The 355,008-nt window shown below is 59.8% G+C and carries 329 protein-coding genes, 1 tRNA gene and 1 pseudogene (1 of these 331 only partly in view); 131 read left to right on the top strand and 200 right to left on the bottom strand.

Annotation, left to right across the window (positions count from 1 at the left end; translation table 11 throughout):
- Positions 1–243 precede the first annotated feature (243 nt).
- The 10 genes from LA304_RS16375 to LA304_RS16330 form a co-directional block, all read right to left on the bottom strand.
- Complete coding sequence (locus tag LA304_RS16375; RefSeq protein WP_224504243.1) at positions 244–1,632, bottom strand: NAD(P)-dependent oxidoreductase; 1,389 nt, start codon at positions 1,630–1,632, stop codon at positions 244–246.
- A 36-nt stretch (positions 1,633–1,668) separates the two neighbouring features.
- Positions 1,669–2,943 (bottom strand): NAD(P)/FAD-dependent oxidoreductase, encoded by a 1,275-nt coding sequence (locus LA304_RS16370; protein ID WP_224504242.1) that lies wholly within the window; start codon positions 2,941–2,943, stop codon positions 1,669–1,671.
- A gap of 44 nt (positions 2,944–2,987) precedes the next feature.
- Positions 2,988–3,770: an HpcH/HpaI aldolase family protein gene (locus tag LA304_RS16365; RefSeq protein ID WP_224504241.1), complete on the bottom strand. Its 783-nt coding sequence runs from the start codon at positions 3,768–3,770 to the stop codon at positions 2,988–2,990.
- Between the two features lie 23 nt (positions 3,771–3,793).
- Positions 3,794–5,485, bottom strand: coding sequence for a GMC family oxidoreductase (locus LA304_RS16360; RefSeq protein WP_224504240.1), 1,692 nt, complete (start codon positions 5,483–5,485; stop codon positions 3,794–3,796).
- 10 nt (positions 5,486–5,495) lie between these two features.
- On the bottom strand, positions 5,496–6,974 hold the full coding sequence (locus LA304_RS16355) for an aldehyde dehydrogenase family protein (protein WP_224504239.1): 1,479 nt from the start codon (positions 6,972–6,974) through the stop codon (positions 5,496–5,498).
- 156 nt (positions 6,975–7,130) lie between these two features.
- Entirely contained in the window at positions 7,131–7,979 is an 849-nt protein-coding gene (locus LA304_RS16350; RefSeq protein WP_224504238.1) for an amino acid ABC transporter ATP-binding protein, read from the bottom strand.
- Positions 7,976–8,632, bottom strand: coding sequence for an amino acid ABC transporter permease (locus tag LA304_RS16345; protein WP_224504237.1), 657 nt, complete (start codon positions 8,630–8,632; stop codon positions 7,976–7,978). The genes LA304_RS16350 and LA304_RS16345 overlap by 4 nt, the downstream gene beginning before the upstream one ends.
- Positions 8,633–8,742: 110 nt before the next feature.
- Positions 8,743–9,579 carry a transporter substrate-binding domain-containing protein gene (locus LA304_RS16340; protein ID WP_224504236.1) on the bottom strand — a complete coding sequence of 279 codons (837 nt, stop codon included), beginning with the start codon at positions 9,577–9,579 and terminating at the stop codon, positions 8,743–8,745.
- A 53-nt stretch (positions 9,580–9,632) separates the two neighbouring features.
- Positions 9,633–10,625, bottom strand: coding sequence for a proline racemase family protein (locus LA304_RS16335; RefSeq protein WP_224504235.1), 993 nt, complete (start codon positions 10,623–10,625; stop codon positions 9,633–9,635).
- Positions 10,622–11,308 carry a GntR family transcriptional regulator gene (locus tag LA304_RS16330; protein WP_224504234.1) on the bottom strand — a complete coding sequence of 229 codons (687 nt, stop codon included), beginning with the start codon at positions 11,306–11,308 and terminating at the stop codon, positions 10,622–10,624. The genes LA304_RS16335 and LA304_RS16330 overlap by 4 nt, the downstream gene beginning before the upstream one ends.
- A gap of 157 nt (positions 11,309–11,465) precedes the next feature.
- Between LA304_RS16330 and LA304_RS16325 the strand changes: the two genes are divergently transcribed.
- Positions 11,466–12,896: an NAD-dependent succinate-semialdehyde dehydrogenase gene (locus tag LA304_RS16325; protein ID WP_224504233.1), complete on the top strand. Its 1,431-nt coding sequence runs from the start codon at positions 11,466–11,468 to the stop codon at positions 12,894–12,896.
- A gap of 385 nt (positions 12,897–13,281) precedes the next feature.
- Here LA304_RS16325 and LA304_RS16320 read toward each other — a convergent pair whose 3' ends face one another.
- Both LA304_RS16320 and LA304_RS16315 read right to left on the bottom strand, forming a co-directional pair.
- Entirely contained in the window at positions 13,282–13,707 is a 426-nt protein-coding gene (locus LA304_RS16320; protein ID WP_224504232.1) for a DUF4345 domain-containing protein, read from the bottom strand.
- 25 nt (positions 13,708–13,732) lie between these two features.
- Positions 13,733–14,560 (bottom strand): NmrA family NAD(P)-binding protein, encoded by an 828-nt coding sequence (locus LA304_RS16315; protein ID WP_224504231.1) that lies wholly within the window; start codon positions 14,558–14,560, stop codon positions 13,733–13,735.
- Between the two features lie 133 nt (positions 14,561–14,693).
- Between LA304_RS16315 and LA304_RS16310 the strand changes: the two genes are divergently transcribed.
- Complete coding sequence (locus LA304_RS16310) at positions 14,694–15,683, top strand: AraC family transcriptional regulator (RefSeq protein ID WP_224504230.1); 990 nt, start codon at positions 14,694–14,696, stop codon at positions 15,681–15,683.
- A 376-nt stretch (positions 15,684–16,059) separates the two neighbouring features.
- On the opposite strand, the gene LA304_RS16305 is transcribed toward LA304_RS16310, so the two are convergent.
- Complete coding sequence (locus LA304_RS16305) at positions 16,060–17,004, bottom strand: LysR family transcriptional regulator (RefSeq protein WP_224504229.1); 945 nt, start codon at positions 17,002–17,004, stop codon at positions 16,060–16,062.
- A gap of 122 nt (positions 17,005–17,126) precedes the next feature.
- Between LA304_RS16305 and LA304_RS16300 the strand changes: the two genes are divergently transcribed.
- Genes LA304_RS16300 through LA304_RS16285 form a run of 4 tightly spaced genes read left to right on the top strand, consistent with a single transcriptional unit; the run spans position 17,127 to position 21,452 of the window.
- Positions 17,127–18,413, top strand: a complete 1,287-nt coding sequence (locus LA304_RS16300) for a TRAP transporter large permease (RefSeq protein WP_224504228.1) — start codon at positions 17,127–17,129, stop codon at positions 18,411–18,413.
- 24 nt (positions 18,414–18,437) lie between these two features.
- Positions 18,438–19,418 (top strand): TRAP transporter substrate-binding protein, encoded by a 981-nt coding sequence (locus tag LA304_RS16295; protein WP_224504227.1) that lies wholly within the window; start codon positions 18,438–18,440, stop codon positions 19,416–19,418.
- A gap of 17 nt (positions 19,419–19,435) precedes the next feature.
- Positions 19,436–19,972: a TRAP transporter small permease gene (locus LA304_RS16290; protein WP_224504226.1), complete on the top strand. Its 537-nt coding sequence runs from the start codon at positions 19,436–19,438 to the stop codon at positions 19,970–19,972.
- Positions 19,973–20,000: 28 nt separating this feature from the next.
- Entirely contained in the window at positions 20,001–21,452 is a 1,452-nt protein-coding gene (locus tag LA304_RS16285; protein ID WP_224504225.1) for an N-acyl-D-amino-acid deacylase family protein, read from the top strand.
- 152 nt (positions 21,453–21,604) lie between these two features.
- Here the strand turns inward: LA304_RS16285 and LA304_RS16280 are convergent, their stop codons facing one another.
- Genes LA304_RS16280 through LA304_RS16270 form a run of 3 tightly spaced genes read right to left on the bottom strand, consistent with a single transcriptional unit; the run spans position 21,605 to position 23,408 of the window.
- The gene (locus tag LA304_RS16280; protein ID WP_224504224.1) at positions 21,605–21,799 is read right to left on the bottom strand and encodes a hypothetical protein; all 195 of its coding nucleotides are present in this window, start codon (positions 21,797–21,799) and stop codon (positions 21,605–21,607) included.
- Positions 21,800–21,805: 6 nt separating this feature from the next.
- Positions 21,806–22,297 (bottom strand): nuclear transport factor 2 family protein, encoded by a 492-nt coding sequence (locus LA304_RS16275; protein ID WP_224504223.1) that lies wholly within the window; start codon positions 22,295–22,297, stop codon positions 21,806–21,808.
- Entirely contained in the window at positions 22,290–23,408 is a 1,119-nt protein-coding gene (locus LA304_RS16270; protein WP_224504222.1) for an alkene reductase, read from the bottom strand. The genes LA304_RS16275 and LA304_RS16270 overlap by 8 nt, the downstream gene beginning before the upstream one ends.
- Before the next feature lie 179 nt (positions 23,409–23,587).
- On the opposite strand from LA304_RS16270, the gene LA304_RS16265 reads away from it, so the two are divergent.
- Both LA304_RS16265 and LA304_RS16260 read left to right on the top strand, forming a co-directional pair.
- Entirely contained in the window at positions 23,588–24,553 is a 966-nt protein-coding gene (locus LA304_RS16265; RefSeq protein WP_224504221.1) for a LysR substrate-binding domain-containing protein, read from the top strand.
- A gap of 506 nt (positions 24,554–25,059) precedes the next feature.
- On the top strand, positions 25,060–26,718 hold the full coding sequence (locus LA304_RS16260) for a BCCT family transporter (protein WP_224504220.1): 1,659 nt from the start codon (positions 25,060–25,062) through the stop codon (positions 26,716–26,718).
- Positions 26,719–26,921: 203 nt separating this feature from the next.
- Here the strand turns inward: LA304_RS16260 and LA304_RS16255 are convergent, their stop codons facing one another.
- Positions 26,922–27,251: a DUF2322 family protein gene (locus LA304_RS16255; RefSeq protein ID WP_224504219.1), complete on the bottom strand. Its 330-nt coding sequence runs from the start codon at positions 27,249–27,251 to the stop codon at positions 26,922–26,924.
- Positions 27,252–27,663: 412 nt separating this feature from the next.
- On the opposite strand from LA304_RS16255, the gene LA304_RS16250 reads away from it, so the two are divergent.
- The 6 genes from LA304_RS16250 (at position 27,664) to LA304_RS16225 (ending at position 32,251) form a co-directional block, all read left to right on the top strand.
- Positions 27,664–28,674, top strand: a complete 1,011-nt coding sequence (locus LA304_RS16250; RefSeq protein ID WP_224504218.1) for an AraC family transcriptional regulator — start codon at positions 27,664–27,666, stop codon at positions 28,672–28,674.
- A 98-nt stretch (positions 28,675–28,772) separates the two neighbouring features.
- Positions 28,773–29,138, top strand: coding sequence for a glycine zipper family protein (locus LA304_RS16245; protein WP_224504217.1), 366 nt, complete (start codon positions 28,773–28,775; stop codon positions 29,136–29,138).
- A 142-nt stretch (positions 29,139–29,280) separates the two neighbouring features.
- Complete coding sequence (locus LA304_RS16240) at positions 29,281–29,649, top strand: hypothetical protein (RefSeq protein ID WP_224504216.1); 369 nt, start codon at positions 29,281–29,283, stop codon at positions 29,647–29,649.
- 15 nt (positions 29,650–29,664) lie between these two features.
- A complete protein-coding gene (locus LA304_RS16235) occupies positions 29,665–30,531 on the top strand; it encodes an SDR family oxidoreductase (RefSeq protein ID WP_224504215.1) in 867 nt (288 codons plus the stop codon).
- On the top strand, positions 30,528–31,202 hold the full coding sequence (locus LA304_RS16230; protein ID WP_224504214.1) for a hypothetical protein: 675 nt from the start codon (positions 30,528–30,530) through the stop codon (positions 31,200–31,202). The genes LA304_RS16235 and LA304_RS16230 overlap by 4 nt, the downstream gene beginning before the upstream one ends.
- A gap of 287 nt (positions 31,203–31,489) precedes the next feature.
- Positions 31,490–32,251 (top strand): hypothetical protein, encoded by a 762-nt coding sequence (locus tag LA304_RS16225; RefSeq protein ID WP_224504213.1) that lies wholly within the window; start codon positions 31,490–31,492, stop codon positions 32,249–32,251.
- Positions 32,252–32,257: 6 nt separating this feature from the next.
- On the opposite strand, the gene LA304_RS16220 is transcribed toward LA304_RS16225, so the two are convergent.
- The 4 genes from LA304_RS16220 to LA304_RS16205 all read right to left on the bottom strand — a co-directional run bounded on the left by LA304_RS16220 (position 32,258) and on the right by LA304_RS16205 (position 35,451).
- Complete coding sequence (locus LA304_RS16220) at positions 32,258–33,097, bottom strand: fumarylacetoacetate hydrolase family protein (protein WP_224504212.1); 840 nt, start codon at positions 33,095–33,097, stop codon at positions 32,258–32,260.
- A gap of 66 nt (positions 33,098–33,163) precedes the next feature.
- Positions 33,164–33,652 (bottom strand): RrF2 family transcriptional regulator, encoded by a 489-nt coding sequence (locus LA304_RS16215; protein ID WP_224504211.1) that lies wholly within the window; start codon positions 33,650–33,652, stop codon positions 33,164–33,166.
- A 120-nt stretch (positions 33,653–33,772) separates the two neighbouring features.
- A complete protein-coding gene (locus tag LA304_RS16210) occupies positions 33,773–34,477 on the bottom strand; it encodes an RlmE family RNA methyltransferase (RefSeq protein WP_224504210.1) in 705 nt (234 codons plus the stop codon).
- 98 nt (positions 34,478–34,575) lie between these two features.
- Positions 34,576–35,451, bottom strand: coding sequence for an NAD(P)-dependent oxidoreductase (locus LA304_RS16205; RefSeq protein ID WP_224504209.1), 876 nt, complete (start codon positions 35,449–35,451; stop codon positions 34,576–34,578).
- A 110-nt stretch (positions 35,452–35,561) separates the two neighbouring features.
- Here LA304_RS16205 and LA304_RS16200 point away from each other — a divergent pair, with 110 nt between their 5' ends.
- Complete coding sequence (locus LA304_RS16200) at positions 35,562–38,024, top strand: penicillin acylase family protein (protein ID WP_224504208.1); 2,463 nt, start codon at positions 35,562–35,564, stop codon at positions 38,022–38,024.
- Between the two features lie 18 nt (positions 38,025–38,042).
- Here LA304_RS16200 and LA304_RS16195 read toward each other — a convergent pair whose 3' ends face one another.
- From LA304_RS16195 to dusB, 10 genes are all read right to left on the bottom strand, one after another.
- Entirely contained in the window at positions 38,043–38,381 is a 339-nt protein-coding gene (locus tag LA304_RS16195; RefSeq protein WP_224504207.1) for a hypothetical protein, read from the bottom strand.
- A 3-nt stretch (positions 38,382–38,384) separates the two neighbouring features.
- The gene (hflX, locus tag LA304_RS16190) at positions 38,385–39,725 is read right to left on the bottom strand and encodes a GTPase HflX (protein WP_224504206.1); all 1,341 of its coding nucleotides are present in this window, start codon (positions 39,723–39,725) and stop codon (positions 38,385–38,387) included.
- A 125-nt stretch (positions 39,726–39,850) separates the two neighbouring features.
- Complete coding sequence (gene hfq / locus LA304_RS16185) at positions 39,851–40,087, bottom strand: RNA chaperone Hfq (RefSeq protein WP_224504205.1); 237 nt, start codon at positions 40,085–40,087, stop codon at positions 39,851–39,853.
- A 177-nt stretch (positions 40,088–40,264) separates the two neighbouring features.
- Entirely contained in the window at positions 40,265–41,812 is a 1,548-nt protein-coding gene (locus tag LA304_RS16180; protein ID WP_396022201.1) for a TrkH family potassium uptake protein, read from the bottom strand.
- Positions 41,812–43,200: a Trk system potassium transporter TrkA gene (gene trkA / locus LA304_RS16175; protein WP_396022205.1), complete on the bottom strand. Its 1,389-nt coding sequence runs from the start codon at positions 43,198–43,200 to the stop codon at positions 41,812–41,814. Before trkA ends, LA304_RS16180 begins: the two co-directional genes overlap by 1 nt.
- A 57-nt stretch (positions 43,201–43,257) precedes the next feature.
- Positions 43,258–44,661, bottom strand: coding sequence for a nitrogen assimilation response regulator NtrX (gene ntrX / locus LA304_RS16170; RefSeq protein ID WP_224504202.1), 1,404 nt, complete (start codon positions 44,659–44,661; stop codon positions 43,258–43,260).
- Positions 44,662–44,682: 21 nt separating this feature from the next.
- A complete protein-coding gene (locus tag LA304_RS16165; RefSeq protein WP_224504201.1) occupies positions 44,683–46,905 on the bottom strand; it encodes a sensor histidine kinase NtrY-like in 2,223 nt (740 codons plus the stop codon).
- 192 nt (positions 46,906–47,097) lie between these two features.
- Positions 47,098–48,477, bottom strand: a complete 1,380-nt coding sequence (locus tag LA304_RS16160) for a response regulator (RefSeq protein ID WP_224504200.1) — start codon at positions 48,475–48,477, stop codon at positions 47,098–47,100.
- 83 nt (positions 48,478–48,560) lie between these two features.
- Positions 48,561–49,640, bottom strand: coding sequence for a two-component system sensor histidine kinase NtrB (locus LA304_RS16155; RefSeq protein WP_224504199.1), 1,080 nt, complete (start codon positions 49,638–49,640; stop codon positions 48,561–48,563).
- Positions 49,637–50,617, bottom strand: coding sequence for a tRNA dihydrouridine synthase DusB (dusB, locus tag LA304_RS16150; RefSeq protein WP_224504198.1), 981 nt, complete (start codon positions 50,615–50,617; stop codon positions 49,637–49,639). Before dusB ends, LA304_RS16155 begins: the two co-directional genes overlap by 4 nt.
- 168 nt (positions 50,618–50,785) lie before the next feature.
- Here dusB and LA304_RS16145 point away from each other — a divergent pair, with 168 nt between their 5' ends.
- From LA304_RS16145 to LA304_RS16130, 4 genes are all read left to right on the top strand, one after another.
- Positions 50,786–51,952, top strand: coding sequence for a bifunctional 2-C-methyl-D-erythritol 4-phosphate cytidylyltransferase/2-C-methyl-D-erythritol 2,4-cyclodiphosphate synthase (locus tag LA304_RS16145; protein ID WP_224504197.1), 1,167 nt, complete (start codon positions 50,786–50,788; stop codon positions 51,950–51,952).
- Between the two features lie 24 nt (positions 51,953–51,976).
- On the top strand, positions 51,977–52,474 hold the full coding sequence (locus LA304_RS16140; RefSeq protein ID WP_224504196.1) for a phosphatidylglycerophosphatase A family protein: 498 nt from the start codon (positions 51,977–51,979) through the stop codon (positions 52,472–52,474).
- On the top strand, positions 52,471–52,959 hold the full coding sequence (locus LA304_RS16135; RefSeq protein WP_224504195.1) for a CinA family protein: 489 nt from the start codon (positions 52,471–52,473) through the stop codon (positions 52,957–52,959). Before LA304_RS16140 ends, LA304_RS16135 begins: the two co-directional genes overlap by 4 nt.
- A gap of 173 nt (positions 52,960–53,132) precedes the next feature.
- Complete coding sequence (locus LA304_RS16130) at positions 53,133–54,311, top strand: ammonium transporter (protein ID WP_224504194.1); 1,179 nt, start codon at positions 53,133–53,135, stop codon at positions 54,309–54,311.
- Between the two features lie 75 nt (positions 54,312–54,386).
- Here the strand turns inward: LA304_RS16130 and LA304_RS16125 are convergent, their stop codons facing one another.
- Entirely contained in the window at positions 54,387–54,833 is a 447-nt protein-coding gene (locus tag LA304_RS16125; RefSeq protein ID WP_224504193.1) for a type II toxin-antitoxin system RatA family toxin, read from the bottom strand.
- 66 nt (positions 54,834–54,899) lie between these two features.
- Between LA304_RS16125 and hpt the strand changes: the two genes are divergently transcribed.
- Complete coding sequence (hpt, locus tag LA304_RS16120) at positions 54,900–55,445, top strand: hypoxanthine phosphoribosyltransferase (protein WP_224504192.1); 546 nt, start codon at positions 54,900–54,902, stop codon at positions 55,443–55,445.
- Between the two features lie 66 nt (positions 55,446–55,511).
- On the opposite strand, the gene LA304_RS16115 is transcribed toward hpt, so the two are convergent.
- The 3 genes from LA304_RS16115 to lipA all read right to left on the bottom strand — a co-directional run bounded on the left by LA304_RS16115 (position 55,512) and on the right by lipA (position 58,573).
- Positions 55,512–56,390, bottom strand: coding sequence for a LysR family transcriptional regulator (locus tag LA304_RS16115; RefSeq protein ID WP_224504191.1), 879 nt, complete (start codon positions 56,388–56,390; stop codon positions 55,512–55,514).
- A 116-nt stretch (positions 56,391–56,506) separates the two neighbouring features.
- The gene (locus LA304_RS16110) at positions 56,507–57,622 is read right to left on the bottom strand and encodes a THUMP domain-containing class I SAM-dependent RNA methyltransferase (RefSeq protein WP_224504190.1); all 1,116 of its coding nucleotides are present in this window, start codon (positions 57,620–57,622) and stop codon (positions 56,507–56,509) included.
- Positions 57,623–58,573 carry a lipoyl synthase gene (gene lipA, locus LA304_RS16105; RefSeq protein WP_224504189.1) on the bottom strand — a complete coding sequence of 317 codons (951 nt, stop codon included), beginning with the start codon at positions 58,571–58,573 and terminating at the stop codon, positions 57,623–57,625. It abuts the gene before it with no gap.
- Between the two features lie 194 nt (positions 58,574–58,767).
- Here lipA and LA304_RS16100 point away from each other — a divergent pair, with 194 nt between their 5' ends.
- Entirely contained in the window at positions 58,768–59,316 is a 549-nt protein-coding gene (locus LA304_RS16100) for a peroxiredoxin (RefSeq protein ID WP_224504188.1), read from the top strand.
- A 152-nt stretch (positions 59,317–59,468) separates the two neighbouring features.
- Here LA304_RS16100 and LA304_RS16095 read toward each other — a convergent pair whose 3' ends face one another.
- Both LA304_RS16095 and LA304_RS16090 read right to left on the bottom strand, forming a co-directional pair.
- Positions 59,469–60,401, bottom strand: coding sequence for a hydrogen peroxide-inducible genes activator (locus LA304_RS16095; RefSeq protein WP_224504187.1), 933 nt, complete (start codon positions 60,399–60,401; stop codon positions 59,469–59,471).
- Between the two features lie 78 nt (positions 60,402–60,479).
- Positions 60,480–61,616 carry a DUF6456 domain-containing protein gene (locus LA304_RS16090; RefSeq protein WP_224504257.1) on the bottom strand — a complete coding sequence of 379 codons (1,137 nt, stop codon included), beginning with the start codon at positions 61,614–61,616 and terminating at the stop codon, positions 60,480–60,482.
- A 299-nt stretch (positions 61,617–61,915) separates the two neighbouring features.
- Here LA304_RS16090 and LA304_RS16085 point away from each other — a divergent pair, with 299 nt between their 5' ends.
- From LA304_RS16085 to LA304_RS16030, 12 genes are all read left to right on the top strand, one after another.
- Positions 61,916–62,209, top strand: a complete 294-nt coding sequence (locus tag LA304_RS16085; RefSeq protein WP_224504186.1) for a DUF6477 family protein — start codon at positions 61,916–61,918, stop codon at positions 62,207–62,209.
- Between the two features lie 123 nt (positions 62,210–62,332).
- Entirely contained in the window at positions 62,333–63,904 is a 1,572-nt protein-coding gene (guaA, locus tag LA304_RS16080) for a glutamine-hydrolyzing GMP synthase (RefSeq protein ID WP_224504185.1), read from the top strand.
- Between the two features lie 110 nt (positions 63,905–64,014).
- A complete protein-coding gene (locus LA304_RS16075; RefSeq protein WP_224504184.1) occupies positions 64,015–64,293 on the top strand; it encodes a putative quinol monooxygenase in 279 nt (92 codons plus the stop codon).
- A complete protein-coding gene (locus LA304_RS16070; protein ID WP_224504183.1) occupies positions 64,290–65,168 on the top strand; it encodes a DMT family transporter in 879 nt (292 codons plus the stop codon). The genes LA304_RS16075 and LA304_RS16070 overlap by 4 nt, the downstream gene beginning before the upstream one ends.
- 163 nt (positions 65,169–65,331) lie before the next feature.
- Positions 65,332–66,414, top strand: coding sequence for an OmpP1/FadL family transporter (locus tag LA304_RS16065; protein ID WP_224504182.1), 1,083 nt, complete (start codon positions 65,332–65,334; stop codon positions 66,412–66,414).
- A 144-nt stretch (positions 66,415–66,558) separates the two neighbouring features.
- On the top strand, positions 66,559–67,476 hold the full coding sequence (locus tag LA304_RS16060) for a DMT family transporter (protein WP_224504181.1): 918 nt from the start codon (positions 66,559–66,561) through the stop codon (positions 67,474–67,476).
- A gap of 59 nt (positions 67,477–67,535) precedes the next feature.
- A complete protein-coding gene (locus tag LA304_RS16055) occupies positions 67,536–68,408 on the top strand; it encodes an ATPase (protein WP_224504180.1) in 873 nt (290 codons plus the stop codon).
- 31 nt (positions 68,409–68,439) lie between these two features.
- Positions 68,440–69,363 (top strand): homoserine O-succinyltransferase, encoded by a 924-nt coding sequence (locus LA304_RS16050; RefSeq protein ID WP_224504179.1) that lies wholly within the window; start codon positions 68,440–68,442, stop codon positions 69,361–69,363.
- A gap of 59 nt (positions 69,364–69,422) precedes the next feature.
- Positions 69,423–70,286, top strand: a complete 864-nt coding sequence (locus tag LA304_RS16045) for an alpha/beta fold hydrolase (protein ID WP_224504178.1) — start codon at positions 69,423–69,425, stop codon at positions 70,284–70,286.
- 59 nt (positions 70,287–70,345) lie between these two features.
- Entirely contained in the window at positions 70,346–71,233 is an 888-nt protein-coding gene (ppk2, locus tag LA304_RS16040; RefSeq protein ID WP_224504177.1) for a polyphosphate kinase 2, read from the top strand.
- A 6-nt stretch (positions 71,234–71,239) separates the two neighbouring features.
- The gene (locus tag LA304_RS16035; protein WP_224504176.1) at positions 71,240–71,869 is read left to right on the top strand and encodes a TetR/AcrR family transcriptional regulator; all 630 of its coding nucleotides are present in this window, start codon (positions 71,240–71,242) and stop codon (positions 71,867–71,869) included.
- A gap of 6 nt (positions 71,870–71,875) precedes the next feature.
- On the top strand, positions 71,876–72,655 hold the full coding sequence (locus LA304_RS16030) for an alpha/beta hydrolase (protein WP_224504175.1): 780 nt from the start codon (positions 71,876–71,878) through the stop codon (positions 72,653–72,655).
- Between the two features lie 4 nt (positions 72,656–72,659).
- Here LA304_RS16030 and LA304_RS16025 read toward each other — a convergent pair whose 3' ends face one another.
- The 6 genes from LA304_RS16025 to rplM form a co-directional block, all read right to left on the bottom strand.
- Positions 72,660–73,763 carry an ABC transporter ATP-binding protein gene (locus LA304_RS16025; RefSeq protein ID WP_224504174.1) on the bottom strand — a complete coding sequence of 368 codons (1,104 nt, stop codon included), beginning with the start codon at positions 73,761–73,763 and terminating at the stop codon, positions 72,660–72,662.
- Position 73,764: 1 nt separating this feature from the next.
- Positions 73,765–74,562, bottom strand: coding sequence for an ABC transporter permease (locus tag LA304_RS16020; protein WP_224504173.1), 798 nt, complete (start codon positions 74,560–74,562; stop codon positions 73,765–73,767).
- Positions 74,559–75,449 (bottom strand): ABC transporter permease, encoded by an 891-nt coding sequence (locus LA304_RS16015; protein ID WP_396022200.1) that lies wholly within the window; start codon positions 75,447–75,449, stop codon positions 74,559–74,561. Before LA304_RS16015 ends, LA304_RS16020 begins: the two co-directional genes overlap by 4 nt.
- 171 nt (positions 75,450–75,620) lie before the next feature.
- A complete protein-coding gene (locus LA304_RS16010) occupies positions 75,621–76,496 on the bottom strand; it encodes a GSCFA domain-containing protein (protein ID WP_224504172.1) in 876 nt (291 codons plus the stop codon).
- Between the two features lie 151 nt (positions 76,497–76,647).
- A complete protein-coding gene (gene rpsI / locus LA304_RS16005) occupies positions 76,648–77,133 on the bottom strand; it encodes a 30S ribosomal protein S9 (protein WP_224504171.1) in 486 nt (161 codons plus the stop codon).
- 2 nt (positions 77,134–77,135) lie between these two features.
- Positions 77,136–77,600, bottom strand: coding sequence for a 50S ribosomal protein L13 (gene rplM, locus LA304_RS16000; protein ID WP_224504170.1), 465 nt, complete (start codon positions 77,598–77,600; stop codon positions 77,136–77,138).
- Positions 77,601–77,842: 242 nt separating this feature from the next.
- Here rplM and LA304_RS15995 point away from each other — a divergent pair, with 242 nt between their 5' ends.
- From LA304_RS15995 to LA304_RS15955, 9 genes are all read left to right on the top strand, one after another.
- Positions 77,843–78,529, top strand: a complete 687-nt coding sequence (locus LA304_RS15995) for a VIT1/CCC1 transporter family protein (RefSeq protein ID WP_224504169.1) — start codon at positions 77,843–77,845, stop codon at positions 78,527–78,529.
- A gap of 142 nt (positions 78,530–78,671) precedes the next feature.
- Entirely contained in the window at positions 78,672–79,886 is a 1,215-nt protein-coding gene (locus LA304_RS15990) for an NADP-dependent isocitrate dehydrogenase (RefSeq protein WP_224504168.1), read from the top strand.
- A 178-nt stretch (positions 79,887–80,064) separates the two neighbouring features.
- Entirely contained in the window at positions 80,065–80,631 is a 567-nt protein-coding gene (locus LA304_RS15985; RefSeq protein ID WP_224504167.1) for a HupE/UreJ family protein, read from the top strand.
- Positions 80,632–80,748: 117 nt separating this feature from the next.
- Positions 80,749–81,306 carry a hypothetical protein gene (locus LA304_RS15980; protein WP_224504166.1) on the top strand — a complete coding sequence of 186 codons (558 nt, stop codon included), beginning with the start codon at positions 80,749–80,751 and terminating at the stop codon, positions 81,304–81,306.
- A 133-nt stretch (positions 81,307–81,439) separates the two neighbouring features.
- Positions 81,440–82,051, top strand: a complete 612-nt coding sequence (locus LA304_RS15975) for a YitT family protein (protein ID WP_396022199.1) — start codon at positions 81,440–81,442, stop codon at positions 82,049–82,051.
- Positions 82,052–82,071: 20 nt separating this feature from the next.
- Positions 82,072–82,686, top strand: coding sequence for a YitT family protein (locus tag LA304_RS15970; RefSeq protein WP_224504164.1), 615 nt, complete (start codon positions 82,072–82,074; stop codon positions 82,684–82,686).
- Positions 82,687–82,699: 13 nt separating this feature from the next.
- On the top strand, positions 82,700–83,035 hold the full coding sequence (locus LA304_RS15965) for a DMT family transporter (RefSeq protein ID WP_224504163.1): 336 nt from the start codon (positions 82,700–82,702) through the stop codon (positions 83,033–83,035).
- A 95-nt stretch (positions 83,036–83,130) separates the two neighbouring features.
- A complete protein-coding gene (gene typA, locus LA304_RS15960) occupies positions 83,131–84,951 on the top strand; it encodes a translational GTPase TypA (RefSeq protein ID WP_224504162.1) in 1,821 nt (606 codons plus the stop codon).
- Between the two features lie 141 nt (positions 84,952–85,092).
- On the top strand, positions 85,093–85,677 hold the full coding sequence (locus LA304_RS15955) for a VOC family protein (RefSeq protein ID WP_224504161.1): 585 nt from the start codon (positions 85,093–85,095) through the stop codon (positions 85,675–85,677).
- Positions 85,678–85,748: 71 nt separating this feature from the next.
- On the opposite strand, the gene LA304_RS15950 is transcribed toward LA304_RS15955, so the two are convergent.
- From LA304_RS15950 to LA304_RS15895, 12 genes are all read right to left on the bottom strand, one after another.
- Entirely contained in the window at positions 85,749–86,036 is a 288-nt protein-coding gene (locus LA304_RS15950) for a DUF1330 domain-containing protein (protein WP_224504160.1), read from the bottom strand.
- A gap of 3 nt (positions 86,037–86,039) precedes the next feature.
- On the bottom strand, positions 86,040–88,691 hold the full coding sequence (gene alaS / locus LA304_RS15945) for an alanine--tRNA ligase (protein ID WP_224504159.1): 2,652 nt from the start codon (positions 88,689–88,691) through the stop codon (positions 86,040–86,042).
- 158 nt (positions 88,692–88,849) lie between these two features.
- Entirely contained in the window at positions 88,850–89,935 is a 1,086-nt protein-coding gene (gene recA / locus LA304_RS15940; RefSeq protein WP_224504158.1) for a recombinase RecA, read from the bottom strand.
- 245 nt (positions 89,936–90,180) lie between these two features.
- Positions 90,181–92,478 carry a hybrid sensor histidine kinase/response regulator gene (locus tag LA304_RS15935; RefSeq protein WP_224504157.1) on the bottom strand — a complete coding sequence of 766 codons (2,298 nt, stop codon included), beginning with the start codon at positions 92,476–92,478 and terminating at the stop codon, positions 90,181–90,183.
- Positions 92,479–92,661: 183 nt separating this feature from the next.
- Positions 92,662–93,843 carry an RsmB/NOP family class I SAM-dependent RNA methyltransferase gene (locus LA304_RS15930; protein WP_224504156.1) on the bottom strand — a complete coding sequence of 394 codons (1,182 nt, stop codon included), beginning with the start codon at positions 93,841–93,843 and terminating at the stop codon, positions 92,662–92,664.
- Positions 93,844–93,925: 82 nt separating this feature from the next.
- Complete coding sequence (gene guaB / locus LA304_RS15925; protein WP_224504155.1) at positions 93,926–95,377, bottom strand: IMP dehydrogenase; 1,452 nt, start codon at positions 95,375–95,377, stop codon at positions 93,926–93,928.
- Between the two features lie 162 nt (positions 95,378–95,539).
- The gene (locus tag LA304_RS15920; protein WP_224504154.1) at positions 95,540–96,538 is read right to left on the bottom strand and encodes a TDT family transporter; all 999 of its coding nucleotides are present in this window, start codon (positions 96,536–96,538) and stop codon (positions 95,540–95,542) included.
- A 140-nt stretch (positions 96,539–96,678) separates the two neighbouring features.
- Positions 96,679–97,770, bottom strand: a complete 1,092-nt coding sequence (locus LA304_RS15915; RefSeq protein ID WP_224504153.1) for an ABC transporter ATP-binding protein — start codon at positions 97,768–97,770, stop codon at positions 96,679–96,681.
- A 20-nt stretch (positions 97,771–97,790) separates the two neighbouring features.
- Positions 97,791–99,443, bottom strand: coding sequence for an alpha-glucosidase (locus LA304_RS15910; protein WP_224504152.1), 1,653 nt, complete (start codon positions 99,441–99,443; stop codon positions 97,791–97,793).
- Positions 99,444–99,458: 15 nt separating this feature from the next.
- Positions 99,459–100,613, bottom strand: coding sequence for a carbohydrate ABC transporter permease (locus LA304_RS15905; protein WP_224504151.1), 1,155 nt, complete (start codon positions 100,611–100,613; stop codon positions 99,459–99,461).
- Positions 100,614–100,625: 12 nt separating this feature from the next.
- Positions 100,626–101,627, bottom strand: a complete 1,002-nt coding sequence (locus LA304_RS15900) for a carbohydrate ABC transporter permease (RefSeq protein ID WP_224504150.1) — start codon at positions 101,625–101,627, stop codon at positions 100,626–100,628.
- A 131-nt stretch (positions 101,628–101,758) separates the two neighbouring features.
- Positions 101,759–103,027, bottom strand: coding sequence for an ABC transporter substrate-binding protein (locus LA304_RS15895; protein ID WP_224504149.1), 1,269 nt, complete (start codon positions 103,025–103,027; stop codon positions 101,759–101,761).
- Between the two features lie 361 nt (positions 103,028–103,388).
- Between LA304_RS15895 and LA304_RS15890 the strand changes: the two genes are divergently transcribed.
- The 10 genes from LA304_RS15890 (at position 103,389) to LA304_RS15845 (ending at position 112,094) form a co-directional block, all read left to right on the top strand.
- Positions 103,389–104,420 carry a LacI family DNA-binding transcriptional regulator gene (locus LA304_RS15890; RefSeq protein WP_224504148.1) on the top strand — a complete coding sequence of 344 codons (1,032 nt, stop codon included), beginning with the start codon at positions 103,389–103,391 and terminating at the stop codon, positions 104,418–104,420.
- Positions 104,421–104,594: 174 nt separating this feature from the next.
- Positions 104,595–105,935, top strand: a complete 1,341-nt coding sequence (locus LA304_RS15885; RefSeq protein ID WP_224504147.1) for a GH1 family beta-glucosidase — start codon at positions 104,595–104,597, stop codon at positions 105,933–105,935.
- Between the two features lie 3 nt (positions 105,936–105,938).
- Positions 105,939–106,913: a glucokinase gene (locus tag LA304_RS15880; protein WP_224504146.1), complete on the top strand. Its 975-nt coding sequence runs from the start codon at positions 105,939–105,941 to the stop codon at positions 106,911–106,913.
- Between the two features lie 182 nt (positions 106,914–107,095).
- The gene (locus tag LA304_RS15875; RefSeq protein WP_224504145.1) at positions 107,096–107,377 is read left to right on the top strand and encodes a hypothetical protein; all 282 of its coding nucleotides are present in this window, start codon (positions 107,096–107,098) and stop codon (positions 107,375–107,377) included.
- Entirely contained in the window at positions 107,374–107,739 is a 366-nt protein-coding gene (locus tag LA304_RS15870) for a response regulator (protein WP_224504144.1), read from the top strand. The genes LA304_RS15875 and LA304_RS15870 overlap by 4 nt, the downstream gene beginning before the upstream one ends.
- Positions 107,740–107,752: 13 nt before the next feature.
- Complete coding sequence (locus tag LA304_RS15865; protein WP_224504143.1) at positions 107,753–109,918, top strand: chemotaxis protein CheA; 2,166 nt, start codon at positions 107,753–107,755, stop codon at positions 109,916–109,918.
- Positions 109,919–109,922: 4 nt separating this feature from the next.
- Positions 109,923–110,390, top strand: a complete 468-nt coding sequence (locus LA304_RS15860; protein ID WP_224504142.1) for a chemotaxis protein CheW — start codon at positions 109,923–109,925, stop codon at positions 110,388–110,390.
- A complete protein-coding gene (locus LA304_RS15855) occupies positions 110,387–111,307 on the top strand; it encodes a CheR family methyltransferase (RefSeq protein WP_224504141.1) in 921 nt (306 codons plus the stop codon). Before LA304_RS15860 ends, LA304_RS15855 begins: the two co-directional genes overlap by 4 nt.
- Positions 111,307–111,693, top strand: a complete 387-nt coding sequence (locus LA304_RS15850; protein ID WP_224504140.1) for a response regulator — start codon at positions 111,307–111,309, stop codon at positions 111,691–111,693. Before LA304_RS15855 ends, LA304_RS15850 begins: the two co-directional genes overlap by 1 nt.
- Positions 111,693–112,094 carry a hypothetical protein gene (locus LA304_RS15845; protein ID WP_224504139.1) on the top strand — a complete coding sequence of 134 codons (402 nt, stop codon included), beginning with the start codon at positions 111,693–111,695 and terminating at the stop codon, positions 112,092–112,094. The genes LA304_RS15850 and LA304_RS15845 overlap by 1 nt, the downstream gene beginning before the upstream one ends.
- 4 nt (positions 112,095–112,098) lie before the next feature.
- Here the strand turns inward: LA304_RS15845 and LA304_RS15840 are convergent, their stop codons facing one another.
- Genes LA304_RS15840 through LA304_RS15830 form a run of 3 tightly spaced genes read right to left on the bottom strand, consistent with a single transcriptional unit; the run spans position 112,099 to position 116,817 of the window.
- Positions 112,099–112,635: a chemotaxis protein CheD gene (locus LA304_RS15840; RefSeq protein ID WP_224504138.1), complete on the bottom strand. Its 537-nt coding sequence runs from the start codon at positions 112,633–112,635 to the stop codon at positions 112,099–112,101.
- Positions 112,632–113,663, bottom strand: coding sequence for a protein-glutamate methylesterase/protein-glutamine glutaminase (locus LA304_RS15835; RefSeq protein WP_224504137.1), 1,032 nt, complete (start codon positions 113,661–113,663; stop codon positions 112,632–112,634). The genes LA304_RS15840 and LA304_RS15835 overlap by 4 nt, the downstream gene beginning before the upstream one ends.
- A 55-nt stretch (positions 113,664–113,718) precedes the next feature.
- Positions 113,719–116,817, bottom strand: a complete 3,099-nt coding sequence (locus LA304_RS15830; protein ID WP_224504136.1) for a methyl-accepting chemotaxis protein — start codon at positions 116,815–116,817, stop codon at positions 113,719–113,721.
- 294 nt (positions 116,818–117,111) lie between these two features.
- Between LA304_RS15830 and LA304_RS15825 the strand changes: the two genes are divergently transcribed.
- A complete protein-coding gene (locus LA304_RS15825; RefSeq protein WP_224504135.1) occupies positions 117,112–118,281 on the top strand; it encodes an ATP-grasp domain-containing protein in 1,170 nt (389 codons plus the stop codon).
- A gap of 29 nt (positions 118,282–118,310) precedes the next feature.
- Positions 118,311–119,243, top strand: a complete 933-nt coding sequence (locus tag LA304_RS15820; RefSeq protein ID WP_224504134.1) for an alpha/beta fold hydrolase — start codon at positions 118,311–118,313, stop codon at positions 119,241–119,243.
- Positions 119,244–119,256: 13 nt separating this feature from the next.
- Here LA304_RS15820 and LA304_RS15815 read toward each other — a convergent pair whose 3' ends face one another.
- From LA304_RS15815 to LA304_RS15715, 21 genes are all read right to left on the bottom strand, one after another.
- Complete coding sequence (locus LA304_RS15815) at positions 119,257–120,237, bottom strand: bile acid:sodium symporter family protein (RefSeq protein ID WP_224504133.1); 981 nt, start codon at positions 120,235–120,237, stop codon at positions 119,257–119,259.
- A 31-nt stretch (positions 120,238–120,268) separates the two neighbouring features.
- The gene (locus LA304_RS15810; protein WP_224504132.1) at positions 120,269–121,597 is read right to left on the bottom strand and encodes an amidase; all 1,329 of its coding nucleotides are present in this window, start codon (positions 121,595–121,597) and stop codon (positions 120,269–120,271) included.
- A gap of 3 nt (positions 121,598–121,600) precedes the next feature.
- The gene (atzD, locus tag LA304_RS15805) at positions 121,601–122,653 is read right to left on the bottom strand and encodes a cyanuric acid amidohydrolase (protein ID WP_224504131.1); all 1,053 of its coding nucleotides are present in this window, start codon (positions 122,651–122,653) and stop codon (positions 121,601–121,603) included.
- Between the two features lie 5 nt (positions 122,654–122,658).
- Positions 122,659–123,435, bottom strand: a complete 777-nt coding sequence (locus tag LA304_RS15800) for an ABC transporter permease (protein ID WP_224504130.1) — start codon at positions 123,433–123,435, stop codon at positions 122,659–122,661.
- Complete coding sequence (locus tag LA304_RS15795) at positions 123,432–124,325, bottom strand: ABC transporter ATP-binding protein (protein WP_224504129.1); 894 nt, start codon at positions 124,323–124,325, stop codon at positions 123,432–123,434. The genes LA304_RS15800 and LA304_RS15795 overlap by 4 nt, the downstream gene beginning before the upstream one ends.
- Positions 124,322–125,305, bottom strand: a complete 984-nt coding sequence (locus LA304_RS15790) for an ABC transporter substrate-binding protein (RefSeq protein ID WP_224504128.1) — start codon at positions 125,303–125,305, stop codon at positions 124,322–124,324. Before LA304_RS15790 ends, LA304_RS15795 begins: the two co-directional genes overlap by 4 nt.
- A 60-nt stretch (positions 125,306–125,365) precedes the next feature.
- Entirely contained in the window at positions 125,366–126,577 is a 1,212-nt protein-coding gene (locus tag LA304_RS15785; RefSeq protein ID WP_224504127.1) for an FAD-dependent oxidoreductase, read from the bottom strand.
- Positions 126,574–127,788, bottom strand: a complete 1,215-nt coding sequence (gene atzD / locus LA304_RS15780; protein ID WP_318010700.1) for a cyanuric acid amidohydrolase — start codon at positions 127,786–127,788, stop codon at positions 126,574–126,576. Before atzD (LA304_RS15780) ends, LA304_RS15785 begins: the two co-directional genes overlap by 4 nt.
- 40 nt (positions 127,789–127,828) lie before the next feature.
- Complete coding sequence (locus LA304_RS15775) at positions 127,829–128,728, bottom strand: LysR family transcriptional regulator (RefSeq protein ID WP_224504125.1); 900 nt, start codon at positions 128,726–128,728, stop codon at positions 127,829–127,831.
- 131 nt (positions 128,729–128,859) lie between these two features.
- Complete coding sequence (locus LA304_RS15770) at positions 128,860–130,368, bottom strand: aldehyde dehydrogenase family protein (RefSeq protein ID WP_224504124.1); 1,509 nt, start codon at positions 130,366–130,368, stop codon at positions 128,860–128,862.
- The gene (locus tag LA304_RS15765) at positions 130,365–130,829 is read right to left on the bottom strand and encodes a (2Fe-2S)-binding protein (RefSeq protein WP_224504123.1); all 465 of its coding nucleotides are present in this window, start codon (positions 130,827–130,829) and stop codon (positions 130,365–130,367) included. Before LA304_RS15765 ends, LA304_RS15770 begins: the two co-directional genes overlap by 4 nt.
- A complete protein-coding gene (locus LA304_RS15760) occupies positions 130,826–133,864 on the bottom strand; it encodes a molybdopterin cofactor-binding domain-containing protein (RefSeq protein ID WP_224504122.1) in 3,039 nt (1,012 codons plus the stop codon). Before LA304_RS15760 ends, LA304_RS15765 begins: the two co-directional genes overlap by 4 nt.
- Complete coding sequence (locus tag LA304_RS15755) at positions 133,861–134,700, bottom strand: aromatic ring-hydroxylating oxygenase subunit alpha (protein ID WP_224504121.1); 840 nt, start codon at positions 134,698–134,700, stop codon at positions 133,861–133,863. The genes LA304_RS15760 and LA304_RS15755 overlap by 4 nt, the downstream gene beginning before the upstream one ends.
- Positions 134,701–134,713: 13 nt before the next feature.
- On the bottom strand, positions 134,714–136,084 hold the full coding sequence (locus LA304_RS15750) for an amidohydrolase family protein (protein ID WP_224504120.1): 1,371 nt from the start codon (positions 136,082–136,084) through the stop codon (positions 134,714–134,716).
- The gene (locus tag LA304_RS15745; RefSeq protein WP_224504119.1) at positions 136,081–137,604 is read right to left on the bottom strand and encodes a GMC family oxidoreductase; all 1,524 of its coding nucleotides are present in this window, start codon (positions 137,602–137,604) and stop codon (positions 136,081–136,083) included. The genes LA304_RS15750 and LA304_RS15745 overlap by 4 nt, the downstream gene beginning before the upstream one ends.
- A gap of 8 nt (positions 137,605–137,612) precedes the next feature.
- On the bottom strand, positions 137,613–138,221 hold the full coding sequence (locus tag LA304_RS15740; RefSeq protein WP_224504118.1) for a thiamine pyrophosphate-dependent enzyme: 609 nt from the start codon (positions 138,219–138,221) through the stop codon (positions 137,613–137,615).
- Positions 138,218–138,718: a thiamine pyrophosphate-binding protein gene (locus tag LA304_RS15735; protein ID WP_224504117.1), complete on the bottom strand. Its 501-nt coding sequence runs from the start codon at positions 138,716–138,718 to the stop codon at positions 138,218–138,220. The genes LA304_RS15740 and LA304_RS15735 overlap by 4 nt, the downstream gene beginning before the upstream one ends.
- A 104-nt stretch (positions 138,719–138,822) precedes the next feature.
- Entirely contained in the window at positions 138,823–139,746 is a 924-nt protein-coding gene (locus tag LA304_RS15730; protein WP_224504116.1) for a LysR family transcriptional regulator, read from the bottom strand.
- Between the two features lie 9 nt (positions 139,747–139,755).
- Complete coding sequence (locus LA304_RS15725) at positions 139,756–140,376, bottom strand: glutathione S-transferase family protein (RefSeq protein WP_224504115.1); 621 nt, start codon at positions 140,374–140,376, stop codon at positions 139,756–139,758.
- On the bottom strand, positions 140,373–141,011 hold the full coding sequence (locus LA304_RS15720) for a Rieske (2Fe-2S) protein (RefSeq protein WP_224504114.1): 639 nt from the start codon (positions 141,009–141,011) through the stop codon (positions 140,373–140,375). Before LA304_RS15720 ends, LA304_RS15725 begins: the two co-directional genes overlap by 4 nt.
- Positions 141,008–141,226: a hypothetical protein gene (locus LA304_RS15715; protein ID WP_224504113.1), complete on the bottom strand. Its 219-nt coding sequence runs from the start codon at positions 141,224–141,226 to the stop codon at positions 141,008–141,010. The genes LA304_RS15720 and LA304_RS15715 overlap by 4 nt, the downstream gene beginning before the upstream one ends.
- 386 nt (positions 141,227–141,612) lie before the next feature.
- Here LA304_RS15715 and LA304_RS15710 point away from each other — a divergent pair, with 386 nt between their 5' ends.
- Genes LA304_RS15710 through LA304_RS15680 form a run of 7 tightly spaced genes read left to right on the top strand, consistent with a single transcriptional unit; the run spans position 141,613 to position 149,933 of the window.
- Entirely contained in the window at positions 141,613–142,737 is a 1,125-nt protein-coding gene (locus tag LA304_RS15710) for a BMP family ABC transporter substrate-binding protein (protein ID WP_224504112.1), read from the top strand.
- Positions 142,738–142,752: 15 nt separating this feature from the next.
- On the top strand, positions 142,753–144,327 hold the full coding sequence (locus LA304_RS15705; protein WP_224504111.1) for an ABC transporter ATP-binding protein: 1,575 nt from the start codon (positions 142,753–142,755) through the stop codon (positions 144,325–144,327).
- On the top strand, positions 144,324–145,379 hold the full coding sequence (locus LA304_RS15700) for an ABC transporter permease (protein WP_224504110.1): 1,056 nt from the start codon (positions 144,324–144,326) through the stop codon (positions 145,377–145,379). Before LA304_RS15705 ends, LA304_RS15700 begins: the two co-directional genes overlap by 4 nt.
- Position 145,380: 1 nt before the next feature.
- The gene (locus LA304_RS15695; protein ID WP_224504109.1) at positions 145,381–146,316 is read left to right on the top strand and encodes an ABC transporter permease; all 936 of its coding nucleotides are present in this window, start codon (positions 145,381–145,383) and stop codon (positions 146,314–146,316) included.
- Positions 146,313–147,719, top strand: coding sequence for an 8-oxoguanine deaminase (locus tag LA304_RS15690; RefSeq protein WP_224504108.1), 1,407 nt, complete (start codon positions 146,313–146,315; stop codon positions 147,717–147,719). Before LA304_RS15695 ends, LA304_RS15690 begins: the two co-directional genes overlap by 4 nt.
- Before the next feature lie 10 nt (positions 147,720–147,729).
- Positions 147,730–148,602 carry an aromatic ring-hydroxylating oxygenase subunit alpha gene (locus tag LA304_RS15685; protein ID WP_224504107.1) on the top strand — a complete coding sequence of 291 codons (873 nt, stop codon included), beginning with the start codon at positions 147,730–147,732 and terminating at the stop codon, positions 148,600–148,602.
- Positions 148,599–149,933, top strand: coding sequence for an amidohydrolase family protein (locus tag LA304_RS15680; RefSeq protein WP_224504106.1), 1,335 nt, complete (start codon positions 148,599–148,601; stop codon positions 149,931–149,933). The genes LA304_RS15685 and LA304_RS15680 overlap by 4 nt, the downstream gene beginning before the upstream one ends.
- Positions 149,934–149,945: 12 nt before the next feature.
- On the opposite strand, the gene LA304_RS15675 is transcribed toward LA304_RS15680, so the two are convergent.
- Positions 149,946–153,434 carry an AAA family ATPase gene (locus LA304_RS15675; RefSeq protein WP_224504105.1) on the bottom strand — a complete coding sequence of 1,163 codons (3,489 nt, stop codon included), beginning with the start codon at positions 153,432–153,434 and terminating at the stop codon, positions 149,946–149,948.
- A gap of 635 nt (positions 153,435–154,069) precedes the next feature.
- On the opposite strand from LA304_RS15675, the gene LA304_RS15670 reads away from it, so the two are divergent.
- A complete protein-coding gene (locus tag LA304_RS15670; RefSeq protein WP_224504104.1) occupies positions 154,070–157,849 on the top strand; it encodes a hypothetical protein in 3,780 nt (1,259 codons plus the stop codon).
- A 106-nt stretch (positions 157,850–157,955) separates the two neighbouring features.
- Here LA304_RS15670 and LA304_RS15665 read toward each other — a convergent pair whose 3' ends face one another.
- The 5 genes from LA304_RS15665 to eutB all read right to left on the bottom strand — a co-directional run bounded on the left by LA304_RS15665 (position 157,956) and on the right by eutB (position 163,432).
- Positions 157,956–159,326: an aspartate aminotransferase family protein gene (locus LA304_RS15665; protein ID WP_224504103.1), complete on the bottom strand. Its 1,371-nt coding sequence runs from the start codon at positions 159,324–159,326 to the stop codon at positions 157,956–157,958.
- A 56-nt stretch (positions 159,327–159,382) separates the two neighbouring features.
- Positions 159,383–160,858, bottom strand: coding sequence for an NAD-dependent succinate-semialdehyde dehydrogenase (locus LA304_RS15660; RefSeq protein ID WP_224504102.1), 1,476 nt, complete (start codon positions 160,856–160,858; stop codon positions 159,383–159,385).
- A 112-nt stretch (positions 160,859–160,970) separates the two neighbouring features.
- Positions 160,971–161,453, bottom strand: coding sequence for an Lrp/AsnC family transcriptional regulator (locus LA304_RS15655; RefSeq protein ID WP_224504255.1), 483 nt, complete (start codon positions 161,451–161,453; stop codon positions 160,971–160,973).
- Positions 161,454–161,466: 13 nt separating this feature from the next.
- A complete protein-coding gene (locus tag LA304_RS15650) occupies positions 161,467–162,444 on the bottom strand; it encodes a cyclodeaminase (protein WP_224504101.1) in 978 nt (325 codons plus the stop codon).
- Complete coding sequence (eutB, locus tag LA304_RS15645; protein WP_224504100.1) at positions 162,437–163,432, bottom strand: hydroxyectoine utilization dehydratase EutB; 996 nt, start codon at positions 163,430–163,432, stop codon at positions 162,437–162,439. The genes LA304_RS15650 and eutB overlap by 8 nt, the downstream gene beginning before the upstream one ends.
- A gap of 249 nt (positions 163,433–163,681) precedes the next feature.
- Between eutB and LA304_RS15640 the strand changes: the two genes are divergently transcribed.
- The 8 genes from LA304_RS15640 (at position 163,682) to LA304_RS15605 (ending at position 171,838) form a co-directional block, all read left to right on the top strand.
- Positions 163,682–164,866 (top strand): M24 family metallopeptidase, encoded by a 1,185-nt coding sequence (locus LA304_RS15640; protein ID WP_224504099.1) that lies wholly within the window; start codon positions 163,682–163,684, stop codon positions 164,864–164,866.
- Positions 164,867–164,868: 2 nt separating this feature from the next.
- Positions 164,869–166,041, top strand: a complete 1,173-nt coding sequence (gene argE / locus LA304_RS15635; RefSeq protein WP_224504098.1) for an acetylornithine deacetylase — start codon at positions 164,869–164,871, stop codon at positions 166,039–166,041.
- Complete coding sequence (locus LA304_RS15630; protein WP_224504097.1) at positions 166,022–166,714, top strand: GntR family transcriptional regulator; 693 nt, start codon at positions 166,022–166,024, stop codon at positions 166,712–166,714. Before argE ends, LA304_RS15630 begins: the two co-directional genes overlap by 20 nt.
- 51 nt (positions 166,715–166,765) lie before the next feature.
- Complete coding sequence (gene ehuR / locus LA304_RS15625; RefSeq protein ID WP_224504096.1) at positions 166,766–168,130, top strand: MocR-like ectoine utilization transcription factor EhuR; 1,365 nt, start codon at positions 166,766–166,768, stop codon at positions 168,128–168,130.
- Between the two features lie 223 nt (positions 168,131–168,353).
- The gene (locus LA304_RS15620; protein WP_224504095.1) at positions 168,354–169,325 is read left to right on the top strand and encodes a TRAP transporter substrate-binding protein; all 972 of its coding nucleotides are present in this window, start codon (positions 168,354–168,356) and stop codon (positions 169,323–169,325) included.
- A gap of 121 nt (positions 169,326–169,446) precedes the next feature.
- Entirely contained in the window at positions 169,447–170,094 is a 648-nt protein-coding gene (locus LA304_RS15615) for a TRAP transporter small permease (protein WP_224504094.1), read from the top strand.
- Positions 170,095–170,097: 3 nt separating this feature from the next.
- Positions 170,098–171,384, top strand: a complete 1,287-nt coding sequence (locus LA304_RS15610; protein ID WP_224504093.1) for a TRAP transporter large permease — start codon at positions 170,098–170,100, stop codon at positions 171,382–171,384.
- Between the two features lie 10 nt (positions 171,385–171,394).
- The gene (locus LA304_RS15605) at positions 171,395–171,838 is read left to right on the top strand and encodes a universal stress protein (RefSeq protein ID WP_224504092.1); all 444 of its coding nucleotides are present in this window, start codon (positions 171,395–171,397) and stop codon (positions 171,836–171,838) included.
- Positions 171,839–171,930: 92 nt separating this feature from the next.
- On the opposite strand, the gene LA304_RS15600 is transcribed toward LA304_RS15605, so the two are convergent.
- The 4 genes from LA304_RS15600 to dctP form a co-directional block, all read right to left on the bottom strand.
- On the bottom strand, positions 171,931–172,749 hold the full coding sequence (locus tag LA304_RS15600) for a DeoR/GlpR family DNA-binding transcription regulator (RefSeq protein WP_224504091.1): 819 nt from the start codon (positions 172,747–172,749) through the stop codon (positions 171,931–171,933).
- Positions 172,750–172,830: 81 nt separating this feature from the next.
- A complete protein-coding gene (locus LA304_RS15595) occupies positions 172,831–174,135 on the bottom strand; it encodes a TRAP transporter large permease (RefSeq protein WP_224504090.1) in 1,305 nt (434 codons plus the stop codon).
- Positions 174,136–174,151: 16 nt separating this feature from the next.
- Positions 174,152–174,709, bottom strand: coding sequence for a TRAP transporter small permease (locus LA304_RS15590; protein ID WP_224504089.1), 558 nt, complete (start codon positions 174,707–174,709; stop codon positions 174,152–174,154).
- A 90-nt stretch (positions 174,710–174,799) separates the two neighbouring features.
- Positions 174,800–175,822 (bottom strand): TRAP transporter substrate-binding protein DctP, encoded by a 1,023-nt coding sequence (dctP, locus tag LA304_RS15585; RefSeq protein WP_224504088.1) that lies wholly within the window; start codon positions 175,820–175,822, stop codon positions 174,800–174,802.
- A gap of 376 nt (positions 175,823–176,198) precedes the next feature.
- Between dctP and LA304_RS15580 the strand changes: the two genes are divergently transcribed.
- From LA304_RS15580 to LA304_RS15570, 3 genes are all read left to right on the top strand, one after another.
- The gene (locus LA304_RS15580) at positions 176,199–177,527 is read left to right on the top strand and encodes an NAD(P)/FAD-dependent oxidoreductase (protein ID WP_224504087.1); all 1,329 of its coding nucleotides are present in this window, start codon (positions 176,199–176,201) and stop codon (positions 177,525–177,527) included.
- 71 nt (positions 177,528–177,598) lie between these two features.
- The gene (locus LA304_RS15575) at positions 177,599–179,653 is read left to right on the top strand and encodes a hydantoinase/oxoprolinase family protein (RefSeq protein WP_224504086.1); all 2,055 of its coding nucleotides are present in this window, start codon (positions 177,599–177,601) and stop codon (positions 179,651–179,653) included.
- Complete coding sequence (locus LA304_RS15570; RefSeq protein ID WP_224504085.1) at positions 179,650–181,239, top strand: hydantoinase B/oxoprolinase family protein; 1,590 nt, start codon at positions 179,650–179,652, stop codon at positions 181,237–181,239. The genes LA304_RS15575 and LA304_RS15570 overlap by 4 nt, the downstream gene beginning before the upstream one ends.
- A gap of 75 nt (positions 181,240–181,314) precedes the next feature.
- On the opposite strand, the gene LA304_RS15565 is transcribed toward LA304_RS15570, so the two are convergent.
- Positions 181,315–182,130, bottom strand: coding sequence for a sugar phosphate isomerase/epimerase family protein (locus LA304_RS15565; protein ID WP_224504084.1), 816 nt, complete (start codon positions 182,128–182,130; stop codon positions 181,315–181,317).
- On the bottom strand, positions 182,127–183,821 hold the full coding sequence (locus tag LA304_RS15560; protein ID WP_224504083.1) for an FAD-dependent oxidoreductase: 1,695 nt from the start codon (positions 183,819–183,821) through the stop codon (positions 182,127–182,129). Before LA304_RS15560 ends, LA304_RS15565 begins: the two co-directional genes overlap by 4 nt.
- Positions 183,822–183,928: 107 nt before the next feature.
- Between LA304_RS15560 and LA304_RS15555 the strand changes: the two genes are divergently transcribed.
- The 6 genes from LA304_RS15555 (at position 183,929) to LA304_RS15530 (ending at position 190,931) form a co-directional block, all read left to right on the top strand.
- On the top strand, positions 183,929–184,843 hold the full coding sequence (locus LA304_RS15555; protein ID WP_224504082.1) for a LysR family transcriptional regulator: 915 nt from the start codon (positions 183,929–183,931) through the stop codon (positions 184,841–184,843).
- Positions 184,844–185,010: 167 nt separating this feature from the next.
- Positions 185,011–186,015 carry a Bug family tripartite tricarboxylate transporter substrate binding protein gene (locus LA304_RS15550; RefSeq protein ID WP_224504081.1) on the top strand — a complete coding sequence of 335 codons (1,005 nt, stop codon included), beginning with the start codon at positions 185,011–185,013 and terminating at the stop codon, positions 186,013–186,015.
- Positions 186,016–186,130: 115 nt separating this feature from the next.
- Positions 186,131–186,700 (top strand): tripartite tricarboxylate transporter TctB family protein, encoded by a 570-nt coding sequence (locus LA304_RS15545; RefSeq protein WP_224504080.1) that lies wholly within the window; start codon positions 186,131–186,133, stop codon positions 186,698–186,700.
- On the top strand, positions 186,700–188,196 hold the full coding sequence (locus tag LA304_RS15540) for a tripartite tricarboxylate transporter permease (protein ID WP_224504079.1): 1,497 nt from the start codon (positions 186,700–186,702) through the stop codon (positions 188,194–188,196). Before LA304_RS15545 ends, LA304_RS15540 begins: the two co-directional genes overlap by 1 nt.
- Before the next feature lie 2 nt (positions 188,197–188,198).
- Entirely contained in the window at positions 188,199–189,032 is an 834-nt protein-coding gene (locus tag LA304_RS15535) for a shikimate dehydrogenase family protein (protein ID WP_224504078.1), read from the top strand.
- A 12-nt stretch (positions 189,033–189,044) separates the two neighbouring features.
- Positions 189,045–190,931, top strand: a complete 1,887-nt coding sequence (locus tag LA304_RS15530) for a bifunctional sugar phosphate isomerase/epimerase/4-hydroxyphenylpyruvate dioxygenase family protein (RefSeq protein WP_224504077.1) — start codon at positions 189,045–189,047, stop codon at positions 190,929–190,931.
- A gap of 55 nt (positions 190,932–190,986) precedes the next feature.
- On the opposite strand, the gene LA304_RS15525 is transcribed toward LA304_RS15530, so the two are convergent.
- The 4 genes from LA304_RS15525 to LA304_RS15510 all read right to left on the bottom strand — a co-directional run bounded on the left by LA304_RS15525 (position 190,987) and on the right by LA304_RS15510 (position 194,780).
- Positions 190,987–191,484, bottom strand: coding sequence for a flavin reductase family protein (locus LA304_RS15525; protein ID WP_224504076.1), 498 nt, complete (start codon positions 191,482–191,484; stop codon positions 190,987–190,989).
- Between the two features lie 164 nt (positions 191,485–191,648).
- A complete protein-coding gene (locus tag LA304_RS15520) occupies positions 191,649–192,704 on the bottom strand; it encodes an ABC transporter substrate-binding protein (protein WP_224504075.1) in 1,056 nt (351 codons plus the stop codon).
- Positions 192,701–194,116: a sensor histidine kinase gene (locus tag LA304_RS15515; RefSeq protein ID WP_224504074.1), complete on the bottom strand. Its 1,416-nt coding sequence runs from the start codon at positions 194,114–194,116 to the stop codon at positions 192,701–192,703. Before LA304_RS15515 ends, LA304_RS15520 begins: the two co-directional genes overlap by 4 nt.
- Positions 194,109–194,780 (bottom strand): response regulator transcription factor, encoded by a 672-nt coding sequence (locus tag LA304_RS15510; protein ID WP_224504073.1) that lies wholly within the window; start codon positions 194,778–194,780, stop codon positions 194,109–194,111. The genes LA304_RS15515 and LA304_RS15510 overlap by 8 nt, the downstream gene beginning before the upstream one ends.
- 168 nt (positions 194,781–194,948) lie before the next feature.
- Between LA304_RS15510 and LA304_RS15505 the strand changes: the two genes are divergently transcribed.
- The 3 genes from LA304_RS15505 to LA304_RS15495 all read left to right on the top strand — a co-directional run bounded on the left by LA304_RS15505 (position 194,949) and on the right by LA304_RS15495 (position 198,005).
- Positions 194,949–195,938, top strand: a complete 990-nt coding sequence (locus tag LA304_RS15505) for a Bug family tripartite tricarboxylate transporter substrate binding protein (protein ID WP_224504072.1) — start codon at positions 194,949–194,951, stop codon at positions 195,936–195,938.
- 81 nt (positions 195,939–196,019) lie between these two features.
- Entirely contained in the window at positions 196,020–196,451 is a 432-nt protein-coding gene (locus LA304_RS15500) for a tripartite tricarboxylate transporter TctB family protein (protein WP_224504071.1), read from the top strand.
- A gap of 12 nt (positions 196,452–196,463) precedes the next feature.
- A complete protein-coding gene (locus LA304_RS15495; protein ID WP_224504070.1) occupies positions 196,464–198,005 on the top strand; it encodes a tripartite tricarboxylate transporter permease in 1,542 nt (513 codons plus the stop codon).
- A 65-nt stretch (positions 198,006–198,070) separates the two neighbouring features.
- On the opposite strand, the gene LA304_RS15490 is transcribed toward LA304_RS15495, so the two are convergent.
- Positions 198,071–198,844 (bottom strand): SDR family NAD(P)-dependent oxidoreductase, encoded by a 774-nt coding sequence (locus LA304_RS15490; RefSeq protein ID WP_224504069.1) that lies wholly within the window; start codon positions 198,842–198,844, stop codon positions 198,071–198,073.
- Positions 198,845–199,055: 211 nt separating this feature from the next.
- Between LA304_RS15490 and LA304_RS15485 the strand changes: the two genes are divergently transcribed.
- The gene (locus LA304_RS15485; protein WP_224504068.1) at positions 199,056–199,811 is read left to right on the top strand and encodes an SDR family NAD(P)-dependent oxidoreductase; all 756 of its coding nucleotides are present in this window, start codon (positions 199,056–199,058) and stop codon (positions 199,809–199,811) included.
- On the opposite strand, the gene LA304_RS15480 is transcribed toward LA304_RS15485, so the two are convergent.
- The gene (locus LA304_RS15480; RefSeq protein ID WP_224504067.1) at positions 199,808–200,374 is read right to left on the bottom strand and encodes an NIPSNAP family protein; all 567 of its coding nucleotides are present in this window, start codon (positions 200,372–200,374) and stop codon (positions 199,808–199,810) included. The genes LA304_RS15485 and LA304_RS15480 overlap by 4 nt on opposite strands.
- A gap of 86 nt (positions 200,375–200,460) precedes the next feature.
- Positions 200,461–201,366 (bottom strand): helix-turn-helix domain-containing protein, encoded by a 906-nt coding sequence (locus LA304_RS15475; protein WP_224504066.1) that lies wholly within the window; start codon positions 201,364–201,366, stop codon positions 200,461–200,463.
- A 158-nt stretch (positions 201,367–201,524) separates the two neighbouring features.
- Between LA304_RS15475 and LA304_RS15470 the strand changes: the two genes are divergently transcribed.
- Positions 201,525–203,216, top strand: coding sequence for an FAD-dependent oxidoreductase (locus LA304_RS15470; protein ID WP_224504065.1), 1,692 nt, complete (start codon positions 201,525–201,527; stop codon positions 203,214–203,216).
- Entirely contained in the window at positions 203,217–203,993 is a 777-nt protein-coding gene (locus LA304_RS15465) for an SDR family NAD(P)-dependent oxidoreductase (protein WP_224504064.1), read from the top strand. It begins immediately after the preceding gene.
- Between the two features lie 18 nt (positions 203,994–204,011).
- Here the strand turns inward: LA304_RS15465 and LA304_RS15460 are convergent, their stop codons facing one another.
- From LA304_RS15460 to LA304_RS15420, 9 genes are all read right to left on the bottom strand, one after another.
- Positions 204,012–204,743, bottom strand: coding sequence for an ABC transporter ATP-binding protein (locus LA304_RS15460; protein WP_224504063.1), 732 nt, complete (start codon positions 204,741–204,743; stop codon positions 204,012–204,014).
- A gap of 2 nt (positions 204,744–204,745) precedes the next feature.
- Positions 204,746–205,495, bottom strand: coding sequence for an ABC transporter ATP-binding protein (locus tag LA304_RS15455; RefSeq protein ID WP_224504062.1), 750 nt, complete (start codon positions 205,493–205,495; stop codon positions 204,746–204,748).
- Positions 205,495–206,466, bottom strand: a complete 972-nt coding sequence (locus tag LA304_RS15450; protein ID WP_224504061.1) for a branched-chain amino acid ABC transporter permease — start codon at positions 206,464–206,466, stop codon at positions 205,495–205,497. The genes LA304_RS15455 and LA304_RS15450 overlap by 1 nt, the downstream gene beginning before the upstream one ends.
- Entirely contained in the window at positions 206,463–207,341 is an 879-nt protein-coding gene (locus LA304_RS15445; RefSeq protein ID WP_224504060.1) for a branched-chain amino acid ABC transporter permease, read from the bottom strand. Before LA304_RS15445 ends, LA304_RS15450 begins: the two co-directional genes overlap by 4 nt.
- Positions 207,342–207,435: 94 nt before the next feature.
- A complete protein-coding gene (locus LA304_RS15440; protein ID WP_224504059.1) occupies positions 207,436–208,566 on the bottom strand; it encodes an ABC transporter substrate-binding protein in 1,131 nt (376 codons plus the stop codon).
- Positions 208,567–208,685: 119 nt separating this feature from the next.
- Entirely contained in the window at positions 208,686–209,813 is a 1,128-nt protein-coding gene (locus LA304_RS15435; RefSeq protein ID WP_224504058.1) for an ABC transporter substrate-binding protein, read from the bottom strand.
- Positions 209,814–209,867: 54 nt separating this feature from the next.
- Complete coding sequence (locus LA304_RS15430) at positions 209,868–210,665, bottom strand: shikimate dehydrogenase family protein (protein WP_224504057.1); 798 nt, start codon at positions 210,663–210,665, stop codon at positions 209,868–209,870.
- Positions 210,666–210,816: 151 nt separating this feature from the next.
- On the bottom strand, positions 210,817–211,737 hold the full coding sequence (locus LA304_RS15425; protein WP_224504056.1) for an NAD-dependent epimerase/dehydratase family protein: 921 nt from the start codon (positions 211,735–211,737) through the stop codon (positions 210,817–210,819).
- Positions 211,734–213,479 (bottom strand): FAD-dependent oxidoreductase, encoded by a 1,746-nt coding sequence (locus tag LA304_RS15420; protein ID WP_224504055.1) that lies wholly within the window; start codon positions 213,477–213,479, stop codon positions 211,734–211,736. Before LA304_RS15420 ends, LA304_RS15425 begins: the two co-directional genes overlap by 4 nt.
- Before the next feature lie 197 nt (positions 213,480–213,676).
- On the opposite strand from LA304_RS15420, the gene LA304_RS15415 reads away from it, so the two are divergent.
- From LA304_RS15415 to LA304_RS15395, 5 genes are all read left to right on the top strand, one after another.
- On the top strand, positions 213,677–214,753 hold the full coding sequence (locus tag LA304_RS15415; protein ID WP_224504054.1) for a Gfo/Idh/MocA family protein: 1,077 nt from the start codon (positions 213,677–213,679) through the stop codon (positions 214,751–214,753).
- 16 nt (positions 214,754–214,769) lie between these two features.
- A complete protein-coding gene (locus LA304_RS15410) occupies positions 214,770–215,594 on the top strand; it encodes an IclR family transcriptional regulator (RefSeq protein WP_224504053.1) in 825 nt (274 codons plus the stop codon).
- A gap of 67 nt (positions 215,595–215,661) precedes the next feature.
- Positions 215,662–217,410 carry an FAD-dependent oxidoreductase gene (locus LA304_RS15405; protein WP_224504052.1) on the top strand — a complete coding sequence of 583 codons (1,749 nt, stop codon included), beginning with the start codon at positions 215,662–215,664 and terminating at the stop codon, positions 217,408–217,410.
- Positions 217,410–218,021, top strand: a complete 612-nt coding sequence (locus LA304_RS15400) for an NIPSNAP family protein (RefSeq protein ID WP_224504051.1) — start codon at positions 217,410–217,412, stop codon at positions 218,019–218,021. The genes LA304_RS15405 and LA304_RS15400 overlap by 1 nt, the downstream gene beginning before the upstream one ends.
- A gap of 5 nt (positions 218,022–218,026) precedes the next feature.
- Positions 218,027–218,842, top strand: a complete 816-nt coding sequence (locus tag LA304_RS15395) for a sugar phosphate isomerase/epimerase family protein (protein WP_224504050.1) — start codon at positions 218,027–218,029, stop codon at positions 218,840–218,842.
- A gap of 82 nt (positions 218,843–218,924) precedes the next feature.
- Here the strand turns inward: LA304_RS15395 and katG are convergent, their stop codons facing one another.
- Entirely contained in the window at positions 218,925–221,102 is a 2,178-nt protein-coding gene (gene katG / locus LA304_RS15390) for a catalase/peroxidase HPI (RefSeq protein WP_224504049.1), read from the bottom strand.
- Between the two features lie 210 nt (positions 221,103–221,312).
- Positions 221,313–222,170 (bottom strand): MurR/RpiR family transcriptional regulator, encoded by an 858-nt coding sequence (locus LA304_RS15385; RefSeq protein WP_224504048.1) that lies wholly within the window; start codon positions 222,168–222,170, stop codon positions 221,313–221,315.
- A gap of 156 nt (positions 222,171–222,326) precedes the next feature.
- Here LA304_RS15385 and LA304_RS15380 point away from each other — a divergent pair, with 156 nt between their 5' ends.
- From LA304_RS15380 to LA304_RS15355, 6 genes are all read left to right on the top strand, one after another.
- The gene (locus LA304_RS15380) at positions 222,327–222,812 is read left to right on the top strand and encodes a TRAP transporter small permease (RefSeq protein ID WP_224504047.1); all 486 of its coding nucleotides are present in this window, start codon (positions 222,327–222,329) and stop codon (positions 222,810–222,812) included.
- Positions 222,812–224,095, top strand: a complete 1,284-nt coding sequence (locus LA304_RS15375; protein ID WP_224504046.1) for a TRAP transporter large permease — start codon at positions 222,812–222,814, stop codon at positions 224,093–224,095. The genes LA304_RS15380 and LA304_RS15375 overlap by 1 nt, the downstream gene beginning before the upstream one ends.
- 38 nt (positions 224,096–224,133) lie before the next feature.
- On the top strand, positions 224,134–225,168 hold the full coding sequence (locus tag LA304_RS15370; protein WP_224504045.1) for a TRAP transporter substrate-binding protein: 1,035 nt from the start codon (positions 224,134–224,136) through the stop codon (positions 225,166–225,168).
- A gap of 78 nt (positions 225,169–225,246) precedes the next feature.
- Positions 225,247–226,488: a diaminopropionate ammonia-lyase gene (locus LA304_RS15365; protein WP_224504044.1), complete on the top strand. Its 1,242-nt coding sequence runs from the start codon at positions 225,247–225,249 to the stop codon at positions 226,486–226,488.
- Entirely contained in the window at positions 226,485–227,726 is a 1,242-nt protein-coding gene (locus LA304_RS15360; protein WP_224504043.1) for a M20 family metallo-hydrolase, read from the top strand. Before LA304_RS15365 ends, LA304_RS15360 begins: the two co-directional genes overlap by 4 nt.
- Positions 227,723–228,634 carry an N-carbamoyl-D-amino-acid hydrolase gene (locus tag LA304_RS15355; RefSeq protein WP_224504042.1) on the top strand — a complete coding sequence of 304 codons (912 nt, stop codon included), beginning with the start codon at positions 227,723–227,725 and terminating at the stop codon, positions 228,632–228,634. Before LA304_RS15360 ends, LA304_RS15355 begins: the two co-directional genes overlap by 4 nt.
- A gap of 52 nt (positions 228,635–228,686) precedes the next feature.
- On the opposite strand, the gene LA304_RS15350 is transcribed toward LA304_RS15355, so the two are convergent.
- From LA304_RS15350 to LA304_RS15330, 5 genes are all read right to left on the bottom strand, one after another.
- Entirely contained in the window at positions 228,687–229,355 is a 669-nt protein-coding gene (locus LA304_RS15350) for an ATP-binding cassette domain-containing protein (protein ID WP_224504041.1), read from the bottom strand.
- On the bottom strand, positions 229,355–230,101 hold the full coding sequence (locus LA304_RS15345; protein ID WP_224504040.1) for an ABC transporter ATP-binding protein: 747 nt from the start codon (positions 230,099–230,101) through the stop codon (positions 229,355–229,357). Before LA304_RS15345 ends, LA304_RS15350 begins: the two co-directional genes overlap by 1 nt.
- Positions 230,098–231,054, bottom strand: coding sequence for a branched-chain amino acid ABC transporter permease (locus LA304_RS15340; protein ID WP_224504039.1), 957 nt, complete (start codon positions 231,052–231,054; stop codon positions 230,098–230,100). The genes LA304_RS15345 and LA304_RS15340 overlap by 4 nt, the downstream gene beginning before the upstream one ends.
- Positions 231,054–231,953 (bottom strand): branched-chain amino acid ABC transporter permease, encoded by a 900-nt coding sequence (locus tag LA304_RS15335; protein WP_224504038.1) that lies wholly within the window; start codon positions 231,951–231,953, stop codon positions 231,054–231,056. The genes LA304_RS15340 and LA304_RS15335 overlap by 1 nt, the downstream gene beginning before the upstream one ends.
- Positions 231,954–232,030: 77 nt before the next feature.
- A complete protein-coding gene (locus LA304_RS15330; protein ID WP_224504037.1) occupies positions 232,031–233,326 on the bottom strand; it encodes an ABC transporter substrate-binding protein in 1,296 nt (431 codons plus the stop codon).
- A 223-nt stretch (positions 233,327–233,549) separates the two neighbouring features.
- Between LA304_RS15330 and LA304_RS15325 the strand changes: the two genes are divergently transcribed.
- Together LA304_RS15325 and LA304_RS15320 are read left to right on the top strand one after the other, a co-directional pair.
- Positions 233,550–234,218: a DUF2848 domain-containing protein gene (locus tag LA304_RS15325; RefSeq protein ID WP_224504036.1), complete on the top strand. Its 669-nt coding sequence runs from the start codon at positions 233,550–233,552 to the stop codon at positions 234,216–234,218.
- Positions 234,219–234,235: 17 nt separating this feature from the next.
- Complete coding sequence (locus LA304_RS15320) at positions 234,236–234,934, top strand: GntR family transcriptional regulator (protein ID WP_224504035.1); 699 nt, start codon at positions 234,236–234,238, stop codon at positions 234,932–234,934.
- Here LA304_RS15320 and LA304_RS15315 read toward each other — a convergent pair whose 3' ends face one another.
- The 5 genes from LA304_RS15315 to LA304_RS15295 are packed head-to-tail and all read right to left on the bottom strand — an operon-like array spanning position 234,935 to position 239,226.
- Positions 234,935–236,263 (bottom strand): amidase, encoded by a 1,329-nt coding sequence (locus LA304_RS15315; RefSeq protein WP_224504034.1) that lies wholly within the window; start codon positions 236,261–236,263, stop codon positions 234,935–234,937. It abuts the gene before it with no gap.
- On the bottom strand, positions 236,260–236,649 hold the full coding sequence (locus tag LA304_RS15310) for a cupin domain-containing protein (protein ID WP_224504033.1): 390 nt from the start codon (positions 236,647–236,649) through the stop codon (positions 236,260–236,262). Before LA304_RS15310 ends, LA304_RS15315 begins: the two co-directional genes overlap by 4 nt.
- A gap of 5 nt (positions 236,650–236,654) precedes the next feature.
- Entirely contained in the window at positions 236,655–238,142 is a 1,488-nt protein-coding gene (locus LA304_RS15305; protein WP_224504032.1) for a 4-hydroxyphenylacetate 3-hydroxylase family protein, read from the bottom strand.
- 20 nt (positions 238,143–238,162) lie between these two features.
- Entirely contained in the window at positions 238,163–238,687 is a 525-nt protein-coding gene (locus LA304_RS15300; protein ID WP_224504031.1) for a flavin reductase family protein, read from the bottom strand.
- Positions 238,684–239,226, bottom strand: a complete 543-nt coding sequence (locus LA304_RS15295) for a MarR family winged helix-turn-helix transcriptional regulator (protein WP_224504030.1) — start codon at positions 239,224–239,226, stop codon at positions 238,684–238,686. Before LA304_RS15295 ends, LA304_RS15300 begins: the two co-directional genes overlap by 4 nt.
- A gap of 287 nt (positions 239,227–239,513) precedes the next feature.
- Between LA304_RS15295 and LA304_RS15290 the strand changes: the two are divergent.
- Positions 239,514–239,780 (top strand): annotated as a pseudogene (locus tag LA304_RS15290) (transposase); the annotation flags it as partial.
- Here LA304_RS15290 and LA304_RS17955 read toward each other — a convergent pair.
- The 11 genes from LA304_RS17955 to chvE all read right to left on the bottom strand — a co-directional run bounded on the left by LA304_RS17955 (position 239,693) and on the right by chvE (position 251,641).
- Positions 239,693–239,923 carry a hypothetical protein gene (locus LA304_RS17955; protein ID WP_396022204.1) on the bottom strand — a complete coding sequence of 77 codons (231 nt, stop codon included), beginning with the start codon at positions 239,921–239,923 and terminating at the stop codon, positions 239,693–239,695. The pseudogene LA304_RS15290 and the gene LA304_RS17955 overlap by 88 nt on opposite strands.
- A gap of 256 nt (positions 239,924–240,179) precedes the next feature.
- Entirely contained in the window at positions 240,180–241,028 is an 849-nt protein-coding gene (locus LA304_RS15280; protein WP_224504029.1) for an SMP-30/gluconolactonase/LRE family protein, read from the bottom strand.
- Between the two features lies 1 nt (position 241,029).
- The gene (locus LA304_RS15275; protein WP_224504028.1) at positions 241,030–241,647 is read right to left on the bottom strand and encodes a 2-dehydro-3-deoxy-6-phosphogalactonate aldolase; all 618 of its coding nucleotides are present in this window, start codon (positions 241,645–241,647) and stop codon (positions 241,030–241,032) included.
- Positions 241,644–242,543: a 2-dehydro-3-deoxygalactonokinase gene (locus LA304_RS15270; RefSeq protein WP_224504027.1), complete on the bottom strand. Its 900-nt coding sequence runs from the start codon at positions 242,541–242,543 to the stop codon at positions 241,644–241,646. The genes LA304_RS15275 and LA304_RS15270 overlap by 4 nt, the downstream gene beginning before the upstream one ends.
- 1 nt (position 242,544) lies before the next feature.
- Positions 242,545–244,059 (bottom strand): aldehyde dehydrogenase (NADP(+)), encoded by a 1,515-nt coding sequence (locus tag LA304_RS15265; protein WP_224504026.1) that lies wholly within the window; start codon positions 244,057–244,059, stop codon positions 242,545–242,547.
- A gap of 42 nt (positions 244,060–244,101) precedes the next feature.
- Positions 244,102–245,016, bottom strand: a complete 915-nt coding sequence (locus LA304_RS15260; protein ID WP_224504025.1) for a dihydrodipicolinate synthase family protein — start codon at positions 245,014–245,016, stop codon at positions 244,102–244,104.
- Positions 245,017–245,033: 17 nt separating this feature from the next.
- Positions 245,034–245,963: a Gfo/Idh/MocA family protein gene (locus LA304_RS15255; protein WP_224504024.1), complete on the bottom strand. Its 930-nt coding sequence runs from the start codon at positions 245,961–245,963 to the stop codon at positions 245,034–245,036.
- The gene (gene araD / locus LA304_RS15250) at positions 245,963–247,708 is read right to left on the bottom strand and encodes an L-arabinonate dehydratase (protein WP_224504023.1); all 1,746 of its coding nucleotides are present in this window, start codon (positions 247,706–247,708) and stop codon (positions 245,963–245,965) included. Before araD ends, LA304_RS15255 begins: the two co-directional genes overlap by 1 nt.
- 26 nt (positions 247,709–247,734) lie before the next feature.
- Positions 247,735–248,901 carry a multiple monosaccharide ABC transporter permease gene (gene mmsB, locus LA304_RS15245; protein ID WP_318010701.1) on the bottom strand — a complete coding sequence of 389 codons (1,167 nt, stop codon included), beginning with the start codon at positions 248,899–248,901 and terminating at the stop codon, positions 247,735–247,737.
- A gap of 91 nt (positions 248,902–248,992) precedes the next feature.
- Positions 248,993–250,516 carry a multiple monosaccharide ABC transporter ATP-binding protein gene (gene mmsA, locus LA304_RS15240; RefSeq protein WP_224504022.1) on the bottom strand — a complete coding sequence of 508 codons (1,524 nt, stop codon included), beginning with the start codon at positions 250,514–250,516 and terminating at the stop codon, positions 248,993–248,995.
- A gap of 72 nt (positions 250,517–250,588) precedes the next feature.
- Positions 250,589–251,641 carry a multiple monosaccharide ABC transporter substrate-binding protein gene (gene chvE, locus LA304_RS15235; protein ID WP_224504021.1) on the bottom strand — a complete coding sequence of 351 codons (1,053 nt, stop codon included), beginning with the start codon at positions 251,639–251,641 and terminating at the stop codon, positions 250,589–250,591.
- A 170-nt stretch (positions 251,642–251,811) separates the two neighbouring features.
- On the opposite strand from chvE, the gene LA304_RS15230 reads away from it, so the two are divergent.
- Entirely contained in the window at positions 251,812–252,729 is a 918-nt protein-coding gene (locus LA304_RS15230; RefSeq protein ID WP_224504020.1) for a LysR substrate-binding domain-containing protein, read from the top strand.
- Between the two features lie 19 nt (positions 252,730–252,748).
- Here the strand turns inward: LA304_RS15230 and LA304_RS15225 are convergent, their stop codons facing one another.
- From LA304_RS15225 to LA304_RS15180, 10 genes are all read right to left on the bottom strand, one after another.
- Positions 252,749–253,873, bottom strand: a complete 1,125-nt coding sequence (locus LA304_RS15225) for a Gfo/Idh/MocA family protein (protein ID WP_224504019.1) — start codon at positions 253,871–253,873, stop codon at positions 252,749–252,751.
- A gap of 47 nt (positions 253,874–253,920) precedes the next feature.
- Positions 253,921–254,505 carry a TetR/AcrR family transcriptional regulator gene (locus tag LA304_RS15220; RefSeq protein ID WP_224504018.1) on the bottom strand — a complete coding sequence of 195 codons (585 nt, stop codon included), beginning with the start codon at positions 254,503–254,505 and terminating at the stop codon, positions 253,921–253,923.
- Positions 254,505–255,407: a DMT family transporter gene (locus LA304_RS15215; RefSeq protein WP_224504017.1), complete on the bottom strand. Its 903-nt coding sequence runs from the start codon at positions 255,405–255,407 to the stop codon at positions 254,505–254,507. Before LA304_RS15215 ends, LA304_RS15220 begins: the two co-directional genes overlap by 1 nt.
- A 191-nt stretch (positions 255,408–255,598) precedes the next feature.
- Positions 255,599–256,297, bottom strand: coding sequence for an ABC transporter ATP-binding protein (locus tag LA304_RS15210; protein ID WP_224504016.1), 699 nt, complete (start codon positions 256,295–256,297; stop codon positions 255,599–255,601).
- Positions 256,290–257,015 (bottom strand): ABC transporter ATP-binding protein, encoded by a 726-nt coding sequence (locus LA304_RS15205; protein ID WP_224504015.1) that lies wholly within the window; start codon positions 257,013–257,015, stop codon positions 256,290–256,292. The genes LA304_RS15210 and LA304_RS15205 overlap by 8 nt, the downstream gene beginning before the upstream one ends.
- Complete coding sequence (locus LA304_RS15200) at positions 257,012–258,004, bottom strand: branched-chain amino acid ABC transporter permease (protein ID WP_224504014.1); 993 nt, start codon at positions 258,002–258,004, stop codon at positions 257,012–257,014. Before LA304_RS15200 ends, LA304_RS15205 begins: the two co-directional genes overlap by 4 nt.
- Complete coding sequence (locus tag LA304_RS15195; protein WP_224504013.1) at positions 258,004–258,957, bottom strand: branched-chain amino acid ABC transporter permease; 954 nt, start codon at positions 258,955–258,957, stop codon at positions 258,004–258,006. The genes LA304_RS15200 and LA304_RS15195 overlap by 1 nt, the downstream gene beginning before the upstream one ends.
- 81 nt (positions 258,958–259,038) lie before the next feature.
- Positions 259,039–260,289: an ABC transporter substrate-binding protein gene (locus tag LA304_RS15190; RefSeq protein ID WP_224504012.1), complete on the bottom strand. Its 1,251-nt coding sequence runs from the start codon at positions 260,287–260,289 to the stop codon at positions 259,039–259,041.
- 31 nt (positions 260,290–260,320) lie between these two features.
- Positions 260,321–261,925 (bottom strand): GMC family oxidoreductase, encoded by a 1,605-nt coding sequence (locus tag LA304_RS15185; protein ID WP_224504011.1) that lies wholly within the window; start codon positions 261,923–261,925, stop codon positions 260,321–260,323.
- Between the two features lie 13 nt (positions 261,926–261,938).
- A complete protein-coding gene (locus LA304_RS15180) occupies positions 261,939–263,345 on the bottom strand; it encodes an aldehyde dehydrogenase family protein (RefSeq protein ID WP_224504010.1) in 1,407 nt (468 codons plus the stop codon).
- Positions 263,346–263,504: 159 nt separating this feature from the next.
- On the opposite strand from LA304_RS15180, the gene LA304_RS15175 reads away from it, so the two are divergent.
- Entirely contained in the window at positions 263,505–264,461 is a 957-nt protein-coding gene (locus LA304_RS15175) for a helix-turn-helix domain-containing protein (RefSeq protein ID WP_224504009.1), read from the top strand.
- A 109-nt stretch (positions 264,462–264,570) separates the two neighbouring features.
- Here LA304_RS15175 and hpaD (LA304_RS15170) read toward each other — a convergent pair whose 3' ends face one another.
- The 11 genes from hpaD (LA304_RS15170) to LA304_RS15120 form a co-directional block, all read right to left on the bottom strand.
- Entirely contained in the window at positions 264,571–265,431 is an 861-nt protein-coding gene (gene hpaD, locus LA304_RS15170; protein WP_224504008.1) for a 3,4-dihydroxyphenylacetate 2,3-dioxygenase, read from the bottom strand.
- A gap of 93 nt (positions 265,432–265,524) precedes the next feature.
- On the bottom strand, positions 265,525–266,838 hold the full coding sequence (locus tag LA304_RS15165; RefSeq protein WP_224504007.1) for a TRAP transporter large permease: 1,314 nt from the start codon (positions 266,836–266,838) through the stop codon (positions 265,525–265,527).
- A gap of 1 nt (position 266,839) precedes the next feature.
- The gene (locus LA304_RS15160; RefSeq protein WP_224504006.1) at positions 266,840–267,340 is read right to left on the bottom strand and encodes a TRAP transporter small permease; all 501 of its coding nucleotides are present in this window, start codon (positions 267,338–267,340) and stop codon (positions 266,840–266,842) included.
- Positions 267,337–268,362: a TRAP transporter substrate-binding protein gene (locus LA304_RS15155; protein ID WP_224504005.1), complete on the bottom strand. Its 1,026-nt coding sequence runs from the start codon at positions 268,360–268,362 to the stop codon at positions 267,337–267,339. The genes LA304_RS15160 and LA304_RS15155 overlap by 4 nt, the downstream gene beginning before the upstream one ends.
- Before the next feature lie 155 nt (positions 268,363–268,517).
- Positions 268,518–269,279 carry an aldolase/citrate lyase family protein gene (locus LA304_RS15150; protein WP_224504004.1) on the bottom strand — a complete coding sequence of 254 codons (762 nt, stop codon included), beginning with the start codon at positions 269,277–269,279 and terminating at the stop codon, positions 268,518–268,520.
- Positions 269,280–269,289: 10 nt separating this feature from the next.
- Complete coding sequence (gene hpaH, locus LA304_RS15145) at positions 269,290–270,090, bottom strand: 2-oxo-hept-4-ene-1,7-dioate hydratase (RefSeq protein WP_224504003.1); 801 nt, start codon at positions 270,088–270,090, stop codon at positions 269,290–269,292.
- Positions 270,090–270,965 carry a fumarylacetoacetate hydrolase family protein gene (locus tag LA304_RS15140; protein WP_224504002.1) on the bottom strand — a complete coding sequence of 292 codons (876 nt, stop codon included), beginning with the start codon at positions 270,963–270,965 and terminating at the stop codon, positions 270,090–270,092. The genes hpaH and LA304_RS15140 overlap by 1 nt, the downstream gene beginning before the upstream one ends.
- A gap of 12 nt (positions 270,966–270,977) precedes the next feature.
- Positions 270,978–272,426 (bottom strand): NAD-dependent succinate-semialdehyde dehydrogenase, encoded by a 1,449-nt coding sequence (locus tag LA304_RS15135; RefSeq protein ID WP_318010699.1) that lies wholly within the window; start codon positions 272,424–272,426, stop codon positions 270,978–270,980.
- 79 nt (positions 272,427–272,505) lie between these two features.
- The gene (gene hpaD, locus LA304_RS15130; protein ID WP_224504001.1) at positions 272,506–273,486 is read right to left on the bottom strand and encodes a 3,4-dihydroxyphenylacetate 2,3-dioxygenase; all 981 of its coding nucleotides are present in this window, start codon (positions 273,484–273,486) and stop codon (positions 272,506–272,508) included.
- 90 nt (positions 273,487–273,576) lie between these two features.
- A complete protein-coding gene (hpaE, locus tag LA304_RS15125) occupies positions 273,577–275,088 on the bottom strand; it encodes a 5-carboxymethyl-2-hydroxymuconate semialdehyde dehydrogenase (protein ID WP_224504000.1) in 1,512 nt (503 codons plus the stop codon).
- Between the two features lie 10 nt (positions 275,089–275,098).
- Positions 275,099–275,488: a 5-carboxymethyl-2-hydroxymuconate Delta-isomerase gene (locus tag LA304_RS15120; RefSeq protein WP_224503999.1), complete on the bottom strand. Its 390-nt coding sequence runs from the start codon at positions 275,486–275,488 to the stop codon at positions 275,099–275,101.
- A 104-nt stretch (positions 275,489–275,592) separates the two neighbouring features.
- Between LA304_RS15120 and hpaR the strand changes: the two genes are divergently transcribed.
- Positions 275,593–276,075, top strand: coding sequence for a homoprotocatechuate degradation operon regulator HpaR (gene hpaR / locus LA304_RS15115; protein WP_224503998.1), 483 nt, complete (start codon positions 275,593–275,595; stop codon positions 276,073–276,075).
- A gap of 113 nt (positions 276,076–276,188) precedes the next feature.
- Here hpaR and LA304_RS15110 read toward each other — a convergent pair whose 3' ends face one another.
- Positions 276,189–277,607, bottom strand: coding sequence for an FAD-binding oxidoreductase (locus LA304_RS15110; protein ID WP_224503997.1), 1,419 nt, complete (start codon positions 277,605–277,607; stop codon positions 276,189–276,191).
- A 48-nt stretch (positions 277,608–277,655) separates the two neighbouring features.
- Between LA304_RS15110 and LA304_RS15105 the strand changes: the two genes are divergently transcribed.
- Entirely contained in the window at positions 277,656–278,576 is a 921-nt protein-coding gene (locus LA304_RS15105) for a LysR family transcriptional regulator (protein ID WP_224503996.1), read from the top strand.
- Positions 278,577–278,581: 5 nt separating this feature from the next.
- Here LA304_RS15105 and allE read toward each other — a convergent pair whose 3' ends face one another.
- From allE to LA304_RS15055, 10 genes are all read right to left on the bottom strand, one after another.
- Positions 278,582–279,328, bottom strand: coding sequence for a (S)-ureidoglycine aminohydrolase (gene allE / locus LA304_RS15100; RefSeq protein ID WP_224503995.1), 747 nt, complete (start codon positions 279,326–279,328; stop codon positions 278,582–278,584).
- On the bottom strand, positions 279,325–280,455 hold the full coding sequence (locus LA304_RS15095; protein ID WP_224503994.1) for a M20 family metallopeptidase: 1,131 nt from the start codon (positions 280,453–280,455) through the stop codon (positions 279,325–279,327). The genes allE and LA304_RS15095 overlap by 4 nt, the downstream gene beginning before the upstream one ends.
- Before the next feature lie 2 nt (positions 280,456–280,457).
- The gene (locus LA304_RS15090) at positions 280,458–281,396 is read right to left on the bottom strand and encodes a polysaccharide deacetylase family protein (RefSeq protein WP_224503993.1); all 939 of its coding nucleotides are present in this window, start codon (positions 281,394–281,396) and stop codon (positions 280,458–280,460) included.
- Between the two features lie 4 nt (positions 281,397–281,400).
- Positions 281,401–282,306: a polysaccharide deacetylase family protein gene (locus LA304_RS15085; protein WP_224503992.1), complete on the bottom strand. Its 906-nt coding sequence runs from the start codon at positions 282,304–282,306 to the stop codon at positions 281,401–281,403.
- Positions 282,303–283,031 carry an aspartate/glutamate racemase family protein gene (locus tag LA304_RS15080; protein WP_224503991.1) on the bottom strand — a complete coding sequence of 243 codons (729 nt, stop codon included), beginning with the start codon at positions 283,029–283,031 and terminating at the stop codon, positions 282,303–282,305. Before LA304_RS15080 ends, LA304_RS15085 begins: the two co-directional genes overlap by 4 nt.
- A 43-nt stretch (positions 283,032–283,074) precedes the next feature.
- Positions 283,075–283,887, bottom strand: coding sequence for an ABC transporter permease (locus LA304_RS15075; protein ID WP_224503990.1), 813 nt, complete (start codon positions 283,885–283,887; stop codon positions 283,075–283,077).
- Positions 283,884–284,741 carry an ABC transporter permease gene (locus LA304_RS15070; protein ID WP_224503989.1) on the bottom strand — a complete coding sequence of 286 codons (858 nt, stop codon included), beginning with the start codon at positions 284,739–284,741 and terminating at the stop codon, positions 283,884–283,886. The genes LA304_RS15075 and LA304_RS15070 overlap by 4 nt, the downstream gene beginning before the upstream one ends.
- The gene (locus LA304_RS15065; protein ID WP_224503988.1) at positions 284,738–285,805 is read right to left on the bottom strand and encodes an ABC transporter ATP-binding protein; all 1,068 of its coding nucleotides are present in this window, start codon (positions 285,803–285,805) and stop codon (positions 284,738–284,740) included. The genes LA304_RS15070 and LA304_RS15065 overlap by 4 nt, the downstream gene beginning before the upstream one ends.
- A gap of 4 nt (positions 285,806–285,809) precedes the next feature.
- A complete protein-coding gene (locus tag LA304_RS15060; protein ID WP_224503987.1) occupies positions 285,810–286,841 on the bottom strand; it encodes an ABC transporter substrate-binding protein in 1,032 nt (343 codons plus the stop codon).
- A gap of 110 nt (positions 286,842–286,951) precedes the next feature.
- Positions 286,952–288,595: a thiamine pyrophosphate-binding protein gene (locus tag LA304_RS15055; protein ID WP_224503986.1), complete on the bottom strand. Its 1,644-nt coding sequence runs from the start codon at positions 288,593–288,595 to the stop codon at positions 286,952–286,954.
- A 443-nt stretch (positions 288,596–289,038) separates the two neighbouring features.
- Between LA304_RS15055 and LA304_RS15050 the strand changes: the two genes are divergently transcribed.
- The 9 genes from LA304_RS15050 to LA304_RS15010 all read left to right on the top strand — a co-directional run bounded on the left by LA304_RS15050 (position 289,039) and on the right by LA304_RS15010 (position 297,065).
- Positions 289,039–289,920, top strand: coding sequence for a helix-turn-helix domain-containing protein (locus LA304_RS15050; protein ID WP_224503985.1), 882 nt, complete (start codon positions 289,039–289,041; stop codon positions 289,918–289,920).
- 145 nt (positions 289,921–290,065) lie between these two features.
- Positions 290,066–291,073, top strand: a complete 1,008-nt coding sequence (locus LA304_RS15045) for a TRAP transporter substrate-binding protein (protein WP_224503984.1) — start codon at positions 290,066–290,068, stop codon at positions 291,071–291,073.
- A 101-nt stretch (positions 291,074–291,174) separates the two neighbouring features.
- Entirely contained in the window at positions 291,175–291,666 is a 492-nt protein-coding gene (locus LA304_RS15040; RefSeq protein ID WP_224503983.1) for a TRAP transporter small permease, read from the top strand.
- Positions 291,663–292,946: a TRAP transporter large permease gene (locus LA304_RS15035; protein WP_224503982.1), complete on the top strand. Its 1,284-nt coding sequence runs from the start codon at positions 291,663–291,665 to the stop codon at positions 292,944–292,946. Before LA304_RS15040 ends, LA304_RS15035 begins: the two co-directional genes overlap by 4 nt.
- 14 nt (positions 292,947–292,960) lie before the next feature.
- Entirely contained in the window at positions 292,961–293,803 is an 843-nt protein-coding gene (locus tag LA304_RS15030) for a dihydroorotate dehydrogenase electron transfer subunit (RefSeq protein WP_224503981.1), read from the top strand.
- On the top strand, positions 293,803–294,741 hold the full coding sequence (locus LA304_RS15025) for a dihydroorotate dehydrogenase (protein ID WP_224503980.1): 939 nt from the start codon (positions 293,803–293,805) through the stop codon (positions 294,739–294,741). Before LA304_RS15030 ends, LA304_RS15025 begins: the two co-directional genes overlap by 1 nt.
- The gene (locus LA304_RS15020) at positions 294,738–296,003 is read left to right on the top strand and encodes a Zn-dependent hydrolase (protein ID WP_224503979.1); all 1,266 of its coding nucleotides are present in this window, start codon (positions 294,738–294,740) and stop codon (positions 296,001–296,003) included. Before LA304_RS15025 ends, LA304_RS15020 begins: the two co-directional genes overlap by 4 nt.
- Positions 296,000–296,722 carry an orotate phosphoribosyltransferase gene (locus LA304_RS15015; RefSeq protein ID WP_224503978.1) on the top strand — a complete coding sequence of 241 codons (723 nt, stop codon included), beginning with the start codon at positions 296,000–296,002 and terminating at the stop codon, positions 296,720–296,722. Before LA304_RS15020 ends, LA304_RS15015 begins: the two co-directional genes overlap by 4 nt.
- Positions 296,723–296,747: 25 nt before the next feature.
- Positions 296,748–297,065: a hypothetical protein gene (locus LA304_RS15010; RefSeq protein ID WP_224503977.1), complete on the top strand. Its 318-nt coding sequence runs from the start codon at positions 296,748–296,750 to the stop codon at positions 297,063–297,065.
- Between the two features lie 116 nt (positions 297,066–297,181).
- Here the strand turns inward: LA304_RS15010 and LA304_RS15005 are convergent, their stop codons facing one another.
- From LA304_RS15005 to LA304_RS14945, 13 genes are all read right to left on the bottom strand, one after another.
- Positions 297,182–298,165 (bottom strand): asparaginase, encoded by a 984-nt coding sequence (locus LA304_RS15005; RefSeq protein WP_224503976.1) that lies wholly within the window; start codon positions 298,163–298,165, stop codon positions 297,182–297,184.
- A gap of 11 nt (positions 298,166–298,176) precedes the next feature.
- Positions 298,177–299,373: an ABC transporter substrate-binding protein gene (locus tag LA304_RS15000; RefSeq protein ID WP_224503975.1), complete on the bottom strand. Its 1,197-nt coding sequence runs from the start codon at positions 299,371–299,373 to the stop codon at positions 298,177–298,179.
- On the bottom strand, positions 299,370–300,407 hold the full coding sequence (locus LA304_RS14995) for a CobW family GTP-binding protein (RefSeq protein WP_224503974.1): 1,038 nt from the start codon (positions 300,405–300,407) through the stop codon (positions 299,370–299,372). Before LA304_RS14995 ends, LA304_RS15000 begins: the two co-directional genes overlap by 4 nt.
- Positions 300,404–300,730: a hypothetical protein gene (locus LA304_RS14990; protein WP_224503973.1), complete on the bottom strand. Its 327-nt coding sequence runs from the start codon at positions 300,728–300,730 to the stop codon at positions 300,404–300,406. The genes LA304_RS14995 and LA304_RS14990 overlap by 4 nt, the downstream gene beginning before the upstream one ends.
- A 72-nt stretch (positions 300,731–300,802) precedes the next feature.
- A complete protein-coding gene (locus tag LA304_RS14985; RefSeq protein WP_224503972.1) occupies positions 300,803–301,681 on the bottom strand; it encodes a polysaccharide deacetylase family protein in 879 nt (292 codons plus the stop codon).
- Between the two features lie 23 nt (positions 301,682–301,704).
- The gene (locus LA304_RS14980) at positions 301,705–302,772 is read right to left on the bottom strand and encodes an ABC transporter ATP-binding protein (RefSeq protein ID WP_224503971.1); all 1,068 of its coding nucleotides are present in this window, start codon (positions 302,770–302,772) and stop codon (positions 301,705–301,707) included.
- A gap of 80 nt (positions 302,773–302,852) precedes the next feature.
- A complete protein-coding gene (locus LA304_RS14975; protein ID WP_224503970.1) occupies positions 302,853–304,073 on the bottom strand; it encodes an ABC transporter substrate-binding protein in 1,221 nt (406 codons plus the stop codon).
- Positions 304,074–304,149: 76 nt separating this feature from the next.
- On the bottom strand, positions 304,150–304,911 hold the full coding sequence (locus LA304_RS14970; protein ID WP_224503969.1) for an SDR family NAD(P)-dependent oxidoreductase: 762 nt from the start codon (positions 304,909–304,911) through the stop codon (positions 304,150–304,152).
- A gap of 15 nt (positions 304,912–304,926) precedes the next feature.
- Positions 304,927–305,655 carry an SDR family NAD(P)-dependent oxidoreductase gene (locus LA304_RS14965; protein ID WP_224503968.1) on the bottom strand — a complete coding sequence of 243 codons (729 nt, stop codon included), beginning with the start codon at positions 305,653–305,655 and terminating at the stop codon, positions 304,927–304,929.
- Positions 305,655–306,497, bottom strand: coding sequence for an ABC transporter permease (locus LA304_RS14960; RefSeq protein WP_224503967.1), 843 nt, complete (start codon positions 306,495–306,497; stop codon positions 305,655–305,657). Before LA304_RS14960 ends, LA304_RS14965 begins: the two co-directional genes overlap by 1 nt.
- Positions 306,498–306,500: 3 nt before the next feature.
- A complete protein-coding gene (locus LA304_RS14955; RefSeq protein ID WP_224503966.1) occupies positions 306,501–307,412 on the bottom strand; it encodes an ABC transporter permease in 912 nt (303 codons plus the stop codon).
- Positions 307,412–308,434 (bottom strand): ABC transporter ATP-binding protein, encoded by a 1,023-nt coding sequence (locus tag LA304_RS14950; RefSeq protein WP_224503965.1) that lies wholly within the window; start codon positions 308,432–308,434, stop codon positions 307,412–307,414. The genes LA304_RS14955 and LA304_RS14950 overlap by 1 nt, the downstream gene beginning before the upstream one ends.
- A 198-nt stretch (positions 308,435–308,632) precedes the next feature.
- Entirely contained in the window at positions 308,633–308,845 is a 213-nt protein-coding gene (locus LA304_RS14945; protein WP_224504258.1) for a hypothetical protein, read from the bottom strand.
- On the opposite strand from LA304_RS14945, the gene LA304_RS14940 reads away from it, so the two are divergent.
- From LA304_RS14940 to LA304_RS14915, 6 genes are all read left to right on the top strand, one after another.
- The gene (locus tag LA304_RS14940; protein ID WP_224504251.1) at positions 308,771–309,718 is read left to right on the top strand and encodes a GntR family transcriptional regulator; all 948 of its coding nucleotides are present in this window, start codon (positions 308,771–308,773) and stop codon (positions 309,716–309,718) included. The two genes, LA304_RS14945 and LA304_RS14940, sit on opposite strands and share 75 nt — an antisense overlap.
- 254 nt (positions 309,719–309,972) lie before the next feature.
- Positions 309,973–310,791, top strand: a complete 819-nt coding sequence (gene phnC / locus LA304_RS14935; protein WP_224503964.1) for a phosphonate ABC transporter ATP-binding protein — start codon at positions 309,973–309,975, stop codon at positions 310,789–310,791.
- A gap of 37 nt (positions 310,792–310,828) precedes the next feature.
- Positions 310,829–311,734 (top strand): phosphonate ABC transporter substrate-binding protein, encoded by a 906-nt coding sequence (gene phnD, locus LA304_RS14930; protein ID WP_224503963.1) that lies wholly within the window; start codon positions 310,829–310,831, stop codon positions 311,732–311,734.
- 67 nt (positions 311,735–311,801) lie between these two features.
- Positions 311,802–312,653, top strand: coding sequence for a phosphonate ABC transporter, permease protein PhnE (phnE, locus tag LA304_RS14925; RefSeq protein WP_224503962.1), 852 nt, complete (start codon positions 311,802–311,804; stop codon positions 312,651–312,653).
- 1 nt (position 312,654) lies between these two features.
- On the top strand, positions 312,655–313,983 hold the full coding sequence (gene phnE / locus LA304_RS14920) for a phosphonate ABC transporter, permease protein PhnE (protein WP_224503961.1): 1,329 nt from the start codon (positions 312,655–312,657) through the stop codon (positions 313,981–313,983).
- 26 nt (positions 313,984–314,009) lie between these two features.
- Positions 314,010–314,621, top strand: coding sequence for an LbetaH domain-containing protein (locus LA304_RS14915; RefSeq protein WP_224503960.1), 612 nt, complete (start codon positions 314,010–314,012; stop codon positions 314,619–314,621).
- A 12-nt stretch (positions 314,622–314,633) separates the two neighbouring features.
- Here the strand turns inward: LA304_RS14915 and phnF are convergent, their stop codons facing one another.
- The gene (gene phnF / locus LA304_RS14910) at positions 314,634–315,344 is read right to left on the bottom strand and encodes a phosphonate metabolism transcriptional regulator PhnF (protein WP_224503959.1); all 711 of its coding nucleotides are present in this window, start codon (positions 315,342–315,344) and stop codon (positions 314,634–314,636) included.
- Between the two features lie 105 nt (positions 315,345–315,449).
- Between phnF and phnG the strand changes: the two genes are divergently transcribed.
- The 7 genes from phnG to phnN are packed head-to-tail and all read left to right on the top strand — an operon-like array spanning position 315,450 to position 320,432.
- Positions 315,450–315,905 (top strand): phosphonate C-P lyase system protein PhnG, encoded by a 456-nt coding sequence (gene phnG / locus LA304_RS14905; protein ID WP_224503958.1) that lies wholly within the window; start codon positions 315,450–315,452, stop codon positions 315,903–315,905.
- Positions 315,905–316,474, top strand: a complete 570-nt coding sequence (gene phnH, locus LA304_RS14900) for a phosphonate C-P lyase system protein PhnH (protein WP_224503957.1) — start codon at positions 315,905–315,907, stop codon at positions 316,472–316,474. Before phnG ends, phnH begins: the two co-directional genes overlap by 1 nt.
- Positions 316,474–317,562: a carbon-phosphorus lyase complex subunit PhnI gene (locus LA304_RS14895; protein ID WP_224503956.1), complete on the top strand. Its 1,089-nt coding sequence runs from the start codon at positions 316,474–316,476 to the stop codon at positions 317,560–317,562. Before phnH ends, LA304_RS14895 begins: the two co-directional genes overlap by 1 nt.
- Positions 317,559–318,425, top strand: coding sequence for an alpha-D-ribose 1-methylphosphonate 5-phosphate C-P-lyase PhnJ (locus LA304_RS14890; RefSeq protein WP_224503955.1), 867 nt, complete (start codon positions 317,559–317,561; stop codon positions 318,423–318,425). The genes LA304_RS14895 and LA304_RS14890 overlap by 4 nt, the downstream gene beginning before the upstream one ends.
- Positions 318,422–319,204, top strand: coding sequence for a phosphonate C-P lyase system protein PhnK (gene phnK / locus LA304_RS14885; RefSeq protein WP_224503954.1), 783 nt, complete (start codon positions 318,422–318,424; stop codon positions 319,202–319,204). The genes LA304_RS14890 and phnK overlap by 4 nt, the downstream gene beginning before the upstream one ends.
- 2 nt (positions 319,205–319,206) lie before the next feature.
- Positions 319,207–319,890 (top strand): phosphonate C-P lyase system protein PhnL, encoded by a 684-nt coding sequence (phnL, locus tag LA304_RS14880; RefSeq protein WP_224503953.1) that lies wholly within the window; start codon positions 319,207–319,209, stop codon positions 319,888–319,890.
- Complete coding sequence (gene phnN, locus LA304_RS14875; protein ID WP_224503952.1) at positions 319,890–320,432, top strand: phosphonate metabolism protein/1,5-bisphosphokinase (PRPP-forming) PhnN; 543 nt, start codon at positions 319,890–319,892, stop codon at positions 320,430–320,432. Before phnL ends, phnN begins: the two co-directional genes overlap by 1 nt.
- Here the strand turns inward: phnN and LA304_RS14870 are convergent.
- Positions 320,414–321,103 (bottom strand): DUF1045 domain-containing protein, encoded by a 690-nt coding sequence (locus tag LA304_RS14870; protein WP_224503951.1) that lies wholly within the window; start codon positions 321,101–321,103, stop codon positions 320,414–320,416. The two genes, phnN and LA304_RS14870, sit on opposite strands and share 19 nt — an antisense overlap.
- 80 nt (positions 321,104–321,183) lie before the next feature.
- On the opposite strand from LA304_RS14870, the gene LA304_RS14865 reads away from it, so the two are divergent.
- Genes LA304_RS14865 through LA304_RS14855 form a run of 3 tightly spaced genes read left to right on the top strand, consistent with a single transcriptional unit; the run spans position 321,184 to position 324,344 of the window.
- Positions 321,184–322,323: an alpha-D-ribose 1-methylphosphonate 5-triphosphate diphosphatase gene (locus LA304_RS14865; RefSeq protein WP_224503950.1), complete on the top strand. Its 1,140-nt coding sequence runs from the start codon at positions 321,184–321,186 to the stop codon at positions 322,321–322,323.
- A 15-nt stretch (positions 322,324–322,338) separates the two neighbouring features.
- Positions 322,339–323,559, top strand: coding sequence for an MFS transporter (locus LA304_RS14860; protein ID WP_224503949.1), 1,221 nt, complete (start codon positions 322,339–322,341; stop codon positions 323,557–323,559).
- Positions 323,529–324,344, top strand: coding sequence for a sugar phosphate isomerase/epimerase family protein (locus tag LA304_RS14855; RefSeq protein WP_224503948.1), 816 nt, complete (start codon positions 323,529–323,531; stop codon positions 324,342–324,344). Before LA304_RS14860 ends, LA304_RS14855 begins: the two co-directional genes overlap by 31 nt.
- 330 nt (positions 324,345–324,674) lie before the next feature.
- Here the strand turns inward: LA304_RS14855 and LA304_RS14850 are convergent, their stop codons facing one another.
- From LA304_RS14850 to LA304_RS14810, 9 genes are all read right to left on the bottom strand, one after another.
- Positions 324,675–326,105, bottom strand: a complete 1,431-nt coding sequence (locus LA304_RS14850; protein ID WP_224503947.1) for an aminotransferase class V-fold PLP-dependent enzyme — start codon at positions 326,103–326,105, stop codon at positions 324,675–324,677.
- Between the two features lie 46 nt (positions 326,106–326,151).
- Positions 326,152–327,234, bottom strand: a complete 1,083-nt coding sequence (locus LA304_RS14845; RefSeq protein ID WP_224503946.1) for an ABC transporter ATP-binding protein — start codon at positions 327,232–327,234, stop codon at positions 326,152–326,154.
- Between the two features lie 3 nt (positions 327,235–327,237).
- Positions 327,238–328,020 carry an ABC transporter permease gene (locus tag LA304_RS14840; protein WP_224503945.1) on the bottom strand — a complete coding sequence of 261 codons (783 nt, stop codon included), beginning with the start codon at positions 328,018–328,020 and terminating at the stop codon, positions 327,238–327,240.
- Positions 328,017–329,003, bottom strand: coding sequence for an ABC transporter permease (locus tag LA304_RS14835; RefSeq protein WP_224503944.1), 987 nt, complete (start codon positions 329,001–329,003; stop codon positions 328,017–328,019). Before LA304_RS14835 ends, LA304_RS14840 begins: the two co-directional genes overlap by 4 nt.
- A 77-nt stretch (positions 329,004–329,080) precedes the next feature.
- Positions 329,081–330,187, bottom strand: coding sequence for an ABC transporter substrate-binding protein (locus LA304_RS14830; protein WP_224503943.1), 1,107 nt, complete (start codon positions 330,185–330,187; stop codon positions 329,081–329,083).
- 47 nt (positions 330,188–330,234) lie between these two features.
- Positions 330,235–331,335, bottom strand: coding sequence for an NAD/NADP octopine/nopaline dehydrogenase family protein (locus LA304_RS14825; RefSeq protein WP_224503942.1), 1,101 nt, complete (start codon positions 331,333–331,335; stop codon positions 330,235–330,237).
- On the bottom strand, positions 331,332–331,934 hold the full coding sequence (locus tag LA304_RS14820) for a peroxidase-related enzyme (protein WP_224503941.1): 603 nt from the start codon (positions 331,932–331,934) through the stop codon (positions 331,332–331,334). Before LA304_RS14820 ends, LA304_RS14825 begins: the two co-directional genes overlap by 4 nt.
- On the bottom strand, positions 331,931–332,413 hold the full coding sequence (locus tag LA304_RS14815) for a hypothetical protein (protein WP_224503940.1): 483 nt from the start codon (positions 332,411–332,413) through the stop codon (positions 331,931–331,933). The genes LA304_RS14820 and LA304_RS14815 overlap by 4 nt, the downstream gene beginning before the upstream one ends.
- Positions 332,410–333,873 carry an NAD(P)-binding domain-containing protein gene (locus tag LA304_RS14810; RefSeq protein WP_224503939.1) on the bottom strand — a complete coding sequence of 488 codons (1,464 nt, stop codon included), beginning with the start codon at positions 333,871–333,873 and terminating at the stop codon, positions 332,410–332,412. Before LA304_RS14810 ends, LA304_RS14815 begins: the two co-directional genes overlap by 4 nt.
- A gap of 145 nt (positions 333,874–334,018) precedes the next feature.
- Between LA304_RS14810 and LA304_RS14805 the strand changes: the two genes are divergently transcribed.
- On the top strand, positions 334,019–334,999 hold the full coding sequence (locus tag LA304_RS14805) for a LysR family transcriptional regulator (protein WP_224503938.1): 981 nt from the start codon (positions 334,019–334,021) through the stop codon (positions 334,997–334,999).
- Between the two features lie 149 nt (positions 335,000–335,148).
- Complete coding sequence (locus LA304_RS14800) at positions 335,149–336,468, top strand: MFS transporter (protein WP_224503937.1); 1,320 nt, start codon at positions 335,149–335,151, stop codon at positions 336,466–336,468.
- Positions 336,469–336,646: 178 nt separating this feature from the next.
- Here LA304_RS14800 and LA304_RS14795 read toward each other — a convergent pair.
- From LA304_RS14795 to LA304_RS14760, 8 genes are all read right to left on the bottom strand, one after another.
- Positions 336,647–336,736 (bottom strand) — tRNA-Ser (locus LA304_RS14795).
- A 114-nt stretch (positions 336,737–336,850) separates the two neighbouring features.
- Complete coding sequence (locus tag LA304_RS14790; RefSeq protein ID WP_224503936.1) at positions 336,851–337,567, bottom strand: alanyl-tRNA editing protein; 717 nt, start codon at positions 337,565–337,567, stop codon at positions 336,851–336,853.
- Entirely contained in the window at positions 337,564–339,981 is a 2,418-nt protein-coding gene (locus LA304_RS14785; protein WP_224503935.1) for a DUF3772 domain-containing protein, read from the bottom strand. The genes LA304_RS14790 and LA304_RS14785 overlap by 4 nt, the downstream gene beginning before the upstream one ends.
- Positions 339,978–341,024 carry a cysteine synthase A gene (locus tag LA304_RS14780; RefSeq protein ID WP_224503934.1) on the bottom strand — a complete coding sequence of 349 codons (1,047 nt, stop codon included), beginning with the start codon at positions 341,022–341,024 and terminating at the stop codon, positions 339,978–339,980. Before LA304_RS14780 ends, LA304_RS14785 begins: the two co-directional genes overlap by 4 nt.
- Before the next feature lie 127 nt (positions 341,025–341,151).
- Complete coding sequence (locus LA304_RS14775) at positions 341,152–342,510, bottom strand: cytochrome P450 (protein WP_224503933.1); 1,359 nt, start codon at positions 342,508–342,510, stop codon at positions 341,152–341,154.
- Positions 342,507–343,724, bottom strand: coding sequence for a hypothetical protein (locus LA304_RS14770; RefSeq protein WP_224503932.1), 1,218 nt, complete (start codon positions 343,722–343,724; stop codon positions 342,507–342,509). The genes LA304_RS14775 and LA304_RS14770 overlap by 4 nt, the downstream gene beginning before the upstream one ends.
- Before the next feature lie 64 nt (positions 343,725–343,788).
- On the bottom strand, positions 343,789–344,541 hold the full coding sequence (locus LA304_RS14765; protein ID WP_224503931.1) for a cytochrome c biogenesis CcdA family protein: 753 nt from the start codon (positions 344,539–344,541) through the stop codon (positions 343,789–343,791).
- Between the two features lie 140 nt (positions 344,542–344,681).
- A complete protein-coding gene (locus tag LA304_RS14760) occupies positions 344,682–347,756 on the bottom strand; it encodes an Rne/Rng family ribonuclease (RefSeq protein WP_224503930.1) in 3,075 nt (1,024 codons plus the stop codon).
- A 707-nt stretch (positions 347,757–348,463) separates the two neighbouring features.
- Here LA304_RS14760 and LA304_RS14755 point away from each other — a divergent pair.
- Positions 348,464–349,012 carry an NADPH-dependent FMN reductase gene (locus LA304_RS14755; protein ID WP_224503929.1) on the top strand — a complete coding sequence of 183 codons (549 nt, stop codon included), beginning with the start codon at positions 348,464–348,466 and terminating at the stop codon, positions 349,010–349,012.
- Between the two features lie 75 nt (positions 349,013–349,087).
- Here LA304_RS14755 and LA304_RS14750 read toward each other — a convergent pair whose 3' ends face one another.
- The 6 genes from LA304_RS14750 to purC form a co-directional block, all read right to left on the bottom strand.
- Positions 349,088–350,422 (bottom strand): sigma-54-dependent transcriptional regulator, encoded by a 1,335-nt coding sequence (locus tag LA304_RS14750; protein ID WP_224503928.1) that lies wholly within the window; start codon positions 350,420–350,422, stop codon positions 349,088–349,090.
- 52 nt (positions 350,423–350,474) lie between these two features.
- Entirely contained in the window at positions 350,475–352,259 is a 1,785-nt protein-coding gene (locus LA304_RS14745; protein WP_396022198.1) for a sensor histidine kinase, read from the bottom strand.
- A gap of 186 nt (positions 352,260–352,445) precedes the next feature.
- Entirely contained in the window at positions 352,446–353,114 is a 669-nt protein-coding gene (purQ, locus tag LA304_RS14740) for a phosphoribosylformylglycinamidine synthase subunit PurQ (RefSeq protein WP_224503927.1), read from the bottom strand.
- Between the two features lie 127 nt (positions 353,115–353,241).
- Positions 353,242–354,207 carry a homocysteine S-methyltransferase family protein gene (locus LA304_RS14735; RefSeq protein WP_224503926.1) on the bottom strand — a complete coding sequence of 322 codons (966 nt, stop codon included), beginning with the start codon at positions 354,205–354,207 and terminating at the stop codon, positions 353,242–353,244.
- A 139-nt stretch (positions 354,208–354,346) separates the two neighbouring features.
- On the bottom strand, positions 354,347–354,577 hold the full coding sequence (gene purS / locus LA304_RS14730; RefSeq protein WP_224503925.1) for a phosphoribosylformylglycinamidine synthase subunit PurS: 231 nt from the start codon (positions 354,575–354,577) through the stop codon (positions 354,347–354,349).
- A 30-nt stretch (positions 354,578–354,607) separates the two neighbouring features.
- Positions 354,608–355,008 carry the 3' portion of a phosphoribosylaminoimidazolesuccinocarboxamide synthase gene (gene purC, locus LA304_RS14725; RefSeq protein WP_224503924.1) on the bottom strand. 364 nt of this gene lie beyond the right edge of the window, so 401 of the gene's 765 nt are visible here — the last part of the coding sequence; its start codon lies off the right edge, out of view — the gene reads right to left on this strand; it ends in the stop codon at positions 354,608–354,610.

Genomic DNA, 355,008 nt, shown 5'->3' with positions numbered 1-355,008 from the left:
TTTCCTGCACCGCAGCGGCCGCAAAAAGCCTGATAGGAAAGGCGATTGGGCCGAGTTTGGAACGCCGATTTCTGCGCTCAAAAACACTAGTTTTTCCACAGAATCGGCGGAAACCGGACATTCGCTGCGGCAAACGTAAATGTCCGTAATGAAGTCGACACGCCGGTTCCTTTTCACTTCTGAGCAGACATACCTAAAGCTCCCAAAGTATCTCTACACAGAGCTTTCGAAGGATTCACCCGTTCAGGTCTGCATCGGCCCTTCGAGGCCAAACTCGTTCATGAGAGCCCGCAGTCTGTTCAGGTCGAACATCAGGGCATGTGCCGCGTCCGCATCCGGCTTTGACATCCGTTCAAGATTTGCATGTAAGTCGGAGACAAGGCTTCTCAGCTTGTCTCCGCCTGAAGCCTCCAACGTCGAAATCAATCGTTCCAAACGGATCGCGCCGACACCGGCCGGGACGATTGAACTACCTGAAGTTAGCTCCTCGGGCACATCCCCGACGGCATTCACAACCACACGTTCCCGTATCACCGACAGAATTTGATCAACCGCCTGTTTTGCCCCCGCCACGCGGGTCGGGTGATCGGTATCTGCCGCTGCATGCGGCAATAAGCAGAGTTTGTCTGCGTGTTGCTCCAAGAGCGGGAGATAGGGCGCCATCGGGCCAGTAACCTCACCGGTCTCCTCTGAGACAAAAACATCCGCGTCAATGATAGCTCGTCCGATTTGACCGGACGCGAGTGCAACATCGAGCGCACTTGTGTCAACCAGTTCCCCACGGTCGAAATTGATGAGCACACCGCCGCGCGCCATGGCAGACAGAACCTCTGCGTTAATCAGGCCGGTGTTGGCGGGCACGCCCCGGTCGGCATCCATCGGGCCGAGACCAAGGTGGACGGAGAGCGCATTTGCCGAACTCGCGGCCTCTTCAATCGTCGCGGCATAGGTAAAACCCTCGGCTTCAATCCACTTCTTATGGCGCGGACGGGCAAAGATCGCGACATCCATATGAAACGCTGTGCCGAGCTTAGCGACTTCGCGGCCGATATTGCCATATCCAATAACAGCAAGTTTCTGGCCTTCGAGTTTCGAGGTCGGGAAATCACGCAGATGACGACCGGTGTCGAACGTGCCTGCAGCGACGCGATCATGGAGCGTGTCGAACGGCAAATCCGGCAGTGCGGACATGAGAGCCTTCCAGACCATCTGCGCGGTCGCACGGCTGTTGATCCCGGGCGTGTTCATCAGAGGGGCAACACCGCCGAGACCATTCCCGCCGCCCCAACTCTCCGACCCCATATTGCCGGTCCCTGCCCCGATACGCACACCGCCGAGGTCAAACCGGCATTCCGCCGGAATAAACGTCGCCGCAGCGATCAGCGCATCATAGGCGTTGTCCGCACAGAGGGAGAGAAGCTCCTCTCGCGTCGACACATTCGGGCAATAATAGAAGTCGACAAGCGCGGGATCGGCTGCACCAGAGGGCTTGTCAGCCGCAGGACCGAAATGGAACGAACAGCCCTCGACCCCCTCAATATAGGTGCGGGCCTCGGACGGATCAGGCTGGCCATCCGCATCAAATGCGAGGCCGATCAGATCGGCAATGAGAACGCGAGTCGGTCGGGTCATGTCAGTCATAATGGTCCTAAAGGTGCAGTCGAGGGTTTAGAGGTTTTTGAAACCAAAACGGTCAAGGCGGAAGGGGGTCATGTCAATCGGAGCAGGAAGACCAGAGGCCATATCCGCAACGATACGCCCCGTCACGGCACCACCAATGAGGCCTTGGTGGCCGTGGCCGAAGGCATAGGTCACCCGCTTGTGGCGTTTTGAGGTGTCGATGACGGGGATAGAGTCCGGCGTGCCCGGACGATGCCCCATCCAACGATGGACCTCACTCTTTTCAAAGCGTTTGAACATCCCCTGTGCTTGTTTAACGAGGATATCCGCGCGCTTGTAATTTGGCGGCGCATTGAGGCCCGCGAATTCAACAGTTCCGGCGAGGCGTAGCCCTTCTTCCATCGGTGAGGCGACGAATTTGCGGTCTGCCGAGATGGTTTGAACCTTCAGGCCGGTGTCCGCCTGTGGGAGCATAACGTGGTAGCCGCGTTCGGTCTCAAATGGGATACGGTCGCCCAATTGACGCGCAAGATCTGCCGACCATGCACCTGCCGCGAGCACAATACGGTCCGCGGTATAGTCGCCCGAAGCCGTGGTGATGCCTGTCGCATCACCGAGTGTGTAGGTGAACCCTTTGACGGGTTCGCGATAAAACCGCGCGCCTTTCCGCGTTGCGAGCTTGGCGAGTTCAGCCACGAGACGACCAGGGTTCGGGCTTTGCCCCTGATCCGGGAGATAGATCGCGCTCTTGAAACGGTCTGTGAGAGCCGGTTCCAAATCCTGAATTTCGCCTGCGTTGAGCGTCTCAACCTTGACACCATGCGAGCGGCGCAGGCCCATCCCGTAGGCGCTGCCGTCGGGACCGTTCTCGCGTTCATAGACGAAAAGCTGGCCGCGCTTCTGAAGAAGATCGAGACACCCTGCCTCTGCCATCATCGGCTCATAGGCTTCGAAACTCAGACGATGTAGGCCGATCATTGCCTGCGAGATTTGCTTGACCCGCGATTTGCGACCCGCGAGGACAAAGCGCATGAGCCACGGCAGCGCATGCGGGAGATAGGACAGCCGGATAAAGAGCGGCCCCTCGGGATCGAGGAGCCACTGGGGGACGTTTTTCATCAGGCCCGGCATCGCATTCGGCAGGCAAGAGCCGGGACAAATCCCGCCAGCATTCCCGTAGGAACACTGATCGGGCGACCCCGGCTCGGCATGGTCGAACACATCGACGGTGAAGCCCTTATCCAAAAGGGCGTTGGCTGTGCAGACACCAATGATGCCCGCGCCGATGACAATGGCGTGCTTGCCAGTCGCGATAGAAGTCATGGTTCGACCCCCGAGTTGCCGTAGAGATGCCGATGAAGTGATGATTACGGAGCAGTTGCGTCCGGTTTGCCCGCACGGAAAGCCGGCATCGCCTTGGAGAACGCCATCTGCGTCATTCGGAAGTCAGAGAGGTAGGCCTGAAATTTGTAACCCATCTCGCGCATCTTTTGCCCGTATTCGACAGATCCGACGTGGATCCCAGGGATGACGCCATGCGCCTTACAGCGCTCGGCGATATACTCGATCGCTTCCACAACGTCCGGCCATTTCGGGTCGAAACCCGGCGTGTGTCCCATCGAAACAGCGAGATCAGACGGCCCAACAAACACGGCATCGAGACCGGGGGTGGCGAGGATTTCATCCAGATTGGCCACGCCATCTTTGTGCTCGATCATCGCGAAGGTGATGATCGTGTCATTAGCATTGGCGAAGTAATCGGCACCGCCATAGAGACCCGCGCGGATCGGACCAACAGAGCGCCCGCCCTGTGGGAAGTAACGGCAAGCTTCGACAAACGCTTTGCATTCTTCGGCGGAGTTCACCATCGGGCAGATGATGCCGTAGGCACCCGCGTCGAGCATCCGACCAATGATGGCCGGATCATTCCACGGCACGCGCACAATCGGGGTTTTGTCAGTTGTGGAAATCGCCTGAAGCATTGCAAGCGCGTCGGAGTAATCGGCAACACCGTGCTGCATGTCGATGGTCACGGCATCAAAATCCATCTGCGCCATCATTTCGGCCATCAGGGAGGAGTTGGTCGCGAGCCAGCCGGTGAGAACTTCTTCACCGTTGGCCCAGAGTGTTTTGGTTTTGCTTTCGCGCATTTTCGTTTCCTTTGAGTGGAGGATTAGGAAGCCAGGATCAGATCGGCCGCTTTCTCTGCGGCTGCGATCGTTGTGATGTTGGTATTGGCTGCGATGACCGACGGCATGATGGAGGCATCGACCACGCGCAGGCCCTGAACACCGCGCACGCGGCATTCCGGATCAAGAACGGCCATCGGATCATCATCGCCGCCCATCTTGCACGAACAGGAGACGTGCCAACCGGACCAGACGGCTTCGCGCGCCCAATCCACGATGAGATCGCGGTTTTTCATCATGGCGTGCATCCGGTCTTGGGTGCCGAACTTGTGCTTGAGGAGCGTGTCACGGAAGATTGGGAGGTAGTCGAACATCCACGCGGCAGAGCCGGTTTTGAGGTAGTTCGAGGGCTTGCGGACGGAGAGCGAGCGCGCCTCCTCATTATAGCCAGCGAGGAACCAGGTGTTCACGTGTTCGCGCACTCGAGGATCTTCCATGATCCTATACATTCGCTCGAATCCGTCCACGAGACGCATCAGGTCGCGTTCATCCCCTGCGAGGTTCAGGTTCACGCACGGCTCATCGCGCCAATCCGCAGAATTGAGGGTAACGCTGCCGCGCGAGTAGCTTTTGTTCACGCAGACATTGAGAGCACCCATCGCCTTGCCGAGTGGGTGCCAACCCGCGCGGTTCACCGGCATCATCAACATGTCGGAGGGCGAACAGCCTTCATATCCGGACGAATAGCGCACCCCGAGGAAGATGTGACGCCGCTGGCGAGGCTTCAGTCGCGCGGACTTTTTGAAATGCGCCCCGATGGCGAGGTGCGGGTGGTCCATCAGGTTCGCGCCCACACCGGGAAGGTCGGCCACGACATTGATCCCGTGGCGTTTGAGTTCTGCAGCCGGACCGATACCTGCACGCATTAGGATCGCGGGTGTATGCAGCGCACCAGCACAGACGATGACTTCTTTCGCCTTGTAGGTCACAGGTGCTGCGCCGTCGGTGTGGGCGCGGACCCCTGTGATACGGGTGCCCTCTGTGATCAGCGCCTCAACCTGCGTGTGCGCGAAGATGGAAAAGTTGTCCCGTGCGCGGACTTCATTGGTGAGATAGCCGACGGCGGTCGACACACGGCTATCATTTTCGTTGGTCAGCGGGAGCGGGAAAGCGCCCTCTTCGAATGAGGAGTTATAGTCCTCGCGATAGGGAATGTCCTCTGAGACAACGTCGAGAACGCTTTTTGAGAAGCCTGCCCAATCCTTCGGGAACACACGGCGGATCGGCATCGGGCCGTCGTTGTTGTGGAGCGGTCCGTCAAAGTCCTGATCGCGTTCAAGCTTTTTAAGATAAGGAAGCATCCCTTCCCAGTCCCAGCCCGTCGCACCACTCTCGGCCCATTCGTCGTAATCGGCAGGCAGACCGCGCACAGCAAACTGACCGTTGATGGAAGAACCGCCGCCCATGACCTTGGCTTGTTCAAGACGTGTCGGGGGCACAGGCGCATCATTTGATCGCGGGTTGCGGGCAAAAACACGCAATGAGGACCAATGATACTTCGGATCGAAATAGGACAGCCCCGGATAGCTGTCCGCAATGATCTCTGGGACATCGTCCGGCGGGGTGTCTGGACCTGCCTCGAGGAGTGCCACAGTTTTACGCCGGTCGGCGGACAGGCGTGCGGCCAATGTGGCCCCCGCCGATCCACCGCCTACGATGACATAATCATATTCCATCGCATCATCCTCAGGCGTAATTGATCCACACCGCTTTCTCGCGGGTGAAGGCTTCAAACCCGGCGCGACCCATGTCTTTGCCGAAGCCAGAGGCTTTGAAGCCGCCAGCAGTGTAGGAAAACTCGGGATCACGCCCGTGCTGGTTCACGAAGACCATGCCCGCCTCAACCTTGTCCGCGACGCGCATGGCTTCTTGCATGTTGAGCGTGTGAACGGAGGCCGCGAGGCCGTAGACAGGGTGTTGAGCGTCAGCGATAGCCTCATCAAGATCTGCAAAACGGGACACGTTCACGATCGGGCCGAAGAACTCGCCCAGAAAACCGATGTTGTCTCGGGAGACATTCGTGAGCACCGTTGGCGCGTAGAAGTTGCCTTCGTTCACCGTGTCGAGACGCCCTGCCCCGGTCAGGACCTCCGCGCCCTGCGCAATGGTTTCCTGCACCATGTTGTCGATGCGGTCGAATTGTTTGGCGGAGATGATCGGCGCAAAGGTCGTTGTCTCATCCCATGTCGGACCCGCTTTGATGTCTTGTGTGCGTTCGAGGACTTTCTCGGTCAACTCATCGGCAATGCTGTCTTCGATCAAGAGGCGCGACGCCAAGGTGCAGACCTGACCGCCGTTGATCATGAAGTTGTTCGCCACACGTGTTGCGACAGCGTCCATATCGCCGCAATTCTTCGTCACGATCTGCGGGCTTTTGCCGCCGAGTTCGAGGATCACAGGCTTGATGCCGGATTCTGCGGCGAGCTTCATGATCGCTTCGCCGGTCTGTGTGGACCCGGTGAAGGAGATAATGCCGATGTCAGGGTGACGAACGATTTCCGCCCCCGTCGTGTGACCGTAACCGTTCACCACGTTGAACAACCCGCCGGGCAGACCAGCTTCCGCCGCACATTCGGCGAGGGCCAAGAGGCTATGCGGTGTGATTTCCGAGGTTTTCATGACGACCGCGTTGCCTGCGGCCAGTGCCGGTGCGAATTTCCAGGCCGCCGTGATCATCGGGAAGTTCCACGGCACGATGGCCCCTGCGATGCCGTAAGGTTCGCGTCTGGTGTAGCTCAGCGTGTTCTCGCGGGTCGCGGTCACAGTCCCTTCGATCTTGTCACAGAACTCTGCGAAGTAGCGGACAACGCCTGCGGTGCGGACCGCATCCCCGATGATGGTGCCGGACACGAGACGCGCGGAGCCCATAGCCTCCAGACGCCCGAGATACTCGGCCTTTTCCTCGATCTTCTCGGCAAAGCGGAACAAGATCTTTGCGCGCTCACGCGGCACCATCGTGGCCCACCCCGTTTCCGCGAGCGCTTTCTTCGCCGCATCGACCGACATCTCAACAGAGGCGACCCCACCGTCGGTGATCACGCCCATCGGCTTTTCGTCAGAGGGGCGCAGGACGACAATCTCTTCGCCCGGAAGTTCAACAAATTTGCCGCCGATATGGTGACCGGAAGGGACGGTAACTGTGTCCGGATTGAATGAATACGTCATGATTTACCTCGTCGTCTCGGCCTGTCGTCAGGCCGCAAGAATGGTTTCGCTAAAAGGCACACCTTCAGCGGGAGTTCGTTTGGTCTCGTGGTAACGAGCACGGTGGGGAGGCGTGGCCAGATGAGTTTGGCCACTCCTTGTAGTCTGGGCCGCGTGTTAGCCAGTGCCTTCGAGGAAGGGTCTCAGCAGATTTGCGGTTTCATGGAAGCGGCCGACAAAGCTCTTTAGGCGTTCATGGGTCGGATGCAGGAGAACGTCATTGGGCGGGCCGTCTTCGGCGATGCAGCCCTGATCGAGGAAGATGACGCGATCCGCGATCTCGAAAGCGAAACCAAGTTCATGCGTCACGATCACCATGGTCATGCCCGACTTCGCGAGCTGCGTCATGGCCTTCATCACCTCACCGACCAACTCGGGATCGAGCGCGGAAGTCGGCTCGTCAAAGAGCATGACTTTCGGATGCATTGCCGAGGCACGTGCAATAGCGACACGTTGTTGCTGACCACCCGAGAGTTGTCGCGGGTATTTGTGTTCGTGACCTTCGAGGCCCATTTGGGCGAGAAGTGCCATCGCTTCTTCCTTGGTCTTCTCCGGATCGGCACGCTTTACAGTGACCGGGCCTTCCATGACGTTTTCGAGCGCCGTCATGTGCGGGAACAGGTTGAACTGCTGGAACACCATGCCTGTCTGGGACCGGATGCGGTTCACGTCACGCATGGGGACGGTGTTTGCGCCTGTATACATGCTCGGCTCCACACCCCGGTCGTCGCCGGCATTGTAGATGTCTTCACCTGCAATCGTGATCCGTCCGCCCGTCGGGGCGTTCAGGAGGTTGATGCAGCGAAGCAAACTGGTCTTGCCTGACCCTGAGGCTCCGATGAGGACAACAACCTCCCCTTCCATCACATCGAGATCAATGCCGCGCAGAACCGGCTTAATCCCGTAATGAAGGTGCAGTGCTTCGATCTGCAGAAGAGGCTCTTTCTTTTTGATATCAGCGCTCATTTCACGGTCTCCGAGATTTTTTCGAGTTTGCGTGACAGCAGTGTGAGCGGCACGAGGAGGACGAGGAACATGATGCCGACGAAGGTGTAGACCTCCATGGGGCGGTAGGTGAAGGAGCTCACATAGCTCGCCTGATAGAGAATATCGGGCACCGTGATCATCGACATGAGCGTGGTGTTCTTGATCTGGATGATCGACTGTCCGGCCAGCGGCGGGATCATGCGGCGGAAGGCCTGCGGCAGGATCACGCGGCGCATCCGTTGGTAGTAAGTCATGCCGAGCGCGGTCGTGGCATCGGTCTGACCGGGGTCAATCGACTGCACACCTGCACGGAGGATTTCGGCGTAGAATGCGGCAGCGTAAAGGCTCAGGCCTGCGAAACCCGCCCAGAACTTTGTGATCGAAAGTCCGGCGAAAATCGGAAAGGCGTAGTAGATCCAGAGCAGGATCACCAAGAGCGGAATATTGCGGAAAATCTCGACGTAGACACGTCCGATGGTGGTCAGAAGCCGAGAGCCAGTCAATTGCATCAGGCCGATGATCAGTCCGATGAAGAGGCCCGCGGAAATCGAGATTGCGGAGTAGAACAGCGTGACCAGCAATCCGTTCCAAAACAGTGGCCAATTCTGTATGATGACCGAGAAGTCGAACATATGCGTCTCCGGAATGCCGTTTGTCGGCAATTTTTATGTGCGAGGTAGAAAAGCCCGGTCGACCACAAGGGGAGGAAAGGCCGACCGGGAAGCGGCGTTAAGCGTTCAGATCAGAAGCTGAAGTTGGACGGCAGGATGGAGAGGTCGATCCCACGGTCTTCCCAGGACTGCTGGAGACGGCCTTGCGCCAGACCGAGGGAGCGCTGTTGCTGCACCCAATTGGTCAGGAAGTTGATGAAGCCAGCGTTGCCGGACTTACGTGCAACGGCGAGGGTTGCCGGGTTGCGGAGCATCGGTTCCGGAACGGATACGTCGCCAACAGCCATTTCGGACACCTGCAGGGCATCAAAAACGGAGAGAAGGATACCGTCGGCGCGACGTGCCTGGAGTTCCATGATGGCGAGGTTACGGTCTTCGACAACTGTGATGGTTGCCTTCGGCAGAAGCGCTTCAGCAACGATCTGCATGGTGGAGCCTTTCTGCACGACGACGGTTTTTTCCGGCGTGTTCAGTTCGGCCCATGTGTCGATCGGAGCGCCTTCAGGGGTCAGCATGGCCCATGCGTCGGTGAAGAGCGGCTCCCAGAGGTAGTCCACAACGAGACCACGGCTCGGGTTCGGGTTCACACCGATAGCAACGTCAATCTTGTTGGACTGGAAGTCGGCGGCGAGGTTGCCCCAGGTGGTTTCAACGGTCGTCAGTTCGACACCGAGAGCGTCTGCAACATCCTGCAGGAAATCGACGTAAAAGCCGCTCCATTCGCCCGTGGCCGGATCTTTGATGTAGCCCGGTTCCTCGCCGACCATGACGGGGATCTTCAGCTCACCTGAGGAGCGGATTTCGTTCAGGACTGCGGACGGGTCTTCCTGGGCAACTGCGCCTTGCGTTGCGCCCATGAGGCCGACACCGAGTGCGGCAGCCCGCAAGATGTTTCCAAATATAGACATGAGTGTTACTTTCCCTGTGCTTACTTTGTTTCTGAGTGCCAACGACCTGTTGGTCATTGACTGAGGAAACCTCGAGTGAGGGGGTCATCCTTCTCGAGGAAAAGTGTGCCCTGGGAAGTGATGTATGCGCTTCCCAGGATCACAACTTCATAACCATCCCGACCGTCTTGCGCGGTCTTTGCGTGGAGATTGGCCATAAATCCGACGCCGAAAATGTTCTCGGCGTGATAGGTGTCTTCCGGTTTCAATTGTCCGCGGATCTGGAGCTGCGCCATGCGTGCGCAGGTCCCCGTTCCGCAGGGTGAGCGGTCGAATTTATTCGGCGCGAGCACGAGGAAGTGCCGCGCGCGGTCCGGTGCTTGTTCTTCGTAAAACAGAACAGAAGGTGCGGGTGCATCGGCGAGGAGTAGATCGCCCTTCGTTGCCTCTGCAATTGCTGTCTTGATCTTCCAGCCGATTGAGAGAGCCTTCGAGGCATGCTCCGGTGAAAGGGTCAGCCCGACGTCGCGCGCATTGACCATAGCATACCACATGCCGCTGTAGAGGATATCACATGTGACGGAGCCAAGATCCGGCACATCGATTGAAAAGTCTTCAAAGCCCGTGAATGCTGGCACGTTGCGAAGGGAGACAGTCTCCAACTCTCCGTCATCGCCCCACTTCAGGTTAACCGTTACAACACCCGCAGGCGTTTCGAGCGTGAAACTGTCCCCCGTCTCGCGGCTGATTGCGCCAGTGTGTGCAAGGGTCTTCGCATATCCGATCGTCCCGTGACCGCACATGCCGAGGTAAACGTATGACGAGATAAAGATCGCGCCAAAATCTGCGACCTTCGAGGGGACAGGCACGAGGCCGACCATCGCAGCGTGGCCCCGCGGTTCATGGAGAAGCGCTGAACGCAGATGATCAAAACGGTCCTCGAAATCCATCCGCATCTCTTTAACCGTATCTCCCTTGAGCGAAGGGATTCCGCTCAGGATGACCCGGGTCGGGTGCCCTGCCGTATGGCTATCAATATAGGAAAAGGCACCCTCGAAAATGGTCATGCGGTGCCTTTCCCGAACTCGTCTTCGACAATTTCGCGCGCGGCCTGCCAGATTTTCTCGATCAACGCAGAAGACATTTCTTTCGCATCGGTCGGACGGTTTTCACAAATCGCTGAGATGATTTCTGCGGATTCATCAAAAGAAAGACGCACGAGATCCGGTGCAACTTTGTAAAGGAAGAAGCGATATCGCAGGGCTTGCTTCTCAAGCCCCTGCAACAGACGACGCAGGGTTTGATTGTCTGCAAGTTCATAAATGAGTTCGGAGCCGCGCACGTCAGCTGTGAAGAATGCGTGCGCATCGCCCGTCTCGCTTGCTGCGCGCATTTCTTCGAGCGCCTCCGCAAGTTCCTCTTTCAAGCCGGTGACTTGAGACCGCGCAGCGGCCTCGGACGCAAGCGCCTCAAGCGCGATCCGGCATGTATAGACCTCATCAAAATCGCGCAGCGACATTGGAGCGACCCAAATCCCTTTGCGTGCCTGGCGCACGACGAGACCTTCACGCTCCAATGTGCGGAGCGCGTCCCGAACTGGGGAGCGGCTCACACCATATTTCTCCGCGATGTCTTCTTCTGTCAGTCGTGCCTCGGGGGCGAGGCCGAGCGTCACAATCTCCTCTTCCAGCGCAGCCGCCAGATTGTCGGAGATCCCAGCAGAGAGGTTATGTGTTTTTCTGTTGTTCATGTGGACACCATACTGTGCTCTGTATACAATGCAATAGTCTTGAATGGATTTCTGCCGCTTTCCGCCAAATCGAAAGGCGGTCACGACAGCAACCAAACCCACCATAGGTCACAAATGGCCAATGCACACAATGCACAGCACTCAGCAGGAGACCGGAATGTATAGTGAAAAGATCGAACTCTTGATCGACGGGAAATGGCGTCAAGGAAGCGAGGGTAAAACCGAATCGCTCCTCGATCCGGCAACCGAAGAGGTGCTCGCGCAAGTTCCCCATGCGACTGCCGCCGATCTTGATGAAGCCCTCAACGCTGCCGCGAAGGGCTTTAAGGTTTGGAAGAAAAAGACTGCGATTGAACGCTACAACATCCTCGCGAAGGCCGCCGACCTGATCGACGCCCGAAAAGACGAGATCTCGAAGCTGCTTACCCTCGAAAACGGTAAACCGCTTACCGAGGCCACTGGCGAGGTCGCCTTCTCCGCAGAAGCGCTCCGCTTCTATGCAGAAGAAGGCAAGCGTGCTTACGGGCGTATCATCCCGTCCCGGACCCCGGGCGTGCGCCAGATCGTGACCAAAGAGCCAATCGGACCTGTTGCCGCCTTCACCGCGTGGAACTTCCCTGCCTCGAACGTCATTCGCAAAATCGGCGGCGCACTTGCAGCGGGATGCTCGATCATCATCAAACCTGCAGAAGAAACGCCCGGCACCGCCGTCGCCTTCGGACGCTGCCTCCAAGAAGCCGGCCTGCCGGATGGTGTGCTAAATATCGTCTTCGGGAACCCTGCTGACGTGTCCGCCCACCTGATCGCATCCGAGATTCCCAAGGCCGTGACACTCACCGGCTCGACCGCCGTTGGCAAACTCCTTCAGAAACAAGCTGCCGATACGCTCAAACGCTGTCACATGGAGTTGGGAGGCCATGCCCCTGTGATCGTGCATGAGGATGCCGATCTCGAAAAGACGCTCGATATGCTCGTCGCCTTCAAGTTCCGAAACGCCGGTCAGGTTTGCACGTCGCCGACACGCTTCTACTTCCACGAGTCAATTTACGAAAAGGCCGTCGCGGGGTTCGCCGAGCGCGCGAAGAAGGTCAAATTTGGCCATGGCCTCGAAGACGGCGTCCAAATGGGACCGATGATCGCGGAACGTCGCCTCGACGTCATGGAGGCGCTCGTGTCCGATGCCGTCGCAAAGGGCGCCACCCTGATGACCGGTGGCGAGCGCGTGGCCAACAAAGGGTATTTCTTCGCTCCGACCGTCCTTCGGGATGTGCCGGATGAGGCCCGCATCATGAGCGAAGAACCCTTCGGACCGATCGCACCCTGCACCTCGTTCTCCGATTTCGACACTTTGATGGAACGCGCCAACGCGCTGCCATATGGCCTCGCCTCTTTCGTCTTTACCAAAGACCTCACGCTCGCTCGCAGAACCGAGGAAGAACTCGAAGCGGGCATGGTCGGCGTCAACTTCATGGGGATCTCGACACCGGAGACTCCCTTTGGCGGCGTAAATGAATCTGGCGACGGCTCCGAAAGCGGCACCGAGGGTCTCGAAGCTTACATGCGCGTGAAATACGTCGCGGAACTCTAATATCCGCTCCTAAAGAGGCACTGGCGGCTTATCCCAATCGCTGCCAGTGCTGACAGTCCAGCTTCCTGAACGAGACTTTTCTGCTGCGGTCACACGATCACGCGTCGAAGGGTATGTCAGGAATCAAAGCGGACCTTCTCTGCAATCTGTTCGAATGGCAGGTTTGGGCCCAAAACGCTCTCTGCTGGTTGAGTCTCCTCATGCCTCATTCCCGAAAGAACTGGCTCTTGTCATGATCATCAGAAAAGCGACCAACACGCTTTTAAGACATTTCCTAAAATAACGAGAGAGGATCAAAGACGAAGGCAGGCATTCGTAGATGGATAAAATTTATCAATAACAAACGCCTACGCTCAGCCCATGGTGGCATACCAACAGCCGTGGGCTATCGGTTGAGAAGAAACCCAAACCGATCGTGCGATGGCATGCGCCGCCCTGAGCGACGCCACACAGTAAAGCAAAGCGCGCCAAGCACGACCTCGATGACGAGGGCGGTTGCGATACTGTCTCCCGGCCAGCCGTCGAGCGCAAAGGACACCCCACGTCCGAAAGCAAAGGCGAAGAATACGAGAGCGCCCAAGGCAGCGGAGAGACGCACGAGGTTCGGCCGGAAGGCCCCTGAGAAGATCACGGCGCCGAGGGCTGCAAGATTGGCGCCGGGGGCGCGGAGTTCACTGAGGCGAACCGGGTTCGCGCCGATGTCGAGACCGTAGCTTGTGTAAAAACCATGCGGCACGAAGGTGATAGCGAGACCGATCCCGAGGGCGGTCAGGCCAGCGGCACCGAGGGTGAGTTTTGGAAAGAGTGACATATGGGACTCCTTTCTGGAGATGGGGTCAGGCAGCATCTGCCCATGCGCCGGCACGGGCCGCGGACTGTGCGAAGGTGGTGAAATCACGGGGCTCGCGCCCGAGTGCGCGCTGAACGCCATCGGCAAGCGAGGCATTGCGCCCGTCGAGTGTCTCGCGGGCAATACCGGTCAGGACATCGGCGATCATTTTGCCTTGGCTCTGAAGAATAGCGGCATGAAAGTCGTCGAACGAGATCGGAACGTAGGCGATCTGCCGCCCGCTCTCACGCGACAGGATGTCTGCCATCTCGGCAAAGCGCATCAGGCGCGGGCCGGTCACTTCGTAGAGTTCGCCGTCATGACCGTCTTCGCTCAGCGCAGCCACAGCCACATCCGCAATATCGTCGACATCGACGATGGGCTCTTGGACATCCCCACCGGGCATCGGCAAGACACCCGCCATGACAGGCGCATGAAGTGCACCTTCGGAGAAGTTCTGCGCGAACCACGCGGCGCGCACGATGGTAAAGGGCAATCCGCACTGGCGAACGACCTCCTCCGCCTGCTGGGCGTGGTATTCCCCGCGACCGGTCAGAAGCACGAGTTTGCCAACACCGGCTTCACGGGCCTTCTCCACGAAGGCCGTGACAGTTTCCACAGCACCCGGAACGGCGATGTCGGGGTAGTAGGAGATATAGACGGCCCCAACGCCTTCGAGGGCGGGGCCCCACGTTTCGTGGGCATTCCAGTCAAACGGCTGGGCGGCCCGACGCGAGCCGCGGCGCACAGGCAGTCCGCGGGCCTCAAGGCGGTGTGCGATACGGGCGCCGGTCTTGCCGGTCGCTCCGAGAACGAGAATGGGTTTGGTTTGCATGATCAGTGTCCTTGGGTTCAGATGTGTTCTGTCGTTGTTGATGACCCAAGATCACCCGAAAGAACTGGATGAACCATTCTACAGCGTCCTGATATCTTAGCTGATCGTCCAAAGTGTCTGGACGTATGGTGAAATGACCGTCACTCTGCTTTTCATGACAGAGCCACATGTTCCCGACCCGTCCAAACTCGCGCAGCCCATCGGCGATCCGCTGGGTGAGATTTTGCACCTACTCAAACTGACCGGCACCTTCTACTGCCAGTCGCGCATGACCGCCCCATGGGGCATTGCGATCCCCGGCTTTCCCGATGTGATGAACTTTATCGTGGTGATGGACGGGCGGGCCTCGCTCAAAATCGGAGAGGATGCGCCCTTCGAGATTGAAAAAGGGGATTTGATCCTCATGACCCACGGCGCGCCCGTGACCCTGTTCAGCGGGCCGGAGGCGGAACTTCGGCAACTCGAAGACCTCCCGATCCGCAAGGTGACCGAACTCTACGAGACCTTGGAGTTCGGAGGAGGCGGGACTGAGAGCAGCATCATGTATGGTCTCGTGCGGCTCGACCACGCCTATAGCCCGATGTTGATGGCGCTTCTGCCGGACGTCTTGAAAATCGACCCGTGGGACGAAGAGGCCGGGAGTTGGCTCCAGGGCACACTCAGGTTCATCGCCAGCGAAGCGCGAGAGTTGCGCCCCGGCGGCGAAACCGTCATCACGCGGCTCGCGGATGTTGTCGTGATCGAAGCCATCCGGCGCTGGTTGCGCAGTTCACCAGATGCAAACCGTGGCTGGCTCAAGGCCGCACGCGACCCCAAGATCGGGCGGGCCATAGTTGCAATTCACCGCGATCCTGCCGCGGATTGGTCGGTGGACGTGTTGGCGCAAGTGGCAGGTCAATCGCGCTCGGCGTTTTCCGCGCGGTTCACCACGCTCGTCGGCACGCCCGTCATGCAATACCTCGCAGAATGGCGCATGAATCTCGCACGCCAGAAGCTTCGTGAAACACGTTTCCCGATTGCCACAATCGCGGCTGATCTGGGCTATCAATCAGAACCCGCATTCAACCGAGCCTTCAAGCGCGTTTTCGGGACGACGCCGGGTCAGGTTCGGCGAAACACATAAGGGGTTTCCAGTTTCTCCGGCCGCATTAAAGCATTCCGAAGTCATATTCGGTTTAGTTTTCATTCAGGCAATCTATGTTCTCGCCAGGAGACGGCAGGGAGCCAGACCTATGACACTTTTCTATGACACCCTCGCCTGCCGATAATGCCGATTTCGCCCATAAATCAGCAGTGAAACCCCTTATTTCATTGGGTCTATAAATCTTAACCTGACCCCAAAAACGGTCTCGAAAACCGTTGTCCCTTTACGGGGACCCAGGGCTCGAATCCCTGTCTCTCCGCCATTGCCCCACAAACAATGACGCTCAGAGCATAGAGATAGAACAGATTTCGCTCGGTCTTCAGACCATGCGTACTGAACAATCAGCGCTACGGCCTCAAGTGTTAGAAACTGTCGGGATTTCCCGCAAAGCGGGGCGGTCCCCTCTCGCCCAGTTTGCGAGATACTCGCGCATGTAGGCGACGAAGTTTTGTGCGGCGAGTTTGTTGCCCACCGGACCGGCGGTGATGGCGTAGATATCGAAGTTCACCTTGGGCGCGAGCGGTTTGACCACAAATCCGGGCGGGGTGCTGAAATAGGCGGTGAACTCGTCCACGATGGCGGCCATGCGCATCTGGCGGGCCAAGAGCGGGATGAGGATCAGAGAGTTCACGGCGATGGACGGATCGACCGTCATCCCCCGTTCCACCATTTCGTCCGACAGCACACGCCCGATCGGTCCCCGTGTCGTCGTGGCCAAGAGCGGCACGTTCCGCAAGTCGTCGAGCGAGACCTGATCCTTCGTGGCGATCTCCATTTCTTCGGGGACCAGCACCACGAGGCGCCCGCGTCCGAGGTGGCTCAATTGGACGTCCTCCGCGTGGATGCGTCCGGCGACGATACCGATCTCGGCCTGGCCGTTCTTCATCGCCTGAAGCTGTTGGCCGAGTGTGCCGACATCAACGGAGATGTGGAGATTGGGCATGTCGCTCTTGATCCGCGAGATCGCGCCGCTCACAAAATGCTGCGCGAGGAGGCCGACGGTCATCACGGAGAGGCGCGTGCCGGTGCCTTTACGGACGGCTTCGATCCGGTTTTCCAGCCGGTTCAGACCGTCATAGAGAAAGCGGCTTTCGTTATAAATTGAATCGGCCTCCGCCGTCGGAATGACCCGTCCACGGTCGAGAACGAACAGCGTGAGCCCCAAAGCTGCTTCAAAATCGCGCAAATGGCGGCTCACCGTCGGTTGGGAGAGCTTCATGCTCCGCGCGGCTGTGGTGATCGACTCGTGCTCATAAACGGCACAGAACACCTGTAAACGTTGGAGTGTTAGCGGTCGCATGTGTTAGGTGTCCCGTGAGTATATAGAAATATGCTATCTAAAAAGAAAAAATTTTCTATTTCTGCAAGCAGCAATGCACGGCACGTTTCCCAAAACGACAGACACAGGGACGTAAGCCTTAAATGCAGGCACCTATTATCATCGCCTTTACCCTTCTCACGCTCCTTGCGGGATCGGCCATTGCCTACGTGATCGGCGCGTCGGCGATCCTGACCTTTATCGCAGCGGACAAGGCAAACTACATGGCGGTCCTTCCGCAGCGTTTGTTTAGCCAGCTCGACTCCTTCGCCTTTCTCGCGATGCCGCTCTTTATCTTTGCGGGCGATCTGATGAACCGCGGGGGCCTCGCGACGGCGCTGATTGATTTCTGTATGTCGTTCCTCGGACGCCTCAAGGGCGGGTTGGGGCATGTGAACATCGCGACGTCCGTGTTCTTTGCGGGTGTGTCCGGTTCTGCCGTCTCCGATGCGGCGGCGCTCGGGAACTCGCTCGTCCCAGAGATGCAGCGCCGTGGCTATACGCTCGACTACGCGGCAGCGATCACGGGGGCGTCGTCCATTATCGGGCCGATCATCCCGCCGTCGTCGATCCTGATTTTCTATGGTGCTTTGATGGAAACCAACGTCACGGCGCTCTTTGCGGCAGGTATTTTGCCGGGTCTGCTCCTCGCGGCGGTGCTCATGGCGATGAACGCCTACTTCGCCCATCGGGACAATCACCCGGGCGGAAAGGACATGGATGTCCCGCCGTTCTTCCCGTCGCTCCTGCGGGCGCTGCCTGCGATGCTGCTGCCCTTCATCATCCTCGGCGGCACGCTGTTCGGCTTTATGACTCCCGCAGAGGCCGCCGCCGTCGCCGTCGTCGCCGCGCTGATCATCGGCTTCGCCTACGGCAAGCTGTCGCTCAAGGACGTCGGTGCGAGCCTCCAGCGCACGGGGGTCATGCTCGGCGGTTTGTTCATCCTTCTTTGTGCCATCTCGACCTTTAGCTACCTCGCCGCGCTGCTTCAGTGGCCGCAGGCGATCAAGGCGACCGTCGAAGGCTGGGGCCTCGGCCCGCTTCAGTATCTCATGCTGATCAACGCCATCTTCCTCGTGGCGGGCATGGCGATGGATGTGAAAGCGGCTGTGGCTCTCTTTGCTCCGATCTTTGTTCCGGTGGCTTTGGCACTGGGCATCGACCCGGTCCATCTTGGCATAGTTATCTGCTTCAACATCACCACCGGCCTTCTGTCCCCTCCGTTGGGCGCGGTGCTGTTGATGCTCTCTACGACGGTCAAGATGGACTACTGGCGCCTGATGCGCGCGACCTTTCCCTTCTTCGTCGCCGAAGTGCTGCTGCTCTTCGTGCTGACATACTTCCCCCAAATCTCTCTGGCCCTCCCCCGCATGCTGGGTCTGGCCTCATAAAAAAACCGACAGTGGAGTGACATGATGACCTTTCTGAAAACATTGACCTATGCGAGTTCCATCGCCCTGCTGGCCGCTGCGGCCCAAGCGGCGGAAGTCAAAATCGCGATGAACGGCGCGGACGATCCGGTGGCGAACGCAGAAGCCGCCTTTGCCCACGGGTTTGCCGATGCGCTCGAAGGCACCGAGTTCGAGGTAAAGATTTTCCCGTCCAATACCTTGGGCAGCGAGAGCGAGCGCTATGACCAGATTGCGCAGGGCCTCGTCGAGGTGAACCTCGCGACGACCTCAACCGCCTTCGGGATGTCCCCGCTCGTCAAAGGCGCGGCGATGCCGTTCTTCTTTGCGGATGCGACCGAGTTCGACAAAGTCATTGGCGAGAGCGACATCATGGACGAGATGAACGCCCCGCTGGTTGAAAACGGCGTGCGCATGGTCGGGTTCAACTTCATCGGTGTCGGCATCGGTATTCACAACGCGAAGAAACCGATCTCCAAACTCGCAGACATGCAGGGCATGCGCTTCCGCGCGCTCAATGCTGAACAGCTCGCGTTCCAAGAGGCCCTCGGCTCCAGCGGCACCATTGTGGCCTGGGCAGAGGTCGCAAACGCGATCCAAACCGGCGTGGCTGACGGCTACTTCAACCCGCCGAACTCCGCCATCCGCACGGGTCACACCGAGTTCCTCAAGCACTTCACCCCCGCGAACATCGCCCCGTCGATCCGCTCCGTGCTCATCTCCGAAGACTGGTACATGTCCCTGTCTGACGAGGAGAAGGCCGAAATCGATGCAGCGATTGAAGCAGGCATCAAAGCCAACCGCGATTGGGTGGAGGCATGGTCGACCGAGGTCCGCACCCGCCACGAAGCCGCAGGTGTAACCATCACCGAACTCGCCCCCGGCGAGCGTGAAAAGATGATCGCCCTGTCCGAAGGCGTCTGGGCCACGACCCTCAACCCTGAAGAGCTCAAGCTATGGACCGACGCGAAGGCGTCTGTTCAGTAACGACATAGGCCGCTCCCATGAGACACACCCTCACCAGCACCGTGATCAAGATTTCGAACCTGCTTGATCGCATCGCAACCTTGATTTCGGGGATCGCGTTGGTTGTCCTCGTGGGGGCGGTCATGCTTCAGGTCGTTGCGCGATATGTGTTCAAGCAGCCGCCTGTGTTTACCGAGGAACTCGCACGTTACGCGATGATCTGGGCGGGGCTGATCGGCGCGAGTATGTCGTTCAAGCGCCGCTTTGATCCGGCCTTGTTCAATGGCGCGACCCGCGGGCCTAAACTTTTGCTTCACGCTGCGAATGTTGCGAAGTCGCTCGTCGTCATTCTCTATCTCGCGCCGATCCTCTGGCACGTGTTCTTCGGCCCGGGGATGAACCCCGCGCGGGCGTTCATCACGCGACACAGCCGGACGATGGCCGACACTCTGCCCTTCACGACCTTCTGGGTGGCGATCGCCGTGCCTTTGATGATCGTCTTTATCTTCGTCCATCTCGCGGCGCGCTGGTCCGGTGATACCGGCATCGAGAAGCCGGAAGACGACGCCACCTAACATCCCATTTCACGAGCAGGAGATTTTCATGCAGGCGGACATTCTCATTCGCGGCGCCGATATTATTGACGGCACAGGCGCGCCTCGCCGCAAAGGTGATGTGGCGATATTGGGCGACCGGATTGTCGCCATTGGAGATCTCGGTCACTGGTCGGTGGGCAAGGTGATTGACGCCAAAGACCGCGTTCTCGCGCCGGGTTTCATTGATCCGCATGTGCACCACGACGGCGCACTGTTCACGCAGCCGGACATGGAATTCATGACGAGCCAAGGCGTCACCACAGTGATCAACGGCAACTGCGGGTTCTCCATCGCGCCCGTGACGCTTCAGGGCAAATTGCCGGACCAGTTGCGGATGATCATTGATGACCCGAGCCTCGTCTTCCCGACCTACGCCGCCTATCGCGACCGGATCGCGAATGAGCCGCCTGCGGTGAATGCCGCCTGTCTGATCGGGCATTCAACCCTGCGGATCAACGAGCTCGCGGACCTGAACCAACCCGCCGACGCGCAGCAACTCAAAGAGATGTGTCGCAAGCTTGACCAAGCCCTCGGCGAAGGGGCGATCGGTCTTTCGACTGGCCCCTTCTATCCGCCGTCCCGCGCGTCCACGACCGCAGAACTGATCGAGGTCGCCAAGGTCGCCCATGCACACGGCAAGCTCTACGTCACCCATATGCGCGACGAAGGCGACCGCGTGATCGAAGCGCTGGAAGAGACCTTTACCGTAGGGCGCGAAAGCTGCTGCGGGGTGCATGTGTCGCACCACAAATGCGCGGGCATGGCCAATCACGGCCTCTCCGAAGTCACCCTCGGGATGATTGACGCGGCGATGGCGAAACAAGACGTCGGCCTCGATACAACCCCGTGGGTGGCGTCCTCCACCATCCTCAACTCCGGCCGCCACCGTCAGGCCAGCCGAGTGATCGTCGCGGAATCCGCGCCGTTTCCCGAAATGGCGGGCCGCGATCTGAGCGACATCGCGGAGGAATGGGACGTCGATCTTGATACGGCGATGGAGCGGCTTTTGCCCGCGATGGGGGTGTTCTTCATCATGGATGAGGACGACGTGCAGCGGATTATGAGCTATAAGCACACGATCATCTGTTCTGATGGAATGCCCACCGGCAAACACCCGCACCCGCGTGTTTGGGGCACGTTCACCCGCGTTCTGGGCCGCTATGCGCGCGAGTTGAACCTCTTCTCTCTCGAAGAAGCGATCCGTCGCATGACCTCAATGCCAGCAGACCGTTTCGGTCTCGGCGGGCGCGGGCGGATCACTGTCGGCGGCTTCGCCGATCTCGTGATTTTCGATCCGGAAACGGTGGCCGAAGGCGCAACTTTTGAAACCCCCGTCCGCCCCTCCATCGGCATCGACCGCGTGTTCGTCAACGGCCGCGAAGTCTGGGTCAACGGCGAGAAAACCGGCGCCAGACCGGGCCGACCGCTCACGCAGACGGCGCCGACGTTGGTGGTTTAGGGACAACATACACCGCACCCTCACTCGAATTTTCGCGCGGCCTTTTCAGCGATGCCGGTGGCGCCAATGGTGATCCGTTCTGTCACCGCAGCGAGGTAGCCCGCGTAGACGAAAGGATCAAGTATCTGCGCGGCATCGCCGACGTTCGGATCTTAGAACCGCATGTCACGGACACAGAAGCTACCAAAACCAGCATCTTCGGCTTGCTTAGCGATCTGTTGGTGATCATTCAGCATTGGAAACGGGCTTTCGGGATAGGCTTCCAGCGGGGTGATCAGGCCGACAGAAAGTCGACCCACACAGAACACCCGCGAGATGCTTTGAGACATTGCAGTCGTATCCAGCATGAAAATTTAGTCTTCCTCTGCGCCCTCTTGCGGCCAAAGCACGTCAAGCTCGGACCGAGAGATGCGCCATTCGCCGTTCACGCGGACATAATCATCCAGATAGCGCCCGAGCAGCAGGAAAGGATGCTGCGGGCCGGGGCGATCCGTGACGAAGTCCAGCAGATAGCAGCTGCCCGTCGCAGTATCGGGGCCGGTCAGGGTGATCTCATGGTTGGCGATGGCGTGGACAAAGGGGAAATGCCCCGCCTCGCGGCTGTCGAACATCTGATAGGCGCCACGCAGGCTCGTCTTGATCTCGTCCAGCCCCTTCATCGAGCCGACGGTCACGGCCACTTCGGCGTCATCGGTGAAAACCTCGCCCATGCGGTCGGCCTCGTTGCCGTCCAAAAGGGCGCTGTAATGCTGGCGCAGGGCACGGATGTCTTCGCGATCGAGCATCGCGGTGATGCGTTCCTCGCGGACGGTGTCCAACACGGACAGCGGTGTCATGTCATTCATTGGTTTCGTCTCTCTCTTGATCCCATGTCGGGAAATCGGTGTATCCGGTGGTACCTGTGCCACCGTAGAAGGCATCCCGCGAGGGGGTGGTGATAGGCCAGCCGTTCTGCATCCGCTCAACCAGATCGGGGTTGGAGATAAAGGGCTTGCCGAAAGCGATCAGGTCCAGTGCGCCGTCCGTGAGCGCCTGTTCGCCCGTGGCTTGCGTAAAGCCGCCCGCCGCGATCAGGGTGCCGGTGAAGCTTTTGCAGAATTGCGCCGGAAAGCCTTCGGGCATCGCTTCGCCACCGATGGTCAGCTGATCGCTGAGGTGGACATAGGCCGGCTGGCGCCCTTCCAGCGCCTCGGCCACGGCCAGCCACGTCTCTGCTTCGCCTTCAAAGGCACTCATCCCGGACAATCGCCCGAACGGAGAAATCCGGACGCCCGTGCGGTCCATGCCAATCTCGGCGGCCACGGCGTCTATGGTCTCCAGCAGAAATCGCATCCGGTTCTCGATGCTGCCGCCGTAACGGTCGGTGCGATGGTTGGACCCCGCGTTCAGGAACTGTTCGAACAGGTAGCTGTTGGCCCCGTGAATTTCGACGCCATCAAAGCCCGCGCGGATGGCGCGTTTGGCGGCTGCAACGAAATCGGCCGTGACACGCGCGATCTCTTCGGTCCCGAGCGCGCGGGGCGTGGAGGCAGGTTGCTGACCCGTCGCGCCGTCCGGTCCGATGGCAAAGGAAAACGCGCCTTCGCCACGCAGCGCACTGGCCGACACCGGCGCAGCCCCGTCTGGCTGCAGGGAAACATGCGACACACGGCCGACGTGCCAAAGCTGCACAAAGATGCGCCCGCCACGATCATGCACTGCCTTGGTGACTTTGGCCCAACCCGCTTCTTGCTCATCCGTGTAGATGCCGGGGGTGTAGAGATAGCCGTTGCCTTCTTGGCTAACGGGCGCGCCTTCGGTGATCAACAGACCAGCACTGGCGCGTTGCGCATAATAGAGCGCTGTTTGGTCATCCGGCACGCCGGTCATCGCGCGGGAGCGGGTCATCGGTGCCATGACGACGCGGTTCGGCAGGGTCAGCCCCGCCAGATCGTAAGGGGTAAAAAGTTGGGACATCTCAGATCCTTTCCGTAAGGGAGGAGAAGCGCGGGGTGGCGCGATGTGGTTCACACTGGCGGCGCGGACCCGCTCGAACGGTCCATCTCGGTGCTGATCTCTGCTTTGTGCAGGCTGTGGTGTGTCATCGGGCCTTCCTTTTAGACCCGTAATCTATTGATCTCTTCGCAGAAGATAATATGCTTATTATTTCATTCATTCCGTCCTCAGATTCCATAATGTCTCATGCAGATGATCCCTTTTCCGGGGTGCGCGAGTTTGTCGAAGCCGTGCGTTCCGGGTCCTTTACCGCAGCAGGCCTCGTGCTTGGGCTCACCGGATCGGCGGTGGGCAAAAGCGTTTCCCGACTGGAGGCGCGTCTCGGCACACAGCTCTTGCATCGCACCACACGACGACTGTCCCTGACGGCAGAGGGACAGCGCTATTTCGACGGCTGGGTGGCGATCCTGTCAGATGTCGAGGGGCTCGAAAACTCGGTCACGGAGGGCAGCGGAAAAATCTCGGGGCGGCTGAACATCCACTTGCCTGCGGCTTTCGGGCGGCGGCATGTGATGCCTGTCCTGATGCAACTGGCACGGGCCCATCCCGCGCTCAACCTTGAGGTTAGCTTTACCGAGCGGCGGATCAACCTCATCGACGCGGGTGTGGACCTCGTAGTTCGGATCGGGGCACTGAGCGATGACGCCGACCTCATGGCGCGAAGACTGGGGCGGCAACGGCTGGTGATCTGTGCCAGTCCTGCCTACCTCGCCCGGCACGGAGCGCCGCAAACCGCCGCCGAACTGACGGAGCGGGATTGCATCATCGGCACCCGGCGCGAAGGTGTACCAGCGTCGTGGCTGCTGCGTCAGCCCGATGGCACACTGACAGCCCAACCGATCAGGGCGCGTCACGAGTTCAGCGATGGCGACGCGATGCTGGGCGCTGTGATCGCAGGCGGCGGGCTGTCACAATTGCCGACATGGCTGGTCAGCAATGCGCTTGCAACCGGCGCACTGGTACCGGTGCTGGAGGACTATTCCGGAGCCGAGATGCCCATTCACGCCGTCTGGCCGCGCTCGCGCTACCTCAAACCCGGCCAGCGCGCGCTGATCGATGCTTTGGTCGCCGATTCATCGCGCGCTGAGGCAGGGTATTGGTTGTAGCAATGAGGACGCTCGTTGTCCGCACGCGAGACGGAAGGTCCTGGGACTGTTCGCCGGCTAGGCATTGCGTGAATTAACGATTTGAGCCGACACTGGCACTTAGCTACCGCTGCTTTAAGGGACCAGGTAGGATTGGTCATTGAGGCAGGAGACGGAGTAGCGATTTTCGGCGCTAGCTGAGACGCAAACTTCATGCTCCTCCCTGAATTTGCCGTTTTGCTCGTAAAATGTAAGATTTGACCTACTTGGTGCTAAAACGGTTTTCCGCTCTGGCAGCTGATCGCGGGCCGCAATTGAGTTCGAAAACGGAAATAATGGAGGGATCATGTTTTCTAAAATCGTCGTGCCCGTCGATCTTCCCCATGTCGAATAGCTCGCCGGGTTCGCGAAAGAAGGCACCGAAACGTATAATCTGACTACGGACAGCCAAATGATCGTCAGGCTCGTCCAACATTAATCCCTACTCACGCACACATCTAACTCCACAAGGAACGAAAGGAGGCCAGATGGCCGACCAATCACCTCAGGACCTTACACCGGAGGGTATCCCCTCTCCCGAAGGCGAAGTTGAAATCATCGATACCGAGTACGAAATCGGACAGGACAACGTGGAAGGCAGTCTCGGTCCCTTCGGTTTTGACATCCACAATCCCGTCTTTCTCGTGTCCGGTCTCGCGATCGTCGCCTTTGTTTTCTACACGCTCGCCCTACCCGATCAATCCGGCGCGCTTTTCAGTTGGCTGTTCAGCTCTGTAACCAAAGGCTTTGACTGGTTCTTCCTCGGGGCCGCGAACATCTTTGTACTGTTCTGCCTCGTGCTGATCGTCACCCCTTGGGGAAATGTGCGGCTTGGCGGGACAGAGGCGACGCCGGATTATAGCTATATCGGCTGGTTCGCGATGCTCTTTGCTGCGGGGATGGGCATCGGACTTATGTTCTACGGCGTCTCCGAGCCGATGAGCCACTTCTCTTCCTCACTCGGCGGCACCGCCATGGAGGATGGCGTTCGGACGGACTGGGCACCCTTGGGCGCTGCGGCCGGCAACGAAGCCGATGCCGTGCGTCTCGGGATGGCGGCGACGATTTTCCACTGGGGCCTTCACCCTTGGGCGATCTACGCGATCGTGGCGCTCGCCTTGGCGCTTTTCAGCTATAACAAGGGGCTTCCCCTCACCATCCGATCCGCCTTTTATCCGATCTTCGGTGATGCTGTTTGGGGATGGGTGGGCCATATCATCGACATCCTGGCCGTTTTCGCCACACTGTTCGGCCTTGCCACGTCCCTCGGGTTCGGGGCAACGCAGGCGAACGCCGGACTGAATGAGTTGTTCGGGCTTCCTGTTGGCCCCACCACAGAAGTGATCCTGATTTCTGCGATCACAGCCATCGCACTCGTGTCCGTTTTGCGCGGCCTCGACGGCGGGGTGAAAATCCTGTCCGAGGTGAATATGGGTCTGGCTTTCCTGCTTCTGATCTTTGTTCTGCTGATCGGACCGACCGCCTACCTCATCAAGCTCTTCGGCAGCTCGCTTTTGGCCTACATCGAATATCTTCCGGCCCTGTCGAACCCGGTCGGGCGCGAGGATGTGAACTTCAGCCAGGGCTGGACGTCCTTCTACTGGGCGTGGTGGATCAGTTGGTCTCCGTTCGTCGGCATGTTCATTGCGCGTGTGAGCCGAGGCCGCACAGTGCGCGAATTCGTTGTGTGCGTGCTCCTGATCCCGTCTTTGGTCTGTGTGCTCTGGATGTCGGTCTTTGGCGGCACCGCTTTGCATCAGGTCATTTCTGACGGATATACGGTGGCACAAGACGCGGCTTTGGAACTCAAGCTCTTCAAGATGCTGGACGTGATGCCACTCAGCGCGATCACCTCGCTCGTCGGGATTATTCTCGTCGTTGTCTTCTTCGTGACGTCTTCGGACTCCGGATCTCTTGTGATCGACACAATCACAGCCGGCGGGAAAATCGACGCACCTGTGCCGCAGCGGGCGTTCTGGTGCATTTTCGAAGGCGCCGTGGCGATTGTGCTTCTTCTGAGCGCGGGCGGACTGCAATCGCTGCAATCCATGGTCATCTCGACCGGCTTGCCGTTTACCGTCGTGCTGTTGCTGATGTGTTTCGCAATTGCGCGCGGCCTGCACGCAGAACGACAAGTGGGCGACTGAAAAGAGACACTGGGGCCACGACACTGGCCCCAGTGCGATCATCACTGAACGAAAACAGGGTTCACTAAAACAGCGTTTCGGGCTGGGACCGGGCCTGCGCTGCGACAGACATGAAATGCAGATCGGGGCCAAGCGGGTCTTGGCCCCGACCTGCATCGCAGCCTCTATTCGTGCCAGTTCTTACGCTGTGGCAACTAAGGTGGTTACTTCTCGACGAGCCGCATGGTCAAGGACGCACCGCCGCCTTGTATGTCGAAAAGGCGGTCAATGTTCGGATGCGCGCCAGGTCTGTTCCGCGCGTCCTCGGTATGCTCCGCAAAGACAGCCAGTCCGTGTGCCGCAGCTTCGGCATTCAGAACCCCAAACGTCGCGAGCAGGTATTGGTAGACCGCCAAGGACCCTTGCTTGCCCGGTTGGTTCTCTATGGACGCGACCACATCGCCTGCGGCATCCACCATCTCCAATCTCTCAATCCCGTCAATGGATGGCATGTTCTGGAGGTTCTCCCTAAACGAGGAAACGGGCTGAATCATCGGGCGGTCCTTTCAATTGCTATTCCGAACAGCCCATACCAAACGAAAGGAAGCCAAGCCAAGTGCATGGTCCCACATGGGCGTTCGTGCATGACAGGCCTTTTCTCTATAGAGGTAATGGTTTCCGGAGTTGCAGCGCTTTGAACCAGAGCATTTAGGGGGCGTTTGATGTTCTAGCCCCCCCATTCATTAAAAAAATCCCTGAAGCTGCAGAACTCACTGACGCGGAACGCGGCGTAGCGCGTGAAAAGAACGGTGAAACAGAGGGCACAAATGCCTGCTATGGTCACGAAAATAATCATAAAATTCAGCGTAGGCTTGTCCTCGTGTTATGCCCCGGCCCATGATGCCCGCGCGCGTCCGTAGGGGCGTGACCAAAGGCCCCAGTTTCTCGACCCACGGAGACAACCGCATGTCAGATCAAACCATTGCTGCCGGTTTCGCGAAGGCATTTCTTGAGTACGCGGTGGCAGAAGGTGCGCCGCGTGAGGGCTTGCTCGCCGCTGCGGCGTTGGTGGAAGATGATCTGACGGATCAGGACGCACGCCTTCCCGCACAGTCCTATCACGCCATGATTGGTGCGGGGATTGAGGCCACTGGCGACACCTCCCTGCTGTTGCGCCATGTGCTCGACACCCGACTGGAGACAATGTCCATCGTTGGCCAGATCGTCCATGCCTCCACCTCCTTTCCGCATAGTCTTGGCCAGTTGAACCGTTACGCGCGCCTGATGGCGGATGTGCCGATCCCCGGCGGGCGCGACCGGTTCGAGATCACACATGAGGGAGAAGAAGTCTGGCTGGTCGATCACCGTCCCGGCGATGGGACATGGATGGCCACAGAATCGAGTTTTGCGCGCTTTATCTCAGAGTTTCGCCGCTCTGCGCCGGAATACCCGTTCGAACAGGCGCTCGAAGTCACCTACGCGCCGCCGCCCCATGCCGACCGCTACCCCGATCTCTTCCGCGTGCCGGTCACTTTCGGTGCCGTGCGCAATGCTCTCCGGATCAATCCGGTCTGGCTCGACGCGCATTTCGATGGGGGGAAGGATTACGTTTTCGGTGTCTTCACGCGGCATGCGGACGGGCTTTTGAATGAACTCGTCACACGGGACACCGTGCGCTCCTCCGTCGAGATGCGAATGCTGGCCGATCTTCACGAAGGGTCGCTGTCTATGGACCTCATTGCGCGTGATTTGGGGATGAGCCGCCAGACGCTCTACCGCCGTCTCAAAGAAGAAGGCGTCACCTTCGCACAGGTCCACGACGATCTGCGCCATCGGATGGCGATGGATTATCTGAGTGCGCGCAAAGTGTCTGTCGGTGAGACGGCGTATCTTCTCGGGTTCTCAGAGGCCTCCGCCTTTGTCCGCGCGTTCCGGCGCTGGACTGGGCAAAGCCCGACCGCGTGGCTCGGCAATTGATGCGTGAGGTCAATCCGTTGATCGCTGCGGTCATGCCCTGACTCGGCGGGGACGGGTAGATCCTCCCTCGACATGAACACAGGCGAAGGAGATACGACTTGAAACCGATTATGATTGCCCCGCTACTTCTGACCACCCTGCTCGGGGCTTGTGCAGAGATGGGGACGGATGTGGACCCGATCCTCGATGGCGCCCCCACAGCGCAATATGAGGCCGACCTTGCCGAATGCCGTAGCCTCGCGCGAAGCCAGTCGCAGCTTGATCAAGAAACCATGGCCGCCGCCGTGATTGGTGCGGGGATTGGCGGTCTGCTGGGAGAGGCCGATGATGATGGCGACGCTTTGGGCGGAGCAATTGCGGGCGCTTTGGCGGGCGCGGCAATGGGCGTCTCCGAGGCGAGCGACACGCGCGAAACCGTCGTTCTGAACTGCCTGCGTGGCCGTGGTCACGCCGTCGTAAACTGAGGAAGAACGCCATGCACGCCACCCACACCCGTATGACCGACCTGCACCAACTGCTCACCGGCGGCCCGCTACGATTGAGCGAGGGTCGGGCACGCGGGCCTAAGTGGTCCATTCTGGTGCGCCTGTTGCGGAGAATCCGTCGATGACCCAATTTCTCGCATACGCCTACGCGGGGCTCGCCACCCTGCCCGCGGTGATGCATCTGGCCGTTGCGGCCGGTTGCCCGCTCGGGCGGCTGACGGTGGGCGGTCGGTTCCCTGGCCGTCTTCCCCCGCTGTGGCGTGGATTGGCTCTGGTGCAGGCGGCGCTGCTCGGGGGGATGGCTGGCGCCGTTCTCGCCCGCGCCGGTGTCGCCGCAGCACCCCTCGCGCCGCTATTCTGGCCCGCACTTGCGCTCACTCTGCTGTCGCTTGTGGCCAACGCGGCGAGCCCGTCGCGTCCGGAACGCCTGCTCTGGACGCCAATCCTGTTCCTCATGACTGCCGCCGCACTCGGCGTCGGTTTCCTCTAACCAACGGAGACGCCCATGACTGTTCTCATCGCCGGAGCCACCGGCTATCTCGGGCGCTATCTGTGCGCCGAATACTCACGGCGCGGCCGCCACGTCACAGCGTTGGTGCGTGACACCACGCGGGCCGAAGGCCTCGCCGATCTGCTGATTGAGGCCGAAGCCACGAAACCCGAAACTCTCAAGGGGATCATGGACGGTGTGGACCTCGTCGTCTCATCGCTCGGCATCACCCGTCAAACGGACGGGCTCGGCTATGACGACGTGGATTATCAGGCCAACCTGAACCTTCTGCGAGAGGCCGAGGCCGCAGGCGTGAAACGGTTTGCCTATGTGCATGTGTTGAATGCCGATGCGATGACGGGCGTGCCTCTGGTCGATGCCAAGTCTGCTTTTGTGGAGGCGCTCCAAGGATCGGAGATGCCCGCGACGGTGATCGCGCCCACGGGGTATTTCTCTGACATGGAAGAGATTTTAACGATGGCAAAGTCCGGCCGCGTCTGGCTGTTCGGCGACGGCTCAAAGCGCCTGAACCCCATCCACGGCGCCGATCTCGCAAAGGCGATCGCCGATACGACGGATGCGGGGCGCGGATGGGCCGAGGTCGGCGGACCTGACGTAATGACCCAAGACGAGATCGCCCGCGCCGCCTTTGCCGCGCTCGGGACTGAACCGCGCATCACCTATCTGCCCGACGTCCTGCGCCGCGCCGCGCTCTCCGTCCTTCCGATCCTGCCGCGCCGCGTCAGTGGTCCCGCTCGGTTTTTTCTCACCGCACTCGGGCGCGACATGGTTGCACCGCGGTTCGGATCACATCACCTGACAGACCATTTTCAAACCCTCGCCGCCGCCATGGCGGACCAAGCCGAAGGACCCCGCACATGACCCTCCGCACCGCCGGCGGCCTCGCCGCCCTCACCTGCGCCGCAACCTATGTTGTTGGCTTCGCTCTGCTTCTCACCGTACTTGCCCCGCTGGGCTTTGGAACGAACGAGATCGACACCGCCGCCGTCGTGGCCTTTATCGTGGAGCGGCCAGGCGTGCTCATCGCGTGGAACACCACGATCTATGTCGTCAACGCGCTGGCGCTCGTACTGTTGGTTGTCGCGCTGCACCGCCGGATTTCCGACACGTTGCCCGACGCCGGTGCGTTCACAGGCGCGATTGGCCTGATCTGGTCCACCCTCGTCCTCGGCGCGGGCATGATCGCGAATGTGGCTGTCGAGCGCACCCTCGCGCTCTCAGATGATCCCGAAGCGGCTGCAGAGTTGTGGCAGACGCTCCACGCCGTCGAATTGGGCCTTGGCGGCGGGAACGAAATCGCAGGTGGCATGTGGATTTTGGTGGTGAGCCTCGCAGGTCTCAAGGGGGGCACATTGGGTCGCGGGATTGCGACCCTTGGCACTGTCAGCGGCGCGGCGGGGCTCCTCACCATCCTCCCGCCCCTCGGTGAGATCGCTGGAGCGGTCTTTGGCCTCGGTGCCATCGCGTGGTTCGTCGCCGTCGGGATCGCGCTCCTCAGGGGCCAACGGCATGTCGCCCCTCTGACGGCGTGACGACCCACAAAGAAAGGCAGGAGGGATGATCCCCTCACGCGATCCGTTGGAGATGGCGCTCAAACCGTCCAGGATCGCGCAGTCGGGGGATTCAACTCCCTGTCAGTGCGAGATCACTACACCTGAAAGACACTACGCGCCCGTGTCGGCAACATTCAGGAAAATCTCGCGAAACGGTGCGGACACGACCGCCAAACCATTGTCACACAAACACTTCTCAAATAGAGTTTCCGCCTAGATTGTTATTCCCATCACTCGGGCAGAGAATATAAAGATCAGGACTGGTTATGAGTGACGATATTCCGAGAATCCATGTGCTTGGCGACTCCCATAGCCGCTACTTCCTTCCCCTCAATCGCTTTCCCGACCGGGTCTACGACCCTTCGAACGCGAAGTGGAAAATCTGGGGCAAAGAAATTCAGGGCGCATCTGTTTCAGGCTTTAGACCCCAGCAATCCAAACTGAATGTCGAACAAGACGTGACAGCCGCCGCAAAAACCGAAAAGCGGCTGTTGCTCACCTTCGGGCAGGTCGATCTCGAGCTCGGATATTATTATCGCTTGATTGTGAAAAAAGAGCCCATCAAACGAGATACCTACGTCGTTTGGCTTGCTGATATTTATCAGAAATTCTTGGAAACTCTACTTACTGAAGATTGCGAGCTTGCTGTGAAAGGTGTCAATATGACGGTTCTCGCTCCAAAGTCTTTTACCGCGCGATATGTCTCAAGAATTGTGACCGACCGGCAAGCCATGCGCCCGAGGTTCGCCAACCGAATCGTAGAACCCGTGCTACTTAGCGAACACGAACAAAACGAAATGCATTTCATGTTCAACGAGTGCGTTGCGAAATTCTGCAAAACGCTTGGCATCGGCTACTTCGACCTGAACGACGACCTGAGAAGTGAGACCGACCCCCTCGTTATCTCTGACGCGTTCCGGCCCTCAATCTTCGATCACCACCTCGCGGACTCCATTCAAGTTCGGAGACTGCACTATCAGGCTGCCGGAAAAATCTTCGCTCTCGACACCGAAAACGTTTCAGCCTGAAAACGCTTAGTCGTCCGCCACACACACCTGCCTCTGCGTGCCCAACCCCTCTACACCGAGTTCCACAACATCGCCCGCTTTCAGGTAGGTTTGCGGGGTCATGCCCATGCCGACTCCGGCGGGGGTGCCGGTTGAAATGATGTCTCCTGGATGCAGCGTAAAGAACTGCGAAAGGTAAGAGATCAGGAAAGCGGGTTTGTAGATCATGTTCGCAGTCGTCCCGTCCTGCATCCGCTCACCGTTGACGTCGAGCCACATGGCGAGGTTATCGGGATCGTCAATCTCGTCCGGTGTCACGAGCCACGGGCCCGTCGGGCCGAAGTTGTCGGAGGATTTGCCTTTTGACCACTGGCCGCCACGCTCCAGCTGATACCCGCGTTCGGAGACGTCGTTGATAAGGCAGTAGCCCGCGAGGTATTCCAGCGCGTTCGCCTCCTCCACGTATTTCGCGGGCTTGCCGATCACGAGGCCAAGCTCGACCTCCCAATCCACTTTCTCCGCGCCACGCGGGATGATGATGGGATCGTTCGGACCACAGATCGCAGAGGTGTATTTCGCGAAGATCACGGGTTCTTCCGGCACAGCCATGCCGCTCTCTTCGGCGTGGTCGGCAAAGTTAAGGCCGATACAGATGAACTTTCCGGTGCCACCCACACAGGGGCCAAATCGCACATCGCCTTCGACCACCGGCAGGCTATCGAGGTCCAGTCGCGCAAATTTGTGAAGATCGGAAAGCGCCGCGCCCGAGATATCGGACACATGGCTCGACAGATCGCGAATGCGGCCATCTGCATCCACGACACCGGGTTTCTCTGCGCCCGTTTCTCCATACCGCACGAATTTCATTATCGCATCCCTCGCTCGTTGAACGAGGCCACCATGCCGAGAGAAATCGAGAATGAAAAGCCGAAATCAGGACGCTGCCGCGCTCACGCCACAGCCGCCGGACGGAAGGATGGCTTCGGGGTCAGGCAGTTTCAGAAGCGCTTCGAGACCACGGTTGTCTTCGACCAGGTCCTGAAGTGTCATACTGTCCAGAACGCCATAAAACGCCTCAAGCGCCGCACTCAGCGCGACCCGCAGACGGCACACCGCATGAAGCGGGCATGTGTTGTCACTCTCGGCAAAACACTCGGCAAATGGCACGCCGGCCTCAAAATGGCGAAACACTTCGCCAATCGAAATCTCGGACGGATGTTTTGCGAGGATCAGTCCACCGGCACGACCACGCGTGGTTTCGATATAGCCCTCATGCGCCAGCAAATGCACCACCTGCGCGAGGTGGTTTTCCGAGGCGTTCGCGGCCTTCGCGATGCCAGCCCGACGGACCAGATGGCCATTGTTCACCGCACAGGCCATCAACACACGGACAGCGAGATTCGTTCGGATCGTCAGTCTCATAGAGGCCTCTGCACGTTAAAGATGAGCGCGAGGATATCGACGGCGGTGCGCGCCAACATTGATGTGGATCATAAAAGGCATATCCGAAACGCCCTTTTTCTGAGCGATTGTGAGGCGCCCTTACCCGCGGAAACCGGTCGCAACGACGAATTTCTCGGAACTGTCCGAGCGAGATGCGGGCGGTTTGAAGTGTACCACTTTCTCGAACTTCTGCTTCAGAATTTGCTGCAAATCGCCCTCTGCCCCACCAGCGAGCACCTTTGCCACAAACGTTCCGCCCGGAGACAGGACATCAAAAGCCAGATAGGCTGCTGCCTCACACAGGGCCATGATCCGCAAGTGGTCGGTCTGCTTGTGACCGGAAGACGCCGCCGCCATGTCGGACATGACCACGTCGGCTTCGCCACCAAGCCAGCCTTTGACCTTGTCGTCCGCCCCGTCTTCCATGAAGTCAAGCTGGTGAATTTCAGTGCCTGCAATTGGGTCGACCTCTTGAAGGTCCACACCGAGGATGGTGCCGACTTTCTTGCCGGACTTCTCACCGAGCGCATTGACGCGCTTCACGGCCACCTGACACCAGCCCCCCGGCGCACAGCCGAGATCGACCACCCGCGCGCCCGGCACGAGAAAGCGGAATTTGTCATCAATCTCAAGGATTTTGAACGCCGCGCGACCCCGATAGCCTTCTTCTTTGGCCCGTTTGACATACGGGTCATTGAGCTGGCGTTCGAGCCAGAGCGTAGAACTCAGTTTACGTCCGCGCGCGGATTTCACTTTGACGCGCAGATCGCGCGCGCCGCGGCCGGAAGATTTCTTGGGTGGCATAGGTCACGTCCTTTGGTCAGACGCCTATATAGCAGCCCTTCCGGCCCAGTTGAAGACCGAGCCGGATGATACAGCTGCTTTTCAGAGGTCGATGCAGATCAGGACGAGAGCGCTTTGAGACGCGCCATCAGGGATGAGGTGTCCCAACGACCACCGCCCATGTTCTGAACGTCTTTATAGAATTGATCCACAAGCGCCGTCACCGGCATCGGCGCGCCCACTTCATCACCAGCTTCGAGGCAGATCGCGAGGTCCTTGCGCATCCAATCGACAGCAAACCCGTGCTCATAGTGACCCTCGAGCATGGTTTTGTGGCGGTTGACCATCTGCCACGACCCCGCCGCGCCGCCGGAAATCACATCGACGAGCGCTTCGCCATCAAGACCAGACTTTTCAGCCAAAACCAAAGCTTCGGCGAGACCCTGCACGAGGCCTGCGATACAAATCTGGTTACACATCTTCGCGGTCTGGCCCATGCCGACCTCGCCCAGACGCTTCACGATCTTGCCGTAAGCCGCCATGACAGGCTCCGCTGTCGCATAATCCGACTCAGAGCCGCCACACATGACAGAGAGCACACCGTTCTCGGCCCCCGCCTGACCGCCGGACACAGGCGCATCGACATAGCCGAGGCCCTTTTCCGCTGCGATTTCGGCGAGTTCCCGCGTCACTTTTGCACTCACCGTCGTGTGGTCCACGAAAATCGCGCCGGATTTCATGCCCACGAACGCGCCGTCTTCACCAACGCAGACAGACCGCAGATCGTCGTCGTTGCCTACACAGGCCATCACAAAATCAGCGCCTTCGACGGCCGCTGCAGGCGTCGCAGCAAAGGACCCGCCGTGTTCCTTGGCCCAGGCCTCGGCCTTGGCTGTGGTGCGGTTGTAGACGGTGACATCATGGCCTTTGGCAACGAGATGCCCCGCCATCGGATATCCCATGACTCCGAGACCCAAAAATGTGACTTTCGCCATGGCTTTCCCCTTTGCGTGACATATGGTTTAAGGCGTGCGCAAACGGTAGAGATTGGCGCCCCAGCGTCAACTCGAAAAGCTGCAACCCCCTTTTGGATCCACACACGCCTATGGCCCGCATTTTTTCGATTTTGTTCAAGCTTGTGACCGCACTTGTTGTCCTGACATTTGCTGGACTGTGGCTGAGCTATTGGCTCGCGGGGCGTTCCCTGCCCGATTACGATGCGGATTATCCCGTCGCGGGGGTCAGCGCGCCGGTGGAGATCGCGCGCGACAACGCAAACGTGCCGCACATTTTCGGCGCCACAGATGAAGACGTCTATTTCGGCCTCGGTTTCGCCCATGCACAGGATCGTTTATTCCAGATGATGCTCCTGCGGCGGACGGCGCAGGGGAAACTGTCGGAGATGTTCGGCGAGCGCACGTTCGAAACCGATGTCCTGATGCGGCGGCTCGGGGTCTATGACGCCGCACTCGCGTCAGCCACTGTGCAAAGTCCGGAGACGACAGCCGCGCTAGAGGCCTATGCCCGCGGTGTAAACGCGTGGATTGCAGAGGTGAATGCAGGCGCGCGCGGACGTGGTGCACCGGAGTTCTTTCTTTTTCCGACAGAAATCGCCTATTGGCGGCCCGCAGATTCCATCGCGATCCTGAAACTCGTCGCGCTTCAACTGTCCGAGCAAATTCCGGACGAAGTGCTGCGCGCGCGCAGTTCCCTTCTCCTGAATGACGACCGCCTCAAAGACCTCATGCCCGACGCCCCCGGCACCGGTAGCGCGGTCCTCCCCGCTTTCGCAGCGCTCTTTCCGGAGGTACAGCCGGGACAGCAAACTAGCGGCACGAAATACGCGCTCTCGCCCTTCCCCGAACGCGGTCTGGCGGGGGCATCCAACGCATGGGCGGCGTCTCCGGAGCGCTCAGCGACGGGCGCAACACTCCTCGCCAATGACCCCCACCTCGGCTTTTCCGCGCCCGGCGCGTGGTATCTCGCGCGGCTGGAGCTTTCCACGGGCGGCGTGATCGGCGCCTCGGTTCCGGGTATTCCGGGGATTGTCTCGGGTCGACGTCAGGACTTCGGCTGGGGCATTACCGCCTCCTACCTCGATGACGCCGATCTGCACATCGAACGCGTGAACCCCGACAATCCGGACGAGGTGCTCACGCCGCGCGGTTACGCGCCGCTCCGCACACGCCCCTCCATTGTTCAGATCAAGGACGCTGCCCCCGTCACGCTCACCCTGCAATGGAGCGAGAACGGGCCGATCCTGCCAAAAACGGCCTTTGACGTGGATACGATCACACCGCCGGGACATATCGTGTCAGTAAACTGGACGGCCCTAGTCCCCGACGACCGCTCCATGACGGCCCTTGTGTCCCTAAACCACGCGAACACCATGCGCGGAGCGCTTTCTGCGGCGAGCGACTTTGCCGCGCCGTCGTTGAACCTCACACTGGCCGATCCGGATCGTGTCCAGATGGCCGTCATCGGCCGCGCGCCGCGTCGTGATGCAGCGCATCAGAGCCAAGGCCGCATCCCCTCGCCCGGCTGGATCGAGACGAACCGCTGGCAGGGCTGGCGTGACTTTGACGATCTGCCGAAATTCACCACGGAGCGTGACGAAGTGCTCGGCAATACGAACAACAAAACCGTCGACCTGCCGTTTCCTGACCACCTGAGCTACCACTGGGGCGACACGCAGCGTATTCAGCGCTGGACCCGCCTGATGCAGGCCCGTGAAGTTCACACGCGTGATAGCTTTATCGAGATCCAGAACGACATCGTCTCGCCCTCTGCCCGCGCGCTCCTGCCGCTCGTCGGGGCCGACCTATGGTTCACCGGAGAAGCAGCGCCCGAGGGCACGCCACAGCGTCAACGACAGCATGCTTTGGACATGCTCGCGGCATGGAACGGGGAGATGAACGAACACCTGCCGGAGCCGCTCATCTACTACGCATGGATGCGCGCCCTTCAGGACCGTCTGATCCGCGACGACATCGGCCCGCTGTCGCGCGAATTCACCCACGTAGATCCGGTGTTTATCGAACGGGTCTATCGCGACATCGACGGGGCCTCGGTCTGGTGCGACGTTATCCAGTCCGCTCCAAAAGAGACCTGCACGGACATTGCGCGCATGGCGCTCGACGATGCGCTTCTTTGGATCGCAGAGCACTACTCGTCCAACCTCGAAAGCTTGCGCTGGGGCGATGCCCATATCGCGCAGCATGACCATCCGGTCTTGGGCGAGGTGCCGTTCCTGAAATGGGTCGTGAATATTCGCCAGACCACCTCGGGCGGCGACAACACCTTGATGCGGGGCGTCACATCTGGCGAAGGCGCAGAGCCGTTTGCGAACGTCCATGGCGCGGCCTATCGCGGGGTCTATGATTTCGCGGATCCGGATAGCTCGGTCTTCATCACGGCCACGGGTCAATCCGGTCATCCGCTGAGCCGCCACTATGACGATCTGGGCGAGCTATGGCGCCGCGGGGAATATGTGCCGATGAGCCTCGATCCGGAACTGGCGCGCGCGGCAGGGGTCGGGATCATGCATCTGATCCCGGCACAGCAGTAATTAGACGAAAAACGCGGATCAGGCGTCCGGTTTGGCCTCGGCCGCCTGTTTCACCTCTTGGGTGTAAACAACGAAGGCCACGCCGCGTTTTGCGGCGGTCTCAGCCGCCTCACGGAGTTTGGGTTCAGAGATCGCGCGGAGCGTTGGCGGAACCTGCTTCTCGCCTTTGATCTCGACACTATTCCAGCCGATCTTGCGGAAATAGCGAGGCAGCGGGGCCTTTGCTTTTTCAAGAGAGCTTTCAACTGCGAAACAGTTGATCATATAGCGGCCACCGACGCGCACCTCGGGCTTTTGCACCGCGAGCGCTTGGCTGGCGGTGGCTTCAATCAGGAAAAGATAAAGATTGAGCGACATGGGTCACATCTCCCGAAATTGTTTTTCCTGGCGCGGTGTCCAGAGCAGGCTGAGTTTGTAGCCTTCCTCGGTCATTTCCTCGGCCTGCACAACCCCTTCTTCGAAAAGCCACGCCCGTTTGCGCCCCTCCGCGTAGGGCAAAACCATCTCGCGGGTGATCTTATCTTCCTCAAAGTAGGCAGACACGGCCGCGAGGAGGTCATCGATCCCCTCGCCCGTCACCGCCGATATTGCAAAGATATCGTCGGCATCCGCAGCCCGTTCGAGACGCGCCTCACGCGCCTCATCCGGCAGAAGGTCGATCTTGTTCCAGACCTCGAGCATCGGCGCGTCTTCCTTGATCCCGAGGTCAGAGAGGATTTTGAGAACGTCCTCTTTTTGATGCTCGGTCTCGTCAGAGGAAATATCGCGCACATGCAGGATCAGATCGGCATCAAGCACCTCTTCGAGCGTCGCGCGGAACGCGGCTACGAGCTGCGTCGGAAGGTTCGAAATAAAGCCCACGGTGTCGGACATGATGATCTCACGGTCGCCGCCATGGGCATCCGGAATCGCAAGCTGTCGCATTGTCGGGTCGAGCGTTGCAAAGAGCATGTCTTTGGCGAACACGTCGGCGCCGGTGACTTTGTTAAAGAAGGTCGATTTGCCCGCGTTGGTGTAACCAACGAGCGCAACAATGGGGAACGGCACTTTCGCACGGGATGCGCGGTGCAATTCGCGTGTTTTTACGACTTTCTCTAGCTGGCGACGCAAACGGGTCAGTTGCTCGTCAATGGCGCGGCGGTCGGCCTCGATCTGCGTCTCACCGGGACCACCCACGAAGCCGAGACCACCCCGCTGACGTTCAAGGTGGGTCCACGCCCGCACGAGGCGCGTGCGCTGATAACTGAGCGCCGCCATTTCGACCTGAAGCACACCTTCTCGGGTGCGCGCACGGTCGGAGAAGATTTCGAGGATGAGACCCGTCCGGTCGAGCAATTTGACCTTCCAGATTTTCTCAAGGTTCCGCTGCTGCACCGGACTGACGGGTCCGTCGATGAGCACGAGTTCGACTTCTGCCGCCTTGAGGCGCTCTTTCAACTCGTCGATCTTACCCGTCCCGAACAGATGCCCCGGCTGGATTCGCGGAAGCCGCACAACGTCTGCACCGATCACTTCAAGATTGGGCAAAGCTCCCGCGAGCGCGATCGCTTCCTCAAGTCCCGCCTGCGCATCGCGCCTGTCGCGGTCGGATGTAATGTCGGGATGCAGCACCCATGCGCGGGTTGGTTGAACCTCGTGGTCGTAGAAATCGCCCAATCGGGCCTCCTTTGTCGTCTGGTTCTGCGCCGAAAGACTGGCCATGAACCCTCATGCGCCACTTAGGGCGCGGACCGCACAGGCGCAAGGGGTGCGACGCAGGTTTGTCCAGACCAAAGGCCCGCGTCGGATGTCCGAGCAGGCCCCAAATCGTCATAAATCGAAGGGGATCAGCCTTCTTCGCCGTCGTACAGGTTGATCGGCTGGGCGGGCATGATGGTCGAAATCGCGTGTTTGTACACGAGTTGCGATTGACCATCGCGGCGCAGGAGAACGCAGAAGTTATCGAACCACGTAATCACGCCCTGCAGCTTGACGCCGTTGATCAGGAAGATCGTGACGGGCACCTTGGTCTTGCGAACATGATTGAGGAATGCGTCCTGAAGATTTTGTTTATCACCGGCCATAGTCTTTTGCCTTTTTCTTGCGCTTTATGATGCGAACTGTCCCTCGGGCGACAGCGGATGACGACACCTCATCGCGAGATTTGCGGAATGTCAAGATAAGCGCCTGATTTTCCGCTTCTTCCCTGTGCAACCGACGCAATTATGCGCCATAAAACGGGGCGAAAAATGATGGTTGCGCTAACGACGCCAAAAGTCGGGATTAAGCAGCGCGATGATTGCAAGCATCTCCAGACGCCCCAAAACCATCGCTCCTGCGAGCACAGATTTCTCCGCCGTGCCGAGACTCGCATAGCTGAGCGAGGAATCTCCCGCGACATCGACAAGCGGCCCGGTCGTCGTCAGGGCCGAAATCGTAAACACCACCGCAGGCTCGAAATGGAGCCCCAACAGCGACAGAAGCATCATGACCGCCGCAATCGTGAAGGCGAAGACCATGAAGTAAACCCATGCCACATAGGCCCCCTCCCGTCGGATGCGGCGGGCCATCGCGCCCGCACCGCCAACAGAGTGCGGAGAGATCAGTTTCTCGATCTCGCGCTCTCCGTGCCGCACGAGCGCATAGAGCCGGAGAAGTTTCACCCCGCCCGCCGTGGTCGCCACCCCGCCCCCGAAGAGCGCAAGCCCCATGAGAAGAACCCCCGGGGCTTGAAGCCCGGACCACAGCCGCGCCTCTTCCCAGCCGCTGCTTTCAAATCCGGCGGTCGAGAGGAAGGACAGCACCATGAACGTCCCGCCCCAAAGCGAGGAAATGGCGCGCGTGAAGGTCCAATCGCCGGACACTTCCAACACCGCAACCCAATGGCGCAGGAACAGGAAGACAGGGATAAGGATGATCAGTGACATACCGATCTTCACCTCGGGGTCGCGGTAGAGCGGCGGCGCGTCGAGGCGCGTTTCATCTACCGTGAAGGTCTTGCGCGAGACTGCGAGGAACAGGAAGGCGAAGATCACCAATTCCCCGAAAAAGCCGGTGTTGGCCTGCGTCAGCCCTCCGACCGGAGAGATGCCCGAGGTCGCCATCACCGACATTGCGTGACAGAGCGCCACATATCCTGACGATCCCACCATCGCCAAAGCGAACCAGAGCGCGAGGGTCAGTCCGAGATAGACGGGAAAGAGCTTGGACGTGAATTTCGCCAGACGTTCCGGCGCGGCCGCGATGCGGGTGATCTGCGTCGCGCGCACTTCGGACTGACCGGGTTGGCGCGAAGAAATGACCTCGAACCCACCAAGATTGAGCGGCGCAAGCACGGCCACTGCTGTCACCCACGCGAACAATCCGCCGAGCCACCCCACCAGCGCCCGCCACAGGTGCACCGGATCAGAGAGCCGCGCGGGATCATCGAACAGGGTCGCACCCGTGGTGGTCAGCGCTGAAACCATCTCGAAATAGGCGTTGAAATAGGTCGTGTCGCGGGTGGCTTCGGAGAATGGCACCGCGAGGATCAGCGGCAACAACGTGTAAGTCGCCACAAGCGTCAAAAGCTGATTGCGCCCTTCGCGGTCGCGATCACGCTTGCTCTCACGATCCTCGGACGCCCCGGGGCGGTAGCGCGCAATCGCGATAAAGACCGCCAAGGTGCAAAACAGGATGCCCGAATAAAAGAAGGTCCGCGAGACGAACATTTCGTCCAGCACAAGTCCGTAGATCGCGGGGATCTGCATCGCCCCCCCGGAGACCAGCATCAGCTGGACGAAAAACGGCATGCGCGAGAAGCGGTTCATTAGAAATAGTCGATGGACACTTGGAGAAGCCGTTCAACCTCGGGCACGTCATTCGCGAGCGCGAAGATAGTGATCACATCCCCTTCATCAATGCGCGTGTCCCCTTTCGGTTTAACGTAGTCATCGCCCTTGCTGATCGCCCCCACGAGCGCCCCTTCCGGAAACGCGATGTCTTTGATCCGTTTGCCAGAAATCGGCGAAGTCGAGAGCACCTGTGCCTCGATGACTTCTGCCTCACCGTCACCGATGGAGTAGACGTTGCGCACACGCCCGTGACGAATGTGACGCAGGATGGACGAGACGGTCGTCGCACGCGGGTTGATATAGGCGTCAATGTCGAGGGCGTTAAGAATGGACACAAGTGACGGATCATTCACGAGACAGATTGCCATCCGCGATCCGGCCTGCTTTGCCCGCACAGCGGCGAGCATGTTCACCTTATCGTCGTCGGTCACGCAGAGCACGGCATCAGAGCGGCTGATCCCCGCCTCGGCGAGAATTTCATGGTCGAGCGCATCGCCATTGAGAACAATCGTGCGTTCCAGACTGTCTGCAGCGCGTTCTGCCACGGCACGGTTCCGCTCCACGATTTTTGTGCGCACCCGCTCCGTCCGAGTCTCGAGCGCCTGAGCCACGGCGAGACCGACGTTCCCGCCGCCGAGAATGACCACACGCTCCTGTTTGGAGTGCGTCTTGCCGAAAATCTCTAGCGTCCGCGTGATGTCCTCGGACTTCGCGAAGACATAGACTTCATCCCCCGCGAAAAGCTGATCACCCTTCGTCGGGGCAAACAGACGGCCCTCACGACGTACACCCACGACAATGGCACGCAGAGTCGAGAAGAGTTCGGTCAGCTCGCCGAGAGATGTATTGAGGACGGCGCAATCCTCTTCGAGGTAAATCCCGAGCAGCTGCGCGCGCCCAGCCAGAAAGGTCTGCGTATCGAACGCGGCCGGTGCCGCCAGACGCCGCAAAGCGGCCTCAGCCACCTCGCGTTCCGGGCTGATCACCACGTCGATCGGCATGTGATCGCGCCGGTAGAGATCGGAATAGATTGCCGTCAAATAGCTCTGCGCCCGCAAACGCGCGATTTTGCGCGGGACCGCAAAGACGGAATGCGCGACCTGACAGGTGACCATATTCACCTCGTCGGAATGCGTTGCCGCGATCACCATATCGGCGTCACGTGCCCCCGCACGGTCGAGCACATCGGGATAGGAGGCGTGCCCCTCAATCCCCTGAACATCAAGCGTGTCCGTCGCGCGTCTCACCAGTGCCGGATTGTTGTCGACAACGGTCACATCGTTCTTTTCGCCCGAAAGCTGTTTGGCGATCTGCCACCCGACCTGACCTGCGCCACAAATGATGACTTTCATCACATCACCTATCTTGCCTAGCGACAGCCTTGTCAGGTTGCTGGTGGAGGGTCAACACCCGCGTGCGTTTTACTCCGCCTCTTCGGAAACATAGGCAACACGATTGCCCTGTTTGTTTCCAGTCACGACACCGAGCGACTTGAGCTTGCGGTGAAGGGCCGAGCGCTCCATGCCAACAAAGGTCGCGGTGCGGGAGATATTTCCGCCGAAGCGATTGATTTGAGTGAGCAAATATTCGCGTTCGAACACCTCGCGCGCCTCGCGCAACGGCAAGGTGGCGATCGCCGGAGACAGCATGGCCTGCCCGTCGCTCTCCGCGCTGCTTTCTTGTGCAGGAAGCTCACTCGCGTCAATATCGCCTGACGGCTCGCCGAGAATGAGCACACGTTCGATCACATTCTTGAGCTGACGGACGTTTCCGGGCCATCCCATCGTCTGCAACATCGCCGAGGCATCCTCGGAAAGATTGCGCAGCGGCAGCCCCTGTTCGCGGTTCAGCTTCTCGATAAAGTAGGCAGCCAGCTCCGGAATATCCTCACGGCGCTTCTCCAGCCCCGGCACCTCGATCGGCACAACATTCAGGCGGTGATAGAGTTCTTCGCGAAATGTGCCGCCTTCGATCTCCGCAAGCAGATCGCGGGATGTCGAGGAGATCACACGTAAATCGACCGAGACCTGCGCCCCGCCACCGACGCGGGTAAAGCGCTGATCCACGAGGACGCGCAGGATTTTCGACTGCGTGCCGAGCGGCATATCCGCCACCTCGTCGAAATAGATGACGCCGCCATTGGCCTCTTCCAGCAAACCTTTCTCGATGCCGCGCTCCACGCTCTCACGCCCGAAGAGCACCTCTTCCATCCGATCCGGTTCGATGGTCGCAGAAGACACCGTCACAAAAGGCGCATCCCGTCGCTCGCTCTGGGTATGAATGTAACGCGCGGCGACCTCTTTCCCGACGCCCGCAGGACCGGTGAGCATCACACGACCGTTCGATTTCGTCACCTTGTCGAGATTGCCCTTGAGCGCCTTGAACGCCGCAGAGACACCGATCATCTCAACATCGCCGCCGGAAGACCTCTTGAGCGTCGCGTTTTCACGGCGGAGGCGCGAGGCCTCCATCGCACGACCAATCACGACCATGAGTTGGTCAATGTTGAACGGCTTCTCGATAAAGTCGTAGGCCCCCTGTTTAATCGCCGCGACCGCAATCTCGATGTTGCCGTGACCGGATATGATGATGATGGGCACTTGAGGGTGCTCACGTTTGACATGTTTGAGAATGTCGATCCCGTCCATGTCACTGTCTTTGAGCCAGATATCGAGGATCATCAGTGCCGGCACGGCAGAGTTAATCTCGCGCATGCATTCGTCCGAGTTCGACGCCAACCGTGTCTCGAAGCCTTCGTCCTGCAAGATATCCCCGATCAACTCGCGGATATCACGCTCATCATCGACGATCAGAATGTCAGACATACTCTACTCCCGGCCTTCACTTCAGACTGCAACTTTTTGTTTTTCATTCGTATTCACTTCCTGCATCGACATCAGGCGCACACAGGCCTGCGCGCCGATGCGCCCCGAGGGATCAATCGCAACACCGTCGGTGAGCGTCAGAGTTCCCCCATGTTCTTCGATAATCTTCTTCACAATTGGCAGACCCAATCCGGTCCCGCTCGCCCGCGTCGTCACGTAGGGCTCGAACAGGCGCGAACGGTCCTCAGGTAGCCCGATGCCGTTGTCCGTCACACTGATCGCAATCTCGCTACCGTCTTTCGAAAGCCCCACACGAATGCGCGGCTCATGCCCCTCTGGAGCGCCATTTTCACACAGAGATTCAATGGCCTCCCCGGCATTCTTAATCAAGTTTGTGAACGCCTGTCCGATCATCGTCCCATCGACTTCGGCCCAGGCCTCACGTTCTGTTGTCTCGAACACAATTTCCACATCAGGCTGCGCATTCTGCTGAAGTAGGACCGCGCCCTTCACCAGTTCGACTAAATCCTGCTCGCGACAGTCCGGCGTCGGCATTCGGGCGAATTTGGAGAATTCATCCACGATGCGGCGTAGATCGCCCGTCTGACGCACAATTACGGAGGTGTATTGCTCGAGATCCTCGCGTGCCTCCTCATCAAGACCACGCCCGAACTTGCGCAGGATGCGCTCGGCAGAGAGCTGGATCGGTGTGAGCGGGTTTTTGATCTCATGCGCGATACGCCGTGCCACGTCACCCCACGCAGCCATCCGCTGGGCACTCACGAGGTCGGTCACATCATCAAAGGCAACCACGTAGCCCTCAAGCGCACCGGTCACGTCACGTCGCGTTGCGATCCGGACGAGGAGGCTCTCCTGCGCACCGGAGCGGATCAGGTGCAGTTCTTCCTGTGCCACTTCGCGGCCTTGCTGGCGCAGGTGGTCGAACAGAGGTCCGAACTCCGGCACCACGAGAGAAATCGGCCGCCCTGAACCATCCTCTTCGTGGATCGACAGCAGAGATTCCGCCGAGCGGTTCATCAGGGTCACCGTGCCATCCGCATCCAACGCGATCACCCCCGCGGTTACAGAGGACACGACTGAGTCAAAGAGCCGGCGCCGCCGCTCGATCTGCGCGTTCTGCTCCAAGAGCTCGTCGCGCTGGACCTTGAGCTGCCCCGTCATCTGGTTGAACACGCGGCCAAGGGTGGCAATCTCGTCCTGACTGCTCTCTTCAGGCACGCGGACCGTCATATCGCCCTCACCCACGCGCTTCGCCGCCCCCGCCAGACGACCGATCGGGCGAGCAAGGCGCTCGGCAAACCACAGGCCGAGCCATGTCGCCGCCAAGATGAGAATAATCGCGAACCCGATGTAGATCAGGCCGAATTCAAAAAGCAGCCTCCCGCGATCGCTCTCAAGCTGGTTGTAGAGCGCGATGCTATCCTGCGTCTCATCGAGTAGATTGAGGATATTCCCGTCTACTTCGCGGGTCACATAGAGGTAACGATCCGAGAAGCCAGAGAGACGTTGGAGCGCACGGCTTTCGTTGTTGTCCCAATCGTCGATAAGAACAAGCTCCCCGCTCTCTGCGCGGGAGAGGTCTTCCTCAGACGGTTGTTCATAATCAAAGAGATAGGAGCGATCCCCGCGCGCTTTGATTTCGCCTGCGCGGTTGATCACATAGGCCTCACGCAGGCCGCGCTGAATAAGGCCCTGCCCCTGATTGAGCACCTGTCTGAGCGCGCCGTCGGGCAGGATCGTCACAGAGCGGCGGTTTTCAACGAGGAACCCCGCGAGCGCCCGCGTATCTTCCGCCAGACCGTCTCTGTGTTCGGTCTCGTAGGCGGTTGCCGCCTCCAAAGAGGAGCCGACCACATTGCGCACACGGTCGGAGAACCAGCCTTCAAGACCAAAATTCACCGTCACGACAGCAAAGACTGCGACCGTGATGGTCGGGATGAGCGCGAGCAGGACAAATGCGCCGGATAGACGCAGGTGAAGGCGCGAGCCTTCTGAGTGTGCGCGCCGGGCCGAGATGACCCGCGCTATACGAATGGCGACGAGGCTCGCCACGACGAGCACATAGACAACATCCGCGAGCAACACAGCTCTAAGGACACTCGACGCGGGTCCGTGGTCCAGCGGACCGAGCACAAGAAAGGTCAGCACAGCGAGAAGCGGACCGAGGACAAAGACCGCCACCGTCGCCGCATTCTGCCACCGCCGCGCGCGCCGCAGGCGCATCAGGCGATTCCAGCTTTCTCTCCCAAGGTTGCGTTCCACTCGGAAACCTCTGCTCGCATCACTCAACATCTGACATCTATACCTCACACCTCTATCGGGCGTTACGGGGAGAAATCAGAAACCGTTGCCAAAACGACGCATCGAACGTGACTTCGCGGTCACTGCGCCCAAATCACAACGGATGTGATGTTTTTACATCAGTTTGCGGCGGCGTGTCACCTGAATATCGAGGTCGTTGATCTTTTTGCGCAAGGTATTGCGGTTGATACCGAGAAGATCAGCACATTTTGCCTGATTTCCGCCGACTGCATCGAGCGCGATTTCGATGAGAGGTTGCTCAACTTCCTTCAAAATTCGCTGATAGAGACCCGGAGCGGGCAGAACGCCACCGTGGAGATCGAAATACCGGCGCAGGTGCTTTGCCACGGAGGAGGACAGCTTTTCACCGTCTCCGCCACCCTGGAGCGGCTCCATGGCCGGCTGGTTGCCGAGCACGGTCTCGACTTCCATGCGCGTGATTTCCTCTTCGGGAGAGGTCACGATCAGGCGGCGAATGGTGTTTTCCAACTGCCGCACGTTCCCCGGCCAGCTATAGGCCCGCACGAGATCCATCGCCTCGTTAGAGAAGCGGCGCGCGGAGAGACCGTCACGCTCGGCTTTCGAGAGGAAGAAATCAGCCAGAAGCGGAATATCGTCCACACGCTCGCGCAGCGACGGCACGGAAATCGTCACACCGCCGAGACGATAGAACAGGTCCTGACGGAAGGCACCGGATTCCATTTTGGACGCCAGATTGGCCTGAGACGTCGCCATGATCCGTGGTGCGTTGTCGGTAAAGCTGTCGAGCATCCGCACGATACGGGCCTGCGCCTCTTCATCGAGATCACCAACTTCGTCAAAGAGGATGGAACCGTTTTTGGCCTTGGAGATCACCGCAGCTGGGCCTTCCATCGTCGCCAGATCAGAGGCGGACACGACCACGAACGGGAGGCTGCGACGATCGGAGAAATCGTGGATCGCGCGGGCGATGAGGGATTTGCCCGTGCCGGATTCACCTGTGATAAGAACCGGCAGGTCGGTGTTCATCACACGCGCGACGAGACGGTAGAGCGTCTGCATGGCGGGCGTGCGACCCACGAGCGGAAGATCTTCCTGAGTGGCGCTCTCGGACGGTGCTTTGGCGTTCGACGGCGCGGGGTTGGCACGACGTTTGACTTCAAGCGCCTTGGCCGCGCGCTTCATGAGGTCCGGCAGATCGAAAGGCTTCGGCAGATAATCGAACGCTTCGGCCTCAGCCGCCTGAATGGCGGTCATGATGGTGTTCTGTGCGGAGATCACAATGACGGGCAGACCCGGGCGCAGCTCTGCGATGCGCGGCAGGCTCTCGAGACCGTTCCCGTCGGGCATCATCACGTCGGAGATGACCAGATCCCCCTTCCCTTCCTCAACCCAACGCATCAGCGTCACAAGAGACGAGGTCGCGTGGACCTTACATCCGGCGCGGGTGAGCGCCTGGGTCAGGACCGTCCGGATTGTCCGGTCATCATCAGCAACGAGGATCGTGCCATCCATAGTTTCCACTCCTTAATTCTGCAACGACACGCCGGAACGCCTCGTGCGGTTCCCTCTGAAGAGGGGTCATTGGTCAGCGCAGCTCAGGTTTCCTTCGCGCCCTTCGGCGCGACCGGAAGAGAGATGCGGAATACGGTTTTCCCAGGCACGGAATCGACGGAGATCCAGCCTTCGTGGTCCGAGATGATCTTGCTCACCAGCGCGAGGCCGAGGCCCGTCCCGTTTTCACGGCCCGAAACAAATGGCTCGAACACATCGGACGCGATCTCGGGCGGCAGGCCCGGTCCGTCGTCGATGATCTGAACCTGCAGAGGCAGCGCGCCCCCCGTCCCGTCCTTGCGACGCAAACGCAGGGAGAGATCGTAGAAGGTCTTGAGCCGGATCGTCCCGCCCTCTTTGCCTGCGGCCTCGGAGGCGTTCTTGATCAGGTTCATGAAGACCTGCAAAAGCTGGTCTCCGTCCACATAGGTCGGCGGCAGCGAGGGATCGAACTCCTCAATGAACTTCATCTTCGCGCCGTAGGACAGCTCTGCGGACTTGCGCGCACGGTCGAGCATATCATGAATGTTGATCGCGCGCTTCTCTGGCGGACGCAGATTGCCGAATTGTTCGACCTGTTCGAGCAGCGCAACAATCCGACGGCTTTCCGCCACGATCAGATCGGTCAACTCTTGGTCTTCGGGCGTGAGGCTCATGGAGAGAAGCTGTGCCGCCCCCGTGATCCCCGCGAGCGGGTTCTTGATCTCATGCGCGAGCATCTCGGCCATGCCGATTGCGGATCGCGCGGAGCTTTTCACCTGATGCGACCGCCCGAGACGGTCCGCGATCTGGCGCGGCTCCATCAACAGGATCAGCGACCCTTTGTAGCCCTGAAGCGGCGCGATCTGGATATTGCACTGCACGGGCGGAGCATTCCCGCCGGACACGTCCACATTGTTGATAAACATCGCAGAATCGTCGCGGCGCACGCGTGCGAAGGCTTCTTCCAGAGGCGCGTCAATGGCCAGCTTGTCAAAGACCGGCGTCCCACGGAGAGACTTCGCGGAGGCATTCAGGAACTGCTCGGCGGAGGGGTTGATCTCTCCGATCAGGTCATCCGCCTCAATCATGATCGCAGGAACCGGCAAAGACGGCCAAAGCGTATTGAAACGATCATCGCTCATGCGACGCACTCCCCGGACAACAAGGCATCCGGCAGAAGCGCCAGAACCGCCTTAGGATCACGTTCAGTCAAAACCTTTTTGCGCAGATCGGGCAGCGATGCCGCCTCGTCCATGTACCAGCCGAGATGTTTGCGCATCACGCGGCTGCCGAGATCGGCGCCGTAAAAGGACAACCCCGCCTCATAATGGGCGCAGACCATATCGGCGAGCGCAGCGCCGTTCGGCACAGACGGCTTCGGCGCGCCGGTCATGTTGGCGGCAACTTGGGCAAGCACCCACGGACGCCCTTGCGCCCCGCGTCCGATCATCACCCCGTCAGCGCCGGACTTGGTCATCGCCTCATCGGCGGCTTCGGCAGAGATAATGTCACCGTTTGCAATCACCGGAATAGACACCGCCTCTTTGACGGCCCGAATAGCCGCCCAATCCGCGCGGCCTTTATAGAACTGACAACGGGTACGGCCATGAATGGTGATCATCTGAATGCCAGCGGCCTCTGCGCGTCGCGCGAGTTCCGGCGCGTTCAGCAGAGCATCATCCCAACCGAGCCGCGTTTTGAGAGTCACCGGCACGGAAACAGCCCCAACAACGGCGTCTATCAGGGTCAGCGCATGGTCGAGATCGCGCATGAGCGCAGAGCCGGAATAACCGGACACCACCTTTTTCGCGGGGCAGCCCATATTGATGTCGATGATCTTTGCGCCGTTGTCCTGCGCCATCTTTGCAGCGAGCGCCATCGGCTCGGCCTCGCGTCCGGCGAGTTGAACAGCGGTGTTTTCGACGCCGAACCCGAGCTCCGCCTTCTCCCGCGACCCAGGACGGGCATTCAACATATCATGGGAGGCGACCATCTCGGACACGACCAAACCTGCACCGAAAGAGCTCACCAGTTCACGGAACGGCAAATCGGTGATCCCGGCCATAGGGGCCAGAAACACGGGAGGGTCCAGTGCTATTGTCGCCAATCGAACGGGCAAGCGATTAATCCTTGTGCGTTTGAGATAGGGATAGAGGTCAAACCCCCGAGTCGCAAAGGATCGCGGGTAAAAAAGTGGCTAAAAAGTGCCGTTGCCCATTTTTTAACCAAATCCGCCGTATGAAAACGACGCATTGCAAGCCCGCCTGCCACCGATTAACCAGAGCGCATGACAAAGACAGCCGCCCTGATCGTTGCCGCAGGCCGTGGAAGCCGCGCCGGAGGAGAATTGCCAAAACAATGGCAATCGCTCGGGTCGGCGCGTGTGCTCGACCATACGATTGAGGCGTTTCGCCCCTTTGTGGACGAGGTCGTCGTGGTCCACCATGTTGACGATGTCGAACATGTTCAAGGGCTTGAAGATGTGACGCTTGTCGCGGGGGGTGCGCTTCGCGGGGAGTCCGTGCGCAGGGGGCTTGAGGCGCTCGAAGGATCCGGTGTGACCCGCGTGCTCATCCACGATGGTGCGCGCGCGCTTATCCCGCCCGCAGTGATCATAGAGGTGATCGCGGCACTCGACACGCATTCGGGCGCAGCCCCTGCCCTCGCCATCACGGACGCGCTCTGGCACGGGACCGCCCAAGAGACAGGCACTTTCGTCGATGGCACCCGCGACCGAAGCAATTTATACCGCGCGCAAACCCCGCAGGCTTTCCATTTCGCGCATATATTAGAGGCACACCGTCAGCACGACGGGACCGCCGCCGATGATGTCGAAGTGGCCCGCGCCGCAGGGATTGACGTCGCGATCACGCAAGGGTCGGAAGAGAATTTCAAAATCACATGGCCCGAGGATTTCGCCCGCGCAGAAGCGCTCTTGGCGGAACGGGCCCGTCAGAAGGAGACTGCTCGGATGGATATCCGTCTCGGCAATGGCTACGACGTTCACCGGTTTGGCGAGGGCGATCACGTATGGCTCTGCGGCGTAAAGGTGCCGCACAACCGCACCCTGCAAGGCCACTCTGATGCGGACGTCGGCATGCACGCTCTGACCGACGCGATCTACGGCGCTCTGGCAAAGGGCGACATTGGTCAGCACTTCCCGCCCTCCGATCCGCAGTGGAAGGGTGCCGAAAGCCATATTTTCCTGCGTCACGCCATCAACCTCGCCCGCGAGATGGGCTATGAGATGATGAACTGCGATGTGACGCTGGTTTGTGAACGACCCAAAGTCGGCCCCCATGCTGTCGCCATGCGCGAGGCGCTCGCCGACATCATGGGTGTCGATGTGTCAAAGGTGTCCGTCAAAGCCACCACGTCAGAGCGCCTCGGCTTCACCGGTCGCGAAGAAGGCATCGCTTCGATTGCTACCGCGGCGCTGATCAAACAATCCTGAGCCGCAGGACTAGGGAGAAACACAATGAACAAAGCTGCCGTCCTGATCGGAACTGTCGCGAAAACCGGCTATCTGAAACCCGCGCCGGGCACATGGGGCTCCTTCGTCGCCCTGCCCCTCTTTTGGGTGCTGGACGCGATCTTCGGCGTCCCCGGCGTCCTCATCGGCATCGTCATTGCCTTCTTCGCAGGTTGGTGGGCCACGAAAGTCATGACCCGCGGCGGCGATAACGAAGACCCGTCCGAGATCGTCATCGACGAAGTGGTCGGCCAATGGATCGCCCTCATCCCGCTCTCCATCGGCTCCGCGATGGCGGGTGCACCCTCCACTGCGCTATGGCCTGCGTGGCCAACCGCCTTCATCGCCTTCCGCCTGTTTGACATCTGGAAACCAGGCCCTGTCGGTTGGGCAGACCGCCGTGGCGATGCGCTGGGCGTGATGCTCGACGATGTGATCGCGGGCATTATGGCGGCCATCGTCGTCGTGCTCTTCGCAGGCTTCTACCACGGCGTACTGCAATGACGGACACGCTGTTCGAACTGGCGACAGAAGTTCTCTCACTCGCGCGGGCTGAGGGGCTGATGATCGCCACGGCTGAAAGCTGCACGGGCGGATTGATCGCGGGGGCTTTGACCGAGGTGCCGGGCTCGTCGGATGTCGTGGATCGGGGTTTTGTCACCTATTCGAACGCCGCCAAGCGCGAGATGCTCGGCGCCTCGCCTGTCACCCTCGCTCAATTCGGTGCGGTGTCTGAGGAGATCGCGCGGGAAATGTCCGAGGGCGCACTCCGCAAATCCGCCGCACAGATCGCTGTGGCTGTCACGGGCATCGCCGGCCCGGGCGGATCAGAGCACAAGCCCGAAGGCCGCGTCTGTTTCGGCCTCGCGATTGAAGGGCGAGAGACGTTGACGGAAACGGTGGAGTTCGGCGCCATCGGCCGCTCCCAAGTCCGTGCGGCGACTGTTAGTCATGCGCTCAATTTGATCCGCGTCGCGCTGAACGCCTAACGGATTCACTTTTGTTTATTTCTTAATCATTGTGATATTATTTCGCACATTTTGTAGCTACTTTCATATTTGATTATTTTTTAAACTGTATTTTCTCATTTTGAGTCTTTTGCGAGCATATTAAATCCGCTCTACGCCCCCGAAACCAACGAAAGACCATATTGGAGGGGACCATGGTGGGAGCGGATACTGCGTGGATTTTGGTAGCCACGGCGCTTGTGTTGTTCATGTCATTGCCAGGATTGGCACTGTTTTACGGGGGGCTTGTCCGCGCGCGCAACGTGCTCTCCGTCTTCATGCATGTCTACGCGATTGCCTGCCTGATGAGCGTGCTCTGGCTCGTCGTCGGATACTCTATCGCCTTTGGGGATGGCGGGGCCATTTGGGGCGGTCTGGGCAAGATGTTTCTCTCCGGCGTGACCGCGGACAGCCTGTCGGGAACCCTGCCCGAAATCCTGTTCTTCGCCTTCCAGATGACCTTTGCGATCATCACCCCCGCCCTCATCGTCGGGGCCTATGTGGAACGCATTTCCTTTGGCTTTGTCCTGCTGTTCTCGTCGCTCTGGATGATCCTCTGCTACGCGCCCGTGACCCACTGGATTTGGGGCGGCGGGTTCCTCGCGGATGGCGGTATCTTTGGAGAGGTCGGCACGCGTGACTTTGCGGGCGGCATTGTGGTGCACGAGACCGCAGGCCTTGCGGCTATCATCATCGCGGTCATGCTTGGCCGCCGCAAGGTGGACACCAAACCACCGCACAACCCCGGCTATGTGATGATCGGTGCTTCCATGCTTTGGGTCGGCTGGTTCGGCTTTAACGGTGGCTCGCAACTCGCCGCAGATGGCGGCGCGGCCATGGCGATCACTGTGACGCATATCTCTGCGGCCACCGCCTCGCTCACATGGGCGATCTGGGAACGGGTCAAATATGGCAAGGCCTCTCTCGTCGGCATCGTCACCGGCACCATTGCGGGCCTCGCGTCCATCACCCCTGCGTCCGGCTTTGTCGGCCCTGTAGAAGCGCTCATCATCGGGGCCATCGCGGGCATCCTCTGCCAAGAGGCCGTGAACCTCATGCGCAACAAACTCCGCATCGACGATACACTCGACGTGTTTGCGGTGCATGGGGTCGGCGGGATTTTCGGCACGATCATGATCGCGGCCTTTGGCGCAGGTTCTTGGGCGGCACAACTCGGCGCGCTGGCCATCGTGGGCGTGTTTACCACGGTTGTGACCATTGCTCTGGTCGTGATCTGCCGCGCCCTCGTGGGCCTGCGGGTCGATGAGGAAAGCGAACAGCGCGGCCTCGACATCACGGCCCACGGCGAAAGCGCCTATGACCACAACTCGTGATCTCTGCTAACTGATCAAAGACAAAAGGCGGCTCAAGAGCCGCCTTTTTCATTGCATGGGCTTCTTAGGCACGTCTCAGCCGTAAAGCTCCGCTGCGCGGCGTTCGAAGGCGCGCACGATGCGCTGCATGGCATCATTGAACACCATCCCGATCACACCCTGCAAAATCGCGTTCTTGAACTCGAAATCAACGAAGAACTCGACCTCACAGCCGCCGTCCTCGGCCTCCTCGAATTTCCACCAGCTTTTCATGTAGCGGAATGGGCCATCGAGATATTCGGTGTCGATCTTGCGCTGCTCCGGCCAGAGCACGACGCGCGATCCGAATTTCTCGCGGAAGACTTTGAACGAGATCACGAGATCGGCGAGCATAAGTTCATGATCACCCATGTCCTGCCGGCTGCGAATACGGGCAGCGGCATTCCACGGAAGGAATTTCGGGTAGCTCTCAACATCGGCCACCAGCGCATACATCTGGTCGGCGGAGTAAGGGAGGTGCTTTCTTTCCTGGTGCGTCGGCATGGTCACTGTATTTTTCTGTTCGCCCTGTTATGTCTAGGGCTAAGACGAAAATTGCAAGGGGTAACCATGACGCAGCGTCCCTATCACATCGACCAGATGATCTCTGCGAAAGCCATCGCAGCACGGATCGAGGACCTCGCGTTAGAGATCCGCAAAACCTACAAAGACACCGATAAACTCTTCGTCATCGGCCTGTTGCGCGGCTCTTTCGTCTTTATCGCGGACCTCGTGCGCGAACTGGATATGAATGTGGAGGTCGATTTCCTTGAGACCTCCTCTTACGGATCAGGCACAGAGAGCTCTCGGGAAGTGAAAATTCTCAAAGACTTGCGCGGCGCAATTGAAGGTCGCGATGTGCTCGTCGTCGAGGATATCGTCGATACGGGCTATACGCTGAAGGCGGTTCTGTCGCTTTTGAACTCGCGCAAACCGCGCAAGCTCGAAACCATCGCCCTTCTGGACAAACCTTCGCGTCGCGAAGTCGATCTCAAGGCGACTTGGACGGGGTTCGAAATTCCGGATGCGTTTGTGGTCGGCTACGGCATCGATTTCGCGCAGGCCAACCGCAATCTGCCCTACATCGGCTCGGTCGTTTTCGAAGACGAGGAGTGAAACGGTGGCGCCCGGCCGAATGCCAGCCGAGCGCCTTACACCATCCAGATTTGCCCCCCTTTTCCGTCAGGCAGAAACCAGACCGGAGAGACGCGACTCTTCCGCCTCGAACCCCGCTGCGATCCGCTGGCGTGCCTGTCGAAGACGCGGCGAGTCGGCGAGATCGACGTGAGAGGCCACGTAAATCGGCAGAGGCGCGATCTCGATCAAACTCTTCACCCGCACGAGGTAGGGAGAGCTGTCGCCGATGTAGGCGGGCAAGAGCACACGCCCCATCCCCTCTTCGGCAAGCGCTTTCAGCGTCAGGTAGCTATCACCGACGGCTTTGCACCGACAGTTCCGCTTTTTGAGTTCTTCACGGAGCTTGGTGGCCGCGTGCGATCGTCCGACAGCCCCGACCATCCCGATCCACAAATCCTCCGGAATGGTCTCTGTCCGCGCATAGAATCCGAACCCCATCTGCGCGACGATTTCGCCCTGCAATTCCTCGGAAAGCTTGAAGGTCGGTCGCACGGTCACATCCGCATGCAGCCGCGCCATATCAGAATGACTGTTGGCGCAAAGAAGTTCGAACGACAACTCATCCTCATGCGCGGCAATTCGGGACAGGACACGCGGCAGGAGCATTTGACACATGGCGTCGGTGGATGTGACACGGATCACGCCGGACAAAGGGGCCTCCCCCGCCTGCGCGAGCCGCTCAACGGCACTCACAGCGGCCTCAACCTCCCGCGCCGCTTCGATGAGCCGGATTTTTTCAGGCGCAATCTCATAGCCGCGCACCGATTTCTGGAATAGCTCGACTCCGAGATACTCCTCAATCGCAGACACGCGCCTCAAAACCGTCGCATGATTAACGCCCAACTCCCTTGCCGCGCCTGACACAGACCCAGACCGTGCCACGGCGAGCACGTAACGAAAATCGTCCCAATTCGGCTTGTGCATCGTTTCAAACCTCCCCGTTTGACCCTGCTGTAAATTAGCACGGGGAGATCACGAAAACTTTGCGCGAGATCACACATTGCAAAAGAAGATTTTGTTTTGTGGGGGCGGTTTACCCGTTAGCCGAGCGGATCGGTCTGGAACAGGCGCACTTTGAGACCACCGTGGGCAATTGGGGCGCCCGTGGGTTTCCACGGCAACTTCGTCGCCTGCGCGAGCGTGGTGTCTGACGTCACCATGCCGACGCGCCAACCGGAGAACTTCTCCCGCATCACATCGCCAAACGCACCGTAAAGCGCAAAGAGGTCTTTCTTCTTGCCGACACGCGAGCCATAGGGCGGATTGACGATGACGAGACCTGCCGGCCCCTCGGGCCGTTCGATGGCGGAGACAGGCACGGGTTTGAACTCACAAATGTCGCCAACCCCTGCCCGCGCCGCGTTATCGGTCGCCATGCCGATCACATTGACGTTCCGGTCAGAGCCATAGAACCGCAGATCAGTCTCGATGGGCCTGCACTCCTTGCGCAGTGCGTCCAATGCCGCCGCATCAAAGCCCGCGAGGTGCTCGAAGGCAAAGCTACGGCCACGGCCGGGATAAAACCCCTTCGCCAATTCCGCCGCTTCAATCGGGAAGGTGCCGGAGCCACACATCGGGTCGAGCACAGGTTCCGTCCCCGCATAGCCACAAGCCCGCAAAAGCGACGCTGCCATGGTTTCGCGCATCGGAGCTTTGCCCACGCCTTGCTTGAACCCGCGCTTGTGCAGCGCCTCGCCGGAGGTATCGACGGAGAGGATGACATTGTCGTCCTCGATCCGGACCTTGATGACGATGGGCGCATCTTCCGCGATGGGGCATCCGAGTTCTTCGGTGATCGCGCGTTCGATCCGTTCCTGCGCTGCCCCTGCGTGGTAAATCTTGTTCCGCTTGCCGGTCACAACTTCGACCCGCACCGGCACATCGGCGCGAAGCGTGTCGCCCCACGGGAACTTGCGGCTGCGTTTGTCGAGCTGGGCAAGATGGAAGGCCCGAAACGTCCCGATCCGTGCGAGCACGCGGGCCGCGCCCCGAAGCACCACGTTAGCGCGCATGACATCGGTCCACGTGCCCTCAAAGGTTACGCCACCGCCAACGGCCACAGGCGCAGGAAAGCCCGCCTCAATGGCCTCGGCCAAAAGGACATCTTCGAGACCCGGTTGGGTCCCGAGAAAGATTTCAAACGTTGCAGATGACACTTAGGCGCGACCCAGCTTGGCGAGACGGTTTGCACGCAGACGGGCAAAGTCGTCACCGGCGTGGTAAGACGAGCGCGTCAGCGGCGTCGCGGAAACCATCAGGAAGCCCTTGTTGATCGCGGCTTTCTCATAGCTCTTGAACTCATCCGGCGTGACGAATTCGGCGACGCGGTGGTGTTTCGGCGTCGGCTGGAGATACTGACCGATGGTCATAAAGTCGATGTCTGCGGCGCGCATGTCGTCCATGACCTGCAACACTTCCGGACGCTTTTCACCGAGACCGACCATGATGCCGGATTTGGTGAACATCGTCGGGTCAAGTTCCTTCACTCGCTGCAACAGACGCAGGGAGTGGAAGTAGCGGGCGCCCGGACGGACCTCCTGATAGAGACCCGGCACGGTCTCCAAGTTGTGGTTGAACACATCCGGCTTCGCCTCAACGACGGTTTCGAGCGCGCTCGGGTCACACTTCAGGAAATCCGGCGTCAGAATTTCGATGGTGGTCTCAGGCGAGCGCTTGCGCACGGCGCGGATGGTCATCGCAAAGTGCTCTGCCCCGCCGTCTTCAAGGTCATCACGGTCCACAGAGGTGATCACAACGTGCTTGAGGCCGAGTTTCTGAACCGCATCGGCAACACGCCCCGGTTCGAACACATCCAATTCGTCCGGACGACCGGTGGCGACGTTACAGAAGGTGCAGCCACGGGTGCAAATCTCGCCCATGATCATCATGGTGGCGTGGCCCTGCGACCAGCATTCGCCCGCGTTCGGACAGCCGGCTTCTTCGCACACGGTGACGAGCTTGTGCTCGCGCATGATCTTGTGAGTGTCCATATAGCCTTTGGAGGTCGGGGCTTTCACCCGAATCCAATCCGGCTTTTTCGGCTGGGCGTTATCAGGGCGGTGCGCCTTTTCAGGGTGGCGCTGGTCGGGGATCTTGAGATCACGCATAGCGGGGCCTTCTTTTCCGTTTGGATCAGCATATAGGCAATCTGCCTTCAAATGTCTCGGGAAAACCGCACCACAGGGCATGTGCAGAAAGAATTGCTGCGCCGCATTGAAGCCAACTTTAGAATCGCTCTAAACATATCGCGAAATGATGAAGCGCCCGCGGGTTTGCGGTGCGTGCAAAGGAGAATTGAAACATGAAAGCCGGTTACAAACTGCCTGAAGTGACTTTCCACACCCGCGTCCGCGACGACAGCATCGGCGGCGACAACCCGTTCAAATGGGAAGACAAAACCACCGCTGACTACTTTGCTGGTAAGCGCGTTGTGCTCTTCTCCCTGCCGGGCGCATTCACCCCGACCTGCTCCACCTACCAGCTGCCGGGTTTCGAAAACGGCTTCGACGACTTCAAAGCTGAAGGCATCGACGCAATCTACTGCATGTCCGTGAACGACAGCTTCGTCATGAACAAATGGGCGCAGAACCAACAACTTAAGAACGTTGGCGTCATTCCGGACGGCTCCGGTGAGTTCACCCGCCGCATGGGTATGCTCGTGCGCAAAGACAACCTCGGCTTTGGCCTGCGTTCCTGGCGCTACGCCGCTGTCGTCAACGACGGCGTGATCGAAGCATGGTTCGAAGAGCCGGGCCTCTCCGACAACCACGGCGAAGATCCGTATGGCGTGTCTTCCCCGGAGAACGTGATGAAGTGGCTCAAAGGCGAAGAAGCAGAAGCTGTCGCATAAGACCCTTTAGATCGAATTGATCTCAGAGGCCCGTGGGGAAACCTGCGGGCCTTTTTGCATTTGCAGCATTTTGGCGCCGAAAGCCGCCTACGGAATACCGTCGCATACCGGCAATTCGCGGGACGCATAGCGGAATGCGGGAGATGGGGCGCTCAGGCCGCGCCGCGCGTCTGCGCCTCACAGAGCAACTCGCGCCCCGCCTCGGCCAAAAGCGCGGCGAGATCCGTGAACCACGTTTTCTCTTCGGTAGACCGACGACGCACGAGGGCAATCACGCGCTCCGGCTCCGGATCGGGAAAGCGCATGATCGCCATCTCGGGGCTTGATGCCATCTCGGAACAGAGCGCGATTTCAGGGACGAAGGTGAGCCCGAACCCTTGCGCTACCAACCCGCAGAGCGTGGAGAGCGAGGACGCGCCCAAATCGACTGTCTGCCGCGTTCGTTTGAGACCGCACACTTCCAACGCCTGATCTGCGAGGCAATGCCCCTCATCAAGGAGCAGAAGGCCATCCGGCGACAGGTCCGTCGGGCGCGGCGGGGCGGAGTTTTCGTTGAGCGTCGCAATACGTGACTGTGATCCAGCGAGGAGAAAACGGTCCGTAAAGAGCGGCTCCGTCATCAACCCGCCGGTTTCATAGGGCAAGGCGATAATGGCCGCATCCAATCGCCCGCGCGCCACGTCGGAAATCAGCTCCGCTGTCTGCGCCTCACGCACCCGCAGATCAAGATCGAGCGCCGCCGCCTTGATCCGCGTGAGCGCGCGCGGAAGGAGATAGGGCGCAATTGTGGGGATCACACCGAGGGTCAAGCGCCCCGTCAGCCCCTTGGACAGACGGATTTCCGCCTCAAGATTGCGCGTGAGCGCGAGGATTTCCCGCGCGCGGTCGAGCACAACCTGCCCCGCCCGAGTCAGGCGAATGTCACGCGGCAGACGTTCCACGAGTTCGGTGCCAAGCCGCGCTTCCATATCCTTGATCTGCTGAGACAGCGCGGGCTGGGTCACATGCACACGATCTGCCGCCGCGGAGAACGAGCCCGTTTCGGCCAAGGCCACAAAGTATCGCAGTTGTTTCAACGTCAGCATTGGAAGCCCTCACTTGATCAGTTTTTCTAATACCTTCCACCACTCCTTACAAATTATATTGATGCCGCTCTTGTCCGTTCAGCCGATCAGATTGTTATACCCCGCACAGTCGTAGTGACGCTTGAGACGCTGAAGCGCGATGCGCAGGACGATCTTGCCTGACCGCGCACTCCATCCCATCCGCTGTTCTGCCTGCTCCATGCCTTCAAGGTAGCAACAGCACCGCAGCGCCACATCGCCAAGCCCCGGCCCGAGATCCGCCAGAGCCGCCGCGACACGTGTTTTCGCGGCCTCGGGACCGTAGCCGACCTGCGCCTCGGCTGTCTGCGCCCTGCCTCCGATGAGACAGGCTTCCCAATCCTGCGCGCCGCCGATCTGGGCCAGTTCGAAATCTTCACGCAAACGCTCTGCGGCAGAGACAAGCTCTGCGGTGAGAAAGGCCTCACCCGATTTGTCGCGACGGCGGGCGAGCACCATCACAGGGCTCTCGACAGCCTGATAGCGAATGCGCCCCTTCGTAGCCTCGTCATCCTCGTCGCGGCCCACCCACGCCGGCGCCTCCTCGAAGGTGGACGCCACATCAGAGAAACCAGCTCGCGCCATTTCATCGGCGGCGGTGAACTGACGCAGGGCTGCGCGGCCCGCGGACGTAATCGTGTAGCGCGTGATTTTTCCGCCCTTGCCCGCGACGATCCAGTCTTTGAGCGCGAGCGCCTGTGCGATCGGACGATCAAGAACGGCCGTGCGGGTCGTGCGACCATCGGGCAGATCACGCACGACGACAGCCTTATCCATATTCTGCGCAACGGCGAGACAGGCACCCGGTTCCGAGAGCCGTCGCAACACACGGCGCGCTTCACGTTCGATGGTGGCATCGTCCGGAGGTGTGTCTTCGACTGTCTGAAAGGGGGAAAGCTCTGACATTGGGGACATTTCCTTGGATTGGAGGGGGGTCTTGCCGGAAACGGGCGGAACAACACGACGGAGGGAATTGAGGGCCTCGTCAACCAGGGGATCGTCACGCTTTTGCTCGATCTTGCGGACCTGACGCATGACGGTAGATGGCGCACAGCCGCCACGACGGGCAAGCGCACGAATGGTGTCACCGCGCTCTGTGTGTTCGATGTAATGTCTGGCCTCTTGCGGCACCCAGTCGGGCAAGCCCGATCCACATCCTACAACCTGTGTGACTGGGTTTTGCTCTGCGTCCAACATGGTTCCCCCGATCATTTCTTTCATCTGTTTTCGAGTCTTTGTGTTCCTGACCGGCGCGCACTCTCACAGTCCGGAGAAAGCGATTCTGGCCAAATTATTAACACAACCTAGAGTTGTATTGGTTACCCATTCGTTAACCATTTTCGACACTCCAACCATCTCACACCAATCCTAAACAGAGGGATTTCGAAGCGTTCGGAGGCATCGCGCACAACGCAACACACGCAAAGGTTGTGCAATGATTTCTTCAGATCACGGCAGCAACGCCGGACCACGAACACACCATGGAGACCCGAACAATGACCGACCTGCAATCCGCCCTCGCCACTCTGCGCCGCCCGAGCCTTCTCATTCGCGCGGCGCGCTTCGGGATGACGGACTATAACCGCACCCGCACGCTCAAGCGTCTCATGAACATCAGCACCCTGCCCTCGCCCAAACACGCGCTATCCGCGCTTCTGGATGCAGAAGCCCGTCTTGAGGAAACCCGTCAGAGCGGCGATGCGGCCTATAGCGTGGCGCGGCATGTCGAGGTGCTGATCGCACTGATGTCCGAGGCCCGTCTGTTCAACTCTACGCCCCAGAGCGTCTGAGCGACGCTTTTCCTACCTAGTGAGCGCCGCAACACAGATCAAAACGCAGGTTTTCGCGGAAACAGGCAGGACGGAGTTCAAATCCGTCTTGCCTCACACGCGCGGTGGCAATAAAGGCAGGTCATGACACAGACATCTCATGACCGCCTCCTCATCATCGACTTCGGTTCTCAGGTGACGCAGCTGATCGCCCGTCGTTTGCGCGAATTGAACGTCTATTGCGAAATCCACCCCTATCAGAACGTCACGGACGAGAGCCTGAAGGACTTTGATCCGAAAGCGATCATCTTCTCCGGCGGCCCCGACAGCGTGATGCGCGAAGGAAGCCCTCGTCCGCCGAAAGCGGCCTACGAGATGGGCGTTCCGATCCTTGGCATCTGCTATGGCCAGCAGGTCATGATGCACGATCTGGGTGGTCGCGTTGAAGCCGGCGAACACGCCACCGCCGAATTCGGCCGTGCCTATGTGACGCCGACAGACAAGCACACCGATTTCTTCAACGGCTGGTTCATGGACCCGACCGGTAAAGAGCAGGTCTGGATGTCCCACGGCGATCACGTCGCAGAGATTGCGCCGGGCTTTGACGTCTACGGCACCTCGCCGGGCGCGCCGTTCGCCATGACCGCAGACATTGACCGTCGTTTCTACGCCGTGCAGTTCCACCCCGAGGTGCACCACACCCCGAACGGCGCGACGCTCTATGAGAACTTCGTGAAGATCGCGGGTTTCAAAGGCGACTGGACCATGGGCGCCTACCGCGAAGAGATGATCGAAAAGATCCGCGAGCAGGTTGGCGACAAGAAAGTCATTTGTGGTCTCTCCGGCGGCGTCGACAGCTCTGTCACCGCGATCCTGCTGCATGAGGCCATCGGCGACCAGCTCACCTGCGTCTTCGTGGACCACGGCCTGCTGCGTCTCAACGAGGCCGAGCAAGTCGTCACCATGTTCCGTGACAACTACAACCTGAACCTCATCGCAGCTGATGAATCGGATTTGTTCCTCGACGCGCTCGAAGGCGTGTCCGATCCGGAGGTCAAACGCAAAACCATCGGCAAACTCTTCATCGACGTGTTCCAGAAATACGCCAATGAGATCGAAGGCGCCGAATTCCTCGCCCAAGGCACGCTCTATCCGGACGTGATCGAATCCGTGTCCTTCTCCGGCGGCCCCTCGGTGACGATCAAATCGCACCACAACGTCGGTGGCCTGCCTGAAAAGATGGGTCTCAAACTCGTGGAGCCGCTGCGCGAGCTGTTCAAAGACGAAGTGCGTGCGCTGGGCCATGAGCTCGGTCTGCCTGCGTCCTTCATCGGGCGTCACCCCTTCCCTGGTCCGGGTCTCGCGATCCGCTGCCCGGGCGAGATCACACGTGACAAGCTCGAAATCCTGCGCAAGGCGGATGCGATCTATATCGACCAAATCCGCAAGCATGGTCTCTACGACGACATCTGGCAGGCGTTTGCCGCCATCCTGCCGATGCGCACTGTCGGCGTGATGGGCGATGGCCGGACCTACGACTACGCTCTCGCCCTGCGGGCTGTGACCTCTGTGGATGGCATGACCGCAGATTACTACCCGTTCACGCATGAGTTCCTCGGTGAAACCTCCACCCGCATCATCAACGAAGTGAAGGGTGTGAACCGCGTGTTCTACGATTGCACCTCGAAACCGCCGGGAACAATCGAGCTCGAGTAAGCTCCCACAAAATCGCAAAGGCGTTCTCCCCCGCGAGAGCGCCTTTTCTTTTGCCTTCTGCGCATGCACCTCGGTATGCAGATAAAACCGATGTTTGAGGAGAGCCACCGGTGAGCAAGATTCTCGTGACCGGCACCATGACCTGCGACCCGTCTGAAGTGGACGCGGTGCTGTCTCTGTTGCCTGTCCATATCAAACTCACGCGTGCAGAGCCCGGATGCCTTCAGTTCGATCTATGGCAGGATGAGGTGCGGCCCACCGAATTTCACGTGACCGAAGTCTTCCGCAGCGAGGCAGCCTTTGAGGCGCATCAGGAGCGGATGCGCAATTCGGACTGGTTTCGCGTGACCGGACATATGGAGCGCGATTTCAAAAAGAGCCTCGCATGAGCCACACCAGCCATCCAATCAAAGCAGCCCTTTGGATGAGCGGCGCCCTCGCAGGATTTTCCTCAATGGCGGTCGCGGGACGCGCGTTGGCGGCCAATCTCGATACGTTCGAGATTTTGGGCTATCGCTCCTTCTTCGGCCTTCTGATCGTCCTGTCCGTCACCATAGCGCAGCGCCGCTACCGCGAACTGCGACCCAAGGCGATGTGGCTCCACTTCGGGCGCAATGTCGGGCACTTCGCGGGGCAGAACCTTTGGCTCTTCGCCCTCACCCTGATCCCGATGGCGCAGCTCTTTGCGCTCGAGTTCTCCTACCCGATCCTCGTTGGCCTCGGCGCGACACTCTTTCTCGGGGAAAAGATGACGCCGTTGAGGGCGGGCACCTCCGTCATGGGGTTTATCGGCATTCTCGTTGTCGCCCGCCCTTTCACGGGCGATGGCCTGTCCATCGGATTGCTAGCCGCAATGGCCTGTGCGTTCGGCTTTGCGGCCTCCGCGCTGTTCACAAAACGCCTGACGCTCACGGCCCATGTCTCCGTCCTGTCGATCATGTTCTGGATGGTGCTCATCCAATTGGGCTTTGGCATCCTCTGCGCGGGGTTCGACGGTGATGTCGCCATTCCAACGCTCCGAGACCTGCCATGGGTGCTCGTCGTCGCGGTGTCTGGCCTCGGGGCGCACTTCTGTTTGACCACGGCGCTGTCCCTCGCCCCCGCCTCCATCGTCACCCCAATTGACTTCCTACGCCTTCCGATCATTGCCGTCATCGGCATGCTGTTCTACGCGGAATCCCTCGATTTCTTTGTGTTCCTGGGTGCCGCAATCATCTTTTCAGCGAATTATTTCAATATTTTGGCCGAAGCACGCCGCACTTAGGCCACGTTTTTAGATCATTTGAACAAAAGACATGACGCGGCGTCAGAATTGCTTGAAAAAATTCTGGTGCGTAGGTTCTTTTCACAAGAATGAGAGCGAAAAGCTCAACGACAACAACAACGATCTATGAGGCGGACCCGGTGTCCGTCAGGGATGGAGATCAATGAAGAAAACGACAGCTTTGGCCGCGACACTCGCGGTCAGCGCCACCGGCGCATATGCAGGTGGTATGGACCGATCTGGGCAATCCATTGCGCCGCTTTTCGAAGACGGAACCTATGTTGAATTGACCTTCGGCAGCGTGAGCCCCGATGTCTCGGGCACGTTGGGAGGCGTGCTTTCGTCGGGAGATATGGCCGAAAGTTACACCCGTTTGGCGGGCGCTTATAAACGCGATCTGACCGACAACCTGTCGATGGCACTGATCATCGACGAACCGTTTGGCGCGGATGTCGATTACGGCTCTGCGGACCCGGGCTATACGTTTCTCGGCGCGACCGCAGCTGTCGACACGACGGCAGTCACCGGTATTCTGCGCTATGAGTTCGCAGAGCGCTATTCTGTCTATGGCGGTTTGCGCGTCCTGAAATCTTCCGGCGAGGTGTATCTCCCGGCCATTCCGCTCGCAGCCGCGCCCGAGTACGCGATGAGCACGTCACACGAGACGGACGTGGGCTACCTCCTCGGGGTCAGCTATGAAATTCCGGATATCGCCCTGCGCGCATCCCTGACCTACAACTCGCAAATCGACATCGACTTTGACACGACCGAGACGCTGACCGGCTTCGGCACATTTGCGGGCACGATGCCCGTCAGCATGCCCGCCTCCGTCAACTTCGACTTCCAGACCGGCATTGCAGCCGACACGTTGCTCATGTTCTCGGCGCGTTGGGCGGAGTGGACCAAAACAGATATTACGCCGCAATATTACGATAACCTCGTGTCCTACAGCGAAGATGTCTGGTCCTACAGCCTCGGCGTCGGTCGCCGGTTTAACGACAAGCTCTCCGGCTCTATTGCGATCGGTTACGAACCCGGCTCCGGCGACATCGTCGGCAACCTCGGTCCGACAGACGGCTACAAATCCGTCACGGCGGGGCTGAAATACCAGATCACCGACCAAACGGCGCTGTCCGGTGGTGTGTCTTATGTGTGGATCGGCGACGCGACGACGTCGACCATCCTCGCAGATTTTGCTGATAACACGGCGGTCGGCGTGGGCTTCAAACTGTCTCACACCTACTGAGACCATACCGATATCCAAGAGGGCCCCGGTCATGTGCCGGGGCCTTTCTCGTTCACAATCCGTGATGGTGCTTTACACAAATTCCGGTTTGTCAGGCCATAGCTGTGCACCGTATGCCAAAGAGGACCACTGACGGAGCGCATCATGGCCCCTCAAAAAACAATCTCCCCCGCCGCATGGCTCGGCCTGATCTCCATGGGATGTCTGTGGGGCGGCTCCTTTTTGTCGGTGGCAGTGCTCATCCGTGAATTGCCCGTCTTCTGGGTCGTCGCAGGGCGGTTGAGCCTCGGGGCGCTCGTCTTGTGGACCTACGTCCTGATCCGTCGCCTGCCGCTGCCGCCGATGCGCGCCTATTTCTGGCGGTTCGTTTTGGTGGGTTGCCTCACTTCCGCCGTGCCGTTCCTCCTCATCACATGGGCTCAGCATCGCATTCCCTCGGGCCTCGCGGGCATCCTCAACGCCTCCACCGCCATCTTCGGCGTGCTTTTTGCTGCTCTCTTTTTCGCGGATGAACGTCTCGGCATGCGCAAAGGGGTTGGCGTTCTTTTGGGTGTGGGCGGGATCGTCACCGTGATCGGGCCGGACGCGCTCAAGGCCTTTGACCTCACGTCGCTCAGCCAGATCGCCATGATCGGAGCAACGATTTCCTACGGACTGTCCAACGTCATGGGGCGCAAGCTCCTCTCCGGCCTCCGCTCCGAGGTCTCCGCCGCAGGCATGCTCACGGGTGGAGCTGCCTTCGCCCTTCCCGTCGCGTTTCTGACCTCTGGCCCTCCGCCCCTCGATCTGCAGCCTCAGACATGGGGGGCGTTGCTCTATCTCTCTATGGCTGCGACAGGTCTGACTTATCTGATCTACTACCGCGTCCTGAACGCCGCCGGTGCGGGCAATACCTCTCTCACCACCCTGATCGTCGCGCCAGTGTCCATCGCACTCGGGGCGGTCATCCTAGGAGAGAGCCTCCCACCGCAGGCCTACCTCGGCTTCGCCCTCATCGCATCTGGTCTCCTCGTCATCGACGGGCGGATTTTGAGACGTCTCAAGGCCCGCCAGAACGCTTAGCCCTTGCCCAAGACCGCATCTCGTGGCACCCAAGGGCGGTTCAACAGGGACAGGACACTATGACGTATACATCCGGAGCGGACTATCTGGGCTGCGAAGCGAAACGGCTTATTCTGTTTGGCATGTCGGGGCTTGGCAAAACCGTCATCTCCAACATGCTGCGTGACACGAAAGAGTGGTATCACTACTCCGTCGATTACCGGATTGGCACGCGCTATCTCGGCGAAGCCATTGACGACAATCTGAAAAAAGTTGCCATGCGCGAACCGTTCCTGCGCGAACAGTTCCTGTCGAACAGCATTTACATCAAGTCGAACATCACCTTCGACAACCTCGCCCCAGTCTCCTATTTCCTCGGCAAACCCGGCTCAAAGGCGCTTGGCGGTATCCCGATGGCGGAGTTCGAACATCGTCAGGCCCAGTTCCGTCTGGCCGAAGAAGCAGCGCTCCTCGACACCGGTCATTTCATTGAACGGGCAAAGGCGCTTTATGGCTATCCGCATTTCGTCTGCGACACGGGTGGCTCGATTTGCGAATGGGTCGATCCGAACGACCCCGAGGATGAAATTCTCTCTGCCCTCTCCAAAGACGCCCTGCTCGTCTGGCTCAAGGGCTCGGATGCCCACACAGAGGAACTGATCCGCCGCTTTGACAAGGCCCCAAAGCCGATGTCCTACCAACCGGAATTCCTGAGCGCGATCTGGGCGGAATACCTGTCCGAGAAGGGCGTGACCGAGGATGAGGTCAACCCCGACGACTTTATCCGCTATACTTACGCCCGTGCGCTCGCCCATCGTCAGCCGCGTTATGAAGCGATGGCGAAGAACTGGGGCATCACGCTTGATTATGAGGACGTGAAGAAAATCAAAGGCCCCGACGACTTCTCTGCCCTCATTGCCGCCGCGCTTGATAAACGCGCCCAAGACGCCTAAATCAGTCTCCTTCACCAAAAGGACCGCGAAAATGCCGATTACTTTGCCTGAAAACCTGCCCGCCTATGACGTTCTCTCCACCGAGGGCGTGATGGTCATGGGTGAGGGTCGTGCAAAGTCGCAGGAAATCCGCCCGATCAAAATCGCGCTTTTGAACCTGATGCCGAAGAAAATCCAGACGGAGAACCAGTTCGCCCGCCTGATCGGCGCGACGCCTCTGCAGATCGATTTCAAACTCATCCGCATGAGCGAGCATCAGACGAAAAACACGGCTGCCGAACACATGGAGCAGTTCTATCGCCCCTTCAATGAGGTCAAAGCCTCGGGTGAGAAGTTCGACGGCTTGATCATCACTGGCGCTCCAATCGAGCATCTGCCGTTCGAGGAAGTCACCTATTGGGAAGAACTCAAAGAAGTCTTCGAGTGGACCCAGACGCATGTCCATTCCACCTTCGGCGTCTGCTGGGGCGGGATGGCGATGATCAACTATTTCCACGGGGTGAAGAAACACCTGCTGACCGAAAAAGCCTTCGGACTGTTCCAGCAGGAAAACCTCGCCCCGAATTCGCCCTATCTGCGCGGGTTCTCCGACCTGTGCTATATCCCTGTGAGCCGCTGGACCGAGATGCGCCAGTCCGAAATCGACGCGGTTCCGGCGCTCGTTCCGCTGCTCGGATCGGATGAGACCGGCCCGTGTCTGGTGCAGGATCCAGAGCACCGCGCGCTCTACATCTTCAATCACTTTGAATATGACACCGGCACTTTGTTGGAGGAATATCAAAGAGATGTGGCTGCAGGCAAAGACATCATCGTGCCGGAACACTACTTCCCAAATGACAATCCGTCGCTCAAGCCGATGAACCGCTGGCGGTCTCACGCGCATCTTCTCTACGGCAACTGGATCAACGAGATTTACCAGACGACGCCGTATAAACTCGAAGAGATTGGGACCTGAGCCGCGTGTCATCCGACCGCCAGACTTCGCTCTCCCAAATGCCGCTGCGCGGTGGCCCCATGCGGGCCATGAAAACGCGCAGACGGGGTGAGTTGGTCCGAGGTGCGTCTGGTAGCGACATCCACATTGAGACGATTGGACCGGAGAGTGCTCCGCCCGTGGTGCTCATCCACGGCGCGTCTGGGTCGACCTATGACATGACCTTCCGCCTCGCGCCCGCTCTTGCGGACGCCTACCGCGTCTACGTTGTCGATCGGCCGGGTTTTGGACATAGCCCACGGATCAAGGATGAAAGCCTCACCGCGCAGGCCCGCGTGATCCGCGAGGCCATAATTGAGATTGAAACCCGTGTGCCCATTGTTCTTGGCCAGTCCTACGGCGGGGCGGTGGCGCTCGAATGGGCGTTGCAGTCCGCGCACGCAGCGGCGCTTGTCCTTGTGTCCTCTCCGTCGCATGACTGGGAAACTGGGCATCCGCTCTTGCACCGCACTCTAACCCGCCCCGTCATCGGCTGGTGGCTGGCCGAGATGATCAATGCGCTCACGCCGAACTGGATCATCGACCAGCAACTGGCCGAAGTCTTCGCCCCCGACCCCGTGCCGGAGGGCTACACGGATCATTTCCAGCCACGCAATTCCATCTCTCCACGCCGCCACCGGATGAACGCCCGCCAGCGGATTGCGCTCAAAGGGGAAATGGCCGCGATGTCGGAGCGTTACCACGCTCTTACCCTGCCGATCGAGAGCCTCCACGGCACGGCGGACACAATTGTCCCCGACACGGTGCACGCCCTGCCTTTTGATGCGAAGGTCGAGAGCAACACCCTCACCCGTCTCCATGGCACCGGCCACATGCCACACCATATCGAGACCGACGCAGTTATCGCAGCCGTGCACAGGGCCCGTGCCCGTGCGGGCCTGTGATTGCATCGGGATTTGAATGACCTATAGTGTTAAACAGATTAACACGGGGACCCGTTGCCATGAGTGATCTGCCATTTGACGGCGCGATTTCGAGCTATTTCCAAGACAGCGCCCCCGCCTCCATCCGAAAAGCGATTGAGGATGGAAAGAAAAAAGACATCCTGTCTCCGTCCTATCCCTACGACCGCTGGATGGACAAAGGCACCTATGAGGATGAACTCAAAGACCTCCAGCGCGAGCTCGTCCGCATGCTCACCGACGTGCGCGAGACCGGAAAACGGATCGTCGTTGTGTTCGAAGGCCGCGATGCGGCGGGCAAAGGCGGGACGATCAAACGCTTTCGCGAAAACCTGAACCCGCGCGCGGCCCGCGTGGTCGCCCTATCCAAACCGACGGAGCGCGAGGCAGGTCAGTGGTATTTCCAGCGCTACATCGACCACCTGCCGACACAGGGTGAAATCGTGCTCTTTGACCGGAGCTGGTATAATCGCGGCGTCGTGGAAAAGGTGTTCGGGTTTTGCACGGACGCGCAGCGCGAAAAGTTCTTTCACCAACTGCCCGAATTTGAAGACATGATCGTGTCCGAGGGTATCCAGCTCTTCAAAATCTGGCTGAACGTCGGACGTGCGGAGCAACTGCGCCGTTTCCTTGCCCGTGAGAGCGATCCGCTCAAACAGTGGAAACTGTCCTCAATTGACGTCAAAGGTCTGAGCCTGTGGGATGAATATTCTACGGCGATCAACGAGACGATGAAGCGCTCGCATTCAGAGACGGCGCCTTGGACTGTGATCCGCTCCGACGACAAATACCGCGCGCGCTTGAATGCCATTCGCTCCGTTCTGAGCCAGATCGACTACGCTGGGAAATCCGAAAAACGCCTGGGCAAGATCGACGACAAGATCGTGGACGGGCCGGAGTTCTTTTTGACCGGCGACGAGGATGAGTAACGCGATATGAGCAAGCGCGGCTATCATCATGGCAATCTCAAGCAGGCCCTCGTCGAGGCCGCTCTTGGTCTCATTGAGACAAAGGGGCCGACCGGCTTCACGCTGTCCGAGGCCGCAAAAACCGCCGGAGTGACTCCCGCCGCCGTCTATCGCCATTTCGAAGGCCGCGAGGACCTCATCGCAGAGATCGCGCGTCAGGGCTATCAGGTCTTCGCCGACCTTCTTGAATACGCCTATGAGAGCGGCCAGCCCTCTGCCCTTGCCTCTTTCGAGGCCGTGGGCCGCGCCTATCTCGCCTTTGCGCGCAAATATCCGGGGCATTACGTGGCGATGTTCGAAAGCGGGATTTCTACGCAGCGCACGCCAGAACTCAATGACGCGGCGACACGTGCGCTCGGGGTGTTGGAGCGTGCCGCAACCGATCTGTCCCAACATATCCCGCCCGAAAATCGCCCGCCGCCGCAGATGTTCTCCGCCCATATCTGGGCCATGAGCCACGGTGTCGTGGAATTGTTCGCGCGCGGAACTCCCGGCGCAAGATGCGCGTTTCCACCGGAAGATTTGTTGGAAACAGGCATCGGCATCTACCTGCGCGGGCTTGGATTGCTGCCTCAAGACGCTGAAAAGGACGCGTAAATCTCAGTGAACCGTCGCAATCTGATTATCGGGGCTCTCGCGAGCTTCTTTGACTCCATTTTGTCTGTCTTCGCAGGTCCACGCGTCGAGGTTAGGTCCTATGGACCAGCCAAGCTCGACATTTACCGCACTGACGGCGCGCGCGGGGCACTCATTTATGTGCACGGGGGCGCGTGGCGTTTCGGGAGCCGTCGCAAGGTCGATGCAAAACCGGAATGGGCAGCAGCACAGGGTCTCCATTTCATATCCATTGATTACCCGATGCTCCCCGAAACACCCGTGCCGGATCAGATCAGCGCGGTTCGGCAGGCGATTGACTGGTGCTTTGAAAACATCGCTCCGCCGGAGAACACAATTGTCATGGGCCACTCCGCAGGCGCGCATCTGGCGGCTATGGCGACGCTCACGGGCTGGGACCCGCGTCCTGCGGGCGTGATCCTCAACGACAGTGGGGCTTTGGACCTTTTAACACTGTCCCGGGCCTACAATGGCACACTGCCGAAGCCAGTGAGACAGGCCTTTCCGGATGAAGACACGTGGGAAAGGTTGTCCCCGGCCTATCGCCTTGCGGCCCCTCTCCCCGCTATTCTCGCGATCCACTCGCGGGCACGCGGGCACGCGAAGGCCATTGGGAACTTTGTCGCCCTCGCCCGCGCCGAGGGCGCGCCGATTGCGCATTTCGATGGGTCGGCTTATCGCCATAGCCCGATCAATAGACAGATCGGCACCGGAAAATTCCCGAAGCTGGATTCCGCGCTGACAGGCTTTATCCGCCGCGTCGTCTAAGGATCTATCCGAAGACCACCAACGCGCCCGGGGACCAGCTCACACGGACTCGGGAGCCAACCTCGAGCACGTCACGCCCGAAGATATTGCGCATGGAGATGCGCACCGCCTTGTCCACACCGTCAAAGCGAACGTCGTAATAGGTCATATCACCGTAGTAGACGACCTCATCAATGGTCGCCGCCGCTTCGCGATGGGTTGCCGTTTGACCTTCATATAGGAGCGTGAGGGTTTCCGGACGGAAACCGACCGTCGCAGCGCCGTCGGGGAAGCCTTCGGGGCATTGATCGTCGGCGACTTCGGTTTCACCGAGGCCGGCCACATTGACAATCTTCTTCCCATCCTCGACACGACACTCTGCCGACAGGAAGTTCATCACACCGATAAAGTCCGCTACGCGTTTTGATTTCGGACGGCGATAGAGCACCTCTGGATCGTCACATTGCGCGATCTCGCCTTCGAACATGACTGCGATGCGGTCGGACATGACCAGCGCCTCTTCCTGATCGTGGGTCACGAGAATAAAGGTGATGCCCACCTCACGCTGAAGCTTGATCAACTCCACCTGCATCTGTTCGCGCATCTTGCGATCAAGCGCGGAGAGCGGTTCATCGAGGAGCAGCACTTTGGGTTTGAGCACGAGCGCACGGGCGAGCGCCACGCGCTGACGTTGACCACCGGAGAGCGCATGGGCCGCGCGGTGGCCGTAGCCTTTGAGACCCACCATTTCGAGCGCCTGTTCAGCCGCTTTCGCTTTCTCCGCCTTACTCATCCCCGACTTGCGCAGACCAAAGGCCACGTTTTGCGCCACAGTCAGGTGCGGGAAGATTGCGTAGGACTGGAACACCATGTTCGTGGGGCGTTTGTTCGCAGGCACGCCACGCATGTCGTTTCCGGAGATCATGACATAGCCGCTGTCATAGTCTTCAAACCCTGCAATCGTCCGCAAAAGCGTGGTCTTGCCACAGCCGGACGGCCCGAGCAGAGAGAAGAACTCCCCTTCGCCAATCTCGAGATTGATCCCCCGAAGTGCATGGTAGTCTCCATAGTGCTTTTGGATGTTCTGCATGGAGATCAGTGTTTTACGGTCTTTTTTAGCGGTCGTCATATCAGAGGAAGCCCCCGGTATCATTGCCGGTGCGTTTGGCACCACGGCGGCGGAAGAATTCGGCGATCACGATGAGCAGCACGGAGAGCACGACAAGGATCGTGCCGAGCGCCATCACCGCCGGAAGAAGTTTCGGGAAACGCATCATCGAGAAGAGATAGACAGGGAGCGTCGGCTCCGCGCCCGTCAGGAAGAAGGCGATGATAAATTCGTCCATGGAAATGGTGAAGGAGATCAGAAGCGCGGAAATGATCCCCGGCATCACGAGCGGCAGTGTCACGAGACGGAAGGTCGACGCAGGCGTCTCGCCAAGGTCATAGGCCGCCTCTTCGAGCGACGGATCGAGCGAGGCAAAGGCCGATTGCAGGATCGCAATGGCGAAGGGCGTGCAGATAAGCGTATGTCCGACAATCACCGACCACGCGCCGGTGCTGAACCCCATGCGCAAGATCACGATCAGGAGCGACACCGCCACGATGATCTCCGGCAGGACGAGCGGGAGCATGATGAAGCCCATGATGCCCTTCTGCCCTGGAAAGCTATAGCGGGAGACCGCCATCGCAGCGAATATGCCCAGACTGGTCGCGAGCACTGCCGAGGTCACAGCGATCTTGAGCGAGCTGAGCAGCGCACCGTGCATTTCCGAGAGTGTCAGAAGCGTCGTGAACCACTCGGTCGTGAAACTGTCGAGCGGGAAAGCAATGACCGTCGAACTGTTGAATGCAAAGAGCGGCAGCAGGAAGATCGGTGCATAGAGGAAGATTAGGTAGAAGATCGCATAGACTTTGAGAGACTTCATTTGCGGGCTCCCTTCTGTCCGGCGGCGCGGTTGCCGATGATCACAAAGACAATCGCAATCACAGCGACAATCAGCATCGCGAGCACCGCAAGCGTCGCTCCGAGCGGCGCATTGTTAAGGCGCAGGAACTGGGTCTGGATCATGTTCGCGATCATGAGACCCCCCGGCCCGCCCACGAGACGCGGGGTCACGTAGTCACCGATGGTCGGAATAAAGACGATGAGCACCGCCGCAACGACACCAGGTGCAGCCAGTGGCAGGGTCACGCGGAGGAAGGTCATCACACGGTTTTCGCCCAAATCACGCGCGGCCTCCAACAGCGAGCGGTCAATCTTTTCGAGCGCCACAAAGATCGGCAGGATCGCAAAGGGCGCGTAGGCGTGGGCCAGTGTGATGATCACGGCGTTCACGTTGTAGAGAATGAAGGTCAGAGGTTCCTCAATCAAACCAACGGCTTTCAGGCCGGAGTTCAACACCCCGTTGTAGCCAAGGATCACTTTCCAGAGGAACACGCGGATCAGATAGGAGGTCCAGAACGGGATGGTGATCAGGAAGATCCAGAGCGATTTGTGCTCCGCTTTCACTCCGAAAGAGACGAAATAGGCAATCGGGAATGCAAGGAGCACGGTGATCAGCGTGACCAGACCGGAGACCATCAAGGACCGCAGCATCAGCTGTCGATAGAGCGGATCGGTGAGTGCCTCTTTGTAGTTCGCGAGCGTCATCGTCGTGTCGAAATCACGGACACCGTTTTGCGTCCAGAACGAGATCAACACAACGGCCGCCAGCGGCACAGCCAACATCAACAGCGCATAAATCGCCGTCGGCGAGACCAGCAACAGCCCCGTTCCCTTCTCGGTCCGGAAAAAGCGACGTAGCTTTTCCACCACTCTTATCCCCTCGTTATCTTGACATGTCTTTCGACGTCAAACTAGACAATCCGCAATTTGATCAAATTCGCAAGCGCCTTTTCGCACAAGCGATAAATCAACGCGTCCGACCCCACGCATCTGCCACATTGTTAAGCGCAATCCACGCGAAAACAGATGTGGCGTCAATCACTTCTCTGAACCGCCAACATGCGCCTCACAAAACATGGAGACAACCGCCTCCATCATCGCGGGGTGCACTGTGCTGAGGTCATCTTCAAACGCGTCCACGTCAGCGGCCCAGGTTGTGACCATCTCATAGGCGGGAAAATAGTCTACCGACCCGCGCTCCATCGCCAATTCACCGACGGCAGCACGCAGGGTCGCTTTCGCACGCGTATTTGCGGACAGGACATGCGCCCCTGACCGCGTCTCGGTGATCGGCACGGGATCAACCATGAGGATCAATCGCAAATGGGGATTGTTCGCACGAAGCATCTTGTGAATGCGCCGGAGGTCAGACGCGACCTCCTTGGCCGAAAACCTGTGATGCTTTGCGGTTGCGGGCAAGAGATCGCCCGTGGCTCCGAAACTCCGACCGGTCTCGGGGTCAATCATCCCCTCCGTTTGGCAGAGCGACAGGATCAGGGTCTCGCAGCGATGAAATTGGTCGGCCATACGAGACAGATGCGCGCGCCGCATTTCGACAGCGGCGCGGAGCGTCTCAGCGCCGTCGTGTGTCATTTCACTTCGCAAAAGATCGAAAAAACACCCGTCGCGCTCTGCGAAAAGAGCCGGATGAACCGCCTCAAGAAAGCTATCTTCGATGAGCTCTCGCATCTGCCGCGGTGTCGACAGTCTCTCGGAATAAACGACATGCCCACCCCGCTCCTGAAGCGTCTGGCCAAAAGCGCGCGCAAACTCCGACCCGAACAAGGCCACCTCTGCATCCTGCGCAAGCAGGGTCGACGGAACATACAGGTCCGGCCATGTCTCACGGTCTGTAAATACAACCCCGCTCCGCCAAAAGGCACGGTCCGGAAGGTTCTCGTAAGGATGTTTCAAAACATACAAATCCAGTAGCGGGTTTGCGTGGAGTATGATGGCGCCGCGCACGGGAAACAAGCAAGTGGCAGCAAACAGGAAAGACAAAGAAAAAGGGCCGCCCAAACAGGCGACCCTTTCGAAGATTTGGCGAACAGTTGTTCGCAGCAGCTTAACGCTTGGAGAACTGGAAGGAACGGCGAGCTTTGCGCTTACCGAATTTCTTACGTTCAACAACACGCGAGTCGCGGGTCAGGAAGCCGGCAGCTTTCAGAGCGCCGCGCAGTTCCGGGTTGTAGAGCTGCAGAGCTTTGGAGATGCCGTGTTTCACAGCACCGGCCTGACCGGAGAGACCGCCGCCTTTAACGGTAGCAACAACGTCGAATTCGCCTTCGACGCCAGCAACCTGAGCCGGCTGTTTCACGATCAGCTGAAGCACCGGACGGGCGAAGTAGACAGACATGTCTTTGCCGTTCACGGTTACTTTGCCGGAACCCGGCTTGATCCAAACGCGAGCAACAGCGTCTTTACGCTTGCCGGTTGCGTAGGAACGGCCCAGTTCGTCACGAACAGGTTCACGGGGCGCAGCGATTTCAGCAACGGCTTCGCCACCGGCGACGGCGTTCAGCTCGTCGAGGGATTTGATTTCTTCAGCCATGATTATGCGCTCCGAGTGTTTTTCTTGTTCATGGACTTAACGTCCAGAACTTCCGGGTTCTGAGCTTCGTGCGGGTGCTCTGCACCAGCGTAGACGCGCAGGTTGGTCATCTGCTTGCGGGACAGTTTACCGCCCGGCAGCATACGCTGAACGGCTTTGGTCACCACGCGCTCCGGGTAATCACCCTCGAGAAGCTGCTGCATGGTGCGGGATTTGATGCCGCCCGGGTGGCCAGTGTGCCAGTAGAAGCGCTTGTCGGTGCGTTTCTTGCCGGTCAGCTGGATTTTGTCAGCGTTGATGACGATCACGTTGTCGCCCATGTCCATGGACGGAGTGAAGGTCGCTTTGTGCTTGCCACGCAGGCGCATGGCGACGATGGAAGCAAGACGGCCAAGAACGACGCCTTCAGCGTCGATGATGATCCATTTCTTGTCCACGTCCGCGGGAGTAGCGGAAAAGGTTTTCATTTGCTTTGCCCTTTATGGGTGGAATTCGATTGGCGCTGTTCTAAGCATTTCCCGCGCACAGTCAAGCGACATAAACCTGAATTATCAAAGCAAAAACAATACGTTATAAAATAGGTATTATTTTACCCCATATATTTTCATGTTTTCGTCGCGAAAATCGCGATTTCCTCTTTGCGCTCGGTCATATTCGCGTCGCGTTTGGCTCCCTAGGCTTATCCGAAAGAACTGTCATAGGCCACCTCATGCCGCTTTTGAACCACGCGAAGGATCACCTCAAACAAATTGTCTACGGTGGCAACGACGGGATCGTCACCACCTTTGCCATCGTTGCGGGATTTGCGGGCGCAAATGCGGACGGCGCGGCGGAAATCGGAACCTTGGCGGTGCTTCTCTTTGGTTTGGCGAACCTCTTTGCCGATGCGACCTCGATGGGACTCGGGGAGTTTCTCTCCGCCCGCGCGGCGCGAAAGATGATCCAGCGCCGCAGGCGCCAATTGTCGCAAAATGCCTCAACACAAATACGCGCCCTGACGGACCACCTCAAAGAGCGTGGCCTCTCCACACTCGACGCGACAACGATGGCGTCTTTGGCCGCGAAGTCTCCCGGCTTGATGGCGGAGATGACGCTCACTCACATTGAGGGACTCGAAGATCCAGGCCAAGGCGCGCTCTGGCCCCGCGCGCTGATCACCTTCGTGAGCTTCATCCTTTTTGGCACGATCCCCATCCTGCCCTACCTCTTAGGTCTCAACGCCGATCTTCAATTCGAGGCCTCCATCGTCGCAACGGCAAGCGCCCTCGCCCTTCTGGGCGGCCTTCGCCATGTGGCGACGCGCGAGGGGTTAATCCGCGCCGTCGCAGAAACCCTTTTTATCGGCGGGCTCTGCGCGATGGTCGCATTTCTCGTCGGGGTCATCGTCTCACCCTAGCGCCCCACTGCCCGCATTTTGTGCGTTAACCAAGTCGTGATGTGCGGAATGTGAATTATTTGTATACATTTGCATACCAACTCTTCCCCACCCCCCGCAAATCGGCTAAAACGCACGAGACTCAGAGCACAAGGAAATCCCGATGACAAAGATCAAAGTGGAAAACCCGATTGTCGAAATGGACGGCGATGAGATGACCCGCATCATGTGGGATTTCATCAAGAAAAAACTCATCCTCCCCTACCTCGATATCGACCTTCTCTATTACGATCTCGGGATCGAAGCGCGGGACGAGACCGATGACCAGATCACGGTCGATGCCGCTGAAAAGACCAAAGAAATCGGCGTCGCGGTCAAATGTGCGACCATCACGCCGGACGAAGCCCGCGTTGAGGAATTCGGGCTCAAGCGCATGTATCGCTCCCCGAACGGCACCATTCGCAACATCCTCGGCGGCACGATTTTCCGCCAGCCGATCATCTGTCGCAACGTGCCGCGCCTCGTGCCGGGTTGGACCAACCCGATCGTCGTCGGCCGCCACGCCTATGGTGATCAGTATAAAGCGACGGATTTCCACTTCCCCGGCGCCGGCAAACTGACGATGAAATTCGTCGGCGAAGACGGCACCGTCATCGAGAAAGAGGTGTTCGACGCCCCCTCCGCCGGTGTCTATCAGGCGATGTATAACCTCGACGACAGCATCCGCGACTTTGCGCGTGCGTCGTTCAACTACGGTCTCTCCGTCGGCTGGCCGGTCTACCTGTCCACGAAGAACACCATCCTCAAAGCCTATGATGGCCGCTTCAAAGACCTCTTCGAGCAGATTTTCGAAGAGGAATTCGCGGATCGCTTCAAGGCCGCAGGCATCTGGTATGAGCACCGCCTGATCGACGACATGGTTGCCTGCGCGATGAAATGGTCCGGCAAATTCGTCTGGGCCTGTAAGAACTACGATGGCGACGTGCAGTCCGACACCGTGGCGCAGGGCTTCGGCTCTCTCGGCCTCATGACCTCGCAGCTCATGACGCCGGACGGAAAGATCGTGGAGGCCGAGGCCGCCCACGGCACCGTGACGCGCCACTACCGTCAGCATCAGGCCGGTGAAGCCACCTCCACCAACTCTATCGCCTCCATCTATGCCTGGACCGGTGGCCTGAAGCACCGCGCGAAGCTCGACAACAACGACCAGCTCATGCGCTTTGCCACGACACTGGAGAAGACCATCGTCGACACCGTGGAAAGCGGCTTCATGACGAAAGACCTCGCGCTTCTCGTCGGTCCGGATCAGGGCTGGCTCACTACGATGGGCTTCCTCGAGAAGATCGACGAGAACCTGAACAAAGCTTTGGCAGGATAAGATCCCCAGTCCGACCTGCCATGATGGCCGGAGCCTCGCTGCTCCGGCCTTTTTTGTTTCCGCAGTCATGCGGTAGGCCTTTGCACTTGTGCCGCATGGACCTCTAGGCACAGATTTGCGAATGTCTGCCCCGACGCGACCCACATCGGGGCGTCCGGACAAACCTCAAGGATCCATAATGCGCACTGCCCTCCCCCTCATCCCTCTTTTCCTGCTCGCGACACCGGCCTTTGCCCATCTCCCGCCCGACACACACGGCTCATTCCTTGCCGGTGCCTCTCATCCGCTCTTCGGGATGGACCACGTTCTCGCAATGCTCGCGGTCGGCGTCTGGGCCATGCAAATCGGCGGCAAGGCGATATGGGCCGTGCCCGCAGGCTTTGTCGGCGCCATGGGCCTTGGCTATATCGGCGCACGCCTCGGGATGCCTTTGCCCGCCGTGGAACCGATGATCCTCGCGTCTTCGATCTTTATTGGCCTGCTGGTGACTTTCGCTTTGAAGCCATCGCTCGCCGGCGGGGTCGCCATCGCCGCGTTCTTCGGCGTTTTCCACGGTCACGCCCACGGGGCAGAATTGGGGGCGGCCACCGTGCTCAGCTTTGGCATCGGCTTTATGCTCGTCACTGCACTCCTGCACGCGGCGGGCATTTTCCTCGCGCAGTATATGGCGCGCGCGCACCCGCTCGCTCCACGCTTCCTCGGCGCAGCGTCTACAGTGATGGGGCTGTCGCTCGCATTTGGATGAACTCCACTCTCTAAGGCGTTCTTGCGCTGGAGAATTTCCGCGCAATTTTATCTGTTACCTTCCCCTTAAATTCACGCACCCTATCTCTGACGCAGACGAAACCAGAAGGTTTTTGAGATGCGTATTCCAGTGGTCCCCACCACGACTTCACAGAGCTTAGTGCGGCAGTCCGATCTTCAGTCAGCGACGGATGAAGGGAGCGCGCAGACCGACGGAACAAGCTCTGCAGCGACGTCCCCGAAGTCCGACTCCCCTTGGCTCACCTCGGACATCCGGAACATCTTTGCGGACTATGATCTGACGGCAATTTTGCCAGAGGACGTCGATACGCTCGCCATGCGCCTCAAATCCGCACGGTTTGACGATGTTGGCTTTGTGCTTGAGCTCGAACGCTATGGCGCCGCTTACCAATCCGAGATGCAATCGATCTACGGTGGCGATGCCCCCTCACTGCAGGAACACATCGATCTCATCGCACTCACAGAACAGGAACTCTCCCTCGCGGAGCGCCACGGCCATGAGACCGAACGCCTCTCCCGCCAACTCTTCCGCCTTCAGGAAGCTCAATCGGCAACCGCTACACACAGCGTTGGATTACAGACATTTCCGGAGCCGGATCGCCTGTCCGCAGAGACGCTCGTTCTGTTTCAGGCGCAGCGGCTTTGGGTCGAGTAATCCGCTGCTTTTTCGAGCCACCACAAAAGGGTTGCCAGCTTTTTGAGCAGGCCTCCCGAATTGCGCGGCAGCGCAAACATTCCCTCTAGACAGGTCAGCAATGCTGCCATACATAGGCGATATGCCAGCACCTATGCCCCTTCCCGAGAATCCCCAGAAACACAGCCTCCTCGAGGATGTGCAGGGATTTGCGATTGCCCTCATTACGACGGCCATCGGCCTCACGATCATTGCGCAACTCGGGTTCATCACGGGACAAACGGCGGGTCTCGCGCTCGTAATCTCTTATATGACGGGATGGTCGTTTTCGTGGGTGTTCTGGATCATCAATATCCCCTTCTACGCCCTTGCCTATTTCCGGATGGGCGCCGAGTTCACGATCAAGTCCGCGATTTGCGTGACGATCCTCTCGATCCTCGTCGCCGTTATTCCGGAGTGGATGACCTTCTCACATCTCAATCCACTCTTCGGCACCGTGGCCTTCGGCATCCTCACAGGCTACGGCCTCCTCGGCACATTCCGCCACAAAGGGTCGCTCGGCGGCCTTGGTGTCGTCGCGCTCTATGCCCAAGACCGTTTCGGCATCCGCGCGGGCGTTGTGCAGCTTTGCTTTGATGCTGTGCTCTTCACTGTGGCATTCTTCCTTTTCGAACCGACCCGCGTGCTGTATTCGCTGCTCGGAGCGCTGATCCTCAACGGAGTGATCGCCTTCAACCACCGTCGCGACCGCTATATCGCCGACTGAACCAGCACACAGGAGTTCACATGCAGACCGCCTCACAGGCTTCTGAAAAGCATACCTTTTTCGAAGATGCACAAGGCTTCGTTTTCGGCACGGCAATGTGTGCCTTCGGCCTTGTCATGCTCCGCGATCTCGGCCTAGTTACCGGCCAGACCGCGGGCCTGTCACTCCTGATCTCCTACCTGATCGACAAGCCCTTTGGCTGGGTCTTCTTCTTTGTGAACCTGCCGTTCTACTGGTTCGGCTACAAACGGATGGGCGCGCGATTTGTGCTCAAGACCTTTGCCTGCGTCGCGCTGATCTCTGTCTTCGCGGAGGTGTTTCCGTATTTCGTGAGCTTCGAGACCCTCGACCCGACCTTCGGCGCGATCATGCTCGGGTTCATGACCGGCGCGGGCCTCATGGCGATTTTCCGGCACGGCGGGTCGCTCGGCGGGATCGGGATTCTGGCGCTCTACTTGCAAGACGCGACCAAATTCAAAGCCGGCTACGTGCAACTCGCCTTTGACGCCTGCCTTTTTGCCGTGGCGCTCTTCGTGCTTCCGTTGCCGCAGGTCGGCTGGTCTCTTCTCGGCGCTGTGGTCGTCAATCTCGTGATTGCGATCAACCACCGCCGCGACCGCTATATCGCGATGTAAGGACGGATGTGACATGCCGAAGCATTACCTCTTCCTGATCGCCGCCATTATCTCTGAAGTGATCGGCACAACGGCCCTTAACGCCACGCAACAATTCACGCGCCCCCTGCCCTCGATCATCGTGGTCGTAGGCTATGGACTGGCCTTCTATTTCCTGACCCATGTGCTCAAGGTGATGCCCGTCGGCGTCGTCTATGCCATATGGTCGGGCCTCGGCGTCGTTCTGATCACCCTTTTCGGCCTCGTGATCTACGGCCAAAAAATCGACCTTGCGGCCGCAATTGGCATGTCAATGATCATCGCAGGTGTGATTGTCATCCACATGTTCTCCAAAACGGCCACGCATTAACCCACAAATTCACGAAATCAGTGTTTAGCGCTGGCCTTTTCAGTGAAAGGCCGTTACGCGCGGGACCAACAGTTTCTAGACGGACAGACGCACCTATGGATCTTCGCAATATCGCCATCATCGCGCACGTCGACCACGGCAAAACTACGCTGGTTGACGAGCTTCTCAAACAGTCGGGCACGTTCCGCGAAAACCAGGCGACGACCGAACGCGCCATGGACTCCAACGATCTGGAGCGCGAACGCGGCATTACCATTCTCGCGAAGGCAACTTCGGTCGAGTGGAAAGGCCACCGCATCAACATCGTCGACACGCCCGGTCACGCCGACTTCGGCGCCGAGGTTGAGCGCATTCTCTCGATGGTGGACGGCGTAGTTCTCCTCGTCGACGCTGCCGAAGGCCCGATGCCGCAGACCAAATTCGTGACCTCCAAGGCGCTCGCCCTCGGCCTGCGTCCGATTGTGGTTCTGAACAAAGTCGACAAGCCGGACGCAGAACCGGATCGCGCGCTGGACGAGTGTTTCGACCTTTTCGCCTCCCTCGACGCAGACGACGACCAACTCGACTTCCCGCACCTCTACGCCTCCGGTCGTTCCGGCTGGTGTGACACAGAACTTGACGGCCCGCGCAAGAACCTCGACGCGCTGTTTAACCTGATCCTGAACCACGTTCCGGCTCCGAAACAGCTCAAGCATCAGGACGAGCCGTTCAAAATGCTCGCCACCACGCTGGGCTCCGACCCGTTCCTGGGCCGCCTGCTCACCGGTCGCGTTGAAAGCGGCAAGATCAAAGCCGGCGCCACCGTGCAGGCCCTGACCCGCAACGGTCAGAAGATCGAACAGTTCCAGGTCAAAAAGATTCAGGCCTTCCGCGGTCTCGCCATGGCTGAGATTGACGAAGCGATTGCAGGTGACATCGTGTCCCTCTCTGGCATGACGAAAGCCACCGTGTCCGACACGCTCTGTGCGCTCGAAGTTGAAGAGCCGCTCGAAGCCCAGCCGATCGATCCGCCGACCATCACCGTCACCTTCGGTATCAACGACAGCCCGCTGGCCGGTCGCGAAGGCAAAAAGGTTCAGTCCCGCGTGATCCGTGACCGTCTCGTGAAAGAAGCCGAGACCAACGTCGCAATCAAAGTCAAAGACACCCCCGGTGGCGAAGCCTTTGAGGTTTCCGGCCGTGGCGAACTTCAGATGGGCGTTCTCATCGAGAACATGCGCCGCGAAGGCTTTGAGCTTTCGATCTCCCGCCCGCAGGTGATCATGAAAGAAGAAGACGGTCAGCGCATGGAGCCGATCGAAGAAGTCACCGTGGACGTGGATGACGAATACTCCGGCGCGGTGATCGAGAAACTCACAGGCGCCCGCAAAGGCGATCTCACCGAGATGAAGCAGCAGAACGGCAAAACGCGCATCATCGCGCACGTCCCGTCCCGCGGTCTCATCGGCTATCACGGTGAATTCCTTACCGACACCCGCGGCACCGGCGTTCTCAACCGTGTGTTCCACGGCTGGGCAGCCTACAAGGGTCCGATCCCGGGCCGTCGTCAGGGTGTTCTGATCTCGATGGAAGATGGTGAATCCGTGGCCTACGCGCTCTGGAACCTCGAAGAGCGCGGCAAACTGTTCACCGGCGCTCAGGCGAAGGTCTACCAAGGCATGATCATCGGCGAGCACTCCCGTGACAACGATCTCGAAGTGAACCCGCTCAAAGGTAAGAAGCTCACCAACGTGCGCGCCTCCGGCACCGACGACGCTGTGCGTTTGACTACACCGACCACTCTGTCGCTCGAAGAGGCCATTGCCTACATCAACGACGACGAACTCGTCGAAGTGACGCCGGAAAGCGTCCGCCTGCGCAAACGCTACCTCGACCCGCACGAGCGCAAGCGTCACGCCAAAGCGGCTCAGCTCTGATACTGAGTATTTTCGCCAAGAAGAAGACAAGGCTCGCCCTCACCGGCGGGCCTTTTCGCATTCATGCGCAGAGTGTGTGCGACGGAAAGCCTTAGGATTTGAGCGTGATTGCGCTATCTTCTGTCTCAAAGGAGACCAGAGATGCGTAAGATCCAGACCCAAGGGGTTCATCACATCACCATCACCGGTGCGGACCGGCAATCCACGATCGACTTTTGGGAAGGCGTGCTCGGGATGCCGTTCGTCTTTGATCAGCCGAACCTGGATGATGCCGATCAGGGACATCTTTACTTCGATCCGGGTGACGGGCGTCTGATCACGGTTTTCACCGCCGAGGATCGCAAGCCCGGTCGTCACCGCATCGATCAGGGACCGGGGTCCCTGCACCACCTCGCGTTCAATGTGTCGAAAGTGACGTTTGATCAGGTGGTCGAGCGGCTCGATGCACGCGGGATCAAACATTCCGGTGTAAAGGATCGCGGCTTCATGGACTCGATCTATTTCCGCGAACCTAACGGGATGCTGATTGAACTCGCGAGTTATCGTTTCGAACCGCCGCTCGGGTATACGCACACCGACGTCCTTCACCGCGCGCATTTGATCCGCGTGAAGGCAGGCGACGGGCATATCGATAAGATACACCTCGCGGATGCGATTGAAGAGTTGGTCACAGAGGGAACAAACACCCTATCGTCGGACCGGAGCCCGAAAAATCCGTTCAAATGATATGAACGAGAAGGAATGAAAAAAGGCGCGGATCTTTCCGCGCCTTTTTCGATTCAAGTGATCTCAGAGACTTATTCTTCGATCTCGATCACGACGATGTCACGCTCGGATGCACCATTCGCGTGGCTTAGGGCCTCTTGGTATTCCGGGCTCTCGTAACAAGCGACAGCCGCCTCGACGCTATCGAAGCGCGTCACGACGTTGCGCGGGCGGTCATTGCCCTCAAGCTGGACGTAGCGGCCACCACGGGCGAGGAATTTACCGCCGTGTTTCGCGATCGCCGGACCCGCCAATTTGGCGTAGCGGCCGTAGGCGTCCTCGTCGGTAACTTTAATGTTCGCAATCCAAAGAGCTGGCATCGGTTATCCTTTCAAAAGAGTTTCGGCTGCCGCAATCGCAGCGTCAGCGCCGGAGAAATCCTTGCCCCCGCCCTGCGCCATGTCCGGACGGCCACCGCCGCCCTTGCCACCCACGGCGGGCACAGCGGCTTTGAGCACATCCACAGCGGAGACTTTGTCGGTCAGATCGTCGGTCACACCACAGGCGACAGCGACTTTGCCGTCTTCTTCGGCGATCAGCAGGATCACACCGGTTCCGAGGTTGCTCTTGTGCGCGTCGATCAGACCGCGAAGGTCCTTGCCGGACACACCCTGAAGCGCCTGAGCGAGGAACGGAATGCCGTTCACATCTTTTGCAGACACACCGCCACCGGACCCACCGCCCATAGCGATCTGTTGTTTGAGGTTGGCGACCTCTTGTTCGAGCTTCTTGCGCTCATCCGCGAGGGATTTCACCCGCTCAACCACTTCGGAAATCGGGGTTTTGAGCAGGCTCGCAACCTCCTGGGCGCGGTTGGCCTCAAGCGCGAGATGATCCAAAGCGGCCTGACCCGTCAGGGCCTCGATCCGGCGCACACCGGCGGAGGAGGCACTGTCGCCCAAGATCACGCAGAGGCCAATATCGCCCGTACGCTTCACATGGGTGCCGCCGCAAAGTTCGAGGGAGTAGGTCTGACCATCAGCACCTTTGCCGGTGTCAGCGCGACCCATCGAGACCACACGGACCTCTTCGCCATACTTCTCCCCAAACAGCGCCTGAGCGCCGAGGGCGCGGGCGTCATCCGGGGTCATGATACGGGTTTCAACCGGCGTGTTCTGGCGAATGAACGCGTTCACGTCGCTCTCGACCTTGGAAATTTCTTCCGCAGAGAGGCCTTTGGCGTGCGAGAAGTCGAAACGCAGACGATCCGGCGCGTTGAGCGAGCCGCGCTGCGCCACGTGATCGCCGAGCGTCTCACGGAGCGCTTCGTGCAGCAGGTGCGTCGCGGAGTGGTTTGCGCGGATAGCACCACGGCGTGTGTGTTCCACTTCGAGCGCAGCGGGTTCGCCCACTTTGATCGTGCCGGTCTCGACAGTTGCGAAGTGAATGAACACACCCGCGACCTTTTTCGTGTCGGTGACTTTCGCGATGGATTTCTCCACACGGATCACGCCGGTATCGCCGACCTGACCGCCGGACTCCGCATAGAACGGAGTCTGGTTGACGACGATCTGAACCGTGTCGCCCTCTTTGACCTCATCGACACGCGCACCGTCTTTGACGAGCGCGACAATCTCGCCCTCGGCTTTCTCGGTGTCATAGCCAAGGAATTCGGTCGTGCCTTTGTCCTCTGCGATGTCGTACCAAACGGTCGCGTCAGCCGTTTCTCCGGAGCCGGCCCACGCGGCGCGCGCTTTTGCCTTTTGCTCTGCCATGGCGGCATCGAACCCGTCGGTGTCGACCTCGACCCCCTTCTCGCGCAGAGCATCCTGCGTGAGATCGAGCGGGAAGCCGTAGGTGTCGTAGAGCTTGAACGCAGCCTCACCTGGGAGTTTGTCCCCCTCCGGCAGATCGGTGAGTTCGTCTTCTAGCAGCTTGAGACCGCGATCCAGCGTTTGGATAAAGCGGGTTTCTTCGAGCTTGAGCGTCTCTTCGATCATCGACTGACCGGTACGCAGTTCCGGATAGGCATCGCCCATCTGACGCACGAGTTCCGGCACGAGTTTGTGCATGATCGGGTCTTTCGCACCGAGAAGGTGCGCGTGACGCATGGCGCGGCGCATGATCCGGCGCAGCACATAACCGCGGCCCTCGTTCGACGGCATCACACCGTCGGCAATGAGGAAGGACGTGGACCGCAGGTGGTCCGCGATCACGCGGTGATGCACGTTCTTCTCACCAAACGGATCGACAGAGGTCGCATGTGCGGAGGCCTCAATCAGAGACTTCATCAGATCGGTGTCATAGTTGTCGTGGCTGCCCTGCAAAAGCGCTGCAATGCGTTCGAGGCCCATACCGGTGTCGATGGACTGCATGTCCAACTCGGTCATCGAACCGTCAGCGAACCGCTCGTTCTGCATGAACACAACGTTCCAGATTTCGATGAACCGGTCGCCGTCCTCTTCCGGAGAACCCGGAGGGCCGCCCCAGATGTGATCGCCGTGGTCGTAGAAAATCTCGGTGCACGGGCCGCACGGACCTGTGTCGCCCATCTGCCAGAAATTGTCAGAGGTCGCGATGCGGATGATGCGCTCTTCCGGCACACCGACCTTTTTCCAGATCTCGAACGCCTCGTCATCCGTGTGGTAGACGGTCGTGTAGAGCTTGTCCTTCGGGATATCGAAATCCTTGGTGATCAGCTCCCATGCGAACGGAATGGCTTCGTTTTTGAAGTAATCGCCAAAGGAGAAGTTGCCGAGCATCTCGAAGAACGTATGGTGGCGAGCGGTATAGCCCACGTTATCGAGGTCGTTGTGCTTGCCCCCTGCGCGCACGCATTTCTGCGCGGTGGTCGCGCGGACGTAATCACGCTTTTCCAGACCGGTGAAGCAGTTCTTGAACTGCACCATGCCGGAGTTGGTGAACATCAGGGTCGGGTCGTTGCGCGGCACGAGCGGCGAGCTCGGCACAACGGTGTGACCATTGCGTTCGAAGTAGTTGAGGAAGGTGGAGCGGATATCGTTCACACTTGGCATCTATGGGCACTTCCTTAGGGAATTATCGGCGTTCGGGATGGTTTACCGCTCCAACGCAGGGCTGTCCATAAGCCCAAAAGGCCAAGCGGCCCGTTTTTCATAGAAAAAGGCGCGCAAGCGGGTGCTGCGCGCCTGTTTGAATTCACGAATGGACGGTCTTATTCGTCGCCGTCCAGAACGTCGTCGTGGTCGAATTCATCGCCAAGATCGAAATCGAGACCATGCGCGGCGCGGATCTTGTCTTCGATCTCGAGCGCCATGTGGTTATTTTCCTTGAGGAAGCGTTTGGCATTCTCACGGCCCTGCCCGATCCGCTCGTCCCCGTAGGAGAACCACGCGCCGGATTTGTCGACAACGCCCGCTTTCACACCGAGATCGAGAAGCTCACCGGTTTTGGAAATGCCTTCGCCGTACATGATGTCGAATTCAACCTGCTTGAACGGCGGAGCAACTTTGTTTTTCACGACCTTTACGCGGGTCTCGTTGCCAACGACCTCATCTCGGTCCTTGATGGAGCCGATGCGACGGATGTCCATACGCACGGAAGAGTAGAATTTCAGCGCGTTACCGCCGGTGGTCGTTTCCGGAGACCCGAACATGACACCAATTTTCATCCGGATCTGGTTGATGAAGATCACGGTGCATTTGGAACGGCTGATGGAGCCGGTGAGTTTGCGCATTGCCTGAGACATCAAACGCGCCTGCACACCCACGGAGCTATCGCCCATATCGCCTTCAAGCTCGGATTTCGGTGTGAGCGCGGCCACGGAGTCGACGACCACGAGGCTCACAGCGCCGGACCGGACGAGCGTGTCAACGATTTCAAGCGCCTGCTCACCGGTGTCCGGCTGGGAAATCAGGAGCTCATCCAGATCAACGCCGAGCTTCTTTGCATAGATCGGATCAAGCGCGTGTTCCGCATCGACAAAGGCACAAACGCCGCCTTTTTTCTGCTCTTCCGCAACGCAATGGAGCGTGAGCGTCGTTTTGCCCGAGGATTCAGGCCCGTAAATCTCGATGATGCGGCCCTTCGGAATGCCACCGATCCCGAGTGCGATATCGAGACCGAGAGAGCCGGTCGAGGTCGCCTCAATCTCTTGGACCGGATTGTCGGCGCCAAGCTTCATGATCGAGCCTTTGCCAAACTGCCGTTCGATCTGTGCCAGCGCGCTTTCGAGCGCCTTCTGCTTGTCGCCTGTCTGTTTGCCGTCGTTCTTTGCCATTGCCTTGGTCGCCGTTGCCATCAATTTGCTTCCTTATTTCACACCCGTCAGACACCGGCAATCACGCAAATCGGAACTGCTCTGAACGGGACGTTTGTTCGCCTCTTGTTCTCACAATCCGTTATGAGCACAAAATAAGAACATTTCAACTTAAATTTCTGAAATCAGCATGCGGCCAACTTGGTTAATGTGGCGTTACCGTCCTCAAAAAACCCGCATCTCGCCCGATGAACCGTGTGAAGTATGCGGCGTAGAGGTTTGTATTCTCACCGCAATTGCGCCTGAACGGTCGCAGTCAACTCAGACAATGAGAAAGGTTTCGGCAAGAAGACGGAGTTTGGAATGCGGGCCTGCTGTTCCGAAAAATGGTCCTCGGCATAGCCTGAGACGAAAACAACTTTCACACCTGGCCGTGCCTCAAGCGCTTCCGACACCCAACTCGGCCCATCCATTCCAGGCATAATGACGTCCGACACAAAGACATCGATGTGCAGGCTGCCGTCGTCTAGAATTTCGAGCGCCTCTTCTGCGCTTTCGGCTTCGATCACCGTGTAACCGCGCAAACGCAATGCGCGTGAGGCAAAGGCCCGAACAGGTGCTTCATCTTCGACGAGCAGGACAATGCCGGAGCCGCGTTCCTGAGACACCGTTTCCGCACCTTCGGCGACGGGCGCGGGCGCGATAGGCTGCTCCGGAACGGCGTAGGCCGGAAGGAAGATCGTAAAGGACGTGCCTGTTCCAACAACGCTATCGACAAAGATAAAGCCGCCGGTTTGTTTGATGATGCCATAGGCGGTCGAAAGGCCAAGTCCCGTCCCCTCACCCGTGCGCTTGGTCGTAAAGAATGGCTCGAACACCTTTTGCAGTTTGTCAGGCGCGATCCCGACACCCTGATCGGCTACCGTGACGACCACGTAATCACCCGGGGCAAGGGTCGCACGGTCACGCGTGAAGGGCGCTGCCACGATCTCATTGCGTGTTTCGATCCGAATCTTCCCACCCGACGGCATCGCGTCGCGCGCATTCACGACAAGGTTCATAATCACCTGTTCGAGCTGCCTCTTATCAGCCCGGATGGGCAGCAACCCCGTGTCGTGGTCAAGCGTCAGGGTGATTTTCTCGCCCACGAGGCGATTCAAGAGATGGGTCAAATCCGCGAGCGTATCGCGCATATCGACAACCTCGGGTTTGAGCGTCTGCTTGCGAGAAAACGCGAGGAGTTGTCCAACGAGCGACGCCGCACGGTTCGCATTCTGGTGGATTTGAACGAGGTCGCCGTAATCCGGATCAGACTGATCATGCCGCAACAGCAACAAGTCGCAATGCCCTGAAATCGCAGTCAAAAGGTTGTTGAAATCGTGCGCGACACCACCGGCGAGTTGGCCGATTGCCTGCATCTTTTGAGATTGCACGAACTGGGCCTCAAGCGACTTGAGCTCGGTCGCGTCAGAGAGCACGGCGATCAGTTCGCGACCGCCCTCTTTGCACTCGACGCGCTTCAGAGAGATTTGGATAAACATATCGGTTTGGGGACGAGACGCACGGACGAACTCTGGCTTCCGCCCCCGCCCGGATGCGACGTCGTTCACCCAGTCCTGCACCGGCCGGCCAAGGCCCTCAACCAAATCCCCGAGCCGCAAGCTGTCATGAGACGGGATCGCCAACAACTCTCGCGCATGTAGGTTCGACTCCAGAATCCGTCCATCTTCGGCCACTTTCAAAAGCGCGACGGGCAGACCGTCCAAAGGCTCCCACGACCCAACCGAAGGTGCGGTCGCAGGGAGAAAATAGACGTCCTTCTTCTCAGAGTTCGCGCGCTGAACCTCGGAAATGCGGGCGTAGACCCGGCCCTCGGCAGTCGTGAGACTGTGCACATCACCATGGCGGAGCGGCAGATCCAAGACAAAGCGATCAAGCGACCGAAAGCGTTGCCCGACGAGCGCGATCATGGCGTCGTTCATCTCCAGAACCGCCCCGTGCGCCCCGAGCGTAACACAGGGGAGTGGCGCCGAATTGAGGTCTTGGGCACTGGGATCCGACCTCATTTCTTCGAGGCGCCAAAGATAGGTGTCATGTCCCGCATCGTGGACAGACAAACGCAGGTGCCCCTGCCGAGTCACGACATCTTCTCGGGCAAACCCGTTCGCTCTGGCCGCAGATTGCAAGCGAGCCATCGTCGAGGACGGCGCGGCGAACATATCTTCCAACGCACCCAACAGCGGCTCTCCACCCGCGCCGCCAAAGCGCGCAACCGCGGCGCTGTTTTCAAATTCCACGAGGCCGTCAGCATTGGTGACAAACACCGGCGCCCCGTCGTTTTCGACGAATTTCGGCAAAGACCCCGCGAATTCTGAGACAGTCGCCGCGCGACGCGACGCCCAGACACAGAGAAGCACTGTCCAGAGCAACACGGCACCCGCCACAGACGCGATGGTCCGGACATAGGGTCCGTCTATCGAGAGGGCTGACACACATAAGAGGATGCCGAAAATCCCGAAAGCTGTTCTATAGGGCGCGAGTTTGTTCACTCCCGTCACAAATGGTTCTGCCGTCGCTTCAAGCACCCTACATCCCTCATGCAAAGGTCGTCACCGTTTACCGAAACCGGCCAAAACGCTCACGTTCACAGCGTTATGGCCACTCAGCACTTAACAGCGGATTAATCCGCATCCGGAAAACGTTAGGATGGAAGCAACTCTCCGTAAAGTTGTATTTTTTGAAATATACAATTTAGGAGTGCATTCGCTCTAATTTGCCTTGGAAAAGACCGCATAGAAAAAGCCATCACCACCCTCAAGCGGCGAAATCGTCCGGCTTTTGAGCATGGTAAATTCCGGGTGCGCCTCAAGGAATTTCTCCGCCTGCGCATCGTTCTCTGCTTTGAACAGAGAACAGGTCGCATAGGCGAGCACCCCGCCCTCAGCGACCATCGGCGCAACTTTTTCGAGAATGTCCGCCTGAATACGCGTCAAATGATTAAGCCTGTCCTGCGTCAGCACCCACTTGCCTTGTGGACTGCGGGCAAAGGCGCCGGAGCCGGAACAGGGCACATCACACAGAACGAGATCGTAATCGGAGCCAAGCTCGGACGTGCGGGCGGTTTGGATCTTGATCCCTGCCCGAGAGGCGCGCGGGGCGATGTCTTGCATCCGCGCAAAGTCGGCATCATGGGCCGTGATGTCCAGATGCGCACGTGCGCCCATGGCGAGCGACTTGCCCCCACCGCCTGCACAATAGTCGAGAACCGACATGCCGTCCTGAAGCGGGAGTGCGTCGATAATGGCTTGCGATCCCGCGTCCTGTAGCTCGACAAGGCCCGTCAGATAGGCCTGTGACCGTGCGACAGCGCGCGCGCCTTTGGTAACCTTAAGTGCCGTTTCAGAGAGCGGGTGTGGCTCTGCTTCGATTCCGTCCTCGCTCAAATGCTCTAGGGCATTCCCAAGCGTGGACTTGCCGATATTTACGCGCAAATAGACGTCAGACCGCCCGCGTGTCCGCAAGAGAGCCGCATCGCGGTCCTCTCCAAGCGTCTCGGCATAGAGCGGCAAGAGCCAGTCGGGGCAATCGAGTTGGACGCCTAGCGGCGCATCAGTCAGATCAGCCTCGACAGCCCGCTCGTCATCGTTGAGAGGATGCGGGGCGAAGCGTTCTCCCGTGAAGAGCGTGGCCGGATCAGTGCCGGACGCACGAAGCGCGCCAATCATCAACTGACGACCTGACGGACGCCCTTCACCTGCCCCGCCGAGCCATGCGTAGGAACGTTTGCAGCGGATGGCCTCGAACACGTGATCGCGGATCGCGGCACGGTCCTTGGAGCCGGCAAAGCGGTGACCGCGCGCCCAGGTGGTGAGAACGCGTTCGGCATTTTCTCCGGCGAGCACATCGTCGAGAATCTCTATGGCGGCGGAAATACGGGCTGCTGGTGTCATATCTCACCCAAATCAGGCTATCGCACAAAAAGCAACGGCGGCCGAAGCCGCCGTGCACATTTCAATTCTCACGAATGAGAGATCAACCGATCCGGTAGTTCGGGCTTTCGCGGGTGATCTGCACATCGTGGACGTGGCTCTCTTTGAGACCCGCACCGGTGATCTTGGTGAAGCAGCAGTTCTTGTTCATCTCTGCCACGGTCGCACAGCCTGTGTAGCCCATGGCCGCGCGCAGACCGCCGACCATCTGGTGCAGAACGGTGCCGACCGGCCCTTTGTAGGGAACCTGACCTTCGATGCCCTCGGGAACCAGCTTGTCGGAGGCCGCGTCTTTTTGGAAGTAGCGGTCCGCAGAGCCGCGAGCCATCGCACCGAGAGAGCCCATACCACGGTAGGATTTGAAGGAACGACCCTGATAAAGGATCACTTCGCCCGGGGATTCATCCGTGCCCGCGATCATCGAGCCGACCATTGCACAGGACGCGCCCGCTGCGATGGCCTTCGCGAAGTCGCCGGAGAACTTTATGCCGCCGTCTGCGATGATCGGCACATCGCCCGCCGCTTTCGAACAGTCCATGATCGCCGTGAGCTGCGGAACGCCAACGCCTGCAACCATGCGGGTGGTGCAGATGGAGCCCGGGCCGATGCCGACCTTCACAGCGTCCGCACCGGCACCGATGAGGGCTTTGGTGGCTTCTGCCGTCGCGACGTTACCCGCAATGACCTGCACGTTGTCGCCGAAGGCTTTCTTCGCGCGCTCAACAGCAACGATCACGCCTTCGGAGTGGCCGTGGGCGGTGTCGATCACGATGATGTCGACGCCAGCGTCCACGAGTGCTTCGGAGCGGGCAAAGCCAGCGTCGCCCACAGAGGTCGCAGCAGCCACACGCAGGCGGCCAAGAGCGTCTTTGGAAGCGGACGGGTTGAGAACGGATTGTTCCGTGTCTTTGAGCGTCAGGAGACCCGTGAGGTGGCCGTCGGCGTCGGTCACGAGCAGCTTCTCGATCCGGCGCGCTTTCATGAGCGAAATGGCTTCATCGCGGTCGGCCGGTTCCTGAAGGATCGCGAGATTGTCGGAGGTCATCACCTGAGAGACGGGCGTGTCGTCCGAGGTCGCAAAGCGCATGTCACGGTTGGTGACGATGCCGACGATGCGACGCTCTTCGTCGATCACCGGGAAACCGGTGAAGTTGTACTGCGCGGACAGGGCTTTTGCGTCTGCAATCGTCTGCGTCGCGGTGAGTGTGACGGGGTTGTAGACGATCCCGCTCTCAAAACGTTTGACGCGGCGGACCTCGGTCGACTGGGCCTCGACATCAAGGTTCTTGTGGATCACGCCGATCCCGCCAGCCTGCGCCATGGCGATCGCCATGCGGGCCTCGGTCACAGTGTCCATCGCCGACGACAAAAGCGGGATGTTCAGCTGAATGGATTTGGTGACAAAAGTCTTTGTATCAGCCGTAGACGGCAGCACATTGGATGCAGCCGGAACAAGCAATACGTCATCGAAGGTAAGCGCCTCGCGAATCTCCATCGGGTCTCTCCATGGGGGATACGGTTTGGCACGTCCCTATTGCATGGATGCCCTGCAATGGAAAGGCCGTTTTGCCCGATACACGTTTATGTCACACAAGATTTAGGGCCGCGCTCCCGTGGGAGGCGGCCCATTTTCGAGTATTTTTGCCAAGAAGAAGGCTCAGACCGTGGCTGCGTTTGTGGCCTTTGCGAGTTTCCCTTTGGTCCAGAGCTGCATGATTTTCGAGGCGATGTAGAAAATTGCGAGTGTTGCCACGACGAGTTCGAGGCCGCCGATGATGCGGAACGGTGTCGGTTGGAAGGTGGCAGCGGAGAACATCAGGTTTGCGAAGGCAGCCAGTGGGAAGGTGAACGCGCCCCAGAGCGCAGTGAAGTCGGCTTTAGTCAAATAGCGGAATGAGGCCAGATAGACGGCGAAGGCGGTCAGACCGATCCAACCGAAGGCAAGGGCCAGTGTGCTATAGCCAAGAAGCGTGGCAACGATGCCAAAGAGCGCCACGGGAGCCAGATGGATCGCCAGAAGCGGGCGCAGGGGCGGCGGCACGTCGGATTTGGCGAATTGAATGGCAGAGATCACCCAAATTGCGCCTGCGATCGGTAAGGTTGTTGAGAAGATGATCTCGGACAGGCCGGTCCAGCCAAGAGGGACTGCCGCCAATGGAGCGATGATGAAGCCGACAAAAGACAGGTGCCAGACAGGCGTCACGCGGCGTTGTTCTGCGGGGCCACGGGCCATGCCGAGGATGATGGCGAAGGCAACGAAGGCGTGGGCGAACAAGGCGATGGTGAGGACGGCTTTCGCGAAGGTCGGGCTATAGGGCACCATGGTTGCCGCGAAGAGAAAGCCAGAGGCGGACATAGCAGACAGGCCTGCGCGGCCCGGCAGGATTTTCGCGTCTTCAAAGATCACACTGAACCGGCGCGACATTTTTGCGAGATAAGTGACGAGTGCAAAAATGTAGAGCAAAGAGATGGCGCCGAGGAGCATTTCCCCGATCCAGTCAGGCGCCTGCAGGATTTTGGCAGCGTTTCGCCAGCCAAGTCCCAGCCCGAACAGGCCGAGGATCGGCGGGAAGATCGCGGGCGGAGTCGCGCGCCAGAGACCTTGCGGTGGCGCGTTAAAGGGTTTGGGCATGATGCGAGGCGGGGTCTGGGACATGGGCGCAGGCCTTCAAGGATATATTTTGGTTACTGAATATCACCCTGATAGCGCCTGCGAAAGCCCTGCCCGACGCGCCGCGTTGTCGCGGGTGTCAGGCCATCAAAAAAGGCGACCGGAGGCCGCCTTTCTGTCGTTTCTCAATCCTTCGGTCGCATCGATAGCCCGTCCGCGAAGAGATGGACTTTATCGGGCTCTGCAGTCAGACGCACCGTTTCGCCCTTCAGATTGGCGTGGATGCCTGGCAGTTTCGCGATGACCGGCGCGTTGCCGCGTTCGGCGACGAAGTAGAGCAAGGTTACTTCGCCAAGCGCCTCGACCACATCCACAACCCCATCGAGGATACAGTCGCCGTCGGCGAGAAGCATATCCTCCGGGCGCACACCGATATTCACGCGGCGACCGAGGTCTTCGGGCGCAGTGGGCACATTGGAAACGGCGACGCCCTCCCCGTCCAAATTCACTTTGGTCATCGGGCCGGTCTCTACGATTTCGCCGGGGAGCAGGTTCATGGACGGGGAGCCGATGAATTGGGCCACGAATTCGTTGTCCGGACGTTCATAGAGTTCGAGCGGAGAGCCGACCTGCGCGATACCTTTGTTCGCGAGCACGACGATCCGGTCGGCCAAGGTCATGGCCTCCACTTGGTCATGGGTCACGTAGATCATGGTGCTATCCGGCATCGACTCCTTGAGTTGCGCGATTTCGAGACGGGTCGCCACGCGCAGCGCTGCGTCGAGGTTGGAGAGCGGTTCATCAAAAAGATAGACCTTTGGATCGCGCACGATACAGCGACCGATGGCGACACGCTGACGCTGACCGCCGGAGAGGGCTTTGGGCAGACGGTCGAGATAGTCTTCGAGCTGGAGAATGCCCGCAGCCTTCATCACGGCCTCATGGATTTCCTCTTTGCTCTTTTTGGCGAGCTTCAGAGAGAAGGCCATGTTGTCGTAGACCGTCATATGCGGATAGAGCGCGTAGCTCTGGAACACCATCGCGATGCCGCGCTGTGCGGGCGGGACATCGTTCATGCGCTCGCCGTCGATTTCCAAGGTGCCGCCGGAAATCCGCTCCAACCCTGCAATCATGCGGAGCAGCGTGGATTTCCCGCAGCCCGAAGGGCCAACGAAGACAATCAACTCACCGGTCGCGATGTCCAGATTGATGTCTTTGAGGACTTCGACCTTACCGCCATAGACCTTGGCGACATTTTCCAGTTTCAGATCTGCCATGTCTCTCTCCCTCGACCTCCTCAGCCTTCACGCAGCATAATCGCGGGCTGCCACGGGCCCAGATGCAGTTTGCCGTCCTCCATCGGAGAGGCGGAATTCAGTTCGCTGCCAACGGCATACCATGCACCCTTCGGCGCTTCGATCGTCGCGGGTTGATCCGACAGGTTGAAGGCGCAGAACAGCTCTTCCTTCGCGTCCTTGCGCAGGAAACTGAGACATGGCCCGTTCACCTGCATGTCGATCATATCGCCCGTCTTCAGTGCGCTGTGGGCGTGACGGAAAGCGATCGCACGGCGGTAGTGGTGGATGAGCGCACCGGGGTCTTCCTCGGACTGCGCAACAGCGTGCGAGACATGATCAGGGCTGACCGGCAACCACGTCCGCGCACTATCGGAAAAGCCGCCGTGATGCAGCGTCGCATCCCAGACCATCGGGGTGCGGCATCCGTCGCGCCCTTTGAAGTCAGGCCAGAACTTGATGCCATAAGGGTCTTGGAGATCTTCAAAGGCCACATCGGCCTCCGGCAGACCAAGTTCCTCACCCTCATAAATACAGGTCGAACCGCGCAGACACATCATCAGCGTCGTAAAGGCCCGCGCCCCTGCTCCGCCGAGGTTCCAGCGGGAGACGTGACGCACAACGTCGTGGTTCGAATAGGCCCAGCAGACCCAGCCGTCATGCGCGACCTCATCTACTTTGGTCATGATCTTTTTGATCTGCTCGGGTTTCGGCGTTTCGCCTGACAGCAGATCGAAGGCGTAGCACATGTGCATGAGATCATCGCCCGCCGTGTATTCCCCGACGATTTCCAGATCGCGCTGATCATCGCCCACTTCACCAACGGCGGCGGCGTTATACGGCTCCATCACAGCGCGCAATTTGCGCAGGAATTCAAGGTTTTCCGGGCGGGACTTGTCATAGACGTGGTCCTGCCATGTGTAGGGGTTCACCGCAGGCGCGGTCTTTGCCTGACGGTCCTCCGGCGCGAGCGGCGGGTTATCGCGAAGCTCGGCGTCATGAGTGTAGAAGTTGATCGTGTCGAGACGGAACCCGTCCACCCCGCGCTGCAACCAGAACTGCGCAACGTCGAGCAAGGCTTGCTGCACTTCCGGTTCGTGGAAGTTCAGGTCCGGCTGCTCCACGAGGAAGTTGTGCAGATAATATTGCAGACGACCGGCGTCCCACTGCCATGCGGAGCCACCGAAGATTGAGAGCCAATTGTTTGGCGGAGTGCCATCGGGCTTCGCATCGGCCCAGACATACCAGTTCGATTTCGGGTTGGTTTTGTCCTCACGGCTCTCCACAAACCACGGATGTTGATCGGAGGTGTGGCTCAGCACGAGGTCGATCATCACCTTGATCCCGAGGCTGTGCGCCGTGTCGATCACCGCGTCGAAATCGGCGAGTGAGCCGAACATCGGGTCAACGTCGCAATAGTCGGAAACGTCGTAGCCGAAGTCTTTCATCGGCGAGGTGAAGAAAGGCGAAATCCAGATCGCGTCTACTCCGAGGGACGCAATGTAGGGCAGACGGTGGACGATGCCGAGAAGGTCACCGATCCCGTCGTTGTTGCTGTCCTGAAACGAGCGCGGATAGATCTGGTAGATGACGGCACCGCGCCACCAGTCTTTCTCTCGGGTGAATCCGTCGGGGGAGGAAGCTGCTGCGTTCATAAGTAGTCTCTTTTGTTATTTCACGGACCCGGCCAGAAGGCCGCGCACGAGGTATTTCTGCATAAAGAAGAAGACGATCAGCGGCACGGAAATCGACACGAAGGCTGCCGTTGCCAGAATTTCCCAGTTGCCGCCACGCGTCCCCAACAGCTCGACAATCTGACGCGTCATCACGGTCGTTTCGCCGGAGCTATCAATGAGGAAAACGAGGGCCACGAGCAGATCGTTCCATGTCCACAGGAACTGGAAGATCGCGAACGAGGCCAGCGCGGGGAACGAGAGCGGCAGAATGATCTTGGTGAAAATCTGGAAATCCGTCGCCCCGTCCACACGGGCGTTCTCGATAATGTCTTTGGGTAGGCCGACCATATAGTTGCGCAGGAGGTAGATCGCCAGCGGCAGACCAAAGCCCGTATGCGCGAGCCACACCCCAAGATACCCCTTCCCGATCCCCACAGCGAGGTGGAGTTTCAAGAGCGGGATCAGCGCCAGTTGGAGCGGCACGACCAAGAGGCCGACAATGACCGCAATGAGGAGCGCACGGCCCGGAAAGTCCATCCATGCGAGCGCATAGGCCGCGAAGGCTGCGATCAGGATCGGAATGACAGTGGCCGGAATGGTCACTGTCAACGTATTGAAGAACGCCTTGGCCATGTTGTCCGTCGTCTGGCCGGAGAAGAGAACCGTGCGATAATTGTCGAGCGTAAAGCTCGGAGGGGTTTTCGTGGTCAGGAACACACGTTCGCCGCGCGATCCGGTGAATTCCACATCATTGAGGAGCGTATAGTCGCCATTGGCCTGAACGGTCAGACGACCGTCTTCGCCCATGTCGGCGGTGTCCCCCGCCTGATAGGCGTCAATCGCCCGCGAGGAAGTGCCCCAGACGGAAATCTCACCTGCCTTCTGGCCGCTTTCTTCAAAGAGGTTGCCCTCAATCACATAGCCGCCGTCAATCTGCTGCTGCGTTTCCGGCGCAGCCGTGCGGATCAGAGTGTTGATCTCTTGCGGGAACAGCGCCTTCCACCAACCAGACGTCGAAATCTGGTCCGCCGTGCGGAAGGATGAAATGAAGAGCCCGAAGGTCGGCAACAACCACAGGATAACGAGAGCGGCCACCGAGATATGGGTGAGCCAGACGAGGGTCGGTTTTTTACCGGCGACATTCTTCATTATCGGCTCCCCTCACTTCATCTCTTTGCGGGCGTTATAGACGTTCCAGACGAGGATCGGCGTCACAAGCAGCATGATCACCATCGCCGCGGCGGACCCGACGCCCCAGTCATTGGCGCGGAACATCTTGTCGTACATGTAGTTGGCGAGCACCTGCGTCTCCCACTGCCCGTTCGTCATCGCAAACACGATGTCGAAGACCTTGAGCACGACGATGGTGATGGTCGTCCAGACCACAACAATCGTGCCCATGATCTGCGGGACTTTGATTTTAAAGAAGATTTGGAACGGGTTGGCCCCGTCCACGATAGCGGCCTCGATGGTTTCTTCGGGCACACCACGGAGCGCCGCAGACAGGATCACCATCGCAAAGCCCGTCTGGATCCAGACCAGAACCACCATCAGGAAGAAGTTGTTCCAGAATGGCAGGGTCAGCCACTGCATCGGTTGGTCTCCACCCAAAGACAGGTAAAGCGCGTTGAGGATACCGATCTGTTCCGTGCCGAGCGGGCGCGCGTCATAAACGAGCTTCCAGATCACAGCGGCCCCGACAAAAGAGATTGCCATCGGCATAAAGATCAGGGATTTCGCAATCGCGCCCCAACGGATGCGGTCGGTCAACTGCGCAACCAGAAGGCCGAAGGCTGTCGACGCGGCAGGCACCACCAAGAGCCAGAGCGCATTGTTGCGGATTGCCTCCCAGAATTTGGGATCGGCTGTCATTTTTTGATAGTTCTCAAGCCCCACAAAGGCTCCACCCATATCGCGGTCCGTCAAAGACAGACGCATCGTTTCAACGACGGGATAGGCGAGATACAGGCCGAGCGCGAAAAGCGCCGGAAACAGGAAGAGCCAAGGCCGCACCATGTTCGCCCGGTTGATGTTCCGCCCTGCGTGCGGACCGCGCGCCGGAAAGATCACTTTGTCGAGGACGATGTTGGACGAGTAGAAATAGCCGATACAGGCGCCAACACCGATGACAATCGTCAAAAGCCCTTGAAGTGCCGGATGCATGAACGTCTCCCCTGAATACTGTCGCGGAGTTTCGCACTCCGTCATTCTGGCCCTGCGGTCTTAAAAATCGAGGCAGGAACACCCCGCCCCGAGAAGCGGGCGAGGTGCGTTATTAGCGTAAATTCAACGCGTTACTTAATGGCGTCCCAGCTAGACTGGATTTCTGCGGCGACTTCAGCGGCAGGTTTACCACCCGCATAGTCAACCATACCCGTCCAGAAGGACCCAGCACCCACGGCGCCCGGCATCAGGTCGGAGCCGTCAAAGCGGAAAGTCGTCGCATTCAGAAGAATGTCGTTCATTTTCTTCAGCGTCGGGTCGGAGAACACATCGGTGTTCACAGCTTTGTACGGGGTCAGGAAGCCTTTTTGGGCCATCCATGCTTCGTGCGCGTCGGTGGTTTTCAGGAATTCCACGAACTGGTGCGCAGCCGGGCTGTCGTTGGTGATGGCCCAGATGGTGCCAGCGCCGAGAACCGGTTTACCGAGGTCTTTGCCTTCATATGCCGGGAAGTAGAAGAAATCTGCATCTTCACCAAGCATAGTGCCTTCCGGGAAGAAAGCCGGAATGAAGGAAGCCATGCGGTGCATGTAGCACTGCGGCGGCACAGAGAAGAGACCTTTCGGGCTGTCGCGGAAGTCTGTGGACGCCACAGCGCCTGCCCCACCGGAGACATAGGCGTCATTGCGTGCGAACCAGCCGAATTCCTCGATCGCGGCCACAACGCGCGGATCGTCGAACGGCATTTCGTTGGTCACCCACTCGTCGTAGACTTCGGCAGGTTGGGTGCGGAGCATCATGTCCTCAACCCAGTCGGTGGCCGGCCAACCCGTTGCACCACCGGAGCCCAGACCGATACACCACGGCGTTTCACCGTCTGCCACGATCTGATCGGTGAGCGCTTTCAACTCTTCCATCGTCTCGGGCACATCGTATCCGGCGTCTTCAAAGTTCTCCGGAACATACCAAACGAGCGATTTCACATCGATTTTGTATGGGAAACCGTAAAGATGGTCTGCACCATCGTCGCCCGTGTAGGTGCCGAGTGCCGACCAGCTCTCACCAGCCGCATAGTTTTCTTCGAGCCACGCGGCGGTGCCGTCAGCCAGCGGGGTCAGGAACCCGCGCTTCGCCATATCGGCAGCGAGGCCCGGCTGCGGGAACACGGCGATGTTCGGGGCAGAGCCAGCTTCGGCATCAATCATAATTTGCTGCTCAAAGCTATCGGAGCCCACGTAAGCCACATCAAGGCCGGACTGCTCTTCAAATACATCGAGCACTTTCTCGACCATCACTTGGTCGGCGCCGATCCATGGGCCGGCAATTGTGAGATCCTGAGCGACGGCGCCACCTGCAGTAAGTGCAAGCACAGCTGCGCCCGTCATTAAAGTCTTTGTCATGTAAACCTCCCAGTTTCATACCCAGACTCGGGTTATGCTTCGATCCTAGCCCTCTAGAATGGAAAATCAAATATTCCGAGACTTTTCCAAAGCGCTTTGATACACGTCAAGGTGCGCACAAAGGAAATCGCATGTCAATCGTTTCGGACAGACCGCTCCCGACTGACGCAGCGACATCCCGCATCGCCTCCCCCGGCGCTTCGGGAGCCGCTGTCCACTTGCAAGACCCAAACGCGCATCTCCGCATCAGATGCTGCGCTTGCAAATATGCACAGGTTAAGGATTTTGCCACCACTCTTCCCCGAAACGCGCGAGACGGGCATAACACTAGACCAAACACCGCAGAACGCACGGAGCCACAATGAACCTGAAAGAGCTTTCCGACCTCTTGGGACTATCCCAGACCACCGTGTCCCGGGCTCTAAACGGCTATCCGGAAGTCTCTGAAAAAACGCGGGAAAAGGTTCTCAAAGCGGCACAAAAACACAACTACGCCCCGAACACGCGGGCGCGGAGCCTCGCTCTTGGTCGCAACCACATGGTCGGACATGTGATTCCCCTCTCGACCGAACATGAGATGGTGAATCCGGTCTTTGCTGACTTCATCGCAGGTGCGTCGGAGATCTATTCGCGCGAAAATTACGACATGCTCCTGACCGTCGTCCCTGACCCGAACGAAGAGGAAGCCTATCGCAAGATCGCTTCAAAGCGCTCTGTCGACGGCGTGATTGTGCACGGGCCGAGCGAAAACGACCCTCGGATCAAACTTTTGACCGAGATTGGGATGCCATTTGTCGTCCACGGGCGCTCTGGCGCTGTGACGGATCAGGACTATTCCTGGGTCGATATGGACAGCCGCCGCGCGTTTGAGCGCGCCACCCGCTTCCTCACCGATCTCGGCCATACCCGCATCGCGCTCCTCAATGGACTCGAACACATGGACTTCGCGATCAAGCGTCGCGAGGGCTATCGCAGCGCTCTGGAGACCGCCGGGCTGGCCGAAGATGAGAGCCTCTGCTTCAGCACGGAAATGACGGAAATGTATGGATATTCCGCGACATCTGCCTTGCTGGAGCGGGAAAACCCGCCAACCGCCCTGCTCGTTTCCTCAATCATCATCGGGCTCGGGGTGCGCCGCGCCGTTCACGAAGCGGGCCTGAAACTCGGCCAAGACATTTCTCTCATCGTCCATGACGACGATCTCTCCTATATCCGCAACGGCACCTCCGAGCCGATCTACACCGCGACCCGCTCTTCGGTCCGACTCGCCGGTCGCACCTGTGCGGAAATTCTCATGGAGCAGATCGCGAACCCAGACCGTCCGTCGCGTCACGTTTTGCTCGATACAGATCTGATCATTGGACATACGACCGGCCCCGCGCCGAAACGCTAATTTACGTTTGCGCTCACATCTCTAGACCCAAATGCTGCACTGCACACATCCGACGCGCCGCATTGCAGCACGTTTTCCAAAGCGCTTTGGCCTTGCCGGACGACCCTTGCGCTTCATATAAGGGGGAAAGATCCGCCCCGATTTCGGGGCCTCCAGAAAAGAAAGGGAGACACCATGGCGACCTCTCCGAATTTGACCCGCGCAGCCTTCCCAAAAGACTTCCGTTTTGGCGCCGCCACAGCGGCCTATCAGGTCGAAGGGCATAGTTTCGGCGGCGCAGGCACCTGTCACTGGGACACTTTCGCGGCCACGCCCGGAAATGTGCTGCGCGCAGAAGACGGGGCCATCGCCTGTGACCAGTATCACCGCTACGAAGAAGACATGGATCTTCTCAAAGCCGGCAACTTCGACGCCTACCGCTTTTCCACGAGCTGGTCGCGCGTGATGCCGGAGGGCCGCGGCCCAGTGAACCAAGAGGGCCTCGACTATTACGACCGCCTCGTGGATGCCATTCTGGAGCGCGGGCTGGAGCCACACGCGACGATCTACCACTGGGAATTGCCCTCTGCCCTCTCCGACCTCGGCGGCTGGACCCACCCCGACATCGCACAGTGGTTCGGCGACTTTGCGGAAATCATCGACGACAAAATCGGCGACCGCCTCGCCTCCGTCGCGACGATCAACGAACCGTGGTGCGTGTCCTACCTCTCTCACATGCTCGGCCACCACGCGCCGGGCCTGCGCAACATCCGCGCCGCTGCGCGCTCCATGCACCACGTCCTCAAGGCCCACGGTGAGGCAATCACCCGCCTGCGCGCCCGTGGCCGCGATAATCTCGGCATCGTCATCAATTTCGAGCACACTCAACCCGCGAGCGACGCCCCCGAAGACATCGCCGCCGCGACCCGTCAGGACGCCATCAACAACCGCTGGTTCATCGAAGCCGTGGCCAAAGGCCAGTATCCTACAGAGGCGCTCGAAGGGCTCGAAGCGCACCTGCCGAACGGTTGGCAAGACGATATGGCCGCGATCTCGCAGCCCATCGACTGGCTCGGCGTCAATTATTACTTCCGCCAACTCGTCGCACATGACGCCACCGAGACATGGCCCTCGACCAAACCGGTCCAAGGCCACCTTGCCACCACGCAAATGGGTTGGGAAATTCTGCCCGACGGTCTCTATGCGCTCCTGATGCGTCTCAAGAACGACTACGTCGGCGATCTCCCGATCATGGTGACCGAAAACGGCATGGCGTGGGACGATCATGTCAGGAACGGAATCGTCGAAGATTCGGAGCGCTGCGCCTACATTCGCGACCACATGGGCGCCATGCAGCGCGCAATTAATGATGGCGCTAACTTGACCGGCTTTTTTTATTGGTCTCTTCTGGACAACTATGAGTGGGCTTTCGGCTATGAACGTCGCTTCGGCATGATCCATGTCGACTTTGAGACGTTGAAACGAACGCCAAAAGCCTCGTATCACATGCTGAAAGACCTTCTAGCGCGGAGCTGATCCATGTCGAACCACCCTGCCAACACCCTCACGCTCGTTGCCGACATCGGCGGGACAAATACCCGCGTCGCGCTTGCTGATGGTGTCACGCTCCTGCCGGAGACGATCCGCAAGTATTCCAACGCCAAGTTTCCGGGCCTGGAAACGGTGCTGCGCCAGTATATCGAGGACGAGGGCGGGGTGGACTGCAAGGGCGCCTGTGTGGCTGTGGCGGGCCCTGTCCGCGATGGCGTCGGCACGATGACCAACCTCGACTGGACCATCGACCGCGACACGCTCCGCCGTGCAACGCAGGCGGAGCACCTGTCCATTCTCAATGACCTTCAGGCACAGGGGCACGCGCTCGGATTTATTGATGAGGCAGACATCACGACTGTGATCTCCGCGCCAGAAGCCTCACCTCATGCGGTGCGCCTCGTGATTGGTGTCGGGACGGGCTTCAACGCTGCACCCGTGTTCCAGACCGAGAAAGGACGTTTTGTTGCGCCGTCCGAGAGCGGGCATGCCAACCTGCCGATCCGCAATGAACAGGAACTTGCGCTCTGCAAATTCGTCGAAACCGCGCACGGCTTTCCGGCGGTTGAGGACGTGCTCTCGGGCCGCGGCCTCGAACGTGTCTATCTGTTCCTCGGCACCCAAGCCGGTGATCCGCACGAAAAGTCCGCCGCCGAGATCATGGCCTCAGTAGAGAACGGCTCGGACCCGCAGGCCACCGAAGCCGCGCGTCTCTTTGTCAAAATTCTCGGCACGGTGGTCGGAAACCTGTCGCTTGTGCAACTGCCATTTGGCGGTGTCTACCTCGCAGGTGGCGTGGCCCGCCACATGGCGCCCTATCTCGAACGGTTCAACTTTGTGGACGCCTTCCGGGACAAGGGGCGGTTTGCAGGCTTTATGAAGAACTTCTCCGTCTCCGTGATCGAGGACGACTATGCGGCCCTCACCGGCTGTGCATCGCACCTGCATAACCTCTACACCTGATCCAAGCGCGATCCCTCAAATTTTCAGTGGCGTCCTTCGGGGCGCCACTTTTGTTTTGTCCGGGAAAAAATTGGGCGGAGGTAACTCTGTCTTAACGGCATCCCCCTTACACAGGTCTGAAAGATCGCAAACGTAAGGGATATACCGATGTCGCGTCAGACTCAGATGACCGGAGCACAGAGATGACCACCTGTGTGCAGCTTTCCGACAGATTGGATTATCTCGCCGTCGGCCCTCTCCTATCTGAGTTGAAGGGCGTCACTGACGATGATCTGATCCTCGACGCGAGTGCTGTGCGTCATCTTGGCGCCCTGCCCCTACAGATATTGCTTTCCACAATCAAAACGCGCGCCGCCGCTGCCAAACGGACGACTTTGTCAGAGCCTTCCGACAGCTGCGTCGACGCGCTCGGCCTCTTTGGCTTTTCCCCTCAAACGCTGACCCAACCGGAGGCCTGGACATGAGCCTGAACGTCCTCGCTGTCGATGACAGCCGCACGATGCGAGATATGCTGAACCTCGCCCTCTCCTCGGCGGGCTTCACCGCCCATCTGGCCGAAGACGGCCTTCACGGCCTCGAAGTTCTCTCCGAGATCGAGCCGGACGTGATTATCACCGACATCAATATGCCCCGCATGGACGGCTTCGGTTTTATCGAGGCGCTTCGCTCGGATGACCGTTGGAGCCGCATCCCCATCCTCGTCCTGACCACCGAGAGCGCAGATGAACTGAAGGCAAAGGCACGCTCTGCGGGCGCGACAGGTTGGATCGTGAAACCGTTCGATCCGGCCAAGCTCGTCAAAGCCCTCCAGATGGTCGCAGGTTAAGCAGGAGGTCCTCATGTCAGACCCGATGGCAGAAATTCGCGCCTCGTTCTTTATCGAATGTGAGGAGCTGCTGGAAAGCCTCCAGGACGGCCTCCAGATGATGGATGACGGCAGCACAGACTCGGAAACGATCAACATCGTCTTCCGCGCCGTGCACTCCATCAAAGGTGGCGCGGGGGCGTTCGGGCTCGATGACCTCGTGCAATTCGCGCACCGGTTTGAGACCGCGATGGATGAGGTCCGGTCCGGCAATTTCCATCCGGACAGCGAGGCAATCCGCCTGTTTTTCACCTGTGCCGACATCCTCGGCGATCTGGTCCGCGCCGCTCGCGACGACACACCGCCGCCAAACGATCAAATCGCTCCCGTGCTTGAGAAACTCGATCTGCTCGTTGGCGTTGAGGAAGAAGAGGATGAAGACCTCGACTTTACGCCCATGACACTCTCGCTCGATCTGGGCGACACGCCGCCGCTCGGCCTCGATGACGCCGGCGCGCTCGCGGACCTCCCACCCCTCACATTTGATACGCCGGTGGGGAAAGGCTTTATCATCTCCTTCAAACCGGAGAACGCGCTCTACAGCTCCGGAAACGAACCGCTCTACCTCTTCCGCGCGCTGCGCGATCTCGGGGACTTGAGTGTCCGCTGTGATATTTCTGGCCTTCCTGCTCTCGCTAGCATCGACCCGAATTGCGGCTATCTCTCGTGGGCGCTGACCCTCGTGACCGAGGAACCCGAGCAAGCGGTGCGCGAGGTTTTCGAATTCGTAGACGGTCTCTGTGCCCTAAGCATCTCGCCTCTGACCGACGACAACTCCGCCCTGCCCGCACCCGAACCGGAAGTCACCTACCCCGAGCCGGACGTGATCCCCGAGATTGAGACAAAGGCAGCGGAAGCACCAGTTACACAGCCAGAGCCCGCGCAAACCGCACCTGCTCAGTCAGCGAAATCGACAGGCGCACCGACCCAACCACGAGCGACCGTGCGCGTAGACCTTGAACGCATCGACCGACTTGTGAACCTTGTGGGCGAACTCGTAATCAATCAGGCAATGTTGAGCCAGTCCGTCGTCGAAACAGGCCTGCCCCCGAATTCGCCTGTTTCAACGGGTCTCGAAGAGTTCCTCCAACTCACGCGCGACATTCAGGAATCCGTGATGATGATCCGCGCTCAGCCGATCAAATCCCTGTTCCAACGCATGGGCCGGATCGTCCGAGAGGCCTCGGCCTCGGTGAACAAAGAGGTGAAATTCCATACCGACGGGGAAACCACCGAAGTCGACAAGACCGTGATCGAACGTCTCGCCGACCCACTGACGCATATGATCCGAAACGCTGTCGACCACGGGTTCGAGACCACTGAAGATCGCATCGCATCAGGCAAGCCAAGTGCGGGCATTGTCACGTTGAGCGCCCAGCATCGCTCCGGCCGTATCGTGATCGAGATTTCTGACGACGGCGCAGGCATTGATCGGGAACGCGTGAAAGCCAAGGCCCTTGAAAAGGGCCTGATCCCCGAAGATGCACAATTGTCGGATGGCGATATCGACAACCTACTGTTCCTGCCCGGCTTTTCGACTGCCTCCGAGATTTCTAACCTCTCGGGTCGTGGCGTCGGCATGGATGTGGTCAAGAGCGCCATTCAAGCCCTCGGCGGCCGGATAAGCATTTCGTCGCAGCAAGGCAAAGGCACCACCTTTTCGATCTCTCTGCCCCTTACCCTTGCGGTGCTCGATGGCATGGTCGTTCAGGTCGCCGGTGAGACGCTCGTGGTCCCGCTCAATGCCATTCTGGAGACACTGACACTCACCGATCAGGACCTGAGGCAACTCGGCCCCGAGACGCATGTGGTCCAAATCCGTGGCGGCTTTGTCCCCCTGCTCGATCTGGGCGCGGAACTCGGCTACCGAGAGCCGGAAACCAGCTACGTCGGCGCCACAGTCCTCCTCATCGGGCAGGAAGACGGCAATCGCGCAGCTCTCGCTGTCGATGCCATCGAGGATCAGAGACAGGTTGTCATCAAGGGCCTCGAGGGCAGCTATGGTCGCGTTCCCGGCATCGCCGCAGCCACCATTCTCGGCGACGGACAAATCGCCCTGATCCTCGACCCAACCGATCTCGTGACACAGGCATCCGGTCGCACCCGCGTCCGCGCCTTCCCCAAAGCACTTGCAGGATAACCACATGACCGACATCGACAAACAGACTGATCCGGCCTCAATCGAGCTTTTGTCCTTCCGCGTCGGCGGCCAGGACTACTCAGTAGACATCATGTCCGTCCGCGAAATTCGCGGATCCGCAAAGGCGACGTCCCTGCCCCACGCACCGTTTTTCGTGAAAGGGGTCATCAATTTACGCGGCACCGTTCTGCCGATCATCGACCTCGCCGCGCGGTTGGGACTACAGGCGGACACAGACAAGGACCGCAATGTCATCATCGTCGTCGATATCGCTGGCCGCACGGCCGGCCTCATGGTTGACGCCGTCTCCGACATCCTCGCCATCCCGTCCGAGGACATGCAGCTGCCTCCGGATCTTGCCGCCGACGAAACGCGCACCTTTGTTTCGGCACTCACAATCGTCGACGGACGTATGATCAGAATTCTCGATCTCGATACGGTCATGCCCCCCCAAGGTGAGGAAGCCGCTTGAACCAGTTGTCTCCCATTCCGGCTGATGCACGGATCGAAACCGCGCTCTCACAGGCCGATTTCACACGGATCGCAAAGATTGCGGAACGCGAGGCCGGCATTGTGCTTTCGGCCAACAAGATGTCCATGGTGAAATCGCGACTGACGCGTCGCCTGCGCGCCCTCGGGCTCGACAGTTATGCCGCTTATCTCGATCTGATCGAGGGGAGTGCCGCAGGCCCCGAACTGCAACAGTTCATCTCCGCGCTAACCACGAACGTCTCCCATTTCTTCCGAGAATCCCATCATTTCGACTATCTCGTCGAGACGATCGTGCCCGCACTTAGAGAAAAACTTGCCTCGGGCGGGCGGGTCCGGATTTGGTCGGCTGGGTGCTCAAACGGGCAAGAGGCCTACTCGATCGCGATGGCGCTCCAGGAGGCAGCACCCGACCTATTGTCTAAAGATATCAAAATTCTGGCGACAGATATTGACCCCGAAGTCGTGAGCACAGCCCGTGCTGGCGCTTATGTCGGCTCGCTCACATCCGGACTGACGGTCCCGACCATTGAGCGTCACTTCCGCCAAGAGATCCACAACGGCGAAGAAGTTCTGACGATCAACGACACACTTCGCAAACTGGTCACGTTCCGCCAGCTTAACCTTCATGCCTCATGGCCGATGACGGGAAAATTCGACATCATCTTTTGCCGGAATGTCGTAATCTACTTCAACGAAACCATGCAGAGCCGCCTGTACCAGAGGTTTGCATCGGTTCTGGAGCCTGGCGGCTGGCTGGTCCTCGGGCATTCCGAGCGCATTTCCGAAGAGTGCACGCATCTCTTCAAAAGCTCCGGTGTTACGACCTATCAGCGCGCGCCGCTCTCGCCCGCCATGTCGCATGACACGTCGTCCGCCGCACAAAAAGGATACCAATAATGGCTCTTCGCGATCAACTCCGCGTCATGGTTGTCGATGACATGTCCACGAGCCGCGGCCTCATCACCAACGCGCTGGACTCCTTCGGCATTCGCAATGTGGCGAGCGCCGCGGACGGTCCTTCCGCACTTCAGAAAATGGCCACATCCCCCGTTCACCTGGTTATCTCCGATTACAACATGCCAGGCATGGACGGACTGCAGCTCTTGCATTCACTCCGGTCCAATGGCGCGACGCGCGGCGTGGGCTTTCTCCTGATCACGGGTCGCGCAGATCGCGAGATCATCGACATGGGAAAACGCCTCGGCATGAACAATTTCCTGAAGAAACCCTTTGAACCCGCGGGCCTGCGCGGCGCGATTGAAGCAATCGTGGGAAAGCTGTGATGCCGTATTCAGACTCTCTCGGGCCTCAACCGCGCGGATCTGACACAACCGCCCGCATTCCGCTCGCCACGCTCCACAAACGCATCCAGGACGAGATGCTCTCTCTGGTGATGCTTGCGTCCGAGGTCCAGATTGCCCTCGGGCCGACACTCGCCGCAGCAACATCCATTCCTCCGTCTGTGCAAAGAAGCTTGCAGGCGATTGACCGTCTCCAGCAGACTTTTGACGATTTGCAACGCGTGATGGGGCATCTCGCGGACCAATCGGGAGACGAGACTGTCGAAATTGCCCCCCTGAGCGATGTCATCAGACTTCGTCATTTGTGCCACAAACTTTTTGATGACATCGACGCTCCCTTCGCCCTGTCGGAGACTGACTCCGGAAACATCGCCTGGTTCTAAAAAATCAGAAGAGTTCCAGTTCGTTGGATTTGGCGGCAGCGGGCGCTTTCTCCACGATCATCGCATCATCCACGAACTTTTGTCGCGCCGCGCCAAGCGTCGGCTGAAACTCGATCCGGCGCGCACGCGTCCCGCCGAGGCTCTGCCCGTCGCAGGGAATTCTCTCACGCGCCAGATACTCCAGAACAAAGGCACCGTTCTGATCTCCGGCATTCGTGAGCCCACGATACAGTGACGCCCCACCGAACACTTTAGCGCGAAAGCGCGCGCGATCGCCGCCGGCGCGGATCAGCCCGTTGATTAATAGCTCCATAGCATTCGCGCCGAAAGAACTGACTTCAGAATTTTTCGCCGGCCCGTCAGGGAGCAAAAAGTGGTTCATTCCCCCAAGGCGCGCCTCCGGATCCCAGAGACAGGTCGCGACGCATGAACCGAGGATTGTAGAGATGACTGCCTCAGTCTGTGAGGTGATGGCAAACTCTCCTTGGGCAATATAGGTGCGCTTTCCTGCCGGACGCTTTCTCTCAATGGTCGTTTTCATACACCCACCTTCGCCGGTCTTTCACAGAGGCGCAAAAGCTCCTCTCCGATGTCATTAAGATCACTCCAACGCTCGACACCGCCCAACTCTCCGGCAACGCGCGGCATGCCGAACACGACACAGGTTTGCTCACTCTGGCCGACGGTTTTTGCACCATTTTCGCGCAGCACACGCATGCCCTGCGCGCCATCACGCCCCATGCCCGTCAAGAGACACGCAACAGTGCGATGCGCGACCGCGCGAGCAGAAAGAAACATGGAGTCAACCGAGGGGCGATGTCCGGACATCGGCGGTGCCTCATGCAGTTTCACGCGGAGGTCCGTCTGACCCTCAACATTCAGATGATACGCGCCACCAGGCGCAATAAGCACTTCCCCCACCCGAAGAGGATCGCCGTCATTGGCCAAGCGCACCCTTGGCTTCACAAGCGGATCGAGCCGTGCCGCGAAGCTGACCAGAAAAGTCTCCGGCATGTGCTGGGTGATCAACGTCGGCGGGCAATCCGCAGGGAAGGACTCCAGAACGCGCTCGATAGCATCCACCGCGCCGGTCGAGCCCCCGATGAGGCAAATCCGGTTAAAGCTGCGATGTGCGAGCGGGGCATTCGCCGGCTTTCGCCGGCTTGTCGCCGCAACCCGTGCATTGGCTGCCATAACCACGGTGTCGGCAAGGTGCGTAAACCCCGCATCCGTCGCCTGTCCGAGCCTTGGCTTCTCAACGCAATCGACGGCCCCGAGCGAGAACGCTTCGACAGCTTTCTCTCCGCCTTTGCGGGTGAGAGTCGACACCATGACGACCGGCATCGGTCGGTGCGCCATGAGCCGCCGGAGGAAATCAATCCCGCTCATCTCGGGCATTTCGACATCGAGCGTCATGACGTCCGGACGGAAGCGGTTTACGGCATCACGTGCCTCATGTGCGGAACCCGCTTCCGCCACGATTTCGAGACGGGGGTCTTTTGACAGGATCGATCTGATGAGCCGGCGCATCGTCGGCGAGTCATCAACAATCAGAACACGCTTTTGCATCTCACCACTTTCTCTGTTCTCTCAGTTGCCGAGGGGCACCGCGGGCCCCCATCGCTCAGAAGTCCTCCCATGAATCCTCCTCGACCGAGGCGACTGGAGCAGGCACGTCATTCACGGCGCGTTTTTGAGGCGTCGACACGGGCGCTCTCTGTGCCTCACGCTGCGCATTAAGCGGGATCAGGTCGGCCTTTGCACGGGGCTCCGGCGCGCCGATCGCGAAACGCGATGTGGTGACATTCAAGTTCTCGGCCTCACGTGTGAGCGCGTGGCTCGCGGCCGTGGTTTCTTCGAACATCGCAGCGTTTTGCTGGGTCACTTGGTCAAGCTGATTGACGGCCGCATTGATTTCCGCGAGGCCAGAGGACTGTTCGCGCGCGGAAATGGCGATCTCGGAGACATTATGGGAGATGTCGGAGACCGAAGAGACGATCCCGCGGAGCGCTTCGCCGGTTTCCCCCACGAGGCCCACGCCGCGCTTAACCAAAGTGCCCGATTTCGAGATCAAGTCATTGATTTCCCGCGCAGCTTCGGAAGAGCGTTGTGCAAGAGCTCGCACTTCGGAGGCGACCACCGCGAACCCGCGACCGGCCTCGCCAGCGCGAGCGGCCTCAACACCTGCGTTTAGAGCTAAAAGGTTGGTTTGGAAGGCGATGTCATCGATCACAGAGGTGATTTTCGAAATCTGGTTCGAGGAGCTTTCGATCTGGCCCATGGCCTCGACCGCCTCTTGGACAACTTTCCCGGAGGCTTCTGCATTCGCTTTGGCCGTGTTGACCATCTCCGAGGCCTGCTTCGCGCCATCTGCGGCAGACCGCACAGAGGAGGTCAACTCATCGAGGGCGGTTGCGGTTTCTTCCAGTGTGGCTGCCTGTTTCTCTGTCCGGCGTGACAGATCGTCCGCCGCGTTGGAAATCTCGGAGGCTTCTCCGCGGATCATGTCAGAGTTCTCAACGACATTGCGCATCGCGATGAGCAGGTTTTCAATCGCGTCGTTAAAGTCGGCACGAAGAGTTTCGTATTCCTCGGCAAATGTCTCGTCGAGGCGTGAGGTCAGGTTGCCTTCGGCGAGCTTTTTAAGACCAACGCGCAGGCTATCAACGACCTTGTCTTGCTCTGCCTTCATGCGCTCTCGTTCGGCCTCTGCAGCTTCGAGTGCGGCCTGACCTTCGGTCACGTTCGTGCCCAGAAGAATGATCCGGAACGGGCGTCCCGCGGCGTCTTTCACGGGGCTGAACGTGCCATCGAGGATAGAAATATTTCCGTGCTGATCAAACAGCTTGAACCGGCCGTAGATGCTTTCGCCGTTATTAAGACGCTCCCAAACGGCCCCGCGTTCAGAGGCGAGTTTCGCGTCAAAATCAAAGATGCTATCGATGCTCTTTCCGATCATCCCTTCCGGTGAGAGACCCAGCATTTCAGAGAAATTGGCGTTCGACTTCATCACGAGGCCATCGACGCTGAATTCAGCCTTCGCCTGAATTTCATCGAGGGCAGAGATCACAGCCTCGTTGGTGCGAATGTCGGTCACATCCTTCCACTCCATGACGCAGCCAATTTGCTCGCCATCGAGGTCTGTCACTGCGTTCACATCGAGCGCGAAATGCACGTCGCCGACCTTCATATCCGTGGAGAATGGCATTTTGGACGGATCCAGCAGGATCGCGCGGATGCGACCCGGATCACGGTGGAAAGTGTCGATGTTCTGGCCCACAATGGTGGAGGCATCGAAGCTACCGAGCATTTCGCGGAAGCTGCCTTCATGCTCGGTCAGGAGCGTCTCCACCGCTTCGTTCGTGTAAGTGATGTTGAATTCGCGGTCGATCATCATCAGAGCCGCAGAGGACCCCTCAAAGGCAGCGCCTTTGAACAGGCCGTCCTGCGTGGCCTTTTCAGCGCGCCCGAGCGCATGGCGGAAGTCATCGAGGGCCACAGCGATCTGTCCGATTTCATCGCCACGCTCGACACCCGGGACTTCGACCGCGTAGTCCCCTTCAGAGACCTTACGCATCGCTCCTTCGACTTTTGTGAGCGGGCGAGAAATGGCGCGCGCGATGACGAGGGCAATCATGGCGACAATGGCGATCATGACACCGCCCTGCCAGGCCATGGTCTCTGCGAGCGCGACGGCAGGTTCAAGGATTTCTTCGATGCTCTGTTCGGCCACCAGCCCCCAGGTCACGCCGTGATAATCAATCGGATAGAAGGCGGCGAGGTGTTCATGCACAGAGCCGTCCGGCTGCACCTCGGCTTCGCGCAACAAACCGACCTCTCCGGAAAGTGCGTTGCGAGCGGACTCGAGATCGACGGACGCTTTGAGAATTTCATCGCCCGACCCGTGGATGCGATCAGATCGCAGCAGCATATCCCCACCAACGAGATAGGAATCCCCTGTGCGGCCAAGCCCGGTCGGGCGGGTGGTGATCATGTCGATCCGGTCCGAGGGCATCTGGAACGCAATCGCGCCGCGCACAACGCCGCGCCGATCGAGTACCGGTGACGCAATAAAGGCGGCTGGAGCATCATATGACGGCGCGTAACGCGCAAAATCAGAGAAATAGACCTCTTTCTCGGTGCTTTTCAGCGCCTGCTGGACGACCTGTCCTAACCCGCTATCACGGTATTCGCCGTCGAGAAAGTTCGTGGCGAAATCCTGTTCTTTGAACACAGAGTAGATCAGATCGCCGTCGACCGAGAACACGAAGGCATCGTAGTAGCCCTTCTCGTCCACAAGTTTGCGGAAATAGCTGTGATAGAGCTTGTGAACCTGACTGTAGGAGGAGCCATCGGAGGCGAAATCGAGGTAGTGTTTTTCGCCGATTTTGTTCGGGTTGTCCTCGATATACCACTGTTTGAGATAGGTGGTTTGATCGCTCTCGATCGCATCCCACGCCTCCCCAAATCCGCGAATGGCAGAGAGAACCGTCGGGTTCTCTGCCTGACTTCTCAGATCGATATCGACCCCTTCGAGCCAGCTCGACAATTCGAGTGTGCGGGCCTCTGCGACTGTGAGCAGCGCTTCCTCAGCCTCTCCCAACAGAGAGTCTGCGGCGTTTCGATAGGAGACGAAGCTCGCAATCAGGATGGTCATGACCGTCAGGGTGATCATGATTGCAGGGAGCTTCTTTGCCAGACGGATCTTACTGAAAAACTTCATATCACTCCTCCAAGCCAGGTCTGGCCCGCACTTTCGGACGGGTGTGCAACTGGCGGATAGGGCCATCGGGGTTTGCCCCCGAAACATCACATGCGGGAAATTCCGCGATGCTGTGAGGAATGGCGCGAAGGGATGAAGATTCATTTAAACCGAGCGCCGACTGCGCGCCTTAACACGCTTTTCCCGTCATCGTGGTAAACGACCGATGAATTCGCTCTTGCGCCGGATCATGGTTTGGATGGGAAATTTCGCCTATACTGCCCCATATGGCACACTGCCGATTGCGAGGATCACATGTATCTGCGCACGCACAAAAAAACGCTCAAGGGGCATAAGAAACGGACGTCGCGCGCGCGCCGATTGCTCTCCGGCATGCCCTCCATTCACGCGCTGCGGACCCATGTGGGCCGTGCCGAACGCATCCCGAGCAAGCTGTTCTACTTCCCGCTCGCACTTAATTGGGTGCGCCTCGGGCTCAGGAACCGGAGCCTGATGCTGCCGACACTTGCGAACCCGCGCATCGAGTTCGGCGGACTGTGGGGGGAGTCCAAAGAGGTTTATCTCGACATGGTGTCAGGCGAGCAACGTCAGTGGCTCGCGCGCTATGCAACGATGGATGTCACTGAGGACGAGGACAATGTCACGGGGGCAAAGGACCTCATGCGCGAGACCGGCCTGAGCTACCCAGTCGTCGCGAAACCTGACATCGGTTGGCAGGGGCACGGGGTTCAGTTGCTCCATTCCGAGCAAGAGTTGGAGCACTATGTCACGGCATTTCCCAATGGCGCGAAGATGATGTTGCAAGAGGCCGTTCCTTGGGAAGGCGAAGCCGGAGTTTTCTATGTGCGGATGCCGGATGAAGAGCGGGGTAAGGTCGTTTCGATCACCTTCCGCTACTTTCCTCATGTGATCGGCGACGGCCTCCATTCTGTCCACGATCTGATTTTCGCGGATGAGCGCGCCGCATGGAAATCAAAGCTCCATCTCGGACGCCAAGCGCGTCACGGCGGCGTGCCCGACGCGCTCCTACAATCCGTTCCCGTTGCGGGAGAAATCGTCCGCCTCGCTTTCATCGGATCCATCCGTGTCGGTGGTCTATACCGCGACGCCGATCATCATATCACGGAGGTCCTGAGCGACCGGTTTGACGCGATCTCTCGGTCGATGCCGGACTTTCACTACGGGCGCTACGACGTGCGGTTCGACACGGTCGAAAAGCTCAAGGCAGGCGAAGGGTTCAAAATCATCGAAATCAACGGCGCGGGGAGCGAAGCGATCAGCGCATGGGACCCCGAAGTGCCGGTCGGCAAGGTCTACAAGCGCCTCCTCGAACATCAGACCCTAATGTTCACCATCGGCGCGATGAACAAGGCACGCGGCTGGAAACCGACGCGTCTGCGAGATGTTATCAAAGCCGCGCGCATGCAAACGCGGCTGATCAACCGCTATCCGCCCTCTTCCTGAAAGGTTCCCAGAGACAGGAGCCATACACTATGACCAAAGACACCCGAATTCCCACCGCCCTGCCCTCCAAAGCGTTCAAACGGTTCGTCGAGGGCTATCAGGACCATGTGATTGAGTGGGTTCATCCGGTCGGGAAAACGATCGACCCGAGCCTCGGTCAGACATTTCATTCCCTGCGGGAACGGTTTCAGGCGGTGACCGATGTCGGTCTTTCTCCCGTCACGAAGGGTCTCATCCGGCCCGAAAACGGCCTCCTTCCTGCGCATGCAGACCAACCGGACCTGCGCTACACGTTCGCGGGTGATGGAACGACGCAATCGGTGCTCTTTATCCACGGCTCCCCCGGACAGGCCTCCGACTGGTCGCATTTTCTGTCAGTCACGCCCGAGAGCCAGACGCGCATTGCCGTCGACCGCCCCGGGTTTGGCGGCAGTGATCCGCATCGCCCCTACCGTCAACTCTCGGACCAGGCCGCGGCGATTGCACGGCTGATTGCGGAGCGGAACCGGCCAACGGTATTGGTCGGGTCGTCCTTTGGTGGTCCCGTCGCGCTCCGACTGGCGGCCGATCATCCTGATCTCGTGAATGGCGTCGTCCTCGTGGGGGCAGCGGCCGATCCGGCGTTGGAGAAGGTCCATATCCTGCAGCGCATTGCTCACACGCCGTGGGTCAAACGCCTTCTCCCGCAACATCTGATCCACTCGAATACAGAGCTTTTGACGCTGCGCGAGGAACTCGATCTCCTCGGAGAGCGGATGGAGCATATCGAGGCGCCCGTCTCGATCCTGCAAGGCCTTCACGACACGCTCGTGCCGCCGGAGAACGCGACCTATCTCATGAAGCGGCTCACAGGGACCAAGAAACGGCGCGTGATTATGGTGGAAAATGCAGGGCACTTCCTCCACATCCTAACGCCGCAAGTCGTTGAAAACACGCTCGATGACATTCTGAATGACGTCTGAGGGGCGCATCGCCTCAGATGATCACACGGTGGCTGTTCGACTGCGCCAATCGCTGTGCAATGAAGGCACACACGAGCAACTGGCTCATGTGATAGATCATCACAGGCAATACGATGGCCCCGACCATCTCAGGATCGAAAAGCGCGGCGGCGATTGGAAGACCGGAGGCGAGGCTTTTCGTGGCGCCGACATAGAGCACCACTGTGCGGTCCTCGTAGACAAGCCCCAAGACTCGCCCCGCGAACGGCATGAGCAGAAGGTTGATCGCGAGGAAAAGCCAGACAACACCAAAGAGGCTCAGGAGGCTACTCACGGGAATGGCGGACCAGAGCCCCCCGACCGTGCCCGCACTGAACGCGGAATAGACGATCATGAGGATTGATCCGCGATCCACGACCATTGTCGCGGTGCGATGACGCAGGACAAACGCGCCGATGAAAGGCCGGACGAGTTGTCCGACGACAAAGGGCGCGAGGATTTGGGTTCCGATCTTGATCACGGCGTCAAGACGCAGGCCACCACCGCCCTGATGCATCAGGACCGCCATCAAGAGCGGCGTCAGGAACACCCCGAGGATGTTGGACGTCGAGGCAGCACAGATCGCAGCGGGCACGTTGCCGCCAGAGATCGACGTGAACGCGATGGAGGACTGAACGGTGGATGGGAGCACGGACAGGAACAAAAGCCCGAGCGTGACGGTCACACCCAAGAGTGGCCCGAAAACCGCCGCCAAAGTCACACCGATCAGCGGCAACATCAGATAGGTCGCGAGAAGTGTCAGCCCCTGAAGCCGCCAGTTCAGTAATCCCGCACGCATCGACTGCGGATCGAGCTTTGCGCCATAGAGGAAGAATAGCAGCGCCACGGCCCAAAATGTCAAAAATTTCAAACCCGTGGCAGCCACACCTGAAGCAGGGAACACAATGCCGAGACCGACCATCGAGATCAGCAAGAGCATATAGGTATCAACCCCGATCCGCCTCAGAAACCGCATTTTGCCTCCGTTATGCTCCTGCCTGTTCCGCTCAGACGGTCCATTCTCGCCCGATTTTCAGGAGCGCACTTTCTGATCCTGTCGCTCCGACGAGTTGCACACCGCACGGCAAAACTCCCTTGGCCGCCGCAATGGGTAAGGTGATCGCAGGCAGGCCAAGAGCATTCGCAAAAGCCGTAAACACCGCATGCCCGCGCGGTCCGACCGGTTTGCCGTCGATGGTCTCTGGATGGCTCTCCGACTTCGGCCATGAAAACGCGGCAATCGCCGGTGTCATCAGGACATCGAACCCGTCCAGGGCCGCTGTGTAGCGCAGCCGCATCTCTTCGATCCCGACCAAGGCACCCGAATAATCGCGGGCCGAGAGCTTGCGACCGGCCTCGGCCATGCCGGAGACCGCCTCTCCCATCGCGCCACCGATGCGTGGATCATGCTCCGCCATCCACGCGACGCCGGCAGTGCTGATCACGGGCCAGATGCTGTCAGTCTGCGCGGTTGCGTCGAAACTCTCTACGGTGACGACCTCATGACCGAGCGCTTCCAACAGCTTCACCGCCTGATCAGACGCGCGGAGAATATCCGGATCGACCGGTTGGTTCGAGAAATGGCGGGCATAGAGCACGCGCGCTTTTGGAACGTCCGCTGTGTCTGGCTCACTCCCCGCGAGCCAGTGATACATCGTCTCGACATCTCGCGCGTCACGCCCTATGGGACCGACGACCTCAAACGCACCGAGAATGGCCGGAAATCCGGCCCCGCGCGGGACGGAACCCGATCCGGGTTTAAATCCGAACAGCCCCGCATGTGCCGACGGACGACGGATAGACCCGCCCCCATCTGTGCAAAGCGCCAGTGGCCCGATCCCAGCAGCCACAGCAGAGGCCGCGCCGCCGCTGGAGCCACCGGGGGTCAGATCTGGCGCGAACGGCAGGCCCGTCGCGCCGAAGACGAGGTTGTCGGTGTAACCCTGCACGGTGAGTTCGGGGACGTTGGTCTTCGCAAAGAGAACCGCCCCGCCCGCGCGCAGTCGTGCGACCGGCACTTCATCCGTCTCGGGCATATAGTCTTTGAGACCGCGCGAGCCCCAAGTGGCGGGCAGACCCGCCATCAGGAGATTGTCCTTGATGCTGATCGGAACACCGTCTAGCGGCGAGAGGGGCTTGCCCTCGGCCCACCGCGCAGCGCTCGCCTCAGCCATCGCAATCGACGCCGCATCATCGCGGGCGATCACGGCGTTGATCGTAGGATTGATCGCATCACAGCGCGCGAGCACGCTTTTGAGGGCATCTACGGGGGTGAATGTCCCGTTGGAATAGCCCTCAACAAGAGAGTGCGCAGAGAGGCTCCAAAGCTCCGCCATCCGTCAAACCTTTGCGATGACGGCAATCGGCGCTGCACCGGGGGCACATTGGTGCTCAGTCCCGCCCGAGAGAAAGATCGCCGGATCCCCCGTGACAGAAGCAATCACCCCACCCACAGCGGCGCGCGCGTGGCGTTCGTAATTGATATCGGCGTCGGAGAGCATCGTCGTGCGACGCCCGCGCAGGGTCGCGGAGGCCTCAGCTTTTGCAAACACCGCGACAGGTTCGCCGCCCGCGTCCGCAATCGCGTCCCCCACGGCACCCGCGTCGATGGCGTCGGACAGAATAGAATGCCCGATGCGGAACGATCCTGATGCATCTTTGGAATTGCCAAAGAGCAGGACTTCGCACTTGGTCAACTCACCTCCCGCAGAGGTCGAAGCAACGGCGGAATAGAGGTCGAGACGTTTCGCAATCGCTGCGTCGTCAATCTCCTCCGTCACTTCCCCGAGAGCCAGAGCCACGCCGAGCGCCATCGCGCCACGGGCGTAGGCTTTGGACCCGTTCGGGTCTTCGGTCACGACGGACACCCCCCGCGACGCCGCATCCGAAATCCGTGCAGGCGTGAGGAGCGGGCCTTTGACCTGCACGTAGTGCACATCAGAAGGGTCCGTGATCCCCGCATCAGCCAAGGCGCATTCTGTTGCCGCTTTCACAGCCTCCACATGCGCCATGCGGCCGATCTCTTCGGGTGCGAGGTCAGGCGACATCGACAGACCGAGCGCGAGGCGACCGTCATCCCCCTGCCCGTCGCCTTCTTCGCGTGTAAAGAGCGCGGCGTGGGGCGACAGAACGCCCTCCGTCCCGCCGGACCACACAAAGGCGACCTCCTCCTGAACGGCCTCGGGCGTCGTGCCACGGGCCGCCGCCAAAACCTGCGCAAAACACATCGTGGCAAGCGCGCGGGTGAAGTCATTCGCCCCGCCGTTGCCCTCGGTCTTGCCGATCAGGGCCACGACGGTCGCGGGATCAATCGTGCCGTCCGCGATCAGGGCCTCAAGAGCACTTGCATCCGCAGGCGACGCCATCGGGAGTTTATAAACACCAACCTTCATCGCGATCACTTCCCGCCCCAATGGACAAATCGGCCTTCGATCAGAGTGAACAAGAGGTTCATCACATAGCCCAAGGCCCCAGCCGCGAAGATCGAGGCATACATTTCCGGCATGTTGAAAATCATCTGCGCATCGATGATCCGTTTACCGAGGCCATCAGACGAGCCGATGAACATCTCGGCCACAATGACAATCACGAGCGCCATGGACACGCCGGAGCGCAAGCCGATGAAGGTCTGCGGCAGCGACTCCCAGATCGTCACGTCCCAAAGAATGCGCATTTTCGACGCCCCCATCACTCGCGCAGCAAGTTGGCGGAGTTGGCGGGCGTTCATGACGCCATAGGCGGTGTTGAACAGAATGATTAGTGCGGCGCCAAAGGCCGCGACTGCGATCTTCGCCTCTTCACCAATCCCGAAGAACACGAGGAACAGCGGGAACATCGCGGAGGCCGGTGTTGAGCGGAAGAAGTCGATCAGGAATTCGACGGAGCGGTAGAGCTTGTCCGACGACCCGAGCGCTACCCCACAGGGCACGGCGATGATGGTCGCAATAATGAACGACAGCATCGTGCGGAAGATCGTTCGGTAGAAGTCATGGCCCAAAGTGCCCTCGGTCATCCCCTCCACAAACGCGTTCCACGACTGGAGCGGCGATGGAAGCAGCACGGGATCGACGAGTTCGGCGAAATTGGCGAAGGCCCAGATCAGGATCAGGGCGACTGCACCGACGACGGGCTGAAGCCAGCGCATTTTGGACAGCACTTTTGTCAGATTGCTCATGGCTTGCGCACCTCCCTTTGGAAGATTTCGAGAGAGCGGGTTTTCACGTCGATGAATTCCGGCGTCACGGTCGTCTCGGCATTGCGCGGACGCGGGGCGTCGAACGGAATGCGCGCGGCGACAGAGGTGGGTTTACGCGTGAGAAGCAGAACCTCGTCGGCGAGTTCCACGGCCTCATCAAGGTCATGCGACACGAGAAGCGTCGTGATTTCCATATCTGTCAGAACCGACTGCAATTTGTCGCGCAAAAACAGGGTCATCTCGTAATCGAGCGCAGAGAACGGCTCGTCGAGGAACAGCACCTCGGGTTCGATCACGAGCGCCCGCATGATGGAGACAAGCTGTTGTTGACCGCCCGACAGTTCGTAGGGAAAGCGGTTGAGATCGATGGAGACATTGAAGCTCGCCAACAGTTTCTCAATCCGCGCGTCTTGCTCGGCTTTGGACAGCTTCAAGAACTTGAGCGGATAGCGGATATTGTCGATGGCGCGCAGCCACGGGAACCCAGCCTCGCGGTAGTTCTGGAACACGTAGCCGATCTTCGTCTCACGCGCGGTTTTTCCATCGAACAGGATCTGGCCCGCGTCATAGTCCATAATGCCGGAAATCATGTTGATCAGCGTGCTCTTGCCACAGCCGTTCGGGCCGAAGATCGAGACCACCTTGCCGCGCGGCAAATCCAGATCGAAATCTTTGTAGAGAACCGTGCCGTCCGCGAAGGTTTTCGTCAGACCACGGATGGTAATATGCGTCCCGGGTGCGAACCACCGCAGGCGATCACTGAGATCACCTGCGGGTTCAGTTGGCGTGACGGTATCTGCCGAAAGGGTCGCAGAGGCCGTCACTGGGTTGCCCTCATCCAGGGGGGGAACACGATGGGGCAAGTTCACATCGACTCCGTGACGTCTGCTGCTGCGATCGGTTTGGCGACCACACCGAGATCAACACCGATGTCGATAAAGGTTTGGAATTCCGCGATTTCTTCTTCGGTCATGTCAGAGACCATGGTGAAGTGTGCGAGCGGCACAGTCGCGGTCAGGTTTTCCGGCACTTTCATGCCGCTGAGGAGATCACGGGCACTCGGATCTTCGTTCGCGTCTTTAACGGCCTTGGCCCAAGCTTCGGCAAAGCGGGCGGCAACCTCGGGACGCTCTTCGATCATTTCACCGGAGATCGCAGCACCTGCAGCGTATGCTTCGGCGGTCTCGTCTTTCATCAGGTATTTCGCGATCACGCCGGTTTCCAGACGTTTCGCGATGCCTTTGTCCACCATGATGGACGCGAGCGCTTCGAGGGTGAACCCACCGTCAAAGTTGCCGCTTTGCATGGCGCCGATGTGGTTGCCCATGCCCTGTTCTTGGATGGCGAACTCATCTTCGCCGAGGCCGGAGGCGATGAGCGACGCTTTGGCGGCACCGAGGTTGGCCGGGCCAGGCGCGGAGAAAAGGTTCGCGCCCTTGAGATCCGCGATGGTTTCGGCGGTGCTGTCCGGCTTCACGACGAACTGCTCCATGACGTATTCGCTGTTCTGACCGTAGAGCGCGATGAATTCCATCGTGCCCGGACGCAGCGCATTGATGTTCGCACCTTCGAGGGTCACGAGGTTCGACGCCGCATCAATATCGCCGCTGACCATCGCCTGCACGATGAGCGGGTGCGTGCCGATGAAGACCGGTTCGACTTCAATGTCGGCGTCAGCGAAATAGCCGCGCTCGACGCCGACGTAGTACGGCAGAGCGGAGCTTGCGACGAAGACGCCGACTTTCACTTTGTCTGCGGCAGCAGCGGAAAAAGCGACGGTGGTGGAGAGTGCGAGACCGAGGCCGAGATGGCTCAGGGTCGAGAGGAATTTACGGCGGGTGTCAGTCATAGGGGAGGACTCCTGTTGGATGGTCTTATTCTTTATTGTGCGTGGTCTTATTCATTGCCGTCAGACCTCTTCTAAAAGGCCGGTCGGGACGGCGAAGTCATTGTAAAGTTGGGACAGTTTGGCTTGGAACGGGGCCTCTGTCTTCTTGAGCGTGCCCGATACCGGATCGGACCCCGCCAACAGCGTGTCACTTGCCTCAAGCGAAAAATCCATCACGAAGCGCAGGCGGTCCTGACGGGCCTTGGTGATGGTGTCGAGCCAGAGCGCCGGATCGTATTGACCGACGGCGGCAAATTTTTTGACGATATCGAGGGCGGCGCAGGTGCTCTCGACGGCTTGTGTCGCGCCTTGGCCCAGCGTCGGCACCATGCCGTTGGAGCTGTCGCCGAGATAGAGAATGTTGACGTTCTCCTCACGCAGACATAGCGGGCTTTCCTGTAGACGCGCCCAGTGCAGATCGACGTTTTCATCGGTCACAAGATCAACGAGCCATTCACCCTGCGCACTCAGCTTGCCATCTGTGGGGGTGTAGGCCAGACGCAGCGCTTCACGCGTTTTCATCTCGTCCGGAATGTCACCGCCGACGGGGATCGGGAAGGTACCGGACATGTAGATGCTGTCATCCGGCACGCGGTAGCCGAGGAGACGGTTCGGCCCGTTGAACCACTGTTCGTAGTCTTCGATGAGACCGTTGCTCGTGTTCGGGACCAGCAGGCGGAAAATGCCGACGCCCACCTGACGCGCATTGACGGGCCCGCGGAATTGCGTGCGCACTTGGGAGAAGCGACCATCGGCAGCCACGAGAAGATCGACATCCGCGAGCGTCTTTGCCTCACCGTTTTCCGTGAACGCGACATCGAGCCGCCCAGTGCCGTCCTCTTTCGGCGTGATCGCATCAATGGTGCAGTTGTAGCGGATCGCCTCACCTGCCGCCTCGCGCAAAACACGATACAATTCGGCCCAGCGAAGACGCCATCCCTCAACGGGCGCAATATCTTTGAGCTTGAGATTAAAAAGCTCCTGCCCGCCCATCGTGGACACGCGCCAGCCGCTCCACGCAAAGGACACATCGGTGATCTTCTGCGCGAGCTCCGGATCGGTCGCCTGCAGCGCCTGAACGGCGTTCGGACCAATATTCAGACCCGTGCCGGATTCCGCGTGTTCACCGGGGGCGATCCGTTCGAAACAGTGCACTTCGATCCCGGGAGTATTCGCGAGACCCTTGGCGAAAATGCTGCCTGCGACGCCGGCTCCGATGATTGCGATCTTCATGCCTCTTGTCCTTCTGTTTGCTCGACTGCCGGAGCCTCCGCGATCACAGCGATCAATCCTCCGCCAAACGGCCCCTGATGTTCGGCCCCGCCTGACACGAAAATCCGCGTATCGCCGGAGACGCCTGCCACGAGACCGCCGACAGCGCCGCGAATGTGGCGTTGGGGATCGATGTCCGTGTCGTTGAGCATCGTGTGACGCGCACCGTGGATGAAACCCGACTGATCCGGCTCACATTTCACGAAAATGGCTTTGAGGCGCTCACGGTCGGCCTCGGAAATCTGAATGCCGTTGGTGAACCCGAGATCGGAGAACACGTCTCGCACTGCGGTCACGTCGAGCGCGTCTTCCATTGCGCGATGCGCAATACGCAGCGGGCCACCCCAGGACGAGCTCATGCCCAAAACGACGACTTCGTTACAGAGCACTTCGACACCGGAAGAAATGCTCGCGCAGGTGCTGAACAGGTTGAAATCCTTGAGAAACGCCTCATCACAAAGGCTCGCCTCGTCAATTTCACCGGTTGCCAGAGCCACGCCGAGAGCCCCTGCGGCTCGCGCCCGCGCCATGGAGGCCGAGGCCGTCGGCGCAGGAACAGGTTTGCCCGCCTCACGCAACTCTGCGATCCTGTCGGACGTCAAACATGGTGCTTTCACCTGTACGAAATGAAGGTCCGCCGGATCGGTGATCCCTGCGTCGGCCATCGCGGCTTTGACCGTTTCGGCGACGATCCGTGCATGTTCCACGGTGCCAACGAATTCAAACGGCATATCCTCGGAACAGGTCGCGCCAATAGCCAGCGCGGACTCGTTCTCGCGTTTCTCTCCACCGACCTTGGAGCGGCAAAGGACCGCATAATGCGGCGACAGCACGCCCTCGGTTCCGCCGGACAAAATGCAGGGCACAGTGCGTGCAATCTTTTCGGGGGAGTCATCGAGATAGTTCGACAGCAACGTCATCAACCGATCCGTAAAGAATCCGCGTGTGAAATCGTTCACACCACCGTTGCCTTCTGTCTTTCCGATCACAGCGACAATCTCTTGCGCTTCGATTTCGCCGGTGGCGAGCAGTGTCGCCAGCGCGGTGAGATCACCGGGATGCGCCATGGAGAGTCTGTAGACCTTAGCTTGCACGTGAGCACTCTTTTCTTGTTCTTTCGAGAACAGTCTTGAGCGAAATGCTGCGGTGCGGATAGAACCAAATTTCTCCATAGGTGAGAGCAAAATGTGTGCACTCAGATGTTAACGTATGTCATATCTGAGCCATCGCTTGCTTTACCGTTTCGATAAAACTCATGGTCGGAAGCGGCAAATTCCGGTCTTTTCTTGCGGCAAACACCAATCGACCGCCCCGCAATTCAGGGTCAGCGAGCGGGATTGCCTTGAGCGCACCGGAGGCCACTTCCTCCCGTGTCCCCACCTCGAACTGGAAGCAAATTGCATCGGTTCGCTTTACGTAGGCTTTCAGTGCGTTGATCGTGTTGGCCTCCAAAACGACGTTCAGCGACAGCCTGTGACGTGTAATCACCGCCTCCAAAAGCCCGCGCCCACCGAAAGATTTCGGCCCCATGGCAAGGGGAAACGGTTCGCAATCGCTCAGGCGCAGCTTGCTCCGCTGCGCGAGCGGATGGTCGGGCCGCATCATCGCAAAGAGCGGCTGCGGCACGACGGCGATCTCTTCAAGTTCCTTGTTGGGCGCCGGATCATGCGCGAGCAGGAGGTCGGTCTCGTCACTCATCAGCGCCCGCACCAGGTCGCTCGTAGCGCCGACAAGGAGTTTGAAATGCACGCCCGGATGATGTTCCTGAAAACTCGTCACCGCGTCCTGAATAAAGTCATTGGCAACCGAGTGCGCGACCGCAATCGACACATTGCCGCGCACAAGACCACGCAACTGCTGGATTTGCGCGTTGGCGGTCTCGACATCCGAAATATTGCGCCGGATCGCCGTGAGGATCACCTCCCCCGCCGAGGTCAATCGCACGCCGCGCGGGAGACGTTCGAACATCGGCATCCCGAGTTCTTCCTCGATTTCGAGGATTTTGCGATTCAAGGAGGTGGAGGCGACATGGAGCCGTGCCGCCGCTTTGCGGATGGAACCCGCTGTCGCGACGGCATCAAGGTAAACATAATCCCGTGGCGGGCGAAACATGCGGCTGGCTCTCGGTCTTAATGGTCAACACTTACGACCCATTTATGCGCATATCTGCACCCGCTTCCAGTGCGACAGCGGCGCAGACCGCCACATTGCCCGCCAACGCATAAAGATGCATCACGAAGAGATCAGATCACCATGCAGACGGTCTTGTTTTCGAGATAATTGTCGAGGCCAAGCGCGCCATTCTCCACGCCCCAGCCGGACGCCTTCATGCCGCCTTTGGGCAGTTCGGGGGAGAAGTAGCTGTGGCAGTTGACCCAAACCGTCCCCGCATGCACGGCGGCCGACAGGCGGTGCGCAGAAGACAGGCTCTCTGTCCAAACGGACGCCGCGAGGCCGTATTCCGTGTCGTTAGCCATCGCGATCACTTCATCGGCGTGATCGAACGGGGTGAGCGTGGTCACCGGGCCGAAAATCTCTTCGCGCATGAGCGTCATATCGGGGCGCACATGGGAGAGCACCGTCGGGCTGTAGAAGGCCGGATGCTCCTCATCGAGCACGCCACCGGCCAGCAACTCCGCCCCGTCGGCGCGACCACCCTCAACGATCCCGGCCACGCGGGCCGCGTGTTTCGGGTTCACGAGCGGGCCAAGGTCGCTCTCTGGGTCGAGGCCATGTCCGAGACGGAAATTTCCGGCTGCGGCTGCGAACTTTTCCGCAAAGGCGTCGTAGATATTGCGGTGCACATAGACACGGGAGGACGCCACACAGACCTGACCGGAGTTCGCAAAGATACCCCGCGCGACACCCGGCACGGCGAGCGACAGGTCCGCATCATCCATCACAATCGCCGGAGATTTCCCGCCGAGTTCGAGCGTGAGTTTCTTGAGATTGCCCTGAGCTGACCCGAGCAGATGACGCCCGATCTCGGTCGAGCCGGTAAAGGCCACTTTCGCGACGCCGGAATGCGTGCCGAGCGCCTCACCGACCTCATGGCCGAAGCCGGTCAAGAGGTTCACGACGCCCGCAGGCACGCCGGCCTCTTCGATCAACTCGCACAGACGCACGGCGGTGAGGGATGTTTCCTCCGCCGGTTTCAAAATCACCGTGCAGCCCGCACAGAGCGCGGGGGCGAGCTTCATCGCGGCCATCAAAAGCGGAGAGTTCCACGGCACAATCGCAGCAACCACGCCCACAGGCTCGCGGCGCGTGTAGGCCATGACTTGTTTGCCCTCCGGCGCGTAGCCGATGGACGGCGTGATCGTCTGACCACCGAGTTTCGTGGCATAGCCCGCGTAATAGCGGAATTGCGAAATCGCGCCGTTCAACTCACCGAAGCGCGCAGTCGCATAGGTCTTGCCCTGATCGAGGCTTTCAAGTTCTGCGAGCTCATCGGCGTGCGTCTCAATCAAATCCGCGATCTTCCACAAGAGCGCCTGACGCGTCGCGGGCAACATCTGCGCCCACTCGGGCGAGGCGAGCGCACGGGCGGCGGCATCGACGGCATAGTCGGCCTCCGCCTGCCCCGCGCGCGACAGACGCGTGAGGAGTTCCCCCGTCGCCGGATCGTGGCTCTCGAAACTCTCTGGCAGGACCTGCCATTCGCCGCCGATCCAGACAGGCTGAACCTCACGTTTCAGGAATGCTTTTGCGCCTTCTGTTTTCGGGGCGTGCGCTTTGAGTTGGATGGTCATTCGGTCGTTTCCTTGAGCATGTCCCGCGCGAGCTTGGCCCCCCGCAGGATAGAATGATAGCCGGTGCAGCGGCAAATGTTGCCTTCGAGGGCTTCCTCGATCATGTCGTCCGAGGGTGCGGCGTCGCGGGAGAGAAGGCCCACGAGGCTCATCATCACACCGGGCGCGCAGTAGCCGCATTGAAAGCCGTTCTCGATCTCCATCGCACGGACGAGGACCTCACCGGCGGGCACGGAAGCAATCCCCGCGATCGTCGTGATTTCAGCGCCTTCCACCTGCCATCCCATGAGGAGACAAGCATTCATCGGCGCGCCATTGTGGAGGATGGTGCAGGCACCGCAGCGGCCGATCTCGCAGCCGACTTTTGTGTCCGTCGCGCCGAGTGCTTCGCGCAAATGGGTGAGGAGCATTGCATCCGGCGCAATCTCCGCCGGTGTGCCATTGAGAGAAAAGCGGATCATTGCGCACCCTCCATCAGATCGAGGATCGTCTCCTGCGGGAATGGGGTCACAACGGGCCATTTCCCGAGCGCATCCGCAACGGCATTCGCAATCGCGGGCGTTGCAGCACCAATGCCCAATTCCCCTGCCCCGCGCGGTCCGAACGGATCGCCGTCATCTAGACCCTCATGCGCTGTCACACGCATGGCTTTCGGCACATCGCGCACAGTCGGCATCATGTAGGTATCAAAGTTCTTGGCCAATGGATTCCCGTCCCGCATCGGCATGTCTTCGGTAAGCGTAAAGCCGACGCCCTGCACCAGACCGCCTTCCATCTGCCCGAGGTAGGAGGCCATATCGATCACTGGCCCCGCCGCCGTATGCATTTCAAGGTCCACGATCCGCACAAAGCCCGTCACGCGGTTCACGGCGACCCGCGCGAGGGTTGCCCCGAAAGCGAAAATGAAGCGAGCGTTGCCTTTTGTGTATTCGGTCTTCGGGAATGCGTAATGCTCTTGGATCGGGTCTATGTCGCCCAACTCCGCGAAGGAGAGGATGGGTGCGCCGGTGTTTGCAAGCGCATCGCCGATCCCGCCGGGGACGATCTTTAGCTCCTCGACAGGACGTCCAAGGCGCGCAGAGGCGCGCTCCAAGATCGCGGCCTCAAGTGCGGGTGCCGTCTCTTCGACCCCACGCCAGACCACATAGCCGCCACGCGACGCCGTTGTGGATCCGCTGTCGGGAGCGGCTTTGGTATCGCCGAACACAGCGACGACGTCATCGCGGCCACATCCGAGCTTGGCCGACACAGCCGCGTGCAGGGAGGCAATCATCCCCTGCCCGATCTCGTCGAGACCGCACAGCGCGACGATCTTGCCATCCTTGAGCGCGAGCGCGAAATCGGCTTGATCCTCGGGGATCGTGCCCAAGCCGTTGCCTTGGTAATTGAGCGCCATGCCAACGCCCGCGATCTCATCGGGGCCAACCTCGAACGGGGTCCAGAGCGGCGACGCACCGGAGGCATCGAGCATTTCAACAAGGCGCTCAGAGGGCGCGACCCTCTGACCGAGCACACCGGGGCTACCGGGTGTGCGGAGATTGCGGCGGCGGATTTCGATCGGGTCGAGGCCGGTCAGTTCCGCGAGGCGGTCGATCTGGCACTCAATCGCAAAGGTCATCTGGTTCGCACCAAAGCCACGGAAAGCGCCACCGGCCCCGTTGTTGGTGTAGGCCAGACGTCCCCGCGCGTGAAAGTTGGCGACCTGATACGGGCCGACCACATGCTCCATAGCGGTTTCCAAGACACCGGGCGAAAGCGACGCATAGGCGCCAGAGTCAGCGAGGACGTCCACCTCTTGGGCCACAATCCGACCCTCGGCGTCGCAGCCGGTTTTCATCTTGAGCCACATGGGATTGCGCTTGGTGCCCGCCTGAACACTCTCCGCGCGCGACAGATGCAAACGCACGGGGGATCCGGATTTGCGGGCCAAGAGCGCGAGTGCGGGTTGGACGGTCAACTCGTCTTTGCCGCCAAAGGCCCCGCCCGTAGGGGAAGTGACAATGCGCAATTGGTCTTCAGGCAAGTCGAGAATGCGGGAGAGTTGGAGCCTGTCACGCGCGCCATGCTGACCGCCTGCACACATGAGCAGGCCATCACCCTCAGGCGCGGCCCACCCGCCCTCAGTCTCCATGAACCCGTGCATCTGTCGCGGGGTGACGTAGGTGTCTTCGACGATATGAACGGCCTTCGCCCATCCGTCAGCCAAATCGCCTTTGTCGTGAATAACTTCGGTGACGAGGTTGCCGCTCTCATGCACCTGCACAGCGCCCTCCGCGAGCGCGCCTTCGACGCTATCGACGACGGGGAGGTCTTCATAGTCCACCTTGATCAGAGAGAGCGCTTTCTCGGCGGTTTCCCCATCCACGGCGGCGACAGCGGCGACCGGATCGCCTGTGTAGCGCACTTTGTCAGAGCACAGCGCGGGCTGGTCCTGAAACACGATGCCGAAACCGTTCAGCCCGTCGATGTCGCGATGGGTGACGACGGCTTTGACACCCTCGAGCGCCTCCGCCTTGGACGTGTCAATCGAGAGGATTTTAGCATGAGCACGACCTGCACGGAGGATGCGACCGACGAGCATGTCATCACCGCGTTTGTCCGTGAGATATTCCAACGCGCCACGAATTTTCGCGGGCATGTCGGGTCGGGTGTGCCAGCGGTTGCCGCCATCGGCGCGGGAGAGTTCGGTCAGATCGGGCGCAGGTGTTGCGGCGGGGCGCGTGATTGCAGACGTGGGAGCCTTCTCCACATGTCCCAACATCCCCGCCGTGAGCGCCGCAGCAGCGACGCGTTTGCGATAATTGGATGTCCGAAACGCGCAATCGGGCGCGGTGATCTCAGATTCGATGCGGGCTTTGAGGTCATCGGGATCAACATCCCAAATGCTTTGCCCCATCAGCCAGTTTTCAACACCCGAGAGACGCTGCGGGGGTGTAGCACCGCCCCCCACCGCAAGGCGGACGTTGGCGATTTGATCCTCCAGCACGAGAAGCGTGCCCGCAGAGGAGATGATAGAAGCGGTGAAGGCCTGACGCAGGCCAACCTTCCGCCAGAACGCATGGGCAAGCGGGCGGATGCAGACGGACAGAACAATCCCTGAGGGCGCGGCGAGATAGTCGAGGACGGGCACGCGCCCCGCCGTCGTCTCCACCTGCGCATCAAGCGCGATCAGAGCGGGGATGAGACACCCCTTCCCCCACGCGAGGTTTCCGCCAAGCGTCGCGAGTCGCCGGACATTGGGCGCCCCAACTGTAGCGCACGCCTCAGAGAGAAGCGGAATACCCGCGTGCCGGATGTCTTCGAGTGGCGTTCCCGCCCCGATGGTACAGCCCTCAATCCCGGTCGGGATCAAATGCCCGATACGGACGTAGTGCTCCGGCGCGGGGACGCCCTGAGAGAAGTCCAGTTGAAAGCCGGACCCGCCAGCGACAGCGACACCCCCGTCCGCAATGAGCGAAAGAGCGTCATCCAAACTCTCGGGGCGGGAGATTTTCATGCGGCCTCCGGTGTTGTCGTCCCGTAGGTCAGACCCTTTTGTTTGAGCCAGCGGCGATAGGCGACGGAAGAGCTATCTGCACGGGTCGGAATTTCGGCGCGGGCCTCAAGCGGCAACAAAAGCGGACGCTGGTTTTCCACAATGATCCGGTCCTGTAGGAAGATCACCTGCTCGAACCGCAGGAGTTGCGTGTGCGTCGCGGTCTGGTCCGTGAGATACATCACCGGAATGGCGCGCACCAAATCTTCCTCGATCGGGTGAATGAACAGTGCAATCGCGTCCTGCACCCCGTCCGTGTCTGGCACGACGCGGTAGAGCATCACGACATAAGGCGACGGCACACGGTAGGTGAGCTGCGCGAATTCGCCGTCCGGACGAGTGCTCGTCATTTGTGGCTGAAAGAACTTGCAGTTGGTCGCCCAGACCTCATCCACATCGTGACGGATTTCGGACTTGTAACCCAGAACCTCTGTGTGCGGCTCGGACCCGAGGATATCCGTGTGAACGAACGGGAAATGAGCCATATCGAGAAAGTTCTCGACGACGCGCAGGCCAGAGGCGCGCATTTTCACCCATCCACAGGGGACAAAGCGACGGCCCTCTTCCTCGCTCTCTTCTATGTTGAAGATCTCTTTGTTAGGCGTGCCGAGCGTCGTCCAGAGCACCCCGAACTTTTCGCGTACAGGGAGGCTTTTTCCGTCCTGTGTCACCTGTTTTCCCGGTCCCACGGTGATCGGATGACCGAGGAGTTTGGTCTCTTCGGCCCTGTCCAGATCGGTCAACGTCGCGACCGCATACCAGTCATTGAGAGCCACAGGATCGAGGGTGCCAGCCATTGTCAGTGTCTCCTCAGTCTGTCCACTGTGCCGTGCCGCCGCCATTGGCGTCGAGCCACGTCTGACGACGCGCGAAATGCCCCGGCGCGAGGCGGGTGATACGGTCGATGATCTCGGCCATGTCGCCGGAAACCAGCTTGCCTTCATCCACGCAAATCTCACCGTTCACCATGGTCATGCGCACGTCACTGCCGCGCACGGCGTGGACGAGGTTGTGTTGCAGGTTGAACCAGCGGCCATCGGGGAAGAACGGCGTCATCCGCGGGCTTTTGCCATCAACGGCGATGATATCGGCCTTCTTGCCCACTTCGAGCGAGCCTGTGACCTCATCGAGACCAACCGCCTTCGCGCCGAGGCAGGTCGCCATTTCCAACACGCTCCAGCTGTCCATCGCCGCCGCATCGAGTTCACGCAGTTTGCCTTTGAGGGAAGCGGTTTTCATCTCTTCGAACATGTCGAAGTTGTTGTTTTCCTTCTCACCGTCCGTGCCGATGCCGACCGGCACACCGGCGGCGAGCATTTCCTTGATCGGGGCAATTCCCGAAGCGAGCTTCATGTTCGACACGGGGTTGTGGGCGACAGAGACGTTATACTCCGCGACCATCTCCACCTCTTCCGGCGAGAACCAGACCGCGTGCGCGAACATGGCGAGCGGTGTCTCGAAGAACCCGAGATCGCGGAACACTTCCATCGGTTTCTTGCCATAGCGCGTCTGGAACTCGGCGAGTTCGATTTCAGCCTCGGAGCAATGGGTGTGGAACGGCACGCCGTATTGTTTGGACATATCAATGGCGCGTTGTTGGCCCTTTTCGTCCGCGTAGAACAGATGCTCGAGCCCGACCCAGACATTGACGCGGCCCTGCGCCTTGCCGTTCCAGCGGTCGATCATGCCTTCGTTCATGTCGAGCGTGTCGAAATAGTCGTAATCCGGATGCTCACCCACATAGGGCACGGCGATCAGGCGGTTGCCGAGCACCTCAGCCGCGCGCGCAGAACCGTCCATGTGCCGCCACATGTCGACGATGGTGGTTGTCCCGCCCAAAAGGCTCTCGGCATAGGCGAGATAGCTTGCCGCCTCGGCCTCTTCGGGCAGGAGCACGCGGTGCATCGGATTGATGTGCTGCGTGAGCCAGTCCCAGACCGGCAGGTGTTCCGCCGTGCCGCGCAGGAAACCGGAGTGGGCGTGGGCGTTGATCAGACCCGGCATGAGGACGGCACGACCGAAATCCTTGACCTTCACATCTGGGTTCGCGGCGACGATCTCGGCCTTCGGCCCGATGGCTGCAATCGCGTCGCCTTTGACGAGGATCGCCCCATCGGTGAGCGTCTCGCGCCCCGCGTTCATGGTGACGATTGCCTCGGCGGTCAGGATCAGGTCGCTCATGCGTCCTCCAGTATGAATGTGGCCGCCCGCTCGCCGATCATCGTGACCGGCGCATGGGTGTGACAGGCGGGAATTTCAGGAATAACAGAGGCATCCGCGACCCAGAGGCCGCGAACACCTTTGACACCCAACTGAGGGGAAACAGGGGCGTCATCGGCAGCGCCCATTCGGGCGGTGCCACAACAGTGGAAGAAGGTGGAACAGGAGCGACGCACGAAGGTCTCGATGTCGTCTTCGCGCAGCGGGGCCACGTAGTCCTTGAAATAGCCGTCGAACCCCTCGGAGGCGACCATATCCATCAGGAACTCCACACCGCTCACGAGGGCTGCGAGATCGCGAGGGTCAGAGAGGAGGTTCGGCTGGATATCGAGCGGCGCGGTCGGGTCAGCACTCGTGAGCCGCAGTTCGCCTTTGGAGAACGACCGCATCACCCCGAGGCCGACCGCAAACACATCGTCACCGTCGAGCGTGTAATGGTCCCAAAGTGCGGGCACGGCAGAACGGCCCTGAATCGGGAAGGCGAGCAAATCAGCCTGCGGCAGCGCCTCATCCGATTTCCAGATGGTGAGCGTCCCGCCCCCGTTGCCCTTCATGGCGCCGAGCGGCGATGTGGCGCGGAAGTTCAGCGCTCGCAATAGCGGGTGGTCTTGGAAGTTCTGGCCGATGGCCTCAGCCTTGACCTTGAGCGGCACACCGAGACGCGCCAGTTCCGCCTCTGCACCAATGCCTGACAGCATGAGCAAGCGCGGTGTTTCGAGCGCACCGGCCGCCAGAACCACGCCGGAATGCGCGGTCAGGTCCAATTCGCCGTCAGGCCCGCTCACACGCACGCCCGTCGCCTTATCACCCTGAAAAATCAGCGACAGAGCAAGGGTTTTCGTGAAGATGTTAAGGCGATCCGACGCGATGATCGGCTCCAGATAGGCGTTCGCAGAGGTGTTCCGCCGCCCCTGCCGATCAATGTTGAAATTCGCGAGCCCCACGCCAAAAGGCTCCGGTCCGTTGGGGTCATCAACGACCGGAAGCCCCATGGCTGCGCCACCCTTCAGCATGGATTGCGTGAGCGGGTGATGCGGGTCGGGACGTGTGATTTCGAGAGGTCCGGAACCACCACGGAGCGCGGTTTCTCCGTATTCCCACGTTTCGCAGGCCTTGTAGGCCGGAAGGCAGTCCTCCCACGACCAACCGGGGGCCACGGCATCCCAGCGGGCATAATCCTCTGGCACACCGCGATACCACATCATCGCATTGGTCGCAGACGATCCACCGAGGCCCTTGCCCCGCGGGATCGGAATATCGCGACCCAGAATGCGGTCGGTCGTGGTGTAATGATGCCCCCAATCCCAAGCGCCGGTCTGGAGACCGAACCACTGGGACGGGTCCTCAATCTCCGGCACGCCGAATGTAGACTTACCAGCCTCAATCACGGCGACCTCGGCCCCCGCATCATGCAGGCGTCGCGCAACCGCTGCCCCGCCAGTGCCGGAGCCAATCACGATATAATCGAAGCTGGTCTTCATGGTCTGCCTCAGTTGTGCTCGGAAGGGCCCATGATGGTGATCCCTTCAGTTTTCTCAACGTGGCGCACAAAGATATATTTGTCTTCACGCCCGTCCGAATGCTTGCGCTTGATCTCCGGCTGAACCGTGCCGGACACTTTTGCGACGACGACATAGGGCGTATCGGACTTCAGCCCCGCCTCACAATGCGCGTCGAATTCTTCGAGCGTGGTCGCGGTGTATGCGTGATCCACGCCAGAGGCGCGCGCAATCCCCGCGAGGTCAACCCGACCGGACGCCGTATGCGTTTTCGGGCCGCCAATGGATTGATATTGCTCGTTATCCCAGACCACAACAAAGAGATTCTTCGGCTGCTCGTTGCCCAACGTTGCGAGGATACCGAGGTTGAAGAGCAACCCGCCATCGGTGTCGAGAGATACGATCTGTCGATCCGGCAGACCGGCAGCGAGGCCAAAGGCCTGCGGGGTCACACAGCCGAGTTGTTGCTGAAACAGGGATGCCTGCCGCATATGCGGCGCGGCGTTATACCATTCGTCCACAGAGGCCCCGAGCGACAGGATCACCAGTTCGTCGGACAGGCGTGCGGCCAGTTTGGTCATACAGTCGAAACGTTTCATCGCACAATGCTCCCGGACAGGGCCACAGCCGTGTGGTAGTAGGAGGAATAGGCCAGCTCATAGGCATCCACGATGGCCTGCTCGATGCGGTCTTCTTCGCGTTCGACGGCATAGGGAATGCGCAGCGCCTGCAACACCGGCTCCATGGTGATGCCGTGCGGCACCGCCCACCAGTTGTTTTCGCCCATATCGCCGCGATAGCTCAGGAGCATGAAAACCGGAATACCGGCCCCTAGGCCCATCCGTGCGAGCGGTTCGACCGAGGCCCGCAGTCCGGAGTTCTCCATCACGAGCGCCGCACGTTTGCCGGACAGGAAAACACCGCCACAGATGGCCGCGCCCTCCCCCTCGTTCGTCACTTGAATGGTGCGAATATCGGGATCGGCGTCGAGTGCGGGGTAGAGTTCCTTGAACAGACTGTCTGGCAAATAGCAAACAATCGAGACCCCGGCCCGTTTGAGCCCCCGGATCACGGCGTCGACAGAGCTTTGCTTCATATTAAATTCTCCGGCGTGTGTGTCGTGTTAAATGCAGACTGTCAGGAAAAAACTGTTCCCAAAAGACGATTATTTTCGAACGAAATGTTCGACTGAACGCAACACTAGTCCCGCATCGCCTCAATGACGGCGGCAAGCGAGTCCGCGAGCGCTTGTGCGGCCTCGGAAACCTCGCCTTTCGGGCGTGACACGAGGGTCAAACGGCGCAATCCGATCCCCGGATCGGACAGAGGGATGAAGACGAGTTGCCCTCTGGCGATCTCCGCCTGCACCCCGATTTTTGTCTGCAGAATCGTCCCGAGACCCCGAGTCGCGAGGTCGATCATCAACCCGATCGAGTTGGTGCGCGCGCGGCGGGAGAACTCCACAAAGGAGCCGGAGAACATCTGTTCCACCGAACTCCCCAGCGTCAGAGAGCTATCAGACAAGATCACGCGTTCGCCTGCGAGGTCGTAGCTCCGCAGCTTGCCCTCGCGTTTGGTGAGTGCGCTTCCCGGCGGGACGAGCACCCCGAGCGGCATGGCGATGGAGTTCAGCTTGCGTGCATTGCGTGGCACGCGCACATCAAAGGCGAGCGCCAGATCGGCCTCCCCCTGATGCACGAGATCGACGGCTTCCTGAGAACCGACAACCCGCACATCCACGCTGATTTCCGGATGGCGAATCCAGTAACCGGCGAGCACATCAGGCAGGATGCCGCGCGCCGCACTCTCGATGACTGCGACCGTCACCGTGCCACGACGAAGCCCCTGAAGGTCGCCGATTTCCGTGAGGGCGCGGTTCATCTCAACAGAGGATTGCTTGATATGATAATCGAGCAATTCACCTGCCGACGTCAGCTTGAGTCTCTGTTTTGTTCTTTCGAACAAAGGGGTTCCGAGGTCTTCTTCAAGCTGCTTGATCGCACGGGAGATCGACGACGGTGCGACATTGAGCGTCAGCGCGGCCTGACGGATGGACCCGAGACGCGCCACCAGAGCGAAATGGTGGACGCGGGAAGAAACGAGGCCGAGACGATGAAGATCCACGGGAGCTCCTTAGTGGTAGTCGGGAATGCCCGGCATCGTGATGAACCCTGGAAGGGTCCGCATACGACGCGCCCAAAGGCGCAGGGCCGGAAATTCGTCATGGTCGAGATTGAAATCGCGAGACAGCGCAAAGGCAGGGAAGAGCGCGAGATCGGCGAGTGTGGCGGTGTCACCGGCCACATAGCCCTGCCCGCTCAGCGCCTGACGGGTCAGGTGATCATCCAAAACGCGGAAAAGCGCACGCGCCTGCGCACGGAGCGCAACACCATCGCCTGGTGCGTCGAGCAACGCGACGGCACGGGCCTGCGTCGCAACGGAGAGATCACCGCAGGCAAAACCGAGCCAGTCAAACATGGCGGCACGCGCTTTGGCCTCGGTCGGAATGAACCGCGCTTTTGCGTCTTTTTCCGCGACATAAATCAGGATCGCCGCCAAATCGCGCAGGATCACATCGCCGTCTTCGAGGATCGGTAGACGGCCGAGGGGATTGAGCTTGAGATAGGTCTCAGATTTCTCCTCAGCGCCCGGAAATGCATCCACGTTGACGAGCTCCAATTCCTGCTCAGTGCAGGACGCGAGCAAGCGGACGCGGTAGCAATCTTCGTACAGATCGTAGTTGTGCAGGATCATGCCATGGCCTCCGAATTTTCAACCTGACGACGCAGGGCTTCGCACCAATCGAGAACAGCGTTTTTCTCCTCCACAGAAGTGCCCATCGGCACCGTGACGTGAAGCGCGCATTGGGTATCGGAAATCGGCTGAACACCGATGGAGAGCGCGACGTCTGCCGTAGAGACCGTGAGCATAGAACCGGACACATCGGAACCGAGCGCCGACGCTACCGCAGCGACAGACGCATCGACATACAGCGACCGCAGCCCTTCAGCCTCCGCGAGTTCAGGCGCAGCACCGGCCTCAGACCCGAGCGGCACATGCGCCCAGATCATACCGCCCGTTTCCGCCACGCCGTAGCGCGAGATGCAGATGGATTTCGGAACTTCGAGATCGGGGTGCGCCGGAATGTATTGGCAGTTGCCGCTCTCGTCATATTCCCAGCCGTGATACAGGCAGGCGATGTGATCGCCGCGCACAAAACCGAAACTCATCTTCATCCCGCGGTGCGGGCAGCGATCTTCCCACGCGTGGGCCTTACCCGATATGTCCCGCCAAACGACGATTTCCGCGCCGTCGACGACAACACCCGCAGACGTACCCGCCTCGATCATTGCGGAGAGCGCAACAGGCACCCATCCTGACTGTGTCATTCCTTGCTTCCTTCCTCTGTTGCATCATCCACGCGGATCACGTCATGCACGATGCAATCCTGCGGCCCGAGACTCATCGCCATCTCGAAGGCATCGACCAGATCGGCCTGCCCCGCGACGCTCATCTCCGCATGCGCTTCACTTTGCGAACGTGACGTAAGGTCAACTGACAGCCGCGCCGCACGGTGTTGCGCAAATTCGGAAAAACTCGCCACTGGCAAAGTGCCCCGAAACGTAAATGTGACTCGCTCGATTTTCATCTCACCCGCTGAATTATTCTTAAAAACCCTAAGATATGCTTGGGTCATGACCGCATGTTGCGGTGCAGCAAGCCTAGTAAGAGGATGGAAAAGTCGGGGCGTCAAGTGTTGTTATTAACGCAACGGTGAGGTGCTGAAATTCGATCTAGTCAGCGCCGCTCAGTTTTGGAATCGTGTTCATATCAAAACAACACGTGGCGACAACAAACCGCCTCACATCGAACAAATGGTATGCGTTTTCGGCCTCCGGAGACGCGATGGCCACGCACGTTCACGACGCAGACTTCCCCCGGATCCGGAAACCGGACCGGGCTGCACCAACAGACAAGAGGGTCCTCTCGATGATTTCCACCAAATCCCTGTCCCGTCGCGGCTTTCTCAACATGGGCGCCGCCGCTGGTGCGGGTCTCATTCTGCCGAAAACCGGACTGATCAAACCGGCCTACGCCGCAGGTCCGCTCGCACCGGTCGCAGAAGAAGACGCGCACATCGCCTTCGGCCACACCGGCCCGACCTCGGACGAAGGCTGGACCTGGGCGCACGACCAAGGCATGAAAGCGGTTGAAGCCGCCTTCCCGAAACTGCGCACCTCCTACGTCGAGAGCATCCCCTACGCAGCCGACGCGACCCGCATCTTCCGCCAGTTCGTCGCAGACGACGCCTGCATGGTGTTCGCGACCTCCAACTACGGTGACTTCCTCTACGACGTTGCAAAACGGGCACCGGATGTGGCCTTCTATGAGGCCGACGGGCGCAACCCACTCGACAACCTTGGCACCTACTATGTGTCCCACTGGTATCCGTCCTACGTCGCCGGTATCGCCGCAGGCGCCATGTCGCCCTCCGGCAAGCTCGGCTACGTGGCCTCCTTCCCGGTTCCGTCCGTCTACTCCGGCACCAACGCCTTCCTCATGGGCGCGCGCACCGTCAATCCGGAAGCCACGCTCCAGACCATCGTCATCAACAGCTGGTTCGATCCGCAGGCCGCAACGCAGGCCGGCACCGCGCTCATCGACAACGGCTGTGACGTTCTGTTCGGCATCATGGACGAAGCTGGCTACCTGCAGGTCGCAGAAGAGCGCGGTGCGAAAGCCGTGATGTGGAACACCGACCTGCGTCGCTATGGTCCGAACGCTTACATCTCTTCCATCATCGTCGACTTCAAAGAGTTCTACGTCGAACAGGTCCGCCGTCGCCTCGCTGGTGAATGGACCCCGTCCTATGATCTGCTGCCGTTCGGCGGAGGTGTGAATGTTGACGCATGGGGCGAAACCGTTCCGGCCGATGTGGCTGCCAAAGCCGACGCCGTCAAAGCGTCGATCATGGATGGCTCCTTCAACCCGTTCATGGGCGAACTCAAAGACACCAAAGGCAACATCAAAGTCGCCGCAGGTCAGACCATGACCGAAGAAGAACTCTACCACTGGAACTGGTCCATCGAGGGCGTGTCCGGTCTCGACACCTAAGCGGGACGCATACGAATGACGGGACTTCCCGATCCAATCCAACAGCGTCTCGGGCTCGCGCCCGGGACGCCTCCTATTCTCGCGCTCAAGGGCGTGAGCAAATACTTCCCCGGAGTGATCGCCAACGAGGACGTCAACCTCGAGGTCTACCCCGGCGAAATCCACGCCCTTCTGGGCGAAAACGGCGCGGGCAAATCCACGCTGATGAATATCGTGACCGGCATCTACAAAATGGATGCAGGCGAAGTGATCGTTGGCGGCGAGACGCGCGACTTCGCCTCCCCGACCGACGCGATCGAGGCGGGCATCGGGATGGTGCACCAGCACTTCAAACTCGTGCGCGCCTTTACCGTCGCTGAAAACGTCCATCTCGGCTGGCCGGACACCCCGAAACGCATTTCCCGACGCACGCTGGAGACCCGCACGGCAAAACTGTCGGAAGAGCTTGGGCTGGCGGTGAACCCGTCCGCTGTCGTGGCGGACATTTCGACAGGCGAGCAACAGCGCGTCGAAATCCTGCGCGTGTTGGCGCGGGATGCAAAACTGCTGATCCTTGATGAGCCGACCGCCGTTCTGACGCCGAAAGAGGCGCGTGAACTCTTCGCAGCGCTCCGGGCCTTCACCGCGCGCGGCAATGCGGTGATCTTTATCTCCCACAAACTCGACGAAGTGATGGAAATCTCCAACCGCGTGACTGTGCTCCGCGGAGGCCGGAAGGTTGCGACCGAGTGGACGGAAAACTGCACCGAAAAGAGCCTCGCCCAAATGATGGTCGGACGTGAGATCGTCCTGACAGAGACCGGCGAACGTGCCGCGCCTGCGGCCGATGTCGCGCCCTGTCTGAGCCTCTCGGATGTGAGCCTCACGACCGCACAGGGAACCGTACTCAAAAATATCTCCCTCGACCTGCGTCCGGGGGAAATCCTCGGCGTGGCTGGTGTCGCGGGCAACGGCCAGCGCGAGTTGACCTATGTGATGACCGGCCTCGCGACCCCAACGAGCGGCACAATCACTCTTGATGGTGCTGACGTCACGCAAGCCGGTGCCCGCGCGATGGCGCAGAAGGGTATCGGGCATATTCCCGAGGACCGTTTGCACTCAGGCATGGCGCCGACGCTCTCGATCACCGACAACGCCGTGCTGCGTGAATACAGCCAGCCGCCCCTCACGCGCAAAGGCTGGTTCTCTCCGAAAGGCGCGACCAACCTCGCCCGCGAGATTGCGAAGGTTGCCGAGGTCATGGTGCCAGATTTTGCCATGCCCGCCCGCAATCTCTCTGGCGGCAACCAGCAGCGTCTCGTCGCCCGCCGCGAAATGCGGATCGCCGATAAAATCCTCGTCGCGGCCTACCCCTCCCGTGGTCTCGATGTGGGCGCGATCAATACGATGATGCGCTATTTTGTCGAGCTTCGTGACAAGGGCGTCGGCGTTCTGCTCATTTCCGAGGAACTGGAAGAACTGATGAACTTTTCCGACCGGATCGCCGTGATGTTCCACGGCGAGATCATGGGCATTGTCCCGACCAAAGGCGCGGATGTTGAAGAGATCGGCCTGATGATGGGCGGCAAACGTCAGGAGGCCGCAGAATGAGCACCATTCGCCTCCAACGCATGCCGATTGCGCCTGCAAAGGTCTCCTTTGTGCTGCGGATCATCTCCGTTTTGCTCGCCCTTCTGACCACAGCCATCGTCCTTTGGGCGACGGGCCGTGATCCGATTGCTCTCGGCGGCAAAGTAATTTCCTCCACGTTCGGGTCTACTTTCGGTCTTGAAGACCTCTCGCTCCTCCTTTCCCCGCTGATCTACTGCGGCCTCGCCGTCGCCGTTGCGCTGCGCATTGGCGCGTGGAACATCGGGGCAGAGGGTCAGTTCAACTTCGGCGCCTTCTGTGCGGCGGGGATTGCGCTCTTTGTGCCGGGGCCGACGTGGCTCATCCTTATTCTGATGATGGTCGCAGGGGCCATTGGCGGCGCACTCTGGATTCTGATCCCGACGCTCGCCCGCGCCTACGCGGATGTGTCGGAACTCATCACCACGTTGCTGATGAACTTCGTCGCGATGCTGCTGGTTTACTGGGTCGCAACCGGTCCGTGGCTCGATCCGTCGGGCATGGCGCTCGCCACCACCGCACGCCTGCCGGTCTCTGTGCCGCCTGTCTGGGGCATCGTCCATTGGGGTCTGCCGATTGGCATTATCCTCGCCTTCGCTCTGGCTCTGTTCTTCACCTACACACGTTGGGGCTATGAGGTCCGCATCGCGGGGGCGAACGCAGGGGCGGCTTCCTACGCTGGCATGCCCGTCAAAACCCAGTTGATCGGCGTCATGCTCCTCTCCGGGGCCATTGCAGGTCTCGGCGGCATGATGGAGGTCGCAGGCACCGTCGGACGTCTCCAAGGCGGCATTTCCAACAACTACGGCTACATCGGCATCATGGTCGCCGTCCTCGCCCGTGCTGCCCCTCTGGGTGTGCTGGCAACGGCGTTCTTCATGGCCGTGATCCTCAACGGCGGGATCATCCTTCAATCACAGGGCCTCACCACGCACACCGTGCTCGCGGTCACAGGTCTCATCCTGCTCTACGCCGCCATCGGCGACGAAGCCGCCCATTACAAAGTTCTGCGCACGAAAACGGGGGAAAGCTGAGATGGATATTCTCGCAGGTCTCATTCAAACGGCCTTTCTCGCGGGGGGCGTTCTCGCGCTCGCCGCTTTGGGCGAAGTGCTCGCGGAACGTGTCGGCGTTGTGAACCTCGGCGTTGAGGGCCTGATTGCGCTCGGGGCGATGTCTGCGGTCGCGACCGTCGTTGGCACCGGCTCTCCGTGGCTCGGCCTGATCGTAGCGCTGCTCGTGGGCCTTGGCGCAGGGATGGTCTTTGCCACAGCGACCGTCGTCGTCCGCGCGAACCAAGTCCTCTGCGGCCTCGCGCTCACCTACATCGGCACAGGTATGGCGGCCACCATCGGCAAGCCCTTCTCCGGCTCGCCCGTCCCCGCCACATTCGAGGACATCCATATCCCGCTCCTCTCCGATCTGCCGTTCTTCGGGCGGGCCTTCTTTAGCCATAACCTCTTAGTTTATATCATCTTCCTCGCTCTGCCGCTCGCCCTTCACTACATGATGTTCTATACCCGTCATGGCCTCAACATGCGCGCAGTCGGTGAAAATCCAGCGGCGGCGGATGCGGCGGGTATTCCGGTGATGAAGATGCGGTTTTGGTATACGTCTCTCGGCGCGTCGCTCGCGGCGGGCGCGGGCGCCTATCTCACCCTCTCGTTCGTCCCAAGCTGGTCCGAAGGTGTTGTCGCAGGTCGTGGCTGGATCGCCGTCGCACTTGTGATCTTCGCAGGGTTCCGTCCGATCAACGCCGTACTCGCGGGGCTGCTGTTCGGCTTTGTCACCGCGCTCGGCTTTGTCGGACAGGCGCGGAACTGGCCTGTCGCGGCGTCCTTCCTGTCGATGCTGCCCTACCTCGGGACCATGGCCCTGATGATCGTGCCCGTCATCACATGGCAAAGGATGCGTCGCCTGATGGCCGCGCCCGAAGGCATCACCCAACCCTACTATCGGGATCAACGATGAGCACCACCCTCCTCAAACACGTCTCGCACCTCGCCACATTCGATGGAGAGGCGCGGGACGCGGGCACTGAAATTTCCGACGGGTTTGTCCTCATCCGCGACAAGGTGATCGCCGCCTGTGGCCCCATGTCGGAATGCCCCGAAGGCGCGGACCGCGTGCTCGACATGTCCGACCACGTCGTCATGCCGGGGATGGTGAACACGCATCACCACTTCTATCAGAACCTCACCCGCGTGATGGTGCAGGACGACGAGTTGTTTGTCTGGCTGAAGACGCTCTACCCGATCTGGGCTCGGCTCGATGATCGGGCGATGGAGACCGCGTCGCGGATGGCGATGGCGGAGCTGATCATGTCGGGGTGCACCACCAGTTCCGATCACCAATACATCATGCCCAACGATTGCACACTCGACACGCCCATTCGCGTGGCCCAAGAAATGGGGATGCGCTTTCACGCCGCCCGCGGCGCCATGAGCCGTGGGGAGAGCAAGGGCGGTCTGCCGCCGGATAGCTGTGTCGAAGACGAAGACGCCATTCTCAAAGACGCGGAACGACTGATCACCACCTATCACGACATGTCCGATCACGCGATGACGCGCATTGTCCTCGCGCCCTGTTCGGCGTTTTCCGTGACCCAAGGTCTGATGAAAGACGCCGCCGCACTCGCGCGCTCCTATGAGGGTGTACGCCTGCATTCCCACATCGCCGAAGTGCTTTCCGAGGAAGAATATTGCCTCGAAACCTACGGCATGCGGTCGGTTGCCTATGCGGAGAGCTGTGACTGGCTCGGGCCGGATGTTTGGTTTGCCCATGCGATTTTCCTCAATGACGCGGAGATCAAGGCCTTTGCCGAGACGGGCACAGGGGCGACCTTTTGCCCCTCTGCGCATATGCGGTGTGGCCTCGGGATCATGCGGGCGCGGGAGATGTTGGACGCGGGCGTCACGGTGGGCCTCGGCGTCGATGGTTCTGCCTCGAACGACACGTCGAACATGTTCTCCGAAGTCCGCTTTGCCCAGTTTCTCCAACGCGTTGCGCCGGATCGGTATCTGTCGGAGACCCCTGGCGGGCGCGGCGGGTTTGGCGGCACGCCGACGGCGCTGTCTGCGCGGGAGTCGCTCTGGATGGCGACGCGTGGCGGGGCGAAACTCCTTGGCCGCGACGACATCGGCCAGATTGCCATCGGCAAATCCGCAGACATCATCGCCGTGAAGCGAACGCGCCTCGGCATGGCAGGCACGCAGCGTGATCCGCTTGCCGCGCTCGTGATGTGCGGTCCGTTCGATGTTGATTACTCTTTCATCAACGGGGTGCCCGTTGTCGAAAAAGGTGCGTTTACCCGTCTGGATATCGACGCCGCTCTGCGCGATCATGCGGATACGATGGACCGGATTTACGCCTGAGGAGCAATTCATGACACTCGATAAAGCCACGCTCGATCAATGGTATTGCATCCAGAACATCGCTGAAATTCCGAGCGAGGGCATGACCACGCGCCTGTTGGGCGTTGATCTTTCCCTGACGGGCGGCGAGGCCCCTACTGTGACCGCGCATGAGACGACTGGCGCACGCGCCCTGCCCGTCCGACTGCGTTATGGCTATGTCTGGTCCACGCTCGGCAATCCGAACACCGATGTGCCAGAGATTTCCGAGGCGGACGAACCTGACCGCCGTTATGTCCCCTGTGGCGTCGTCAAAGTGCGTTCCTCCGCCCCGCGCGTGATCGAGAACTTCCTCGACATGGCGCATTTTCCGTTCGTTCACACGGATATCCTCGGCTCTGAGGAGCATCCCGAAGTCGAGAAATACAAATGCGAAATCCGCCGCGACGTGGATGAGGTGTGGGCGACCGACTGCGTCTTTACCCAACCGCAGGCGGCCAAATCCGCACAGGGCGCAATTCGCACCGATTACATTTATCGCGTGACGACGCCGTTCACGGTGCTGCTCTACAAGACCTGCCCTATCTCGGATGAGCGCTGGGATGTGATCTGCCTCTTCGTGCAGCCGATGGAGCCGGGCCTGTGCCGCGCGCATCCGCTCATGTTCCTGTTGGACGAGGAGAGTTCGGACGCCGATCTGATTGCCTTCCAGCAGGTGATTTTCCTGCAAGACCGCATCATCCTCGAAAACCAGCGCCCTCTTCTGTTGCCACTAGAACCGCGCACAGAAACTCCGACCCGCGCGGATGCCTCCTCTATCGCCTATCGCCGCTGGCTCAAGGAAAAGGGCTGCGTCTATGGCACGACCCTCGGGCCGGCTGTCACTGACGAGAGAGCGGCATGAGCACGCCTGACCTGAGCGATCTGCGCGGGTGTAAGGTCGTTTTTTCCGGATTTCATGCGCCAAAACTCGGCGTCGTAGAGACCTTCACGAATGCCGTCATGACGATTGACGACGCGGGCGTGATTACGGTGATTGAGCCGGACGGAGACCTGACGGGGGCGATCCATCTCCCCGAAGACTGGCTCCTTATCCCCGGTCTCGTCGATCTCCACGTCCACGCGCCGCAATACGCCCAACTCGGCGCAGCATTGGATGAACCGCTCGAGGACTGGCTGCAAAAATACACTTTCCCGCTCGAAGCGCGGTTCGAAGACCTCAGCTACGCAGATGAGGTCTATAGCACACTCATCGAGGACATGCTCGCCATCGGCACCACCACTGCGCTGCATTTCGCGACGATCCACGTGCCGGCCACCAAACGCCTCGCGGAGATTTGCCTCGCGAAAGGCCAGCGCGCACTCGTGGGCAAGGTCGCGATGGACGATCCGGAGCTATGCCCGCCCTATTATCGCGATGCCTCGCCGGAAGAGGCCATCGAAGGCACGCGGGAGGTCATCGACTTCATCCGTGGGCTGCCCAACAATGACGGGATGGTGCATCCGGTGATTACACCTCGCTTTATTCCGTCCTGCACCGATGCCTGCCTCGAAGGGCTCGGAGCGCTCGCCAAAGCGACTGGCGCGCATGTTCAGAGCCATGTCTCGGAGAGCGATTGGCAGCACGGGTTTGTTCAGGATCGTTGCGGATGCTCAGACGCGGAGGCGTTCAAGCGCTTCGGCCTCCTGCGGGAGAACGCCGTTTTCGCCCACGGCACGCATCTCTCCGAGAGTGACATGGACCTGATGGTCTCCCACGGCGCGGGCGTCGCACATTGCCCGCTGTCGAACGCCTATTTCGCCGGTGCTGTCTTTCCGCTCCGCGTCGCGCTCGAGAAAGGGCTGGAGGTCGGGTTTGGCTCCGATATTTCCGGCGGCCCGTCCGGCTCCATCTGGGAAACCGCGCGGATGGGGATCAGTGCAGCCCGCATTCTCGAAAGCGGCGTGGATGCCAACACACCCGCCGAGACACGAGGCACGGGCGATCAGCGCATTGATTTCAAAGAGGCTTTCTTCCTCGCGACCCGCGGAGGCGCAGACGCGCTCGGTCTACCGGTCGGCAGTTTCGAGATTGGTATGAAGCTCGATGCCCTCGCCATTGACCCGACGCGCAAAGAGGGCACCGTTCGGTTCTGGCCGGAGGATACGGACCTGCGAAAGCTCGAAAAGATGCTCTACACAGTGTCCAAACCCAACATCGTGCGGGTTTGGACAGACGGGGTGCGACGTGTCTGAGGTGATCTTGCCTCAGAGCGTCATGCGCGCTTCCTGAATGCGGGAGAGAAGCGGGTCCATTTTCATCGCACCTGCCATTTCCTGTGATTTCTGGAGCCAAGCCCGGGCGTCATCAAGTCGCCCGAGCGCCTGTGCGATCTCACCGCTTATACAGAGCGCCCAGGCCTCGGCCGCCTTTTCTCCCGTGGCGCGCGCCAGATCGAATGCGGATCTCGCCTGTTCGAGCGCCGTGGGATAGTCACCAACACATTGCAGCGCCTCGGCATATTTTGTCCGCACCTGCGCATGGCCGAACCGGAAGGACAACTTGCCTGCCGTCGTATCTGCGTCCTTGAGCCACTTGAGCCCCTCATCCGCCCTGCCGAGCCGCACGAGGCTCACGCCCAGCGAAGACGCGAGCCGGGGCACGTAAGCCGGGAAGTTTTTCAGCGACTGTTCCATGATAGGCTCAACCTCATCGATCACTGCCGCCGCATCCCCACGCACGAGATGAAGATGCCCGACCGCGTGAGACAGCCAGATCCGCTCATGTAAAGTCGAGCCGGTTATCAGGGCAAAGCGTGACTCACCCTTACGCGCATAGTCGGCGGCCTCCTCAAAATCGCCTTTCTCGGAATGGCTGAGAATGAGCCACCCGATCGCATTGTAATACTGGTTCAAAAGCCCGACTTCGCGATGATCCTCCCACCAGGCATCGCCAAGGTACTCGATCCCTTTGCGCGCGACATCGATCGCGGAGTCGAAGGCCCCTTTGGCGTAGAGTGCGCGGTTGAGCATGAGATAGGACATCACACGCATGTCGTTGTCTGCGATCCCCGTCACCAAGGATACGCTTCGCTTTCCGACGGAAATCGCTTCATCCACCAAACCCGCAGATGCGAGGAGATAGGTGAGAGACGAGAGTGCCTTTGCACGCCGGCGATCGTCCCCGATCTTTTGCGCAGAATCATCGGCCTCTCTGAGGAGCGTCACGAGCGCATCGGGCCCGCCCTGAAGCCCACCAGCCGCATAGGCCAGAAACCTGAGATCAATCCCGTCCGACAGGGTCTGTGGCGTCTGTTTCGCGCGTTTTTCCTCATCCAGACCACGCCGCACGAAGGCAAGCGCCTCTTTGTGGGAGGCTTTTGTTAATGCTGCGCGGGCTGACGCGATCCAATACGGAAGCGAGCGCGCCGGTTCGCCGCCCTTCGACAGATGCACGGCGAGCAGCTCCGGGTTCCTCGCGCCACTTTGCGGATCATACGCCAAAAGACATTCTGCGACGCCACGGTGCAAATCCCGCCGACGCGACTCGGTTGCGCTTTGGTAGACGGCGTCACGGATCAACGCGTGCTTAAAGTTAAAGGTGCCTTCCTTCCCGCCGCGGACGGCAAAGAGGATACCCGCGTCTCGCAGCGCATAAATCGACTCCATGAGTCTCGCATTGGAGCGCCCCGTCAACTGGCTGAGAAGATGCAGTGAGAAGGTCCGACCAAGCACAGAAGCGGCGACGAGCACGTCTCGCTCCACTGGCAACTCATCGACACGCATCAATAATTGCCCAAGCAGCGTGCGTGGTACGTCATCTGCGCCTCGGTCTACCTTGGCGACGCGGGCGAGTTCTTCGACGAACAGCGGTATCCCGTCAGCGCGCTTCAGGACAGAGTCGAGACCGCCTTGATCCACCTCGCCATCGCCAGATATGAACTGCTCGGCAAGGCGCCGCGCCTCGCTGCTCGACAATCGCGAGACTTCGAGGCGGGTGAGGTTGGCGTGTTCGAGTTGGTTGTGGAATTCGGCGGGGCGAGAGGAGAAGAGAACGAGGGCAGGCCTATTTTCTGCCGCCGCAATCAACCGGTCCAACAATTCGAGTGTGGTTTGGTCCGCCCAGTGAATATCTTCAAAAATTAAGATGATCGGCTGTGTATCCACCGAACTCAGGATGCATTCCGTCAAATAGTTCAGCGCATAAGCGCGCTGCATCATCTTTGTCATTTTATGAAACGGGTCGTGGGGTGAACTGCTCGGCATGCCGAGGAGCGCCTCCATCACGACGGTGTCGACATCCCGTTCTCTGGCGATTTCCCCCAGGATTGCAGCTCTTTCCTCATATGACAGCGGCCCTGGCGATTTGGCGCGCATGTCGATGGCCGCGTTGAGTTGTGCGATCACCGGAAACAGCGGCGTGTTGCTCTGCTCGGGCGCGCACTGGAACAGGACTGTCTCGGCCCCCTGTGCCTCTGCGACAGCGCAGAGTTCACGCATGATCCGCGATTTGCCAATTCCGGCCTCACCAGAGATGTGGACAGCCTCGCCATTGCCGTCCCGCGCGCTGCGCCAATACTTGACCAGCAGTCCGAGTTCCTCTGTGCGCCCGACGAGTTTCGACATTTGCGGCGCGGTGCGTTTGGAGAAACGGTCTTTTTGAAGGCCGCTTCCCGTGATCAAAAGCGCCTGAACCGGGCCGGACAAACGGGCTGCAATCTCGTCAGGTGGGGCAATGGCGTCGACCGCCCCCTGAACTGGAGCATAGGTGTCCGCGTCGATCAAAATTCCATTCGGCGGGCATGCATTCACCAGAATGGACCCACGCTGGAGAGCCGATCCGGGGAAAACCTGTCCGGAAATCCCATGTTCCTTGAGATCCGACACAATCGCGCGTCCGGAGGAAATCCCGATACGCAGGGTTGCCGACGACGTAAGCGCCTCTCCGGTGGATCTGTCCGAAGACAAGAGCGACAAAGCGACCTCGACGGCCTGCTCTGTCTGGTTTTCATGTGCGTAAGGCCATCCGGTGCAGGCGACGATCCGGCTCCCGATGTTCGAGATGACTGTTCCACCGACCTTGCGAACCTCTTCAGATATCCGCGCACTGACACGCTCGAAACAGGCCCGCTCGCGCTCGAGATCATTCTGCGCATCTGTTTCGTCACAAGCCACATCAACGGCGAGAAAGACAAGATGGCGGATTTGCTCGTGCTCGGAGGCCTCACCACCGTCGGTGGCCGTAGGTGCTGGCCGCTTGTCGGAGCGCGTAGGATCCGCCCCGCCCGACGGCACGATCGGCGCGCGATTTTGGGCGTCCGACATAAGACGGTGTAACTCCAGCTTATTGCCGATATCGAGCTTTCTGAAAATATTCGTCAGGTGATTTCGCACGGTCGATGGCGAGCGGTGAATGATGTCGGCGATGTCGCGATAGGTGCTTCCGTTCGAGTAATGCGTCGCAATTTCTTTTTCGCGCTCGGTCAACCCGTTCCAGCGGTCTTTCGCGCTCACCGCAAGCCAGGTGTGAAAATCCACCTCTCCGGCTGCTTCGCTCACCTGCACCTTGCCGGCGAGCGCAAATTTCACCCCGCCTGCCTTCTCGATCGTCGGAACGAGCCCCTCGACAACAGCAATACCGTTCGCGGGTGCGCGCTCCGACAGCATCATAACCGTTGGTATCGACGTCTCGTCGGACTTTTCGGAGCTCGCAATTCCCACCCCCAAACGGGTGACGGTCCCGCGTTGTTCCGACAACGCGAGTTGGACACTCTTTGCACAATAGACGGCATCTTCCAGACTCTCGAACTGAAGAATGCGCCGCGACCTGTCCTGACGGACCTGCGTGCTGATGGTTGCCCCAAAAATTCTTTCAAAATCCGCGTCGGAGAGACTCTCGAAAACGTCTGAGACTCTCACTTCGGGATGGGAATGAAATGCATTCTTAACACAAAAACAAACCAACACGCTCCGTTGAATATTGGTGTGTTGCGAAACCATTCTAATTGGCAAGCACCCACTCCTCCCAGCGAAACTTTACGTTGGGTAAAATGGTAAGCACCCTTTTTCTGCTGCGACAAGCTGCCGCGCGCTACCGAAACAAAATTCGAGTTCAGCGTCCGATTGTGGGCGAAATAGTGTGCAATCCAGTGCACATTTCCCACAATCATCCTGCCTCGCCTGCTCCATGCCCCAGTTACCCCAGTTACCCTAGAGCAAATGCACTACGTCATTTCTGTCTATTTGCTCCATATGCCCACGCCCCGTTTCTAGGGTTCAGTGTGCTCATGCGAGAGTATGTGAGTCATTTTGAATTAACACATTTTCGCATTCCGTACCTGAGCGGGTCGAGCCAAGGGTCGTGTCGCCGTTTGTGAGTTGAAAGGAAAAAAGTGTTCTATCCGGTCCCGACATCAGGCCGACGATTGAGGCTTTTCCCTAGATACTCCCTTCCGGAGATTGCGGCTCTTGTGCTCGCTCTGGTTGCGGATTTTGAGCTCGGTTGGCACATGCTTCTCGTGCCGACGCTCCTGCGCGCGGCCATGATCCTCGCCACAGCCGTGCATGGGGCAGGCCATGCACTCTGTCTTCCTGAAGACCACTGGCGCCATTTCAAATCTTATATGATGGCTCAGCCCCTTCAGGGTCTCCGTCCTTTCGCACCGATCTTCATTCCCGGGGTCTGTCCCCTAGAAAAGGCCCCTCGAATGGAAATCGACGTGTGTACGCCAGCGCGTCGCAGGCTGATCGCTCTCGGCGGTCCTCTGGCCAATATCGCGATGTTGCTGCTGGCTCTGGCGGCCCTCCGCCCTTCTTGGGGGGTCGCCAATCCCTCTCATCAGTTCGCACTGTTGTTCGCAGCCACCAATGCGTGGATCCTGATCACCTCCTGGACCGATTACCTTACGCTCATTACGGGCGCCCAACTCACCGTCTTTTGTGGAAATTTCGGCATTCTCTCCAAACGGGACCCATCGGACAAAGGCGTTCTGCCGCGCCGCTTTCGCGCGATGACAGAACGTATGGGGCACGCAACCGACATTCGCGGCCAACAGGCCGGCGGCCTTGCGGTTTTGAGCGGTCGCAAGAGGTTCGTCGGCGTCAAGATCGTCAATGAGAAACGCGCCGATCTCACCCGCGCTCTCTTGCGTGCGTTTGGCCGTCACGCCGCGCTGTGTCGCATCGGGAATGCACAACCGTTGAAAGACGTTTTCCATCTCATCGCGCATTACCGCTACGGAACATCAAGCGAGCCTGCAAAAATCGAAACCCACTGGCACCGCTGGACCCCGCCGAAGAAAAAGACCGTCTGGTCGCTCCAAGGTCCAAAAATCATCCGAGAGAAACGCTTTGTCGAAAATCTGATCACGCACAACGGCGACTTCGAGCGCTACATCATGCCGTGGGAAACGCTCGATGCCGACACGTTTGGCGACTGGTTGGGGGATGTTCTCGGCGTTCAGAATAAGGCGCGGGGGGACTCGCCAAAGATTGCCGGCGCAATCGATCTGCTCAGAACTCAGGGACAGTGGGAGGCCGCGCTCCGTCTCTCTTATGCAATGAGAACTCAAACCGCGCTGCCCCGCGCCTCCCTGAAAGCCCTAGCCGAGATGTGCGACGAGGTTTTCAAAGTCTGGATCGACGGCGGGACGGGTCAAAAGCCGCAAGTGATCGGCGCCAAGTCTCTTCAGGACTTTCACGACAAGAACCTAGACGCAGTGGAGCGACTGTTGAGCGAGCTAGTCAAAGGCACGCGACACCTGACCAAATCATGGCCGGACACACTCAAAAGAAGCCGCCATGATCTCCTGTCGGACGCAGTGAAAGCGTTCTTTTTCAATGATCTTTACGAGGCGACCCATCTCTTTATGAGCCGTGCCGAGGGCACTTTCGGCCTCGTAACGACAACCTCCGTCGAAGCGGGGTCGGTGGTGCTCGCGGTGGACCGTCAGCCCCTCTCGATTGCCGTCGACCCCGCATCCGGCACAGTCCTGTATGCGTCAGAGACCACAGCACTCAAGGAGGCTTGGGGGCCGTCGGAGTTCGGGAAAAAAGACAGGGTTCGGTATCGTTATGATTTGTCTGACGGAGAGATCGTGCATCTTGCCGTACGTCCGGGCCTTGCCGCTGCGCAGATGACAACAACCAACCTGAACCGCTGGACAGCCCGTGAAACGCATGTCCTGTCCGCACACATGCTTGAGAAAAGCCGTCAGAGCGATCGCACAAACGGATGGATCAAAATTCCACCTATTTCAGATCAAAATTTAGAAAATAAGACGATAAAAAACAGAAAAAAGGGCGACCGCGTCCTCGAAGAGATGCGTCAAATTCCTGCAATTTTGAGCCGACAGCTGCGCGACTGGGACGATCCGGGGTCAATGAACCGCCGCACGGCAGCGGCATTCTCGGCCGCTCTGCTCCAAAACGCTTCGACGGAGAGACAGCGCGCACAATCGCCTCGCCGCAATGTAGAGCTGGATCTGCTCGTGATAGGCCTGGAGAACAACTTTGCCCTCGCCCAACGCTTCGTAGCGGACCTTCGATGTGCCTTTCCCCTGCTCGAGGTCGACGCCGTCGACGCCGTGGCCTTTTGTGAAGATCCAAAGCAATACGCCATCGGCGAAAAGACTGTCACTCTTGCGATCAGTCAATCTGGCCAGACGTTTAACACGCTGGACGCGACAAAGTTCATGCAGTCTCTTCACATGGGAGGAAAAACCGGCCCCGTGTTTGCGATGACCGGCGAGGTCGATACACTCATGGGGCGTGCCGTGGGCCAATCCATGCAGGACGGCGCGGACTGGCAGGCGCGAATTTTCTCAACCGGCTTCGGCTGGGGCACGGCGGAGCCCGCGACCCTGAGCGCGGCAGCGCTCCATTCGACCCTGACACAGCTGTTCCTGCAACTGACCCGAGAGGCTCTCTTTTCGACAACGGTCGCGCATCCGTTCGGATGCGTGGCCACCGAAAACGACCGGGCAAAGATTGAGACCTTCTCGAAACAGATGGTCTCGCGCGCTGCGTCGATCATCGGCAGCACTGATGAGGGCTGGTCGGTCAACACCGCAGAACACGCGGCGCTGATCAAAGAAGGCACATACCTGTCACGCCTTCTGATCGAACCCGCCCTCGTGTTCATTTGCACGGCGATCCATCTCTTCCTGATGCTTTGGCTGGGCTGGAATCCGGTCTTGGGGCTCTGGTCCCTCATGCACGAGACGACGGGCTGGAACGTATTCGAAACAGATGCGGGCATCGGAAGAGGGCTTTCGCCCGTATTGCAGACGGCTTATTTCCTTTTCTCCGGCGCGGCTTTCACGCTCGCGCTGCGGCTCGTGGAACGGCGCCCTCTATGGGATCGCGTCTTTGTTGGACGGACGCTCGTCATTGGCGAGACCGGATATGTCAAAGACGTTCTGGCCCAATACGTGAGCAAGCTGTTCTCACTCTCCTATGAATTCGCAGGCTTCGCCGCGATCCATGCCGCAGACTCGCGCAGCGGGGAATTGCTCCACGGTTATGGGCACCGCATTTCCAGAGGGCTTGTTCTCTTTCTTGGCCTCCCTGACGGACGATGGGCCGGACGCGAACGGGCAGAGGCCGCTGCCTGTATGACGTCGAGTCACGCCCGCGGCGTCCGCAACATGAATGCCGGGGCGACCGTGATTGGTCTGGGCCACAACCCTGCGACGGCGCATAAGGTCAATCGCTTTGTTCTCGTCGGGGCATCCAATGTGAAGAGCGAGGAACCGCATTGCTCCCTTCGCGGTGATTGGTCGGACCTCGCGAAACATCTGCAGGAGACACGGTTCGCCTCGTTCGAGCGACTTCTCGCAGGCTTTGTCATTTTCCACACGAGTGCGGCCCGTACCCGTGATTTCATCAACCGCATTGTGCCGGTTGCAAATCTCGTCTGGTTTCCCGTCTTTGCTTCAATCCGGCTCCTGTCCTTCGGGCGTGTGCGCCCGAGTTTCGGCAAATGGGACATCGCACGCACTCAAAGTGGCACGCGGATTTCGACCACGGCTTCGCCCGTACCCTCGATCCACCTCACCGTCGCGGACTTTCACGAACCGGATAAAGCCCGCGAAGTTTTGGCGCCTCATGTTGTCGTGCAGGCGCTCCAGCGCTCTGCGCTACGGTCTAGCACATCGATGTTGTCTGACTGAGCCCGACTGCCTTCGAAAGACGTCGAGAGCTCCTCAGGCAGAACCGAGCCGGTGGAGGGGGACCACCGGCTCGGTTTCTTTTTTGAGTGACTGAGACCGACGAACGTCAGCCGAGCACGGATTTCACGGCTTTCACGGTCGCGTCCACGATCTTGTCTGCTTCGTCGTTCGACAAGCAGAACGGCGGTGCGAAACCGAGGATGTCGCCCTGCGGCATGGCGCGGCCGATCACGCCTTCGGAGAGCAAGGCACCTGCGAGGCCATAGCCCACCTTGTCAGACGCATCAAAGAACGTGCGGCTATCGCGGTCTTTGACGAATTCGACGGCACAGAGCATGCCTTCGCCACGGATGTCGCCCACATTCGGATGATCGCCGAGCGCGTCTTTCATCGCCGCATTGAGATAGGCACCTACGCTTCCCGCATTCTGCATAAGCGCGAGTTCATCAAGGAGTTTGAGGTTCGCCACACCGGCCGCAGCCCCGATCGGGTGCGCGGAATAGGTCCAGCCGTGACCGATCGGACCGTTTTCGTCCGTGCCCTGTTCGAGTACCTTCCACATCTTGTCAGAGACGATGGAGCCGGACAGCGGCGCGTAGGCGGAGGTGAGGCCTTTGGCGATGGTGATCAGATCGGGTTTCAGGCCGTAATGCTCGGAGCCGAACATGGTGCCGAGGCGACCAAAACCTGTCACGACCTCGTCGGCCACCAGCAGAATGTCGTGCTTTTCCAGAACCTTCTGGATCGCATCCCAATATCCGGCAGGCGGCGGAACGATGCCGCCCGTGCCCAGAACCGGCTCACCGATGAAGGCCGCAATCGTGTCTGCGCCTTCTTTCTCGATCAGCGCTTCGAGCTTGGCAACGCAATCCGCGACGAAGGCCCCTTCGGACATATCGAGATCGTCGCGGCGGAAGTAATACGGGGCCTCGGTGTGGATGATCCGGTCGAGCGGGAGATCGAATTTCTTCTGGAAGGCTTCGAGGCCTGTGAGAGAACCAGTCATGAGACCGGAGCCGTGATAGCCGCGGTGACGGGAGATGATCTTCTTCTTCTCGGGGCGGCCCAAGATGTTGTTATAATACCAAATAAGCTTGATGTTGGTCTCGTTCGCATCGGATCCGGAGAGACCGAAATAGACCTTCGACATGTGGTCGGGAGCACGGTCCAGAACCATCTTTGCAAGCGTGATAGACGCCTCGGTCCCGTGACCAACATAGGCGTGATAATAGGCCAGTTCGCGGGCCTGATCCGCGATGGCTTCGGCAATCTCCTGACGGCCGTAGCCCACGTTTACACAGTAGAGACCGGCAAACGCATCGAGCAGCTCGGTGCCGTCACGGTCCACAATATGCACCCCGTGTGCGGTTTTGATCACGCGGCTTGGGGTCTCGCCACGGGCGTGTTGAGCGAGATGTGTGGACGGGTGGAAAAAGTTTTCGCGGTCCCATTTCGAGAGTTGGTCATTGGTCAACATATGCTCAGTTCCTCATTCGGATTGGTGTCGGACAAGTGTCGGACTTTTGTCGGGCATCACGCCCAGTCACGGCAGACGTATTTCACGTCCATGAATTCCTGCATCCCCATGCGGGCGCCTTCGCGGCCCAGACCGGATTGCTTGACCCCGCCAAAGGGGATCGGCGCGCCTGTGACCTTCGTGCGGTTCACAGCGACCATGCCGTATTGAAGCGCACGGGAGAGCCGGTAGATACGGCGCGGGTCTTGGGAATGGACGTAGGCGACGAGGCCGTATTCGCTGTCATTGGCGCGGGCGACGACTTCTTCTTCGCTGTCAAAGGGCGTGATGGGTGCGACGGGACCAAAGGTCTCTTCATGCATGATCTTGGCATCGTCCGGCACGTCGGTGAGCACGGTCGGCTCAAAGAACAACGGCCCGAGATCGGACACCGCACCACCGCAGGCGAGCGTCGCGCCCTTGGCGAGGGCGTCCTCGACGTGCTCTTTCTGCTTTGCGACCGCGCCCGCGTTCATCAGCGGACCGATGTCGGGATCGGACATCCCCGCCCCGAGTAAGAGCGCCATTGTCGCTGCGGTGAACTTTTCGCAGAACGCCTCATAGACGGGACGTTCCACATAGATGCGGTTCGCGCCGAGGCAGTCCTGACCGGAAGTCGCGAACTTGGCCTTGATCACTTCATCCACGGCGCGGTCGATATCTGCGCCCTTGAAGACGATCACAGGGGCGTGGCCTCCCAATTCGAGCACAAGCTTTTTCACCGTATCGGCAGACTGACGATAGAGCAGACGCCCGACCTCAGTCGAACCGGTGAAGGAGAGCGCGCGCACTCGTGTATCCTCTGTCCACGGTTTGACGACTGTGGGCGCGTGGCCCGTGATGACATTGAACACGCCCGCTGGCATCCCTGCCCGTTCCGCGAGTTCGGCGAGGGCAAGCGCTGAATAAGGCGTTTCATGCGACGGATGCGCCACGACGGTGCAGCCTGCGGCGAGCGCCGCCGCCGCTTTGCGGGTCAACATGGCGCAAGGGAAGTTCCACGGCGTGATCAGTGCCACAACCCCCATCGGCTCATACCAGAGCTCCATCTCCGCATCCGGCAGATGGGAGGTGACGCCTTCGATATTCGGGCGCTTGGCTTCTTCGGCATAGAAATCCACGAACGCGGCGGCATAGTCGATCTCGCCGCGCGCCTCTGAGAGGGGCTTGCCCTGCTCGCACACCATGATACACGCAAGGTCCTCTTTCGCTTCCATGATCAGCGCATACCAACGCCGCAGCACAGCGGCGCGTTCTTGCGGCAGGAGCATAGCCCAGACCGAAAAAGCGGCGTGCGCGGAATCCACGGCTTCGGAGGCCTGGGTCGCTGTGAGCGCGGCCACATCCCCGAGATGCGCGCCAGTGGCGGGATCATGAACCGGAAAGCTGTCGCCTGTGTCTCCGGTCGTCCATTTGCCATTCACATAGGCAAAGCCGCGCAATAGGCGCTTGTCCTCTATATCCGTTCGGGCAGAAATCGCAGTGTCGAGCATCATGGGCCTCCTTTCCCCGCCAATTTGACGTGGCGGGAGAGAAAAGGAGACCAAATGCATCGCTCAAACCGGAGATGTGGTCCGTATTTCGCGGCTGCGTAGTCCGTTTGGACTACGCGCCGTCGTCGACAAACAATCCGAGCGGCGGAGGCCCACCACCTTTGACCTGCTTAGTGACGATATAGGTAAAATAGCGGGCGATTCCGATGCGGGCATCAAGCAGCGTATCAATTAGCCGCTGATAGGCGTCGATGTCGCGTGTCACGATTTGCATCAGGTAATCGAACCCCCCGCCCAGAGCCCAGCAGGCCACAATTTCCTCATGCGCTTGAAGAGAGGCTTCGAACGTCTGGAACGAGGCCTGCGTGTGATCCGCAAGTTCGGCGGCGACGAACACGGTCACGGAGGGGCCGAGTTTTCGGAGATTGATGTCGGCGCGATAGCCCTCGATCAGCCCCGCTTTTTCCAGCTTTTTCAATCGCTCCCACGCGGGCGTGGGTGATAGGCCGATCTTTTCGGCGAGCGCAGATTTGGAGATCCGGCCCTCTCGGGCCAGAACACGCAGAATGTCGAAGTCGCGGGCGTCGAGTTTGATCATGGTCACAGACTTACGTGGAAATCACTGTGCCTGCATCCCCCAAATGGGCAGCAACATGGGTGGCGATGGCGGTATCCTGCACCCCTGTGCCGGTCAGATCGCAGATCGTGATGTCGGTCGGATCCGTGCGTCCTGCCATCTGGCCGGTGATGATCTGGCCGAGTTCGGGCGGCGTGGCGGGCATGAGGCCCATCTCCCGCGCGCCGCGCAATTCGCCCAAGGCCTCGCACTGGCTCACCCGATCACAGACATAGAGCGTCGCAGCATCGAGCGCATAGGGATCAATCTCTGTCTTGCCAGACTGATCGGACCCCATCGCGGTGATATGCAGTCCGTCATGGAGCATATCCGCAGTGATCAGCGGCTCCGTGGACGGTGTCGTGGTGACGACAAGCTGGCTCTGCGCGACAAGTGGCGCGATCTCGGTCATGACCTCCACCTCCGCCCCTGTGGCAAGCGCGATATCAGAGGCGCAGACAGCCGCTTTTTCAGCGTCGCGGCCCCAGACGAGACAGCGCTTGAACGGACGGACGAGATGGGCCGCCTGCATCTGCAGTCGTGCTTGGACGCCCGTGCCGATCACACCCGCCGTTTCGACCTCTGGCGCGAGGTGGCGTGCGGCGACGGCGCCTGCGGCGGCGGTGCGAATGTCCGTGAGATACCCGTTGTCGAGAAACACCGCCTGCACAAGTCCCGTTTTGGCGGACAGAAGGATCATCAAGCCGTTGAGGGACGGCAGGCCGAGTTTGGGGTTATCAAAAAAACCGGGGGAAACCTTAAGCGCGAACCCGTTGAACCCCGGCACATAAGCAGTTTTAACGTCGACTTCGCCGTGATGCTCCTCAATCGCCATCGACAGAACCGGCGGCATAACGACGCCACCCGACGCAAGAGCGCGAAAACCGTTTTCGATCACATCGATGGTGTCGAGATCAAGGGAAACGACCTTACGAAGCTCGGATTCAGTCACGATACGAATGTCAGCCATAGGGATGTCCTTTCACAGTCAGATCGCCGAGGATCACGTCCTGTCCGGTGATCACTCGGGTGAATTGCGCCATACCGACGTTGCGACCCGTAATTACGGTGCCCATCTGCGGGCTAGGGGTGACTTTTCCCGCCATGAGCGCGGCGATGCCAACAACACAGGCGCCCTCCGCGACCATGCGGTCTTCATAGTAGAGCGCCTGAAGCGCAGCGTAGATCTCCGCCTCAGTGACGAGCACGACCTCATCGAGGAGGTCGCGACAGAGCCGGAAGGAATGTTTATTCTTCAGGCCGATGCCCCCACCGAGACTGTCGGCGAGGCTTGGGACTTCCTCCACCTCGACAGGATGCCCTGCCTCTATTGATGCCGCCATCGCCGCGCCGCGGTCCATGGTGATCCCGATCAGGCGGATATCCGGATTGAGTGCGCGCGCCGCGACCGCCATGCCTGCCGCAAGACCGCCGCCAGAGAGCGGGATGAGCAGAGTGTCGAGATCGGGTCGCGCGGTGAGCATTTCAAGTGCAATCGTCCCCTGCCCCGCGATCACATGCGGATCATCAAACGGGGAGATATCGACCAGCCCCTCATTGCGCGACAGGCGCAGGGCCTCGATCTGGGCCTCATCCTGCGAACGGCCATGGATGTGCACCTCTGCGCCCAAGGCGCGGATGCCGTCGACCTTCGCCTCCGGGACAAGCTCAGACATGCAGATCACCGCCCGCAGCCCACGCGCGGCGGCGGCATAGGCGACGGCGCGCCCGTGGTTGCCGGTCGAGCAGCAGGTCACACCGGACGCGCCCGCCGGCAAATGCGCAACCGCGTTCGACGCCCCGCGCAGCTTGAACGCGCCGATGGGTTGGCAGGTCTCCAATTTGAGCCACAAATCCCCCCCTAACCGCCGCGAAAGCGCCGAAGGGACGAGCGGCGTGGCGTCAGCGACGCCTTTGATCGCCGTCGCCGCCATGAGCACGTCCGTTATCGCAACCATCACTGCTCTCCTCTTTGTTCGCGAAAGATCAAACGCGCAGCAAATTGACCTGCCTCACGCGATTTCAATCACGGTCCCCATTGATTTTTATTGACGTCACGAACCTGCTTATCCAACAGATGTATACAACAGCAAGTGAATCACTTGCCGATTAATGGCAATACCCTCAATTAAATGCCTATTTAGAGAGACTTCCGACGGAAGCCTCACACGAAACCGCACAAGATGTGCACAAATTGCGAGAAAAACATGCCGATCGAGAACGCTCCATTCTCTCACGCAGAATATGACCGACGCATCCGCCTCACACGCGAATCCATGGCAGAGGCCGGAATCGATGTTCTGTTCGTCACGAACCCGTCCAACCAGAACTGGCTGACGGGCTATGACGGATGGTCTTTCTATGTGCATCAAGGCGTGATCCTACCAATGGACGGCGATCCGATCTGGTGGGGCCGGATGCAGGACGCCAATGGCGCGAAACGCACGGTCTGGATGGAGCATGACAAGATCATCTCCTACGCGGACCGCTATATTCAGGCGACGGACATTCACCCGATGGAAGACCTCGCCTCGCATCTGCGCATTATGGGCTACGGCAACAAACGCATCGGCATCGAGATGGAGACCTACTACTTCACCGCCCGCGCGTTCTCTGTCCTGCTTGAAGGGATGCCGGAGGCGGAATTTGTGGACGCTTCGACGCTCGTGAACTGGAACCGCCTGATCAAGTCGTCAGAAGAGCTCGGCTTCATGCGCCGCGCCGCGCGGATTTCCGAACTGGTGATCGAACACGCCATGGAGATCGCGGAACCGGGGATGCGCAAGCACGATCTCGTGGGCGAGTTGTTCAAGACCGCCGTGCAGGGTGAGGATGACAGCTGGGGCGATTATCCGGCGATTGTGCCGCTCCTGCCGTCGGGTGAAGATGCCTCTGCCCCGCACCTGACGTGGAACGGAGAGGCGCTCAAAAAGGGCGAAGCCACCTTTATCGAGCAATCCGGCTGCTATCGCCGCTATCACGCGCCGCTGTGCCGGACCATTTTCTTCGGCAAACCACCGAGTTTTATGACCGACGCGGCGGAGGCCCTCACCGCAGGCGTAAATGCGGGGATTGAGGTCGCGCGCGCAGGCAACCGCGCGTGTGATATCGCCCGCGCTCTGGATGCCGAACTGATCAAGGTCGGGATCGAGCGCCCGAACCGATGCGGCTATGCCGTCGGCCTCTCCTACCCGCCGGATTGGGGCGAGCATACCGTGTCGCTGCGCGCAACAGACGAGACCGTTCTGGAACCCGGGATGACCTTCCACTTTATGCCCGGCCTCTGGATGGACGGTTGGGGCATGGAAACGACCGAGACCATCGTCATTCGCGAAGAAGGCGCCGCAGAGCCGCTCTGCAATGTGCCGCGCAAACTCTATGTGAAAGACTGATCATGCCTGATCTGACGACCTGTCGGGACATTCTCGGCGATCTCATCGCCTTTCCCACCGTGTCCTCGCAAAGCAACCTCTCCGCGATCTCCTACATTGCAGAGAGGTTGGAGAGCGCCGGTGCGCGTGTCGAGGTGATGGAGGACGAGAGCGGCCAAAAGGCCAACCTCTTTGCCACGCTCGGACCGGAGCGCGCGGGTGGGCTTGTCCTCTCGGGCCATAGCGATGTGGTGCCGGTCGAGGATCAGCCGTGGACCAGCGATCCGTTCGCGATGGTCGAGCGCGACGGCAAACTCTACGGGCGCGGCACCTGCGACATGAAGGGCTTTATCGCGACGTGTTTGACGAAGCTCGACAGCCTGAAAGCGGCCGCCACGGAGCGCCCGATCCACTTTGCCTTTACCCATGACGAAGAGGTCGGCTGTCTCGGGGCACGCGATCTCGTAGACGTTTTGCGCGAGCGCGAAATCCGTCCGGCAATGGCGCTCATCGGTGAGCCGACCGAGATGCGGGTCATTGAGGGTCACAAAGGGTGCTGTGAATACACCGTGACCTTTACGGGCGCCGAGGGACACGGATCCGCGCCGGAAAAGGGCGTGAATGCCGTCGAATATGCGGCGCGGTATATCAATCGTCTAATGCAACTCCGCGCGGCTCTGATCGCGCGCTGTCCGGAAGGGTCACGGTTTGATCCGCCCTACACGACGATCAACATCGGCGGTCTCAAAGGCGGACATGCGCACAATGTGATCGCAGGCAAAGCAACGCTGGAGTGGGAAATGCGGCCCGTCGTGCAGGACGATATGGACTTCGTGAAACGCGACCTTGCGACCTATGTGGGCGACGTCCTGTTGCCCGACATGCGCCGCGTTGCGCCCTATGCAGATATTTCGACCGAGATCATTGGCGAGGTCGCGGGCCTGATGCCCATGGATGACAACGCGGCCCGCGATCTCATCTGCCGCCTGACGGGGGCCAACACCTGCGATGTGGTGCCGTTCGGGACTGAGGCGGGTCTCTTCCAACAAATTGGCATGGAGGCCGTGATTTGCGGACCGGGGTCTATTGATCAGGCGCACAAACCGGACGAATATATCGCGCTTGATCAGCTGAGCCAGTCCTTGGCCATGCTGGACCGTTTGGGAGAGATATACGGTGGACGAGACGCTGACTGACCCGCGCGATGAGCCGTTGCCAGAATCCCTGAGCGCGCGGGATCGTTTTGATAAAATTCACGACGATATGCGCAGCCGGATCTGTCTGTTGGAATATCCGCCGGGGATGAAACTCTCGGAGACGGAGTTGGCCACCGAATTCGGGATTTCGCGCACGCCGCTGCGACGCGTTCTCGCGCGTTTGGAGGATGAGGGGCTCGTGACCTCAGTGCATGGCGTCGGCACGATGGTCACAACGATGGACATGGCAGAACTTGCGCAGGTGTATCGCTTGCGCAAAGAGCTCGTCCTCTTGCAGACCTCTCTCGATACTGTGCCTCCTTCTCCTGCGCTGATTGCGCGGGTCGAACAGCTCTTGGGCCGGGCAGAAGCGCTCAAATCCGCACCGTCCGCCAAAGAGTTCTCGATGCTGGATCGGGACATGTTCCTGACGCTTCTGGACCTCACCGCCAACGCTCCGCTGCGCCTGATGTCCGAACGCCTGTATTTCCGCACGGCGCGGATCTGGCTTCAGCAAGTGACCGCATCCCAGATCGACCTGATGCAGGAGATCGAGATCTACGCAGGCGAGGTGCAGGACATTCTCGACGCGCTCAAGCTCGGGGACCTCGATGCGATCGGCCATATCCGGCGGGGACACATCTCCCTAAGTTTTGCGCGGATGCAGAAATGAGCACGGAGCCGCACTGGACAATCCTGACGGCCTGAGCAACGATCCCGCACCATGTCGCATTGGCCTCTCACCCCCGAAGACATCACACGCCCAGCCTACCGCAGCCTCGCCCAAGCCATCGCTGCAGCGATCAGCGCGGGGACTTTGCGTGCGGGCGACCGTTTGCCCACGCATAGACAGCTCGCGTGGGAGTTGAAAGTCTCCGTCCAGACCGTGAGCCGCGCCTATGAGGAGCTGATCCGCGCCGATCTCATCGCCGGAGAAGTCGGGCGCGGGACATTTGTGAACTCGCTGCCGCCCGAGACGATGGAAACCCCCTGGCACAGCACGATCCCGCGTCTGCCGCGCTATGATCTCTCTCTGATGACGCCTGTCTCCCTCAAACAGGCACAGACGGCGTGGGCCGAGAGCCTGCAACGCCTCTCAGGCGACTTGCATGAGAACGTCATCCACGGATTGCGACCGGAGCTGACCGCGGCCCGCTATGCGGACATGGCCTCCGACTGGCTGTCCCGCTGCGGCATCCTCGCGGGTGGGCGCCGCGTTCTGATCACCAATGGCACGACGCCGGCAATGTTTGTCGCAATGTCATCGGTGCTGACCGCAGGAGATGTCGTCGCCTGTGACCCTGTGACGACCCACACACTCAAGCAGGCCGCCAGAGCCCTCAACGTGCAACTGCACCCGATCGAGAGCGACGAGCGCGGCATGATCCCCGACGCCTTGCGTGCAGCGGCACAAGAGTCCGCCGGTCTCATGAAGGCACTCTTCATCCTTCCTTCTGGCGCAGGACCGATCCCGCACATCATGGATAAGGAGCGGCGCGAGGCCCTCGCAGAAGCGGCTGTGGAGACCGGATTGACCATCCTCGAGAGCGACCCGCTCGGCCCGCTTCCCGCCCGTCGCCCGCCGCCCATTTCAAGCGTGGCCCCCCGTCAGGCATTCTATTTCACGGCGTTGACAAAATGCGTATCGCCGGGCCTCCGGCTCGGGTTTTTGGTGATGCCGGAGGGACTGTTCGAACACGTGACAAATCGCCATTTGGCATCGGCATGGATGGCAACGCCCCTCATCGCAGAACTCGCGCGGGACTGGATCGAAAGCGGGACTGCCGACAAGGTGCTGGCCGCGCATCGTGTGGAATTGGCGGCACGGAACCGGCTCGCTCATTCCATCCTCGGCCCAAACTGCACAGGGAGCCTGCACACGCTCCACAGGTGGCTCACTCTGCCGCCGACAATGGACGAAGACACCTTCGTCGCCCGCGCCTTGGAGCAGGATGTTGCGGTCGCTCCGGGCGCAGGATTTGCCGTCACCGAGTCGACACCCGCAGTCCGGCTGTGCCTTGGTGCCGGATCACGGCGTGATCTGGAGAAATCATTGCGGATTCTTCAGGGGATTTTGCCTCAGTTTTGACCGCCCGAAAGCTGTCAAAGCCAGTTCATCATGGCTCAAATTGTCATGGTTCAATATAAACATTGACTTGAGTTTGACCTGACCCAGAGTCTTGCGTGTGAGCCGCGGCTGCTAAGCCCTGCGGTGTAAAACCAAGTTTTGTCGCATGAAACCTGCGACCAATTGAACTGAACACAGGGGACAAATTTATATGTCATATCAAAAGTTTTTCGCCACCAGCGCCATGGCTCTGCTCCTTGGCACCGGAAGCGCAATGGCCGACACATGGCGTTACGCTTTCGAGGAAGCGATGGACGAGGTTCAGGGTAAATTCGCCCAAAAATTCAAGGAAGAGATCGAGGCCAACTCCGACCACGAGGTCCAGCTTTTCCCCTTCGGTACACTCGGTGAATCCGACTCTATTATGGAGCAGACGCAATCCGGCATCCTGCAGTTCGTCGACCAGTCTCCGGGCTTCACCGGCGCTCTGATCCCGGAAGCTCAGGTCTTCTTTGTGCCGTATCTGCTGCCGCAGGACACCGGCACGCTCGCGACGTTCTTTAAAGAGTCCAAAGCGATCAACGAAATGTTCCCACCGCTTTACGCGGAGCAGGGTCTTGAACTGCTGACCATGTTCCCGGAAGGCGAGGTCATGATGACCACGACCGAGCCGGTTTCCGGTCCGGCGGATCTCGACGAGGTGAAATTCCGCGTCATGACCAACCCGCTTCTGGTCGAGAGCTACAAAGCCTTCGGCGCGACCCCGACGCCGCTGCCGTGGGGTGAAGTCTACGGCGCGCTTCAGACCGGCATCATTCAGGGCCAGGAGAACCCCGCATTCTTCATCGAGTCCACGAAGATGTATGAGGTGACAGATCACATCACCCGCGCAGGCCACAACAACTTCACCACCGCTGTGATGGCCAACAAAGACTTCTTCGACGATCTACCGGAGGAGGACAAAGCGCTCGTAAACAATGCGATCGACGCGGCGTTTGACTACATCATCGACTATCAGGACGGCCTGACCGAAGCGTCGCTCGAAAAGATCATGGAAGCCAAACCGTCCATGACCATCACCACGCTGACCGAGGAAGAGCGCGCGCCGTTCATGGCGACCTCCGACTCCGTTGAGGCCGAGTTCCTCGAGATTGGCGGCGACCAAGCCGGTGCGATCCTCGAACAGCTCAAAGCCGACCTCGCAGCCGTCGAGTGATCACTGCGCGCAAGCGTGGAAAACAGCTCTTAAACGAGCGGACGTCGAGCCGTCATTCCCCGACGGCTCGACAACTTTTTAAATTTACATCAACTTCTTACAGCGCAGGGACATATCGCATATGCCTGACGAAGGAACCGCACCAAAGGTCGATCCGGATCTTCTGGCAAATCTCGAGACGCCAGCTGTCGACGATGACATCGACGATTCCAATTATGTGTCCGGTCTTCCCGGTTTCCTTGGGGTGATCGATTTCGCTATCGCGCGGATCGAAGCCTTTCTCCTCGCGGTCGGGGTGCTGTTGATGGCGCTTAACACGATGGCCAATGTCGTCGGGCGGTTCGTCTTTGGTCAGAGCCTCTTTTTCTCCGAAGAGATCAACCGCGCGCTGATCATTCTCATCACTTTCGCAGGGATTTCCTATGCGGCGCGTCATGGCCGTCATATCCGGATGTCCGCGTTTTTCGACGCGATGAAGCCGCCTCTGCGCAAGGTTCTTATGATTGTCATCGCCCTCGTCACTGCGGCAGCGATGTTCATGCTCGCGTGGTATTCTGTTGATTATGTTCTGGCTCAGGCGTCGCGCGGCCGTCTGTTGCCCGCTCTGCAAATTCCCGTCTGGTGGATCATCGTCTGGGCGCCCTTGGGCTTTTTCCTGACCGGGCTGCAATATGCCCTCACCGCCATCAAAAACATCATCCACAAAGATATCTGGCTCTCCACAAGCACGATGGAAGGCTATTCCGACGACACGGCAGAGGAGGTCTAAGACATGGCTCTGGCAATCTTCGGCACGATGATCGTGCTTCTTCTGCTCGGCTTCCCCATGATGATCCCGCTGATCGCGGGGGCGCTCATCGGCTTTGTCACCCTCTTCAAGGGCTTTGGCCAACTGGACACGATGGTGCAGCAAATTCTGGGCGGCATCCAACCGGCGAGCCTCATTGCCGTGCCGATGTTCATCTTCGCCGCCGACATCATGACACGCGGCCAGTCCGCGAACCGTCTCATTGACCTCGTGATGGCCTTTGTCGGCCACATCAAGGGCGGGCTCGCGGTATCGACGGCCACGGCCTGCACGCTGTTCGGAGCAGTCTCCGGCTCCACTCAGGCAACAGTGGTCGCAGTTGGTGGCCCTCTGCGTCCTCGTATGCTCAAGGCGGGCTATAACGACAGTTTCGTGCTCGCGCTCATTGTCAACTCGTCCGATATTGCCTTCCTGATCCCGCCATCCATCGGCATGATCATCTACGGCGTGGTGTCCGGCACCTCGATCTCCGAACTCTTCATCGCGGGCATTGGACCAGGCCTTTTGATCCTGTTCCTGTTTTCGATCTACGCCTACATTTACGCGGTCCGGAACAATGTCCCGACCGAACCCAAATCCACGTGGGGGGAACGCGGTCGTGCCATCCAGCGGGCGCTTTGGCCCCTCGGCTTTCCGGTCATCATCGTCGGCGGCATTTATGGCGGCGTCTTTTCCCCGACCGAGGCCGCAGCGGCCTGTGTGCTCTACGCGCTTCTTTTGGAGATGGTCGTCTTTCGTGAGATGAGCCTCAAACAACTCTACGCGACGGCAAAATCCACCGGCCTCATCACTGCCGTGGTGTTCATCCTCGTCGGTGCGGGCGCGGCGTTCTCCTACGTCATCAGCTTTGCCCAAATCCCGCAGCAAGTGCTTGGCAGCATCGGCATCAACGAGATGGGGCCCTACGGCGTCCTCTTTACGATCTCGATCGCGTTCTTTGTTGGCTGCATGTTCGTGGACCCGATCGTGGTCATCCTGATTTTTGTGCCGATCTTTGCTCCTGTGGTGCAATCGGTCGGTCTCGATCCGGTGCTCGTCGGCACGATCATCACGCTTCAGGTGGCCATAGGCAGCGCGACACCGCCCTTCGGCTGTGACATCTTCACCGCCATCGCGGTCTTCAAACGTCCCTATGCAGAGGTCGTGAAAGGCACGCCGCCCTTCATTTTCATGCTGCTGTCGGTGTCTGTCCTGCTGATCTTCTTCCCGCAGATTGCGCTGTTCCTGCGCGACATTGCATTCGGCAAATGAGGAGGCTGCCATGTTCAAGAAAATTCTGATGCCGCACGACGGGTCCAAAGGCGCGGACGCCGCGCTTGAGAAGGCCATAGAACTCAGCAAACTGACAGGCGCGGAGCTGATTGTGCTAACGGTCTACCGCCACCACTCGATCCTCGAAGCGTCGCTCTCCATGGTGAGGGGCAAAGGCGAAGAGCCCGGTAATCTCGATGACGCCATGAAGGCTGCGGCACGGGAAGTCGGCGAATACGCGAAACACCGCGCGCGCGACCTCGGCCTCGAAAAGGTGCAGGCCTTTATCAAGGGCGGACCGTCGGCCCGCACCATCATCGCGTTCTCAAAGGAGAAAGACTGCGATCTGATCGTGATCGGCTCCCGCGGCCTCGGTGCGTCCGAGGGGTATATGCTCGGTTCCGTGAGCCATAAGGTGACGAGCACAGCCTCCATGCCCGTGATGGTCGTCTGACGCAGCCTAGGATGAAGGGGGCGGTGCATCGCCCCCCCTACCCGTTCAGCTCAAATTTTTGAAAATGTCCTAACGAATAAAGCGCGCGTGGCTTAGGTCACGTCAGAACCGTTGGCCGCACCCTTCTCCATACTGGCAATCCGGAAGGCAGGTTGCGGAGACGGGAAACGATGGCGGCTTTCTTCTGATAGCCCTTCGTCCGTGATGATCGTGTTGATCCGGTCAATCGCCACGGTCCGATGCAGGGCCCGTTCCATGAACCGCGAACTGTCCGCGAGGAGGATCACTTCACGCGCGGCGTCTACCATCGCACGCTTGAGTTGCACCATCTCTATGATCGTCTCGGAGACACAGGTCTCGTCCACTGCCGCAGCCGACATAAAGAAGATGTCACAGCGGATGTCCTTGAGAAAGTCCTCCCCCGGAGACCCGAGCAAGCTAAAGCTGCCAAACCGGCAGGCCCCGCCCGGCACATGGAGCGCGATATTCTCTTTGTAGGTCAATGTATTCGCGACGTAGAGATCATTGGTGATCACGGTGAGCGGAATCGTCAGCTTGGCAATTTCATCCGCCAGGAGATGACAAACCACAGCGCCCGTATCGATCAGAAGCGATTGCCCCGGTTCGATGAACTTGATCGCCTCAAGCACTATCGCCTGCTTTTCCTCAACGGCCGTCCGTCGGGCCAAGTCGGTCGACGGCTCCCATGTCGCGCGGGACCGCACGGCGACTGCGCCGCCGTGGGTGCGTTTCACGAGACCTTCGGACGCCAGCAGATCAAGATCGCGCCGGATGGTCGACACAGAGATCCCGAATAACCGTGCAAGATCCTGGCTCGATCCGGAATGATTGTTGGCAAACCAGTCCATCAGGTGCTGCCGGCGCTCTGCGGGCAGGAGTTCGTCGCTCATCATCGGCTCCGTCACTGTTCGATCCTTTCTCCTCATGCCGCCCCCGCGCTATGCGTCGCGTGTGGCTTTTGCCTCAACAGATCACAAGGCATTAGGCAACCACAAGACAATCTCTGGAAAGATGGCGAGGATAATGACGCCGAGCACCAAGAGGAGGAAAAACGGAGCAGCCGCGCGCATGGTTTGACCAAGGGTGTGACCGGTCAGCCCCTGCAAAACGAAGAGGTTGAGACCAACGGGCGGTGTGAGCGCCGACATTTCGATCATGATGATCAGGTAAATCCCGAACCAGATCGGATCAAAACCGGCCTGCACCACGAGCGGAACTGCGATTGGGACCGTCATTACGGTCATCGAGGTGCCGTCGAGGAACATCCCGAGGATGATGTAGAGCACCGCGAGAATGATCAGCACGCCATAGGGCGACAGGTCGAGACGCGAAATCGCGGCGGTGATGTCGGTCGGCAGGTGCAGATAGGCAATCACAGCGGAGAGGAACGCAGCGGCGGCGATCAGCATGAGGATCATCGCGGACACTCGCAGCGTGCTCATGAGGCTCTCGGCCAGCTTGTGAAAGGAGAACTGCCGCGTCGCGATGGTGATCATGATGGCAGCAAACACGCCAACTGCTGCGGCCTCCGACGGGGTGGCGAGACCGGAATAAATCGAGCCGAGCACCACAAACATCAAAAGCGCAATCGGCAGCAGTTCGAGACAGCCATGCAGCATCGCGCGAAAGCTGGTGTCGCCCGTATAGCGCGGCGCTTTGTCCGGGTTCATCAGAGAGACGATGGCGATGTAGCCCGCGTAGAGACCGGCCATCATGAGGCCGGGCACGAGACCGGCGGCGAAGAGCTTGGAAATCGAGACTTCCGCCAAAACGCCATAAACGATCATCGTAATCGACGGCGGGATCAGGAGTCCAAAGCTCCCTGCCCCTGCGAGAGAGCCGGAGGCGAGGTTGATGTCGTAACCGCGCTCTTGCAACTCCGGCACGGTGATCTTGCCAACCGTCGCAGTTGTCGCCGTGGAAGAGCCTGAAATCGCGGCGAAAATCGTGCATCCGAAGACGTTGGTGTGCAGCAACCCACCCGGAATACGAGCAACCAGCGGCGCAAGGCCACGGAACAGGCGCTGGGAAATGTCGGTGCGGAAGATGATGTCCCCCATCCAGATAAAGATCGGAATGGCGGCGAGTTCCCAAGAGATCGCGGAGGACGAAATCACCTTGGTCGCGATGGACCCGATCCGCGCAGCCGGGAAGTCGAGCACAAAATACATGGCAGAGGTCCCGACGAGGATGAGACCACTAAAGATCCAGACGCCGGCGCCGAGGAACAGGGCCAAGAGGCCCATGAGGATCAACGAGGAGAGAGCGAGAGTCATGTTGGACCTTTCAGCTTCAGAGGGTGACAGCGCGGTTGTCGGATTGGCGCAATGCAATCAGGCGCAGAGCGCGCACGACAATCTGGAACAGCATGAGGACGAGACCGGCGGTGAAGAACGCTTCGGGGATCCAGAGCGGAACAGGCACGATGTGCTGGCTGACGGACCCGCGATCCCAGAGTTTGGTCAGGGTCTTCCACTCATAGGCCAAGAGGAACCAGAGCATCCAACCGGTCGACAGGAGCGTGAACCCTTCTGCCAAAACGCGCGGGAGGCCGTGAACGCGGTCCAAGAGGAGTTTGACGCGGATCATCGCCCCGTGTTCGAGCGCCCAAGGCGCCGCGAGGAAGGTGAGCGCCGCCACACCGTAGGAGACAAAGGCATCCGCCATGTAGGTGGAGGTGTCGAAAAAGCGCAAAACGATCTCGACGATGATCAGTGCGGTCATCAGGGCGAGGATCACAGCCGCGAAAACCGCAGCCATGGTGTTCAATCCGGCAGAAACACGCGCGATGGCACTGAGCCATTGCGGGTCGGTCTTGCCCTCGGGGTTCGGGGGGATCTGTGTGCTCATCGGTGTCTCCGTCAAATATTGTGCGCGCCGTCCGGGGAAAGACGGCGCGCGACCAGACCGGGCATCCCCGGACCGGCAGGGAGGGCAGTCTTAGCCGTTTGTAGCGGCTTTCAGTTCTTCGAAGCGGGCGAAAACAGCTTCGCCACGGGCGCCTGTGCGCTCCAGCCATGCAGCCTTCACGTCAGCAGCCGCTTCTTGCAGCGCTGCGAAGACCTCGGCCGGAACCTCGGTGTCGCGGGTCACGGTCATGCCGTTTTCTTCCATCTCTGCGTAGGCAGTTTCGATGGAATCGCTCATGATCTCCCAGTTCCGCGCATCGCACTCGTCGATGCTCTCGAGCATGGCGGCCTGTACGTTTTCCGGCAGGTCTTCGAATGCGTCACGGTTCACGTGACACATAAACAGACCCATCGCGTAGTTCAGTTCCGTGTAGTCGCTCAGGTAGTCCCAGATGGACAGCTGACGGGCACCATCCGCAGAGGTCAGAACGCCGTCGATACCGCCAGTGGAGAGCTGCGGGATCAGGTCGGACCAAGCCACCTGCAGAGGGGAAGCGCCTGCGTTGATGAAGGTCTCGGTGCCGTTTTTGTCGTAGGTGCGGATGCGCAGACCTTTGATCGCGTCCATGGAGGTCACGGGCGCCGGTGCGTTCACGCCAGACGGCGGGTTCGGCATCGCCCACAGCAGGATCATATCGTTTTCTTCGAAAATCTTCGCGTATTCTTCGCGGGCGGCCTTCCAGAGCAGATAGGCTTCGTCCGGCGTGGAGGCGAGGAACGGCAAGGACGACAGATCGAACAGCGGATCAATCCCACCGATCTGGGTCACGAGGGTCACAGCGGCCTGCACAGCCCCATCCTGAACGGCGTCGAAGTGGTCGACAGATTTATAGCCGAGCGCGCCGGAGCCCTGATAGGTCAGGGAAAAGACGTCGCCGACCTTCTTGGACATCGTTTCAATGAAGAAGTTGGACGCTTTACCGGACACGGCCTGCGCACCGTATTCATCGGCAAGATCCCATTTGATCGTGCTTGCGAAGGCCGGAACGGAGAGAGCGGACAGAGCGCCGGTGGCAGCGGCGCCTTTCAGGAAGATTCGGCGAGAAAGAGACATGAGCGTTCCCTGTTTTTATGTGCCGCGAGAGGAGGATGCGGCAGATTGATGAGACTGATGTGCGCGAAGATGAAAGGTTTCGCACTGTTCGTGATAGCATTCGGCAGTTTTTGGAGATGATTGTCAAATGACTGCACGTTTCCGACAAAAAATACCAAAAAGATGCATAACATTTCCTCCAATTGACTTTTTATGATTATTTTTTAAGCTTTTTCTGCAAGATTTTGCGCTAACAGATAAATTTTCCGCGCACAAGCTTCACAATCTCCCAAAATGCAGCAAAAGCTTCCATCAAGCGCACGCAGACCGTCGCCTGAAGCTCCACACAGAATGGGACAGCTTCGGACGTCATGAACAATTAAGGCCAGATATAGAGATGATACTCGACGTTATCGAACGCATTGAAACTGACGAAACGCTGCCAGAATCGGCGGACGTTGTCGTGATTGGAGGTGGCATCGCAGGTGTGACCGCGACGCTCTTCCTCGCGGAAGCTGGGCTCAAGGTCGTTCTGTGTGAAAAAGGCGTGATTGCCGGTGAACAGAGCAGCCGCAACTGGGGCTGGGTGCGTCAGATGGGTCGTGATCCGGCGGAACTGCCGCTGACCATCGGCAGCCTGAACATCTGGCGCGGTCTCGACGAACGCTTTGGCATTGATACCGGTTTCCGCGAAACGGGCATCACCTACGTCTGCCGCACCCCGCGCGAGATCAAAGAATTTTCCGACTGGGCCGAGATCGCGAAAGAGACCGGCATGGCGTCTACCGTGCTCGATGCAAATATGATCGCGCAATCCTTTCCGGGAGTCTCGAACCGCTTCTCTATGGGGCTGCATACAGCGAACGACGGCCGCGCCGAACCGTGGCGCGCTGTTCCGGAAATGGCGAAAGCCGCGCGTCGTCTCGGCGCCACGATTATCGAAGGCTGCGCCGTGCGCGGCATTGAGACAAGTGCCGGACATTTGAGCGAGGTCGTTACCGAAAAAGGTGTGATCAAAACCGAACGCGCCATTGTCGCAGGGGGCGCATGGTCCCGCCTCTTCCTCGGCAACCTCGGCGTGAACTTTCCGCAGCTCAAACTCCACGGCACTGTGGCCCGCGTCGAGATCGACGGAAACGCAGGCGACATGCCTGTCGGTGGTGGCGACTTTGCCTTCCGCAAACGACTCGACGGCGGCTACACGATCGCCCTGCGCAATTCGAACATTGCCTCCATCGTCCCCGACAGTTTCCGCCTCTTTGGCGCGTTTCTCCCGACGTTGCTCACGAGCTGGCGGGAAATCCAGCTGCGCCTCAACGGTGATTTCATGAAAGAAGCCGCCATGCCGCGTCACTGGAAACTCGATCAGGCGACCCCGTTCGAGACAATCCGCACCCTCGATCCGATGCCGAGCGAGACCTACAATCGCAAATCGCTCAAAAACCTCGCCCGCGCCTTCCCGATCTTTGACGGCGCGCGCCTGACGCACACTTGGGCGGGGATGATCGACGCGACCCCTGATGCCATTCCGGTCATCGGCCCCATCGCATCGGTGCCGGGTCTCTTCATCAGCTCCGGCTATTCCGGCCACGGCTTCGGCTCTGGTCCCGGCGGCGGCCAGCTCATCTCGGAACTGGTGCGCGGCATCACCCCCTCTTTCGACCCGACGCCCTTCCGCATGGAACGGCTTAGCACACGTGGTCTCAAACCAGGCAGCGCAGCCTGATCAAGAAAAGACAGAAATTCCGCCCCGAATGGGGCCAAACTCAAAAACAGAACGACAAGGAAATCAAAAGAATGGCCTGGAGAATTGGCGTAGATTCCGGCGGCACTTTCACGGATGTGTGCCTCTTCGACGAAGCGACCGGAAAGGTGGAGATATGGAAGGTCTCCTCCACCCCCGACGACCCCTCACGCGGCATCACGCAGGGTGTGGTCGAAGGACTGGACCAAGTTGGCGCGGAAGCAAAAGATCTCAGCTTCCTCGGACACGGGACCACGGTCGCCACGAACGCTCTCATCGAACTGCGCGGGGTGAAGACCGGCTTGATCGTTTCTGACGGTTTCCGCGATCTTTTGGAACTCGGCCGCCAGAAACGTCCGAACCTCTACGACATGAACGCGGACAAACCGCAGCAGCTCGTCACCCGCGATCTGCGCCGCGAAGTGCCGGAGCGCCTGCGCGCCGATGGCAGTATCGAGGTCGAGCTTGACGAAGAGGCCCTGCGCGCAGAGGTCCGCAGTCTCGCGAAAGAAGACATCAAGGCCCTCGCCATTTGCTTCCTCTACGGCTTCCTGAACACGGAACACGAGGCCCTCGCCCGCAAGATTGTGGAAGAGGAACTGCCGGATGTGTTCGTCGCCACCTCCCACGAGGTTGCCCCCGAGTTCCGCGAATTCGAGCGTCTGTCGACCACCGTCGTGAACGCCTATCTCGGTCCAGTGATGCAGCGCTATATCCGCCGCCTCAAAGACCGTCTCGATGAAATCGGGCTCGAAGCCACACCGCAGCTGACCCAATCGAACGGCGGCGTGATCGGTTTCGACACAGCGGCGAACCACCCCGTCCGCACCGTTCTCTCCGGCCCATCCACCGGCGTTGTTGCCGCGCAAGCCATTGGTAAGATGTCGGGTTTTGACAACATCATCACCTTTGACGTCGGCGGCACCTCCTCTGACGTTGCACTGCTGCAAAACGGTCTCTGCGCCCTCACGGGTGAGGCCGACGTGCACGGCTACCCGATCAAGGCCCCGATGCTCGACATTCACACCGTGGGGGCTGGTGGCGGCTCCATCGCGCATGTGGACAGCGGCGGCTTGCTCAAGGTTGGCCCCCGCTCCGCAGGCGCGCATCCGGGCCCGGTCTGCTACGGCCTCGGCAACGAAGAACCGACCGTGACGGATGCGAACATCGTGCTTCAAACGCTCAACCCTGTCGAAATCCTCGGCGGCCGGATGAAAGTCCGTCGCGATCTCGCCGTGGCCTCCGTTCAGCGCCTCGCCGACAAGCTCGGCCTCGGCGTGATGGAAACCGCGCAGGGCATCATCTCTGTTGTCACCGCGAACATGGCGAAGGCCATTCGCGTAATCTCTGTCCAGCGCGGGCACGATCCGCGCGACTATGCGATGATGGCATTCGGTGGTGCAGGCCCGCTTCACGCTGCACGTCTTGCCCGTGAGTTGGACATGTCGAAAATCATCGTTCCGCTCACCCCTGGCACGCTCTGCGCGCTCGGTCTCCTGCTCACCGATCTGCGCGCCGACTTCGCGGTCTCGCGTTTGATGCAGCTCGATGATGCGGCGCTCAAAGCCGTTGAGAACGGCTATGCCGATCTCGCGCAGCAAGCGAACGATTGGTTCTCGACAGAGAACATCGCAGCCGACCGTCAGGTCATGACCCGCACCGCGGATCTTCGTTACATGGGCCAGAACTACGAGCTCTCCGTGCCGGTTCCTGCCGGTCCGATCACCGCAGAGACCTTCACTGCGCTCAAAGACGGGTTCGAAGCCGCGCACCAGCAACGCTTCGGGTTCATTGCCGAAGGCGAAGCCATCCAGCTCGTCACCCTGCGTCTCGAAGCCGCCGGTGTGGTGAACAAGGCCGAGTTCCGCCCTGCCCCCGCAGACGGCCCCGACGCCTCCGCCGCACAAATCGCGACCCGCGAGGTCTGGCTGCCGGAATCTGGTGATTTCGTGGAAGTGCCGGTTTACGACCGTGCGGCTCTCAAACCGGGCAACACGATCACCGGCCCTGCCATCGTCGAACAGATGGACACGACCACTGTGATCCTGCCGGACATGACCGGCACTGTTGACCCCTACCTCAACCTCATTCTGGAGGTCCGCGCATGAGCACCCAAATCGATCCAATCACCGTCGAGGTCATCGGCTCGGCTCTGCAATCCATCGTCGAGGAAATGGGCGAAGCGCTTGTGCGGGCGTCCTATTCCACGAACATCAAGGAACGGCGCGACTGTTCCACGGCGCTCTTTGACAGCCGTGGCAACACCCTCTGTCAGGCCGAACACATCCCGATGCACCTCGGCTCCTTCCTCGGTGTGATCCCTGCGATTCTGTCGCGGTTTGACGAGGCCGACATTGAGGCCGGCGATATCTTCATGGCGAACGATGCCTATGCGGGCGGCGGCACACACCTGCCGGATATCGTTGTCGCAGAGCCGATCTTCAAAGAGGGCACCCTGATCGCATGGGCCGTGAACACCGCGCACCATTCCGACTTTGCGGATCGCGGGCATGAGCATATCTATCAGGAAGGCCTCCGCATTCCGCCCGTGCGCCTCTATCGCAAAGGTGTTCTGAACGAAGACCTGCAAGAGATGTTCCTCCTGAACTGTCAGGTTCCGCGCGAACGTCTCTCCGACCTGCGTGCCCAAATGTCCGCCAACCGTCTCTGCGTCCAGCGGATGATCGATCTGTGCGACAAATACGGCGCGGACATGGTCCTCGCAGCCGGTGACGCCCTCCAAGACTACGCCGAGCGCAAAATGCGTGCGGCTATCGCGGAGATTCCGGACGGGACCTACAGCTTCTCGGACCAGTTCGACAGCGAACAAGGCGGTGAGCCGATGACCTTCTCTGTGGAGATCACAGTGAAGGGCGATGAGATGGCGCTCGATTTCGACGCGCCGCCGCAGGTGCGCTCCGGCCTGAACATGATCTATACCTCGCTCTTGGCTGCCACCTATTTCGGCGTGAAATCGGTGCTTGATCCGGAGATCCTGCCGAACGCCGGGCTCGCCCGTCCTCTGACCGTGACGGCTCCGAAGGGCTCTATCCTCAACTGCGAACACCCTGCCGCAGTCGATGGCCGGATTTCCGCCGCACAGCGCGTGACCGATCTCGTGTTCGGCGCATTGGCGCAGGCCCTGCCGGGTCAGGTGGCGGCGGCTGGTAATGGCTGCTGCACCGCTGCGATCTTCAACGGCACGGACGAGAACGGCAACATCTGGGTCTATCTCGAAACCATCGGCGGCGGCGGCGGTGCCCGTCCGGGCGCGGATGGTCTCTCCGGCATTCACGTCGGCCTGACCAACACCTCCAACCTGCCGGTTGAGGCGCTAGAACTCGAATATCCGCTCACGCTCCTGCGCTATGAGCTCGTGGACGGCTCCGGCGGTGCGGGCAAATTCCGTGGCGGTCTCGGTGTGCGCCGCACCTACCGTGTGGAACGCGCCTGCCGCTTCACCATCTCGACCTCGCGCCTGCAATCGCAGCCTTGGGGTCTCGAGGGTGGTCAGTCCGCGCAGGGCACGCAAATCGACACAGGCGACGGTCGCACGGATTTCTCCGGTATGATCGACCTCGTGCCCGGTCAAGTGATCTCCATCGTCACGCCGGGTGGCGGCGGTCACGGCGACATCGCAGAGCGCGCGCCAGAGGCCGTGCAACGCGACATCGTGGAAGGCCGCATCGCCTAAGCGCGATACGATCCGAAAAATCAGGGCGACTGCAGAGATGCAGCCGCCCTTTTTCTTTCCTCAGCGTGAAGGAATTTAGACCGAAACCGTCTCACCCAACCACGCCCGCGTTCCTTGATACACGTGCTCTAGCACCCGCTCGGACCCGATCTCGGCCTGTAGCGGCCCCATCGGCACCTCCAAGGCAAGCGGCAAGTCGTCTGGAAGCGCCTCAACGAAGGCACGCAGATCAATCTGCCGGTCGCCTGGCGCAAAGCGGTCCTCGCGCGCGGTATGGAGCAACTCGTCCGTCGTATAACTCGGCTGCACGGGCGCATCGCACAGGTGGGCAAACGGCATCCGTGCGGGATCAACTTTGGAGAGCATGTCGAGGGACGATCCAGAGCGGTCAAAGTGCAGGCTATCCACCAACAACTCGACGTCAGGACCGGCGCGTTCGATCACTTCGAGCGCGGTCGCAAGATCGGGCACAGAGGTCCACGGGAAGAACTCATGGATCACTTTCAGCCCTCGCTGCATGGCCGCCTCCGAGAAAGCTGCGAGCGTATCAGAGAGCCGCACCAGATCGGAATCGTATGGCGCTGTGATCAGATGCTTGGCGCCCAACTCTGCGCCCGTATCGAGCATCCATTCATACTCTTTCACGCTGATCTCCGGCGTGAGTTTAAGGAACTCGATATCCCCCACACCGACACCCGTCGCCGCCATCGCCGCCTTCGTCGCGCGGAGCATCGCGGGGTCGTTATAGAGCGGATAGCCGGGGGACGTGTCTGTCACCTTGAGGAGGCGCAGCCCGACCCCGTCAAAGCCCGCACGCGCAGACGCCTCAATAAAGGCGGGCGGTGCGAGATCAATGGCGGTCAGATGGGCGACAGAGAGGAAGCGTGTCATTCGTTGTCTTCTTTCAAAGCGGCATGTCGTCCTGCGACATAGCCGAAGGTCATGGCAGGCCCGAGATTGATCCCGCCCGCAGGATAGAACCCGCCAAAGACGCTGCTGTTGTCGGTGCCGGCCGCATAGAGGCCATCAATCGGAGTGCCCTCCTCTGTGAGCACACGGGCGAGACCGTCCGTTTTGAGCCCCGCGAAGGTGCCGAAGCTGCCAGGAACAACCTCGACGGCGTAATACGGGCCGGTTTCGATCGGGGCGACGTTCGGGTTCGGTTTCTGCTCCGGATCGCCTTGGAGGCGCATGTAGGGGGTCGAGCCGCGCCCGAACTCAGGATCTTCGCCGCGTCGTGCGTTTTCATTCCAATGCGCGATGGTCTCTTGCAGCCCCTCCGGATCAATGCCGCAGGCCGTTGCCAGTTCCGCAATCGAGCGACCGGTCTTGAGATAGCCGGTCTTCACCCACGATTTGAACGGCACGGGCGCAGGACGCACGATGCCCAACCCGAAGCGGCGCAGGAACCGGTGATCGCACACGAGCCACGAACGCGCGGGCTCGGACTCGTCCACGGCTGTGAGGAGAGAGGTCACGTAGTCATGATAGCCAAGGCCCTCATTACAAAAGCGTTTCCCGCTTTGAAGCACGCCGATCAGACCCGGCTTGCCGCGGTCGATGATGTGCGGGAAGGTGCCCGTGTCGCCGTTCGGCCATGTGACATGCGACACCGGACAATAGGCCGTCGCGCTCGCCAGATCGGTATCAAGCGCCGCCCCTGCCCCTTCGCCGAGACGCAAACCATCGCCGGTCGCAGAAGGCACAGCCAAGGTCAGGTTCTCGGAATTCCGTTCGAACAATTCGGCGCGGCGGGCGAGATCATGACCGAAACCACCACAAGCCAGCACAACACCACGGCCTGCACGCAGCTCTGAACCGTCGCGCATGCGGACGCCCTGCACAGTCCCGTCGGCGACGATGAGTTCGGACACAGATTGCGACACGCGGAAATCGACACCCGCCTGTTTCGCCGACAAGAGAAGACGCCCGATCAGCGCCGCCCCATTGCGCAGGTCCATGCCCCGCCCGTGGAACGCGAGATCACGGAAGTGGCGCACGACGCGGGCGGTCACATGGGCAAACGCTTTGGGAGAGCGTGTCATGGTCATGAACGCCTTGAGATCAGGCCCCGACTGGATCGTCATGCCTTTGAAGGACGTTTCGGGAAGTGGCTCGCGCAAGAGGGACAACGTGTCACCGAGTTCGCGTGCATCAAACGGTGCGGCAATAACAGAGCGTCCGCCCGTGCCTGCCCCCGGCTGATGGCCGTAGGTGTCCGGAATGACCAGCCCGCCCTCGAATTCGAGCGCGGTCTCCTCCTCAAAGAACCCAACCATTTCGGGCGCATTCTCTAGGAAGGATTCGACCTTTTCGGCCCGGAAGAAGTTGCCCGTCACCGCCTTTAGGTAGTCGCGTGGCGCAGAGATGTCCTCTTTGATCCCCGCGCGGACGGCGACGGGGTTCCGAGGCGCGAAAATCCAGCCACCGGACCATGCGGAAGTGCCGCCGATCACGTCTTCTTTTTCAAGCAAGGCAACCCGCAGGCCTTTCACGGCAGCGGTTACAGCCGCACTCAGGCCACCTGCGCCAGACCCGACCACAACAAGATCGAAATTTTCTACGGATGGATGTTCAGTCATATCTCTTCGCTCCCCCTCAGTCTCGCGCACGATTTTCACGGTTGACGGGTTAACCTCAAGTATCAATGATTAACTCACCTTAACCTTATGTTAATTAGGGCGACAAAATGCGTGACATTACCCTGCGACAGATCGAAGTTATTCGGGCCGTGATGCTGCGCGGAACCATCATTGGCGCGGCGGAATATCTCGGGGTTTCCGCCCCCGGCATCAGCCGATTGATCAAGCATACAGAAGAAACCCTGGACCTCCGACTGTTCGAAAGGCGCGCGGGTCTCTTTGTCCCCTCCGTCGAAGCACAGGCCGTCTTTGACCAAATCCGCACCGTTTATAAGGGCGTCGAAAATCTTCAGATTGCGCTAGAGAGCCTGAAGAAAGGTGAGGACGTCAACCTTCCCTTCGCCTCTGCGCCCTCTGTCGCCCAGTTCATCGCCGCGCGCGCGATCCGCAACATTCGGGAACATTTCCCTGATCTCTACATCGACCTCAATATTCTAAAGATCGAGGAAACGGTCGACTACCTTCTTCTCGAACGCGGTGAATTTGTGATCATGAGCTCCAATGTAGATAACCCCGGCATCGAGGCGCAGGAGATTGCGGAGACCACCCTTGTCTGTGTGTTGCCGGAGGGGCACCGCCTCGCCGAGAAAGAGGAGATCTCTGTGTTCGATCTGATCGACGAACCGCTCGTCGGGGTCGATCCGGAAGATCCCTATGGGGCGTCGCTCGTCCGACCGTTCCTTGAAGCGGGACTTGAAGTGCGGCACAGCATGCGCGGGCGCTTTGCTCAGACTGTGGTGAGCCTTGTGCGCCACGGGCTCGGCGTCGCGCTCATTGATCGCTTCTCGGTCGCGGAGGTCTATATGCCGGGAATCGTCCGTCGCCCGCTTAAGGAACCGACCTCCGTCAAAAGCTATGTCGTGACCAAACAGGGCCGTGTTTTGTCGAGTTTTGCCGAGTATGCCATCACCCAATTCAAGCGAGAACTCACTCTGGCGGCGCGTGAACCACTGTCTACTTGAGCGCTAACACCATCTTTCGAGGGGTTTCGTTACGAATTCACCCAATATTAACACAAAGTTAATATTTCGAAAATTTCGGTATTTGACGTTATCCCAAAAATGCGCGACGTTTTGTCGTAGGCCGGATGCGGAGGGGTATCCAGCGTATATTCAATGGGAGGAAACTCATGAAGAAATTTGTAATTGGCGCAGTGTCTGCGCTGAGCCTGATGACGTCTGCAGCAATCGCGCAGGATTACCCGACGAAAGAAATTCAGGGTATCATCCAGTGGGGCGCAGGTGGCTCCACCGATACCGTGATGCGCGCTGTGACCCCGCACGCAGAAGACGTTCTCGGTGGCACGGTCGTCATGCAGAACATGACCGGCGGCGTTGGCGCAATCGCACTCAACCACGTCGCAAACGAAGATGCAGACGGCTACAAGCTGCTGATGGGCGCTGAAAACCCGCTGCTCTACAAAGTGATGGGCCTCGGCGACAAAGACTACAGCGACTTCGTTCCGATCAACATCCTTGCCCGCGGCACCGCAATCCTCGTGGCCAACAACGACGCACCGTTCGATGACTACGCAGGCATGATGGCCTACATCGCGGAGAACCCGGGCGAACTTCGCATCGGCTCCACCGGTCCGGGCGGTCTGCCGTCTGTTGTGACCGCGATGATCGAAACCGTTGAAGGCGAACTTGACGTCATCTCCATCCCTTACGACGGTGACGGCCCTGCCCTGACCGCACTTCAAGGCGGCGCAATCGACGTGATGCCGGCGGTGCTTGGTGCCTCCATCGAGGCGATCAAAGCAGGCAACATGAAGCCGCTCGCGATCATGGACACCACGGCCAACGAATACCTCCCGGGCGTTCCGGCTGTGACTGACTTCAACGAAGGCTTCGCAACCTACCTGCCGTGGGGCCCGTTCTTCGGCGTGTTCGTGAAGCAAGGCACCGATGAAGCCATCGTGTCCAAGCTCCAAGGCGCCTATGCAGAAGCCGCCACCAATCAGGATTTTGTTGACCTGATGGCGTCCCGCGGGTTCACCTTGATGAACATCTCCGGTGACGAAGCCCAGAGTTTCCTGACCAAATGGCAGCAAGGCACCAGCTGGCTTCTGCAGGACGCTGGTCTGACCAAAGCATCCCCGGAAGAGTTCGGCATCGCACGTCCGGGCGAATAATCAACTGACTTCGGGACCGTTCTGTAAGCTCGGTTCCTGAGCGACGAAGCGCCGCTCTTTCACGAAAGGGCGGCGCTTTCCAATTCTGGTGAGGGATACCGAGGAGGAAGGCATCATGAATCACGAGCACGTTCACGACGAAAGCCATGAGGGCCACGCCGACGCGCAGCCCGGGGGCCTCGCATCCGAGCGCCGTCCCGGCGAACTGGCATTCACCATCGTGCTGGTCGCGTTTTCGGGGTTCCTTCTTTGGGAAGCTTACGGGATCTCCGGTTTTGAGGCCCTGTCCGGTCCGGGTGCAATCCCGATGGCCACAACATTTGTGATGTTGGTCAGCGCGGTCATTCTGCTGTTCAAAGCCGCGCGGCTGAAACTCACTGCGGATGAGACCTTCATGGTCGATATCACGCCGCCGCTGGTCCTCGTGCTCGCAGCCTTCCTCGTGGTCTATGGCCTGCTTCTGAAACCGCTCGGCTTCCTGCCCACCTCGGCGCTCTTCCTCGTGGCGTCGATCAAGATCCTTGCGCGCCGCAGCTGGGGCTTCACGATCACGGTCGGTCTCGGCAGTCTGCTCCTGATCTACCTCATCTTCCGCATCGTCTTCTCCGTGTTGATACCAGCGGGCATCATCCCCGAAGCAGAAATCATCCAGTTTTTCCGTAACCTCTTTGCAGGAGGAGCATAATGGACGCCTTTCTCGCCTTTTTCACGATCTTCACCCATCTTGAACTGCTCCTGCTCGTCGGCCTCGGGACCTTTGCAGGCGTCTATGTCGGCGCCATCCCGGGCCTGTCAGTCACGATGGCGGTGTCGATCCTGATCTCGTTCACCTTCTCCTGGGACGTTCTGCCCGCAATCTCGCTCATGATCGGCATCTACATGGGCGGCGTTTACGGCGGCTCGCGCACGGCGATCCTGCTCAACATTCCGGGTGCGCCTTCGGCCATTGCAACCGCCCTCGACGGCTATCCCATGGCGCAACGTGGCGAAGCCGGTGAAGCGATCGGCACGACCACGGTCATGTCCTTCTTTGGCGGCCTGATCGGCATCGGTGTGCTCGCCTTGCTCGCGCCCTTCGTCTCTGATTTCGCGCTCAAATTCCAACCGCGCGACTACATGCTTCTCGCTGTGCTCGGCATTCTTCTCGTCGGCTCTCTGTCCTCCGGCTCCCTGATCAAAGGCATCTTCGCCGGTGCGTTCGGGATCGCAATTGGCGCGGTGGGTATGGACCCGCTGACCTTTACGGAGCGTTTCACCTTTGACATCCCGCTGATGCGCGGCGGCATCAACTTTATCGCTGTTATGATCGGTATGTTCGGTGTGTCTGAGGCCCTCATGCAGCTGCACCACGTCAACAAGGACGCCGTGCGCCAGCAGATCAACCGCATCGTGCCCTCCTTTGGCACGATCAAGAAATACCTGCCGCTGAGCCTTCAAACCTCCAGCCTCGGCGTGATCATCGGCGCCCTGCCCGGCACCGGCGGCGACATTGCAGCGCTCATGGCCTACGACCACGCCAAGCGCGTAACCAAGAACCCAGAGCGTCCCTTCGGTGAAGGCGCGATGGAAGGGCTCGTGGCGCCGGAAACCGCGAACAACGCGGCCGTGGGCGGCGCCTTCATCCCGATGATGACTCTCGGTATTCCGGGTGACGCCGTGACCGCGATTATGATCGGCGCCCTGTTCATCCACGGCCTGAACCCCGGCCCGATGCTCATGATCGAGAAACCGGATATGTTCTGGTTCATCGTCGGTGCGCTCGTCTGTGCGAACTTCTTCATGCTGCTCTTCGGCCTGACGGGTATCAAACTCTTCACCAAGATCGTGGAAATGCCGCGCGCTGTGCTGATCCCGCTGATCCTGCTCTTGTCCATCGTGGGTGCCTATGCGGTTAACAACTCCATCACCGACGTCTACTGGATGCTCGGATTTGGCGTCATCGGCTACATGATGCGGCACTACGGTTATCCGCTCGGCCCTGTCATCCTCGGCGTCATTCTCTCGCGCCTGCTCGATGACAACTGGAGGCGAGCGATCATCTCCGAACGCGAAGACCTCGGGCGTTTCTTCCATGGCATTTTCACAAGCCCGCTGTCGCTTGTGTTGTTCATGGCTGTTGTCCTGATCTTCGTGTCCCAAACCCCGCTCTGGACAAAGTTCCGCAAGAAAGAAAGCTCCTGAAAATGAGTGCCCCTGATATTCTCCTTGGCCTGATCGGCGACAACATCGCCGCCTCCCGCTCCCCGCGGCTGCATGAACTTGCCGGAGAGCAGAATGATAAACGCGTCCGCTATGACCGGCTCGTTCCCAAAGACATGGGGCTGGATTGGGAAGCGATCTTCGACGGCCTTGGCGCGAAGGGATATCGGGGCACGAACATCACCTATCCGTATAAGGAACTGGTGATCGGCAAACTGCAAATCGATGATCCGCTCGTGCGGGCCATCGGCGCCTGTAACACGGTGATTTTCGAGGGCGACACCCCGAAGGGCTACAACACCGACTATTCCGGTTTCGTCGCAGCCTACAAACGCGAGCGTGGCGAGGCCCCCACGGGTCGAACGCTCATGATCGGCACCGGTGGTGTGGGGCGGGCGGTGGCTTTCGGGCTGATCGCCCTCGGCGCGCCTGAAATCCGTCTCTGTGATCTCGACCGCAGCAAAGGCGAAGCCCTCGCCGCCGATCTGCGCGCCGCATCGCCGGAGACCACCGTCACCGTCTATGACACCCCGTCCGAGGCCGCCAATGGCGTGGACGGTCTCATCAACTGCACACCGGTCGGTATGGTGGGTAAAGAGGGCACCCCCCTCCCCGCCGATGCCATCGGAGACGCAAAATGGGCGTTCGACGCGGTCTATACCCCCGCCGACACCGAGTTCCTCACCGACTGCACCGCGCGCGGCCTCGACATTATCTCGGGTTGGGAGCTGTTCTTCTTCCAAGGCGTCCATGCCTGGAAACTCTTCACGGGCCTTCCGCTCGACGAGGACAAACTGCGTCAAGACCTTCTTGCATAAGGAGAAAGACCTATGAAAACTTCAATTGCGACCGTCTCGATTTCCGGTGATCTTCGCGAAAAACTCGAAGCCATTGCTGCGGCGGGCTTCGACGGGATTGAAATTTTCGAACAGGACTTCATCGCTTATGACGGCAGCCCGCGCGACGTGGGCAATATGATCCGCGATCACGGTCTCGAAATCTCGCTTTTCCAGCCGTTTCGCGATTTCGAAGGCTTGCCGGAGCCGATGCGCGCAAAAGCCTTCGATCGGGCGGAGCGCAAATTCGACCTCATGGAAGAGCTCGGCACCGATCTGGTGCTCGTTTGCTCGACTGTGCACCCTCAGTCTCTCGGCGGGATTGACCGTGCCGCCAATGACTTCCACGACCTCGGCGAACGCGCCGCCAAACGCGGATTGCGCGTGGGCTATGAGGCACTGGCGTGGGGCACACATGTCAACGATCACCGCGATGCATGGGAAATCGTGCGTCGTGCGGATCATCCGAACATCGGCCTCATCGTCGACAGCTTCCACACCCTGAGCCGCAAACTCGACCCCGCTAGCATCCGGTCTGTGCCGGGGGACAAAATCTTCTTCGTTCAAATGGCCGACGCGCCTCTGATCAACATGGACCTGCTCTATTGGTCCCGCCACTTCCGCAATATGCCCGGCGAAGGCGATCTCGACATGGTCGGTTTTATGAGCGCTGTCATGGCGACGGGCTATAGCGGGCCGGTGTCGCTCGAGATTTTCAACGACTACTTCCGTGGCGCAAACACGCGGCAGTTGGCGCGTGACGGCTATCGCTCGCTCGTTGCGCTGATGGATGATGTTCACCGCGCGGAACCCGATTTGAAGATCGATGTGCCGGACCTGCCCGCACGCGCCAAACCCGGCGACGTGTCCTTTGTCGAGTTCGCATCACGCGGCAAAGAGGCCGAAAAGCTCGGCACGCTCCTGAGCACGCTCGGCTTCTCCCCCGCCGCCAACCACCGGAACAAAGAGATCACGCTCTGGCAACAGGGCGACATCCGCCTCGTGGTAAATGAAGAACGCGAAGGCCACGCCGCACATGCCTTCAACGCGCGCGGCACAACCGTCTGTGATCTCGGCCTGACGGTCGACTCCGCCAAGGATGCCCTCACCCGCGCAACGGCGACGGGCGCGGAATCCTTTGTCCAACCGCTTGGTGTCGGTGAACTCGAAATCCCTGCGGTCCGCGGTCTGAGCGGCTCTGTGCTCCACTTCATCGACGAGACCAGCGGCCTTGAGCGCGTGTGGGAGATTGAATTCGAACCGATTGAAAACACGGACCTTCGCGGTGCCGGACTAGAGCGTATTGATCACGTAGCACAAACGATGAGCTATGAGGACATGCTGAGCTGGACGCTGTTCTACACGTCTATCTTCGACGTGAACAAAAGCCCGATGGTCGATGTCATCGACCCTGACGGCTTGGTGCGGTCTCAGGTCATTTCCGGACGCGACAACAAACTGCGGATCACCCTGAACGGTGCCGACACACACCGGACGCTGGCAGGCCGGTTCCTCGCCGACACGTTCGGCGCGTCGGTTCAGCACTTGGCCCTTGCGACCAAGGACATTTTCGACACCGCCGACAAACTGTCGGAGCGAGGGTTCGAAGCTCTGCAAATCTCACCGAACTACTATGCCGATCTCAAGGCCCGTTTCGACTTTCCTCCGGGGTTGATCGAGAAAATGCAGGCCGCGAACATCCTCTACGACCGCGATGACAAGGGCGAGTTCTTTCAGATGTATTCCGGTAGCTTCGCGGGCGGGATGTTCTTTGAAATCCTGCAGCGCGACGGGTATGCGGGCTATGGCGCACCGAACGCACCGTTCCGGATCGCGGCCCAAAAGCGCAAACTGAGCCCCAAGGGCCTGCCGCTGCGCTGATATCGGCGCAATCGAATTCTTCTGAATTTCCGAGACTTACGCGTTGATCGCCGGATCAGCCGGCCTCTTCGATTCGATGAAACCGCGACTTTGCATAGACGAGCGCATTGCCCGCCTCGGGCCGAAGGCGCGCCTCGTCGATGCGTCCGATAAAGACGCGGTGAGAGCCATTGTCGCTCTCGGAGGTTACCGTGCAGGACAGCGACGCGACCGCCGTTTCCAGAACCGGCAGACCTAGCGCGTCCTGCGTCCAGTGTCCTACGTCAAACTTCTCCGCACCATGTGTGCCGCCCGCGCCTGCAAACCGCATCGCAAGATCATTCTCGCTCTCTGCCAAAAGCTGCACACTGAATTTCGCTTCGCGCGAAATCACGTCGCAGGCGTCAACCTTTCGGTTCACACAGATCAGGAGGCTCGGCGGTTCGTCGGTCAGGGAACAGACGGCCGTCGCCGTCAATCCACGGCGCTCGTCGCCCTCGCCCACGGTAATCAGCGTCACCGCCCCGGGAAACAACGACATCGACGAGCGAAACATCTCTTTGCTGATCGTCATGAGTAAGTTCCCCTTCAAGGTTCCGCAGAGCATAGAATACGCCCGATCAGTCGGGACAGGTCGGGCTTCCATAAAACAAGTCTTCCCCGACATCTAGGGCGCAACTGGGACGTGGTCCACCCACTCAATCGCGCCACCGCGATTTCAGGAGCGCGTCGGGGGTCTCACGGCTCTCCAATCGCCCCGAAACTATCGCGCCACTTTGCGATGAACTGCTCACGCCGATGCACATCCATCGCGACGAGGAGTGTCGGATCAATCGGGATATAGCGCTCTGTGCTGTCAGAGCGCGCCCGCTCATCCCCGTCGTTTTCCTGAATCATATCCGCTTTCGCCAAGAGCGTCCGCCCGGCGCCCGACAGCAGGAAATCGAGAAATGCCCCTGCAGTTTCCTTTTCCTGCGCCCCTTTCGGGATCATCAACGCGCGGGACAGGAACATGGTGTAGTCTTCGGGATAAATCACCCCAAGGTTCTCATGCGGCGCTGTCGTGACATAGGACCCGAGGACATTATAGGCGAACTTGTAGCGTCCACTGTCCACGGCCGCGATGATCTCGGCAGAGCAACAGGTCGCGACGGCATCAACGCGGGCGAAAGCCTCTAACATCCCGCCGAACGTCGTCGCCTGCTGACTGTCCATGAAGGCAAAGAGAAACCCGAGACCGGAGGCCTCGATGTCATAGGTCGCGATCTTGCCGCGATACTCATCCGAGGACCGGCGCATGAGATCCAAGAGGCCAAAACGCGTGCGCGGGATTTCGTCCGCGGACACGAGGTTTTTGTTGTAGATGATCACGGCCGCTTCGCGGGTGATGCCCCAAAGCTCATCGCGCCAGCGTCTCTGAGACGGCAAATTGGACGTAAATTCAGAGCGGTAAGCACTCGCACACGCGCGGTTCACCAGATCGATCATTTGATGCACCCCAGAGGAGATGACCACATCCGCAGAGCTGTTTCGACCGTCACAGGCGGCGCGACTGTCGGCATAGAGCGCGTTCGAGCCCCATTGTTCATAGCGCAGCTCGACATCGGGATTGGCGGCCACGAATGCCGCGAGCAGATCGGAGAAGATCGAGATGTCGGTCGTGGACCGGATCAAAAGCGTCGTCACAGGCGCGCTGTCTGGCGCGGTGAAAACCTCTACGGCCTCCTGTGCCTGCGCGGGACCGGAGAGCGTTAGAAAGACGGTCGCCCATTTGGCAAATCTCCGCAGCATCATGAGCGTGTCTCCTCATCTCGGGTCGGGAGCCTCAGAGAGACGCGAAACCCGTCCTCTACCCGCTCCATGAGCACCTCACCGCCAAATGCCTTGGCCACCGCATCGACAATCGACAGCCCGAGCCCCGCGCTATCCCCTTTCGAGGCGGCGGAGCGTTCGAACCGCTGGCCGATTGTGTTGAGAACCTCTTCTGGCGGGCCGTCTCCGCAATCCTGAACCCAGATCACACCGACACCCTCGCCCTCCGAGACGCCGATCATCACGGGCGGCACGCCGTGGCGCATGGCGTTCGCCAGCATATTCTTCACCGCTTCGCCGAGTGAGATTTCATCCGCCATCACGACGACCGGCACCTCCCCGATGGAGAGATCGACCGACGCGTCAGGCGCGAGAACTTCGTGGTCGTTTTCCTCGAACACATTCAACGCCACATCGCGCAGGTCAATCGGTTCCGGCGGCGCGTTGTCCGTCCGGTGCATCACCATCGCGCGCGACAGCATCTGATCGAGCAGTGTCCCGAGAGACCGCGTCCGCTTCACGAGACGGTCGAGACGCGCGCCCCGCCGCGTGTCATCGTCCTCAATCGCCAGTTCCGCTTGGGCGCGAATGGCGGCGACGGGCGTGCGCAACTGGTGCGCTGCGTCGGAAATCAGGTGTTTCATCGCGCCGACCTGACGATCCAGACGCTGCATAAAGCGGTTCAATGCATGGACCATGACGGCCACCTCCGCCGGTCCCTGCGCGGGCATCGGCGTGAGGTCATAGGGATCACGTTCTGAGAGATCGCGGGTGAGACGCTCCAACGGTTTCATCGACGAGCGGATCACAAAAAACGCACTGAGCAGGAGTGCAATCCCGCCAACCCCCGTGACCAAAACGGCCCCGCGCGTGAGATCCAGTGCCATGGCGTTGCGTGCGCGCAAAGTGTGTCCAACCGTTACATAGACCGCACCGGAGAAGTCGCGTTCCGAAAACCGCCGCGCGACCGTGACAAACCGCGCGCCTTCGCCCTGCATCCGGCTGTCATAGAACATAGGCTCGGTGAGCACGTCCCTGAGGTTCGGGTTCTTCCCCTCGCCGTCATAGCCCGTCAGAACCGCACCATCCGGCCCTTGAACGGCATAGAACACGCGGTCGTCTTCGGCGAGCGCCAAGAGACCGAACGCGGACACGGGAATATCCGCAATCGGTCTCCCGTCGAGCACGAAAATGGTTTCCGCCATGTCGTTGGCGGCGCCGAGCAGGATGCGATCAAACGACTGCCGCGCGGCGTTGCGGCCGTAGGCGAAGGCCGCGATCGTGATAAGGATGCCGCCCATGGCCAGGAGCGACAGAACCCCGCCCATCACCTTTGACAACACGGAACGTTCGGTGCGTGGGGCGCCGGAGATGCCAGTCCGCCGGTTATCCATCGTTGAAAATCCTGTAGCCAACCCCGCGCTGGGTCTCGATGGAGACCGTTGAGGAGGCGAGCTTTTTGCGCAGGCGGGCGATGTAGAGCTCGATGGCATTCAGACCGACGTCGGCGTCATCGAATGCAAAGAGACCATCATAAAGCCGCGCTTTACTGAGCGGTGTCTTCTGATTGCGCAACAAAAGCCCTAAAAGCGTCGCCTCGCGCCGCGTAAGGTTGAGCGGCACACCGTCGAGTGTCGCGGACAGCCCCGCAGGCGAAAAACTCAGCGGCCCGAGCGTCACCACATCGGATTTCTGCTCCGCCTCGCGCCGGACAAGGGCACGAAGGCGGGCTTCGAGTTCGCGTTGATCGAACGGTTTGACGAGATAATCGTCGGCCCCGAGGTTCAGGGCCGACACACGATCATCGACAGAAAAGAGCGCGGTGAGCATCAGAACAGGCGTCCGGTCTCCGCCCGCGCGCAGGTCTTGCAAGAGATCAATCCCGTTGCGATCCGGCAGGTTGATGTCGAGGACAATCGCGTCATACCTTTGAACTGCAAGGAAATCTTCCGCATCCTCGCAGGTCTCTGCGAGATCACAGGCCATGCCGGATTTACCCAGACGGATGGCAATAGCCTCGGCGACGTCTGCCGCATCTTCAACGATTAATACCCGCATCATCCCTCCGAAAGCATCAGCCTGTCAGTGATGACAGGTTCGTGACAGCTTTGCCGATTACACCTCCTTCATAGCCTTTCGCGAGGAGACCGCAAACATGTGGTGCGAAAGCTGCGGACATCGGGCGGCCATACGGCCCGAACGAAAAATATGTGGAGGAGTTTACACATGATCATCAAGGCAACCCGCCTCACCCTCGCTGCCGCTCTGCTCGGCGCAACTACCCTTGGCGCATTCGCAGACGGTTTCACCCCTGAGAACCCCGAATGTATCGCTCCGGCAAACCCGGGCGGTGGCTGGGACTTCACCTGCCGTCAGGTCGGCAAATCGCTTCAGGACCAAGGTCTGCTCGAGAAAACCATGCAGGTCGTCAACCTCGCCGGTGGCGGCGGTGGCGTGGCCTTTGCAGAAGTCGTCAACAAGCGCGGCGATGACAACGACCTGATCGTTGCCGCTTCCTCGGCCACGGCGACCCGTCTCGCCCAAGGCGCCTATCCGGGCAACACCATGGATCAGGTACGCTGGCTCTCCTCCGTGGGCGCTGATTACGGTGTGATCGCCGTGGCCGCAGACAGCGAGATCACCGATCTCCCGACCCTGCTCGAGATGGTCAAATCCGACCCGACCGCTGTGTCCGTGGCTGGCGGTTCTGCCGTTGGCGGCTGGGACCACCTCAAAGTCCTGATCGCAGCAAACGCATACGGCGTCGAAGACGTCCGCACCGTGAAATACATCGCGTTTGATGGCGGTGGCGAAGCTGTGACCCAGCTGCTCGCAGGCTCCGTTCAGGCCTTCACCGGTGACATTTCCGAAGCCAAAGGCTTTGTCGACAGCGGCGACATCCGCGTGATCGCAGTGCTCGCCCCCGAACGTCTCGGCGGTGAATTCGCAGAGTTCCCGACCGCACGTGAGCAAGGCGTTGACGCCATCGGCGCAAACTGGCGCGGCTTCTACGCACCGGGCGACATGAGCGACGAAGCCTATGACGCATGGGTGTCCAAAATCGCTGACCTCTATGCATCTGACGAATGGAAAGAGATCATGGCAAACAACGGGTTGGCTCCGCTCGACCTGCAGGGCGCCGAGTTCGAAGCCTTCGTTGCCGACAGCGTCGCCCAGATTCAGCAGATCTCCCGTGACATCGGCATCATCAAGTAAGCCGTAGTCATCCCTCCGAAGCAGGGCGTCGCATTCCACATGCGGCGCCCCGTCTCGCAATTATCCCAAAAGGAGACCACCATGAGTGATCGCATCTTTGGTGTTGTCGGTCTTCTTCTCGCCATCGGGTTCGCCTTTGCGGCTCTGGCCATCGAAGAAAGCTTCCTGTCCGACGCCGTAGGCCCGAAAGCCTTCCCGCTTATCATCGCCGTTGTTCTCGGCCTGAGCTCTATCAGCATCGCCCTCAAACCCGACGCCTCGCCGACATGGCCCAGCCTCGGGCGCTTTGTCGAAATCGTCGCGGCTGTCGTCGTCATGGTGCTCTACGCTGAACTTCTGCCGGTCATCGGCTTTGTTTTCGCGACCGCGTTTGCCGCCACCTATCTCACATGGCGCCTCGGCTCCGGCGTGATTGCGTCTGTCATCACAGGCATCGGCACATCCGTCGGCATTTACGCTGTCTTCCATCTCGTCCTCGGCCTGTCGCTCGCGCGTGGCCCGCTCGGTTTCTAAAGGAGAGGTCTTATGGATACTTTGATGTCTCTCGCAGACGGTTTCGCCATCGCGCTCACGTGGCAAAACCTGATGCTCGCCCTTCTGGGCTGTTTTCTCGGCACGATCATGGGCGCCCTGCCCGGTCTCGGCCCGTCGAACGGCGTGGCCATTCTGATCCCGCTCGCCTTCACCCTCGGCCTCGGCGCGACGCCGTCGCTCATCCTCCTCACGTCGGTCTACTACGGCGCGATGTATGGCGGTCGTATTTCGTCCATCCTGCTCAACATTCCGGGCGATGAACCCGCGATGATGACCTGTCTCGACGGGCACCCGATGGCGAAAAAGGGCATGGCCGGTCAAGCTCTCTCCCTCTCCGGCATCGCGTCCTTCGTCGGTGCGTTCTTCGCGACCTGGGGCCTGATCTTCCTCGCGCCGCAGCTCGTGAAAATCGCACTCCTGTTCGGACCGGCAGAATACTTTGCGCTCTTTGCCCTCGCGTTCATGACGCTCGGCGGCGTGTCCTCCACGAACCAAGCCAAATCCGCTTTTGCGGCCGCGCTCGGCCTCGGCCTCGCCATGATCGGGGTGGACACTCAAACCGGCGTCCCGCGTTTTACCTTCGGCGAAGTGCACCTCTATGACGGTCTGGACTTCCTCGTCGCTATCGTGGGTCTGTTCGCTCTGTCCGAGGTCTTCATCTTCCTCGAACACCGTCACGGCGATGCAGACGGTGACACCGCGAAGATCCGCGTTGGCCGTCTAACGCCGCCGATGTCCATGCTCAAAGAAACCACCCCGACCATGGTGCGCTCCACGTTCCTCGGCTTCCTCGCGGGTGTCCTTCCGGGGGCTGGTGCGTCGCTCGGGTCCTTCATCTCCTACTCCTTCGAGAAACGTCTCGTGGACAAGGATGGCAAGACCTTTGGCAAAGGTGATCCGCGTGGTGTGGCTGCACCTGAGGCAGGCAACAACGCCGCCGCTGGTGGTGCACTCGTTCCGATGCTCGCGCTCGGTGTTCCGGGCTCCGGCACGACCGCTGTTCTGCTCGCCGTGCTGCTGTCTCTGAACATCACGCCCGGCCCGCTGCTGTTCTCGCAGAACCCTGACGTGGTCTGGGGCCTGATTGCGGCGCTGTTCATTGCGAACATCATGCTTCTGGCGATGAACATCCCGATGATCGGCCTGTTCACCCGCGTTCTCATGGTGCCGCCGAAAATCCTCATGCCGATCGTTGCGATGGTGTCTTTTGTGGGGATTTACGGGATTTCCGGCTCGTCCTTCGACCTGCTTGTCATGATCGGCTTTGGTGTCATGGGCTGGGTGCTGCGCAAGCTCGACGTGCCGCTCGTTCCGATCATCCTCGGCACGCTGCTCGGCAACTCGATGGAGAACAACCTGCGCCGCGCGATCAGCATCGACAACGGCAACTGGTGGACCCTCGTGGATAGCCCGCTGTCCATCGCACTCTGGTCCATCGCCATCATCGGCTTCATCCTGCCGCTCATCATCGGCCGCAAGGTGAAAGCACAAATGCACGCGCCCCGCGACGAAGAAGGCGCGATCTCCGACTGATCCTCACTGGACCCGTCGAGAACCTGAGAACCGGCCCAAGTCACGCGGGGCCGGTTCTTTTTTGTTCAGCTAGGGAGATTATTCAGGCCCGTCGCAGACACCCCGCCATCCGCGAGAAGGGTTTGTCCGGTCACATAACCTGCGCCCTCTGAAGCCAGAAAGGCGATCACGGCCGCGATGTCTTCGGGTTTGCCCACGCGTCCGAGCGGCACGCGTTTGGACCGTGCTTCCTCAAGCCCCTCTTTTTCATAGATCGCAGCGGTGAGCGGCGTGCGGATCATCCCCGGTGCCACGGCATTGACCCGAATGCCATCCGGCGCCCATTCCATCGCGAGGTTTTCAACGAGCGAGATAACCGCCGCTTTCGCGGGCGCGTAGGCCGCCTGCCCCAAATGGGCCTGCATGCCCGACATGGACGCGACGACCACAATCGCGCCCTTGGACTCTTTGAGCGCCGGATAGAAGGCCTGCGCTAGAACGAAGGTCGAGCGGACGTTGAGATTGAACATCCGGTCCCATTCTTCGAGCGGTTGCTCTGCCAACGGGGCCGGTTTCCCCGCGCCTGCATTCGACACAAACACGTCAAGACCACCTAGAAACTCGAGCGATTTAGCCGCAATCTCACGCGCCACCTCTGCGTCGCCGAGGTCGCCCGTTAGGAACAAAACTTCGGCACCGAAGCCTTCCAATTCCGCGATCAACTCTGCTGGCGCTGGTTTGCGGCCTGAGGCGGTGGTGACGATCTTGATTTCATCGCCGCGGGCCTGCGCCTCGCGGGCCATCTGGCGCAGGGTTGCGCCCCCGATCCCTTCACTCCCGCCAGTCAACATAATGCGCATAAACTTCCTCCAATTCCTTATTTTTTCGCAGATTTAAGTGCGTTGAGGCCATCGTCGCAAAGCGGCACGACCGCAACAATGGACACATCGCTAGGCGGCTTGAATTTTCGGCCGAGAGAACCGGAATTCTCCAATATTCTCTGTGGCCTGTGCATCGCGACTTTGCCTTATCGCGCCGAGAATACGCGTTAAGACCTAGGGAGGAGTGTCCATGAGTTTCGCAGGAAAAACAGCCGTCATCACAGGGGGCGCGTCGGGCATCGGGTTGGCCGTGGCAGAACTCTTTGCAGCGCGCGGGGCGCGGGTGGCCATTCTCGATATGAATGGCGAACTGGCGGCAGAGAAAGCGGCCTTCTTGGGCGACGGGCATCTCGGCCTTGCGGTCAACGTGACGGATGAAGTCGGCGTGAAAACCGCCTTTGAGACCATCGGGACCGTCGACATTCTGGTGAACAACGCGGGCATTGGAGACATGAACATCCCGACGACCGAGCAAACCATCGACCATGTGCGCCGGATGCTCGACATCCATGTTGCTGGCAGTTTCCTCATGGCGCGTGAGGCGGCGAAGGTGATGCTCGCCGCGGGCCATGGCGGGGCCATCGTCAACCTCGCCTCCATCGCCGCACTCACTGGCCTGCCCCGTCGTAATTCCTACGGAGCCGCAAAGGCCGGATTGGTCGCGATGACGAAATCCATGGCGTCCGAGTGGGGCCGTGCCGGCATCCGTGTGAACGCCGTCGCGCCGGGTTATGTTGCCACCGACCTCGTGCGCGGGTTGATCAAAGACGGGCTTCTCGACACGGACAAAATCCTGCGCAGGGTGCCACTCGGGCGGATGATCGAACCGTCCGAGATCGCGGAGTCCATTGTATTTCTGTGTTCGCCTGCGGCCTCGGCCATCACCGGATCGACCCTCTCGGTCGATGCCGGTTGGATGGCCTACGGCGCGGCGGACGATCTTTAACGGAGCGGCGACACAGAGATTGGGCGGAGGATTTCATGACGCTCGGCGCCTTCGGCGGTCGCCATCGGATCCCCCCCCCAAAGCGTCACAATCTCTCCGACAGTCTCCCCCGAGACCACGCGCCAGCGCCCGACAATGGGTTGGTCACTGTCTGCATCAGCTCCGAACGTGATGCTCTGCATTCCGTCGGCAAAGACAGGCGCATCGGGGGCGTGCGGGTGATTGGTCTTCCGCCCTGCTTCAGCCGCATCCAGCATCGCCCCGCCCTCCAGACGTTCCATGAGCATATTGCGCTGCGACACGATCAGGGGAAACCCTTCCGGCACAAACCCCGTGGTCCATTCCTGATCGGCCCCAAGCCCGACACGCGCCGCCGCACGTTCCTCAAGGCTCTCGTAAATCCAGAGATGATAGAGCCGATTGAGCGCCCCCGTGTCCGTGAGCCAATATCCCGCCATCGGCAAATGCCGCGTTACCGCACCGATGCCCTGTTTCATGAACAATGACAGATAGGCCGGTCCCGTGCCGGGTTTCAGGTCATATGCGCGCAGTTCGTGGATCATCTTGCCCTCCCAATTTCCGCTTGGACAATTCCATTCCCGATCCGCCCAAAACATGCAGGATACGCGGTTTCACTTGAACAATTCGCTCAGGCTTTCTGACGTTCCGCGAGACGCGCCTCCCGATACGCCCCCGGCGGCACACCGACGCGTTGAGAGAAGAAGCGCGAGAAATAGGCCGGGTCTTCGAACCCGAGGTCATAACCCACCTCCGCGACTGTCATGGTCATGTAGATGAGACAACGCTTTGCCTCGATCACCACGCGTTCATGGAGGAGTTGAGAGGCCGTTTTGTCCGCCCGCGCCTTGCAAGCAAGGTTCAATCGCTGGATCGAGACACCGAGTTTGGAGGCATAGAATTCGAGGGCTTTCTGCTCTTTGAAGTGCGCTTCTAGCAACTCGCGGTAGCGGCACAGCAGGTCATAATCGCGGTCAACACGCTGCGGATCAATGCTCCCCGCGTCGGATCGCAGGCGCATCAGGGCCACGAGAATACGTTCGAACTGTGCCTTGATCGCGAGGCGGCGACCGGGGGCAGTCCAGACATATTCGCGGCGCATCCATTCGAAACTTTCCTTAAGCGCCCCGCAATTCGCCTCATCCCCTTGGAGCGGATAGACCGCCGGATGCGCGAGCGCCTCTCCATAGCGCGCGTCCCCTTGGGTCATCGCCTTTGCGTATGTGCCCGCCGCCGTGATGACATGGCCGTCTGTGCCGGGAAGGAAGTGGATTTCGTGCACCATCGCCACCGGAATGACGATCATCGCAGGCACGGGGATCGGATAGGTCTGCGACTCAATCCGGATCTCGCCGCCGCCATGTTCGACATAGAGAAGCTGGATGTGATCGGGGTGCGCGTGCGGACGAATTGTCCAATCGTTTGCGCCGGAGCGATCGCGGATTGGCTCCACATGAACAAAGTCAAGTTCGACCTCCGAAAGCTCCTCACCATATAGATAAATACGTGGAATTAGCTGTTCTTTGACGTGCAGCATCCCTTTTCTCCTCCGCTGTGCATCCGGCTCCTCCTCCGGATGCGTTGGTCAATTGTGCAATGAATTTCGGCGTCCGTCCATTCGCGAATGCGCGGCTGCTTGGCATATCTCGTCACAGGGAGGCGGCTCATTTCCGCCGCACAACTGGAGGAGAAACGATGCAAGACCGCCTCAAGGACGGCACGCACTGTGACGTATTGGTGATCGGCTCTGGCGCGGGTGGCATGTCCACCGCGATCACGGCCAAAAAGAACGGACTCGACGTCATCATCATCGAAAAAGCACCGGTCTTCGGTGGCACCACCGCCTTTTCGGGCGGTGTTCTTTGGATTCCGGGCAATGAACATTGCGCCCCCGGCGATGTAGAGCGGGCGCGCGAGTACATGAAATCCGAAACCGGCAACTTTTTCGAGGCCGAGGCGGTCGACGCCTATCTCGAGAACGGGCCCAAAGCGATCAATTTCTTTGAGAGCGAGACCGAAGTGAAATTCGTGCCCTCTTTCTATCCCGACTACCATCCCGACGCTCCGGGTGGGGCTCAGGTGGGGCGCTCCATCACGGCGGCGCCGTTTGACACGAGCAGCCTTGGCAAAGACCTCAAGCGTCTGCGCCCGCCGCTCTCCACGATCACCTTCATGGGGATGATGTTCAATTCCTCGAACGCCGACATCAAACACTTCTTCAACGCGACAAAGAGCGTCGTGTCCTTCGCCTACGTGACCAAGCGTCTCGCGGCTCACGCCGCCGAAGTCGCACGGTACGGGCGCGGCACGCATGTGACCTCTGGCAACGCACTCGCGGCACGTCTGGCGAAGAGCTGTTTTGATCTCGGGATTCCGATCTACACTGACAGCCCCGCGACCGAGCTTTTGACCGAAAACGGCGCCGTTGTTGGCGCGAAGGTTAAAGGCGAGATGGGTGTTGTGACGGTGCGGGCGTCGAAAGGCGTTGTGCTGGCCGCAGGTGGTTTCGCCCATGATGTCGAGAAAATCCGAGAGGCCTACCCGCATCTGCGGCGCGGTGGCGAACACCTCTCGCCTGTGCCAGAGGACAACACCGGCGACGGGATTGACCTTGGCCGTGCGGTCGGTGGCGCGTTTGACGTCAAATTCTCCGAGACCTCCGCGTGGATGCCCGTGTCCAAGGTGCCGCACAAGGGCGGGTTCAAAGCCTTCCCGCACCTTCTCGACCGTTACAAACCGGGGATCATCGGCGTTCTGGCGAATGGCAAACGCTTCACCAACGAAAGCGAGAGCTACCACGACGTGGGCGCGGCTCTGATCAAGGCCTGCGAAGGTCAGAAAGAGACCGCCTGCTGGCTCATCGCGGACCGTCCGACGATCCGCAAATACGGTCTCGGCTACGCGAAACCCGCGCCCGTGCCGCTCACGCCCTATCTGAAGAACGGCTATCTCGTGTCCGGCAAGACACTCGATGAACTCGCGAAGAACGCGGGCATTGATGCGGCGGGTCTCAAAGAGACCGTTGCGGCCTACAACAAAGACGCGGTGCGCGGCGAGGATCCCGAATTCGGACGTGGCAGCACGGCGTTCAACCGATATCTGGCCGATCCGGAGGTCAAACCGAACCCTTGCGTCGCGCCCGTCACCGAGGGCCCGTTCTACGCGCTCAAGGTCATTATGGGCGATCTGGGGACCTTTGACGGTCTGCAAACCACGGTTGAGGGTCAGGTTCTCGACACCGAACATCACCCGATTGCGGGGCTTTATGCGGTGGGCAACGACCGCGCCTCGATCATGGGCGGCAACTATCCGGGCGCGGGGATTACCCTCGGGCCTGCACTCACCTTCGGCTACATCACGGGCCGTCATCTGGCGGGAGTGGCGTAAATGGGCTGGATTGATTTCACTGGAAAATGCGTTGTTGTCACCGGAGGCTCGGGCGGGATCGGCCGTGCCATGCTGACGACGTTCAAGGAATTGGGGGCCACGGTTGTGGCCCTCGACTACCGCGCCGAGGATGCCGAAGCGGCTGCGCATGATGTGGGCGGTTACGGGTTCGGATGCGACGTGTCCAATCCTGCGTCTGTCGTGCAGGCGGCAGAGGGCATTGCCAAGCTCGGCGGGGCCGATGTGCTCGTGAACAACGCGGGTATCTTGCGCCCCGGACCGCTTGAGGAGTTGAGCCTTGAGGACTGGCAGGCGATGTTGCGCGTGAACCTCGACGGGTGTTTCATCACCGCGCAGGCGTTTGGCGCGCAGATGATTGCGAAAGGCACCGGCGCGCTCATTCATGTCGCGTCGATCTCGGCGAGCCAGCCGCAGCCCTTCTCCGGCGCCTATTCGCCCGGCAAGGCCGCTGTCGCGATGCTCTCGCGCACTTTGGCCTATGAGTGGGGACCGAAGGGCGTGCGTTCCAACGTCGTCTCCCCGGGTCTCGTCCTGACACCCATGTCGGAGCCATTCTATGCCAACACCGAGGTCAAAGTCGCCCGCGAGCGCCGCGTGCCCGTTGGCCGGATCGGCGCCGCCGATGACATGGCAAATGCCGCCGCGTTCCTTGCTTCGGAACGCGCCAGCTATATCAACGGTCAGGAAATTGTGGTGGACGGGGGCTTGAGCCAGACCCTGATGGGAAGCGTCCCCCGTCCCGGATTTACCGAGTGACATGTTAAGGGAGGTGGCTCAGGCCACCTCCTCCATATGACCACCCAAGAACAACTGGCCGACCTTCGGGTCGGCCAAAAGTTTGTCGGCCTTGTCGTGCATGCGCATCTGACCGAGTTCGAGCACGATCCCGTAGTCGGACATCGCAAGCGCGGCTTTGGCGTTCTGCTCGACCATGAGGATCGTCACCCCCTCATCGCGCAGCGCTTTGAGGGTCTCGAACACCTCCTGAACGAGGTTCGGCGACAGACCGATGGACGGCTCGTCGATGAGCACCATCTTCGGGTCCAACAGCAGAGAGCGTGCAATTTCGAGCTGCTTTTGCTGACCACCGGAAAGCTCGATCGCTTTGCGGTCCTTGAACTGGCGCAACATCGGGAACTGGTCCATGACGAGCTCCATACGGCGCTTCACACTCGCCTGATCGTTGGACGTGATCCCGCCCATCTCCAGATTGTGCCAGACAGACAGCTGCGGAATGACGTTGCGGCCCTGCGGCACGTAGGTGACTCCATGGCCGATCATCTGTTTGGGCGAGGACCGCGTCACGTCCTCCCCGTCGAAAATGATCTGGCCGGAGTGGATGTCGAGCATCCCGAAGATGGCTTTGAACACCGTCGATTTGCCCGCTCCGTTGGGTCCGATCACCGTAGTGATCGTCCCGCGCGGGATGGAAAAGGTCGTGCCGTTCAAGATGGTGATCTTGCCATAGCCGCCGTAGAGGTCTTTGAGTTCAAGCATTGCAGACATAATCAGCCTCCCAGATATGCGTCGATAACTTGCTGGTTCGAGCGGATGTCCTCGGGCGCGCCCTCGGCAATGATCTGCCCTTCTGCCAGCACGATGATCCGCGTGCACAGCGACATCACGAATTCCATGTTGTGTTCGATCACAACAAAGGTCGTGCCGTGTTCACGGTTGTAGGTGATGAGACGCTCCTTGAGATACTGGAGCATCGTGAGGTTCACCCCGCCTGCCGGTTCATCGAGCAGCACAATCTCTGGCCCCGCCATAAAGGCCATCGCGGCATCGAGCAGTTTCTGCTGACCGTAGGACAGCGCGCCCGCCTTTTCGTCACGCAGGTGGCCGAGGCGGAAGAACTCGATCATCTTTTCGGCCTCGCCCGTCAGACCGGCGTCGGATTTGCCGAAGAGGCGTGTGAGCATCGTGCCATGATGCTCCTGCCCCGCCATGATGATGTTCTCGATCACGGTCATCTCGGGGAAGACGGAGAGTTGCTGGAATGTGCGGCCCACGCCCATTTTGCTCAGTTCATGCGCCTGCGCACCTGCCACCGATTTCCCGTTGATCTGCACGCCGCCCGAGGTGGGCGTGAGCTGTCCGAGGATACAGTTGAACAGCGTGGACTTGCCGGAGCCGTTCGGTCCGATGAGACCGAGGATTTCACCCTTTTCGACCTCGAACGTCACGCCATTGACCGCGCGGATCGGGCCGAAGTGTTTGTTGATGTCCTGAACGGACAGAACTGTATTGGCTTGCATCACAATTGCGCTCCCTGTTTGAGATCGCCACGCTCCTCTTGCGGTTTGAAGGAGGCGAGCAGTTTCTGTCCGAGGCCAATGAGACCCTGCGGCGAGAAGATCATCACGACCAACACAAGCAGTGCGTAGATGATGAGGTAGTAGCCGTCGGTAAAGCGGAGCATTTCAGGCAGAAGGACCACTAGGCCCGCGCCAAGAATGGGGCCGAAGAAGTAGCCGGAGCCACCCACAATCACCATCAGCAGGATTTTGAGCGACAGGATCAGCGTGAAGGACCCGGGTTCGATGAACTGCACGAGCGGAGCTTGGAGTGCGCCAGCGAGGCCACCCATGGCAGAACCGATGGCGAAGGCCAGCAATGTCATGCGCGTGGTGTTGAGGCCCAGAGAGTTGGCGCGGATCGGGTTTTCACGGAGCGCCTTGAACGCACGTCCCCAAGGAGAGTGAAGCATCCACGCCATGGCGGCTGCGGTGATCAGGAAGCAGACCACAACGAAGTAGTAGAACGGCAGCTGCATCATCGTGTTGAACGGACCGAACTCAGGACGCGGGATACCGACGAGGCCGAGGGACCCACCCGTGAGCCAGTCTTCGTTCCGAAGCACGAGGAACACGAGCGTGTTGAAGGCGAGCGTCACGAAGGCGAGGAAGTGGTGCTGGACGCGCAACGCCGGATAGCCGAGGGCGAGACCGATCACAAAGCTCGCGGAGATGGAACAGAAGACCGCGAAGATCCAGTGCACACCGGCCATGGTGAGGAGCGCGGTGATATAGGCCCCGATCCCCATGAAGGCCGCTTGTGCCAGACTGATCTGACCTGCGTAGCCGAGGGTGAGGTTGAGGCCCATGGCAGAGATCGAGAAGATCAGCCAGGAGCACAGAACGTAGATGATGTAGTTGCCCTGCCCCATCGGCGCGATGAAGAGCGCGATACCGAATGCGAACAGAAAAAGGATACGGAGAGCGGTCATACGGTCCTCCCTTCGGACGTGCCCATGATGCCTTGCGGACGCACCATGATGATAACAATGAGCAGGATGAGCGGGATCGCCGCGCGGTATTCGGCGGAGATGTAGACGGCGGCGACGTTGTCGATCACACCGATCAACAGACCGCCCACGAGCGCGCCTTTGATCTGATTGAAGCCGCCGACGATGGCCGCGATGAAGGCGATCATGCCGAGCGTCTCACCGTTGGAGAACTTCGCGAGATACACAGGCGAGATCAGGATCGACGCAATCGCCGCCAGCGCGCCGTTGATCAGGAAGGTGTACATCACCATCCGCTTCACATCGACGCCGAGGATTTCGGCGACGCGCGGGTCCTGCGCGGTTGCCTGCATCGCGCGGCCTGTTCGGGTGCGCCCGAGGAACAGTTGCAGAGAGATAATCGCCGCAAACGCCACGATCAGGTTGCAGATGTCCTGCACAGAGATCGACGCGCCGAAGAAGTCGAGCACATGCTGCGGGAAAAGCGTCGGGAAGGGCTGGCCCTGCGCAGAGTAGAACTCTTTGACACTTTCCTTCATCAGGAGCCCGAGCGCGATGGTCGCGATGACCAGAGGCAGCGTGCCGTGCGGTAGCATCGGTTCGACGATCAGCTTTTTGAACATCGCCCCCAAAATCAGGAGCGACAGCACCATGGCGGTCAGGATCGCGGCCCAGAGCGGCAGGCCAAAGATCGTCATACCCGCGAGCACAAAGAAGGCCGGCAGCATCACGAACTCGCCCTGCGCGAAGTTGATGGTTTGGGACGCCTGCCACAGCAGGGTGAAACCGACAGCCGCAAGAGCATAGATCGCGCCCGCCGACAGTCCCGAGACTAAGATTTGCAGGAGTTCGGCCATTGCCATTCCTTCCCGTGTTTAAGTGGACAAAACCCCTGCCCCCGAATAGGAGCGGGGACAGGGTGAGGCGGACATGCCGCCTGAAATGCGAACATCAGTTCGCTGGGAGAACTTCGGACACCTGTTCGCGGCCATCGACGACCTCGACCATGTAACTTTCGCGGGAGACCTCTCCGGTATCGTCCCAGCACATATCGATCAGAACGCCGGGATACTCATCGGCGTCGAGACACAGACCGTGCACCACATCAGCGAGTTTCTGGCTATTCACCTCACCCACCATCTCCGTGCCGTATTTGATCGTGTAAGCGCCGATATAGCCCTTCATCGCGTTGTAATCGGGGCTATAGCCAAAGCGTTCGGAGAACTTGTCTGCAAACTCCTGAACCCGCGGTTCGTCGGCGGCGATGGTCAAAGCGACGTGGCCTTTCGCACCATTCGCGGCGGCACCGGCCAGATCGATCACCTTCTCGGAGGTCAGAACGCTGTCCCCGATTTTCGGGATGTCGAGGCCTTGCTTCGTGGCTTCCATCAGGAACCGCGCGGCCTCTTCCTGTGTCAGGTAGATGAAGACGGCTTCTGCATCAGAGTTCTTGATCTTGAGAACGTCTGCGGAGAAGTCCGCTTGGCCCTGTTCGGACGGAATATCTGCAACGACGTCTAGACCCATGTCCTCAACGATGGACACAAAGCTGTCGTGGCCGCCCTTGCCGAATTCGGTGTTGGCCCAGGCAATCGCGACTTTGGAAACGCCGAGCTGGTCCTTCAGGTAGCTGCCGATCTTCGGCATCCCTTTCTGTGCGCCCCAGTTGGTGCGGAAGATGTAGGGGTTGCCTTTCGAGGTGATCGACGGGGCCTCGGATGCGGTGAACTGTGGAATGCCGTTCATCTGCGCGACGAGCATGTTCACGACGGTCGAGGACGAATAGACCGTGCCGAGCAGCGCAAATGCGCCCTCATCGATCGCCTTCTGCACCAGAGCGCGGCTGACCTGCGGGTCCGTCTGGCTGTCGTATTCTTTCATCTCGACGGGCATCCCGAGGATACCGCCGTGCTCGTTAATCTCATCCACGGCCAACTCGACACCGTGCGCCCAGACCGTCCCGGCCGCAGCGCCCGGGCCGGACAGCTCGGAAATGTTGGCAATCTTGACCGTCTCGGCGACTGCGCCACCGGCCATCAAAAGTGCAGTCAGGCTGACACCAGCCAGATAAGTGCGTTTCATGATTAGTCCCTCCCTAGACCTTTTCAGGTGCTTGAAAAGCGGCCCTTTTTGATGTGCGTGGGCCTGCAATTCGCTCCCTGCGCCGACCTCCACGGCGCAGGGACTTTTCTTCGGTCGCCTTAGTTCGGCGGCAGGATGGTCGTGATTTCCTGTGCGTTGTTCTTCACTTCGACCATGAAGCTCTCGCGGGACACTTCGCCGGTCTCATCCCAGCAGATGTCCATCAGAACACCCGGATAGGTTTCGGCATCAAGGCACAGACCATGCATCGCATCCGCGAGCTTCTGGCTGTCAATTTCACCAACTATTTCAGTGCCATATTTGATGGTGTAGGCGCCAATGTAGCCCTTGATCGCGTTGTGATCCGGACGGTAGCCGAAGCGCTCTGTGAACTTCGCATCCATCTCCTTCAGGAGCGGAACAGGTGCATCGGCGGATAGACCGACGTGGCCCAGTGCGCCCTCAGCAGCACCACCGGCGAGGTCGATCACCTTCTGAGAGGCGAGCACCGTGTCACCCACACGCGGAATATCGAGACCCTGCTTTTCGGCTTCGATCAGGAAACGCGCGCTTTCTTCTTCGGTAAGGTAGATAAAGACGGCTTCCGCACCTGCGTTCTTGATCTTGAGAACGTCAGCGGAGAAGTCCGCTTGGCCCTGCTCTGACGGCACGTCGGCCACGATATCGAGACCCATCTCTTCGGCAACATTGGTGAACGCATCATGCCCGCCTTTACCGTATTCGGTGTTCGCCCATGCAATCGCGACCTTATCGACGCCAAGCGTGTCTTTGAGGAAAGCGCCGATCTTCGGCATCCCCTTCTGCGCACCAAAGGCGGTGCGGAAGATGTAGGGGTTGCCCTTGGATGTAATGGACGGGGCCTCGGAACCGGTGAACTGCGGGATGCCGTTCTGTTGGGCCACGAGCATATTCACAACGGTGGACGACGAGTAAACCGTGCCCAGTAGAGCGAACGCGCCGCCGTCGATGGCCTTTTGCACGAGCGCACGCGACTGCAGCGGATCGGTCTGGCTGTCGTATTCCGCCATATCGACCTTCATCCCGAGAATGCCGCCGTTCTCGTTGATCTCGTCGATTGCGAGATGCACGCCATCGGCCCAAACGGACCCTGCGGCAGCACCCGCGCCCGAAAGCTCGGCGATGTTTGCGATGTGGATCGTGTCCGCCTGTGCGGCCAGTCCGAAACCTGCGGCGAGCGCGGTTCCTGTGAGTAGAGTTTTCAGCATGGTCTCCTCCCTGATAGATGCTGATTGGAACGGGTTATCTGTGTGTGCGACCCGTCATGAGTTGCCAGTCATCACGTCCACCAAGAGTTCCGCCTGCGCATTGAACATGCCGAGCCCCGGCATGATGGCGCAGCCTTTGCTCTGTGCGATTTCGAGCTGTGGTGTGATGGTTGGTTTGGTGATGCTGTCGGCCACGAACTGGTGGCTTTCATACTTGTGTGCGTCGATCGGCAGAGGATCGCCCTCCCGCATACCGACCGGCGTTGCGTTACCGACAAAATCATATCCCGTCGGATCAGCGCTCCCCACGCCGACTTTGCCGGGGAAGCGATCTTCGAGGCGGGCAATCGTGGCGTCCCGACGCGCGCTGTCGACGTCATGGATGGCAAGATAGGCCGCGCCGCGGGCGAGAATTTCGTAGGCAATGGCCGCACCCGCACCGCCAACACCGACGAGAAGCGCGCGTTTTCCTGCGATATCGAACCCGCAGTCGGCCACGCCATTGAGATAGCCCTGACCGTCCGTGTTATCGCCTTGCCACGTTCCGTCGGCGCGCTTGTGCATTACGTTGACAGATCCGGCGAAGGCCGCGCGCTCCGTCGGGTGGTCGCAATATCCGAGCGTTGCCTGCTTGTGCGGAACAGTGGCAATCAGACCATCGACATTCGGCAGTGTTTTCATCGTCGCAACAAACGTCGCGTAATCATCTGGATGCACATGCGCCGGCACGACGAGCGCGTTCTTCCCGCGCTCAACGAGAATGCCGGTCAGTAGTCCCGGTGACTTGACCTGAGCGATTGGATCGCCCGCGATCGGATAGAGCAGGGTTTCCCCGTTCAGCTCGACATCCATTCCCATTTCCTCCCCAGCGCGTTCTCCCGATGCGCCCTCTTGCAGTTAAAATTGCAATCCTTTGCCCGTCACTGAATGGACGGCGCTCCGGATAAATTGGACAATTCGCTAGAGACCCACCCGAAGCGCTCAGGCAGCACTCCGACCCTTCTCACGCGTCCTGCAACGCGGCGCGCCAATGCGCCAAAGTCTGTGAAATTCCGTCCTCCAGAGACGTCACAGGAAGCGCATCGAACCACGCCGCACGCGCCCCGCCCTGCAGAATTTCAGGTGTTTTCAGAGGATTTCCCTCGATTTCGACCCGTGCGTCCGGCACTGCGTCTTTGAGCGCACGGACAAATTCCTCGACCGTGGCCGACGCCCCGTGAAGGTCAAACACCTCCGCGCCTTCCGTCGCTTCGAACAAGCCTTGGACAAAAGCACGCGCCACATCGGCGACATGGACAAATCCCACGGCTCCCGAAAACTGAATTGTCGCGGATTGTGCAAGTGCAGCAGCCCGCAATGCAATCGACGGTCCCGCCGCGATCCCCGCGCTCTCACCCGGCCCGTAGACGATGTAGGGACGAAACCCGACACTCGGCAGACCATGATCGAGCCACGCACACCGCGCCATGCCCTCAATGGCGAGCTTATGAACCCCGTAGAGCGTTTCCGGATGGGGCAAACGCCCCTCGCCCGCGCCATAGACGGCGGAACTCGACGCATAGGCCAGACGGGACGCACGCGCATTCACCGCCTCTGCGATGACGGTTTGCCCCCCGATCAGGTTGACTTTCGCCGCACGGACCGGATCAGCCTTGCAATCTATAGTCATGAGGCCCGCGAGATGGATGACGGCCCCACAGCCAAGCATCGCGTCGGCGACTGCGGGCGCGTCGGTGACATCCCCCGCGATGATCTCGCACTGATCCGAAAGACCAGCAGACACAAACTCCAAGGTCTCCGCCTGCGGCCTCAGATCAAAGAGACGCGGCTTCAATCCCTGCGCCACAAGTTCCCGCGCGACAAACGCGCCGAGAAACCCCGTCCCGCCGGTCACGAGGACAGGTTTCTCTGTCCAGCCGGTCATGACGCCTTCCGCGCGGTCTCGGAAACGCCGCGAGACATGGCATGCGTGGCCGCAATGGACCCAAAAACGATGCCTGGTCCAATCGTGATCCCCGGCCCCGGATAGACGCCACCCATGATGGAGTTCATATCGGCACCCGCCGCATAGAGCCCTTCGATCACCGAGCCGTCTTTGTGCAGGAGACGTGCGCTTTCGTCCGTGACGAGACCCGTCGCGGCCCCGATATCCCCCGGATAGAGCTTGACCGCGTAGTAAGGCCCAGCCCCAAGCGGGCGAAGCGTCGGGTTCGGGCCATGCGTGGCATCGCCGTTCGCGCGCTCATACACCGTTTCGCCACGATGAAAGTCCTCATCGACGCCTTTTGATGCAAGGTCATTGAAACGCTCGACAGTTGCGACGAGGTTGTCTTTGTCGATCCCGAGCTTCTGGCCCAACTCACGCAGCGTCGCGCCCTTTATCAGATAGCCATCGGCGAGGAACGGCGTGAAATCCTTTGTCCCCGGATGGATCATCCCCATCCCATATTTGGTCGCCGCCGCCGCATCCGCGATCAGGTAGGTCGGGATATGGGAACCGTCCTTGTCCGCTGCGTACATCGCAGATACAAATTCGTGGTAGCTCCGGCTCTCGTTGACGAACCGTTTCCCATCCTTACCGACCGAAATGATGCCCGGTTTGGAGCGGTCGAGCACGAAATGCGGGAAAGCGGCTTCTGAACCGTCCTTGCGCTTTCGGATCGACACTGGCGCCCAGTAGCAGGGCTGCGCCGAGGTGTCGGAGTAATGCGCCCCGAGGCCCAGAACGATGTCATGCAACTCGCCGGTGTGACCAGGCGCAGATGGCGACACACGCGGCGCGGGCGACGGAAGCATCTCCTGACGCTTGACCGGATGGCGCGCGAAGCCGCCAGAGGAGAGCACCACACCCTTCGTCGCTGTGACCTCGACCGTCTTGCCACCCTGCTCCAGCATAAGCTTGAACGCGCCACCACCGAGGGGCGTCAGACCCGTGGTTTTGGTTTCCGTCGCAATCTCGACGCCGCGTTTGCGGGCCTCATACAGGAAACGACCGATGAGAGCATTGCCCATCAGCATCCGCGTATCGCGCCCATGCGCCCATTTGCGCAGGTAGTACCGCGCCACGATCCGCATGGAATAGGCGAGCGAACGGGCGCTCTGCTTCATCTTCAACAGGTGCGGAATGTCGTCGCGGTCAATCTGCATCCCGCCGAGAATGGTGAATTCCGGAATGGGCGGACGGACGAGCCAGATGTCATCCCCCAAAAGCGCCCCATCGAACGGCTCGGGTTCGAGGGCGCGCCCGAAAGAGGTCGAGCCCTCCAGCTCATGCAGGTAATCGGGATGGAACGGACGACCGCGGAACTTCACATCGGTCTCGTCTTCGAGCCGGTGGATCGCCTCAGGGCCGCGCTTCACAAAAGCTTCGCGCAGCGGGCGCGGGGCACGGTTGCCGACGGCGCGGTCGAGAAAGCCCATGACATTCTCTTCACTATCTTCGGCCCCCAATTCATCGCGGAAACGGGTGTTCGGAACCCATGTCGTCGCCGCCGAAAAGGCCGATGTCCCGCCGAGATATTCCGTGCGCTCGACCAAAAGAACGCGCCCGCCCTCCATCGCCGCAAAGGTGGCTGCCGACATGCCCGCCGCCCCTGCGCCAAGCACGATCACATCATAGGTCGACCCGTCTGCAGGCAGCACCGCGGTCCGCGATTCTTTTTTCATCTCTGTCCTCCCTTGTGCGCAATTCATTGTTTTCATGATGTTTTGCGCAGCGCAGTCTGTGCGTTGGTTTAGATCATTGCCATTTTTGGAAACTCTTTCAAGTTTTAAAATTTCTTTTATTTTTGATTTTGATGGCTATAGTCATCTCAAGGAGCGGCGCCGAGAAACGGGGCCGAGGAAGGAAAAACAGCATGAAAATGACGCGCATAGCTGTGATTGGCGGCGGCGCCATCGGGCGCACCCACGCCGAGGCGATTCGAGCCTGTGGACGAACAGAGCTGGTCGGGATCGTCGATCCGTTTGCGACCGGAGAAGCGCTCGCAAAGGAGTTGGACAGCCCCCATTTCAGGAAGCTGGAGGACCTACCTAGTGGCGCGGTTGACGGCGTCGTCATCGCGACCCCGAACGCGCTCCATGTGCCTCAGGCAACAGCCCTCATCGAGGCAGGCATTCCCGTCCTCGTGGAAAAACCTTTGGGCGAAAACGCTGAGGCCTGTGCCGAACTCGTGGCACTCTCGGACCGCACAGGCGTGCCCGGTCTCGTGGGGCACCACCGCCGTCACAACCCGATTATTCAAGCGGCAAAGAAGGCAATTCTGGACGAGCGGTTCGGCACACTTGTCTCCGGCACCATCTCCGCCACCCTGCGCAAGGCCGATAGCTACTTCGACGTCGAATGGCGGCGCGAGAAAGGGGCTGGTGGACCGATCCTGATCAATCTGATCCATGAAATCGATCTGGTCCGGCACCTGTTTGGCGAGATTTCAGAGGTTTTCGCCATCGCCTCAAACGATCAACGCGGGTTTGACGTTGAGGACACGGCAGCGGTCATCCTCAAACTGGCGGGCGGTGGTCTGGTCACGGTGTCCCTCACGGACGCGGGCGTCGGCCCGTGGTGCTGGGACACGACCGCAGGCGAAAACCTCGCGCGTTTCCCCGCCATGCCCGCAGTCTCTCACATGTTCTCCGGCACGAAAGCAGGGATGAGCCTGCCCGATCTCGCGTTCTGGACCCATGCCGGTCCCGCCGACTGGACCGTGCCGCAGGAGAACCATCCGCTCCACGGCCTCCCTATCGACAGCTATATCGAACAAATCCGCCACTTTGCCGCTGTGATTGAGGGCGAGGAATCCTCGCGCATCACGCTCGCGGATGGGGCGGCAAATATCGCCGTGATCGAGGCCATTCGCCGCGCGATTGCGGAAAAACGCCCCGTTTACATTGACCCGCCTACGCAAAACGCCCCATCTAAGCCGAAAGCGATGATGGAGTAAGATTATGTCCGGCGTAATGGAACGAACCTTGGCGATCCTTGAACTTCTCGGAAAGAACCCCGAGGGGCTACAGGTGAGCCTGATTGCGAGCGAGTTGGACATGCCTGCCTCTGCGGCACATCGCCTGCTCAAAGAGCTCTCGCAATTCGGGTACGTGCGCCAGTTGCGCAATCAGGGGGACTATGCCCTCACGATCAAACTCGCCGGGATCGGGCTCGCCTTTCTGGCCCGCACCGGTGTGCCGGATATCACCCAGCCCATCCTTGACCGCCTCGCCGCAGACACACGTGAATTGGTGCGCCTGTCGGTGATCGACGGGGACGATCTCGTTTGGGTTGGCGTCGCACAGGGCGCGGTCGCGGGGCTGCGCTATGATCCGGGCCGTGAACAGGGGATCAAGGTGCATCTGGCCTGCTCCGCCGGTGGTCACGCGCTCCTCTCCACCTTGAGCGACGAAGAAGTCCTCGAACGCATTGGCGCGCAGGGGATCAAGCCTGATTTCCCCGTTGGCCCGGGGGCGCCCACGACGATTTCCGAAGTGCTCGCCTCCGTCGCTGAGGCGCGCGAAAAGGGCTACGCTGTCAGTTTCGACAGCTACCACGCGGGCATGGGCGCCATGGCAATGCCGGTGCGTTCGACCGAGACCGGCGCTGTGATCGGTTGCCTGTCTATTGCGGGACCGGCCGTGCGGGTCACCCGTGAGCTTATGGAAGACTTCTATCCGCTTCTGAAGGAGGCCGCCGAGGAAATCGGTGGCGCGGCAGAGGCGTCGTTCTTTTTCAACCGAAACCGGGCGCTGACTGCACAGGCGCTTGAAACCGAAACCCGTCAGGCGGGCTGAACCAAGCGGTTCTGCCCTCTGACCCGAACGCGTGGTGCCTTTCACGCAGGTAGACCAAGGCAGACCTATGGACAGCGAATTGGCGGGCGTCACGGCCTGCGACGTTCTGATCGTTGGATCAGGCGCGGCGGCTCTTTGTGCCGCGATTACAGCGAGAGAAGCGGGACTGGATGTCCTCGTCGCGGAAAAGACCGAGGTCTTTGGCGGCACATCTGCGTGGTCGGGCGGCTGGCTCTGGATTCCGCAGAACCCGCTGGCGGAACGTGCGGGCATCGTGGAAGACCCCGAGGCGCCGCGCCGCTACCTGCGCGCCTTGCTCGGCAATCGCATCCAAGACCCGCGCATCGAGGCCTTTCTCCATAACGGGCCTGAAATGGTCGCCTTTCTCGAAGAGATCGGCGCGATGACATGGGTTGATGGCAATAAGGTGCCGGATTTCTACGATCACGACGGGGCTGTCACAGGCGGACGATCCGTCACCGCCGCGCCGTTCAACGGGCGCACGCTCGGGCCGCTGTTCAAACGCCTGCGCCCGCCCCGCGATATCCTGTCGCTCTGGGGCATGGGGATCAACAGCGGCGCGGATATGGCACATTTTTTCCAATCTTGGCGCAGCCCATCGTCAATTTGGCACATTTCGAAGCGCCTCTCTCGCCATGTCGTCGATCTGGTCCTTCGTGGCCGAGGCACTCAGCTTGTGGGTGGAAACGCCCTTGTCGCGCATCTCCTGAAGGCAGCGCAGGAGCATGGCGTGACCCTCTGGCACAGCTGTCCCGTTACGGGGCTGATATCCGAGGACGGCCGTGTGATCGGTGCGCATCTCACCCGCGGCGGAAAAGAGATCGAGGTACGCGCCAAACGCGGCGTCATCCTCGCGGCGGGCGGGTTTCCCCATGATGCGGAGCGCCAGAAAACGGCCTTTGCCCATTCTAAAACGATCCCCCACGCCTCTGCCGCGCCAACGACGAACACCGGCGACGGATTGCGCCTCGCCGAGGGGATCGGCGGTGAGGTCGATACGACACTTGCGGAACCCGCCGCATGGGCACCCGTGTCGCGCGTGCCTGATGGCAAAGGTGGGTTCAAGAACTTCCCGCATTTGGTGGACCGCGCCAAACCCGGCTTTATCGCGGTGGACCGACGCGGAAAACGCTTTGTGAATGAAGCCAACAGCTACCATGAGTTCATGAAAGCGCTCTTTGCCGCCACCCCCGCAGGCCAAGCACCCGAAGCGTGGCTCATCTGCGACCACCGTGCACAGCGCCAGTTCGGGATCGGATGGGCGAAGCCCTTCCCCTTCCCGCTCGGCCCCTTCCTGCGGTCCGGCTATCTCAAACGCGGACGGACGCTCAACGATCTCGCGGCAAAGTGCAATCTGCCGTCTGACGCGTTGGAGAGCACGGTTCAGCAGTTCAACACACAGGCCCGCGAGGGGCGCGATCCCGCATTCCACCGCGGGGAGACGCCATACAACCGCGCGTCTGGCTGGGCAAAGCACAGAGGGCCAAACCCCTCGCTCCGCCCGCTCGACCAAGGCCCGTTTTACGCCGTGAAGCTCGTCCCCGGCTCGCTCGGCACCTTCGCGGGGATCAAAACCGCCGCCAACGGGCAGGTTCTCTCGACCACAGGCGCCCCCATCGACGGGCTCTACGCCATCGGCAATGACGCCGCCTCGATCATGGGCGGGCATTACCCCTCCGGCGGGATTACGCTCGGGCCGGGGATGACATTTGGCTACGTCGTCGGGCGACGACTGGCCGGGCTGCCGGTGAGCGGCCTCGAAACCAACATTCCAACTCATAGAAAGGACGCATGATGACATATTATGAAATCGCCACACTCAAGACCGTGATTTTCGGCGCAGGCAAAGCCTCGGAAGGGCTGCAGAACTGGCTGGCTGCGGGCAAAGGCACACTCCTCGGCGCGTGGGGCACGGACATCGGAAATCTCAATGAAGTCTATGTCTTGCGCGGCTTTGACAGCCTCGACGAGATGATGGATGAGCGCGAACGCGCCATCATGTCCGAAAACCCGATGGGTTGCATGGAGCACCTCATCGATCTGCGCTTTGACAGCTACAAACCGTTTGATTTCCTGCCGCCGGTGACGCCGGGCACCTATGGCCCGATCTACGAATTCCGCACCTATAAGGCCAAACTCAACGGCGTTTCTGTGACGCAGGACAAATGGCGCGAAGTCATCCCTGCCCGCTCCGAATATTCGCCGCTCACGGTCGCCATGTGGGGCTTTGACGGTAGCCCGCGTGTGACGCAAATCTGGCCCTATAGCTCTCTTGAAGCCCGCGCAAAGGCCCGTAGCCAATCCGTCGCGGACGGCAAATGGCCAGCGAAGGGTGGTCCCGACTGGCTCACCCCTGACATGACCAGCGCCATCGCGATGCCGCTCCCCTTCTCTCCGTTGAAGTGATCGACATGGCGCATCGGTATTCACTCGCCTTTCTAACCACGCACGCGGTCGCACCGGATGAAGCGGTGCGCATCGCTGCGGCGACGGGATATGACCTCGTGGGGCTGCGGTTTCTGCCTGCCGCCCCGACGGAACCGCCCTACCCGATCATGTCCGATCCGAACGTTGAAGCGCGCGTGAAAGCCGCGTTGGACGAGACCGGTATCGGCATCGCCGACATCGAGATTGCCCGCCTGAAACCGGACACGGATGTCGAGAGCTTTCGGGATTTTCTCGCGCTGGGACAACGGCTTGACGCAAAGAACGTGCTGGTTGCGGGCGACGACCCGAACCATGACCGGATCACAGCGACCTTCACGGCCTTCTGCAATCTCGCGGCAGAATATGGCCTCACCGGTGATCTCGAATTCATGCCGTGGACGGGTGTCAAAACCTTGCGAGAGGCACAGGCGATTGTGGAGGCGTCGGGCTGTCCGAATGCGGGCGTTCTGATCGACGGGCTGCACTGGGACCGCGCGGGCAGCACGCTTGAGGACATCCGCAACCTGCCGCCGCAGTTCATCCACTACGCGCAGATTTGTGACGGGCCGAAACCCTACGATCCGTCTGATGCCGGTCTGATTGAGATCGCGCGCGGCGCGCGCCTCTTGCCGGGGGACGGTGGCATCGATCTCAAGGGGATGGTGCGGGCGCTCCCCGCCGACACGGTTCTGAGCGTCGAAATTCCGCAACTGGTGAAGGCGAAAACAGTCGATGCCAAAACCCGTGCGCGCGAGGCCTTGGATCGAACCAAAGCGATGGTTCTGGAGAGCGCAATTTAAAGTATCGCCGAGTCCGAGCAAACAGAAACCGCGCCAGCAATAACTGGCGCGGTTCCATTTTTTCAGCCGGAGGTGGATTTGTTTACGCCGTCAGATCGAACCGATCCGCGTTCATCACCTTGGTCCACGCCGCCACGAAATCCGTTACGAATTTCCCGGCGTTGTCGTCTTGCGCGTAGACCTCGGCGTAGGCGCGGAGGATGGAGTTGGAACCGAACACGAGATCCATACGCGTCGCGGTCCATTTCACATCGCCGGATTTGCGGTCGACGATCTGATAGGTGCCATCCCCGACAGGCGCCCATTTGTAGGCCATGTCGGTAAGGTTCACGAAGAAGTCCGGCGTCAGCGCGCCTTCGCGGTCCGTGAACACGCCATGTTTGGTGGCCCCGTAGTTGGTGCCCATGACGCGCATCCCGCCGACCAAAACGGTCATCTCGTTCGCGGTCAGCCCCATGAGTTGGGTCCGGTCGAGCATCAGCTCCTCCGCACTCACCACATAGTCCTTCTTCATCCAGTTTCGGTAGCCGTCTGCGAGCGGCTCGAGCGGGTCAAAGCTCTCTGCATCCGTCATCTCGTCGGTCGCATCCCCACGACCCGGCGCAAACGGCACCTCGATATCGAAACCGGCGGCTTTCGCGGCCTGCTCCACACCGACGTTGCCGGCGAGAACGATCACATCCGCGATGGATGCCCCTGCCTCGGCTGCAATCGGCTCCAGAACCGACAGCACTTTGGCGAGACGCTCCGGTTCGTTGCCTTCCCAGTCCTTCTGCGGAGCAAGACGGATACGCGCACCGTTGGCACCGCCGCGCATGTCAGAGCCGCGATAGGTGCGCGCGCTGTCCCAAGCGGTAGAAACTATCTCGGACAGGGACAGACCTGACGCTGCGATCTTCGCTTTCACCGCCGCGACATCGTAATCAGTCGCGCCAGCCGGCACAGGGTCCATCCAGATCAGGTCTTCGGACGGAACTTCCGGCCCGATATAGCGCACTTTCGGCCCCATATCGCGGTGCGTCAGCTTGAACCACGCACGGGCGAACGTGTCCTGGAAATACGCCGGATCAGCGATGAACTTCTGGCAGATCTCGTTATAGATCGGGTCCATCTTCATCGCCATGTCCGCGTCGGTCATGATCGGGTTGTGACGTTTCGACGGATCGGTCGCATCAAGTGGCTTATCCTCTTCCTTGATGTCGATCGGCTCCCACTGCCATGCACCGGCGGGCGATTTCTTGAGTTCCCATTCATACCCGAAGAGCAGGTCGAAATAGCCCATGTCGAACACCGTCGGGTGCGTCGTCCATGCGCCCTCGATGCCGGAAGTCACTGCATTCGCGGCCTTTCCGCCCATGTTCGGGTTCGCCCAGCCGAGACCCTGCATTTCGGGACCAGCAGCCTCCGGATCAGGGCCAAGTGCCTCTGCGTCTCCATTGCCGTGAGTTTTGCCGACGGTGTGACCACCTGCTGCGAGGGCCACAGTCTCTTCGTCGTTCATCGCCATACGGGCAAAGGTCTCGCGTACCTGCGCGGCGGTTTTGAGCGGGTCAGGTTGGCCGTTCACACCCTCAGGGTTCACATAGATCAGACCCATCTGCACGGCTGCGAGCGGGTTTTCCATTGAGGCGGGATCGGCCACATCGTCATAGCGCTCGTCAGACGGTGCGAGCCACTCTTTTTCAGCGCCCCAATAGACGTCGGTCTCCGGATGCCAGATGTCCGGACGGCCATAACCGAAACCGAAGGTTTTGAGCCCCATGGACTCATAGGCCACGTTACCCGCAAGGATCATCAGGTCGGCCCAGCTGATTTTATTGCCGTATTTCTTTTTGATCGGCCACAGCAGACGACGCGCTTTGTCGAGGCTCACGTTATCCGGCCAAGAGTTCAGCGGTGCAAAACGCTGGTTGCCGGTGCCGCCACCGCCACGACCATCCGCGAGACGGTAGGACCCCGCCGCGTGCCACGCCATACGGATCATGAGACCACCATAGTGGCCCCAGTCTGCGGGCCACCACTCTTGGCTATCCGTCATAAGGGCGTGCAGGTCGGCCTTCAGCGCATCGTAATCAAGCGACTTCACCTCTTCGCGGTAATCAAAGTCCGCGCCCATCGGGTTCGTTTTGGTGTCATGCTGATGCAGGATGTCGAGGTTGAGCGCATTCGGCCACCAGTCCATCACCGACGATTTCATCGCCGTCATGCTGCCATGCATAACCGGACATTTGCCCGACGTATCACGATCATTTCCGTCCATGGGTTTTCTCCTTCAAATTGCGACACCGTCCTCCCCAGGCGCGGTCGCGAAAAACACGTCGTCTCGAATCTAATTTTCGAGCTCGTGAGAAAACGTAGCAGTGGCTTTCGATTATTATAATTTCTATTTTCATATCGATAATATAAGAAAATCTTATGACAGGCGCGTAAGGCGTTCGAGCGCTAAATCAGCACGCATTCGGACCTCAGATTATTCGAGTTCCTGAAGACGATCGCGGCGTTCTTCGACTTCTTCGAGATAGGTTTGACCGGCGGTTCCGAGTGCGAGACGCGCCTCGACACTGAGCAATCGCAACACGGCGAGAGCTCCGGAATAGGCGTCGGCGAACTGGGACGTTTCGACCTGACATTCAATTGTCCACGTCGCGAATGCGGGAGCCTCACGCACAGTTTGGTCCGCAATCAGAAGGATACGCGCTCCGGTTCCGGCAATCTCCTCAACCACACGGTTAAAGTTCGCCGGACGGCGACGCAGACCGATGACAATGGCGAGGTCATCCGCGCCCAAAAGCGAAATCCCTTCCGCATGCGTTTGGCCGGGCAGCAGCATGGGCGACACCGCACGGCGGATCTGGGCAAGCTGCGCCGTGAAATACTGGGCGAGAAAGTGACTGTTCCGATAACCGAGCGTCCGAACGCGCTTGGCCGTGGCAATTGCCTGCACAATTTCCCGCAACGTCATAGGATTGAGGCGGGTTAATGTCCCTTCGAGAACATTGATCTCGCTTTGCAGTACCTCGGAGATTTGTTCACTCGCCGGTGTCATCCCACCAGTAAAGAGTGGAGACCCCGCCGCGCGGAACTTTCGCGCTTCCTGACGGGCCTGTTCAAAGCTGTCATACCCCAACCGGCGAAAGAAGCGGCTCACCGTCGCATTCGACACCCCCGCCTCACCCGCAAGCTCTGTGGCCGTAAAAACGGCAAGCTCCGACGGGTTATGCAAAAGGGAATCGGCAATCCGTTTCTCCCCCTCCGACAAACCGCCATATGCTTCATGAACACGCTTGGAGATCGACATCGGCGCGGTTTCCGCTTCTTTTTTTGGCACAGTGCGCCTCCCCGTTAGGAAATCCATATTTCATGTTTGCACAGTTCATGAAAAACCTTTTTCACTCTCGATATCAAGCGTTCCAAACCGAATTCGAGTTCTATCGTGTCAAACATATCAACGCAGGCGAGATTGTGGAGCCTCCGCATCAACTGGGTGGTTGAACGCGTTTGCGTCGCACTGCTCGTCGTTCTCGTGCTCGATGTGTGGCTCGGTGTGATGGTGCGTTATGTTATTCCGCTGCCCCTGACCTTCACCGAAGAACTTGCGCGCTACCTGATGATCTGGATGGCGCTGCTTGCCGTCTCGTCCGGCATTGCGCACCGTGAACATATTGGCGTCGAGTTTGTCTTTGGCCGCCTGCCTGCGCCGGTGCGCCGGTGGCTCGCCCTTTCCTTCGACGTGCTGGCCTTCGCCTTTTTCGCAGCGCTCTTTTTTTACGGCATCGGCTTCGCCGTCAAAGGCTTCTCCCGCCTGACGATGATCTATGCCATGCCGAAGGGCTATCCCTTCATGGGCGTGCCGCTCGCCGCGCTGATGGCCTGCTTGCAACTCTCGCTGACCGCCGTCCACGACCTTTTCGCCGAACGTGCACCTGAATCGACCGGCGCCACCCTCGTTCCGACAGGAGATGATGACTGATGGGCGCTCTACTCGTTGCAATTGCCTTCTTCGGCCTCATGGCCCTCGGCATGCCGGTGGGCTTCACCATCGGTGTCGCGGGGATGATCGGGATTTTGGACATGGGGCCGCGCTTTATGCAAATGGCGCCGGATCGTGTCTTTGCGGGTCTCGATCTTTTCCCCTTCCTCGCGATGCCGTTCTTTATTCTCGCGGGAGAGATCATGAACCGCTCGGGCATCACGCAAGGCTTGGTCAAGCTGGCGGATGCTCTGGTGGGCTGGATGCGCGGTGGGATGGCGCATTCCAACATGGTCGCTTCCGTGATGTTTGCTGGCATCACCGGTTCTGCAACCGCTGATGCCGCCGCTTTCGGGAACACCCTTGTTCCAGCCATGCAAAAGGCCGGTTACACGCGCAGCTATGCTGCCGCGGTGACTGCTGCCGGATCGATCATCGGGCCGACTATCCCCCCCTCGACCCTTGCGATCATCTATGGCTCTATCATGGGTGTCTCGATTGCGGGAATTTTCGCGGCGGGCATTCTGCCCGGGCTGCTCATCTGCGCCATCTGTATGGCGGTGATCGCCCTCTCGGCCAAGCGCAAGAACCTGCCCAAGGGCGAGGGCCGCCCGAGTTTCCGTGCCGTGTGGTTTGCCCTGAAAGAAGGCATCCTCGCCGCCCTTCTGCCGCTCTTTATCCTCGGCTCCATCCTCGGCGGGTTTGCAACGCCCACAGAGGCCGCCGCGATCGCCGTCGCCTACGCGCTCTTTGTCGGCGGTGTGATCTACCGCGCACTGTCGTGGCGGGACCTCTACGAGATCGGCGTGCGAACGACGCGGATCACGGGCGTCATTTTCCTGATCATCGCGGCCGCCTCCATCCTCGGCTGGTGGATGACCTTCAACCGCATCCCGCAAGCCATCGCAGAAGCCATGCTCGCCGTCTCAGACAACCCGAGCGTGATCATCGGCATGATCCTGATCCTGCTGCTGCTCATCGGTCTCGTGATGGACATCAACGCGACACTGATCATCCTCGCACCGGTGCTCGGCCCGCTGACGCTCCAGATCGGCATGGACCCCGTGCACGCAGGGATCATGATCATCCTCGCGCTCAATATTTCGCTGATGACCCCCCCGGTCGGCGCCTGCCTCTTCGTCCTTGCCTCCGTCACAGGAGAAAAGGTGGAGGCCATCACCCGCGATCTTTGGCCCTTCATTCTCGCCGAAGTGAGCATTCTCCTTCTGATCGCCTTCTGGTCAGATCTTACACTTTTCATACCACGACTGCTGGGACTCTAACCCGCAGCGCACCTCCCAACAGGAAAGGACCTCTTCCGATGAATATCTTGAAAACCGCATCTGCTGCACTCGTCGGCATCTGCCTCGCGGCATCTGCCCACGCCGCCGACATCACCATCCGCCTCGCGCACCTGAACCCCGAAGATCCGTTCGGCTCTCACTCCGGCGCAATGTCTTCTGTCTTCAAATCGCTCGTTGAATCCAATTCCAACGGCCGCATCGAAGTGCAGCTCTTCCCGAACGGCCAGCTCGGCAAAGACAACGAAGTGATTGAGCAGGTGCGCTCCGGTCTCGTTGAATCCGTGATCTCCTCCTCCGGCGGCATGGCACAGCACTACCCGCTCGTCGGCGTGTTCGACATTCCGTTCGCGTTCCCGAACATCGGCGTCGCGTCCAAAGTGATCGACACCGACAGCTCGTTTGGCGAAGCCTTTGTTGCTGATCTCGAAGAAAAAACTGGCCTCGAAGTGCTCGGCCTTCTCGACTCCGGCGGCTTCTTTGCCTTCACCTCCGGCAAAGCGCCGATCACCTCCGTAGCCGACATGGAAGGTCAGCGCATCCGGACCATGACCCTGCCGACCCACGAGGCGATCATCTCCTCCCTCGGTGGCCAGCCGACCGCCCTGCCGTGGGCTGAGGTCTACACCGCGCTGCAAACCGGCGTGGCCGATGGTCAGATGAACCCTGTGCCGATCATCGCCTTTGCGAAGTTCGACGAGGTGCAGAAGTACCTCTCCATCACCAACCACCTGATCACGCCTTACATCTGGACCATGAACGCCGAGTTCCTCGAAGGTCTGAGCGAAGAAGACCAGTATCTCGTCAAATGGGCCGCTGATGTCGCCACCGACGCAGGCCGCGCCATGAGCCGCGTGATCGAAGCCTCTGACAAGGGCCTTCCGGCACTCGCAGAGAAACTCGACGTGAACGTCGTCACCCCGGAAGAGCAGGCGAAATTTGCTGAAGCTGCCCAGCCGGCTGTCCGCGCCCTGATCGCTGAAAGCTACGGCGAAGAAGGCACTGCGATGCTTGAGGCGATGTTCACCTCCATCGAAGAAGAAGCCGACTTCTAATCCCCCCTGAGCGATCGACACGGGCGTGAGCTGCGCGCCCGTGTCAGCGCCCTGCGGGGCATAACTATCGAGGACACTATGACTACTGAAATCGTCCGCGCTCCGGGAACTGCCGAAGCCTTCACCCTCCACCTCAACGCACATGCGAAGAAGACCAACCCCTGGACAGAGGCGCAGGACGCTATTCTGAGCGATGCGGGCCTCAAGGCCGCGCGCGACACCATTTCCGGCTGGGCAGGTTATGCCCCCACGCCGTTCGTTTCCCTTCCCGCTCTGGCTGCGGACCTTGGCATTGCCTCCCTGACCTACAAGGATGAAGGCGGCCGGTTCGGTCTCGGCAGTTTCAAAGCGTTGGGCGGCGCTTATGCGGTTGCCCGCCTGCTCCAATCGAAACTGAGCGAACGCCTTGGCCGCGACGTGACGATGGATGAGATCACCGCAAAGGCCTACCCGGACCTCGCAAGCGAAATCACCGTGTGCTGTGCAACCGACGGCAACCACGGGCGCTCTGTCGCCTGGGGCGCGCAGACCTTTGGCGCGAACTGCGTGATCTTCATTCACGCGACCGTCTCAGAGGGCCGCAAAACCGCGATTGAGTCCTACGGTGCCGAAGTCCGCCGCTGTGCAGGCAACTACGACGACAGCGTGCGCGAAGCCCAAGAGACTGCCACGCGAGAAGGTTGGGTTGTCGTCTCTGACACCTCCTATGAAGGCTACATGGACATCCCGAAAGACGTGATGCAGGGCTACGAAGTCATGGCCGCAGAAGCCTATGACACGCTGTCAGAGCCGCCAACGCACATTTTTCTGCAGACAGGCGTTGGCGGCATGGCCGCCGCAATGGTGGGCCCTGCCGTGCGGCGTTGGGGCGCGGATCGTCCGACGGTGATCCTTTGTGATCCGGACCAATCCGCCTGCTTCCTTGCCTCGATGCGCGCAGGCAAACCGACGCCGGTTGAGGGCGATCTTGATACACTGATGGCCGGGCTGGCCTGCGGAGAGGTCTCCGCGCTCGCTTGGGAAATTTTAGACGATCACGCCGACGCGGTCCTCGCTCTGACCGATGACGCAGCCGTGGATGCTATGCGTCTGATGGCGCGGCCTTTGGCGGGTGATCCGGCCATTGTCGCCGGAGAGTCCGCAGTCGCCGGTCTCGCCGGTTTGATCGCTGTGCTGAAGGATGACGAAGCGAAGGGTCTGCTGGGGCTGGGACCTGACTCGCGCGTTGTTTTGTTCGGGACCGAAGGAGACACCGATCCGGCACTCTATGCGGAGCTTGTGGGGATGAGTGCCGCAGACGTGCGCGGAGGCGGGAAATGACCCGTCCCGCATCGCCGGAAATATCCGGCGCACGACTGATGGACCGGATCGGTGCTCTCGGGACTATCGGCGCGCTTGAGGGCGGCGGCGTGTGCCGTCTCGCGCTCACGGACGCCGACAGAGCGGGGCGCGACTGGTTCGTCTCAGAACTGAAGGCGCTTGGGCTCGATGTCTTTTGCGATGCCATCGGCAATCTCTGGGGCATTCGGAAGGGCAAGACAGACGGCGCGCCCGTGATGGTTGGCTCCCATATCGACAGCGTCGCGACAGGCGGGCTGTACGACGGTGCGCTCGGCGTTCTCGCAGGGTTGGAGGTCATCTCCGCCCTCAACGAACGCAATGTCGTCACAGAGAAACCCGTCGCCGTGGCCGCGTTCACCAACGAAGAAGGTGCACGTTTCGCGCCGGACATGATGGGATCGGGTGTCTACCAAGGGTCTCTCGACCTCGACGAAATGCTGGCCGTCACCGCCACCGACGGGAGTTGTGTGATTGGGGAGGAACTCGACCGCATCGGATACCGTGGCACGGACGCGCCTGTGACGCCTGCCGCCTATCTCGAATACCACATCGAACAGGGACCCGTTCTAGAACAGGAGGGCATCCGGATCGGCGCAGTGACGGGGGTTCAGGGCATCTACTGGACCGAGTTCGTCATTGAGGGCGAGAGCAACCACGCGGGCACCACCCCTATGGCCCTGCGCAAGGATGCGGGTCAGGTCGCCATGCGGATTGCCTGCGAGGCCGACGCCATCGCCGCAGAATACGGCCCGCCGCAGGTCGCCACCGTGGGCGTCATGAACCTCTCCCCCGGTCTGATCAACGTCGTGCCCGCGCGGGCACGTCTCACCGTCGATCTGCGCAACACGGATGGCGAGAAACTCATCGCCGCGATGGAGCGTTTGGTCGCTTTCGCGGAAACCGCCGCCGAAGGGGCCGGATGCACCGTCACACACCGCCCAATGGCCCGCTTTGCCCCCGTCGTGTTTGACGGAGCGATCGTCGACAAAATCGAAGCCGCCGCCACCAAGCGCCAGTTGAGCGTCAAGCGAATGCCGTCTGGCGCCGGACACGATGCGCAAATGTTTGCGCCCGATTGCCCGACGGCCATGATCTTTATCCCCTCGGAGAAGGGGCTCAGTCACAACATCAACGAACATAGCGACGAGGCAGACATTCTCGCGGGCGCACAGGTGCTCCTTGATCTCGTTTGCGACTTGGCAGGAGCACAGATATGAGCCGGAAACTGATCGTCGCAGGCGCACAACTCGGACCGATTGCAAAAGATGAACCGCGCAGCTCCGCTGTCGCGCGGATGTGCGAGCTCATGCGAACGGCCAAGACACGCGGCGCGGAGCTCGTCGTTTTCCCCGAGCTTGCGCTCACCACGTTCTTCCCGCGTTGGTATTCGGAAGACCGCGCGGATATGGACCTATGGTTCGAACGCGAGATGCCGAATGCGGACACTCAACCGCTCTTTGATCTGGCGAAAGAGCTAGGTGTTGGGTTCCACCTCGGATTTGCCGAGCTGACCGCCGAAGGTCGCCATTTCAACACTGCGATCATCGTCTCCGCAGAAGGTGAAATCGTCGGAAAATACCGCAAAATCCACCTCCCCGGCCACTTTGAGGAGGAACCGTGGCGCGCGTTCCAACATCTTGAGAAGCGCTATTTCGAGAAGGGTGATCTGGGTTTTCCGGTCTACGAGGCCTTTGGCGGCAAAGTCGGGATGTGCATCTGCAACGACCGCCGCTGGCCGGAAACGTGGCGGATGCTGGGTTTGGGTGGCGCGGAGCTTGTCGTCCTCGGCTACAACACGCCCCTGCACTACCCGCCCGCGCCGGAGCACGACCATCTCCAGTATTTCCACAACGAGCTGTCGATACAGGCCGGTTGCTACCAAAACGGTCTCTGGGCCGTGGCCGTCGCAAAAGCGGGCATGGAAGAAGGCAGCGAGTTGATCGGCGGCTCGATCATTGTCGCACCAACAGGCGAAATTCTGGCCAAGGCCGCAACGTCGGGCGATGAGGTCATCACCGCCGAAATCGACCTTGATCGTTGCGTCGAAATCCGCGCGAACGTGTTCAATTTCGGCCTGCACCGCGAACCACAAGACTACGCGGCGATTACAGCCCCGAAAGACTGACAAAACGCGCGGGCGTTTCACACGACCCGCGCGCTCTGTTTTCTGTTTCTGATCAATCTGCCTTCGCGAGCTGCGAAATCTCGCCGCGCTCGATCTGGAGTTCCTCGTCTGCCACTTCGCGGAGGAGTTGCGGCGTGGACTCTGTGATCAGAAGTGCGAGTTCCGGACGGTATTTGCGCAGACGCGACAGCGTGCGGGCATATTCGAGAGCCAGTGCTGGCGCCAAGCCCTGAAACGGCTCGTCAAGGAATAGGATTTTGTCCGCAACCGTGAGCGCACGACCGAGCGCCACCATCTTGCCCTGTCCGCCAGACACGCCGCCGCCGGGACGTCCGCGCATCTCTTTCAGCTGCGGAAGGAAGTCATAGACCTGATTGAGACGCTCTTTGCGCTCCGCCACCGGAAGGTTCAGCGCGAGCATCGGCAGCAGGATGTTTTCCTCAATCGAGAAATCCGGAATGAGGCGCCGGTCCTCGGGCGCATAGCCGATGCCGAGACCGGCGCGCTTGTTCGCGGGGAGTTGCTGGATCTCTTGGCCAGCCATCGTAAACGTCCCGCTGACGATGGGAATGAGCCCCATGATCGAGCGGAGCGTCGTGGTCTTCCCTGCCCCGTTGCGGCCGATCAGGACCGTGCAGACACCGGAGCGGAGCGACAAAGACAGATCGCGCAAGACGCGTGTCCCTTCGATTTCGACGTTCAGGTTTTCAACAGTCAGCATCAGACAATCCCCACGACATTCTCGAGGACTCTCGGGTCCTTCATCACCTCGGCAGGTGTGCCTTCGGCCATCACCGTGCCTGCGTTCCAGACCACGACACGATCCGCATAGTTTTCAACAATTTCCATATCGTGTTCGACGAACAGAGCCGTGACCCCACGCGCTTTCATGGCTTTCATCAACGTATCCATGAGCGGGAAGCGTTCGAGCGCGCTCACGCCACTCGTCGGCTCGTCGAGCAACAGAAGCTGCGGACGCAGCGCCATCGCGACTGTGACGTCTGCGAGCTTTCTGAGCCCTTCCGGCAAGGTGCCTGCCATGGTTTCTGCGTAATCACCGAGGTTCAAAAGCTCCAAGAGCTCCATAGCCTCAGCGCGGTACTTCGGACGATCGAGTGCGGTGAACGCCTGCCAAATCCCCTCACGGGAGGCGATGGCCAGCATGACGTTTTCAATCACATTGTGGTCGGTGAACAGCTGCGGAATTTGGAACGCCCGGGCAATGCCGCGGCGTGCGATCTGACGCGGTGCCATGCGGGTGATTTCCTGATCCCCGAGCCAAACATGACCCGACACAGGCCGGATGTAGCCGGTGCAGAGGTTCAGGAACGTCGTTTTCCCCGACCCGTTCGGGCCGATGATGGCGACGAACTCGCCTTTGTCGATGGTCAGGTTAACCCCATCTGCGGCTTTCACACCGCCAAAGGCCACTTCGAGGTTTTCGGCTTTGAGAAGAACTTCGCTCATAGTTTCGGCTCCCCATCGGTCGCTTTTTGGCCGGACAGCCGTTCGAACAGGCCGAACAGGCCGCGTGGAAGAAAGAAGATGACCACCAGAAGGGCAACGCCCACGATCATATTCCAGGCTTCGGCCGCAAAGCCGACAGCGATGGTGTGGATCAGTTCGAGGAAGACCGAGCCGAGGAACGGACCCGCGATCCCTGCGATGCCACCGAGAACGGCGGTGAGGACGAGGTGGCCGGATTCCGTCCAGAAGGCGTATTCCGGTAGAACGTGCCCGATAGACAGCGCCGCAATGGCGCCACCCACGCCCGCCAGAGCGGCGGAAATCGTGTAGGCGGTGAGCAGGCTCGACCATGCGGACACGCCGAGGTATTCGAGCCGGACTTCATTGGAGTGCACGGCAGAGAGTGCATTGCCGAGCGGGCTCTTCAGGTAGCGGTGGATGAGATAGCCCAGAGCAACGACCAGCACGATCGAGACATAATAGAGCACCCCGTCAAAGGCGTCTTTGGACAGTTCCATGCCGAAGATCGTCGGAACAGCCACGCGCAGACCGTCGGTGCCGCCTGTGATGCCGTAGAGTTTCGACGCAAGCGAGTAGATCACCATCGACACGGCGAGGTTCAGCATCGCAAAGAAGATCGCGCGGTAGCGCACGAGGAACAGCCCGAAGACCAGTCCGAAGAACGCGGAGATAACCGTTGCTGCGATCATGATCACCGCAAAGTCGGTGATCCCGAGCTTTTGCGCCATGAAGGCGGCCGCATAGGCGCCGATGGCGTAATACATCGCGTGGCCGAGGGAGATGAGGCCCGCACGGAGGAGGAGTGCGACTCCGAGGGCCGCAAAGCCCTTTGCGATAGCGATGGTCAGGGTGAATTGCAGAAACGGGAATATCTGCGGCGCAAGCGCGAGAATGATCAGCGCGACGCCCGAGAGAGTGAGTGTACGGTTCATTAGATTTTCCTGGTCGATCCGCTGCCAAACAGTCCGTAGGGCTTCACAAGCAGGACGGCGAGCATGACAAGATAAGGCGCAACGGCATCAAGGGACGGCGCGAAGTAGATCGCGAGCACTTTGGCCGTGGCGACGATGATCGAGGCGATGGCAGCGCCCTCGACCTGTCCGAGCCCGCCAATGGCGGCAACTGCGAAGGCAAGCACCATCGTGTCAGCCCCGAGACCCGGCGCAACGCCTGTGGTCGGCGTGGCCATCGCGCCACCGATAGCCGCGAGGAAGACGCCAAGGGTGAAGGCGATCATGAACATCCGCTGCGTGTCGATCCCGAGTGCCTCGGACACTTCGCGATCCGCAACGACAGCAGCCAACAGGCGACCGGTGCGGGATCGGGTGATGAAGAGGCGCAAAGCGACGAGAACAACGCCGGCCAAGCCGATGAGAAGAAGTTGGTAGTTGAGATAGACGATGCCACCGATCTCGGAGATCCCGAGCATGGTCATCGGCGTATCCTGATAGACGGACTGAATCCCGAACACGATGCGCTGAAGGTCTTCGAGTATGAGGAACAACCCGAAGGTGACGAGCACCTGAACAGCTTCGCTTTTGCCATAGGTCCAGCTCACGAGAGTCTTTTCGACAATCGGGCCGAACAGCGCGGCAACAAAGGCTGCGGACAGCAAGAGCGCGGGAAAGGTCAGCCAGTCGGGCAAACCTGCACCGACGATCCAGAGACCGACGGACGCGGCGACATAGGCTCCGATCGAATAGAAACTGCCGTGTGCGACGTTGAGGATACGCAACACGCTGAAAACAAGTGTGAGACCCACCGCCACGAAGAAGATCAGCGCGGCATTCGCGAGCGCGTCGACGGCCAGAGGGATGATGGATTGTAACATGTGATACTTCCGATCGGGCGGATTGCCCTGCTTTGTGCCGGCCCCCTGGGCACTAGCGCCGAGGGGGCCGAATTGTCTTATTCGTAGGAGCCCGGCTTGGGCATCGCGGCGATAAAGTCAGGCGTCAGGGAGGCGATCCAGGCCATCGGGTCTTCCCCTTCCGGCGGCAGAACGGCGTCGCCGTCGTAACGGACCATGTTGGTCAGAACCGGACCTTCGATGCCTTCGACAGACCCGACCATACCGACAACCTGATCGACGATACCGTCGTTGTCTGCGCGGAAGGTCATGGAACCGGTCAGCGTGTCGATGGTCATGCCTTCCATGGCTGCGGTCAGTTGTTCATCGGTCGGCCATGCGCCGCCATTTGCTTCGATGGCTTTCTCATAGCCGGCTTTCATGACCATGAACGCGTTCGCCATTTTCATAGCCGGGAACACAGGGGCCTTTTCAAATTTGGTCTGATAGGCCTCGGCAAACTCAGGCGCACCGAGTTCAGCGGCATCCGGAGAACGCCACCAGCCATCACCCAGAACGCCGACGATCACGCCTTCCGGCATATCCACGTTGTTCATGGAGGATTCGCCGAGGGCGAAAACTGCCTGGCTCTGACGGAAGAGGCCGCGCGGTGCAGCTTGGCGCACGAAGTTTTCGAGATCACCACCCCAGAGGTTGGAGAAGATCACGTCGGGGCGTGCAGCAGAGAGACGGGAGACCTCGGTCTGATAGGTCGAAGAACCCAGTTTGGGGAACAGCTCTGCCACGATCTCGACTTCCGGTTTGAACGCAGCGAGGGAGGCTTTCACGATCTCGGCGGCGTCATGACCGAAGGAATAGTCCGGGTTGATGATCGCAACGCGTTCCACATCCGGGTTGTTGTCGAGGAAGTAGATCACGTAGGCCATGAATTCGGCAATCGTGTTGCCGTTCGGGCGGAAGAAGTAGGGATGTTCGGCATCTGCGAAGAGTTGGTGGGAATCGCAGTTCCAGCCAACGGTCGGCATTTCCATCTGGTCCGCAATCGGCGCGAGCGCGAGGCAGTTGCCGGAGGACAGTGCCGCAATCATGAAGTCCGTTTCCGGCTCTTCTGCCAGACGGCGGTATTCGGAGATGACGCCCTCTGCACCCTGCCCTTCGTCCACGAAGGTGGCGGAGATCGGAACACCGTCAATACCACCTGCAGCATTGATCATGTCGATGACGACTTCGGCACCTTGGCGACCCGGCATCCCGTAGGCGGCTGCGGGACCGGACATGAAGGTGAAAACGCCGACATCAAGAGAGGCCGGTTTGTCCTGAGCAACTGCCACGCTCGCGCTTGTCACGAGTGCGGTCGCCGCCAGAAGAGTCTTTATGGAGGTGCGGTGAGCCATGATTATTTCCCTGTTAACATGTTTTTAGCGTTAGGTTTTCCGATTTTCACCGGAGCGGCCCCTTACCATCTGCTGCAGTAAAAAAGCCTTGTGATATTTCACATAATGATTATAGAATCATTCCTGTCAAGAAGCTTCGCGCCTTCCGGTCTGGTTAATCGAAAAATGCATCCAGATTAGGCAGGGACCGCCCAAACCATGAAGGTAGATTATGCAGATTACCATGAAGTGCGCATCAAAAGATGGCGTCGAACTCTTTGTTTTCACGCCGGAAACTTTGATCATTGCAGGATGGGCAGGCCGAGACAAAGAGGCCATGGAGCATCACATTCAAGAGCTCGAAGCGCTTGGCGTCGCACGTCCCGCACAGACCCCAACCTACTACCGCTGCTCCGCATCGCGCGTCTCGACAGACGACGCCATTGAAGCCTCCGGAGAGGCCTCCAGCGGTGAAGTTGAACCCGTGATCTTCGCGCATGATGGAAAATTGTTCGTTGGCCTTGGTTCTGACCACACGGACCGCGAAGTTGAAACCTACGGCGTCACGGTCTCCAAACAGATGTGCGACAAACCGGTGGCCGATACCGTGTGGCCGTTTGAAGAAGTTGCCGATCACTGGGATGATCTCAAAATCTCGAGCTACATCTGGGAAAATGGCGAAAAGGTGCTCTACCAAGAGGGCTCTGTCGCAGGCCTTTTGGACCCGCGCGACACGATTTCCGGATACGAAGACGGACGTCTGGTAGACGGCTCCGTACTTTTCTGCGGGACAATGCCGGCGATTGGCGGCATAAGAGTCTCTACTCGTTTTCAAGCCGAAATCGAAGATCCGGTGCTCAACCGGAAAATTTCTTTCGGCTATAGTATTATTTCGATGCCCATTGCGGGCTGAGTTGAGAGAGGCCGCACATGGCGCGACATACGGCACTTGAAATGGAAGCAGCACCCGCCCCTCAAAAACGCCAGAAAAAGGTCTCGCTCAGAGATCAGGCCTATGAGGTGATCAAAGGGCGGATTGTCTCCTGCGACCTGAAACCGGGCGAAGCGATCACTGTCACGGAGCTCGCCGAGGCCTTGGGCATTGGCCGCACCCCCGTCATTCAGGCGGTTGACCGGTTGATGATCGACGGCTTGGTCGAGGTCATGCCCCGCAAAGGCGTCGTTGTCAGCCCGATCTCGCTCGATGAGTTGATGGATATCATTGATGTCCGTCTGCTCAATGAGGGCCGTGTTGCGAGATGGGCTGCGGAACGCATCAGGGACGACCAGATCAAAGATCTGAAGCACAATCTCAAGGACATGAAGCAGGCCACCGAGAAACGCGATGTGGACCAGCTCATCTCACTGGATCGCGAATTCCATCGCCTGATCAGCACAGCCGCCGGCAACGAGATCATGACCGAACTACTGAGCAATCTGCATGATCGCTCTGTTCGGTTCTGGACGCTCTCGCTCAACGTCTCCGACCATAACAAAAGGGTGTGCGACCAGCATTCCGAAATTGTCGAAGCCCTGGCCGCACACGATCCTGACCAGGCGGAGAAGGCAGTGCGGGAACACATCACCGCCTTCAAATCAAACCTGGTCGAGAACCTTCTCAACCGTTGATCACCCTGCGAACGTCTCTTCGACAGCACGCGCCACAGCAAAGAGCTTGTGGTCGCCCATTGTCTCACCCATCAGCATGAGACCGACCGGAAGGCCGGTGACAGGAATGGGCAGAGAGATCGCACAGCGGTCGAGGAAGTTCGCGACCGTCGTGTTGCGCAGGGCCAAAAGGTTCTGGCTCCCGTAGAGCGCCTCATCCGCATCGAGTTCGGCAATGACAGGCGCTTCGGTTGCAACCGTCGGCATGAGGATCGCGTCGTAGCCTGCGGTGAGACCATCAGCGGTCGTGCTTATCTCCGCGCGGGCTTTCAACAGAGCCTCATATTCACCGGGCTCCAGCGTCTCACCCTTCAGAATACGCACCGACACGCGCGGGTCATATTCGGCTTCGCGTTCTGCGAGATGATCCTTGTGGATCGCCAGCGCCTCTGCCGCGATGATGCCGCCACGGGCATTCAGGGACGGCAGGCGGTCGAGATCAGGGATCGTGATCCGGTCGATCTGTGCGCCCTGCTCTTTCAGGATTACCAGCGCGCTCTCGAACGCCGCCGCAACATGCGGGGTCAGCCCGTCGAGCACGTAGTTCTCCAGAACCGCAAACCGCAGTCCGGATAGCTCAGGCGCCACAGCCGGGGCATAGGACTCTCCGGCCATCACCGCATCGGCCAATTCGCAATCGGCCACGGTATTGGCAATGGATCCGATGGAGTCGAGCGATCCCGAGAGCGGGAAACAGCCTTCGGACGGCACGCGGCTCGCCGTTGGCTTCCACCCGACCAGACCACAGAACGCCGCCGGAATACGACAGGACCCGCCTGTATCCGTCCCGATCCCGATAGCCGCCATGCCATCTGCGACAGAAACCGCAGCACCGGAGGAGGAGCCGCCCGGAATGCGGGTTCGATCAGCCGGATTGCCCGGCGTGCCGTAGTGTGGGTTCATCCCGAGGCCGGAATAGGCGAACTCGGTCATGTTGGTGTGCCCGACGATCACCGCACCAGCGTCACGCAGCCGCGCGACGATGGCTGCGTCGGATGTCGCGGGTGCGTTCTTAGCAAAGAGCTTGGAGCCGGAGGTTGTCACGAGGCCTTTGACGTCAAAGAGGCACTTGATCGAGACCGGCACGCCGTTCAGCGCGCCTTTCTTCCCGACCTCGTCAGCGGAACGGGCGTCAGCCAGAGCCTCGTCACGCAGGACAGCCGTGAAAACACGCGCGCCCTCCCCCTCAGGTTCAGCGATACGGTCGAGCGCGGCAGAGACCAGAGCTTCGCTCGTGGTCTCGCCGGTGGCCATGGCAGCGCTCATGTCAGATGCGCTTATCAGGGTCATGCTTTTTCTTCGTAGTAGTGGATTTCAAGCAAAACGCAGCCGTTCTCGGATTTGAACGGGCCGTGATACGCTCCCGGCGGGCGGCAGGCATAGGTGTTCGGGACAAAGGCTTCGCCGCCTTCGCCGTTCTCGTCATTGCCGACGGTCAGGTCACCCTCAACGAGATAGACCTCTTCCCAGTAGTCGTGAACGAACGGTTTGGTCGTGTAGACACCCGCATCGAAACGGAGCAGACGCGTGCGGTTGCCCGTCTTGTTCACTTCATCAAGCTCACCTGCGAGGATCTTTTGCTGGATGCCCGCCGGATAGCCCGGAGGCGGCGCCCAACCTTCGCGGGCCTCCACGTCGATGCTGTGGAATTCCTTGTGCTCTTTGTTAATCGCCATGCTTCTTACTCCGCGGCTGTTTTATATTGGGTGAGTTCGGTGTCGAGGTCATAGGTGTCCAGCATCCGGTCTACGAGGCCGGTGCAGTTGTCCCAATCAAAGGTGCGGAAAGAATGACCTTTTGTGACAAACGTCGCACCTGCGTAGAACATTTCATACTGGGTATGGCGAGAGGCAAATTCGGACCCCACGGCGTCCCACGCCAGCTTGAAGAATTTGACGCGGCCCTCCGACGAAGTGGTCGGCGATTGCTGCGTCTTGCCGATCAGCTCACGCATTTCCGGATTTGCGAAATCGGAGATCGAGGACGGCAGCATGATCAGGCCACCACCTGCCAATTCACGCAGGGTGCCGATGACCGTGTTATACATCTGCTGGGTGAGGACCTGCGCCGCGTAGAGGGTGTGGCGGTCTGGGATAAAATACTCGCCACGCATGGTGCCTTTGATTTCCATAGAGTGCACAAGTGCGTCCACCATGGCACATTGCGCCGCCAGTTGACCGAGCGTCTCACGCACCTGCGGGAAGCCGATCACACCGTTGGTTTCGGCGGTTTTCTTTGCGATCCCGAGGAGGAAGCGCATCTTCACCATGAGACGAATTTGCGCCTGATAGTTCTGGTAGACGTGTGCGGGCGTTGCGTGGAATTGCTTGCCCGTCATTGCGGTGTCCTGATTGATGAACACGCGGTCCCACGGAACTTTCACATCGTCGAAGTAGAGCACCGCGTCGTTCTCGTCGAAACGGCTGGCAAGCGGGTTGTCAAAGACACTCGTGGCGGACGCTTCATAGGATTTGCGCGACAGGATTTTCAGGCCCTTCGCATTCATCGGAATGGCAAAGGACACGGCATAGGGCTCCTCACCCTCACGCAGCGGCTGGATGCAGGTGACGAACACCTCGTTGGCGAGGATACCGCCGGTCGCGAGCATCTTGGCGCCGCGGATCGTGAGACCCTCTTCGTCCTCGGAGAACACACCGGCGGAGAGGAAGGGATCGGCCTGTTCGTTTGCGGTCTTCGACCGGTCGGCCTGCGGGTTGATGATCACGTAAGTGAGGTAAAGCTCGTTGTCGCGGACGTACTCGTAGTAATCCGACAGCGCCTTCGCGCGTTCCGGATCGTAGCCTTCGAACACTTCGAGACCCATGTACATCCCCGCGATACAGGACGCGACGTGATCCGGCGCACGACCGAGGAAACCACCATGCAGTTCGGTCCACGCTTCCAATGCCTTGCGACGCTCAACGAGGTCGGCGTGGCTTTTCGGCAGTTGCCAGATGCGGTTCGCCCGCTCACCCGGCTTGCCCGGAATTTCATAGGTCATCAGCTCTCGGTTTTCGGGAGCAGATTGGAAGTCATAGATTTTCGCCATCGACTGGATGGCGTTGCGGAACGCGGGATGGGTTGTGACATCGTCAACGAGTTCGCCGTCAATGTAGACTTGGCGCCCATCCTGCAGACTGGCGATGTGCTGTGCTCCGGTTTTAAGCATGGGGAGGATCTCCTGTTGGATTAGTAGTGGATGGAGAGCGGCCAAATCGGCGCCTCATCCGTTTGTTTTTGAATTTGCCCATAGCGCCCGCCCGCAAAGAGCAGCGGTTTACGGTCGGGATGAGCTGTGAAACGTTCGACTTCGGCAATGAAAAGGCGGTGATCGCCAGCGTCGTGAATGACATGGCGCGCACATTCGAACCGCGCGGCCACACCACTCAGAAGAGGCACACCGTAAAGGCCGGCCTCGGCATGAAGGCCCGCCCACTTGTCTGTGCCGCGGCCAGCAAAACGGTTGGAGAGCGCTTGCTGCTCTTCCGCAAGAACATGGATCGCATAGCCTTCTGCCCGCTCCCACAACGGCAGGCTCAGGGCGCGCTTATCAATGGAGAACAGCACCAGTGCCGGATCGAGCGACAGAGAGTTAAAGGAACTCATCGTCATTCCGAGCGGCTCATCGTCCACCCGCGTCGTGACAATACACACACCTGTCGGGAACTTGCCCAATGCGTTGCGAAATGCTTTCGGATCGAACGCCGTCGTCATGCTGACTCCTCCTCAAGCGCGAGGAACTTCAGCAGGTTCAGGGCCTTTTCCGCATCGTTGCGCAAGTCCGCCGACAGGGCATGGAGCATGGCAAAGTTTTCCTGAGTGACGGCTTTGAACAGTTGGTCATTCACCTGCTGCTGCACTTTGGGCAGGCATTGCAGCTTGGTTTCACCGAAAGCCGTGACCTTGAGCTTCACACGGCGCAGGTCGTTAGGGTCCGGCTGTTTTTCAAGAACACCGAGTTTGATCAGGTTCTTGGTCTCTTTGGTGACAAAAGCAGGTGTGAGCGCCAGATGTTCCGCAACATGACCGACACCGACGTCCCCCAATTGAGAGAGCTGCTGCACCGTGATGAGGATGGTGTATTGCGGACCGGACAGCCCGATGAGGTTCGCAAAACCACCCCTGATTTGTTCGAGCCGCGCCGAGAAGGCCAAGAGATTGTGGAGCATCTCGCGGAACTGCAGGTCACTGCCATCTACAATAAGCGCATCACTGGAAACCGTGAGTTTGTCGGAATCGATGATCTGGCCCATTTGATGCTCCTGTGATATTTCACATATATTCGTGAACTAAGTTAATTAAGCTGTCAATATACTTTCCGTGACAGAAAGCGGTCTGCAAACGAAGCGCGGTCCGGGTTGCTTGTTTTTTGTGCATCACCAACCGGCTCAGGTCGCGCCTGACGTGCGCTCAGACGGCCATGGAAATCGCAGCAGAAGCGGTGGTGGAAAGTGCTGTGTGACGTCAGCGCCAATGGGACAGTTTAGGGCGATTTGATAAGAGAGGATTTCTGGCTCATCGTAACCACGAAGGAGTGAAGATGAGACAGAAATCCGGACCCAAACAGAGCAATGGCGAGAGGGTCGTCAAAGACATCCGGCGCGCAACCCGCAAACAGTAATCAGCGGAAGAGAAGATCAAGATCGTGTTGGATGGCCTGAAAGGTGAGGACAGTATTGCGGAGCTGTGTCGCCGGGAAGGTATCGCTCAGAGCCTGTATTACAGCTGGTCGAAGGAATTCCTCGAGGCCGGCAAGAAGCGTCTCGCCGGCGACACGGCGCGAGAGGCAAACTCGACGGAGGTCAAAACCGATGCGGCCTTCCTCGGTGAGTTCAAACCCGCCGCGACCGCGGTGACAGACCGTGATCCTGAACCGTTTTTTTCAAACGAAGAGATACTCGTGGAGATGCTGGACAGAGTCATACCGAGCTCTGCCTCTGCGGCGGTCATGCCGCCTGCGTTCGCGACAGCGACAAAGACCTGAAAATGTCGGATGTCCCGCGCGTGCAGGCACGGGGTGCCTGAAAATGCCATACTGGCAACTTCGCCCAATTCTTCGGAAAATCAAAAGTGATTTAGAAATACATTCCAAGGCACCTGACTAAAGGCCATTTCCTACGCTGATCACGGCAAAAAGGCGCAATTTGAAGCACTATGTTTGCGCAAACGCTGGCCCGCGTGCGAGCGGACCGACCACGCACCGCGATCAAAGCTTCACGCGAACACTGTCCCCGCCTCGGACATCGACAATCACCGAGTAGACGCATCCCTGCGCTAACTTCGGGTTGGTGAGGCCCTCACGCGCCGAAGTCACAAACAGGGTCTTCATGTCTGATCCGCCGAAGGCCGGACAAGAACAATGATCCGCGGGGAACGCGATCGCACGATCAAACGTCCCGTCCGGCAGATAGCGCGCTACGCGACCTGCCCCCCATTGCGCATTCCAAATCCCGCCCTCTGCATCGACAATGGCGCCATCGGGGTTGAGGTCGTGTTTTGACAGATCAATGAAAGTCTCCGCTGGCCCCGCTGGCCATCCGTCGCGGTCAAGCGGCTGTCGATTGATCTTCTGCGCATCGGTGCAGGCGAAATAAGCGTATCTCCCGTCGGGCGAAAAGCAGATCGCATTCGGGATCGTGAGGCCGCTGTGAAGCTGGCGCAACTCGCCTTTGAAATAGCGATAGATGGACCCGAGGCCCGCCTCCGCGCTCTTGCCCATAGTGCCGACCCAGAACCCGCCAAAGGGGTCCGTGCGCCCGTCGTTGGAGCGCGTCTCCGGACGGTCAGCCTCCAGCGAGACAATGAGTTCACGGGTGCCAGAGCCGATGTCAAACCGCCAGAGCCCCGTCTCGGACGCAATCAGCAATGTCTGCGCGTCGACGATACCTGCGGCGGAATGGCATTCGTCAAAGCTCCACTCACCGGCCCCGTCGGGACCACGCGAGAGGAGTTTCTTATTGATGATGTCGAACCAGAACAGCGTCTCCAAATCCGGATGCCAAAGCGGCCCCTCCCCGAGAAAACAGGACCTGTTATCAAAGAGTTCTGCGCTCACCTTATGCCTCCGACCACGCTGCATCATAGGCCGCGACAATCTTTGCGGCCTTGTCATGCACGTCTTTCACCGTGTCACCGGGGCGGTAGACCGCCGTTCCGATCCCGAACCCGTCCACACCAGCGGCACGCCATGCCGCGAAGTTTTCGGGCGCGGCTCCACCGACGGCGAGCACTTCGGTCCCTTCAGGTAGCACCGCGCGGATCGCTTGCAACCCTTTCGCGCCAATCAGGCTCCCCGGGAAGAGTTTGAGCCCCGTCGCTCCGGCCTCCAGCGCCGCAAAGCACTCTGTCGGCGTCATGACACCAGGATAGGACAGCAGTCCCGCCTCCCGCGTCGCGCGGATCACGTCTGGGTTCATGTTCGGAGAGACGACCAACACACCGCCGCAGTCCTGCACCCGCTTCACATCCGCGACGGAGAGCACGGTCCCTGCCCCGATCAGCGCATGTTCGTGAAAATCCGCCGCAATTTTCGAGATCGACGTGAATGCGTCAGGCGAGTTGAGCGGCACCTCGATCTTGGTGATGCCAGCGGCGATCAGGGTTTCTGTGATGTCTTCCACCGTGTCAGGGGTCACGCCCCTCAGAATGGCGATGATATTGCGTGGTTTTGTCATAGTTCCCCCCACTTCTCGAACGCGGCGCGTAGCCCGTCGAGGACCATTGTATCACCATCAGCGCATTTTACCTCGACTCCACAGAGCCTGAGCGCCTTGGCATAGCGGGCGGACAGGTCTTTTGCGCCGATGAGCGCAACTGGATACGCCGTCCAAAGCCCGCGCATTGCGGCGAGTTCCTGTCCTATGAGCAGCCCCGAGAGTTTCGATCGCGCCTCGCCTTCGGGGACCGTTCCAAGCAGCCCCTCGGCGCGGAGCGAAAACAGCGCGGCCATGGATTGCGCAGGCGCGTTGAGGGCTGTCTGTACTCCGTCCGCGAAGGCCTCCTCGGACCATGCGTCCGCGTCGTCCATGGAGAGGCGGAGCACCGAAGATTTGGAGAGCAGCGCAAAAAGTTCGCCTGTCATCATCGTCTGAAAAAAGGTGACTTCACCATTCTCGATGCGAACCCATTTCGAATGCGTTCCAGGCAAGCAGAGAACGCCATCGAAAGACGGATTGGCGGAAAGAAATCCCACAATTTGGGTTTCCTCGCCGCGCATCACATCCGCAGGGGTGGTCTGCGACAGGCCAGGCAGGATACGAACGGAGAGCCGTTTGTCCTGTGTTTCCACCGTGATCGCGCCCTTTCCGACGGGCTGACAGGGCACCGGCAGGTACGCCGCCTCTGCCCATCCCGTCCGCGCGCCTGCCATGCCACAGATGACGACCTCAACGTGTTCTGCCCCCTCGATCAGGTCCCGAGCCAAGGCGAGGAACGCGGGCTCGAAGTCTTCGGCTCTGAGTTTCCCCATGCCGTCATCGGACCTGCGCTCCGCGCGCACGTTGCCGTCCTCGCCAAGCACCCAGAGGCGCAAGGCTGAGGTTCCCCAATCGACCGCAATCCGGACTGTCATCTCACACCAGATCGTCAGGCAGCACGCCTTCGGGGATGCCCTGATAGCAGACGGGGCGGAGGAAGCGGCGGATGGAGAGGGTTCCGACAGAGGTCGCGCCAAAGTTGGTGGAGGCGGGGTATGGACCGCCGTGGACCATGCTGTCGCAGACCTCGACGCCCGTGGGGAAGCCGTTTGCAAGGACGCGGCCGGCTTTGCGCTCGAGGACCGGAAGGAGCCGGCGAGCGAAGGCTGTGTCGCTGTCATCCATGTGGATGGTTGCGGTCAACTGACCCGCGAAGCTGCGCGCCACTTTGTGCATCTCGTCCGCGTCTTTGGCCACGACCACGAGACCCAAGGGCCCGAAGACCTCTTCGGAGAGCGCATGGTTGCCGAGCCAGTCAGAGGCCGCGACTTTGAAGAGGAACGGCTTGGCCTCGCGGCGGTCGCACATCGAGGTCAGCAGGTCCTGCACGCCTGCCTGCGCGCCGAGTTTCGCGGCGCCGGAGGCGTAGGCCTCGGCGATGCCGTCGGTGAGCATGACCTGCGCACCCTGCTCCGAGAGCGCTTTGCGGGCGGCCTCGACGAAGGCATCAGACTCCGCGCCTTCGATCACCACCGCGATGCCGGGGTTGGTGCAGAACTGGCCAGCCCCCATGCCGAGGGAGCCTGCCCAGCCTTCGCCGAGGGCGTCGCCACGGTTTGCCACCGCAGCCGGCAACATGAACATCGGGTTCACGGAGCCAAGTTCTCCAAAAAACGGGATCGGTTCCGGTCGCTGCGCGCAGAGATCGAAGAGCGCACGGCCACCAGCGAGCGAGCCGGTGAAGCCCACCGCTTTGATCAGCGGGTGTTGCACAAGGGCCTGCCCGACCGCGCGGTCGCCGCCTTGGACGAGCGAGAAAACGCCTTTCGGCATGCCGGTTTTCTCGATCGCGGCGTGGATGGCTTCGGCGATGATTTCGCCCGTGCCCGGGTGCGCGCCGTGGCCTTTGACCACGACCGGACAACCGGCGGCCAGCGCGGCGGCGGTGTCGCCACCGGCGGTGGAAAAGGCGAGCGGAAAGTTCGAGGCGCCGAAGACTGCGACAGGCCCAATCGGACGCTGCATCATGCGCAGATCGGGACGCGGGAGGGGCTGACGATCCGGCAGGGCGGCGTCATGACGACGGTCGAGGTAGTCGCCTTTCAGGATGTGATCCGCGAAGAGCCGCAGTTGACCTGTCGTGCGGCCACGCTCGCCTTGGAGGCGCGCTTCGGGCAGGCCGGTTTCCTGCGATCCGATCTCGGTGATGGCCTCGGCGCGGGCCTCGATCTCGTCCGCAATCGCATTGAGAAACGCCGCTCGGTCCTCGCGGGTCGTATAGCCATAGGTCCAAAATGCCTCTTCGGCAGCTTCACATGCCTGCGCCACAAGCGCGGGTGTGCCGGAGGAAAACACATGGGGCAGTCCATGCGCGGGTGCAGAGGTGAACGTCTCCTCGGACGACACCCACGCTCCTGCGATCAGATGTTTGCCGTGGGGGGTAAAGGTCATATCGGGGTCCTTTCGGAATTATGTCTGTCGTCTAGAGGGGGCTCATTTGTCCCAGCGCAGGACGAGCGGGTCGAGAGGTTTGAGCAGGCCGATCAGACGCTCACGGATTGCGGGATGAAGTGGCGCAACCGGATGGCGACACATCTCGGATGCAATGACGCCGCCTTCCACCATCGCGGCCTTGCACGATTGCCAGCCGCACTGGCGGTTTTCGTGGTTGATCGCCATGGCAACGCGGCCATAGGCGGCGGTGGCCTCCTCATAGCGGCCCGCGTGGAAATGGGTCAGCACAGGTTTGATCTGATCGACGATCATGCCGGAGGTCATCGACCCCGTGGCACCCGCATCGAGATCAGCGAGCAGCGTGATCGCCTCTTCGCCGTCAAACGGGGCCTCAATCGCGTCTCCGCCCTGCTCAATGAGGGCGCGGATTTTGTTGGCGGCGCGGGGGCATTCGATCTTGAAGAGTTTAACCATCTCGATCTCTTTCGCCATCCGCACGAGGAGCGGCACAGAGAGATCGACGCCGGACATAGGCGCGTCCTGGATCATGATCGGAATGCCGACCTCTCCGACTGCTGCGAATTGTTCAAACGTCTGCTCCGGCGTGCCTTTGAGGGTCGCGCCGTGATAGGGCGGCATCATCATGACGATATCCGCACCAAGGCTTTTGGCGAACGTCGCACGCTCCACCGCGATCTGCGTCGCGTAGTGGCTGATGGTCACAATCATCGGCACGCGGCCCGCAACATGTTCGAGGGACACACGCGTCAGGATTTCGCGTTCGGCGTCGGTCAGCAGAAACTGCTCCGAGAAGTTCGCGAGGATACAAATCCCGTCCGCGCCCTGATCAATGAGGCAGTCCAGAACACGACGCATCCCGTCGAGATCGAGCGTTCCATTGGCGTTGAATGGCGTTGGCGCAACCGGCCAGATGCCAGAATACAAAGGTTTCATGGCGGGTCTCTTTCAGATTATTCGATAAACGGGTCAACCGTGGTTCTGCGTCCCAATGCGAGCGCATCACAGACGTGGATCATCGGACGCAGGTCCATATCAATGCCACCTCGCAGCAGCAGGGAGGCCATCTTGGCATAGAGGCGCGGATATTCGCCGGAGAGCGGATTGTCGTCCTCCAGAGCGTCTTCTGCCCCGTCAATGCGGATACGCGCACCGCCGTCTATCAGTGTCAGAGTGCCCTCATCCGTGACGGCCTCAATGTTCCAGATTTGCTCCCCCTCCTGGCGGAAATCGAAGTCGGCGCTGACCTCTGCCCCGCCGGGGTGGAAGAACTCCAACTGCGCGGCAATCGGTGTCTGGCGGTTTACGGGCACTTCGAGGTTCGCCGACGTCAAATGGATGTTGTCCGGCAGGATTTCTGTCACGATAGAAAGCGCATTGATCCCCGGATCGAACACCCCCATCCCGCCCGGCTCCCAGATCCAGTCCTGACCGGGGTGCCAGCGACGCACATCTTCTTTCCACGTCACCTTGAGCGAGCGTAGTTCTTTGTTGGCAAGCCATGCTTTGGCGGAGGCGACCTTGTCTGCCTCACGCGAATGCCATGTCGCGAAGAGAGAGACCTTATGCTTATTGGCGAGCGACATCAGCGCGTAGCATTCCGCGAGCGTCGCGCCCGGTGGCTTTTCGAGCATCACATGTCGGCCCGCACGAATGGCGGCGGCGGCGGCCTCAAACCGCGGGACCGGCGGGAGACAGAGCGAAATCACCCGAATATCGTCCCGCGCTTTGAGGAGTGCGTGGATATTCGGAAAGCTTTCGACGCCCTCCACATACCCATGCCGCGAGACCGTTGCGGCGAGCGAGAAGTCGGACGACGCCGCAATCGCAGGGACGTGCTGATCGATGGCAATCTTGCCAATGCCTATGAGTGCAATATCCATCAATGGCTGTCCTTTCCGACGGCATTGCCACGACAGCCTTTGAGGAAGTCGAGATCGGCACCCGTATCCGCGCCTTCGACGTGCTGCTGGTGGAGCCATGCGTAGCCGCTCTCGGGACCGTTCGGCAGGGGCGTCCACGTGGCGAGGCGCGCCTCCAGTTCGGCGTCGGAAATATCGAGATGCAGACGACGGTTCGCGACGTCGAGCTCGATCATATCGCCGTTCTGAACGACCGCGAGCGGGCCACCTGCGGCGGCTTCGGGAGAGGTGTGGAGCACAACAGTTCCGTAGGCCGTACCGGACATACGTGCATCGGAAATCCGCACCATATCCGTGACGCCTTTTTTGAGAAGCTTCGGAGGCAGGCCCATATTCCCGACCTCGGCCATGCCCGGATAGCCTTTCGGCCCGCAGTTTTTCATGACCATGATGTAAGTCTCGTCGATGTCGAGGTCCGGATCTTCGATCTTGGCTTTGTAGTCGTCGATGTCTTCGAACACGACCGCGCGACCGCGGTGTTGCAAGAGCGCGGGGGTCGCCGCAGAGGGCTTCAAAACCGCCCCTTTCGGCGCGAGGTTGCCTTTCACCACGACGATGCCACCGGACTGCGTGAGTGCGTTCTCTGTGGGCAGGATCACATCCTCATTGTGGTTCACGGCATCTTTGACCTCATCCCAGATGCTCTCGCCCGACACAGTAAGCGCGTCTTTATGGAGCAACCCGCCTTCGCCGAGACGTTTGAGCACCACAGGCAGACCACCCGCATAGAAGAACTCTTCCATGAGGTATTTGCCGGACGGCATCAGGTTTACGATGGTCGGGACTTCACGCCCGCAGCGGTCCCAATCTTCAAGCGTCAGATCGACGCCGACACGGCCCGCCATCGCGAGCAAGTGGATCACCGCATTGGTGGACCCGCCGATGGCGGCGTTCGTGCGGATGGCGTTCTCAAAGGCCTCTTTTGTCATGATATCAGAAGGTTTCAGGTCATCCTTCACCATCTGGACGATCCGGCGACCAGACATTTGCGCGATCACACGGCGGCGGGAGTCCACAGCCGGGATTGCCGCATTGCCTGAGAGCGCCATGCCGAGGCTCTCTGCCATCGACGCCATGGTCGAAGCTGTGCCCATCGTGTTGCAAGTACCCGTGGAGCGCGACATGGAGGCCTCTGCTTCGAGGAACTCGTCCTGTGTCATCTCGCCTGCCTTCACAGCTTCGGAGAATTTCCACAGATGCGTGCCGGAGCCGACGCGTTCGCCTTTGTAGTAGCCGTTGAGCATCGGCCCGCCGGTGACGACAATCGACGGAATGTCACAGGACGCGGCCGCCATCATCAGGGACGGAGTGGTCTTGTCACAGCCGACCATGAGCACCGCACCGTCCATAGGCTGTCCGCGGATCGTTTCCTCAATCGAGAGCGCCGCGAGGTTGCGGAACATCATGGCGGAGGGGCGGAAGGTGTTCTCGGAGGCCGAAAACACGGGAACCTCGACCGGAAACCCGCCGGCTTCCCAGATGCCTGCTTTGATCTTTTCGGCCAACTCCTTCATGTGCACGCCGTTACACGGCGACAGTTCCGAGAACGTGTTCAGGATGCCGATGATCGGACGTCCGTCGAACAGATCATGCGGGTAGCCTTGGTTTTTGAGCCAGCCACGATGGTAGATCGTGTCGCGGGAGGTGCCACCATACCACTCCTGAGAGCGGAGCTTGCGGGGCCATTTCGCGGGTTTGAACGACATGGGATATTCCTTTGTCGAAGCGGCGCTCAGGCCTGCTTGTTCTTGTTGTAGACGTCGAAGAAAACAGCGGCGAGCAGCACGAGCCCTTTGATCACCTGTTGGTAGTCAATGCCGATGCCCATGATCGACATACCGTTGTTCATGACCCCCATGATGAATGCACCGACGACTGCCCCGATGATCTTGCCGGAGCCACCGGACATGGAAGCGCCACCGATAAAGACCGCTGCGATCACGTCGAGTTCGAGGGAGAACCCTGCCTTCGGCGTCGCGGTGTTTAGACGGGCGGCAAAGATCAGACCTGCGAGGGCTGCGAGCACACCCATGTTCACGAAGGCGAGGAAGGTAAGGCGTTCGGTTTTGATGCCGGAGAGTTTCGCCGCCTTCTCATTGCCACCCAAGGCGTAGATGCGGCGACCGATGACCGTGCGTTCCGTGAGGAAAGCGTAGATCAGGATGAGCACGCCCATCGTCACCACCACGTTCGGCAGGCCACGGAAGGTGGAGAGCTTGAACATCAGGAGAATGACAGCCGCAGAGACAATTGCTGTGCGGGCCCAGAAGAGGCCGGTCGGCTCGTCCGCAATTCCATACTGCGCATTGCGGGCACGTTTCTTCAGACCCATCTGAATGATGGCACCAGCCGCGATAAGTCCGAGCGAGAAGGACAGGACGTTGAAGTTGCGCGATCCAAAGAGGCCCGCCAGTCCTTCGCCCATCGCAGCGGGGAAGATGTCAGGCACGAAGCCGGTGGAAAGGATCTGAAAGTTTTTCGGGAACGGGCCGACAGACTGACCTTCGAGAAGCCAGAGCGACAGACCACGGAACACGAGCATCCCGGCGAGCGTCACGATGAAAGAGGGAATGCGCCAGATCGCGACGAAATACCCCTGCGCGGCCCCGATGGCCCCACCGACGATGAGGCAGAGCACCACGGTGACGGGCACAGGGAGGCCCTCATTGACGATCAGCACAGCGGCGAGCGCGCCGACAAAGCCCATCACGGAGCCGACAGAGAGGTCGATATGCCCCGACACGATGACGATGAGCATGCCCAGCGCCATGATAATGATGTAGCTGTTCTGCAGGAACAGGTTGGTGATGTTCACCGGACGCATGAGCGTGCCGCCAGTCACGATCTGGAAGAAGACCATGATCGCGATGAGGGCAAACAACAGCCCGAAGTCCCGCATGTGGGCGGCAAGATAGGATTTGAGGCCCTTGGTCTCTCCGGTCCCGTGTTCGGACGGTGGCGACATGGTTTTGCTTTCTGTCGTCATGCTCTCATTCCTTTTCGCTGACGATGAGCGACATGATGCGCTCCTGACTGGCCTCTGCCGCGGGCATTTCCCCGACAAAGGCGCCTTCGTTCATGACATAAATCCGATCACACATGCCGAGCAGCTCGGGCATCTCGGAGGAGATCATCACGACCCCTTTGCCCTGCGCCGACAGCTCGTTGATGATCGCGTAAATTTCGTATTTCGCACCGACGTCGATCCCGCGCGTCGGTTCGTCGAGGATCAGAACCTCGGGGTCGGTGTTGAGCCATTTGGCGAGAACCACCTTCTGTTGGTTCCCCCCTGAGAGATTGCCAACCTTCTGAAACACCGAAGGCGTGCGGGTGCGCAGGGCTGCCCTGTATTTCTCGGCGACAGCGGTCTCGTCGTTGTCGTTGAGCACCCCCCGCTTGGACACGCCCTCCAGATTGGCCAGCGTCGTGTTGAACTGGATCGTCTCATCGAGAATGAGGCCAAGGCTTTTGCGGTCTTCGGTCACATAGGCGAGACCCGCGGTAATCGCACGGTCCACACGGGACACATCGGCGGTCTTCCCATGGAGCTTCACCTCACCGGAGATATTGCGCCCGTAGGATTTGCCGAAGATCGACATGGCAAGCTCTGTGCGTCCCGACCCCATGAGACCGGCAATCCCCACGACTTCCCCTGCCCGCACGTTCATCGAGATGTCTTTGATGATCTGGCGTTCGAGGTGCTGCGGATGCCAGACGTTCCAGTTCTCGACCTCCATAAGCACGTCACCTGCACGGCGGTCGCGGTCCGGATAGCGGTCGGACATATCGCGCCCCACCATATCGCGGACGATCTGGTCCTCGGAGAGACCCTGTTTGGCATCCAGAGTAGACACAGAGGTGCCGTCACGGATCACGGTCACTGTATCGGCCACATAGCGCACTTCGTTGAGCTTGTGCGAAATGATGATCGATGTGACGCCCTGTGCCTTCAACTCCAGCATCAGGTCCAACAGCTTCTTCGAGTCATTCTCCTGAAGCGCGGCGGTCGGCTCATCGAGGATCAGCAGCTTCACGTCTTTGGAGAGCGCCTTGGCGATCTCAACCAACTGTTGTTTCCCGACACCGAGGCTATCGATGAGCGTGGTCGGGCTTTCCTTCAACCCGACCTTAAGCAACAGCGCTTCGGTCCGGTGGTTTGCTTCGTGCCAGTCGATGACACCTGCACGGGCGGTCTCGTTTCCGAGGAAAATGTTTTCGGCAATCGACAGTTGCGGGACGAGCGCGAGTTCCTGGTGGATAATGATAATCCCCCGCTCCTCGCTGTCACGGATACCGCGAAATTCTGCGAGCGCGCCTTCGTAGTGGATTTCGCCATCATAGCTCCCCGCCGGATAGACACCCGAGAGTACCTTCATCAGCGTGGATTTGCCTGCCCCGTTCTCACCGCAGATCGCGTGGATCTCTCCGCTTTTCACAGCGAGGTTCACCTGATCGAGCGCTTTGACGCCCGGGAACTCTTTGGTGATGGACTGCATTTCAAGAAGCGTTGTCATACAAGCCTCCTTTGTTGGAAAACCCGTCCGCTCAAAGACTGGGGGGAGAGCGGACGGGTCTGGAGGAGGGACTTAGTTGATCTGGTCTGCGGTGTAGTAACCGGAGCCGATCAGGATCTCTTCCCAGTTGGACGCATCCACGGCCACCGGTTCGAGCAGGTAGGACGGAACCACCTTCACGCCGTTGTCATAGGTGGAGTCGTCGTTGATCTCCGGCTCGGAGCCTTCGAGCACCGCGTTGACCATACCCACGGTGACTTTCGCAAGCTCACGGGTGTCTTTGAAGATCGTGGAATATTGCTCACCCGCGAGGATCGACTTGATCGACGGAACTTCTGCGTCCTGACCGGACACGATCGGCATCTTCAGATCACCGGAGCCGTAGCCCACGCCTTTGAGCGAGGACAGGATACCGATGGAGAGACCATCATACGGTGACAGCACGCCGTGGACTTCCTTGTCGGTGTAGTTGGCGGAGAGGATGTTATCCATACGCGCCTGAGCCACTGCACCGTCCCAACGCAGGGTGCCGACCTTGTCCATGCCCATCTGGCCGGACTGAACCACCACAGAGCCGTCGTCGATCAGCGGCTGAAGCACGCTCATGGCGCCGTTGTAGAAGAAGTAGGCGTTGTTATCGTCCGGAGACCCGCCGAACAGCTCCACATTATAGGGGCCTTCGCCAAAGCGGGACTTGAGACCGTCCACGAGGCTCGTTGCCTGCTGCACGCCGACTTTGAAGTTGTCGAAGGTCGCGTAGTAGTCGACATCACCGGAGTCACGGATGAGACGGTCATAGGCGATGACCTTCACACCTGCCGCCGCCGCGTTTTCCAGCGCATTGGAAAGCGTGGTGCCGTCGATGGCTGCGATCACAAGCACGTCCACACCTTTGGTGACCATGTTCTCGATCTGGGACAGCTGGTTCGGAATGTCGTCTTCGGCGTATTGCAGGTCGGTGTCGTAACCGGCGGCCTGAAGCTCTTTCACCATGTTGTCGCCATCGGCAATCCAGCGGGCCGAGGATTTGGTGGGCATGGCAATCCCCACAAGACCGTCTGCATAAGCAACGGACGCGAAAGCAATGGCCGCGGTTGCCGCGGTCAGTAACGTTTTGATCTTCATGTTGTCCTCCCGAAAGATGCGCGCCACTCCTTTGCTCCCGTGACAGCGCTCTTCTTGTAAATTGGTGACCCTGTTTCGAGGTCGCACAAGGAATAAAGGGAAGTTTACATCACTGTAAAATGAAGATATCAGCAATCTGCATATCAAAACTGGTATATTAGGGGATTACGTTGCGTCTCGCCCGTCAGATAAAGCCCACGCACCTCGATCTCGTCCTCCGTATCTCTGAGGTCGGCCAACTTCAGGTCGCGGCACGCGCGTTGAACATGACCCAACCGGCGGCCTCGCGAATCCTCAGCGAGATTGAGGACCGCTGCGGCGCGCTCTTGTTCAAGCGCACGCCGAAAGGAATGGAGATCACGCCCACCGGCGAAGCCTTCGTCCGCCACGCGCGCGTGGTGCTTTCCGGTCTCGACGGTCTCGAAAAGGAAGTGGCCTCTCTCACACAGGGCATCTCCGGTGAGGTGCGCATCGGATCGGTAACGGGGCCCGCTGTCGGTATTCTCCTCCCCGCTATGGCCGTGATGCGGGAGCGAACGCCCGACATTTCCCTCTCTATCGAAGTTGCCCCCTCAACGGACCTCATCCGTGGTCTTGATGAAGGGCGGTTCGATTTCATTCTCGCACGGGTGCCTTCGACCCATGACGGACAGGACCTTCACATCCACCCTGCCCGCTCCGAAACCGTTCGGCTTATGGTGAGAGAGTCCCACCCGCTCGCCGGCCAGTCATCGGTCCCGCTCGACGCATTGGGCGACTATGACTGGGTCATTCAGGAACGCGGGTCCCCCATTCGCGAAGCGATGGAGCAGGCCTTTTATTCCGTCGGCGTGGAAGTGCCGCAGAGGGTGGTTCATACGTCGTCCCTCCTGATGGTCGAAGCCCTACTCGCCACCTCCGACATCATCGCCCCGCAATCGCGGGAGGTGGCAGAACTCCTGACCGGCCCCGACTTCGGCGCGAAACTGACGATGATCGACACGGCGACGGAGATGACCGTCACGCCCTATTTCGTCATCCGCAACACCTCTCGGGAAATGCCGAGCAGTGCGAAACTCTTCTATGAGGAAATCCTGCGCCATCTCTGACGCGCAGGACGCCTTAGTCCTACAAGGCCGTCCACGCCGCATCCTCAGTGGAAGACCGCGCACAGGCCGCGATGAAATTCATCCCCGCGAGCCCCGCATCCAATCCGGGCAACAGGTTCATCGCGTCTTCGCCCCTCTGGGCCGCACGGATCGCAGCGGCAGCTTCCGTGTAGATATTGGCGAAGGCCTCAAGATACCCTTCAGGATGCCCGCCCGGCGTGCGGCTAACCGCATTGGCAACATCGAGCGCCCCTGCTCCGCCGCGCGTCAGCAGACGCTTCGGCTCTCCAAAGGGTGTGAACCAGAGCTTGTTCGGCTCTTCCTGTCCCCACGACAGACCACCCTTTTCGCCATAGACCCGCAAGGTCAGCGCGTTCTCACATCCGACAGCCACCTGACTGCACCAGAGCATCCCCCGCGCACCGCCTTTGAACCGCAGCATCACATGGGCGTTGTCATCCACCGCACGCCCCGGCACGAAGCTCTGCAAATCGGCGGCGAGAGTGTCGACATCCAGCCCCGTCACGAAGCACGCGAGGTTGTGCGCATGGCTCCCGATATCCCCCGTCGAGCCACCAAGCCCCGCCCGCGCGGGGTCCGTGCGCCATTCGGCCTGCTTGCCCCCCGTGTCATCGGCGAGCCAGTCCTGCGCATATTCGACCTGCACCACGCGGATCGCGCCCAGATCGCCACGCGCGACCATCTCGCGCGCCTGACGGATCATCGGGTAGCCGGTGTAATTGTGGGTGAGGATGAACAGCGCATCGCTCTCGCGGATCACCTTGGCCAGTTGCTCCGCCTGTTCCATCGTCGCGGTGAGAGGTTTGTCACAAATGACGTGAATACCGCGTTTGAGAAACGCTTCCGCCGCCGCGCCATGCACATGATTGGGCGTGACAATGGCGACGGCTTCAATCCCGTCGGGACGCGCGGCTTCCGCCTCTGCCATCTCTTCGAACGAACCGTAACACCGATCCTCAGAGAGACCCAAGGCAAGGCCGCTTTCGCGCGACTTCTCAGGCGTGGAGGACAGCGCGCCAGCCACGAGGTCATATTCCCCGTCGAGACGCGCGGCATAGCGGTGCACCTCTCCGATAAACGCATCGCGGCCACCGCCGACCATCCCCAACCTGATCTTAGCCATCAGTAAATCCTCGCCCTTTTTTAGCGTCGTAGCGCTCTGCGCTCGGCTCACACGCCCGAGATCACGAGGCGAACGGCGCTTTGGATATGTGCTTCAACATCCTCGGCTGCCATCGGCCGCCCCATCATCGCGCGGGTGACGGGCTCTGTGACCAGCATGTCGTGAAACAGCACCGCAAGTTCAGGCGCACCGGACGATTTCTCGATCTGACTGCGGAAGATGGATTGGCTGCGCCTCGGGCCGACCTCATACCAGTGCGTCATCAAGTCGGGAAACTGGACCGAACTCGCAATAACCATGCGCTGAAACGCAATGTGCTTTGGTGTCAGCAATTGCCCCAATAGCGTGCGCCCCAAAATCTGCAGCCCGATTTCGAGATCAACCGGCCCGAGAACGAGTTGATCCAGAGGCGACAGGAACTCTTGGCTCATCCGCTCCACGACCGCTGTGAACAGTCCGGTCTTATTTCCGAACTGCCGGTAGATATTGGTCTTGGACCCCCCCGCTGCGGCGACGATTTCATCCACCGAGACCGCGTCGAACCCTTTCCCGAGAAAGAGGTCTGTCGCCGTTTCAATGAGTGCTTCTTGCCGCGCAAGGCCGCGCGCAGTCAGGGTCGCCCGCTCAGACATCAGGCGTTCCCTTGGCTTTTTTGACGCTCTGACGGCGCATGGTGATGGGCGGGGCGGAAGGCTTTGCGATCGACATGCTGCCCATAGAACAGAGAGCCGATGACAATTGCAACACCGACCGCTTGGAGCGGCGACGGCACCGCGCCCCTGAAGACCGCATCAAGAACAAAGGCCGTGATCGGAGTCAGGAGCATCATCGGCGCCACAGCCGACGGTCCAGCCCCATGAATACCGGTGAACCAGAGGTAGAACGGCAGAGCCGTTATCACGAGGGCGAGGATGCCGAGACCGAGGACATTGGTCATCACGAGGCTCTCGGGAATATCGCCGAGGACAAGCGCGACAATGGAGAGTTCCGCACCCGCGATGATCATTTGCCAAGCCGTCAGGCTCATGATCGACGACGGACGGCCCCATTTGTGGATCAGAGTGCCCCCCAAGGCGACCGAGAGTGCGGCACCGAGCGCGGCCAAGATGCCGATGAAATCCAACTCTGCGCCGCCTTTGAGCACGACCATCGCCACACCGACTGCGCCGGCAACAACGGCAAGCAGTTTGGCTTTCGACGGGATTGCGCCGAGCACGGGCAGCGCGAGAAGGACCATAAAGAGCGGCCCAAGAGCTTGGAACGTCGCGGCGACACCACCAGGCAGACGAATGGCGGCAATAAAGAGCAAACCGAAGAACAGGCCGTTGTTGAGCGTGCCGAGGACAATCAGTTTCCCCCACCATGCTTTCGGCGGGAGGTCGCGCGCGAGCAGGAGCAACGGCAGCCCCCCGAAAAGTGCGCGCACAGCCGCGATAAACCACGGGTTCGGCGGCAGCATGGTGGTCGTGAGAATGTAGGTAAAGCCCCACAACATGGTCGCGGTCGCAGCCGCGGCTTTGGGCGGTATCGTCATTGTTGGTTCAATCCAGTGCAGTCAGGGAGGAATCGGGTTTGATAAATTTATTCCCGATTTGATACGATTTAGTATCATTTTGGAAAACGCCTGCCTAGTGACTTCTTTGACGGCACCCACAAACGAAAACCGCCCCCTCTTTGCGAGGGAGCGGCCCGACGTAAACGCAACCAATTTTACTCGTTAAAAGCTTAGAAATAAGCGCCTGTGAGCAACTCACGATCCTCTTTGATCGCCTCCGCAGAGGTCGTCAAATGCACCTGCCCTTTACGCAGCACGACAATGTCGCTCGCGAGTTGCAGAGCCACCTCGACGAATTGCTCCACCAGAAGGACCCCCACTCCGGAGGCCGCCAACTCGGACACCACGCCAACAAGGCGTTTCACGATCAACGGTGCGAGACCGAGTGACATTTCGTCGATCAGCACATAGCGCGGCCGTGCCATGAGCGCGTGCCCAATGGCGAGCATCTGTTGCTGTCCGCCGGACATGGTGCCCGCCTGTTGACGCTTGCGCTCGGCCAATTCGGGGAACAGCCCATAGACCCGCTCAAGCGCATCCTTCGTTTCCGCAACAGACAAGAGCGATGCTGCAGCGCGCAGGTTGTCATCGACGGAGAGCTTTGTGAGCACTTGGTGCCCCTCCGGCACAGCAGCAACGCCAGCAGACCGGATAAGGTTCGGCGCCTGTCCGGAGATGGTGGTGCCATCTGCACGGATATCGCCACCCGTGACGGGCAAGAGCCCTGCAATGCCCAGAACAAGCTCGGATTTACCCGCACCGTTCGCACCCAAGAGTGCTGTGACCTTGCCCGGTTCAACGGTGAGAGAAACGTTTTTCAGAACGGCGATGCCGTCTTTTTCAATGGTGACACCAGAGAGCTCAAGCATGCTCTTCCTCCACTTCGATGCCCAGATAGGCCGCCTGAACCGCCGGATCGCGCAGCACGTCAGACGTCGGACCAAAGGCCACGCGTTTGCCGAAATCGAGCACCAGCGTCTCGGCGCAGATGCGTTCGATCAGTTCGACGTCGTGGTCGATGACCAGAACTTTGGCCCCCGTCAGATCATGAATGCCGAGGATCAGATCGCCGAGGCGTTCTGTCTCCTCCGGCGTCAGACCACCGGCGGGTTCGTCGAACATGATCATCTTCGGGTGGCCGATGACACAGCGTGCGACGTCGGTCAAACGGCGTTCGAACGTGTTCAGATCACGGCCCATTTTGCCGAGAATATCCGTCACGCCCGCGAAGTCGGCAGCGCGTTCGAGATCCGCACGTTTGTCGGCGCGTGAGCCGTGCAGGTGATCGGTGATCGCCATCAGGTTTTCTCGGACGGTGAGGTCATTGGCGATCTGCTCCTTCTGGAACGACCGTCGCAGGCCCCAATGCACACGCTTGTGCGGCGGCAGTTTGACGAGATCGGCACCATCGACAATCACATGGCCATTGTGCGCATCGAGAAAGCCGGAGATGACGTTCATCGTCGTGGTCTTGCCCGCGCCGTTCGGACCGATGAGGCCGGACACGTTCGCGGTGAAATCCGCCCCGATGTGATCGAGCGCGACCACACCCCCGAAGCGCACGGTGAGGTTTTCCATGGAGATCATGCCTTGGCTCCTTTGTTCTCGGGGCTTTTGCGGCCGGAAAAGAGCGCACGAACGGCCCCGTTGATCTGACCCGCAAGGCCATCGGGCGCGGACATCACAGCGTGCAGGAGTGCGGCGCCGAAGATCACGAGCGACAGATCGGCATCAACGCCCCAGTTGTTTAGCAGGCCGGGCACGACGCGGAACAGAACTGCGGAAATCACCGCCCCGTACCAGAAGCGTGCACCACCGACGATGACGAGGGCAAAGAGCATCACACTCTCGCTGGCGCGGAAGGTTGCAGCGTCTAGAAGGCCGAGGCTCCCCGCCAGAAGACCGCCACCAAGACCGGCCAAAAGACCGGACAAACCGAAGGCCCATGTTTTGTAGAGCGTCACGTTCACACCAGAGGCGAGTGCAGCGGCCTCGGATTTACGGATGAGCGCCCACGCACGGCCCGGTGCCATCCGGCGATGCAGCTCGATGAGCACGAACCCGATGACCAGCCACAGCATCGTGTAGCGCAGGTAGGCGGCGTCGCTTTGGGCAAAGATCGGACGGCGCATCTCGGCGGCAAAGGTGGTGCCAACGCCCCAGAACCCGTCTGCTCCGTTCGGGAACTGCTTCGCGGTAAAGACAATGTCGAGACCGGCGGCAAACATCAGGGTGATGAGCGCGAGATACAGACCCCGCATCCTCAGCGCCGGAAGCGCGATCAGGTTTCCGAGGAACATGGTGACCGCGCCTGCGACCATCAGGTTGATCTCGAACGGAAAGTTGAAGGCGTGGTTGAGACGCAGAGTGACCCAACCGCCCACGCCCATAAGGCCGACCTGTACGAGGCTGACCATCCCGAGACGGGTGTAGAGGAACCCTGCCCCGGCGGCGGCCATGGCGAAGGTGGTGGTGGAGGTGAAAATCTTGACCCACTGGCCACCGGCAAAAGCCGGCAGCAGAAGGATCAGCGCAAGGCCGAAGACGGCCCAGATCGTGTTGGAGGTCGAACGCATCAATCGTCTCCTGCAAAGGTCAGGCGGCGGCCACGGTTCATCGCCAGAAGGACAAGCGCCGCGATCACGAAGGGCGCGATGGGGCGCACCTGTTTGAAAGTGTCGGAGAAGGTCAGCAGGCTCTCGATCACACCGATGGCGAGACCACCCATGAGCACGTCCGGCAGGCTCTGCAACCGGCCACAGATGGCGGCGGCAATACAGGGAATGACCATGAAGGTGATCACCGACGGCTCAAGACGCACGAGATCGCCGAACATCAGACCGGTGAAGCCGAAGAGAAGACCGGACAATCCCCACGCGAGCGTTTCGACGCGCAGGATCGGAATACCGATGAGCGAGGACAGCGACCGGTTGTTGGCCAGAGCCCGCATCTGTAGACCGACACGCGTGGTGTTGAGGGAAATGGTGATCCCGACGACCAGAACGATGGCGGCCAGAACCACGAGCAGACGGGTCACGGTCACGCGCAGGCCGAGGATCATCACAGCCATGCTGTCGGTCGGCAGCGAGAATTTGCGCGGCTCGTCGGGGAACAGGAAGCTGACCACACCGAGGATCGCAATGGCATACCCGAGCGAAGCAACGGCCTTCACGACCGGCTCACGCCACGCCATTTGCGGTGCGATGACACGTCCGTAGAAGAGCGCGAGAGCCACACCGATTGCCAGCCCGCCAACCCAAGCAACAGGACCGAACAGTCCCCACTGCACGAGCTGCCAAGCGGCCATCACAGAGGCCATCCCGATGGCGCCCGCGGAGAGGTTCAGAACCCCGGTTGCGCGATAGAGCACGACCAAGCCGATCCCACCCAAAGCGTAAAGCGATCCGACGGCCAGACCGGAGACGATGAACATCCCCTGAACCATCGCGGGCTTGCCTGCCCCAAACCAAAGCGCAACTCCTGCGCAGGCTGCCACACATAGTGCAGCCGTCCGTAGCACATGCCACATGTTCGTTCCCCTGTATTAAGAAGAATGCCGCGTCCCATGTTTCGGAGGCGTGGGACGCGGCGGGTCTGCGTTGGGAGGTTCTCAGCGCAGTCCGAGCGCCTCTTCTTGCGCGAAGATCGGCGCAAAGTACGGGCTGTCGTATTCGTAGCAGTCACGCACCGTCTCGAAGCCGCCGTCTTTCACGACAACCATCGTGCCAGCGTGGTTCGGCATGTGACGGTCCGCTTCGCCAACGTAGAACGGGCCACAAACGAGATCGCTCTCATAACCGGTGATCGCGGTGATCGCCTCGGTCACTTTGGCGCGGTCGTCGAGATCAGCCGGATCCATGTCCATCAGTGTATCGACAAAGATCTGCGCAGCGAGGAAGCCGGCTTGGCTGAAGCTGTCACGCGGGTCTTTCGGATCGGCATAGGCGTCCATCACGGCGAGCCAGTTCTGGGAGTCCTCTCCACCTTTGTCCCACGGGGTCATTTCCGTGTTCACAAAGAGTTTGCCATCCCAATATGCACCGAGTGCCGCAGGCGCGTCGCGGTCATAGAGCGGGGTCGAGGACGCCCACTGGTATGCATCGCCGAGACCTTGCTCTTCGGCGGCTTTCAGGATCGCGATGGCGAGACCTGCGGGCAGGTTCACGAGGATCGTATCCGCGCCAGAGGCGACAGCTTCGAGCAGGCCGGAATTCACGTCAGGAGACGCCGGGTTCAGGTAAACGCCGGAACCGGACAGGCCCTTGGATTCCATGTAGCCGACAACCGCGCCGCAGGACCACGGACCGGAGTTCGGGATGGTCAGAGCGATACAGGACACGTTCTGCGAGCCCTTCTCTTCGACCATATACATGGCTGCACCGATGGAGGACGGAAGCGGGCCCTGGTTGGTGGAGACGATGTTCGAGCTTTCGAAACACTCGGAGGCTGCACAAGCGGAGGCCATGGTCATGACGTTCTGCTCTTTGTAGAGACCCGCGTTCACGGACATTTCGACGAAGGAGCCGTTGCCAACCATCGCGACGACGTCTTCGTCAACGAGCAGTTTGGACGCCGCCTGAGCCGCAAGCTCCGGGTTCCACTGGTCGTTTTCGACGAGGTATTCAATCGGACGGCCGTTGATCCCGCCATTGGCGTTCACACAGTCGAAATAGGCTTCGGCTGCTGTGGTCGAGGCGGAAAAGTCGCCCGGTGCCGCGTTGCCGTGGATGCCGCCGACCTTGATCGGTGCGCCAGTTGCGGCTTCGCCAGTGTTGGCGCCGCAGATCGGGTCGGCAAAGGCCGCCCCGGCCACAAACATCAGGCCCAGTGCTGTGCCTGCAGTCTTCAGTGTTTTGTTCATCGGTTTTCCTCCCTAGATGAGTGTTGTGGCCTTAGGCGGCCACAACGGTTTCCTTGCCGGTGATGAAGCGGGAACAGCGTTCCGCAATCATGATCACCGGAGCATTGGTGTTGCCGGACACGAGCGTCGGCATGACAGATGCGTCAGCCACGCGAAGGCCCTCCAGACCGCGCACGCGCAACTCGTTGTCGACGACCGACATCTTGTCGCTTTCCACACCCATTTTGGCGGTGCCGCTCGGGTGGAACACGGTTTTGCAGGTCTGGCGCACGTAGTCGCGCAGCGCATCCATGTCTTTCTCCAAACCCTCTTCGGGCAGGGCACGACGTTTGATGAATTTCTGCATCGCAGGCGCGTTCATGATGTCGATGGCCTTGAGCACGCCACGGGTTAGAACTTCGAGATCGTCGCTATCGCGGAAGGTCGCCGCATCGAAGAGCGACTTGTCCGTCGGGTTCGAGGACCGCAGACGCACGGAGCCGCGCGATTTCGGACGCAGGAAGCACGGCGCGATCTGGAAGCCGTGGGCCTCAATCGGTGCACGGTCGACCCACCCCGCCATGAAGGGAATGCAGTGGAATTGCACATCCGGCTGACCGGCATCAGACACATCGGCAAAGCCGCCGCATTCCACAACGTTGGAGGCCACAAGCCCGGTGTTGGTGAGCAGATAACGCAGCATGTGACGCACGGCCTTGAGACCTTTGTCTTCGCGGTAAAGCGAGATCGGCTCATAGGTTTCGCCCTGAACGGTGCTTTCCATGTGGTCCTGATAGTTCGAGCCCACGCCCGGCAGATCAGCCACAACCTCAATCCCGTGCTCACGCAGATGCTCGGCCGGACCGACGCCGGACAGTTGCATCAGACGCGGTGTCTCGATGGCGCCTGCGCAGAGAACGATCTCGCCGCGTGCGGTCATTTTGCGCCCGTCTTCGAGCTGCACGCCTGTCGCGCGCTTGCCCTCGAAGAGGATCTTGGCGACGCGGGTCTGCGTCATGATCGTCAGGTTCTTGCGCTTTTCGGCCTTACGCAGGAACGCCTGCGCGGAGGACCAGCGACGGCCGTTGTGGGTCGTGGACTGGTAGAAGCCCACGCCCTCTTGGATTGCGCCGTTGAAGTCGGGGTTATACGGCAGACCGACTTCCTGACCCGCGCGGATGAAGGCGCGCGATAGCGGGTGTTTGTTCGGGGCCTCGGACACGCGCAGTTCACCGTCCGTGCCGTGGAAGCCATCGGAGAACACCATGTTGTTCTCGACATCGCGGAACGCCGGAAGCACGTCGTCGTAGGACCAGCCTTTGTTGCCGAGTTGCGCCCACTGATTGTAGTCGTTGGCGTGGCCGCGGATGTAGATCATCGCGTTCACAGAGGAGCCGCCGCCAATGACGTGGCCCTGAAGCACAACGGATTCACGCCCGTTCACGCCCTCGTCGCGCTCGCCCACATAAGGAACAATGTCGCGGCCCTTTTCGATGACTTTGAAGAAGGTCGACGGGATGTGGATATACGGATGGCTGTCGCGATGGCCGCTTTCGATCAGAAGCACGCGCTTGGAGCTGTCTTCCGACAGGCGGGACGCCATGACACAGCCAGAGGAGCCACCGCCAACAACGATGTAGTCAAATTCATTGCTCATGGTTCATTCTCCTTCAGATGTGCAGGACCTGAATTTCGGTGTTCTCGAAGAGACCCTCTTCACCGAATTCACGCCCGATCCCGGACATTTTCGCACCGCCGAACGGAGCGACCGGGTTCAAACCGCCATGGCTGTTGATCCACGCCGTCCCGCATTCGAGACGCAGGGCCAGTGCCTTGGCTTTCTCAACGTCTTTCGACCAAACAGACCCGCCGAGACCGTTTTCGCTCGCGTTTGCGGCGGCAATCGCCTCTTCGACGTCGGTGAAACGGATGATCGGCAGCGCAGGGCCAAACTGTTCTTCGTGGATGAGCGGCGCGTCGTCCGGCAGGTCGGAGACGAGCGTGATCGGGAAGAACAGACCCTCATCCGGTGCGCCTCCGAGCAGCACGTTGCCGGTTTTGGCGGCATCTGCGACGAGGCTCGCAACTTTGTCGAATTGCATCTGGTTGTTCACCGGACCGAGCACGTTGACCTCATCAAGACCGTTGCCCATCTTCACGTTGCGCGCATAGGCGACAAAAGCATCGCAAACTGCGTCGTGAATGTCGTCGTGGACGTATAGACGCTTCATCGCGGCACAGGTCTGACCGTTGTTGATGAACGCACCCCAGAAGAGTTTTTCCGCGATCTCGTTCGGATCGCAATCCGGCAGGACGATGCCCGCGTCGTTGCCGCCAAGCTCGAGGGTCAGACGCTTCATCGTGTCGGCTGCGGATTTCATCACGCGGGCGCCGGTGGCGCAGGAACCGGTGAAGACGATCTTGCCGATGTCCGGGTGGGAGGACATGGCTGCACCAACATTGGCGACTTGGTCGTCGGACGTCACGATGTTGAGCACGCCTTCAGGCAGCTTGCCGGACAGAAGCGCAACGGTCTGCAGCGTGGAGAGCGGCGTGAACGGCGACGGCTTGATCACCACGGTATTGCCTGCACGCAGCGCTGGCATAATGTGCCAGATCGCGATCATGACCGGCCAGTTCCACGGCGTGATCGAACCGACAACGCCAATCGGCTTGCGGTGAAGCTCGACGCGGCCTTCATTGTTGTCCTGAAGCACTTTCACCGGCAGGTCGAGCGACGCGGTGTGGCCGGTCCATGCCTGAGCTCCACCGAGCTCGAAACGCGAGCCGAGACCGCCAAGCGGTTTCCCCTGCTCAAGCGTCAGCGTGTGGGCAATCGCTTCTGCATTCTCTTCGAGAACGGCGACCAGCGCAGCGACAGCGGCCTTACGCTCTGCGTCCGGCTTTGCGGCCCAGGCCGGGAACGCGGCCTTTGCGCTTGCAACGGCGCGGTCGAGATCATCAAGCGTCGCATTCGGCGCGCGCCCAACAAGTTCTCCGGTAGCCGGGTTAAAAACATCGAAAGTCTTGTCACCGGCGACAGATTTGCCGCCGATCGTCATGCCGAAATCCAGCATTCGAACTCCTCCCTTAATCGTGGAGGTCAGAATGTCGGAGTTCGAGAAGTCGGTCTTGGACGGACGCGACGCAAGAATTGACCGCTGGCGACAAAAATGTCGCAGACCTGTCGATTTGTTTAACTTGTAAAGTGACCAAAGATTCGGCAGTTTGAAAACATGCAGCAGACAACGAAATACACCAATCAGCCTGTTGAGGCTTTTGTGTCAGACCTGAGATCGGTCTGCGGATATTTCGACGTGCGCCCCGCCGAAAACCAGCGCGAAATGCAGGGGGGCGCCCGTCTCGAACACCGTGCGGGTCTCGAACTCGGGCGGATGGCCATGGACGTTCAGCAGGTGATCCGCACCTCGCAGTCCGTCAAACAGGACACCGGCGAGAACTACTTCCTGATCCTTCAGGAAGAGGGAAAAGCGCTGATGAGTCAAAACGATGTCTCTGTGATGATGACACCCGGCGACATGGTTCTGATTGATAGCGCAGCCCCGTCGGAATTCACCTTTTTCGGCCAGTTCAACCGCCAGCTTTCGCTCCATCTGCCGCGCGCAGAGCTGCATTCCCGCTTCGGCTACGACCTCTTGCGTGGAGGTCTAAGCATGCCGCGCCACGACCCGATGAACATCGCTCTCTATGGTGTTCTGGCAAAAGTCATGGGCACCGAAGACGCGGCGGGTGCGACGAATCATTACCTGCGCGAGGCCATCATGGGGCTGCTCGGTGCAATGCTGCACGAACGATCAGGCCGTGAGGATTTTGCCGGCATCGAGGCGGATTTGGGCCATTCCCATGCGCTCACGGCGGGACAGGCCTATATCGACACGCATTACCGCAATCCCGACTTGAGCGTGCAAGACATTGCCGACGATCTCTGCATGTCGTCGCGCCAGTTGCAGCGCGGATTTGCCTCCGCAGGCACGACGCCGACGAAATATCTCATGATGAAACGTCTGGAGCATACGCGGCGCGGTCTCGATGATCGCCGCGCCGGTCGTCGTGATGACCTCATTGCCTCCATCGCCTATGAGGCCGGTTTCTCGGATCTGTCCTATTTCAACCGCTGCTTCCGCAAGGCGTTTGGCCAGACCCCGAAAGATTACCTTCGGGTCATCGGATAATCCGGCGACGGGCCCCTGCCCGTCTCCGATCCGCACATCGTTTCAGACACGCAAAAGCCCCGCGAAATCTTCGCGGGGCTTTTTCAATTTCGGACCTGTCGCAGAGCGATTAGTCGAGCGGGAAGAACACGTTCACCTGACCGGTACCCGAAGACGGGAAGTAGTCGGTCACGACCTCTGCCTTGCCTTTGTATTTGTCCCAGCCAAGCGCGCCGTAGAGCATGATCGTGTCGTGCATGTCGCCTTCGCCGTCGCAGTATTTGGCGTAGTCCGGCAGCATTTCGAGGAACAGCTCATGCTCACCGTTCTGCCACAGTTCGAGCACGCGGCGGTCGACCACCTCGTTGAACTTGGACGAAATGGTGAAGGTGCCGTTGTTCTCCGCATAGATGTCGTTCGGCCAGATCTGGTGGCTGAGCGAGCCGGACGCGATGAGTGCGACCTTGCTGTCGGATTTCTTGATGGCTTCGGCAATGGACGCGCCCAGATTGCGGGACTGTGCGAGCGAGTGCACGGTGCACATGGCGGCGACGGAAACCACTTTCAGGGACTCGTCGTGATCCATGTTCATATAGCGCATCGGCACGAGGGTGCCGTATTCGAGATCAAGGCTGTCGACCTGGTGGCTCAGCGTATAGGTGCCGTTAGCCTGCGCGGTTTCCGCAATCAGATTGCCGAGCGGCGCATTGCCTTCATATTCGTAGGGCATGTCTTTGATGAATTGCGGGAATTCATGCGAGGTGAACATACCTTTGAAGTTGTAATTCGCGTTGATGTGATAGGCTGCGTTGACGAGCCAGTGCGTGTCGAGCACGACAAAGGTGTCTGCGCCAGCTTCACGGGCGCGACGGCCCAGCTCGCGGTGCCCGTCGATGGCCGACTGGCGGACGCCTTTCAAAGGACCGTCCAGCTCGGACATGACCATCGTTGGCACGTGCGTGACCTTCGCGGCCATTACGATCTCACCCATGGTTACCTCCCAAATTTGGTGAACATGTTAATTAAATAGCAACCCCCGCCAGATAATCTTTGATCGAGATCAATCTGGCGGAGAGAAGTCGTGTTATCCGGCGACGAGCCACAAGGAAATCGTCGGGAATGCGATCAACAGGATCAGTCGCAGAATATCTGAAATCCAGAACGGCAGAATCCCCTTGAAGATCGTCTTCAGTGATACGTCCGGCAAGGTGGCTTTCAGCACGAAAACGTTCATCCCGACCGGCGGTGTGATCAACGAGACCTCGGTGACAACAACCACGATAATCCCGAACCAAATCAACGCGTATTCCGGATCGTAGAGAATATCGAGACCGAAATCGAGTTGGTACATCAGCGGGTAGAAGATCGGCACGGTCAACAGGATCATCGACAGGCTTTCGAGCACGGTGCCGAGGACCAGATAGATTGCAATAATCATCGCCATGACAACCCAAGCGTTGACGTCGAGCCCGTCGACAAATCCGGCCAGCTCGTCCGGCAGACCCGCGAGGTTGATGTAGTTCGAGAACACCTCTGCCCCGATGACCACGAGAAAGATCATTGCAGTGCTCTCTGCCGTTTCCATCAGCGACTGCCAGATTTCCGGCAGTTTCGCGTGACCGGTCACGACCACCATCAAGAGCGCCATACCCGCGCCCATCCCTGCGGCTTCGATCGGGGTGAAGAACCCGCCATAGATGCCGATCATGATGAAAGCAAAGAGGGCAATCGAGAGGATCACACCGTAGAGACCTTCGACAGGGTGATCATCGACATCGTATTCTTTCGGTGCGAGCGACGGGTTCACCAAAACGGCGGCCCAGACAGCGAGCACATAGCCCAAGAGACCGATCAGACCCGGAATGATCCCCGCGAGGAACAGAAGGCCGATATCGCTCTCGGTCAGGATGCCGTAGATGATCAGGATCACAGACGGCGGAATGAGAATGCCGAGCGTCCCGCCCGCTGCAATCGCCCCCGACGACAGGCTGTCGGAATAGCCGAACTTGCGCAGCGACGGCATAGCAACTTTGGACATCGTGGCCGCCGTCGCGAGCGAGGAACCGGACACAGCCGAGAACCCGCCACAGGACAGAACCGCCGCCATAGCGAGACCGCCCGGCATCTTGCGCACGAGGCGCTGGGTGGCCGAGAACAGACCGGAGGCCACACCGGAGTGCGCCAAGAGGTTGCCCATAAAGATAAACAGCGGGATCACGGAGAGCGAATAGGAGAACACCGTGTCAAACGCGGTGGTCGAGAGCATCGTCAGAGAGGCCGAGGTGCCGCGCAGCAGGGCAAAGCCGACAGAGCCCACGACGATCATCGCGATGGCAATCGGCACCCGAAAGACCGCGAGCATGAGAAGCAGCGCGGTTGCGATTAACGGTTCAAGCATATCAGAACTCCCGACGGACGTCTTCGTGGACCAGCGAGACAATGCCGCTGAGCACATAGGTAAGCGCGCCAAGCGCGGCGGCAGGCCAGATCGGAAGCGCGAGATCGTTGGTCACAGCGCCATCTTCCATGAGTTTGAGACCGTGAACGCCGACGTTCCAGCTCAGAACAAAGAAAACGATGGCCATGACCGAGGCTCCGAACATTCCGGCGAGCCGGTTCGTCCGCGGCGACCAAAGGTGGCTGAGCAAGTCGACTTCGACATGGCTGCCCTTGAACGTGGTGATCGGCAGAGCGGCGAGCACGAGATCCGCAAGCAGGATCTGCGTCAGCTCAAAGGCCCCCGGCAAAGGTGAATCAAACACATAGCGTCCGATCACATCGACCACCGTCACTGCTACCATCATCAGGATGAGTGCAGCACTCAGCCCCGGCAGCACGCGCGCGACGAGAAAGCGAAGCCCCCGAAGGGGCATCGCGAAGGTGCCATTGAAACCGGTCATTGTGCCGGTTTCGCGGTCTGCATTTCAGCAAGAGCGGCTGCGCCGTCAAAGCCTTGGCCAGCAACAGCCTCGACCCAAGCCTGCTCCAGCGGGCTGGCAACGGCCTGAATGGCCTCGAGCACGGCAGCGTCGGCTTCGTAGACGGTGATGTCGGCGGAACCGGTGGCGTCATAACCGGTGGCATCCGCGTCGTTCCATGCCTGACCAGCGAGTTCAGAGAAGGCCACGCCGGAAACGGACATGATGGCCTCTTGGTCAGCAGCATCGATGGAGTCCCACTTGCCTTCGTTCATCACGAGGAACCATGAGGTGTTGTAGAGGCCGCCCGGAACGGTCATCACGTCGGTGATGTGCTTGTCGAGCTTGAACGCACGCACAGAGTCCATCGCCATGCAAAGACCGTCGATCACGCCGCGGGTCAGTTTTTCGTAAACTTCGCCAGAGGACATGAAGAGGGTCGTCGCACCCAGACCGCTCATCAGATCGGCCGGATAGCCACCCGGCGTGCGGACTTTGAAGCCGCTGAAATCGTCAGGAGTGGAGAAGTGGCGATCTTTGGACAGGAGAACACCCGGACCGTGGGTGAAGAGGCCCAGAAGATGCGTGCCTTCGTGTTCGGCAGCAGCGTCGAGCTGTTCGGTGTAGACGGTCCAGAAGTTGCTGGAGGTCTCAACGGCGTCATCGCCGAGGAACGAGAACTGGCCCACACGGGAGCGCAGGAAACGGTCGTCACTGGTAAAGCTGTGCAGACCATAGGTGATGTCTGCCACGCCGTCGCGCGCCATGTCGAAGTGCGCCGGCGGAGCGCCAAGCGGCTTGGCGAGAACGCGAACGGTCACGCGGCCTTCAGTGGCTTCCTCCACCTTTTCGGCCCACGGCTTGATCGCGCCGATCACGAGCGGGTGGCGCGGCGGCAGCCAGCTGGAGAGCACGAGCTCGGTTTCGGCAAACGCAGCGTTGGAGCCGATAAGCGAGGCCGCCAATGCGGTCCCTGCGAGAAAGGCACGTTTCGTCATCTTCATGGTAATCCTCCCAAGAGTGTATGATGCAAAGTCCGGGGAAAGTTCGTGTCGATGGCCTCCGAAGCAACTGACACGGCCCCAATCTTCGCGATTAAGTTAACATGTTAATTGTGGGACAAGCAAGTCTCGCCCGCCCCACAGAGTTCACTGTGACGTCAGGAAAACTTGGCTTTGAGGCCCACAAGGCCCGCCCGCAGGACGCCCACATCGGACCCGACGGCGAGGAATTCGACACCGAGTTCGCGATATTCTTGCGCAAGCTTCTGATCCGACGTCAGAATTCCGGCGGCTTTACCAGCGGCCTTGATGCGCTTGAGTGTGCTCACCACAACCTCTTGCACCTCGGGTGCGCCAGGTTGTCCCAGGTAGCCCATGTCGGCTGCGAGATCGGCCGGACCGACAAACACGCCATCAACCCCCTCGACCGCGAGAATCGCGTCGAGCGCGTCGACGCCCGCCATGCTCTCGACCTGAACGAGGACGCAGACCTCGTCGTTTGCCGTCTGAAGATAATCGGGGATCGCGTTAAAGGCAGAGGCACGGGCCAGAGCCGCGCCAACACCCCGCACACCCATCGGCGGGTATTTCATGGAGCGGACGACCTCGGCGGCCTGATCACCGCTCTCGATCATCGGCACGAGGAGCGTCTGCGCGCCGGCATCGAGCATCTGTTTGATCTCGGCGCGGTTGTCGTCGCGGGTGCGCACAACCATCTGGGTCTTGTCCGCGGCAGCGCGCAGTTGGCTCAGCACTTCGATCAACCCGTTGGGGCCGTGCTCTCCATCAATGATGAGCCAGTCGAAGCCGATACCGGACGCCAGTTCCGTCGCAGCCGGATCGCCCAGACCCAGCCAGAGACCGATCTGGACATCGCCCGCCTTAAGACGGGCTTTGAAAGTGTTTTTCGGTGCAGGCATGTGCTTTCCCTTATTCGAAATTGACGGACACGGTGCCGAACGGACCGTAGTCGGCTTCGATCTTCGTTCCCGACGGGCACTCGATCGGTGCGATGAAGGAACCGGCGAGAACCACCTGCCCTGCTTCGATCCGCTGACCGTATTGGCCCATGCGCTCGGACAGCCAGACGATGCCCATGACAGGATCGTTCAACACAGCCGCGCCGAGCCCCGTGGCGACCACTTCGTCGTTCTTCGTCAGGATCGCCCCGACCCAGCGCAAATCAAACGCCTCAGGCGCGTGTTTCTGCGGGCCGAGAACGATGCCACCGTTTGCGGCATTGTCAGAGACGGTGTCGAAAATCTTGCGCGTCTTGCCGGTTTCCGGATCGGCACGCAGGATGCGGGTGTCGAGGATTTCGATGGCAGGCGCGACGAAATCCGTCGCCGCCAGCACCTCTTCACGCGTCACTTTGCCCTCAAGCGGCGCTTTCATGACAAAGGCGATCTCGGCCTCGATGCGCGGTTGGATAAAGCGGGTGGCGGGCACGGTGCAGCCGTCCGCAAAATCCATGTCGTCGTAGATCACGCCGCTGTCCGGCGTCGTGATCCCGAGTGCGTCCTGCATCACCTTCGAGGTAAGGCCGATCTTCCAGCCGATGATCTCGCGGCCTTGCGCCAGTTTCTGTGCCATTTGCGCAGATTGGATCGCATAGGCATCATCCAGCGTGATTTCCGGATGTTTCAGCGACAGAAGACCGATCTGTTCACGGGTCTCCTCAGCCGCGAGAAGCGCGGCTGCAGCGGTTTCGATGTCGGTTTGGGCGAGCATCACTCGTCCTCCACACCGTTGCGCAGGATGCCGATGCCTTCGGCTTCAACTTCGACCACGTCACCCGGCTTGAGCCAGATCGGCGGATCAAAGCGTGCGCCTGCACCCGTCGGCGTGCCGCAAACGATGACGTCGCCCGGCACGAGCGTGCAGTAGGTGGAGACGTAGTTCACGATGTAGCGGAAGTCATACATCATGCGCGAGGTGCGATCCTGCTGACGCACTTCGCCATTCACGCGGGTGGTCAGTTCGATATCGTCGAGCTGGTCTGCGGAGCGGAACGGCACGAGCCACGGACCGATGGAGCCGGTGCTATCCCAGTTCTTGCCCTGCGTGACGTTGAATTTCGCGTGGCGGACCCAATCACGGATCGTGCCTTCGTTACAAAGCGTCAGCGCGGCGATGTGGTCATAGGCGTCTTCTTTGGCAATGCGGCGACCGCTTTTGCCGATGACAATGGTGACTTCGCCTTCGTAATCAAGCTGCTCGCTCTCCGGCGGGCGCACCATGTTGCCGTTGTGGCCAGTGAAGGAGCGCGGGAAGCGGATGAACATCGACGGATAGGATTTCGCGTCCGTGGTGCCGTCTTTGTATTCCGCGTTGCGATCCGGGAAGTTCACGCCGATACAGATCAGCTTTTCCGGTTTCGCGATCGGGATGAGGTAGGTCACATCCTCTTCGCGGTAGGTCGGCGCGCGGCCTTCAGAGGATTTGAGCACCTCTTCGAGTGCACCGGCCTCGACCACGTCTTGCAGCGTGGGGAAACGGCTGCCGTATTCCGGCGTCATGTCGATGATGCCGGCGTCAGTCACGACACCGTAGCGGTCGGCACCATTGGCGTGGAATGCGGCAATGCGGGCTGGAATGGATTTCATAGGGCGTCCTCCTCAGACGATCCCGCCGAAGCAGAGATATTTGATTTCAACGAATTCCTCGATGCCGTACTTGGAGCCTTCGCGGCCCAGACCCGAGGATTTGATCCCGCCGAAGGGAGCTTCGGCAGTAGAGATGAGACCGGTGTTGATACCGACCATGCCGTATTCGAGCTGCTCGCCCACTTTCCACGCCCGAGCGAGATCGCGGGTGTAGAAGTAGGAGGCGAGGCCGAACTCTGTGTCGTTGGACATGGCCACGACATCGGCATCTGTTTCGAATTTGAAGAGCGGTGCGACGGGACCAAAGGTTTCTTCGGTCGCCACGGCCATCTCCTGGGTCACGCCCTTGATCACGGTCGGCTCAAAGAACAGACCGCCAAGCGCGTGGGGCTTGCCGCCCTGCACCACCGTTGCGCCTTTGCTGGTCGCGTCGGTGATGTGCTCTTGCACTTTGGAGACCGCATTTTCGTCGATCAGCGGGCCAAAAATCGTATCAGAGTCCATGCCGTCGCCGACTTTGAGGGTCGAGAGACGCTTGCCAAGTTTCTCGGCAAATTCGTCGTAGACGGCGGATTGAACATAGATGCGGTTCGCGCAAACGCAGGTCTGACCGTTGTTGCGGAACTTGGACACAATCGCGCCCTCGACGGCTTCGTCGAGATCGGCATCGTCGAACACGATAAACGGTGCGTTACCGCCGAGTTCGAGTGCGAGCTTTTTCACCGTCGGCGCACATTGGCGCATGAGTTCCACGCCAACCTCGGTCGAACCGGTGAACGTCAGCTTGCGGACGACATCGGAGCTGGTCATGACGCCGCCGATCTCACGGGCGGAGCCGGTGAGAACAGAGAAGAGACCATCCGGCAGACCGGCGCGCTGAGCCAGAACCGCGAGAGCGATGGCGGAGAACGGCGTTTGGCCAGCCGGTTTGAGAACGATGGAACAGCCCGCTGCAAGCGCCGGACCGGCCTTGCGGGTGATCATGGCGTTGGGGAAGTTCCACGGGGTGATCGCAGCAACAACACCAATCGGCTGTTTAACGACAACGATGCGTTTGTCAGCGGCGTGGCCCGGAATGACGTCACCGTAGACACGGCGGGCTTCTTCGGCGAACCATTCGATAAAGGACGCGCCGTAAAGGATTTCGCCTTTGGCTTCGGCCAGAGGTTTACCCTGTTCGAGTGTCAGGATTTCCGCCAGATCGTCGGCGTTTTCCACCATGAGATCATACCAGCGGCGCAAAATTACGGAGCGCTCTTTCGCGGTTTTGGCAGCCCAGTCCTTTTGTGCCACTTCAGCAGCGGCAATGGCAGCTTCGGTCTCTTTTGCGCCGAGGCGCGGAACATGACCGATCACGTCGCCCGTGGCCGGATTGGTGACCGCGATCCCGTCGTCGCCAGCGGCGATCCACTCGGCGCCAACAAGGGCAGCCTCTTTCATAAGTGTCGGGTCTTTGAGCATTGGGATGTCCTCGAAAACAGGTCTTGCAAGTGAGGGACAGGCACTTGGCGCGCCTGCCCCGGTGTTTGGTGTCAGCGCCTTACGGGGCGATGATCGGCGTCGCGGCGAGCGTGCTTTCCTTCGGCTCTACGCCCTCGAAGGTGGAGCCGTGCTCGAACCAGCTGCGCGGTGCAGGCGCACCCCAGAGGGTCTGGCGCTGCGGGTCTTTCAGGTCCCATTTGATCGCTTCGAGATCCGGATCGACCGTCTGGTAGTCAGAGCAGTAGATCTCGATGCGGTGTCCATCGGGGTCCAGAATGTAGAGGAAGAAGGCGTTGGAGATGCCGTGACGGCCTGGACCACGCTCGATGTTTGCAACATAGCCGGTGGTGGCCATCAGGTCGCACAGGTCGATGATGTTCAGCGGCGTCGGCACCCAGAAAGCGGTGTGGTGCAGGCGCGGGCCGAGACCGTTGGTGAAGGCGATGTCGTGCACGCCGCCCTTGCGGTGGGTCCATGCTGCCCAGAGTTTTCCGCTCTCTTCGTCCTCGGTGTATTCCGTCACGCGGAAGCCGATTTCGTTATAGAAGGCAACGCTTTCATCCACGGACTGCGAGTAGCAGTTGAAGTGGTCGATGCGGAGCGGCTTAACGCCTTTGTAAAGTTCGTATTTCTGGTGGATCGGCGACAGGCGGTCCATCTGGAAATAGAATTCGATCGGCATGCCGTAGTTGTCGACAGTCGCGAGGGTGCGGCCCTGATACGGACGCTCAACCCAAGACGTCGCGTGGCCTTTGGATTTGAACCACTCTTCGGCTTTGTCGAGTTCTTCTTCGGAGAAGACTTTGAAGGAAAGCGATTTTACTTCGCTCACGTCGGATTTCTGCAGCACCATGCAGTGGTGGCCACGCTCTTCCATAGCGCGCAGGTAAACGGTGTCTGCATCTTCATCCGTGACCTGAAGGCCGAGGATATCGACGTAGAATTTGCGGGACGCCGCGACGTCTTTCACACCGAACACAACGTGGCTCAGGCGGATGATGTTAAACGGCGGATAGAGATTTGGGGCCGGGATAGGCATGTCTCAGACTCTCTTCTTTTTGTGCGTATTTCTTTGTTTTGTGGTGCGGGAGAGGCAGCCGTGCCCCCTCTCCCATCGTTCTGGAGCGCGTTAGCCGCCGAGTTTCGGCACTTTGTGGTACTGACGCGGGAAGGAGACGTTGACCGTTTCCATGTAGAAATCGAAGGACCAGTCACCACCATCGCGGCCGATGCCGGAGGCTTTCACACCGCCGAACGGGGACGGAAGGTGACGGACGTTCTCGGAGTTCACCCACATCATGCCGGCTTCGAGGTTGTCGGTCATGTACATGGCGCGGTTCAGGTCGTTGGTCCAAAGGTAAGCGGCCAGACCGTATTCCACGTCGTTTGCCAGTTTCAGTGCGTCTTCGTCATCCTTGAACGGGATCGCGGTGAGGACCGGGCCAAAGATCTCTTCCTGAGCGATATCCATGTCGTTGGTCGCGTTGGTGAAGAGCGTCGGGCGCACGAAGCAGCCTTCTTCGCCAACTTTCTCACCACCGGCAGCGATGGTCGCACCAGAAGCTTTGGCTTTGTCGAAGTAGGACAGAACCTTGGTCTCGTGTTCCGGGTGGATCAGCGGGCCGACCACGGTTTCCGGATCGAGCGGGTGACCGACTTTGATACGGCTGGCAACATCAGCGAGTTTGGTGGTGAACTCTTCGTAGATGCTCTCCTGCACGAGAACGCGCGAGGAGGAGGTGCAGCGTTCGCCGTTCAGGGAGTAGATCATGAACGCAGCCGCATCGACCGCGCGCTCCATGTCTGCGTCTTCGAACACGATGACCGGGTTCTTGCCGCCAAGCTCGAGGTGGAAACGCTTCAGCGTGTCAGAGCCCTGCTTCATGATCAGGGAGCCGGTGCGGCTCTCGCCGACGAATGCGATGGCTTTGATGTCTTTGTGCTCGGTCAGGGCTTTACCGGCGTCTTCGCCGAAACCGTTGACGAGGTTGAGAACACCTTTCGGCAGACCGGCTTCTTCCGCGATTTCCACGAGCAGTTTCGCGGTCATTGGGGAGAATTCAGCCGGCTTGTGCACCACGGTACAACCGGCGGCCAGAGCCGGCGCGATTTTCCAGGTGGAGAGCATGAACGGCGTGTTCCACGGGGTGATCACACCGATCGGGCCGATCGGGCGACGGGAAGTCACGTTCATCTGGTTCGGGTTGCGCAGCGCGAGACCGTCTTCGGCGGTCGGAGCCTGATCCGCGAAGAAGCGGAAGTTGGCAGCACCACGGATCGCCGCTTTGGACATGAAGCGCAGCGCCTGGCCGGTGTCCATGCATTCGGTGAAGGCGATCTCTTCGGCGCGGGCCTCAATGCCTTCTGCAACCTTGATCAGGATCGCTTTGCGCTCTTTGCCCGGCATTTTGGACCAGGTTTTGAACGCTTCTTTCGCAGCCGCAACAGCAGCTCCGATGTCGCTTTCGTCGCCTTTGGCAACAGAAGCAAGAACCTTGCCATCAACCGGCGACGTGGTTTCGAAAACCTTGCCGGATTTGGCCGGCACGCTTTCGCCGCCGATGTGGTTCATGACGCCGGTTTCGGCAAATTTAGCCATATAGGCCTTGGCTTTGGATAGGTTCTCTTCGAGAGCGCTCATCGTCTTTCCTTCAGCTTTTGCCCGACAGGCGGGCGTGAATGGGGGTGTCTTTCCAGCTCAGTTCGGGGTTGATTTCCCGGATTTCGAGCGAGAGGGCGAAATGAGGGGTGGAGAGCGGACCGGCGAGTGCCACTTGCACAGCGGCAAAGATCGCGTCTCCGGCTTCCTTGAGGGCTTCGGTCGAACGACCTGCCCCGACAGAGAGGGTCAATGCGGCGAAGTCATTTTCCGCCAGAGCGTCGCCCACGATGGCCACATCGGCCTTGTGAGCACGGACGCGAATCCCTGCTTTCGGAAAAATTCCGGCTTTGAGCATGGCGGCGTATGCGGATTCACAAACGCCTTTAATATCAGCACGCGCCTCCAGGCCCGCCGAATATTCAATCGCTAAATGCGGCACGATTCTCTCTCCCTTACTTGTTGCTTAACATGTTAAATGTAATTGTGCTTGTCAACCCGCCCACAATTTCCGATGCAAAATGATCAACAGGAGAACATGACCCGATGGCTGAAGAGACGCTTCCAGAGACACAAATAGAGGCGCATAATGATGGTTTCGGCCTCGCGCGGACCCACCGGACCCTGCCGATCGCACTGCTACGTGCCCGCGAAGTTGTGATGGAGCGATTCCGTCCGATGCTGGCTGCGAACGATGTCACGGAGCAGCAATGGCGCGTGATGCGTGTTCTCGAAGAGGCGGGAGAAACGGACGCGAGCTTTCTCGCGAACAAGGCCTGTATCCTCGCGCCTTCCCTGACGCGGATCATGAGGACCTTGGAGGCGCGCGGGTTTCTTCAGTCGCACCGAGACAAGACAGACGGACGCCGGATGCTCATTACCCTGACCGAAGAAGGGCGTGCGTTCATCCGCGAATTGGCTCCTCAGAGTGCCGAAATCTACGCGAGTATCGAGGAGAAAATCGGCTGCGAAAATATCGATACATTGCTTGATCAGATCGAGAACTTGCTGCGCGCCCTCGACAACTGAAGAGATCAATAAGTTATTTATTTTCAGCGTATTGAAATATCATCTTCAACTTAATCTGGATGTGAACGCGCGATCGCTGTGCAGCGCAGGCGCACCCGCCCACGCCGCCAAATTCAGCCTTCGGAAAAGAGCGCGCCCGGATTGAGGATGCCACGCGGGTCGAGCTGGGCTTTCAGCGCCCGCATCATGGCCAGCTCTTCGGGAGAACGGCTATATCCAATCCAAGGCGCCTTGATGCGACCGATGCCATGTTCGGCGGTCACCGCCCCGTTATAGATCTGCAAAAGCGCATAGATCTCGGCTTCGATCCGATGCTCGGCGGCTTTGCTGCCATCATGGGCAACGAGCAAATGGACATTCCCGTCCCCGATATGCCCGACCTTGAGCGTCGCCCCGGCCTCTTCTAGCGCCGCAAGCTTCTTATCCGCAGCGTCACAGAACGCACCGAGCGCGGAAGGCGACACACCGATATCAAAGTTGATGTGATGCCCGAAATCGTCATCGACTTCACCGACCGCTTCGCGCAATTTCCAAAGCGTCTGTGCCTCTGCGACCGATTTCGCGAGAACGCCATCGAGCGCAATGTCACGTTCGAACAACTCGGCGAACAGCTCTTCGAGTTCTTCTTCGGCCCTGCCCGTTTCAGAGTCGACTTCGATCAAGACATAGAATCCGTAGCGATCTTCCAATGGCGAAGTTGCCAGAGTTGTCGCATGGCAGACGAAATCCCAATAGTCGGGCCACATCCCCTCGAAGGCGACAATACGCGAGCCGAAGGTTTCACGCGCCACATTGAGACACCGCAGCGCCGCCGCGTGGTCAGGAAGCGCGAAGAGCGCGGTTGCCGTGCCAGGCACATGGCGATGAAGCTTGAGCACTGCTTGGGTCACGAACCCGAGCACGCCTTCAGACCCGATAAACATATGTTTCAGATCAAAGCCGGAGTTGTCTTTCACGGTCTTCCCCAGTCGAGACACGATGGATCCGTCTGCGAGCACCGCCTCCAGCCCCAGCACATTCTCCCGTGTCATACCGCGCTGAAGCACACGGATGCCGCCCGCGTTGGTGGCAATCGTCCCGCCAATGGTCGCCGACCCCCGCGCGCCGATATCAACGCAGTATTCGAGCCCCACCTCGCGCGCGGCGTTCTGCACGGTCTCCAATGGTGTTCCCGCCCATGCGGTCAGGGTCATGGCCTCTTCGTCAATCTCGATGATCCCTGTGAGACGCTCGGTCGACACGACAACAACGCCAGCGGGGCAACTTGCCCCACCCGACAGGCCTGTGCGCCCGCCCTGCGGCACCACACCGAGGCCGTAACGGTTGCAAATCGCCAAGACAGCAGAGATTTCCTCGGTCGACGCAGGACGCAGGACGGCGACGGGCGGCGTGCCCACGAGACCGGACTGATCCGACGCATAGCGCGCGCAGTCTTCTACCGTCGTCAGCATCCCTTTCGGGCCGAGAACCGCGTTCAGTTTTGCAATTGCAACCTTCTGCGCAGTGTCCTGTTGAATGCCGGTGCTGTCCATCTATGATACGCTCCTTGGCGCTGTGTTGTTCGTTCTCTGGAGACCTCTATGCCCCCCAGCAAAATTCTCGGGCGCTTGCCCGGCTTGCGGCACTTCATCGAAGTAGCCCAGCTTGGATCTTTCCGGGCCGCATCGGACAGATTGCACGTTGCACCCTCTGCGGTCAGCAAGCAAATCAAGAACCTCGAGCTCGCGCTGGACGTCGAACTGTTCCGCCGAGATCGCGGCCGCGGGGGCCTCGAGTTGACCGAAGCGGGCGAAATCCTGTTGTTCCGCTGCGCCTCTGTGATCAACGAATTGACCATCGCGCAAGACGAGATTGACCAGTTGCAGGGTTTGCAACGCGGTCACTTGCGGCTCGGCGTGAACGAGGTGCTGGCCTCTGATCTCCTGCCCGGCTTGCTGCGCGATATGAGCTACAACCACCCCGGCCTCAAATTCACGATCTACGTTGAAAACACACGCGAAATCGTCGACCGGATGCAGGACGGCGATATCGACATCGCACTGGGCTACAACTTCCCGCCCTCTGCCGAGATCGAGACACTCGCGACCCTGAAACGGCGCACCTATGTCGTCACCTCGCTGGATCATCCGATGGCGCGGCTGCGCTCCGTGGCGCTCAAGGACATCGACGGTGAGCGGATCATTTTCCCCGACCACTCCGTTCCCATGCGGCAACTGCTTGAAGACGCCTTGGTTCAGAGCGACGTGAGCCTGCACGAGGTCATGAGCACCAACAGCTTCACCCTGTTGCGACAGATGGTCGAGAGCGGCATGGGCATCGGGATCGTCTTTGGTCGCTTCCTGCAAATCCGCCGCGAACAGATCGCCTTTGTCGAGTTGACCGACCTGCCGTTCGACAGCCCGCCGGTCTCGTGCTGCCGGATGGCCGGACGCACGCCGACGGCGTCGTCCGTTGCCTTCGCGGCGGCCATCAAGACCCTGTTCAACAATTACGGCGGCTGAGCCGGTCATCTCTTGGCCAATGGGGAACGGTTGTAGTTCTTGTAGATCAGATAGCGGGACGTCTCGCGGCCAAGGGCGCCGAACCATTGCGGCACATGCGGCCCCATCCAGATCGCATCACCCGCGCCCACCGGATACCACTGATCATCGAGACGATAGACACCGCCACCGTCGAGCATGAGAAGCCCGTGTTCCATGAAATGCGTCTCGACATAGGCGAGTGAGGACCCCGGGTGGAAGTTCATGACGTTGAATTCCCCGTCGAACCCCGCATCCGTTGGCAGCAGCTTTTGCACCATGAGCCAATCGTCGCCGCGCAAGGGCGTGCCTTCCACTTCCGCAACAGCGCCGATCACCCGTGCAGGCACATCGCCGCGCGCGAGGAATTCCCACTCGAACAGAACGAAAGACGCGCCAGCCCACGCACTCAGAGTCGCGCCGTCGTTCGGTGGTAGGAAAGCATACCCCTCAGACCCGAGAACATGTTTCTCTTCACCCTCGGACAAGGCAACCTCGCCCTCCAGCACAAAGATGAACCGCGCGATGCCCTCAGGGGCGGGCGCAATCCCGTTGAGCCCCTCAGCGCTCCGCACGAGACCCATGGCGAATTTCGCCCCCATGGCCGGGCTGATGAGAAAAGCGATCTCCGCCCCCGGCCAATCCGGCTGGGTGATCCACTCATGGCTCTCCGGCGTCAGGAGCGCGTGATTGCGGCGGATGTCAGAACGGGTCTGTCCAAAGCTGGGTTTCATTTCGTATCTCCGGTCGGGCGTTCGCCCGCATAGGTCAGGATCAGGCCGCGCAAGAGCGCCATACGGCGGGCAAGCGGCGAGACGAGGATGTGTTCTTGCGGCGAATGCCAATTGTTGCCGATCGCGCCGAGGCCGTCGAGGGTCGGAACACCGGCTGCGCAGGTGAAATTGCCGTCGCTGCCGCCACCCGAACGGGTTTCGATCATCGGCGCGCCGAGCGCCTCGTTGATCTCGGTGGCGCGCGCGAACATGGCGAGCGTCTCGGGCGTGCGCGCGAGGCACGGCTTTTCGATCTCGCCCGACAGACGGATGCTCACATCCGGATCGTCAGACTGCAGCGCCCCGAGTTGCCGCTCGATCTCATGGCCTAGGTCATCGTCGGCAAACCGGACGTCGAGATCGCAGGCGGCATGCCCTGCGACCACATTCGGCTCTGTCCCGCCACGGACACGGCCCACATTGACCGTGGTTTCGGTTTCGAGATCCGTCATCTCTTCAATCCGGCGAATCGTGCGGGCCAGTTGCAGGATCGCGGAGCGGCCATCCGCAAAGGCGGAGCCTGCGTGGCTCTCCACACCATCGAAGTCGAGCGTGTATTTCGCTCGTCCCTTGCGGAAGGTGATCGCCTCATCGCCCCGCGCGGGTTCGGGAATCAGGGCCGCGCCATGTTTGCGCGCCTCCGCCTGAATGAGTGCGTGAGAGGTCGGCGAGCCGATTTCCTCGTCGGAATTGTAGATGAGCGTGACCGGACCGGCCAGTGTCTCACCGCTCTCGATGATGTCCCGCATTGCGCAGAGCGCGAGATACCCGCCGCCCTTCATATCCGCGATTCCAGGCCCGTATTGACGGTCGCCGTCGCGCTTGATCTCAACAGTTCCCGGAGCACAGACGGTATCAATGTGGCTCGTCACCAGCACACCGGGGCCATCGCCGCCTGTGAACCGCGCAATCAGGTGATCGCCCATGCCGTCTCGGCCAGTGATCCGCTCGATCTCCGCGCCCAAGGGCGTGAGTTGGGACTCGATCAGATCGACAAGGCGGGAAATGCCCGCCACATCGCCGGTCGGCGTGTCGATACGGACCCACTCCAGCAGGCCCGACAGGATATCTTCGCTTTGCAATGTCATGATCAGCTCAGGCTATCTTCGTAATCGACCCAGATGGAGGGCGCGAGGTTGAGCGTCTCTTCCGACGGATAGTTCGCCTGCCAATGTGCGGCCAGCGTGCTGCCGGTCTCGGCCCAGACGCCCGGATGGCTCACGGCCTCGGTCAGGAACTCGGAGAGCGCGGTGAAGCGATGACCCCATCCAGCACGCGCCGGAGAGACGCACATGTTGAAGTAGCGGCCACGACGATACTGCGCCTGAAACTCGCGACGCCAGTTGCGCTTGATCGGCTCAAGACGCTCCAGCCCGACCCCTGCACGCGGGAACATCAGGAAGAACGTGTCATCGAAGTGGTAGTAATACGGGAGGGTCAAAAGCGCCTCGGATTTCTCGAAATCCGTGACCCACCAATAGGGCGCATCATCGGCGAGACCGTTGCCGAAATAGGCGTAGCCCTGCGCTTTCAAGAGCGCGATGGTCTCATCCGTCACCGCGCCCGTGGCAAAGCGATCATCCGGACGCGACAGCGAGAACCAGCCTTTCGGCGCAGCGCCGCATACACGGGTGAGAATATCGGTGGCCTGCGCGATATGCGCTGCCTCTTGGCCTGCCTCAAGCGTATTCGGGTCTTCACCAAAGAGACCCTGTGCCGCGATCTCGTGACCGCCATCGAGAATGCGTTTCATCGCGTCGAGGTAGCCATCGGCAATGACCGCAGGCACGGCGAAGGTCGCTTTCACACCCGTCCTCGCAAAGAGGTCGAGAAAAGCGTTCAGACCCTCAGTCATACCGAAATGCCATGTGGGATAGGCGAGATCTTTTTCCGTGATCCCCTTGGCGGTCGCCGCCGGGTTCAGGTTGACCGTGAGGCCAAACCCCATCTGCTGCCCCGCGGGCCACTGGATGGCCTCGTCAAAGATGCCGATCTCGTCACTGGTGGTGTAATTGTCTTTCCACGGCATGGGCTTACTCCTGAGAAAGGGATTGCGAAGGACAGGGATGCGCGGCGAGGATGTGCTGTGCCAGCGCGTCACATGTCGGGAACCAGACGCCCGGCAGGGTTTTCATCCGCTGAATGAGGCGCTCAAGCATATCGACCCGCATGGCGTGGCCGGACACGAACGGGTGCAGCAGGAAGTTGACGTAACCACCGACCTTGTATTGCTGCTCGAAGGCACCCCACCAGATGTCGAAGACCTCGTCCACATCCATGATCCTCTGTGCCTCGTTCGGTGTGTCGAGCCAGCCAAAGCTGAAATACATCGCATCGTCGAGCGCGTAGTGGAACGGCAGTTGCAGGATCGGGTTCTCGCCGTTCGCATCATATTCGTAGAACGGGCGATAGGTCGCGGAGGTGAAGGAGTTGTAGACCACGCCCTTCTCCCGCAGGAGTTTCGGAGTGTGGCTCGACCGTGTGCCCGTGACGGGTTTACCGGAGATGGCTTCGAGCGCGGCAATGGCGCGGGTCAGGTGCGCGTCTTCGATCACCGGATCGCTCGGTACGTCGTGCTCCCACATGTGGTCAGCCAATTCGTGACCTTTGGCGACGACGTGTTTGAGCACCTCGGGGTAAAGTTCCGCAATCCGGCCCGGAGTGAACAGCGTCACGCCAACATCGTTGCGGTCGAACATATCCATGATGCGCCAGACGCCGACACGGCCACCGAATTCACCCTTTGCCTTTTGGCCCCATGTTTCATTGAGCAGACGGCGCAGCAGCATGGCGTCGAAATCGAGGGTGAAATTGACCGCGAGTTTCACACCTTCGGGATACTGGATATTCGGAATATCCAGTCGCCGTTGCGCCTGAAATCCTGCGGCAGCGACCAGACTGTCGTAGCGGGACGGGTCGGTTTGGCTGGTCTGGCTCATGATTGAATGCTCCGTGAAGACTTTGAATTGGGGAGGGACGCCGAGGGGCGGAAGGCGACGGCGGCCTGTGCGGCCTGAAGGCCGGAGATGACGGGATTGATGACGGGAACGCCGACTTCATCGGCCAGCCGTTCGGGAAGACCCTTCGCAAAGGACATCGCCAGACAGCCGAGGACGAGCACATCTGCCCCCTGCTCGACCGCGCGTTTGCCTTGGGCCACGACATCGGCGATGTGGCGGTCGGGATCGGCGACGAGCTGTGCCACCGATCCACTGACCAGAATTTCAGAGACGAACATGGCCTCCACCCCGATCCCCCTGATGCGGCGGCGCAGACCCGGTGGTGTCGGGTCGGAGGAGAGCACTGAAAAACGCTCGCCCAAGGGAATTGCGGCAAGAATGCCCGCCTCTCCGGGGCCGATCACAGGCACGCCGGACACTTCCGACAGGGCCTCGGCCGCGGGATCACTGAAACACCCGAGGATCACCGCATCATACCCCTCCGCGCGCCAATCCGCAGCTGCGTCGCACAAGGCAGGGAAGACCATAGCGATATCAGCGGCGGATTGGACGGCGGCAGGACCGGTCTCAGGGGATGCGATCTCGATCCTGCATTGGGGGGCCCATGCACGGAGCATGTCCAGACGGCGCTGCACCTCTTGTGGCCCGGCGGTTTTGTGCAGGGGGCTCACGAGTTGATAAAGCAGACGGGGGGAGTCCGGCATGTGCTCCATGGCGGTGACTTTCGTGTAGAGTTAGGTTGGTTGGTCAGAAGGCGCGTTGCAGTCCGACGAGTTTTTGAACGAGGCCCACACCTGCAATCGACAAGATGATCGAGATCGTCGCCGCCGCCGCTGCAGTGGGTTTGAACTCGTAGGTCAGGAAGTCGAACAGCGCGAGCGGCAGGGTGTTGCCCCCGAGCGGTTTGAGAAGGAGCGAAATCGTGTAGAGATCGAAACTGTTGATAAAGGCAAAGATCGCCCCCATCGCGAGCCCCGGCGTGACCAACGGCAGGATCACGAGCCGGAAGGTCTGCCACCCTGTCGCGCCGAGCGAGGCAGAGGCCTCTTCGAGCGAGGGCGGAACCTGACGGAGTGCTGCCGTGATCGAGACGTAGGCATAGGGGAAGGACATCAGGATATGGCCGAACTGAAGCCCGATGACGGTTTTGCCAAGCTCGATCTTGTAGAGAAAGAACAGCAGACCGACGGCGGTGAGCAGTTCAGGCACCAGAAGCGGCAGCGTCATGCCGAGCTGGAACATCCCCGCGAGCTTGCCCGAGAGCGCCTGTCCGGCAAGCGCCGCCATCATGGCAATCGCGCTCGTGACGATGGCGGTGATCGCCCCGATCCGCAGCGACATCAGCAAGCCGTCCACGAGATCCTGCCGCGCGAAGAACTCTTCATACCAGCGCAGGGACAGGCCCTGCGGCGGGAATTCGATCATCAGACCGTTGGTCAGAGAGGCCCCCACGATGGTGACAACCGGCACCAACAGAAAGACGTAGAGCGCGAAGATCAGGATCGCAAAGCCAAGGTTCACGTGGCGTTGTCCACCGAAGGTTTGTGCGGACGTGCTCATGCGCGTGCCCTTTCATTGAGTTTCCAAGTGAGGCGCGTGAAGACCACCACGATCAGCACCGTGGAACAGGACAGCACGATTGCGAGTGCCGAACCAAAGGGCCACTGGAAGGTGCCGGTCAGTTCGCCGATGATCAGCGTCGGCATGTAGCTCACCATCTGACCGCCGAGGAGCGCAGGCGTCACATAGGCCGCGACCGCGAGCACGTAGACGAGGATCACGCCCGGTTGGATGCCCGGAAAGCTCAGCGGCAGGATGACATCGCGGAAGACCTGATAGCGGCTCGCACCCATGGAGGCAGAGGCTTCGGTCAGGCTCTGCGGGATGTTGCGGAGCGCGTTGTTGATCGGGAGCACCATGAACGGCACAAAGACGTGCACGAGGGCGAGGATCACGAGCGATTGGGTGAACAACAGGCGCAGAGGACGTTCGATGATGCCGAGCGCCATGAGGCTCTCGTTGAGCGGACCATTGAGGGCCGCGACGATCATCCAGCCGAAGTTCCGGACGAGCACGCCGGTCATCAGGGGAGAGGCGATACAGGCGTAAAGGAACACGGCCTTAAATCCCTTCGCCCGCGACAGGTGCCACGCAATCGGATAGCTCACGATGAGGCAGAGAAGCGTCACCATGCCCGCAGTTGTGAGCGAGCGCCAAAGCACACCCCAGTAATAGCCGTCCCCGAGAATTCGGGTGTAGTGCATGATGGTGTAGTCGTCGCCAAAGGGTTCCGACGAACCCGGCGTGCGGAAGCTCATCTCGACCATGTTCGTGATCGGCAGGATCATGAACACGAAAAGGAGCAAGAGCGCCGGCAGTGCCAGCGCCCAAATCAGTTTCTTGGAGCGCATCATGGCGCAACCTCCGGCATCAGCCAGACATGCGACAGATCGATTGCGATGCCGACGCGATCCCCTTCGGTGACTGCGTGGTTCGGCGGGGCGGTCAGTTTCAGACGGCCCCCTTCCGGCAATGCGATCTCGCAGTGGAGCGAGGCGCCGAGGAAGGCGCATTTGATCACCTCGCCCTCAAACGTCGCCGCGTCACCCGTGGAGACGAGGCTCAGGCTCTCGGGCCGCAGGAGGAGTTCGGCGGCGGCGTTTTCCGCCAGTCCGGGAACGCCATCAATCTCGATATCGGCGCCCGCCACATGCACGGCGTAGCGCCCTTCCCCGACCGGTTTCACGGATTGGGCCGTCAGGAAGTTGGCCTCACCGGTGAAGTCCGCGACATAGCGTTCGGTCGGCTTCTGGTAAATTTCGCGCGGGGTGGCGAATTGCGCCACACGGCCCGCTTTCATCACCGCAACCATATCCGACATGGCCATCGCCTCGGATTGATCGTGGGTCACGTAAAAGGCTGTGATGCCGGATTGCTGTTGCAGATCACGGATCAGCCAGCGCACCTCATCGCGCAGACGCGCATCGAGGTTCGCGAGGGGTTCGTCGAGCAGCAGAAGACGCGGCTTGAGCACAAGCGCGCGGGCCAGCGCCACACGTTGCTGTTGGCCACCCGAAATCTCGCGCGGCAAACGGTCTTCGAGTCCGGTCAGACGCACGAGCTTCATCACGTCGAACACGCGCGTCGCAATCTCACCCTTGGAGAGTTTTTGCAGGCGGAGCCCGTAGCCGATATTCTCGGCTACGGTCATGTGTGGGAACAAGGCGTAGTTCTGAAAGACCACGCCGAATTGGCGGCGGTTGGAAGGCACGTTAAGAATGCTCTCTCCGTCCACCAGAATGTCACCGCCATTCGGCTCGTGAAATCCGGCGAGACACCGAAGCGTCGTACTTTTGCCGCAGCCCGAGGGCCCGAGCAGCGTTACAAGCTGCCCGGATTCTGCGGTGAGAGAGACACCATCAAGCGCAAGAAAATCTTCGTAGGACTTGCGCAGGCTTTTGACTTCAACCGTCGTCATGTTTTTAGATCGTCCGTTCCCAGAGGTCGTTCAGAGCCGGCATGATGGACAGGGTTTCATCCCAGTCGAACCGGATCGCTTGCGATACCACTTCCGGCTGAAGCGGCCATTTTTGCAACTCTTCAGGCAGCTCGACGGTTTTGTTCGTCGGAGCGATCAGCCAGTTTTCTGCCATCCAGAGCTGGATTTCGGGGCTGAGCACGAAGTTCACGTAGTCCAGACCTTCTTGTTTGGTCGGGCTATTTTTGAACACGGAGAAGGAGTGGTCGAACACCATCATGCCTTCTTCCGGCACAACGTAATCGATCGGCACGCCCTGCTCTTGCATGGCTTTGATCTCGCCGAGATCGATCGGCGCAACAGCAATCTGGCCCTGCGTCAGAAGCGGGGTGAGCTGTGCGGAGTAACCGATCTGCGGGAACGGCCCGAGTTCTTTGAATTTTGCGACTGCGGTTTCGATGTCGTCGCGACCGGAACCAAAGTGCTCACCGGCCCAAAGCGCCATCATGGTCGCAGCGGAGTTGGTGATTTTGTAGAGACCCAGAAGACCGCGGAAGCGTTCGTCCCAGAGATCAGCCCAGCCTTTGGGCGGCTCGGATACCATGTCGGTGCGGTATGCGAGAACCAGCGGAGCCAGCATGCCGGTGACGGCGGTGTTGCCTTTGAGAACAGCCGGATCGATCACGTCAGCCATGTTCGGCACGAGCTCGGGGGTGAGCTCTTCGAAGTAATCGTCATTGCGGATCATCGCAGTGTATTTTTCGTTCAGCATTACTGCCGGGAACGGCGGGTTTTCCGGACCAGCAGCGCGGAAGTTCGAAATCCAGGCCATGCCGAGGCCGATGTCGAGGTCAAAGTCTTTGCCGATCTGTTCAGCAAACTTCGGCATTACGAATTTGCGCCAGTCGTTTTCCCAGCGGCCGCCGAACATGTTCACGATGAACGTGTCGGATTGGGCCATCGCCGGAAGGCCGATCGCGCCGAGCGCTGCGGCACCGGCCGTCGATTGAAGAAAATTGCGTCGCGTCAGGTTCATGGGAGATCTCCTGTTGGGTGTGCTTGTTGTCGGCCGACTTGGCAAGGGAAGCAAAGCTGTCGCAGGCCATAAATTCCCCGCTTTTTCGTGGGCGGGATTCGGGAGGCGATCTACATGTCGATTTTCTCGGAATCGAGATGCAAATCAATCAAGACGGGTCCGCTACGATGCGCAATCGCGGCGCAGGCCTCGTCCAGGCTATCAGGGTCAGTCACGCTCACCGTGGAAAATCCAAGCGTCGCGCAGGTCGCGGCAAAGTCGATGGTGGAAATCATCGAGATCTCGGTATCGAGGTTGCGGTTGGTGAGCTGCACATGTTCGGCGCCGTAGCTGCCGTCATTGCAGATGATGATGATAACGTCCGCCTTTTCGCGCACGAGCGTCACAAGCTCGCTCAGACCGGACAGCGCAAACCCACCGTCGCCCGCCACGAGGACCGTCGGACGATCCGTGACAGCCGTGGCTGCGCCGATGGTTTCGCCAAGGCCGCAGCCGATCGCGCCGAAATGCGACGTGTAGACCAAATCCGCGGGACGCGTCACCGGCATGTTCCGCCAAACGGTCGTTACAAAGCGCCCGAGATCGGTCACGAGCACTCGCTCCGCTGGCAGGGCCTGATGGAGACGACGCAGGGCCGGAGCCATGTCAACACACCCGTCTGCCACTGTAGCCGCATCCGGAATGCGCGCAAAGGTGTCCGCCTCCTGTGCGAGTTGCGCAGGCAGATCATTCGTCGCGCCGGAGGCGGGAATTTCCGCCATGTCCATGAGTTCCGTGAACGCACGCGCCGTGCCTGCGATATCCCCGATGAGGCGGAGCGTCGGCATGTCGAGGCGCGGGTTTTCCTCCGCATCAGGCAGGATTTGGACGACGCGCTTGCCCTTCGTATAGGCGCGCTCTTCCGTCGTGTGCTTGCTCAGGCTCGCGCCAAAGGCAAGGATGCAGTCGGACTGCATAATCACATCGGTCGCGGTCGGATGGCTCAGACCGCCACAGATGCCGATGTTGTTCGGTTCACCTTCAAAGAGGCCCTGTGCCTTGAGCGTCGTGGCCAAGGGCGCTTCCATCCGGTTCGAGAGCTCAATGAGCGCGGCGCGGGCCTCCGGCGTGCAGGCCCCGCGACCGGCGAGGATCAGAGGACGGCGGGCGGACGCCAGCATACCGGCGGCGTCTTCGAGGAGATCACCCGAGACAGGCGCGGTCGCCATGTCTGGCAGAGGCAGAGACGGCGCGGACGCTGGCAGGTTTTCCCACATCAGATCAACGCGCATGTTGAACACGACCGGGCAGCGACGGTGCGCGGCGATGCGGAAGGCACGCCCAAGGTCTTCGAGCGCCGTTTCGGGGCTGCGCATATCGACAAACTCTGCCCCCGCGCTCGCCACGACTTCGCGCTGGTCGATCTTTTGCAGGTGTTGCAGGTCGCCAGGACGCGTGTCGCCACAGAGCACCACGAGCGGGATCCCACCGCGGGCCGCTTCTGCGAGGGCCGTCACAACATTCGTCAGAGCCGGACCATGCGTGATTGTTGCGACACCGGTGCGACCGGTCGTCTGGGCAAAGCCGATGGCAGCCAAAACAACGTTCGCTTCATGGGTACAGGCGATGTAGCGACCGATGTTCTCATCGACATAGGTCTTCACCATGAAGAGGTTCGCATCACCTACGAGACCGTAGAGATGCGTGGTGCCGTTGGACTTGAGCGCTCTGGCTAGTCCCGCATGCAGTTTGATGTCTGTGGCCGTGTCTCTCATGAACTCGTCGCTGATCCGTTTGTGTTTGAGCCGACACTAGACCCAAGCTGATGGACACAAAAGTTCATTTTAATTCACTTATTAATTCCAAAATGGAACTTATTTTGGAGCGCGAAACCCCTCACTGCTTCACAGCCGCACTCCCTCGCCGAGAGGGCGACCAGTAGAATTATTTTCAAAAACGACGACTTAGAAGAAAGGCTTTTGAACAGTGGCTCTCTCAACCCCGGAACCGCAATCGGGCCAATTAGAGACAGATCAGCGAACAAGAGAGCGACTGATTTTGCTCTCGCGATCATCGTTTCCTGCCGCCAAAAGACTTTTGGAATCACCCCTTGCGACAAATCGAAAAGCGTGATTGTCTCAGAAATGAGAAAAATCTCTTTGCCTGCCTGTTTTTCTGGCAGCGCCTCCTGACACACAAAATCTCAAATGAGCGCCCCGTGGTAGAAACACAGATAAACTTCCAAGACATCGGAGCGCGACTCAAAGCTCACCGCCTTGGCCGCAACCTTTCTCCCGAAGATCTCGCGACTCGCCTGAACATCTCTCGCGCGGCTCTTTACCGTGCCGAGAAAGGCGAGATTGCGAAGATCGAGATGCTTTCGGCCATTGCCAATGAATTGCAAGTCTCCCTGCCAAGCCTCTTGGGCGTGGGTATCGAATATGTCGACAATGCCGTCAGCTTTTTTGAGCGCATGCGCCAAATCGAAGAGGACTGCGACCAGATCATCGGCCTCTTCAGCCCGATCTCCTATCTCGTCACGACGGACCGCTACGACGCCGTTCTCAAAGACGTTCTGAGCGAATCTGTTCCGAACTCCGAACATCAGGACATCGCGAAAATCCTCAATATTCTTGAGCAAAGAAAAGAGCGCTTCGCTAAAAGGCGCCCTCTTCTGGCATCGATCATCTCGGATGCAGACATCCGGAAGTTTCTCCGCGAGGGACTGGAGGGGAATCCGGAACTGCCGCCGGAGATTCGGGACCAAAGACGCCGTATGGCGCTTGCGGAGGTGGAGCATATCGTCGAATTGCTTCGCGCTCCGGACATCGGCGTCCAGATCGGCGTCGCACGCGAGCCGATCCCCTCGACCTCCTTCCAGATCATGCGTCAGGCCGGCCGCTCGATCCTCACGATCAGCCCCTTCCGCCTCGGACACAACCCGAACATCCGGATCGGCGTTGGCCTCATCACCTCCGCGCCCGAGGCGCTCGAACTGCATGAGGGCATTGCCGACCGCCTGTGGAACAGCTCTCTCAAAGGCCATGAGGCCGCCGCACATGTCGAGGCGCTGATCGCCAGAGAGGGTCTCAAGAGTTAAAATTTTGCACAAAAAAGCGCCACAAAAATAAAACAGTTGGTCAAAACTGAGTTTCGTCTCAATTTTTAGACTTTCCTGTTGACCTCCCCTGCGCTTTTAAGGGTCTATGCTTTCTATAACCAAACCTGACAACCGGGAGCGCATGATGCCTCAATCCAAACCTCTCCTCTCCGCCGTGCTGCTAGCCGGACTGGCAATCGCCAGCCCTGCCCTCGCTCAAGACTATGTGGCCCGTATCGGCCACCTCGAAAGCACACAGCAAAGCCGCCACGTCCACCTCGAGAAAGTGGCCGCACTTGTCTCCGAGCGCACGGATGGCGACGTCGAGATCCAGATCTTCCCGCAAGGCCAGCTCGGCAACCAGCGCCAGATGAACGAAGGTGTGCAGCTCGGCACGCTTGAGGGCACTGTCGCTCCGGCAGCATTCCTTGGCGGCTTCAACCCGCTGGTGTCGGTCCTCGACATTCCCTACCTGATTCCGGAAGACGCCGATAAAGCCGCCGCCCTGCGTGACGGCCCGTTTGGCCAAGCCCTGCTCGACAGCTTCTCCGACAAAGGCATGGTCGCGATTGATCTGTGGCCGAACGGCAAAAAGCAGTTCACCTCCAATGAACCGCTCGACTCGATCGGTGATTTCGCAGGCCAGAAATTCCGCGTGATGGACAGCTCGATCCTCATCGAACAGTTCAACGCCCTCGGCGCTTCCGCCATCGCGCTGCCGTTCGGCGAACTCTACACCTCGCTGCAAACCGGCGTTGTCGACGGCGAGGAAAATCCGCTCGATACTATCCGTGCGATGAAATTCTACGAAGTGCAAAAGAACCTCGTAGTGTCTGATCACGGCGCAATGGAAGATGTGATCCTCTTCAACCCGATGTTCTGGGAAGGTCTGCCTGAAGACTACAAAACCATCATCAAAGATGCGTTTGCCGAAGTGATCCCTGAGCTCACCGCACACAAAGCCGCTGCCGTTGAGGGCGCGCTTGAAACCATCAAGGAAGCTGGCACCAACGTGCGCGTCGCCGACACGGCAGAACGCGCCAAATTCCGCGATGCAATGTTCGGCCCGGCCTCTGCCGCCTATGTCGCAAAAACCGGCGACGCTGGCCAAGCGCTTCTGGACATCTACACCGAAGCCTCCGGCGACCTCTAAAACATAAGGGGCACGGCCCACTGTCGTGCCCCCGCGCTCCGCATCCGTCTCACTCGGGATGCGGAGCAGACTTTTCTCCGGTGATCGAAAGCCCTTCTCTCATGACAGCTCTCAATCTGCTCCGAACGGTCGAAAGAACCGTTCTCATCGCCCTATTCCTGATCATGGTGTTTCTCTACACCGGCTCCGTCGTGACCCGCGAAATCGGCGGCACCTTCGCCAGCCGCTTTGCCTGGATCGAGGAAGCGGTGCGGATCATGAACCTGTTTCTGGCGTTTCTGGCCCTCGGGCTTGCGCTTGAGCGGGGCAAACATGTCGGCATCACCAACATCCGCGACCGCCTGCCCGCACCCGCGCTGAAAATCCTGTTGAAATTCATTGATCTGGTCGGTCTCTGCGTGACCATCTACATCGCGTGGCTCGCGCTCGATCTTGTTCAATTCGTGCTCAAATCGGGCCAGAAGTCCCCCACTCTGGGCGTCCCGATGGGCTACATCTACGTTGCTCCCGTGGCTGGCTTCATTCTGTTGGGCCTGCGCTACGGGCTGAGCCTTCTGGGCCTCATCGACCGTTATCAGGAGGCGTCCGAATGATTTTCGCCCTCATCATCGCCCTCGCGATCCTGCTGTTGATTGCAGGGTTCGAAATGATGCTCGTGCTGAGCATCCCTGCCCTCGCCTATAAAGAAGCGTTCTACGCCCGCCTGCCCGACGCGGCTGTGGTGCAGAAGATCGTGGGCGGCATCGACCACTCCACGCTTTTGGCGATCCCGTTCTTCATCTTTGCCGCCAATCTCATGGGCTCCGGCCAGATCGCGCGCCAACTCATCTCCGTCGTCAAAGCACTCGTCGGCCACACCAAGGGCGGCATGGGCCATGTCGTCGTCGGCGGCAGCATGGCGTTTGGCGCGGTCTCCGGCTCCGCCCCCGCCACCGTCGCCGCTATGGGCCGTATGGTCTATCCGGAACTGCGTAAGGCGGGCTATTCCGACAAGTTCAGCCTCGGGCTTCTGGTCTCGTCTGCGGAAACCGCGCTACTGATCCCGCCGTCGATCACACTGATCGTCTATGGCTGGATCACCGGCACCTCGATTTCCAAGCTCTTCGCGGGCGGTCTCGCCGTCGGCCTCCTGCTCGGCTTCGCCTTCTCCGTCTACGTCCGCATCCAAGCGGCCCGCGATGGCGTGTCCCACGATGCACGCCTCCCATGGTCCGAGCGCTTCAAAGCGATCTGGGACGCGAAATGGGCACTCGGCATGCCCGTGATCATTCTCGGCGGCATCTATTCCGGCATCATCACCCCGACCGAAGCCGCCGCCGTCAGCGTGGTTTATGCAATCCTCGTCGAGATGTTCGTCTTCCGCGCACTCGATCTCAAAGGCCTCGCAAAGATCACCGAAGACAGCGCGGTGAATACCTCGATCATCTTCGTGCTTCTGGCCATGGGCGGGCTGATCTCCTTCTTCGTCACGCTCGCACAGGTGCCCAACGAAATCATCGGCTTTCTCGAAGCCACTGGCGCGGGCAAGATCACATTCCTGATCGCGGTCAACGTCCTGTTCTTTGTGGCGGGCATGTTCATCGACCCGAACTCGACACTCCTCGTGCTCGTGCCGCCGCTCTATCCGGTCGCCATGAGTTTCGGCATCGACCCCGTGCATTTCGGGATGCTCGTGACGCTCAACGTCAGCCTCGGGATGATCACGCCGCCCTTCGGCCTCGACATCTTCGTGGCCTCCTCGACGCTGAACAAACCTGTTGCGGACATCATCCGAGGGGTCTGGCCCTTTGTGCTGGTGAACCTGATCGTCCTCTTGCTGATCACCTATATCCCGCAAATCTCCCTCTTCATTCCAAAGCTGATCTACGGCTAATCCGAGGCAGACCAATGAACCACATTCCGACCACCGTGTCCGTCCCTGTTCCGCAGGGGCTACGGCCCCGCTGTGCCGAAGCCACCTGTTTCGTACGCTCCAACACCCCCGTAAACGGCGAATATCGCCTCCTGACACTTGATGCGCCCGAGGCCATTCTCGACTGCCAACCGGGCCAGTTCTTTCAGCTCCTCTGCCCGCAGCCCGACGGCGAGCACCCGTTCCTGCGTCGCCCGATGAGCATCTACGGTTATGACAAAGCGGAGGGACGGCTGGAGTTTCTCTACAAAGTCACCGGCGCGGGCACGCGCGGCCTTGCCACGTTGCGCGCAGGCGATGCCTTCAATGTGCTTGGCCCTCTCGGCCAGGGGTTCTCGATGCAGGATGACTGGCAAAACCTGATGCTGGTGGCGCGTGGCGTGGGCCTCGCCACCCTCGCGCCCTTGGCACGCATGGCACGGGAAAAGGGGCGCAAGCTTACTGCGATCTGTTCAGCCCGCAGCCCCGAACTGACGATGTCCGTCGATCTGTTTGAGAGCTACGGAGCCGAGGTGATCATCGTTCATGACAAGGACGGAAGCTCCACCCCCGAGGCGTTGCGCCCGCTGATTGAGGCACGCATCGCAAAGGGTGATGTGGACGCCTTCTACACGTGCGGGTCCTCACGCCTTTTGCGCCTGTTGCAAGACCTCGGCGAGACCCACGGCATTCCCGGTGAAATCGCCATGGAGCAGCAAATGGCCTGTGGACTCGGCATGTGCCAAGCCTGCGTGCGCAGCTTCCGCGTGGGTGGCCGCGTCATTCAACGCCGCGTCTGCCGCGAAGGCCCTGTGTTCCCCATTTCGGAGGCGATGTGATGAGAGACCTGCAAACCGTTGACCTAAGTGCCCGCGTTGGCGCGCTCACGTTCAAGAACCCGATCATGCCCGCCTCTGGCACATTCTCCGAAGACCTCGCGGATGTGTTCGACCTTGATGTGCTCGGGGCTCATGTTCTCAAAACCATCATGCATGGCACCCGCACCGGCAATCCGACCCCGCGCGTGTGCGACATGCAGGCGGGGATGATCAACGCCATCGGCATTCCGTCCAAAGGCATCGACTATTTCCGTGACGAGATGCTGCCCTACTGGGCGGCGTTCAACGCACCGCTTGTGGTGTCGATCTCCGCGCATTCCGTCGATGAGTTCGCGCAGCTTTGTAGCGAAGTGAGCCTCCCCGGCGTCACCGCTATTGAGGCAAACATTTCCTGCCCGAACATCGAAGCCGACGGCAACGCATTCGCCATGCGGCCCGACACGACGCATGAGGTCGTGACCCGCCTGCGCGCGGCGACGGACCTTCCGCTGTGGGCCAAACTGACACCGAACACCGGCGAACCGGTCGAAGTGGCCCGTGCGGCCCAAGACGCAGGCGCAGATGCTTTGGTCGTCGCCAACACCATGCTCGGCATGTCCATCGACATCGACACACGCCGTCCGCGTCTCGGCAACGTCATGGGCGGCATGTCCGGCCCAGCCGTAAAGCCCATTGCGCTCCGAATGACCTATCAATGTGCGCGCGCCTGCGACATTCCGGTCATCGGCTGCGGCGGGATTTCGACGCTAGAGGATGTTCTGGAATTCCTGATCGCAGGCGCAAGCGCCGTCCAAGTCGGCACCGCGACGTTCCAATCCCCGACCGTCATGGCGCGACTGATCACAGAGTTGGAGGACTGGATGACATCCCGCGGCCTTATCTCGCTCGACCAGATCATCAACACGCTCGAAGCACCGAACGCAGGGGTGTTCAAATGAAACACCACCGCACAGAAGAACTCGCGGCTCTGGCCACAGAGATGTTCGAGGACATTCGCACGCTGTCCTGTGGCGCGGCGGGTGTGAGCCGCCCTGCGTTCTCCGACGTCGAGACACAGACGCTCGACTACCTCGCCAACCGCGCCCGCGCCGAAGGGCTAAGCGTCGAAGAGGACGCCGGACGCAATCTCGTCTTCTCTCTGCCGCAACATGCGGACGCCAAACGCTATACCGTCATCGGGAGCCATGTAGACTCCGTGCCGATGGGCGGCAATTACGACGGGCTTGCCGGTGTGATTGCGGGGCTCATGGTGCTCATTGCCGCAAACCGTGGCCTGCGCCCTCTGCCCCGCCCTGTCCGCGTTCTCGCCATGCGCGGCGAGGAAAGCGCGTGGTTTGGCGCGTGTTATCTCGGATCGAAAATGCTCACCGGAACGCTGCCGGAGGCCGAATTCAACGCCCGCCACAAGGGCGATGGACGCCCACTGAGCGCGTATCTTGAGGCCCTCGGCATCAACACCGCCCCGATCAGCGCGCAGGAGCCGATCTGCGATCTAAGCACGATCGAGGCCTATCTCGAACTGCACATCGAACAAGGCCCGCTCTTGGTCGAGCGCAATATCCCCGCCGCCGTCGTCACCGGCATTCGCGGCAACTTCCGCCATCGCGATAGCCGCTGCGTCGGTCAGGCAGGCCATTCCGGCGCCGTGCCGCGCGCCTATCGTCACGATCCGGTTCTGGCCTTCGCCGAGCTGATGCATCGCCTCGATGGCACATGGCAACACCTGCTGAACACGGGGAAGGATCTGGTTCTGACCTCCGGCGTCGTCGGCACCGATCCGGCGCACCACGCGATTGCCCGCATCCCCGACACGCTCGCCTTTTCCCTCGACATCCGGTCGCAGGACGCTGAAACGCTCGACCAGATGCGCAGCTATCTCAAGGGCGAAATAGACGACATTGCCCGCTCTCGCGGCGTTCGCTTCGAGCTTGGCACAGAGGTTGCCGTTGCCCCTGCCCTCATGGACCCGACCCTCGTCTCCGGTCTGGAAGCAGCGATGGCGCAGGTCACGGGAGAGGCCTTTTCCATGGCCTCGGGTGGCGGTCACGATGCAGCGATTTTCGCGCAGGCCGGCGTGCCCTCCGGCATGGTTTTCGTGCGCAATCGCAATGGCTCTCACAATCCCGATGAGGCGATGGAAATTGCTGATTTCATGGTGGGAGTTGACATCCTTTCAACCTATATGGAGGCGGCATCATGAAGGAGCCTCGCGCTATGCCCCAAACCATGCCCCTGAGCCCCGAGACCCGCGACGATTTCGCGCGACGCACGGCGCTGGCGCTGCTCGACATCCATGCGGTCGAGGTCGCAGACGAACGGCCCTTTATCCTGTCGTCTGGGATCGCAAGTCCCGTCTACATCAACGTTCGCAAAGTGATCTCTGTCCCTGCGGTGCGTAAAAAGCTCATGGGCTTTGCCTCTGAAGTGATTGATGCCGAAATCGGTCGAGACAACATCGACGCCATCGCGGGCGCGGAAACGGCGGGCATCCCCTTTGCCGCATGGATCGCCGCACAGACCGGCCTGCCGATGCAATATGTCCGCAAGCGGGCGCAGGGATTTGGCCCAGAGGCTCATATCGAAGGACTTTGGGAAGCCGGTCAGCGCGTGTTGCTGGTCGAAGACCTGACGACAGACGGCGCCTCCAAACTTCGCTTCTGCGAGGCGCTTCGCGCGGCCGGTCTGGTCGTGGAAGACGTGTTCATGCTCTTCCAATACGACATCTTTCCCGAAACCCGCAGCGCCATGACCCGCTCCGGCATTCGCCTCCATGCACTTGCGACGTGGAAAGACATTCTCGACGTCGCGCGCGTGCACAACCGTTTCACCCCTGAAGAGCGCGAGATCATCGCAGCTTTTCTGGAAAACCCGCTTGAATGGTCCGCCACCCATGGCGGCGCCCGCAGCCTCACCTTCTGAACCCAGATGCTTTAAGGAGACACTGATGTTCACCTTCCTCCTCGATCTCACAACCGAAAAAGGCCGTGGCATTCACGCCTACACCGCCGTCGCCCGTGCCGCGTTCGAACGCGCGGTGGCAGAGCCGGATCACGCCGCCGCCTTCTACTTCCTCGCCACGAGCGCCGAGAACTTTGTCGACCTGCACGAACGTCTTCCGCTCTCGAGCGAAGAGCTTGAAGCCAACTTCAAAGCATTTGAGGCCGACATTCACGCTCTCGAAGAGAGCGCTGGGGACAGTCCCGAGAACCGGATCAAAGTGCTTAACGACATCGTTGTTGCGCGGATCAAAAAGACCCGCTGAGACCGGTCTCTAAAATCAACCGACACGCAAAGGCCCGCCCCTTTTCTAGGGACGGGCCTTTTGTTTTGATGTCAGCGCGTTCCATGCGCCGCACAGTCCGATCCGGCTCTGAAGGGTCAGGAATAGAGCGCGTACGCCTGCCGCAGAGCCTCCCCCGACAGACCGCTTCCAATCAGTGCGGACAGGAGAAGCCGCGCTTTAACCGCAGACAAATCTCCCGCGAGCACCGCGCCATTCCCTACGAGCGTCACGCCACCGCTGTCCTTGCCATAGATCGCCATCGTGCGTCCTTCGTGACAGCGCGAGGCGACAACCACCGGAATATCACGCGCCACCAGATCAGCAGTCGCAGCCGCAAAGCCCTTTGGCGCGTTGCCGCGACCGAAGGCAGACAGGACAAACCCCGACGCCCCAGCCTCCGCGGCGAGCGTCATCAGGCGCGGCGTGGTTCCAAGACCCATTGCGATCAACTCGACATCCGGATCGAGCGCATCTGTGCTCAGAGGAATGCGGTCATGTGCAGGGCGGGAATAGAGATAGACAGTGCCGTGATCGACCTCTCCCAACTTTCCGTGCCCGACAGAGCGGAAGGTATCAACGCGGGAGGTATGCGCCTTGGTCACATAGCGGCCACCATGGATATCGCCCTCGAACAGGATCACCGCGCCCACGCCCGTGAGCGCACCACTGGCGGCGGCGCAAATCGCGTCGAAAATGTTGCGCGGCCCGTCGGTGTCTGGTTGGCCCGCATGACGTTGGGCACCCGTAAAGACCACGGGCTTGTCGGAGGCCACAAGGAGCCATGCAAGGAAGGCACTTTCCTCCATTGTGTCGGTGCCATGCGTAACCACGACGCCATCGACGCGCTCGTCGGCCAGCACCTCATCAATCCGCACACAGAGGCGACGGATGGTGTCGAGATCAAGCGCATAGCTTCCTGCCGCCTCGAAATTCTCGACCGTCACCTCGATCCCGTCCAGGGGCGTGTGAAGGCTGGCCAACAAGGTTTCACCAGTTAGACCAGCGTTTACAGCACCGGCGGATTTGTCCGCAGCAGAAGCAATGGTCCCGCCGGTTGCGATCAGGGTCACGTTTTTCATAGGATTTTCTCTCAGCTTGCGCGTCGGCTTGTGCGGGCTTTGGAGGCGGCGAGTTCGACCAACTCGCCCCAACGGCGCACGACGTAATTGTGTTCGTCCATGGTGGAGTTCCAGATCGCCACATGGCGCGCGCGGTCCAGACGCGAGCCACCAGACCGAACCTGATTGGCGCGGATCGCCGGGCGGCCCGCGTTGTCATTGAGGACTTCTGTGGCCGGAAGTCCCTCATACCAATAGTTCCATTCGGCCTCGGACAGATGCGCGCGCACGCGGTCGGGCGCGCACATGTAATACCCTTGCCGCGCGACCACGGACCCTGCGTATCCGTCGAGATACCAGTTCAGCCAACCATAAGCACGATCGAGCGCCTCGCCTTCCAGATTACGGGAGAGACACATGCCCCCATGCCAGGCGCGATAGCCCTCGATGGGGCGGCATTGCCGGACCTGAAGTCCGAGACGTTTCATTTCGACAATAGTCGGCGACCAGATCGAGGCCAGTTTCAGCTCTCCGGACAGGAAGCGCTCCACCGGCTCCCCTGCACGAAGCCAGAACGGGCTCAGGTGGCCATTCATGATCAAAGCGCGGGCATGTTCCACAAGCTCGTCGATCTCTTCGACGGACATGTTGCCCATGTCTTCGAATTCCATTTGTCCGGAGGCGGACAACGCCAATGCGAGATCAAAAAGACCGATGGCCGGTTCATCCACGAGTGCGACACGGCCGGCCCATTTCGGATCGAGCAGCGCCGCCCAGCTCGTGACATCACGGTCCACATCGATATCGGAGGATTCCACGGCGAAACTGTCGAAGTTATAGAACGTAGGCAGCATCGAAATCTGACCCGTCGGGCTATCCGAGAGGGTCATGTCATGCTGGACGAACAGCCGGGATGCAGGCACATCGCCCATGCCGCGCCGCCCCTGCGATCCCGACACACGCGGGAACTCGTCCAGTTCGGACCAGTTGCGGATGCGCCGCGTTTCAATCGGCTGGATTGCGCGCCAATACCAAACAATATCGAGGTTGTGAAAACACTGGTCGTAGACATCGTAACTCGTCGGATCGAGCGCAGCGGTCCGTTGCGCGCTGTTGAAATCCATCTCAATGAATTCAAGCTCGAACCCGAGATCCGCCTCGGCGCGCTCCTTCAGGAAGCGCCACGGCTGAATCTCTGTCGTGAGGATGCGAAGCGGCTTTGCGGTCACGCAGCGGCCCTCACCGCAGAGATACCGGTAAAGGCGGCAAAAGAGCGGCGCACCTGATCCGGGGATATACCCTCCATGATGAAGACGAGACGCGACTGGCGCGGGCCTTCGGGCCAATGCTCCATATGTGTCGGGGCATGCACGAGGTGTTGAACACCATGCACCGCAATCGGTCGGTCCTCACCCTCTAGCGCCAAAATACCCTTCACCCTGAAAATCCTGTCACCGTGTTTATGCAGGAGCAGCGTAAGCCAAGTTCCGAACATAGTCCAATCGATAGCTTGTTCGATCACCAGAGAAAAACTGGTCACACCGAGCGCGTCGTCATGGTGGTGGGAGTGATGGCCGTGGGCGTGGTGGTGGGTGTGATCCGCGCAGTCGGGACCGCAGGCGTGATCATGATCGCCCTGCCCTGCAACAGGCGTGGCAAAAGTGGTCGGACCGAAGTCACCGAGAATGCTCTCAACACTGTCCAAGGTGGTCGCAATGCGGGCGGCGGGATTGATCCGCCCGAGACGCGCACGCAGTGCGGCCTCGTTTTCGGGATCGGCGAGGTCGGTTTTGGTGAGGATGATCCTGTCCGCTGCCGCGATCTGACGCACGGCTTCGGCGCGATGCTCGACCTGCAACTCGGCGTTTACCGCATCGACCGTCGTCATCACACCGCCATTGGTGAAATGCGAGCGCAACACAGGGTGCGCGGTCAGAGTTTGAAGCACCGGATAGGGATCGGCGAGGCCGGTGGTTTCGATCACCACACGGTCAAAGGCGATCTCCTCGCGGGCGCGCAGGCTGTTGAGGTTTTCAAGCGCATCCGCCACCTCCCCGCGCACGGTGCAGCAGATGCAGCCGGATTTGAGGAGCACGACATTGTCGTCGATGCGGTCGAGCAAGTGGTGATCGAGCCCCACCTCCCCAAATTCATTGATCAGAACGGCGGCCCCGTCCATTGACGTGTCGGTCAGCAACCGTTGCAGGAGGGTCGTTTTACCGGACCCAAGAAACCCAGTGAGAAGAACGACGGGCGTGGTCATCGCTGTTCCTCCATCCAGGACATCAGGTTTTCGTCGAGCGGATCAAACTCGCGCCCTGCGAGCGCCTCCGCCTCGGGCCAAAGGTGCGACAGCGCCTCGAACACGCTTGATCCGCCAGTGGGCGACGCGACCACGTAGGAGCGCCCCTGCCAGACGTCGAGCTTCAGACGACGAAAGGACAGAACGGCATTCGCGGCCTTGATCCGGCGGCTTTCTTCGGCACGGCGGGACTGGGTGTCATGGTTGCGGGAATAGACACCGGGACGCGCGATGGCGTTGGTCCAGTGATCGTCACATCCGAGAATTCCACATAGCGAGCACATCTGCGCCTCCAGTCCCAGTCATTGAGCGCGGCGGACAGAGCGCTCCCCGTCCGCCACAAGATCGTTTCCGGCTTAACCGCGCGGGAACTTTTTGTCGTAGTCGTCAGCCATTTCGTTCATGGTAACGAACTTCACACCTTCATGCGACGCCATGTGCTTGAACAGACGTTCGAGCATCAGCAGAACCTGCGGACGGCCGGAGACGTCGGGGTGAATGGTGATCGGGAACACAGCGTAATCCATGTTCTCATAAACCCAGTCGAACTGGTCCTGCCACATCTGTTCGATGTCGCGCGGGTTCACGAAACCGTGGGAGTTCGGGGACTTTTTGATGAACATCATCGGCGGCAGGTCGTCGAGATACCAGTTGGCCGGAATTTCGATGAGATCGGTTTCCTCACCACGCACCAGCGGCTTCATCCAGTCTTCCGGTTTCGCGGAGTAGTCGATCTTGGTCCAAGTGTCGCCAACGCGCACGCGATAAGGCGAGAAGTCGTTGTGCATCAGGGAGTGGTCATACTTGATGCCTTTTTTCAGAAGCATCTCGTTGGTGACGTTGGAGAATTCCCACCACGGGGCCACGTAGCCCGTCGGACGTTTGCCGGACAGCTCAGTGATGAGGTCGATACATTTGTCGAGAACGGCCTCTTCCTGCTCTGCAGTCATGGCGATCGGGTTTTCGTGGCTGTAGCCGTGAATGCCGATCTCGTGGCCGCGGTTGGCAACCTCTTTCATCTGCTCGGGGAAGGTTTCTGCGGAGTGGCCCGGAATGAACCAAGTGGTTTTGATGCCGAGTTTGTCGAACAGATCGAGCAGACGGATGGAGCCGACTTCACCTGCGAACATGCCGCGCGAGATGTCGTCCGGGCTGTCTTCGCCGCCATAAGAGCCGAGCCAACCAGCGACGGCGTCTACGTCGATGCCGAAACCTACCAGAATTTCTTTAGCCATGAGTGTTTTCTCCTGTTGTAACGTTATGCGTGGATGAGGGTGACCGCTTGCGGATCGACCCCGAGAGTGAGCGGTGTGCCGGGAACGAGCGCCTTGACCTCGGGACGGTCGGCGTGAACCTCGACGGCGATTTCTTGGTCGTTCGCGAGGCGAACGCGCAGGTGGCCAACGGCGCCCACGAGCTGGCGGTGCGACACGGTCCCTGCCAGATGCAATTCGCCAGGCGTGTTGAGCGGCGCGATGCGGAAGGCCTCCGCCGGAATGGCGGCGAGTTTCTCTGATCCTGTGCCAACACCCTCGATGACGCCAAGGGGTGTGTCCACTCGCCCCATGCCTGCGGCGCCCGCGCCGAGCGGAGTGCCTTCAATAACGGCATTAGAGCCAATAAAATCAGCAACAAACGGGGTCGCGGGGCGGCGATAGAGCTCGCGCGGCGGGGAAATCTGTTCGACGACGCCGTTCGACATGACGACGACGCGATCCGATAGGCCGAGCGCCTCGGACTGGGCGTGGGTCACGAAGATGAAGGTGATGCCCAACTCGCGCTGAAGCAGTTTCAATTCGTTCTGGATGATCCGGCGCAGGTTCGCGTCGAGTGCGCCGAGCGGCTCGTCCAAAAGCAGAATTTCAGGTTCGACCACCAGACCACGGGCAAGCGCGATGCGTTGGCGCTGGCCGCCCGACAGTTTATCGGCTTTGCGGTCGGCGTAGGCATCGAGATCGAACATGTCGAGGATGCGGTCCACCTTGCGGTCGCGCTCGGCTTTGGGCGTGCCTTTGATGTCCAGTCCGAAAGCCACGTTGTCACGCACGCTCATATGCGGGAACAGGGCGTAGTTTTGAAAGATCATGGACGTCGGACGCTTTTCCGGCGGGACGTGGGTCATGTTGTGGCCCATCATCATCAACTCGCCGTTCGTAATGTCCTCAAACCCCGCAATCATGCGCAGGGTCGTGGATTTGCCGCAGCCGGACGGCCCGAGGAAGGCGACGAATTCGCCCTTTTCGACCTGCAGGTCGAAGTCCGAGACAGCCACAGTGCCATCAGGATAGGTTTTGCCGACGGAGATCAGCTCGAGATCGTGGAGCATGCGCTCAGCCCTCGCTCAAAGTCGTTGAAAGGTGGGACAGGCTGCGCGGGAACATGCGCGGCCTGTCCCGAGGGGGAACATTAGGCGTTCAGGAATTCATCCCAACGCATGATGAGGTGGTCATACTCATCCGGCCACTGGTGCCAGTAAGCGACGTTGGACGCGCGCTCTTCGAGCGAGCCACCGTCACGCAGGTCACCCGGATTGATGCCGCGATCTGCTTCGCCAACCCACGGTTTGCCTTCGTACCAGAAGCCGTATTTGTCCGGATCCATCACGTCTTTGATGTTGATGGACGGGGAGTAGTAGCCCTGCTCGGTCACGGCGATGCCCGGCTCACCGGAGAGCCAGAAGTCGGCATAAGCGATGACAGCCTCACGGTTCGGCGTGCCTTTGAGCATCGACGGCCCGATCGCCCAGCCACGGTAGCCTTCTTTCGGCGTCGCGTATTTCGCGGGCTTGCCCTGTGCCTTCACAGCCATAACCGCCGGCTGCCATGCGTCACAGACGACCATCTCGCCGGACGCCATGAGGTTCACAAGCTCACCGAAGTCACCCCAGAGTGCACGGAACTGGCCGTCTTTCTTCTTGGAGATGAGGAACTTGGCGGCTTCGTCGATCTCGTCCATCGTCGGGTTGCCAGGGTTCTTGGCTTCAAGAAGACCGAGAGAGTTCATGGCGAGCACGGCCTGACCGATGGCGATCAGCGGGTCGACGTTGAGGCCAGATTTGCCTTTCCACTTCTCGTCAAAGAGAGCGGTCCAGGTGTTGGCTTCCTCGGCGGAGAGCACGTCCGGATTATAACCGATAGAGTCAAAGTTGTAGACGGCCGGCACCATGTAGAGCTGGGTCTGTGCTTCGTCGGCCCAAATCTGACCGGAAATCTGTGCTTTCGGATCCCACTTCGGATCGACCGTGGTGAAGGTCTCGCGGATACCGGCCCAGTTGGTGAGTTCAGACGCCGGAATGGTTTCCACGTTGTCGGTGGCGATCAGGGCCGGAAGACGCTCGGCGATGATTTCCCAGACGTCATAATCCGAGGAGCCGGACAGGATTTTGGTTTGCGCGTCCGGATAGGTGGACGGCGTGCCGGAGGTGGAGGTGATGCCGGAGGCGGCTTTGAACATCTCGAGGATGCGGTCCTGCACGGTCACAGACAGACCGGTGGTGCGCAGTTCCTGCTCCGCGAGGTTCTGAGCATAGGCCATACGCGACCACGGGTGCAGGCCGGAGCCGAGAGCCGTTGCGCCTGCGGCAGCACCGTATCTCAAAAAGGTGCGTCTGTTGGTTTTCAAAGTCATTAGTCTTTTCCCTGTTGATGACATGTTGAATTTCTTTGAAATCCGGGGCCGACCGGTTCGCCGCCCCCGGAGCGACTTAGTAGCGACCGGGGGTCAGCCCTCCGTCCACGGTGACGACCTGACCTGTGAGGTAGGAGGCATCGGAGGACGCAAGGAATTTGATGACATTCGCGATCTCGGCGGGCTCACCGAGCCGTTTCATCGGAATGTATGGAGAGGCGATGTCCGCCGCGTCCGGCCCGAGGCTATGGCCCGGGTTCAAAAGCTGCGCTGTGCGGATGTAACCGGGAGCGACGCCATTCACGCGGATGCCCTTGGCGGCGTATTCCACCGCAAGCGCACGGATGAGACCAATGGCGCCGGATTTCGCGGTCGAATAGTGGACATGTTCGTCCCATCCATAGTGGCTGCCCATGATGGACGAGAGGCAGATGATCGACGCCCCCTCTTTCATCGCGGGGAGCGCGGGGCGGATCACGCGCATCATGCCGTAGAGATCGACGTCGATGGTCTCGTGCCACTTCTCATCCGTCATTTCCGACATCGGCACGCGGAGCGCGATGCCAGCATTGGCAACGATCACGTCGATGCCACCGAAGCGGGTGTTCAGCCCCTCGACCAGGGCATTCGCGGCCTCGGTCGAGCGCACGTTGAGCGGCTGGAATTCCGCACTGCCACCTGCGGCTTCGATCTCGGCGACGACAGAGTTACCTTCGTCTTCGAGCACATCGGTGACAACCACATGATCGCCCATTTCGCCAAAGGCCAGAGCGGCGGCGCGGCCAATGCCGATACCGGCACCAGTGATGAGAACGACACGTTTATCCATTTGATCCATAACCATTTCCTGAATTCAGAGCATCACGTCGCCAGAGTTCGGGCCAAGCGTCTGGCCCACGAACAAAGCGGCGTCGGGGGAGATGAGGAAGGACACGACACCGCCCACTTCCTCGGGTTGGCCAAACCGGCCGAGCGGCAACTCAGACCGTTTGACGGCCTTCCAGTCATCGGACAAAGCCTCAACCAGCGGGGTGTTGATCGGCCCCGGCGCGACCGCGTTGACGCGCACGCCCTTGTCCGACACTTCGCGCGCCAGAGACTTGGTCATGCCGATGACGGCGGCCTTCGCTCCGGCGTAGTGGACGAGTTCGACGCCCCCCACCTGCCCCAGTTGCGAGGCGATGTTGACGATGTGGCCTTCGCCCTTCTCGAGCATCGCGGGGAGACACGCGCGGGTGCAGAGGTAGTTGCCGCGCACATGGACCGCGAAGATCTTGTCGAACATCTCCGGCTCGATCTCTGTGAACAGAGCCTGATGACCAAAGCCCGCGTTGTTGACGAGCACTTCCGGCGCGCCGAAATCAGTCGTGATATGGGCGACCATGGCGTTGACCTGCGCCTCAGAACTCACGTCTGCGGCATAGGCCTTGGCGGTGCCCCCCGCCGCCTCAATGGCGGCGACGGTCTGTTTGGCGGCGTCGAGCGTCAGGTCGTTCACGGCAACGGTGTGACCGTCGGCAGCGAGGCGTTGGGCGATGGCGGCGCCGATGCCGGAGCCTGCGCCAGTAACGAGAGCAATCATCATCCCTCCTCCTGACCTTTGAAGCGCGAGGCTTTGGACGTGAAGCGCTTCATCAGCAGGCCGTAGATGACCAGAAGCGTGAAGCTGAACAGCGTGGTCAGAACCCCGAAGGCAAAGAGGTTCGGATAGATCTCGACGGAGAACGTCCCGTAGATCGCCAGTGGCAGGGTAAGTTCACGACCGGCGGTGAACAGCGTCCGCGAGAATTCGTCGTAGCTCAGCGTGAAAGAGAAGAGCATCGCGGACAGAACACCAGGGAAGATGATCGGAAAGGTCACACGGCGGAACGTCTGGGCCGGGCTCACGCCGAGGGACATGGACGCCTCTTCGACGGTCCGGTCGAACCGGTTGAAGATGGCCAAGAGCACGAGGAAGGCGAACGGATAGGTGTAGACCACGTGCAGCACAAAGGAGGTGCCGAACCAGGCCCGCGAGATGCCGAGCGTGTTGGACAAAAGCGCCATCCCCAGACCGACGAGCACGCCGGGCACCATCATCCCAAGAATGATGAGGTAGAACGCAGGGCCGGAGCCTTTGAACTTAGTGCGGAAGGCTTCCGCACTCATCACGCCGAGGATCGTCGAGACAACAGTCGTCATGAAGGCGAGGATGATGGAGCGGATGAGGCTATCGCCGACCGGCAACTGCGACACACGCGAGGTTTCGGCCAATCCGAGGAGGTGTTGATACCAGTAGGTGGACCACTCGCGGATCGGGAACTGCGGGCCGCCGTCTGCGCTCTGGAAGGACAGGATCGCGAGAACGATCATCGGCCCGTAGAGGAAGAGGAGGAAGATGCCGGAATAGATGGCCAGCGTGGGGCGGAGGATACGGGATTCCATAGCTCACATTTCCTTTCGCAGATCGACGAGACGCAGGGCGAGCGCGATAACGGCGGTGATGATGATGGTGAGAACCACACCGGCCACAGCGGCGAAGGCCCATTTGAGGGAGCCGACCTGGCTCACGATGATGTTGCCGAGGAGGTTGACCTTGCGGCCCGAGAGCGACGCGGCGGTTGCGAATTCCCCGAGCACCATGACGGAGACAAAGATCGCGCCCACCATCACACCCGGCAGCGACAGCGGCAGGATGATGCGGCGAAAGATCGTGCCGAAGGAGGCCCCGAGATCACGCGCGGCCTCAATCACCGACGGATCGATCCGGCCGAGCATGAAGGTGATCGGTCCCACCATGAACACCACGTAGATCTGGGTCATGCCGACGAGGACGGAGAATTCGGAGAACAGCAGGAAGGTCAGCGGCTCATTGATGATGCCGAGCTGCATCAGGATCGCGTTGATCGCACCCTCTGTCCCGAGCATCGGACGCCATGCGATGACGCGGATCAGGAACGAGGTCCAGAACGGGATCACACAGGCCACCAAAAGCGCGGTTTGGAGCGTCTTGTTGCGCACAAAGAGCCCGATGAAGAGCGCGACCGGATAGCCGACCACGATGGTTGCAATCAAAACGATGGCCCAGATGCGCAGCGTGGTCCAAATCGCGCCGAGATAGGTCGAGGAACTGAGGAAGCGTTCCCAACTCGCGGTCGTCAGCGTGCTTTCAACGGTGAACGTGGTCTGGGTCCAGAAGGACACGTAAACGACCATGATCATGGGCAGGACCATGAAGAGGGCCATCCACAACAGGCCGGGGGTCAGCAGCGTGATCGCGCGGCGGCGATCCTTTTTCTCGCGCAACTGGGCGGGCGACAGGGATGTGTCGGACGGGGTGTCTGTCGACAAGGTCGTCATCAGGCGGCTCCGTGAAACTGGCGCACAGCATCTGGCGCAAAATGAAGGTCATAGCTCTCGCCTTCGACCAGGTCGGGAAGGCGCGGCTGGCTCAGGTGATCAATGATCTGGAGAAGGGTTCCGTCCTCGGCGCGGAAGAACGACAGAGCGGTCGGTCCGTTGAATTCGCCGGTGAGGTATTTGGCTTTAAGGTGCGGACGTGTCTCCGGCGCCTGCCCTGTTGCGCTGATGTCGATCTGGTCGAAACGGACGGCGATTGCCCCCTGCCCGACCGGACCTGCGCAGAGGCTCGCATCAAAGATGTTCCACGCATTCATGTGGCGCGCCGAGGCGGCATTGAGAGGCTCGGCGAAGAGCGTATCGGGCGCGCCGGTCTGAACGATCTTGCCGTCTGCCAGCACCGCCACCTTGTCACCCATCATGAGCGCTTCGGTCTCCGACCCTGTGACGTGCAGGAAGCTGACCTTCAGACGTTCTCGGATGGCCTTGAGTTCATCGCACATGCGGGAGCGCAAGTTGGCGTCGAGTGCGCCGAGCGGTTCATCGAGAAGGACGATCCGCGGCTCCGTGACGAGCGTGCGGGCGAGAGCGACGCGCTGACGCTGACCGCCGGAGATCGCGCTCACGGCACGGTGGCCAAAGCCCTCAAGCCCCACGAGTTCGAGCGCGTTATCCGTCCGCTCCTTGATCTCTTTTTCGTTCTTCACCGGTGCATTTACGCGGTGGCGCAGTCCGAACGCGACGTTTTCAAACACCGTGAGATGCGGAAAGAGCGCGAAGTTCTGAAACACGAACCCGATGTCGCGCAGGTGCGACGGCTGACCGTCGATCCGCGCCCCATTGATCGAGATTTCGCCCTGATCCGGCTCCTCAAAGCCCGCGATCAGGCGCAAGAGCGTGGTCTTGCCCGATCCGGACGCCCCGAGGAGGGACATGTAAGTATTTTCCGGAACAACGAAGTCGACGCCATCCAAGGCAATCGTTTCGCCGTACCTGCGGCTTACTCGGTTTAGCGTCAGCACTGACTTTCCCCTGTTTTCGATTTTCTTGATACAAACATCGATTCACAGGGCTTCGTAAAGTAAAAAATGATTTTTGCACTCAAAAATCGTCTTTAAATGACTTGGAGATCAGCGCCTACGATCCAAAATTCCCAATAAATCCGGATATATCTCGATTATTTGCCTATTTTTTTGACTCGATTTTTTGCTACAGGCTTTTCAATTCGGCTTTTGCACACAGATACAAACCACTTCCAACAGGCGCGATACCCGCATATTGTCGAGGGAGTTTTTGGACCCGAGGACGAGATGCCAGTCGCAGAACACACACATGAAGACCTCGACAAACGTGCGCCGCTGTTCGAGGTCGCGGCCGAATTCGTTCGGCACAACATCGCGCTCGGCCACCTCAAGCCCGGTCTCGTCCTGCAAGAAAGCGCCCTTTCAGAACGCCTCGACATGTCCCGTGCAACGCTGAAACGCGCCCTCGAAATCGTCGAGAGCGAGGGGTTGATCGAACGTTTTTCCGGCCGCGGCTTTGTCGTCTCGGGCGCGGGCGCAAAACCACAACGCGAGGACCTGCGCCAGATCGCACTGGACCATTCATCCCTCGATGACAGCGTCGGCAAACCGAGCTGGCTCCGTGTTTATGATGACGTCGCCTTCCACGTCACACGCTGCCCCGTGTTCGGGCGCTACAGGGTGTTCGAAGCCCAGATGGCTGAGGAATACGGTGTCTCGCGCACGATTATCCGCGACGTTCTGGGCCGCCTCCAAGAGCGCGGATTGGTCCAGAAGAGCAAGACATCGCGCTGGGTCGTTGAACCGCTAACCTCTAGGAAAATCAAAGATAAATACGAGCTGCGCAACATTCTGGAAGTCGCAGCCCTACAGTCCGCCAAACTGCCGCTCCAAGACATTCAGAAGCTTATCAGCGAGATAGATTCACTCTCAAAGCAGGATCAGGTCTCCGAGGATCAGTGGTTTGCGCTCGACCGGAAATTCTTCGAGCTGGTGGTTCTCACGACCCCCAATGAAGACCTTGCAGAGTACGCGTCCTCCAACCGCATCGCGCTAGAGGCGTGTCAGGCCGCTCTCTTTTCGCTCGGCCTTCCGCCAGACAAGCAATCGCTCCAAGAATTACGGCAGGTGCTCGAACTCGCGCTGTCGGGGTCAATCTCGGCGGCAACGAGCATGCTGTCTACCCATTTGGCCAAAGCGTCCGCCCGCACCATCGCACAGCTCAAGATCACGGCAATCATCGCCCCACCGCCAGATTTCCCGTCCTATCTCCAATTTTCCTGATCTGGCGCCAGTGCGCGACGGACGGCGAAATATGACATTTTCATATGGCGCGGATCTCCTTGTGACGGGAAACCGAGAGATTCGGACCAGCTGCGGCCCGAGATACGGGGCCCCCGCATGGTTGCGACGGGGCATTCAGAAATTTCTCTGAAATTCGTCGAAACAGGCACAGCTTCATAATTCATTTATATTTCTGTCACCAAACGGTGAAAAACCGGCGGCAGATATCCCCGCAAATGATTTTGGGGATACAAATGCTCGTAGTTGAGGACCTGTCAAAAAAGTTCGGACCGAACACCGCCGTTGATCGCATGACGTTCAAGGTTGATCGTCCCATGATGATTGGCATCATCGGGCGGTCCGGAGCGGGGAAATCCACCTTCCTGCGCATGATGAACCGCATGACGGACGCGACCTCCGGTGTTCTCGAGTTCGAAGGCCGTGATGTTCTCAAGCTGAAAAACGCAGACCGCCGCAAATGGCAGTCCGACTGCGCGATGATTTTCCAGCAGTTCAACCTCGTCCCGCGTATGGATGTAGTGTCGAACGTCCTGCATGGCACGCTCGGTCGCCGTTCGACAATTGCGACCCTCTTCAATCTGTTCCCGCGTGAAGACATCCACCGCGCCATCGACATTCTCGAACGTCTGGGCATCGCGGAACATGCCGCAAAACGCGCCGAGGCCCTGTCAGGTGGTCAACAACAGCGTGTCGCCATCGCCCGCGCGCTCATGCAGGACCCGAAGGTTATCCTCGCCGACGAACCGATTGCCTCGCTCGACCCGATGAACGCCCAAACCGTCATGCAGGCGCTGCGCCGCATCCATGACGAAGACGGACGCATGGTCATCGCGAACCTTCACACGCTCGACACGGCCCGCCGCTACTGCGACCGCATCATCGGTATGCGCGACGGGCGCATGGTGTTCGACGGAACACCTGAACAACTGACCACTGGTGTCGCACGCGACATCTATGGCGCCTCCGCAGACTTTTCCGAGGCGGCCACCTCCACCGAAATACGCGACCATCAGGGCCAGCGCCAAGCTGCACGCCCGATGGTCGACGCCTGACTTTTCCCTTTTCATCACAACCCAACGGAGACATCTGATGAAAAAGCTTCTCGCTGCTGTTCTGGCAACCACCGCACTGGTTGGTGCTGCTCAAGCTCAAGACCTCACCGAGTTCAACATCGGCATTCTTGGTGGCGAAAACGCCCAAGACCGTCTGGCGAACCACGAATGCCTCAAAACCTATGCCGAAGACACCCTCGGCGTTCCGGTTAAACTCTTCGCACCGGCTGACTACGACGGCGTGATCCAGGGCCTTCTCGGCGGCACCATCGACATGGCATGGCTCGGCGCATCCGGCTACGCGAAAACCTTCCTGACCGATCCGGAAGCTGTTGAGCCGGTTCTCGTCAAAGTGAACGTCGATGGCTCCATCGGCTACTACTCCATCGGTTTTGCCCGCAAAGACAGCGGCATCACCTCCCTCGACGACATGGCTGGCAAAGCTTTCGGCTTCGGTGATCCGAACTCCACCTCCGGCTACCTGATCCCGTCCATCGAGATCCCGCAGTACAAAGACGGCGTCACCATGGAATCCGGCCAGTACTTCGGCGAAGTCAAATTCACCGGTGGCCACGAGCAGACCATCGTTGCCGTGAACAACGGCGACATCGACGCTGGCGTGACCTGGGCTGACGGCCAAGGCGAATGGGAAGACGGCTTCAACTCCGGCGCTCTGCGCAAGGCTGTTGACGCAGGTCTCATCGACATGAACGAACTGACCGAAATCTGGCGCTCCAAAGAGATCCCGGAAGGTCCGGTTGTTCTCCGCAAGAGCCTGCCGGAAGACGTCAAAGTGAAAATGACGGCTCTGATCGAAGGTATGTTCGAAGCTGACAAAGAATGCACCTACAACATCTCCGCAGGTGAATCCCTCGGCTTCAAACCGATCTCCCACGAGAACTACATCTCGATCATCGAAGCACGCAAAGCGAAATCCAGCTGATCGTTCGTAAACCCGGGGCCCCGCATCTCTTTGCGGGGCCTTTCCCTATTTTTGGAGAGAAGACTTCATGGCCTACGCCGACCACGACCCGCGATCAAATTACGTCGCGATGGTGCAGCGCAAACGTCTCTATGGCGGCATTACGCTGTCAATTTTCGTTTTGCTTCTGGCTTCCGGTTTCATGCTCGCGGACGAGCGCAATGCCGGCGGGTTCTGGAGTGGTCTCCACCGCATTTTCGACTTTCCCATCGACGTATGGCAAGACACCGCGCCGAAGCTCGACCAGCTGCCGGGCCATCTTGTCACCTATTTCCCGTCGCTCATTGAGACGATCAACATTGCCGCAACCTCGACGCTCCTTGGCGCGGTCGCCGCGATGTTCCTCTCGCTGCTCTCGACCCGTGGGCTCGCGCGTTGGCCGCACCTCATTCCCGTCATTCGCCGCACCATGGACATCATGCGCGCGATCCCGGAGATCGTTATCGCGCTCGTCCTGATCTTTGTGCTCGGCGGCGGTCCGGTGCCTGCGATGATTGCGATCGCCTTTCACACGGTTGGCGCGCTCGGTAAACTTTTCTCCGAGGTGAACGAGAACACCGACCTCAAACCCGTCGAGGGCCTGTCCTCTGTTGGCGCCACGTGGTTCCAGAAGATGTGGTTCGGAATTGTGCCGCAGGTTGCGCCGAACTGGTTCTCCTATGCGCTGCTCCGTTTTGAAATCAACATCCGCGCCTCCGCGATCCTCGGCTTCGTGGGCGCCGGCGGGATCGGCTACGAGCTCAAGAACGCAATGTCCTGGGGCCAGGGCAAATACGACGAGGCCGCAGCCATCTTCATCCTGCTCTTCGGCACGATCGTCTTCTTCGACCAACTCTCCAGCCACTTCCGCAACGGGCTGACACACAAAGGAGGACACTGACATGTCCGACGCAGTTCTCAGCCCGAACCAGTCTAACGCGGGATATGATGCCGCGGAGCGCCTCTTCGTCAAAAAGCGCCTCATCTCCTTTGCCTTGCCTGCAGCGATCCTCGCCTATTTCGTTTACGTTTTCTTCGCCTTCGATCTTATGGGCCTCGCTGGTCGTGCCCGCTGGGACAACGGCGCGACGCTTTTGTCGGACACGTGGAGCTACAAAGTCCATGTGACGCGGGACAACCGCTCTGACGAGACCTCGGTCGCCATCGAAGGCGAACGCAAGGGCGCCTACCCGCAGGGCGAAGCCCCTGATTGGGTCACGCTCGGCGACAGCACCACCTTTATTGACCTTGGCGCCGGCCATGAGGTGACGTTCTTGCCGGACAATGCCATCTCGGTGACGATCCCCGACTTCGGCGTGATCGACGCCCGCGTTGACGGCCGCACCATCGTGTCGAACCTGCCCGAAGAGACCCCCGACTGGATTTCCGCGTCGCGCACCCGTTTGCAGATCAACACCGAAGAGGGCCGTATCTCCCTCACCCGCAACCGGACCGAAGTGTTCAACTACTTCCCGGGTTGGGAGCTGTTCTTCTTCACCCTCGATAGCCCGTATTACGGCCAGTCCCTGTTCGACATCCTCTTTGGCGAACGCATTGATCCGGAGCGTCATAACATTGCCGGTGCATGGCATGACTTCTGGCACAACGCCATGTGGAGCCACATGCAGGTTGCTTGGGCGCTGTTTGAGACCATCCTCATGGCTTTCCTCGGCACATTCGGCGCGGCCATCGTGTCGCTCCCGCTCGCCTTCCTCGCCGCCAAGAACTTTGCCCCGCTGCAAGCGATCCGCTTTGGTCTGCGCCGTGTTTTCGACCTCTTCCGCGGGATCGACGGTCTGATCTGGACCATCATCCTCGCCCGAGCCTTCGGGCCGGGGCCGCTGACCGGTGCGCTCGCGATCCTGCTCACGGATACAGGTTCCTTCGGCAAGATGTTCTCCGAGGCGCTCGAAAACGTGGATGACAAACAAATTGAGGGCGTCGGCTCCACAGGCGCGCGCACGGTCCATCGTTATCGTTTCGGTGTGTTGCCGCAGGTGACGCCGGTCCTTCTGTCTCAGGTGCTCTACTACTTCGAATCCAACACCCGTTCGGCGACGGTGATCGGCGCGATCACGGGCGGTGGTATCGGTCTCCTTCTGACGCAGGCGATGATCACCCAGAAGGACTGGGAAGAAGTTACCTACTACATCATCCTCGTCGTGTTGATGGTGATGTTGATGGACAGCGTGTCGGGCTGGATCCGCCGCAAGCTCATCAAGGGCGAGTAAGCCGCCCAAGGCACAGGAGACCTAACATGGCAAAGCTGGGCCAAGAGCCGATGGTGCACGACGGCGCGATCCTTCACGACGTCAAATGTGGCGCCTATGTCGAGATCGGTGAAGGTAGCCGTGTGCTGAACACCGAGTTCGGCGATTACTCCTACTGCGACCGCTATGCAGAGATCGCCAACGCGCGGATCGGCAAGTTCTCCAACATCGCGGCGTTTACGCGGATCGGCCCGACGGATCACCCGATGGAGCGCGCGTCGCTCCATCACTTCCTTTATCGCTCCAGCGACTACTGGGATGATGCTGAACTCGATGGAGAGTTCTTCGAGCGCCGCGTGGCGCGGCTCGCCCATATCGGGCACGACACCTGGATCGGCCACAACGCGGTGATTAAACCCGAAGTGACCATCGGCGACGGCGCGGTGATCGCCTCCTCCGCCGTCGTGACAAAAGACGTCGCGCACTACTCTATCGTTGCAGGCATTCCAGCAAAGCCAATCCGTGAGCGTTTCCCCAAAGAGATCGCGGAGCGCGTGATGGCGCTCGCGTGGTGGGATTGGGATCACGAGACATTACGCGTGCGTCTGGACGATTTCCGGCACATGTCGATTGAGGCGTTTCTTGAGAAATACGAGTAAGCGCGCGGCGCGTCATTCGGTCTCGACCGTCAACGCCACCTTGTCACCGGCAAAGCGTGTCTGACCGTATTCCACCGGCGTGCCGTCCGCGTTGATGTTGATCGAGACAGAGCGCAGGATCGGCGCGCCTTCGCGCAGGCCGAGGTGAAGGGCCTCAGTCGCGCTCGCGAGTTCCGCCGTGATGCGGGTTTCCCGTCGGGTGTAATCCTCTACGCCGCAGGCCTTGAGAGCCGCCGTCACGGATGTCGTCTCCCCCAAAGCCGCCGCCATGCCGGGGAGGCGCGCTTCCGAGAAAATACTCTCGAAATGCGCGAGCGGCGCGCCGCCGGACATAGAGACACCTTCATAGACAACCACCGGCGCGCCCTCTGCGATTTCGAGCGCGGCTGCTTCAATCGCGTTGCTCGGACGTGTTTCGACCCTGAGCGCGCGCTTTTGCGCGAGACGACCAGTTGCGGCGATGTTCTTGTGAAATCGCGTCCGCTTTCCAATCGGGTAATCGGTCGGCACCTGCGCCACAAACGCCCCCGCCCCGCGCCGCGTCCGGACCAGCCCGCGATCCACGAGATCCGCAATCGCCCGCCGCACAGTATGGCGGTTTACCTCGAACCGCTCGGCCAGCTCTGCCTCGGTCGGGAGCTTGCCTCCGGCCGGGTAATGTCCTTGGGCAATCTCGGATTGCAGCGTTGTCGCAATCGAGGTCCAGATCGCCGTTCTCGCCATGCGGGCACACTCCGTCACCAAAGTTTCACAAGACTCTTCTTGCTGCCCACCATGGGCAATCTGTATTATTTGTATAGTTGTCTAATTTGCAAGGCAAGATGTCTAATGACCGATCTGACCCCAGACCAGAAAGCCCGCCAAGCCTGGCTGAGCCTTCTCGCCAAATCACCGCCCGCCGCACTCGCAGAGCATTGCGATGCGCTCGGCACCCTGCCGGACCACACATGGCTCCAGCCGCCCGAGACCGGCGCCGTCATGGTGCGCGGCCGCACGGGCGGAACGGGTGCGCCTTTCAACCTCGGCGAGATGACCGTAACGCGCTGCGCCCTGACACTTGAGACCGGCGAGGTTGGTCACGGCTACGTGCAAGGGCGCGACAAAAGCCACGCCCAACGTGCCGCTGTTGTCGATGCCCTCATGCAGACGGATCGCGCGAACGAGGTGCGCAGGGCAGTCCTGACGCCGCTCGAAACCGCGATGATCGCGGCCAAGTCCGCCCGCGCGGAAAAAGCTGCTGCAACGAAAGTCGATTTCTTCACCATGGTCAGAGGAGAAGATTGATGGATATCCAATCCCTTTCTGGCGGGTTCGAGAACGCGCCCGTGCAATCCGCACACGCCTTCCGCACCGCTCTCAATGTCCTCTCGCGTCCCGGCACGATCATGGAATTGCGCGGTGCAAACGCGCCTGCTCCGGTGTCGGAGGCGGCAGCAACGCTGCTGCTCACGCTTTGTGATCCGGAAACGCCGCTCTATTTGGCGGACACGCATGACACCAAAGAGGTGCGCGACTGGATCGCCTTTCACATCGGCGCGCCGTTGGTTGGCCGCGCGCACGCGCATTTCGCACTCGGCACGTGGGAGGCTCTGTCGCCAATAAACACGTTCCCGATCGGCACCCCCGAATATCCGGATCGCTCCACGACGCTCATCGCTGAACTCGACGAGTTGAACGAGCACGGCGCCTCCCTCACAGGGCCGGGCATCAAAGACCGTGCGCACCTCGGCCTGCCGGAGATCGATGCGTTTCAGATGAACGCGTGCCTTTTCCCGCTCGGGCTTGATTTCTATTTCACCGCAGGCACGCGCGTCGCCGCCCTGCCGCGCAGCACCAAAGTGGAGGCAGACTGATGTATGTTGCCGTCAAAGGTGGTGAACGCGCCATCGACAACGCCCATGCGTGGCTCGCCGAGGAACGGCGTGGGGACACGTCCATCGCGGAACTGTCGGTCGAGCAAATCCGAGAACAACTCGGGCTCGCCATCAATCGCGTCATGGCCGAAGGGTCGCTCTATGATCCCGATCTCGCCGCGCTCGCGATCAAACAGTCCCGCGGAGATCTGATCGAAGCGATCTTCCTGATCCGCGCCTATCGCACCACGCTGCCGCGCATCGGGCATTCGCATCCGATTGATACCGGAAAAATGGCCTGTGACCGCCGCATCTCCGCGACGTTCAAGGACGTCCCCGGCGGACAGGTACTCGGCCCGACGTTCGACTACACCCACAGGCTTCTGGATTTCAAACTCGCCGCAGAAGGTGAGTTGCCGGAGGCTCCCATCCGTGAAACCGAGGCGCAGGATATGCCTCGGGTCACGGACTATCTCAACCGCGAGGGCATGATCCAGACGGAAGAGCGGACTGAGGGCACCCCCCCCGACCTTACCCGCCAGCCGATGGAATACCCCGCCAACCGCCCCCTGCGCCTTCAGGCGCTGACGCGTGGCGACGAAGGGTTTGTGCTCTCGATGGCCTATTCGACCCAACGTGGATACGCGCGCAATCACCCGTTCGTCGGGGAATTGCGTATTGGCAAAGTCGCGGTTGAGATGGACATTTCAGCGCTCGGCTTCTCCATCGACATCGGCGAGATGACAGTGACCGAATGCGAGACCGTCAACCAGTTCACTGGTTCCAAGTCCGAGCCGCCGCAATTCACGCGCGGCTACGGGTTGGTGTTCGGCCAGACGGAGCGCAAGGCGATTTCCATGGCGCTCGTGGACCGTGCCCTGCGCTGGAAAGAACTTGGCGAGGATAACGTGGGCGCCCCCGCCCAAGACGAAGAATTCGTCCTCGCGCATTCCGACAACATTCAGGCCACCGGCTTTCTCGAACACATCAAACTGCCGCATTACGTCGACTTCCAATCCGAATTGGAACTCGTCCGCAAGCTGCGCGCAGAGGTAATGGCCGCCAGCCAGAAGGAGGCCGCAGAATGAGCGACTACAACTTCGCCTATCTCGACGAACAGACCAAACGGATGATCCGTCGCGCGATCCTCAAAGGCATCGCGATCCCGGGCTATCAGGTGCCTTTTGCCTCCCGCGAAATGCCAATGCCTTATGGCTGGGGCACGGGTGGCGTGCAGGTCTCTGCCGCCTGTCTCACGCCGGATGACAGTTTCAAAGTGATCGACCAAGGCGCGGACGACACGACCAACGCCGTTTCGATCCGCAAGTTCTTTGAACATACAGCAGGTGTGGCGACGACAGAGCACACGGTCGATGCGACCGTAATCCAGACGCGTCACCGCATCCCAGAAGAACCGCTCACCGAAGATCAGATCCTCGTCTATCAGGTTCCGATCCCCGAACCGCTGCGCTTTCTGGAACCGCGCGAGACCGAGACGCGCAAGATGCACGCGCTTGAGGAATACGGCCTCATGCATGTGAAGCTCTACGAAGACATCGCGCGCCACGGCAATATTGCGACGGCCTATGCCTATCCGGTGAAGGTCGAGGATCGCTATGTCATGGACCCGAGCCCGATCCCGAAATTCGACAACCCGAAGCTCGAAATGGCCGCGATCCAGCTGTTTGGCGCAGGCCGCGAACAGCGCATCTACGCCATCCCGCCCTACACCAAGGTCGTCAGCCTCGATTTCGAGGATCACCCCTTCGATCCGTCGAAAGCCGATCACCCCTGCGATCTCTGCGGTGCCGAACACACCTATCTCGACGAAGTCATCATTGATGACGAAGGCGGGCGGATGTTTGTGTGCTCGGATACCGACTACTGTTCGAAACGTCAGGCCGATGGTCATCGCGGACGCCTGTCCCCCATTGAAGAGGCTGCAGAATGAACGCCCCTGTCACCCCCCTTCTGTCCGTGCACGATGTCGCCAAATATTACGGCGGCCGGATCGGATGCACGGATGTGTCCTTTGACCTCTACCCCGGCGAAGTCATGGGCATTGTCGGTGAGTCTGGCTCCGGCAAATCCACGCTGCTCAACTGTCTCGCGGGGCACCTCACGCCGGATCAAGGCGAGGTTCTGTTCGACACGCGCGACGATGGTCTGCGCGACACCTTGACCATGAGCGAGCCGGAGCGCCGGATGCTGTCCCGCACCGATTGGGCCTTTGTCCATCAGCACGCACGTGACGGGCTTCGCATGTCTGTCTCGGCAGGCGGCAACGTCGGTGAGCGTCTCATGGCCGTCGGCGCCCGTCGCTATGACGATATCCGCGCCAAGGCGATCGACTGGCTCGACCGTGTCGAGATCAGCGAAGACCGCGTGGACGACCGCCCCTCCGCCTTTTCCGGCGGGATGCAGCAGCGTCTTCAAATCGCCCGCAACCTCGTGACCGGCCCGCGTCTCGTGTTCATGGATGAACCGACCGGCGGTCTCGATGTCTCCGTGCAGGCGCGTCTTCTCGACCTCTTGCGCGGCCTCGTGAGGGAGATGGGTCTGTCTGCCATCATCGTAACCCACGATCTCGCCGTTGTGCGTCTTCTTGCGGATCGGCTTATGGTGATGAAATCAGGCCGTGTCGTGGAAGCGGGCCTGACTGACCAAGTGCTCGACGATCCGCAGCACGCCTACACCCAACTCCTCGTGTCTTCTGTTCTACAGGTGTAACCATGATCTGTGTCGAAAACGTCTCGAAAACCTTTACGCTCCACAACCAGTCGAGCGCGGTCATCCGCGTCATGGAAGGGGCTTCCTTCACAGTCGGGCGCGGCGAATGCGTGGCGCTCACAGGGAACTCCGGCGCGGGCAAATCGACGCTCATGCGGATGATCTACGGCAACTATGTCGTCGCCTCCGGCTCGATTTTTATCGGTGACACGGATGTTGCGAGTGCCGAACCGCGCGAGGTGATCGCGCTGCGTCGCGAAACCCTCGGCTATGTGTCGCAGTTCCTGCGGGTTGTTCCGCGTGTGCCGACGCTCGACGTGGTCGCGGAACCGCTTCTGGCCATCGGCACCGACCGTGATGTTGCCTATGCCCGCGCACGTCACCTGCTCACACGCCTCAATATTCCCGAAACCCTGTGGGGCCTGTCGCCGACGACGTTTTCGGGTGGGGAGCAGCAGCGCGTGAACATCGCCCGCGGTTTTGCGCATACTTATCCGGCCATGTTGCTTGATGAGCCGACCGCGTCGCTCGATGCGACAAACCGCGAGACGGTTCTGTCTCTGATCGAAGAGGCAAAGGCACGCGGGGCCGCAATCATCGGGATTTTCCACGACAAACCGGCCCGTGATCGGGTCGCGGATCGTGAGATTGACGTGTCGGCCTTTACCCCTTTGAGGGCGGCGTAATGGCCGGTCGTCTCATCGCTGTCGTCGGCCCCTCGGGGGCGGGCAAGGACACATTGATCGACGCCGCCATGGAGGCCAGACCGGACCTCTACAAAGCGCGCCGCGTCATCACGCGTCCGTCGAATTCAGGCGGTGAGGATTTCGACGGGGTCTCTGAGGCGGATTTCGCCGAACGTGTTGCAGCGGGAGACTTCGCGCTGCACTGGGATGCGCACGGCCTGCGCTATGGCGTTCCGCGCACCATTGAGCGCGCGATGGAGGAAGGGCGGGATGTGATCTTTAACGGATCACGTGGCATCTTGGCCCACGCCTACGAACTCTATCCTAACCTCAAGGTGTTGCTCATCACCGCATCGCCCGATGTTTTGGCGGCACGTCTTGCCAGTCGGGGCCGCGAAACCCGTGAGAAAATCGAGCAGAGGCTCGCACGCGCAAGTTACGATATCGCGCCAGGCCTGCCCGTCTATCAGGTGACCAACGACGGCGTGATTGAAGACGCCGTCGCCGATTTCCTCTCCGCGCTTCAGCCGGAGAGCGCGTAGCGATGCAAAAGGTGGAACCGCCCATCCTCCGCCTCGCCAAAGAGGCACAGGTCGGAGACCACAAACGGGGTCGGCAGCATCGGGGCGAGCACAGGTGCCAGCGCCTGTTCGACCTGAATGGCGTCCTCTCCGGACAGGCGCCCGCTCAGCGTCAGGTGGAATTTGAACTGGTCCATGACATATGGGTAGCCCCAAAACGACAGGAGTTCTTCCTGCCGCGCGGACAGGCCAGCGGCCTTGCGACGCGCGAGTTCGGCCTCCGACGGCGCGGCGCGGTGGTGGTCCAGATCGCGCACGATCTTCCCCGCCATCTCGGCGAGCGGACCTGTGTCGCCATCAATCGTGAGCGCCAGGAAGCTCCCGAGCCGCGACAGCTTCAGCCCATCGCAGATGACAGGTTTCAACTCCGCCGCCAGTGCCGCCAAATCGGCCTCAAGCGCCTCTCGCGTAGAGCCATCAACGAGCCGGAACGGCGGCTTGATGGTGCCATGAAACCCGTATTTTCGTGGCGTCGCGGTGATATCCGTGACCGGCAGAGGCAGGCCCGACACATCCGGATGCGCGACAGCCTCTGCGGCCTGCGCGTCCCATCCCAACCAACTGGCCGTAAAGGCCGCGAATTCGCCCTGCGGCGGGGCATAATACACCGCATATCTCGAATATTTTTCCATGCCGCTCGCCCTACATGCCTCGTGTCACACGCGTGTGACAAAGACATGGGAAGGGAAGCCGTTCAAGACAGAGGTTCCAAATGACACAGACGATTTACACCAACGCGCAGATCGTGCGCGAGACCGAGGTCATCAAAGGCACGTTGGTCGCGGAAGACGGTAAAATTGTCGAGGTTTCCCAAGGATCGACAAGCATAGCCGGCGCGATTGATCTAGATGGGGATCTGTTGCTGCCCGGTCTCGTGGAATTGCACACGGACAACCTCGAACGCCATCTGGAGCCGCGGCCGCGGGTCGACTGGCCGCACGCTGCCGCGATCCTCGCCCATGATGCAGAGCTCGCTTCGGCAGGCATCACCACCGTGTTCGATGCCATGCGCATCGGTTCTATCCACGAGGGCAAAGCAGGCTACCAGCCATATGCCCGTTCTGTGTCGCGTGAGGTGATGGACCTGCGCGAAAAAGGTGCGCTCAAGATCAACCACTACCTGCACCTGCGGGCGGAGGTATGTTCCGAGACGCTCGAAGCGGAGTTCGCCGATTTCACCGCAGAGGACCGTGTTGGCCTCGTGTCCCTGATGGACCATACGCCGGGGCAGCGGCAGTTCCGCGACCTCTCGGCCCTCAAGACCTATGTGCAAAAAAAGCGCGGCATGACCGATGACGACTTTGCCGAGCACGTGGATCACCTCCTGACCCTGCGCGCCACCTATGGCGAAAAGCACGAAGTCGCGACCGTCAGGGAAGCCGCGCGTCTCGGCGCTGTGCTCGCCTCTCACGATGACACCACCGCAGATCAGGTGGAAACCTCCCGCGCCAACGGTGTGCGTGTGGCGGAATTTCCCACCACGGTCGAAGCGGCGCAGGCCTGCAAACTGCACGGCATCGCCGTGATGATGGGCGCGCCGAACCTGATCCGTGGTGGCTCTCACTCGGGCAATGTCGCGGCGCATGAACTCGCAGAACGCGGTCTTCTCGACATCATTTCTTCCGACTACGTGCCCTACGCGCTTCTGTCGTCTGCCTTCCTTCTGGCCGACCTTTGGGATGATGTTGCCCGTGCCATCACCTGTGTGACCTCTTCGCCAGCCAATGCCGTGAACCTCACCGACCGTGGTCGCATCGCAGAAGGCTGCCACGCCGATCTCGTCCGCGTCGCGCGGATCGAAGGCACGCCGGTTGTGCGCGGTGTCTGGTGCCACGGGCGTCAGGTCGGCTGATCCTATGTGCGCCGGATGAAAGCGCGGCCGATAGATTACCTCCCCTCGGTGGGGCTCGGGATCACGCAAATCCTCGGGTATGGGACGCTGATGTATGCCTACGCGGTGCTTCTACCGCGTATGGCGGACGCGTTCGGGCTGTCTCTCTCCACCGTTTTCGGCATTCTGTCTCTGGCGCTTTTCTTTGGCGGTCTCGTCTCCCCCGTCGCGGGGCATCTCGTGGACCGGTTCGGCGGGCGTTGGGTCATGACCCTCGGGTCTTTGATCGCGGGCGGCGCACTTGTCGCGCTGTCGTTCGTGGAAAACCGGACCCAGTTGTTTTTTGCCATTCTTTTTGCCGAGGGCGCGGGGATGTTCGTGCTCTACAATGTTGCCTTCGCCGCCGTCACGCGGCTGAAAAGCCCCGTTCCCCCTGCACGCGCCATATCGATCATCACGCTTTTCGGAGGGGTGGCCTCAACGATCTTCTGGCCGCTCACTCTCGCACTCGAAACACGGCTCGGATGGCAAGGCAGTTGGATCGTGCTCGGGGCACTGGTTCTCATACTTTGTGTTCCGATCCATGCGTTTGTCCTATCCGGCCCACAAAAGAGCCCGGACGATATTGCACGGCCTCTTGAGACGGACTGGCCGGAACTTCACGGTCCCGCGCGTAAACGCGGGATGCTGTGGATGATCATCTCGTTCATCTTCTCCGGCTACATCATGGGCGCGATCATGACGCTCTGGGTGACGAACACACAGGATTTCGGCCACACCGCGACAGCCGCCGCCTTTGCCGGCGCCGTCATCGGGCCGTTCAAAACGGTCGGTCGCGGCTTCGAGATGCTCGTGAGCCGGAAACTCTATCCGCTCATGACCTATGCGCTGGCTATGGGCCTGATGTTCGCAGGGTTCGCTGTGCTTCTGACTGCGGGGGCGAATTTTGCCGGTCTCGTCATTGCTGCCGCCTTGTATGGCATGGGCGACGGGATCAAGACGATCGCGCGCGGCACGCTCCCCCTCGCCCTCTTCGGTCAGCGCGGCTACGGCGCGCGCCTCGGCTGGATTTCCTTCGTTCAAATGTCGGTCAACGCCTCGGCCCCCTTTGTATTTGCCCTCATCGCCGAACGGTTCGGCGGCTGGTGGTCTTTCGCCGCCATGGCTGCCTGCCTGTGCGGCGCGATTGCCACCTATTTTCTGATCCCCGATCCAAGGAGACACCCATGCAACCTCTCAAAATCGGCGCCTGTCTGACGACGGCGCAGATCGCCGACCACCGTGATTGGCTGTTCGAGGCCGAGCGCGATATCGAGATTCAAGATTTCATGGGCTACGCGTCCCTCAAGGACGAGTTCGAGGATCGCATCGCGGCCGCGAAGGCGGCTTTGGACGGGCATAGCGGTCGCGTTGGCATCCATGGTCCCTTTGAAGGCCTCGACATCGACAACAAGGATGCCGAGTTGCGGCCCCTGATCACTGCGCGGTTCCTGAAAGCTCTCGAAGCCGCTGACCGGATCGGCGCGCGTCAGATGGTGCTCCATTCACCCTACACGCTTTGGTATCAAAACAACCGTCTGGCATCGCGCGGCTACGCAGAGGCGAAACTCGCGCGCATTCACGAGACCCTAGTCCCAGTGGTAAAGGCTTCGGAAGAGATGGGGATTACCCTCGTGATCGAGAACATCCATGACGTCGATCCCGCCACGCGCCGCGCCATGGTCGACAGTTTCAATTCCGACGCGATCGCCCTCTCTATCGACACCGGCCACGCCCATCTCGCGCGCTGCATGTCCGGCGCTCCGCCGGTAGATTACTTTGTCCGCGATGCTCGGCACCAGTTGCAGCACGTCCACATTCAGGACCTCGACGGCCACGCAGACCGCCACTGGGCTCCAGGTGAGGGTGAGATTGAATGGGCTGCGGTCTTCCGTGCATTCGCCGATTGCGAAAGCGCACCGCATCTGGTGCTGGAACTCGAACATGCTGAGGACATCCCGAAAGGATTCAAGCATCTGCAATCGCTTGGTCTGGTCATCTAGACGCCACGAACAGGTGACGATCCGCGCACGCGGTATGCCCGTGCATTGCTGTCAGACGGGTCGTAGACATCAATGAGATGCTGGCAGACGCGTTCAAATCAGTCTCGGCAGAGACAGGGGCCCTCTCCCTCAGGTCGCGCAGACCCACCGCCACTCAGAAAGAGCGGCGGTGTGGTTCTGCTTCGGACGTGATCTTGAGCTAAGGCTGCGCTCCGAACGGGCCGGTTAAAGAGAGAGACCTACGAGGCGGAGAATTTCTGCAAACCTCGTAGGTATAGGAAACGGCGCATCGCCCTCCCCGCCTCTAACACGGTTCTTCTGATGCCGCCGTCACGCAGCAGGTTCGATTTTCGAGAAACGGGCCGTTGACGCATCTGCGGCGTAATAGCACTCGAATTCATCGAGGCGGGCCGTGAGTTCGTTGATGCTCTCGATAATGAAGTGCGCTTGTTCATCGCTCATCAGGTAGCTGAAATTCAGTCGCACCCAACCGGGTTTCTCCAATTCCTTGCCTTGGAGAATTGCGGACAAAAGGGTGTCGGACGCGTCTGCGTCGATCTCGAGCAGGGTATGGGCATAGGGCCCTGCGCAAGCGCATCCACCGCGCACTTGGATACCGTAGATGTCACTGAGCATCCTTGTGAACAATTGGTGATGGCATCGCGTGCCGTCCTTGCGTTTGACCAAAAACGAAAAAATAGGCAAACGATGCGGGCGATCTACACCCAAGAGTGTCAACTGAGGATTATCTTTGAGACCTGCGAAGGCCATCGCATTGAGCTCGGCTTCGCGTTTGGAAATAAAGTCCTGCGTGACCATGTCTTTCACAACAAAGGCGAGTGCGGCACGAATGTCACCGATCACATTGGGGGTTCCGGCCTCTTCGCGAGATGACAGATTTCCGCTGTATTGATGGGTCCACGGGGACACGAAGGACACCGTGCCGCCGCCGGGCCATGTGGGAGCTGTCACGGTGATTGCGTCGTCTCTAACGATCAAAAGACCCGACGCACCTGGCCCACCGGGAAATTTATGGGGGGAGGCCACAACAGCGTCTTTCTGACAATCGTCCGCAGGGGACATATCAATCGGAAGATAAGGCGCACCCCCCGCGTAATCCCACACGGACAGCGCCCCATGCGATTTGAGAAGGCGCGTCACGGGGTCCGGATCGGTGATGACGCCGGTCACATTGGACGCGGCGGAAAAGCTTCCGATTTTGAGGTCTGCGTCCTTGTGGGCCTCAAGCGCCCTTTGCAGCATTTCGAGATCAGGCCCTCCGCCTGCGGATTCCGGAATCTCGACAACCGTCGCTTTGCTTTCCCGCCAAGGGAGGATGTTGGAGTGATGCTCGTAGGGTCCGATAAACACGACGGGGTTTTCGGCATTATTGACGCCAAACAGTGTCACAAGCCGATTGATCCCTGCCGTTGCACCGGAGCCGCAAAAGATGACCGAGCATCCATCCTGTGCATTGGTGAGACGGGCGATTTCCGCGCGACCTGCTGCGCGCAATCGGGTGATATACTGACCGCAAAAAGACGCTTCGGTGTGACTGTTGGCATAATAGGGGAGCACATGATTGCGGATATAATCCTCGACCTGCGTCAGAGCGCGGCCAGAGGCCACGAAATCCGCGTAAGTGAGCGCGACGTCGCCAAACAGGCCCGGCAATTTGGTCCCCTCACCAATGAGCCCCGCCTGCAGGGAAGCAACGATATCATCCTCATCAAGAGACTGCTTGAACACATCGAGAGACATTTGAAGTCCGTTTCTTAGGCCAGGGTTGAACGAAATATGCGCTGCATCAGTCGCGGAGGACGGCCATGCTTTGGCTGTCCCACCCGATCCAAACCGGATCAGCCCCGAGAGATTGTCCTGTTTCGGTATCCACGAATGCGCGTAGCTTGAGACCCTGTGCTTGTTCGAGAAGGACTTCGACGGACATACGGCTGCCGTGGAATGTCTTGTCGATCACTTTGCCTTTCACGGCATTGATGTCAGGCTTTTCGTCAAAAAAGTTCAACTTCTCCAGCCTGATAGATGCAGTGATCTCAGAACCGACTTGCGGTAGCGCGCCATGTGCACTGCCTTTCAAGGTCTGCCCGAACCAATCCATCACCACATCGTCGCCTTCCGTACCAACCAATGTGCCGTTCAAGAAATTGGTGTCGCCAATGAACTCCGCCACAAATTGGGTGGCCGGACGGAAATACAGATCCTCCGGCGTGCCCACCTGCTCGACTTTGCCTTTGTTCATCACCACGATCCGGTCCGACATGGTCAGAGCTTCGTCCTGATCGTGGGTCACGAAGAAGAAGGTTTTGTTGGTGCGCCGCTGAATGGCCTTGAGTTCCTGTTGGACCTGACCACGCAGCTTTGCATCCAGCGCGCCAAGCGGCTCGTCCAGAAGCAACAAGGCAGGATCCGGAGCCAACGCCCGCGCAAGAGCAACCCTTTGCCGTTGCCCCCCCGACAATTGCGCGGGGTAGCGATCGCCATAGCTGTCCAGTTCCAAAAAGGACATGATCTCGTCCTGGCGAGCACGAATGTCCTTTTTGGGCAACCCTTTCAGTTCAAGACCGAAGGCGATGTTCTGGCTGACAGTCATATGCGGGAACAAGGCGTAATCCTGGAAGACCATGTTCACATGACGTTTTTCCGGAGGAAGATTGGTGACATCCTCGTCATTCAAGAGCACACGCCCCCGTGTCGGGCGCTCAAATCCACCGAGGATACGTAAGGTGGTGGACTTGCCGCATCCGGATGGCCCGAGAAAGGTCACAAATTCACCGCGTGCAATATCCAGGCTCAGATCGTCCAGAGCGATCGTGTCGCCGAAAGCTTTCGTGACGTTTTCGATACGCACAAGTGGGTTGGTATCAATCATGGTTTAATCCTTGTTCAGGCGGCGGGTGAACCGTTCTGCCCAGATGCCGATGGCACCCGTGAGGAGAAGGGCAACGGTCGCGATAGCGTTGATCTCGGGAGACATGCCTGATTTCAGCTTCGCAAAGATCAGGACGGGGAGTGTTGGTTCATAGCCACCGAGGAAGAATGAGCGGACAAAGTCGTCAAAGCTCAGAAGCAGGCAGAAAATGCTCGCCCCCAAAATGGCTGGCACCAGATACGGCAGGGTAATCCGCAAAAACGTGATGAATGGGTCTGCGCCCAGATCACGCGCGGCTTCCAATTGGGTTTTGGGCAAGGTCGAAAGGCGCGCCATCACAACCAGCACAACAAACGGCACGTTGTGGACCGCGTGGGACCAAACGATCGCCCCCATGCCGGGCTCAATTCCCAACCAGCGCGCATAGATGCGAAAGGCGATAGCAGAGATGATTCCGGGGATAAGCGCGGGCAGGATTGTCAGCGCATAAATTGTATTCCGCCCGACAAATTTCCGCCCCTCCAAAAGAATTGCGATCCATGTTCCGACGACGATGGAGATGATCGTGGACAAAACCGCAATGGAGGTAGAGTAGCCGAATGCCGACAGAACCTCGGTGTCAGCGAAAACACCTGTGTACCATTCCAGCGTCCAGGAACGGATCGGAAAGCCGATGAACTTGCTGTCCTTGAACCCCATCACCACCATCAGCATCAAAGGCACGAACACATACAAAACGAAGGCCCAATAGATACAGGACAACAGAATGCGATTTCCCCGGTTCATTTCGTGTCTCCTTTGCGGAGGGCGTTCATGAATTTCTGGAATGTGCCCGTCAGGATAAGCGCTGCGGCAAACATGATGGTCGCGAAGGCTGCACCTGTCGGCCATTCATCACCTGCGACGTGGAAAAAGCCTGCAATGGTTTCGGCAAAGACAGTGGTCGACGGCCCGCCCAACAACACGGGGGTCGCGTAGAACCCGGTCGAGATCAGGAAGACCAAGGTGCAACCGGACGAAATGCCCTCCAGCGTGAGCGGCAGGGTCACACGCCGGAAGCGGGTCCAAGCAGACGCCCCGAGGTCCGCTGCGGCCTCATTGAAACTCTTGGGAAGTTTTTCCAGCGCGGAATAGAGCGGCAGGAGCATGTAGAGCGCAGTCAGGTAGACAATGCCGACCCCCATGGAAAAGCTCGTGTACATGAAAGGGATGGGGCGATCGATGAAGCCGAGCCATTTCAGCAACTGGTTCACAGCGCCGGTATTGCCGAGCAGGATCATGATCGCGTAGGTGCGCACGATTTCGCCCACCCAAAACGGGATCAACAGGAGCAGCAAGAACAACATCTGGTTCCGCCGCGACACGTGGCGTGCCAGAAAATATGCCACGGGATAGGTGATGATCAGCGTGCAAAAGGTGAAAACAGCCGAAAAGACCAATGTACGGAAGAATGGCTGCCAGAAAATTTGGTCCCCGAAGAACCTGGTGTAATTCTCCAGAGTGAAATGTTGTTCCACGCCCGGCGCGACCGGATAGGCGTCCGTCAGGCTCACCCGCAGCATCTGCAACATGGGGCCAAGGTTTTGGAACAGCACCCAGACCAGCGGAAAGATTGCAAGAACTACAAATTGACGGCGAGGGCTCGCGGTCACTGCCCCCATCATGAGGTGATAGGGTCCCCAATTGGACAAACGGCCCCAAAAGGTAAGGTCAGTCTTTTCCTTACGTTTTTGGCCTGTGTGTGTGCGTTGTGCGAGGTCGTCGCTCATTTGTGCGTTTCCCATGGGATTATTGGTGTTCTGCCCAACGTCGCGGCCGGGCAGAACAATTCTGTGCGATGGCCAGCTTAGGCAGCTTTGATGGCTTCTACCGCAGGGTCAACAAACCCGTATTTCATCTCGTTTGCTTCCGCGCGGAAGAATTTGAGAGTGGACATTTCTTCATCAGTGAAAGACGTCGACTTTTTCTCGAGATCCGTCAGGTAATTCGACGCATCTTTGTAGGTCGAGATAAAGCCGGAGGCCTTTGTCATCGCCGCGCCAATCTCAGGGGAGGCGAGGATTGCGTTCAGGAACGTGTAGGCGTTGTCCGCATTCGGCGCATTGTTGGCGATGTTGTAGGTGTAGACAAAGCCGTAGGAGCCTTCTTGCGGGATGGTCATGGCGAGCGGGAAACCGTCATTGATCAGAGCTGCGGCAGGTCCGTTCCAGCTATGTCCAAGTGCAATGTCCTGGTTGACGAACATCTGCTGAACTTCCGCACCGCCGTCATAGTATTTGCGGACGAGAGGCTTCTTATCGATCAGATATTGCTTGGCCTCTTCGACGATCGCTTCGGCTTTCGCCGGATCGTCGAGATAGGCGACCATATTGCCATCGTAGCCCATTTTGAGCATGATGATCGACATCATATCCTGAAGGATATAGGCCGTCTGGCCTTTGTATTTCTCCGAGAACAGCACATCCCAGCTTTTGACCTCTTCTGGGCTCACGAGCTCGGTGTTGTAGGCGAGAACTTCCATGCCGGACAGGATCGGAGCGCCCCATTTGTGGCCGTTGATCGTGGACCAGTCGCTTTCGGAGAAGGTCGGGTTGATCTTGCCCCAGTTGGACAGACGGTCGGTGTCCAGCGGAGCCAAAAGGTCGTTGTCAATGAACTGAAGGAAACGGTGTCCCGCAACCGTCATAATATCCACGGTCGGGTTCGGCGCTTCAGCGGCCAGAAGGTTGAACTGTTTGCCCTGGTCATCCACCAGACGGACATTCACCTTGATGCCGGTCTCTGCCTCGAATTGTTTCTTGAACGCTTCTGGCACGAAATCGTTGTAGGTCCAGATGTTCACTTCGCCGCCAGCAGCATGCGCACTGCGCAGGTAAGCGGGGCTGGCAAGAGCCGCGGTGCCAGCGGCAGCTGTGCCGAGGAAGCGGCGACGGCTAAAGGTCAGTTTGGTCATGGGTTACGTCTCCTTGTCGGTTTACTTTTGTCCGTATCTTTATTGGATCAGGCGGTGACGGAGGCCTGAGGCAAAAGACCGGTACGGGCGGCCTCTTGCAGGTCGTTGAGTGTGTGCTGTGAGAGGTTCAGATCGTCTAAGAACGCATTCTCCTGCGTGAAATCGCGATCATACATGGCCGAAAATATTTCAATTCCGGCTTCGTGCAAAACGGCTGGCTTTCCAACCATGCGGCCCAAAACGGCTGTCACCGCGAGGCCATAGGGCACATCTTCGGTCACATACCTGCTGTCTGCGGTGTTCGGGCCCAATCCGCCGTATCCGTGGCGGTGCATTTCCTGATTCATCTCGCTGATCGGCCCCACCGGCACGTGGAAGCTTTTGTGGAAATGTTCGAAAATGGTTTTGACATTGAGGCCAAGCGCCTTCGCAATCTCAAGGCGTTCCAGATCAAGTTTCTCCATCAAACGACCGACCTTTGGCGTGACGTTCAAACCCTGACTCCAGTCCTCACCACGCTCCATCCGCGTAATGTTACACAGAGCAATGCCAAGATGGTTTTGCGGATTGAGGTTGGACAAGGTGATCGCCAAAAGCCCGTCACGTGGGGTGAAACGATCGCCAAATAGATTTTGGCAGAGCTCCAGTGCCGCCTGACTGTCTGTTTCAGGCACCGTGCAGAGATCCACCTGACCGCGCACCGTATTCACCCGCACGGAACTGTCGGTGCGTCGACCGGAGACAATGGTCGTCCCCCAAGCGGTCACAGGCGCCGCAACGCCGCGTTCCGCGAGACGCTTGGTCAGATACAACGCCCCAAAGGAGGCGTGGGATGAAATGAGAATATGCTGCCCGTCGCGGATGTAGGGCGCGAGGCTGTCCATGACGGCTTTGTGCCCAGTCGCAGGCAGCGCGAGGAGCAAAGCGTCACTCTTCTGAACGAGTTCCTCTGCGGACCCAGCGATTTCAGGCGCAAACTCCGCCTCAAAAACTCCGTGAACGCTTAAGCTCTCTGTCTCAAAAATACGGGTGCTCTCTCCGGAGGGCGACCACAGGATCGGCACATGCTGATTGCGATGCAAAAGCGCCGCTGTTCCAAGACCGATGGCTCCGGCCCCGACGATACCTATGCGTTTTGCCTGCGTCATGCCGACACCTTTTGTGGCGCTGGTTCTTGGCGAACAGGATCGCCCAGAACATGCATCAGACGGTTGGCCCAGCCGAACAGAGCGGAGGACAGGATCAAGTCAAAAATTTCCGCGTCATCCAGCCCTACCTGACGCAAGGCTTCAATGTCCTGCTGATCTGAGGCTGGCGGAGCTTCTGCCGATTTGCGCGCGAAATCGAAAATCGCGCGATTGCGCGGAGACAACTTGGCATTTGCGCCATTGGCGAAAAGCTCATCCGTCACGCTTTCGTCTTTCGCCAGTTTGGCGTGCCTGTCCGCATGGACCGCCGCGCAATAGATGCAGCGGTTGACCATGGAGGCCCCCAATGCGCCAAGCTCACGTTCCTCGCGGGACATCCCGCCTTTGTCATACATGATTGCGTTGAAGAGCGGCGAACGGACCGACAGGCTTTCGACATCATGAGCCAATGTCAGGACATAGGCGGAAACCTTCGTGTTCGAGGGCGTCACCTTCAGGGCGTCAAGCTGTGCAGGTGTGGCCTCGGCCAGATCCACGGGTTTAACACGTGGCTGCCAGTCAGGAACGCGGCGGGTGAATTTGTGGACAATGCGGGTCATGCGGTTTCTCCTTGCATCAGTCGAAGGCCGGAGACGACGCGAATTTGATAGGCCATGAAGGCCACCAGTTCGCAAAGCCGGACGATGTCTGGATCACTGATCCCCGCGCTTTGCAGTGCGGCAATATGATCGGCGGAAATGTCCTTCGGAGCATTTGCCACGAGATCGACAATGCTCAGAACCGTTGTGAGGCCCTGCTCTTCACCTGAGACCTCGGGGCGTGCCAAGGCGGCATAGTCACCCGCGGCCACTTCATAATGCACCGCGAGCTTTTCGTCATTGGACCGGCGCGCAATCCGCGCTGCCAACGCGGCACGCAGATCATGTGGAAAGGCGCCATAGTCGCTCGGGCGCAAGACGGCGTCTTCTGCGTCCTGGGTCATCTCGAGGATGTTGCTGCGCGCAGAAATAACCCGCGCCAAATCGGAGGTCATATCCAGGCCTGATGCGGTGAGTGTGGTGATCTGTGAAAAGCTCATTTGCCTGCACCCTCCGTTTCAAAAGACGGCACCGGGAGGTCTGTTGCTTCCCATTCGTCTCCCAAAAGTTCCGGCGAGTCATAGTCTTGCATCGCCTGCCAATGGGCATCGACGTCTTCGATATAGAGGGAGGCAGCGATCGCTTTGGAAAGCCACGCCGCCCCTTCACTGATCCCCGGGATATCGCCGCTGACTTTGCCGAGACTTGCAGAGGAGCCGTAGTTAAAACAGTAGACATTGTTCAGCCATGGCGCTGTGCCCGGCACTTTCTCGCGGAACGTGAAGTCGCTGTTGAGATAGGGAAAACGACCAAGGTCGGCGTTCTTCTCGTCTTCGGGCGGGGTGTAGACGTCCTGCCACAAGAGGATTTCGCCTGCCGTGTCGCCGAATTCCTTGCGGGCCATGGGGTCAATGACAAATCCGGTCCCGAGGATTACAAAATCCGTGTCATAATGTGTCCCGTCCGCGAAGTGAATGCGAGCGCCTTCATCCAGTTTCTCGATCCGCGTGGTGGCTTTTCCGAAATGGAAATAGGCATTGGGGTGGCGGCTCACACGCAGGGTAGACCCGCGCGGCGAGGGAGTTTGGGTCGCGAAGCTGTATTGCATAAAGCGCCAGCGCCACTCATCCGGCAACGCGGCATATCCGGCGGTGAAGCCAAAGCTGCCGATCCCCATCATCTTATTGATCGTCGGCATTTTTTCGCGACGGATGAGATGACGAACTTCGGCAGCACCATGCTCCAGAGCCTCCGCAGCATTATCTACCGCAGACGCGCCAACCCCGATCACGGCAACGCGTTTGTCTTTCAAAGCGCTGAAGTCAATTGCGTCAGCACTGTGAGCCCAGAGATCACGCGGCAAATCTTTGACAAAGCCAGGAATATTGGGACCGCCCGTTCCGTCCCGTCCGGTGGCGAAAACCAGTTTGCGTGTCAAAACCTGCCCGTTTTGCGCCCCTGACAGGGTGAGACGAAGCAGGTCTCCCTCGGGTTCGACACGGTCGACGTTGACATTATTCTCGATCGGGATGTCCAAAACAGACCGATACCAGCGGAGATACTCAACCCACATTGTGCGTGGAATTTTATCGAGCTCTTCCCATGCTTCGAAGCCGAATTGAGCACGGTACCAGGCCTGAAATGTCAGCGCGCCATGGCCGAAGGCAGGTCCGGTCAGGGTCTTGGGGGAACGCAATGTTTCCATGCGCGCGTACTCAAGCCACGGACCTTCGAACCCGGCCTCGGAGCGATCAAAAAAACGGATATTATCGATGCCGCCGGTGGTGAGAGCCAACCAGGCCACCATGCCGCACATCCCGCCGCCGATGATGATAACGTCTGCAACTCCCTCTTTCGGGCACACCCATTGTTTTCCTGGATAGCACAACAGGGAGAGATCATTTTTGACGCGTGTCTCGAGAGTTTCCAAACCCTGTTGATCGATTGCGGACATTTTCATTACGACGTTTTCCCAAAGAGGCGCCGAACGACCTCTCGGTCGTTGGCAGTATGAATGAGGCGGACTGCATTCCATTTTTTGGAATATTCATCCGACGAAACACTTATCAATCGCCAAGCAGCCCATTATGCTTTAAATGCATGGTATGAGAGCGACGATGCTTAGATGTAATGATGGGATTTTAAATATGTCAATAATGAATAATGGACGGCCCGACATTCGCTCAATGGAGGCATTCGCTGCGGTTGTTGAATGCGGCTCTATGACAGCCGCTGCACAAAAATTGTCCGTTGGCCAACCCTCAGTCACTCGCATGATCCGCGACCTGGAGGACCGGGTTGGGTTCAACTTGTTCAACCGCAATGGTCCTAAAATCTCCCTCTCTGAAAAAGGCATTAAATTTTACGAAGAATCCCAACGCGTTATGGCTAGTCTGTCGCATCTGACCGAACGCGCACACGCCATTCGGGATGAGAAGATGCCGGCGATTGATTTGGTCGCCACACCCACGATGTCTGCGGGGCTGGTTGGGCCGGTTCTGTCGCGGGTGTCTGACATCCTGCCGGATTTCATTTATGTGGAAACGACAACCTCTGCCCGCGTGATGCATGCATTGCGTCATCGCACAGCAGACGTAGGGTTTTCGGCCTACTCTAAAGATTTGGACCAGTTGAAATGTCTGGCTAAATTCGAGTGTAGCGTGGTGGCTGTGGTTCAGAAGGGAAGTAAATTTGACACAGACACGCCCATCCCTTTGACCGCCTTTGAAACAGAAAGAACCGCAACAATTTGCGGCGGATATCAGATCCGGGACGAAATCAATAAAACTTTTGAAGCCCATCACATCGAGATCAAATCCGAGATTTCAACCAACTCGTCTTTGAGTGCTGCGATGGCTGCAAAAGCGGGATTGGGCATTGCCCTTTGTGATCCGGTCACTGCGATTGGCGTGCCCTTGGAGGGTGTATCTGTCCGCCCTCTCTCGGTGCCTATCAACTATGATTGGGGGATGTTTGCCCGCGAAGATACGATTCTGGACGGACAATATCTGCGTTTGATCGAGGCCTGCCAACAAGAGGGTGATCAAATTGTGAGCAAAGTTCAAAAAATCTACGGAAAAGCATAGCGTGGGGCTCTGACATAGGTCCTCCGAAAGGCCCCGCGAACACTCAACGCCAAACAGCCCCTGATCCATGACCATAAGGATCACTGTCTGGACGGGGATTATGACTGGGACGAGCTGAAGGCGATTTCCCGCTATCACTGAGGTTTACAATGTTCGACATTCTTTCTGATCGCACCTATCGCCATCTGTTTCTGGCCCAAGTCGTCGCGTTGTTGGGGACAGGGCTTGCCACGGTTGCCTTGGGGCTTCTCGCCTATGACCTCGCGGGTGAAAGTGCCGCGATGGTGCTCGGCACGATCTTCACGATTAAGATGGTCGCCTATGTCAGCATCGCCCCGATTGCCGGGGCTCTTGCCGACCGCGTGAACCGCCGCGCCCTTCTCGTGACACTCGATCTGATCCGTGGAGCAGCAGCGCTCTGCCTGCCATTCGTCTCCGAGATTTGGCAAGTTTATGTCCTCATCTTTCTCCTGCAATCGGCATCTGCCGCCTTCACCCCGACATTTCAGGCGACGATCCCCGACGTTCTGCCAGAGGAGGCGCGCTACACCCGCGCGCTTTCCCTCTCACGTCTGGCCTATGATCTGGAGAATATCATCAGCCCGACCCTCGCAGCGCTCCTGTTGGCTGTGATGAGCTACAACAGCCTGTTTCTCGGCACCGTGGCGGGTTTTGCCGCATCCGCTCTGCTGGTGGTGTCTGTGCTCTTGCCAAGCCCGCAGGCGTCGCAGCCACGTGGTTTCTATGACCGAACCACACGCGGCATCCGCATTTATCTCGCAACCCCGCGCCTTCGCGGACTGCTTGGGCTCAACCTCGCGGTGTCGAGCGCCGGGGCGATGGTATTGGTGAACTCAGTGGTGCTGGTCCGCGGTGAGTTGGGTCTGAGCGCGAGCGCTCTGGCCTGGACCATGTTTGCCTTTGGAACGGGCAGCATGATCGCCGCTCTGCTATTGCCCCGCATATTGGACCGAGTTGCAGACAGGCCTGTGATGCTCGTCGGAGCATGGACCATGGTTGCCGCACTCCTCGGCGTTGCGACGCTGATCCTGACCATCGGACTGAGTTGGCCTCTTCTGCTCGTGGTCTGGTTGATCATTGGTCTGGGCTATTCCACTGTCCAAACGCCCTCGGGACGCCTGCTACGCCGCTCGGCCCACGCCGAAGACAGGCCCGCGGTTTTCGCGGCACAATTCGCTCTGTCGCACGCCTGCTGGCTCGTGTCCTACCCCTTGTCCGGATGGCTTATGACTGCGTTTGGAACACTTCCTGCGCTGATGGTTTTAGCCGCGCTTTCCATCGTGGGAATCCTGGCGGCACTCAGGCTCTGGCCCAGCCATCATCCGGAAATCGTGGAGCATAGCCACGACAACCTGCCGATCGACCACCCACATCTGCAAGGGCACCGTCAACACTCCCATGCGCTTGTGATTGATGACGCTCACCCCCGCTGGGGCTCGCAGTTCTGAACCCGATTGGTTTGCGCTTCCGCGGTCGCAAATGACCAACCGCGGCGCATCGGCTATATTCGCAATATGCAGGGAAGTTCAGCGTCTCAGTTCCCGACACGGCTTCAACACCGACGTATGGGGCGGGTGATATCAAAGCCTACCATTTAAGGAAATTTGCGCCCCAAAAGAGGGGGAGTGGCGGACAGGAAGGGATTCGAACCCTCGAGACGGTTCCCCGCCTACACACTTTCCAGGCGTGCGCCTTCGACCACTCGGCCACCTGTCCGAGGCCGTCTATAATTGAGGTTCGGAGGCGGATGCAACCCCAGTTTCAAGAAAAATGAATGTTTTTTAAAAAGACCGAATTTGCGCTAACGCTGCCCATGAAAAGGGGGCGCTCTCAGTCGAGGTGGATGGACACACGACGGTTGTCGCGGCCTTTCTTTTCGACCTTGCCGAGGCGAATCCGGCCAATCTCTGCGGTGCGGGCCACGTGGGTGCCGCCGCAGGGCTGAAGATCGACCTGAGAGCGACCATGGCCGATCCGCACGAGGCGCACACGCCCCTGCCCGCGTGGCGGGCTCACCGACATGGTTTTCACAATCGCGGGATTGGCCTCGAGCTCAGCCTCGGAAATCCAGTCATCGGTCACGACCAGATCTCGTTCGATCAGATCGTTGAGAGCAGCCTCGAGAGCGGCCTTGTCCTCGATCGGCTCAAACATCTGGAAATCGAGTCGGCCTTTGTTGGCGGAGATCGATCCACCCGTCACCGGCAGTGGAATCACGACAGAGAGAAGATGCAGTGCGGTGTGGATGCGCATGTGACCGTGGCGACGCATCCAGTCGAGCGACTGCCGCACATCTGTGCCTACAGGCGGGAGCGGAGCTGGCTCGGAGGGAATGAGAATGATGTCATCCCCCTCGCCTTTGATCGTTGTGGCCACGGACAAACGACCTCTTCCCCAGCTCACCGAGCCGCCATCTCCGGGCTGTCCGCCGCCTTGAGGATAGAAAATCGTCCGGTCGAGGATCAGCCCCCCTTCGGGCGTGTGACCCGTCACCTGCCCGGTTGCGTTCTGCAAGTAGGCGTCTTCACGAAAGAGCGCCTCGGTCATTCGGAGTCTCCCTCACCGGCGCCGTCGAGGTCACTCGGCTCAACCATCTCGACCTCCGCCTCGGAGGCCGTCACCTCCGCAGCACGGGAGCGCGGAGTGAGGGCCTCTGGATTACGGAGCCAAATGTCGCGCTGTGCAAACGGAATCTCGATCCCTTCCTCGCCAAAGCGTTTCGCGATGGCGTGGTTGATGTCGTTCTTCACCATCACAATCGCCGTCACATCCTTGAGGATCGCACGGATTTCGAATTCGAGGGCATCCGCCCCGAAATTGAGGAAGAGAACCTGCGGTGCAGGGTTCATGGAGACCATGGGCTGTGCTTCGGCAATCTCGCGTAGGATCGCCTCGACCTTGCGCGTATCGGTGCCGTAGGCGACGCCGACCGGAATGATTACGCGACCGATCAGATTGCCGCGTGTGTAGTTTGTCACTTGATTGGAAATCAGGTCCGCGTTCGGCACGATCAGGTCGGTCTTATCAAAGGTCTCCACACGGGTGGAGCGCACGGAGATATTGCGGACAAACCCCATGTTGCCGTTGCCCACGTCGATCCAGTCCCCCTCCGAGATCGGCCGCTCGATCAACAGGATGATACCGGACACAAAGTTCTGCACGATGTTCTGGAGGCCGAAACCGATCCCCACAGAAAGTGCACCGGCGACAATGGCAAGCGCAGAGAGATCAATGCCAGCAGCCACAATCGCGATGATGGCGGAGAGAAACACCCCGACATAGCCCGCGCCGGACACCATGGCGTTCTGCCCGCCCTTATCGAGTTTGGTGCGCGGCAGAATCGTTGTCTTGAGCGCCGTCTTCATCAGGCGCGTTACCGCAAGACCGAGAACGAAGACGATGATCAGCGTGATGAAACTCGCCGGAGAGATGGTAACGCCGCCGAGCGACACACCCGCCTCAATCCGCACCCAGAGCTCGAACAATTGCTCAACCCGCATACCCCAGATGAGGGCGAAGAACGGCAAAGACAGGAGCACGATGACAAAGGACACAAGGACCGGCACAAGCGCGTCCTTGGCCCCTTCTTCTCTGCGCATCACGAGCGCGTAGAGGTCATAGCCCAGCCGCGACAGGATCGCGACAAAGCCCAATAGCCCGATGGAGCGCAGCAGCGGGAAAACGATGCCGACAGAGGCCGACATATACCCCGCTGCGCCGAGCAGAAGTGCCACAACGGAGGCAAACAGAACGACCCGCGCAATTGTGCGCAGGATGATCTGACCGAAGGTCTGCTCTGCTGTGGGTTCGGAAGCAGCCTCCTCAGAGGCGTCGTGCCGCACAGGCGTCAGAATGCGCGCAAGGCGGAAGAGCGCAAAGGCTGCAATCGCAACAAGCGGGAAATTCAGAACAGCGCGCGTGCCGGCATCATAGCCGTCGATGTCCGCAATAGACGCAATGACGCCATGGAGCACCGACATGATGCCCGCGAGCGTCCCCATCGTCGTCGCCTCAACGCGCCGCGTCGCGCCCAGATCAATGATCGGATCGCCTGCGCCCGTGGCGTAGAAAATCCGCCCTGCAATCCAGCGCCAAAACAGGAACGCGAGACCGATTTGCGGAACAGCGGTCGAGAGCACGACACCCCGCGGCCCCAACAGTCCAGAAGCATTGGCCGCAACGGTGATCGCGAAGAGACCAATGAAAGGCACGAGAATCTGGCTAAACGAAATAACAAAGCTCGCAACGCCCTTGCCGGATTCTCCCGAAACGCGCTGCTTCATCCACTCCGTGAAACGGACCGTCCAACGCGGCCCCCGTGCCACGAGGACGAGAGCCACCAAGAGGAACGTGACGATGAGCGCCGCGTTTGTCCGCAACCCTATCTGCCCGGTCTCGGATGTCGCGTTATCGACGACCGTTTGCCAGGCGGCGACGCCACTCGCGGTGACGGCCTTGAACGCGGTCGGCCAGAGAGTCGGGTTGAGCGGGCTTGGCCCCAATTCGAGAAGTGCATCGGTCTGACGCGAGAGCAGAATGTCGTCAATCTCGCTGATCAGGCCATTTGCGCGGGAAAAGGCCTCTTGTGCGGATCTGACCGGTGCCTGCGCCTCATCGAGTTGCGCGTTTAACTCTGCACGTCGCTTGGAGATGTCGTCGCTCTCGGTCTCCCCCTCCGCAGGGGGATCGCCGAGTGCATCAATTTGCGAATGTAGCGTCTCGATGCGCGCCGCATTGATGTTTTGCGCATCGAGAAACTGACTTCGCCATTGAGTAAGTGTGTCACGCAGGTCTTCAAGCGTGGTGTTCGTCGCCTCGGTGTTGGCGATCACATCCTCGGCAGCAGATGCGCTGCTTTCCCACGCTTTGTAGTCCGGCACAGCCGTATCCTGTGCCATCGCCGCAAGCGGCAGGCACAAAGTCAGGATGAAAAGAAGCCGAACGAAAAAGCGTGTGATCATACACCTTCATATACGTCAGGAACGGGTCTCGGTCCACGATCCAACCACGCCGGCACAGGAAGATTTTTTTCCTTGAGGAACTCGGGGTTGAAAAGTTTGGACTGGTAGCGCGTGCCATAATCACAGAGCACGGTCACGATGGTATGGCCCGGACCCATCTCGCGCGCCATATGCATGGCACCAGCGACGTTGATACCGGAGGAGCCGCCGAGGCAGAGCCCTTCTTTTTCCAACAGATCGAACACAATCGGCAGCGCCTCTTCGTCCGGGATCTGGTAGGCGAAATCCGGTGTGAACCCTTCGAGGTTCGCCGTGATGCGGCCCTGACCGATGCCCTCGGTGATGGAGCCGCCTTCGGATTTGAGCTCACCGGTTTTGTAATAGCTGTAGAGCGCCGCGCCCATCGGGTCGGCCAGGCCGATCTTCACACCTTTCGGCTGAAGCGCCATGCCAACGCCCGCAAACGTGCCGCCGGAGCCGACCGCACAGATGAAACCATCCACTTTGCCGCCCGTTTGCTCCCAAATCTCCGGCCCCGTGCCTTCGATATGCGCCTGACGGTTCGCGACGTTGTCGAACTGGTTCGCCCAGATCACGCCGTTCGGATCGGTGAGTGCAAGCTCTTTGGCGAGGCGCTCGGAATAGCGCACGTAGTTGTTCGGGTTCTTATACGGAGCCGCAGGCACCTGAACCAGTTCCGCGCCCGCAAGACGGATCATGTCTTTCTTTTCCTGAGACTGGGTCTCCGGAATGACGATCACGGTGCGGAACCCCAAAGCGGACCCCACGAGCGCGAGACCGATGCCGGTGTTGCCCGCAGTTCCTTCGACAATGGTGCCGCCCGGTTTTAGCGTGCCTTTGGCCAAAGCGTCCTGAATGATGAACAGCGCTGCGCGGTCTTTCACGGACTGCCCCGGGTTCATGAACTCGGCCTTACCGTAAATCTCACAGCCGGTCGCCTCTGACGGTCCTTTCAGACGGATGAGGGGCGTGTTGCCGATGCTGTCGATCATATCTTTCTTGAGCGGCGAAGGCGCGGGCATTTCGTGTAATCCTTTTATCTCGCGGTATTGGAATGTTTAGGACGCATATTCTTTGAACTCAAGACGGGGCCACGCAGTCAGGGACGCAGTTCCCCGAAAGAGATCAGACGAAGAACAAACATCCCGCTCAAGCACTCTGACGCCGACGCAATCGCAGCCAGATGCCGTCTTTGGACCTGACGGTGAGGTGTGCAACAGGCGTCGGGACGCGATCAGGCACGATTTCAACCTCATACGCCCGTATCAGAAGCGCCAAAAACAGCGGCCCTTCCACCATCGCGAATCCGGCCCCTGTGCAGACGCGCGGTCCCGAGGAGAACGGGATATAGGCCTCACGCAGACAGGTTTTGCCGTTCTCTGTCTGGAAGCGGTCCGGATCAAACGCATCGGGATTGTCCCAAAACCGTTCATGGCGCCCGAGATGCCACGGCGAGAGCACGATTTGTGAGCCTTGGGGCACGTCGCGTTCTCTGAACCGCACCGGACACGCCGCCTCCCGCACCATCATCGGCACAGGCGGATAGAGGCGGAGCGTTTCGCGGAACACGTCTTTGGTGAACCGGAGCTTCGCGAGATCGGAGAATTCCGGCACGTCGGGCAATTGCGCGGCCTCTACGGCGACGCGGTCCCGCACCTCCGGATTCGCCGCAAGGAGCCAAAGCGCCCAACCGAGCGCCGTCGCCGAGGTCTCATGCCCCGCGAGGAAGAAGATCGCCACCTGATCGACCATCTCACCAGTCGCGAAGGTCTCGCCTGTCACCGGATCGGCGGTTGTCATGATTTTCGTCGCCAGATCATCCGGCGCCGTCCCTGCCGCAATCTCCGCCTGCCGTTTTGCGGTCAGCACAGTGATCAACTGCCGGATCGCGCGTGCCCCCTCCCGCGTCCGACGGCGGTGGACCCGTGGCACCCATTTCGGCAGCGGGATAAACGCCGCGATGTTGAGGATGGGCTGGGCGCGTTGATAGGCTTGAAACTCGGAAAACACCCGCGCCGCTGTCTCGTGGGTGATCGGGATAGAGAACAGCGTCCGGAAAATCACATCCGCCGCGCCTTTGGAGGCAAAGGGTTCTATGTCGAACGGCCCCTCTTGATCCGCCAACTCGGCGACCATCGCCTCACCCGCCGCAAGCATGGCAGGGAACGTGTCCTTCAACCGCCCACCTTCAAACGCCGGATCAATGATCCGCCGCTGACGAAGCCACGTGTCGCCGTTGGTGAGAAAGACGCTTTCCCCCAAAAGCGGACGCAGCCCTTCCGCGATCCGGTCGGATTTCGGGAATTCCATCGGCTCGTCATTGAGCACCCGTTTCACCAACGACGGCTGGTTGACCAGAAAGCTCCGAAAAAACGGCGTCCGGTATTCCGCCATCCACGCGCGATAGAGTTTCGCGGGCTGGGCAGAGAGAATGTCTTGGCGGAACAGCTTGAGATACTGGCGAAAACTCACCTTCTCGGCCCGCGCTTTTGGCTTCGGAGGGATCATCGCACCTCCTCCGGCGCCATGTCCGTATAGCGGTTGGCCAGTGTGTCGATGCGGCTGGGGCTTGGCAGACAGCCTGCGAACCGGTCCCGCAACGTCACCGGCCCTGCCGTGATCTGGAAATAGTCGTAGAGCTGCGGATCATCGAAGGCGCAGAGGTATTGGAAGTGGCGGCGGAAGAAACGGTATTTCATCTCCGCCTGTTTTTCTGCGGACAATGTCTCCCGAAATGCCGCCGAAATCACCAAGGGCCAGCGCTGCGCCTCTGTTGCCACGCCCGAAACCTTCACCGGATCACAAAGCGCAAAGGAACACGGGTCTCCGGGGGCCGTGACGTCCAGCCAGAACAACTCCTCTCGCTCTGACAGATACGCCAGATCACGGCGCAGGCGCTTCGCCTCCGGCAGAAACGCCACCATCGGCACCACCTGCCCGAGCGATAGGAAAGACAGCGCAGGTTTTGCGCCCGACGTCGCCCCGTCTCGGATCAGATCGGCGAGCACGGACACCGCCAGATGCGCGCCGGAACTGTGGCCGACGACGAGAACTTCATCCCAGTCCTCATGCAACGCGGCGGCAATCTCTGCGCGAAACTGATCCAGACGCGCGATCAGGTCCGGCGGCTCTGCACCGCGCCAACGGGCAGAGAACCCATAGTCATGCATCAGATAATAGGCGAAAATCTTGCCGTCGATGGCTTTGAACCACCGCAGCAGCCCGACGAGGACAGCGCCCCCGACACCCCAATACAGCAGCGGATGCAGCAAACCTGCCCCCCACCCCGTGACATGCGCGACAAGAAGCGCCAAGAGCAACTGGCTGAGCAACACACCAATCGGATAGAGCGCCGCAATCACAGGCCCGCGCCGGAGCTTCATCAGCCGAAACAACGCCCCCGTCGAAATATAGGTCCACGCCGTCCGCGCGAGGATGGCATAGGTGCGCAGAATACGTGCCTCCATACTCTCGCGGACGATGTCGGACCAGACGAGCACCTCAAAGCGCGTCTGAACCTGCGCGCCGTCCATGTCGGCCTCGACAGACCAGCCGAAATTTTCACCCTGCGCGGGCGAGAGGGACAGAGAATAACCGGAAATGTCGGACTGAGCCGCGCCTTCCTTGCGATAGAGCTCGCGATAGCGGCGCGGCGGAATGGGATCATAGCCCGGGATGTAGAACACCCGACGCCGTGTCACCTGTTGCACCCTGTCGCTCATACTGCGGAAACCTTTAATCTTTCCGGCAGACTAGCGTGAGGATGCGGCAAGTTTAAGGACTTAATTAGCCGAGCGCGCTCAGCGCCGGAAAGGTCTCCAGCAGCCAGTAGGAGAACCGCGAAAACGCGCCGGTGAGCATCATGAGACCGACGAACAGGAGCAATCCGCCCATGACCTTTTCGATCAGAGCCATGTGGCGTTTGAGCCTGTTCATCAGGCCCACAGCGCGGGTGATGAAGATCGCTGAGAGAAGGAACGGCAGGCCAAGCCCGATGGCATAGACCGCGAGGAGCGTCGTGCCGCGCGACACGGATCCCTCAGACGCCGCCATCGACAGGATCGCGCCAAGCTGCGGCCCGATGCAGGGTGTCCACCCGAAGGCAAAGGCCAACCCGAGGATGTAGGCGCCGAAAGCCGAGCCGCCTTTATCCCCCGCATCCAACCGCGCCTCACGATCAAGGATCGGAATGCGGAACACGGACAGGAAATGCAGGCCGAGGATGATGATCACCACGCCGGAAATCTTCGCGAAAAGCGCTTGGTTCTTCAGGAAAAACATCCCGAAGGCCGAGGCCGTAAAGCCCATGAACAGGAACACGGTAGACAGTCCGAGCACGAACATCAGCGCAGGGGCAATCGCCTTGCGCGACGCGCGTCCGCCGCCCGTCAGTTCGCCCATGGAAATCCCCGACATGTAGGCCAGATAGGGTGGCACGATGGGGAGAACGCAGGGCGACAAAAAGGACACGATGCCCGCCGCGAGCGCGACAAACATGGAGGGCAACAAAGCTGCGTCAAAGAGGTCGATTCCGAACATGACAGTCTCATGCCACAGCAGGGGCGCTCTGCCTAGCTATGCCTGTGTCGCAGCCCCTCACATTCGCGTTGGATAGGGAAACAAACGAAAACGGCCGGAGCGCATGTCCCCGGCCGTTCTGTAATCTTTAGGCGTTGGCCTTAGCGGCTCCACCAACCGCGACGCTTCGGTTTGTCGTCGGCGGGTTCTGCCTCTGCCACCTCTGCCGTCGCAACCTCGGCGACCGGCTCTGCGGCGATCATTGTTTCCTGAACCACTTCCGGAGCGGGCTCTGCAGGTGCTTCCGCGACAGGCTCAACCGCCGGAGTTTCCTCCGGTGCGGGCGCTGGCGCTGCTTCCGCAGCTACCTCTTCAGCAGGCGCTTCAGGCGCGGCTTCTGGTGCTTCTTCAGATGCGGCCTCGGCAACGACTTCGGGCGCAGGCGCTTCGGCGGCCGGAGCGGGCTCCTCCGCCGGTTGCTCCGCAGGCTGTTCTGCAGCTTCAGCCGCAGCCTTCTCCGCCTCGGCAGCCGCCTTGGCCGCTTTGTCAGCTTCGATCTCGGCCTTGGTGCGACGCTTGCGCTTCGGCTTCGGAGCTTCCTCACCCTCTGCGGCAGGAGCATCCTCGGTCTTCTTGCGACGGGTGCGCGTGCGCTTCGGCTTTTCTTCTGTGGCCTCAGGCGCAGCTTCTGCCTCAGACGTTTCAGTCGCAGCCTCGTCAGTCGCCTCAGCGGGTGCCTCGGCTTTCTTGCGGCGCGAGCGGGTGCGCTTCGGCTTCTCGGCGGGTGCTTCTTCAGCGGCAGGCGCCTCTTCGGATTTCGGAGTCTCGTCGCCCTCAGCGGCCTGAGCCTCACCCTCGGACGGTTCGTCCTCGGACCCGTTCTCCTCAGAGTCAGAGCCGTTTTCAGAGCCGTCTTGACCCTCGGTCTGGTCGCTCTTCTTGCGACGACGACGACGACGACGGCGTTTCTTCGGCTTCTGGTCTTCGTCGGTCGCCTCGGGAGTTTCCTCCTCTGCAACCGCCTCTTCGACCTGATCCTCTTCGTCCTCTTCGTAGTCCGCCATGAGATCGGCAGATGCGGAGACAACAGGCGCGGTCACTTCAGGCACAACGCGGGTCGCGGTCTTGAAGCGTTCAATGGAGTAATCCGGCGAAATGAGCATCGGATCGGCTTCGATCCGGATCGCCATGCCATAGCGCGCCTCGATCATCGCGATCTTTTCGCGCTTCATATTCATGAGGTAGTTCACGACGGCCACTGGCGCCTTGAGCAGAACCTCGCGGGAGCGTTTGCGGGTGCCCTCTTCTTCCAACTGACGCAGGATGGAGAGCGCCATGTTGTCGTCAGAGCGGATCAGGCCCGTGCCATGACAATGCGGGCACGGCTGTGTCGTGGCCTCGAGCATCCCCGGGCGGAGACGCTGACGCGACATTTCCAACAGACCAAAACCGGAGATGCGGCCTACCTGAATGCGGGCGCGGTCGGTTTTGAGTTTGTCTTTCAGACGCTTCTCGACCGCCGTGTTGTTGCGGCGCTCTTCCATGTCGATGAAGTCGATCACGATCAGACCGGCCAAGTCGCGCAGACGCGCTTGGCGAGCGACCTCTTCTGCGGCCTCAAGGTTGGTCTTGAGCGCGGTTTCCTCGATCGAGCCTTCTTTCGTCGCACGGCCGGAGTTCACGTCAACCGCCACGAGTGCCTCGGTCACGTCGATCACGATGTAACCGCCGGACTTGAGCTGAACGGTCGGGTTGAACATGGAGGAGAGGTAGCTCTCCACCTGATAGCGCGCGAAGAGCGGCAGTTGGTCGTGGTAGTGTTTCACGTTCTTGGCGTGGGACGGCATGATCATGCGCATGAAGTCCTTGGCCTCGCGGTAGCCAACCTCGCCCTCAACGAACACTTCGTCGATGTCTTTGTTGTAAAGATCGCGGATCGACCGTTTGATCAGGTCGCCCTCTTCGTAAATCTTGGCGGGCGCGGACGATTTCAGCGTCAGCTCGCGGATCTGTTCCCACATCCGCTTGAGGTAATCGTAGTCGCGCTTGATCTCGGTTTTGGTCCGCTGGGCACCGGCGGTGCGCACGATCAGGCCTGCGCCCTGCGGCACGTCCAATTCACCTGCGATCTCTTTGAGTTTCTTGCGGTCGGCAGCGTTGGTGATCTTGCGGGAGATGCCACCACCACGGGCGGTGTTCGGCATCAGCACGCAGTAACGGCCAGCGAGCGAGAGGTAGGTCGTCAGAGCAGCGCCTTTGTTGCCGCGCTCTTCTTTCACGACCTGAACGAGCATCACCTGACGGACTTTGATGACTTCCTGGATTTTGTATTTGCGCGGACGCGGTTTGCGTTTCGGGCGAATTTCTTCCTCGGTGTCGTCATCTGCAACGCTCTCGATGTCGTCGTCGGAATCATCGTCGTCGCTGTCATCGTCGGAGGCGTCATCGTCAGAGGAGTCGTCATCTTCAGACGTGTCGTCTTCGGAAGTTTCTTCTGCGGAGGTGTCCTCCTCAGAGGCCTCTTCTTCCGCATCAGAAGATTCGGCAGCAGCTTCGGCAGCAGGCGCTTCTTCTGTCGTCTCTTCAGGCTTTGCAGCGGTTTCTTCAACCGGTGCATCCTCGGCAACAGGTGCTGCTTCTTCAACAGCTTCCGGTTCGTCGGTCGGCTCTTCGACCGGCGTTTCGTGCACGGTGAATGCGGGGGATGTGCCCTCTTCGACCGCCGCATCCGCGATCATCGCATCTGCTTCGGTGCCTTCGGGTTCAATCACGTCCATACCCGAAACTGCGGGGGATTGTGCCTCTGCAGAGCCCTCGTTGGTTTCTTCGGAAACCTCCTTGGTTTCTACGGCATCATCCGCCTTGACGCTCTCGGCCTTGGATTTGGAGCGCGAACGACGGCGGCGGGAGCGTTTCGGGCGCTCCTCTTCCTCTTCCTGTGCTTTAGCATAGGCCATTTCCTCTGCCAGCAGGGCCTCACGGTCCGCGACGGGGATTTGGTAGTAATCCGGGTGAATCTCGGAAAACGCGAGGAAGCCGTGACGGTTTCCGCCGTAATCGACGAACGCAGCCTGAAGCGACGGTTCGACGCGTGTTACTTTTGCGAGATAGATGTTGCCAGCAAGCTGGCGTTTGTTTTCAGATTCAAAATCGAATTCCTCGACCTTGTTTCCGTCCACCACCACGACGCGGGTCTCCTCCGCGTGGGTGGCATCGATGAGCATTTTCTTTGCCATTGGGGTCTTTCAGCACACGACTTCGACCCGCCTCCGTAAAAGGAGCGGGTTGAATTCGGGTGATTTATTGTGGCGATGGTCGCGGGCAGGCCAGCGGCGGCGCGAACGCCCGCTATCGTCTCTGGTCTTGCCTCTGCGCGTTGCATCGCGGTTCTTCTCCGACGCGTGAGGCGGACATGCCAACCTTTGCGCCCATTCATATTCCCGAGAGGCCGAAACGGCGTCGGGTCGGTTCGTGCCGCAGGTTTTGTCGTGCCACGCGGCGGTATCGGTCTGCGGTGGCGGGTGGGCATCGACCGGGTTTTCCCAACGGTCGGCTCCGAGCCGCGCCTGCAGCGAATCTGTCATGCAGGGTTTCCGGTTCTGACAAGTTCATCTCCCGCAATAGGAAGAGAGGCACCAGAACACGGACCTATGCCTCTATATCAGTAGTCATGCATATGCGTTTAGACAACACGCAAATGCATCGAAATATCATTTTCGGGTGTATCGGCCGCATTTAGCCGGTGAATTTTGTCAATTCCCGAAGGCGCAGGTTTGAAATGAAAGGCGCTAACGCATGAGCGGCACAAAAGTTCTGTGCAGGAGAACAGAGGGCGAGGGCTATCTCGCACAGTGCATAATGGCACAGAAGTTTTATATATGAGCCAACAAACAGCATAATCGCGCAAAACATTTCACCGCGCGCCAACTCGAAAGGATATGCTATGACCCGTGTTGCTCTGCTGGTCGGTTCGCTCCGCACAGACTCCCTGAACCTGAAACTTGCGAAAAACCTCACCAAGCTCGCCCCCCCCGACCTCGAATTCGATTTCGTTCAAATTGGCGACTTGCCCCTTTTCAACGAAGACCTCGACACTGACACGCCGCCCGAAGCCTGGGCACGGTTTCGCAGTGACGTTGCCGCAGCCGATGCTGTTCTCTTCGTGACGCCGGAATACAACCGCTCTGTCCCCGCTGCCATCAAGAACGCGCTCGACGTCGGCTCCCGCCCCTATGGTCACAGCGTCTGGGACGGCAAACCAGCCGGTATTGTCACGGGCAGCCCCTCTGGCCTTGGCGGTTTTGGTGCGAACCACCACCTGCGCCAGCCACTCGTGTTCCTGAACATGCCGACCATGCAACAGCCGGAAGCCTATATCGGCAACCTCGGCCAGATGTTTGATGAAAATGAGAATATCGTCACCGAGGGCACGGAAGACTTCCTCAAATCCTGGATGGAGGCATATGCCGCTTGGGTCAAATCCCACATCTAAGGAGCTATGGACCGCAAATACGAAAAAGGCGCCCAATCGAGGGCGCCTTTTGTTTTGCGGTATCCGAGATGCGCGTCAGAGGTAGTCCGCGCGTTGCAGGCCGTATTTGGCCATCTTCTCGTTGAGCGTCCGGCGCGGCAGGCACAGCTCGTCCATCACAGCCACGATAGAGCCCTTGTGACGGCGCATCGTGTTGTCGATGAGCATACGCTCGAACGCTTCGACATACTCTTTGAGCGGCTTCCCCTCGGTGGTCATCGTTTGCTGTTCGGGCGCCTCGGACTCGGACAGAAGCAGCGAGGTGATGGAACCAGAGCCACGGCGGTTTTGTAGCACGGCGCGCTCTGCGACATTGATCAGCTGGCGGATATTGCCCGGCCAAGGCGCTTGTAGGAGCTGCGCGGCCTCTTGGGCCGACACCTCCGGCGCGTCGCAGCCGTATTCCTCTGAGAACTGCTGAGACAGTTGCGTAAACAGCAGCAGGATATCCTCACCACGCTGACGCAGCGGTGGGGTCGTGATCTTCATCGCGGCGAGGCGGTAATAGAGATCGGCGCGCAGCGCGCTCTCACAGGTGCGGCCCTGCTCTTGGAGGTTACAGACCGCAATGATGCGCGTCTCCGGCGGCGTGCCCTGTTCGTCGATCCACTTGAGCAGCCGCGCCTGCAGCGCCTCCGGCAGCGCTTCCACATCTTCGAGTACGAGCGTCCCGCCCCGCGCCTCTTCGATCAGCGGCTGGATCTGGCCGTCCGGATCGGGACCGAACAGGCGTTTCGACAGATCGGCTTCATCGCGACCCGCGCAGGCGAAGGTGATGAATTTCTTCGAGGCACGCGCACCAACGGCATGAAGCGCGTGGGCGATCAGGGTCTTGCCCGTGCCGGTTTCCCCGTCGATGAGGACGTGACCATCCGCCTGCCCCAGATCGAGAATATCCTCGCGCAGACGTTCCATCACCGGAGAGGCCCCGATGAGTTTGTTCATGATGCCGGTGCCGTCCGACAGTTCGCGCCGCAACGCGCGGTTGTCGAGGGTTAGACGCCGTGCATTGGTCGCTTTCTTCGCAAGTTCCGTCATCCGGTCCGGATTGAACGGCTTTTCGAGAAAATCAAACGCCCCGATACGCATCGCCTCAACCGCCATCGGCACATCGCCGTGGCCGGTGATCATGATCACGGGCAGGCCGCTATCGACGCTCATGAGCTTTTTGAGAAACTGCATCCCGTCCATGCCCGGCATCTTGATGTCGGAAATCACAACGCCCGGATAATCAGAGCCGAGCGATTTGACCGCATCTTCCGCAGACGCAAAGGTTTCCGTGTCAAAGCCAGACAACGCCAGCCACTGGCTGATGGATTGGCGCATGTCTTTTTCATCGTCGACAATCGCGATTTTCATTGCTGTCGCCATGGTCTTTCCTCTTTCCTCCGGTCCGTGTCAGACCTTTTACGTAGATGCGCGCTTATTCCGCCGCTTCCACGCGCCCCTCTTCTGACAAAGGGAGCACCATTTCAAACGCCGCCCCGCCCGTGGGTCGGTTGCGGGCTGTCAAGCGCCCGCCAAGTTCTGCGACGATGCCGGAGGAGATCGCAAGGCCCAGCCCCACACCGTCTCCCGGCGCTTTGGTCGTGTAAAAAGGCTCAAACAAAGTGTCGAGGTCCTCGATCCCCGTGCCGTTGTCACGCACAGTCACACTTGCTTGAGTGTCGCCTTCCGCATCACCGGTGACGAGGATCTCAATCTGGGGTTCGCCTGCGGTTTTACAAGCGTCAAAGGCGTTGCGCAGCAGGTTCACCAAGACCTGCTCAAGTCGCACCCTGTCGCCGTCCACTATAACAGGCTCCTGCGGCAAAGTCCGCGTAATTTCCACGGACCCCTGTTTGAACTGCGGCTCCATCATAGAGAGCGCAGAAGCGACACAGTCGCGCAGATCAATCGGCTGGAGCGCGTCAGAGCCTTTGCGGGCGTAGGATTTAAGCTGTTTCGTAATCGCGCCCATGCGTTCGATCAGGTCGTCAATCCGCCCGAAAGACGCGAGCGCCTCCTCGGACCGTTTGCGTTTGATCAGGAGCCGCGCACCGGCAAGATAGGTCTTCATCGCCGCGAGCGGCTGGTTGAGTTCATGCGATACCGCCGCCGACATTTCCCCCAACACCGCGAGCTTGGACGACTGCGCGAGCGTCTGCTCCGCAACTTCGAGCGACTTCTCCGCGCGTTTGCGCTCCACGATCTCCCTCTGAAGCGCGGCGTTGAGTTGACGCAGTTCCGCGCTCTCGCGTTGGAACAGGCCCGCGCGGAACACAGCGCGCCGTGAGGTCAGATAGAAGGCACCGGAGAGCAGAATGGCGAACCCCATGATCTCAATCGCGAGAAAGCCGTTCACACGTTCGCGGACGGACGCATAGGTCGTGAACGAGGTCATGCGCCAGCCACGGAACGGAATGCGGCTTTCCAGACGCATCACGGCCTCGCCGCCGATATAGGTATCATCCGGATTGACCTTCCAATCCGTCGTCAGTTGAAACGCGCGCTCAATGGCCGTCGGCGCATCACGCGCGGCAAGCGCATCAGTTTCCGTTTTCGACCGCCACCGCGGTTCCGTCGACAGGATGATCTGCCCTTCGGAGTTCACGACGATCACGGCGTCCGAGATGCCCGCCCAGCTTCTTTCAAACTTGGCAAGGTCAACCTGCACCATGATCACGCCAGCCAGCGCGCCCGAGACGTCGATCCGGCGCGAATAGCTGAACTCGTAGGCCCCGTTTTCGCGCGGCGTGGCTTTGAAAATCGTATCGTTAGACCGCAGCGCATCGACGAAATTCGGAGACTGGCGGTTGTTTGCCCCCAAAAGCGCCCGATCCGTCGCTGCGACAACACGGCCCGTTTCATCGAGAAGGGTGATCCCCGCCGCGCCGATCTCATCCACATAGGTGATCAGGTGCTGCGAGGTCTGTTGGAAGTCATTGGAATTGAGCGCCCCAACAAGGACCGGATCGCGCGACAAGAGCGTCGGAACGATGGCGTTCCGTTGTAGCTCTGACAACAGGTTGCCGACATAGAGCGCCTGACGCACCTCTGCACGGTTGCGCGTGAGTGTCGTGTAGCGCTCGGTCAGCAAAAGATTGGTGACCCAGATGACCCCGACCGCCCCAGCGATAAAGGCCAATATCGCGAGACGCCCTGCCCAACTCATGGTGCGGGGTTGCACGGTCGTCGTGACCTCTGCGCTGCGATCTCGTTCACTCATTGCCGCAGTGTCGCCTGTCCGCACCGGAGCCGCAAGGGGCGCGTGAGGTGCGCCAGTGGCGATTTCCCCCCTGTTTACGCGGATTTGGGCGGAGGTTTGCCGATTTTTGCGGCCCGATCCGACGGGACAAACGAAAACGCGCGCCCGAGAGGGACGCGCGTTCGAAATTCCGGTTTGAGATCGGGCTCAGGCCGAAACCAGCGCATCCACGAGCGAGGTGAAGAAGGCTTTGCCGTCTTCATTGCCATGCGCAGGCTCTGCGGCGCGCTCCGGGTGCGGCATCATGCCGAGCACGCGGCGGTTCTCGGAGAGAATGCCCGCGATGTCGCGCTTGGACCCGTTCGGGTTGTCGAGGTAGCGGAACGCCACACGGCCTTCGCCTTCGAGCATGTCGAGCGTGTCTTCATCAGCGGTGAAGTTGCCGTCGTGGTGCGCGATCGGGATCCCGATGTGCTGACCCTGCGTGTAGGCAGAGGTATACGGGCTGTCGGTGGTTGCAACCTCGAGCGGCGTGGTTTTGCAGATGTATTTCAGACCCGCGTTGCGCAGCAGAGCGCCCGGCAGGAGGCGCGCTTCGGTCAGGACCTGAAAGCCGTTGCAGATACCGAAGGCATAGCCGCCGCGCTCTACGTGCTTTTTAAGCGAGGCGAGCACCGGAGAGTTCGCCGCAATCGCACCGCAGCGCAGGTAGTCACCGTAGGAGAACCCACCCGGAACGCCGACGATATCAACACCTTCCGGCAGTTCCGCATCCTTGTGCCAGACCATCGAAACATCGGCACCGGCTTTTTTCAGGGCCGTGAACATGTCACGGTCACAGTTGGAACCGGGGAATTGCAGAACGGCAGCTTTCATCGAGGAGCTCCTTGGCAGCATGAGCGGAGATAACTTGGGGGCCTGATACGCTGAGGCGGCGCTTGGATCAAGTGTGATCAGACGCCGAACCCCGCGCGATGTGCAATTGTCTCGCCTGCGGCCTTCCTTATGCGGGCTGCGGGTCCTTACGGGCCTCCCGGACATAGTGCGCAATTCGGTCGAAATGCGTGTCCCACGTGCCGCAACAGCCGCCCAAGATGTCAATCGACGGATAGGCCCGTGCGAGATCGCCCATCATCTGGCCAAGCTCTTCGGGATCCCCCTCTTCGATGTGGCCCAATTGGCAGAGCGTGATCTTGTCCATCTTGGCGGCATTCGGGCGAAGGGAGCGCAACCGCTCTTTCCACGCCCCCGCCTCAAGCGCGGGCGCGAACTCCACCGGATGAGAACAATTGATCCCGTAAGAGTCTGGCTTTGCGATACCGGCCGCCGCATCCGTGGTCTCAATGGCCTCTTTAAGTGTGGGGCCGGACTTGAGTTTATGCGTGCTGTCGAGCGTGAAAGAGATGTTCACCGGCAAACCCGCCGCTGCGGCAGCGCGACTGATACCGACAGCCTCGGGAATGTTATTGAGTGTCGCGGCCCAGACGATATCAACATCGCAATCCTTCAACGTCGCCATCTGCGTGCTGTGATACTCCTCTGCCTCCTCAGCCGTGATGTCGCGGTTCAACTCATAGGCATCGCCGCGCGGCCCGACACAGCCTGCAATCGCGATGGTCGGTAGGTCGTCCCGATAAGACGCTGACACTTCTCGCAAAAAGTCGATGCACTTTTGCTGCATCTCGACGAGGCCTTCGGGTGAATAGCCGAGCTTTTCGGCCCAATCCGGACTCGCGCGGTAATCAAACCCAGCCATGAGTGCCCCGAACCCGTAGCGCGCCGCGACGTCGAGATAGCGACGATACATATCGCGCATATCCGCGACGGCCTCCGGTTTATCCATGAGTTCGAACATCGCGAATTCACGGAGCTTATGTCCGTGCCGATACATGATCTCCGTCTCAACGCCGCCTTCGGCCAGATAGATCAGGCCCTCCTGCCGTGGAAACGTAACCCCCGCATGTGTCATCTTCCCGTCCTCCCCTGTGATCGGAAGAGACTACCACAGATGCCGATTTTCCCGAAATTTGCAGCTCGCGCAGGACCACAATGCGAAAAAGCCGCCCCCAAGGGAGCGGCTTTTCAAAGGTTGTGAAGCAACCTCGGTATTAGAGAAGTTCGATGCGGTAGCTCTCGATCACCGTATTGGCGAGGAGTTTCTCGCACATCTCGGCAATGGTTTCCTCGGAGGTGCCGTCCGCGAGATCAAGCTCGATCACCTTGCCCTGACGGACCTCGTTTACCCCGTCGAACCCGAGCGCACCGAGCGCGTGCTGCACGGCGGCGCCTTGCGGGTCGAGAACACCGGTTTTCAGCATAACAAAGACACGGGCTTTCATTGTGGGGTTCCTCTCGCGGATGTCTTGGAATTAGTTAATGATCTTCGGCGTGTCGTCGCCGATCGGACCGTTGGTCGGCAGCACGCCGAGACGACGCGCCACTTCGGTATACGCATCGGTCAGAGAGCCGAGGTCACGACGGAACACGTCTTTGTCGAGCTTCTGCCCGCTCTCGATGTCCCAGAGACGGCAGCTATCCGGCGAAATTTCGTCGGCAACGATAAGGCGCATGAAGTCGCCATCCCAAACGCGACCGATCTCGATTTTGAAGTCGATGAGTTTGATGCCCACGCCATACATGACGCCGGACAGGAAGTCGTTCACACGCAGCGCCAGGGCCACGATGTCATCGAGATCCTGCTGGGACGCCCAGCCGAAGGACACAATGTATTCTTCCGGCACGAGCGGATCGCCGAGCGCGTCATCCTTGT

The organism is Celeribacter litoreus, assembly GCF_020165855.1.
Taxonomy (GTDB): Bacteria; Pseudomonadota; Alphaproteobacteria; order Rhodobacterales; family Rhodobacteraceae; genus Celeribacter; species Celeribacter litoreus.
Note: the sequence above shows the minus strand (reverse complement) of the source record. Positions and strands in the feature narration are given on the sequence as shown.

What these genes read in the sequence shown, in the direction of transcription:
- LA304_RS15095 (WP_224503994.1), bottom strand. Translation starts at nt 280,455, where the DNA reads ATGACATTGCAAAGCGAAGATATCCTGTCGGGCCTGCTGGAGTGGGTC.
- LA304_RS15085 (WP_224503992.1), bottom strand. Translation starts at nt 282,306, where the DNA reads ATGAGCCAGACCAGCCAAACCGACCCGTCCCGCTACGACAGTCTGGTC.
- phnH (WP_224503957.1), top strand. Translation starts at nt 315,905, where the DNA reads ATGGATATCCAATCCCTTTCTGGCGGGTTCGAGAACGCGCCCGTGCAA.
- LA304_RS15020 (WP_224503979.1), top strand. Translation starts at nt 294,738, where the DNA reads ATGAAACACCACCGCACAGAAGAACTCGCGGCTCTGGCCACAGAGATG.
- LA304_RS16280 (WP_224504224.1), bottom strand. Translation starts at nt 21,799, where the DNA reads ATGCTGGATACGACTGCAATGTCTCAAAGCATCTCGCGGGTGTTCTGT.
- LA304_RS15575 (WP_224504086.1), top strand. Translation starts at nt 177,599, where the DNA reads ATGGCCTGGAGAATTGGCGTAGATTCCGGCGGCACTTTCACGGATGTG.
- purQ (WP_224503927.1), bottom strand. Translation starts at nt 353,114, where the DNA reads ATGAAAGCTGCCGTTCTGCAATTCCCCGGTTCCAACTGTGACCGTGAC.
- eutB (WP_224504100.1), bottom strand. Translation starts at nt 163,432, where the DNA reads ATGGTTGCGATAACGGACGTGCTCATGGCGGCGACGGCGATCAAAGGC.
- LA304_RS15835 (WP_224504137.1), bottom strand. Translation starts at nt 113,663, where the DNA reads ATGCAAAAGCGTGTTCTGATTGTTGATGACTCGCCGACGATGCGCCGG.
- LA304_RS16240 (WP_224504216.1), top strand. Translation starts at nt 29,281, where the DNA reads ATGACCCAATTTCTCGCATACGCCTACGCGGGGCTCGCCACCCTGCCC.
- LA304_RS15345 (WP_224504040.1), bottom strand. Translation starts at nt 230,101, where the DNA reads ATGAGCGAAGTTCTTCTCAAAGCCGAAAACCTCGAAGTGGCCTTTGGC.
- LA304_RS16020 (WP_224504173.1), bottom strand. Translation starts at nt 74,562, where the DNA reads ATGAAGTCTCTCAAAGTCTATGCGATCTTCTACCTAATCTTCCTCTAT.
- LA304_RS15580 (WP_224504087.1), top strand. Translation starts at nt 176,199, where the DNA reads ATGATACTCGACGTTATCGAACGCATTGAAACTGACGAAACGCTGCCA.
- LA304_RS16215 (WP_224504211.1), bottom strand. Translation starts at nt 33,652, where the DNA reads ATGAGACTGACGATCCGAACGAATCTCGCTGTCCGTGTGTTGATGGCC.
- LA304_RS15800 (WP_224504130.1), bottom strand. Translation starts at nt 123,435, where the DNA reads ATGAGCAATCTGACAAAAGTGCTGTCCAAAATGCGCTGGCTTCAGCCC.
- LA304_RS14780 (WP_224503934.1), bottom strand. Translation starts at nt 341,024, where the DNA reads ATGCCCGCGCCTTCGCCGCTCAAGAAAGATATGATCGACAGCATCGGC.
- LA304_RS16300 (WP_224504228.1), top strand. Translation starts at nt 17,127, where the DNA reads ATGCAGGCACCTATTATCATCGCCTTTACCCTTCTCACGCTCCTTGCG.
- LA304_RS15265 (WP_224504026.1), bottom strand. Translation starts at nt 244,059, where the DNA reads ATGACCTTTACCCCCCACGGCAAACATCTGATCGCAGGAGCGTGGGTG.
- phnL (WP_224503953.1), top strand. Translation starts at nt 319,207, where the DNA reads ATGATCTGTGTCGAAAACGTCTCGAAAACCTTTACGCTCCACAACCAG.
- LA304_RS16070 (WP_224504183.1), top strand. Translation starts at nt 64,290, where the DNA reads ATGAGCCACACCAGCCATCCAATCAAAGCAGCCCTTTGGATGAGCGGC.
- LA304_RS15070 (WP_224503989.1), bottom strand. Translation starts at nt 284,741, where the DNA reads ATGATGCGCTCCAAGAAACTGATTTGGGCGCTGGCACTGCCGGCGCTC.
- LA304_RS15650 (WP_224504101.1), bottom strand. Translation starts at nt 162,444, where the DNA reads ATGGCTGACATTCGTATCGTGACTGAATCCGAGCTTCGTAAGGTCGTT.
- LA304_RS15355 (WP_224504042.1), top strand. Translation starts at nt 227,723, where the DNA reads ATGAGCCGGAAACTGATCGTCGCAGGCGCACAACTCGGACCGATTGCA.
- mmsA (WP_224504022.1), bottom strand. Translation starts at nt 250,516, where the DNA reads ATGACAACGCTTCTTGAAATGCAGTCCATCACCAAAGAGTTCCCGGGC.
- chvE (WP_224504021.1), bottom strand. Translation starts at nt 251,641, where the DNA reads ATGAAGATCAAAACGTTACTGACCGCGGCAACCGCGGCCATTGCTTTC.
- LA304_RS15710 (WP_224504112.1), top strand. Translation starts at nt 141,613, where the DNA reads ATGATTTCCACCAAATCCCTGTCCCGTCGCGGCTTTCTCAACATGGGC.
- LA304_RS15665 (WP_224504103.1), bottom strand. Translation starts at nt 159,326, where the DNA reads ATGTTGACCAATGACCAACTCTCGAAATGGGACCGCGAAAACTTTTTC.
- LA304_RS14840 (WP_224503945.1), bottom strand. Translation starts at nt 328,020, where the DNA reads ATGAACCGGGGAAATCGCATTCTGTTGTCCTGTATCTATTGGGCCTTC.
- allE (WP_224503995.1), bottom strand. Translation starts at nt 279,328, where the DNA reads ATGAAACCCAGCTTTGGACAGACCCGTTCTGACATCCGCCGCAATCAC.
- LA304_RS15430 (WP_224504057.1), bottom strand. Translation starts at nt 210,665, where the DNA reads ATGGATGTCGAGCTGAACGGGGAAACCCTGCTCTATCCGATCGCGGGC.
- LA304_RS15460 (WP_224504063.1), bottom strand. Translation starts at nt 204,743, where the DNA reads ATGTCTGCAATGCTTGAACTCAAAGACCTCTACGGCGGCTATGGCAAG.
- LA304_RS14760 (WP_224503930.1), bottom strand. Translation starts at nt 347,756, where the DNA reads ATGGCAAAGAAAATGCTCATCGATGCCACCCACGCGGAGGAGACCCGC.
- argE (WP_224504098.1), top strand. Translation starts at nt 164,869, where the DNA reads ATGCCTGATCTGACGACCTGTCGGGACATTCTCGGCGATCTCATCGCC.
- LA304_RS16315 (WP_224504231.1), bottom strand. Translation starts at nt 14,560, where the DNA reads ATGCAAACCAAACCCATTCTCGTTCTCGGAGCGACCGGCAAGACCGGC.
- guaA (WP_224504185.1), top strand. Translation starts at nt 62,333, where the DNA reads ATGACACAGACATCTCATGACCGCCTCCTCATCATCGACTTCGGTTCT.
- LA304_RS15415 (WP_224504054.1), top strand. Translation starts at nt 213,677, where the DNA reads ATGACGCGCATAGCTGTGATTGGCGGCGGCGCCATCGGGCGCACCCAC.
- LA304_RS15595 (WP_224504090.1), bottom strand. Translation starts at nt 174,135, where the DNA reads ATGACTCTCGCTCTCTCCTCGTTGATCCTCATGGGCCTCTTGGCCCTG.
- LA304_RS15930 (WP_224504156.1), bottom strand. Translation starts at nt 93,843, where the DNA reads ATGACACCAGCAGCCCGTATTTCCGCCGCCATAGAGATTCTCGACGAT.
- LA304_RS15375 (WP_224504046.1), top strand. Translation starts at nt 222,812, where the DNA reads ATGGGCGCTCTACTCGTTGCAATTGCCTTCTTCGGCCTCATGGCCCTC.
- hpaH (WP_224504003.1), bottom strand. Translation starts at nt 270,090, where the DNA reads ATGCTCGCCCAAACCGACATCGAAACCGCTGCAGCCGCGCTTCTCGCG.
- LA304_RS15275 (WP_224504028.1), bottom strand. Translation starts at nt 241,647, where the DNA reads ATGACAAAACCACGCAATATCATCGCCATTCTGAGGGGCGTGACCCCT.
- LA304_RS16270 (WP_224504222.1), bottom strand. Translation starts at nt 23,408, where the DNA reads ATGTCCCAACTTTTTACCCCTTACGATCTGGCGGGGCTGACCCTGCCG.
- LA304_RS15990 (WP_224504168.1), top strand. Translation starts at nt 78,672, where the DNA reads ATGACAAAGATCAAAGTGGAAAACCCGATTGTCGAAATGGACGGCGAT.
- LA304_RS15875 (WP_224504145.1), top strand. Translation starts at nt 107,096, where the DNA reads ATGACCACCTGTGTGCAGCTTTCCGACAGATTGGATTATCTCGCCGTC.
- LA304_RS15010 (WP_224503977.1), top strand. Translation starts at nt 296,748, where the DNA reads ATGTTCACCTTCCTCCTCGATCTCACAACCGAAAAAGGCCGTGGCATT.
- LA304_RS16115 (WP_224504191.1), bottom strand. Translation starts at nt 56,390, where the DNA reads ATGCACAAGCCGAATTGGGACGATTTTCGTTACGTGCTCGCCGTGGCA.
- LA304_RS15015 (WP_224503978.1), top strand. Translation starts at nt 296,000, where the DNA reads ATGAAGGAGCCTCGCGCTATGCCCCAAACCATGCCCCTGAGCCCCGAG.
- LA304_RS16335 (WP_224504235.1), bottom strand. Translation starts at nt 10,625, where the DNA reads ATGACCATTTTCGAGGGTGCCTTTTCCTATATTGATAGCCATACGGCA.
- LA304_RS16090 (WP_224504257.1), bottom strand. Translation starts at nt 61,616, where the DNA reads ATGTTGGACGCAGAGCAAAACCCAGTCACACAGGTTGTAGGATGTGGA.
- LA304_RS15490 (WP_224504069.1), bottom strand. Translation starts at nt 198,844, where the DNA reads ATGCGCATTATGTTGACTGGCGGGAGTGAAGGGATCGGGGGCGCAACC.
- LA304_RS15755 (WP_224504121.1), bottom strand. Translation starts at nt 134,700, where the DNA reads ATGGCTGGCACCCTCGATCCTGTGGCTCTCAATGACTGGTATGCGGTC.
- LA304_RS15980 (WP_224504166.1), top strand. Translation starts at nt 80,749, where the DNA reads ATGCGTATTCCAGTGGTCCCCACCACGACTTCACAGAGCTTAGTGCGG.
- LA304_RS15435 (WP_224504058.1), bottom strand. Translation starts at nt 209,813, where the DNA reads ATGCTGAAAACTCTACTCACAGGAACCGCGCTCGCCGCAGGTTTCGGA.
- LA304_RS15135 (WP_318010699.1), bottom strand. Translation starts at nt 272,426, where the DNA reads ATGCTCAAAGACCCGACACTTATGAAAGAGGCTGCCCTTGTTGGCGCC.
- LA304_RS15775 (WP_224504125.1), bottom strand. Translation starts at nt 128,728, where the DNA reads ATGTTTCGCCCGCCACGGGATTATGTTTACCTTGATGCCGTCGCGACA.
- LA304_RS15440 (WP_224504059.1), bottom strand. Translation starts at nt 208,566, where the DNA reads ATGAAACGCACTTATCTGGCTGGTGTCAGCCTGACTGCACTTTTGATG.
- LA304_RS15500 (WP_224504071.1), top strand. Translation starts at nt 196,020, where the DNA reads ATGAGTGATCGCATCTTTGGTGTTGTCGGTCTTCTTCTCGCCATCGGG.
- LA304_RS15065 (WP_224503988.1), bottom strand. Translation starts at nt 285,805, where the DNA reads ATGACGACGGTTGAAGTCAAAAGCCTGCGCAAGTCCTACGAAGATTTT.
- LA304_RS15885 (WP_224504147.1), top strand. Translation starts at nt 104,595, where the DNA reads ATGGCGACCTCTCCGAATTTGACCCGCGCAGCCTTCCCAAAAGACTTC.
- LA304_RS16065 (WP_224504182.1), top strand. Translation starts at nt 65,332, where the DNA reads ATGAAGAAAACGACAGCTTTGGCCGCGACACTCGCGGTCAGCGCCACC.
- rplM (WP_224504170.1), bottom strand. Translation starts at nt 77,600, where the DNA reads ATGAAAACCTTTTCCGCTACTCCCGCGGACGTGGACAAGAAATGGATC.
- LA304_RS14770 (WP_224503932.1), bottom strand. Translation starts at nt 343,724, where the DNA reads ATGAGCGACAGGGTGCAACAGGTGACACGGCGTCGGGTGTTCTACATC.
- LA304_RS15895 (WP_224504149.1), bottom strand. Translation starts at nt 103,027, where the DNA reads ATGACAAAGACTTTAATGACGGGCGCAGCTGTGCTTGCACTTACTGCA.
- LA304_RS15615 (WP_224504094.1), top strand. Translation starts at nt 169,447, where the DNA reads ATGCCTGACGAAGGAACCGCACCAAAGGTCGATCCGGATCTTCTGGCA.
- LA304_RS15545 (WP_224504080.1), top strand. Translation starts at nt 186,131, where the DNA reads ATGAATCACGAGCACGTTCACGACGAAAGCCATGAGGGCCACGCCGAC.
- lipA (WP_224504189.1), bottom strand. Translation starts at nt 58,573, where the DNA reads ATGCGTGATCTCAAGATCCCCGACCAGCGCCACCCTGAAAAGGCGCAC.
- phnE (WP_224503962.1), top strand. Translation starts at nt 311,802, where the DNA reads ATGGCCTACGCCGACCACGACCCGCGATCAAATTACGTCGCGATGGTG.
- LA304_RS15915 (WP_224504153.1), bottom strand. Translation starts at nt 97,770, where the DNA reads ATGGCAGATCTGAAACTGGAAAATGTCGCCAAGGTCTATGGCGGTAAG.
- LA304_RS15700 (WP_224504110.1), top strand. Translation starts at nt 144,324, where the DNA reads ATGAGCACCATTCGCCTCCAACGCATGCCGATTGCGCCTGCAAAGGTC.
- LA304_RS15735 (WP_224504117.1), bottom strand. Translation starts at nt 138,718, where the DNA reads ATGAAGCAAAGCTCTGTCGACGCCGTGATCCGGGGGCTCAAACGGGCC.
- LA304_RS15530 (WP_224504077.1), top strand. Translation starts at nt 189,045, where the DNA reads ATGAAAACTTCAATTGCGACCGTCTCGATTTCCGGTGATCTTCGCGAA.
- phnK (WP_224503954.1), top strand. Translation starts at nt 318,422, where the DNA reads ATGAACGCCCCTGTCACCCCCCTTCTGTCCGTGCACGATGTCGCCAAA.
- LA304_RS16130 (WP_224504194.1), top strand. Translation starts at nt 53,133, where the DNA reads ATGGTGGGAGCGGATACTGCGTGGATTTTGGTAGCCACGGCGCTTGTG.
- LA304_RS16160 (WP_224504200.1), bottom strand. Translation starts at nt 48,477, where the DNA reads ATGGATGGCACGATCCTCGTTGCTGATGATGACCGGACAATCCGGACG.
- LA304_RS16325 (WP_224504233.1), top strand. Translation starts at nt 11,466, where the DNA reads ATGTATAGTGAAAAGATCGAACTCTTGATCGACGGGAAATGGCGTCAA.
- LA304_RS15295 (WP_224504030.1), bottom strand. Translation starts at nt 239,226, where the DNA reads ATGGGCCAGATCATCGATTCCGACAAACTCACGGTTTCCAGTGATGCG.
- LA304_RS15745 (WP_224504119.1), bottom strand. Translation starts at nt 137,604, where the DNA reads ATGAAGACCAGCTTCGATTATATCGTGATTGGCTCCGGCACTGGCGGG.
- LA304_RS14960 (WP_224503967.1), bottom strand. Translation starts at nt 306,497, where the DNA reads ATGGAATCCCGTATCCTCCGCCCCACGCTGGCCATCTATTCCGGCATC.
- LA304_RS17955 (WP_396022204.1), bottom strand. Translation starts at nt 239,923, where the DNA reads ATGACCGCCGCAGAGGCAGAGCTCGGTATGACTCTGTCCAGCATCTCC.
- LA304_RS15985 (WP_224504167.1), top strand. Translation starts at nt 80,065, where the DNA reads ATGCGCACTGCCCTCCCCCTCATCCCTCTTTTCCTGCTCGCGACACCG.
- LA304_RS15860 (WP_224504142.1), top strand. Translation starts at nt 109,923, where the DNA reads ATGACCGACATCGACAAACAGACTGATCCGGCCTCAATCGAGCTTTTG.
- katG (WP_224504049.1), bottom strand. Translation starts at nt 221,102, where the DNA reads ATGGACGGAAATGATCGTGATACGTCGGGCAAATGTCCGGTTATGCAT.
- LA304_RS16225 (WP_224504213.1), top strand. Translation starts at nt 31,490, where the DNA reads ATGAGTGACGATATTCCGAGAATCCATGTGCTTGGCGACTCCCATAGC.
- LA304_RS15140 (WP_224504002.1), bottom strand. Translation starts at nt 270,965, where the DNA reads ATGAAATCCATTCCAGCCCGCATTGCCGCATTCCACGCCAATGGTGCC.
- LA304_RS14980 (WP_224503971.1), bottom strand. Translation starts at nt 302,772, where the DNA reads ATGCTCCACGATCTCGAGCTGATCTCCGTCGGCAAAACCTATCCTGAT.
- ntrX (WP_224504202.1), bottom strand. Translation starts at nt 44,661, where the DNA reads ATGTCTGACATTCTGATCGTCGATGATGAGCGTGATATCCGCGAGTTG.
- LA304_RS16340 (WP_224504236.1), bottom strand. Translation starts at nt 9,579, where the DNA reads ATGTCTATATTTGGAAACATCTTGCGGGCTGCCGCACTCGGTGTCGGC.
- LA304_RS16145 (WP_224504197.1), top strand. Translation starts at nt 50,786, where the DNA reads ATGACAAAGACAGCCGCCCTGATCGTTGCCGCAGGCCGTGGAAGCCGC.
- LA304_RS14815 (WP_224503940.1), bottom strand. Translation starts at nt 332,413, where the DNA reads ATGAGCTTTTCACAGATCACCACACTCACCGCATCAGGCCTGGATATG.
- dctP (WP_224504088.1), bottom strand. Translation starts at nt 175,822, where the DNA reads ATGTCTCTTTCTCGCCGAATCTTCCTGAAAGGCGCCGCTGCCACCGGC.
- LA304_RS15765 (WP_224504123.1), bottom strand. Translation starts at nt 130,829, where the DNA reads ATGATCCGCTTTTCTCTCAATGGCACACCGGCGGAGATTGCGCCGGAT.
- LA304_RS15405 (WP_224504052.1), top strand. Translation starts at nt 215,662, where the DNA reads ATGGACAGCGAATTGGCGGGCGTCACGGCCTGCGACGTTCTGATCGTT.
- LA304_RS15690 (WP_224504108.1), top strand. Translation starts at nt 146,313, where the DNA reads ATGAGCACCACCCTCCTCAAACACGTCTCGCACCTCGCCACATTCGAT.
- LA304_RS15900 (WP_224504150.1), bottom strand. Translation starts at nt 101,627, where the DNA reads ATGCATCCGGCACTTCAAGGGCTTTTGACGATTGTCATCGGTGTTGGC.
- LA304_RS15610 (WP_224504093.1), top strand. Translation starts at nt 170,098, where the DNA reads ATGGCTCTGGCAATCTTCGGCACGATGATCGTGCTTCTTCTGCTCGGC.
- hpaR (WP_224503998.1), top strand. Translation starts at nt 275,593, where the DNA reads ATGGCTGAAGAGACGCTTCCAGAGACACAAATAGAGGCGCATAATGAT.
- LA304_RS16085 (WP_224504186.1), top strand. Translation starts at nt 61,916, where the DNA reads ATGACCGACCTGCAATCCGCCCTCGCCACTCTGCGCCGCCCGAGCCTT.
- LA304_RS15395 (WP_224504050.1), top strand. Translation starts at nt 218,027, where the DNA reads ATGGCGCATCGGTATTCACTCGCCTTTCTAACCACGCACGCGGTCGCA.
- LA304_RS16125 (WP_224504193.1), bottom strand. Translation starts at nt 54,833, where the DNA reads ATGCCGACGCACCAGGAAAGAAAGCACCTCCCTTACTCCGCCGACCAG.
- LA304_RS15180 (WP_224504010.1), bottom strand. Translation starts at nt 263,345, where the DNA reads ATGCTGGATTTCGGCATGACGATCGGCGGCAAATCTGTCGCCGGTGAC.
- hflX (WP_224504206.1), bottom strand. Translation starts at nt 39,725, where the DNA reads ATGGCCAGTCTTTCGGCGCAGAACCAGACGACAAAGGAGGCCCGATTG.
- LA304_RS15110 (WP_224503997.1), bottom strand. Translation starts at nt 277,607, where the DNA reads ATGGACAGCACCGGCATTCAACAGGACACTGCGCAGAAGGTTGCAATT.
- LA304_RS15965 (WP_224504163.1), top strand. Translation starts at nt 82,700, where the DNA reads ATGCCGAAGCATTACCTCTTCCTGATCGCCGCCATTATCTCTGAAGTG.
- LA304_RS15920 (WP_224504154.1), bottom strand. Translation starts at nt 96,538, where the DNA reads ATGTCCCAGACCCCGCCTCGCATCATGCCCAAACCCTTTAACGCGCCA.
- phnC (WP_224503964.1), top strand. Translation starts at nt 309,973, where the DNA reads ATGCTCGTAGTTGAGGACCTGTCAAAAAAGTTCGGACCGAACACCGCC.
- LA304_RS15025 (WP_224503980.1), top strand. Translation starts at nt 293,803, where the DNA reads ATGAGAGACCTGCAAACCGTTGACCTAAGTGCCCGCGTTGGCGCGCTC.
- recA (WP_224504158.1), bottom strand. Translation starts at nt 89,935, where the DNA reads ATGGCAACGGCGACCAAGGCAATGGCAAAGAACGACGGCAAACAGACA.
- LA304_RS15605 (WP_224504092.1), top strand. Translation starts at nt 171,395, where the DNA reads ATGTTCAAGAAAATTCTGATGCCGCACGACGGGTCCAAAGGCGCGGAC.
- LA304_RS14845 (WP_224503946.1), bottom strand. Translation starts at nt 327,234, where the DNA reads ATGATTGATACCAACCCACTTGTGCGTATCGAAAACGTCACGAAAGCT.
- LA304_RS16095 (WP_224504187.1), bottom strand. Translation starts at nt 60,401, where the DNA reads ATGCTGACGTTGAAACAACTGCGATACTTTGTGGCCTTGGCCGAAACG.
- LA304_RS15970 (WP_224504164.1), top strand. Translation starts at nt 82,072, where the DNA reads ATGCAGACCGCCTCACAGGCTTCTGAAAAGCATACCTTTTTCGAAGAT.
- LA304_RS14810 (WP_224503939.1), bottom strand. Translation starts at nt 333,873, where the DNA reads ATGAAAATGTCCGCAATCGATCAACAGGGTTTGGAAACTCTCGAGACA.
- LA304_RS15560 (WP_224504083.1), bottom strand. Translation starts at nt 183,821, where the DNA reads ATGACTGAACATCCATCCGTAGAAAATTTCGATCTTGTTGTGGTCGGG.
- LA304_RS15910 (WP_224504152.1), bottom strand. Translation starts at nt 99,443, where the DNA reads ATGAACGCAGCAGCTTCCTCCCCCGACGGATTCACCCGAGAGAAAGAC.
- LA304_RS14995 (WP_224503974.1), bottom strand. Translation starts at nt 300,407, where the DNA reads ATGACCACGCCCGTCGTTCTTCTCACTGGGTTTCTTGGGTCCGGTAAA.
- LA304_RS16140 (WP_224504196.1), top strand. Translation starts at nt 51,977, where the DNA reads ATGAACAAAGCTGCCGTCCTGATCGGAACTGTCGCGAAAACCGGCTAT.
- LA304_RS16200 (WP_224504208.1), top strand. Translation starts at nt 35,562, where the DNA reads ATGGCCCGCATTTTTTCGATTTTGTTCAAGCTTGTGACCGCACTTGTT.
- LA304_RS15320 (WP_224504035.1), top strand. Translation starts at nt 234,236, where the DNA reads ATGGCGCGACATACGGCACTTGAAATGGAAGCAGCACCCGCCCCTCAA.
- LA304_RS15695 (WP_224504109.1), top strand. Translation starts at nt 145,381, where the DNA reads ATGGATATTCTCGCAGGTCTCATTCAAACGGCCTTTCTCGCGGGGGGC.
- hpaD (WP_224504001.1), bottom strand. Translation starts at nt 273,486, where the DNA reads ATGCCTATCCCGGCCCCAAATCTCTATCCGCCGTTTAACATCATCCGC.
- LA304_RS15150 (WP_224504004.1), bottom strand. Translation starts at nt 269,279, where the DNA reads ATGCCTGCACCGAAAAACACTTTCAAAGCCCGTCTTAAGGCGGGCGAT.
- LA304_RS15705 (WP_224504111.1), top strand. Translation starts at nt 142,753, where the DNA reads ATGACGGGACTTCCCGATCCAATCCAACAGCGTCTCGGGCTCGCGCCC.
- LA304_RS15360 (WP_224504043.1), top strand. Translation starts at nt 226,485, where the DNA reads ATGACCCGTCCCGCATCGCCGGAAATATCCGGCGCACGACTGATGGAC.
- phnG (WP_224503958.1), top strand. Translation starts at nt 315,450, where the DNA reads ATGACCGATCTGACCCCAGACCAGAAAGCCCGCCAAGCCTGGCTGAGC.
- LA304_RS15565 (WP_224504084.1), bottom strand. Translation starts at nt 182,130, where the DNA reads ATGACACGCTTCCTCTCTGTCGCCCATCTGACCGCCATTGATCTCGCA.
- LA304_RS15045 (WP_224503984.1), top strand. Translation starts at nt 290,066, where the DNA reads ATGCCTCAATCCAAACCTCTCCTCTCCGCCGTGCTGCTAGCCGGACTG.
- hpt (WP_224504192.1), top strand. Translation starts at nt 54,900, where the DNA reads ATGACGCAGCGTCCCTATCACATCGACCAGATGATCTCTGCGAAAGCC.
- LA304_RS14800 (WP_224503937.1), top strand. Translation starts at nt 335,149, where the DNA reads ATGTTCGACATTCTTTCTGATCGCACCTATCGCCATCTGTTTCTGGCC.
- LA304_RS14820 (WP_224503941.1), bottom strand. Translation starts at nt 331,934, where the DNA reads ATGACCCGCATTGTCCACAAATTCACCCGCCGCGTTCCTGACTGGCAG.
- LA304_RS16250 (WP_224504218.1), top strand. Translation starts at nt 27,664, where the DNA reads ATGTCAGATCAAACCATTGCTGCCGGTTTCGCGAAGGCATTTCTTGAG.
- LA304_RS16195 (WP_224504207.1), bottom strand. Translation starts at nt 38,381, where the DNA reads ATGTCGCTCAATCTTTATCTTTTCCTGATTGAAGCCACCGCCAGCCAA.
- LA304_RS15475 (WP_224504066.1), bottom strand. Translation starts at nt 201,366, where the DNA reads ATGCTGCACGTCAAAGAACAGCTAATTCCACGTATTTATCTATATGGT.
- atzD (WP_224504131.1), bottom strand. Translation starts at nt 122,653, where the DNA reads ATGAAGGTTGGTGTTTATAAACTCCCGATGGCGTCGCCTGCGGATGCA.
- LA304_RS16060 (WP_224504181.1), top strand. Translation starts at nt 66,559, where the DNA reads ATGGCCCCTCAAAAAACAATCTCCCCCGCCGCATGGCTCGGCCTGATC.
- LA304_RS15810 (WP_224504132.1), bottom strand. Translation starts at nt 121,597, where the DNA reads ATGGCGGAGCTTTGGAGCCTCTCTGCGCACTCTCTTGTTGAGGGCTAT.
- LA304_RS15720 (WP_224504114.1), bottom strand. Translation starts at nt 141,011, where the DNA reads ATGACACAGTCAGGATGGGTGCCTGTTGCGCTCTCCGCAATGATCGAG.
- LA304_RS15190 (WP_224504012.1), bottom strand. Translation starts at nt 260,289, where the DNA reads ATGAACAAAACACTGAAGACTGCAGGCACAGCACTGGGCCTGATGTTT.
- LA304_RS15555 (WP_224504082.1), top strand. Translation starts at nt 183,929, where the DNA reads ATGCGTGACATTACCCTGCGACAGATCGAAGTTATTCGGGCCGTGATG.
- LA304_RS15305 (WP_224504032.1), bottom strand. Translation starts at nt 238,142, where the DNA reads ATGCTTAAAACCGGAGCACAGCACATCGCCAGTCTGCAGGATGGGCGC.
- LA304_RS16025 (WP_224504174.1), bottom strand. Translation starts at nt 73,763, where the DNA reads ATGACGACCGCTAAAAAAGACCGTAAAACACTGATCTCCATGCAGAAC.
- LA304_RS15540 (WP_224504079.1), top strand. Translation starts at nt 186,700, where the DNA reads ATGGACGCCTTTCTCGCCTTTTTCACGATCTTCACCCATCTTGAACTG.
- LA304_RS15370 (WP_224504045.1), top strand. Translation starts at nt 224,134, where the DNA reads ATGAATATCTTGAAAACCGCATCTGCTGCACTCGTCGGCATCTGCCTC.
- LA304_RS15840 (WP_224504138.1), bottom strand. Translation starts at nt 112,635, where the DNA reads ATGAAAACGACCATTGAGAGAAAGCGTCCGGCAGGAAAGCGCACCTAT.
- LA304_RS14985 (WP_224503972.1), bottom strand. Translation starts at nt 301,681, where the DNA reads ATGGCTAAAGAAATTCTGGTAGGTTTCGGCATCGACGTAGACGCCGTC.
- LA304_RS14865 (WP_224503950.1), top strand. Translation starts at nt 321,184, where the DNA reads ATGACACAGACGATTTACACCAACGCGCAGATCGTGCGCGAGACCGAG.
- LA304_RS16230 (WP_224504214.1), top strand. Translation starts at nt 30,528, where the DNA reads ATGACCCTCCGCACCGCCGGCGGCCTCGCCGCCCTCACCTGCGCCGCA.
- LA304_RS15165 (WP_224504007.1), bottom strand. Translation starts at nt 266,838, where the DNA reads ATGCTTGAACCGTTAATCGCAACCGCGCTGCTTCTCATGCTCGCGGTC.
- LA304_RS15160 (WP_224504006.1), bottom strand. Translation starts at nt 267,340, where the DNA reads ATGACCGGTTTCAATGGCACCTTCGCGATGCCCCTTCGGGGGCTTCGC.
- LA304_RS16045 (WP_224504178.1), top strand. Translation starts at nt 69,423, where the DNA reads ATGCGGGCCATGAAAACGCGCAGACGGGGTGAGTTGGTCCGAGGTGCG.
- LA304_RS15950 (WP_224504160.1), bottom strand. Translation starts at nt 86,036, where the DNA reads ATGCCAGCTCTTTGGATTGCGAACATTAAAGTTACCGACGAGGACGCC.
- LA304_RS16290 (WP_224504226.1), top strand. Translation starts at nt 19,436, where the DNA reads ATGAGACACACCCTCACCAGCACCGTGATCAAGATTTCGAACCTGCTT.
- LA304_RS15220 (WP_224504018.1), bottom strand. Translation starts at nt 254,505, where the DNA reads ATGTCTGAGCGGGCGACCCTGACTGCGCGCGGCCTTGCGCGGCAAGAA.
- LA304_RS16165 (WP_224504201.1), bottom strand. Translation starts at nt 46,905, where the DNA reads ATGCGCCTGCGGCGCGCGCGGCGGTGGCAGAATGCGGCGACGGTGGCG.
- rpsI (WP_224504171.1), bottom strand. Translation starts at nt 77,133, where the DNA reads ATGGCTGAAGAAATCAAATCCCTCGACGAGCTGAACGCCGTCGCCGGT.
- LA304_RS14975 (WP_224503970.1), bottom strand. Translation starts at nt 304,073, where the DNA reads ATGACTTTGAAAACCAACAGACGCACCTTTTTGAGATACGGTGCTGCC.
- LA304_RS15905 (WP_224504151.1), bottom strand. Translation starts at nt 100,613, where the DNA reads ATGAAGAATGTCGCCGGTAAAAAACCGACCCTCGTCTGGCTCACCCAT.
- LA304_RS15035 (WP_224503982.1), top strand. Translation starts at nt 291,663, where the DNA reads ATGATTTTCGCCCTCATCATCGCCCTCGCGATCCTGCTGTTGATTGCA.
- LA304_RS15365 (WP_224504044.1), top strand. Translation starts at nt 225,247, where the DNA reads ATGACTACTGAAATCGTCCGCGCTCCGGGAACTGCCGAAGCCTTCACC.
- LA304_RS15865 (WP_224504143.1), top strand. Translation starts at nt 107,753, where the DNA reads ATGTCAGACCCGATGGCAGAAATTCGCGCCTCGTTCTTTATCGAATGT.
- LA304_RS15410 (WP_224504053.1), top strand. Translation starts at nt 214,770, where the DNA reads ATGGAACGAACCTTGGCGATCCTTGAACTTCTCGGAAAGAACCCCGAG.
- LA304_RS14835 (WP_224503944.1), bottom strand. Translation starts at nt 329,003, where the DNA reads ATGAGCGACGACCTCGCACAACGCACACACACAGGCCAAAAACGTAAG.
- purS (WP_224503925.1), bottom strand. Translation starts at nt 354,577, where the DNA reads ATGAAAGCCCGTGTCTTTGTTATGCTGAAAACCGGTGTTCTCGACCCG.
- LA304_RS15030 (WP_224503981.1), top strand. Translation starts at nt 292,961, where the DNA reads ATGAACCACATTCCGACCACCGTGTCCGTCCCTGTTCCGCAGGGGCTA.
- LA304_RS14745 (WP_396022198.1), bottom strand. Translation starts at nt 352,259, where the DNA reads ATGAGTGAACGAGATCGCAGCGCAGAGGTCACGACGACCGTGCAACCC.
- LA304_RS15620 (WP_224504095.1), top strand. Translation starts at nt 168,354, where the DNA reads ATGGCTCTGCTCCTTGGCACCGGAAGCGCAATGGCCGACACATGGCGT.
- LA304_RS15845 (WP_224504139.1), top strand. Translation starts at nt 111,693, where the DNA reads ATGCCGTATTCAGACTCTCTCGGGCCTCAACCGCGCGGATCTGACACA.
- LA304_RS15445 (WP_224504060.1), bottom strand. Translation starts at nt 207,341, where the DNA reads ATGGCCGAACTCCTGCAAATCTTAGTCTCGGGACTGTCGGCGGGCGCG.
- LA304_RS14955 (WP_224503966.1), bottom strand. Translation starts at nt 307,412, where the DNA reads ATGACGACCTTGTCGACAGACACCCCGTCCGACACATCCCTGTCGCCC.
- LA304_RS16050 (WP_224504179.1), top strand. Translation starts at nt 68,440, where the DNA reads ATGCCGATTACTTTGCCTGAAAACCTGCCCGCCTATGACGTTCTCTCC.
- LA304_RS16205 (WP_224504209.1), bottom strand. Translation starts at nt 35,451, where the DNA reads ATGGCGAAAGTCACATTTTTGGGTCTCGGAGTCATGGGATATCCGATG.
- LA304_RS15075 (WP_224503990.1), bottom strand. Translation starts at nt 283,887, where the DNA reads ATGAGCACGTCCGCACAAACCTTCGGTGGACAACGCCACGTGAACCTT.
- alaS (WP_224504159.1), bottom strand. Translation starts at nt 88,691, where the DNA reads ATGCCAAGTGTGAACGATATCCGCTCCACCTTCCTCAACTACTTCGAA.
- LA304_RS15485 (WP_224504068.1), top strand. Translation starts at nt 199,056, where the DNA reads ATGAGTTTCGCAGGAAAAACAGCCGTCATCACAGGGGGCGCGTCGGGC.
- typA (WP_224504162.1), top strand. Translation starts at nt 83,131, where the DNA reads ATGGATCTTCGCAATATCGCCATCATCGCGCACGTCGACCACGGCAAA.
- phnF (WP_224503959.1), bottom strand. Translation starts at nt 315,344, where the DNA reads ATGGCGAGAACGGCGATCTGGACCTCGATTGCGACAACGCTGCAATCC.
- LA304_RS15225 (WP_224504019.1), bottom strand. Translation starts at nt 253,873, where the DNA reads ATGGCTAAGATCAGGTTGGGGATGGTCGGCGGTGGCCGCGATGCGTTT.
- LA304_RS15660 (WP_224504102.1), bottom strand. Translation starts at nt 160,858, where the DNA reads ATGCTCGACACTGCGATTTCTGCCCGAACGGATATAGAGGACAAGCGC.
- LA304_RS15310 (WP_224504033.1), bottom strand. Translation starts at nt 236,649, where the DNA reads ATGGCGATTAACAAAGAGCACAAGGAATTCCACAGCATCGACGTGGAG.
- LA304_RS14830 (WP_224503943.1), bottom strand. Translation starts at nt 330,187, where the DNA reads ATGACCAAACTGACCTTTAGCCGTCGCCGCTTCCTCGGCACAGCTGCC.
- LA304_RS16370 (WP_224504242.1), bottom strand. Translation starts at nt 2,943, where the DNA reads ATGACTTCTATCGCGACTGGCAAGCACGCCATTGTCATCGGCGCGGGC.
- LA304_RS15155 (WP_224504005.1), bottom strand. Translation starts at nt 268,362, where the DNA reads ATGAAGATGACGAAACGTGCCTTTCTCGCAGGGACCGCATTGGCGGCC.
- LA304_RS15340 (WP_224504039.1), bottom strand. Translation starts at nt 231,054, where the DNA reads ATGAACCGTACACTCACTCTCTCGGGCGTCGCGCTGATCATTCTCGCG.
- LA304_RS15785 (WP_224504127.1), bottom strand. Translation starts at nt 126,577, where the DNA reads ATGAAGATCGCAATCATCGGAGCCGGCGTCGCAGGCAGCATTTTCGCC.
- LA304_RS14990 (WP_224503973.1), bottom strand. Translation starts at nt 300,730, where the DNA reads ATGTGCTCGCTATGTGGAATTCTCGGATGTGACGATCACTGGACCAAC.
- LA304_RS15550 (WP_224504081.1), top strand. Translation starts at nt 185,011, where the DNA reads ATGAAGAAATTTGTAATTGGCGCAGTGTCTGCGCTGAGCCTGATGACG.
- LA304_RS15260 (WP_224504025.1), bottom strand. Translation starts at nt 245,016, where the DNA reads ATGAAACCTTTGTATTCTGGCATCTGGCCGGTTGCGCCAACGCCATTC.
- LA304_RS15995 (WP_224504169.1), top strand. Translation starts at nt 77,843, where the DNA reads ATGCCGCTTTTGAACCACGCGAAGGATCACCTCAAACAAATTGTCTAC.
- LA304_RS16135 (WP_224504195.1), top strand. Translation starts at nt 52,471, where the DNA reads ATGACGGACACGCTGTTCGAACTGGCGACAGAAGTTCTCTCACTCGCG.
- LA304_RS15880 (WP_224504146.1), top strand. Translation starts at nt 105,939, where the DNA reads ATGTCGAACCACCCTGCCAACACCCTCACGCTCGTTGCCGACATCGGC.
- LA304_RS15480 (WP_224504067.1), bottom strand. Translation starts at nt 200,374, where the DNA reads ATGATCCACGAACTGCGCGCATATGACCTGAAACCCGGCACGGGACCG.
- LA304_RS15450 (WP_224504061.1), bottom strand. Translation starts at nt 206,466, where the DNA reads ATGACCGCTCTCCGTATCCTTTTTCTGTTCGCATTCGGTATCGCGCTC.
- LA304_RS14855 (WP_224503948.1), top strand. Translation starts at nt 323,529, where the DNA reads ATGCAACCTCTCAAAATCGGCGCCTGTCTGACGACGGCGCAGATCGCC.
- LA304_RS14895 (WP_224503956.1), top strand. Translation starts at nt 316,474, where the DNA reads ATGTATGTTGCCGTCAAAGGTGGTGAACGCGCCATCGACAACGCCCAT.
- LA304_RS15185 (WP_224504011.1), bottom strand. Translation starts at nt 261,925, where the DNA reads ATGAGCAATGAATTTGACTACATCGTTGTTGGCGGTGGCTCCTCTGGC.
- LA304_RS15830 (WP_224504136.1), bottom strand. Translation starts at nt 116,817, where the DNA reads ATGAAGTTTTTCAGTAAGATCCGTCTGGCAAAGAAGCTCCCTGCAATC.
- LA304_RS15090 (WP_224503993.1), bottom strand. Translation starts at nt 281,396, where the DNA reads ATGCCGTGGAAAGACAATTACACCACCAGTGACGAGATCGGCATCTTT.
- LA304_RS16310 (WP_224504230.1), top strand. Translation starts at nt 14,694, where the DNA reads ATGACCGTCACTCTGCTTTTCATGACAGAGCCACATGTTCCCGACCCG.
- LA304_RS16210 (WP_224504210.1), bottom strand. Translation starts at nt 34,477, where the DNA reads ATGCCACCCAAGAAATCTTCCGGCCGCGGCGCGCGCGATCTGCGCGTC.
- LA304_RS15270 (WP_224504027.1), bottom strand. Translation starts at nt 242,543, where the DNA reads ATGACAGTCCGGATTGCGGTCGATTGGGGAACCTCAGCCTTGCGCCTC.
- LA304_RS14790 (WP_224503936.1), bottom strand. Translation starts at nt 337,567, where the DNA reads ATGACCGAGGCGCTCTTTCGTGAAGACGCCTACTTGCAGAACGCAACC.
- LA304_RS16220 (WP_224504212.1), bottom strand. Translation starts at nt 33,097, where the DNA reads ATGAAATTCGTGCGGTATGGAGAAACGGGCGCAGAGAAACCCGGTGTC.
- LA304_RS15640 (WP_224504099.1), top strand. Translation starts at nt 163,682, where the DNA reads ATGCCGATCGAGAACGCTCCATTCTCTCACGCAGAATATGACCGACGC.
- LA304_RS15055 (WP_224503986.1), bottom strand. Translation starts at nt 288,595, where the DNA reads ATGAGAGACACGGCCACAGACATCAAACTGCATGCGGGACTAGCCAGA.
- LA304_RS15680 (WP_224504106.1), top strand. Translation starts at nt 148,599, where the DNA reads ATGAGCACGCCTGACCTGAGCGATCTGCGCGGGTGTAAGGTCGTTTTT.
- LA304_RS14765 (WP_224503931.1), bottom strand. Translation starts at nt 344,541, where the DNA reads ATGTTCGGAATCGACCTCTTTGACGCAGCTTTGTTGCCCTCCATGTTT.
- LA304_RS16265 (WP_224504221.1), top strand. Translation starts at nt 23,588, where the DNA reads ATGCTTATTATTTCATTCATTCCGTCCTCAGATTCCATAATGTCTCAT.
- LA304_RS15525 (WP_224504076.1), bottom strand. Translation starts at nt 191,484, where the DNA reads ATGACGATCAGCAAAGAGATGTTTCGCTCGTCGATGTCGTTGTTTCCC.
- LA304_RS16360 (WP_224504240.1), bottom strand. Translation starts at nt 5,485, where the DNA reads ATGGAATATGATTATGTCATCGTAGGCGGTGGATCGGCGGGGGCCACA.
- LA304_RS15685 (WP_224504107.1), top strand. Translation starts at nt 147,730, where the DNA reads ATGACACTCGATAAAGCCACGCTCGATCAATGGTATTGCATCCAGAAC.
- LA304_RS15325 (WP_224504036.1), top strand. Translation starts at nt 233,550, where the DNA reads ATGAAGTGCGCATCAAAAGATGGCGTCGAACTCTTTGTTTTCACGCCG.
- LA304_RS16330 (WP_224504234.1), bottom strand. Translation starts at nt 11,308, where the DNA reads ATGAACAACAGAAAAACACATAACCTCTCTGCTGGGATCTCCGACAAT.
- hpaD (WP_224504008.1), bottom strand. Translation starts at nt 265,431, where the DNA reads ATGGGTGAGATCGTAATGGCCGCGAAGGTCACGCACGTGCCAACGATG.
- hpaE (WP_224504000.1), bottom strand. Translation starts at nt 275,088, where the DNA reads ATGAGCGCTCTCGAAGAGAACCTATCCAAAGCCAAGGCCTATATGGCT.
- LA304_RS15600 (WP_224504091.1), bottom strand. Translation starts at nt 172,749, where the DNA reads ATGAGCGACGAACTCCTGCCCGCAGAGCGCCGGCAGCACCTGATGGAC.
- LA304_RS16235 (WP_224504215.1), top strand. Translation starts at nt 29,665, where the DNA reads ATGACTGTTCTCATCGCCGGAGCCACCGGCTATCTCGGGCGCTATCTG.
- LA304_RS16320 (WP_224504232.1), bottom strand. Translation starts at nt 13,707, where the DNA reads ATGTCACTCTTTCCAAAACTCACCCTCGGTGCCGCTGGCCTGACCGCC.
- LA304_RS15210 (WP_224504016.1), bottom strand. Translation starts at nt 256,297, where the DNA reads ATGCTTGAGCTCTCTGGTGTCACCATTGAAAAAGACGGCATCGCCGTT.
- LA304_RS16285 (WP_224504225.1), top strand. Translation starts at nt 20,001, where the DNA reads ATGCAGGCGGACATTCTCATTCGCGGCGCCGATATTATTGACGGCACA.
- LA304_RS16375 (WP_224504243.1), bottom strand. Translation starts at nt 1,632, where the DNA reads ATGACCCGACCGACTCGCGTTCTCATTGCCGATCTGATCGGCCTCGCA.
- LA304_RS15790 (WP_224504128.1), bottom strand. Translation starts at nt 125,305, where the DNA reads ATGACTGACACCCGCCGTAAATTCCTCTCGACCCTGAGCCATCTCGGC.
- LA304_RS14915 (WP_224503960.1), top strand. Translation starts at nt 314,010, where the DNA reads ATGGCAAAGCTGGGCCAAGAGCCGATGGTGCACGACGGCGCGATCCTT.
- LA304_RS15470 (WP_224504065.1), top strand. Translation starts at nt 201,525, where the DNA reads ATGCAAGACCGCCTCAAGGACGGCACGCACTGTGACGTATTGGTGATC.
- LA304_RS15300 (WP_224504031.1), bottom strand. Translation starts at nt 238,687, where the DNA reads ATGACGACGGCGTTCGATCCGAAAGCATTTCGCAACGCATTGGGCAAG.
- LA304_RS15195 (WP_224504013.1), bottom strand. Translation starts at nt 258,957, where the DNA reads ATGTGGCATGTGCTACGGACGGCTGCACTATGTGTGGCAGCCTGCGCA.
- LA304_RS15725 (WP_224504115.1), bottom strand. Translation starts at nt 140,376, where the DNA reads ATGATCCTGCACAACTACGATCTGTACGAAGATTGCTACCGCGTCCGC.
- LA304_RS14890 (WP_224503955.1), top strand. Translation starts at nt 317,559, where the DNA reads ATGAGCGACTACAACTTCGCCTATCTCGACGAACAGACCAAACGGATG.
- LA304_RS15750 (WP_224504120.1), bottom strand. Translation starts at nt 136,084, where the DNA reads ATGAGCGACCTGATCCTGACCGCCGAGGCAATCGTCACCATGAACGCG.
- LA304_RS16035 (WP_224504176.1), top strand. Translation starts at nt 71,240, where the DNA reads ATGAGCAAGCGCGGCTATCATCATGGCAATCTCAAGCAGGCCCTCGTC.
- LA304_RS15825 (WP_224504135.1), top strand. Translation starts at nt 117,112, where the DNA reads ATGTATCTGCGCACGCACAAAAAAACGCTCAAGGGGCATAAGAAACGG.
- phnE (WP_224503961.1), top strand. Translation starts at nt 312,655, where the DNA reads ATGTCCGACGCAGTTCTCAGCCCGAACCAGTCTAACGCGGGATATGAT.
- LA304_RS15255 (WP_224504024.1), bottom strand. Translation starts at nt 245,963, where the DNA reads ATGGATATTGCACTCATAGGCATTGGCAAGATTGCCATCGATCAGCAC.
- mmsB (WP_318010701.1), bottom strand. Translation starts at nt 248,901, where the DNA reads ATGCGGGACTTCGGGCTGTTGTTTGCCCTCATCGCGATCATGGTCTTC.
- LA304_RS16055 (WP_224504180.1), top strand. Translation starts at nt 67,536, where the DNA reads ATGACGTATACATCCGGAGCGGACTATCTGGGCTGCGAAGCGAAACGG.
- LA304_RS16255 (WP_224504219.1), bottom strand. Translation starts at nt 27,251, where the DNA reads ATGATTCAGCCCGTTTCCTCGTTTAGGGAGAACCTCCAGAACATGCCA.
- LA304_RS15955 (WP_224504161.1), top strand. Translation starts at nt 85,093, where the DNA reads ATGCGTAAGATCCAGACCCAAGGGGTTCATCACATCACCATCACCGGT.
- LA304_RS14850 (WP_224503947.1), bottom strand. Translation starts at nt 326,105, where the DNA reads ATGTCTCTCGATGTGTTCAAGCAGTCTCTTGATGAGGATGATATCGTT.
- LA304_RS15850 (WP_224504140.1), top strand. Translation starts at nt 111,307, where the DNA reads ATGGCTCTTCGCGATCAACTCCGCGTCATGGTTGTCGATGACATGTCC.
- LA304_RS15505 (WP_224504072.1), top strand. Translation starts at nt 194,949, where the DNA reads ATGATCATCAAGGCAACCCGCCTCACCCTCGCTGCCGCTCTGCTCGGC.
- LA304_RS15455 (WP_224504062.1), bottom strand. Translation starts at nt 205,495, where the DNA reads ATGCAAGCCAATACAGTTCTGTCCGTTCAGGACATCAACAAACACTTC.
- LA304_RS15205 (WP_224504015.1), bottom strand. Translation starts at nt 257,015, where the DNA reads ATGATCTCCATGGAAAACCTCACCGTGCGCTTCGGGGGTGTGGTCGCG.
- ehuR (WP_224504096.1), top strand. Translation starts at nt 166,766, where the DNA reads ATGTCGCATTGGCCTCTCACCCCCGAAGACATCACACGCCCAGCCTAC.
- LA304_RS16305 (WP_224504229.1), bottom strand. Translation starts at nt 17,004, where the DNA reads ATGCGACCGCTAACACTCCAACGTTTACAGGTGTTCTGTGCCGTTTAT.
- ppk2 (WP_224504177.1), top strand. Translation starts at nt 70,346, where the DNA reads ATGAGTGATCTGCCATTTGACGGCGCGATTTCGAGCTATTTCCAAGAC.
- LA304_RS15215 (WP_224504017.1), bottom strand. Translation starts at nt 255,407, where the DNA reads ATGACGATACCGCCCAAAGCCGCGGCTGCGACCGCGACCATGTTGTGG.
- LA304_RS15510 (WP_224504073.1), bottom strand. Translation starts at nt 194,780, where the DNA reads ATGCGGGTATTAATCGTTGAAGATGCGGCAGACGTCGCCGAGGCTATT.
- LA304_RS15535 (WP_224504078.1), top strand. Translation starts at nt 188,199, where the DNA reads ATGAGTGCCCCTGATATTCTCCTTGGCCTGATCGGCGACAACATCGCC.
- LA304_RS15760 (WP_224504122.1), bottom strand. Translation starts at nt 133,864, where the DNA reads ATGAAAATCTCCCGCCCCGAGAGTTTGGATGACGCTCTTTCGCTCATT.
- LA304_RS16180 (WP_396022201.1), bottom strand. Translation starts at nt 41,812, where the DNA reads ATGAACCGCTTCTCGCGCATGCCGTTTTTCGTCCAGCTGATGCTGGTC.
- LA304_RS15465 (WP_224504064.1), top strand. Translation starts at nt 203,217, where the DNA reads ATGGGCTGGATTGATTTCACTGGAAAATGCGTTGTTGTCACCGGAGGC.
- LA304_RS15815 (WP_224504133.1), bottom strand. Translation starts at nt 120,237, where the DNA reads ATGCGGTTTCTGAGGCGGATCGGGGTTGATACCTATATGCTCTTGCTG.
- LA304_RS14970 (WP_224503969.1), bottom strand. Translation starts at nt 304,911, where the DNA reads ATGGATCAAATGGATAAACGTGTCGTTCTCATCACTGGTGCCGGTATC.
- LA304_RS16275 (WP_224504223.1), bottom strand. Translation starts at nt 22,297, where the DNA reads ATGAATGACATGACACCGCTGTCCGTGTTGGACACCGTCCGCGAGGAA.
- LA304_RS15515 (WP_224504074.1), bottom strand. Translation starts at nt 194,116, where the DNA reads ATGGATAACCGGCGGACTGGCATCTCCGGCGCCCCACGCACCGAACGT.
- LA304_RS16365 (WP_224504241.1), bottom strand. Translation starts at nt 3,770, where the DNA reads ATGCGCGAAAGCAAAACCAAAACACTCTGGGCCAACGGTGAAGAAGTT.
- LA304_RS16345 (WP_224504237.1), bottom strand. Translation starts at nt 8,632, where the DNA reads ATGTTCGACTTCTCGGTCATCATACAGAATTGGCCACTGTTTTGGAAC.
- hfq (WP_224504205.1), bottom strand. Translation starts at nt 40,087, where the DNA reads ATGGCCGGTGATAAACAAAATCTTCAGGACGCATTCCTCAATCATGTT.
- guaB (WP_224504155.1), bottom strand. Translation starts at nt 95,377, where the DNA reads ATGGAGATTCGCGAGGCGCTTACCTTCGATGACGTATTGCTTGTTCCG.
- LA304_RS14825 (WP_224503942.1), bottom strand. Translation starts at nt 331,335, where the DNA reads ATGACGCAGGCAAAACGCATAGGTATCGTCGGGGCCGGAGCCATCGGT.
- LA304_RS15570 (WP_224504085.1), top strand. Translation starts at nt 179,650, where the DNA reads ATGAGCACCCAAATCGATCCAATCACCGTCGAGGTCATCGGCTCGGCT.
- LA304_RS14870 (WP_224503951.1), bottom strand. Translation starts at nt 321,103, where the DNA reads ATGGAAAAATATTCGAGATATGCGGTGTATTATGCCCCGCCGCAGGGC.
- LA304_RS15330 (WP_224504037.1), bottom strand. Translation starts at nt 233,326, where the DNA reads ATGGCTCACCGCACCTCCATAAAGACTCTTCTGGCGGCGACCGCACTC.
- LA304_RS16350 (WP_224504238.1), bottom strand. Translation starts at nt 7,979, where the DNA reads ATGAGCGCTGATATCAAAAAGAAAGAGCCTCTTCTGCAGATCGAAGCA.
- LA304_RS15870 (WP_224504144.1), top strand. Translation starts at nt 107,374, where the DNA reads ATGAGCCTGAACGTCCTCGCTGTCGATGACAGCCGCACGATGCGAGAT.
- LA304_RS16295 (WP_224504227.1), top strand. Translation starts at nt 18,438, where the DNA reads ATGACCTTTCTGAAAACATTGACCTATGCGAGTTCCATCGCCCTGCTG.
- LA304_RS15335 (WP_224504038.1), bottom strand. Translation starts at nt 231,953, where the DNA reads ATGTTACAATCCATCATCCCTCTGGCCGTCGACGCGCTCGCGAATGCC.
- LA304_RS15080 (WP_224503991.1), bottom strand. Translation starts at nt 283,031, where the DNA reads ATGCCGGACTCCCCCCGTCTGCTTTATCAACTCGTGAGCCCCCTGCAC.
- LA304_RS15200 (WP_224504014.1), bottom strand. Translation starts at nt 258,004, where the DNA reads ATGCGTTCGACCTCCAACACGATCTGGGCCGTCTTCGGCCTTGCGCTG.
- LA304_RS14750 (WP_224503928.1), bottom strand. Translation starts at nt 350,422, where the DNA reads ATGGCGACAGCAATGAAAATCGCGATTGTCGACGATGAAAAAGACATG.
- LA304_RS15520 (WP_224504075.1), bottom strand. Translation starts at nt 192,704, where the DNA reads ATGATGCTGCGGAGATTTGCCAAATGGGCGACCGTCTTTCTAACGCTC.
- LA304_RS15420 (WP_224504055.1), bottom strand. Translation starts at nt 213,479, where the DNA reads ATGAAAAAAGAATCGCGGACCGCGGTGCTGCCTGCAGACGGGTCGACC.
- LA304_RS14775 (WP_224503933.1), bottom strand. Translation starts at nt 342,510, where the DNA reads ATGATCCCTCCGAAGCCAAAAGCGCGGGCCGAGAAGGTGAGTTTTCGC.
- LA304_RS16100 (WP_224504188.1), top strand. Translation starts at nt 58,768, where the DNA reads ATGAAAGCCGGTTACAAACTGCCTGAAGTGACTTTCCACACCCGCGTC.
- LA304_RS14860 (WP_224503949.1), top strand. Translation starts at nt 322,339, where the DNA reads ATGAAAGCGCGGCCGATAGATTACCTCCCCTCGGTGGGGCTCGGGATC.
- LA304_RS16155 (WP_224504199.1), bottom strand. Translation starts at nt 49,640, where the DNA reads ATGAGCGATGATCGTTTCAATACGCTTTGGCCGTCTTTGCCGGTTCCT.
- LA304_RS15315 (WP_224504034.1), bottom strand. Translation starts at nt 236,263, where the DNA reads ATGACCCTGATAAGCGCATCTGACATGAGCGCTGCCATGGCCACCGGC.
- LA304_RS15820 (WP_224504134.1), top strand. Translation starts at nt 118,311, where the DNA reads ATGACCAAAGACACCCGAATTCCCACCGCCCTGCCCTCCAAAGCGTTC.
- LA304_RS15040 (WP_224503983.1), top strand. Translation starts at nt 291,175, where the DNA reads ATGACAGCTCTCAATCTGCTCCGAACGGTCGAAAGAACCGTTCTCATC.
- atzD (WP_318010700.1), bottom strand. Translation starts at nt 127,788, where the DNA reads ATGGAGAAATTTGGTTCTATCCGCACCGCAGCATTTCGCTCAAGACTG.
- LA304_RS14785 (WP_224503935.1), bottom strand. Translation starts at nt 339,981, where the DNA reads ATGATCACACGCTTTTTCGTTCGGCTTCTTTTCATCCTGACTTTGTGC.
- phnN (WP_224503952.1), top strand. Translation starts at nt 319,890, where the DNA reads ATGGCCGGTCGTCTCATCGCTGTCGTCGGCCCCTCGGGGGCGGGCAAG.
- LA304_RS14755 (WP_224503929.1), top strand. Translation starts at nt 348,464, where the DNA reads ATGACCCGTGTTGCTCTGCTGGTCGGTTCGCTCCGCACAGACTCCCTG.
- LA304_RS14965 (WP_224503968.1), bottom strand. Translation starts at nt 305,655, where the DNA reads ATGATTGCTCTCGTTACTGGCGCAGGCTCCGGCATCGGCGCCGCCATC.
- LA304_RS16355 (WP_224504239.1), bottom strand. Translation starts at nt 6,974, where the DNA reads ATGACGTATTCATTCAATCCGGACACAGTTACCGTCCCTTCCGGTCAC.
- LA304_RS15005 (WP_224503976.1), bottom strand. Translation starts at nt 298,165, where the DNA reads ATGAAAAACGTGACCCTGATCGCAACCGGCGGGACCATTGCTTCTGCT.
- LA304_RS16260 (WP_224504220.1), top strand. Translation starts at nt 25,060, where the DNA reads ATGGCCGACCAATCACCTCAGGACCTTACACCGGAGGGTATCCCCTCT.
- LA304_RS15350 (WP_224504041.1), bottom strand. Translation starts at nt 229,355, where the DNA reads ATGCTGACTGTTGAAAACCTGAACGTCGAAATCGAAGGGACACGCGTC.
- araD (WP_224504023.1), bottom strand. Translation starts at nt 247,708, where the DNA reads ATGTCGTTCAAACCCGCGAAATGGCCCCGCAAGCTCCGCTCTCAGGAG.
- LA304_RS15175 (WP_224504009.1), top strand. Translation starts at nt 263,505, where the DNA reads ATGCAGCAGACAACGAAATACACCAATCAGCCTGTTGAGGCTTTTGTG.
- LA304_RS15740 (WP_224504118.1), bottom strand. Translation starts at nt 138,221, where the DNA reads ATGAAACGTTTCGACTGTATGACCAAACTGGCCGCACGCCTGTCCGAC.
- LA304_RS15890 (WP_224504148.1), top strand. Translation starts at nt 103,389, where the DNA reads ATGAACCTGAAAGAGCTTTCCGACCTCTTGGGACTATCCCAGACCACC.
- LA304_RS15590 (WP_224504089.1), bottom strand. Translation starts at nt 174,709, where the DNA reads ATGAGCACACAGATCCCCCCGAACCCCGAGGGCAAGACCGACCCGCAA.
- phnD (WP_224503963.1), top strand. Translation starts at nt 310,829, where the DNA reads ATGAAAAAGCTTCTCGCTGCTGTTCTGGCAACCACCGCACTGGTTGGT.
- LA304_RS15425 (WP_224504056.1), bottom strand. Translation starts at nt 211,737, where the DNA reads ATGACCGGCTGGACAGAGAAACCTGTCCTCGTGACCGGCGGGACGGGG.
- LA304_RS14735 (WP_224503926.1), bottom strand. Translation starts at nt 354,207, where the DNA reads ATGACACATGCGGGGGTTACGTTTCCACGGCAGGAGGGCCTGATCTAT.
- LA304_RS15400 (WP_224504051.1), top strand. Translation starts at nt 217,410, where the DNA reads ATGACATATTATGAAATCGCCACACTCAAGACCGTGATTTTCGGCGCA.
- LA304_RS15975 (WP_396022199.1), top strand. Translation starts at nt 81,440, where the DNA reads ATGCCCCTTCCCGAGAATCCCCAGAAACACAGCCTCCTCGAGGATGTG.
- LA304_RS15105 (WP_224503996.1), top strand. Translation starts at nt 277,656, where the DNA reads ATGCCCCCCAGCAAAATTCTCGGGCGCTTGCCCGGCTTGCGGCACTTC.
- LA304_RS15770 (WP_224504124.1), bottom strand. Translation starts at nt 130,368, where the DNA reads ATGACCATCCAACTCAAAGCGCACGCCCCGAAAACAGAAGGCGCAAAA.
- LA304_RS15495 (WP_224504070.1), top strand. Translation starts at nt 196,464, where the DNA reads ATGGATACTTTGATGTCTCTCGCAGACGGTTTCGCCATCGCGCTCACG.
- LA304_RS15060 (WP_224503987.1), bottom strand. Translation starts at nt 286,841, where the DNA reads ATGAACCTGACGCGACGCAATTTTCTTCAATCGACGGCCGGTGCCGCA.
- LA304_RS14805 (WP_224503938.1), top strand. Translation starts at nt 334,019, where the DNA reads ATGAGAGCGACGATGCTTAGATGTAATGATGGGATTTTAAATATGTCA.